General features: G+C 74.2%; 425 protein-coding genes, 5 tRNA genes, 1 other RNA gene and 2 pseudogenes (2 of these 433 only partly in view). 237 read left to right on the top strand and 196 right to left on the bottom strand.

The window, feature by feature from the left end:
- A protein-coding gene (locus tag ATL31_RS10605; protein ID WP_245862270.1) for an RDD family protein crosses the window boundary here: on the bottom strand, positions 1–368 show its beginning. Its footprint begins 466 nt before the window's first position; the window shows 368 of its 834 coding nt (coding positions 1–368); its start codon is at positions 366–368; its stop codon lies beyond the left edge, outside the window.
- 52 nt (positions 369–420) lie between these two features.
- Between ATL31_RS10605 and ATL31_RS10600 the strand changes: the two genes are divergently transcribed.
- On the top strand, positions 421–1,416 hold the full coding sequence (locus ATL31_RS10600) for a stage II sporulation protein M (protein ID WP_101395741.1): 996 nt from the start codon (positions 421–423) through the stop codon (positions 1,414–1,416).
- Positions 1,417–1,435: 19 nt separating this feature from the next.
- On the opposite strand, the gene ATL31_RS10595 is transcribed toward ATL31_RS10600, so the two are convergent.
- From ATL31_RS10595 to ATL31_RS10530, 12 genes are all read right to left on the bottom strand, one after another.
- Positions 1,436–2,725, bottom strand: coding sequence for a DUF58 domain-containing protein (locus ATL31_RS10595; RefSeq protein WP_101395740.1), 1,290 nt, complete (start codon positions 2,723–2,725; stop codon positions 1,436–1,438).
- Positions 2,725–3,708, bottom strand: coding sequence for an AAA family ATPase (locus ATL31_RS10590; protein ID WP_101395739.1), 984 nt, complete (start codon positions 3,706–3,708; stop codon positions 2,725–2,727). The genes ATL31_RS10595 and ATL31_RS10590 overlap by 1 nt, the downstream gene beginning before the upstream one ends.
- Positions 3,701–4,936 carry a DUF4350 domain-containing protein gene (locus ATL31_RS10585; RefSeq protein ID WP_101395738.1) on the bottom strand — a complete coding sequence of 412 codons (1,236 nt, stop codon included), beginning with the start codon at positions 4,934–4,936 and terminating at the stop codon, positions 3,701–3,703. Before ATL31_RS10585 ends, ATL31_RS10590 begins: the two co-directional genes overlap by 8 nt.
- Positions 4,933–5,616: a DUF4129 domain-containing protein gene (locus tag ATL31_RS10580; RefSeq protein WP_101395737.1), complete on the bottom strand. Its 684-nt coding sequence runs from the start codon at positions 5,614–5,616 to the stop codon at positions 4,933–4,935. Before ATL31_RS10580 ends, ATL31_RS10585 begins: the two co-directional genes overlap by 4 nt.
- Entirely contained in the window at positions 5,595–6,746 is a 1,152-nt protein-coding gene (locus ATL31_RS16325; protein WP_143598378.1) for a hypothetical protein, read from the bottom strand. The genes ATL31_RS10580 and ATL31_RS16325 overlap by 22 nt, the downstream gene beginning before the upstream one ends.
- 33 nt (positions 6,747–6,779) lie before the next feature.
- Positions 6,780–7,421 (bottom strand): uridine kinase family protein, encoded by a 642-nt coding sequence (locus tag ATL31_RS10560; RefSeq protein ID WP_101395733.1) that lies wholly within the window; start codon positions 7,419–7,421, stop codon positions 6,780–6,782.
- 112 nt (positions 7,422–7,533) lie between these two features.
- A complete protein-coding gene (locus tag ATL31_RS10555; protein ID WP_101395732.1) occupies positions 7,534–8,442 on the bottom strand; it encodes an aldehyde dehydrogenase family protein in 909 nt (302 codons plus the stop codon).
- On the bottom strand, positions 8,439–9,887 hold the full coding sequence (locus ATL31_RS10550) for an aldehyde dehydrogenase family protein (protein WP_101395731.1): 1,449 nt from the start codon (positions 9,885–9,887) through the stop codon (positions 8,439–8,441). The genes ATL31_RS10555 and ATL31_RS10550 overlap by 4 nt, the downstream gene beginning before the upstream one ends.
- A 26-nt stretch (positions 9,888–9,913) precedes the next feature.
- Positions 9,914–10,903 (bottom strand): deoxyribose-phosphate aldolase, encoded by a 990-nt coding sequence (gene deoC, locus ATL31_RS10545; protein WP_101395730.1) that lies wholly within the window; start codon positions 10,901–10,903, stop codon positions 9,914–9,916.
- A gap of 129 nt (positions 10,904–11,032) precedes the next feature.
- Complete coding sequence (locus ATL31_RS10540; protein ID WP_101395729.1) at positions 11,033–11,605, bottom strand: hypothetical protein; 573 nt, start codon at positions 11,603–11,605, stop codon at positions 11,033–11,035.
- 334 nt (positions 11,606–11,939) lie between these two features.
- Positions 11,940–13,613, bottom strand: a complete 1,674-nt coding sequence (locus tag ATL31_RS10535) for a phospho-sugar mutase (protein ID WP_101395728.1) — start codon at positions 13,611–13,613, stop codon at positions 11,940–11,942.
- Positions 13,610–14,461 carry a purine-nucleoside phosphorylase gene (locus ATL31_RS10530; protein WP_245862266.1) on the bottom strand — a complete coding sequence of 284 codons (852 nt, stop codon included), beginning with the start codon at positions 14,459–14,461 and terminating at the stop codon, positions 13,610–13,612. The genes ATL31_RS10535 and ATL31_RS10530 overlap by 4 nt, the downstream gene beginning before the upstream one ends.
- Positions 14,462–14,540: 79 nt before the next feature.
- On the opposite strand from ATL31_RS10530, the gene ATL31_RS10525 reads away from it, so the two are divergent.
- Positions 14,541–15,962: an NAD(P)H-quinone dehydrogenase gene (locus ATL31_RS10525; RefSeq protein ID WP_101395726.1), complete on the top strand. Its 1,422-nt coding sequence runs from the start codon at positions 14,541–14,543 to the stop codon at positions 15,960–15,962.
- A gap of 66 nt (positions 15,963–16,028) precedes the next feature.
- Here ATL31_RS10525 and ATL31_RS10520 read toward each other — a convergent pair whose 3' ends face one another.
- The gene (locus tag ATL31_RS10520) at positions 16,029–17,831 is read right to left on the bottom strand and encodes an acetyl/propionyl/methylcrotonyl-CoA carboxylase subunit alpha (protein ID WP_101395725.1); all 1,803 of its coding nucleotides are present in this window, start codon (positions 17,829–17,831) and stop codon (positions 16,029–16,031) included.
- A gap of 92 nt (positions 17,832–17,923) precedes the next feature.
- Positions 17,924–18,409 (bottom strand): MarR family winged helix-turn-helix transcriptional regulator, encoded by a 486-nt coding sequence (locus ATL31_RS10515; RefSeq protein WP_245862264.1) that lies wholly within the window; start codon positions 18,407–18,409, stop codon positions 17,924–17,926.
- A 177-nt stretch (positions 18,410–18,586) separates the two neighbouring features.
- Between ATL31_RS10515 and ATL31_RS10510 the strand changes: the two genes are divergently transcribed.
- Positions 18,587–19,738 (top strand): enolase C-terminal domain-like protein, encoded by a 1,152-nt coding sequence (locus tag ATL31_RS10510; protein ID WP_211284011.1) that lies wholly within the window; start codon positions 18,587–18,589, stop codon positions 19,736–19,738.
- A gap of 62 nt (positions 19,739–19,800) precedes the next feature.
- Here the strand turns inward: ATL31_RS10510 and ATL31_RS10505 are convergent, their stop codons facing one another.
- From ATL31_RS10505 to ATL31_RS10490, 4 genes are all read right to left on the bottom strand, one after another.
- Positions 19,801–21,594 carry a thiamine pyrophosphate-requiring protein gene (locus ATL31_RS10505; protein WP_101395724.1) on the bottom strand — a complete coding sequence of 598 codons (1,794 nt, stop codon included), beginning with the start codon at positions 21,592–21,594 and terminating at the stop codon, positions 19,801–19,803.
- 88 nt (positions 21,595–21,682) lie between these two features.
- Complete coding sequence (locus tag ATL31_RS10500; protein ID WP_101395723.1) at positions 21,683–23,320, bottom strand: GMC family oxidoreductase; 1,638 nt, start codon at positions 23,318–23,320, stop codon at positions 21,683–21,685.
- Entirely contained in the window at positions 23,317–23,985 is a 669-nt protein-coding gene (locus ATL31_RS10495) for a gluconate 2-dehydrogenase subunit 3 family protein (RefSeq protein WP_245862261.1), read from the bottom strand. The genes ATL31_RS10500 and ATL31_RS10495 overlap by 4 nt, the downstream gene beginning before the upstream one ends.
- The gene (locus ATL31_RS10490; RefSeq protein ID WP_211284010.1) at positions 23,982–24,452 is read right to left on the bottom strand and encodes a hypothetical protein; all 471 of its coding nucleotides are present in this window, start codon (positions 24,450–24,452) and stop codon (positions 23,982–23,984) included. The genes ATL31_RS10495 and ATL31_RS10490 overlap by 4 nt, the downstream gene beginning before the upstream one ends.
- Positions 24,453–24,610: 158 nt before the next feature.
- Here ATL31_RS10490 and ATL31_RS10485 point away from each other — a divergent pair, with 158 nt between their 5' ends.
- Positions 24,611–25,606, top strand: a complete 996-nt coding sequence (locus ATL31_RS10485; RefSeq protein ID WP_211284009.1) for an aldose 1-epimerase family protein — start codon at positions 24,611–24,613, stop codon at positions 25,604–25,606.
- A 152-nt stretch (positions 25,607–25,758) separates the two neighbouring features.
- Positions 25,759–27,021: a DUF2157 domain-containing protein gene (locus ATL31_RS10480; RefSeq protein WP_101395720.1), complete on the top strand. Its 1,263-nt coding sequence runs from the start codon at positions 25,759–25,761 to the stop codon at positions 27,019–27,021.
- A gap of 30 nt (positions 27,022–27,051) precedes the next feature.
- Here ATL31_RS10480 and ATL31_RS10475 read toward each other — a convergent pair whose 3' ends face one another.
- The 8 genes from ATL31_RS10475 to ATL31_RS10440 form a co-directional block, all read right to left on the bottom strand.
- Positions 27,052–29,277 carry a putative bifunctional diguanylate cyclase/phosphodiesterase gene (locus ATL31_RS10475; RefSeq protein ID WP_143598377.1) on the bottom strand — a complete coding sequence of 742 codons (2,226 nt, stop codon included), beginning with the start codon at positions 29,275–29,277 and terminating at the stop codon, positions 27,052–27,054.
- 212 nt (positions 29,278–29,489) lie between these two features.
- Positions 29,490–30,485 (bottom strand): ABC transporter substrate-binding protein, encoded by a 996-nt coding sequence (locus tag ATL31_RS10470; protein ID WP_101395718.1) that lies wholly within the window; start codon positions 30,483–30,485, stop codon positions 29,490–29,492.
- Positions 30,486–30,610: 125 nt separating this feature from the next.
- The gene (locus ATL31_RS10465) at positions 30,611–31,642 is read right to left on the bottom strand and encodes an ABC transporter permease (RefSeq protein ID WP_101395717.1); all 1,032 of its coding nucleotides are present in this window, start codon (positions 31,640–31,642) and stop codon (positions 30,611–30,613) included.
- Positions 31,639–32,403 carry an ATP-binding cassette domain-containing protein gene (locus ATL31_RS10460; protein ID WP_101395716.1) on the bottom strand — a complete coding sequence of 255 codons (765 nt, stop codon included), beginning with the start codon at positions 32,401–32,403 and terminating at the stop codon, positions 31,639–31,641. Before ATL31_RS10460 ends, ATL31_RS10465 begins: the two co-directional genes overlap by 4 nt.
- Positions 32,400–33,308 carry a hypothetical protein gene (locus tag ATL31_RS10455; protein WP_101395715.1) on the bottom strand — a complete coding sequence of 303 codons (909 nt, stop codon included), beginning with the start codon at positions 33,306–33,308 and terminating at the stop codon, positions 32,400–32,402. Before ATL31_RS10455 ends, ATL31_RS10460 begins: the two co-directional genes overlap by 4 nt.
- Positions 33,305–34,744: an FGGY family carbohydrate kinase gene (locus tag ATL31_RS10450; RefSeq protein ID WP_101395714.1), complete on the bottom strand. Its 1,440-nt coding sequence runs from the start codon at positions 34,742–34,744 to the stop codon at positions 33,305–33,307. The genes ATL31_RS10455 and ATL31_RS10450 overlap by 4 nt, the downstream gene beginning before the upstream one ends.
- Positions 34,741–35,748 carry a LacI family DNA-binding transcriptional regulator gene (locus ATL31_RS10445; RefSeq protein WP_101395713.1) on the bottom strand — a complete coding sequence of 336 codons (1,008 nt, stop codon included), beginning with the start codon at positions 35,746–35,748 and terminating at the stop codon, positions 34,741–34,743. Before ATL31_RS10445 ends, ATL31_RS10450 begins: the two co-directional genes overlap by 4 nt.
- Positions 35,745–36,686: a 1-phosphofructokinase family hexose kinase gene (locus ATL31_RS10440; protein ID WP_158239837.1), complete on the bottom strand. Its 942-nt coding sequence runs from the start codon at positions 36,684–36,686 to the stop codon at positions 35,745–35,747. Before ATL31_RS10440 ends, ATL31_RS10445 begins: the two co-directional genes overlap by 4 nt.
- A gap of 95 nt (positions 36,687–36,781) precedes the next feature.
- On the opposite strand from ATL31_RS10440, the gene ATL31_RS10435 reads away from it, so the two are divergent.
- The 4 genes from ATL31_RS10435 to ATL31_RS10420 all read left to right on the top strand — a co-directional run bounded on the left by ATL31_RS10435 (position 36,782) and on the right by ATL31_RS10420 (position 40,300).
- The gene (locus ATL31_RS10435; RefSeq protein ID WP_101395711.1) at positions 36,782–37,813 is read left to right on the top strand and encodes a beta/alpha barrel domain-containing protein; all 1,032 of its coding nucleotides are present in this window, start codon (positions 36,782–36,784) and stop codon (positions 37,811–37,813) included.
- The gene (locus ATL31_RS10430) at positions 37,810–38,391 is read left to right on the top strand and encodes a P-loop nucleotide/nucleoside kinase family protein (protein WP_158239836.1); all 582 of its coding nucleotides are present in this window, start codon (positions 37,810–37,812) and stop codon (positions 38,389–38,391) included. Before ATL31_RS10435 ends, ATL31_RS10430 begins: the two co-directional genes overlap by 4 nt.
- A gap of 24 nt (positions 38,392–38,415) precedes the next feature.
- Positions 38,416–39,276 (top strand): tryptophan 2,3-dioxygenase, encoded by an 861-nt coding sequence (locus ATL31_RS10425; RefSeq protein WP_101395709.1) that lies wholly within the window; start codon positions 38,416–38,418, stop codon positions 39,274–39,276.
- Between the two features lie 97 nt (positions 39,277–39,373).
- On the top strand, positions 39,374–40,300 hold the full coding sequence (locus ATL31_RS10420; protein WP_101395708.1) for a PfkB family carbohydrate kinase: 927 nt from the start codon (positions 39,374–39,376) through the stop codon (positions 40,298–40,300).
- A 57-nt stretch (positions 40,301–40,357) separates the two neighbouring features.
- Here the strand turns inward: ATL31_RS10420 and ATL31_RS10415 are convergent, their stop codons facing one another.
- The gene (locus ATL31_RS10415; RefSeq protein WP_101395707.1) at positions 40,358–40,789 is read right to left on the bottom strand and encodes a MerR family transcriptional regulator; all 432 of its coding nucleotides are present in this window, start codon (positions 40,787–40,789) and stop codon (positions 40,358–40,360) included.
- A 101-nt stretch (positions 40,790–40,890) separates the two neighbouring features.
- Between ATL31_RS10415 and ATL31_RS10410 the strand changes: the two genes are divergently transcribed.
- Both ATL31_RS10410 and ATL31_RS10405 read left to right on the top strand, forming a co-directional pair.
- Positions 40,891–42,084, top strand: coding sequence for an acyl-CoA dehydrogenase family protein (locus ATL31_RS10410; RefSeq protein WP_101395706.1), 1,194 nt, complete (start codon positions 40,891–40,893; stop codon positions 42,082–42,084).
- On the top strand, positions 42,081–43,637 hold the full coding sequence (locus tag ATL31_RS10405) for an acyl-CoA carboxylase subunit beta (protein ID WP_101395705.1): 1,557 nt from the start codon (positions 42,081–42,083) through the stop codon (positions 43,635–43,637). Before ATL31_RS10410 ends, ATL31_RS10405 begins: the two co-directional genes overlap by 4 nt.
- A 46-nt stretch (positions 43,638–43,683) precedes the next feature.
- On the opposite strand, the gene ATL31_RS10400 is transcribed toward ATL31_RS10405, so the two are convergent.
- The 4 genes from ATL31_RS10400 to ATL31_RS10385 form a co-directional block, all read right to left on the bottom strand.
- On the bottom strand, positions 43,684–44,331 hold the full coding sequence (locus ATL31_RS10400) for a Maf family protein (protein ID WP_101397502.1): 648 nt from the start codon (positions 44,329–44,331) through the stop codon (positions 43,684–43,686).
- A 25-nt stretch (positions 44,332–44,356) separates the two neighbouring features.
- Entirely contained in the window at positions 44,357–46,255 is a 1,899-nt protein-coding gene (locus tag ATL31_RS10395) for a cation:proton antiporter domain-containing protein (RefSeq protein WP_101395704.1), read from the bottom strand.
- A gap of 69 nt (positions 46,256–46,324) precedes the next feature.
- Positions 46,325–46,930: a TetR/AcrR family transcriptional regulator gene (locus tag ATL31_RS10390; RefSeq protein ID WP_158239835.1), complete on the bottom strand. Its 606-nt coding sequence runs from the start codon at positions 46,928–46,930 to the stop codon at positions 46,325–46,327.
- 286 nt (positions 46,931–47,216) lie between these two features.
- The gene (locus ATL31_RS10385; protein ID WP_245862259.1) at positions 47,217–48,935 is read right to left on the bottom strand and encodes a DUF885 domain-containing protein; all 1,719 of its coding nucleotides are present in this window, start codon (positions 48,933–48,935) and stop codon (positions 47,217–47,219) included.
- 76 nt (positions 48,936–49,011) lie between these two features.
- On the opposite strand from ATL31_RS10385, the gene ATL31_RS10380 reads away from it, so the two are divergent.
- Entirely contained in the window at positions 49,012–49,674 is a 663-nt protein-coding gene (locus tag ATL31_RS10380; protein ID WP_101395702.1) for an MOSC domain-containing protein, read from the top strand.
- Between the two features lie 55 nt (positions 49,675–49,729).
- Here the strand turns inward: ATL31_RS10380 and ATL31_RS10375 are convergent, their stop codons facing one another.
- Together ATL31_RS10375 and ATL31_RS10370 are read right to left on the bottom strand one after the other, a co-directional pair.
- A complete protein-coding gene (locus ATL31_RS10375; RefSeq protein ID WP_101395701.1) occupies positions 49,730–49,957 on the bottom strand; it encodes an acyl-CoA carboxylase epsilon subunit in 228 nt (75 codons plus the stop codon).
- On the bottom strand, positions 49,954–51,579 hold the full coding sequence (locus ATL31_RS10370; RefSeq protein ID WP_101395700.1) for an acyl-CoA carboxylase subunit beta: 1,626 nt from the start codon (positions 51,577–51,579) through the stop codon (positions 49,954–49,956). The genes ATL31_RS10375 and ATL31_RS10370 overlap by 4 nt, the downstream gene beginning before the upstream one ends.
- A gap of 24 nt (positions 51,580–51,603) precedes the next feature.
- Between ATL31_RS10370 and ATL31_RS10365 the strand changes: the two genes are divergently transcribed.
- Genes ATL31_RS10365 through ATL31_RS10350 form a run of 4 tightly spaced genes read left to right on the top strand, consistent with a single transcriptional unit; the run spans position 51,604 to position 55,208 of the window.
- Positions 51,604–52,371 carry a biotin--[acetyl-CoA-carboxylase] ligase gene (locus ATL31_RS10365; protein ID WP_101395699.1) on the top strand — a complete coding sequence of 256 codons (768 nt, stop codon included), beginning with the start codon at positions 51,604–51,606 and terminating at the stop codon, positions 52,369–52,371.
- Between the two features lie 20 nt (positions 52,372–52,391).
- Positions 52,392–53,513, top strand: coding sequence for an adenylate/guanylate cyclase domain-containing protein (locus ATL31_RS10360; protein ID WP_101395698.1), 1,122 nt, complete (start codon positions 52,392–52,394; stop codon positions 53,511–53,513).
- Positions 53,514–53,526: 13 nt separating this feature from the next.
- Positions 53,527–54,207 (top strand): response regulator transcription factor, encoded by a 681-nt coding sequence (locus ATL31_RS10355; protein ID WP_101395697.1) that lies wholly within the window; start codon positions 53,527–53,529, stop codon positions 54,205–54,207.
- Between the two features lie 8 nt (positions 54,208–54,215).
- Entirely contained in the window at positions 54,216–55,208 is a 993-nt protein-coding gene (locus ATL31_RS10350; protein ID WP_101395696.1) for a sensor histidine kinase, read from the top strand.
- 73 nt (positions 55,209–55,281) lie between these two features.
- On the opposite strand, the gene ATL31_RS10345 is transcribed toward ATL31_RS10350, so the two are convergent.
- Entirely contained in the window at positions 55,282–55,758 is a 477-nt protein-coding gene (locus ATL31_RS10345; RefSeq protein WP_101395695.1) for a GtrA family protein, read from the bottom strand.
- 39 nt (positions 55,759–55,797) lie between these two features.
- On the opposite strand from ATL31_RS10345, the gene ATL31_RS10340 reads away from it, so the two are divergent.
- The gene (locus ATL31_RS10340) at positions 55,798–56,982 is read left to right on the top strand and encodes a 5-(carboxyamino)imidazole ribonucleotide synthase (protein ID WP_101395694.1); all 1,185 of its coding nucleotides are present in this window, start codon (positions 55,798–55,800) and stop codon (positions 56,980–56,982) included.
- 83 nt (positions 56,983–57,065) lie between these two features.
- Positions 57,066–57,551, top strand: a complete 486-nt coding sequence (purE, locus tag ATL31_RS10335; protein ID WP_101397498.1) for a 5-(carboxyamino)imidazole ribonucleotide mutase — start codon at positions 57,066–57,068, stop codon at positions 57,549–57,551.
- Between the two features lie 144 nt (positions 57,552–57,695).
- Here the strand turns inward: purE and ATL31_RS10330 are convergent, their stop codons facing one another.
- Both ATL31_RS10330 and ATL31_RS10325 read right to left on the bottom strand, forming a co-directional pair.
- On the bottom strand, positions 57,696–58,151 hold the full coding sequence (locus ATL31_RS10330) for a CoA-binding protein (RefSeq protein WP_101395693.1): 456 nt from the start codon (positions 58,149–58,151) through the stop codon (positions 57,696–57,698).
- Positions 58,152–58,248: 97 nt separating this feature from the next.
- A complete protein-coding gene (locus ATL31_RS10325; protein ID WP_101395692.1) occupies positions 58,249–59,418 on the bottom strand; it encodes a nucleotide sugar dehydrogenase in 1,170 nt (389 codons plus the stop codon).
- Between the two features lie 92 nt (positions 59,419–59,510).
- On the opposite strand from ATL31_RS10325, the gene ATL31_RS10320 reads away from it, so the two are divergent.
- Positions 59,511–60,572 (top strand): LLM class F420-dependent oxidoreductase, encoded by a 1,062-nt coding sequence (locus tag ATL31_RS10320; RefSeq protein ID WP_101395691.1) that lies wholly within the window; start codon positions 59,511–59,513, stop codon positions 60,570–60,572.
- 102 nt (positions 60,573–60,674) lie between these two features.
- Here the strand turns inward: ATL31_RS10320 and ATL31_RS10315 are convergent, their stop codons facing one another.
- The gene (locus ATL31_RS10315; protein WP_143598376.1) at positions 60,675–62,816 is read right to left on the bottom strand and encodes an FG-GAP repeat domain-containing protein; all 2,142 of its coding nucleotides are present in this window, start codon (positions 62,814–62,816) and stop codon (positions 60,675–60,677) included.
- A 174-nt stretch (positions 62,817–62,990) separates the two neighbouring features.
- On the opposite strand from ATL31_RS10315, the gene ATL31_RS10305 reads away from it, so the two are divergent.
- Positions 62,991–64,157: an acyl-CoA dehydrogenase family protein gene (locus ATL31_RS10305; protein ID WP_101395688.1), complete on the top strand. Its 1,167-nt coding sequence runs from the start codon at positions 62,991–62,993 to the stop codon at positions 64,155–64,157.
- A 197-nt stretch (positions 64,158–64,354) separates the two neighbouring features.
- Here ATL31_RS10305 and ATL31_RS10300 read toward each other — a convergent pair whose 3' ends face one another.
- Together ATL31_RS10300 and ATL31_RS10295 are read right to left on the bottom strand one after the other, a co-directional pair.
- Positions 64,355–65,878: an LCP family protein gene (locus ATL31_RS10300; RefSeq protein ID WP_245862254.1), complete on the bottom strand. Its 1,524-nt coding sequence runs from the start codon at positions 65,876–65,878 to the stop codon at positions 64,355–64,357.
- A 121-nt stretch (positions 65,879–65,999) separates the two neighbouring features.
- Positions 66,000–67,238 (bottom strand): LCP family protein, encoded by a 1,239-nt coding sequence (locus ATL31_RS10295; RefSeq protein ID WP_101395687.1) that lies wholly within the window; start codon positions 67,236–67,238, stop codon positions 66,000–66,002.
- A gap of 173 nt (positions 67,239–67,411) precedes the next feature.
- Here ATL31_RS10295 and ATL31_RS10290 point away from each other — a divergent pair, with 173 nt between their 5' ends.
- The 6 genes from ATL31_RS10290 to ATL31_RS10265 all read left to right on the top strand — a co-directional run bounded on the left by ATL31_RS10290 (position 67,412) and on the right by ATL31_RS10265 (position 73,945).
- Positions 67,412–68,953: an LCP family protein gene (locus ATL31_RS10290; protein ID WP_101395686.1), complete on the top strand. Its 1,542-nt coding sequence runs from the start codon at positions 67,412–67,414 to the stop codon at positions 68,951–68,953.
- A gap of 8 nt (positions 68,954–68,961) precedes the next feature.
- Entirely contained in the window at positions 68,962–69,969 is a 1,008-nt protein-coding gene (locus tag ATL31_RS10285) for a glycosyltransferase family 2 protein (RefSeq protein ID WP_245862252.1), read from the top strand.
- 2 nt (positions 69,970–69,971) lie between these two features.
- On the top strand, positions 69,972–71,123 hold the full coding sequence (locus ATL31_RS10280) for a glycosyltransferase (protein WP_101397494.1): 1,152 nt from the start codon (positions 69,972–69,974) through the stop codon (positions 71,121–71,123).
- Between the two features lie 70 nt (positions 71,124–71,193).
- Positions 71,194–72,081: an ABC transporter permease gene (locus tag ATL31_RS10275; RefSeq protein WP_101395684.1), complete on the top strand. Its 888-nt coding sequence runs from the start codon at positions 71,194–71,196 to the stop codon at positions 72,079–72,081.
- Positions 72,059–72,844: an ABC transporter ATP-binding protein gene (locus tag ATL31_RS10270; protein ID WP_245862247.1), complete on the top strand. Its 786-nt coding sequence runs from the start codon at positions 72,059–72,061 to the stop codon at positions 72,842–72,844. Before ATL31_RS10275 ends, ATL31_RS10270 begins: the two co-directional genes overlap by 23 nt.
- 3 nt (positions 72,845–72,847) lie before the next feature.
- A complete protein-coding gene (locus tag ATL31_RS10265; protein ID WP_101395683.1) occupies positions 72,848–73,945 on the top strand; it encodes a glycosyltransferase in 1,098 nt (365 codons plus the stop codon).
- 19 nt (positions 73,946–73,964) lie between these two features.
- Here ATL31_RS10265 and ATL31_RS10260 read toward each other — a convergent pair whose 3' ends face one another.
- Together ATL31_RS10260 and ATL31_RS10255 are read right to left on the bottom strand one after the other, a co-directional pair.
- A complete protein-coding gene (locus ATL31_RS10260) occupies positions 73,965–74,624 on the bottom strand; it encodes a hypothetical protein (RefSeq protein WP_101395682.1) in 660 nt (219 codons plus the stop codon).
- Positions 74,621–75,895 carry a glycosyltransferase family protein gene (locus ATL31_RS10255; protein ID WP_245862245.1) on the bottom strand — a complete coding sequence of 425 codons (1,275 nt, stop codon included), beginning with the start codon at positions 75,893–75,895 and terminating at the stop codon, positions 74,621–74,623. Before ATL31_RS10255 ends, ATL31_RS10260 begins: the two co-directional genes overlap by 4 nt.
- A 316-nt stretch (positions 75,896–76,211) precedes the next feature.
- Here ATL31_RS10255 and ATL31_RS10250 point away from each other — a divergent pair, with 316 nt between their 5' ends.
- The 3 genes from ATL31_RS10250 to ATL31_RS10240 are packed head-to-tail and all read left to right on the top strand — an operon-like array spanning position 76,212 to position 78,881.
- On the top strand, positions 76,212–76,808 hold the full coding sequence (locus tag ATL31_RS10250; protein WP_101395680.1) for an acyltransferase: 597 nt from the start codon (positions 76,212–76,214) through the stop codon (positions 76,806–76,808).
- Positions 76,805–77,893, top strand: a complete 1,089-nt coding sequence (locus ATL31_RS10245) for a DegT/DnrJ/EryC1/StrS family aminotransferase (RefSeq protein ID WP_101395679.1) — start codon at positions 76,805–76,807, stop codon at positions 77,891–77,893. Before ATL31_RS10250 ends, ATL31_RS10245 begins: the two co-directional genes overlap by 4 nt.
- A 1-nt stretch (position 77,894) precedes the next feature.
- Entirely contained in the window at positions 77,895–78,881 is a 987-nt protein-coding gene (locus ATL31_RS10240; protein ID WP_101395678.1) for a Gfo/Idh/MocA family protein, read from the top strand.
- A gap of 97 nt (positions 78,882–78,978) precedes the next feature.
- Here the strand turns inward: ATL31_RS10240 and wecB are convergent, their stop codons facing one another.
- Positions 78,979–80,043 (bottom strand): non-hydrolyzing UDP-N-acetylglucosamine 2-epimerase, encoded by a 1,065-nt coding sequence (gene wecB / locus ATL31_RS10235; RefSeq protein WP_101395677.1) that lies wholly within the window; start codon positions 80,041–80,043, stop codon positions 78,979–78,981.
- A gap of 129 nt (positions 80,044–80,172) precedes the next feature.
- Here wecB and ATL31_RS10230 point away from each other — a divergent pair, with 129 nt between their 5' ends.
- From ATL31_RS10230 to ATL31_RS10205, 6 genes are all read left to right on the top strand, one after another.
- Positions 80,173–80,841, top strand: a complete 669-nt coding sequence (locus ATL31_RS10230) for a class I SAM-dependent methyltransferase (RefSeq protein WP_101395676.1) — start codon at positions 80,173–80,175, stop codon at positions 80,839–80,841.
- Positions 80,841–81,572: a hypothetical protein gene (locus tag ATL31_RS10225; protein WP_101395675.1), complete on the top strand. Its 732-nt coding sequence runs from the start codon at positions 80,841–80,843 to the stop codon at positions 81,570–81,572. The genes ATL31_RS10230 and ATL31_RS10225 overlap by 1 nt, the downstream gene beginning before the upstream one ends.
- A gap of 87 nt (positions 81,573–81,659) precedes the next feature.
- Complete coding sequence (locus tag ATL31_RS10220) at positions 81,660–82,967, top strand: nucleotide sugar dehydrogenase (RefSeq protein ID WP_101395674.1); 1,308 nt, start codon at positions 81,660–81,662, stop codon at positions 82,965–82,967.
- Entirely contained in the window at positions 82,964–85,600 is a 2,637-nt protein-coding gene (locus ATL31_RS10215) for a glycosyltransferase family 4 protein (protein ID WP_245862242.1), read from the top strand. Before ATL31_RS10220 ends, ATL31_RS10215 begins: the two co-directional genes overlap by 4 nt.
- Positions 85,601–85,747: 147 nt before the next feature.
- On the top strand, positions 85,748–87,670 hold the full coding sequence (locus ATL31_RS10210) for an FG-GAP-like repeat-containing protein (RefSeq protein ID WP_143598375.1): 1,923 nt from the start codon (positions 85,748–85,750) through the stop codon (positions 87,668–87,670).
- On the top strand, positions 87,667–89,655 hold the full coding sequence (locus ATL31_RS10205; protein WP_101395672.1) for a SpoIID/LytB domain-containing protein: 1,989 nt from the start codon (positions 87,667–87,669) through the stop codon (positions 89,653–89,655). Before ATL31_RS10210 ends, ATL31_RS10205 begins: the two co-directional genes overlap by 4 nt.
- Before the next feature lie 69 nt (positions 89,656–89,724).
- Here the strand turns inward: ATL31_RS10205 and ATL31_RS10200 are convergent, their stop codons facing one another.
- A complete protein-coding gene (locus ATL31_RS10200) occupies positions 89,725–90,363 on the bottom strand; it encodes a 3-oxoacid CoA-transferase subunit B (protein WP_101395671.1) in 639 nt (212 codons plus the stop codon).
- Between the two features lies 1 nt (position 90,364).
- On the bottom strand, positions 90,365–91,153 hold the full coding sequence (locus tag ATL31_RS10195; protein ID WP_101395670.1) for a CoA transferase subunit A: 789 nt from the start codon (positions 91,151–91,153) through the stop codon (positions 90,365–90,367).
- A gap of 281 nt (positions 91,154–91,434) precedes the next feature.
- Between ATL31_RS10195 and ATL31_RS10190 the strand changes: the two genes are divergently transcribed.
- Positions 91,435–93,120: a peptidoglycan-binding domain-containing protein gene (locus ATL31_RS10190; RefSeq protein WP_101395669.1), complete on the top strand. Its 1,686-nt coding sequence runs from the start codon at positions 91,435–91,437 to the stop codon at positions 93,118–93,120.
- Positions 93,121–93,729: 609 nt separating this feature from the next.
- On the opposite strand, the gene ATL31_RS10185 is transcribed toward ATL31_RS10190, so the two are convergent.
- Positions 93,730–94,455: a TIGR03089 family protein gene (locus tag ATL31_RS10185; protein ID WP_101395668.1), complete on the bottom strand. Its 726-nt coding sequence runs from the start codon at positions 94,453–94,455 to the stop codon at positions 93,730–93,732.
- A gap of 45 nt (positions 94,456–94,500) precedes the next feature.
- On the opposite strand from ATL31_RS10185, the gene ATL31_RS10180 reads away from it, so the two are divergent.
- Positions 94,501–96,552, top strand: a complete 2,052-nt coding sequence (locus ATL31_RS10180; RefSeq protein ID WP_101395667.1) for a hypothetical protein — start codon at positions 94,501–94,503, stop codon at positions 96,550–96,552.
- A 6-nt stretch (positions 96,553–96,558) separates the two neighbouring features.
- On the opposite strand, the gene ATL31_RS10175 is transcribed toward ATL31_RS10180, so the two are convergent.
- Positions 96,559–97,356, bottom strand: coding sequence for an inositol monophosphatase family protein (locus ATL31_RS10175; protein WP_101395666.1), 798 nt, complete (start codon positions 97,354–97,356; stop codon positions 96,559–96,561).
- A 123-nt stretch (positions 97,357–97,479) separates the two neighbouring features.
- Here ATL31_RS10175 and ATL31_RS10170 point away from each other — a divergent pair, with 123 nt between their 5' ends.
- From ATL31_RS10170 to ATL31_RS10135, 8 genes are all read left to right on the top strand, one after another.
- Positions 97,480–98,466 (top strand): DNA topoisomerase IB, encoded by a 987-nt coding sequence (locus tag ATL31_RS10170; protein WP_245862241.1) that lies wholly within the window; start codon positions 97,480–97,482, stop codon positions 98,464–98,466.
- 81 nt (positions 98,467–98,547) lie between these two features.
- Positions 98,548–99,609, top strand: coding sequence for a glycosyltransferase family 2 protein (locus ATL31_RS10165; RefSeq protein WP_245862238.1), 1,062 nt, complete (start codon positions 98,548–98,550; stop codon positions 99,607–99,609).
- On the top strand, positions 99,602–101,533 hold the full coding sequence (locus tag ATL31_RS10160; protein ID WP_211284007.1) for a glycosyltransferase family 4 protein: 1,932 nt from the start codon (positions 99,602–99,604) through the stop codon (positions 101,531–101,533). Before ATL31_RS10165 ends, ATL31_RS10160 begins: the two co-directional genes overlap by 8 nt.
- A 2-nt stretch (positions 101,534–101,535) precedes the next feature.
- Positions 101,536–102,471, top strand: a complete 936-nt coding sequence (locus tag ATL31_RS10155) for a lysylphosphatidylglycerol synthase domain-containing protein (protein WP_101395664.1) — start codon at positions 101,536–101,538, stop codon at positions 102,469–102,471.
- Entirely contained in the window at positions 102,468–103,274 is an 807-nt protein-coding gene (locus ATL31_RS10150; RefSeq protein WP_211284006.1) for a class I SAM-dependent methyltransferase, read from the top strand. Before ATL31_RS10155 ends, ATL31_RS10150 begins: the two co-directional genes overlap by 4 nt.
- A complete protein-coding gene (locus ATL31_RS10145; RefSeq protein ID WP_101395663.1) occupies positions 103,271–104,209 on the top strand; it encodes a DNA-3-methyladenine glycosylase family protein in 939 nt (312 codons plus the stop codon). The genes ATL31_RS10150 and ATL31_RS10145 overlap by 4 nt, the downstream gene beginning before the upstream one ends.
- 130 nt (positions 104,210–104,339) lie before the next feature.
- Positions 104,340–105,788 (top strand): FG-GAP repeat domain-containing protein, encoded by a 1,449-nt coding sequence (locus ATL31_RS10140; RefSeq protein WP_143598374.1) that lies wholly within the window; start codon positions 104,340–104,342, stop codon positions 105,786–105,788.
- Positions 105,785–106,771 carry a hypothetical protein gene (locus ATL31_RS10135; protein WP_101395661.1) on the top strand — a complete coding sequence of 329 codons (987 nt, stop codon included), beginning with the start codon at positions 105,785–105,787 and terminating at the stop codon, positions 106,769–106,771. The genes ATL31_RS10140 and ATL31_RS10135 overlap by 4 nt, the downstream gene beginning before the upstream one ends.
- A gap of 19 nt (positions 106,772–106,790) precedes the next feature.
- On the opposite strand, the gene ATL31_RS10130 is transcribed toward ATL31_RS10135, so the two are convergent.
- Both ATL31_RS10130 and cofD read right to left on the bottom strand, forming a co-directional pair.
- Positions 106,791–107,924, bottom strand: a complete 1,134-nt coding sequence (locus ATL31_RS10130) for a coenzyme F420-0:L-glutamate ligase (RefSeq protein ID WP_101395660.1) — start codon at positions 107,922–107,924, stop codon at positions 106,791–106,793.
- Positions 107,921–108,895 (bottom strand): 2-phospho-L-lactate transferase, encoded by a 975-nt coding sequence (gene cofD, locus ATL31_RS10125; RefSeq protein ID WP_101395659.1) that lies wholly within the window; start codon positions 108,893–108,895, stop codon positions 107,921–107,923. Before cofD ends, ATL31_RS10130 begins: the two co-directional genes overlap by 4 nt.
- A 343-nt stretch (positions 108,896–109,238) precedes the next feature.
- Here cofD and ATL31_RS10120 point away from each other — a divergent pair, with 343 nt between their 5' ends.
- From ATL31_RS10120 to ATL31_RS10110, 3 genes are read left to right on the top strand one after another with little or no spacing between them, the layout of a single operon-like run.
- Positions 109,239–109,514 carry a WhiB family transcriptional regulator gene (locus tag ATL31_RS10120; protein WP_101395658.1) on the top strand — a complete coding sequence of 92 codons (276 nt, stop codon included), beginning with the start codon at positions 109,239–109,241 and terminating at the stop codon, positions 109,512–109,514.
- Between the two features lie 30 nt (positions 109,515–109,544).
- Positions 109,545–112,670, top strand: a complete 3,126-nt coding sequence (locus ATL31_RS10115; protein ID WP_101395657.1) for a glycosyltransferase — start codon at positions 109,545–109,547, stop codon at positions 112,668–112,670.
- 5 nt (positions 112,671–112,675) lie between these two features.
- On the top strand, positions 112,676–114,154 hold the full coding sequence (locus tag ATL31_RS10110) for a DUF5719 family protein (protein WP_101395656.1): 1,479 nt from the start codon (positions 112,676–112,678) through the stop codon (positions 114,152–114,154).
- A gap of 94 nt (positions 114,155–114,248) precedes the next feature.
- Here ATL31_RS10110 and ATL31_RS10105 read toward each other — a convergent pair whose 3' ends face one another.
- Complete coding sequence (locus ATL31_RS10105) at positions 114,249–114,665, bottom strand: metallopeptidase family protein (RefSeq protein WP_245862236.1); 417 nt, start codon at positions 114,663–114,665, stop codon at positions 114,249–114,251.
- A gap of 61 nt (positions 114,666–114,726) precedes the next feature.
- On the opposite strand from ATL31_RS10105, the gene ATL31_RS10100 reads away from it, so the two are divergent.
- Positions 114,727–115,095 (top strand): DUF3499 domain-containing protein, encoded by a 369-nt coding sequence (locus ATL31_RS10100; protein ID WP_211284005.1) that lies wholly within the window; start codon positions 114,727–114,729, stop codon positions 115,093–115,095.
- Between the two features lie 302 nt (positions 115,096–115,397).
- Positions 115,398–116,837: a phosphomannomutase/phosphoglucomutase gene (locus tag ATL31_RS10095; protein ID WP_101395655.1), complete on the top strand. Its 1,440-nt coding sequence runs from the start codon at positions 115,398–115,400 to the stop codon at positions 116,835–116,837.
- Between the two features lies 1 nt (position 116,838).
- Here ATL31_RS10095 and ATL31_RS10090 read toward each other — a convergent pair whose 3' ends face one another.
- On the bottom strand, positions 116,839–119,880 hold the full coding sequence (locus tag ATL31_RS10090; RefSeq protein ID WP_101395654.1) for an AfsR/SARP family transcriptional regulator: 3,042 nt from the start codon (positions 119,878–119,880) through the stop codon (positions 116,839–116,841).
- Positions 119,881–120,048: 168 nt separating this feature from the next.
- On the opposite strand from ATL31_RS10090, the gene ATL31_RS10085 reads away from it, so the two are divergent.
- The 3 genes from ATL31_RS10085 (at position 120,049) to ATL31_RS16450 (ending at position 123,204) form a co-directional block, all read left to right on the top strand.
- Positions 120,049–120,255 (top strand): Trm112 family protein, encoded by a 207-nt coding sequence (locus ATL31_RS10085; protein WP_055810997.1) that lies wholly within the window; start codon positions 120,049–120,051, stop codon positions 120,253–120,255.
- 43 nt (positions 120,256–120,298) lie between these two features.
- Entirely contained in the window at positions 120,299–121,450 is a 1,152-nt protein-coding gene (locus ATL31_RS10080) for an SIS domain-containing protein (RefSeq protein ID WP_101395653.1), read from the top strand.
- Between the two features lie 176 nt (positions 121,451–121,626).
- Positions 121,627–123,204 carry an HNH endonuclease signature motif containing protein gene (locus ATL31_RS16450; protein ID WP_158239834.1) on the top strand — a complete coding sequence of 526 codons (1,578 nt, stop codon included), beginning with the start codon at positions 121,627–121,629 and terminating at the stop codon, positions 123,202–123,204.
- A 66-nt stretch (positions 123,205–123,270) separates the two neighbouring features.
- Here ATL31_RS16450 and ATL31_RS10070 read toward each other — a convergent pair whose 3' ends face one another.
- Positions 123,271–123,807, bottom strand: a complete 537-nt coding sequence (locus ATL31_RS10070) for a YbaK/EbsC family protein (RefSeq protein WP_101395652.1) — start codon at positions 123,805–123,807, stop codon at positions 123,271–123,273.
- A gap of 41 nt (positions 123,808–123,848) precedes the next feature.
- Here ATL31_RS10070 and ATL31_RS10065 point away from each other — a divergent pair, with 41 nt between their 5' ends.
- From ATL31_RS10065 to ATL31_RS10045, 5 genes are all read left to right on the top strand, one after another.
- Positions 123,849–124,901 carry a cation diffusion facilitator family transporter gene (locus tag ATL31_RS10065; protein WP_101395651.1) on the top strand — a complete coding sequence of 351 codons (1,053 nt, stop codon included), beginning with the start codon at positions 123,849–123,851 and terminating at the stop codon, positions 124,899–124,901.
- 156 nt (positions 124,902–125,057) lie between these two features.
- Positions 125,058–126,509, top strand: coding sequence for an adenosylhomocysteinase (ahcY, locus tag ATL31_RS10060; protein WP_101395650.1), 1,452 nt, complete (start codon positions 125,058–125,060; stop codon positions 126,507–126,509).
- Positions 126,510–126,793: 284 nt separating this feature from the next.
- On the top strand, positions 126,794–127,954 hold the full coding sequence (locus ATL31_RS10055; RefSeq protein ID WP_101395649.1) for a hypothetical protein: 1,161 nt from the start codon (positions 126,794–126,796) through the stop codon (positions 127,952–127,954).
- A gap of 865 nt (positions 127,955–128,819) precedes the next feature.
- Positions 128,820–129,260, top strand: coding sequence for a class I SAM-dependent methyltransferase (locus ATL31_RS16445; protein ID WP_158239833.1), 441 nt, complete (start codon positions 128,820–128,822; stop codon positions 129,258–129,260).
- Positions 129,261–129,438: 178 nt separating this feature from the next.
- Positions 129,439–130,965, top strand: coding sequence for a lipopolysaccharide biosynthesis protein (locus ATL31_RS10045; protein WP_101395647.1), 1,527 nt, complete (start codon positions 129,439–129,441; stop codon positions 130,963–130,965).
- A gap of 7 nt (positions 130,966–130,972) precedes the next feature.
- Here the strand turns inward: ATL31_RS10045 and ATL31_RS10040 are convergent, their stop codons facing one another.
- The 7 genes from ATL31_RS10040 to ATL31_RS10010 form a co-directional block, all read right to left on the bottom strand.
- Entirely contained in the window at positions 130,973–131,902 is a 930-nt protein-coding gene (locus ATL31_RS10040; RefSeq protein WP_143598373.1) for a hypothetical protein, read from the bottom strand.
- A gap of 1 nt (position 131,903) precedes the next feature.
- Complete coding sequence (locus tag ATL31_RS10035) at positions 131,904–132,800, bottom strand: glycosyltransferase (RefSeq protein ID WP_101395645.1); 897 nt, start codon at positions 132,798–132,800, stop codon at positions 131,904–131,906.
- On the bottom strand, positions 132,797–133,489 hold the full coding sequence (locus ATL31_RS10030) for an FkbM family methyltransferase (protein WP_158239832.1): 693 nt from the start codon (positions 133,487–133,489) through the stop codon (positions 132,797–132,799). Before ATL31_RS10030 ends, ATL31_RS10035 begins: the two co-directional genes overlap by 4 nt.
- A gap of 241 nt (positions 133,490–133,730) precedes the next feature.
- Entirely contained in the window at positions 133,731–134,930 is a 1,200-nt protein-coding gene (locus ATL31_RS10025; protein ID WP_143598371.1) for a glycosyltransferase family 4 protein, read from the bottom strand.
- On the bottom strand, positions 134,927–136,024 hold the full coding sequence (locus ATL31_RS10020) for a glycoside hydrolase family 99-like domain-containing protein (RefSeq protein ID WP_101395642.1): 1,098 nt from the start codon (positions 136,022–136,024) through the stop codon (positions 134,927–134,929). The genes ATL31_RS10025 and ATL31_RS10020 overlap by 4 nt, the downstream gene beginning before the upstream one ends.
- Entirely contained in the window at positions 136,021–138,195 is a 2,175-nt protein-coding gene (locus ATL31_RS10015; protein ID WP_101395641.1) for a glycosyltransferase, read from the bottom strand. Before ATL31_RS10015 ends, ATL31_RS10020 begins: the two co-directional genes overlap by 4 nt.
- The gene (locus ATL31_RS10010) at positions 138,192–139,298 is read right to left on the bottom strand and encodes a glycosyltransferase family 2 protein (RefSeq protein WP_245862232.1); all 1,107 of its coding nucleotides are present in this window, start codon (positions 139,296–139,298) and stop codon (positions 138,192–138,194) included. Before ATL31_RS10010 ends, ATL31_RS10015 begins: the two co-directional genes overlap by 4 nt.
- A 123-nt stretch (positions 139,299–139,421) precedes the next feature.
- Here ATL31_RS10010 and ATL31_RS10005 point away from each other — a divergent pair, with 123 nt between their 5' ends.
- The 4 genes from ATL31_RS10005 to ATL31_RS09990 all read left to right on the top strand — a co-directional run bounded on the left by ATL31_RS10005 (position 139,422) and on the right by ATL31_RS09990 (position 144,966).
- Positions 139,422–140,711, top strand: a complete 1,290-nt coding sequence (locus tag ATL31_RS10005; protein ID WP_101395640.1) for a hypothetical protein — start codon at positions 139,422–139,424, stop codon at positions 140,709–140,711.
- A 637-nt stretch (positions 140,712–141,348) separates the two neighbouring features.
- On the top strand, positions 141,349–142,443 hold the full coding sequence (locus tag ATL31_RS10000) for a hypothetical protein (protein WP_143598370.1): 1,095 nt from the start codon (positions 141,349–141,351) through the stop codon (positions 142,441–142,443).
- Positions 142,440–143,612, top strand: coding sequence for a glycosyltransferase 87 family protein (locus ATL31_RS09995; RefSeq protein WP_101395638.1), 1,173 nt, complete (start codon positions 142,440–142,442; stop codon positions 143,610–143,612). Before ATL31_RS10000 ends, ATL31_RS09995 begins: the two co-directional genes overlap by 4 nt.
- Positions 143,605–144,966: a hypothetical protein gene (locus ATL31_RS09990; protein WP_101395637.1), complete on the top strand. Its 1,362-nt coding sequence runs from the start codon at positions 143,605–143,607 to the stop codon at positions 144,964–144,966. Before ATL31_RS09995 ends, ATL31_RS09990 begins: the two co-directional genes overlap by 8 nt.
- Positions 144,967–144,976: 10 nt before the next feature.
- Here the strand turns inward: ATL31_RS09990 and ATL31_RS09985 are convergent, their stop codons facing one another.
- Positions 144,977–146,377 carry a glycosyltransferase family 39 protein gene (locus ATL31_RS09985; protein ID WP_101395636.1) on the bottom strand — a complete coding sequence of 467 codons (1,401 nt, stop codon included), beginning with the start codon at positions 146,375–146,377 and terminating at the stop codon, positions 144,977–144,979.
- Positions 146,378–146,611: 234 nt separating this feature from the next.
- On the opposite strand from ATL31_RS09985, the gene ATL31_RS09980 reads away from it, so the two are divergent.
- From ATL31_RS09980 to ATL31_RS09950, 7 genes are all read left to right on the top strand, one after another.
- A complete protein-coding gene (locus ATL31_RS09980) occupies positions 146,612–146,779 on the top strand; it encodes a Flp family type IVb pilin (RefSeq protein WP_101395635.1) in 168 nt (55 codons plus the stop codon).
- A gap of 83 nt (positions 146,780–146,862) precedes the next feature.
- Positions 146,863–147,030 carry a Flp family type IVb pilin gene (locus ATL31_RS09975; RefSeq protein ID WP_245862228.1) on the top strand — a complete coding sequence of 56 codons (168 nt, stop codon included), beginning with the start codon at positions 146,863–146,865 and terminating at the stop codon, positions 147,028–147,030.
- Positions 147,031–147,197: 167 nt separating this feature from the next.
- Positions 147,198–148,013 (top strand): RcpC/CpaB family pilus assembly protein, encoded by an 816-nt coding sequence (locus tag ATL31_RS09970; protein ID WP_101395634.1) that lies wholly within the window; start codon positions 147,198–147,200, stop codon positions 148,011–148,013.
- On the top strand, positions 148,010–149,200 hold the full coding sequence (locus ATL31_RS09965; RefSeq protein ID WP_101395633.1) for a CpaE/TadZ family protein: 1,191 nt from the start codon (positions 148,010–148,012) through the stop codon (positions 149,198–149,200). Before ATL31_RS09970 ends, ATL31_RS09965 begins: the two co-directional genes overlap by 4 nt.
- Positions 149,197–150,585 (top strand): TadA family conjugal transfer-associated ATPase, encoded by a 1,389-nt coding sequence (locus ATL31_RS09960; RefSeq protein ID WP_101395632.1) that lies wholly within the window; start codon positions 149,197–149,199, stop codon positions 150,583–150,585. Before ATL31_RS09965 ends, ATL31_RS09960 begins: the two co-directional genes overlap by 4 nt.
- Complete coding sequence (locus ATL31_RS09955) at positions 150,582–152,576, top strand: type II secretion system F family protein (protein ID WP_101395631.1); 1,995 nt, start codon at positions 150,582–150,584, stop codon at positions 152,574–152,576. Before ATL31_RS09960 ends, ATL31_RS09955 begins: the two co-directional genes overlap by 4 nt.
- Position 152,577: 1 nt before the next feature.
- Positions 152,578–153,495, top strand: a complete 918-nt coding sequence (locus ATL31_RS09950) for a type II secretion system F family protein (protein ID WP_101395630.1) — start codon at positions 152,578–152,580, stop codon at positions 153,493–153,495.
- A gap of 111 nt (positions 153,496–153,606) precedes the next feature.
- Here ATL31_RS09950 and ATL31_RS16885 read toward each other — a convergent pair whose 3' ends face one another.
- A complete protein-coding gene (locus ATL31_RS16885; protein WP_245862225.1) occupies positions 153,607–153,909 on the bottom strand; it encodes a response regulator transcription factor in 303 nt (100 codons plus the stop codon).
- Positions 153,910–153,943: 34 nt separating this feature from the next.
- Between ATL31_RS16885 and hpf the strand changes: the two genes are divergently transcribed.
- From hpf to ATL31_RS09910, 7 genes are all read left to right on the top strand, one after another.
- On the top strand, positions 153,944–154,492 hold the full coding sequence (gene hpf / locus ATL31_RS09940; protein WP_245862223.1) for a ribosome hibernation-promoting factor, HPF/YfiA family: 549 nt from the start codon (positions 153,944–153,946) through the stop codon (positions 154,490–154,492).
- A gap of 52 nt (positions 154,493–154,544) precedes the next feature.
- A complete protein-coding gene (locus ATL31_RS09935) occupies positions 154,545–155,255 on the top strand; it encodes a response regulator (protein ID WP_245862220.1) in 711 nt (236 codons plus the stop codon).
- A complete protein-coding gene (locus tag ATL31_RS09930; RefSeq protein WP_101395629.1) occupies positions 155,248–156,444 on the top strand; it encodes a winged helix-turn-helix domain-containing protein in 1,197 nt (398 codons plus the stop codon). The genes ATL31_RS09935 and ATL31_RS09930 overlap by 8 nt, the downstream gene beginning before the upstream one ends.
- Before the next feature lie 167 nt (positions 156,445–156,611).
- On the top strand, positions 156,612–157,163 hold the full coding sequence (locus tag ATL31_RS09925; RefSeq protein WP_211284004.1) for a TadE family protein: 552 nt from the start codon (positions 156,612–156,614) through the stop codon (positions 157,161–157,163).
- The gene (locus ATL31_RS09920) at positions 157,154–158,383 is read left to right on the top strand and encodes a Tad domain-containing protein (protein ID WP_211284003.1); all 1,230 of its coding nucleotides are present in this window, start codon (positions 157,154–157,156) and stop codon (positions 158,381–158,383) included. Before ATL31_RS09925 ends, ATL31_RS09920 begins: the two co-directional genes overlap by 10 nt.
- Positions 158,384–158,476: 93 nt before the next feature.
- Entirely contained in the window at positions 158,477–159,013 is a 537-nt protein-coding gene (locus tag ATL31_RS09915; RefSeq protein ID WP_101395626.1) for a TadE/TadG family type IV pilus assembly protein, read from the top strand.
- Positions 158,995–160,125: a TadE/TadG family type IV pilus assembly protein gene (locus ATL31_RS09910; RefSeq protein WP_143598368.1), complete on the top strand. Its 1,131-nt coding sequence runs from the start codon at positions 158,995–158,997 to the stop codon at positions 160,123–160,125. Before ATL31_RS09915 ends, ATL31_RS09910 begins: the two co-directional genes overlap by 19 nt.
- 16 nt (positions 160,126–160,141) lie before the next feature.
- Here the strand turns inward: ATL31_RS09910 and ATL31_RS09905 are convergent, their stop codons facing one another.
- Positions 160,142–161,281: a GNAT family N-acetyltransferase gene (locus ATL31_RS09905; protein ID WP_101395624.1), complete on the bottom strand. Its 1,140-nt coding sequence runs from the start codon at positions 161,279–161,281 to the stop codon at positions 160,142–160,144.
- Between the two features lie 169 nt (positions 161,282–161,450).
- Here ATL31_RS09905 and secA point away from each other — a divergent pair, with 169 nt between their 5' ends.
- On the top strand, positions 161,451–164,336 hold the full coding sequence (gene secA / locus ATL31_RS09900; protein WP_101395623.1) for a preprotein translocase subunit SecA: 2,886 nt from the start codon (positions 161,451–161,453) through the stop codon (positions 164,334–164,336).
- Between the two features lie 81 nt (positions 164,337–164,417).
- Here secA and ATL31_RS09895 read toward each other — a convergent pair whose 3' ends face one another.
- Positions 164,418–164,945, bottom strand: coding sequence for an Rv3235 family protein (locus ATL31_RS09895; RefSeq protein ID WP_101395622.1), 528 nt, complete (start codon positions 164,943–164,945; stop codon positions 164,418–164,420).
- Complete coding sequence (locus tag ATL31_RS16435) at positions 164,942–165,748, bottom strand: LysM peptidoglycan-binding domain-containing protein (protein WP_211284002.1); 807 nt, start codon at positions 165,746–165,748, stop codon at positions 164,942–164,944. The genes ATL31_RS09895 and ATL31_RS16435 overlap by 4 nt, the downstream gene beginning before the upstream one ends.
- Before the next feature lie 60 nt (positions 165,749–165,808).
- Here ATL31_RS16435 and ATL31_RS09885 point away from each other — a divergent pair, with 60 nt between their 5' ends.
- Positions 165,809–166,351, top strand: coding sequence for a hypothetical protein (locus ATL31_RS09885; RefSeq protein WP_101395621.1), 543 nt, complete (start codon positions 165,809–165,811; stop codon positions 166,349–166,351).
- Positions 166,352–166,453: 102 nt separating this feature from the next.
- On the opposite strand, the gene ATL31_RS09880 is transcribed toward ATL31_RS09885, so the two are convergent.
- The gene (locus ATL31_RS09880; RefSeq protein ID WP_101395620.1) at positions 166,454–166,696 is read right to left on the bottom strand and encodes a helix-turn-helix domain-containing protein; all 243 of its coding nucleotides are present in this window, start codon (positions 166,694–166,696) and stop codon (positions 166,454–166,456) included.
- Between the two features lie 100 nt (positions 166,697–166,796).
- Here ATL31_RS09880 and ATL31_RS09875 point away from each other — a divergent pair, with 100 nt between their 5' ends.
- From ATL31_RS09875 to pruA, 5 genes are all read left to right on the top strand, one after another.
- Positions 166,797–167,471, top strand: coding sequence for a CpaB family protein (locus ATL31_RS09875; protein WP_101395619.1), 675 nt, complete (start codon positions 166,797–166,799; stop codon positions 167,469–167,471).
- Entirely contained in the window at positions 167,468–168,730 is a 1,263-nt protein-coding gene (locus tag ATL31_RS09870; protein ID WP_143598367.1) for a CpaE/TadZ family protein, read from the top strand. Before ATL31_RS09875 ends, ATL31_RS09870 begins: the two co-directional genes overlap by 4 nt.
- 12 nt (positions 168,731–168,742) lie before the next feature.
- Positions 168,743–170,179 carry a WS/DGAT/MGAT family O-acyltransferase gene (locus ATL31_RS09865; protein ID WP_101395618.1) on the top strand — a complete coding sequence of 479 codons (1,437 nt, stop codon included), beginning with the start codon at positions 168,743–168,745 and terminating at the stop codon, positions 170,177–170,179.
- Between the two features lie 28 nt (positions 170,180–170,207).
- On the top strand, positions 170,208–170,636 hold the full coding sequence (locus ATL31_RS09860; protein WP_101395617.1) for a DUF6912 family protein: 429 nt from the start codon (positions 170,208–170,210) through the stop codon (positions 170,634–170,636).
- A gap of 115 nt (positions 170,637–170,751) precedes the next feature.
- A complete protein-coding gene (gene pruA, locus ATL31_RS09855; protein WP_101395616.1) occupies positions 170,752–172,380 on the top strand; it encodes an L-glutamate gamma-semialdehyde dehydrogenase in 1,629 nt (542 codons plus the stop codon).
- A gap of 112 nt (positions 172,381–172,492) precedes the next feature.
- Here the strand turns inward: pruA and ATL31_RS09850 are convergent, their stop codons facing one another.
- Genes ATL31_RS09850 through ATL31_RS09840 form a run of 3 tightly spaced genes read right to left on the bottom strand, consistent with a single transcriptional unit; the run spans position 172,493 to position 173,869 of the window.
- Positions 172,493–172,987 carry a DUF2505 domain-containing protein gene (locus ATL31_RS09850; RefSeq protein WP_158239828.1) on the bottom strand — a complete coding sequence of 165 codons (495 nt, stop codon included), beginning with the start codon at positions 172,985–172,987 and terminating at the stop codon, positions 172,493–172,495.
- Between the two features lie 37 nt (positions 172,988–173,024).
- Entirely contained in the window at positions 173,025–173,546 is a 522-nt protein-coding gene (locus ATL31_RS09845) for a hypothetical protein (RefSeq protein WP_101395614.1), read from the bottom strand.
- On the bottom strand, positions 173,543–173,869 hold the full coding sequence (locus tag ATL31_RS09840) for a hypothetical protein (RefSeq protein ID WP_101395613.1): 327 nt from the start codon (positions 173,867–173,869) through the stop codon (positions 173,543–173,545). The genes ATL31_RS09845 and ATL31_RS09840 overlap by 4 nt, the downstream gene beginning before the upstream one ends.
- Before the next feature lie 88 nt (positions 173,870–173,957).
- Here ATL31_RS09840 and ATL31_RS09835 point away from each other — a divergent pair, with 88 nt between their 5' ends.
- From ATL31_RS09835 to ATL31_RS09815, 5 genes are all read left to right on the top strand, one after another.
- Complete coding sequence (locus tag ATL31_RS09835; protein WP_101395612.1) at positions 173,958–174,455, top strand: MaoC family dehydratase; 498 nt, start codon at positions 173,958–173,960, stop codon at positions 174,453–174,455.
- A gap of 32 nt (positions 174,456–174,487) precedes the next feature.
- Positions 174,488–175,663 carry a M20 family metallopeptidase gene (locus ATL31_RS09830; RefSeq protein WP_101395611.1) on the top strand — a complete coding sequence of 392 codons (1,176 nt, stop codon included), beginning with the start codon at positions 174,488–174,490 and terminating at the stop codon, positions 175,661–175,663.
- Positions 175,653–177,098, top strand: a complete 1,446-nt coding sequence (locus tag ATL31_RS09825) for an aminotransferase class I/II-fold pyridoxal phosphate-dependent enzyme (RefSeq protein WP_101395610.1) — start codon at positions 175,653–175,655, stop codon at positions 177,096–177,098. The genes ATL31_RS09830 and ATL31_RS09825 overlap by 11 nt, the downstream gene beginning before the upstream one ends.
- A 173-nt stretch (positions 177,099–177,271) precedes the next feature.
- A complete protein-coding gene (locus ATL31_RS09820) occupies positions 177,272–182,179 on the top strand; it encodes an NAD-glutamate dehydrogenase (RefSeq protein ID WP_101395609.1) in 4,908 nt (1,635 codons plus the stop codon).
- Between the two features lie 49 nt (positions 182,180–182,228).
- Positions 182,229–183,707 carry a sensor histidine kinase gene (locus ATL31_RS09815; RefSeq protein ID WP_101395608.1) on the top strand — a complete coding sequence of 493 codons (1,479 nt, stop codon included), beginning with the start codon at positions 182,229–182,231 and terminating at the stop codon, positions 183,705–183,707.
- 50 nt (positions 183,708–183,757) lie between these two features.
- On the opposite strand, the gene ATL31_RS09810 is transcribed toward ATL31_RS09815, so the two are convergent.
- A complete protein-coding gene (locus ATL31_RS09810; protein ID WP_030527568.1) occupies positions 183,758–184,006 on the bottom strand; it encodes a WhiB family transcriptional regulator in 249 nt (82 codons plus the stop codon).
- Between the two features lie 260 nt (positions 184,007–184,266).
- Between ATL31_RS09810 and ATL31_RS09805 the strand changes: the two genes are divergently transcribed.
- Positions 184,267–184,731: a hypothetical protein gene (locus ATL31_RS09805; protein WP_101395607.1), complete on the top strand. Its 465-nt coding sequence runs from the start codon at positions 184,267–184,269 to the stop codon at positions 184,729–184,731.
- 19 nt (positions 184,732–184,750) lie between these two features.
- On the opposite strand, the gene ATL31_RS09800 is transcribed toward ATL31_RS09805, so the two are convergent.
- Positions 184,751–188,776: an FtsK/SpoIIIE domain-containing protein gene (locus ATL31_RS09800; RefSeq protein WP_101395606.1), complete on the bottom strand. Its 4,026-nt coding sequence runs from the start codon at positions 188,774–188,776 to the stop codon at positions 184,751–184,753.
- A 180-nt stretch (positions 188,777–188,956) separates the two neighbouring features.
- Between ATL31_RS09800 and ATL31_RS09795 the strand changes: the two genes are divergently transcribed.
- Positions 188,957–190,174 (top strand): acyl-CoA dehydrogenase family protein, encoded by a 1,218-nt coding sequence (locus ATL31_RS09795; RefSeq protein ID WP_101395605.1) that lies wholly within the window; start codon positions 188,957–188,959, stop codon positions 190,172–190,174.
- Positions 190,175–190,460: 286 nt separating this feature from the next.
- Here the strand turns inward: ATL31_RS09795 and ATL31_RS09790 are convergent, their stop codons facing one another.
- On the bottom strand, positions 190,461–192,107 hold the full coding sequence (locus tag ATL31_RS09790) for an amidohydrolase (protein ID WP_211284001.1): 1,647 nt from the start codon (positions 192,105–192,107) through the stop codon (positions 190,461–190,463).
- Positions 192,108–192,299: 192 nt separating this feature from the next.
- Between ATL31_RS09790 and ATL31_RS09785 the strand changes: the two genes are divergently transcribed.
- From ATL31_RS09785 to ATL31_RS09755, 7 genes are read left to right on the top strand one after another with little or no spacing between them, the layout of a single operon-like run.
- Positions 192,300–193,529 (top strand): TadA family conjugal transfer-associated ATPase, encoded by a 1,230-nt coding sequence (locus ATL31_RS09785; protein ID WP_101395604.1) that lies wholly within the window; start codon positions 192,300–192,302, stop codon positions 193,527–193,529.
- Positions 193,526–194,395 (top strand): type II secretion system F family protein, encoded by an 870-nt coding sequence (locus ATL31_RS09780; protein WP_101395603.1) that lies wholly within the window; start codon positions 193,526–193,528, stop codon positions 194,393–194,395. The genes ATL31_RS09785 and ATL31_RS09780 overlap by 4 nt, the downstream gene beginning before the upstream one ends.
- Positions 194,392–195,321, top strand: a complete 930-nt coding sequence (locus tag ATL31_RS09775) for a type II secretion system F family protein (RefSeq protein ID WP_101395602.1) — start codon at positions 194,392–194,394, stop codon at positions 195,319–195,321. The genes ATL31_RS09780 and ATL31_RS09775 overlap by 4 nt, the downstream gene beginning before the upstream one ends.
- A gap of 20 nt (positions 195,322–195,341) precedes the next feature.
- A complete protein-coding gene (locus ATL31_RS09770) occupies positions 195,342–195,548 on the top strand; it encodes a hypothetical protein (protein WP_101395601.1) in 207 nt (68 codons plus the stop codon).
- Between the two features lie 5 nt (positions 195,549–195,553).
- Positions 195,554–195,940 carry a TadE family protein gene (locus ATL31_RS09765; protein ID WP_245862215.1) on the top strand — a complete coding sequence of 129 codons (387 nt, stop codon included), beginning with the start codon at positions 195,554–195,556 and terminating at the stop codon, positions 195,938–195,940.
- A complete protein-coding gene (locus ATL31_RS09760; RefSeq protein WP_101395600.1) occupies positions 195,937–196,392 on the top strand; it encodes a pilus assembly protein TadE in 456 nt (151 codons plus the stop codon). The genes ATL31_RS09765 and ATL31_RS09760 overlap by 4 nt, the downstream gene beginning before the upstream one ends.
- Entirely contained in the window at positions 196,389–196,868 is a 480-nt protein-coding gene (locus ATL31_RS09755) for a pilus assembly protein TadG-related protein (RefSeq protein WP_101395599.1), read from the top strand. The genes ATL31_RS09760 and ATL31_RS09755 overlap by 4 nt, the downstream gene beginning before the upstream one ends.
- A 27-nt stretch (positions 196,869–196,895) precedes the next feature.
- Here the strand turns inward: ATL31_RS09755 and ATL31_RS09750 are convergent, their stop codons facing one another.
- Positions 196,896–197,720: a hypothetical protein gene (locus tag ATL31_RS09750; protein WP_101395598.1), complete on the bottom strand. Its 825-nt coding sequence runs from the start codon at positions 197,718–197,720 to the stop codon at positions 196,896–196,898.
- Positions 197,721–197,949: 229 nt separating this feature from the next.
- Between ATL31_RS09750 and ATL31_RS09745 the strand changes: the two genes are divergently transcribed.
- The 8 genes from ATL31_RS09745 to ATL31_RS09710 all read left to right on the top strand — a co-directional run bounded on the left by ATL31_RS09745 (position 197,950) and on the right by ATL31_RS09710 (position 205,872).
- Positions 197,950–198,354 carry a hypothetical protein gene (locus ATL31_RS09745; protein ID WP_101395597.1) on the top strand — a complete coding sequence of 135 codons (405 nt, stop codon included), beginning with the start codon at positions 197,950–197,952 and terminating at the stop codon, positions 198,352–198,354.
- A 67-nt stretch (positions 198,355–198,421) separates the two neighbouring features.
- Complete coding sequence (gene prfB, locus ATL31_RS09740) at positions 198,422–199,534, top strand: peptide chain release factor 2 (RefSeq protein WP_101395596.1); 1,113 nt, start codon at positions 198,422–198,424, stop codon at positions 199,532–199,534.
- A gap of 2 nt (positions 199,535–199,536) precedes the next feature.
- A complete protein-coding gene (locus ATL31_RS09735) occupies positions 199,537–200,034 on the top strand; it encodes a TY-Chap domain-containing protein (RefSeq protein ID WP_101395595.1) in 498 nt (165 codons plus the stop codon).
- 121 nt (positions 200,035–200,155) lie between these two features.
- Positions 200,156–200,863: a cell division ATP-binding protein FtsE gene (gene ftsE, locus ATL31_RS09730; protein ID WP_101395594.1), complete on the top strand. Its 708-nt coding sequence runs from the start codon at positions 200,156–200,158 to the stop codon at positions 200,861–200,863.
- 1 nt (position 200,864) lies between these two features.
- Complete coding sequence (gene ftsX, locus ATL31_RS09725) at positions 200,865–201,770, top strand: permease-like cell division protein FtsX (RefSeq protein WP_101395593.1); 906 nt, start codon at positions 200,865–200,867, stop codon at positions 201,768–201,770.
- Positions 201,771–201,895: 125 nt separating this feature from the next.
- Entirely contained in the window at positions 201,896–203,299 is a 1,404-nt protein-coding gene (locus ATL31_RS09720; RefSeq protein WP_101395592.1) for a M23 family metallopeptidase, read from the top strand.
- Positions 203,300–203,375: 76 nt separating this feature from the next.
- Positions 203,376–203,855 (top strand): SsrA-binding protein SmpB, encoded by a 480-nt coding sequence (gene smpB / locus ATL31_RS09715; protein WP_101395591.1) that lies wholly within the window; start codon positions 203,376–203,378, stop codon positions 203,853–203,855.
- 1 nt (position 203,856) lies between these two features.
- Positions 203,857–205,872 (top strand): DUF2207 domain-containing protein, encoded by a 2,016-nt coding sequence (locus ATL31_RS09710; RefSeq protein WP_245862212.1) that lies wholly within the window; start codon positions 203,857–203,859, stop codon positions 205,870–205,872.
- 85 nt (positions 205,873–205,957) lie between these two features.
- Here the strand turns inward: ATL31_RS09710 and ATL31_RS09705 are convergent, their stop codons facing one another.
- Positions 205,958–206,131, bottom strand: coding sequence for a CsbD family protein (locus ATL31_RS09705; protein WP_101395590.1), 174 nt, complete (start codon positions 206,129–206,131; stop codon positions 205,958–205,960).
- Between the two features lie 234 nt (positions 206,132–206,365).
- Here ATL31_RS09705 and ATL31_RS16320 point away from each other — a divergent pair, with 234 nt between their 5' ends.
- The 3 genes from ATL31_RS16320 to ATL31_RS09690 all read left to right on the top strand — a co-directional run bounded on the left by ATL31_RS16320 (position 206,366) and on the right by ATL31_RS09690 (position 208,593).
- Positions 206,366–207,118 carry a hypothetical protein gene (locus ATL31_RS16320; RefSeq protein ID WP_143598366.1) on the top strand — a complete coding sequence of 251 codons (753 nt, stop codon included), beginning with the start codon at positions 206,366–206,368 and terminating at the stop codon, positions 207,116–207,118.
- 137 nt (positions 207,119–207,255) lie between these two features.
- Positions 207,256–207,623, top strand: a transfer-messenger RNA (tmRNA) gene (gene ssrA / locus ATL31_RS09695).
- 79 nt (positions 207,624–207,702) lie between these two features.
- Positions 207,703–208,593 carry a phosphatase PAP2 family protein gene (locus tag ATL31_RS09690; RefSeq protein ID WP_101395588.1) on the top strand — a complete coding sequence of 297 codons (891 nt, stop codon included), beginning with the start codon at positions 207,703–207,705 and terminating at the stop codon, positions 208,591–208,593.
- A gap of 9 nt (positions 208,594–208,602) precedes the next feature.
- Here the strand turns inward: ATL31_RS09690 and ATL31_RS09685 are convergent, their stop codons facing one another.
- Positions 208,603–209,226 carry an SIMPL domain-containing protein gene (locus tag ATL31_RS09685; protein ID WP_101395587.1) on the bottom strand — a complete coding sequence of 208 codons (624 nt, stop codon included), beginning with the start codon at positions 209,224–209,226 and terminating at the stop codon, positions 208,603–208,605.
- Positions 209,227–209,307: 81 nt separating this feature from the next.
- On the opposite strand from ATL31_RS09685, the gene ATL31_RS09680 reads away from it, so the two are divergent.
- The 9 genes from ATL31_RS09680 to ATL31_RS09640 all read left to right on the top strand — a co-directional run bounded on the left by ATL31_RS09680 (position 209,308) and on the right by ATL31_RS09640 (position 220,098).
- Positions 209,308–210,771 (top strand): NAD-dependent malic enzyme, encoded by a 1,464-nt coding sequence (locus ATL31_RS09680; RefSeq protein ID WP_101395586.1) that lies wholly within the window; start codon positions 209,308–209,310, stop codon positions 210,769–210,771.
- On the top strand, positions 210,768–211,157 hold the full coding sequence (locus ATL31_RS16640; RefSeq protein WP_211284000.1) for a VanZ family protein: 390 nt from the start codon (positions 210,768–210,770) through the stop codon (positions 211,155–211,157). The genes ATL31_RS09680 and ATL31_RS16640 overlap by 4 nt, the downstream gene beginning before the upstream one ends.
- A 221-nt stretch (positions 211,158–211,378) precedes the next feature.
- On the top strand, positions 211,379–213,496 hold the full coding sequence (locus tag ATL31_RS09670) for a DEAD/DEAH box helicase (protein WP_101395585.1): 2,118 nt from the start codon (positions 211,379–211,381) through the stop codon (positions 213,494–213,496).
- A complete protein-coding gene (locus ATL31_RS09665; RefSeq protein ID WP_101395584.1) occupies positions 213,493–214,053 on the top strand; it encodes a YqgE/AlgH family protein in 561 nt (186 codons plus the stop codon). The genes ATL31_RS09670 and ATL31_RS09665 overlap by 4 nt, the downstream gene beginning before the upstream one ends.
- Before the next feature lie 23 nt (positions 214,054–214,076).
- Positions 214,077–214,397 (top strand): DUF3039 domain-containing protein, encoded by a 321-nt coding sequence (locus ATL31_RS09660; protein ID WP_101395583.1) that lies wholly within the window; start codon positions 214,077–214,079, stop codon positions 214,395–214,397.
- A gap of 49 nt (positions 214,398–214,446) precedes the next feature.
- Positions 214,447–215,190 carry a DinB family protein gene (locus ATL31_RS09655; protein ID WP_101395582.1) on the top strand — a complete coding sequence of 248 codons (744 nt, stop codon included), beginning with the start codon at positions 214,447–214,449 and terminating at the stop codon, positions 215,188–215,190.
- A 142-nt stretch (positions 215,191–215,332) separates the two neighbouring features.
- The gene (locus ATL31_RS09650) at positions 215,333–216,304 is read left to right on the top strand and encodes a zinc metalloprotease (RefSeq protein ID WP_101395581.1); all 972 of its coding nucleotides are present in this window, start codon (positions 215,333–215,335) and stop codon (positions 216,302–216,304) included.
- 109 nt (positions 216,305–216,413) lie between these two features.
- The gene (locus tag ATL31_RS09645; protein ID WP_101395580.1) at positions 216,414–218,183 is read left to right on the top strand and encodes a DEAD/DEAH box helicase; all 1,770 of its coding nucleotides are present in this window, start codon (positions 216,414–216,416) and stop codon (positions 218,181–218,183) included.
- A gap of 79 nt (positions 218,184–218,262) precedes the next feature.
- Positions 218,263–220,098 (top strand): bifunctional metallophosphatase/5'-nucleotidase, encoded by a 1,836-nt coding sequence (locus ATL31_RS09640; protein ID WP_245862201.1) that lies wholly within the window; start codon positions 218,263–218,265, stop codon positions 220,096–220,098.
- A 115-nt stretch (positions 220,099–220,213) separates the two neighbouring features.
- On the opposite strand, the gene ATL31_RS09635 is transcribed toward ATL31_RS09640, so the two are convergent.
- Entirely contained in the window at positions 220,214–220,705 is a 492-nt protein-coding gene (locus tag ATL31_RS09635) for an Lrp/AsnC family transcriptional regulator (RefSeq protein ID WP_101395578.1), read from the bottom strand.
- A gap of 107 nt (positions 220,706–220,812) precedes the next feature.
- Here ATL31_RS09635 and hppD point away from each other — a divergent pair, with 107 nt between their 5' ends.
- The gene (hppD, locus tag ATL31_RS09630; RefSeq protein ID WP_101395577.1) at positions 220,813–222,048 is read left to right on the top strand and encodes a 4-hydroxyphenylpyruvate dioxygenase; all 1,236 of its coding nucleotides are present in this window, start codon (positions 220,813–220,815) and stop codon (positions 222,046–222,048) included.
- Between the two features lie 9 nt (positions 222,049–222,057).
- Here the strand turns inward: hppD and ATL31_RS09625 are convergent, their stop codons facing one another.
- Positions 222,058–222,903 (bottom strand): DUF427 domain-containing protein, encoded by an 846-nt coding sequence (locus ATL31_RS09625; RefSeq protein ID WP_101395576.1) that lies wholly within the window; start codon positions 222,901–222,903, stop codon positions 222,058–222,060.
- A gap of 92 nt (positions 222,904–222,995) precedes the next feature.
- On the opposite strand from ATL31_RS09625, the gene ATL31_RS09620 reads away from it, so the two are divergent.
- Complete coding sequence (locus ATL31_RS09620; RefSeq protein ID WP_101395575.1) at positions 222,996–223,796, top strand: RDD family protein; 801 nt, start codon at positions 222,996–222,998, stop codon at positions 223,794–223,796.
- A gap of 22 nt (positions 223,797–223,818) precedes the next feature.
- Here the strand turns inward: ATL31_RS09620 and fahA are convergent, their stop codons facing one another.
- Both fahA and ATL31_RS09610 read right to left on the bottom strand, forming a co-directional pair.
- Positions 223,819–225,051 carry a fumarylacetoacetase gene (gene fahA / locus ATL31_RS09615; RefSeq protein ID WP_101395574.1) on the bottom strand — a complete coding sequence of 411 codons (1,233 nt, stop codon included), beginning with the start codon at positions 225,049–225,051 and terminating at the stop codon, positions 223,819–223,821.
- 52 nt (positions 225,052–225,103) lie between these two features.
- On the bottom strand, positions 225,104–225,958 hold the full coding sequence (locus tag ATL31_RS09610; RefSeq protein WP_101395573.1) for a hypothetical protein: 855 nt from the start codon (positions 225,956–225,958) through the stop codon (positions 225,104–225,106).
- A 98-nt stretch (positions 225,959–226,056) separates the two neighbouring features.
- Here ATL31_RS09610 and ATL31_RS09605 point away from each other — a divergent pair, with 98 nt between their 5' ends.
- Complete coding sequence (locus ATL31_RS09605; protein ID WP_101395572.1) at positions 226,057–226,266, top strand: hypothetical protein; 210 nt, start codon at positions 226,057–226,059, stop codon at positions 226,264–226,266.
- A 28-nt stretch (positions 226,267–226,294) separates the two neighbouring features.
- Here ATL31_RS09605 and ATL31_RS09600 read toward each other — a convergent pair whose 3' ends face one another.
- Positions 226,295–227,380, bottom strand: a complete 1,086-nt coding sequence (locus ATL31_RS09600) for a DNA polymerase IV (protein WP_101395571.1) — start codon at positions 227,378–227,380, stop codon at positions 226,295–226,297.
- Positions 227,381–227,780: 400 nt separating this feature from the next.
- On the opposite strand from ATL31_RS09600, the gene ATL31_RS09595 reads away from it, so the two are divergent.
- From ATL31_RS09595 to ATL31_RS09580, 4 genes are all read left to right on the top strand, one after another.
- The gene (locus ATL31_RS09595; protein WP_101395570.1) at positions 227,781–229,019 is read left to right on the top strand and encodes a homogentisate 1,2-dioxygenase; all 1,239 of its coding nucleotides are present in this window, start codon (positions 227,781–227,783) and stop codon (positions 229,017–229,019) included.
- A gap of 85 nt (positions 229,020–229,104) precedes the next feature.
- The gene (clpS, locus tag ATL31_RS09590) at positions 229,105–229,395 is read left to right on the top strand and encodes an ATP-dependent Clp protease adapter ClpS (protein WP_425440327.1); all 291 of its coding nucleotides are present in this window, start codon (positions 229,105–229,107) and stop codon (positions 229,393–229,395) included.
- Complete coding sequence (locus tag ATL31_RS09585; RefSeq protein ID WP_101395569.1) at positions 229,395–230,051, top strand: DUF2017 family protein; 657 nt, start codon at positions 229,395–229,397, stop codon at positions 230,049–230,051. The genes clpS and ATL31_RS09585 overlap by 1 nt, the downstream gene beginning before the upstream one ends.
- Positions 230,048–230,503 carry a VanZ family protein gene (locus ATL31_RS09580; RefSeq protein WP_158239827.1) on the top strand — a complete coding sequence of 152 codons (456 nt, stop codon included), beginning with the start codon at positions 230,048–230,050 and terminating at the stop codon, positions 230,501–230,503. Before ATL31_RS09585 ends, ATL31_RS09580 begins: the two co-directional genes overlap by 4 nt.
- Here ATL31_RS09580 and ATL31_RS09575 read toward each other — a convergent pair.
- Positions 230,426–230,695 carry a PqqD family protein gene (locus tag ATL31_RS09575; protein WP_101395567.1) on the bottom strand — a complete coding sequence of 90 codons (270 nt, stop codon included), beginning with the start codon at positions 230,693–230,695 and terminating at the stop codon, positions 230,426–230,428. The two genes, ATL31_RS09580 and ATL31_RS09575, sit on opposite strands and share 78 nt — an antisense overlap.
- Positions 230,692–231,567, bottom strand: coding sequence for a nucleotidyltransferase family protein (locus ATL31_RS09570; protein ID WP_158239826.1), 876 nt, complete (start codon positions 231,565–231,567; stop codon positions 230,692–230,694). Before ATL31_RS09570 ends, ATL31_RS09575 begins: the two co-directional genes overlap by 4 nt.
- 143 nt (positions 231,568–231,710) lie before the next feature.
- Between ATL31_RS09570 and ATL31_RS09565 the strand changes: the two genes are divergently transcribed.
- Positions 231,711–233,135, top strand: a complete 1,425-nt coding sequence (locus ATL31_RS09565) for a tyrosine-protein kinase domain-containing protein (protein ID WP_101395565.1) — start codon at positions 231,711–231,713, stop codon at positions 233,133–233,135.
- Between the two features lie 10 nt (positions 233,136–233,145).
- On the opposite strand, the gene ATL31_RS09560 is transcribed toward ATL31_RS09565, so the two are convergent.
- The 11 genes from ATL31_RS09560 to ATL31_RS09510 all read right to left on the bottom strand — a co-directional run bounded on the left by ATL31_RS09560 (position 233,146) and on the right by ATL31_RS09510 (position 245,479).
- Positions 233,146–234,609: a sugar transferase gene (locus tag ATL31_RS09560; RefSeq protein WP_101395564.1), complete on the bottom strand. Its 1,464-nt coding sequence runs from the start codon at positions 234,607–234,609 to the stop codon at positions 233,146–233,148.
- Between the two features lie 116 nt (positions 234,610–234,725).
- Entirely contained in the window at positions 234,726–235,856 is a 1,131-nt protein-coding gene (locus tag ATL31_RS09555) for a glycosyltransferase (protein WP_101395563.1), read from the bottom strand.
- Entirely contained in the window at positions 235,840–236,895 is a 1,056-nt protein-coding gene (locus ATL31_RS09550; protein ID WP_211283999.1) for a glycosyltransferase family 4 protein, read from the bottom strand. Before ATL31_RS09550 ends, ATL31_RS09555 begins: the two co-directional genes overlap by 17 nt.
- Positions 236,892–237,938, bottom strand: coding sequence for a glycosyltransferase family 4 protein (locus tag ATL31_RS09545; protein ID WP_245862198.1), 1,047 nt, complete (start codon positions 237,936–237,938; stop codon positions 236,892–236,894). The genes ATL31_RS09550 and ATL31_RS09545 overlap by 4 nt, the downstream gene beginning before the upstream one ends.
- Before the next feature lie 11 nt (positions 237,939–237,949).
- Positions 237,950–240,223 (bottom strand): N-acetylneuraminate synthase family protein, encoded by a 2,274-nt coding sequence (locus ATL31_RS09540; protein WP_101395562.1) that lies wholly within the window; start codon positions 240,221–240,223, stop codon positions 237,950–237,952.
- Positions 240,220–240,918 (bottom strand): acylneuraminate cytidylyltransferase family protein, encoded by a 699-nt coding sequence (locus ATL31_RS09535; RefSeq protein WP_101395561.1) that lies wholly within the window; start codon positions 240,916–240,918, stop codon positions 240,220–240,222. The genes ATL31_RS09540 and ATL31_RS09535 overlap by 4 nt, the downstream gene beginning before the upstream one ends.
- Positions 240,915–241,973, bottom strand: a complete 1,059-nt coding sequence (locus ATL31_RS09530; RefSeq protein WP_101395560.1) for a hypothetical protein — start codon at positions 241,971–241,973, stop codon at positions 240,915–240,917. Before ATL31_RS09530 ends, ATL31_RS09535 begins: the two co-directional genes overlap by 4 nt.
- Positions 241,961–242,971, bottom strand: coding sequence for a CgeB family protein (locus ATL31_RS09525; RefSeq protein WP_101395559.1), 1,011 nt, complete (start codon positions 242,969–242,971; stop codon positions 241,961–241,963). Before ATL31_RS09525 ends, ATL31_RS09530 begins: the two co-directional genes overlap by 13 nt.
- A complete protein-coding gene (locus tag ATL31_RS09520; protein WP_101395558.1) occupies positions 242,968–244,032 on the bottom strand; it encodes an NAD-dependent epimerase/dehydratase family protein in 1,065 nt (354 codons plus the stop codon). Before ATL31_RS09520 ends, ATL31_RS09525 begins: the two co-directional genes overlap by 4 nt.
- Complete coding sequence (locus ATL31_RS17095) at positions 244,029–244,574, bottom strand: acyltransferase (RefSeq protein ID WP_101395557.1); 546 nt, start codon at positions 244,572–244,574, stop codon at positions 244,029–244,031. The genes ATL31_RS09520 and ATL31_RS17095 overlap by 4 nt, the downstream gene beginning before the upstream one ends.
- Positions 244,571–245,479 carry a glycosyltransferase family 2 protein gene (locus ATL31_RS09510; RefSeq protein WP_101395556.1) on the bottom strand — a complete coding sequence of 303 codons (909 nt, stop codon included), beginning with the start codon at positions 245,477–245,479 and terminating at the stop codon, positions 244,571–244,573. Before ATL31_RS09510 ends, ATL31_RS17095 begins: the two co-directional genes overlap by 4 nt.
- 208 nt (positions 245,480–245,687) lie before the next feature.
- Between ATL31_RS09510 and ATL31_RS09505 the strand changes: the two genes are divergently transcribed.
- The 9 genes from ATL31_RS09505 (at position 245,688) to ATL31_RS09465 (ending at position 252,385) form a co-directional block, all read left to right on the top strand.
- A complete protein-coding gene (locus ATL31_RS09505) occupies positions 245,688–247,169 on the top strand; it encodes a lipopolysaccharide biosynthesis protein (protein ID WP_158239825.1) in 1,482 nt (493 codons plus the stop codon).
- 82 nt (positions 247,170–247,251) lie between these two features.
- A complete protein-coding gene (gene murI, locus ATL31_RS09500; protein WP_101395554.1) occupies positions 247,252–248,079 on the top strand; it encodes a glutamate racemase in 828 nt (275 codons plus the stop codon).
- Entirely contained in the window at positions 248,076–249,347 is a 1,272-nt protein-coding gene (locus ATL31_RS17145) for an MBL fold metallo-hydrolase (protein WP_101395553.1), read from the top strand. Before murI ends, ATL31_RS17145 begins: the two co-directional genes overlap by 4 nt.
- A gap of 44 nt (positions 249,348–249,391) precedes the next feature.
- Positions 249,392–250,138 (top strand): ribonuclease PH, encoded by a 747-nt coding sequence (rph, locus tag ATL31_RS09490; RefSeq protein WP_101395552.1) that lies wholly within the window; start codon positions 249,392–249,394, stop codon positions 250,136–250,138.
- On the top strand, positions 250,135–250,770 hold the full coding sequence (gene rdgB / locus ATL31_RS09485) for an RdgB/HAM1 family non-canonical purine NTP pyrophosphatase (protein WP_101395551.1): 636 nt from the start codon (positions 250,135–250,137) through the stop codon (positions 250,768–250,770). Before rph ends, rdgB begins: the two co-directional genes overlap by 4 nt.
- A gap of 34 nt (positions 250,771–250,804) precedes the next feature.
- Positions 250,805–250,886: transfer RNA gene (locus ATL31_RS09480), tRNA-Leu, on the top strand.
- 1 nt (position 250,887) lies between these two features.
- Positions 250,888–251,595: a class I SAM-dependent methyltransferase gene (locus ATL31_RS09475; RefSeq protein WP_143598364.1), complete on the top strand. Its 708-nt coding sequence runs from the start codon at positions 250,888–250,890 to the stop codon at positions 251,593–251,595.
- A gap of 44 nt (positions 251,596–251,639) precedes the next feature.
- The gene (gene bcp / locus ATL31_RS09470; RefSeq protein WP_101395549.1) at positions 251,640–252,110 is read left to right on the top strand and encodes a thioredoxin-dependent thiol peroxidase; all 471 of its coding nucleotides are present in this window, start codon (positions 251,640–251,642) and stop codon (positions 252,108–252,110) included.
- Between the two features lie 11 nt (positions 252,111–252,121).
- Complete coding sequence (locus ATL31_RS09465) at positions 252,122–252,385, top strand: DUF3618 domain-containing protein (RefSeq protein ID WP_101395548.1); 264 nt, start codon at positions 252,122–252,124, stop codon at positions 252,383–252,385.
- Positions 252,386–252,425: 40 nt separating this feature from the next.
- Here ATL31_RS09465 and ATL31_RS09460 read toward each other — a convergent pair whose 3' ends face one another.
- The 5 genes from ATL31_RS09460 to orn all read right to left on the bottom strand — a co-directional run bounded on the left by ATL31_RS09460 (position 252,426) and on the right by orn (position 255,539).
- Positions 252,426–253,436 carry a glycosyltransferase family 2 protein gene (locus ATL31_RS09460; protein ID WP_101395547.1) on the bottom strand — a complete coding sequence of 337 codons (1,011 nt, stop codon included), beginning with the start codon at positions 253,434–253,436 and terminating at the stop codon, positions 252,426–252,428.
- Positions 253,437–253,731: 295 nt separating this feature from the next.
- Positions 253,732–253,807, bottom strand: a tRNA-Lys gene (locus ATL31_RS09450).
- Positions 253,808–253,868: 61 nt separating this feature from the next.
- The gene (locus ATL31_RS09445; RefSeq protein ID WP_101395545.1) at positions 253,869–254,615 is read right to left on the bottom strand and encodes a copper resistance CopC family protein; all 747 of its coding nucleotides are present in this window, start codon (positions 254,613–254,615) and stop codon (positions 253,869–253,871) included.
- A gap of 71 nt (positions 254,616–254,686) precedes the next feature.
- Positions 254,687–254,762: transfer RNA gene (locus tag ATL31_RS09440), tRNA-His, on the bottom strand.
- Between the two features lie 63 nt (positions 254,763–254,825).
- Positions 254,826–255,539, bottom strand: coding sequence for an oligoribonuclease (orn, locus tag ATL31_RS09435; RefSeq protein WP_425440326.1), 714 nt, complete (start codon positions 255,537–255,539; stop codon positions 254,826–254,828).
- A gap of 61 nt (positions 255,540–255,600) precedes the next feature.
- On the opposite strand from orn, the gene ATL31_RS09430 reads away from it, so the two are divergent.
- The 3 genes from ATL31_RS09430 (at position 255,601) to ATL31_RS09420 (ending at position 258,561) form a co-directional block, all read left to right on the top strand.
- Positions 255,601–256,761 carry a PrsW family intramembrane metalloprotease gene (locus tag ATL31_RS09430; RefSeq protein ID WP_245862195.1) on the top strand — a complete coding sequence of 387 codons (1,161 nt, stop codon included), beginning with the start codon at positions 255,601–255,603 and terminating at the stop codon, positions 256,759–256,761.
- A gap of 1 nt (position 256,762) precedes the next feature.
- Entirely contained in the window at positions 256,763–257,980 is a 1,218-nt protein-coding gene (locus ATL31_RS09425; protein WP_101395543.1) for a M20 metallopeptidase family protein, read from the top strand.
- Between the two features lie 89 nt (positions 257,981–258,069).
- A complete protein-coding gene (locus ATL31_RS09420) occupies positions 258,070–258,561 on the top strand; it encodes a WapI family immunity protein (protein WP_101395542.1) in 492 nt (163 codons plus the stop codon).
- 73 nt (positions 258,562–258,634) lie between these two features.
- Here ATL31_RS09420 and ATL31_RS09415 read toward each other — a convergent pair whose 3' ends face one another.
- The 6 genes from ATL31_RS09415 to ATL31_RS09390 form a co-directional block, all read right to left on the bottom strand.
- Complete coding sequence (locus ATL31_RS09415) at positions 258,635–258,949, bottom strand: type II toxin-antitoxin system PemK/MazF family toxin (protein ID WP_101395541.1); 315 nt, start codon at positions 258,947–258,949, stop codon at positions 258,635–258,637.
- Positions 258,950–258,953: 4 nt separating this feature from the next.
- Positions 258,954–259,187, bottom strand: coding sequence for a YlcI/YnfO family protein (locus ATL31_RS09410; RefSeq protein ID WP_101395540.1), 234 nt, complete (start codon positions 259,185–259,187; stop codon positions 258,954–258,956).
- A 125-nt stretch (positions 259,188–259,312) separates the two neighbouring features.
- On the bottom strand, positions 259,313–259,555 hold the full coding sequence (locus ATL31_RS09405) for a hypothetical protein (RefSeq protein WP_101395539.1): 243 nt from the start codon (positions 259,553–259,555) through the stop codon (positions 259,313–259,315).
- A gap of 11 nt (positions 259,556–259,566) precedes the next feature.
- Positions 259,567–259,803, bottom strand: a complete 237-nt coding sequence (locus ATL31_RS09400; protein ID WP_101395538.1) for a hypothetical protein — start codon at positions 259,801–259,803, stop codon at positions 259,567–259,569.
- 106 nt (positions 259,804–259,909) lie between these two features.
- The gene (locus tag ATL31_RS09395) at positions 259,910–260,203 is read right to left on the bottom strand and encodes an addiction module antidote protein (protein WP_101395537.1); all 294 of its coding nucleotides are present in this window, start codon (positions 260,201–260,203) and stop codon (positions 259,910–259,912) included.
- A 125-nt stretch (positions 260,204–260,328) separates the two neighbouring features.
- Positions 260,329–260,402: transfer RNA gene (locus tag ATL31_RS09390), tRNA-Arg, on the bottom strand.
- Positions 260,403–260,506: 104 nt separating this feature from the next.
- Here ATL31_RS09390 and ATL31_RS09385 point away from each other — a divergent pair.
- On the top strand, positions 260,507–260,935 hold the full coding sequence (locus ATL31_RS09385) for an RbsD/FucU family protein (RefSeq protein WP_158239824.1): 429 nt from the start codon (positions 260,507–260,509) through the stop codon (positions 260,933–260,935).
- Here ATL31_RS09385 and thpR read toward each other — a convergent pair.
- Positions 260,913–261,494, bottom strand: coding sequence for an RNA 2',3'-cyclic phosphodiesterase (gene thpR / locus ATL31_RS09380; protein WP_101395535.1), 582 nt, complete (start codon positions 261,492–261,494; stop codon positions 260,913–260,915). The genes ATL31_RS09385 and thpR overlap by 23 nt on opposite strands.
- 129 nt (positions 261,495–261,623) lie before the next feature.
- On the opposite strand from thpR, the gene ATL31_RS09375 reads away from it, so the two are divergent.
- From ATL31_RS09375 to ATL31_RS09350, 6 genes are all read left to right on the top strand, one after another.
- Positions 261,624–263,330, top strand: coding sequence for a GTPase family protein (locus ATL31_RS09375; RefSeq protein ID WP_101395534.1), 1,707 nt, complete (start codon positions 261,624–261,626; stop codon positions 263,328–263,330).
- Entirely contained in the window at positions 263,327–264,988 is a 1,662-nt protein-coding gene (locus ATL31_RS09370) for a GTPase (RefSeq protein WP_101395533.1), read from the top strand. Before ATL31_RS09375 ends, ATL31_RS09370 begins: the two co-directional genes overlap by 4 nt.
- Positions 264,989–265,156: 168 nt before the next feature.
- The gene (locus ATL31_RS09365; RefSeq protein WP_101395532.1) at positions 265,157–265,720 is read left to right on the top strand and encodes a single-stranded DNA-binding protein; all 564 of its coding nucleotides are present in this window, start codon (positions 265,157–265,159) and stop codon (positions 265,718–265,720) included.
- 66 nt (positions 265,721–265,786) lie between these two features.
- On the top strand, positions 265,787–267,469 hold the full coding sequence (gene ettA / locus ATL31_RS09360; RefSeq protein ID WP_101395531.1) for an energy-dependent translational throttle protein EttA: 1,683 nt from the start codon (positions 265,787–265,789) through the stop codon (positions 267,467–267,469).
- 30 nt (positions 267,470–267,499) lie between these two features.
- Positions 267,500–268,522 (top strand): glycosyltransferase, encoded by a 1,023-nt coding sequence (locus tag ATL31_RS09355; RefSeq protein ID WP_101395530.1) that lies wholly within the window; start codon positions 267,500–267,502, stop codon positions 268,520–268,522.
- The gene (locus ATL31_RS09350; RefSeq protein WP_101395529.1) at positions 268,519–269,481 is read left to right on the top strand and encodes an NAD-dependent epimerase/dehydratase family protein; all 963 of its coding nucleotides are present in this window, start codon (positions 268,519–268,521) and stop codon (positions 269,479–269,481) included. The genes ATL31_RS09355 and ATL31_RS09350 overlap by 4 nt, the downstream gene beginning before the upstream one ends.
- Positions 269,482–269,488: 7 nt before the next feature.
- Here ATL31_RS09350 and ATL31_RS09345 read toward each other — a convergent pair whose 3' ends face one another.
- From ATL31_RS09345 to ATL31_RS16870, 3 genes are read right to left on the bottom strand one after another with little or no spacing between them, the layout of a single operon-like run.
- A complete protein-coding gene (locus ATL31_RS09345) occupies positions 269,489–270,217 on the bottom strand; it encodes a class I SAM-dependent methyltransferase (protein WP_101395528.1) in 729 nt (242 codons plus the stop codon).
- Between the two features lie 10 nt (positions 270,218–270,227).
- Positions 270,228–271,280, bottom strand: coding sequence for an acyltransferase family protein (locus ATL31_RS09340; protein ID WP_158239823.1), 1,053 nt, complete (start codon positions 271,278–271,280; stop codon positions 270,228–270,230).
- A complete protein-coding gene (locus ATL31_RS16870) occupies positions 271,270–271,785 on the bottom strand; it encodes a hypothetical protein (protein WP_245862801.1) in 516 nt (171 codons plus the stop codon). Before ATL31_RS16870 ends, ATL31_RS09340 begins: the two co-directional genes overlap by 11 nt.
- On the opposite strand from ATL31_RS16870, the gene ATL31_RS16865 reads away from it, so the two are divergent.
- Genes ATL31_RS16865 through ATL31_RS09315 form a run of 5 tightly spaced genes read left to right on the top strand, consistent with a single transcriptional unit; the run spans position 271,687 to position 276,915 of the window.
- Positions 271,687–272,271 carry a cytochrome d ubiquinol oxidase subunit II gene (locus tag ATL31_RS16865; RefSeq protein WP_245862697.1) on the top strand — a complete coding sequence of 195 codons (585 nt, stop codon included), beginning with the start codon at positions 271,687–271,689 and terminating at the stop codon, positions 272,269–272,271. The two genes, ATL31_RS16870 and ATL31_RS16865, sit on opposite strands and share 99 nt — an antisense overlap.
- A gap of 10 nt (positions 272,272–272,281) precedes the next feature.
- Entirely contained in the window at positions 272,282–273,880 is a 1,599-nt protein-coding gene (gene cydD / locus ATL31_RS09330; RefSeq protein ID WP_101395525.1) for a thiol reductant ABC exporter subunit CydD, read from the top strand.
- Positions 273,877–275,580 carry a thiol reductant ABC exporter subunit CydC gene (cydC, locus tag ATL31_RS09325; protein ID WP_101395524.1) on the top strand — a complete coding sequence of 568 codons (1,704 nt, stop codon included), beginning with the start codon at positions 273,877–273,879 and terminating at the stop codon, positions 275,578–275,580. The genes cydD and cydC overlap by 4 nt, the downstream gene beginning before the upstream one ends.
- A gap of 2 nt (positions 275,581–275,582) precedes the next feature.
- A complete protein-coding gene (locus ATL31_RS09320; RefSeq protein WP_101395523.1) occupies positions 275,583–276,026 on the top strand; it encodes a BlaI/MecI/CopY family transcriptional regulator in 444 nt (147 codons plus the stop codon).
- Between the two features lie 46 nt (positions 276,027–276,072).
- Positions 276,073–276,915 (top strand): M56 family metallopeptidase, encoded by an 843-nt coding sequence (locus ATL31_RS09315; RefSeq protein WP_101395522.1) that lies wholly within the window; start codon positions 276,073–276,075, stop codon positions 276,913–276,915.
- A gap of 12 nt (positions 276,916–276,927) precedes the next feature.
- Here the strand turns inward: ATL31_RS09315 and ATL31_RS09310 are convergent, their stop codons facing one another.
- Positions 276,928–277,425 (bottom strand): hypothetical protein, encoded by a 498-nt coding sequence (locus tag ATL31_RS09310; protein ID WP_101395521.1) that lies wholly within the window; start codon positions 277,423–277,425, stop codon positions 276,928–276,930.
- Between the two features lie 124 nt (positions 277,426–277,549).
- On the opposite strand from ATL31_RS09310, the gene ATL31_RS09305 reads away from it, so the two are divergent.
- From ATL31_RS09305 to ATL31_RS09285, 5 genes are all read left to right on the top strand, one after another.
- Positions 277,550–278,281 carry an AIM24 family protein gene (locus ATL31_RS09305; protein WP_101395520.1) on the top strand — a complete coding sequence of 244 codons (732 nt, stop codon included), beginning with the start codon at positions 277,550–277,552 and terminating at the stop codon, positions 278,279–278,281.
- Between the two features lie 79 nt (positions 278,282–278,360).
- Positions 278,361–279,374 (top strand): biotin synthase BioB, encoded by a 1,014-nt coding sequence (gene bioB, locus ATL31_RS09300; protein WP_101395519.1) that lies wholly within the window; start codon positions 278,361–278,363, stop codon positions 279,372–279,374.
- A gap of 8 nt (positions 279,375–279,382) precedes the next feature.
- Entirely contained in the window at positions 279,383–279,625 is a 243-nt protein-coding gene (gene bsaP, locus ATL31_RS09295) for a biotin synthase auxiliary protein BsaP (protein ID WP_245862192.1), read from the top strand.
- A 186-nt stretch (positions 279,626–279,811) separates the two neighbouring features.
- Entirely contained in the window at positions 279,812–280,366 is a 555-nt protein-coding gene (locus ATL31_RS09290) for an NADPH-dependent FMN reductase (RefSeq protein ID WP_101395518.1), read from the top strand.
- Between the two features lie 158 nt (positions 280,367–280,524).
- On the top strand, positions 280,525–281,841 hold the full coding sequence (locus ATL31_RS09285; RefSeq protein ID WP_101395517.1) for an adenosylmethionine--8-amino-7-oxononanoate transaminase: 1,317 nt from the start codon (positions 280,525–280,527) through the stop codon (positions 281,839–281,841).
- A gap of 9 nt (positions 281,842–281,850) precedes the next feature.
- Here ATL31_RS09285 and ATL31_RS09280 read toward each other — a convergent pair whose 3' ends face one another.
- From ATL31_RS09280 to ATL31_RS09270, 3 genes are all read right to left on the bottom strand, one after another.
- A complete protein-coding gene (locus ATL31_RS09280) occupies positions 281,851–282,267 on the bottom strand; it encodes a pyridoxamine 5'-phosphate oxidase family protein (protein ID WP_101395516.1) in 417 nt (138 codons plus the stop codon).
- 66 nt (positions 282,268–282,333) lie between these two features.
- The gene (locus tag ATL31_RS09275; RefSeq protein ID WP_101395515.1) at positions 282,334–282,708 is read right to left on the bottom strand and encodes a GntR family transcriptional regulator; all 375 of its coding nucleotides are present in this window, start codon (positions 282,706–282,708) and stop codon (positions 282,334–282,336) included.
- On the bottom strand, positions 282,705–283,652 hold the full coding sequence (locus tag ATL31_RS09270) for a hypothetical protein (RefSeq protein ID WP_101395514.1): 948 nt from the start codon (positions 283,650–283,652) through the stop codon (positions 282,705–282,707). The genes ATL31_RS09275 and ATL31_RS09270 overlap by 4 nt, the downstream gene beginning before the upstream one ends.
- 184 nt (positions 283,653–283,836) lie before the next feature.
- Between ATL31_RS09270 and ATL31_RS09265 the strand changes: the two genes are divergently transcribed.
- The 5 genes from ATL31_RS09265 (at position 283,837) to ATL31_RS09245 (ending at position 288,339) form a co-directional block, all read left to right on the top strand.
- A complete protein-coding gene (locus tag ATL31_RS09265; protein ID WP_101395513.1) occupies positions 283,837–284,964 on the top strand; it encodes an 8-amino-7-oxononanoate synthase in 1,128 nt (375 codons plus the stop codon).
- 11 nt (positions 284,965–284,975) lie between these two features.
- Complete coding sequence (bioD, locus tag ATL31_RS09260; RefSeq protein ID WP_101395512.1) at positions 284,976–285,683, top strand: dethiobiotin synthase; 708 nt, start codon at positions 284,976–284,978, stop codon at positions 285,681–285,683.
- Between the two features lie 121 nt (positions 285,684–285,804).
- A complete protein-coding gene (locus tag ATL31_RS09255) occupies positions 285,805–286,326 on the top strand; it encodes a low molecular weight protein-tyrosine-phosphatase (protein WP_101395511.1) in 522 nt (173 codons plus the stop codon).
- Positions 286,327–286,393: 67 nt separating this feature from the next.
- Positions 286,394–287,845, top strand: a complete 1,452-nt coding sequence (gene purB / locus ATL31_RS09250; protein WP_101395510.1) for an adenylosuccinate lyase — start codon at positions 286,394–286,396, stop codon at positions 287,843–287,845.
- 92 nt (positions 287,846–287,937) lie between these two features.
- On the top strand, positions 287,938–288,339 hold the full coding sequence (locus tag ATL31_RS09245) for a hypothetical protein (protein WP_211283997.1): 402 nt from the start codon (positions 287,938–287,940) through the stop codon (positions 288,337–288,339).
- 159 nt (positions 288,340–288,498) lie between these two features.
- On the opposite strand, the gene ATL31_RS09240 is transcribed toward ATL31_RS09245, so the two are convergent.
- The gene (locus ATL31_RS09240) at positions 288,499–289,443 is read right to left on the bottom strand and encodes an SIS domain-containing protein (protein ID WP_245862189.1); all 945 of its coding nucleotides are present in this window, start codon (positions 289,441–289,443) and stop codon (positions 288,499–288,501) included.
- Between the two features lie 99 nt (positions 289,444–289,542).
- Between ATL31_RS09240 and ATL31_RS09235 the strand changes: the two genes are divergently transcribed.
- The 4 genes from ATL31_RS09235 (at position 289,543) to ATL31_RS09220 (ending at position 293,854) form a co-directional block, all read left to right on the top strand.
- On the top strand, positions 289,543–290,343 hold the full coding sequence (locus tag ATL31_RS09235; protein ID WP_101395509.1) for a DeoR/GlpR family DNA-binding transcription regulator: 801 nt from the start codon (positions 289,543–289,545) through the stop codon (positions 290,341–290,343).
- A 76-nt stretch (positions 290,344–290,419) separates the two neighbouring features.
- Positions 290,420–291,271, top strand: a complete 852-nt coding sequence (locus tag ATL31_RS09230; RefSeq protein ID WP_101395508.1) for a class II fructose-bisphosphate aldolase — start codon at positions 290,420–290,422, stop codon at positions 291,269–291,271.
- 56 nt (positions 291,272–291,327) lie between these two features.
- Entirely contained in the window at positions 291,328–291,645 is a 318-nt protein-coding gene (locus tag ATL31_RS09225; protein WP_101395507.1) for a metal-sensitive transcriptional regulator, read from the top strand.
- 1 nt (position 291,646) lies between these two features.
- Positions 291,647–293,854 (top strand): heavy metal translocating P-type ATPase, encoded by a 2,208-nt coding sequence (locus tag ATL31_RS09220; protein ID WP_101395506.1) that lies wholly within the window; start codon positions 291,647–291,649, stop codon positions 293,852–293,854.
- A 31-nt stretch (positions 293,855–293,885) separates the two neighbouring features.
- Here the strand turns inward: ATL31_RS09220 and ATL31_RS09215 are convergent, their stop codons facing one another.
- Positions 293,886–294,521 (bottom strand): VOC family protein, encoded by a 636-nt coding sequence (locus ATL31_RS09215; RefSeq protein ID WP_101395505.1) that lies wholly within the window; start codon positions 294,519–294,521, stop codon positions 293,886–293,888.
- A gap of 94 nt (positions 294,522–294,615) precedes the next feature.
- Entirely contained in the window at positions 294,616–295,422 is an 807-nt protein-coding gene (locus tag ATL31_RS09210) for a TrmH family RNA methyltransferase (RefSeq protein ID WP_101395504.1), read from the bottom strand.
- An 81-nt stretch (positions 295,423–295,503) separates the two neighbouring features.
- On the opposite strand from ATL31_RS09210, the gene ATL31_RS09205 reads away from it, so the two are divergent.
- Together ATL31_RS09205 and ATL31_RS09200 are read left to right on the top strand one after the other, a co-directional pair.
- Entirely contained in the window at positions 295,504–296,271 is a 768-nt protein-coding gene (locus ATL31_RS09205) for a phosphatase PAP2 family protein (protein ID WP_101395503.1), read from the top strand.
- Entirely contained in the window at positions 296,271–297,005 is a 735-nt protein-coding gene (locus ATL31_RS09200; RefSeq protein WP_101395502.1) for a phosphatase PAP2 family protein, read from the top strand. The genes ATL31_RS09205 and ATL31_RS09200 overlap by 1 nt, the downstream gene beginning before the upstream one ends.
- Here the strand turns inward: ATL31_RS09200 and ATL31_RS09195 are convergent.
- The 7 genes from ATL31_RS09195 to ATL31_RS09165 form a co-directional block, all read right to left on the bottom strand.
- On the bottom strand, positions 296,990–297,784 hold the full coding sequence (locus tag ATL31_RS09195; protein WP_101395501.1) for a DUF1206 domain-containing protein: 795 nt from the start codon (positions 297,782–297,784) through the stop codon (positions 296,990–296,992). The two genes, ATL31_RS09200 and ATL31_RS09195, sit on opposite strands and share 16 nt — an antisense overlap.
- A gap of 76 nt (positions 297,785–297,860) precedes the next feature.
- A complete protein-coding gene (locus tag ATL31_RS09190) occupies positions 297,861–298,655 on the bottom strand; it encodes an HAD family hydrolase (RefSeq protein ID WP_101395500.1) in 795 nt (264 codons plus the stop codon).
- A 365-nt stretch (positions 298,656–299,020) separates the two neighbouring features.
- On the bottom strand, positions 299,021–300,289 hold the full coding sequence (gene serS / locus ATL31_RS09185) for a serine--tRNA ligase (RefSeq protein ID WP_101395499.1): 1,269 nt from the start codon (positions 300,287–300,289) through the stop codon (positions 299,021–299,023).
- Between the two features lie 123 nt (positions 300,290–300,412).
- Positions 300,413–301,051: a LysE family translocator gene (locus tag ATL31_RS09180; protein WP_245862186.1), complete on the bottom strand. Its 639-nt coding sequence runs from the start codon at positions 301,049–301,051 to the stop codon at positions 300,413–300,415.
- A gap of 88 nt (positions 301,052–301,139) precedes the next feature.
- Positions 301,140–301,865 carry a type 1 glutamine amidotransferase gene (locus tag ATL31_RS09175; protein WP_101395497.1) on the bottom strand — a complete coding sequence of 242 codons (726 nt, stop codon included), beginning with the start codon at positions 301,863–301,865 and terminating at the stop codon, positions 301,140–301,142.
- On the bottom strand, positions 301,862–303,175 hold the full coding sequence (locus tag ATL31_RS09170) for a cation:proton antiporter (protein WP_101395496.1): 1,314 nt from the start codon (positions 303,173–303,175) through the stop codon (positions 301,862–301,864). Before ATL31_RS09170 ends, ATL31_RS09175 begins: the two co-directional genes overlap by 4 nt.
- On the bottom strand, positions 303,172–303,729 hold the full coding sequence (locus ATL31_RS09165; RefSeq protein ID WP_101395495.1) for a DinB family protein: 558 nt from the start codon (positions 303,727–303,729) through the stop codon (positions 303,172–303,174). The genes ATL31_RS09170 and ATL31_RS09165 overlap by 4 nt, the downstream gene beginning before the upstream one ends.
- 81 nt (positions 303,730–303,810) lie before the next feature.
- Here ATL31_RS09165 and ATL31_RS09160 point away from each other — a divergent pair, with 81 nt between their 5' ends.
- Positions 303,811–304,923 carry a diacylglycerol/lipid kinase family protein gene (locus ATL31_RS09160; protein WP_245862183.1) on the top strand — a complete coding sequence of 371 codons (1,113 nt, stop codon included), beginning with the start codon at positions 303,811–303,813 and terminating at the stop codon, positions 304,921–304,923.
- A gap of 15 nt (positions 304,924–304,938) precedes the next feature.
- Here ATL31_RS09160 and zwf read toward each other — a convergent pair whose 3' ends face one another.
- Positions 304,939–306,375, bottom strand: a complete 1,437-nt coding sequence (gene zwf, locus ATL31_RS09155) for a glucose-6-phosphate dehydrogenase (RefSeq protein ID WP_101395494.1) — start codon at positions 306,373–306,375, stop codon at positions 304,939–304,941.
- A gap of 52 nt (positions 306,376–306,427) precedes the next feature.
- Complete coding sequence (locus tag ATL31_RS09150) at positions 306,428–307,168, bottom strand: lysophospholipid acyltransferase family protein (protein WP_101395493.1); 741 nt, start codon at positions 307,166–307,168, stop codon at positions 306,428–306,430.
- 75 nt (positions 307,169–307,243) lie between these two features.
- On the opposite strand from ATL31_RS09150, the gene ATL31_RS09145 reads away from it, so the two are divergent.
- A complete protein-coding gene (locus ATL31_RS09145; protein WP_101395492.1) occupies positions 307,244–307,732 on the top strand; it encodes an META domain-containing protein in 489 nt (162 codons plus the stop codon).
- A gap of 24 nt (positions 307,733–307,756) precedes the next feature.
- On the opposite strand, the gene pheA is transcribed toward ATL31_RS09145, so the two are convergent.
- From pheA to ATL31_RS09125, 4 genes are read right to left on the bottom strand one after another with little or no spacing between them, the layout of a single operon-like run.
- Positions 307,757–308,692 carry a prephenate dehydratase gene (pheA, locus tag ATL31_RS09140; RefSeq protein ID WP_281256263.1) on the bottom strand — a complete coding sequence of 312 codons (936 nt, stop codon included), beginning with the start codon at positions 308,690–308,692 and terminating at the stop codon, positions 307,757–307,759.
- Entirely contained in the window at positions 308,689–309,114 is a 426-nt protein-coding gene (locus ATL31_RS09135; RefSeq protein WP_245862181.1) for a DUF4446 family protein, read from the bottom strand. The genes pheA and ATL31_RS09135 overlap by 4 nt, the downstream gene beginning before the upstream one ends.
- A 58-nt stretch (positions 309,115–309,172) precedes the next feature.
- Positions 309,173–309,676 carry a hypothetical protein gene (locus ATL31_RS09130; RefSeq protein ID WP_143598362.1) on the bottom strand — a complete coding sequence of 168 codons (504 nt, stop codon included), beginning with the start codon at positions 309,674–309,676 and terminating at the stop codon, positions 309,173–309,175.
- Positions 309,669–310,934, bottom strand: a complete 1,266-nt coding sequence (locus tag ATL31_RS09125; RefSeq protein WP_245862177.1) for a glycosyltransferase 87 family protein — start codon at positions 310,932–310,934, stop codon at positions 309,669–309,671. The genes ATL31_RS09130 and ATL31_RS09125 overlap by 8 nt, the downstream gene beginning before the upstream one ends.
- Before the next feature lie 36 nt (positions 310,935–310,970).
- On the opposite strand from ATL31_RS09125, the gene ATL31_RS09120 reads away from it, so the two are divergent.
- Complete coding sequence (locus ATL31_RS09120; RefSeq protein WP_101395490.1) at positions 310,971–313,181, top strand: hypothetical protein; 2,211 nt, start codon at positions 310,971–310,973, stop codon at positions 313,179–313,181.
- On the opposite strand, the gene ATL31_RS09115 is transcribed toward ATL31_RS09120, so the two are convergent.
- The 6 genes from ATL31_RS09115 to ATL31_RS09090 all read right to left on the bottom strand — a co-directional run bounded on the left by ATL31_RS09115 (position 313,090) and on the right by ATL31_RS09090 (position 319,384).
- Complete coding sequence (locus ATL31_RS09115) at positions 313,090–314,661, bottom strand: MptA/MptB family glycosyltransferase (protein ID WP_143598361.1); 1,572 nt, start codon at positions 314,659–314,661, stop codon at positions 313,090–313,092. The genes ATL31_RS09120 and ATL31_RS09115 overlap by 92 nt on opposite strands.
- Entirely contained in the window at positions 314,646–315,386 is a 741-nt protein-coding gene (locus ATL31_RS09110) for a glycosyltransferase (RefSeq protein ID WP_101395488.1), read from the bottom strand. The genes ATL31_RS09115 and ATL31_RS09110 overlap by 16 nt, the downstream gene beginning before the upstream one ends.
- A complete protein-coding gene (locus ATL31_RS09105; RefSeq protein WP_101395487.1) occupies positions 315,386–316,273 on the bottom strand; it encodes a DUF5926 family protein in 888 nt (295 codons plus the stop codon). Before ATL31_RS09105 ends, ATL31_RS09110 begins: the two co-directional genes overlap by 1 nt.
- Positions 316,274–316,326: 53 nt before the next feature.
- Positions 316,327–317,781 (bottom strand): HNH endonuclease signature motif containing protein, encoded by a 1,455-nt coding sequence (locus ATL31_RS09100; protein WP_101395486.1) that lies wholly within the window; start codon positions 317,779–317,781, stop codon positions 316,327–316,329.
- Between the two features lie 257 nt (positions 317,782–318,038).
- On the bottom strand, positions 318,039–318,551 hold the full coding sequence (locus ATL31_RS09095; protein WP_342749465.1) for an ATP-binding protein: 513 nt from the start codon (positions 318,549–318,551) through the stop codon (positions 318,039–318,041).
- Positions 318,552–318,562: 11 nt separating this feature from the next.
- Positions 318,563–319,384, bottom strand: a complete 822-nt coding sequence (locus ATL31_RS09090; RefSeq protein ID WP_101395485.1) for a glycerophosphodiester phosphodiesterase family protein — start codon at positions 319,382–319,384, stop codon at positions 318,563–318,565.
- A gap of 128 nt (positions 319,385–319,512) precedes the next feature.
- Between ATL31_RS09090 and ATL31_RS09085 the strand changes: the two genes are divergently transcribed.
- Both ATL31_RS09085 and ATL31_RS09080 read left to right on the top strand, forming a co-directional pair.
- Positions 319,513–320,010 (top strand): RNA polymerase sigma factor, encoded by a 498-nt coding sequence (locus ATL31_RS09085; protein ID WP_101395484.1) that lies wholly within the window; start codon positions 319,513–319,515, stop codon positions 320,008–320,010.
- Positions 320,007–320,612, top strand: coding sequence for a methylated-DNA--[protein]-cysteine S-methyltransferase (locus ATL31_RS09080; protein ID WP_101395483.1), 606 nt, complete (start codon positions 320,007–320,009; stop codon positions 320,610–320,612). The genes ATL31_RS09085 and ATL31_RS09080 overlap by 4 nt, the downstream gene beginning before the upstream one ends.
- Before the next feature lie 10 nt (positions 320,613–320,622).
- Here the strand turns inward: ATL31_RS09080 and ATL31_RS09075 are convergent, their stop codons facing one another.
- Entirely contained in the window at positions 320,623–321,306 is a 684-nt protein-coding gene (locus tag ATL31_RS09075; protein WP_101395482.1) for a hemerythrin domain-containing protein, read from the bottom strand.
- The gene (locus ATL31_RS09070) at positions 321,303–321,677 is read right to left on the bottom strand and encodes a tetratricopeptide repeat protein (RefSeq protein WP_101395481.1); all 375 of its coding nucleotides are present in this window, start codon (positions 321,675–321,677) and stop codon (positions 321,303–321,305) included. Before ATL31_RS09070 ends, ATL31_RS09075 begins: the two co-directional genes overlap by 4 nt.
- A gap of 84 nt (positions 321,678–321,761) precedes the next feature.
- Between ATL31_RS09070 and ATL31_RS09065 the strand changes: the two genes are divergently transcribed.
- Positions 321,762–322,661 (top strand): alpha/beta fold hydrolase, encoded by a 900-nt coding sequence (locus tag ATL31_RS09065; RefSeq protein ID WP_158239822.1) that lies wholly within the window; start codon positions 321,762–321,764, stop codon positions 322,659–322,661.
- Here ATL31_RS09065 and lysX read toward each other — a convergent pair.
- Complete coding sequence (lysX, locus tag ATL31_RS09060) at positions 322,645–325,965, bottom strand: bifunctional lysylphosphatidylglycerol synthetase/lysine--tRNA ligase LysX (protein ID WP_101395479.1); 3,321 nt, start codon at positions 325,963–325,965, stop codon at positions 322,645–322,647. The genes ATL31_RS09065 and lysX overlap by 17 nt on opposite strands.
- Positions 325,966–326,105: 140 nt before the next feature.
- Here lysX and ATL31_RS09055 point away from each other — a divergent pair, with 140 nt between their 5' ends.
- The 3 genes from ATL31_RS09055 to ATL31_RS09045 all read left to right on the top strand — a co-directional run bounded on the left by ATL31_RS09055 (position 326,106) and on the right by ATL31_RS09045 (position 329,320).
- Positions 326,106–327,542 carry an MFS transporter gene (locus tag ATL31_RS09055; RefSeq protein ID WP_245862174.1) on the top strand — a complete coding sequence of 479 codons (1,437 nt, stop codon included), beginning with the start codon at positions 326,106–326,108 and terminating at the stop codon, positions 327,540–327,542.
- A complete protein-coding gene (locus tag ATL31_RS09050) occupies positions 327,539–328,231 on the top strand; it encodes a TVP38/TMEM64 family protein (RefSeq protein WP_158239821.1) in 693 nt (230 codons plus the stop codon). Before ATL31_RS09055 ends, ATL31_RS09050 begins: the two co-directional genes overlap by 4 nt.
- A gap of 93 nt (positions 328,232–328,324) precedes the next feature.
- The gene (locus tag ATL31_RS09045; RefSeq protein WP_101395477.1) at positions 328,325–329,320 is read left to right on the top strand and encodes an LLM class F420-dependent oxidoreductase; all 996 of its coding nucleotides are present in this window, start codon (positions 328,325–328,327) and stop codon (positions 329,318–329,320) included.
- A 6-nt stretch (positions 329,321–329,326) separates the two neighbouring features.
- On the opposite strand, the gene ATL31_RS09040 is transcribed toward ATL31_RS09045, so the two are convergent.
- On the bottom strand, positions 329,327–330,292 hold the full coding sequence (locus ATL31_RS09040) for a DUF808 domain-containing protein (protein WP_101395476.1): 966 nt from the start codon (positions 330,290–330,292) through the stop codon (positions 329,327–329,329).
- 207 nt (positions 330,293–330,499) lie between these two features.
- Between ATL31_RS09040 and ATL31_RS09035 the strand changes: the two genes are divergently transcribed.
- Complete coding sequence (locus ATL31_RS09035) at positions 330,500–332,068, top strand: GGDEF domain-containing protein (RefSeq protein ID WP_158239820.1); 1,569 nt, start codon at positions 330,500–330,502, stop codon at positions 332,066–332,068.
- A 4-nt stretch (positions 332,069–332,072) separates the two neighbouring features.
- Here the strand turns inward: ATL31_RS09035 and ATL31_RS09030 are convergent, their stop codons facing one another.
- On the bottom strand, positions 332,073–332,339 hold the full coding sequence (locus ATL31_RS09030; RefSeq protein ID WP_101395474.1) for a DUF2795 domain-containing protein: 267 nt from the start codon (positions 332,337–332,339) through the stop codon (positions 332,073–332,075).
- Between the two features lie 180 nt (positions 332,340–332,519).
- Between ATL31_RS09030 and ATL31_RS09025 the strand changes: the two genes are divergently transcribed.
- The 3 genes from ATL31_RS09025 (at position 332,520) to ATL31_RS09015 (ending at position 335,833) form a co-directional block, all read left to right on the top strand.
- Positions 332,520–333,446, top strand: coding sequence for an NADP-dependent oxidoreductase (locus tag ATL31_RS09025; protein ID WP_101395473.1), 927 nt, complete (start codon positions 332,520–332,522; stop codon positions 333,444–333,446).
- 174 nt (positions 333,447–333,620) lie between these two features.
- Positions 333,621–334,409, top strand: a complete 789-nt coding sequence (locus ATL31_RS09020; protein ID WP_158239819.1) for a sigma-70 family RNA polymerase sigma factor — start codon at positions 333,621–333,623, stop codon at positions 334,407–334,409.
- A gap of 68 nt (positions 334,410–334,477) precedes the next feature.
- Positions 334,478–335,833 carry a serine hydrolase domain-containing protein gene (locus tag ATL31_RS09015; RefSeq protein ID WP_101395471.1) on the top strand — a complete coding sequence of 452 codons (1,356 nt, stop codon included), beginning with the start codon at positions 334,478–334,480 and terminating at the stop codon, positions 335,831–335,833.
- A 32-nt stretch (positions 335,834–335,865) separates the two neighbouring features.
- Here ATL31_RS09015 and ATL31_RS09010 read toward each other — a convergent pair whose 3' ends face one another.
- Positions 335,866–336,534 carry a DUF2510 domain-containing protein gene (locus ATL31_RS09010; RefSeq protein WP_101395470.1) on the bottom strand — a complete coding sequence of 223 codons (669 nt, stop codon included), beginning with the start codon at positions 336,532–336,534 and terminating at the stop codon, positions 335,866–335,868.
- Between the two features lie 51 nt (positions 336,535–336,585).
- Positions 336,586–337,089: an OsmC family protein gene (locus tag ATL31_RS09005; protein ID WP_101395469.1), complete on the bottom strand. Its 504-nt coding sequence runs from the start codon at positions 337,087–337,089 to the stop codon at positions 336,586–336,588.
- A 75-nt stretch (positions 337,090–337,164) separates the two neighbouring features.
- On the opposite strand from ATL31_RS09005, the gene ATL31_RS09000 reads away from it, so the two are divergent.
- Positions 337,165–337,455, top strand: a complete 291-nt coding sequence (locus ATL31_RS09000) for a GNAT family N-acetyltransferase (protein WP_101395468.1) — start codon at positions 337,165–337,167, stop codon at positions 337,453–337,455.
- A 38-nt stretch (positions 337,456–337,493) separates the two neighbouring features.
- Here ATL31_RS09000 and ATL31_RS08995 read toward each other — a convergent pair whose 3' ends face one another.
- The gene (locus tag ATL31_RS08995) at positions 337,494–338,837 is read right to left on the bottom strand and encodes a 6-phospho-beta-glucosidase (protein ID WP_101395467.1); all 1,344 of its coding nucleotides are present in this window, start codon (positions 338,835–338,837) and stop codon (positions 337,494–337,496) included.
- Positions 338,834–339,589, bottom strand: coding sequence for a DeoR/GlpR family DNA-binding transcription regulator (locus ATL31_RS08990; RefSeq protein WP_101395466.1), 756 nt, complete (start codon positions 339,587–339,589; stop codon positions 338,834–338,836). The genes ATL31_RS08995 and ATL31_RS08990 overlap by 4 nt, the downstream gene beginning before the upstream one ends.
- A gap of 92 nt (positions 339,590–339,681) precedes the next feature.
- Here ATL31_RS08990 and ATL31_RS08985 point away from each other — a divergent pair, with 92 nt between their 5' ends.
- The 7 genes from ATL31_RS08985 to ATL31_RS08955 are packed head-to-tail and all read left to right on the top strand — an operon-like array spanning position 339,682 to position 345,201.
- A complete protein-coding gene (locus ATL31_RS08985; RefSeq protein WP_101395465.1) occupies positions 339,682–340,878 on the top strand; it encodes a PfkB family carbohydrate kinase in 1,197 nt (398 codons plus the stop codon).
- Complete coding sequence (locus tag ATL31_RS08980) at positions 340,875–342,236, top strand: extracellular solute-binding protein (RefSeq protein ID WP_101395464.1); 1,362 nt, start codon at positions 340,875–340,877, stop codon at positions 342,234–342,236. The genes ATL31_RS08985 and ATL31_RS08980 overlap by 4 nt, the downstream gene beginning before the upstream one ends.
- Positions 342,233–343,174, top strand: coding sequence for a carbohydrate ABC transporter permease (locus ATL31_RS08975; RefSeq protein ID WP_101395463.1), 942 nt, complete (start codon positions 342,233–342,235; stop codon positions 343,172–343,174). The genes ATL31_RS08980 and ATL31_RS08975 overlap by 4 nt, the downstream gene beginning before the upstream one ends.
- Positions 343,174–344,001 carry a carbohydrate ABC transporter permease gene (locus tag ATL31_RS08970; RefSeq protein WP_101395462.1) on the top strand — a complete coding sequence of 276 codons (828 nt, stop codon included), beginning with the start codon at positions 343,174–343,176 and terminating at the stop codon, positions 343,999–344,001. Before ATL31_RS08975 ends, ATL31_RS08970 begins: the two co-directional genes overlap by 1 nt.
- 33 nt (positions 344,002–344,034) lie before the next feature.
- Positions 344,035–344,502 (top strand): hemerythrin domain-containing protein, encoded by a 468-nt coding sequence (locus tag ATL31_RS08965; RefSeq protein WP_211283996.1) that lies wholly within the window; start codon positions 344,035–344,037, stop codon positions 344,500–344,502.
- Positions 344,502–344,684 carry a DUF2256 domain-containing protein gene (locus tag ATL31_RS08960; protein ID WP_101395461.1) on the top strand — a complete coding sequence of 61 codons (183 nt, stop codon included), beginning with the start codon at positions 344,502–344,504 and terminating at the stop codon, positions 344,682–344,684. Before ATL31_RS08965 ends, ATL31_RS08960 begins: the two co-directional genes overlap by 1 nt.
- A gap of 4 nt (positions 344,685–344,688) precedes the next feature.
- On the top strand, positions 344,689–345,201 hold the full coding sequence (locus tag ATL31_RS08955; RefSeq protein ID WP_101395460.1) for a metallophosphoesterase family protein: 513 nt from the start codon (positions 344,689–344,691) through the stop codon (positions 345,199–345,201).
- Positions 345,202–345,207: 6 nt separating this feature from the next.
- Here the strand turns inward: ATL31_RS08955 and ATL31_RS08950 are convergent, their stop codons facing one another.
- Entirely contained in the window at positions 345,208–345,837 is a 630-nt protein-coding gene (locus tag ATL31_RS08950) for a peroxiredoxin (protein WP_101395459.1), read from the bottom strand.
- A gap of 140 nt (positions 345,838–345,977) precedes the next feature.
- Here ATL31_RS08950 and ATL31_RS08945 point away from each other — a divergent pair, with 140 nt between their 5' ends.
- A complete protein-coding gene (locus ATL31_RS08945) occupies positions 345,978–346,601 on the top strand; it encodes an LURP-one-related family protein (protein ID WP_245862167.1) in 624 nt (207 codons plus the stop codon).
- A 21-nt stretch (positions 346,602–346,622) separates the two neighbouring features.
- On the opposite strand, the gene ATL31_RS08940 is transcribed toward ATL31_RS08945, so the two are convergent.
- Complete coding sequence (locus ATL31_RS08940; RefSeq protein ID WP_101395457.1) at positions 346,623–347,573, bottom strand: helix-turn-helix transcriptional regulator; 951 nt, start codon at positions 347,571–347,573, stop codon at positions 346,623–346,625.
- 54 nt (positions 347,574–347,627) lie between these two features.
- Between ATL31_RS08940 and ATL31_RS08935 the strand changes: the two genes are divergently transcribed.
- Positions 347,628–348,200 carry a dienelactone hydrolase family protein gene (locus ATL31_RS08935; protein WP_101395456.1) on the top strand — a complete coding sequence of 191 codons (573 nt, stop codon included), beginning with the start codon at positions 347,628–347,630 and terminating at the stop codon, positions 348,198–348,200.
- A 106-nt stretch (positions 348,201–348,306) separates the two neighbouring features.
- The gene (locus tag ATL31_RS08930; RefSeq protein WP_101395455.1) at positions 348,307–349,779 is read left to right on the top strand and encodes an HNH endonuclease signature motif containing protein; all 1,473 of its coding nucleotides are present in this window, start codon (positions 348,307–348,309) and stop codon (positions 349,777–349,779) included.
- 92 nt (positions 349,780–349,871) lie between these two features.
- Here ATL31_RS08930 and ATL31_RS08925 read toward each other — a convergent pair whose 3' ends face one another.
- The 6 genes from ATL31_RS08925 to ATL31_RS08900 all read right to left on the bottom strand — a co-directional run bounded on the left by ATL31_RS08925 (position 349,872) and on the right by ATL31_RS08900 (position 354,924).
- A complete protein-coding gene (locus ATL31_RS08925; RefSeq protein ID WP_101395454.1) occupies positions 349,872–350,129 on the bottom strand; it encodes a DUF3072 domain-containing protein in 258 nt (85 codons plus the stop codon).
- Positions 350,130–350,247: 118 nt separating this feature from the next.
- Positions 350,248–351,462, bottom strand: a complete 1,215-nt coding sequence (locus ATL31_RS08920) for an ATP-binding protein (protein ID WP_101395453.1) — start codon at positions 351,460–351,462, stop codon at positions 350,248–350,250.
- A gap of 172 nt (positions 351,463–351,634) precedes the next feature.
- The gene (locus ATL31_RS08915; protein WP_101395452.1) at positions 351,635–351,970 is read right to left on the bottom strand and encodes a rhodanese-like domain-containing protein; all 336 of its coding nucleotides are present in this window, start codon (positions 351,968–351,970) and stop codon (positions 351,635–351,637) included.
- A gap of 52 nt (positions 351,971–352,022) precedes the next feature.
- Positions 352,023–352,883, bottom strand: coding sequence for an Fpg/Nei family DNA glycosylase (locus ATL31_RS08910; RefSeq protein WP_101395451.1), 861 nt, complete (start codon positions 352,881–352,883; stop codon positions 352,023–352,025).
- 83 nt (positions 352,884–352,966) lie between these two features.
- Positions 352,967–354,130: an App1 family protein phosphatidate phosphatase gene (locus ATL31_RS08905; protein ID WP_101395450.1), complete on the bottom strand. Its 1,164-nt coding sequence runs from the start codon at positions 354,128–354,130 to the stop codon at positions 352,967–352,969.
- Positions 354,131–354,153: 23 nt separating this feature from the next.
- Positions 354,154–354,924 carry a GAF and ANTAR domain-containing protein gene (locus tag ATL31_RS08900; RefSeq protein ID WP_101395449.1) on the bottom strand — a complete coding sequence of 257 codons (771 nt, stop codon included), beginning with the start codon at positions 354,922–354,924 and terminating at the stop codon, positions 354,154–354,156.
- A 90-nt stretch (positions 354,925–355,014) separates the two neighbouring features.
- Between ATL31_RS08900 and ATL31_RS16635 the strand changes: the two genes are divergently transcribed.
- On the top strand, positions 355,015–356,313 hold the full coding sequence (locus ATL31_RS16635) for a hypothetical protein (protein WP_211283995.1): 1,299 nt from the start codon (positions 355,015–355,017) through the stop codon (positions 356,311–356,313).
- A gap of 131 nt (positions 356,314–356,444) precedes the next feature.
- Here the strand turns inward: ATL31_RS16635 and ATL31_RS08890 are convergent, their stop codons facing one another.
- On the bottom strand, positions 356,445–357,263 hold the full coding sequence (locus tag ATL31_RS08890) for a chaplin family protein (RefSeq protein WP_158239818.1): 819 nt from the start codon (positions 357,261–357,263) through the stop codon (positions 356,445–356,447).
- A gap of 408 nt (positions 357,264–357,671) precedes the next feature.
- Positions 357,672–358,622: a hypothetical protein gene (locus tag ATL31_RS08885; protein WP_101395447.1), complete on the bottom strand. Its 951-nt coding sequence runs from the start codon at positions 358,620–358,622 to the stop codon at positions 357,672–357,674.
- 422 nt (positions 358,623–359,044) lie between these two features.
- On the opposite strand from ATL31_RS08885, the gene ATL31_RS08880 reads away from it, so the two are divergent.
- Entirely contained in the window at positions 359,045–359,740 is a 696-nt protein-coding gene (locus ATL31_RS08880; RefSeq protein WP_101395446.1) for a dienelactone hydrolase family protein, read from the top strand.
- Positions 359,741–359,768: 28 nt separating this feature from the next.
- Here ATL31_RS08880 and ATL31_RS08875 read toward each other — a convergent pair whose 3' ends face one another.
- From ATL31_RS08875 to ATL31_RS08865, 3 genes are all read right to left on the bottom strand, one after another.
- Entirely contained in the window at positions 359,769–360,050 is a 282-nt protein-coding gene (locus tag ATL31_RS08875; RefSeq protein ID WP_101395445.1) for a MazG nucleotide pyrophosphohydrolase domain-containing protein, read from the bottom strand.
- A 29-nt stretch (positions 360,051–360,079) separates the two neighbouring features.
- Positions 360,080–360,745 (bottom strand): LON peptidase substrate-binding domain-containing protein, encoded by a 666-nt coding sequence (locus ATL31_RS08870; protein WP_101395444.1) that lies wholly within the window; start codon positions 360,743–360,745, stop codon positions 360,080–360,082.
- 68 nt (positions 360,746–360,813) lie between these two features.
- Positions 360,814–361,734: an N-acetylglucosamine-6-phosphate deacetylase gene (locus ATL31_RS08865; protein WP_101395443.1), complete on the bottom strand. Its 921-nt coding sequence runs from the start codon at positions 361,732–361,734 to the stop codon at positions 360,814–360,816.
- 86 nt (positions 361,735–361,820) lie between these two features.
- On the opposite strand from ATL31_RS08865, the gene ATL31_RS08860 reads away from it, so the two are divergent.
- Positions 361,821–362,534, top strand: a complete 714-nt coding sequence (locus tag ATL31_RS08860) for a M50 family metallopeptidase (protein ID WP_101395442.1) — start codon at positions 361,821–361,823, stop codon at positions 362,532–362,534.
- Here ATL31_RS08860 and ATL31_RS08855 read toward each other — a convergent pair.
- Genes ATL31_RS08855 through ATL31_RS08845 form a run of 3 tightly spaced genes read right to left on the bottom strand, consistent with a single transcriptional unit; the run spans position 362,527 to position 365,574 of the window.
- Entirely contained in the window at positions 362,527–363,351 is an 825-nt protein-coding gene (locus tag ATL31_RS08855; protein ID WP_245862164.1) for a carbohydrate ABC transporter permease, read from the bottom strand. The genes ATL31_RS08860 and ATL31_RS08855 overlap by 8 nt on opposite strands.
- Entirely contained in the window at positions 363,348–364,319 is a 972-nt protein-coding gene (locus ATL31_RS08850; RefSeq protein ID WP_170062498.1) for a carbohydrate ABC transporter permease, read from the bottom strand. Before ATL31_RS08850 ends, ATL31_RS08855 begins: the two co-directional genes overlap by 4 nt.
- A 1-nt stretch (position 364,320) precedes the next feature.
- Positions 364,321–365,574: an extracellular solute-binding protein gene (locus ATL31_RS08845; RefSeq protein ID WP_245862162.1), complete on the bottom strand. Its 1,254-nt coding sequence runs from the start codon at positions 365,572–365,574 to the stop codon at positions 364,321–364,323.
- 227 nt (positions 365,575–365,801) lie between these two features.
- Here ATL31_RS08845 and ATL31_RS08840 point away from each other — a divergent pair, with 227 nt between their 5' ends.
- Entirely contained in the window at positions 365,802–367,067 is a 1,266-nt protein-coding gene (locus tag ATL31_RS08840; RefSeq protein ID WP_101395440.1) for an ROK family transcriptional regulator, read from the top strand.
- Positions 367,064–368,029, top strand: coding sequence for an ROK family protein (locus tag ATL31_RS08835; protein ID WP_245862158.1), 966 nt, complete (start codon positions 367,064–367,066; stop codon positions 368,027–368,029). Before ATL31_RS08840 ends, ATL31_RS08835 begins: the two co-directional genes overlap by 4 nt.
- A 13-nt stretch (positions 368,030–368,042) precedes the next feature.
- Here ATL31_RS08835 and ATL31_RS08830 read toward each other — a convergent pair whose 3' ends face one another.
- Positions 368,043–368,855: an IclR family transcriptional regulator domain-containing protein gene (locus ATL31_RS08830; protein ID WP_101395439.1), complete on the bottom strand. Its 813-nt coding sequence runs from the start codon at positions 368,853–368,855 to the stop codon at positions 368,043–368,045.
- A 69-nt stretch (positions 368,856–368,924) separates the two neighbouring features.
- The gene (locus ATL31_RS08825) at positions 368,925–370,400 is read right to left on the bottom strand and encodes an amidohydrolase family protein (RefSeq protein WP_101397430.1); all 1,476 of its coding nucleotides are present in this window, start codon (positions 370,398–370,400) and stop codon (positions 368,925–368,927) included.
- Positions 370,401–370,603: 203 nt separating this feature from the next.
- Between ATL31_RS08825 and ATL31_RS08820 the strand changes: the two genes are divergently transcribed.
- The 6 genes from ATL31_RS08820 (at position 370,604) to ATL31_RS08795 (ending at position 376,507) form a co-directional block, all read left to right on the top strand.
- A complete protein-coding gene (locus ATL31_RS08820) occupies positions 370,604–371,782 on the top strand; it encodes a CaiB/BaiF CoA transferase family protein (RefSeq protein ID WP_101395438.1) in 1,179 nt (392 codons plus the stop codon).
- Complete coding sequence (locus tag ATL31_RS08815) at positions 371,779–372,564, top strand: citryl-CoA lyase (RefSeq protein ID WP_101395437.1); 786 nt, start codon at positions 371,779–371,781, stop codon at positions 372,562–372,564. Before ATL31_RS08820 ends, ATL31_RS08815 begins: the two co-directional genes overlap by 4 nt.
- Before the next feature lie 22 nt (positions 372,565–372,586).
- The gene (locus tag ATL31_RS08810; RefSeq protein ID WP_101395436.1) at positions 372,587–373,450 is read left to right on the top strand and encodes a DODA-type extradiol aromatic ring-opening family dioxygenase; all 864 of its coding nucleotides are present in this window, start codon (positions 372,587–372,589) and stop codon (positions 373,448–373,450) included.
- Positions 373,447–373,809 carry a hypothetical protein gene (locus ATL31_RS08805; protein ID WP_101395435.1) on the top strand — a complete coding sequence of 121 codons (363 nt, stop codon included), beginning with the start codon at positions 373,447–373,449 and terminating at the stop codon, positions 373,807–373,809. Before ATL31_RS08810 ends, ATL31_RS08805 begins: the two co-directional genes overlap by 4 nt.
- Before the next feature lie 3 nt (positions 373,810–373,812).
- On the top strand, positions 373,813–374,793 hold the full coding sequence (locus tag ATL31_RS08800) for a quinone oxidoreductase family protein (RefSeq protein ID WP_101395434.1): 981 nt from the start codon (positions 373,813–373,815) through the stop codon (positions 374,791–374,793).
- A 238-nt stretch (positions 374,794–375,031) separates the two neighbouring features.
- Positions 375,032–376,507: a DEAD/DEAH box helicase gene (locus ATL31_RS08795; protein WP_101395433.1), complete on the top strand. Its 1,476-nt coding sequence runs from the start codon at positions 375,032–375,034 to the stop codon at positions 376,505–376,507.
- Between the two features lie 39 nt (positions 376,508–376,546).
- Here the strand turns inward: ATL31_RS08795 and ATL31_RS08790 are convergent, their stop codons facing one another.
- Positions 376,547–376,984: a DoxX family protein gene (locus ATL31_RS08790; RefSeq protein ID WP_101395432.1), complete on the bottom strand. Its 438-nt coding sequence runs from the start codon at positions 376,982–376,984 to the stop codon at positions 376,547–376,549.
- 72 nt (positions 376,985–377,056) lie between these two features.
- Positions 377,057–380,377 (bottom strand): ExeM/NucH family extracellular endonuclease, encoded by a 3,321-nt coding sequence (locus tag ATL31_RS08785; RefSeq protein ID WP_101395431.1) that lies wholly within the window; start codon positions 380,375–380,377, stop codon positions 377,057–377,059.
- 272 nt (positions 380,378–380,649) lie between these two features.
- On the opposite strand from ATL31_RS08785, the gene ATL31_RS08780 reads away from it, so the two are divergent.
- Positions 380,650–381,516, top strand: a complete 867-nt coding sequence (locus ATL31_RS08780; RefSeq protein WP_101395430.1) for an aldo/keto reductase — start codon at positions 380,650–380,652, stop codon at positions 381,514–381,516.
- A 121-nt stretch (positions 381,517–381,637) separates the two neighbouring features.
- Here ATL31_RS08780 and ATL31_RS08775 read toward each other — a convergent pair whose 3' ends face one another.
- Both ATL31_RS08775 and ATL31_RS08770 read right to left on the bottom strand, forming a co-directional pair.
- Entirely contained in the window at positions 381,638–382,819 is a 1,182-nt protein-coding gene (locus ATL31_RS08775) for an acyl-CoA dehydrogenase family protein (RefSeq protein ID WP_101395429.1), read from the bottom strand.
- 3 nt (positions 382,820–382,822) lie between these two features.
- Entirely contained in the window at positions 382,823–384,361 is a 1,539-nt protein-coding gene (locus ATL31_RS08770; protein WP_101395428.1) for a long-chain-fatty-acid--CoA ligase, read from the bottom strand.
- Positions 384,362–384,609: 248 nt separating this feature from the next.
- Between ATL31_RS08770 and ATL31_RS08760 the strand changes: the two genes are divergently transcribed.
- From ATL31_RS08760 to ATL31_RS08740, 5 genes are all read left to right on the top strand, one after another.
- Positions 384,610–386,028 carry a L,D-transpeptidase family protein gene (locus ATL31_RS08760; protein ID WP_101395426.1) on the top strand — a complete coding sequence of 473 codons (1,419 nt, stop codon included), beginning with the start codon at positions 384,610–384,612 and terminating at the stop codon, positions 386,026–386,028.
- 124 nt (positions 386,029–386,152) lie between these two features.
- A complete protein-coding gene (locus ATL31_RS08755; RefSeq protein ID WP_245862154.1) occupies positions 386,153–387,091 on the top strand; it encodes an alpha/beta fold hydrolase in 939 nt (312 codons plus the stop codon).
- Positions 387,092–387,203: 112 nt separating this feature from the next.
- The gene (locus ATL31_RS08750; protein ID WP_101395424.1) at positions 387,204–388,382 is read left to right on the top strand and encodes a WD40/YVTN/BNR-like repeat-containing protein; all 1,179 of its coding nucleotides are present in this window, start codon (positions 387,204–387,206) and stop codon (positions 388,380–388,382) included.
- A 9-nt stretch (positions 388,383–388,391) separates the two neighbouring features.
- Positions 388,392–388,946 (top strand): YdeI/OmpD-associated family protein, encoded by a 555-nt coding sequence (locus ATL31_RS08745; protein ID WP_101395423.1) that lies wholly within the window; start codon positions 388,392–388,394, stop codon positions 388,944–388,946.
- Positions 388,947–389,031: 85 nt separating this feature from the next.
- On the top strand, positions 389,032–391,269 hold the full coding sequence (locus ATL31_RS08740) for an FUSC family protein (RefSeq protein ID WP_101395422.1): 2,238 nt from the start codon (positions 389,032–389,034) through the stop codon (positions 391,267–391,269).
- A 6-nt stretch (positions 391,270–391,275) separates the two neighbouring features.
- Here ATL31_RS08740 and ATL31_RS08735 read toward each other — a convergent pair whose 3' ends face one another.
- The 7 genes and pseudogenes from ATL31_RS08735 to ATL31_RS08710 all read right to left on the bottom strand — a co-directional run bounded on the left by ATL31_RS08735 (position 391,276) and on the right by ATL31_RS08710 (position 397,705).
- Positions 391,276–392,520: an acyl-CoA dehydrogenase family protein gene (locus ATL31_RS08735; RefSeq protein WP_101395421.1), complete on the bottom strand. Its 1,245-nt coding sequence runs from the start codon at positions 392,518–392,520 to the stop codon at positions 391,276–391,278.
- 29 nt (positions 392,521–392,549) lie between these two features.
- A complete protein-coding gene (locus ATL31_RS08730; RefSeq protein ID WP_101395420.1) occupies positions 392,550–393,599 on the bottom strand; it encodes a phosphotransferase family protein in 1,050 nt (349 codons plus the stop codon).
- The gene (locus ATL31_RS08725; RefSeq protein WP_281256261.1) at positions 393,596–394,054 is read right to left on the bottom strand and encodes a MaoC family dehydratase; all 459 of its coding nucleotides are present in this window, start codon (positions 394,052–394,054) and stop codon (positions 393,596–393,598) included. Before ATL31_RS08725 ends, ATL31_RS08730 begins: the two co-directional genes overlap by 4 nt.
- Positions 394,054–394,809 carry a 3-oxoacyl-ACP reductase FabG gene (fabG, locus tag ATL31_RS16525; protein WP_170062525.1) on the bottom strand — a complete coding sequence of 252 codons (756 nt, stop codon included), beginning with the start codon at positions 394,807–394,809 and terminating at the stop codon, positions 394,054–394,056. The genes ATL31_RS08725 and fabG overlap by 1 nt, the downstream gene beginning before the upstream one ends.
- A 288-nt stretch (positions 394,810–395,097) precedes the next feature.
- Positions 395,098–395,718 (bottom strand): annotated as a pseudogene (locus tag ATL31_RS16855) (SDR family oxidoreductase); the annotation flags it as partial.
- On the bottom strand, positions 395,718–396,488 hold the full coding sequence (locus ATL31_RS08715) for an SDR family oxidoreductase (protein WP_101395418.1): 771 nt from the start codon (positions 396,486–396,488) through the stop codon (positions 395,718–395,720). The pseudogene ATL31_RS16855 and the gene ATL31_RS08715, both read right to left, overlap by 1 nt.
- Complete coding sequence (locus ATL31_RS08710; protein ID WP_101395417.1) at positions 396,485–397,705, bottom strand: acetyl-CoA C-acetyltransferase; 1,221 nt, start codon at positions 397,703–397,705, stop codon at positions 396,485–396,487. The genes ATL31_RS08715 and ATL31_RS08710 overlap by 4 nt, the downstream gene beginning before the upstream one ends.
- Positions 397,706–397,810: 105 nt before the next feature.
- Between ATL31_RS08710 and ATL31_RS08705 the strand changes: the two genes are divergently transcribed.
- Both ATL31_RS08705 and ATL31_RS16850 read left to right on the top strand, forming a co-directional pair.
- A complete protein-coding gene (locus tag ATL31_RS08705; protein ID WP_211283994.1) occupies positions 397,811–398,413 on the top strand; it encodes a TetR/AcrR family transcriptional regulator in 603 nt (200 codons plus the stop codon).
- A gap of 471 nt (positions 398,414–398,884) precedes the next feature.
- Positions 398,885–401,713: a DEAD/DEAH box helicase gene (locus tag ATL31_RS16850; RefSeq protein WP_101395415.1), complete on the top strand. Its 2,829-nt coding sequence runs from the start codon at positions 398,885–398,887 to the stop codon at positions 401,711–401,713.
- A 93-nt stretch (positions 401,714–401,806) separates the two neighbouring features.
- Here ATL31_RS16850 and ATL31_RS08695 read toward each other — a convergent pair whose 3' ends face one another.
- The 5 genes from ATL31_RS08695 to ATL31_RS08675 all read right to left on the bottom strand — a co-directional run bounded on the left by ATL31_RS08695 (position 401,807) and on the right by ATL31_RS08675 (position 406,825).
- Positions 401,807–403,087, bottom strand: coding sequence for an ABC transporter substrate-binding protein (locus ATL31_RS08695; RefSeq protein ID WP_101395414.1), 1,281 nt, complete (start codon positions 403,085–403,087; stop codon positions 401,807–401,809).
- Positions 403,088–403,169: 82 nt separating this feature from the next.
- On the bottom strand, positions 403,170–404,324 hold the full coding sequence (locus ATL31_RS08690) for a branched-chain amino acid ABC transporter permease (protein WP_211283993.1): 1,155 nt from the start codon (positions 404,322–404,324) through the stop codon (positions 403,170–403,172).
- A complete protein-coding gene (locus ATL31_RS08685; RefSeq protein ID WP_101395413.1) occupies positions 404,317–405,198 on the bottom strand; it encodes a branched-chain amino acid ABC transporter permease in 882 nt (293 codons plus the stop codon). The genes ATL31_RS08690 and ATL31_RS08685 overlap by 8 nt, the downstream gene beginning before the upstream one ends.
- The gene (locus tag ATL31_RS08680; RefSeq protein ID WP_101395412.1) at positions 405,195–406,037 is read right to left on the bottom strand and encodes an ABC transporter ATP-binding protein; all 843 of its coding nucleotides are present in this window, start codon (positions 406,035–406,037) and stop codon (positions 405,195–405,197) included. Before ATL31_RS08680 ends, ATL31_RS08685 begins: the two co-directional genes overlap by 4 nt.
- A 2-nt stretch (positions 406,038–406,039) precedes the next feature.
- Positions 406,040–406,825 (bottom strand): ABC transporter ATP-binding protein, encoded by a 786-nt coding sequence (locus tag ATL31_RS08675; protein ID WP_101395411.1) that lies wholly within the window; start codon positions 406,823–406,825, stop codon positions 406,040–406,042.
- Between the two features lie 326 nt (positions 406,826–407,151).
- On the opposite strand from ATL31_RS08675, the gene ATL31_RS08670 reads away from it, so the two are divergent.
- Together ATL31_RS08670 and ATL31_RS08665 are read left to right on the top strand one after the other, a co-directional pair.
- Complete coding sequence (locus ATL31_RS08670; RefSeq protein ID WP_101395410.1) at positions 407,152–407,982, top strand: SDR family NAD(P)-dependent oxidoreductase; 831 nt, start codon at positions 407,152–407,154, stop codon at positions 407,980–407,982.
- Positions 407,979–408,776 (top strand): 2-oxo acid dehydrogenase subunit E2, encoded by a 798-nt coding sequence (locus ATL31_RS08665; RefSeq protein ID WP_101395409.1) that lies wholly within the window; start codon positions 407,979–407,981, stop codon positions 408,774–408,776. The genes ATL31_RS08670 and ATL31_RS08665 overlap by 4 nt, the downstream gene beginning before the upstream one ends.
- 89 nt (positions 408,777–408,865) lie before the next feature.
- On the opposite strand, the gene ATL31_RS08660 is transcribed toward ATL31_RS08665, so the two are convergent.
- The 4 genes from ATL31_RS08660 to ATL31_RS08645 form a co-directional block, all read right to left on the bottom strand.
- A complete protein-coding gene (locus ATL31_RS08660) occupies positions 408,866–410,302 on the bottom strand; it encodes a DNA polymerase IV (RefSeq protein WP_101395408.1) in 1,437 nt (478 codons plus the stop codon).
- Positions 410,303–410,335: 33 nt separating this feature from the next.
- A complete protein-coding gene (locus ATL31_RS08655) occupies positions 410,336–410,794 on the bottom strand; it encodes a DoxX family protein (RefSeq protein WP_170062496.1) in 459 nt (152 codons plus the stop codon).
- Between the two features lie 248 nt (positions 410,795–411,042).
- Positions 411,043–411,125 (bottom strand) — tRNA-Leu (locus ATL31_RS08650).
- 97 nt (positions 411,126–411,222) lie between these two features.
- Positions 411,223–412,212 carry a pirin family protein gene (locus tag ATL31_RS08645; RefSeq protein ID WP_101395407.1) on the bottom strand — a complete coding sequence of 330 codons (990 nt, stop codon included), beginning with the start codon at positions 412,210–412,212 and terminating at the stop codon, positions 411,223–411,225.
- A 243-nt stretch (positions 412,213–412,455) separates the two neighbouring features.
- Between ATL31_RS08645 and ATL31_RS08640 the strand changes: the two genes are divergently transcribed.
- The 6 genes from ATL31_RS08640 to pknB are packed head-to-tail and all read left to right on the top strand — an operon-like array spanning position 412,456 to position 419,963.
- A complete protein-coding gene (locus ATL31_RS08640; RefSeq protein ID WP_101395406.1) occupies positions 412,456–413,301 on the top strand; it encodes an FHA domain-containing protein in 846 nt (281 codons plus the stop codon).
- Between the two features lie 10 nt (positions 413,302–413,311).
- A complete protein-coding gene (locus tag ATL31_RS08635; RefSeq protein ID WP_101397420.1) occupies positions 413,312–413,827 on the top strand; it encodes an FHA domain-containing protein FhaB/FipA in 516 nt (171 codons plus the stop codon).
- A gap of 3 nt (positions 413,828–413,830) precedes the next feature.
- The gene (locus ATL31_RS08630; RefSeq protein ID WP_101395405.1) at positions 413,831–415,237 is read left to right on the top strand and encodes a PP2C family protein-serine/threonine phosphatase; all 1,407 of its coding nucleotides are present in this window, start codon (positions 413,831–413,833) and stop codon (positions 415,235–415,237) included.
- Positions 415,234–416,616: an FtsW/RodA/SpoVE family cell cycle protein gene (locus tag ATL31_RS08625; RefSeq protein WP_101395404.1), complete on the top strand. Its 1,383-nt coding sequence runs from the start codon at positions 415,234–415,236 to the stop codon at positions 416,614–416,616. The genes ATL31_RS08630 and ATL31_RS08625 overlap by 4 nt, the downstream gene beginning before the upstream one ends.
- Positions 416,613–418,067, top strand: a complete 1,455-nt coding sequence (locus ATL31_RS08620; RefSeq protein ID WP_101395403.1) for a peptidoglycan D,D-transpeptidase FtsI family protein — start codon at positions 416,613–416,615, stop codon at positions 418,065–418,067. The genes ATL31_RS08625 and ATL31_RS08620 overlap by 4 nt, the downstream gene beginning before the upstream one ends.
- 12 nt (positions 418,068–418,079) lie before the next feature.
- Positions 418,080–419,963 (top strand): Stk1 family PASTA domain-containing Ser/Thr kinase, encoded by a 1,884-nt coding sequence (gene pknB / locus ATL31_RS08615; protein ID WP_101397418.1) that lies wholly within the window; start codon positions 418,080–418,082, stop codon positions 419,961–419,963.
- A gap of 24 nt (positions 419,964–419,987) precedes the next feature.
- Here the strand turns inward: pknB and ATL31_RS08610 are convergent, their stop codons facing one another.
- Genes ATL31_RS08610 through ATL31_RS08600 form a run of 4 tightly spaced genes read right to left on the bottom strand, consistent with a single transcriptional unit; the run spans position 419,988 to position 422,243 of the window.
- Positions 419,988–420,644: an aminodeoxychorismate/anthranilate synthase component II gene (locus ATL31_RS08610; protein WP_101395402.1), complete on the bottom strand. Its 657-nt coding sequence runs from the start codon at positions 420,642–420,644 to the stop codon at positions 419,988–419,990.
- A 33-nt stretch (positions 420,645–420,677) separates the two neighbouring features.
- On the bottom strand, positions 420,678–420,833 hold the full coding sequence (locus ATL31_RS16505; RefSeq protein ID WP_170062495.1) for a hypothetical protein: 156 nt from the start codon (positions 420,831–420,833) through the stop codon (positions 420,678–420,680).
- Positions 420,833–421,513 (bottom strand): class E sortase, encoded by a 681-nt coding sequence (locus ATL31_RS08605; protein WP_245862151.1) that lies wholly within the window; start codon positions 421,511–421,513, stop codon positions 420,833–420,835. Before ATL31_RS08605 ends, ATL31_RS16505 begins: the two co-directional genes overlap by 1 nt.
- 25 nt (positions 421,514–421,538) lie before the next feature.
- Positions 421,539–422,243: a DUF881 domain-containing protein gene (locus ATL31_RS08600; RefSeq protein WP_245862148.1), complete on the bottom strand. Its 705-nt coding sequence runs from the start codon at positions 422,241–422,243 to the stop codon at positions 421,539–421,541.
- A gap of 122 nt (positions 422,244–422,365) precedes the next feature.
- On the opposite strand from ATL31_RS08600, the gene ATL31_RS08595 reads away from it, so the two are divergent.
- Positions 422,366–422,620 carry a cell division protein CrgA gene (locus ATL31_RS08595; RefSeq protein WP_101395400.1) on the top strand — a complete coding sequence of 85 codons (255 nt, stop codon included), beginning with the start codon at positions 422,366–422,368 and terminating at the stop codon, positions 422,618–422,620.
- 156 nt (positions 422,621–422,776) lie between these two features.
- Here the strand turns inward: ATL31_RS08595 and ATL31_RS08590 are convergent, their stop codons facing one another.
- The 3 genes and pseudogenes from ATL31_RS08590 to ATL31_RS08580 all read right to left on the bottom strand — a co-directional run bounded on the left by ATL31_RS08590 (position 422,777) and on the right by ATL31_RS08580 (position 425,125).
- On the bottom strand, positions 422,777–423,172 hold the full coding sequence (locus ATL31_RS08590; RefSeq protein ID WP_245862145.1) for a rhomboid family intramembrane serine protease: 396 nt from the start codon (positions 423,170–423,172) through the stop codon (positions 422,777–422,779).
- Between the two features lie 32 nt (positions 423,173–423,204).
- A pseudogene (gene cydB, locus ATL31_RS08585) lies at positions 423,205–423,651 on the bottom strand (cytochrome d ubiquinol oxidase subunit II); the annotation flags it as partial.
- 16 nt (positions 423,652–423,667) lie between these two features.
- Positions 423,668–425,125 carry a cytochrome ubiquinol oxidase subunit I gene (locus tag ATL31_RS08580; RefSeq protein ID WP_101395399.1) on the bottom strand — a complete coding sequence of 486 codons (1,458 nt, stop codon included), beginning with the start codon at positions 425,123–425,125 and terminating at the stop codon, positions 423,668–423,670.
- A 183-nt stretch (positions 425,126–425,308) separates the two neighbouring features.
- Between ATL31_RS08580 and ATL31_RS08575 the strand changes: the two genes are divergently transcribed.
- Positions 425,309–425,695, top strand: a complete 387-nt coding sequence (locus ATL31_RS08575) for a helix-turn-helix transcriptional regulator (protein WP_245862665.1) — start codon at positions 425,309–425,311, stop codon at positions 425,693–425,695.
- 10 nt (positions 425,696–425,705) lie between these two features.
- Positions 425,706–426,143, top strand: coding sequence for a VOC family protein (locus ATL31_RS08570; RefSeq protein ID WP_101395397.1), 438 nt, complete (start codon positions 425,706–425,708; stop codon positions 426,141–426,143).
- 149 nt (positions 426,144–426,292) lie between these two features.
- Here the strand turns inward: ATL31_RS08570 and galE are convergent, their stop codons facing one another.
- Together galE and ATL31_RS08560 are read right to left on the bottom strand one after the other, a co-directional pair.
- Positions 426,293–427,312, bottom strand: coding sequence for a UDP-glucose 4-epimerase GalE (galE, locus tag ATL31_RS08565; protein ID WP_101395396.1), 1,020 nt, complete (start codon positions 427,310–427,312; stop codon positions 426,293–426,295).
- A 42-nt stretch (positions 427,313–427,354) separates the two neighbouring features.
- The gene (locus tag ATL31_RS08560) at positions 427,355–427,738 is read right to left on the bottom strand and encodes a phage holin family protein (RefSeq protein ID WP_245862662.1); all 384 of its coding nucleotides are present in this window, start codon (positions 427,736–427,738) and stop codon (positions 427,355–427,357) included.
- An 86-nt stretch (positions 427,739–427,824) separates the two neighbouring features.
- Between ATL31_RS08560 and hisC the strand changes: the two genes are divergently transcribed.
- Both hisC and ATL31_RS08550 read left to right on the top strand, forming a co-directional pair.
- Positions 427,825–428,946, top strand: coding sequence for a histidinol-phosphate transaminase (gene hisC, locus ATL31_RS08555; RefSeq protein ID WP_101395394.1), 1,122 nt, complete (start codon positions 427,825–427,827; stop codon positions 428,944–428,946).
- Positions 428,947–428,999: 53 nt separating this feature from the next.
- Positions 429,000–430,052 (top strand): NAD-dependent epimerase/dehydratase family protein, encoded by a 1,053-nt coding sequence (locus tag ATL31_RS08550; RefSeq protein WP_101395393.1) that lies wholly within the window; start codon positions 429,000–429,002, stop codon positions 430,050–430,052.
- A 31-nt stretch (positions 430,053–430,083) separates the two neighbouring features.
- On the opposite strand, the gene ATL31_RS08545 is transcribed toward ATL31_RS08550, so the two are convergent.
- Positions 430,084–431,496 (bottom strand): hypothetical protein, encoded by a 1,413-nt coding sequence (locus ATL31_RS08545; RefSeq protein ID WP_211283992.1) that lies wholly within the window; start codon positions 431,494–431,496, stop codon positions 430,084–430,086.
- Positions 431,497–431,621: 125 nt separating this feature from the next.
- On the opposite strand from ATL31_RS08545, the gene ATL31_RS08540 reads away from it, so the two are divergent.
- The 4 genes from ATL31_RS08540 to ATL31_RS08525 are packed head-to-tail and all read left to right on the top strand — an operon-like array spanning position 431,622 to position 434,609.
- A complete protein-coding gene (locus ATL31_RS08540; protein ID WP_101397409.1) occupies positions 431,622–432,296 on the top strand; it encodes a glycosyltransferase family 2 protein in 675 nt (224 codons plus the stop codon).
- On the top strand, positions 432,293–433,027 hold the full coding sequence (locus ATL31_RS08535; protein WP_101395392.1) for a DUF2064 domain-containing protein: 735 nt from the start codon (positions 432,293–432,295) through the stop codon (positions 433,025–433,027). Before ATL31_RS08540 ends, ATL31_RS08535 begins: the two co-directional genes overlap by 4 nt.
- Positions 433,024–434,202 carry a molybdopterin-dependent oxidoreductase gene (locus ATL31_RS08530; RefSeq protein ID WP_101395391.1) on the top strand — a complete coding sequence of 393 codons (1,179 nt, stop codon included), beginning with the start codon at positions 433,024–433,026 and terminating at the stop codon, positions 434,200–434,202. Before ATL31_RS08535 ends, ATL31_RS08530 begins: the two co-directional genes overlap by 4 nt.
- Entirely contained in the window at positions 434,199–434,609 is a 411-nt protein-coding gene (locus ATL31_RS08525; protein ID WP_101395390.1) for a hypothetical protein, read from the top strand. Before ATL31_RS08530 ends, ATL31_RS08525 begins: the two co-directional genes overlap by 4 nt.
- Before the next feature lie 7 nt (positions 434,610–434,616).
- Here the strand turns inward: ATL31_RS08525 and ATL31_RS16315 are convergent, their stop codons facing one another.
- Positions 434,617–435,114, bottom strand: a complete 498-nt coding sequence (locus ATL31_RS16315; protein WP_143598360.1) for a hypothetical protein — start codon at positions 435,112–435,114, stop codon at positions 434,617–434,619.
- Between the two features lie 148 nt (positions 435,115–435,262).
- Between ATL31_RS16315 and pdhA the strand changes: the two genes are divergently transcribed.
- From pdhA to ATL31_RS08500, 4 genes are read left to right on the top strand one after another with little or no spacing between them, the layout of a single operon-like run.
- The gene (gene pdhA / locus ATL31_RS08515; protein ID WP_425440325.1) at positions 435,263–436,456 is read left to right on the top strand and encodes a pyruvate dehydrogenase (acetyl-transferring) E1 component subunit alpha; all 1,194 of its coding nucleotides are present in this window, start codon (positions 435,263–435,265) and stop codon (positions 436,454–436,456) included.
- A complete protein-coding gene (locus ATL31_RS08510; RefSeq protein ID WP_101395388.1) occupies positions 436,456–437,433 on the top strand; it encodes an alpha-ketoacid dehydrogenase subunit beta in 978 nt (325 codons plus the stop codon). The genes pdhA and ATL31_RS08510 overlap by 1 nt, the downstream gene beginning before the upstream one ends.
- Before the next feature lie 15 nt (positions 437,434–437,448).
- The gene (locus ATL31_RS08505; RefSeq protein ID WP_101395387.1) at positions 437,449–438,864 is read left to right on the top strand and encodes a dihydrolipoamide acetyltransferase family protein; all 1,416 of its coding nucleotides are present in this window, start codon (positions 437,449–437,451) and stop codon (positions 438,862–438,864) included.
- Between the two features lie 3 nt (positions 438,865–438,867).
- Positions 438,868–440,328 carry a Rossmann-fold NAD(P)-binding domain-containing protein gene (locus tag ATL31_RS08500; protein ID WP_101395386.1) on the top strand — a complete coding sequence of 487 codons (1,461 nt, stop codon included), beginning with the start codon at positions 438,868–438,870 and terminating at the stop codon, positions 440,326–440,328.
- A 58-nt stretch (positions 440,329–440,386) separates the two neighbouring features.
- Here the strand turns inward: ATL31_RS08500 and ATL31_RS08495 are convergent, their stop codons facing one another.
- The gene (locus tag ATL31_RS08495; RefSeq protein WP_101395385.1) at positions 440,387–441,343 is read right to left on the bottom strand and encodes a DMT family transporter; all 957 of its coding nucleotides are present in this window, start codon (positions 441,341–441,343) and stop codon (positions 440,387–440,389) included.
- A gap of 60 nt (positions 441,344–441,403) precedes the next feature.
- Here ATL31_RS08495 and ATL31_RS08490 point away from each other — a divergent pair, with 60 nt between their 5' ends.
- Entirely contained in the window at positions 441,404–442,606 is a 1,203-nt protein-coding gene (locus tag ATL31_RS08490; protein ID WP_101395384.1) for an acyl-CoA dehydrogenase family protein, read from the top strand.
- A gap of 129 nt (positions 442,607–442,735) precedes the next feature.
- Positions 442,736–443,947: an MFS transporter gene (locus tag ATL31_RS08485; protein ID WP_101395383.1), complete on the top strand. Its 1,212-nt coding sequence runs from the start codon at positions 442,736–442,738 to the stop codon at positions 443,945–443,947.
- An 88-nt stretch (positions 443,948–444,035) separates the two neighbouring features.
- On the opposite strand, the gene ATL31_RS08480 is transcribed toward ATL31_RS08485, so the two are convergent.
- From ATL31_RS08480 to ATL31_RS08465, 4 genes are all read right to left on the bottom strand, one after another.
- Entirely contained in the window at positions 444,036–445,949 is a 1,914-nt protein-coding gene (locus ATL31_RS08480; protein WP_101395382.1) for an MDR family MFS transporter, read from the bottom strand.
- Positions 445,946–446,416: a MarR family winged helix-turn-helix transcriptional regulator gene (locus ATL31_RS08475; RefSeq protein WP_101395381.1), complete on the bottom strand. Its 471-nt coding sequence runs from the start codon at positions 446,414–446,416 to the stop codon at positions 445,946–445,948. The genes ATL31_RS08480 and ATL31_RS08475 overlap by 4 nt, the downstream gene beginning before the upstream one ends.
- 86 nt (positions 446,417–446,502) lie before the next feature.
- Entirely contained in the window at positions 446,503–446,979 is a 477-nt protein-coding gene (locus ATL31_RS08470) for an SRPBCC family protein (RefSeq protein ID WP_101395380.1), read from the bottom strand.
- A 10-nt stretch (positions 446,980–446,989) separates the two neighbouring features.
- Positions 446,990–447,838, bottom strand: coding sequence for a maleylpyruvate isomerase family mycothiol-dependent enzyme (locus ATL31_RS08465; RefSeq protein ID WP_101395379.1), 849 nt, complete (start codon positions 447,836–447,838; stop codon positions 446,990–446,992).
- Between the two features lie 27 nt (positions 447,839–447,865).
- Between ATL31_RS08465 and ATL31_RS08460 the strand changes: the two genes are divergently transcribed.
- The 6 genes from ATL31_RS08460 to ATL31_RS08435 form a co-directional block, all read left to right on the top strand.
- A complete protein-coding gene (locus tag ATL31_RS08460) occupies positions 447,866–449,887 on the top strand; it encodes a bifunctional copper resistance protein CopD/cytochrome c oxidase assembly protein (RefSeq protein WP_101395378.1) in 2,022 nt (673 codons plus the stop codon).
- A 32-nt stretch (positions 449,888–449,919) separates the two neighbouring features.
- Positions 449,920–450,726 carry a nitrilase-related carbon-nitrogen hydrolase gene (locus ATL31_RS08455; protein WP_101395377.1) on the top strand — a complete coding sequence of 269 codons (807 nt, stop codon included), beginning with the start codon at positions 449,920–449,922 and terminating at the stop codon, positions 450,724–450,726.
- 37 nt (positions 450,727–450,763) lie between these two features.
- Complete coding sequence (locus ATL31_RS08450; RefSeq protein WP_101395376.1) at positions 450,764–452,128, top strand: FAD-binding oxidoreductase; 1,365 nt, start codon at positions 450,764–450,766, stop codon at positions 452,126–452,128.
- Between the two features lie 71 nt (positions 452,129–452,199).
- Entirely contained in the window at positions 452,200–452,397 is a 198-nt protein-coding gene (locus tag ATL31_RS08445; protein ID WP_143598359.1) for a hypothetical protein, read from the top strand.
- Between the two features lie 119 nt (positions 452,398–452,516).
- Entirely contained in the window at positions 452,517–452,768 is a 252-nt protein-coding gene (locus ATL31_RS08440; protein ID WP_101395374.1) for a DUF6458 family protein, read from the top strand.
- Between the two features lie 119 nt (positions 452,769–452,887).
- On the top strand, positions 452,888–453,926 hold the 5' portion of the coding sequence (locus tag ATL31_RS08435) for a fatty acyl-CoA synthetase (protein WP_101395373.1). It continues 485 nt past the right edge of the window; the window shows 1,039 of its 1,524 coding nt (coding positions 1–1,039); the start codon lies at positions 452,888–452,890; its stop codon lies off the right edge, out of view.

Raw genomic sequence — 453,926 nt, 5'->3', positions numbered from 1 at the left:
GTGAGGGCGTGCCGCGACGTGATGGGGCCCCCGTCGTCGCGCACCACGCGCAGCCCCATGACGAGCTTGCCGAGAGTGCGGCCGCGGGTGAGGGTCTCGACGGTGGCGGGGACGCCGACGGTGACCGCGACCACGCCGACCAGACCGAACGCGGTGGCGACCGCGTCGGAGGTGTCGGCGACCAGCACCCCGACGACCCAGACGCCGACGAACAGCAGCACGAGCGCCACGACGAGGTCGATGAGCCCGCTGACCGCGCGGGCCATGGTGCTGGCGACCGGCAGCTCGACCGCCACGCCTTCGCCGGTGACGACGTCCTCGGACGCGTACGCGCGGTAGCCCGGGCCCTGGGCCCCGTTGTCGCTCACCGGCCCAGGCTAACCGCGGCCCCTGCCGGACCGGGTCGCCTACGCTGAACCCGTGGACCTGGACGCGTACGTCGCGGCGCATCACGCGCAGTGGTACCGGCTCGAGCAGCTCGTGGGCCGGCGGCGCCTCTCCGGCGCCGAGGCCGACGAGCTCCTCGACCTCTACCAGCGGGTGTCGACCCACCTGTCGGTCGTGCGGTCCTCGAGCCCCGACCCGTCGGTGGTGGCGCACCTGTCGTCGCTGCTGGCGCGGGCCCGGCTCGCCACCGCGGGCCGGCGCGCCGGCTCGTGGCGCGGGCTGCTGACCTTCTTCACCGCGACCTTCCCGGGGGCGCTCTACCGGTTGCGCTGGTGGTGGGTCAGCACCGCGCTGCTCAACGTCGCCATCGCGTTCGGGGTCGGCTGGTACGCGGTGCGCAACCCGCGGGTCTACACCTCGCAGATGTCGCCCGAGGAGATCCGCCAGTTCGTCGGCACCGACTTCGAGCAGTACTACTCCGAGTACGCGCACCTCGACTTCACCGGGCTGGTCTGGACCAACAACGCGTGGGTCTCGGCCCAGGTCATCGCGCTGGGCGTGCTGGGGCTGCCGGTGCTCTACATCCTGGCCACCAACGTGCTCAACGTCGGGGTCGCGGGCGCCCTGATGGCCTCGCACGACCGGCTCGGCCTGTTCTTCGGGCTGATCCTGCCGCACGGGCTGCTCGAGCTGACCGCGATCTTCGTCGCCGGCGCCGTCGGCCTGCGCATCTTCTGGTCGTGGGTCAGCCCCGGGGCGCTGCCGCGCGGCCAGTCGCTCGCGCGCGAGGCGCGGACGGCGGTCGCGGTGGCCCTCGGGCTGGTGGCGGTGCTGTTCGTCAGCGGCGTCATCGAGGGCTTCGTCACCCCGTCGGGCCTGCCCACGTGGGCGCGCATCGGCATCGGGATCGTGGCCGAGACCGCGTTCCTGCTCTACGTCTTCGTGGTCGGCCGGGCTGCTGCGGCGCGCGGCGTCACCGGCGACATCACCGAGCGCGAGGCGGGCGACGTCCTGCCCGTGGCTGCCTGAGCCACCCCGAGGCCGGCCGTCAGAGCAGGCCCTGGCGCTTGAGCGCGAGGTAGTGGTCGGCCAGCCGCACCGGCAGCTCGTCGGGCGGCGCGTCGAGCACGTCGACCCCGAGCCGCCCCAGGGCGTCGGCGGCGAGCGCCCGCAGGCTGCCGGTGCGCTCGGCCGCGGCCGCTCCCCACACCTCGACGGACCCGTCGCGCGCGGTGCGCATCCGCTCCAGTGCCGGGTCGGAGACCGACGCGACGACCACGCGGTGGTGGGCGACCAGGGCCGGCAGCACCGGCAGCAGCCCCTCCTCGACGGCCGCCGGCTCCAGCGGTGTCAGCAGCACGACCAGGGCGCGATGGGTCGAGCGCGCCACCTCGCCCGCCAGCGCGCCCCAGTCGGTCTCGACGACCTGCGGGTCGACCGGTGCGAGGCGGCTGATGACGTCGTGCAGCAGCGACGCGCGGTCGGCGCCGGAGATGCGGGTGTGCACCCGGCGGTCGCCCGCGATCACCTGCACCCGGTCGTGGGCGTGCCCGGCCAGCGCGGTCAGCAGGAGGGCGGCATCCATGGCGGCGTCCAGGCGCGGGGCGTCGCCGACCCGGCCGGCGCTGGTGCGCCCGGTGTCGATGACGATGACGATGCGGCGGTGCTGCTCGGGCTGCCAGGTGCGCACCACCAGGTGCTGGCGCCGCGCGGTGGCGCGCCAGTCGATGGAGCGCACGTCGTCGCCCTCGACGTAGTCGCGCAGGCTGTCGAACTCGGTGCCCTGCCCGCGGGTGCGCACCGCCGCCCGCCCGTCGAGCTCCCGCAGCACGGCCAGGCGGCTCGGCAGGTGCTTGCGCGAGGGGAACGCGTGCAGGACCCGCACCCGGCCCGGGACCTCGACCGAGCGCTGGCGGGCGGCCAGGCCGAGCGGCCCGACCAGGCGGGTGGTGACGCGGTCGGCGAGGCGGTCGCCGCGGCGGGTCGGGACCAGGGTGGTGACGACGCGGCGGCGCTCGCCGGCCGGGACGTCGAGGGGATGCCGCCCCGGCGTGGCCCCGGCCGACGGCGGCCAGCCGTCGCGCAGCAGCCCGCGAGCCCGGCGCCGGCCGGTGTTCTCGACGGCCAGCTGGGTGGCCAGCGCCTCGCCGAGGCGCACCTGGCCGTCGCCGTCGCGGGTGAGCCGCAGCGCGCTGGGCGAGGCCGCCAGCAGCAGGTCGGCGGCGACCGCCAGGAGCCACACCAGCACCCACGCCCACACCGTCGAGCCGGCCGGTCGCAGCACGACCGGGACGATCCCGAGCAGGAGGAGCGCCGCGGCGCGGGTGGTCAGGGCCATCAGCGCGGGACGGGCACCGACGCGAGGACGCTGTGCAGCACCGAGGTCACCGACGTGCCCTCGAGCTCGGCCTCCGGGCGCAGCATGAGGCGGTGCGCCAGGGTGGCGACGGCCAGGGCCTTGACGTCGTCGGGCGTCACGTAGCCGCGCCCGCTCAGCCAGGCCCACGCGCGGCTGGTGGCCAGCAGCGCGGTGGCGCCCCGGGGGGAGACCCCGAGGGCCAGCGACGGCGAGACCCGGGTGGCGCGGGCGAGGTCGACGACGTAGCCGATGACCTCGTCCGAGACCTGGACCTCGCGCACCGCGGCGGCGCCGGCCTCGACGTCGGCAGCGCTCGCCACGGGCCGGATGCCGGCCGCGGCGAGGTCACGCGGGTCGAACCCGGCCGCGTGGCGCCGCAGCACCGAGACCTCGTCGTCGCGCTCGGGCACCGGCAGGACGACCTTGAGCAGGAAGCGGTCGAGCTGGGCCTCGGGCAGGGGGTAGGTGCCCTCGTACTCGACGGGGTTCTGGGTCGCCGCCACCAGGAACGGGGAGGGGAGGCCGTGCGCGGTGCCGTCGACCGAGACCTGCCGCTCCTCCATGGCCTCGAGCAGCGCCGACTGGGTCTTGGGGGGCGTGCGGTTGATCTCGTCGGCCAGCAGCAGGTTGGTGAAGACCGGGCCCTGGCGGAACGAGAAGTCGCTCTCCTTGGCGTCGTAGACCAGCGAGCCCGTGAGGTCGCCGGGCATGAGGTCGGGCGTGAACTGCACCCGCTTGGTGCCGACGTCGAGCGAGGCCGCGAGCGAGCGGACGAGCAGGGTCTTGGCGACCCCGGGTACGCCCTCGAGGAGGATGTGGCCCCGGCACAGGAGCGCGACGAGCATCCCCGCCACGGCGGCGTCCTGGCCGACGACGGCCTTGCCGACCTCCTCGCGGACCCGGACGAGCGCCGCGCGGGCGTCCCCGGCCGGCGGGGTGGTGGTGCTGGGGGTGTCAGTCATGTCGGGCGACCTTCTCCTCGAGATGGGCGAGCTGCTGGGCCAGGGAGACGAGACCGGCCTCGTCGGGGGCGGGGCCGTCGCGCAGGAGGGCGTCGACCTGGGCGGGGGGCATCGTGGTGGCGCGGGCCACGGCGTCGACGAGCGCGTCGAGCGGGGCCCCGGGAGCCAGGCCGAGGCGCCGGGACAGCCGCGCGAGGGTGGCGTGCCGCAGGATGCGGGCGGCGCGGGCGCGGTCGTCGGCCACGCGGTAGAGCTCGGCGCGGCTCTCGGTGGTCTCGGTGGCGCGGACCACGACCGGCAGCGGCTCGGGGACCAGGCGCCCCAGCCGCCGGCCGCGCGACACGGCGAAGGCGACGAAGGCGAGGCCGGCCAGCACCAGGGCGGGCCCGGCCCACTCGGGCCACACCGACCCCTCATCGCGCTGCGAGGGGTTGTCGGTGGCGTCCTCGATGCCCGGGTGGTACCAGACCAGGCGGGGCGAGGCGCCCAGCAGGCGCACCAGGAGCCCGGCGTTGGCGGAGTCGGTGACGTAGCGGTTGGTGGCGGCGTCGGGGAACCCCACCAGGGTCATCGCGGCGTGGCGGCCGTCGGCGGGGAGGTCGAGCGCGGCGTACCCGGTGGGCGGGAGGGCGTCGGGGTCGGTGGTGCGCCCGGGGGCGGGCGCCGGGTAGCAGCCGCTCGCGCCGCGCAGACCGTTGCCGGGCACCAGCATCCACAGCACGGGGGCGACCCGGTCGCCTGGGCGCACCCACGGCCGGGTGCAGTCGGCGGTGCCGGGCTCCTGGGCCACGCCACGCGCCGACACGTCGAGACCCAGCAGTGACAGCGTGCGGGCCGAGGCGTCGAGCACGACGATGCGGTCGACGCCCCGCGAGTCCCGCAGCAGCCGCCGGGCCGCGGTGTCGGTGAGCAGGTCGGCGTTGCCCAGCACGATGGTGGAGCCCGCCTCGTCGCCGGCGGCGCGCACGGCGTCGGCCGAGGTCTCGGCCACCCGCACGTCGATGCCCCGGTCGCGCAGCACGGTGACCAGCGCCGCGGTGCCGCCCTGGCCGGTGCCGTCGGGGTGCAGGTACTCCTCGGGCGACGGCGAGCCCGCGGCGACGGCGATGACGGCACCACCGACCACCAGCAGGAGCACCCACAGCAGCACCGCCCGGCCACGGCGGACGACGGTGGCGACCTCGGTGCCCTCCGGGGAGACCGAGGGCTCGGTGACGGGCGCGCTCATCCCGCCGCCTCCGCGACGAGGCGCTCCGGGCGGGCCGCGGCGAGCCGGTCGTCGAGGGCCACCACGCCACGGGCCTGGGCCTCGGTGGCGTGGCGTCGGCCGTAGCGGACCGCGTCGAAGGCGTCGGCCGCCTCGAGCAGGGCGCCGCGCTCGGCCGGGAAGCGCGGGGCGACCGCGACGGCGACCTCGTGCGCGGTGCGGCCCGGGGCGTCGTCGATGACGACCCGTTCGACCGCGGCGCGGGCGAGGGTGCGCATCCCGTCGACGACCACGGTGTCCCAGTCGCCGCGGGCGAGGGCCTCGAGAGCGCGCCGCCGCAGCTCGGCCGCCGGCACGTCGGGGACGTCGAGGACACCGGGGGGCCGGCCCGCGCCGCGCGCGCCCACGTCGCGGCGCAGCACCCGCACCAGGACGAGGGCGAGCACGGCGAGCACGAGCCCGACCGCGACGGGCAGGAAGACCGACGGCAGCCCGGTGGCGGGCGAGGAGGAGAGGAGGCGGCCGAGGAGCTCCTGGAGCCGCTCGAGCAGGCCGGGCTGCGCGTGGTAGCGCGGGCTCGAGAGCTCGTCCTGCAGCCAGCGCCGCGCCTCATCGGAGGTGGGGCCCAGCGGCGCGTCGAAGGGCGCGGACGCACGCAGGAGGAGGAGCACGGTGGGCGTCAGGACGAGGGGGTCGGCCACGGAGCGGGGGCCGCGCCCTGGGCGGCCTGGATGAGCTGCACGTCGAGCCCCTCGTCGCGGATGCGCGCGTCGACGTAGAGGAGGGAGTCGACCCCGGCGCTGAACGGGGTCGTCAGCGCCCCGGTGATGAGCCCGGCCACCCCTGCGAGGACGGTGTTGAGGACCAGGAAGGTGCTGCCCTGCGGGTCCTCGCCGAGGGTGGCGACCAGGACGATGAAGACGATGATGGTCAGCGGCACCGTGACCACCGAGGACGCGAAGCCGACGACGACGGCGGTGAGCAGGCGCAGGCCGAAGATGCGCCAGAAGGGGCCCTTGAGCGGGCTCCCGACGAGACGGGCCGACCGGGCCAGCCCGCCGAACACCCCGAGCCGCTCGATGACGATCGACGGGGTCGCGAAGGCCCACGCCGTGCCCAGGTAGATGCCCGCGGCGAGCAGCAGCAGACCTCCGACGGCGAACAGCAGGACGTACAGGCCGATGCTCCCGCCACCCGCCGACTCGGCGTAGGCGACGACGCCGACGGGGATGCCGAGGGTGACCGCCACGACCAGCACGAGGGCGACCAGCGTGACCAGGACCGCGCCGACCATCGCGGGGACCCGGCCCGCGGTGGCGCGCCACGTCTGCCCCATCGAGACCTTGCGCCCCAGGACGGCCTGCGCCACGACCTGCGCCAGGAAGCCCGCCAGCAGGATGGCCGAGAAGGTCTGGCCGATGGCCGGCAGGTACGCGCCCAGGATGCCGAGGCCGAGGTCGTCGGGGAGGGTGTCGGAGGCGGCGCTCGAAGAGTCGGGAAGGAACGAGAACGATGACCGGCCGGCGAGCCATGCACCGAGTGCGGTCGTGGGGAGCAGGAACGCGAAGGTGGTGAGGGCGGCCAGCCCGATGGTGGCGCCCGGGTTGCCGCGGATGGCCTTGAGGGTGGCGCTGTAGAGGTCACCGATGGTCAGCGGTCGCAGCGGGATGATGCCGGGCCGGTGGTCGAGGCGGCCGTAGGCGACCGGCCCGGTGGGGGGTGGCGGGGCGGCGGCGGGGTGGCCCGGCGGGGGGTACGCGGGGGGCGGAGGGGGCGGGCCGGGGGCCGCCGCGGGGCCCGCGCCCGGGGCCACCCACGGCTGGTCGGTCATCGCAGATCCCCCTCGTACGCCACGGCGCCAACCCTAACCGAGCAGCCCGCGCTCCACCGCGGAGGCGCGAGAACCGGTGGCACCGAGCGTGGTCTGCCGCGCGATGATCCCGGGCTCGTCGCGCATCAGCCGCCAGCCGCGGCGCACCAGGACCAGCGGCGGCTTACGGCGCTCCCTCAGGTCGCGGGCCAGCCGCCGGGCGAAGGTGACGGCGGGGCGGTGGTGCACGCACCAGGCGCTGTGCAGCATCCCCTCGGCGTCGAGGCGCGCCACCACCTCGGCGGCGAAGATGCCCTCGGCCAGGACCAGGTCGTCGGGGCGGGCGGTGACCTCGTGGCGGCCGCGGGCGCGGCTGGTGGCGAGGTCGTAGACCGGCAGGGTGGTGCGCCCGGTGTCGACCAGCTCGCGCAGGGCGGCGACGGCGCGGTCGGCGTCCCAGCTGTCGGGGTGGTCCCAGTCGACGATGCCGAGCTCGGCCTGGCGCGGCATCGCGGGGTCGTCCTCGTCGCGGTAGAAGTCGTCGAGCCGGAAGACCGGCCACCCGCGGGCGGCGTGGAGGCGCTGCGCGAGGCGCGACTTGCCGGCCCCGCTCGGGCCCGCCAGGACGACGACGCGGCGGCGGTCAGGGCCCGGGGAGGCGGGGGTGTCGCTGCCGGTCCGCTCCGCCTCACTCACGGGGCGCCAGTCTAGAGGGGCCGCTCACCCGACCAGAACGTGTGTGAACACGCCGGGGGATCAGCGGCGTGTTCACACACGTTCGGGGGTGGGGCGGGGGGAGGGGGAGGGCTCAGCGGCCCTTGGGGTGCCAGACGGTCTTGGTCTCGAGGAACGCCGAGAGCCGGGTGAGGTCGGGCGTCGCGTCGAAGTCGGGCTCGACGGCCTCCGCCCCGGAACCGCCCGGCCGCAGCACCCGCTTGAGGTTCTCGGCGGCGGCCAGCTCGAGGTCCCCCCACACCACGCCCTCGGCGTCCGCGGCACCCGTGAGGTCGATGGCGTTGACGTCGCGGTGCGAGGCCAGCCACGGCGCGACCTCGGCGGTGTCGCCGGTGATGACGTTGACCACGCCGCCGGGCACGTCGGAGGTCGCGAGGCACTCGGCCAGGTCGATGGCGGGCAGCGGGCGCTCGCGCGAGGCGAGCACCACGCACGCGTTGCCCGACACCACGACCGGCGCGACCACCGAGACCAGCCCGAGCAGCGAGGACGCCTGCGGGGCCAGTACCGCGACGACGCCGGTGGGCTCGGGGGCCGAGATGTCGAAGTACGGCCCGGCCACGGGGTTCAGCCCGCCCAGGACCTGCGGGTACTTGTCGGCCCAGCCGGCGTACCAGACCCAGCGGTCGACGGCCGCGGACACCACGGCATCGGCCCGGGCCACGGTGAGCCCCTCGGAGTCGCGCACGTCCTGGACGAGCTGGGCGCGGCGCCCCTCCATCACCTCGGCGACCCGGTAGAGCACCTGCCCACGGTTGTACGCGGTGGCCCCGGCCCATCCGGGCTGGGCCTTGCGGGCGGCGACGACGGCGTCGCGCGCGTCCTTGCGCGAGCCCAGCGCGGCGTTGGCCAGGAAGCGGGGGCTCGAGCGCCGACCCGACGGTGCCGCCAGCACCTCGTACGAGCGGCCGCTCTCGGACCGCGGGAACGCCCCGCCGATGTAGAGCTTGTACGTCTTGCGGACGTCGACGCGCGCGCTCACTGCTCGCTCCCGGTCTTCACGTAGGCCTCGAGCCCGTGGCGGCCGCCCTCACGGCCGTACCCGGACTCCTTGTACCCGCCGAACGGCGAGGTGGGGTCGAACTTGTTGAAGGTGTTGGCCCACACCACGCCGGCGCGCAGCTGGTCGGCCATCCACAGGATCCGACTGCCCTTCTCGGTCCACACCCCGGCCGAGAGGCCGTACGGGGTGTTGTTGGCCTTGGCCACCGCCTCGCCGGGGGTGCGGAAGGTCAGCACCGAGACCACCGGCCCGAAGATCTCCTCCTGGGCGATGCGGTGCGACTGCGCGACGTCGGTGAAGACGGTGGGGCGGAACCAGTAGCCGGCCGTGGGCAGCTCGCAGCCGGAGTCCCAGCGCTGCGCCCCCTCGGCCTCGCCGGCCTCGGTGAGCGCCGCGATGCGGTCGAGCTGGGCCTTGCTGTTGATGGCGCCGACGTCGGTGTTCTTGTCCATCGGGTCGCCGACGCGCAGGGTCCCGAGGCGGCGCTTGAGCCGGCGCACGACCTCGTCGGCGACGTTCTCCTGCACCAGGAGCCGGCTGCCGGCGCAGCACACGTGCCCCTGGTTGAAGAAGATGCCGGTGACGATGCCCTCGACGGCCTGGTCGAGCGGGGCGTCGTCGAACACGATGTTCGCGCCCTTGCCGCCGAGCTCGAGGGTGGCCTTCTTGCGGGTGCCCGCGATCGAGCGGGCGATCATCTTGCCGACGTTGGTCGAGCCGGTGAACGCCAGCTTGTCGATGCCCGGGTGGTCGACGATGGCCTGCCCGGTGGCCCCGGCGCCGGTGACGATGTTGACCACGCCCGGGGGCAGCTCGGCCTGGCGGCAGATCTCGGCGAACAGCAGCGCCGTGAGGGGGGTGGTCTCGGCCGGCTTGAGCACGACGGTGTTGCCGCAGGCCAGCGCGGGCGCGACCTTCCACGCGAGCATCAGCAGCGGGAAGTTCCAGGGGATGACCTGGCCCACGACCCCGAGCGGGCGCGGGTCGGCGCCGAGCGAGGCGTACCCCAGCTTGTCGGCCCATCCGGCGTGGTAGAAGAAGTGCGCCGCGGCCAGGGGCACGTCGACGTCGCGGCTCTCCTTGATGGGCTTGCCGTTGTCGAGGGTCTCGAGCACGGCCAGCTCGCGGGCGCGCTCCTGGATGATGCGCGCGATGCGGTAGAGGTACTTGCCGCGGTCGGCCCCGCTCATCCGCGACCACACCCGGGTGTAGGCGGTGCGGGCGGCCCGGACGGCGGCGTCGACGTCGTCGGCGCTCGCCTCGGAGACCTCGGCGAGGACCTCCTCGGTGGCGGGGTTGACGGTCTTGAACGGCGTGCCGCCGGTGGCCTCGACGAACTCACCGCCGATGAACAGCCCGTAGCTGCTGGCGATGTCGACGACGGCCCGGGACTCGGGGGCCGGTGCGTACTCGAAGGTGGGCATCCGCTGCTGTCCTTGCGTCGTGGGGGTCAGTAGCCGCTGGGGGCGTCGTCGGCGACGTAGTCGGCACCGGAGTAGGCGCCGGTGGCCATCCGCTGCCGCTGGAGGACGAGGTCGTTGAGCAGGCTCGAGGCGCCGAAGCGGAACCAGTGGTTGTCGAGCCAGTCCTCGCCGGCGACCTCGCTGACGGTCACGAGGTAGCGGATGGCGTCCTTGCTGGTGCGGATGCCGCCGGCCGGCTTCACGCCGACCTGGACGCCGGTGGCCTCGCGCCAGTCGCGCACGGCCTCGAGCATCGTCAGCGTCACCGGCAGCGTCGCCGCCGGCGAGATCTTGCCGGTGGAGGTCTTGATGAAGTCGCCGCCCGCCAGCATCGAGAGCCACGAGGCGCGGCGCACGTTGTCGTACGTGACGAGCTCGCCGGTCTCCATGATCACCTTGAGGCGCGCGCCGCCGCAGGCCTCCTTGGTCTCGACGATCTCGCGGAAGACGGTGAGGTAGTCGCCGGCCAGGAAGGCGCCGCGGTCGATGACCATGTCGATCTCGTCGGCGCCGTTGCCCACGGCGTCACGGACGTCGGCGAGCTTGACGGCCCGGCTGGCGCGACCGCTGGGGAAGGCGGTGGCGACGGCCGCGACCTTGACCCCGGACGCGCCGAGGGTCTCGCGGGCCAGGCCCGCCATGTCGCCGTAGACGCACACCGCCGCCGGGCTCGGGGTGGAGAGGTCGCTGGGGTCGGGCACCAGCGCCCGGGTGGCGAGGCCCCGGACCTTGCCCGGGGTGTCGGCCCCCTCGAGGGTCGTCAGGTCGATCATCGAGATGGCGAGGTCGATGGCCCAGGCCTTGCTCGTGGTCTTGACCGACCGCGTCGACAGCGCGGCGGCGCGGGCCTCGCAGCCGACCTGGTCGACGCCCGGCAGGCCGTGCAGCCAACCGGTGAGGGCCGAGTTCGTCAGGCGCGAGACCCCGAGGAGGTCGCGGGCGCGGGCCGCGGGGTCGGCGTCGGTGGCGGTACTCACCCCGGGAGTCTACGGGCGCCCGGACGGGGCGGTCACCCGTGGCGGGGGTGAGCGGTGACGAGGAACGGGGCGCCCCGACGGCAGGATCTGCCGGTCGGTGCGCCCCGGTCCGGAGGCGGTCGGGCCCGCTCAGAGGCAGGTGACCGTGATCGGGTAGGCGGTGATGTCGTCGCCGTAGACGTTGCCGTCGTAGGTGATGGAGTCGCGCACCGAGAAGGTCACGGTGCCGGTGGTCGGGGAGACCCAGACCACCGAGCGGCTGCCGCTGTCGCCGCTGGAGTTCGTGTCGTAGCGGGAGCCCGCGACCGGGACGCCGTCGACGAGGAGCTCCTGCGCCATCGGGGTGTTCCACCCGGTGAACGCCTCGTAGGAGTACGAGAACTGGTACGAGCGGCCCGAGACGACGTCGAGGGCGTGCGAGGCCGTGGCCGTGACCGTCTGGCCCGGGTCGGGGTCGGTGTTCATGAAGAACGCGCCGTTCACGAACGACGCTTCGCCGCCGCCGGATCCGGTGACGTCGAGCGTCCACCCCTCGGCGTCCGAGAACGCCGGCAGGCTCGGACAGGCGCCGGGGGACGCGGCGAGCGCGGGGGCGGCCGCGCCGACCGCGATGACGGGCATGGCCCAGGCGGCGCCGCGGGCGACGGAGCGCCGCGTCGGCCGGGCGGTGGAGGGCAGGGTCGGGCGAGCGTCGAGAGGCATGGTGGATCTTTCGTTCGGCACGTGAGAACGCGGAGGGACATCGCGGTCGCTATGAGGGAGGGGAGGCGAGACCCCCGTAGGACGTCCCCGATGCGGCTGCCGCCGGCCGGCGAATGCCACACCCGTGGATCGACCTCTGTCCAACCTAGGGCACACCGCTCCTCCCAGTGGCCGCTTCGGTCACATCAGTGACACGCGGTGTCGTCGACGGCGCCGGTCGAGACGCAGGTCAGGGGCCCCTGGGCGTCGTCCGGCCCGCCCGCCGCCCCCTCCCGGCCGCGGGGCGTCAGCCCCCCGAGGTCCGGCCGGCCCCGGGGGCGAGGCACACCGGTGGTCAGGGTCTCGTGAGCTCCGCCAGCGCCGCCCGCAGCGCTGCCAGCCGCCCACCCGCCCGGCGCCGGGCGCCCGCCAGGTCGGCGTCGTCCGCGACCGGCTCGACGGCCTCGAGGTAGACCTTGAGCTTCGGCTCGGTGCCCGAGGGGCGCACGATGACGCGCGAGCCGTCGGCCAGCAGGTACCGCAGGCCCTCGGTCGGAGGCAGGCCGCCGTCGCCGCGGGCCAGGTCGTCGGTGCGGTCGACCTCGACGCCGGCCAGCGTCGTCGGCGGCTGCGCCCGCAGCCGGTCCATGACCCGCCCGATGAGCGAGAGGTCCTCGACCCGCACCGAGAACGCGTCGGTGGCGTGCACCCCGTGCTCGCGGGCCAGATCGTCGAGGCGGTCGGCGACGGTGCGTCCCTGCTGCTTGAGCCCGGCGGCCAGCTCGGCCACCAGCAGGGCGGCGGTGACGCCGTCCTTGTCGCGCACGTGCGCCGGGTCGACGCAGTACCCCAGCGCCTCCTCGTAGCCGTAGCGCAGCCCCTCGACGCGTCCGATCCACTTGAAGCCGGTGAGGGTCTCCTCGTGGCGGACCCCGGCCGCCGCGCACACCGCGGCCAGCATCCGTGACGACACGATCGAGCTCGCGAACACCGCGCCGTCGGGCACTGCGCGCTCCAGCACGTGCGCGCCCAGCAGGACGCCGACCTCGTCGCCGCGCAGCATCCGCCAGCCGCCGGTGCCGGGCACGGCCACCGCGCACCGGTCGGCGTCGGGGTCGTTGGCGATGACGACGTCGGGGGAGGTCTGCTCGGCCAGCTCGAGGGCGGCGTCCATGGCGCCGGGCTCCTCGGGGTTCGGGAACGCGACGGTGGGGAACATCGGGTCGGGCTCGGCCTGCGAGCCGACGGGGATCGGCTCGGCGAAGCCCGCGGCCAGGAAGGCCCGGCGCACCGTCTCGGAGCCGACCCCGTGCAGCGCGGTGTGCACGACCGTCAGCTCGCGCGGCGCGTCGGTGGCCACGACGCCGGCGGCATCCGCCAGATAGGCCTCGAGCACGTCGTCGCCCAGGGTCTCCCAGCCGTCGTCGGCCCGCGGCACCGACGCCACCGACGCGACGGCGGCGATCTCGGCGGCGATGAGACCGTCGACGGGCGGCACGATCTGCGATCCGTCGCCGACGTAGACCTTGTAGCCGTTGTCCTCGGGCGGGTTGTGCGAGGCGGTGACCATGACGCCGGCATCGGCGCCGAGGTGGCGGATGGCGTACGCGAGCACCGGGGTCGGCAGCGGGTGGGGGAGCACGACGGCGCGCCCGCCCATCCCCGTGACGACGGCACAGGTGTCGTGGGCGAAGACGTCGGAGTTGGTGCGCGCGTCGTAGCCGACCACGACGAACGGCTGGCGGGTGAGCGTGTGCAGGTACGCGGTCAGCCCGGCGGCGGCCCGGATGACCACGGCCCGGTTCATCCGGTGCGAGCCACCCCCCAGCCGGCCGCGCAGCCCGGCCGTGCCGAACTCGAGGAGCCCCGACATCGCATCGCCCAGCTCGGCGACGGCGGCGGCGTCACCGGCCCCGGCGCGTGTCGCCAGGCCCTCGAGCTCGGCGCGGGTGGCCGGGTCGGGGTCGTCGGCGGCCCAGGCGCGGGCGGCGGCGACGAGCGCGTCGGGGGAGGAGGCGGTGCCGGTCACGCCCCGGCGCCGATCAGCCCGACGACGTCGGCGAGGAGGCGGCCGCAGCGCTCGGCGGCGGCCTGGCCGGCCTCGATGACCTCCTGGTGGCTGAGCGGGGTCGGCGAGATGCCGGCGGCCGCGTTGGTGACCAGCGAGATGCCGAGGACCTCGAGCCCCGCCTGCCGGGCCGCGATCGCCTCGAGCGTCGTCGACATCCCCACCAGGTCGCCGCCCAGGGTGCGCGCCATCCGCACCTCGGCCGGGGTCTCGTACTGCGGGCCGCGGAACTGCACGTAGACGCCCTCGTCGAGGCTGCCGTCCACCTGCCGGGCCAGCGCCCGCAGCCGCGGCGAGTACAGGTCGGTGAGGTCGATGAAGGTCGCGCCCTCGAGCGGCGTGGCCGCGGTGAGGTTGATGTGGTCGCTGATCAGCACGGGGGTGCCGGGGGACCACTCCGGCCGCAGGCCGCCGCAGCCGTTGGTGAGGACGACCGTGGTGCAGCCCGCGGCGGCGGCGGTGCGGATGCCGTGCACGACCGCACGCACGCCCCGCCCCTCGTAGTAGTGGGTGCGGGTGCCGTAGACCAGGGCTCGCCGGCCGGTGTCGCCGATGGCGACCGAGCGCAGGGTGCCGCTGTGGCCCGCGACGGCCGCCTTGGCGAAGGCGGGCACGTCCGTGTTCTCGATCGTGGCCAGCGTCTCGCCGACCAGGTCGCCCGCCTGCCCCCAGCCGGAGCCGAGCACGAGGGCGACGTCGTGACGCTCGACCCCGGTGCGCTCGCGGATGACGGCGGCGGCCGCCTCGGCGACCGCGAACGGGTCGGCGGCCGGGTCGGTGAGGTCGTGGACGGCGGCGGTGTCGGTCACCGGGAGAGCGTAGCGAGGCGCCCCGAGGCGGGCGACACCGTGGGGCGGCGGGAGTGGGGGCGCCCGCGCGGATGGTTGGATGGCACCCGTGAACGCGCGGTCGAGCAGAGTCGTCATCCTCGGCGGGGGCCCCGGGGGGTACGAGGCCGCCCTGGTGGCCGCCCAGCTCGGGGCCGAGGTCACCGTCGTCGAGCGGACCGGCATCGGCGGGGCCGCGGTGCTCACCGACTGCGTGCCGAGCAAGACCCTGATCTCGACCGCCGACTACATGAGCGACTTCGAGACCGCGGCCGACCTCGGCGTGCACCTCGAGGACCAGGAGGGCGACGAGGTCTCCGACGCCGTCGCCGACCTGCCCGAGGTCAACCGCCGCGTCCTGTCGCTGGCCGCGGCCCAGAGCGCCGACATCACCGCCCGCCTCGCCGAGGTCGGCATCCGCACCGTCGCCGGCGCGGCGTCCCTGACCTCGCCCACCACCGTGCGGGTCGAGCCCGAGGAGGACGGCGGCGCGGCCGAGGAGCTCACCGCCGACGTCGTCCTGGTGGCCACCGGTGCCGCGCCGCGGGTCATGGACACCGCCGTGCCCGACGGTGAGCGGATCCTCACCTGGCAGCAGATCTACGACCTGCGCGAGCTGCCCCGGCGGCTCGTGGTGGTCGGCTCGGGCGTCACCGGCGCCGAGCTGGCGCAGGCCTACCTGGGGCTCGGCTCCGAGGTCGTCCTGGTCTCGTCCCGCGAGCGGGTCCTGCCGGGCGAGGACCCCGACGCCGCCACCGTCATCGAGGACGTCTTCCGCAAGCGCGGGATGGAGGTGCTCAGCCGCTCGCGCATGGAGTCGGTCAGCCGCACCGCCGACGGTGTCCTGGTGCGGCTGGTCGACGGCCGCGAGGTCACCGGCACCCACGCCCTGCTGGCCGTGGGCTCGGTCCCGCAGACCCGCGGCATCGGGCTCGAGGAGATCGGCGTCGACCTCCTGCCGTCCGGGCACATCGCGGTCGACAAGGTCTCGCGCACCTCGGTGCGGGGCGTCTACGCCGCGGGCGACTGCACCGGCGTGCTCCCGCTGGCGTCGGTGGCGGCGATGCAGGGCCGCATCGCGATGTCCCACGCCCTCGGCGACGCCGTGGCCCCGCTGAACCTCGGCGTGGTCTCGGCCAACGTCTTCACCGACCCCGAGATCGCCACCGTCGGCATCACCCAGAAGGACGTCGACGAGCACCGGGTCGACGCCGAGGTGCTGATGCTGCCGCTGGCCCGCAACCCGCGGGCCAAGATGCTCGGCATCCGCGACGGGTTCGTGAAGCTGTTCGCGCAGAAGGGGTCCGGCGCCGTCGTCGGGGGCGTGGTGGTGGCCCCGCGCGCCTCCGAGCTGATCTTCCCGGTGACGCTGGCCGTGCAGCACCGGCTGAACGTCGACCAGGTGGCCTCCACCTTCACCGTGTACCCGTCGCTGTCGGGCTCGGTGGCCGAGGCCGCCCGCCGCCTGCACGTGCGCGGCTGACCGCGCCGACTCCGGCCGGAGCCGGTCGCCCCTCGCCGGGGCGGTCGTCCTCCGGTCCGGGCGTGGTCAGCCCTCGGCGCCCTCGGCGTCCTTGATCTCGCAGATGACCGCGCCGTTGGTGACGGTCGCGCCGACCTCGGCGCTGAGCCCGCTGACGACACCCGCCTTGTGCGCCGTGATGGGCTGCTCCATCTTCATGGCCTCGAGGACGACGACCTGGTCGCCGGCGGCCACGGTGGCGCCCTCCTCGACGCTGACCTTGACGATGGTGCCCTGCATGGGGGCGGTCAGGGAGTCGCCCGAGGCGGCCGCGCCGCCGGCGGACCGGCCGGTGCGCCGGGGCGCCTTCTTGCGGGACGCGCCCACCGCGCCCCCCGAGCCGCCACCGACCCCGAGCGACAGGCCGCCCGGGAGCGAGACCTCGAGCCGCTTGCCACCCACCTCGACGACGACGCTCCGGCGCTCCTCGGCCTCCGGGGCGTCGGCGCTCGGGCCGGCGTAGGGCGCGATGTCGTTGTCGAACTCGGTCTCGATCCACCGGGTGTGGACGGTGAAGGGCTGGTCGGGGTCGGCCGGCGCGAACGCCGGGTCCGCCACGACCTTGCGGTGGAAGGGCACCACGGTCGGCATCCCCTCGACCACGAGCTCGTCGAGGGCGCGGCGGGCCCGCTCGAGGGCCTGCTGGCGGGTCCGGCCGGTGACGACGAGCTTCGCGATCATCGAGTCGAACGCCCCGGCCACGGTGTCGCCCTCGACGATGCCGGCGTCCCAGCGGACCCCGGGCCCCTGGGGCACGACCATCCGGGTCACGGTGCCCGGCGCCGGGAGGAAGCCGCGCCCGGCGTCCTCGCCGTTGATGCGGAACTCGATGGAGTGCGCGTGCGGCTCGGGGTCGCGGTCCTCGAGGCGCTCGCCGTTCGCGATGCGCAGCTGCTCGCGCACGAGGTCGAGGCCGGTGACCTCCTCGGAGACGGGGTGCTCCACCTGGAGGCGGGTGTTGACCTCGAGGAAGCTGATGTCGCCCTGGGGCCCGACGAGGAACTCGCAGGTGCCGGCGCCGACGTAGCCGGCCCGGCGGAGGATCTCCTTGCTCGCGCGCAGGAGCTCGGTGTGCTGCTCGTCGGTGAGGAACGGCGCGGGCGCCTCCTCGACCAGCTTCTGGTTGCGGCGCTGGAGCGAGCAGTCGCGCGTCGACACCACGACGACGGTGCCGTGCTGGTCGGCCAGGCACTGGGTCTCGACGTGGCGCGGGTGGTCGAGGAAGCGCTCGACGAAGCACTCGCCGCGCCCGAAGGCGGTGACGGCCTCGCGCACCGCGGAGTCGAACAGCTCGGGGATCTCCTCGAGGGTGCGGGCGACCTTCAGGCCGCGGCCGCCGCCGCCGTAGGCCGCCTTGATGGCCACCGGGAGCCCGTGCTCCTGGGCGAACGCGACCACCTCGTCGGGCCCGGAGACGGGATCCTTGGTCCCGGGGACGAGGGGGGCGTCGGCCGCGAGGGCGATGTGGCGGGCCTTGACCTTGTCGCCGAGGCTGTCGATGGCCTCGGGGCCGGGCCCGATCCAGGTGAGGCCGGCGTCGATGACCTTCTGCGCGAACTCGGCGTTCTCGGCGAGGAACCCGTAGCCGGGGTGCACGGCGTCGGCGCCCGCCTGCCGCGCCACCTCGATGAGCTTGTCCTGGAGCAGGTAGGACTCGCCGGGCGTGGACCCCCCGAGGGCGTAGGCCTCGTCGGCGACCTTGACGTGGAGGGCGTCACGGTCGGGGTCGGCGTAGACGGCGACGGAGGCGACCCCGGAGTCCTTGCAGGCGCGGGCGATGCGCACCGCGATCTCTCCCCGGTTCGCGATGAGGACCTTGCTGATCGGCATGGCTCGGACTCTAGCGGCCCGACGCGCTCGTCTCCGGGTGCCGGTGGGCGACGTGGGCCACACCCCGGACCGCGGCCCCGGGACGCCAGGGGTCAGGTGGCCAGACCGAGGATGAACGCCTCCTCGCCCTCCGGCGGCTCGCCGGCGGCCACGGCGAAGGACTCCAGCGCCGACGCCAGCGTGCGACGGCGCGAGGCCGGCATGGCGCTCATGATGGCGAGGATCGACTCACGGCGGAAACCCATCACCCTCTGGACCAGCTCGTGGCCGGCGGGGCTCAGCGTGAGGGCCAGGTGGCGCCGGTCGGAGGGCCGGTCCGTGCGCTCCACCAGCCCCGCGCCGACGAGCTTGTCGACCATGCGGGTGGCGTTCGACGGATGCACTCCGAGGTGGCGCGCGACCTCGCTGAGGTTGAGCGGGGCGTGGCCGGCGATGACGACCAGGACGCGGAACTGCACCAGGGTGACCTGGTCCTCGACCTCGGCGATCGAGCGTGCCACGACGGACACCAGGACCCGCGAGGCCCGCATCACGGCGTCGACCTGGGCCCGCTCCTCGTCCTGCTCCGTGGTTTCCATTCCCGGTGTGTCCCTCCTGTGCAGCGACCGCCCCGTGTCGGGCACCCGGTCCAGCCACCGCAGTATGGCAGCCGCCGCGCGGGCCCGTCGTAAGGATCAGGGGGCTCAAGGGCTGCGTAACAGCAATCATTGCGCTATAACTATCGTGAGCACGGTAGCACCAGGAGGGAGACGCCCGTGACCCACGACGAGTCCGCCCGTCCCGCGCCCGACGGGGGTGACGCGGCACCCGGCCCGCTGGTGTCGTCGGTCGAGGTCGCGGCCTACGCGGTCCCCACCGACGCGCCCGAGGCCGACGGGACCCTCGCCTGGGACTCCACGGGCGTCGTCGTGGTCGAGGTCGCCGCGGGTGGGCGACGCGGGGTGGGGTGGACGTACGCGCCGGCGGCGGCGGCGGCCCTCGTCCGCGACGTGCTGGCGCCGGTGGTCGTGGGCGGCGACGCCATGGCCGTGGCCGGACTGTCGCAGGCGATGATCCGCCAGGTGCGCAACATCGGCCGGCCCGGGCTGGCCTCCTACGCGATCTCCGCGGTGGACGTCGCCCTGTGGGACCTCAAGGCCCGGCTGCTCGGTCTCCCGCTCCATCGGCTGCTCGGCGCCGTGCACGACGGGGTGCCCGTCTACGGCAGTGGGGGGTTCACGACCTACGACGAGTCCCGGCTGACCGAGCAGCTGACCGGCTGGGTCGACCAGGGGATCCCTCGCGTCAAGATCAAGATCGGGGAGTCCTGGGGGAAGCGACCCGACCGCGACCTGGCCCGGATGCGGCAGGCGCGCCACGTCGTCGGCGACGAGGTCGAGCTCTTCGTCGACGCCAACGGGGGGTACGGCCGCAAGCAGGCGGTCCGGATGATGGCCGCGGCCGCCGACCTCGGGGTGCACTGGTTCGAGGAGCCGGTGTCGTCCGACGACCTCGACGGGCTCGCCGAGGTCCGCGCCGCGGTCGCCCCGGACGTCACGGCGGGGGAGTACGGCACCGACCTCGCGTACTTCGCCCGGATGTGCCGGGCCGGCGCCGTCGACTGCCTCCAGGTCGACGCCTCACGGTGCGGCGGGATCAGCGAGTGGCTGCGGGTCGCGGCCCTGGCCGCGGCCTCCGGCCTCGACGTGTCCGGCCACTGCGCCCCCCACCTGCACGTCCACGTCGCGGCCGCCGTCGCGAACCTGCGCCATCTCGAGTGGTTCCACGACCACGTCCGCATCGAGTCGATGTTCTTCGACGGCACCCTCGACCCCAGCGGCGGTGTCCTGGTGCCGGACCCGCACGCGCCGGGTCACGGTCTGACGTTCAGGCGCGCCGACGCCGAGAGCCACCGCGTCAGCGCCTGAGGACCACCGGAGCCGCCGCCCCCTGGTGGGGACGGCGGCTTCGGTGCGCGCGGCTCAGCGGGTCAGTACCCGTCGCCGGGCAGGAGCTCCTGCACCTTCGTCTTGACGCCCTCCTTCACCACGCCCCAGGCGTGGGCATCACCCTTGAGGATCGACTCGGCGGCGTCCTTCATCTGCTCGAAGGTGGCGTGCGGGGGGACGGGCGGCACGTCGGGGTCGGTGTGCACGTCCAGGACGGTGGGCCGGTCGGCGCTCAGCGCCCGGTCCCAGGCCGCCCCGAGCTCGTCGGGGTCGGTGACGGTGATGGCCTGGAGGCCGAGGCTCGCGGCGAAGGCCGCGAAGTCGACGTCGGGCAGCGACTGGGACTCCACGAACGTCGGGGAGCCCTCCATCGCCCGCAGCTCCCAGGTGACCTGGTTCAGGTCGTTGTTGTGCAGGATCGCGATGACGAGCCGGGGGTCGCTCCACGTCTCCCAGTAGTGCTTGACGGTGATCAGCTCGGCCATCCCGTTCATCTGCATGGCGCCGTCGCCGGCGAACACGATCACCGGCCGCTCGGGGCAGCCGAACTTCGCCCCGATGCCGTAGGGGACGCCCGGGCCCATGGTGGCCAGGTTGCCCGAGAGGGAGCCGCGCATGTCGCCGCGGAACTTCAGCTGGCGGGCGTACCAGTTGGCGGACGAGCCCGAGTCGGCGGTGACGATGGCGTCGTCCGGCAGCCGGGGGGACAGCTCCGCGAAGAGGCGCTGGGGGTTGACCGGGTCGGCCGAGACGTCGGCCTCACGCGCCATCACGTCCCACCAGCGCGCGACGTTGGACTCGATGGTCTCGCGCCACGAGCGGTCCTCCTTGCGGTGCAGGTGCGGGATGAGGGCCCGGAGGGTGGCCGCGGCGTCACCGACGAGGTTGACCTCGTAGGGGTAGCGCATCCCGATGTACTTGGCGTCGAGGTCGATCTGCACCGCGCGGGCCTGGTCGAACGCCGGGAGGAACTGGGTGTACGGGAAGCTGGACCCGACGGTGAGGAGGGTGTCGCAGTCCATCATCATCTCGTAGCTGGGCCGCGTCCCCAGCAGGCCGATCGAGCCGGTGACGTACGGCAGCTCGTCCGAGAGCACGTCCTTGCCGAGCAGCGGCTTCGCGATCCCCGCGCCGAGCAGCTCGGCGACCTCCTGGAGCTCGGCGCGGGCGCCGCGTGCTCCGGAACCGGCCAGGATCGCGACCTTGGCACCGGCGTTGAGCAGGTCGGCGGCCTTCAGGACGGCCGCGTCGTCGGGTGCGACGGTGGGCCACGCGGTGCCCAGGCTCGACGGCACCATCTTGAACTCGTGCGTCGGCGGCGAGTAGTCGAGCTCCTGGACGTCCGCGGGGATGATGATGGCCGTGGGGGCACGCTCGGCCAGGGCGACCCGGATGGCCCGGTCGAGCACGTTGGGCAGCTGCTCGGGCACGGTGACCATCTGCACGTACTCGCTGGCCACGTCCTTGAACAGGGTCAGCAGGTCGACCTCCTGCTGGTAGGAGCCGCCCATCGCCGAGCGGTTGGTCTGGCCCACGATGGCCACCACGGGGACGTGGTCGAGCTTGGCGTCGTAGAGGCCGTTGAGCAGGTGGATGGCGCCCGGGCCCGAGGTGGCCATGCAGACGCCCAGGCGGCCGGTGAACTTGGCGTACCCGACGGCCTCGAACGCGCTCATCTCCTCGTGCCGTGACTGCACGAACATCGGCTGGTTCTCGGCCCGCCCCCACGCCGAGATGATGCCGTTGATGCCGTCGCCGGGGAAGGCGAAGACGTGGTCGACGCCCCACTCCCGCAGGCGCTGCAACAGGTGGTCGGAGACCTTCGGTGATGCCATGCGCTCCTCCTGGATCCGTGAACCCGGTCGGGTTCGGTGGTGGTGCCCGTCGCGGCGGCCACGGCCACCGGCGAACGGCGACGCGTGGTCAGGTGCCGTTACGGGCGCCGCGGGCCAGTCGGTCGGCCGCGCGGGCGGCGACCGACATGATGGTCAGCGCCGGGTTGGCGCTGCCCTGGGTGGGCAGCACGCTGCCGTCGGTGATGTACACGTTGGGGACCGCGAACGTGCGGCAGTCGGCGTCGACCACGCCGTGCTCCTCGTCGGCCGCCATCCGCGCACCGCCCACGAGGTGGGCGTAGCGGTCGATGGTGATGACCTCGTCCGCCCCGGCGGCGTGCAGGATGTCCTCCATGACGCTCTGGGCGGCCTTCATCAGGGCGGTGTCGTTGTCGCACTGGGAGTAGGAGAAGTGCGCGACCGGCAGCCCGTGGCGGTCCTTCTCGTCCGACAGGGTCACGCGGTTGTCCGGCTGCGCCAGGAACTCGCACAGCGCGCCCAGGCACGACCAGTGCACGTAGTCGCTCATGTACTCCCGGAGGTCGGACCCCCAGTGGCCCTGGGCCGAGATGTGCTCGGCCCACGTGATGGGCAGTGGCGACACGGTCTGGATCGAGAAGCCCCGCTGGTACGGCTTGCTGGGGTCGGTCTCGTAGAACGCCTCGGTGCTGACCTCGGGGGGCGGCGCCTTGTACATGCGTACCTCGGCGTCGAACCGGCCGGCGGTCTGCGGAGCGCCCTGCACCATCAGGTAGCGGCCGACCTGGTCGAAGTCGTTGCCGATCCCCTCGGGGAAGCGGTCGCACGCCGAGTTGAGCAGCAGCCGGGGGGTCTCGATCGAGTACCCGGCGACGGCCACCATGGTGGCCCGCTGGAACCGCGCCACCCCGTCGCGCACGTAGTGCACCCCGGTGGCCCGGCCGGTGCGCTCGTCGATCTCGATCCTCGTGACCATGGCGTTGGCGCGCACCTCGGCGCCGTGCGCGAGGGCATCGGGGATGTGCGTGATGAGCGGCGAGGCCTTCGCGTTCACCTTGCACCCCTGCAGGCAGAAGCCGCGGTAGATGCAGTGCGCCCGGTTGCCGAACCGGCCGTTGACGATGGCGACGGGGCCGACCTTGGCGGTCACGCCGAGCTTCTCGGCGCCCCGCAGGAAGATCTCGCCGTTGCCGCCGACCGGATGGGGGCGGTAGGGGTAGGAGTGCGGGTCGCCCCAGGGCCATTCCTCGCCGGCCACCGGGAGCTCCTCCTCGATGGCCTCGTAGTAGGGCTTGAGGTCGGCGTAGTCGATCGGCCAGTCGGCCCCCACCCCGTCGCGGGTGTAGGTCTCGAAGTCGCTGGGGTGGAAGCGGGGGGTGTAGCCGGCGTAGTGCACCATCGAGCCGCCGACGCCCCGGCCGGAGTTGTTCGACCCCAGGGGCACCGGGTCCGACCCTGAGATGACCCGCGGCTCGGTCCAGTAGAGGTGGTGCGACCCGGCCTCGTCACTGACCCAGTCGGTGTCGGGGTCCCAGAACGGGCCGGCGTCCAGGGCCACCACCCGCCACCCGGCCCGGGCCAGCCGCTGGATCATCGTCGAGCCCCCGGCCCCGCAGCCCACGACGACCAGGTCGACCTCGTCGGTGTCGTCGAAGCGGCGCATGTCGTGCCGCAGGCGGTGGTTGGTCCGGGTGCCGTCGGCCGGCAGCAGCCACGCCGACTCGTTCCGGTCGCGCACGGAGCTCATCGCGTCCTCCGCAGGGGGTCGTCCGACGGGATGGCGTCGTGGACCTCGTACGGCTCGAGCCGGTCCACGCCGATGTTCTTGTAGCCGCGCGGGTAGGCCGGCCCGGAGAAGCCGATCTCGTTCCACGCGGTGGGGTGGGAGTAGAAGGCGGTGCAGGCGTACCGCGTCCAGAGGCTCCAGACGTGCCCGGCCGGGAGCCCGTGCCACGCGTCCGAGCCGCGGTCCTGCACGGCCTGGATGAGCGCGCTCTGCTCGTCGTGGGTGCAGGTCGCGAAGCCGGAGCCGTACTGCTCCTGCGCGTCCGCGTCGAGGCCGGCGAGGGTGTCGCGCCACGCCTGGCCGTCGGCCGGCATGTCGTGGTAGTGCCAGCCGTCGGTACGGTGCTCGGCCAGCCGGGCGTCGATGAGGTTCACGACCGGCACCCGGGAGCCCGTCCCGTCGTCCTCGTCGGGCTGGCCCAGCAGCCGGTCGCACAGCGCGGTGGCCACGGCCTGCTCGGCCGGGGTGAAGAAGCGGATGTCGGGCGGCATGCCGACGCGCGAGAGCACCACGCCCGACGTCACCGCGTCCCAGTGGCCGCTCTGCTCGAGGACGTCGTACCCGGGGAACCGCACGGGCGGGGCGCCGCTGGTGCGGGAGGGGCCCGCACCGGGGGGCCGCGTCACTGCTCGCGTCGCAGGACGGCGGCCAGCAGGCCCATGCCACCGACCATCGTGACCAGCAGCGGGGCCAGCAGCGGCGGACCCATCTCGAGGTTGTAGCGCGCGTTGCGCCATCCCCCCGGCTTCTGGGCGATACCCCGTGCGTGCAGGTAGACCCCCTGCACGCCGACGACGACGATGGCGGCCGAGGCGACGGGCAGGGCCGTCTTGGCCATCCGGCGGCTGAAGAACCCGGCGATGCCGGCGGCCGCCCCGACCGGGCCCATCGCCACCGGCACCCACATCAGCTTGTTGCCGAAGCTGGCGGAGTCGTGCTCGAAGAAGATCTCGACGGCCGCGACCAGGGCACCGGCCGCGGTCAGCGCCGACAGGCTGCGCTCGAAGCGCCCGGTCTCGATGTTGCGGACCATGCGGTCGATCCCGTGCAGGACGGGCTCGGTCGTCAGGTCGGATGCAGGAGCTGGTGCCATCCCCGGTCCTCTCGGTTGCTCGCTGACGCCCGGCCCCCGGTGTCCCGGATGTCATGGCGCAGCATTGATTGCGTTAGTGCAACCATATGGCAAATGTTTGCGTTTACGCAACTAAAGGGGACACTGGTCCGGTGACGACCGAGAGAGAGACAGCACCCGTGAGCACCGGCCGACGGCCCGACCCCGCCCCGACGCCGCCGGGGTCGGCCGGCGGCATCCCGCCGTCCGGCGCCCAGTACCCGATCACCCACGGGGACCAGCACGCGACCGTCGTGGAGGTCGGGGGCGGCATCCGCGCGTACGAGGTCGGGGGCCGTGACGTGCTGCAGCCGTACGCCCTCGACCAGATGTGCGACGGAGCCCACGGCGCGCCGCTCGTGCCGTGGCCCAACCGGCTCGGTGACGGGCGCTACCGCTTCGACGGGGAGGACCACCAGGTCCCGCTGACCGAGCCGGAGAAGGGGAACGCCATCCACGGCTTCCTGCGCTGGCAGCCCTGGAGCTGTGTGACGCACGAGGAGGGGCACGTGGTCATGGGCACCACGCTCTTCCCCCGGCCCGGGTACCCCTTCACGCTGGGAGTGCGCGTCGGCTACCGCCTCGACGACGAGGGGCTGAGCGTCACGACGTCGGCGACCAACCTCGGGGACCGCCCCGCCCCCTACGCGTGCGGCCAGCACCCGTATCTCGCACCGGCGGACGGTCTGGTCGACGACTGCACCCTGCGGCTGGAGGCGAGCACGCGCATCCTCACCGACCCGCAGCGCCAGCTGCCCACCGGCCGCGAGGACGTCACGGGGACCGCGTACGACTTCCGGGAGGGGCGGCGGCTGGGCGACCTCGCGGTCGACGACGCCTTCACCGACCTGCGGCGCGACGAGCGGGGCCGGGCGTGGGTCAGCCTCGAGAGCGCCGACGGCGAGGTCGTGGGGCTGTGGGTCGACCGGGCCTACCCCGTGGTCGAGATCTTCACCGGTGACACCCTGGCGCCGGACCGGCGGCGCCGCGGTCTCGGCGCGGAACCCATGACCGGCCCTCCCAACGCGTTCCAGAGCGGCATCGGGGTGGCCCGGCTCGACCCGGGCGACACCTTCCGCGCCACGTGGGGCGTGTCGCTCGCGCGGCGCGGCGACGGGGGCGCCCGCCGGGCCTGAGCCGGGACGCCCAGGCCGCCGCGCGCCCCGGTGTGCCGCACCTCACGGGCCGGCCCCGGCGGGGAGAGGGCCCGGCCCTGGTGCCCGGCCCGGGCACGCAGGACACTGGAGGTGGACCCGCCCCGGGGCCCGCTCGTCACGAGGAGGCCGCGATGTCCGCGCCACCCACCACCACGTCACTGCCGCCGGTGCCCGACGACGGGGCCGGGCCGGAGCTGCGGCACCCGGCGACCCCGGCGCAGCTGGCCTGGCTCGAGCACCAGCTCGGCGCCTGGCGGGCCGAGGGCCTGGTCGACGACGTCGCCGCCCGCGCCATCCGCGGCCGCTACGTCGCCCACCGCCGCGTCACCCTGGTGCGCATCGTGCTCACCCTCGGGGCGCTGTTCGTGGGTCTCGGCCTCATCTGGCTGGTCGTGGCCAACCTCGACGCGCTCTCGCTCGCGCTGCGCCTGGTCCTGGTCGTGCTGCTCTGGGTCGGGCTGGTCGTGGCGGCCGAGGCGCTGGCGCGGCGCCGGGCCCGCGCGGGCGGGGTCGCGTCCCCGGTCGTCGGCGCCGTCCGGCTGCTCGCCGCGGGGGCGTTCGGGGCCGCGGTCTTCCAGGCGGCCCAGACCCTGGGCCTGTCGCTGGACGACCCGACGCTGGTGGGGGTGTGGGCGCTCGGCGCCCTCGTGCACGCGTACGTGTGGGTCGCCGTCGGGCCGACCGTCCTCGGGGTCCTGCTCGCCACGTTCTGGCTGCTGTCGAGGTGGGCCGAGGAGGACGACGACGGGTCGGGCGTGACGCTGGGCGTCGCGGCCGCGGCGCTGCTGGCGGTGGCCGTGGGGGCGCTGCATCACCGGCTCCCGGACCACGCGCGGCGGGCGCTCGCCGTGCCCTGGCGCGAGGTCGGCGCCGGCCTGGGGCTGGGCGCGCTCTTCGTGGCGGCGCTGCGCTCCGGGGCCCCCGACCGGGGGACGCCGGCCTCGGTGTGGGTGGTCGTGGCCGTCGCGCTGGTGGTGGCGGTCGCAGGGGTGCTCACCGGCGACCGGCTCGACCGGCTCGAGGTCGGGCTGGCCACGGCCGTCCTCGCCCTCGTGGTGGTGCTGGCGCTGTGGCGACCCTCGAGCGGCGCCCTGCGCACCGGGGAGCTCACCGGCGGTGACTGGGTGCGGGCCGTCGTCACCGTCGTGGCCTACCTCGCCGTCGCCAGCGGCACCGCGGTGCTCGGCGGCCTGCGCGACTCCGACCGGCTCACCTGGCTCGCGACCGCTGCGCTGGTCGTCTTCACGACCACCCAGGCGTTCGCGGTCTTCGCCCCCGTGCTATCCGGCTCGGTGCTGTTCCTGGCCGTCGGGGTGGTGCTGCTGGGCACCGGCGTGCTCGCCGACCGCGGGCGGCGCCGCGTGGTGCGCGAGGGGCGTGCGGCCCGCGCCTGAGCCGCCCCCCTCGCCGGCCCGGTGGCGGGGTCAGGCGGTGACGGCCTCGGCGTCGTCGGCCGCGTCGTCCTCGGGCCCGACGTCGGCGGGGTCCTCGAGCGGCCGCAGGAGGAGGGCCCGGGCGTCGGCCAGCGGTACCGGGCGCGACCAGAGGAAGCCCTGGCCGCGGCCGCAGGCCCGTTCCTCGAGCCAGGCGGCCTGCTCGAGGGTCTCGACCCCCTCGGCGACCGTCTGCAGCCGCAGCGAGCGGCTCATCTCGAGGATGGCCAGCGTCACCGAGGCCGAGTGGTCCTCGGCGCACACCCGGTCGATGAAGGACTTGTCGACCTTGAGGATGTCGACCGGCAGCTGCGAGAGGTAGCTGAGCGAGCTGTAGCCGGTGCCGAAGTCGTCGATGGCGATCGAGACCCCGATGGCGCGCAGGCCGTTCAGGGCGCGCTCGGCGGCCTCGAAGTCGTCGAGCAGGACCGACTCGGTGACCTCGAGCACGAGCCGCTGCGAGCGCAGGCCCGACTCGCGCAGCACCCGCGCGACCTCCTCGACGAAGCCGGGGCGGACCAGCTGCTGCGACGAGACGTTGACGCCCATCGACGGCGCGTCGTCGCCCTCGCCCATCGTCACGGCGGCGCGGCACGCCTCGCGCAGCACCCAGGACCCGAGCGGGACCACGAGGCCCGAGCGCTCGGCCATCGGGATGAACTCGGCCGGCCCGACGAGCCCGCGCTCGGGGTGCTGCCAGCGCACGAGCGCCTCGAAGCCGGTGACGGTGCGCGAGGCCAGGTCGATCGTGGGCTGGAAGTGCAGCACCAGCTCGCCGCCGTCGATGGCGCGCTGCAGCTCGTTCTGCAGGGCCATGACCTCGAGCGAGGCGGCCTGGCGGGCGGTGTCGTAGACCGAGACCGAGCTCTTGCCGTGCTCCTTGGCCCAGTACATGGCGATGTCGGCGTCGCGCAGCATCTCCTCGCCCGACGCCTCGCCGGTGCGGGAGGTGGTGACGCCCACGCTGGCGCGGACCGTCCACACGGTGCCGTCGATCTCGACCGGCTCGGCCAGCGCCTCGAGCACGCGCTCGGCGACGGTGACGGCCCAGCTCTCGTCGACGTCCTCCATCAGGACCGCGAACTCGTCGCCGCCCAGCCGGGCGACGGTGTCGGAGGGCCGGACGGCGCCGCGCAGCCGGTCGGCCACCACCACGAGGAGCCGGTCGCCGACGGAGTGCCCGCGGGTGTCGTTGACCAGCTTGAAGTCGTCGAGGTCCCAGAACAGCACCGCCGCGGTGCCGCCGCCCTGCCGCCGGAGCGCGTGGTCGAGGCGGTCGCAGAAGAGGGCACGGTTCGCGAGGCCGGTCAGCGAGTCGTGGAAGGCCTGGTGGGCGAGCTCCTCGGCCAGGCTGTGCTGGTCGGTGACGTCGCGCAGGGTCAGCACCCAGGCGGCGACGGCGGGTTCGTCGAGCAGGTTGGTCAGGGTGCCCTCGGCGACCAGGTCGCGCCCGTCCTGGTGGACCAGGCGCACCCGCACCGTCTGGTCGCCCTGGCGGCCGATGCCCACCATCCGCAGCACCTCCACCGCGCCCTCGCCGAGCAGGTGGCCCAGCGGGCGGCCGGTGTGGGCCTCGGGGTGGCGGCCCAGCATCGTCGCGGCCGACGGGGTGACGAAGGACGCGGTGCCGTCGGGCTCGACCAGGACCACCAGGTCGGCACTGTTCTGCACCAGGGCCAGCAGCCGCCGCTCGCGCTGGTCGACGACGTGCTGGGCGGTCAGGCGGTGCTCCATCTCGCGGTGGCGGTCGACGAGCCGGCGGAACCAGACGAACCAGCCCAGCGAGGCGATGATCAGCAGGGCGGCGTGGAGGGCGAGGGCCGCCCATCCGCGGGCGCTGGTGGCGGCCCGCAGGTCGGCCGCGACAGCGTCGTCGGCCACGCGCAGCGACGCCAGCGCCGCCGGGTCGGACGGGTCGGCGCGGAACGCGCGCGCGCTGTCGACCAGCGCGGCCCCGGCGGTCCCCGGCGTCGTGTCGACCCCGGCCGCCACGAGCGCCTGCACCGCGCGGTCGACGGTGTTCGTGGCGCCCTCGGCCGAGGCCGGCGTCAGGGAGCCGAGCGTGCCGGACAGGGCGGACGCGGCCTCGCGCTGCCGGTCGAGGGCGTCACCGAGGTGCCAGACCCCCGTGAGGAGCGCCATCTCGAGGACCACGACCAGGACCGTGCCGACCACCGTCGCCGTGGTGCGCAGGCGGGTCTGTCCGCGTCGGGCCATCACGGCACTCCCTCGTCGAGGTGCACGACCAGGACGCGGGCACTCGTCCGCCACGCTACGTCGGCGCTCGCAGCGGCCGGGGCGCCTCGCGCGGGGGAGTGGCCATTCGACGGATGCCGGGTCGGCTGCTCGGCGTCCGCGACCTGGCCCCGGACGGCACGAGGCCGCCGCGGCTCATGGCACGCGGCGGCCTCGTGGTCGAGGGGTGGGGGTCAGCAGGTCGACTTGTACGCCGCCTTGCCACCCTCACCGGACAGGTTGTCCTTGGTGATGATGGTGAAGCCCGTCTGGATCTTCTTCTCGACCGAGCCGCCGGTCAGGGCGGCGTCCGCCTGCTCGACGCCGTCGCTGCCGATGGTGTCGGGCTGCTGGGCGACCAGGGCCTGGACGGTGCCGTCCTGGAGGGCCTTGATCTGGTTCGGCCCCGCGTCGAAGCCGACGATGGTGACGCCCTTGGCGCCCGCCTGGCGGACACCGGTGGCCGAGCCCTCGGCGGCGAACAGGTTGGTGGCGAAGATGCCCACGATGTCGGGGTCCTTCTGCAGCGCGGCCGAGACGAGGTTCGCGGCCGTGGCCGGGTCGTTGTGGCTGTACTGCACGCCGAGGTACTGGAAGGAGCTGTCGGCCTTCGCGGCGTCCTCGAAGCCCTTGACGCGGGCGTCGGTGGTGGAGATGCCCGGGTCGACGGAGATCACCAGCACCTTGCCGCCGCTGGGCTTGGCGCCCTTGATGGCGTCGAAGGCGGCCTTCCCGCCACCGATGTTGTCGGAGCTGATCTGGGAGACCGCGAACGACGGGTCGTTGACGGTGGTGTCGACGAGGACGACCTTGATGCCGGCGGCCGCAGCCTGCTGCAGGGGTGCCTGCATGGCCTGCACGTCGGTGGGGGCGACCAGGAGGGCGGCCGGCTTGGAGGCCGTGACCGAGTCGACGATCGGCTTCTGCAGCGTGGGGTCGAACTTCTGCGGCCCCTGCGTGGTGACGGTGTAGCCGAGCTCCTTGGCCTTGGCCTCGATCCCGCACTTCATCGTGATGTAGAACTCGTCGCCGGCGACGCCCTGGACGAAGGCGATGGTCTTGTTGGTGCTGCCGCCGGCGGCGCTGCCGCTGCCGGAGCTGCTGGCGGTGGGCGCTCCGGTGGAGCAGGCCGCGAGGGCCAGGACGGAGCCGATGCCGGCCGCGGTGATCCTGAAGGTGCTGCTGCGCATCTGTGGTGCCTTTCTGGAAGGGGTGACGTCGTTGTCGGTGCTGCTGGTGGTGCGGGTGCTGCGTCTGACGGGTGGAACGGTGGGACGGGTGGAACGCATGAGGAGGGCGGAACCCCTGGGGAGGGTCACCCTCGGCCGCCGCTGGCGGAGGTGCGGCGCTGCTGGTCGACGTAGACGGCGGTGATGAGGATCGAGCCGACGGCCACGGTCTGCCAGTAGGGGGAGACGCCGATGATGACGAAGCCCGACTGGAGGACCGCCGGGATGAAGAGGCCGACCATCGAGCCGAACATCGAGCCCTGGCCACCGAAGATCGACGTCCCGCCGATGACCACGGCGGCGATGACGTTGAGGTTGGTCAGGGACTGGCCGGCGATCGTCGTCGTCCCGTACTGGGCGAGCGAGAGGATGCCGGCGACCCCGGCGAGGAGGCCCGAGAGCGCGTATATCTGCACGAGCTTGCGGTCGACGTTGATGCCGACCCGCCGCGCCGAGGTCTCGTTGGAGCCGATGGCGTAGGTGTAGCGGCCGAAGCGGGTGCGGTGCAGCATGATCCCGCCGAGGATGACGATCACCAGCGCGATGATGGTGATGACCGGGATGCCCGCGAGCCGCCCGTAGCCGATGTTGTCCTGGAGGACCACGGGGGCCGAGCGGACGTCGAGCCCACCGGTGAGGATCTGGGCCACACCGAGCGCGACCGAGAGCGTGCCGAGGGTGACGATGAGCGGCGGCACGTTGGCCTTGGCCACCAGGAACCCGTTGAGCGAGCCCCAGAGGACCCCCACGACCACCGACAGGACCAGGCCGATGACGGCCGTGCCCCATCCCTTGTCGCCCATCGACTCCATGACCTTGGCGGCGACGACCGACGAGACCACCAGGACCGAGCCGACCGAGAGGTCGATGCCCGAGGTGATGATGACGAAGGTCATCCCGACGGCGAGGACGGCCCAGATCGAGACGTTCTGCGCGATGTTGGTGATGTTGCCGGCCGTCAGGAACGTCGACGGCGACAGCACCCCGAAGACGGCCACGATGACGACGAGAACCCCGAGGATCCACACCGACTGCATCGCCTTGACCCGCTCGAGCGGGCTGTCGTGGTGGGCCGTGGTCTCGATGACCGGGGCCGCCGACTCGGTACGGGTGCTCATGCCGCTCCCTCCTTGCTGTCGAGTGCTCCGGTCATGGCGCCGACGAGCTGCTCGACGCTGGTGTCGGCGCCGCGGTACGTGGCGACGCGTCGCCCGAGCCGCAGCACCTGGACGCGGTCGGCGACCTCGAGGACGTGCGGCATCGAGTGCGAGATGAGGACGACGGCGATACCGCGGTCGCGCACCTTCTTGATGGTGTCGAGGACGTTGCGGGTCTGGACCACACCCAGGGCGGCCGTGGGCTCGTCGAGGAAGAGGACCTTGTCGGCCCACGCGACGGCCCGGGCGATGGCCACGGTCTGCTTCTGCCCGCCCGACATCGAGCCGACCGGGGTGACGACGCTGCGTACCGCCGACCCGAGCTCGGTGAACGCCTGGGCCGAGCGCTTGCGCATCTGCGGGGTGTCCATGAAGCCGAGGTGGCCGAGGATGCCGCCGCGCATGACCTCGCGGCCGAGGAACATGTTCTGGGCGGCGTCCAGGTGGGGGGCCAGCGCGAGGTCCTGGTGCACGACCTCGATGCCGACCCGCGAGGCGTCCTGCGGGGTGGTGAAGTGCACCGGTTCGCCCTGGAAGCGGATCTCGCCCTCGTCGACGTCGAGGTTGCCCGTGAGCGCCTTGACCAGGGTCGACTTGCCCGCGCCGTTGTCGCCGATCAGCGCGACGACCTCGCCGGCCTCGACGTCGAAGTCGACGCCGTCGAGGGCCTGGACCCGGCCGAAGCGGCGGCGCAGGCCGGTCGCCTCGAACAGGGCGGTCACGCCCTCACCTCGCGGTAGGACCGGGCCCGGCCCTCGATGATGCCGCAGTACTCGTCGAGCCGTCGGCGGCCGGTGTCGGACAGGAAGGCGACGCGCTCGTCGTGGTCCATCGCCACGGCCTCGCGCCAGACCGAGCGGCCGGCGATGAAGCCGCTGGCCCCGCCCTCGTCGCAGCTGACCCGCAGCACGTCGGCGAACTCGTCGGACGAGACACCGGCCGAGAGCACGGCCCACGGCGACGAGATGCGCTCGGCCAGGCGGCGGCACGCCTCGGGGCTGCCCGGGTACTCGAGCTTGAGCAGGGTCGGGTGCAGGTCGTCGATGAGGACGGCGGCCTCGATGATGGCGTCGGCGCGGGCCTCGGGGGAGAGGGCCTCCTCGCCGGCCAGCGGGAAGATCAGGTTCTCGACGACCGAGGGCACGCCCACGGCGTCGCAGTCGGCGATGAGGGTGCGCATGACCTCGACGGCCTCGGCGGTGGTGTCGCGGCCGTCGTCGCCGGCGCGGCGGTCGGCGCGGACCTGGACGAGGAACTTCATGGCGTCGGCGCCGCTGTCACTGACCCAGGCGGCGTCCTGGGCCGGGTCGAGCGAGACGACGGGCTCGCCGTGGTGGGTGCCGCGGCTGGCCGGCTCGGCGGCCAGGAGGATGCCGTACTTCGCGTCGGTCTCGGCGAGCTTCGAGGCGGGCATCCCGTAGGTCGGGTCGACCAGGAAGGCCGAGGCGCTGCCGGCGAGGGAGGCGATCATGTCGCGCTTGAGGGCGGTGATCTCCTCGTCGGTGGTGTCGGGCCGGTCGACGGCCGCGAGCATGCGCTTGAGGGTGCCGCGCTGGTCCATCGCGAGGACGGCGAAGGTGCCGGCCTCGGTGGCGATGGCGTCGAGCCCGGTGGTGGTGGTCGTCATGGGGTGATCTCCTCGGTGATGGGGGTCTGTGCTGCTGCGGTGGGGCGTGCGGGGACGGTCGCGAGGCGGCGGCTGAACCACTCCGCGGGGGGCCGACGGTCGGGTCCCGGGCCGTCGGGGGATCGGGCGGCCCAGGCGCCGAACCGTGCGGCGCCCCAGGTGCCGGGCTGCTCGACCTCGGCGACCTCGACCAGGGGGGCCAGGACCTCGCGGGCCTGGACGATGGACCGCATCCGGGTCCAGCCGCCGGCCACCACGAGGTGGTCGACGCCGGCGCCGGCCGCGTGCAGCGTGGCCAGCAGCTGGCGGCCGCGGGCCGTGCCGCCGTCGAGGGCCGCCCGCCAGACGTGGGCCGGGGTGTGCGCCTCGGAGCCGAGGTGGATGCCGACCTCGTGGTCCTCCATGTGGAAGCCGGTGATGCGCACGCCGGCGGTGTCGCCGGGGGCCAGGGCCAGGGTGGCGGCGTCGAGGGCGCCGCGCGCCGGTTCGTGCTCGGCGCCGAGGACCCGCTGGACCCGCTTGAGGACCAGGCCGGTGCGGGTGCCGCCGATGAAGCCGGTGCTGCCCCGTACGACGTGGGGGTAGACCGAGATGCCCTCGAGGGCCAGCTGCCGCACCACGGCGGGCTCCGGTACGTGCGAGGCCGCGGCCAGGTAGGCCTCGGCGGTCCCGAAGCTGTCGAGGGCCGAGCCCGGCGCGCCGCATCCCACCGCGGCCGCGGCGACCGCGTGGTCGTGGCCGGCGACGGTGAGCACGGCACCGCGCAGGGTGGGGACCGGGTGGTCCTGGCGCACGGTCCCGGCGGGGGCGCCCGCCGAGACGATGGCGGGCAGGAAGTCGGCGCCGACACCGAGGTGGTCGAGGGCCGGCATCCACGGGCCGTCGGTGTGAACGTCGAGCAGGCCGGTGCGGCCCAGCAGCGAGAGCTCGGCGACGCGGCGGCCGCCGAGGTTGAGGATGACCCACTCGGGCACCGAGAGCCACTGCAGGCCGCGCAGCTCGAGGCCCTCGTCGCGCAGCCACAGCAGCTTGAAGAAGGAGGCGACGTGGCTGACGGGGAGGCCGGTGTAGGCCGGGAAGGCCTCGGCCAGGGCCGGCGGCAGGGCCGCGGCCTGCTCGGAGCCGCGCGGGTCGTGCCAGGCGATGACGGGCGAGTGGGCGTGGCCCTCGGCGTCGACCAGCACCCCGGCCTCGGCCATCGAGGTGAACCCGACCGACCGCACGGTCACGTCGGGGCCGAGCGCGGCGGCGGTCTCGGCCAGCAGGGCCTCGACCGCGTCGAGCACCGACTGCGGGCTGCGGTCGAGCCGCCCCTGGCCCTGCTCGCGCCACGCGGTGGCGGCGGAGCGGTCGAGGAGGGCGAGACCGTCCGGGGTGACGGCGCACACCTTCGTGACGGTGGTGCCGAGGTCGAACCCGAGGTCGACGACGCTCATACGCCCTCCCTCGGCGCCAGCTCGCCGGACCCGCGGGCCACGAGGAGGGTGGGCAGGACGGTGTCGAGCACCTCGGCCGTGGGGTCCTGGATGCGGCGCACGAGATGGTCGAAGGCGGTGTCGGCCAACGCGACCGGCCGCTGGTCGACGACGGTGGTGGGCGGGGTCATCAGCTCGGCCACGGGGTAGTCGCCGAAGATGACGAGGGCGACGTCCTGCCGGTGCAGCCGCTGCTGGGCCCGCAGGACCCCCAGGCCCATCATGGGTGAGGCGGCGAAGACGGCGGTGGGGGCGTCGGCCGTCGCGAGCATCGCCAGCGCGTAGGGGTAGGCCTCGTCGCTGGTCCAGGCCCGGGTCTCGACCAGCTGCGGGACGATCTCGATGCCGGCCTCGGTGAGGGCCCGCTCGTACCCGTTGTAGCGGTCGACGAGGGTGTCGAACGCGGAGAGCTTGCCCAGGAAGCCGATCCGCCGGTGGCCGCGAGCCACCAGGTGGCGCACGGCGTCGGTGGCGCCCTGCTCGTCGGTGACCCGCACGACGTCCTTGGAGGTGACGCCGCACTTGCGGTCGATCACCACCACCGGCACGTCGTCCGGGAGGGCCTCCTCGACGGTGCGGGTGTCGCCGAACGGCGCGACGATCAGGCCGGCGACCCCGCGCCGCGCGAGGCGGCGGATCTGGGTGCGCATGCGCGTCTCGTCCATCCCGGTGGACGCGACCAGGACGTCCATCCCGACGTCCATGGCGCGCGCCTCGATGACCGCGATCACCTGGGCGAAGAAGGGGTCGTCGACCGAGTCGACGACGACGCCGACGGTGGGGAGCTTGCCGCCGCCGAGCCGCTGGGCGGCCGGGTCGGGGTGGTACTGGAGCAGCTCGATGGCGGCGCGGACGCGAGCCACGGTCTCGCTGCGGACGTTGGGGGCCTCGTTGATGACGCGTGAGACGGTCTTGATCGAGAAGCCCGACTCACGGGCCACGTCGTAGATGGTGGGGCGGCTCATGCCGGCACCCCCGCGGGGAGGCCGGCCAGGGCGGGGGCCACGAGCGCGGCGTCGAGCATCCCGCCGGTCTCGTGCTGCACGGCCGCGGCGGCGACGGCCATCCCGTACCGCACGGCCTCGACGTCGCCGGCCCCGCGCAGCAGGGCGTCGGAGACCCCGCCGAGGAAGGAGTCGCCGGCGCCGATGGGGTTGGCGACGGGGACGCGGGCGGCCCCGATCCACCAGGTGCCGGCCGCGGTGGTGAGGGCGGCCCCGTGGGATCCGGCGGTGACGACGGCCCGGCGGGCGCCCCGCTCGTGCAGGACGCGGGAGGCGTCGAGGCAGCGGTCGACGAGGTCGTCGCCGGACTCCTCGACGTGCTCGTCGGCGCGCCCGTGCAGGAGGGCCTCGGCCTCGCCCACGTTGGGGCTCACGAGGTCGGGGCCGCTGGGGAGGGTGGCGGCCAGGACGGCCGGGGCGCCGTCGACGTAGGCCTCGAGGCCGCGCTCGTGGGCGGCCTCGACGACGCGGCCGTAGGTGTCGAGCGGGAGGCCGGGCGGCAGCGAGCCCGAGCACGCGACGCCGGGGGCGCTCGCCAGCTCGGCCCGGACGCGGGGGAGGAAGGACTCGGGGTCCCAGTCCTCGGGCTCGGGGCCGCGGCCGTTGACGACCGTGACGCGCCCGCCGTCCTCGAGGAAGATCAGCGCGACGCGGCCGGGGCCGCGGTGCGGCACGGGGACGAAGTCGCAGCCCTCGGCGGCCAGCAGCTGCGCGAAGCGCGGGTCGTCGGCGGGGGAGAGTCCGATGAGGCGGTGCTCGCGGCCCAGGGCTCGCAGGGTGCGGCAGACGTTGACCCCCTTGCCGCCGGCGGTGGAGGCGGTGCGGCGCGACCGGCTGACAGTGCCCGGCGCGAGCGCGGCGAGCCACGTCGTCACGTCGGTGCACGTGTTGGGGGTCACGACCAACAACGGAGGGCCTCCTCGCCCGTGAGACAGCGCTGTCAACATCCGCCGGCCCTTGTCCGAGCGACCGGTATCCCGTACCGTAAGGCGACATGACAGCGCTGTCAACACCCCGCGTCCCTCGTCCCTCCTCCCTCGGCCTGCACCGCCGCCTGTCGCGCATCTGCGACGCCTCGGGCCACATCCGCACGATGGCCATCGACCACCCCGAGAACTACCTCAAGCTCTTCGACGACGACCTCGACGCCGTGAGCTTCGAGGAGGTCGTCGAGTCCAAGCTCGACATGATCCGGGTGCTCTCGCGCCACGCCACCTCGGTGCTGGTCGACCCGGTGTGGAGCTTCGGGCAGGCGGTCGCGGCCGGCGCCGTGCCCGGCGACGTGGGCCTCATCAGCGGCATCGAGGCCCTGTACTACCAGCCCGACAGCGCCGTCGGCTTCGACACCGAGCTGCGGCTGCGCCCGGGCTGGGACCCGGCCCTGCTGGCCACTCTCGGCGCCGACGCCGCCAAGCTCGTGGTGTTCCACCGCGAGGACCAGGACGCGGCGGTCACGGAGCAGCAGCACGCCGTGGTGGCCGAGGCCGCGGCCCAGTGCCACGCGCACCAGCTGCCGCTGGTCGTCGAGCCGCTGTGGTTCCCGGTGGGCGACGAGGACACCGCCGACCCGGCCGTGCGTGCGGTGCGCCGCAGCAGCGTCCTGGCTTCGGCGCACTCCTTCCGGGCCGCCGGCGCCGACATCATGAAGGTCGAGTTCCCGGTGCTCGACCTCGACGACCTCGACGCCGCCCATGAGGCCTGCGCGGCGCTCGACGAGGCGGTCGACGGCCCGTGGGTGCTGCTGAGCGCCGGCGTCACCTACGAGGGCTTCCGCACCCAGCTCGACGTCGCGGCCGACCACGGCTGCAGCGGCTTCATGGCCGGGCGGGCCATCTGGGGCGACGCCGTCGGGCGGATGGACGCCGACCAGCGCCGGGCCGGCGCCGACCTGGCCGCCCGCCGGCTCGACGAGCTGGCATCGGTGCTCGAGGGCCGCGGGGCGCCCGCCTACGTGCCGGTCGACCAGTCCGAGGTCGCCGCGCTCGTCGGCCCCGAGTGGTACCGCACCGCCGGCTCCGGCGAGTGAGCGACGCCCCCGCCGGCACCGGGCGGCTGCTCTGTGTCGGCGGGGCGCCCGGAGCGGGCAAGACCACGGTCGGGGCGCGCGTCGCCCGGGTCGTGGGGGCCGCCCTGGTCGACCTCGACAGTGTGACCACGGCGTTGGTCGAGGCGGTGGCGGCGGGCTTCGGTGAGGACGCCGACCTCGACGCGCCCCGGTACGCCGCCTTGCGGGAGGCGCGGTACGCCTGCCTCGACGCCGTGGTGGGCGACTGCCTGCGGGCGGGCTCGGACGTCGTGGCCGTGGCCCCCTTCACGCGGGAGGCGGCCGACGCCCGGGCCTGGCGCCGGGGGGCCCGCGCGCGCGGCGCGGCGTCGGTGACCCTGGTGTGGCTCGACGTCGACCCGGCGGTCGCCGCGGCCCGGGCGGCGGTCCGAGGGTTCGCGCGGGACCGGGCCAAGGCCGGGCGCGGAGCGGGACGCGCGTCGGCATCGGCGTCGGCCCCCGTGGACCGGGGCGGGCTCGACCTCGTCCTGGACGCCGCGGCCGGCGCGCCCGACGAGCTCGCCGCGCGCGTGCTCGCCCGGTGGGCACCCCTCGTCTGAGCGGTCGGTGGCACGATGGCGCCCATGAGCGACGAGGCGGTCGACCGGGCCCAGCGCGCGGTGGAGGAGGGCATCTCCCGCGACTTCAGCACGGCGATGTCGTACGGCGCCTACCTCGACCTCGGCACGCTGCTGTCGGCGCAGCACCCGCGCAGCGAGCCGGTGCAGCACGACGAGCTGCTGTTCATCGTGCAGCACCAGGTGTCCGAGCTGTGGCTCAAGCTCCTCCTGCACGAGCTGCGTTCGGCGCGAGCGCTGTTCGCCTCCGACGAGCTCGGCCCGGCGCTGAAGCGCCTGGCGCGGGTGAAGCACGTGCAGCGCCAGCTCGTCGAGATGTGGGACGTGCTGGCCACGCTGACGCCCAGTGAGTACGCGCAGATCCGGCCGTTCCTCGCGACCAGCTCGGGCTTCCAGAGCGACCAGTACCGGGCCGTCGAGTTCCTGCTGGGCAACAAGAACGCCGAGATGTTGCGGGTCTTCGAGCACGACGCGCGGGCCCACCGCGGGCTCGAGGAGCTGCTGCACGAGCCGACCCTCTACGACGAGCTGCTGCGGCTGCTGGCGCGGCGCGGCTACCCGGTGCCGGCCGAGGTGCTCGAGCGGGACGTCAGCCTCCCGTACCGCCTGGTGCCCGGGCTGGTCGAGGTGTTCGCGGCGGTGTACGCGGCGCCCGCCGAGCACTGGGGGGTCTACGAGACCTGCGAGGAGCTGGTCGACGTCGAGGACCTGTTCCAGCAGTGGCGGTTTAGGCACCTACAGGTGGTCACGCGCACCATCGGGCACAAGGTCGGCACCGGCGGCTCGAGCGGCGTCGACTTCCTGCGGCGCGCCCTGGACCTGACGTTCTTCCCCGAGCTGTACGAGGTCCGCACCCGCGTCGGCTGAGCCCCGAGCCCGACCCCCTCCCCGAACGTGTGTGAAGAACGTCGGTATGCCGGCGTTCTTCACACACGATCGCGGATGGCCTCACTAGGGTCGGCGCATGGCTCCCCGCGTCATCCACACCGCCCAGGCGCTCGTCGACGCGGTGATGGAGGTCCCGGCCCTGCCCCGCCGCGGCGGCAACGTGATGGCGACGTCCTACCAGCGCTACGCCGGCGGCGCGGTCACCATCCTGCTGGCCGCCGCCCGCTCGGGGGCCCACGCCGTGCACGCCGGGGCCGTGGGCACCGGGGCCAACGGCGACCTCGTCCGCGAGCGGCTCGGCGCCGACGGCGTCGAGCTGTCGGCGCCACCGGTCGAGGACCAGGACACCGGTGTCTGCGTGGTGCTCGTCGAGCCCGGCGCCGAGCGCACCTTCGTCACCACCCAGGGCGCCGAGCGTCGCATCAGCGCCGCGTCGCTCGCGACCAGCGCCCCCGTGGCCGGCGACCTCGTGTGCGTGAGCGGCTACTCGCTCGTCGGAGCCACCCGCGACCCGCTGGTGACATGGCTGGGCTCGCTGCCCGACGACGTCGTGGTGGTGCTCGACCCGGGGGCGACCTTCGCCGAGGTCCCGGCCGGGGTCCGCGACGCGGTCCTGGCCCGCACCCGGGTGTGGACCGGCAACGCCGAGGAGTCGGCGGCACTGGCGGGGGTCGACGGCATCCAGGAGTCGGCCGAGATCCTCGAGGGGCTGCTGCCGGACGGCGCGGTCGTCATCGTGCGCGACGGCCCCCGGGGCTGCCTGGTGCGCGAGCGGGGGTCGGCCCGGTTCCTGCCCGGTCATCCGCGCCGCCCCGTCGACACCAACGGGGCCGGCGACACCCACACCGGTGTGCTGCTGGCCGAGCACGCCGTCGGTGCGAGCTGGGTCGAGGCGGCCGTGCGGGCCAACGCCGCCGCCGCCATCAAGGTCACCCGTCGGGGGCCCGACTCCGCACCGACCCGCGACGAGATCGACGCGTTCCTGGCCGGCTCCGGCTCCTGAGCGGGCCGCCGTCCGGCTCCTGAGCGGGCCGTCGGGCCCGAGGCCGACCCGGCCGGCTCAGTGCATCCGGTCGAGGTCGTCACGGCAGCGGCGCTCGAACCGGCCGAGCTCGCCGATGGCCGTCTCGAGGTCGCGGCGGCGCTGCTCGAGGTCGGCCCGCCGCTCGTCGATCTGCGCCAGCACGTACTCGAGCTGGCTGCGGCGCCCGCGCGGTGCGTCGTAGAGGTCGATGATCGTGCGGATCTCGTCGAGCGGGAAGCCCAGCCGCCGGCCGCGCAGCACCAGCGCGAGGCGGGTGCGGTCGCGCCGGTGGTAGACGCGGGTGGTGCCCCGCCGCTCGGGGGAGATGAGCCCGAGGTCCTCGTAGTGGCGCACCGTGCGGTGGGTGACCCCGAACTCCTCGGCCATCTCGGCGATGGTCCAGGTGCGCTCGGCGGCGTCGCCCGGGGCGCCGCGTCGGCGGCGGACGTCCGCGGCGGGGGTTGGCATACCGGGGAGTATTGCTTTACGTTGACGTCAACGTCAAGAACGTGACCGACGGCCGGCCGCCGTGACCCGGGGCCGGCGACTCCCAGCGCGAAGGGGCGCCGATGTACGAGCTGAGCAAGGACCACGAGGACTTCCGGGCCGTCGTCCGCGCGTTCGCGACCGACGCCGTCGAGCCGCACGTCGCCCAGTGGGACCGCGACCACCACTTCCCGACCGACCTCGTCCCGCGGATGGGTGACCTGGGCCTGTTCGGGCTGGTCGTGCCCGAGGAGTTCGGGGGCTCGCTCGAGCACGCCGAGGGTGGGGCGTTCACGAACCTCTGCATCGCCATCGAGGAGCTCGGCCGGGTCGACCAGTCGGTCGGCATCACGCTCTCGGCCGGGGTGGGCCTGGGCATCAACCCGATCCTCACCTACGGCACCGACGAGCAGAAGCAGCGCTTCCTGCCCGACCTCGTCGCCGGGCGCGCGCTGGCCGGGTTCGGCCTCACCGAGCCCGACGCCGGCTCCGACGCCGGCGCCACCCGCACCAGGGCCGTCCTCGACGACGCCACAGGGGACTGGGTGGTCGACGGCGCCAAGGCGTTCATCACCAACAGCGGCACCGACATCACCTCGGTCGTCACCGTCACGGCCCGCACCGGCACCCTCGACGACGGCCGCCCCGAGATCTCGGCCATCATGGTCCCTTCCGGCACAGCGGGTTTCACGGTCGAACCGGCGTACCACAAGATGGGCTGGAACATCTCCGACACCCACGGGCTCTCCTTCGCCGGATGCCGCGTGCCGGCCGGCAACCTCCTCGGGGAGCGGGGCCGCGGCTTCCACCAGTTCCTCAAGACCCTCGACGACGGGCGCATCGCCATCAGCGCGCTGGCCCTCGGCCTCATCACCCGGATGCGCGAGGAGGCCACCGCCTACGCCAAGAGCCGCACCGCCTTCGGCCGCCCCATCGGAGTCAACCAGGGCGTGGCCTTCCCGGTCGCCGACCTGGCCGTCATGGAGGAGGCCGCCCGCCTGCTCACCTACCGCGCCGCCTGGCTCAAGGACGAGCACGAGGCCGGGCGCCGCTCGGTGGAGGAGGTCAAACAGGCCGCCGCCAAGGCCAAGCTCTACACCTCGGAGGCCGCCGTCACCGCCACCCGCATCGCCACCCAGGTCTTCGGCGGCAACGGCTTCATGGAGGAGTACCCGGTGGCCCGCTTCTACCGCGACGCCAAGATCCTCGAGATCGGCGAGGGCACCTCCGAGGTCCAGCGCATGGTCCTCGCCAAGGGGCTGGGCCTGCCGGCATGAGCGACACCGACCCGCGCGTCGCCGACGTCCGCTCGCGGCTCGAGGCCGCCTTCGAGGCGTCGGCCGCGCCCCCCGAGAAGGCCGCCGCCAAGCTCGCCGCCCAGCACAAGCTCTACGTCCGCGACCGCCTGGCCCTCCTGCTCGACGAGGGCTCGTTCGTCGAGGACGGCCGCTACGCCAACTCCCGCGCGGCGGGGCTGCCCGCCGACGGCGTCGTCACCGGCCGCGGCACCGTCGAGGACCGCCCGGTCGTCGTCATCGCCAACGACCCCACCGTCAAGGCGGGCTCGTGGGGGGCGCGCACCGTCGAGAAGATCGTGCGGGCCACCGAGACCGCCCTGCGCGAGGAGCTCCCGGTCTTCTGGCTGGTCGACAGCGCCGGCGCCCGCATCACCGACCAGGTCGAGATGTTCCCCGGCCGCCGCGGCGCCGGGCGGATCTTCCACCACCAGGTCGCGCTGTCGGGCAAGGTGCCCCAGATCTGCTGCCTGTTCGGGCCGTCGGCGGCCGGCGGCGCCTACATCCCGAGCTTCTGCGACGTCATCATCATGGTCGAGGGCAACGCGTCGATGTACCTCGGCAGCCCCCGGATGGCCGAGATGGTCGTGGGCGAGAAGGTCTCGCTCGACGAGATGGGCGGGGCCCGGATGCACTGCACCGTCTCGGGCGTCGGTGACCTGCTGGCCCAGGACGACGCCGAGGCCATCGAGCTCGCCCGCCTCTACTTCTCCTACGTGCCCGACAGCTGGCGGGTCTCGCCGCCGGCGTACTCCGTCGAGGAGCCGGCCACGCCGCTGACCCGCGACAGCGTGCCCGAGCGTGAGAGCCAGCCCTTCGACGTGCACGAGCTGGTCGACGGGCTGGTCGACGACGACAGCTTCTTCGAGATCAAGCCGCTCTTCGCGCCCGAGCTGGTCGTCGGCTTCGCCCGGATGGGCGGCGAGAGCGTCGGCATCGTCGCCAACAACTCGGCCGTCAAGGGTGGGGTGCTGTTCACCGACTCGGCCGACAAGGCCGCGCGCTTCATCTGGCTGTGCGACGCCTTCTCGATCCCGCTCGTCTACCTGGCCGACGTGCCCGGCTTCATGATCGGCTCCGAGGTCGAGCGCGGCGGCATCATCCGGCACGGCGCCAAGATGGTCTCGGCCGTCGCCTCGGCCACGGTGCCCCAGTTCTGCGTCGTGGTCCGCAAGGCCTACGGCGCCGGGCTGTACGCGATGGGCGGGCCCGGCTTCGGGCCCGACGCCACGATCGCCCTGCCCACCGCCCGCATCGCGGTGATGGGCCCGGAGGCCGCGGTCAACGCGGTGTACGCCAACCGGATCGCCGAGATCGAGGCCTCCGAGGGGGCCGCCGCGCGCGACGCGTTCGTGGCCGCCCAGCGCGCCGAGTACGAGGCCGACGTCGACCTCGAGCGGCTCGCGGCCGACCTCGTCGTCGACCAGGTGGTCGAGGCCGACGCGCTGCGCGCCGAGCTGCTGCTCCGGCTGCGTTACGCCGCCCGCCGCGACCGGCACTTCGCCACCAAGCGGCGGGACGTCCCGCCGGTCTGACCGGCGGGCCGCTGCGCCGGCGCCAGCGGTGCCGGCAGGGCCGGCGTCAGTCCCGCAGGTCGTGCCAGCCCACGCCGAGCTCGCGCAGCAGCTCGCGCAGCAACGGCAGCGAGACCCCCACGACGTTGCTCGGGTCGCCCTCGATGCCGGCCACGTAAGGGGCCCCGAGGCCGTCGAGGGTGAACGCGCCGGCCACCCGCAGCGGCTCGCCGGTGGCGACGTAGGCCGCGATCTCGGCGTCGTCCAGGGCGGCGAAGTGCACCGTGGTCGAGGCGGTGGCCCCCACCAGACCGCCGCTGCCACCGTCCTCGGGTCCGCGCCGGTCGACCAGCCAGTGCCCGGTGTGCAGCACGCCGGAGCGCCCGCGCATCCGACCCCACCGCTCGGTCGCCTCCGCGGCATCGGCCGGCCGGCCGTGCACCTCGCCGTCGAGCTCGAGCACCGAGTCGCAGCCCAGCACCAGATCCTCGTCGTCGTCGTCGCCGAGCGCGGCCACGACGTCCTCGGCCTTGGCCCGGGCCAGTAGGAGCGCCACGTCGGCGGCCCCCAGCGCGCCGTGGCGCTCCTCGGCCGCTGCGACCGCGGCCACCTCGTCGACCGCCGAGACCTGCACGCGCGGCTCGACCCCGGCCGAGCGCAGGGTGGCGAGGCGGGCGGGGGAGGCGGAGGCGAGGAGCAGGGTCAGTGCGGGCATGTCGCCACGGTAGACGGCCATCGGCTCAGCCCAGGACCTCGTCGACGAAGCACCACCGCCACGCCTCCCCGGGCTCGATCGAGCGCATCACGGGGTGGCCGCTGTCGTGGAAGTGCGCCTGGGCGTGCTTGCCCACCGACGAGTCGCAGCATCCGACCTGGCCGCACTGGGTGCAGGCCCGCAGGTGCACCCAGTCCAGGCCCTCGGCGCGGCACTGGGGGCAGCCGTCGGTCTCCTTCGGCGGCTGCGGGGCCCGGTCGTCGTCGAGGTGCTCGCACGCCCCGGCAGCCGTCTCGGGCGGGCGCAGCTCGGACTCGCGCACCTCGCTGGCCCGCGTCGTGCCCCAGACCAGCACCGACTCCTCGGCGTCGAGCTGGCCCAGCACGCTGGTGAGCACCGCGTGGTCGACCTCGCCGCGGGCCCGGATGCGCAGCAGCTCGTTGCGCTCCTCACGGATCATCTGGATGCGCAGCCGGGCCCGGGCCTCGGCCGGGCTCTCGCGGTCCCCGGGGCCGAGGGTGCCGAGCCGCTCCCAGCTGCGGTTGACCCGGTCGGCGGCCTGCTCGTGGATGGCCGCGACCACCGCCGGGTCGGCGTCCGGGTCCTTCTCGATGGCCCGCAGCCCGGCGCCGGTGGTGGCGCCGAGGACGGTGGCCTCCAGCAGCGCGTCCTGGCGGGGGTCGGGGCCGCGCACGTCGAGGGCACGGGCCAGCGCCGGCAGGGTCGTCCCCTGGAGCAGCAGGGTGCCGACGGTGACGACGAGGGCGACGAGCACGAGCTCGGGGCGCATCGGGGTGCCTTCGGGCAGGGTCAGGGCGGCCGCCAGGGTGACCACCCCGCGCATCCCGGCCCACCCGCTGACCAGCGAGTACCCGAGCATCGTGCGCCACTCCGCGCGGCCCAGCAGCGCCGGGACGGCGTTCTGGCCCAGGATCCAGACGGGCCGCAGGACGAGCACGGTGGCGAGGACGGCCAGCGCGACGAGCAGGGTGCGCCCGGTGCCGAGCTCGCCGGTGCGGGTGTCCTGCAGAAGCGCCCAGACCTGGAGGCCGATGAGCAGGAAGACGGCGTTCTCGAGGACGAAGGTGACGCTGGACCAGTTGATCCGCTCCGAGAGCCGCGAGGGCGCCGACTGCAGCGCGGTCGACCGGTGGGCCAGCAGCAGCCCGGCGGTGACGACCGCGAGCACGCCGGAGCCGCCCACCGCCTCGGCCGGGGCGTACGCGAGGAACGGCACGATGAACGACAGGGCGGTGTCGGCCGGGACCTCGGTCAGCCGCCGGCGCAGCGCGCCCACCAGCAGGAACGCCAGCACCCCGATGGCGACCCCACCGACGGCCGCCACGAGCAGGTCGAGGACGACGGATCCCGGCGTCACGGTGCCCGGGTCCACGCCCCCGGCGCCGTGCACGGCCAGGCCCGCGGCGGCCAGGGCGGTGCGGAGGGTGACCAGGGCGGTGGCGTCGTTCAGCAGCGACTCGCCCTCGAGGATGGTGGTGATCTTGCGCGGCAGCCCGATGCGGCGGGCCACTGCGGTCGCGGCGACGGCATCCGGTGGGGCCACCACCGCGCCGAGGGCGAGCGCGACGGCGAACGGGACACCCGGCAGCAGGGCCCAGACGACCAGGGCCACGCCGACGGCCGTGAAGAGGACCAGCCCCACCGAGAGGCTGAGGATGCGCGAGCGGTAGGCCCGGATGTCGACCAGCGAGGTCGACAGCGACGCGGAGTACAGCAGCGGCGGCAGCAGGCCGAAGAGCACCACCTCGGGCGAGAGGCGCACCTCGGGCACCCCCGGCACGAACGAGAGCACCCCGCCCACGACCAGCAGCGCGAGGGGGACCGGGATGCCGCGCGGGCCGGCCACCCGGCTCACGAGGATGACGACCAGGACGACGGCGACGACGAGGACGGCGGGTTGCACGCAGCGATTCTCGCCCCTGGCGGGTGCCCGCGATGCACCCGCCCACGGGTCACCGCCCGGGGCGGCCGCTCACTCGGGCAGCGGCCGGCCGAGGTCGCCGGTGAGGTAGTGCTGGAGCACCGGTGCCATCGTGTCGGCGAGCACCTCGGGGTCGGCGTCGGCGAGCCACGGCAGGCCCACGACGTAGCGCCCGAAGAGGTAGCCGGTGATCTGGGAGCCGACCAGGGCGGCGCGCAGCTCGGGCCGGTCGCCACCGACCTGCCGCGCGAGCGGGAGGAGCAGCCGGTCGGTGAGGAAGCGACGCACCAGGTCGGCGACCTCGTCCTCGGAGGCCGCGGCCCGCAGCAGGCCGGTCATGGTCTGGCGGGCCTCGGGCTGCTCCAGCGTACGGACGACCAGCGTCGCCAGGGTGCGGCCCACGCCCTCGACGCCACCGGCGACCAGCTCGTCGACGAGGGGCTCGGGCTCGAAGGGGACGTCGACCACCGTGACGAACAGGTGCTGCTTGCTCCCGAAGTAGTGGGTGACCAGCCGCGTGTCGACGTCCGCCTCCCGCGCGATGCCGCGCAGGGTCGTCCGCGGGTACCCCAGCTCGGCGAACTGCCGCTTCGCCGCGACCGCGATGGTCTCGCGCGTGTTGCTCCCCGCCGGTCGTCGCCCTCGCGCTCGTGGCACGTGTCCTCCTCCACGTCCGCCCGGAGACCGAGAACGACGGTCGCCGAGCAGTCTCGGTGCGCTCGACCGACCCCGCGTCGGCCTGCACGGACGCCCCACCCGGGGAGGCGACCCACCCGTCCCCCGGGTCGTCGAACAGCGTCGTCGCAGGTCACAGACCTGAGTCACTCCAGCAGAACCACCACGGGATGCTTCTCCCGCTCACCTGATAATACCCACAGGATGGTTCCGGGCGACGGCGGCCGGAGGCGACGGGCCCGGCCTCCGGGCACCGCCACGGGACGGCTCAGCGGCCGAGCAGGGCCTCGCGCAGCACGTCGAGCCCGACCGAGCCGACGTCGAGCGCGCGCCGGTGGAAGGCCTGCAACGAGAAGTCGCCGCCCTCACGGGCCGCCGTCTCCTCGCGCAGCTGCATCCAGAGCCGCTCGCCGATCTTGTAGCTCGGGGCCTGGCCCGGCCACCCCAGGTAGCGGTCGAGCTCGAAGCGCAGGGTGCCCTCGTCGTTGTTGGCGTGCGCGCGCAGGAACGCCCAGGCCTTGTCGTAGGTCCAGTCGCCGCCGCCCACCTCGGCCGGCGCCGCGAAGCCGCAGTGCACCCCGATGTCGATGACGACCCGCGCTGCCCGCAGCGACTGCGCGTCGAGCATCCCCAGGTACATGCCCGGGTCGTCGAGGTAGCCCAGCTCGGCCATCAGCCGCTCGGCGTACAGGGCCCAGCCCTCGCCGTGGCCGCTGACCCAGCACATCATCCGGCGCCAGCGGTTGAGGGTCTCGCGGCGGTGGATGGTCTGCGCGACCTGGAGGTGATGGCCGGGCACCCCCTCGTGGTAGACGGTGGTGAGCTCCTTCCAGGTGGAGAACTCGGTGACGCCCTTGGGGACCGACCACCACATCCGCCCCGGACGCGAGAAGTCGTCGCTGGGCCCCGTGTAGTAGATGCCGCCGGTCTGGGTCGGGGCGATGCGGCACTCGATGGTGCGCACCGGCTCGGGGATGTCGAAGTGCCGCCCCGCCATGTCGGCGATGACCTCGTCGGCGCGCTCCTGCATCCAGTCGCGCAGCGCGTCGGTGCCGCGCAGCAGGTAGTCCTCGTCGTGGTCGAGGTGCTCCGTGGCCGCGGCCACCCCGCCGCCGGGCAGGATGCGCTCGGCGGTGCGCTCCATGTCGGCGCGGATGCGGGCCAGCTCCTCCTGGCCCCAGGCGTAGGTCTCCTCGAGGTCGACGGTGGCGCCCAGGAAGGTCCGCGACGCCAGCTGGTAGCGCTCGCGGCCGGCGGCGTCCGAGGTCGGCGCCCGGTCGAGCAGCGAGGTCGTGATCTCCTCGCCGAGACGGCGGTAGGCCGCGGCGGCGCCGTCGACCGCGCGGCGCAGGTCGGCGCTCACGGCGTCGCCGAGGGGGCGCCCGGCCGCCGAGGCGCCCGCCAGGAAGCCGGCGAAGAACCCGTCGTCGGCGGTGAGGTCGCGGCACTGGCGCGCGCAGGACTCGACCTGGCGGCGGGGCGTCACCAGGCCGCGGTCGGCCGACTCCCGCAGGGTGGCGGCGTACTGCTCGAGCGCGCGTGGCACCTCGCCCAGCCGGGCGGCGATGGTGGCCCAGTCGTCCTCGGTGGCGGTGGGCATCAGGTCGAAGACGTCGCGGCAGCCCTGGAGGGGCGAGGCGATGACGTTGAGCGCCATCCGGTCGTAGCCGGCCTCGTGGGTCTCGAGGGCCAGGCCCAGACGCTCGCGCATCGCCGCGACGGTGACCTGGTCGACGTCGTCGACGGCCTCGACCGCGTCCAGGCGGGCCAGGGTGGCCCGGGCGATCTCGGCGTGGTGCGCGTAGCCCTCGGGGGAGAGGTCGTCGAGCTCGCGGTCACGCCCGGGGACGCCGAGATAGGTCGCCTCGATCGGGCTGGCGGCCACGACCGCGTCGAAGTGGGCCTCGGCCACGGCGTCGACGGCGGTGCGCGGCCGGGCGGGCGTCGCGGGGTGCTGCGGTGCGTGCTGGCGGCTCGGGTCGGTCACCCTGTGGACGCTACCGGAGGGGCGCGGCCGGCGGCTCGTGGTGAGGGGCCGGGCCGGGGAGGCATAGCCTCTGGCCATGGACGCACGCGTGAGGTCGGTCAACGTCGGGCACGGGCGCGAGGGCATCGGGAGCAGGGGGCGGACCACCGGCATCGACAAGCGAGCCGTCGCGAGCATCGAGGTGCGCGACCCCGGGCCGAAGAAGGGCGGCCTCGGCAGCGGGGTCGTCGGCGACGACGTCCTGAACCACAAGCACCACGGCGGCACCCGGCAGGCCGTCTACGCCGTGGCCCGCGAGGAGCTCGACCACTGGGCCGCCGAGATCGGCCGGCCCCTCTCCGACGGCACCTTCGGCGAGAACCTGACCACCGAGGGCCTCGACCCCGACGGCGCCCTGGTCGGCGAGCGCTGGCAGGTGGGCGAGACGGTGCTCGAGGTGTGCGGGCCGCGGGTGCCCTGTGCGAACTTCGCGGCCTGGATGGGCGAGAAGGGCTGGGTCCGCCGGTTCGTCGAGCACGGGCGGCCCGGCGCCTACCTCGCGGTCGTGACGCCCGGCACCATCCGGCCCGGTGACACGGTGACGGTGCTCGAGCGGCCGGCGCACGGCATCACGGTCTCGATGGTGCTGGCCGCCTGGTTCGGCGACGACACCACCGCCCGCATCGTGCTCGATGCCGGTGTGCTGGGCGAGGACGACCACGCCGAGCTCGCGAAGGCCACGTCCCCCGAACGTGTGTGAACACGCCGGGGATTCCGCGGCGTGTTCACACACGTTCGGGGAAGGCGACGAGGGGTCAGCCGCGGTAGGTCGTGCTCCACGCGCTGGGGCCCGGGTCGTGCCGGCCGCGCAGCAGGGTGCGGTGCGAGGCCCAGGTCGAGCCGCCCTCCGGCTGCTCGTCGGAGGCGCCGCCCGAGGCCGCCAGGACGGCGATGACGGCCGCGACCTCCTCGGGGGTCGCGGCGCCCTCGATGCGCACCGCGGGCTCGGGTTCTCCTGGGCTCTGCGCCTGCGAAGAGGTCATAGGGGGATGTTCCCGTGCTTCTTGGGGGGCAGGGTCTCGCGCTTGGTGCGCAGGGCCCGCAGCGCCTTGGTGACGTTCATCCGGGTGTTCGACGGCGTGATGACGGTGTCGACGTACCCGCGCTCGGCGGCGACGTAGGGGTTGGCCAGCGCGTCCTCGTACTGCTGGATGAACGCCGCGCGCGCCTCCTCGACCGACTCGCCCCGCTCCTCGGCGGCCGCGAGCTCCTTGCGGTACAGGATGTTGACGGCGCCCTGCGCCCCCATGACCGCGATCTGGGCGGTGGGCCACGCGAGGTTGATGTCGGCCCCGAGGTGCTTGGACCCCATCACGTCGTAGGCGCCGCCGTAGGCCTTGCGGGTGATGACGGTGACCAGCGGCACGGTGGCCTCGGCGTAGGCGTAGATGAGCTTGGCGCCGCGCCGGATGATGCCGTCCCACTCCTGGCCGGTGCCGGGGAGGAAGCCGGGGACGTCGACGAAGGTCAGCACCGGCACGTTGAACGCGTCGCAGGTGCGCACGAAGCGGGCGGCCTTCTCGGAGGCGTCGATGTCGAGGGTGCCGGCGAGCTGCATCGGGTTGTTGGCGACCACCCCCACCGAACGCCCCTCGACCCGGCCGAAGCCGACGACCAGGTTGGGCGCGAAGAGGGGCTGCACCTCGAGGAACTCGCCGTCGTCGACGACCCGCTCGATGACCTCGTGCATGTCGTAGGGGACGTTCGGGGAGTCCGGGATGATGGTGTCGAGGTAGCGGTCGTCGTCGGTGACGTCGAGGTCGAGCTCGCCGCCGAACACCGGGGGGTCCTCGAGGTTGTTGCTCGGCAGGTACGACAGCAGCGCCTTGACGTACTCGACCGCGTCCTCTTCGTCGGTGCCCATGTAGTGGGCCACGCCGGAGCGGGTGTTGTGGGTCTTGGCGCCGCCGAGCTCCTCCATCCCGACGTCCTCGCCGGTGACCGTCTTGATGACGTCGGGCCCGGTGATGAACATGTGCGAGGTCTGGTCGACCATGACGGTGAAGTCGGTGACGGCGGGGGAGTAGACGGCCCCGCCCGCACACGGGCCCATGATCAGGGAGATCTGCGGGATGACGCCGGACGCGTGCACGTTGCGGCGGAAGATCTCGCCGTACAGCCCGAGCGAGACCACCCCCTCCTGGATACGCGCCCCGCCGGAGTCGTTCAGGCCCACCACCGGGCAGCCGACCTTCATCGCGAAGTCCATGACCTTGGTGATCTTCTCGCCGAAGACCTCGCCCAGCGAGCCGCCGAACACGGTGAAGTCCTGGGCGAACACGGCTACGGTCCGCCCGTCGACGGTGCCGTAGCCGGTGACCACGCCGTCGCCGTAGGGCCGGTTCGCCTGCTGGCCGAAGGCGCTCGCGCGGTGGCGCGCGTACTTGTCCATCTCGACGAAGGAACCCTCGTCCAGGAGCAGCTCGAGGCGCTCGCGCGCGGTCTTCTTGCCGCGGGCGTGCTGCTTCTCGACGGCCCGCTCCGAGCCCGCGTTGGCCACCTCGGCCACCCGGCGCTTGAGGTCGGCGAGCTTGCCGGCGGTCGTGGTGACGTCGATGTCGTCCGGGACGTCGGTCCCGCCGAGCGCGTGCGTGTCGCTGGACATGGCGGTGACTCTAGCCTTGGGCGCGTGCCCCGGCCCGAGTCCCCGCGACCCCTCGACGCGTTCTCCGTCACACCCGGCGAGCCCTGGCTCCCGGTCGAGGTGCACGAGCGGCTGGGGTCCACCAACGACACCCTGCGCGAGGCCCCGGAGCCCTGGCGCGTGGTCGTGGCCGAGGTCCAGGAGAACGGTCGGGGGCGGCTCGGGCGGGTCTGGACGACGACGCCCGGCACGGCGCTCGCGGTGTCGGTGTGCGTCCCGGTGCCGGCGTCCGGCGCCTCGTGGGTGCCGCTGTTCGTGGGGCTGGCGGTGGCCCGGGCGGTGGCCGACGTCGGTGGGCCGGCGACCGCGCTGAAGTGGCCCAACGACGTGCTGGTCCCCGCCGACGGCGACCGCAAGCTGGCCGGTGTCCTCTGCGAGTGGACCGCCCGCGGGGTCGTCGCCGGCGTGGGGGTCAACGTCGACACCGCCCGCGCTGACCTGCCGCTCGACACGGCCACCTCGCTGCGCGCCGCCGGGCACCCCGGGGTGGACCGCGCGGTGCTGCTCACCCGCTACCTCGTACGGCTGGCCGAGGTCCTGCGCGCCGACACCGGGCCGGCCGGCCCGTCCGCCGAGGCCTACCGCGACGCGTGCGCCACGGTGGGCCGCGACGTCGAGGTCCACGAACCCGGCGGGACGGTGCGGCAGGGAAGGGCGACAGGCGTCGACGCGACCGGCAGACTGACCGTGCGCACGGACGCCGGGCCGGTCCGGGTCTCCGCGGGCGACGTCGTCCACGTGCGCGCCCGGTGATCTCGCGAGAGGAGGGCACGATGACCGCCGACGACGCCGACGAGCCCGACGGCACCGCATCCGCGCCGTCCTCACGGGCGCCGTCCTCACGGGGCCCGGCCGAGCTGCCCGAGAGCGTCGAACGCCTGCTGCTGGGCCGCTCGGCCTCCATGGCGCGCGACGAGGTCAGCGCCAGCGCGGGGGTCGACCCCGCGGCCGCCCGCCGGTTCTGGCACGCCATGGGGTTCCAGGTCGTCGAGGACGACGAGGCGATGTTCACCGAGGCCGACCGCGAGGCCCTGGGCCGGGTCACGGCGATGGTGCGCGAGGGCCGGGTCAGCGAGGAGCTGGCCCTCGGGATGACGCGGGCCTTCGCGCGGACCGCCGACCGGCTCGCCGTGTGGCAGACCCAGCTGGTGGCCGAGTCGCTGGCGCCACCGTTCTCGGAGGAGCTCGAGGGGAAGGACAGCCGCTCGGTGCCGGCCCCCGACATCGCCGCCGACGCCGCCGCCCTGCTGGCCCGCACCATCGACGAGATCGAGCCGCTGCTGGTCTACGTCTGGCGGCGCCACCTGACCAACGCGGTACAGCGCATGCTGGCCGATGCCGACCCCGCCGTCAGCTCCGACCCCTCGGCCCCGGTGCGGGCCGTCGGGTTCGCCGACCTCGTGGCCTTCACCTCCTTCGTGCGCCGGATGAGCGAGCGCCAGCTGGCCCGGCTGGTGCAGCACTTCGAGCTGCTGGCGAGCGACGTCGTGGCCGAGCACGGGGGACGCGTCATCAAGACGGTGGGCGACGAGGTGCTGTTCGTGCACACCGAGGCGGCCGCCGCCTCGGCGATCGCCCTCGACCTGGTCGACGCCATGGCCGAGGACGAGCTGCTGCCGCCGGTGCGGGTCGGGCTGGCCCACGGCCGGGTGGTCTCGCGGCTCGGCGACGTCTTCGGGATGACGGTCAACAAGGCCAGCCGGATCACGGCCGTCACGCCCTCGGGCACGGTCTTCGTCGACGACGCGATGGCGCGCGCGCTGGGCTCGGTGTCGGGGTTCTCGGCCATCGAGCGGCGGCGCCGGATGCTGCGCGGCATCGGCGTGGTCACCCTCCACGAGCTGCGACGCGCGCCGGGTGGGCGCCGTCCCTCCGTGCCCGGCGACGGATCGTGACTACGATCCCCCCATGACCAAGGTGCTCCTGGCCGAGGACGATCCTGCGATCTCCGACCCGCTCGCCCGCGCGCTCCGGCGGGAGGGCTACGAGGTCGAGGTGTGCACCGACGGCGAGTCCGCGCTCGAGCACGCCCTGCGCACCCCCGACCTCGTCGTCCTCGACCTGGGGCTCCCGAAGATGGACGGCCTCGAGGTGTGCCGCCGCCTGCGCCAGGAGGGCAGCAGCGTCCCCGTCCTGGTGCTCACCGCGCGCGCCGACGAGGTCGACACCGTGGTCGGTCTCGACGCCGGGGCCGACGACTACGTCACCAAGCCGTTCCGCCTGGCCGAGCTCCTGGCCCGCGCCCGGGCGCTGCTGCGGCGCGGGGTCGCCGACCCCAGCGAGTCCGACGAGGAGCCGCTGCTCGACATCGACCCCGAGGGCCGGCGGGTGTTCCTGCGCGGCGAGGAGGTGCAGCTGACGGGCAAGGAGTTCGAGCTGCTGCGCGTCCTGGTCGCGAACCAGGGCAAGGTCGTCTCGCGCGAGAAGCTCATGCGCGACGTCTGGGACAGCGCCTGGTACGGCTCGACCAAGACCCTGGACATGCACATCTCGGTACTCCGCCGGAAGCTCGGCGACGACGCGGCCCACCCCCGGTACATCACGACGATCCGGGGGCTCGGCTTCCGCTTCGACGCCCCGGACGAGTAGCGGGTCCGATGCGCCGCATCGTCCTGACCGTGGCTCTCTCCGCGGTCGCCGCGTCCTTCGGGGCCGTCGCCCTGGCGCTGGTCGTGCTGGTCCTGCGGGGCGGCCTCGCGGCGGACGTCGTCGTCGCCCCGTGGTGGGTCCTCGTCCTCGCCGCGGTCGCCGCCGTCCTGCTCGCCCTCGTGGTGGCGGTGTGGATGGCCGAGCGCACCGTCCTGCGCCTCGACGGCCTGGTCCGGACCCTGCGCCAGCGCGCCGACCGGCTGGCCGCGGGCGACACCCGGCCGGTCCCGCTCACCTCCGGCATCGAGGAGCTCGACCGGCTCGACGCCGCGCTGGTGCGCGGCGCCCAGCAGGGGGCCAAGCGCCTGGCGTCCGAGCGCGACTTCGCGGCCGACGCCTCGCACCAGCTGCGCACGCCCCTGACCGCGCTCCTGATGCGCCTCGAGGAGATCTCGACCACCGAGGACCTCGAGGTCGTGGCCGAGGAGTCCGCCATCGCCATCGGGCAGGTCGAGCGGCTGAGCAAGGTCGTCGACGACCTGATGGGCCGGGCGCGCAGCGGCGTCGAGGCGAGCCCGTCGGTCTCGCTCGACTCGGTGCTCGCCTCGCTGCAGCGCGAGTGGCAGCCGCCGTTCGCCTCGGCGCGGCGCAGCATCCACGTCAGCGGGGAGCGCGGCCTCCTGGTGCGCGCCACGCCGGTGGCGCTGGGCCAGATCCTCACCACGCTGCTCGAGAACTCCCTGGCCTACGGGCGGGGGACGGTCGAGATCAGCGCCCGGCGCGCGGGGCCCTCGGTCGTCATCGAGGTCAGCGACACCGGCGACGGCGTCTCGCCGGCCCTGGCGCCGCACATCTTCGAGCGGTCGGTGTCGTCGTCGGGCTCCGGGCTGGGTCTGTCACTGGCCCGCGACCTGGCGGAGGCCGCGGGCGGCCGCCTGGAGCTGGCGCGGGCGACGCCCCCGGTGTTCGCGCTCTTCCTCTCCACCGGCGACCGCGACTGACCACTCGCCGGGCGGGCGGGGCGGACGGGGCGGCCGCGACGGGCGACCGCGACGGGCGGTCGGGCCCGGACCGTCAGAGCGGCTCGCGGGCGAAGACGAACCTGCGGTACGCCCAGAACCGGAACAGCGTGCCGAGACCGATGCCGACCACGGTCGAGACGTTGTCGGCGAGCCGCGAGGTGTAGCCGAGACCGTAGTGCGAGGCCGCGAGGGTCAGGGCCGAGATGCCGAGCGCCACGAGGTTGACGCCGAAGAAGAGGCCGACCTCGTGGTGCACCGGCCGGCTGCGGCGGTGCCGGAAGGTCCACTGCCGGTTGCCGACCCACGCCACGAGGGTGGCCACCGCGCCGGAGATGAGCTTGGCCGTGGTGACCTTGTCCTCGAGCACGGTGTGCCACAGGATGTTGGCCAGCCCGAGGTCGACCACGAACGCGAGAGCGCCGATGACGCCGAACTTGATGACCTCGCGGTAGAGCGCGCTGACGGCACCCCGGCCGGCGTCGAGGACGCGGCCGACGAGTCCCCGCGGCGGGGCGTCCTGGGCGGTCACCGGTGCAGCCTACTGATCCCGGCTGGATATCCTCGCGGGGTGACCACCCCTCGCCGCGCGCCCGGAGGCTTCCCCGTCGTCGGCATCGTGGGGGGTGGGCAGCTCGCGCGGATGTGCGCCGGGCCGGCCGCCGAGCTGGGCATCACCCTCAGTGTGCTGGCCGAGGCGCCCGACGCCGCGGCCGCCCTGGTCGTCCCCAGCGCCCCGGTCGGCGAGCACACCGACCTCGAGGCCGTCCGCCGCTTCGCCGCCGCGTGCGACGTGGTGACCTTCGACCACGAGCACGTGCCGCAGGACGTCCTGGCCGCCCTCGTGGCCGACGGGGTGGCGGTGCACCCGACGCCGGAGGCGCTGCGCCACGCGCAGGACAAGCTGGCGATGCGCGCCCGGCTCGGCGCGCTGGGGGTGCCCTGCCCGCGCTGGGTGCGCGCCGACACCGCCGCCGACGTCACCGCCTTCGGCGAGGCGGTCGGATGGCCGGTCGTGGCCAAGACCCCGGTCGGCGGCTACGACGGCAAGGGCGTGCGCGTGGTGGCCTCGGCCGGCGAGCTCGACGACTGGCTCGAACGGGCGGCGATGGCCGGCACCGGGCTGCTGCTCGAGGAGCGGGTGCCGTTCCGCCGTGAGCTGGCCGTGCTGCTGGCGCGCAGCCCGTCGGGCCAGGCGGCGGTGTGGCCGGTGGTCGAGACCGTGCAGACCGACGGCATCTGCACCGAGGTGCTCGCGCCCGCGCCGGCGCTCGACCCCGACCTGGGATCCCGGGCGGTGGCCGCCGCCCTGCGGGTGGCCGGCGAGCTCGGCGTCACCGGGGTGCTCGCGGTCGAGCTCTTCGAGACGGTGGACGCCGACGGGGCACCGGCCTTCGTGGTCAACGAGCTGGCGATGCGCCCGCACAACTCCGGGCACTGGTCGATGGACGGCGCCGTGACCGGGCAGTTCGAGCAGCACCTGCGCGCGGTGCTCGACCTGCCCCTGGGCTCGCCCAGCCCGCACGCGCCGTGGACGGTCATGGCCAACGTGCTCGGCGGCGACTACCCCGAGCTCTACCCCGCCTATCGGCACGTCATGGCGCGCGACCCCGGCGTCAAGGTGCACCTGTACGGCAAGGGCGTACGGCCCGGCCGCAAGATCGGGCACGTCAACGTGTCGGGCGCCGACCTGGCCGACCTGCGCGAGCGGGCCGGGCACGCGGCCGACTACCTGCGAGGAGTGGTGACCGAGTGAGCAGCGAACAGCAGACGTCGTCGGGCGGGGCGGCGGACCGGGCCGCCGCCGGTGGGGGTGGTGCGCCCGTGGTCGGCGTGGTGATGGGGTCCGACTCCGACTGGCCCGTGATGGAGGCCGCGGTGCTGGCCCTCGACGAGCTCGGGGTCGCGTGCGAGGTCGACGTCGTGTCGGCCCACCGGATGCCCGAGGAGATGCTCGAGTACGGGCGGACGGCGGCCTCCCGCGGCCTGCGGGTCCTGGTCGCGGGGGCCGGCGGGGCCGCGCACCTGCCCGGCATGCTGGCGTCGGTCACGTCGCTGCCGGTCATCGGCGTGCCGGTGCCGCTCGCGTACCTCGACGGGATGGACTCGCTGCTCTCGATCGTGCAGATGCCCGCCGGGGTGCCGGTGGCGACGGTCTCGGTGGGCGGCGCGCGCAATGCCGGGCTGCTCGCGGCCCGCATCCTCGGGGCCGGCGAGGGCGCCGAGGCCGCGCGGCTGCGCGGTGCGATGGACGCCTTCCGTGGGGCGCTGCGCGACCAGGCGCACGCCAAGGGGGCCGCGCTGCGCGAGCGCCGGCGCTCCTGAGGCCGGCGCAGGGGCCCGCGTCCCGGCATCCCCGTCCCCGGGGGTGCCGACGCAAGGGTTGTGCCACGAGACCCCGGCTGGCAGGTCTTGTCCGGTGACCTTTTCGGGGTCACCCCGAAAAGCCGAGGGCCCCGGCGGGGAGGGTCAGCGCTGCATGCCGTCGCTGCGCAGCTTGGGCCACTCCATCTTGGGGCAGGTGTCCATGACGACGGCGAGCCCGGCCTCGCGGGCACGAGCCGCCGCGGCCTGGTCGACCACCCCCACCTGCATCCAGACCGCGTCGAGCTGGAGGCGGTCCTTGTGGGCGATGGCGTCGTCGACGACGGCCCCCACCCGGGTGGAGTTCACGAAGCAGTCGACGACCTTGAGGTCCTGGTCGGGGATGTCGGCCAGCGAGGCGTAGCCCGGATACCCGTGCACCTCCTCGGCGCGGGGGTGGACCGCGACGATGGGCTTGCCGAGCTCGACGGTCAGCCACTGGCTCACCGACCAGGCCGGGCGCCGCGCGTTGGTGGAGAGCCCCACCACCGCCCACACGCCGGGGTCCATGAGCAGCTCACGGATGAGGTCGGGGTCGTTCTGGTGCCGCAGTGCGCCCATACCGTCCATCATGCCCGTTCGCCGAGGTCCGAAACAGAGGATCCGGGAGGGGCGGCGAGGCTGGCGAGGGCGGCCGGAGGGATGCTCCGCCGGTGCCTCAGTCGTTGCCGAACAGGTCGCGGGTGTAGACCCGCTCCTCGACGTCGTGCAGCTCGGGCACCAGGCGGTTGGCCACGATGACGTCGCTGCGCGCCTTGAGCTCCTCGAGCGAGACCACCGGCGAGCCGAAGAAGGTCGGCGCGTCGAGCTCGGGCTCGTGCACGATCACCTCGACGCCCTTGGCCTTGATCCGCTTCATCACGCCCTGCACGCTGCTGGAGCGGAAGTTGTCGGAGCCGGACTTCATGACCAGCCGGTGGATGCCGACGACCCGCGGGCCGCGGGCCAGCACCTCGGAGGCGATGAAGTCCTTGCGGGTGGTGTTGGCGTCGACGATCGCGCTGATCAGGGTCTGCGGGACCGCGGCGTAGTTGGCCAGCAGCTGCTTGGTGTCCTTGGGCAGGCAGTACCCGCCGTAGCCGAAGCTGGGGTTGTTGTAGTGCATGCCGATACGCGGGTCGAGGCCGACGCCGTCGATGATCTGGCGGGTGTCGAGCCCGTGCGTGGCGGCGTAGGTGTCGAGCTCGTTGAAGTACGCGACCCGCATCGCCAGGTAGGTGTTGGCGAACAGCTTGATGGCCTCGGCCTCGGTACTGTCGGTGAGCAGCACTGGGACGTCGTCGTCGAGCGCGGCGTCGGCCAGCAGCCGGGCGAAGGCCGCCCCCTGCGGCCCGCGGTCACCGACGACGATCCGCGAGGGGTGCAGGTTGTCGTGCAGTGCCCGCCCCTCGCGCAGGAACTCGGGCGAGAAGACCACCCGGTCGGTGCCCAGCCGCTCGCGCAGCCCGGCCGTGAACCCCACCGGGACCGTGGACTTCACGACCGCGGTGGCGTCGGGCGCCAGCCGGCGCACGTCGGCGACGACCTGCTCGACCGTGCTGGTGTCGAAGTAGTTGGTGCGCTCGTCGTAGTTCGTCGGCGTGGCGACCACCACGAACTCGGCGTCGCGGTAGGCGGCCTCCTTGTCGGTGGTCGCGGTCAGCCGCAGGCCGCCACCGGCCAGGTGCTCCTCGATGTCGGGGTCGTGGATCGGGCTGCGCCCGGCCCGGATGAGCTCCACCCGCGAGGCGTCGATGTCGTACGCGACGACGTCGTGCTGACGGGCGAGGAGGACGGCGAGCGAGAGGCCGACGTAGGACGTGCCGACGACGCAGATCGTGGAAGCCACGACACCAGCCTAGGGCCGCGGACCGGTGCCCCCCGTCGGCGCCGGCCCGTGCGGCATGATCGTGAGGACCCCCACACATTCGAGGAGCACGCATGAAGTTCGGACTGTTCGTCCCGCAGGGCTGGCGGCACGACCTGGTCGGGATCGACCCCGCCCAGCACTGGGGCGTCATGGCGGGGCTCGCCCGCCGGGCCGACGGCATCGAGGGCTGGACCTCGATCTGGGTCTACGACCACTTCCACCCCGTGCCGCGCCCCACCGAGGAGGGCGTGCACGAGGCGTGGTCGCTGATGGCGGCCTTCGCGGGCGTCACCGGCCGGGTCCGTCTCGGCCAGATGTGCACCTGCATGTCCTACCGCGAGCCGACCTACCTGGCGAAGGTGGCGGCCACCGTCGACGCCATCTCCGAGGGTCGCCTCGAGATGGGCATCGGCGCGGGCTGGTACGAGCACGAGTGGCGCGCCTACGGCTACGGCTTCCCCAGCGCCGGGGAGCGGCTGGCCCGGCTGCGCGAGGGCGTCGAGATCATGCGCCAGATGTGGACCACCGGCCGCGCCACCCTCGGCGGCGAGCACTACCAGGTCGACGGCGCGATGTGTTTCCCGCAGCCGCTGCAGGGGACCGCGCAGCCCGGGAGCCAGGCCAACGGCATCCCGATGTGGATCGCCGGTGGCGGCGAGAAGAAGACCTTGCGCATCGCGGCCGAGTACGCCGACTACACCAACTTCGACGGCACGCCCGAGGGCTTCACCGCCAAGTCGGACATCCTGCGCGGCCACTGCGACGACATCGGGCGCGACTTCGCCACCATCGTGCGCAGCGCCAACTACAACGTCGTCATCGGCCGGGACGAGAAGGAGGTGGCCGACCGCATCGGGTGGATCCGCGACCACTACACGAACGCCGGGCTGCCCGAGGCCGTGGTCGACGAGACGGTGCGCTCGTTCGAGACCGGCCCCCTGGTCGGCACCCCGGAGCAGATCGTCGAGCGCCTGCGCGACCTCGAGCAGCGGGGGATGACCTACGCCATCACGTACTTCGTCGAGCAGGCCTACGACCTCTCCGGCGTCGAGCTGTTCGAGCGCGAGGTGATGCCCGAGCTCGGCGACGCCGAGCAGCACGGGCACCTCTGGCACCTGCTGCGCGGCGAGTGACCCGCGGGCGGTCGGCGCCGCGTCCGTCGTCCGACCCCCGCCCCGCACCGGACGTCGGCCGCGACCCCACACCGGGTCGCGGCCGACGGCGTCCCGCGGGTGTCAGGAGGCGATGCGGTAGGTGCCGAAGCCGGTGCCGACCACGACGGTGGCGCCGTTGTCGAACCGGCCGTCGCCGGTGCCCACGAACATCCAGACCTTGCCCGTGGCGTCCTTGGCGTAGACGACGGGGCTGACCCCGATCAGCTCGGGGCTGGTGAGCTGGGTGAACTTGCCCCAGCCGTTGCCGATCTTGACCCGCGCTCGGAAGCCGCCGCGGCCGTTGCCCGGGTAGAGCCAGAGGTAGCCGGTGGCCTTCTCGCGCGCGAGGATGTCGGCGGTGCCGTCGAGGTCGAAGTCGCCGCCGCCGAACACGCTGTCCATCGAGAGCCACGAGCTGCCGATCTTCACCCGGGCCCGCAGGCCGCCGAACCCGGTGCCCGGGTAGAGCCACAGGACCCCGGCCCGGTCGCGGGCCACCAGGTCGGCGCGGCCGTCGCCGTTCCAGTCGCCGGTGTCGACCAGGAGGTAGGAGCCCCACCCGCTGCCCAGGCGTGCCCGGGCGCCGACCTTGCCGGCGCCCCGGCCGGGGTAGAGCCAGAGGACGCCCGCGGCGTCGCGGCAGAGCAGGTCGGCGGTGTCGTCGCCGTTGAGGTCGCCGGCGACGAGGACGGCGTCGTAGATGCCGAAGCCGGTGCCGGTGAGCAGGCGCGGGCCCAGCTGCGCGGTGTCGGTGACGGGGTAGGTGTACAGCCCGCCCTTGCTGTCGAGCGCCAGCACGTCGCTGTTGCCGTCGAGCGCGAGCTGGGAGGTGCCCTTGGACAGCTGGCGCCGCACGTCGAAGCCCCAGAAGGCGCGGTTCCCGTCGCGAGGGGCCCCCAGGGGAGTGGCGTCGGGCGTGCCCGACGCGGGCTCCTCGACGATGGTGAAGGTGTCGTCGGAGGGGTCGTTGCGCGTGCCGGCGGTGTCGACCTCGACCCAGAAGATCCGGGTGCTGTGGTCGGCGGTCTGCGAGAAGCGGATCTGGCCGTAGATGGTCGAGGTGCTCTCGTGGTGGGCGACGACCTGGTTGTTCGCGCTCGGGATGAGGACCTTCAGGGCCGAGGTGGTGCCGTCGTCGGTGGTGAACCAGATGCGCAGGGCGGCGCCCTCGACCTCGGGGTCGCGCGCGCCGTCGGTGCCGGCGACCGGGACCGGCGTGCCACCGGCCGCCGGGATGGTCACGAGCGGGCCGGCGGCGCCGGCGCTGGCGGCGACGAGCGAGGAGGCACTGCGCCAGTCGGGCTGCACCAGACCGGCGGACCCGGCCACCACGGTGCGGGCGCCGGTGCGCACGTCGAGGACCCACAGGGAGGTGCCGTCAGCGGTGTACTCGGTGTAGGCGACGCGCGTGCCGTCGGGGGACCACTCGGCGTCGAGGGCGTCGACGGCCGGGGAGGACCGGGGCACGAGACGCTCGCGCAGCCGGGTCGTGACGTTGGAGACGGCCAGGGCGAGGTGGCCAGCCCCGTCGCCGACCGAGGAGGCGACCAGACGCCCGTCGGGCGAGAACGCCGGGTCGACGCCCTGGAGCGTCGTGTCGTCGGCGAGCGCGTACTCGTCCTGCAGCATCATCGCGCCCGGAGCCTGGAGACCGTCGTCGTAGGTGCCCGTGACGGCCTCGACCAGACCCCAGCCGTCGTAGGTGCTCATCGAGAGCGGGACGACGGACTCGCACGGGGTGCCGTCGGCGGCGACCAGGCGGTAGCCGAAGAGCCCGTGCGTGTCGATGCCGGTGTCGCGGAAGGAGGTGCCGGTGAGGCCCGTGGCCACCGTCTTCCAGGTGCCGCCGTCGCGCTGCCGGTCGAGCCGGTAGGGCCCGAAGCTCGTGTCCGACCAGGACACGGTGACCTGCGGGTCGTGGGAGAGGTTCTCGGTGAGGCCGATCGCGCTGCAGTCCGCCGCAGCGGCGGCCGAGAGGCGCGCTGCCGGGGCGGGGGCCACGGTGAGCCGGTCGGAGCCGGCCGCCGAGGGGCGGGGGCTCTCGGCCGCGCGACGGGCGGCGGCCGAGGCGGACAGGCCGGCGCCTGTCTCGGCCACGGCCCGGGCGGGGCCGGAGGGGCCCGGCGACGGCGCCGTCCGGGCGGTCGTCACCGCGGGCGTGGCGACGAGGGCAATGGCGGCGGCGGCACAGGCCGCGGATGCGCGCGCGAACGCGGAGTTCATGATGGTGGGCTCCCCTGGCTCGGTCGGCCGGGCCGCGGTACCGCCCGGTTGCGGGGAGGATAGCGCCCGGTGAGGACAGCCGCCGGGGATCGGCCGAACCGCGCCGGATGTGGCGTACGTCCACCCCGGGCGGGTACCCGTCCGGCCCGGGCTACCCGGACGTAACATGGCGCCATGACGGGCAACAGCGACTTCGACACCTACCGGCTCTCCGAGGACCACGAGGCCATCCGCGAGGCGGTGCGGGCCGTGGCCGAGGACAAGATCGCCCCGTACGCGGCGGCGGTCGACGAGGAGTCGCGCTACCCCCAGGAGGCGCACGACGCCCTCGTGGCCAGCGACTTCTTCGCGCCGCACGTGGGGGAGGAGTACGGCGGTGTCGGGGCCGACGCCCTGGCCACCTGCATCGTCATCGAGGAGGTCGCCCGCGTCTGCGCGTCCTCCAGCCTCATCCCGGCCGTCAACAAGCTCGGGTCGATGCCGCTCATCCTCGCGGCGGACGAGGACGTGAAGAAGCGCTACCTCACCCCGCTCGCCGCCGGGGAGAGCACGTTCTCGTACGGCCTGTCCGAGCGCGAGGCCGGCTCCGACACCGCCGCCATGAAGTGCAAGGCCGTCCGCGACGGCGACGACTGGGTCATCTCGGGGCAGAAGTCGTGGATCACCAACGCCGGCGTGTCGGACTACTACACGGTGCTGGCGGTCACCGACCCCGACGGCCGGCGCGGCAACAACATCACCGCCTTCGTCGTCGAGAAGGGCGACGTGGGGTTCACCTTCGGCGAGAAGGAGCGCAAGCTCGGCATCAAGGGCAGCCCGACCCGCGAGCTGCACTTCGACGCCTGCCGCATCCCGGGCGACCGCGTGGTGGGCGAGGTCGGCGCCGGGCTGAAGATCGCCCTGAAGACGCTCGACCACACCCGGGTCACCATCGGCGCGCAGGCCGTCGGGATCGCCCAGGGAGCCCTCGACCACGCGCTCGCGTACGTCAAGGAGCGTCAGCAGTTCGGCAAGCGCGTCGCCGAGTTCCAGGGCATCCAGTTCATGCTCGCCGACATGGCGATGACCCTCGAGGCCGCCCGCCAGCTGATGTACGTGGCGGCGGCCAAGTCCGAGCGCGACGACGCCGACCTGACGTTCTTCGGGGCCGCGGCCAAGGCCTACGCCTCCGACGTCGCGATGCAGGTGACCACGGACGCCGTGCAGCTGCTCGGCGGCGCCGGCTACACCCGCGACTTCCCGCTCGAGCGGATGATGCGTGACGCCAAGATCACCCAGATCTACGAGGGCACCAACCAGATCCAGCGCATCGTCATGGCGCGCCAGCTGCTGAAGGGCTGACCCCGGCTGCGGCCGCCCCCCATCCCGCGTGGCCGCCCCCATCGTGCGTGGCCGCCCCCATCCTGCGTGGCCGCCCCCATCGTGCGTGGCCCCCCTGATCCTGCGTGGCCGTTCTGGTCCTGCGCTGCCGGGGTGCCATGGCACCCCGGCGCCGCGACGTGGCCGGTGTGGCGCGACGTGGCCGGGGCGCCGCGAGGTCAGGAGGTCTTGCAGATGTCCTGGGCGGCGGCGCGGCCCTCGATGGTGGGGGTGGCGCTGGGCGCGGGCTCGGGGGCCGTGATCGACGGCGTCGGCAGCGGGGCGCTGCCCACCCGGTTGGGGACCTCGACCACGTTCTCGGCCCCGGCGCCCAGCGTGACCCGGACGAGCTTCCCGAGGCCGGCGGCCTTGCTCAGCCGGGCACCGGGGAACGCGGCGGCGACGGTGCGGGCCGCCTCCTCCTGGCCGGCCGAGTACTCGACCAGGGTCCCGGTGGTGGGGGCGGCGTTGCCGGTGCCCGAGACCGTGAAGCCCTGGGCCTCGAGCGCCGTGCGGGCCTGGGTGGCCAGACCGGAGGTCCCGGCGCCGTTGAGGACCTGCACCGTGACGGCGTCCGGCGAGACGGTGAGCGGCGACGCGGAGGGGGTGGCCGAGGCCGTGGGCTTCGCGCCGATCTTGTGGTCCTCCCGGAAGGACTCCCAGATCAGGTCGGCCGCCGGCTTCCACTGCACGCGGTTGGGGTCGGCGGGGTAGGTCTCGTTGGGGACCGTGACGAACTGGATGTTGTCCAGACCGATGGTGCGGATGCTCTCGGCCAGGTCCTTCATGGTGCCGAGGGTGAACCCGGGGTCGGTGGTCAGCGACTGGGTGGCCGCGTTGAGGAAGCCGTAGAGCCGCGTCGGCTGGAAGAGCAGCTTGCTGGAGGTGGCCTCCTGCGCGACCGAGGACAGGAACGCCTGCTGGCGCTTGATCCGGCCCAGGTCGGAGCCGTCACCGACCGACTTGCGGGTGCGCACGTAGGCCAGCGCCTGCTCGCCGTTCAGCTCGTGGGTGCCGGGCGTCAGCTTGAGGTGGCTGTTGGGGTCGTCGATGGCCTGGGTGGTGCAGACCTTGACGCCGTCGAGGGCGTCGACCATCTGCTTGAAGCCGCGGAAGTCGACCACCGCGTAGTGGTCGACGAACACGCCGGTGTTGCCCTCGAGCGTGCGGATGAGGCAGCCGGTGCCGCCGATCTTGTAGTTGTGGTTCCACTGCCGCATGACCCAGGTGCTCTTCGGCGCGTTCTTGGAGCACTCCGGCGGCGCCTTGGTCATCGAGTCGCGGGGGATGGACGCGACGGTCGCCCACGTGCGGTCGGCCGAGAGGTGCACCAGCAGGTTGGTGTCGGAGTGCACGCCCGGGTCGTCGACGACCTTGCCGTAGCTGGTGTTGCCCACGCCGGTGCGGTTGTCGGAGCCGATGAGCAGGAGGTTGACGGCCTTCGTGGCCTGGGGCTCGCGGGTGGGGCGGTCGGTGCCGATGGCCTGCGAGACGTCGACCTTGGTGATGTTGTCGTTCAGGTGCCAGGTCGCGTAGGCCACGCCGGCGCCCGCCAGGGCGACCACGGCGACGACCCCGATGGCGATGCGGCGGCGCCACGGGTGGCGCCGGCCCGGCGGACGGCCGTGCAGGTCACGCCGGCTGGGGAACGGGTCGCCGCTGCCGTGGGGGTCAGGGGTCCCCGGGTTCGTGCGGGCGTCCACTCGATCGTCCCTTCGGTCCTGGTGCAGAGGGTCCCCCGGACACGGGGACGCGTGAGTCTAACCGCCGGTTCTGGACGCCACCTGAGTGCCGGGAGCCGCTGGGCGCCCCGCCGCGGGGCCCTCAGCCGGGCGTCCCGTCGGTGCCGGGCGGCGGGGCGTCGAGGGGTGTGCCGTCACGCAGCATCGTGAAGAGCTCGGCCGCGCGCTTGTCGTCCCACAGCACCGAGCTGCCGGCCGAGGTGGTGGCGTTGGGGTCGGAGATGGGCACGACCAGGCTGAGCGCCCCGTCGTTCGAGACCGCCCGCATGGTGCTGAGGATGCGGTAGGCGTCGACGAGCCCGGTGTCCTGGCCCACCAGCACGGCCGAGGCCGCGGCGTGGGTGAAGCCCCACCAGCGCCAAGGCACCAGCACGGTCGAGGGCGTCGCGGCCTTCTTCACCACGGCACCGAGGAACTGCCGCTGGCGCTCGGCGCGGCCGATGTCGCCCTTGGGGTCGGAGTAGCGCGCCCGCACGTAGCCCAGGGCGGTGGGGCCGTCGAGGTTCTGGCAGCCCTGGGGCAGGTCGATGTGCGCCTTCTTGTCCTTGATGGCGTTCTTCACACAGATGTCGACCCCGCCGAGGCTGTCGACGACGTCGGCGAACCCGGCGAGGCCGATCTCGAGGTAGCCGTCGATGCGCAGCCCGGTGGCCTGCTCGAGGGTCCGGGTCAGCAGCTTCGGGCCGCCGATCGAGAAGGAGGCGTTGACCTTGTTCTTCCCGTGGCCCGGGATGGGCAGGTAGCTGTCGCGGGGGACGGAGATGAGCGAGGACTTGCCGCCGCCCGAGGGGACGTGGACCAGGATGATGGTGTCGGTGCGCCGGCCGTCGGCGCTGCCGGTGCCCAGGGCCCGCTTCTGCGCGGCGGTCAGGCCCTCCCGGCTGTCGGAGCCCACCAGCAGGTAGGTGTGGCCGTCGCCCGCGGCGGGGCGCCGCCCCTCGGGGCTCACGTCGACGCGCGAGACGTTCGACCACGCGTGCAGCGGCGCGACCACCAGGAACACCAGGTAGGCCACCACCAGGAGCGCCAGCACCGAGACCCCGGTGCGGCCGCGGCCCCGCCGGCGGGTGCGGGCGCCCGGCGGTGGTGCCGCCGGAGGGGTCGCCCCGCCGCGGGGCAGCGGCCGCCCGAGCTCGTCGTAGGCGGCGGCACCGGGCGGGGGCGCGGCCGCGGCGGCACCGGCGCGAGGGCCGCGGGCACCGTCCCGGGGGGTGCGACGGGGGGCGCCCCGCCGGCTGCGGGTGTCGACCACGTAGACGTCGTCGTCCGCGCCGTCGCGTGCGGGACGGCGGGGGATGGGGCGGGCGTGGTCGTCGGTCATCCTCGGTCCTCTCGGTGCGGGCCGAGGGACAGTCTGCCAACACCGCCCGTACGCCGGCTGGGAGGACGCCGGGCGCCGTCGCGCACGGGCCGTCGCCGGCCGCGCAGATCCGCGCGCCGCCCCCCGGCGCGCCTCGCGCCCGGTGGGGGTCGGGACGCCGATACTCGCTGCTCATGGGAGGTGACCGAGGCTCCGCCGTGCTCGAGCGGACGCCGGACCACGCACCGCTGCGCGTCGACACCCGTTCGCCGGGGTTCGACCGGCGCCACCGCCGCCGTGCGGTCAGCCTGCTGCTGCTCACCCTGGTGGTGCCGGGGTCGGCTCAGGTCGCGGCCGGCAGCCGGGCCGTGGGGCGCGTGGCCATCAAGGTCTGGCTGGTCCTGCTGGGGCTGCTGCTGGCCGTGGGGCTGCTGGCCCTGGTGAGCCGCTCGGCCGTGCTCTGGCTCGCGACGCGCGGCTGGCTCCTCGCGGTGGCGCAGGTGGTGCTGGTCGTGCTCGCCCTCGCCTGGGCGGCCCTCCTCGTGGACGCCTGGCGCCTCGGACGCCCGGACCGCCTCCCGACGCGAGACCGCCGGGGGCTGCTCGTGGCCCTGCTGGTCCTGCTCGTCGTGCCCGGCCTCGTCGGCTGGACCGGCGCCGGCGTCGGCAGCGCGCGAGCGGCCATGACGAGCCTGTTCGGCTCCGGCGCGGCCGCCCCGGCCGCCAAGGGCCGCTACAACATCCTCCTGCTGGGCGGTGACAGCGGCGCGAGCCGGGTCGGGCTGCGGCCCGACAGCATCCAGCTCGCGAGCGTCGACGCCGACACCGGCCGCGCGGTGCTCTTCGGCTTCTCCCGCGAGACCGAGAACATCACCTTCCGCCCCGGCTCGACGATGGCCCGGCTCATGCCGAAGGGCTGGAGCTGCGGGGACGAGTGCCTGCTCAACGGTCTCTACACCTGGGGGCAGGACCACGCGAAGCTGTTCCCGGCGGGCACCCAGGACCCCGGCCTGGTCGCGACGACCGAGGCGGTCGAGTCGCTGTCCGGCCTCGACATCCAGTACTACGTGCTGGTCGACCTGCGCGGCTTCTCGAGCATCATCAACGCCGTCGGCGGCCTCGACATCACCGTGCAGCGGCGCACCCCCATCGGGGGCAACGGGTCGCCCATCAGCGGCTACATCGAGCCCGGCGCGCAGCACCTCGACGGCTACCACGCCCTCTGGTACGCCCGCAGCCGGGTGGGCTCCACCAACTACGAGCGGATGGCGCGCCAGCGCTGTGTGGTCACCGCGCTGGTCCGCCAGCTCGACCCCAGGACCGTGCTGCTCAACTTCGGCGACATCGCCTCGGCCAGCACCGGGTTGTTCCGCACCGACATCCCGCAGGACGCCCTGGGGCCGCTGGCGCAGGTGGCCGTGAAGACCAAGCAGGAGCGCATCACCTCGGTGAACTTCGTGCCCCCGCTCATCAAGCCGTGGAGCTACGACCCGGCGGTGGTGCGCTCGACGGTGGCCGCGGCCATCGCCAAGAGCGAGAAGCCCGCCCCGGCCGAGCCCGCCGCGAAGGCCACGAAGGCCACGAAGGCCACGAAGGCCTCGACGGGCGCCGCCGCGAGCGCCGCGGCCACGCCCACCCCGGCGCCGTCGGCGTCGACCCCCGCGGTCATGACCCGCCCCGGCACCGACCCCGACGCCGACACCGGTGACCTCGCGAGCGTGTGCTCTGCGGGATGATGGGCGCGATGTCCGCCGAGCCCCGACCCGCCCCCGACCGCCCCGCCCCTGACGCCCACCCCCTCGTCAGCGTCGTCATGCCGATCCTCGACGAGGAGCGGCACCTGGCCGACGCGGTGGCGATGGTGCTGCGCCAGGACTGGCCCGGCCCCCTCGAGGTGGTCCTGGCCCTCGGCCCGTCGAGCGACCGCACCGACGAGGTCGCGGCGGCGCTCGCCGCGCGCGAGCCGCGGGTCCGCCTCGTGCGCAACCCCAGCGGCCGCACCCCCGACGCCCTCAACGCGGGCATCGGCGCGGCCCGCGGCGAGGTCGTCGTGCGCGTCGACGGCCACGCCGAGATCCCGCCCCACTACGTGTCCACCGCCGTCGCCGTGCTGGCCGAGACCGGGGCCGACAACGTGGGCGGCACGATGGACGCCCAGGGCACCACCCCGGTCGAGCGGGCGGTCGCGGCGGCCATGCGCAGCCCGCTGGGCGTGGGGTCCTCGAAGTTCCACACTGGCGGTGGCGCCGGCCCGGCCGACACGGTCTACCTGGGGGTCTTCCGCAAGAGCGCGCTCGAGCGCGTCGGCGGCTACGACCCGCGCTTCACCCGCACCCAGGACTGGGAGCTCAACCACCGGCTGCGGGCCTCCGGGGGCACGGTGTGGTTCACCCCCGACCTCGTCGTCACCTACCGGCCCCGCTCGTCGCTGCGCGCGCTCGCCCGGCAGTACCGCGACTACGGCCGCTGGCGCCGCGTGGTGGCCCGCACCCACGACGGCACCCTGAACCCGCGCTACCTCGCCCCGCCCGCGATGGTCGTGGGGACGGCGGCGGCCACGGTGGCGGGACTCGTGTGGCCGCCGGCCCTCGCCGTCCCGGTCGCCTACCTGCTGGCCGTGGGGGCCGGCGGGGTGGCCATCACCCGGGGCGAGGAGCCCCGGGTGCGGATGCTGGCCGGCCCGGTGCTGGCCACCATGCACTGGTCGTGGGGCTGGGGCTTCCTCACGAGCCCCCGCGGGCTGGGGCGCTGACCGTGCGCATCCTGATGCTGGTGTGGACCGGCGTGGCCACCGACACCCGGGTGCTGCGCGAGGCACGGGCCCTGGTCGCGGCCGGCCACACCGTGCACGTGGTGGGCCGCGGCGTCCCTGACGGCTTCGTCCCCCCGGGCGGGGTCACCGTCGCCTCGGCGGGTCGGCCGCCCGCCGCCCAGACCCGCGGCCGCGACCTCACCGCCCCCGAGCGGGTCGCCCGCTGGGCCCTGCTGCCGGTGCACGTCGGGCGCCGGTTGGCCGCCTGGCACGCGCAGACCGAAGCCCTGGCCCGGCGGTGGGCCGCTGCCGGCGGCCCCGCCGACGTCGTCCACGCCCACGACTTCACCGCCCTCCCCGTCGGGGCGCGTCTGGCCGAGGAGTGGGGCGTTCCTCTGGTCTACGACACCCACGAGTACTGGGTCGGCCGGCCCGTCGAGGGTCGCCCGGCCCCGCTGCGCCGCCGCCGTGAGGCCCGGCTCGAGGCCGCCCTCGGGGCCCGGGCCGCCGCCGTGGTCACCGTGGGGGAAGGGGTCGCGCGCGCGCTGCGGGCCGACCACCCGGGCTGGCCCGAGGTCGTGGTCGTGCACAACACCTTCCCCACCCGCGCCGACGACGCCCCGGTGGCCAGCCCGCCGCGCGGCTTCGTCTACGCCGGGCGCCTGGCCGCCGACCGCGAGCTCGAGGTCATCGCGGCCGCCTCGGCCGACATCCCGGGCGAGGTGCTGGTGCGCGGGCCGGCCGACGCCGAGTGGCTGAGCCGCTTCGACCCCGGGCGCGCGCGGGTCGAGCCCGCCGCGCCGCTCGAGGTCGTCGACGCCGAACTGGTGGCCGCCGGCGCCGCCCTGGTCACGCACAGCGACCGCTGGCCCAACCACCGCCTGGCGATGCCCAACAAGCTCTTCCACGCCGTGAGCCTCGGCGTCCCGGTGGTCGCCACCGATGTGGGCGAGCTCGGGGCCGCCGTACGCCGCCACGGGCTCGGTACCACCTACCGCCCCGGGGACGCCGCCGACCTGGTGCGCGCCTGCCGCGAGCTGGCGGCCGGACACGCCGAGGCCGTCGCACGGGTGCGCGCCGCCCGCGCCGCCCTGTCCTGGGAGCACGACGCCGACGTGCTCGTCGGGCTCTACGGGCGGCTCGGGGCCGGATGAGGCTCCACTACACTTGCCCGGTCTACCCAACAGATGCCTCGGCGCCCGGCGCCCCCGGAGAGTGAGCACGATGTCCAGCGAGCAGGTGGTCCACGACCGCGAGGTCGAGAACGAGTTCACCACCACTCACCACGTGTACGTCCCGCACCGCGGAGGGCTGCCCCCCGTCGTCCCGTACCTGCGTGAGCTGTGGCGGCGCAAGGAGTTCGCGACCGAGCTCTCCCGGGCGACCATGCGCGGCGCCAACACCACGACCTTCTTCGGTCAGCTGTGGCTCGTCATCAACCCGCTGCTCCTCGCGGGGGTCTACTTCCTGCTCGTGTTCATCCTGGCCGGCGGCCACAAGGGCATGGACTTCTTCGCCCAGCTCTGCGCCGGGCTGTTCATCTTCTACTTCGTCGCGGGGTCGATGAGCTCGGGGGCGTCCTCCGTCGTCGGCGGCGGCAAGCTGCTGCTCAACACCGCCTTCCCCCGCCTGCTGATGCCGTTCTCCGCCGTGCGCACCGCGTTCTTCCGGTACCTGCCGACCCTGGTGGTGCTGTTCGTCTTCGAGCTCATCGCCGGGACCAGGTTCGGCTGGGGCACGCTCGCGGCGCTGCCGTTCCTGTTCCTCATCATCGTGTTCGCCCTCGGCGTCGGCTCGTTCTTCGCCACCGTGCAGGTCTACTTCCGCGACACCACGAGCTTCCTGCCGTACTTCAACCGCATCTGGCTCTACCTCTCGCCGATCCTGTGGACCATCGACGACGTCCCCGCCCGCTTCCAGAAGCACATCGAGGTCGTGTCGTACCTGAACCCGCTGTACAGCCTCATCGGCGGCTACCTCGAGGCCCTGCAGCACAACACCGTCCCGAGCCTGACCACCTGGCTCCTCGCCATCTTCTGGGCGGGGCTCTCGATGGCCGTCGGCTCGTTCTACTTCATGTCGAGGGAGCGTGAGTTCGCTGTCCGCATCTGACCTCTCGGTCAAGGTCGAGGACCTCTCGGTCACCTACCGCACCACGTTCGAGCGGGTCCCGACCCTCAAGAACGCCGTGACGCGGCTGGGCCGGGGCCAACGCGCGGTCCGCGAGATCCACGCCCTGCAGCACGTCTCGTTCGACGTGCCCGACGGCACCGCGCTCGGGATCATCGGCAACAACGGCGCCGGCAAGTCCACCCTGATGCGCGCGCTCTCGGGCATCCTGCCCCCCACCGAGGGGCGCATCGAGGTCAACGGCCGGGTCAGCCCCCTGCTCTCGCTGGGGGTCGGCTTCAACGCCAACCTCAGCGGCCGCGAGAACATCGTGCTCGGCGGCCTCGCGAGCGGGCTGTCGCGCAAGGAGGTCCAGGACCGCGCCGACGAGGTCACGGCCTTCGCCGACCTCGAGGAGTTCATCGACGCCCCGATGCGCACGTACTCCTCCGGGATGTACAGCCGCCTGGCGTTCTCGGTGGCGGTGCACATGGACCCCGACATCCTGATGATCGACGAGGCCCTCTCGGCCGGCGACGCGAACTTCAAGACCAAGGCCGCCGCCAAGATGGCCGAGCTGCGTGAGAACGCGCGGGCGATGTTCCTCGTCAGCCACTCGCTCGCCTCCATCCAGCAGCTGTGCAACGACGTCATCTGGCTGCACAAGGGCAAGCTGATGATGCGCGGCACCCCCGACGACGTCATCGCCGAGTACACCAGGTTCGTCAACGTCGGCAGCTCCGCGGTCATCCTCGAGGACCTCTGAGCGGTGGGGTCACCGCCCGACGTCAGTGTCGTCACGAGCGGCCACGACGTCGCCGACGCCCGCCTGCACCGGCTCGTCGCCGCCTTCCGGCGGCGGGGGCTCTCGGTCGAGGTCCTCGGGCTGGGTGACCCCGCCGACGGGCCGGAGGGGGCCCATGTCACCACCCGCCCCCGGGGCCGCGTCTGGGCCCGGCCCCTCACCGCGGTGGTGTCGGCCGCCCGGGCCCGCGGGAGGGTCGTGGTCGCTCTCGACCCCGACGCCCTCGTGGCCGTCACGGCCATCGGCCGCGCCCGCCGGCGCGCCGTCGTCGCCGACGTGCACGAGGACTACGGCGCCCTGCTGCGCGACCGCGCCTGGGCCACCGGCGTCACCGGCGCCCTGGCGGGGGCGCTCGTGGCCGTCGCGGGGCGCGCCGCGCGGGCCGGCGACCTGGTGCTGGTCGCCGACGAGCACGTGCCGCCGCGCTCCGCGCGGCATCGGCTGGTGGTGCGCAACCTGCCCGACCTCTCGATGCTGCCCGGTCCCTCCGAGCCCGACGAGCAGCCCCGCGCGCTCTACGTCGGCGACGTGCGGGCCAGCCGCGGGCTGTGGGCGATGCTCGACGCGCTGGCCGGTGCCCCCGGCTGGACCCTCGACGTCGTCGGCCCGGTGGCGGCCGCCGACGCCGCGCAGCTCGCGGCCCGGCTGGAGCGCGACGACCTGGCCGGGCGCGTGAGGCTGCACGGCCGTCGCCCGCCGGCCGAGGCGTGGCGCTGGGCGCGGGGGGCGTGGTGCGGCCTGGTGCTGCTCGAGGACACCCCGGCCTTCCGCGACGCGGTCCCCAGCAAGCTCTACGAGTACCTCGCGTGCGGGCTGCCGGTCGTGGTCACCGACCTGCCCCGGCAGGCGGCCATCGTGCGGGAGGCCGGGGTGGGCGAGGTCGTCCCGAGCGGCCCCGGCGCCGGCGCCGCGACCGCGCGCGTGCTCACGGCCTGGGCCGCCGACCCGTCGCGGCACCGCGAGGTCGGTGCGGCCGCGCGGGCCCGCCAGGAGACCCAGCAGCACGCCGACCCGTACGCCGCCGCGGCCGATGCCGTGGCCGAGCTCGTGCGACGGGGCTGAGCGGGCCGGGGCGGACGGCTCAGCGCGCGGCGCGGACGGTGACGGCGGCCTTGCCCGCCGCGGTGCCCACCACCACGTCGGGTCCGCGGTGCCGCCGGGCCAGCAGCCAGGCGGCCCGGTAGGTGCGGGCGTCGAGGGCGACGACCACGTCGGCGCGGCGCACCAGGGAGTTGACCGCGGGGGAGCGCAGGGTGCCGGCGGCGAAGACGGTGGCGGCACCGCCGGGGGTGAGCGCGGACCGGACGCGGCGCACCTTGGTGCTGCCGGCGACGCGCTGCGCCACCGGGTGCTGCACCGCGGCCCGCTGCGCACGACGGGCCCGCCAGCGCACGCCGTGCAGGGCCCGGCGGACGAACGGCTGCGGAGGGCCGGCCGGGCGCGGGCCGGTGGACGACGCGTCGGCATCCCGCTCGTCGTCGGTGCGGGCGTCCTCGGCGGTCGGCTCGTCGTCGCCGGGAAGCGGGGCCGGCCCGGCGGGGACCAGCCGCGCCCGCCCGCGGACCACGGCGGCGGGCCCGGTGACATGGGTGTCGAGCCCGGGCAGGGGGCGGCGCGGATGGTGCAGGGCCACCCACGTCATCCGGGCGTCCGGCACGTCGTCGAGACCGAGCTGGTCGCGGATGGAGGCGACGTAGGCCGGCGTGGTGCGGCGGGCGGAGCTGAGGACGACGACCTTCACGACGGCACCCCCTCGTCGACGCGGTGGCCGAGCCCGGCGGCCAGGGCCCCCATCCGGGGGCGGAGCTGGAGGTCGCGCGAGTAGCCGCGGGCGAACTCCGCGCAGGCCGCCCGCTGTCCGGGCGTGGCGTGACGGGCGGCGTGGGCCGCGGCCTCGACGGCGGCCGCGACGGACGTGGGCTCGAGGTCGGCCACGGGGAACCACAGCGGGTAGTCGCGCAGGATGTCGGAGGCCGCGTTGCCGGGGTCGTGCACCGACACGATGGGCAGCGCGCTGGCGGTGTACTCGAACACCTTGCCGCTGGTGACGTAGCGGCCCTTGCCCAGGATGAGCAGCAGGGCGTCGAAGGTGTCGTAGGCGCCGCGCACCTCCTGCTTGGGGAGGGGCCCGGCGTACTCGAGGCCGCTGTCGGCGTGGGCGTCGACGATGCGCTGGAGGGCCGGGCTGGGCGTGGCGTAGAAGCCCAGGTAGCCCCAGATCTGCGCGCGGGCCCCCGCGAGCTCCGGGGTGCGGCCCCGGGCCAGGGACCAGCCCTCGGCGAAGGGCTCCAGGGGCACCTTGGGGCTGACGGTGCCGATGTAGCCGAAGGTCAGGGGGCGCTCGGCCGGAGGCGGCTCGAGCCGGGCCCGGGGCGCGAACTCGGGGTCGTAGCCGTTGGCGACCACGTGCATCCGGTCGGCCGCGGCGGGGTAGCGCTGCTGGTGCCAGGCCCGGATGGGCTCGTTGACGAACCAGACCTCGCGGGCGCCCTCGACGTAGGTGCGCTCGAGCTCGGCGACCCGGGAGTCGTCGGGGTGCAGCTGCTCGCCGGTGAACACGTCGAGGGTCCAGGCGTCGCGGTAGTCCATGACGTACGGGACACCGGCGGTGCGGTGCAGGTACTCGGCCACCGTGAAGTCGACGTTGGGGTTGGCCGACGCGACGACCAGGTCGACCGGGTCGTCGGCGTGCAGCGCCCGGGCGGCGTCCTCGAGGGGGCCCTTCCAGGGGCCGTACCCCACCTCCGGGAAGTCCTTGACGTCGAGCCGCTTGCGGTACTTCTGCCACAGCCGGGGGAAGAACGCGCGGCCGGCGCCCCAGCGGCGCAGGTCGGTCTCGAGCACCGGCCACTCGAAGGGCACGCGGACCACCTCGATGGAGGGGTCGACGCGGTCCTCGAGCGAGGTGTCGGCGCCGGTGTAGCGCAGGAAGGTCTCACGGGTCGCGGTGAGCACGGTGACCCGGAACCCCGCGGCCGCCAGCGCGTTCGTGGTCGCCAGTGCGCGGTACACCCCGCCTCCCCGGCAGGGGGGGAACCCCCAGGCCACGTAGAGGACGTGCGGTGCCTTCCCGCGGGCTGCGACGGACAAGAGAGACCTCCTGGAAGGGCGCGGGGGGAGCGCGGTCGTAGCGGCCGGTCTGCCGCGCGGACGGCATCCCGTGGCCCGTCAAGCCTAGTTGACCGGCGGGGCCGGGGCCGAACCGTGCGCCCGCGACAGCGGCCCGGAGGCGGCGCTCGCCCGACTAGGAGCAGGCCCACGCCGGCCCTAGGCTGGCGGGGAGAAGGCCGGTCTCGGCGCCGGCACCCCACGGTCAGGAGGAGCCCCGATGGCAACCAGGGTCCAGGACAGCGCGGACGTCTCGCCGGAGGCGACCCTCGGCGACGGGACGTCGGTCTGGCACCTCGCGCAGGTCCGCGAGGGAGCCGTCCTCGGTGAGAACTGCATCGTCGGCCGCGGCGCCTACGTCGGTACCGGGGTGACGATGGGCGACAACTGCAAGCTGCAGAACTACGCCCTGGTCTACGAGCCGGCCGTCCTCGAGGACGGCGTGTTCGTCGGGCCGGCCGTGGTCTTCACCAACGACCACTACCCGCGCTCGGTGGCTCCCGACGGCAGCCTGAAGCGCGGCGACGACTGGGAGGCCGTGGGCGTCACCTGCAAGGAGGGCTCCTCGATCGGGGCCCGCGCGGTGTGCGTGGCCCCCGTGACCATCGGCCGCTGGGCGATGGTGGCGGCCGGTTCGGTGGTCGTGAAGGACGTCCCCGACTTCGCCCTCGTCGCCGGTGTCCCGGCCCGGCGGCTACGATGGGTCGGCCGCGCCGGCGTGCCCCTGGAACCGTCGGGCGAAGGCCGCTGGGTCTGTCCGAAGACCGGCGAGACCTACACCGAAGACGACGACCGCCTGATGGAGGCTGCACCGTGACCGAGTTCATCCCCCCTGCAAAGCCGCTCATCGGCGACGAGGAGCGAGCCGCGGTCGACCGCGTCTTGCGGAGCGGGATGCTCGCGCAGGGCCCGGAGGTCAAGGCCTTCGAGGAGGAGTTCTCCGCGCACTTCGGGCTGGGGCGCGCCTGCGTCGCGGTCAACTCCGGCACCTCGGGCCAGCACCTCGGCCTGCTGTCCAGCGGGGTCAAGGCCGGCGACGAGGTCATCGTCCCGTCCTTCACCTTCGCGGCCACCGCCAACTCGGTGGCGCTCACCGGCGCGACGCCCATCTTCGCCGACATCGACGCCGACGACTTCTGCCTCTCGCCCGAGGCCATCGAGGCCTCCATCACCGAGCGCACCGTGGGCGTCATGCCGGTGCACCTCTACGGGCACCCGGCCAAGATGGACCGCATCATGGCCATCGCCGAGAAGCACGGCATCCAGGTCTTCGAGGACGCCGCCCAGGCGCACGGCGCCAAGCTGGGCGGCACCCCGGTGGGCGCCTTCGGCACCTTCGCGATGTTCTCGCTCTACCCCACGAAGAACATGACCTCCGGTGAGGGCGGCATGGTCTCGGTGGCGAACGCCGAGATCGAGCGCAACATGCGCCTCTACCGCAACCAGGGCATGGAGAAGCAGTACCACAACGAGGTCGTCGGCCTGAACAACCGCATGACCGACATCCACGCCGCCATCGGCCGCGTGCAGCTGACCAAGGTCGGCGGCTGGACCGCCCAGCGCCAGCAGAACGCGGCGTTCCTCTCGGCGAACCTCGAGGGCGTCACCGTGCCCCCGGTCGCCCCGGGTGCCGAGCACGTCTACCACCAGTACACGGTGCGGGTGGCGAGCGACCGCGACGGCCTGGCCGCCGCGCTGCGCGAGGAGTACAACATCGGCTCCGGCATGTTCTACCCCGTCCCCAACCACCGGCTCGCCCCCTTCCAGGTCGACGTCGACCTGCCCGAGACCGAGCGCGCCGCCCGCGAGTGCCTCTCGCTGCCGGTGCACCCGTCGCTCAGCCAGGGCGACCTCGAGCGCATCGTGGAGGCCGTCAACGCGCTCGCGAAGGCCGGGGCCTGACATGGCCGACCTGCGCGCGGGCCTCATCGGCCTCGGGATGATGGGGCGCCACCACGCCCGGGTCCTCGGCAGCCTGCCGGGCGTCGAGCTCGTCGCGGTCGCCGACCCGGGCGGCGACGTCCACGGCGTCTCCGGCGGCCGGCCCGTCGAGGAGAGCATCGAGGCCCTCATCGGGCACGGGCTCGACTACTGCATGGTCGCGGTCCCCACGATCTACCACGAGCAGATCGGCCTGGCCCTGGCCGAGGCCGGCGTGCACACCATGATCGAGAAGCCGCTGGCCCAGGACACCGCCTCGTCGCAGGCGCTGGCCGAGGCGTTCGAGACGAAGGGCCTGGTCGGCGCGGTCGGCCACATCGAGCGCTACAACCCGGCGCTGCAGCAGGCGCGGGCGCGCATCGAGGCCGGCGACCTCGGCGAGATCTACCAGGTCGTCACCCGGCGCCAGGGCCCGTTCCCGGCGCGGATCGCCGACGTGGGCGTGGTCAAGGACCTCGGCACCCACGACATCGACCTCACCGCCTGGGTGACCCAGCAGGAGTTCACCTCGGTCGCGGCCCGCACCACGCACCGCTCCGGCCGCGAGTTCGAGGACATGGTCTCGGTGGTCGGCCAGCTCTCGAAGGGCGCCATCACCAACCACCTCGTGAACTGGCTCTCGCCGTTCAAGGAGCGCGTCACGGTCATCACCGGCAGCAAGGGCTCGTTCGTCGCCGACACCCTCACCGCCGACCTCACCTTCCACGCCAACGGCGAGATCGAGTCCTCGTGGGACGCCATCGCGAAGTTCCGCGGCGTCTCCGAGGGTGACGTCGTCCGCTTCGCCATCAGCAAGCCCGAGCCGCTGCGCACCGAGCACGAGCAGTTCCGCGACGCCGTGCTGGGCAAGGACGCCGACATCGTCACGATGACCCAGGGCATGCGCACCGTGAAGGTCGCCGAGGCCTGCATCGAGTCCTCCGCCACCGGCACCGTCGTCACCGTCTGACGTCGCCCGGCGGGGCACGCGGGACGGGCCGGGGACGCGTCCCCGGCCCGTCCCGCGTGCAGTGCGGCCTCTCCCGGCCGGTGGCCACCGGACCGGGTCAGCGGGGCAGGTGCTCCTCGAGGGCGCGCACGGCCGCCTCGGCCGCGTGGCCGTCGCCGTACGGAGCGGCGTCGGGGGGCTCGGGCGCGGGCCGGTCGACCACCGCGGTGAGGGTGGAGAGGTCGGTGACCAGGACGTTCCAGCCGAGGTCGACGGTCTCGGTCCACTCGGTCTCGGTGCGCACCGTCGTGCACGGCGTGCGCAGCAGGAAGGCCTCCTTCTGCAGGCCGCCGGAGTCGGTGACGACCGCGCGGGCCTGGCCGAGGGCGGCCACCATCGCGGGGTACTCGAGCGGCTCGACCGGGTGCACCGACCCCTGGGCCAGGTCGATGCCGTGCTCGGCGGCCTTGGCGACCAGGCGCGGGTGCGCGGTGAGCACGACGGGGTAGGGGAGGGCGGCCAGGCCCTCGACGATGGCCCGCAGCCGCTGCGGGTCGTCGGTGTTGTCGGCCCGGTGGATGGTCGAGAGCACGAACTCGCCGGACGCCAGGCCCGCCGGCGGCGCGGGCTCGTCGGCCAGGACGGTGGCCGCGGTGGCGAGGCAGACGTCGGTCATCACATCCCCGGTGACGACGGTGCGCGCGGCCAGGCCCTCGGCGGCCAGGTGCCCGCGCGCGACCTCGGTGGGGGCCAGGCACAGGTCGGCGGCGTGGTCGGTGAGGACCCGGTTGTGCTCCTCCGGCATCCGCCGGTTGAACGAGCGCAGCCCCGCCTCGAGGTGGGCGAGCGGCAGGTGCAGCTTCACCGCCGAGAGCGCCCCGGCGATGGTGCTGTTGGTGTCGCCGTACACCAGCACCCAGTCGGGGCGGTGCTCGAGCAGGACGGCGTCGAGGGCCGAGAGCATCGCGCCGGTCTGCACCCCGTGCGTGCCGGAGCCGACGCCCAGGTGCACGTCGGGCGCCGGGATGCGCAGGTCGGCGAAGAAGACGTCGGACATCTTGGCGTCGTAGTGCTGCCCGGTGTGCACGATGACGTGCTCGTGGCCCGCCGCGGCCATGGCGTGCGCGATGGGCGCGAGCTTGACGAACTGGGGGCGGGCCCCGACGACGGACAGCACTCTCATGGGGGTTCTTCCGGTGACGGGAACGGCGGACGACTCGGCGCGGTGCCCTTGGGCACGCGGCGGCACTTAGGCTAGCGTGACCGTCTGCCGGGCCCCCATGGCCACGGGTCACGGAGCGGGAGGACAGCGGTGAGCCACACCACGGGTGCCGGCCGGGAGGCGTTCACCGCCACCGAGGCCCGGACGTACTGGGACCGGCGACACGCGGAGAGCGACGACCTGGCCTCGGGCGGCAACATCAGCATGTCCCGCGCCGAGAACGCCATGTTCTACGCCGTCCGCACCGCTCGCCTGCTCGAGGTGCTGGGCACCCAGTCCGACCCCGCGTCGCCCCTCCGGGTGCTCGACGCGGGCTGCGGGCAGGGCCACTTCTCGCGCGCCATCGCCTCGTTCGGGCACCGCGTCGACGGCATTGACACCAGCGAGGTCGCCGTGGCCGGCTGCCGGGCGGCCGCCGGCCCGCTCGAGTCCTACGCCGTCTCGGCCCTGCAGGACTGGTCGCCGAGCCACCTGTACGACGTCGTCGTCAGCATCGACGTGCTCTACCACCTGATGGACGACCGGGAGTGGGAGGCCAGCGTCCGCCACCTCGCCTCCCTCGTGCGCCTGGGCGGCCGGATCGGCCTCGTCGACCACCAGGCCGACGCCGACCGGGCGTGGAGCCACTACCAGAAGACCCGGGCCGCCAGCCGGTACCGGGCCGTGCTCGAGGAGTGTGGGATGACCGTGGAACGGTTCGTGCGCAACGACTTCCGGGATGACCCGGCCGGGATGCACGTCGCGGTGAGGGTCGCCTGATGGCCCTCTCCGACATCGTCGAGGACTACCTCCACGTCGACGGCGCGCCCGACCGCACCGTGTACCGGCTGCCCGACGCCGCGGCCGTGCGCCTCGGGTCGGTCCCGGTCGCCGAGGGTCCGGCCGACGACACCTCGGCCCCGGCGCTGCTCGTCGACGCGTGGTTCGGCGGCTGGGAGGCCGCGCGGGTCGACGCCCTCGCCCAGCGCCTCGGCGAGCACGACGTGTCCCTGGTGCTGCTGCGGACCCCGGCCTCGGAGCTGCCCGTCGGCCCCCTGCTGGCCTCGGTCGCCGCGGCCGGCCTGCGGGTCGTGCGCGCCCAGACGGTCACCGCCGGTGCCGCCCGCGTCGTCGTCGTCCTCACCCGCGACCCGTCCGTGCCGGTGCGCACCCACCTGCTGGGCACCGTGGTGCTCGACACCGACGCCGCCCGCGCGCGGATGACGGCCGAGTGGCTCGTCGAGGGGCTCCAGCTGCGGGCCGGCCTCGTGGCCGCGAGCGCCCGGGCCGAGCAGCTCGCAGCCGACCTGGCCGAGCAGCGCGCCGAGGGCAAGCGGCTCGCCGAACGCGTCCGCACCGCAGAGTCGGCCCTGGCCAAGGCCCGCGCCGAACGGGGCCTGGCCGGCGTGCGGTCCGACGCGACCAAGACCCTCAAGGTCATCCGGCAGGACCCCGCGAACGGGGTCGGTCGGGTCGCTCGCGCGGCTCGCCGGCGGCTGCGCAAGCGGTAGCCGGGGTGCCGGGGGCGAATCGCTCCGGGCCCGCCCAGTCCGTATGATCGACGCGATTCCCTGACGTCTACGAGGACCGGTGCTCCTGTGAAGATCTGCGTTGTCGCGCTCGGCAAGATCGGGCTGCCCCTGGCGGCCCAGTTCGCCCAGAAGGGCCACGAGGTGGTGGGGGTCGACGTCAACCCCGCCACCGTCGAGGCCGTCAACGCCGGCCGCGAGCCGTTCCCGGGCGAGGCGCACCTGCAGGAGTACCTGAGCGAGCTCGTCCCGGCCGGTCGGCTGCGCGCCACCACCGACTACGCCGACGCCGTGCCCGGCGCCGACGCCATCGTGCTGGTCGTGCCCCTGTTCGTCGACGAGGAGGGCACCCCCGACTTCGGCTGGATGGACTCCGCCACCCGCAGCCTGGCGCAGCACCTCACGCCGGGCACCCTGGTGTCGTACGAGACCACGCTGCCGGTCGGCACCACGCGGGGGCGCTGGAAGCCGATGATCGAGGAGATCTCCGGGCTCACCGAGGGGCAGGACTTCCACCTGGTCTTCAGCCCCGAGCGCGTGCTCACCGGCCGGGTCTTCGAGGACCTGCGCAAGTACCCCAAGCTGGTCGGCGGCCTCTCGGCGGCCGGCGCGCAGAAGGCCACCGACTTCTACGAGGCCGTCCTCGACTTCGACGACCGTCCCGACCTGCCGCGGGCCAACGGCGTCTGGGACCTCGGCAGCGCCGAGGCCAGCGAGCTCGCGAAGCTGGCCGAGACCACCTACCGCGACGTCAACATCGGCCTCGCGAACCAGTTCGCCCGCTTCGCCGACGCCCAGGGCATCGACATCCACTCGGTCATCGACGCCAGCAACTCCCAGCCCTTCAGCCACATCCACCGGCCGGGTATCGCGGTCGGCGGCCACTGCATCCCGATCTACCCGCGGCTCTACCTGCACACCGACCCCGACGCCACCGTCGTCAGCGCGGCCCGCGCGGCCAACAAGCAGATGCCCGACTACACCATCGGCCTGCTCGAGGGCGCGCACGGCTCCCTCGACGGCCAGCGGGTGGTCGTGCTCGGGGCCGCCTACCGCGGCGGGGTCAAGGAGACGGCCTTCTCGGGCGTCTTCGACACGGTCACCGCCCTCACCGCCCGGGGCGCGCTCGCCCTGGTGCACGACCCGATGTTCGACGACGCCGAGCTCGAGGCCCTCGGCCTGACGCCGTACCACCTCGGGGAGCCCGCCGACGCCGCCGTGGTCCAGGCCGACCACGCCGAGTACCGCGACCTGCGCCCGAGCGACCTGCCGGGGGTGCGCAGCCTGGTCGACGGGCGCCGCCTCACCTCGGCCTCCGACTGGGAGGGTGTCACCCATCGCACGGTGGGTGTGGCGGCCGGCTCGACCGCGCCGTGAGCCCCACCTCGGTGTCGCCGCTCGGCGCGGGGGCCACGGAGGGTCCCGCGCGCGTCCTGATGATGGTCGGCAACGACATCAGCCACGACACGCGCGTCCTGAAGATGGGGCTCGCCCTCAGCGCCGCCGGTGTCGACGTGACCCTGCTGGGCTACGCCTCGTCGGGCCGCTACACCGAGACCGTGCTCGGCGACATGCGCGTCATCCGCGTGCCCATCGCCTGGCAGCTGCGCGACGCCGAGGCCCGCCGCCGCGCCGCCGTGCGCGCGCGCCACCTCAACCTCGGGATCGACTCCGCCGTGCGGCGCGCCCAGGACCTGCGCTCCACCCTGCGGCACGAGGAGGCCGCGGTCGGCGGCCCCGCCACGAAGCTGCGGGGGCGCGGCGCCCGCGCGGGGCGCGAGGTGACGCGGGTCCGCCAGGGCCTCGACCGCCGGGTCAAGGCCCTCGAGGGGCGCCTGTGGCGCGGCTACGACGGCGCGCTCTCGCGGGTGCCCGCCGGGGCGTCGTGGCGGCGCCTGCTGCCCGAGATCGACGACTACCAGCTGGCCTTCGGGCCCGTCATCGACCGCCTCGAGTGGGACGTGCTGCACGCACACGACATCCACCTCGTCGGGGTGGCCAGCCGGGCCGTGGCCCGGCGCCGGGCCGCCGGCCGCCCGGCCGCGTGGGTGTACGACGCCCACGAGTACGTGGCCGGGCTCTCGCTGTACGGCGGGCGCACCAAGCGCAAGCGGGCCGCCTACCTCGACCTCGAGTCCGAGTACGTGCACGACGCCGACGCCGTCGTCACGGTCACCCCGGCCCTGGCCGAGACCCTGCAGGAGCGCTACGACCTGCCCGAGCTCCCCACGGTCGTCATGAACAGCCCGGTGCTGGGAGCCGGCTCGCGGCCGGTCGAGACCACCATCCGCGAGGCGTGCGGCCTGGCGCCGGACCAGCCGCTGGCGGTCTACAGCGGCGGGGTCACGACGGCCCGGGGCGTCGACACCGCGGTGCGCGCCCTGCCGTTGCTGCCCGACGTGCACCTCGCGGTGGTGTGCGTGCCGCACAAGGAGATCCGCTCGGCCAAGGTGCTCAGCGACCTCGCCGCCGAGCTGGGGGTCTCCGACCGGCTGCACCTGCTCGACCCGGTGCGCCCCGAGGAGGTCTCGGCGTTCGTCGCGACCGCCGACGTGGGGCTGCTGCCGTTCCTGCACTTCGGCAGCCACGAGGTGGCGCTGGCGAACAAGCTGTTCGAGTACCTCTACGCCGGGCTCCCGGTGCTGGCCAGCGACTGCCGGGCCCAGAAGGAGTTCGTCGAGGAGTACCGCGTGGGCGCCGTGCACGTCGCCGGCGACCCCGAGGACCTGGCCCGCGGCGTGCGCGAGGTGCTCGAGCACGGCCCCGCGCTGCGTCGCCGCATCCTCGACGACCCCGAGCTGCTGGTGCCCTTCGCCTGGGACCGGCAGGAGGCGGCGCTGCGCGCCTTCTACGGGCGCGTCCTCGGCCCCGGCCGGGTCCACGAGCCCGAGCACGTGCCCGACCTCGACTCGCTGGTCGAGACGCCCGCCACTCGCGCCGACCGCCCCTCGGTGGTCGGCATCGGCCCGGCCAACATGGCGGGCCAGGCGTGGGCGTGGGCCAAGGGCCTCGAGCGGTCGATGCCGGGGGTGCGCACCGAGGTGGTGGCCACCGACCGGGGCGGCCCCATCACCTTCCCCGCCGACGAGCTCGTGCCGGTGCAGACCTACGCCAAGGACCGCGCCTGGGCCGAGCGGTTCCAGGAGCGGGCCCTCGACACCTGGACGCACGCCCTGCTCGAGGCCGGCCGCCCGCTCTTCGGCCTGCGCAACGGGCGCGACTTCACCGGTGACGCCGACGTCCTGCGGGCGGTCGGCATCTCGGTCGGCCTCATCCTGCACGGCTCCGAGATCCGGGACCCCGCCCAGCACGCCCGGCACACCCCGTGGTCGCCGTTCCGCGACCCCACCGAGGAGCTCACCGCCCGGCTGCAGAAGGTCACGGGCGAGCTCGCTCCGCTCGTGCACGCCTTCGACGGGCCGGTCTTCGTCTCGACCCCCGACCTGCTGCTCGACGTGCCCGAGGCGCACTGGCTGCCGGTGGTCGTCGACGTCGACGCCTGGGCCTCCGACGCCCCGCTGCTCGAGCGCCGGGTGCCGGTGGCGCTGCACGCCCCGAGCCGGGCCGCGCTCAAGGGCAGTGGCCGGGTCGACGCCCTGCTCACGGCCCTGCACGACAAGGGCGTCATCGAGTACCGGCGCATCGAGCACACCCCGCCCTCGGAGATGCCGCGCCTGATCGCCGACGCCGACCTCGTGCTCGACCAGTTCGCGATCGGCACCTACGGGGCCCTGGCCCTCGAGGCGATGTCGGCCGGCCGGCTGGTGCTCAGCAACGTCACCGACCAGGTCCGCGACGCTGCCGGCGGCCCGCCCATCATCGAGGCGACCCCCGACACCCTCGAGGACGTCATCCGGTCGGTGCTCGACGACCGCGACGCCGCCCGTCGCACGGCGGCCGAGGGGACGGCGTTCGCGCGGGCCCACCACGACGGCCGGCGCTCGGCCCGGGTGCTGCACGACGTGCTGGGTGTCCGCGGCGACACGCCGGAGCCTGAGTCCGGTCCCTGACCGATTCCGCCGATCCGGTTGTCGGGCCCCCGACCCTGTGCGATGGTTCTGGGGACTCCTGTGACGGGTGGTGCCGTTGTTGCGGGGGTCCCCCCGCTCGCCCACCCCTGAGGGCCTGCGGGGCCGTGAGTCCCGAGAGGTGTTGTCATGCGTCGGATCCTTGCTGTGCTGGGGGCCTGCGCCCTGTTCGTCGTCACCGGGGTGATGACCACCGGCGTCCAGGCCGGGGCGGCCCCGCACCCGGTGGCACCGAGCGAGCGCCAGGCCCCGCTGCACGCCCCGGCCGCCGGCAGCGCCGAGGCCGCCCTGAGCGCCGGCGAGGCGGGCGTGACCGCTGCCCGCGTCGGCTCCACACCGGGCCGGCTGGAGGTCGTGACGATGTCGGACGAGGTGCGCGCCGGTGACCGGCCCCTCGTCGTCGGGATGACCTGGAGCGGCCCGCAGGACGACCTCGTGGTCGAGTACCGCACTCGCACGAGCACCACCGGCGCCTGGTCGGCGTGGGCGCCCACGACGGAGGACGACGGCCACGGCCCGGACGGGGGGACCGTGGAGTCGACCCACTCCCGGCCCGGCTCCGACCCGGTCGCCGTGGGTTCGGGCACCGGCGTCCAGCTGCGGGCGGTCGGTCCGCGCGACCACCGCGCCACGACGATCGCGATGCCGGTCATCGACCCCGGCCACTCCGCCGCCGACGACACCGTCGGGACGGCCGTCCCGGGGGCCGCCGGGGCGTCGGTGTCGAAGCCGGCCATCTACACCCGCGCCCAGTGGGGCGCCGACGAGAGCATGCGGAACGGGCCCGTGCTGTACGCCGGCGTGCAGGCGGCGATCGTGCACCACACCGTCAACTCCAACACCTACTCCGCCGCCGACGTGCCGGCCCTGATCCGCGGCATCTACGCCTTCCACGTCAACGGTCGCGGCTGGAGCGACATCGGCTACAACTTCCTCATCGACCGCTTCGGGCGGATCTGGGAGGGGCGCTACGGCGGGATGGACCGCGCCGTCGTGGGGGCCCAGGCCAAGGGGGTCAACTCCTGGTCGACCGGCATCGCCACCATCGGCGACTTCACCGACGTCGCCGCGCCCTCGGCGGTGGTCTCGGCCTACTCACGCCTGGTCGCGTGGAAGGCCCAGGTGCACCAGTTCGACCCCGCGAAGCCGGCCAACCTCGCGGGCGCGCTGTACCGCGGCGTCAGTGGGCACCGCGACGTCTTCCAGACCAGCTGCCCCGGCGCCGGGCTCTACCGGTACGTGCCGACGATCGCGGCGGCCGCGTCGCCACCGGTGCGCGGGCTCCCGTCGCTGACCGTCGACCACGACATCGACAACAACGGCGACAACGACGTGCTGGCCACGAACGCCGCCCACGACCTGATGCTGCTGCACACCCAGGACGGGCAGCTGCAGGCGCCGGTGACCCTCTCGAGCGGGCACTGGTCCGGGGTCGACCTGGCCGTCACGCCGGGCGACTGGAACGGCGACCGGGTGGCCGACATCCTGGCGCGGGTCACGGCCACCGGAGCGCTGCGGATGTACCCCGGCAACGGGGTGGGCGGTCTGCAGTCGGGTCGCGACGTCGGCCACGGCTGGCAGGCGATGAGCCGCCTGACGGGGGCCAACGACCTCGACGGTGACGGCCGCTCCGACATGATCGCGGTCGACGGCGCCCAGCAGCTGCGGATCTACCCCGGCAACGGCATCGGCGGCTTCAGCACCAGCCGCGTCATCGGCACCGGGTGGCAGAACATCGTCAAGATCGTCGGGGTGGGCGACTGGAACGGCGACGGCCGGCGCGACGTGCTCGGCATCACCCGCGACGGCACCGCCATCGTCTACCGCTGGAACGGCTCGCGGCTCACCTCGCTCGTGGTCCTCGGCGGCGGCTGGGACAAGTACGTCAGCGTCACCGCCCTGGGTGACGCCACCGGCGACACCCGGGTCGACGTCCTCGGGGTCGAGGCCGACGGCCGCGCCACGGTCGTCTCCGGCACGGCCACGGTGGGCGTGACGGCGGACGTCCCGCAGTCCACCGTGCTGACCGGGATGCAGGTGTACACCGGATGAACGCGCTGCGGTTCGGGGCCACCGGGCTCCGTCGCCGGTCGCGGGCCGGTGCCGTCGTGGGTCTCGTCGTCGGGATGCTGCTGGGCGCGCTCGGCGTCGCGGCACCGGCGCACGCGCAGACCTCGCCGGTCTTCACCCTGGCCGGGCGCGGCTGGGGCCACGGCATCGGGATGTCGCAGTGGGGCGCGTACGGGGCGGCCACCCAGGGCCTGACCTGGCGCGAGATCGTGGCGTTCTACTACCCGGGCACGACCCAGCAGGACGGGTACGCGGGCCGGACCATCCGCGTCCAGCTCTCGGCCCTGCGCGGCGCGCCCCTGACGGTGCTGCCGGCGGCCGGGCTGCTCGTCGCCGCGGGGACGTGCACCCAGACCCTGCCCGTCAGTGCCGACACCACGCAGTGGCGGGTGGCGCGCGGGGCGAGCGGGTGGACCCTCGAGCGTCGCTCGACCGCGGCCGGTGGCTGGGTCGAGGAGAGCTCGTCCTGCCCGCTGGCGAGCGCGCCGGACGTCATGTTCCGCACCACCAGCTGGGCGTCGACCTCGACGGTGACGGTCGTGCTGCCGAGCGGCTCGACGCGCGACTACCGCGGCTGGGTGAGCGCGGTCCCGAACGGCGCGTCGTCGCTCGACACCGTGAACACCCTGAACCTCGAGCAGTACCTCTACTCGGTGGTGCCCAGCGAGATGCCGCCCAGCTGGCACGCGCAGGGCCTCGCGGCCCAGGCCGTGGCCGCCCGCACCTACGCTGCGGCCCGGCTCGGCGCCTCCGGCGCCTGGGACATCTGCGACACCACCGCGTGCCAGGTCTACTCGGGGCGCCCGACCGAGTACACCGCGTCGACGGCCGCCGTCGACGCCACCTCCGGGGTCGTGCTCACCTACGGCGGGTCGGTCGTCACGGCCATGTTCAGCGCCTACAACGGGGGCCAGACCGCCGCCGCCAACGCGCCGTACCTGGTGAGCCAGAAGGACCCCTACGAGGCGGGCTTCAGCACCCCGAACGCGACCTGGCGGGTCCGGATCGCTGCGGCCTCGATCGAGCGTGCGTGGCCGGCGATCGGCACCTTCCGCGAGATCGTCGTCCGGCGCGACGGCCACGGGCGCTGGGGCGGCCGAGCCGTCTCGGTCGACCTGGTGGGCACCGGGGGCACGGTCACGGTCACCGGCAGCCGGTTCCAGTCGCAGTTCGGCCTGAAGTCGACCTACTACGCCCCCGAGGCCGACTCGGTGGGGGCCGACCTCGCCGCCAACGCCTTCAGCGACGTCGTGGGGCGCGACGGCAGCAGCCGCCTCCTCCTCTACCCGGGGAACGGGCGGGGCGGCTGGCTGAAGCCGCGCGTCCTGGCCGCCGCCGCCACCGGCATCCGGCAGGTGCTCTCGCCCGGTGACCTCGACGGCGACGGGCTCGACGACGTGCTGGTCGTGACGACCGCCGGGTATCTCGAGCTGCGACCCGTGCAGCCCGACGGCACCCTCGGCCCGGCTCGACGGGTCGGGAGCGGGTGGCGCGGGTACAGCGAGATCGTCGGGCCCGGTGACCTGACCGGCGACGGCTTCCCCGACCTGGTGGCTCGCGACAGTGCGGGCGTCCTCTGGATCTACCGCGGCGACGGCAGCGGCAGCTGGCTCGGGCGGACCTCGCTGGGCTCCGGCTGGGGGAGCCTGCGCGAGCTCACCCCCGTGGGCGACTTCGACGGCGACGGGGGCTCGGACATCCTGGCCCGCGACCGGACCGGGGCGCTGCGGCTGTACTCGTTCTCACCGACCGGCGTGCGCACGGGGATGCGGGTCGTGGGCAGCGGGTGGAGCACCTACAGCCAGCTCACCGGGCCGGGCGACTTCGACGGCGACGGTCATCCCGACCTGCTCGCCCGTGACTCCGCGGGCCGCCTGTGGCTCTACCGCAGCAGCGGCACCGGCACCTGGCTCGGGCGGGTCCAGGTCGGCAGCGGCTGGGGCTCGTTCCTCGACATCGACAGCTGAGCGGGTGCGCCGCGGTGGGTGGGACCGCCGCGGCGCACCGCCGCCGCGGCGCACCGCCGCCGTGGGGCGTCAGGCGAGGTCGACGGTCAGGGGGGCGCCGGTGGCCTCGCGGACCTGCTCCTCGGTGACGTCGGGCGCCAGCTCGCGCAGGACCAGCCCGGCATCGGTCACGTCGATGACCGCGAGGTCGGTGATGATGCGCTGCACCACCGCCTTGCCCGTCAGCGGCAGCGAGCACTCCTGGACGATCTTGTGCGAGCCGTCCTTGGCCACGTGCTCCATCAGCACGATGACGTGCTGGGCGCCGTGCACCAGGTCCATGGCGCCGCCCATCCCCTTGACCATCTTGCCGGGGATCATCCAGTTGGCGATGTCGCCGGCGGCCGAGACCTGCATGGCGCCCAGGATGGCGGCGTCGACCTTGCCGCCGCGGATCATCCCGAAGGAGAGCGCCGAGTCGAAGTACGAGGCGCCGCGGCGGACCGTGACGGTCTCCTTGCCGGCGTTGACCAGGTCGGGGTCGACGGCGTCGTCGGTGGGGTAGGCGCCGACGCCGAGGATGCCGTTCTCGGACTGCAGGACGATCTCGACGTCGTCGGGCACGTGGTTGGGCACGAGGGTGGGCAGGCCGATGCCGAGGTTGACGTAGGAGCCGTCGTGCAGCTCGGCGGCGGCGCGGGCGGCCATCTGCTGGCGGGTCAGGGGCATGTCAGGCCTCCGGGGTGTCGGTCGCGGCGGTGACGGTGCGCTTCTCGATGCGCTTGTCGGCGGCCTGCTCGGGGGTGAGGGGGAGCACGCGGTGTACGTAGATGCCGGGGAGGTGGACCTCCTGCGGGTCGATCTCGCCGGGCTCGACGAGCTCCTCGACCTCGGCGATGGTGACCTTCCCCGCCATCGCGGCCAGGGGGTTGAAGTTCCGGGCCGACTTGTTGAACACGAGGTTGCCGTGCCGGTCGCCCTTCCAGGCGCGCACCAGGCCGAAGTCGGCGACGATCGCGTGCTCGAGCACGTACTCGCGCTCGCGGCCGTCGACGGTGAAGACGCGCACCTCCTTGGCGGGGGAGGAGACGGCGACGCCGCCCTTCCCGTCGTAGCGCCAGGGCAGGCCACCGTCGGCGACCTGGCTGCCGACGCCCGTGGGGGTGTAGAAGGCGGGGATGCCGGAGCCGCCGGCACGCAGCCGCTCGGCCAGCGTGCCCTGGGGTGTCAGCTCGACCTCGAGCTCGCCCTCGAGGAACTGGCGGGCGAACTCCTTGTTCTCGCCGACGTAGCTGGCGACCATCCGGCGGAGCTGCTTGCTCTGCAGCAGGATGCCGAGGCCCCAGTCGTCGACCCCGCAGTTGTTCGAGAACGCCTCGAGGTCACGGACGCCGGCGCGGTGCAGCTCGGCGATGAGGACGGAGGGCACACCGACGAGCCCGAAACCCCCGACGGCCAGGCTGGCCCCGTCGGTGATCCCGGCCACGGCCTCGGCGGGGGTGGAGACGACTTTGTCCATACATGACACCTTAGCGCCCGGTGCTCCCGCGGAGGCGAGGCCCTCCGCGGGGGAGGATCGGTGCGTTGCGCGGCGGCGCGGCCGGAGGATCCTCGGTCCGGAGACGTCGAGCGCGAAGTACATCCCTGTAATTCGTCGGAACGTGTTGCGACCGTGCGTGGCAGGTGAGACAACTGTGGTGCTCGTAGGTCTGGCGTGACGGATGTGACGTCCGGGACGTGGACCGACGAGCGCGCCCGGTCCCCTGCCCCGGGCGCCATTTTTCGTCGATGGAGTAACCCGTGGCCCTGCCCAAGCACGCCTCGCCGTCCCCCTGGCGCGGCCCCGCCCGCGCCCTCGGGGCGCTGTCGGCGTCCGTCATCGCGCTGCCGCTGGCCGGGGGCGCCGCCCACGCGGCGACCATCCCCTTCCCGAAGCCGAGCCGGAGCCTGCCGAGCGGGCTGGACGTCGCCCCGCCCTACCAGAAGGGCGTGCTCTGCCTCACCGAGAGCCAGCCGGGCCCCATCGCCTTCGCGAAGCTGCTCAACGCCACCTACGGGTCGCACGTCTACGGCGTGCTGCGCAAGTGCGACCAGGAGCACGGCGAGGGCCGCGCGCTCGACTGGATGCTCGACGCCAGCAAGCCGGCCGACCTGGCCCTGGGCAACGCGCTGACCCGTTGGCTGGCGGCGCCCGACGCACAGGGCCGGCCAGCCGCGATGGCGCGCCGCTTCGGCATCAACTACATGATCTGGAACCGGCAGATCTGGAAGGCGTGGGCGCCCGAGCGTGGCTGGACGGCGTACACCGGCTCCTCGCCGCACCGCGACCACATCCACCTGTCCTTCACCTGGGACGGCGCGTACGCCCGCACCTCGTGGTGGACCGGCGTTCCGGTGACGAGCTACCTGACCGGGCCCAGGGCCGGCAGCACGCCGGTGCCGACGACCCCGCCGTCGACGAACCTCAAGGACTACGTCAACGTCACGCTGCGGCGTGGCTCGAGCGGCAGCGCGGTCTCGGTGCTCCAGAAGGCCATGGGCGGCCTGGTGGTCGACAGCTCGTTCGGGCCCGCGACCGAGACCCGGGTCAGGGCCTACCAGCAGTCGAAGGGCCTGACCGTCACCGGTGTCGTCGACAGCCGGGTCTGGAACGCCCTCATCGCCGACACCGGCTCGAGCACACCCGTCCCGGCCACCCCCACCCCGCCCGCCCCGGCCACGCCCACCCCGACGCCGGCGACGCCCCCGGCGGGCTCGGTCTCGACCCCGGCCACCTCGCCCCTCGCGCGGTACGCCGGCGTGACCCTGCGGCTCTGGAGCCGCGGCGCGGCCGTCACGGCGATGCAGCGGGCCGTGGGTGGCCTCGCCACCGACGGCTCCTTCGGCCCGGCCACCCTGGCGCGGGTCAAGGTCTGGCAGAAGAGCAAGGGCCTCGCGGTCGACGGCGTCATCGACGCCAAGGACTGGAAGGTCCTGGTCGCCGCCACCACTCCGGCCGCCGCCACGCCGAGACCCACCGGCTCGACCGGCACCGCCGTCGCCACCCCGAGCCTGAGCACCGAGTTCACCGCCTACAAGGCGAGCCTCCTCAAGCGCGGTGCCAGCGGGACGGCCGTCAAGGTCCTCCAGCGCGGCATCGGCGGTCTCGCCGTCGACGGCGGGTTCGGCCCCGCCACCGAGAGCCGGGTCAAGGTTTTCCAGAAGGCGGCCAAGCTGCCCGTCACCGGCGCGGTCGACCGCCGCACCTGGGACGCCATCGAGCGGACCGTGCACCCGCTGCTGCCCTACTGGGGCGTCGTGCTCAAGCGGGGGGCCCACGGGTCGTCGGTCTCCGCGCTGCAGCGTGCGCTGCGGATCACGGCCGACGGTTCCTACGGCCCCGCCACCGAGGCGGCCGTCAAGGCCGCGCAGAAGGCCGCGCACCTGGCCCAGACCGGCGTCGTCGCCACGCTCACCTGGAAGGCCGTCGAGGCGCGGATGCGCTGAGCCGGCCGCCGGCGCTCCGGTCGCGGTCGCGCCTCGTACCCGGCCGCGGGTGGGGTGCGTCGTCGCCCCCTCTTGGATGCTCCCGCTGAGGGAGCGGGCCGCTGGGGTGGGGTATGCGGCCGTCTCCTCTCGGATGCTCCCGGTGGGGGAGCGGGCCGTTGGGGCGGGGGTGTGTCGTGCTGCCCTCTCGGTTGCTCCCGGTGGGGGAGCGGGCCGCGGGGTGGGGGTGTGTCGTGCTGCCCTCTCGGTTGCTCCCGGTGGGGGAGCGGGCCGCGGGGTGAGGGGTGTGTCTCCGCGCTCTCGGTTGCTCCCGTTGGAGGAGCACGTAGGTGCTCCCTGGTCGGGTGCATCCGAGAGGGATGCGGTGTGGCGTGTTCGCGGTGGGCTGCTCCCTGGTCGGGTGCATCCGAGAGGGGTGCGGTGTGGCGTGTTCGCGGTGGGCTGCTCCCTGGCCGGGAGCATCCGAGAGGGATGCGGTGTGGCGTGTTCGCGGTGGGCTGCTCCCTGGTCGGGTGCATCCGAGAGGGGTGCGGTGTGGCGTGTTCGCGGTGGGCTGCGCCCTGGCCGGGAGCATCCGAGAGGCGCCGCGGATGTCCCTACCCTCGGTGCTCAGGCCTCGCGGGTGACGCCCTCGCTGGTGAGCCGCGCGGCCAGCACGTCGTCGTCGGGCGCGCCGCGGGTGAGTACCAGCGACCCGTCGCCGGCCCACACCCCCAGGGTCACCCGCAGGAGGTCGCCCACGTCGCTCGTCGCCACGTGCACCCGGCCGCCGGCGGCCGCCGTGGGAACCAGGCCCTCGAAGGTCGTCGACCCGCCGGAGGACCGCAGCGCCTCGGCGTCGTCATCCGGCAGGTCGTAGGGCTCGAAGACGTCACCGTGGGTGGACAGGTCGCGTGCCTCGTCGACGGCGCCGCCCGGCACCGGCGCGCCGGCCGACCGGGCCAGGGCGGCCAGCGTCACGACGACCACGCGGTCGGCGTCGGACGTCGCCGCCACCTCGGGGTCGTCGGTGACCAGCACGTCCGGCGCGCCGCCGGCCTCAGCCCCCGGCAGCTCGACGCACGCGCCCACCGACCACGAGGCGAAGGCCCAGTACAGGGTGCGCCAGTGCGGCGGCAGGTCGAGGCGGACGGTGCTGCCCGGGCCAGCGTCGAGCTCGTCCTGGAGGAGGTTGGCGGCCTTGGCGACCCAGTTGGCGAGCACCCGGGCCGAGAGCTCGATGCGCTCGCCGCGGGTCGGCCCGCCGGTGTCGTCGTAGACAGTGATGCGGGGGCGCCCGGGGTCGGCCGCGACGAGGCGGGCGAGCAGGGCGGCGGGCGGGGTCGTGGTGGCCATCGCCTCGCACGGTAGCAACGGAGCCCGCGGCTAGGCTCGGGTGCCATGAGCCGACGCCCCGCGAGCCTCGACGCACCGGGCGCGGTCCTCACCGCCGTGGGACTCGGCGCCGGCCTCTGGGTCGTCCTGGTGTCGGCCGTCGGCGGGGTCGCGGCCGCGCTGGGCTGGTGGACCCCCTGGGTCGGCTGGCCGGTGGCCGTGCTGGCGGCGGCAGCCTCGTCCTGGGCCGTGCGCGGCCTGCCGGGGGTGCGCGCAACGCGCGGGGCCGCGGCGGCCATGGTCGCCCTCTGCCTCGGCTTCGCCGTGTACGCGGGGGCCACCCACTCCGAGCACGTCCTGCCCCGCCGCGACGCCGCGAGCAACCTCCAGGCGGCCGTGAGCCTGACCGCCACCCACGAGCGCGTCGTGCCCTTCGACGTGTCCGTCATCGGCGGCCCCGGCCCGCTCGAGCGCGGCGACGTGACGCTCGCCAGCGCGGCGTTCTACCAGGTGGGCTCGCCCCAGGACCCCGCCGTGCAGCCGCAGTTCGTGATGGCGCCCGCGGTGGTCTACGGGTACGGCGTCTGGGCCGGTGGAGCGGGCCTCGCCATGTTCCTGCCGGCGGTGGTCATGGCGCTCGCGCTCCTGCTGGTGGGGCTCCTCGCGGCGGCGGCCGTCGGCCCGTGGTGGGGCGTGGCGGCCGCCGGGCTCACGGGGGTGCTGTTCCCCGTGCTCAACGTGGCGCGCGGCACCTACTCCGAGCCGCTCGCGCTCGTCACGCTGGCCGGGGGGCTGCTGGCGCTCACCCTCCTGGTCGCGGGCGAGGACGACGCGCGCACCCGCCGGCTCGCGCTGCTGGCCGGGGTGCTGGTCGGCGGCACCGGGCTGGCGCGGGTCGACTCCCTGCGCGAGTCGATGCTGCTGCTCCCGGCCCTGGCCGTGGCCGCCGGCCTCGGGCGGCGCTGGGTGCGCCCCCTGCTCGCCGGCCTCGGGGGGTCGACGCTGGTCGCCGGGGCGCTCGCGGTGGGGCTGTCGTACCGGTACCTCGGCGACATCCACGCCAGCCTGGTGCCGCTGCTGGCGCTCATCGTGGTCGTCGGGGCGGCATCGTGGGGGCTGCTGCGGCTGTGGCGCTCGGGGCGGCGCCTCCCGCCCGCCCTGGCGGCGCGGGCCCCCTCGGTGCTGGCCGGGCTGGTCGTGCTGGCCGGCCTCGCGCTGTGGAGCCGGCCCTGGTGGATGACGGTGCGCCAGGACCCGAACGACCCCGGCGCCCGCTACGTGGCGGGGATGCAGCGGCGCCAGGGGCTGCCCGTCGACGGGGGCCGGACGTACGCCGAGCACACCGTCGACTGGCTGTCCTGGTACATCGGCTGGGTCGGGCTGGTGGTGGCCCTGGTGGTGCTGGCGTTCGCCGTGCGGCACGTGCTGCGGCGGTTGGCCGTGGGCGAGCTGGTCGCGTGGGCCCCCGTGCTCGTCGTCGCGGCCGGCTCGACGCTGCTGACGCTGGTGCGCCCCGGCATCACGCCCGACCACCCGTGGGCCGACCGGAGGCTGCTCATCGCGCTGCCGTTCGTGGTGGTGCTGGTCTGTGCCGGCGGGGCGTGGGCGGCGCGATGGCTGGGCGGGCGGTCCTGGGCGCAGCCACTGGTGGCGGCCCTGACGGTGCTGGCCGTGGGGGTGCCGGCGGTGCTGGCCACCTGGCCGTTCCGGGGCGTCGGGGTCGAGCGCGGGTCGCTGGCCGCGGTCGACGCGGTGTGCGCGGCCCTGCGCCCGGGCGACGTGGTGGTGGGCATCGACGGGCGGGCGTCGTCGGAGTGGCCCCAGACGGTGCGGGGGATGTGCGGGGTGCCCTACGTGGTCGCGACCACCCCGGTGCGCCAGGACCCGGCCCGGCTCGAGGCCGTGGTGGCCGATCTGGCGCGCGGAGCAGCGGCGTCCGGGCACCGGCTGGTGGTGCTCTCGGCCGACGGGCCGGACGCGGTCGAGTCGCTGGGGCTCACGCCGCGCGAGCTCGTCGACATCCGCTTCCCCGAGGAGGAGCACGCCCTCGACCGTCCGCCGCGGCGCTTCGACCTGGGGCGGATCCAGGTGTACGTCGCGCCGGTGCCGGCGCCCTGACCGCGGTCAGGCCCGGCGGAAGGCCTCCTGGGCCCGGCGCTGCACGGCGCCGCGGGTGTGCGCGTCGACCGCCACGATGAGGCCCGGGCGGGTCGACTGGGGGCCGTAGGGCGAGCCGTCGGGGTGCACGACCGCGCCGCCGGCCTCGGTGACGAGGAGCGTGCCGGGCGCGTGGTCCCAGGGGTTCGAGCGCGAGTACACGATGTAGTCGGTGGCGCCCTCGATGAGTTTGGGGTAGTCGACGCCGCAGCAGACCCACGACAGGCGCATCGGGGGCAGGCCCTCGAGGGCGTGCCCGCGCAGCGGCCACATCGAGGTGACGCCCTGCGGCGCACGGCTTTCGGGGACGGGCGTGCAGGTCATCCGCTCGCCGTCGCGGTAGGTGCCCGCGCCCTGTTCGGCGCTCCACGTGACGCCGTGCTCGGGCTGGTGGATCCAGGCGCGCACGGTCCGCCCGCCGACGACCTCGGCCACCATCACGGCGTGGTCGGGGGAGCCGTTGACGAAGTTCTTGGTGCCGTCGACGGGGTCGACGGTGAAGGCGTGCCCGGCCGTGAGGTAACGGTCCATGAGGCCGTGGTCGGCGGCGTACGCCTCCTCGCCGAGGATCGCGGCGTCGGGGTACGCGGCGCGCAGGGCGGCCGAGATGAGCACCTCGGCCTCGCGGTCGGCCACGGTGACGAGGTCGCCGGGGTTCTTCTCCATGACCTCGCCCTCGCCGAGGGAGCGGAAGCGGGGCGTGATGACCTCGGCGGCGACCTCGCGCAGGAGGTCGGAGACGGCGTCGGTCGAGAGGCCTGACATGGTGCCACCGTCGCACACGGGGCGGACACCGGCCAAAACGCCCGCCGCCGTCGAACCACAGCGGAGGCACGGTTGTGGGGGACGCGGCGTGGGTAGGGTCCGGCCATGGCGAGGTTGCGGCGGGTGTCCCCGCGGTCGGCGGGCTGGACCCGCAAGCGGGCGGGCAAGGGCTTCTCGTACCGCGACGCCGGGGGTGAGGCGCTCCCCAAGGCCGAGGTCGAGCGCATCCGGAGCCTCGCCATCCCGCCGGCGTGGGAGGACGTCTGGATCTGCCCCTACGCGAACGGCCACATCCAGGCCATCGGCACCGATGCCGCGGGCCGGCGCCAGTACCTCTACCACCCGGTGTGGCGGGCCAAGCGCGACGAGCTGAAGTTCGACCGGGTCAAGGGGGCCGGCGTGCGGCTGGCCAAGGCGCGCGAGCTGATCATCCAGGACCTCCAGGCCGAGGGGATGCCGCTGGCCCGGGCCGCGGCCACGGCCACCCGGCTGCTCGACCTCGGGTACTTCCGGATCGGCTCGGACGCCTACACCGACGCCAACGGCTCGTTCGGCCTGACGACCCTCGAGCGCCGGCACGTGCGCCGGGTGGGGTCCGACCTGGTGTTCAGCTTCGTCGGCAAGTCCGGCATCGAGCACTCGATCACGATCAGCGACCCGCAGGTCATCGAGTCGCTCAACTACATGCGCCGCCGCCGCGGCGGCTCGACCCGGCTGCTGGCCTACAAGGGCGAGGCCGCGTGGGCCGACCTCGCGGCCTCGGCCGTCAACGAGTACATCTCCGCGATGGTGGCCGAGGACCTCACGGCCAAGGACTTCCGCACCTGGCACGCCACGGTGCTGGCGGCCGTGTCGCTCGCCGAGTCCCCCGAGAAGGGCGACACCCAGGCCTCGCGGAAGCGGGCCGTGAAGGCCGCGGTCGAGGAGGTCTCGGCCTACCTCGGCAACACGCCCACCATCGCCCGGAAGTCCTACATCGACCCGCGCGTGATCGAGCAGTACGAGGACGGCGAGACGATCGCGGCCACCCTGCGCCGGTCGTACCCCGACGACTCCAAGCGGCAGGCGGCCATCGAGAAGGCCGTGGCCCGCCTCATCGACCGCGCCTGACGCCACCGGTCGACCGCCCGCGCCTGGTCCGGGGTCGTCGAGGACGGGGGACGGGCGCGGGCGCCGGTAGGCTCGCGAGCGATGAACGAGCACCCTGACCCGATGGCGTCCCCAGCCCCCGTGACCGAGCTGATCGACCCGCGCACCGGCGAGATGGCCGGCCGCGGCAACGACCCCGCGGCCCACCCCAGCAGCGCACCGGCCCGCACCAGCACCGGGTACGTCATCGAGGACGGCCCCGGGGGCGCCGGCCCCGCCCCCTACGTCACGGTGGTCCTGCCCTGCTACAACGAGGGCGCGCACGTGCTGAAGGAGATCGACCGCATCAGCGCGGTGCTCGAGGAGTCCGAGCTCACCTACGAGATCCTCTGCATCGACGACGCCAGCACCGACGACACCCTCCAGGTGCTGCGCGACGCCCAGGCGCACTACCCCGCCATCCGCGTCCTGCCGTTCCGCCGCAACGGCGGCTCCGGCACGGCCCGGCGCATCGGCACCCAGCAGGCCCGCGGCGAGATCGTGGTCTGGACCGACGCCGACATGACCTACGAGAACGAGCGCATCCCCGAGCTGGTGCGCATCCTGCGCGACGACCCCACCTACGACCAGGTCGTCGGCGCCCGGACCACCGAGGAGGGCACCCACAAGTGGGCGCGCGTCCCGGCGAAGTGGCTGATCCGCAAGATCGCCGAGTGGCTCACCAAGACCCGCATCCCCGACCTGAACTCGGGCCTGCGCGCGTTCCGGCGCGACGTGTCGCTGCCCTACCTGCGCCTGCTCCCCGCGGGCTTCTCGTGCGTCACGACCATCACCATCGCGTTCCTGAGCAACCAGCACGACATCAAGTACGTCGAGACCTCGTACGCCAAGCGCGCCGGCGTCAGCAAGTTCCACTTCGTCGGCGACGCCTACCGCTACATCCTCCAGGTCCTGCGCATGGTCATGTACTTCGACCCGCTCAAGGTCCTGATGCCGCCGGCCCTCTGGATGATCGCGCTCGGCGTCGTCAAGGCCGTCGTCGACATGGTGCGCCACCCGTTCTACTTCCCGGCCAGCACGGTGCTGCTCGTCGTCGCGGGGATGATGATCGCCTCGCTGGCGCTGCTCTCCGACCTCGTCGTCCGGTCCCGCGACGGTGTCTGAGCCGGGGGAGGGTGGCGCCGCGACGCCGCCCACCGGCTCCGACGCGTCCCTGCGGGTGGCCATCGTCGGGCCCACCCACCCCTTCAAGGGCGGGGTCGCCTCGCACACCACCACGCTGGCGCACGAGCTGGCCGACGCCGGCCACGACGTCACCCTGGTCTCCTGGAGCCACCTCTACCCGGCGCTGCTCTACCCCGGCGAGCAGGCCGTCCCCGGGGGCGCACCCGACGTGCCGCCGTTCCCGCGCACGCTGCGGGTGCTGTCGTGGGCGCGCCCCGACACCTGGGTCCGGGCCGGCCGGCGGCTGCGCGACGTCGACGTCATCGTCGTCGTGCACGTCGTCCCCGTCGTCGTCCCGGCCCACCTGGCCCTGCTGCGGGCGGCGGGAGTGGGCGGGAGCGGGAACGGCTCGCGCGGTCCCGGGGGCCCCGGGCCGCGGGTCGTCGTCGTCGCCCACAACGTCCTGCCGCACGAGCCCGGCCCCGGCGACCGCCCGCTGGTCTCATCGCTCCTGCGCCGGGCCGACGCCGTCGTCGTGCACTCCGACGAGCAGGCCCGCCTGGCCGCCGAGCTCGGCGCCCGCCGGGTCCGCGAGGTCGACCTGCCGCCGCACCTGCCGGGTGGGGAGCGCGAGCCGCGCCCGCCCCATGACGGCCCCGTGCGCCTGCTCTCGCTCGGCATCGTGCGCGAGTACAAGGGCCTCGACCTGCTCGTCGACGCCCTGCGCGACGTCCCCGACGCCACCCTCACCGTGGCCGGCGAGCTCTGGGGGGATGCCGGGCGCCGGGTGCGCGAGCTGGCCGCCGACCCCCGCCTGGCGGGGCGCGTCGAGGTGCACGGCGGCTACGTGCCGTCCGAACGCATCGCCGGGCTGATGGCGCGCCACGACGCCGTGGTGCTGCCCTACCGCTCGGCCACCGCCTCGCAGAACGTCCTGCTGGCGCGCGCCCACGGGCTGCCGGTGCTCGCCAGCGCCGTCGGCACCTTCCCGCGCCAGGTCCGTGACGGGGTCGACGGCCTGCTCGTGCCCCCCGCCGACCGCCCGGCGCTGGTCGAGGCCCTCCGCCGGCTCGCCGCGCCTGGAGCCGCCGCCGCGCTCGCCGCCGCGGTCCGCCCGCCCGACCTCAGCGGCCCGTGGGCCCACTACGTCGGCGCCATCGAGGCCCTGGCCGCCCCGCCGGCGTTCGACGACGACGCCCCGGTGCACCCGCCGATGGGCCGCGTGGCCCGCCTGCGCAGCACCGTCGCCGGCCTGCGGGCCCGCCGCGGCCCGGTCCTCGAGCTCACCCCGAGGGACCTGCCCGACCAGCTGCGCGCCACCGACCTGCTGACCGTCGACACCGAGGCCGTCGAGGCGGTCGAGACCGCCCGCCTGCTCGGGCTGCCCCGCGCCAAGGACCCCGTCGCGGCCTGGGCCGCCCTCGGCGCCGTCGCCGCCCTGGTGCGGGTGCTCGACGACCGCGGCCGCACCGGCGTGGTCGTCGACGAGTCCGGCGGCGGCAGCCCGTTCTCGCGCTGGGCGCGCGCCCTCGGGTTCGCCCCGGTCGAGCTCGAGCTCACCGGCCGGCGCGCCGCCATCGAGGTCCTCGACGTCGACACCGCCAGCCTCGACGTCGTCGCGCGCCTGCATCCCGGCGGCTGCACCGCCTCCGACGTCGCCCACGTCGTGGGGCAGGCCTCGTGGGCCCTGCGCTCCGGCGGCCTGCTGCTGCTCACCGTCCCCATCGGCGACGACGACCCCGACTTCGCGGTGCGCCCGGCCGACGTGCGCGGCGTGCTGGCGCGCGCCGACGACCTGGGCCTGACCCTGGTCGGCGACGTCGACGGCGACGTCCTCGGCCGGATGCGCGAGGCCCGGGCCTCGTTCGGCGGCTCCGACAGCCCGGCCTACGCGGTGCTCCGCCTGACCTTCCGGCGGCGCTGACCGTGACCCGCTCGCGCGTGGTGAACCTCGTCCGGCTGGGGCTGCTCGTCGTCATCCTGGGCGCCGTCGCCTGGGCGCTGGCCCGCAACTGGTCCGAGGTCTCCGGCGAGCTGGGGCGCCTCGCCTGGCCGGCGCTGCTGCTGGCGTTCGTCCTCACCGTGGGGGCGCCGCTGCTGACGCTGCTCGGCTGGCGCGTGCTCCTGGCCGAGCTCGGCAGCCCCGTGCCGCTGCCCGCGGCCGCCAGCATCTTCTTCGTCGGCCAGCTCGGCAAGTACGTGCCGGGGTCGGTGTGGACGGTGCTGGCCCAGGCCGAGATGGGGACGCGCCTGCGCATCCCGCGGCGGCGGATGGCGGTCGCGGGGCTGCTGTCCATCGGGCTGGCGGTGCTCTGTGGCAGCCTGCTCGGCGCCGTCGCGCTGCCCCGGCTGCTGGCGCGCGGCAGCTCGAGCGCCACCGCGTGGGTCGTGGTGGCGGCCGTCGTCATCGGGGCCGTGATGCTCTGGCCGCGCATCCTCAACGCCGTCGTCGCGCTCGGCCTGCGGATGCTGCGCCGCGAGCCCCTCGAGCACGAGCTGCACGGGCGGGCCGTGCTCGTCACCTGCGCCTGGTTCACCGCCGCGTGGGTGTCGACCGGGCTCGGGGTGGCCGTGCTGGTGCGGGCCCTGCAGCCCGGGGCCGGCGTGGCCGACCTGGCCATCGCGGCGGTCTGCGGCTTCGCCCTGGCCTCGGCCGCCGGGCAGTTCTCGATCATCGTGCCCGCCGGTGTCGGGGTGCGCGACGGCGTGCTGGGTCTGCTCCTGGTCACGTTCATGCCGCTGTCGGCCGCCACCGCCGTGGTCGTCGTGGCGCGCTTCCTGGCTGTCGTGGCCGACCTGCTGGTGGCCGGCGGCGGCTGGGCCTGGGGCCGTCGGCACCACCTCCTAGGATCAGAGGCGTGAGCGAGCCCCAGGACCGCGAGGAGCAGCTCGCCTACTCCGAGACCATGGCCAAGATGCTCGACGAGCAGGGGCGCCGCCAGAAGGCCGCCAAGATCGTCGCCGTCGTACAGCACGCCCTCGGGGTGCCGTCGCTGGCCGGGCTGCGCGCCGTCGACGTCGGCTGCTCGGCCGGGTTCATCGCCGACGAGCTCGCCCTGGCCGGGGCCACCACCAGCGGCGTCGACATCGACGAGCCGGGGCTGGCCAAGGCCCGCGCGCGCTTCGGCGAGCGGGTCGACTTCCGCCTGGCGCGCGGCGAGGACCTGCCCTTCGACGACGGCACCGTCGACGTCGCGGTGCTCAACCACATCTACGAGCACGTCGTCGACCCCGAGGCCGTCGTGGCCGACATCCACCGCGTGCTGCGCCCCGGTGGGCTGCTGTACCTCGGCATCGGGCACCGCTGGCAGGTCATCGAGCCGCACCACCGGCTGCCGTTCCTGTCGTGGCTGCCCCGGGCCGCGGCCGACCGGTACCTGAGGGCCGCCGGCAAGGGCGAGCACTACTACGAGCGCTACTACACCCCGGCCGGGCTGCGGCGCCTCTTCGCGGCCTACGACGTCTGGGACTACACCCTCCCGGTGCTGGCCGACCCCGGGGCCTTCGCGGCCGGCGACACCGTGCCGGCGTGGGCGGCCCGCATCCCCGAGCCGGCCCTGGCCGCCGCCCTGCCGCTGGTGCCCACGTACGTCTGGGCGGCCTTCAAGGGCGAGGCGCGCCCGGCCGGCCCACCCCTGAGGGTCGCGCCGCGCCACGTGGGGTGAGCCCGCTGCCGGCCGCCGAGCGCACGGTCCGGGCCTCGCGCCCGGTGCCGCTCGGGGCGCAGGTCTCGATCTTCCGCCGGGGCGCGGGCGACCCCACGAGCCGCCGTGACGACGCCGGGTGGTGGTTCGCCTGGCGCACCCCCGACGGCCCGGTCACGCTGCGGTTGACGGCGCCCGGCGGCGTCGGGCCCGAGGTCCTGGCGCAGGCGTGGGGGAGCGGGGCGGCCTGGATGCTCGAGCAGGTGCCGGCCCTGCTCGGCGAGCACGACGACCCTTCGGGCTTCGACGCCTCGCGGCATCCCCTCGTCGCCGAGGCGTGGCGCGTCCGGCCGCACTGGCGGGTGCCGCGCTCGGGGCTGGTCGTGCAGAACCTGGTGCCGTCGATCATCGAGCAGAAGGTCACCGGCAAGGAGGCCTTCGCGGGGTACCGCCGCCTGGTGCGGCGTTTCGGCGAGCCCGCGCCCGGGCCGGGGGAGGGCCTCGGGATGGCCGTGCCGCCGACGCCCGCGGGGTGGGCCGCGGTGCCGTCGTGGGAGTGGCTGGCGGCCGGGGTCGACCCGCAGCGCTCGCGCACGGTGGTGGCGGCGGTGCGCTACGCCGGGCGGCTCGAGGAGTGCGCCCGGCTGCCGCGCGACGCCGCGCACGCGCGCCTCACGGCGTTGCCCGGGGTGGGCCGCTGGACCTGGGCCGAGGTCGCCCAGCGCGCGCTCGGGCTGCCCGACGAGGTGAGCTTCGGCGACTACCACGTGGCCAAGGACATGACCTGGGCGCTCACCGGCACCCCGCAGGACGACGACGCGCTGGCCGAGCTGCTGGTGCCGTGGGCGGGGCACCGCTACCGGGTGCAGCGGCTGCTCGAGCTGGCCGGGCACCACCGGCCGCGCCGCGGCCCGCGGATGACGCTGCCCACGCACCTCCCGACCCGCGGCCGCTGACCCGGCGCGGGGGCGGGGCCTCGGCGTTCCGCAGGCGCCCGCGCGGGACGTGTTACGGTCTGCGGGCCTCCGGGGGTCGGAGGCGGGGAGGAACGCCGAACCGATGTCGACATCGTGGTCCGCACGCGCCGTGGCCGCCGTCCTGGTGGCCGTGAGCGCCGCGGTGTGGGCCGGCCCCGCACGGGGCGAGGTGGCGTCCGACACCCGCCCGGCCCCGGCGGTCCCCCTGCAGCGACCCGGGCCGGTCTTCCCCAAGCCGACGTCGCCGGAGTCCCCGAAGGCCCAGCGCTCCACCGGCAGCACGGTCCAGCGCGAGGGCACGGTGGCCCGGGTCACGCCGCCGGCGATCGACGCCACCTGTCCGGCAGGCCAGTTCGTCACCACCACCTACGCCGTCGAGGGCTTCGAGAGCGGCGACGTGCCGAACCCCGAGTACTCCGAGGGATGGACGGTCGGCGCCCCCGAGGACGGCGACGCACCGGAGGGGTCCAACGTCGCCATGACGACCGCCGCGCCCGAGGGCCGTACCGACAACGTCGTCAACCCTCTCTACTCGCCCGTCGACCCCGGTGGCCTCTTCGTCTCCCTCACCTACCGCGGCACCTTCGAGCCGGGCGAGGCCGGCCTCTTCATCAACGACGGTAGTGAGGCCCTGGCCCCCTCGGCCGAGTGGCGCACGATCGTCCGCGACGCCACCTCGGTCAACGCCTACGACCTCGTCGACGTCTACGTCGACCTCGTGACCGATGTCCCGGGGTCCACCAGCCACGTCGAGATCGACGACGTCCACGCCTACCGATGCGAGCCCGACCCGGTCTCCGGCGTCCGGGGCGACTGGACGGGCGACGGCCTGGTCGACCTCCTCGGCACCACCACCGGCGGCGACCTGTGGATGTACCCCGGGCGCGGCAACGGCCGTGTCTCCTCCGGCTCCCGGGCGGGGTCCGGCTGGGACGAGTACTCCTGGGTGGGCAGCCCGGGCGACGTGAGCGGCGACCGGCGCACCGACCTCGTGGCCCGCGACGAGGCCGGAGCCCTGTGGCTCTTCGCGGGGCAGGGGCGCGCCACCTTCGCCCCCCGGCGGCAGGTCGGGTCGGGGTGGCAGTCGATGACCGCCCTGGCCACGCCGGCCGACATGGACCTCGACGGCCAGGCCGAGCTGCTCGCCCGACGCTCCGACGGCACCCTGCACCTGTACTCGTTCACCCCGACGGGCGGCCTGCGGTACGACCGTCAGGTCGGCACCGGGTGGAACGGCATGGCGTGGATCATCGGGATGGGCGACCTCGACGGCGACCGCCGGGGCGACACGGTCGGCGTCAGCGCCCGCGACGGATGCCTCTACGCCTACCGGACCACGACGGCGGTCACCCTCGGGCGCTCGACCAAGGTCGGGTGCGGATGGCAGGGCATGACCTGGCTGACGTCACCGGGCGACCTCGACCGCGACGGCCTGGGCGACCTCTACGCGCGGCGGTCCGACGGCTCGCTCTGGTTCTACCGGGGCCGCGTCGGCGGCGGAGTGCGCAGCGGGGTCCAGGTCGGATCCGGCTGGAACGGGATGGAGACGATCACATGACCCGTACGAGCCCGCGCCACACGGCCCCGCGCCGCTCGGCGGCCGGCCGCCGGCGGCTGGCCGTCGTCCTCGGCCTCGCCGTGGCCCTGGTGCTGCAGACGGCCGTGGCCCAGGCCTACGTCGCCGTGGCCTACGCCCCGCGTGGCCTGGTGATGACCGAGCGCCCGTCCTGGAACCCCGGGGAGGTACGGGCCACCCTGTCGCTGACCCTCCAGGCGCACGAGGCCCGGCTCCTGCGGGCCGAGTCGAAGGCCTACCAGGGCACGCCCGACCGCAACGCGCTCGGCCAGAAGATCACCTGCGAGCGGCCGGACGGCACGATCGTCAAGGAGTCCTGGACCGGGACCAACCTCCTGGCCCGCGACGGCCTCAACCACGTGGTCAACCGGCTGCTCTTCGTCGCGCCGGAGGCGGGTACCTACCTGTGCCGGCTCCGCGTCTACGTCAACTCCCACTTCGCCGAGCCGGCCCGGGCCACGCTCTACAGCGGTTTCGTGGGCGACACCGCGGGCACCCTGACCACGCAGCGCCTGGGCGTCTCGCGGGTGGTCAACGGGTCGACGTTCTTCCCGGCCGGTGACGTGACCCGGCGCCGGGTCGTCCCGATCTTCCGCTACCTCCCGCCGCCGGGAACCACCACCGTCGACGCCCGCGCCGACATCTACATCACCAACTGCTACGGCAGCGGGGGTGCAGGGTGCCCCGTCCGCACGTTCCCGCGCAGCGGGTCCTCCACGTACGCCATCCGCGGCTTCCTGGTGCCGAGCAACCCGGCGTGCCCCACGGTCGCGACCGCGCGCTCGGTCAGGAGCTTCGACAGCCTCAAGCACCACGTCGGGCACGTCGTCGACATGTCTGCGACGATCCCGAGCGGCGTCGACTGCGGGTCCTGGAGCACCTACACCGAGGTCCAGTGGCTGGGGGGCCTGCCGTTCGTCGTGCAGCTGTACCCGTACTCGCAGTCCTCCATCATCGGGTCGTGACCGACGCGGGGCGGCCACCTCACGTCAGGCGGATGCTCACGGACCCCGCTGCGCGGGAGACGATCTCGACGGCGAGGTCCTCGGAGGCCGCTGCCACCTCACAGCGCACCACCAGCCGGCCGAGGTCGTAGTCGTCGGGCGCGGCCAGGGTGACCTCGGCCGCGCCCGCGCCGAGCGCGACGTCGGCCGAGCCCTCCTCGACCGCGCGCAGGGCCAGGGCCACGACCCGCCCGACGCGTACCCCGAGCTCCTCGGGCGCGACCGAGCGGAGCCCGACCTCGTCGGAGGCCGCCGACCCGGGCTCGACCCCCAGCACCGCCCGGAGCGTCTCGACCGGGCCGCGCGCGAACCAGTCGCCGGGGCCGGTGCGCACCAGCGCCCGCGCTCCGCCGGCGGCACCCGCACCCTGGCCCGCGCCGCCGCCCTCGCCCACGCCGTCGCCCGCACCCGTGAACCAGGCGCGGGGCAGCCCGCGCACCAGCGCCGCCGGCACGCCGTCGGCCTTGCCCTTCACGAGGTCGGCGGCGGCGGCCACCTCGTCGGCCACCGCGCGCGCGGTGACGGCCAGCTCGCGGCCGTCGGCGTCCACGCCGCCGCGCAGGTCGTCGAGCACCGCCAGCCCGGCCGCGCCCAGCGCGAAGTCGGTCTGCCCCGCCCGCCACGGCCGCCCGGCGGTGTCGGACAGCACGACCCCGACCGCGGCCTCCGGCCCCAGCCCGGCCGCGGCCAGCAGCACCGCCCGCAGGGCCAGCGCCTCGCCGTCGGGGTCCTCGGGCAGGAGCAGCACCGCCCCGGTCGGCCCGGTGTTCGAGGCGTCGACGCCGGCCGCCGCCATCACCGGCCCGGCCGTGGCCTCGACGACCCGGGTGGGGCCGCCCGACCCCTCGCGCTCGGCTACGACCCGCACCGTGTGTGCCGCGACCGCACCGGCCCGGTCGCCGGCCCAGGTGAGCCCCAGCGCCTTCGAGACCACCTTGCTCGACACCACCAGGCAGTCGCCGGGCGCCAGGTGCAGCCCGTCGGCCGCCAGGGCCGCCAGCAGCAGCGCGGGCAGGTCGGCCCCGGCGGTCACCTCGGGCAACCCGCGCAGCGGCCGCAGCTCGACGGCCGGGGACGCCGCGCCGGGCGACCCCTGGGGCGACGCCGCGCTCATGCCCGGGCGGGCTCGGCCAGGCGCAGCAGGTGTGCCGCGATGCCGGCGGTGGCCTCGACGTCGCTCATCAGCAGCGGCCCGTCGAACGCCTCGACCCGGGCCCGCGCCAGCCGCGTGCCGGCATCCGCCGGGTCGACCAGCCACGCGTCGAGGAAGTCCTCGTAGAGGCCACCCACGGCCTCGGCCGTCGACGGCACCCCGATGGCGGCCAGGCAGGCGTCGGCGTGCCCCCGCACCGGCCGGCCGGAGATCAGCGGCGAGACCCCGACGACGGGGGCGGTGGTCCCGCGCAGCGCGTCGCGCACGCCGGGGACGCCCAGCACGATGCCGATCGAGACGACCGGGTTGCTCGGCGGCAGCACCACGACGTCGGCCTGCCGGATGGCGTCGAGCACGCCCGGCGCCGGGCCCGCGGCATCCAGCCCGGCGACGACGAAGCGGGTGGCCGGCAGCGAGGCCTGGTGGCGGACCCACCACTCCTGGAAGTGGATGGCGCGCTCGCCGCCCTCGCCGTCGTCGACCACGACGTGGGTCTCGACCGGGGTGTCGGTCATCGGCAGCAGTCGGATGCCGCGCTCCGGCAGCTGCCAGCGCTGCGCCAGCCGCTCGGTGACCTGCGAGAGCGAAAGCCCCTGGCCGAGCCACTGCGAGCGGACGATGTGGGTGCCGAAGTCGCGGTCGCCGAGGGCGAACCACTGGGGGAGGGCGCCGTACGCGGCGAGCTCGCCCTGCACGGCGTGCGACTCGTCGGCCCGGCCCCAGCCCTGGCTCTCGTCGATGCCGCCACCCAGGGTGTAGAGCAGCGTGTCGAGGTCGGGGCAGACCCGCAGGCCGAAGAGGGTGATGTCGTCGCCGGTGTTCGCGATGACGGTGATCTCGGCGTCGCGGTGGCCCGTGGTGTCGAGGTGGTGCCGCAGCCCCCGCACGAACCGGGCACCGCCGACACCCCCCGCGAGAGCGGTGATGCGCATGGAGCGCAGTCTGTCAGCCCGGGGCGGCGGCGCGGCATCCGGGAGCGGGGGCGTCCGGTGGCCGGATGGCCGCCCGCCCGCACGGCCTCGGCACGTGCGGGGTTGTTGCGGTCGGATGCCGCGGCCGCCAGCCGCAGGTCCGCACGTGCGGAGTTGTTGCAGGTCGGCGCCGTCGCGCCGACCGGAGCCACCCCGACCGCCCCTACCACGGGCCGCCGACAGGAGAAAATCGAGCCAATAACACCAACCGGCTTGACGAGCGCGGCATGACACGCGTGTAATTCCATGCATGTACTCCGGAGGGACCGCCCGGAGCGCGAGGGTCGAGGGTCGAGGAGGACACATGCAAGAGCTGTACCTGGTCGAGGGACTGATCGGCGACGTCGAGCCGGAGGAGGGTGCTCTCTCCTGGCAGGAGCGCTCGCTGTGCGCGCAGACCGACCCCGAGGCGTTCTTCCCCGAGAAGGGCGGCTCCACCCGCGAGGCCAAGAAGGTCTGCGTCGGGTGCGAGGTCCGCTCCGAGTGCCTCGAGTACGCGCTGGCCAACGACGAGCGCTTCGGCATCTGGGGCGGCCTGTCCGAGCGCGAGCGCCGGAAGCTGAAGAAGCGCGCGGTCTGAGGGCTCGCCCTCCCCGCCGCGCACTCGCGTATGACCCTGGCTCCGACGCGCCCCGTCGCCAGCGCCCCCGGCCCCCTGGCCACGGCGCTGGCGCCGCACGTCACCGCCGTGGTGGTCAGCCGGCGCGACCCCACCGGCATCACCCCGGTCCTCGAGGCGGCCCTGGCGCAGACCCTCGCGCCCGACGAGATCGTCGTCGTCGACCGCACCTCCGGCGCCTCCCTCCCGGGTGACCTCCAGGAGGCCGACGACACCACCCTCGCGACCCTGGTCGCCGCCGTACGCGACCGCCACGGCATCCCGGTCACCGTGGTCGAGGCCGACGGCCGCGCCCCGGTGCGCACCGCGCTGCTGCGCGTCGTCACCGCGCACGCGCCCTCCGAGGACGCCGTCGACCTGGTGTGGTTCCTCCCGGCCGGAGCCGTCCCCGAACCCGACGCCCTGGTCCGCCTCGTCGACGCCTGGCGCCGCTCGCCGTCCACCGGCGTCCTCGGCCCCAAGCACGTCGACATCGACTCCCCGCACCGCCTGCGCGCCGTCTCCATCCGCACCACCCGCGGCGGCCGGCTGCTGCCCCGCCCCGTCCCGGGCGAGCCCGACCAGGGTCAGTACGACGCGCTCACCGACGTCCTCGCGGTCCCGCTCGCCGGCTCGCTCGTCGAGCGCGACCTGCTCCTCGGGCTGCGCGGCTGGGAGAGCAGCTTCGGCGACGTCGCCGCCGACCTCGACCTCGGCTGGCGGGCCCAGCTCAGCGGGCGCCGCGTGGTCGTGGTGCCCTCGTCGCGGGTGCGCTCCGGCCCGGGCGTCGCCGTCGCCACCGCCACCAACGGCGCACGCCGCCGGGCCGCCCGGCGCGTGGCCCTCGCCCGCGCCCCGTGGTGGCAGGCCCCCTTCCTCACGCTCTGGATCGCGGTCACCTCGGTCGTGGCCGCCGTCGGGCTCCTGCTGCTGAAGCGCCCGCGCGCGGCCGCCGCCGAGCTCGGCGCCCTCGCCTCGCTCGACCCCGTGCGCGGCCTCCGGGCCCGCTGGCGCACCCGGCACCGCCCGGTGGTGCGCCGCCACGACCTCGGGATGCTGTTCGAGGCGCGCCGCTCGGTCCTCACCGGATGGGGCGACAGCGTCCACCACGCCCTGGTGCCGCCGCAGGCGCCCATCGGCGACCAGGCGGCCGACCTCAACCCGCGCTCCTGGTTCGTCAAGGTCGTCCGCCACCCGGGCATCGTCGCCGTGCTCCTCGCGCTGGCCGTCACCGTCGCCGCCGGCCGCTCCCTCGGGCTCGGCGTCGTCACCGGCATCGGCCGTGGGCTCAGCGGCGGTGAGCTGGTCGGCTCGCGCGCCGACGCCGGCGCCCTGTGGCACGCCTGGCGCGACGGCTGGTCGGGCTCCGGGCTCGGCGGCCCCGACGCCGCGGGCCCGCACAGCGTCCTCCTCGCGGGCCCCGCGTGGGTCGTCGACCACCTGCCGTTGCTGCCCGCGCCGACGTCGCCCGGCGGTCTCGTCGTCGCGCTGCTGGTGCTGCTCGCGATGCCGCTGGCCGCGGCCTCGGCCTACCTGGGGCTGCGGGTCGTGGCCGCCCGCCGCTGGGTCCGCACCCTCGGCGCTGTCGCCTGGGCCTGCTCCGGGCCGGGCGCCGCCGCCGTCGCCCAGGGGCGCCTCGGCGCGGTCGTCGCCCTGCTGCTGCTCCCGGCCGCCGCCGCCGGGCTCTGGCTGGTCGCGGCCCGCCGCTCCACCGCCACCAGCGCCTTCGCCACCGCGCTCGGCGTCACCGTGCTGGGCACCTTCGCGCCCGTGCTCGCCGCGCTCGCCGTCGTGCTCGCTCTCGTGCTGGCGCTGGTCCGCCGCCGGGCCCGGGTGCACGCGCTCGTCGTCGCGCTCGTCCCGGCCGCCGTGCTGGCGCCGTGGCTCCTGCACGACGGCCCGGCCGGATGGCCCGCGCTCGTCGCCGGTGTGGGCCTCGCTCAGTGGGGTGGCAGCGCACCGGCCCCGTGGCGCCTCGCGCTGCTCGACACCGGGGGCACCGGCGCCCCGGTGGTCTGGTCGATGCTGCCGCTCGTCGTCGTCGGGGTGGCCGGCCTCGTGCGCGGCCGGCGCTGGCGCGGCGCCCCGGCCACCCTGGCCGTCCTCCTGCCGGTGCTGCTGGCCCTGGCCCTGGTGGCCCCGCGGGTCCGCCTCGGCACCGTGCCCTCCGGCGTCGAGGGGGCCGGGCAGGCCATCACGCCGTGGGCGGGCACGCTGCTGCTGCCGGTCGTCCTCGTGCTCGTGCTCTCCGCCGCGCACGCCCTCGACGCCCTCCCCGTCGTCGCGCGTGGCCGGGCCCGGACCGTCGCGCTGCGGGTGGCGGCCGGGCTCGCCGTCGTGGCCGTCGCCGCCACCGCCGGGGGAGTGGTCGTGGGCACTCTCGGCACGTCCCTCAGCGCCTGGCGCGACCCGCGCCCGGCGGTCGCGGTCGACCAGGCCCAGGGCGCCTTCGCCACCCGGGCCCTCTTCGTCGTCCCCGGTGACGCCGGCGCCGCCTACCGCTTCGTCGGCCGCGAGGACGCCGACCTCGTGCGGCCCTTCCCGCGTCCCTCCCGGGCAGGGGGCGCCGTGGCCGGCTCGGTCACCCGGCTCCTCGGCGCCGCCCCCGGCAGCGCCTCGCTCATCAGCTCCGCCGCCACCGACCTCCTCGCCGTGCGCGGCGACCAGGTGCCCGAGGTGGTGCGCCGCCTCGACGCCACGGAGGGCCTGCAGAGCATCTCGCCCCGCGACGGCTGGCGGCTGTGGCGCCTCAGCCCGGTCGGCGAGGGCACCGACTCGCTCGTCGCACCACCGCGGCTGCGGATGGAGACGCCCACCGAGTCGCTGCTGGTCGAGACCGATGGCGCCCACGCGGCCACCGACACCACCATCGACGCCCCCGCCGGCAGCACGCTGGTCGTGGCCGAGCCCGCCGGCTGGGCCCGGGAGGCCGTGGTCGCGGTCGACGACGTGCCGCTGCGGGCGGTCGCCGGTGCCGCCACGCCCACCTACGCGCTGCCGCCCGGTCCGGGCCGGCTGACGATCTCGCTGGTCGACCCCGACCGCTGGTGGCACCTGGGGCAGGGCCTCGCCCTGGCCGTGCTGTGCTTCCTCGCCGTGCCCTTCGGCCGCCGCGAGACCCGGGTGGGCCCGCGATGAGCCGGATGACGACGCGCCTGGCCACCCTGCGCCCCGCCGTCCCCGGCGCGGTCCGCGTGGTCGTCGGGGCCGGTGCGGCGGCGGCACTGGTGTGGGGCGCCACGACGGTGCCGCTCGGTCTCGACCTGGCCGCGGCCAGCGGCGTCCGGCAGGCCCCGGTGGCCGGCACCAGCCTGGCCACCAGCATCGACGCCATGTGCCCCGGCACCGAGCTCAGCGGCATCCCGGGGGTCCCCGACGTCGCGGTCGGCGGCACCGTGCTGGCCGCCTCCGGCCCCGCCGACCTCCTGCCGGTCCCGGCCACCGGTCGGGGCGCCGCCGGCCTGCGCGCCGGCGGCAAGGCGATCGGGGCCCTGCCGGCCCGCCGCCCCGCCACGGTGGCGGCCCCGCTGCCCGCCACCGGCCCCGTGGCGCTGACCGCGCAGGGTTCGCTCGCCCCGGCCGTCACCGCCACCCAGGAATGGGTGCGCACCGCCCCCGACCTGCGCGGCCTGGTCACCGCCCCGTGCCGCACCGCCGGCTCCGACCTGTGGCTGCTCGGCGGTGGCGACGGCCCCGGCCGCCAGGAGCGGCTGGTGCTGCTCAACCCCGGCGGCAACCCCGTCACCGCCGACGTCACCGTGCACGGCGCTGCCGGCCCGGTGGCCCCCGCGCGCACCGAGACGGTCCCGCCGGGCGGTCGCACGACCCTCCTGCTCGACGCCGTGGCCGGGGCCGAGAAGAGCCCCGCCGTGCACGTCGTCGCCGACGGCGGCGGGCTCCAGGCCACGCTCACCGACACCTGGGTCGTCGGCAGCACCGCGCTCGGCGCCGACACCACCGTGCCCACCGCCGATCCCTCCACCGTGCAGGTCGTGCCGGCCGCGTTCCTCGGCGCCCGCTCCACCCTGCGCGTCGTGGCCCCCGGAGACGAGGAGGCCGTGGCCAGCGTCACCCTCCTGGGCAAGGGCGGCACCGTGGCCACCACCGCCGACACCGTCCTCACCGTGCCCGCCGGCGGGGTGGGCGAGCTCGTCCTGCCGGCCGTCACGCCCGACACCTACGCCGTCGTCGTCCGCTCCGACGTCCCGGTCGCGGTGTCGGTGCTCACCCGCACCGGCGCCGCCAAGGGCCCCGGTGACATCGCGTGGTCGCCCTCGAGCGACCCGCTGCCCGAGGTGGCCGGGATGGCGTTGCCGGCCACGCCCACCGTCACGCGCTCGCTGCGGCTGGTCAGCACCGGCGGGGCCTCGAGCGCCACCGTCACGCTGGTCGTCGACGGCGAGGAGCGCACCCGGTCGGTCGACCTGCTCTCCGAGCGCGGGGCGGCCGTCGACCTCGCGGGCGCCAGTGCCGTGTGGGTCCGCCGCACGTCGGGCTCGGGCGCCCTGCGAGCGGGTGTCGTCTCCGTGGCGGGCACCGACGTCGCCCGCGGGCTGTCGGTCGTGCCGCTGGCGCCGGTGGCGGTCACGTCGCCGGTGAGCCGGGCCTTCCCCCTGCCCTGAGCCGGCACGTGCGGGGTCGTGGCGGTCGGGATGCCGCGTCGCGGGCCACAACCCGGCACGTGCGGGGTCGTGGCGCCCGCAGCGGGGGCCGCCCTCAGGCCTCGGGGTCGATGTCCGGGTCGAGCTCGTGCGCCGGCACGCCGAGCAGCGCGGCCACCTGCTCCGTCACCACCTCGCGCACGATGTCGGCGAGGTCGGCCTCGTCCTGGGCCCGCGCCTCCACCGGCCGCCGGTAGACGACGACGTGGTCGACGCGCGTGGCGTCGGCCCGCAGCAGCCGGCCCAGCGGCGAGATCTGCTCCTCCCACGGCGCGGGGTCGGTGGGCGGCACATCCTGCACCGCGAACTCCGTTGCCGCGTAGCGATTCCCGAGATGCGGGCGCAGCTTGTCGGCGGCATCCAACACGAGGTCGTCGAAGCGGGTGCGCCGCGTCGTCATGGCCGGCACCGCCGGCCAGGCCAGCGGCCCCCGGGGCCCCCGCCCGTGGCGGTCTCGGCGTCGCGCGGTCACCCCGCCGATGCTACGGCGTGGCGGCGACCGGAGGGCTCGAGGTCGGTTTAGGGTCGTTCGCGTGAACCTGTCGCGCAAGTGCACCAAGACCGGCTGTCGGCAGCCGGCGGTGGCGACCCTCACCTACGCGTACTCCGACCGCGCGGCCGTCCTCGGCCCGCTGGCCACGTACGCCGAGCCGCACACCTACGACCTGTGCGCCGACCACGCCACCCGCCTCACCGTGCCGAACGGGTGGGAGGTCATGCGCCTCGCCACCGAGTACCCCGAGCCCGAGCCGTCGACCGACGACCTGCTGGCCCTGGCCGATGCCGTCCGTGAGGCCGGCCGTCCCCGGCGCGCCGCCACCCCCGCGCCGGCCGAGCCCGTCGGCGGCGAGATCGCCCGCCGCGGCCACCTGCGGATGCTGCGCGGCAGCGCCGAGGCCTGAGCGATCGCTGAAAGTCTCTTTACCCTTTCTTGACCTTTGCCTGCGGTTGGTCAGCGCCTTCCCTACCCTGGTGCTGCGGGCGAGTGCCCGTGGTCTCGCAGGATGCAGGGGGTCTCTCATGTGCACATGCCAGGGTCCGGTTCGCCGTTGTCGTGAGTGTCGCCGGGCGGTCACGCCCCGCTGGGTGCCGGTGGGTCCGCTCGCCGTCGAGCCGCCGCCGCCCCCGCTCCCCGAGAACTCGCGCACCTGAGGCCCGGCCGGCCCGACGTGCCGCGCGCGCCCATCCACTATCGTCGCCGCACGTGAGCCACCGTTCCCTCGCCGCCCTCGTCAAGGCCTACGACGTCCGCGGCACCGTGCCCGACCAGCTCGACGCCGAGGTCGCCCGCGCGCTCGGGGCCGCCTTCGCCGAGGTCGTCCTCGCCCCCGACGAGGCGCCCGGCTGCGTCATCGGGCACGACATGCGCGAGTCGGGCCCGGCCCTGGTCGAGGCCTTCTCCGACGGCGTGCGCAGCCGCGGGCGCGACGTCACCCTCATCGGGCTGTGCAGCACCGACGGGCTCTACTACGCCAGTGGCTCGCTCGACCGGCCGGGCGCGATGTTCACCGCCAGCCACAACCCGGCCGCCTACAACGGCATCAAGCTCTGCCGCGCCGGGGCCCGCCCGGTGGGGGAGGACAGCGGCCTGGCCGACGTGCGCGTCCTGGCCGAGCGCATCCTCGACGGCGAGGTCGCCGATCCCGGCGGCCCCACCGGCACCCTCGACGAGCGCGACCTGCTCACCGACTACGCCGCCTTCCTGCGCGGGCTCGTCGACCTCTCGGGCATCCGCCCCCTGACGGTCGTGGTCGACGCCGGCAACGGGATGGGGGGCTTCACCGTGCCGGCCGTCCTCGGCACCGGCGCCGGGCTGCCGGCCCTGCCCCTGACCGTCGAGCCGCTCTACTTCGAGCTCGACGGCACCTTCCCGAACCACGAGGCCAACCCGCTCGAGCCCGACAACCTGCGCGACCTGCAGGCCGCGGTGCGCGCCCACGGCGCCGACCTCGGGCTGGCCTTCGACGGCGACGCCGACCGCTGCTTCGTGGTCGACGAGCGCGGCGAGCCGGTCAGCCCCAGTGCCATCACCGGCCTCATCGCCCGCCGGGAGGTCGCCCGCGCGGTCGCCGGCGGGGCCGATGCCGCCGACGTCGCGGTCGTGCACAACGTCATCACCTCGGCCCAGGTGCCCGAGGTCATCGCCGCCACCGGGGCCCGCGCCGTGCGCACGCGCGTCGGCCACTCGTTCATCAAGGGCGAGATGGCCCGTCACGGAGCCGTGTTCGGCGGCGAGCACAGCGCCCACTACTACTTCCGCGACTTCTGGTACGCCGACACCGGGATGCTGGCCGCCCTGCACGTGCTGGCCGCGCTCGGCGAGCAGGGTGCCCCGCTGAGCGAGGTCATGGCCGACCTCAGCCGCTACGCCGCGTCCGGCGAGGTCAACTCGACCGTGGCCGACGCCCCGGCCGCCACCGAGCGGGTGCTGGCGTGGGCGCAGGAGCAGGGCGTCACCGTCGACCGGCTCGACGGCCTCACCCTGACCCACGCAGGCGGCGACGGCGACGACGACCCGATGTGGTGGCTGAACCTGCGCGCCTCCAACACCGAGCCCCTGCTGCGGCTCAACGTCGAGGCCGCGGACGCCGCGACGATGGCGCGGGTGCGCGACACCGCGCTGGGCCTCGTGCGCCGAGGCTGAGTCAGGCGGGCCCGGGGCTGCGCCGCTGCGGGCCCGAGCGGGTGTCGTGCGCCCGCCGCAGCGCGGCCTGCTCGAGGCGCAGTGCCTCGCTGGCGCCCACCGTCTCGCCGCGGGCGTCCAGGCTGGCCGCGAGCATCTGGAAGCCGAACGCCGCGCTCAAGGGGCGGTCGAGCGCGGTGAACTCCTCGATGGCCCGCCGGAAGTCGCCCTCGGCCTCCTCGTGCCGGCCCAGGGCGAGCAGCACCCGCCCGCGGGTGCGCCGGGCCCGGGCCGCCAGGAACGCGTCGTGCGACGCCGTGGCGCGCTCCAGGGCGCGGCCGGCCTCGTCGAGCGAGTCCTGCATGCGACCCGCCGCCAGGCTGACCTCGGCGCGGGCGTCGAGCGCGTACGAGTACATGTGCACCGCCCCGATGCCGTCGAGCAGCTCGAGCGCCTCGTCGACCAGCAGCGTGGCCGCCCCGAGCTCACCGGTGCGGCGCCGCGCCCGGGACAGCTCGAGGGTGGCCAGCGCGTAGGCGACGGTGCGCGGCGAGGCGCTGAGGATCTCGCGGGCCCGGGTGAACTCCAGCGCGCCCTCGGGGACCTCGTCGTAGTCGTTGTGCAGCGTGCCGCGGGCGATGGCGGCCCAGGCGGCCAGGTGCAGGTCGCCGGTGCGGGCGATGGCGACCTCGGCCGTCACGACCGCCGACTCGGCCTCGGCGCGCCGCCCCAGCGACGTCGACGCGAAGGCGCTGACCAGCGACGCCGCCGCGGCCGCCGCGTGCGCCCCCAGCAGCAGCAGGCGGGGCCGGGCGGACTCGGCCAGCTCGCGTGCCTCCCGCGACGCCGAGCGACGGTCCTGCAGCAGCCAGGCGCGGCAGAGGGTGAGGTACGCGGCGCCGAGGCGGTTGTCGTCGTCGGCACCCACCAGGGCCGCGGCCACCTCCTTCTCGGCCTCGAACCACGCGTGCAGGTCGGTGGAGGCGTCGATGCCGAGCGCACTGTCGACGAGGAGCCGCCACGACAGGTCGGGCCGGGTGCCGGCCAGCTCGCGGGCGGCGGCGACGAAGAGCGGTGTCTCGGTGCGGAAGAAGTGCCGTGAGCGGCGCCGGATGCGCGGCGTGGGGTCGAGCGCGGACACCGCCGCCGGCAGGGGTGGGGCCGGCACGAAGCGGTAGGGGCGGTCGACCAGGAAGGCCTCGGCCCGCGCGACCGCGGCCTCGGCGATGGCGGCGACCTCGCCCGCGCTGGCGGGGTCGGGGGTGCCCCCCTCGCCCGGGTCCCTGCGGGCCCGGGCCGCCACGTGGGCCCGCACCAGCCCGTGCAGGCGGAACTGGGTGTCGTGGTCCTCGCGCACCACCGGCTCGACCAGCCCGGCCTCCACGATGGCGTCGAGGGCGGCCTCGCCGGCGCCGCGCTCGCCCAGCACCGCGCCGGCCACCCAGCCGCTGAAGGTGTCGACCGGCAGGTGCGCCACGGCCTCCACCACCCGGCGGGCGTCCTCGCCGAGCCCCTCGAGCAGCTGGTCGAGGCTGTCGCGCAGCACCGCGATCTCGTCGGTGCCGAGGCCCGGCCCGGCGGGCCCGAGCCGGTCGACGAGGTCGTCCAGGCGCAGGTCGGGGCGCTGGGCCAGCCGGCCGGCCACCAGGCGCAGGGCCAGCGGGATGCGGCCCGTCAGTCGCAGCACGTCGGCGGCGGCCTCCGGCTCCTCGGCCACCCGCTCGCGGCCGACCAGGGCCTCGAGCAACCGGTGGGCGGGCTCCTCGGGGAGGCTGTGCACCCGCACCCGGTGCGTCACCGCCAGGCCGCTCATCGCACGCCGCGAGGTGACCATCCCCATCGACCCGGCCGCGGTGGGCAGCAGGTCGGCGAGCCCGCAGGTGCTGCTGTCGTCGTGCGGGGTCGTGCACGCCACGTTGTCGAGGACCACCAGCACGCGCCGCCCGTCGAGCAGCGAGCGGTAGAGCCCGGCCCGCGCCATCGGGTCGGCCGGCACGGCCTCGGGATGGATGCCGAGCAGCGGCAGGAACGCGCTGATGACCCGGTCGACCGCGACGCCGGCGGGGCTGTTGGCACCGTCGTGGTGCAGCGTGCCGTCGGGGAAGGCCTCGCGCAGCCGGTGCCCGGCCTCGAGCGCCAGCGCCGACTTGCCGGAGCCCGGCAGGCCGGTGAGCGCCACCAGCACCGCGTCGTGCTCGACCCCACGGGCGGCCTCGGCCACCGCCGCGAGCTCGGCCTCGCGCCCGACGAACGACGCCGGCCGGCGGGGGAGGATGCGCGGCACCGGGAGGGCCAGCACCGCGGGGGAGGGGGACCCCGCCGCGGAGGGCTGGACCGCCGAGCGCCGCTCGAGCACCAGCCGCTGGGCCTCCTGCAGCTGCTCCGACGGCCGCACCCCGAGCTCGGTGTCGAGCCGCTCGCGCGCGTCCTGGAACACCTGGAGCGCCCGCTTCTGCCGGCCCCCCTCGGCCAGCGCCAGCATGTACAGCGCCACGAACCCCTCGTGGTACGGATGCCGCGCCGCCAGCGCGTCGAGCTCGGCGACCAGCCCCTCGTGGGCCCCCGCGCGCAGGGCGGCCTCGTGTCGCTCCTCGAGCACCGAGAGCCGCTCCTGGAGCAGCCGCCCGCGCTCGACCTCGACGGCCGCGCTGCGGGGCGCCCCCTGCAACGGGTCGTGGCCGAAGACCGCCAGGGCGCCGTCGTAGTGCGCCAGCGCGACCCCGGGCCGGGCGGCGCGCTCGGCCCGGGCGCGGGCGACCTCCTCGGTCCAGCCGTCGAGGTCGACCTCGAGCGTGTCGGCCAGCCGGTAGCCGCGCCCGTCGGTGACGACGACCGCCCCCGCGTCGCCGACCTTGCGCCGGATGCCGGAGACCAGCGACTGCACCCGGTTGCGCACCGAGCTGGGCGGGTCGTTGTCCCACAGCCACTCGGCGAGGGAGTCGACGCCCACCTGGCCGCGCAGGGCGGCCAGCGCGAGCAGGCCGTGCTCGAGCTCGGTGAGGGCGACGGGGCCGCGGGGGGTACGGAGGTGCACCCGGCCGAGGATCTCCAGCCTCACCGCCATCAGCCCTTCCGTCCGCGTCTCCCCCCACCGACCCTAAGGACCGATCTGGTCCCTTACAACACGAACGGCCGGGGAGGTCTCCCCGGTCGTCCACCCCGTGTGCGAGGATCGGGGCGCGTCGACCGCCCCGCCCGAGCCCGCCGCTCGCGCCCCGCCCGAGAGGACCTCATGAGCCAGCCCGCCGCGCCCGCCTCGCCCCTCGAGCCGTGGCTGCGCGAGATCCTCCGGTGCCCCGCGTGCCGCAGCGAGCTGCGCGACGACACCGGCCCCACCGGGCCCGAGCTCGTGTGCACCTCGAGCACCTGCGGTCTCGCCTACCGCTACGACGAGGGCGTCCCCGTCCTCCTCGTCGACGAGGCGCGTCGCCCGGCCTGACCCCGCCCGGCACCGCCGGGCCCCGACCCCTGGAGGTGGGCCCATGCCGTGGGTCGACGAACGCCGGATGGACGACCTCGACCGCATCGCCGCGCTCGACTCGCGCGGCAGCCTGCGGGCGCTCGCGGGCGCCGGCGCCCAGGTGCGCCGGGGGCTGGTGGCGGCCGACGACGCCGGCATCGGCCGCGTCGCAGGCGGGGAGCGGCCGCGCGCCGTCGTGGTCGCCGCCCTCGGTGGCTCGGCGGTGGTCGGCGACGTCCTGGGGGTGCTGGCCGAGGCCGGCTCGCCGGTACCCGTCACCGTCCGCCACGACGCGCCCCTGCCCGGATGGGTCGGGCCGCTCGACCTCGTCATCGCCGTCTCGCAGTCGGGCCGCGCCGCGGGCCCGCTCGCGCTCGCGGCCGAGGCCGCCCGGCGCGGCGCCTCGCTGCTCACCGTCGGGGCGGCCGGCTCGCCGCTGGCCGACGTCGCCGCCCGGGCCCGCGGCATCCACGTCGAGGTCGCGCTGCCGGCGCCGTCGTCGCGCACGGCCCTGTGGTCGCTGCTGACCCCCGTGCTGCTGGCCGCCGACGTCCTCGGCATCGCCGACGCCCCGGCCGTGGTGCTCGAGAAGGTCGCCGACGTCCTCGACGCCGTGGCCGAGGAGTGCCGCCCGTCGTCCGAGTCCTTCGTCAACCCGGCCAAGATGCTGGCCACGGGGCTCGACGCCACGGTGCCGATGGTGCTGGGCGACGGCGCGCTCTCGGGCGTGGCCGCCTGCCGGCTGGCCCAGATGCTCTCGCTCACCGCCCGCGTCCCGGCCACCCACGGGGTGCTGCCGGATGCCGCCTCCACGGTGGTCGCGACCCTCGACGGCCCCTTCGGCAGCGGGATGGGCGACCACCGCGAGGACGGCCGCGACATCTTCGCCGACCCCTACCTCGACGGCCCCGAGGTGCCGCGGCTGGGGCTGGTCGCCCTGCGCGACCCGGGCATCGACGCCGCCGGCAGCCACCTGGTCGAGGCGGTGCTGGCGTCCGCTCGCGAGGCCGGGGCGGTCGTCCTCGAGCACCGGGCCCGCGAGGGGCATCCGGTCGAGCGGCTGGCGTCGCTCATCGGCACCACCGACTTCGCGGCCACCTACCTCGCGCTCGGGCTGGGCCTCGACCCGTCGGTCTCGCGGCACGTCACCGACCTGCGCGACCGCACCTCGTGACCCCACCCGGCCCGGCAGGTCACGTCGGGTACGGCTCGGCCGACCCCTCGTGACGGGCTTCGATCCCCCCACATATTAGTTCGAAAATCGCTGTCCCGCAACGCTTCACGAGCCTGTGGAGAGTTGTCGGCAGCCCCCGGCTCGGGTAGGATCGAGCGTGAGGGGAGGGGGAGTCGATGACCAGCACGACCACAGCGGCGGGCTCCGGGGCCGCCGTCGTCACGGCCGCCGAGCAGGCCGTGCAGGCCCTCGTCGCCTCCGTCTCCAGGGGGCCCGGCACCCGCTCCCGTGACGAGTGGCTCGCGCTCGTGGGCACCTGTCAGACCCTCTCCAACTCCCTCGCCGCGGCTCAGGACGCCGCTCTGGTGCAGGTCGCGCGCCGCGAGCAGGTTTGGGCCGACGACGGCACCCTCGGCGAGCAGGCGCACGCCCCGGGCCGGGTCGCCCTCGACGCCGCCGACCTCGCCGCCCCTGTCCTCGGCTGCTCCCACGCCCAGGCCGAGCGCCACCTGCTGGCAGCGGTGCGGCTGGCGGCCGGGGCCGAGCCCGCCGAGGTCGACGACCGCGGCCCGGTGCAGGCCACCGGACTCGACGGCCTGCACACGGCGATGGCCGACGGCCGGCTCGACGCCTACCGAGCCGGGGTCGTGGCGTTCGAGCTCGAAACAGCACCCGCCGGGGTCGCCGAGGCCGTGGTCGCCGCCCTCGAGCCGCACCTCGTCGCCGCCGACGCCGCAGCGCTGCGCCGCCGCACGCGCCGCATCCTGGCCCGGGTCAGCCCCGACCTGCTGCGGCAGCGGGCCGTTCGCGCCCGCGCCGCCACCGGCCTGCGGCGATGGGCGAGCGAGCCGGGCGTCGACACCTGGATGGGCACCTTCCCGTCCGAGCAGTCCGCCGCGGCGTGGGCGGCCGTCGACCGCCTCGCCCACGACTACGTGCGCGACGGCCGGTGCACCACCGTCGAGCAGGCCCGCGGCCAGGCCCTCACCGACCTGGTCTGCGCGAACGCCACGGTCGACGTCCGGGTGGTCCTCGCCGTCCCGTCCGGTACGCCGGTGGTCGCGGAGCCGCCGGCCGGCGGCACCGCCGATGACCTCGTGCTGGTGCAGGGCGCGCGCCCGTCCGAGCCGATGCTCGTCGCCCGCGGCTGGCTGGCCTCCCACGTCGACCCCGCCGCCGCGCCGGTCGCCTGCCACCCCACCACCGGCGCCCGCCTCGACGCCACCGGTGACCTCACCGGGGGCGCCTACCGGCCCGGCCGCGCGCTCGCCGCCTTCGTCCGGGCCCGCGACGGGCGCTGTCGCTTCCCCGGGTGTGCGGTGGCGGCGCGCTTCTGCGACCTCGACCACGTGCGGCCCTGGCCGTCCGGTCCCACGGCTGCACGCAACCTCCTCACCCTCTGCCGCCGTCATCACCGCATCAAGCAGTCACCCGGGTGGAGCGTGCGGCTCGCCCCCGACGGCACCGCTCGGTGGACCGACCCCACCGGCCGCATCCGCACCACCGAGCCCCTCGACGCGCTCGAGACCCTCGTCCTGGGTGCCGACCGCCCGGCGGCCCCCGCGCCCCGGCCGGCACCGACCTCCCGCCCCGAGTGGAGCGCCCTGGAGACCGCCCTCGAGCACCGGCTCGAGCAGCACGAGCTCGCCCGTGCCGTCGCGCGCCGCTGCGTCGTCACCCCCGAGCTCGAACGCCGGATGGCCGCGCATCGCCGCCGTTCCCGCGCGCCGGCCACCGACCCACCCCCGTTCTGAGGCCCGACCGAGGCAACGACCGTGACCACCTCCCGGTCGCTCGACGGCGAGCCCGGACGTCCGGCGTCAGCCGGCGGGTGCCGCCAGCGTGAGCTGCTCGGCGCCGGGCAGGGTCAGCAGGTCGGCGCCGGTGCAGAGCACCTTCGAGCCGCGGATGCCGCTGCCCACCACCACCTCGCCGGCCGCCACCACGGCGTCGTCGACCAGCACCGGCCAGTCGTCGGGCAGGCCGATCGGCGTGATGCCCCCGAACTCCATCCCGGTCAGGCCCACGGCCTCGTCGTGCGGTGCGAACGAGATCTTGCGTGCCCCCAGATGCTTGCGCACCACGCCGTTGATGTCGGCGCGGTGCGTGGCCAGCACCATCACGGCGGCGTAGGTGGTCACCCCGGCCCGCTTGGCCGCCACCACCACGCAGTTGGCGCTGGCGCCGAGGTCGACGTCGTAGGCCTCGCACAGCGCGGCCGTGTCGGCCAGCGTCGGGTCGATGGTGGTGACGAGCGCCCCGGGGATGCTCGCCACGGCCTGCGCGACCGGCGGCGCGAGCAGCTCGGGGTGGTCGGCGGCCAGGGTCCAGTCGAGGGTTCCGCGCGTGCTCGGCATCCCCCGACGCTAACCCACGCCCCGGTCCCTAGGATCGGCCCATGGCGAGCGACACGGCACAGGACGAGCAGCAGGGCGCCGGCCACTCCGGTGGCAAGGCGGCGGTCCTCGCGGCCCTGCTGGCCAACCTCGGCGTCGCCATCACCAAGTTCATCGCGTTCCTGCTCACGGGCTTCTCGTCGATGCTGGCCGAGGCCATCCACTCCTTCGCGGACACCGGCAACCAGGTCCTGCTGCTGGTGGGCAGCAAGCGCGCCAGCCGCGAGGCCACCCTCGAGCACCCTTTCGGCTTCGGGCAGCAGCGCTACGTCTACTCGTTCCTCGTCGCGATCATGCTGTTCGTGCTCGGTGGGCTCTTCGCCCTCTACGAGGCGTACGAGAAGGTCAAGGAGTCGCTCGCCGAGGACAGCTACGACCCGTTCGCCTCGCAGTGGTGGTGGGTGCCGCTGGCGGTCCTGCTGGTGGCGATGGTCCTCGAGGGGTTCAGCCTGCGCACCGCGGTGCGCGAGTCGAACCGCATCCGCCGCGGCCGCTCGTGGCTGCGCTTCATCCGCACCACCAAGTCGCCCGAGCTGCCCGTGGTGCTGCTCGAGGACTTCGGCGCCATCATCGGCCTGACCTTCGCCCTCGCCGGCGTCGGCCTCACGCTGGTCACGGCGAACCCGATCTTCGACGGTCTCGGCTCCGGCGCCATCGGCGTGCTGCTGGTCGTGCTGGCGGCCTTCCTCGCGGTCGAGATGGGCTCGCTGCTGGTGGGGGAGGCCGCGTCCTTGCCGGTGCGCCAGAAGATCCTCGAGGCGCTCCAGTCGCCCGAGGGGGTCGACCGCGTCATCAACAGCCGCACCATGCACCTGGGCCCCGACGAGGTGCTGGTCGCGGCCAAGCTGGCCGTGGGCGAGACCGACAGCGCGGCCGAGGTGGTCGCGTCGATCAACGAGGCCGAGCGGGCCGCTCGTGCCGCCGCGCCCGACCTGCGCCTGGTCATCTTCCTCGAACCCGACGTCGACACCGCCCCCGGCAGCCCCAGTGTCGACGGCCCGGGCCCGGAGGTCGCGGCGCGCGAGTCGGCCATCGAGGACGCCTCCCGCGGCTGAGCGAGCCTCGACACCCGCGGCCGCGAGTTCGCCCCGGGCCCCGCCCCTCCGGTATTCTGGTGGGCGCACACCGGCCTGGGCGATGACCCTCGCATCACGCGGCCCAGATGGGCAACGCCGGTCAACTCGATCGCACGATCTCCAAGGAGCTCACGCATGTCCGTTGACCACAAGGTCCGCGACCTCGGCCTCGCCGAGTCCGGTCGCCACCAGATCCGCCTCGCCGAGCACGAGATGCCCGGCCTGATGTCGCTGCGCGCCGAGTTCGGCGCCAGCCAGCCCCTCAAGGGCGCCCGCATCGCCGGGTCGCTGCACATGACCGTGCAGACCGCCGTCCTCATCGAGACGCTCACCGCGCTCGGTGCCGAGGTCCGCTGGGCCTCCTGCAACATCTACTCCACCCAGGACGAGGCCGCCGCGGCCATCGTCGTGGGCCCGAACGGCACCCCCGAGGACCCCCAGGGCGTGCCGGTCTTCGCCTGGAAGGGCGAGACCCTCGAGGAGTACTGGGACTGCACCGAGCAGATCCTCACCTGGCCGGGCGGCGCCCAGGCCAACATGATCCTCGACGACGGCGGCGACGCCACGATGCTCGTGCACAAGGGCAAGGAGTGGGAGGCCGCCGGCCAGGTGCCCCCCACCACCGAGGACGACACCGAGGAGTTCGGCGTCTTCAAGGCGCTGGTCCGGCGCACCATGAGCCAGGACCCGCAGAAGTGGACCAAGGTCGCCGCCGAGATCAAGGGCGTCACCGAGGAGACCACCACCGGCGTGCACCGCCTCTACCAGCTGGCCGAGGCCGGCGAGCTGCTCTTCCCGGCGATCAACGTCAACGACTCGGTCACCAAGAGCAAGTTCGACAACAAGTACGGCTGCCGCCACTCGCTCATCGACGGTCTCAACCGCGCCACCGACGTCCTCATCGGCGGCAAGGTCGCGGTCGTGGCCGGCTACGGCGACGTGGGCAAGGGCTGCGCCGAGTCGCTGCGCGGCCAGGGCGCCCGCGTCATCGTCACCGAGATCGACCCGATCTGCGCGCTGCAGGCCGCGATGGACGGCTACCAGGTCGCGAAGCTCGAGAGCGTCGTCGACAAGGCCGACATCATCGTCACCTCCACCGGCTGCTTCAACGTCGTCACCGCCGACCACATGCAGCAGATGAAGAACAAGGCGATCCTCGCCAACATCGGCCACTTCGACAACGAGATCGACATGGCCGGCCTCGCGAAGGTCCCCGGCATCCAGAAGCAGGAGATCAAGCCGCAGGTGCACGAGTGGACCTTCGAGGACGGTGACTCCATCATCGTCCTGTCCGAAGGCCGCCTGATGAACCTGGGCAACGCCACCGGCCACCCCAGCTTCGTGATGTCGAACTCGTTCTCCAACCAGACGATCGCCCAGATCGAGCTGTTCGGGAAGACCGACGAGTACTTCACCGAGGACGGCAAGCCGCAGGTCAAGACCCTCCCGAAGCACCTCGACGAGAAGGTCGCCGAGCTGCACCTGGAGGCCCTCGGGGTCGAGCTCACCGAGCTCACCAAGGAGCAGGCCGAGTACCTCGGCGTCGACGTCGCCGGCCCGTACAAGCCGGAGCACTACCGCTACTGACGAGCGCCGTCAGCCCGCCTGACGCCCGCTGAGCCGGTGGGTCGCCGTGTGCGACCTACCGGCTCCGTCGTGCTCGGACGCCTCACTGGCCTCAGAGGCCTCGCTGGTCCCGACTTCTCGCTGAACATGTAGTCCGGATGCCGCCACGGTCCTACCGTCTGACGTAACTCGTCGCAGGGGCGGGGGCAACGGCAGGGGTTGCCTTGAGGACCGGTCATATCCATGACCGGGGTGTGTGGCATTTCGAGGCGTCGACGCGACTCCTCGACCGCCCGCATCCCGGGATGCGCGATGCGCGCACGCGGGTCGCACCGACCCCCACACCTGGCCGGGCGCCGTCGCGCGCCCGCCGCTGGCTGACGCCCCGCCCGGGGATCGGGCTCTCCCTCGGCGTCTTCCTGGCGCTCCAGGCCGTCGCTGCCGTCTCGTTCGCGCGCATCGACGGCGCCTGGCCCAACGGCCGGCTCAACTGGGACGGCGACCACTTCCTGACCCTCGCCACCAGCGGGTACCCCGCGGCCACGCCCGGGATGCCCGTCACCGACCTCCAGCGTTTCGCGTTCTACCCGCTCTACCCGCTGCTGGTGCGGCTGGTCAGCGGTGGAGGACGCGACGAGGTGCTGGTCGTGGCCCCCGTGCTGAGCCTGGCCTTGGCTGCTCTCGGGTTCCTCCTGGCGGGTAACTGGATGAGTGAGCGGTTCGGACCGGCCGGTCCGGTGGCACTGCTGGTCGGGCTGGCGGCCTGGCCCACGTTCCCCGTACTGCAGATGGGCTACACCGAGGGGCTCGCGATGCTGCTCCTGGTCGTGGCGCTGCGTTCTCTGGACGAGCGGCACTACCGGCTCTTCGCCGTGGCCGTCGTGCTGGTCGGGCTCACCCGGCCCCTCGCGGCCCCGCTCGCGGTCGTAGCGCTGGCCCATCTCGTGGCGCGGTACCGAGAGGGAGCGAGCCGGCACGAGCTGGTGACTCCGGCTGCCGTGGTGGCGACGGCGGGGGCCGCGACCTTCCTGTGGCCCGTGACCGTGGGCCTGATCACCGCGCGTCCGTTGGTCTACTTCGAGGCGATGCGCAGCTTTCGAGCCGAGGGGAGCCCGGCGACGTTCCTGGTCGCCGGGCTCGAGACGCCGTGGCTGGGGGCGATCCTGCTCTGCGGCCTCGGACTCGGAGTGTGGTTGGCGCTCCGCTTCCTGCCGCCCGGTACGCCGACGACGCTGCGGGTGTGGCTGCTGGTCTACCCGGCGTACCTGATGTCCGTCTCGGTGATCAGCAGCTCGCCGCTGCGGTACCTGATGCTCGCCTTCCCGTTCGCGCTGGCCCTGGTGTCGCTGCTGCGCCGGCCGGCGGTCCGGATGGCCGTGCTGCTGGTCGTGGTGCCGTTGTCGGTGGCGCTCTCGAGCTCGTGGGTCCAGACGTTCGTCCCGGCCACCTCCGGCCTTCTGCCGTAATTGGCGGCGATACCGGCGTGAGGTGGTGGTATTGCCCAAGCTGCGCGTCGGTCGGGAGATCCCTGGCCTCGGACGGAGACTCCTGAGACCACGCCGTCCGAGAAGTCTCAACGCTGGCCGCCTACTGTGCCGCTTCGTCCCGCACTTCGTGTCCGAGGTCGCCCACCGCGTTCGGGCTTCGAGCACGATGGGGAAGCTCGCGCCAGGCGTCCTCTTGAACCACTAGAGGTCCGTCGCGTTCGCGTGCCTCCGTGCCCGACGTCCGGGATTGTGCAGGGGCGTGTGGCTGGCGACGGGGCCGAGCAGAGCGCTCGACGCTGGCGTGAACGAGGGGCAGTCGGGGAGCGGAGCGTCACCCCACCTGTGCGCGGTACCTGGCTCACCGACGGGGCGTGTACGCCTGAGGGCCCAGATCGTGACTGCCGGTCCCGAAAGCTCACCAGATCGCGCATCTCCGGCGGTGGGACGCGCTCAATTGCCCGCGTTGCCGCGATCCACGCTCACCGTGCCACATCATTGCTCTGTGGAAGCGGAAAGGGCCGAACTTCGAGAGCACCTCATGGGCGGTCTGACGGGTACCAGCAGCCGGCGACTGCTCGCGTTCCCCGGCGAATGCTTCGTTTGCGGACTGGGCCGGTCTCCCCGAACCGGTTACATCGAGCGTGGATCCTGGGCGAGGGACGAACTGATTTGTGTCAGATGTCGCTCGATTCCGCGCGAGCGTTGCGTGGCCCATGTCCTCCAGCGCATTCGGCCCCACTGGCGACAGCTGCGCATCCACGAGTCGTCTCCCAGCAACCGCGGTCTCTCCAAGGCGCTGAGGAGAGCTGCTGCCGGGTACTCGTGCTCTCAATTCCTTGACGGCGTGGAGCCGGGCCGAGTCGTGGATGGTGTTCGGTGTGAGGACCTGCAGTCGCTGTCCTTCGACGACAAAACTCTGGACGTCGTGCTGACTCAGGACGTCATGGAGCATGTGATGGACCCCGCGCGCGTCCTGTCCGAGATCCACCGGGTGCTGGCTCCCGGAGGTGTCCACCTCGCGACGTTCCCGTGGAATCCGGACATCCAGTGTTCGCGGCCCCGAGCCGTGGAGCGGGACGGACACGTGGTCCACCTCTTGGAACCCCAGTTCCATGGCAACCCCGTCGGAGACGGGCGGTCACTTGTGACGTGGGACTGGGGTGCAGACCTGTTCGGTTATGCAGAGCATGCCGGGTTCGCCCTCACAGTGGTAAAGCTGCCTCACAGCCGTCGCCACGGCATCGATGGTGAATATCGCGATGTGTTCGTGTTTTCTCGCCGATGACTCGTGAACGGGGGCTGAGGGAGGCCGAGGTACGAGCGCGTGCGGTTGAGGTACCCACCCACCTGAGGGCCGAGGCCATCTGCCGCATCGTCGATGCGATTCGCGGTCGTCTCGTGGCCGTCGGAGAGCGCGGCGAAGCGCGCACCCCGATGCGGCGCGGCGCTAGCGAGGGTTCCTCGTGACCAACGATCTTCCACGTCCGCAGGGAGCTACCGGAACGTCGAGGGTCACGGTCACTCGCGCCATCAGCAGCGGAGCGGTCGGCGCCCTGCTTACCCTTGGGTTCAACCTGCTCCTGCTCCCCGTTGTCCTGAGGAAGCTGGGCCCGGATCTGTACGGAGCCTGGATCGCGCTGTCTGCCCTCATCGCCGTAGCCGCACTGGCCGATGCCGGGATCCGGACGGAGGTCGCGCGTCGCGTCGCTGCCGCTCGAGGAGGGGGCGATGAGCACGGCCTCGTCCGTTCCACGAACGTGGGGACGACGGTGATGGCGCTGACCGTGACGCCGGTCGTGATCCTGGCAGTCTGGGGGGCGCCTTGGTTGGCGGCACTGGTGTTTCCCACGGGTGTGCCGGGATATTCCGACGCCCAGATCGCCATGGTGCTCAGGGTGATGGTCGTCGCCATGGCCGCGAGTCTGATCCTGGGCGCTCACTTCGCGGCCCTGAAGGGTCTCCAGCGCTCGGACGTGGAAGTGGCCGCGCAGGTGCTCGCCCTTCCCGCCAACGCTGCTGTCCTGCTGGTGGGGCTGCTCCATGGCTGGGGCCTGTGGGCCCTTGCCTTCGCGCAGCTCGCCGGTATCGCTGTTGCGGCCTCCGTGCAGGCCGTCGGGACCCGCAGACTCCTACCCCACCTGAGCTTCAGGCCGGGACTTGCGGGGTGGCCGGTGGTCCTCTCCTATCTGACACTGTCCACGCTGGCGCTGGTGTCCCAAGTCGGTGACGTCTTCGACTCCCAGTGGGACAAACTGGTCATCGCCAGGTACGTGGACAGCGAGGCAGTCACGGCGTTCCATGTCGGAACGATGCTGGTCCTCCAAGCGAAAGCACTGGCGCTCCTGCCCCTCATGCCGCTCCTTGCCGGCGTAGCCGAGTTGCGGGTCGCCCGGCCACGAGAGGCTCAGGAGCTCCAGAGGAGCCTGGTGAAGGTAGGGGCCGTGGCGAGTGCCGTCGTCCTAGGTGGGGTCTTCGTTTTTGCCCCGGCCTTCATCCTCCTGTGGCTTGGCCCAGGGTACGAGGAGGCGGGTGTCGTCGCCCGGATCTTCACGGTTGCAGTGGCACTGAACCTCGTGGTCGCGCCGATCGCGTTCCAGGCGTTCGCGGAGGGTGCGCACCGTCTCGCGGCGGTCGCAGCGTTGACGAATATCGCGGTCAACGCGTTCGCCAGCTTGCTCCTAACGGTGCAGGTTGGTCTGTACGGTGCGGCCGTGGGCTCGGTGGTCGGCAACATGGCGGGTGCTGGCGTGCTGGTGGCCCTTGGACGACGCAGGCTGCGCGCGTGGGTCTCGCCGGCGATAAGGACACCGGTGCTTGCCGCCGGAGCAGGGGGCGCGGTGGTCATCAGCGGGGTGGCCGATGTCCGGTCTTGGCCGTGGCTGCTGGCCTCTGTGCTGCTGTTTGCCCTGGCCGTGGGCGTATCTGCTGCTCGGCTCGAGGGGATTTCACTTCGCGCCGCAGCTGGAGCGTTGCGTCGTCGCCGGCCCTGACAGCCCCTCAGAGATCGAAGATGTCTCGGATCTCACGCTCCTGACCCGACGGAAGTACGGACAGCGGCAGGTCCGCGATCAGGCGGAGGCGATCCACGTGGTCTCGCACGTACGACAGGTCACCTTGCTGGTTTCGACTGCTGAGGAAGCGGCTGGGTCGCCAGGCACTCGCGGGGGGAACCTCATTGAGGTCGCCCAGGCTCTCCCGCAGGACGAAGAAGGCGTTCACGGCGTGCTTAGTGGCGCCCACCAGGGCGTATCCTTTTCGGTCGGCGAGAGCCGTGAGAGCGGACAGCGACGCACCGAAGTACTGGTGGGACCAATGCGCTTCCCCGCACACGAACGTGGGGGTGTATGGGACGGTGACCGCCGCCGACGGTCCGAAGATGCTGTTGAACTCGACTATCAAAATCGTCGGGCGCACGACTTCGAGTGCCTCGAGAAGCCAGTAGTCCATGCCGTCCACGTCGATGGATACAAGTCCGACGTCTCCGGTGTACCCGTGGCTCTCGATGACATCGTTGATGTTCTCTTTCGTCACGAACGTGCGAACCGGCAGGACGTCTGCGCGCCAGCCGAGCTCCGTCCCCCGAATGAACGCCAGGTGATCTGAAGAGCCGTCGATGGCAAGACCTCGCCAGTTGTTGTTTGAGGCGAGAAAACGAGTGTTGGACTCGCGATAGGACTGGACCCCGATCTCAATGAAGGAGGGGTCGCACGGCGCCACGTGACGGAGCAGGAATTGGATTGCCCCGTCCTCGCCGTACTGGGAGAACACCTTAAATTCAGCATCGTTGAGGGTAGTCGGACGACGTACTTCCTGTAATGAGCACTGAAGTTGGCCCATGGCGAAAAGGACCTCATCGGTACGGTCTCTGGCGGTGGCTTGTCTGACCGCTTCGCGAAGACGGTCTGCCTGGCGTCGCACGTCGATCACGTTACAGGGCCCCGTGCCGGGTGCGGGTGGCCATCGTTGAAGGCGCCCCAGCAGCCGCTCGCCGTCCTTGTCGCAAGCCACGCCACGCTTCCCCGAGCGCCTTCGGTTCTTTCTCTATGAGATGCACGACAGCAGTGCGCAGCAACACGAACCACGGCGTGATCGCGCGCGAGAGGCGGGTGCCGTGGGCGGCCTGGAAAAGTACGGTGTTCCGGCACGCCCAAAACGCGGGCATGCCGGATGTGGTTTGTGTCGCGGAGGTGTCGGTCGCCGTGACGACCCTCCAACCGCAGTGACGCATCCGCGTGTGAAGCTCTGTCTCCTCCATGTACAGAAAGAAGTCCTCTCGAAATCGGAGATCTTCCAGCACGGCGGTCCGATAGACCGCGATGGCTCCGTCTACCCAGTCGACGTCCGTCGCATGGCTTCGAGCATGCGCTGTCCCGAGGTGGTGCCGGGGGAAGAGGAGGTGAGGGGTGAGGTAACCGCCCCGCGACCAGACTGCCTCCCCTTGCCGCAGGGTGGCAGGGCCAACCACGGACACAGTCGGGTGGAGACGGAGAACCTCAACCATCTTGCACAGATCGCCTGCGGCACATTGGGTTTCGTGGGTCAGGACCAGGGTGAACGGTGTACCCGGGGATTGCAGCCGCACCCCGTGGTTGACGGCGGCCCCGTACCCGTGGTTCGCGGTAAAGGCCACTCGCCACCGGTCGGCGGCGGCGGCGGCTGTCAGCCTGGCCATCACCGCTGGATCCTCGCTGTTGTCGACGACGAGCACCCGCTCCGCCGGGACCCCTGCATCCAGGACGGATGCGACCGTCGCCAACAAGTCATCAGGGCGGCGGTGGTGGACGATGATCGCCGACAGCTGGTCGATGGGTGTCGGGCTGCTCATGGGGCGAGGTCTCTCACGATGGCCGCGAGGCCGGGAGGAACCGCAACGACATCGAAGTGCCAGTCAGGTTCGGGTCCGTCGTCATCGATGCACATCTGCCGCAGTAAGTCCGTGCGGGCCGGGTCGTGAGGGTGCTCAACATGGCTAAGGTCCCCGTGCTTCGTAAACCACACGAACGTCTCGTACCCCGCAGCAGTGAGAACCTCGAAGGGCCTCTCAGGGTCCTGTCCACAGGTCGCCAGAAGGATTGGGTGCCACTCGAAGATCACTGCTGGTGACCACCGGGACAGGGTGTCCACGGACCCTGCGAGGACCTTGCCGTCGAAGCCGTCGGTGTCGATCTTGATGACATCCACCCGCTGGCCACGCAGAACGGTGTCGAGAGCCAGCGCGGGGACGGTGGTCGCGCCCTGAGGACTCGCGGTCCCCGAGTGGGTGCGCACAGGCGCCGGTACCACGTCTTCGGAGTCCGAGAGCATGGTCGGGAGAATCTCTACGTCCGTGAGGTGGGCGAGGTTTCGGCCAAGATAGGAGTGGAACTCCGGGTCGGGCTCGATGCAGATGAACCGGTCGTGGCTGGCCTCCGCCCGCTCGGCGAGCAACAACACGGTGTCCCCGATCGCGGCGCCCACATCCACGATCGTGAGGGGGCCACCGCGTCGCGCTCGCACGGCGTTCACGAGTTCCACCAGGGGCGCGTTATAACGCGGCCAGCGCCGCATGAAGGCCGGGTAGGCGAAACCTGTGTTGAGGACGACGGGACGTCCGTGCAACTGGAGGTGCGAGACACCATGCAGGCGCGGAGTTCGCGTCACCCACCAATGGGTCCATGCCCACTCAAGGGTGTCACTCCGAACCCAGCCCGCGCTTCGCACCAGCAACCGGTACTCGATGGCGTGGCATCGGGCTGCGACAGATTGATGCCGTCGTCTAGGCGTCCTGAACATCCACGACCTCTCGGAGTGCAGCGACTTGGCGTTCGGTACTTGCCCCAACAGACCAGAAGGGAAGGATCGTGGACGGGATGTCGCCCGGCTCCCCGATCCCTGCGGTCCCAGCGACGATGTCAGAGATGGCTCGGCTCAGCGCCGGAACCGAACGCGGGACGAGGAGTCCGTTCTCGCCGTCGGAGACTGTCTCCCGATATCCAGCCTCGCGTACGGCCACGACTGGGGTTCCGCAGGCGATCGACTCGAGCGGGGTCAGTCCGAGGGGTTCGAGTTGAGCGCATGCGACCGTTGCGAGCGCTCCGGAGTAGAGCTCCGCAAGCTTCTCGTCGGATACTCCCCGCTGCTCGGTGACGATGACCCCCACCTCCCGGGCCCGCTCGAGCAACCGTCGACGATATTGGGCGTCGCATCGCTCGTAGACCAGGACCAGGGATGGCCTGATCGAGGGGTCGATCTTCGCCAAGGCATCGACGGTGACGTGGTGGTTCTTAAACGGTTCGAGGCCGCCCACCGAAAGAACGTAGGGCGTGTTCGAAGCCGGCACCGTTCGCGGTCGGAAGACGTTGGTGTCGACCCCTGGCGGGACGACGGACGCGGCGCGACCGTAGGAAGCGAGAATCCGCTCCGCCGTGTACGTCGAGTTGCAGGCGAGTCGCGTCGCGGCCCCGACTCCCCTTCGGTCTCGCGGCGCGAGCAAGCGGTCCCCGAGGCCACCGACGATGCGCCCGGGGAACCCCAACAGACCACCTCGTCCGCCCTGCCGGTAGGACGGCTCGAAGGACGCTCGGCGCACCTCGTGGAGGTAGACCACCGAGGGCGCCCTGAGCAGTCGCACCAGCCCCGGGACGTTGCTCAGCCAGCTCGGATGGATGTAGGCGACGTCATAGTTTCCTGCGTTGATCATCTCGGCCACTGTTCGCTCCGCCGGGCCCAAGCGCGCAGCCAGGACCGGTCGGCTCAGTCGACCACCCCACAGGTCACCGACGCGGCCAGCGTCGAGGGGCGCGGTCCGAGGGAACGTCCCCGGTACGGGATAGTCCACCTGCTGGAATGGAGACCCGGTAACGTCCTCCAACCCGAAGAGGTCGATCTCGACGTCGGGTGGCGCGTTCGCCACGAAGTCGCCGACCACCCGAAGCGCGCCACCGGGCGGAAGGTGATGGTAGAGAGCGACCCTCACGTCGTCTCCAGAGATCCAGCACGGAATCGAGCGTCGCGGTGGGCCTCGAGGAATACGGGTCCTCGCTCGCGGTCGGGCTCGAGGTGGGCCCCCTCAGCCCATTCGTTCCAGGCGTTGACGAAGACGAGCGAGTCGCCGCCGGGCGTCGTCGGGGCAGCGCGAGCGGCCCACTCGACCCAACGTCGGTACAGCTCGGGCGTGTCGTTGACAAGGGCGACGCCCTTGCGACCCTTCCGCGCAGTGTTGTCCCATCGCGGCGTGACGCAAGGGAACCGGGGGTACGGGACCGACGGTTTTGCCTGCATCCGGGTCGCCACGGAGGCGTAGTCGTGCACCTGCCACGGGCGCTCGCGGCCGGTGTGGGCCAGTCGGCGCAATCCTGAGCGAACTTTTCCGGTGAGGCCGCCGCCCAGGACCTTCCAGTCAGGGGCGAACTCTGCGGCGGCGTCGAAGCCGAGGACCCTGGGGTCTGATCGCTCGTCCGTGAAACTCTCCACCCGCACGAGGTAAATCTCGCCGATACCGGCCGCTGCGGCCTCCTCGCGGAGGATGTCGGTGGTCCGGTGGGCGTCCGGCAGCTGCGAAGCGCGGTAGATGAGGAAGAGGGGCTTGCCGTCGACGCGGATGTACCGTCGGTCGGCGAACGCCTCGGTCAGCCACCGAGCGTGCTCGCGGTCGTCGTCATACCGCTGCTCGACCAGGACGTCATTTGAGCGGCCATCCCAGGTGCGCGTCCAGCTCTCGTTGGCCCAACAGAGCGCGAAAGGAAAGTCGGGCTCACCGGAGCTGCGGACCTCGTCGAATGGACGGTTGAGTAGCCGCCTCCCGCTGAACCAGTAGTGGTAGTAGACAAAGCCGTCGATGCCGTGCGCGCCCGCGAGGGCCGCTTGGGCCGCCCTCGTCTCGGCCAGCCGAAGGTCGTAGTAGCCGAGCGCCCCAGGTACATGAGGCTGCCGGTGTCCGGGGAAGAGCGGGCGGGCCTGGGAGACGTTGACCCACTCGGTGAAACCGGGACCCCACCACTCGTCGTTCTCGAGGATCGGGTGAAACTGCGGCAGGTAGAAGGCAAGGTGCCGTTGCGTGCCAGTCGTCATTGCGCCGACCCTAGGTCGTGGTCGGGGATGCTGGAGTGCGCCCCACTTACCGGATATGCGGCCATCACCACTGAGCACACCGTTGCTGGTGACCACTCGTCGACGAAAGCCTGACGACCTGAAGCGCCGAGTGTCCGCAGCCGATCGTGGTTGTGGAGCAGGTCGCGCAGAACCCGCTGCAGGTCGTCTCTCGCGCCGTAGCTCACTGTGACGCCGTGGCGCGACTTGACGACGCGCTGCGCCGAGAGGGTGCCTTCCGCGACGACGATCGGGCGCCCAAGGGCCATGCTCTCGAAGACCTTGTTCGGGCTCACCCAGCGATAAGCGGGATGGTCCGGGTCTTCGATCTGGACGAACACGTCGAACCGGCTCATTGTCGACATGAGCACATCGTCGTCGACCCAGCCCAGGAAAGTGACGTTGGGATAGCGAGCGGCGCGGCGCCGAAGGTCCTCTTCAAGGGGTCCGAAGCCTCCCAGGACAAGGGAGATACCCTCCGCGGCCATGCTGCCCACCGTGTCGACGATGACGTCGAGCGACCGATGCGGTACCAACGAGCCGATGTAGCCAACTATCAGACCGTCGTCCGAGAACGGTTGAGGCGCAGCGCCTCCCAGCGGGATATTTGGCAGCTCGACGATTCCACGCGGTTTTGCGCCAGGGTGCTGTGGTAGCCGCAACAGGTCGGTGATCAAGAAGAGGTCTGCCGCGGTGATCACAGCATCCTCGATGCGTTCGAGTACTCGAGCGATGCCATTGGGCCAGCCAACGGGGAGCGACGCGGCATATGGGTCGAGGCACTGGTAGACGAACGGAACCCGCAGCAGCCGGGCTCCGATGAGTCCAGCAATGCCGGTGTCGAGGTCCATCGCGTGGACCACCCGCGGGCGGGCCCGCAGGGTGTTCCAGAGGAACCACGGCTGCAGCAGTGCGACCTTCACCACGGTGCTGAGCCGGTAGTACTCACCGGGACGGGTCGAGCGCTGGAGGGTGAGTCGGGGGGAGACCACGGGGCACCTGTAGTCGCCCTTCCGATCCCACACGAGCGCCGTCGTGCGGAGTTGTGTAGTGAGGATCGTGAGGAGCCGGGGAAGCGAGGAGTCCTTCGGGTTGGTCCTTAAGACCACTACGTCGGGCCGCCCGCTCGCAGCCGGCACAATCCCCCCTACAGTTGCCCGCGGTCGTGCACCCCTCCAGTAGAGGCGCAACAGGCCGTTGAGAGCGCCGATCGCCCCCGGGGAGTCGAGCTGAGTCTGCGTGATCGAGGGCGTTACGAGCGCGTCGAGCGCGTGCGGCGCGTGCACAGCGGCCTGCACCCGCCGCCGGCGCGCGCGCACGCTGCCGGCGTGGCCCAGCAGCCAGCCCCAGGCCCGCAGCTTCTCGCGGGCCCAGCCGTCGCGGACCGCCACCACCAGGTAGAGCGGCTCCAGGACCAGCAGCACCGGCAGCGTGCGCACCAGCAGGTGCGTGGGGTAGTCGCCGATGACGGTCAGCAGCCGGTTGCGCTCGAGGTGGAACATCTTGCGCGGGTTGCGCGAGAACTCGTACGCGTGGGTCGCCACCGCCTCGGGCACGTACACGACGTCGAGCCCGGCCAGGTGCGTGCGCAGGCTGAGGTCGGTGTCCTCGTGGTACATGAAGTAGGAGGCGTCCATCCCGCCAAGCAGGTCCCAGACCTCGCGCCGGCAGGCGAACAGCGCCCCCGCCACCGACGCCAGGCGGCGCGGCCTCAGGTGCGCCGGGCCGAGGCGCTCGCCGTAGCCGTCGCACCAGCTGAGCCCGCTCAGGTGCACCGGGAGACCAGCGGAGTTCACGGTGTCGGGCCGGTCGGCCTCCTCGGGCAGCAGCACCAGGCCGCCGGCCAGGCCCACGGCCGGGTCGGCGACGCGAGCCGCGAGCGCCGCCAGCGCGCCGGGCCGCAGCACGGCGTCGGAGTTGACGAAGACCAGCACCTCGGCAGCGGTGGCGGCGGCCCCGGCGGCACATCCGGCCCCGAAGCCGCCGTTCGGCATCGTCAGGACGCGCACGCCCGTCACGTCTGGCAGGCGGGTGACTCCGTGGTCGACCAGGACGACCTCGTCGCCCCGCCCGAGCTGAGCCCGCACCGCCTCGAGGCAGGCCGCGAGCACCGGCTCGTCGCCGAAACCCACGACGACGACGGCGACGCTCACACCCTCTCCGCGGCGCGCCCGGCGGTGGGGGCCGGATGCTGTGGGGCCCGGCCGGGCTCGGCGGGCAGGCCGGTGGGCTGCTGCTCGGCGGCCCGCTCGACGACGAGCTCCTCGGCCGCCGGGGCCGGGGGAGCGGCCGGCACGCGTGGGGGCGCGGGCACGGCCATGTAGGCGATGCGGGTGGTCTCCTGGCGCACCTTGCGCAGCCCGTCGAGCAGGACGCCCACCACCATCACGATGAACGCGACGACCACGAGCGCGGCCGAGAGGATGGCGGTGGGGAAGCGGCCGACCAGCCCGGTGCGCAGGTACTCGTCGATGACCGGCACGGCGATGCCGACGGCCGTCAGGGCCGTGAGCACCGCCAGCGTCGAGTACATCGCGAGCGGCCGCTCGTGGTGCATCAGGCGCGTGATCATCCGCAGGATGCGGAATCCGTCGTGGTAGGTACGCAGCTTGCTCTCGGACCCCTCGGGGCGGTCGCGGAACCCCACCGGCACCTCGGCCTGCGGCACCCGGTTGTTGATGGCGTGCACGGTGAGCTCGGTCTCGATCTCGAAGGCGCGCGAGACGGCGGGGAAGGACTTGACGAACCGGCGCGAGAACACGCGGTAGCCGCTGAGCATGTCGTTGACTGGGCGGCCGAAGATGCGCGAGACGACCCGGTTGAACATCCGGTTGCCGAGGGCGTGGCCCGACCGGTACGCCCCCGACGTGGCGGCGACCCGCACCCCGGTGACCTGGTCGTAGGGCCCGGACAGCAGCACCTGGATCATCTCGGGCGTGGCCGCCACGTCGTAGGTGTCGTCGCCGTCGACCATCACGTAGACGTCGGCGTCGAGGTCGGCCAGCGCCCGGCGGATGACGTTGCCCTTGCCCGGTTCGGGCTCGCAGCGGACCTCGGCCCCGGCCGCCTCGGCATTATCGGTGGTGCGGTCGGTGCTGCCGTTGTCGTAGACGTACACGATGATCCCGGGGACGGCGGCGTGCAGATCGTCCACCACTTGACCGACGGCGGTCTCCTCATTGCGGCACGGCACGATGGCCGCCACTCGCAACGAGCTCCAGGGCTCGGAGCCGCCCACGCCGGTCAGGTCCTCCACGACTGCGAGTGTAGGTGCGGGGGTACTGACACGCTGGCTCTCAGACGTTCAGAGGTACCTCGCGGTCCGTGGATGTGTCCTCGACGTCCCGCCGAAACGCCTCTCCTTGAGTACGGTGTGGGCGTGATGACGGGGGTTCCCACTGCCGAGGAGCGGTCGGTCAGGGAGCCCGCGCGCTGGTCTCGTGCCCGACGCCGACCCTCGCCGGAACTGGCTTGGGCGCTGGTGGTGACTGTAGTCGTTCGGCTCGCTGAGATCATCGCCCTCAAGATCGGAGCAGAGGCGCAGAGTGCGACGGGACCTGCGACTCCGGACGGCGTGCCTGGGCACTACTTCGTCTACTCTCCCTCCCCCGCCTCTCCCGGGCTGGGTGCCGTCCTGGGGAACTGGGACGGCGAGTGGTACGAGCGGATCGCGATGCTGGGGTACCCGCGGGGCGACGAGATCGCGTCGGCCAACGACGCGTATGTGAGCGGGTTCCCCCCGGGTTTTCCGCTGCTGGCTCGCGTCACGACGGAGATCAGCGGGTTGTCGTTCGTCTGGTCGTCCGTGCTCCTGAACACCGTCCTGTCGTTGGCGACGGTGGTGCTCCTTCATGGACTCCTGCGCTCGCGCGGGCTCCCGGCGCGGGTGGCGGCCGTCGGCGCGGCCGCGGTTTCGCTCCTGCCCTCTTCCCCAGTGCTGGTAGCGGCCTACAGCGAGCCCCTCGCACTCCTCTTCCTCGTGGTGGCACTTCGTCTCATCCTGGAACACCGCTACCTGGTGGCGGCCGTGGCCATTCTCGGGCTCGCTCTGACGCGCCCGGTGGCCGTCGCCTTCGTCCCTGTCCTCCTGATTCACGCAGTGCTCCGATTCCGGGTCGATCGGCGATTGATGCCGGCTCGTAGCTGGGCGACGCTGAGCGTCGCGACGCTCGTCGCGGCGGCATCCCCCTGGGTGTGGCCCCGTGTGGCGGTCTGGATCTACGGTCGGTCGGAGTCCGTGGCGAACTCGGGGGCCTCGAGGACCGACCAGATCGCGAGTGGACTGGGATCGGGCTACCTCAGGACGACCCTGGATGTCGGCGGCCCGCCTGCACTAGTGCTCCTGGCCCTCGCGTTCCTCGCCCTCGTTGGCGTCCCGGCCGTCGTGGGTCTGAGGACCGGCTGGCCCGTCGAGTTGCTTGCCTGGGGCGCCGCCTACCTCGCCATGGTCATCATCGCTACTCCCATAACACCCGGGTTCCTGCGATACCTCGTGCTGGCAGCCCCCCTGTTCGGCCCGCTCTTCGCGGCACCCTTCGCGCGGATGAGCCGGCCCCACCTGGCCTTTGTGGCGACCCTGACGGCTGCGTGCCTCTGGGCTCAGTGGTTCTGGATCCGGTACCTGTTCATCCTGGACCCAGCCCCCGCCTTGCTCCCATGGTCACCGTGACGGGGCCGGTGCCGGCCGGGCATGGTCAAGACGTGGAGAAGGTCGAAAGGGCGGCGATGCCGTCAGGCGGGTCGGGAAAGTTGACGTCCCCGAGCCACCAACGGCGGTCGTCTCTCCGGCGGCTGCTCGCCACCTCGGGCGCAGTGGCGATGCCTTGGATCTCCTCGTCACAGGTTGGCCGTGGGGCCTGGGTGGATCGTGGTGCCGACGAGATTCCTGTGGTTCGCGCACTTCTGGCTCTCCCATCGGTTCCCGGACGCGTATGCCCCCCGCGCTGGCGAGCGTCCTGGCCCCGGCGTACGTCGCGCACGCTGTGGTCCTGCTCCTTCTGCTCACTCGTTCTCGGCCGCGAACGGTTCGGGACGAGAACCTGTCGGCGACTTCCGATGGCTGAGGCCGTTCCTGAGGCTTCCGGTCAGCGGAGGCTCTCCCTCTGGCTCCAGTGGCTGTGGGTCCAATACCTGCGGGTGCCAGATCCCGCCGCGTCTCTGGGCCCAGGAGCGCCGTGAGCGGCTCAGACGCGCTCCGCGTCTTGGCACCTCCTGCTCGCGGGCCCGTCGTGGAGTCGCGAGCGTCGCGCTGGGGGGTGCCGCTCGGGGTCTTCCTGGCTTCGAGACTGGTCGACACGGTGCTGCTCGTGGCAGCCACCGGGCGTCAGATCCAGCTCACCCAGGCGAACTTCCCGTTCTACATGTACCGCGACTTCCCGATGCATCCCGGATACCTCGACCTCATCACGACGTGGGACGGCCAGTACTACGACGCCATCGCCACCGAGGGGTACGCCACGTCGGCCGGGCTGGATCCCCAAGGACGATCTCCCGCCTGGGCGTTCCCCCCCGGCTTCCCCGTGGCGGCACGCGCTCTCATGGGCGTGACCCACTGGTCGTTCCCCCTCGCCTCGACCGTTCTGAACGTGGTTCTGGCCGGTGTCGCCATGGTCGTTCTCTACGACCTCGTCCGGAGAAGCGCCGAGCGGTTCGTCGCCGTAGCGGTGGTGGCTACGACGTCGTTCTTCGTGAGCGCACCGCTGCTGCAGACCTCCTACAGCGAGTCGGCTGCTTTGCTGCTCCTCGTCCTCGTGCTCCGGGCGATCTCCGACCGGCACTGGGGTCGGGCGGCGGTCTGGGTCACAGCGTTGATGTTCACGCGGATCATCACGCCGCCCCTGGCCGCGGTTGCGGTGGGGTGTCTCGTCTGGCGGTGGAGGGCCGGCGGATCTGTGTCGAGGGGTGAGGCCGTCCGGGCCGCGCTGTTCGCCGGAGTGGCCGTGTTCGGCGGGTTCGCCTGGCCTCTGGTCGTGGGCCGCCTGCAACCCGACAATCCGGGCGCCTTAAGAGCGTCGGCCGCGGTGAACCAGTCGGTGTCCTGGCTTGTCCAGGCCTACGCCAATGCCGGGGTGGTCGCCTTGCTCCTCGTCACCCTGGGGGCGGGCATCCTCCTCCTTGCGCCATGGACGTCGATCGGGCGGGCGATGGGCCCCGAGCTCGTTATCTGGTCTTGCACGTACTGCGCGATGTTGCTCCAAGTGACGCCCATCCAGCCCGGAATGCTCCGCTACCTGCTCCTGGCGCCGGGGCTCCTGCTTCCCGTGCTGGGCCCCGTCCGTCACCAGATGAGGGGCCGGTGGGTGGCTCTCGGCCTCCTCGTGGTCGGGCTCGCCCTCGCCCAGTGGTGGTTCGTTGATTCGCTCGTCCGGGTCGGCACGACGACGCAGAGGTTCGGTCCGTGACCGCCGCTCCGACCCGCGCTGTCCGCCGGCCCTCGCTCGGATGGCTCCTCGGCGCGGCCGCCGCGCTCGCGATGCTCTGGATCTCCTGGTCACACGTCCGCCGGGGCATCTGGGTGGATCTGGACGTGTACCGAGCCGGTGGGGCCGCCGTCCGCAGCGGCGAGAGCCTGTACGACGTCCGCATCAAGGACCTGCCCTTCACGTACCCGCCGTTCGCGGCCCTGTTGTTCGTCCCCGCCGCCGTCGTGTCCGAGCACGTGGCGAGGTGGGGCATGACGATCGTGACGATGAGCGCGATGGTGGCGGTGCTGGAGGTGGTGAGGCGCCGGCTGGGGCTGAGCCGGCTCGACGCCGTCCCGCTGGCTCTGGCCGCCTTCGCCCTCGAGCCGGTGTACCGCACCCTGCTGCTCGGGCAGGTCAACGCCCTCCTCCTGCTGCTGGTGGTCCTGGACTGCCTCGTGGTGCCACGGAGGTACCGGGGGCTGCTGATCGGTATCGCGATCGGGATCAAGCTGACGCCCGCCGTGTTCGTGCTGTGGCTGCTGCTCCGTCGCGACTGGGGGAGTGCGGTGCGTGCGGTACTCGCGTTCCTCGGCACGGCCGGCCTCGCCTTCGTCCTCGTGCCGAGCGCGTCCGCGTTCTTCTGGTCCGGGGGGTTCGCCGACCTGGGTCGTTTCGGGAGTGCCGCCGTGCTGGGAGTCGACAACCAGAGCCTCTCGGCGGCGATCTCGAGGCTCGTCGGTCTCGGTGCCCCGTCCACGGCGGTGGTCCTGGCCGCCGGGCTGGGCTCGGTGGCCGCCGGCACGTGGGTGGCCCATCGCCGCCTGCTCGCGGGCGACGAGGTGGGCTCCCTGCTCGCCGTCGCGGTCGGGGGGTTGCTGGCGTCCCCGATCTCGTGGAGTCATCACTGGATCTGGGTCGTCGTCGGGCTGATGTGGCTGGCGTCGGTCGGCCGGACGGTCGCCCTCGCCGTGATGGCGACGTTCTTCTGGCTCGCCCCGTTCTGGCTCTTCCATCGGTTCCCCGCCACGGACGCCCCCTACGGGCTGCCGGCGCGCGTGCTGGCCACGGCGTACGTCGCGAACGGCGTGGTCCTGCTCCAGCTGCTCGCCCGACCCCGGACCCCCACGGGTCCGGAGGGGCGCGCGCCGGCGAGCTCCGATGGCTGAGGCCGTTCGCGGGCCAGCCGCGCAGCGCCGGCTCCCGCTGGGCCTGGTGGCGGTCGCCGTCTGGACCTGTGTCCTGGCCTGGTTCGTCATCCAGGGGTCGGACCTGCTGTGGGTCGTCGCGCTCGGCGACGTCACCCGCTCCGGTGGTGGCGTCCCGACCAGCCTGCCCTTCGCCTCGGCGCCCCAGGCGGAGTGGCACAACCCGATCGTCCTCGCCGAGCTGCTGCTGTCCCTCGTCCACGCGCTCGGCCCGGCCGGCCTCGCCGCCCTGCAGCTGGTCGTGGTCGCGGTGACGCTCGTCGTCCTGCTCGCCGAGGGCCGCCGGCTCGGAGGCAGCGAAGGGCGCTGCGCCCTGGTGCTCTCCCTGGTCGTCGTCGGCGCCTCGGCCCATCTCGTCATCACCCGGCTGCCGTCGCTCTCGCTGGTGCCGTACGTCCTCGCGCTCGCCGTGATGCGCCGGCAGCACGACCGCCCCAGCCTCGCCGTGTGGTGGCTCGTCCCGATCTACCTCGTGTGGGGCAACCTGCACGGGGGAGTGCTGGTCGGGCTCGCCGTGCTCGGCGTCTTCCTCGTGGCCTCTCCCGGCGGCGGGCCCGTCCTGCGGCGAGCGGGTGTGGGCCTCGGCTGTGCGCTGACCCTCGTCCTCACGTCCGCCGGTCTGCGCACCCCGGCCTACTACGTGTCGGCCCTCGGCAACGAGGCGGCCGCGCGGGGGACCGACCTGTGGGCCCGCCCGAGCCTCGGCCAGCCCCTCGACGTCGTGATGATCGTCGCCGCGGTCGTCCTGGTCGTGCTCGCGGTGCGGGCCCGACCCCCGCTGTGGGAGTGGCTCGCGGTCGCCGGCCTGGTGCTCGGTGCCGCCTCGGCCGGGCGCAACGCGGTCTGGCTCCTGCTGTTCCTGGCACCGGCGGCGATGCGGATGCGGGTCCCCGCGCGGACGGCCCCCGCCGTGACCATCCGCCCTGCCGCCGCCGCGGTCGCCACCGTGGTCGTCGTTGCCGTGGCGGCGACCGCCCTGGTCGTGCGCGGCCCCGCGGTCGAAGCACCGGGCAGCGCGGTCGTCGAGGCCGTGCGCGCGGCGGCCGGAGGGCGGCCGGTGCTCGCCTCCGAACCGCTGGCCGAGACCCTCGCCCAGGCCGGCGTGACGGTGTGGGCCGCCAACCCGATCGACGCCTTCCCACGCGACGTCCAGGGGCAGTTCCTCGACTTCCTCCACGACGGGACGGTGCCGGACGAGCCGGCCATCGGGCTCGTCGTGGTCGCCGCCGACGCCGCTGCGGCCGTGGCTGCCGACGGGGACTGGATTCCCGGTCCTCCCCTCGACGGCTACGTCCTGCTCACCCCGGCGCCCTGAGCCGTCGGGCTCAGGCCCGGCGCCACAGCCGGTAGGTGCCATCGGCCCCCGCGACCCGCCAGCCGGCGCTCCCCGCCAGCGCCCGGTCGAGCGGCTCGCCCACCGCGGCGACGATGACGGCGACCCGATGCGCGTCCGCGTACGCGGCCCATCCGGGCCGGGCGTTCGTGAAGTCCTCGTAGGCCGCGGCGGTCGGCGCCGTGTAGACCTCCGCGCGCAGGTCACGCAGGGGCCGGACGCCCGGGTGCGCGGCCAGGACCCACCCCGAGACCCGGACGTCGACGGCGGCCACCGTGCCGGCCGGCAGGGCTGCCAGTGCGGTGTCGACGGGGCGGCCGAGCGGCCCGGCCGACGGCCCGCCCCAGACGACGCCCGGCGCGAGCGCCATGACGAGCGCGGCCACGACCAAGGGCGCGCTCTCCCCACGGGTCCACGGACGTCGGTCGCCGGAGGGGAAGGCGCGCATCAGCGCCGGGACCAGCAACAGGCCACCGAAGGCCACGGTCCGCACCGAGTACGCGGCGAGCCCGGCCCCCGCGAGCGCGAAGAGGACGGGGGCCGCGTCGAACGGCCGCCGGCGCAGGGAGCGCACGACGACGACCGCCCCGACGACGAGGACCAGCACGTACAGGGGGTTGCCGAGCGTCGGCGTCTGCCACTCGTTGACGCCGGTCCCCGCCCGCGCGCTGGAGCTCACGGCGAACGGCTCGATCAGCAGTCGCGGGCCCAGAGGGGTGGCCCCCGCGACCACCACGCAGGCCAGCAGCACAGCGCCCACGGGCGGCCAGCGGGTGCTCGATCGCCGGGTGACGGCCGCGACGACCAGGGTCAGGGCACCGAAGGCCAGCCCGACCGCCCACGTCCCGTGGACCATGGCCCACACCCAGGTGAGGGGGACCAGGAGCCACCGGGGGCGGCCGTCGGCCAGCGTCCGCTCCCACAGCAGCACGGTCACCGCGGCGAGCGCCAGCCCGGCCACCTGCGGGCGCTCGGCCCAGGCGGCGGCGGTCGTCACGGCGACCACCAGCACCACACCGGCGGAGCGCGCCGGCGTCATCGTGCGGCGGGCCGTCGCGTACAGCGCCGCCATCATGACGAGGAGGGCCAGGAGGCGCAGGACCCGCAGCCCCACCAGGCCGGCGCCGTCGACCGCCCACGACCCCACGACCTCCGACAGCCACTGGGTGGGGAGGTAGGCCCGGTCGGCCAGGGCCACCAGGGGGTCCGGCAGCACCCCGAACCACTGCCCGCCGCGCAGCTCACGCCCGATCCGCAGGTGCAGCCACACGTCGACGTCGACCTCGGACCGGAACCGCAGCAGCACGACCGTGAGAGCGGCGACGCCCAGGGAGAGCACCCAGTGGTCCGCGACGGCCCGCACGAAGCGTCGGGGTCGCGCGGGAACGGTCATGGGGCGCTCGCCGGTCGCGTCACGAGGGGGTCGGCGCACACCGCGCGAGCATCCCACGAGGCCCTTCGGCGGCGGAGCCGAACCGATCGGCCGAACGGACTACACGCCGGAACCGTTCGGGCGGGCGAGGTAGACCCCATCGGACCATGTGCGGGAAGGCAGTTCCGTAGAGACTTATGCCTGCTCGACCACTCACTCGGCCCCCGAGACCAACCCCTGAAAGGCTCAACCGCCATGACCAAGGCCATCATCAAGCTCCAGCAGCTCCGCTCCGAGAAGGGTGCGACCGCCGTCGAGTACGGCCTCATGGTCGCCCTCATCGCGATCGTCATCATCGTCGCCGTCGCCCTCCTGGGCACCAACCTGTCGACCCTCTTCAACAAGGTCGCCGGCAGCGTCTGAGCCTCACAGCTGCGAGGGCGTCGGCCTCGGTCGGTTCACCCGGCCCGGCCGGCGCCCTCTCCCATCGGAAAGGAACGCTGGCCGTGACCCCCCTGCTCCTGGCCCGCATTCGGTACCGCACCGAGACCGGCGCCACTGCCGTCGAGTACGCCCTGATGGCCTCCTTGATAGCGGTCGCGATCGTGGTCTCCGTGGGGCTGTTCGGAGGAAGCGTCCTCGGACTCTTCCAGAACGCTTCCGTCAAGATCTGAAGACTGCGCACCCTCCCTCTGTACCCGGGCTCGCGGTCCCTCTTGACAGCGCCACGGCGTCGGTCCTCAGATTGTCCGGAGGAAGCGCCGTGGTGTCACATCACTCACTTCAGCCCCCGCAGTAAGTTCGTCGCTGCTCCCTCGCATCAGCAAAAAAGGACATCACGATGGGTCGACGCATCCTCGCCATCATCGCCGCCGCCGTCATCGCACTGATCGGTGCAGTGCTCGTGCTCGTGTACGCCCGAGGGGCGGACGCACGGGCGGTGGCCGCGGCCAGCCCGGTCTCGATCTACGTCACCACCCAGGTGGTGCCGGCCGGGACCTCGCTGAAGGACGCCGTCCGGTTGGGGCAGGTCGCCCAGACCCAGGTCGCCTCCCGGGCCAAGCCCCTCGGCGCCCTCGGCGGGGTCGACGACACCAACGGGGCCCTGGTGGCACTCACCGACATCCAGCCCGGGCAGTACGTGCTCTCCGGCGCGTTCGGTGACACCCCGGTCGGGCAGAAGGCCATCCAGGTGGCCGCCGGCAAGCTCGCGGTCTCGGTGCAGCTGGCCGACCCGGCCCGCGTCGGCACCTTCGTGACGCCCGGCTCGTACATCACGATCTTCATGACCTACCCGCTGGCCAAGCTGGGCAGCACCGCCGGCGCCGCGGCGCCCACCACCACCGGTGGGGCCTCGGCCGACGGTGCCAGCGCCACCTCGGTGCTGCTCGACAACGTCAAGGTCATCGCCATGGGCAACGCCCTCCTGACGCCCACCCAGCAGCAGCAGCAGGCGGCGGCCAACGGCGACGAGAACGCCCAGCAGGCCACCGGCGGGTTCCTGGTCACCCTCGAGGTCGACCCGGCCCAGGCCGCCCGCCTCATCCAGGGCGTGAACAACTACACCCTCTACGCCGGCCTGCGGGGCTCGGAGCTGAAGATCGACCCCAACCTGCAGGTGTCAGACTTGACCATGCTCAAGGACAAGACCCGGTGAACATCCTCTGGGATCCGGACCCCACCGCCGTCGAGCGCTATCGCTTCGCGCTCGGCGCGAACACCCAGGCCCTGGACTCCTCGGGGATGGTGTCGCGCGCCATCCACGACAACCCGCAGATCCAGCAGCTGGTCATCGGGGCCGACGTGCCCCTCGACCAGGCGTGCCAGCTGGCCGAGACCACCCGTCTCGAGCGGCCCGAGCTCGGCGTCATCCTGCTCCGCACGCGGGTCGACGTCACCGCGCTGTCGCAGGCCCTGCGGGCCGGCGTCCGTGAGGTCGTCTCGGCCGACGACCACACCGCCATCGCCGATGCGCTGCGCCGCAGCCGTGACCTGACCTCGAAGCTGGCGGGCCACGCGGCCGGCGGCAACGTCAAGGAGGGGCGGGTCGTCACCGTCTTCTCCGCCAAGGGCGGCGTGGGCAAGACCACCCTCTCCACCAACACCGCCGTGCACCTGGCCCACAGCGGCCTGCGCACCCTGCTCGTCGACCTCGACCTGTCCTTCGGCGACGTCGCCATCAGCCTCCAGCTGGTGCCGACCCAGTCGGTCTACGACGCGGTCTCGATGAGCGGCCACCTCGACGAGGACGCGCTGCGCAGCATCGTGGTCACGCACGAGGAGAGCGGGCTCGATGTCCTCTGCGCGCCGAACGACCCGGGCGACGCCGACCGCATCCCGGTGCCCACCGTCACCGAGCTGCTGAAGATCGCCCGGCGCTACTACGACTACGTCATCGTCGACACCCCGCCGTCGTTCACCGAGCACGTGCTCGCGGCCATCGACATCTCGGACTCGCTGGTCCTCATCGCGACCCTCGACATCCCGGCCGTGAAGAACCTGCGGGTGGCCATCGACACCCTCGACATGATCGGGAGCCCCAAGGACGCCCGCATCATCGTGCTCAACCGCGCCGACGCCAAGGTCGGGCTGCGGCCCGAGGACGTCGAGGCCGCCATCAAGACCCCGATCGCCGTCAACATCCCCAACTCGCTGACCGTCCCCGCGTCGGTCAACCGGGGCGTGGCGATCGTGCTCGACGAGCCCAAGGCCGCCGTCGCGGCCGCCATCAAGACGCTCGTCGACTCCCACATCCGTACCGCGCACGCGGAGGAGCCGTCCGCCGACGGCTCCCCGGCCCCGGCCCCCGCACCGCGCAAGAGCCTGTTCAGGGGGCGCAAGTGAGTCTCGCCGACCGTCTTGACAGTGTTCGCCGGGCCCAGGCCGCGGCGGAGGCACCCGCCACCTCGGCCACCACCGCCGTGCGGCCCAACGCCGCCGCCCGCCGGCGCGACGCCGACCCCTTCCAGGAGGTGAAGAACCGCGTCCACCAGGGGCTGATCGACACCCTGGGCCCGCGGCTCTACGACCCCCACCTGCCCGAGGCCGAGCTGGCCCAGCAGGTGCGCCAGACCCTGCAGACCACGATCGACGCCGAGCAGACCCCCCTCTCGCACGCCGACCGCACCCGCATCGCGCAGGAGGTCTCGGACGAGATCCTCGGCCACGGGCCGCTCGAGCCGCTCCTGCGCGACCCGGACATCAGCGAGATCATGGTCAACGGCGCCGACATGATCTACGTCGAGCGCAGCGGCAAGCTCTACCGCGTCGAGACCCACTTCTCCAACGAGAGCCACCTGCGCCGCGTCATCGACAAGATCGTGGGCCGCGTCGGCCGCCGCGTCGACGAGGCCAGCCCGCTCGTCGACGCCCGCCTCCCCGACGGCTCCCGTGTCAACGCGGTGATCTCGCCCATCGCCCTCGACGGCGCGATGCTCACCATCCGTAAGTTCTCGCAGGACCCCTACACCGACGCCGACCTCATCGCGTTCGGCACCATCACCCCGTCGGTGCGCGACTTCCTCAAGGCCTGCGTGCTCGGCCGCCGCAACATCATCATCTCGGGCGGTACCGGCTCGGGGAAGACGACCACGCTCAACGTCATCTCCTCGTTCATCCCCGAGGACGAGCGCATCGTCACCATCGAGGACGCCGCCGAGCTCCAGCTCAACCAGGACCACGTCCTGCGGCTCGAGTCGCGCCCGGCCAACATCGAGGGCCGCGGCTCGATCTCGATCCGCGAGCTCGTGCGCAACTCGCTGCGTATGCGCCCCGACCGCATCGTCGTCGGTGAGGTCCGTGACGGCGCCGCGCTCGACATGCTGCAGGCCATGAACACCGGCCACGACGGGTCGATCACCACCGTGCACGCCAACACCCCGCGCGACTCGCTCGCCCGTCTCGAGACCATGGTCCTCATGGCCGGTATCGACCTGCCGGTGCGTGCCATCCGCGAGCAGGTGGCCGGCGCGCTCGACCTCGTCGTGCAGCAGGCCCGCCTCAAGGACGGCTCGCGCCGCATCGTCGCCGTCAGCGAGGTGGTGGGCATGGAGGGCGACATCATCACCCTCCAGGACATCTTCACCTTCGACTGGTCGGCCGGCCGCGACGAGAACGGCCGCTTCAAGGGCACCCTCATCTCGACCGGGCTGCGGCCCAAGTTCCTCCAGGACCTCACCGACCTCGGTGTCGAGCTGCCGCTCACGACCTTCATCAACGGAACGCGATGACCGTGCGGCCTCCCTCCCGGCTGCGCCGCCTGGCGGTCCTCGGCGCCGTGCTCTCGGCCGCGGCGGCCACCGTGTTCGCCCCGGCCGCCTCGGCCGCCGACACCGTGCCGGGCACGCTGAGCGACCTCCGCGTGACGGCCGACACCGTGAGCTCGACGGTCGTCCTGCGGGCCGGCGACAAGGTCCTGCAGGTGGACCCCGCCTCCGTGGTCGCGACCATCGGCGGCAAGGACGCGAAGGCCACCGTCGCCGCCGCCGCCAGCCAGGCCCGCTCGACCATGCTCGTCATCGACACCAGCGGCTCCATGGGCGCCTCCGGGATGGCCACCGTCCGCACCGCGGTCAAGCAGTTCCTCGCCGTCGTCCCCAAGGACGTCAAGGTCGGGATGGTCTCCTTCGCGTCCACGTCCGGCGTCGACGTCAGCCCCACCACCGACCGCGCCAGGATCAGCCAGGCGGTGGGCGGCCTGCGTTCCCAGGGCGAGACCGCGCTCTACGCCGCCGTGCAGCAGGCCGTGGCCGCACTGGGGACGGAAGGGGAGCGCAGCATCGTCCTCCTCAGCGACGGCGGCGACACCGTGGCCGGCCTCAAGGGCGGGGCCGCCGGCGACAAGGCCCAGCGCCAGGCCGCGCTCAACGCGTTGGCCAAGGCCAAGGTCCGCGCCGAGGTCATCGCCTTCAAGTCGCCCGAGTCCAACGGCACCACCCTGAAGCAGTTCGCCTCCGTCGGTGGCGGTTCGGTGGCCAACGCCGCCAACTCGGCCTCGGTCGGGGCGGCCTTCGCCGCCGCCGGGCGGGTGCTGGACTCACAGGTCGTCCTCACCCTCAAGCGCCCCACGGGGGTCCTGGGTGACGCGCGCATCGTGGTCACCGGTACCGCGTCGGGGCAGCCGTTCGCCATCAGCACGCCCGTCGACCTCGGGGACACGGCGCCCGTCGAGGTCGAGGCGTCGGTCGACACCCGGCCGCTGGTCGAGGCGGGGCCGCCCCCCGCCAGCGCGCTCACGGCCATCTCGCCGGCGCTGCTGTACCCGGCCATCGGGGTGGTGTTCCTCGGGGTCTTCGCCATCGGTGTGGCCCTGGTCAACCCCTCCTTCCAGACCAAGAAGAGCGCCCGCATCGAGGCCATCGAGGGCTACGGCTTCGGCCGTGCTCCCACCGCGCACAAGCAGAACGTCAACACCGCCGCCATCGGCCAGCAGCTGGTCTCCATGGGCGACCAGATCATGGAGGGTCGCGACTCGACCACCAAGACCATGGCCCTGCTCGACCGGGCCGACCTGCCCTGGCGCGCGGGGGAGTGGCTGGTGCTGCGCTTCCTGGCCGTGGTCGTGGCCATCGCCGTCGGCTATGTCGCGCTCGCCGCCCTGCCGCTGGTCGGTGCGCTCATCGGGCTGGTGCTCGGCCTCGTGCTCCCGCCCGTGGCGCTGAAGTTCATCGCCAAGCGCCGCTCGAGCAAGTTCGAGACCGTGCTGCCCGACGTGCTGATGCTCGTCGCGACCTCCCTCGCCTCCGGGTTCAGCCTCCTCCAGGCCCTCGACGCCGTCGCCAAGGACGCCCCCGAGCCGGCCGCCAAGGAGTTCAGCCGGGCGCTGGCCGAGTCGCGCATCGGCGCCGACGTCAGCGACGCGCTCGACCACATGGCCCAGCGCATGGACAGCCCGAACATGCGCTGGACCACCATGGCCATCCGCATCCAGCGCGAGGTCGGTGGCAACCTGGGCGAGACCCTGCGCACCACGGCCGCCACGCTGCGCGAACGCGAGATGCTGCGCCGCCAGGTCAAGGCGCTCTCGGCCGAGGGCCGGCTCTCGGCGTACATCCTCATCGGCCTGCCGATCGGCATCTTCCTCTACAGCACGGTCGTCAACTACGACTACGTGAGCCTGCTGTGGACCACCTTCTACGGGATCATCATGTCCATCGGCGGCATCATCTCGATGGTCATCGGCATCTTCTGGATGCGCAACGTCGTCAAGATCGAGGTCTGACATGTTCCTGCTCATCGTCGGGCTGCTCTGCGTGGTGGGGGCGATCGTGACCATCGTCATGGCCGTCTCGTTCGGCGCCGAGAACTCCACGGGCGTCGCCCGCTCCCTGGAGATGCTGAACTACAAGGCCACCAGCCGCGAGGTCGGCAAGAACGAGCTCGGGGCCCAGGAGCGCCTGCTCGTGCCCGTCCTCGAGCGGCTGCGCGGCCTGGCCGTGCGCCTCTCGCCCGGTGGCACCACCGGGCGGATCGGCCGCTCGCTCGACAAGGCCGGCAACCCGCCGATGTGGACCGTCGAGCGCGTGATGGGCGCCAAGGGCCTGGGCGTCATCCTCGCTCCGGTGCTCGCCCTGCTCGTCCTCGGTCTCACCGTCGTCGGGCTGCTGGTGGCCGTCGGTGCCGCCGCCGCCTTCTTCTTCCTGCCCGACCTCCTCGTCTACAACATCGGCCTCAAGCGCCAGCAGGAGCTCAGCAAGGGCCTGGCCGACGCGCTCGACATGCTCACGGTCTGTGTCGAGGCGGGCCAGGGCTTCGACGCCGCCATCCTCCAGGTGGCCCGCACCGTCGAGGGCCCGATCGCCGGCGAGTTCGCCCGCGTGCTCTCGGAGATGCAGATCGGCAAGTCGCGCGGCGAGGCGTTCTCGGCGCTCGGCGACCGCACCACCGCCACCGAGGTCAAGAACTTCGTGAGCACGCTGGTGCAGGCCGACCGGCTGGGCCTGCCCATCGCCGCCGTGCTGCGCGAGCAGACCAAGGAGATGCGCGTCGTGCGCCGTCAGAAGGCGGAGGAGGCGGCCCAGAAGGTGACCGTCAAGATCCTCTTCCCCCTGCTGCTCTGCATCTTCCCCGCGCTGTTCATCGTCATCATCGGCCCCGGCGCCATCACGATGATCCAGGCGTTCTCCGGCGGGGCCCTCTGAGGGAGGGCCACCCGCTCGAGCACGGCACGTGCCGGGTGGTTGCGGTCGCGGGCCGGGTGCGGCTGCCGGATGTCCGCACGTGCCGGGTCGTGGCGATCGAGCGAGGCCCGGTCAGGCGCGGTCGACGTCCTGGACCAGCCCGAGCCGCACGGCGGCGATGACCGCGCTGGCGCGGTTGTGCGCGCCGAGCTTGTCGTAGATCTTGCCGATGTGGGTCTTGACCGTCGACGGGCTCATGTAGAGCGACTTGCCGACCTGCGCCACCGACGCCCCCTCGACCAGCAGCTTCAGCACCTCGGTCTCGCGCGAGGTCAACGACGTCTGCGGCTGCTCGTGCCGCCGGCGCATCGCCTCGGCGAGCCCGCTGGCCGAGAACTCGAGCGGGAACATCGAGGAGAAGCTGGGGAAGATCACCCAGCTCGAGCCTCGGACCCGGCGGGTCGAGGTCATGGTCAGTCACGAGCCCAACCGGCGCCAGGCCAAGGCCTGCGACCGGGTCGAGGTCACCTGCTACGCGAAGGGCCCCGTCGTTCGCGCCGAAGCATGCGCCGACGACAAGTACGCGGCCCTGGACGTCGTGGTCGACAAGCTCATGGAACGGCTCAGGCGTCGCAGCGACCGCAGGCAGGTCCACCGGGGGCGTCGCACCCCCGAGTCGGTGGCTCGGGCGACCGCCCGGATCGAGGCCGAGAGCTCCCTCGTCGGCGCGGCCGAATCCGACACGATGCCCGAGGACGGGCCGTTCGGCGACTCGCCCATCGAGGTCCGCGAGAAGGTCCACCGCTCGACGCCGATGACGCTGTCGGACGCGCTGGCCGAGATGGAGGCGGTGGGGCACGACTTCTACCTCTTCCACGACGCCGACACCGACCGGGCGAGCGTGCTCTACCGGCGGCGCGGGTGGTCCTACGGTGTGCTCCACCTCGACCTCGACGGCCACGAGGGGCCGGCCGTCGAGGTCGCCACCTCGGACCAGGTCGACGCCGCCGCCTCGTGAGCGGCGCGGACCGCGCGGCCATCCTGTCCTCGCCACCTGCGAGGATGGACGCGTGAGCCAACCGACGCGTGACGTACCCGGGGGCCACGACGGCCGTGGCCCCCGGGGCATCCGCGTGGTCATCGCCGACGACCACCAGATGTACCGCCAGGGCATGGCCATCGTGGTCGAGCTCGACGGCGTCGCGCGGGTGGTGGGTCAGGCCAGCACTGGCGACGAGGCGGTCGAGACCTGCCTGCGGCTGCACCCCGACGTCGTGCTGATGGACGTGCGGATGCCCGGCGTGGGCGGCATCGATGCCTGCCGCCGCCTGCACAGCCTCGAGCCCGACATCCGCATCCTCATGCTCACCATGAGCGACGACGAGGGCGACCTGTTCGAGGCCATCAAGGCGGGGGCCAGCGGCTACCTGCTCAAGGACCTCCCGGGCGAGGAGGTCTCCGAGGCCATCCGCCGGGTGCACGACGGGCAGGCGATCATCCCGCCGGGGATGGCCGCGACCCTGCTCCAGGAGTTCAGCCGGCTCGCGCAGGAGGAGCCGGCCGGGGCCGACGACTCCGCCCACCTCACCGAGCGCGAGGTCGAGGTGCTGCGGCTGGTGGCCCGCGGCCTGGCCAACCGCGAGATCGCCGACGAGCTCGGTATCGCCGAGAACACCGTCAAGAACCACGTGCGCAACATCCTCGAGAAGCTCCACATCCACTCCCGGGTCGAGGCTGCGGTGTACGCCCACCGCCAGCGCCTCATGCCCACGGATGAGTGACCCGGCGCCCCTCCGGCTGACCCGCCCGGCCGCGCGGCGCATCGCACTCGCCGCCCAGGGCTTCGCGCGCCGACGCCCCGAGCATCCCGGCACCCGCGACCTCCAGCGCGTCCTCGACGCCGTCGCCGTGGTGCAGATCGACAGCGTCAACGTGGTCGTCCGGAGCCAGTACCTGCCGTTCTACTCGCGCCTCGGCCCCTACGACCGGGCGTTGCTGGACCGCGCGCGTGACGTCGCGCCGCGCCGGGTCGTCGAGTACTGGGCGCACGAGGCGTCGCTGGTCGCCCCCAGCACCTGGCCCCTGCTCGACTTCCGGATGCGCCGGGCCCGCTCCGACGCCTGGGGCGGGATGCGGCGGGTCGCCCGCGACCACCCCGAGCTCGTCGCGGCCGTGCTGGCGGAGGTGACCGCCGGCGGGCCCCTGACGAGCCGCGAGGTCGAGGCCGCCCTGGCCCACGACCTGCCGCGCGAGCGCGACGACTGGGGCTGGAACTGGTCGCTGGTCAAGAGCGCGCTCGAGCACCTCTTCTGGGCCGGCGAGGTGTCGAGCGCGGGGCGCACCAGCCAGTTCGAGCGGCGCTACGCCGTGCCGGCCCGGGTGCTGCCGCCGGCCGTGCGCGACCGGGCGGTCGACCCGGCCGTGCGGCCGGGCGACGACGAGGCCTTCCGCCGGCTGGTCGAGCTCTCGGCCCGGGCCCACGGGCTGGGCAGCGAGCAGTGCCTGCGCGACTACTTCCGCCTGAAGCCCGAGCAGGCCCGCCCCGCGATCGCGGCCCTCGTCGCGGACGGCACCCTGCTGCCCGCGACGGTCGAGGGCTGGCACCGGCCGGTGTACCTGCACCGCGACGCGCGCCGGCCGCGCCGGGTGGATGCCCGCGCGCTGCTCTCGCCCTTCGACTCCCTGGTGTGGCAGCGCGAGCGGGTGCGGGCCCTGTTCGGGTTCGACTTCCGGCTCGAGATCTACGTCCCCGAGCCCGAGCGGGTGCACGGCTACTACGTGCTGCCGTTCCTGCTCGGCGACGAGCTCGTGGCGCGGGTCGACCTCAAGAGCGACCGGGCCGCCGGGGTGCTGCGGGTACAGCGCTGCACCTGGGAGGACGGACGGGGGAACGAGCGCGACCGGGCCGAGCTCGACGCCGAGCTCGCCCTGATGGCGGGATGGCTCGGCCTGGCCGGCGTCGTCGACTGACGCATCCGGTAGACCCGGAACAGCCGACCCGCCTGTCACGCGGCCCACATCAGTACCTGCTCGGCCGGGTCGAATCGGCCCATTCGGGGGATGGCAGGGGGCCGGGTCGCCCCATAATGGGAAGCAGACCACGGCAGGTCGTCGGGTCAGAGGAGTGTGCACGGATGATGGCCATCAGAGCCCGCAGCGGTGCGCCTCGGCGCGAAGGGGGCGCGGCCGCGGTCGAGTTCGCCCTCGTGCTGCCCCTCCTCCTGCTGCTGATCTTCGGGATCATCGACTACGGCATGTTCTTCTTCGACTCCATCGGGATGCGCCAGGGTGCTCGCGAGGCCGCCCGGTCGGCTGTCGTCCTCCGGGTCGACGCGACCGCCTGCGGGTCCACGATCAGCTACGACAACATCGCCTGCACGGCACGCACCGGCAGCAACAACATCCTCGGCAAAGCGGCGGGGGCGGTCACCGGCGGCGGGCCGGCGCAGGTGAAGGTCTACATGAAGCTCCAAACCAATGGCAGCAACGCCGCGGGTTGGGTCCAGGGCAACCAGTTCGTGATGTGCACCCAGGTCGCCGAGAAGCCGGCCACCGGGTTCGTGCCGTTCCCCGCCAACGGCATCATGACCAGCAAGGTCGTGATGTCGATCGAGTCCGCGGCCTCGGCGCCGTCGGGCTCGCTCGTGACCGACGCCGCGCCGGCGGGGGGTGACTGGACGTGGTGCTGACCCCGCCCGCACGCCGGGACGAACGCGGCGCCGTCGCCGTCGTCTTCGCACTCGCGGTCACCGTGCTCGTCATCATGGTGGCGCTCGTCGTCGACCTCGGCTTCGCCCGGGACACCCGCCGGGTCTCGCAGAACGCCGCCGACTCCTCGGCCCTGGCCGGTGCCAACGCCCTCTACCCGACCGGCGCGTGCCAGAGTGGCGGCACCAAGCCCTGTGTGACCGACGCGGTCAGCCAGGTCAAGAGCTACGCGCAGACGAACTTCAACGTCTCGCCGGCCGACTGGACGACCTGCACCGGCACCCCTCCCACGGGGTACGCCACGGCCAGCGGGACCAGCTGCATCGCGTTCGACAACGCGAGCAGCCCCAAGAAGGTCTGGGTGCGCATCCCTGACCGCAAGGTCGGCACGTCGTTCGCGGGCATCCTCGGTCGCCAGTCCATCGCGGTGGGCAGCACCGCGGAGGCCGAGCTGGGTACCGACGTGAAGTGCACCCTCTGCTTCCTCGGCAGCGTCGAGGCCGAGAATGCCGACTTCGACGTGTTCGGCGGTGCGATCGCCGTGAACGGCAACGTCAACGCCGGCCCCAACAGCTACTGGTCGTCGGCCTCGAACGGTGTCGTCGGGTCCGTGAGCGGCGGCGTGTTCACGCCGCCCTCGACCACCATCGGGGCCTTCTCGGACCCTCTCGCCGACCTCGTGCTGCCGCTCAGCGACCCGGCCCTGACGGTGAGGACCAACCCCTGCACCCAGGGCCCCGGCATCTACAACACCTCGATCTCGCTCGGCAACAACGTGACCTGCACGCTGACCGCCGGGCTGTACGTCGTGAGCAGCACCTGGCTCATCGGCAACAACACGATCGTCCAGGGCACAGGCGTCACGATCTACGTCCCCAGCCCGGGCTACCTGAACTTCAAGAACGGGTACACCGACATCGAGGCCCCGACCAGCGGGCCCTTCAAGGACCTCGGCATCGTCTACGCCCGCGACAACACCAACCCGCTCTCGATCCAGGGGAACGGGACGACCGGGGTGACCGGCACGGTGTACGCCCCGGCTTCGAAGCTGGACTTCAACGGCAACTCGTGCTTCGTGTTCACCGGCGGCCCGGTGGTCGTCAGCGGCGTCATCCTGGCCAACGGCAACCAGTCGTGCATCAAGATCCTCGCGGCCAAGGACACGACCGTCTCGCGTACCCAGCTGCACCTGTCCCAGTAGCCCCTCGGGGGCCGTCGCACCGACCATTGGTGCTGGGTGCCTCGGTCCGTTCGGCGGATGCGGAGACGAGCGGCGCCTGGCGAAGATATGTGAATGCTGAGGAAGACAGGGGGCATCTCGTCGCGGGGCGACGGGGTGACGAGAAGGCGGCGCACCGAACAGGGGGCATCCGCGGTCGAGTTCGCGCTCGTGCTGCCCGTCCTGATTGTGATCATCGGCGCGATCATCGACTTCGGTTTCCTGTTCTCGCAGCAGATCACCTTCAACACGGCGTCACGCGATGCTGCTCGCAGTGCCGTGCGTCAGGACCTGAGCGGCACCCGCCCGTCCTGCGCGACCATCGCCACGAACGCTCGGGCGTCGGCCGCCTCAGGGGCAGGGGCCATCGGCGCCAACGCGACGGCGATCGCGGTGTCCGTGGTTGGGCCTGGCGGCAGTTGCACGTTGCCGGCTGGGTCCGGGTCGGCGACCGGAGCGGCCGTCTACCCGTGCGTCGGTTCGTCGGGAGCGAGCAACCCACGGACACAGGTCACCCTGTCGTACGGGTCGACACCGCCGTTCCCCGTCCCGTTCATGGGGGCGATGACATTGACCGCGAGAGGGGACTTCACGTGCGAGTACACCAGTTGACCCGGCGGGGCCGGTCGAGGCTCGGTCGTCGCGACGAGCGCGGCGGCGTCGCCGTGATCGTCGCCGGTCTGATCGTGCCCTTGATGTTGCTCGGGGCGTTCGTCGTCGACCTCGGGATGACCTACGCGCAGGCCCAGGCCTTCGCTGCCGGGGCGGACAGCGGGGCGCTCGCCATCGCGCGGTACAACCAGGACCTCCTCACCAAGAGCCCGACGACCTACACCACCTGTGCCCAGCTCCTCGCGGCCGACCCTGGAGCCACCACGGCGAAGGCGATCGCAGGTCAGCAGGCGGACGCCAACGGCCCCTTCAGCTTGACGAGCGCTGCTGGTCAGGTCACGGTGAACGTTGACATGTCCTGCACCGGCGCCGGTGTCCTGGTAGCGGCTGTCACCGTCAAGCGTGATGTGCCGACTACGCTCGGCCGCTTGGCCGGGGTCCAGTCGCTGCACGCCGAACGTCGGGCGGCGGCAGGCGTGTCTCGGGCGTCGAAGGTGGGAGGTGTGTTCCCCCTGGCCATCTGCGACCAGCAGGCGGACGCGATCATGGCCACCGCCGCAGCCGGCGCCCCGTACCCCTCCGTCGTCATCCAGACGGACAAGGTGTGGCAGCCCGGCTGCACATCGAACAACGGCGGTGGCGGCGGCAACGGCAACGGCAACGGCAACGGCAACGGCAACGGCAACGGCAGCGGCAGCGGCAGCGGGAACTGGGGATGGCTGGACTGCGGTGCCAGCAACAACGGCATTCCGACCATCGTCACTCATATCAACAGCGGCTGTGACGTGTCCCTCGAGGGCCATCCGGCATCGGTCCAGATGGGCGGGACTCCGGGGAACAAGATCAATGCCGGTCCTCTGCAGGCGGCGATCGAGGACGCGATCGGGAAGACCTTTGCCTTCCCGGTGTACGACACCGTGTCAGCGCAGGGCGCCGGCACCCAGTACCGCGTGATCGGTTTCGTGGAGCTGAAGATCGTCGCGCTGTCGTCGGGGGAGCTCTCCGTCAAGTACGTCAGCTACAGCCCAGCGGCCGAGTTCGACGGCGCTTGCGGCATCGGAGGGGACAACTGCGCGGAGTACAACGTGGTCGCGACTGCCCTCCTGAACTGAGCTGTCACCGACACCGTCAGTCGGGTAGCAGCTCCCAGTGCAGGGCGTCGACGGCGCGGCCGTCGGGCAGGACATCGGCGGCCGACTCACGGCCCCAGATCTCGAAGCCCACCGCGTCCAGGACCCGGTTGCTGGCGACGTTGTCGTCGGCGGTCTGCGCGACGAGCCGGCGTAGCCCGAGGCCCCCGTCGGAGCGCGGCGTGAAGGCGTGCTCGACGACGAGCCGGGCGGCCGCGGTCGCGACGCCGCGCCGCCGCGCGCTGGGCAGCACCTGGTAGCCGAGCTCGGCGGCGTCGTCGTCGAGGGTGCCCTCGGTGACGAAGACCAGTGCCTCGCCGAGCGCCCGGTCGGTGGCGGCGTCGGCGATGCACCAGCTGAGCGTGGTCCCCACCGCCATCTTCTCGCGGCGGGTGAGGAGCCACTCGGGGAAGGTGTCGGCGTCGAGCACCCCGCGGGCCGGCATGTGGTGGGCCGGCTGGTCGAGGGGCTCCAGGGCCTCGACGTCGTCGTCGCGCCAGGCCCGCAGCCGCAGGCCGCCCGCGTCGTGGGTCTCGAGGACGGGTGGGTCGGCCCACGGAGTGCGGTGCTCCATCACGTCGTCGGCGGTCACGCTCGCGCGCCAGGTGTCGAGCGCCGGGCCGCCGTCGGCATCCGGATGCGTGCCGGGCAGGGTGGCGTGCAGGGTGAACCCGCAGGCCCAGGCCACCCGCCAGGAGGCGAAGTTGCCCCGGATGGCCGCCCAGGTCACGCGCGTGCCGCCGTTCTCGAACCACCAGCGCGAGACCAGGCGGAGCGCCCCGGCCATCAGCCCGCGCCCGCGGCCGGCCGGGTGCAGCCCGAAGCCGGTGTCGGCGACGTCGCGGCTGGCCTGCGGGCGCAGGTCGATGGTGCCGAGGTAGGCCCCGGTCTCGTCGGCGGCGTCGGTGACGGCCCAGAAGCGCACGCCCTCGGGGTCGTTCCAGGCGGCCTCGATCAGGGCGAGGAAGGCGCGGGCGTCGTCGGGGCCGTAGGGGCGCGGCACCATCGTCCACCGCAGCGAGTCGGGGTCGTTCGACTGCTCGACGATGGCCTCGAGGTCGCCGGCGCGGTGGGCGCGCAGCCGCACGTGGCCGTCCGTGAGCTCGGGCACGCAGGTGGGGAAGATCGCCTCGCTCATGCCGTACAGCCAACCATCCGGCGCTCGGCGGGGGAACTCGCCGCACCGCCCCGCCCGTTGGGACCCACGGCCCCACCGTGACGCGGTACGGGCCGAGCGGCTCGACTACCCTGGGCAGGTCCGGTGGTCGTGCGGCCGCCAGCGTTCGTCTGCCTAGGGAGTCCCACTCGTGAAGATCGTCGAGAAGCTGCTGCGTGCCGGTGAGGGGCGCATCCTCAAGAAGCTCGACAACATCGCGGCGCAGGTCAACGCGATCGAGGAGGACTTCGCCAAGCTCACCGACGCCGAGCTGCGGGCCGAGACCGACACCTTCAAGAAGCGCCTGGCCGACGGCGAGACCCTCGACGACATCCTGCCCGAGGCCTTCGCCGCCGTCCGCGAGGCGAGCAAGCGCACCATCGGCAAGCGCCACTTCGACGTGCAGCTGATGGGCGGGGCGGCCCTGCACCTCGGGAACGTCGCCGAGATGAAGACCGGTGAGGGCAAGACCCTGGTGGCGACGCTGCCCAGCTACCTGAACGCCCTCTCGGGCAAGGGCGTCCACGTCATCACCGTCAACGACTACCTGGCCGAGTACCAGTCCGAGCTGATGGGCCGCGTGCACCGCTTCCTGGGCCTCGAGACCGGCTGCATCCTGGCCTCGATGAACCCCGAGCAGCGCCGCGCCGAGTACGCCAAGGACATCACCTACGGCACCAACAACGAGTTCGGGTTCGACTACCTGCGCGACAACATGGCGTGGTCGACCGAAGAGCTCGTGCAGCGCGGCCACAACTTCTGCATCGTCGACGAGGTCGACTCCATCCTCATCGACGAGGCCCGCACGCCGCTGATCATCTCGGGCCCGGCCGACGCGCCGACCAAGTGGTACCAGGAGTTCGCCCGCATGGCGGCCCGCCTCGAGCGCGGCGAGCTCGAGTCCGGGCGCGGTGACTACGAGGTCGACGAGAAGAAGAAGACCGTCGGCGTCCTCGAGCGGGGCATCGACAAGGTCGAGGACCACCTCGGCATCGACAACCTCTACGAGTCGGCCAACACCCCGCTCATCGGCTACCTGAACAACGCCATCAAGGCCAAGGAGCTGTTCCAGCGCGACAAGGACTACGTCGTGATGAACGGTGAGGTCCTGATCGTCGACGAGCACACCGGGCGCATGCTGGCCGGGCGCCGCTACAACGAGGGCATGCACCAGGCGATCGAGGCCAAGGAGGGGGTCGAGATCAAGAACGAGAACCAGACCCTCGCCACGATCACCCTCCAGAACTACTTCCGCATGTACGACAAGCTCTCGGGCATGACCGGCACGGCCATGACCGAGGCCGCCGAGCTCAACTCGATCTACGGCCTGGGCGTCGTGCCGATCCCGACCAACCGCGCGATGATCCGGCGCGACGAGGCCGACCTGGTGTACCGCACCGAGGAGGCCAAGTACCGGGCCGTGGTCGACGACATCGTCGAGCGCCACGAGCAGGGCCAGCCCGTGCTCGTCGGCACCGTCTCGGTCGAGAAGTCCGAGTACCTGTCCGAGCAGCTGCGCCGCCGCGGGGTGCGCCACGAGGTCCTCAACGCCAAGCACCACGAGCGTGAGGCCGCGATCGTCGCCGACGCCGGCCGCAAGGGCGCCGTCACCGTCGCCACCAACATGGCCGGTCGAGGCACCGACATCATGCTCGGCGGCAACCCGGAGTTCCGGGCCGTCGCGGCCCTGAAGGAGCGCGGCCTCGACCCCCACGAGACGCCCGAGGAGTACGAGGCCGCCTGGGACGCGGCGCTCGAGGCCGCCGAGGCCGCGGTCGCCGCGGAGCACGAGGAGGTCACCGAGCTCGGGGGGCTCTACGTCCTCGGCACCGAGCGGCACGAGTCGCGCCGCATCGACAACCAGCTGCGCGGCCGCTCCGGCCGCCAGGGCGACCCGGGCGAGTCGCGGTTCTACCTCTCGCTCGAGGACCACCTGATGCGGCTGTTCAACGCCGGGCTGGTCGACCGGGTGATGACCACCGCCAAGCTCGAGGACGACCAGCCCATCGAGTCCAAGATGGTGTCGCGCTCGATCCAGTCGGCCCAGGCCCAGGTCGAGGCGCAGAACTTCGAGATCCGCAAGAACGTCCTCAAGTACGACGACGTCCTCAACCGCCAGCGCACCGTCATCTACGACGAGCGCCGCCGCGTGGTCGAGGGCGAGGACCTGCACGAGCAGCTGCGCTTCTTCGTCAACGACGTGGTCGAGGGCTACATCGACGCCGAGACCTCCGAGGGCTTCGCCGAGGACTGGAACCTCGAGCGGCTCTGGGGCGCCCTGCGCGCCGTCTACCCCATCTCGATCACCCCCGAGCAGCTCGAGGAGGCCGCCGGCGGCCGCGCCGGGCTCACCGCCGAGATGCTCAAGGAGGAGATCCTCAGCGATGCGCACCGCGCCTACGACGAGCGGGAGGAGACCCTCGGCGAGGAGGTCATGCGCGAGGTCGAGCGGCGCGTCATGCTCTCGGTCCTGGACCGCAAGTGGCGTGAGCACCTGTACGAGATGGACTACCTCCAGGAGGGCATCGGCCTGCGGGCGATGGCCCAGCGCGACCCGCTCGTCGAGTACCAGCGCGAGGGTTTCCTGCTCTGGCAGGCGATGAACGAGTCCGTCAAGGAGGAGTCCGTCGGGCTGCTCTTCCACGTCGACGTCAAGGTCGACGAGCCGCAGGACACCCCGGCCGTCGAGCCGATGCACGTCTCGCAGATGCTCGGCGCGATGGCCGGTGGCGGGCAGGCCCTGGCCGACAGCCCCACCGGCGACGTCATGACCGACGAGCCCGAGCCGTCCGTGGCCCACGCCGGGCACGGGCACGACGACGATGCCCCGCAAGTCGAGGTGTCCGGGGTCGGCGTCGGCCGCCCGCGGACCGGCCGGCTGCACTACTCGGCCCCCACCGAGACCGGCGAGGTCGAGGTGCGCGACGAGGGTCAGAGCGTCGGGCTCACCGAGGAGGAGCTCGCGTCGACGCCCAAGAACGCGCCCTGCCCGTGCGGCTCGGGCAAGAAGTTCAAGATGTGCCACGGCCGCCACTGAGGGGTCGTCGACCGCGGGCCCGGTCTGACCGGTGCGCCCGGCAGGGGTGCACGGCCCGGCCGACCTGCGCCGCCACCCGGGTCAGCCGACCTGGAGGGCACTGACCCGCCACTTGCCGTCCTGCCCGTCGAGCCGCAGCGCCACCGCGCGCACCCGCGGCCCGATGCGCACGACGACCGCGGCCTCGGCGACACCGTCGGCGGGCTCGCAGACCCGCACCCGGTGGACGACCACGCGCTGCCGGGTGGTCGCGGCGCGGCCCTCGAGGCGGCGCCGGGCCACCCGGGCGGCCCGGCGGGCCAGCACGGCGTAGACCTCGGGAGTGGTCCAGCGCACCACTTGGGGGGCGGGCCGGGCGCCGGTCATCACCTCGAGGACGGCCTGGGTGATGTGGCCCGCCCACTCCACCGGGTCGGGCAGGTCGGTGCGCGTGGTGCGCTGCGGGCCGAAGTACTGCTCGTCGGTGGCGCAGCCGAGGTCGACGGCCAAGGCGTCCTGCACGTAGCCGGGGGTGCGCTGGGTGCGTCGGCGGACCTGGCGCACCGCCTCCTCGAGCGAGACCGCGGGGGGTAGCGGGCGGGGGACGGCGTGCAGGGAGTGGCCGCTCACGACACGGCCTCGGGGTGGGCCGGGGCCCGCAGCACCTGGCCCGGGAGCAGGACATCGGGGTCGGGCCCCACCACCTCGCGGTTGGCGGCGTACCAGCGCGGCCAGGCGGCGGCGATCTCGGCGTCGGTGGCGCCGGCCCCGAGGTGCCGTGCGGCGACCGCCCACAGCGAGTCGCCGCGACGCACCACCACCTCGGCCCGGGCCGGGTCCGGCGTGGCCGGGCGCACGCCGAGGGCACCCAGGTCGGGCTGCGGGCGCACGACGGGCCGCCCGGGTACCCATCCCGGGTCGGGGGTCGCCGCCCATCCCGGGTCGGGCAGGGCCGGGGCGGCGACGGCGGCGGGGACGTCGTCACCCGGGGTGGCAGCGGACGGGCCCGCCACGACGCCGGCCACCTCGTGCACCAGCACGGCGACCGGAGGGGAGGTGGCCTGCGCGCCACCGCCCCCGACGCCCACGCCCACCCCGACGCCGAGGACGACGCCGGCGACCCGCCGCACCACCCGCGGGCTGAGGGCCGCGGACGCGGCGCGCGCGGAGCGGCCGACCAGGCCCGGAACGAGGCTCAGCGCCTCGAGCGCCACGCCGAGCACCAGCCAGGCCAGCCCCAGGCCGGCCAGCGCCGCGAGGAGCGCGACGAGAGCCTCGTCGGCACCCACGGGCACCCCGCGCAGCATCTCGCGCAGGGTGGCGCGGGCGATCCCGCCCATGACCAGGACACCGGCCGTGCCCACCCCGGTCACCATCACTGCGGCAGCGAGGCCCTTGAGATGACGTTTGGTGCCGTTTGCCGTCGTTTGCATGCCTTGGACCATAAGCCGGTCGAGATGCCGGCGCAAGCGCTGCTGCGTAGCCTGTGGGCCATGCGGTGGGAGGGGCTGTTCGCGGACCTCGAGGGCCAGCTGGCCGCGGAGGAGCGGCGCGAGCTCGACAGCGAGGTCGCCGAGCGCACGCGACGCGAGCGGGCCCTGGTCGACCTCACGGCGCGGCTGGGGGCCGGGCTGGGGTCCTCGCTGTCCCTGCTGCTCACCGGCTCGCGCACGCTCGACGGCGAGCTGCGCGACCTCGGCGACGGGTGGCTGCTGGTCGTCGACGGTCCGCGCGAGCTGTTGGTGCCGCACGCGGCGGTGGCGGCCGTGGTCGGGCTGGCGGCCCGTGCCGAGGAGCCGCGCACGGCCCGCCGGTTCGGGATGGGGTACGCGCTGCGGGCGCTGGCCCGCGACCGGGCGACGGTCGCGCTCGACCTCGGCGAGGGGCCCGCCCTGGTCGGGACCGTCGACGTGGTCGGCGCCGACCACCTCGTGCTGGCCGAGCATCCGGAGGGGGAGCCCCGTCGCCGCGAGAACGTGCGCCGCGTGCTCACCGTGCCGTTCGCGGCCCTACGGGTGGTCGAGTCGCGGCGCTGACGGGCATGCCCCCGAGGCCGCCGTTCGTCCTCCGGCGTGTTCTGACCCCTCGACGGGTCGACCCGGTGGGACGCGTGGGCTCCGCCCCTCGGCGCGGGAGCGTCAGTCGCGAGCGGTGGGCGACGCGTCGGCGGCGCCCTCGGGGAGGCGGCTCACCTGGCTGCGCGTCTCGGCGTACATCCGCTGGATGTAGTTCTCGAGCTCGCTGGTCTCGACCCGCCACTGGCCGCGGCCGCCGACCTTGATGGCCGGGAGGTCGCCCGTCCGCACGAGCGCGTACGCCTGGGCCGACGAGATGTCGAGGATCTCGGAGACCTCGGTGAGAGGGATGAAGCGGCGGGCCACCGGGCCAGTGTGCCACCACGCGTCACACGGGCCACGCCGTCATCCACAGGCCCCCGGGTTCGGCGCGCGCGCCGCGCGGGCCTCCGGCATCATCGCCGCCATGAGTGAACTGCCGACACCCACCGCGACGCGGCTGCGCGCCCCGTCGTGGCGCGACTCCCGGCTGCTCGTGGGGGTCCTGCTCGTCCTCGTCTCGACCGTCCTGGGCGCGCTGGCCCTGGCCCGGGCCGACCACCGCGTGCCCGTCTACGCCGCCACCGGCTTCGTCGGCCCCGGCGAACGGCTCGAACCCGGCGACGTCACGGTGGTGCAGGTCCAGCTGGGCGACGGCACCGCCCGCTACCTGCCCGCCGACGCGCCCCTGCCGCCCGACACCTTCGCCCTGCGCAACCTCGGCCCCGGTGAGCTGGTGCCCGCCGCGGGGGTGGGCCCGGCCTCGTCGGTGGGCGTGCAGCAGCTCTCGCTGCTGGTCGACGCCACGTCGGCCTCGGCGCTGGCCCGCGGCTCGCTGGTCGACGTCTACGTCAACCGGCCGGTGGCCGGCACGGGGGTGGGCCGGGCGACGTTCGCCGGGCCCGAGCGCGTGCTCGAACGGGTGGCGGTCGTCCGGCTGGCGGAGGAGGACGCGGTCCTCGGCGGCGCCGACCAGACCCGGGCCGTGCAGGTGATGGTGCCGCGCGAGTCGGTGCGCGACCTCGTGGCCGACGTCGACCTCGGCTCGCGCATCACGCTGGTCCCGGTGCCGGGCAGCGCCGTCGGGGGCTCGGAGTCGTGACGACCGTCCTCACGGCGGTCTCGCACCACCACGAGACCGCCGTCGTCGCGGCCGTGGGCGACGCCCCGGGCCTGACCCTGGTGCGGCGCTGCGCCGACCTCGCCGAGCTGCTCTCGGCCGGAGCGGCCGGGGTGGCCCGCGTCGCGGTCGTGTCGGCCGACCTGCGCGGCCTCGACCGCGACGCCCTGCGCCACCTGGCCGGCCACGGGGTACGGGTGGCCGGCTTCGTCGACCCCGCCGACGAGGAGGGCGAGCGCCGCCTCCGCCAGCTCGGGGTCGCGACCCTCCTGCATCCCGGCGACGCCCCGTCGGCGGTGGGCGCCGCCCTGGCCGGGCTGGCCGAGGCCACGACCTCCCAGCCGCTCCCCGTCGCCGCACCCCCGGTCGACGTCGGGCCGGACGCGCCCCGCGTCCGCACCCCCGTCACGGTCGTCTGGGGCCCGACGGGCGCCCCGGGCCGCAGCACCGTGGCCGTCACGCTGGCCGCCGGTCTGGCGGGCTCGGGTGTGCGCACCCTGCTGGTCGACCTCGACACCTGGGGTGCCTCGGTCGCGCAGCTGCTCGGGATGGCCGACGAGGCCCCGGGGGTGGCCGCCGCGGCGCGGGCCTCGGAGCAGGGCACCCTCGACGTGCCCGGCCTGGCGCGGCTGGCGCCCGAGGCCCTCCCGGGGCTGCGTGTCCTCACCGGCCTGCCGCGGGCCGACCGCTGGCCCGAGCTGCGGGCCGCCGCCGTCGAGGACCTGCTGCGGCTCGCGCGCGCGGTGGCCGAGCACGTCGTGGTCGACGTCGGCTTCGCGCTCGAGGACGACGAGGAGCTCAGCTACGACACCGCCGCGCCCCGGCGCAACGCGGCCACCCTGACCGCCCTGGAGGCGGCCGACCACCTCGTGGCGGTCGGGGCCGCCGACCCGGTCTCGCTGCAGCGGTTGGTGCGCGGCGTGCAGGAGGTGGCCGTCCGGCCCGCGCCGCGCCCGCTCGTGGTCGTCAACAAGGTCCGGGCCGAGGTCGCCGGGCCCCGGCCCGAGCGCGCCATCCGCGAGGTCCTGGGCCGGTTCGCCGGGCTCGAGGAGGTGCGGATGCTGCCCTGGGCCCCCGACGACTGCGACGCCGCCGTGCTGGCCGGGCGCTCGCTCACCGAGGTCCGCCCCCGCTCGCCGCTGACCGTGGCGGTCGCGGGCCTGGCCGCCGAGCTCGACCCGCGGTGTGCCCAGGCGCTGGGCAGCACCCGCCACGGCCGCCGTCGCCGCGTGCGCGTCTGACACCATGGGCCCGTGGCAGACCGGCTGAGCACGCTCGACACCTCCTTCCTCCGCCTGGAGGACGCCGCCACGCCCATGCACGTCGGCTCCGTCCTGGTGTTCGACGTCCCCGAGGGCGGCTTCGACTACGAGAACCTGGTCTCGCTGATCAGCGAGCGCATCGCCTACGTGCCGCGGTACCGCCAGCGCATCAAGGAGGTGCCGGTCGGGCTCGCCAACCCGGTGTGGGTCGACGACACCGCCTTCGACCTCAGCTACCACGTGCGCCGCAGCGCGCTGCCCCGCCCGGGATCGGACGAGCAGCTCGAGGAGCTCGTCGCCCGCATCCTCCCGCGCCCCCTCGACCGCTCGCGGCCCCTCTGGGAGATCTACCTCGTCGAGGGCCTGGCCGACGGCCGCTTCGCCATCATCACCAAGAGCCACCACAGCCTCGTCGACGGCGTGCACGGCGTCGACATCGGCAACGTCCTGGTCGACGGCAACCAGAGCGGTGTCGACGGCGTGCAGGCCACCTGGCGCCCGCGACCCGAGCCCACCTCGGCCGAGCTGCTGGTCGGCGCGCTGGCCGACGTCGTCCGCACCCCGAGCCAGCTGGTCGACACCGTGCGCGGCGGCATCGACGACGTCACCAAGACCGTCGGCAGGGTGGCCTCGGTGGCCGGTGACGTCGTGTCGGTCCTGGCCCGCCTCTCGGCCCGGCCCGCTCCCACCTCACCGCTCAACGCCTCGGTCGGCCGGGCCCGCCGTTACGTGATGGTCGGTACCGACCTCGACGACTACCGGGCGGTGCGCAGCCGCCTCGGCCAGGGCTCCTTCGCCGAGGAGGTCACCATCAACGACGTCGTGCTCGCCACGGTGGCGGGGGCCTTCCGGTCGTGGCTGCTGACCCGCGGCGAGCCGGTGTACCCGGGCACCACCGTGCGCGCCCTGGTGCCGGTGTCGGTGCGGCCCGGCGACGGCGAGGACGACGCACCGGGCGCTGAGATCGTCGCGTGCTTCGTCGACCTGCCGGTGGGGGAGCCCAAGCCCTCGATGCGCCTGCACCAGATCGCGTTCTCGATGCGGCAGCAGACCGAGGCGGGCGGGCGGCGGGCGGTGTCGGCCGAGGCGCTGACCGGCATCAGCGGGTTCGCGCCGCCGACCATGCACGCGCTCGGAGCCCGCCTGGGCGGGATGGTCTCGCGGCGGATGCACAACGTCGTCATCACCAACGTCCCCGGACCGCAGACGCCCCGGTACGCCGACGGCGCGCAGATGGTCGCCACCTACCCGGTGACCCCCCTGGGCGCCGGGCAGGCGCTCTCGATCGGGCTGACCTCGTACGACGGCGGGGTGTACTACGGCCTGTACGCCGACCGCGACGCCCTGCCCGACGCCGACGTCCTGGGTCGTGGGCTGGTCGACGCGCTCCAGGAGCTGCTCGACGCCCCCCGCGCCCGCGCCCGCTGACCATCCGCACCACCGAGGAGCCCTCCCGATGCCCCAGACCCGGGTCTACCTGCCGCTGACCGCCGCCGACCTCGACGCCCTGATGGACGGCGCCGACCTCGGCCCGGTGCCCCTCGCGGCCCACGGGGTGACGCCCGCGCTGGGCCGCCCGGGGCTCACCGTCGACGAGGAGGAGCTCGAGCACCTCGCCTGGGTCGCGGCCACCGAGGAGGCCGACGGTCTGCGCGACGGCCCGACCCGGCGCGTCGTCGCCGCGGCCGACGTCGACGGCGGCGTGGTCGCGGTGCCGGCCTCGGCCGACGTGCCCAGCCGGGTCGAGCTCCTCGCCCCGCTGGCGCGCGCCCGGCTGGTGTCCTTCCACGTCGACGAGTCGCCCGGCGACACCGGCACCGTCGACCTGCTCTGGTTCGACGTCACCGAGCTCGGCGCCGTCATCGACCTCCTCGCCACCGACTGACCACCGCCCGGCCGGCGACCCAGCGCTCGCCCGCCGGCGAGTTGCGTCGCGGGAGCGCCGGGGGCGAGAGTGGGCGGCATCCCGACGTCGTGACCCGAGCGAGGTGCCCCACCCCATGGACGCTGTGACCCACGTCCCCACCCCCGTCAACGAGACCGTCCTCGACTACGCGCCCGGCAGCCCCGAGCGCGCGTCGCTCGAGGTCGCCCTGGCCGAGCTCGGCTCGGTGCAGCACGAGCTGCCGCACACCATCGGCGGCCGCCGCGTGATGGGCGGGGGCAGACGCTTCGAGGTGCGCCGGCCGGATGCGCGGCGCACCGTCCTCGGCGTGTCGAAGAGCGCCACGAAGGCGGACGCGGCCACCGCCGTCGAGGCCGCCACCGCCGCCGCCCCCGGGTGGCGCGAGCTATCGTTCGACGACCGGGCCGGCATCCTGCTCAAGGCCGCCGACCTGCTGGCCGGCCCCTGGCGCGCCCGGCTCAACGCCGCCACCATGCTCGGGCAGAGCAAGACCGCCTACCAGGCCGAGATCGACGCCACGTGCGAGCTCGTCGACTTCTGGCGCTTCAACGTGCACTTCGCCCGCCAGATCCTCGAGGAGCAGCCGCCGGCGAACTCGCGCGGGGTCTGGAACCGCAGCGACCACCGCTCCCTCGAGGGCTTCGTGTACGCGGTCACGCCGTTCAACTTCACCGCGATCGCCGGCAACCTGCCCACCGCGCCGGCCCTGATGGGCAACACCGTCGTGTGGAAGCCCTCGCCCACCCAGCAGCTCGCCGCCCAGCTGACCCTGGAGCTGCTCGAGGAGGCCGGGATGCCGCCCGGCGTCATCAACCTCGTGACCGGTGACGGCGTGGCGGTCTCCGACGTGGCGCTGGCGCACCCGGACTTCGCGGGCCTGCACTTCACCGGGTCGACGGCCACGTTCCAGCACCTGTGGCGCACCATCGGCGAGAACCTCACGACCTACCGGCACTACCCGCGCATCGTCGGCGAGACCGGCGGCAAGGACTTCATCCTGGCCCACCCCAGCGCCGACCCCGACGTGCTGCGGACCGCGATGATCCGCGGTGCCTTCGAGTACCAGGGCCAGAAGTGCTCGGCCGCCTCCCGCGCCTACGTGCCGCGCTCGGTGTGGAAGCGCATCCGGGCCGACCTCGTGGGGCTGACCGAGGGCCTCACGATGGGCGACGTCACCGACCTGTCGAACTTCATGGGCGCCGTCATCGACGAGCGCGCCTTCGCGAAGCACAAGGCGGCGATCGACCGGGCCCACGCCTCCGGCGACCTCGACGTCGTGGCCGGCGGCACCTACGACGACCGCGAGGGCTGGTTCGTGCGCCCCACCATCGTCGTCGGCAGCGACCCAAGCGACGAGATGTTCACCACCGAGTACTTCGGGCCGATCCTCGCGGTGCACGTCTACCCGGACCGGCAGTACGACAAGGTCCTCGACCAGCTCGAGTCGGTCTCGCCGTACGCGCTGACGGGCGCGGTCATCGCCCAGGACCGGGCGGCCATCGCCGACGCCACGCACCGCCTGCGCTTCGCCGCCGGCAACTTCTACGTCAACGACAAGCCCACCGGGGCCGTCGTGGGGCAGCAGCCGTTCGGAGGCGGGCGGGCGTCGGGCACCAACGACAAGGCGGGCTCGGCGGCCAACCTGATGCGCTGGACGTCGACCCGCTCGATCAAGGAGACCCTGGTCCCCCCGACCGACCACCGCTACCCGCACATGGGCTGACGCGCCCCGCCCCCACGCCGCACCCGCCTCACGGCCTCAGCTTTTCGGGGTGACCCCGAAAAGGGCACGAGACCCCGGCTCGCAGCCGGGGTCTCGTGCAGGAGCCCTTGTGTCAGCGGGTGAGGCGCTCGCGGATCATCCCGATCTCCAGCTCGATGGCCGCGTTGATGGGGCCGGCCGCCGACTTCTCGATGCTGCCGCCGAGGAACGGCACGTTGGCCTTGAGCTCGGCGTCGAGCACCTGCACCGAGCCGGCCCCCGCGGGCTCGAGCCGAAGGGTGCCCTTCATGGTGAGCGGGGCGCCCTTGACGTGCATGTCGACGCTCGCCTGGCGCGAGCCGTCGGCCGCCGGCGCGCCCCACGCGTAGTCCTCGACCACGGTCAGGGTGTCGCCGACGAACGAGCGGGCGACGTCGGGCAACCCGGTGGCCGGGAGCTGGCGGCTGGTGTGCACCGCGTGGCCGCCGCCGGTCTCGGTGACGCGCACCTCGTGGGCCCCGCCTTCGCTCGTGGCCGCGCACTTCTCCTCCTGGAAGCCCGGGTCGGTGATGACCGCGTAGACCTCCTCGGGGGTCGCGTCCAGCTGCTCTCGCCTGGTGAGTCGCACTCGGGTCCCTTTCGTCGGTCGGAGTAGGGCGATCGTCTCATCCGCGCCGCAGCGCGTGGGACACCTCGGCCAGCGTCTCGCCCGACGCGCGAAGGGTGCGCAGCACGAAGTCGCGGCGACGGCGGTGCTGGCTCAGCACCAGGTCGAGCTCGGCCTGGAGGGCCGCGGCGGCCTCGCGGCGCGACCGGTCGGTGCCCGCGTCGGCCTCGGCCAGGACCCCCCACGGTGGCAGCACGCGCCCGTCGCGCACCTCGAGCCCCGCGGCCATGGCACGCTCCTCGAGCGCCCGGGCCCGGGCCAGCAGCCCGGCGAGGTCGGTGGCGTGGTCCTGGAGCACCCGGCCGAGGTCGTCGAGGCGGTCGGCGGTCGTGGCGATGGCGCCCACCAGGGAGTCTCCCCGCCGGCGCAGGGCCACCGACGAGCGGCCGCCCCACCCCTCCCCGAGGTCGGCCAGCGCCGGCCCGGCCGCGGCGGCGCCCTCGCGCAGCCGCCTCGCCACCGCGGCGACGGTGACGGCGCAGGCCGACAGCGACGCGGGGTCGCCGGGCACCAGGGTCATCGGCCGCCCTCCCGGGCCGGATGCGCCCGGCCGGGCAGGGGGGTCACCTGGCGGTCGGCGGCCGCCGGACCGGACGGGTCGGCACCGACGGCGCCCTGGTGGCCGGCGAGGGCCAGGGCGAGCTCGTCGGCGGTCTCGCCCAGGGCGCGCAGGGTGTCGGCGACCTGGTCGAGCCAGTCGTCCAGCACGCGCTGGGCCGCCGGCTCGCCCGTGACGACGAGACAGGCCAGCACGTCGTCCTCGCCCGTGGCCGCGACCTCGCGCACGGCGTCGAGCGCGGCGAGGGCCGCGCGGGCGCGCTCCGGGTCGGGTCGCAGGGGCACGGAGCCACCGTAACGGGGTCGCGCGGGACGGCCACGGAGTTGCCCACAGGCCCTGTCATCATCGGCGGGGTCTGTGAGAGTGGGAGGCATGACCTCCACGCACCTGCTCAGCGACGCCGACCTGCCCACGCCTCCCGGGGACCGGTACTTCGAGGACTACCGTCCCGGCAGCACCTACGAGTTCGGCCACGTCGGGGTCGGCGAGCAGGAGATCATCGACTTCGCGCGGCGCTACGACCCGCAGACCATCCACGACGACCCGGTGCTGGCGGCCGCGGGCCCGTTCGGCGGCCTGATCGCCAGCGGGGTGCAGACCCTGGCGGTCACGATGCGGATGTACGTCGACCACTACGTCTCGCACGTCGCCAGCCTCGCGTCGCCCGGCATCGACGAGCTGCGCTGGCCACGCCCGGTGCGCCCGGGGGACCGCCTGCGGATGCGGGTCGCGGTGCAGGCGGCGCGGGTGTCGCGCACCAAGCCCGACCGAGGCCTGGTGCACACCGCGGTGACGACGCTCAACCAGGACGACGACCCGGTCATGACCTTCACGGCGATGAACCTCTTCGGCCGGCGCCCGGGCGCCTGAGCCGACACCGCCTCCTGCGTATCGTCGCGCCCGTGCCCGACCCCGCCGACCTCGCCGCCACCGCCACCGCCCTGGCCGTCCGCCTGGTGTCCCTCGACACCGTCAACCCCGGCCTGGTGCCCGGCGCCGCCGGGGAGGGCGCGGCCGTCGAGCTCCTGCGCGCCCGTCTCGCCGCCGCGGACTGGGCCACCGAGGTCGTGCTCCCGCAGGGCGGCGCGACCGACCGCCCGAGCCTGCTCGCCTGGACCCCGGAGCCGCGCCCGGTCACCGTGCTGCTCAACGGCCACCTCGACACCGTGGGCGTCGACGGGATGGGCGAGCCCTTCGCCGCCCGCGTCGACGGTGACCGGCTCGTCGGCCGCGGCGCGTGCGACATGAAGGGCGGCGTGGCGGCCCTGGTGGTGGCGGCCGAGGCCGTGGCCGCCGACCCCGAGGCCCCGCGGGTCGTGCTCGCCCTGGTCGCCGACGAGGAGGACCGCTCGCTCGGCACCGAGGCCGTGCTCACGGCGCTGCCCGGTCTGGGCCTGCACCCCGACGTCGCGCTGGTGGCCGAGCCGACCGGGCTGGACATCTGCACGTCGCACCGGGGCTACGCGGTCGTGGAGGTCGAGCTGCACGGGCGGGCGGCGCACTCCTCGCAGCCCGAGCTCGGCGTCAACACCGCCCATCTCGCAGCCCGGCTGGTGGCCGAGGTCGAGGCCGCGGGCCGCGTCGTGGCCGTCGCCGGGGGCTCGCTGATGGTCACCGTCGTCGAGGCCGGCCGGGCCCCGTTCACCGTGCCGTCGCGCGCCCGCGTCGTCGTCGAGCGCCGCACCGTCCCGGGCGAGTGGGCCGGTGACGCCCTGGCCGAGGTGGAGGCGCTGCTCGTCGACCTCCGCACCGCCGAGCCCGGGGTCACCGCCACCGCCACCCTCAGCCACGCTCGCGAGGCGTGGCGGCTCGACGCCGACGGCCCCGCCGCCCATCTGGCGCGTGCCCTGCGCGACCGGCTGGTCACGCAGGGCGCCGAGCCCGGCACCCTCGACGCGCCGTACTGGATGGAGTCACCGCTCTGGCAGGACGCCGGCATCCCCACGGTGGTCTGCGGGCCGGGCGGCGGCGGCCTGCACGCCGTCGACGAGTGGCTCGACCTGGCCCAGCTGCGGCGGTTCGTGCGCGCCCTGCCGGGCGCCCTGCGCGCCGCCGCCGGGGGCTCCGGTGCCCACTGACCCCCGCGGCCTGCGCGATGACGCGCCGCTGCTCGACGCCTGGCTCCGCTTCCTCGAGGAGGCGCCCACCCCGTTCACCATCCCGGGGCACAAGCACCGGCTCGACCTCGTCGGCGACGTGGTGGCGGGCGACGTGCCGCTGTACGCCGGCCTCGACACCATGGGCCTGGCCCGCGGGGTGCTGGCCGAGGCCGAGGCGCGGGCGGCCCGCGCCTGGGGCGCGGACCGGGCCCGCTTCTCGGTCGGGGGCTCCACGCACGGCAACCAGGCGGTCGCGCTGGCGCTGGGCCGCCCCGGCGACCGGGTCGTCGTCTCGCGCACCCTGCACCGCTCGATGCTGCTGGGCCTGGTCCTGGCCGGCCTGGAGCCGGTGTGGGTGCGCCCCCGCGTCGACCCGCACCACGGGCTGCCCGTGGGCGTGCATCCCGACGACGTCGCCACCGCGCTGGCGGCCGCCCCCGACGCCGTGGCCGTGGTCGTCGGCGAGCCCTCGTACGTCGGCACCGTCGGCGACGTCGGCGCCCTGGCGGCGGTCGCCCACGCGCACGGTGGCGGTCGCGGCATCCCGCTCGTCGTCGACGCCGCCTGGGGCGCGCACCTCGGCTTCCACCCGGCCCTGCCGCCGCACGCCATCGCCCTCGGCGCCGACGCCGTCGTCACCAGCGCGCACAAGATGCTGCCCGCCGTCTCCCAGGGCGCCCTCGTCCTGGCCCGGGGCGACCGGATCGACCCGGCGCGCCTCGAGGCCGGGGTCGAGGCCACCGCCACCACCAGCCCCCACGGCGGCATCCTGGCCAGTATCGACGCCGCCCGGGCGCTCCTCGAGCGCGACGGCGAGGCCCTGCTGGGCGAGGTCGTCGAGGCGGTGGCCGGGGCTCGCCGGCGCCTGGCCGCGGTCGAGGGCCTCACCCTCCTCGACGGCCCCGGGGTCGACCCGACCCGGCTGGTGCTGCTCCTGGCGGGCACCGGGGCCGACGGCACGGCGGTCGAGGCCGACCTCGTGACCGCCGGGATGCCGGTCGAGATGGCCGACCGCGACACCCTCGTCGCGGTCGTCACCCTGGCCGACCGCGACGCCGACCTGCGCACCCTCACCGAACGCCTCGTCGCGTCCGTCGAGCGCCACCGGGGCCGCCCTCGCGCCACCGCCGGGGCCGGTGTCTGGGCCGTCGACCCCGTCACCGCGATGTCGCCGCGGGCGGCCTTCTTCGCTCCCCGCGAGCGGGTGGCCACCCGGGACGCCGTGGGCCGGGTCAGCGCCGAGCTGGTCGCGCCCTACCCGCCCGGCATCCCGGTGCTGGCGCCGGGGGAGCGGGTCACCGCGGCGGCGCTCGACGCCCTCGCCGCGGCCCGGGCGGCCGGCAGCCGGATCGCCTACGCGGCCGACCCGACCCTGGCGCACCTCGACGTCGTGGCCGGGGACGCCGGGGCCTGACCCCGGGCCGCGCCCCACCCTCCGTCGCGGCTCCGGCGTCCCGTGGGCGAGACAACGGGCCCGGCCACCCGCCGATCCCGCGCGGCCCGGAGTGGATAGGCTCGCTCCGAGGACACGAGGACGTGGCCCGCATCCGCCGCGGTGTCACCCGACCAAGGAGTGCGACCACCCATATGTCGACCGCCCCGGCCACCACCCGCGACCAGGTCGTCGCGCCGATCGCCACCGCGTTCGAGGAGCTGGCGCCGGACGGCTGGGGGTCGACCTTCGTCCACCGCTACTTCCGCCACATCCCGCTCGACGAGCTGACGTCGCGCACGCCCGACACCTTCGCCGGCGCTGCCTACAGCCACCTCCGGCTCGCCAAGGACCGGCCCCCGGGCACCGCCAACGTGCGGGTCTACAACCCCAGCACCGAGACCGACGGCTGGTCGAACCCGCGCACGATCATCCAGGTCGTCACCGACGACATGCCCTTCCTCGTCGACTCCGTCACCGGCGCGCTGGTGCAGGCGGGCGTCGACATCCACCTGGTCATCCACCCGCAGCTGGTCGTCACCCGCGATGCCGTGGGCCACCTGCAGAAGGTCGAGGACCGCGACATCACCAAGGCCTTCCGCGGCGGCGCCGTGGGTGAGCTGGCCGAGTCGTGGATGCTGCTCTCGATCGACCGCGAGAGTGACGAGGAGCGCCGGGCCGAGGTCGAGGCCACCGTGCGCGGCGTGCTCGAGGACGTGCGGCAGGCGGTCGAGGACTGGCCCAAGATGCGCAGCCGCTGCCTGGTGCTGGCCGCCGAGCTCGAGGGGGCGCCGCCACCCGGCGTCGACACCGACGAGGTCGCCCTGGCCACCCGCTTCATGCGCTGGATGGCCGACAACCACTTCACCTTCCTGGGCTACCGCGACTACCGGCTCGAGCAGACTCCCGAGGGCGAGGTCATCGTGCCCGTCACCGGCTCGGGCCTCGGCCTGCTGCGCGCCGACCCGCCGCTCGGGCGCGAGCCCGACGTGCTCACGCCCGAGGCGTCGGCGATGGCGCATGCCCCCGACCTGCTGGTGCTCACCAAGGCCAACTCCAAGTCGACCGTGCACCGGGTCACCCACCTCGACTACGTGGGCGTGAAGTCGCACGACGAGCGCGGGCAGGTGGTGGGCGAGCGCCGCTTCCTCGGCCTCTACGCCAGCACGGCCTACACCGAGTCGGTGCTGCGGGTGCCGCTGGTGGCCGAGAAGGTCCGCGCCGTGCTCGACCGCTCGGGCCTGGCCCCCGACAGCCACACCGGCAAGGACCTGCTCGAGGTGCTCGAGTCCTACCCGCGCGACGAGCTCTTCCAGGCCGGGGTCGACCAGCTCTACGAGACGGCGCTGGCCGTCACCCAGCTGCAGGAGCGCCGGCGCACCAAGCTCTTCCTCCGCGAGGACGACTTCGGCCGCTTCGTCTCGTGCCTGGTCTACCTCCCCCGCGACCGCTACAACACCGCGGTGCGTACCCGGATGGCCGACATCCTCAAGGAGACCTTCGGCGGCGAGGAGGTCGAGTTCGCGGCCCGGGTCAGCGAGTCGGCCCTCGCGCGGCTGCAGTTCGTCGTGCGGGTCCCGCGGGGGCGGCACGTGCGCACGCTCGACCGCACCGAGCGGGAGGCCCTCGAGCGGCGCCTGGTCGAGACCAGCCGCACCTGGAGCGACCGCCTCGGCGAGACCCTGGTCTCCACGCACGGCGAGGAGGACGGCGACCGCCTCATGGCGCGCTTCGGCCGCGCCTTCCCGACCGCGTACGAGGAGACCTTCACCGTCGGGCAGGGCGTGGCCGACATCTCGCACCTCGACCGGCTGGGCGAGGACCAGGGCACCAGCGTCGCCCTCTACCGCCCGCTCGGCGGGGGCGACGACATCCGCCGCTTCAAGCTGTTCCGCGTCGACCCGCTCTCGCTCACCGACATCCTGCCGATCTTCAGCCACATGGGCGTCGAGGTCGTCGACGAGCAGCCGTTCGAGATCCAGCGGGCCGACGGCGCGGCCCGGCACGTCTACGACTTCGGCCTGCGGGTGCCCGACCACTCCCTCTGGGACTCCATGCCGCACGAGCGTCTGCGGGAGCTGTTCGAGGGCGCGGTGTCCGCCGTCTGGGACGGCCGCGCCGAGAGCGACGGCTTCAACCGGCTGGTGCTGGGGGCGCAGCTGCCCTGGCGCCAGGTGGTGGTGCTGCGGGCCGTGGCCAAGTACCTGCGCCAGACCCGCGCCACGTACTCGCAGGACTACCTCGAGGACGCCCTGGTGGTGCACCCCGCGATCGCCCGCGACCTGGTCGAGCTGTGGTCGGTGCGCTTCGACCCCGACCGCTTCGCCGACGACGAGGCCGGCCGGGCCGCCCGCGCGGAGGCCGAGGACGCCGCCGCGGAGGCGGTGCTCGAGGCGCTCGACGAGGTCTCGTCGCTCGACCACGACCGCATCATCCGGGCCTTCCTGGGCGTGATCCGGGCCGGGCTGCGCACGAACTACTACCAGCCCGCCCGCGACGGCGGTGACCACCACCCGTACGTCTCGCTGAAGCTCGACCCGCGCCGGGTGCCCGACCTGCCCGCGCCCCGACCGCAGTTCGAGATCTTCGTCTACAGCCCGCGCGTGGAGGGCGTGCACCTGCGGTTCGGCCCGGTCGCGCGGGGCGGGCTGCGCTGGTCCGACCGCCGCGAGGACTTCCGGACCGAGGTCCTCGGGCTGGTCAAGGCGCAGATGGTCAAGAACGCCGTCATCGTGCCCACCGGCTCCAAGGGCGGCTTCTACCCCAAGGCCCTGCCGGACCCGGCGCTCGACCGCGAGGCCTGGCTCGAGGAGGGCAAGGCGGCCTACCGCACCTTCATCTCGGGGCTGCTCGACATCACCGACAACCGCGTCTCGGGCGAGGTCGTGGCCCCGCAGCGGGTCGTGCGCCACGACGGCGACGACCCGTACCTGGTGGTCGCGGCCGACAAGGGCACCGCCACCTTCTCCGACATCGCCAACGGGGTCGCGCAGTCGTACGGCTTCTGGCTCGACGACGCCTTCGCCTCCGGGGGCTCGGCCGGCTACGACCACAAGGCGATGGGCATCACCGCCCGCGGGGCCTGGGAGTCGGTCAAGCGGCACTTCCGCGAGCTCGGGCTCGACACCCAGTCCGAGGACTTCACCGTGGTCGGCGTCGGTGACATGAGCGGTGACGTCTTCGGCAACGGGATGCTGCTGAGCGAGCACATCCGGTTGGTCGCCGCCTTCGACCACCGGCACGTCTTCGTCGACCCCGACCCCGACCCGGCGACCTCGTTCGCCGAGCGGCGCCGGCTCTTCGACCTGCCGCGCTCGTCGTGGGACGACTACGGCCGCTCCCTGATCAGCGAGGGGGGCGGCGTCTTCCCGCGCACCCTGAAGTCCGTGCCGGTCTCGCCCCAGATGCGTGCCGCTCTCGGGCTGGCCGACGGCGTCACCACCACGACCCCGGCCGAGCTCATCCACGCCATCCTGCTGGCCCCGGTCGACCTGCTCTGGAACGGCGGCATCGGCACCTACGTCAAGGCGGCCACCGAGGACCACCTCGACATCGGAGACCGCGCCAACGACGCCATCCGGGTCGACGGCCGTGAGCTGCGGGTGCGCGTGGTGGGGGAGGGCGGCAACCTCGGGCTCTCGCAGCTCGGGCGCATCGAGGCCGCCTTCCACGGCGTGCGGGTCAACACCGACGCCATCGACAACTCGGCCGGGGTCGACACCTCCGACCACGAGGTCAACATCAAGATCCTGCTGGGCGAGGTCGTGCGCGAGGGCCGGCTGACCATCGAGGAGCGCAACGAGCTGCTGGCCTCGATGACAGACGACGTCGCCGAGCACGTGCTGCGCGACAACTACGAGCAGAACGTGCTGCTCGGCAACGCCCGCGCCCAGGAGCACGCGATGCTCCCGGTGCACGAGCGCTTCATGCGCTGGCTCGAGGAGCGCGGTGACCTCGACCGGGGTCTGGAGTTCCTGCCGAGCGACGCCGAGCTCGCCACCCGCCAGCACGACGGGCTGGGGTTGAAGAGCCCGGAGTTCTCGGTGCTGGTGGCCTACGCCAAGCTCGCGCTCAAGGACGACATCCTGGCCAGCGCCATCCCCGACGACCCCTACTTCGAGGCCACGCTGGCGCAGTACTTCCCGCCGCCGATCCGCGAGCGGTACGCCGACGAGCTGCCGGGCCACCCGCTGCGCCGCGAGATCGTCACCAACGCGGTCGTGAACTCGATGGTCAACCGCGGCGGCATCACCTTCGCCTACCGGGCGCAGGAGGAGGCCGGCGGCACCCCCGAGCAGGTCACCCGCGCCTTCGTCGTGTGCCGCGAGGTGTTCGGGCTGGCCGACTACGTGCGCCGGGTCGAGGCCCTCGACACCGTCGTGCCCACGGCCGCCCAGACCGCGCTCTACCTGGAGTTCCGCCGCCTCATGGACCGCGCCGTGCGCTGGTTCCTGGCGTCGCGGCCGTCGGTGCTCGACATCGGCGCCGAGATCGAGCGGTTCGCGGGTGTGGTGCAGGAGCTCGCGCCGCGGGTCTGCGAGCTGCTGCGCGGCGAGGAGCGCGACCGCCTCGAGCGGCGCGTCGGCGAGCTGCGCGCGGCCGGGGTGCCCGAGGACCTCGCGCTCGACGCCGCCGCCCTGCTCGACCGCTACTCGCTGCTCGACATCGTCGACATCTCGGCCGACACCGGCCGGGCGCCCACGGACGTCGCGCCGCTGTACTACCTGGTCTCCGAGCGGTTCGGGATCGACGCGATGCTCGGCAAGGTCACCCGCCTGCCGCGCGACGACCGGTGGGACGCCCTCGCCCGCGGCGCGCTGCGCGACGACCTCTACGCGGTGCTCGAGTCGCTGACCCGCTCGGTGCTCGACGCCTCCGAGGGGACCGGCTCGCACGACCCCGAGGAGCTGTACGCCCTGTGGGCCACGGCCAACGAGGACAGCATCCAGCGGGCCAAGGCGGCGCTGTCGGGGATCGTCCGGCTCGACGCACCGAACATCGCCGCGCTGTCGGTGGCTCTGCGCACCCTGCGCTCGCTGGTGCGCGTCGGTGCCTCGTCCTGACTCGGGCCCGTCGGCGGTCGCCGGCGGGCCCGACGTAGGCTTACGCGCCGTGAGCACGCTCGCCGGGATGTTGCGCAGCACCACCGACCTCGAACCGGCGGAGTCGGAGTGGCTGCACCTGCTCGTGGGCGACTGGCAGATGGTGGCAGACCTGTCCTTCGCCGACCTCGTCCTGTGGGTACGCGGGGGGATGGACGGCTGGCGGGCGGTCGCCCACGTGCGCCCCAACACCGGCCCGATGGTGTTCTACGACGACATCGTGGGGCGCGGCTCGACGCGCGCCCGGGCCGCGATGCTGGACGCCGCGGCCAAGGAGCAGCGCCTGGTGGCCTCGCCCGTCCCCGCCATCCGCGAGGACATGTCGATCCGCGAGGACGCCGTCCCCGTGGTGACGGCCGGGCGGGTCGTGGCGGTGGTCACGCGGCACAGCAACCTCACCGGTGGCCGGACCCCCAGCCGGCTCGAGCTCACCTACCGCGACCTGGCCGACGCCCTGCTGCAGATGGTGGCCACGGGCGAGTTCCCCTCGCCGTCGGCCCCGACCGGGCTGCGTCGCGGGGCGCCGCGGGTGGGCGACGGCGTCATCCACCTCGACCCCGACGGCGTGGTGCGCTACGCGAGCCCCAACGCGGTCTCGGCCATCCACCGGATGGGCCACCTCGGCGACGTGGTCGGCGAGACCCTGGCCAAGGTGGTGGCCGACCGGGTGGCGCTCTCGGACCGGCAGGTCGACGAGTCGCTGGCCGTCGTGGTCATGGGGCGGGCCGCCTGGCGCACCGAGGTCGAGACCGACTCGGCCACGGTCACCCTGCGCGCCATCCCGTTGACCAGCCAGGGGGTGCGCACCGGCGCGATGCTGTTGCTGCGCGACGTCAGCGAGCTGCGCCGGCGCGAGCAGGAGCTGCTGACCAAGGACGCGACCATCCGCGAGATCCACCACCGCGTCAAGAACAACCTCCAGACGGTGGCCGCACTGCTGCGCCTGCAGGCGCGGCGGGTGCCGGAGGAGAACGCGCGGGCCGCGCTCGACGAGGCCGTGCGGCGGGTGGCGACCATCGCCCTCGTGCACGAGACGCTGAGCACGGGCTACGACGAGACCGTGAGCTTCGACGAGATCGCGGTGCGGGGGCTGCGGGCGGTCATCGAGGTGGCCACCCGCGAGCACCGGGTCGAGCCGCGGTTCGAGGGCTCCTTCGGGCGGGTGCGGGCCGAGGACGCCACGGCCCTGGCCATGGTCATCTCCGAGCTGGTGCAGAACGCCGTCGAGCACGGCCTGGCCGACCGCGACGGCTCGGTCGTCGTCACCGTCGACCGCCGCCCCGCGGACGGCGGCGACGACCTCACGGTGACGGTGACCGACGACGGGGCGGGGCTGCCGGCGGGCTTCCGCCCGGGCCTGGCGGGGCTCGGGACCAAGATCGTCACGGCCTTCGTGCAGGACCTGCGCGGTCGCATCCGGTGGGAGAACCGGACGCCGCACGGGACCAAGGTCGAGTTCGTGGCGAAACTGCGGCCGCTGGGCCGCTGAGGGGTCGGTGGGACGGGGGTCGGGCCGTCAGATCGGCCGGGGCGCCGAGGTCAGCCGGCGCGGCGGGCGCGAGCGTTGCGGCGCTTGAGCGCCCGGCGCTCGTCCTCGGACATGCCGCCCCAGACGCCGGCGTCCTGGCCGGACTCGATGGCCCACTTGAGGCAGGTGTCGAGGACCTCACACCGACGGCAGACGGCCTTGGCCTCCTCGATCTGCGCGATCGCAGGCCCGGTGTTCCCGATGGGGAAGAACAGCTCCGGGTCCTCGTCGAGGCAGGCAGCGCGGTCGCGCCAGTCCATGGATGGGGCTCCTTGCGAGAGGGGTGGGGACAAGTCGTCGTACGGCGTTCAAGGACGCCGGGCCCGGGTTGCGCCCTTGCAGCCCTGTGACGGACGTGTTAAGCACAGACGTCCGTGGCGTTACTCTACCGTGACCGACCCAATCCGGCCAGGGGATGCCTCCGGGGGTGTGTCGGGCGTGCGGTCGAGCGCGCTCCACCCCGGGTCAACGGGCCGGCGGGGCCCGGATGTTCCCGGCGCTCCTGGCTAGGCTGAGAGCCATGAGGACGACGAGCCCCAGCCCCCTCGGCGCGCCCGCGGCGAGGGCGCCGCGCGGGGCGCGGGTGGTGGCCGGGGTGCTGTGCGGTCTGCAGGCCCTGGTGCTGGTCGGCGTCGCCGCGTTCTACCTGTACGAGCTGGTCCTGGGCGAGGGCAGCGACGGCACGCGGGTCGTGATGTCGGCGCTGGTCATCCTGCTGGCGGCGGTCGGGCTGGCGGTGCTGTCGCGCGGCTGGCTGCGGTGGACGCGCTGGCCGCGGACCCCGACCGTGCTGTGGGACCTGCTCCTGCTGCCCGTCGTATGGGGACTGCTGCAGGCCGGCCGCGCGGCGCTCGGGGGGCTCGTCCTGGCGGTGGCCCTGGTGGCCGTCGGCGCCGCCCTGGTGGCACCGCGCCCCGAGGACCCCGACGTCGCCGGGGCACCGTCACCCGGGGCGCCGTCACCCGGAGCGACCCCCGAGCCGTAGCGCCCACGGCCCCCGGCGCTCAGGCGCTCAGGAGCTGCACCGCGCTCACCCCCCTCGGGTCGACCCAGACCCCGCGGCCCGGCGGCCCTGCGGCCGGTGCGCGCAGGCGAGGGGCGCCCAGCAGCTCGCCGTCGGCGGGCTGGGGCGCCAGGAGCAGCCCGGTGCCGTGCCGTGCGACGTCGACGTCGAGGCCGCGGAACCGCGTGCGCAGCGCGACGCTGCTGGTGGCCACCACGAGCGCGCCGTCGTCGCGGTCGACCAGGTCGGCGATCTCGGCCAGCACCGGCAGCACGGGCTCGTCGCCCAGCCGGTCGGCGTCGTCGACCAGGACCACCAGCCCCGGATGCTCGCGGCGAAGCGCCACCAGCGCGTCGACGTCCTGCGGCCCGACCCGCAGACCCACGTCGTCGGCCTGCGGATCGGCCCGGTCGGCCACGAGGAGCACCACGGCCCGCCCCGCGTCGCGGGCGGAGCGCGCCAGCACCCGCAAAGCGGTCGAGCGACCCGACCCCGGGCGACCGGCCACCAGCAGCCGGCGGCCGTCACGCCCGGGGCACCAGCACCACGGGCCGGCCTCCGGGCCGCCGACGCCGACCAGCAGCGCGCGCCGCGACCCACCCTCACCCCGCAGCCCGCGAGCCGGCCCGCCGCCCGGCGCACGCTCCGTGGCCTGGTCGCGGGTGACCGAGGACGGGAGGGGGCGGTAGCGCCAGGGGCGCGGACCCGGCCGGGCGCGCGTCGTAGCGGCGGCCACCCGGGTGACGTCGTCGTCCCGGGCGTGGACCACCTGGATCTCGTGACCCTCGTCGGCCGAGAGGCCCCGCCCCGGGGGCGGAGCGCTCAGCCCCGCGGCCGGGGGAAGGCCCAGCAGGGCCAGGTCGAGGGGATCGGTGGGGCCGAGCAGCAGGGTGCGCCCGCCCAGGGCCCATCGGGGGCGCAGGAGCTCACGCCCGCCCGTGACCGCGGTGACCAGGCCCACCGCGACGCCGTCGCGGACGACGGCCAGCAGCTCCTCGGACAGGGGCGAGGGGTCGCGGGGGTCGTCGAGGGCGGCCAGGCGCTCCCAGCCGTCGACCAACAGCACGACGGCGGGCACGCCGTCCTCGGCGCGGCGACCTGCCGACGTGTGCCCGCGCACCCAGGAGGCCAGGTGCTCGACGAGGGCCCGGACACCGGCCACGTCGTCGTGACGCACCACCGTGCCGGTGTGCGGGAGCGCGGACAGGTGCCCGAACTCGGTACCGGCGACGGCGTGCAGGTGGAGCCGGCCCGGTGGCTGGGCCCCGGCGGCGGCCAGGGCCAGGGCCCGCAGGGTGGTGGTGCGCCCGGTGCGAGCGCCGCCCACCAGCCGCCACAACGGCACCTCGAGGTCGAAGGTCAGCGGTCGGCGGCACTGGTCGGCGGGGACGTCGGCGAGGGCGACCGTCCCGGGTGGGACGTCCGCCTGGGGGACCTCGGGTGGCAGTGCGGGCAGCCACGGCCGGCGCGGGTGCGGGTGCCCGGTGAGGGCGTGGGCCCGGTGCACGAGGTCGACGACCGCGGCGATCTCGGTGGAGCGCTCGGAGGGCGGCTCGTCGTGCCCTTCGAGGGCGGACCCGGACCCCTCCTCGCCGGACGGCTCCGGGTGCCGGGCCCGCACCGTGACCGCCGGGCCCGACCCCGCGGCCGGCCGGGTCAGTGCCACCTGGAACTCGGCGAGCCGGCCGTCGCCGCCGCGCGCCAGCGCCCGGCCCGGGGTGTCGGCCGGGAGGTCGGCGGCCCGGTCGGACTCGACGATGCTCACCGAGTCGGCGCGGTCGCGGACCCGGAACGCGATGCGCAGGTTGACGTTGGCCTGGATCTCCGGGGTGAGGCTGCCCGACGGCCGCTGGGTCGCCAGGACCAGGTGGATCCCCAGGGAGCGGCCCTGCGCGGCCAGCCGCACCAGGCCCCGGACCAGGTCGGGGAGCTCGTCGACCAGCGTCCGGAGCTCGTCGACGACCACGACGAGACGGGGAAGGGGCTCGACGCCCGGCCGCCGCCGGTAGGCGTCGAGGTCGCTCGTCCCGGCCGTGGCGAGCAGGCGCTCGCGGCGACGGAGCTCGGCATCCAGCGACCGCAGCGCGCGCTCCGCCAGGTGGGCGTCGAGGTCGGTGACGACGCCGACGACGTGGGGGAGCGAGGTGCACGGCCCGAAAGCGGACCCGCCCTTGAAGTCGACCAGCAGCAGCGTCAGGCGGTCGGGGGGCGAGCCCAGGGCCAGCCCCGTGACGAGGGTGCGGAGGAACTCGGACTTCCCCGACCCGGTGGTGCCGCCGACCAGGACATGGGGCCCGTCACGCTCGAGGTCGACGACGAAGGGCCCGTCCGCGCCGACCCCGACCACGGCCCGCGGGCCGTCGTCCTCCTCCCAGCGGCGCAGCACCCCGGCCGGGTCACCCGGCGCCTCGCCGACGTCGGCCGACTCGACCCGCCGAGGCAGCGTCGCCCCGGTGCCGCCGGTCTCGCGCAGCGGGGCCAGGGCCCGGCCCAGGCGGTCGCACCAGGTGGCGCCCACCCCGTCGGCCACGAACGCCCGCGCGGTGGTGTCGGTCCGCAGCACCCACCGCCCCCCGCCCACCGGCTCGAGGACGCAACGGCAGGCGTCCGGCAGGCGCTCGCGGTCGGTGGCCGCCACGAGGGCGACCCCGCCCGCCGCCACGTGCTGCTGGACGCGCTCGACCCCCTCGCTCGTGAGGTCCGGCTCGACGAGCAGGCCGCCGGGCCCGGGCCCGTGGTGCGGCACCAGGCTGAGCCATCCCGGGGTGCCCTCGCCCTCGGTCGCCGGGCCCCGCAGCCCGAGCCGCGACGGCGGCATCCCGACGAGGAGCTGGGCGACCAGCCACGACAGGACGGGGCCGGCCACGTCACGGGGGGCGACGACCCCCACGCCGGGATGCTCGCCCAGGTCGACGACGACCGGGACCGCCGCCGCGGTGAGCGGTGTGCCGACCCCGGCCTCGACCCAGCGGGTGTGCGCCGGCACGTCGCCCAGACCGGCGCGGAGGGTGCGCCCGGCCGCGCCGGACCACACCCCCGGCAGTGTCGACTCGGCGCGCGCCAGGACCACCGCGGCGTCGGGATGCGCGCGGTGCCGGGCCGCCCGTTCGGCGTCGAGCACCGCGGCCGCCCGCGCCCGGGCCGCCGCGGTCGCCTCGGTGTGCCGCCGGGACCCGGCCGCGCGCTCGGCCCGGGCCCGCCGCCGCTCGACCGCGTGCGTGGCCAGCACGGCGAGCGGCCCGAGCACCGCGAACGCGAGCAGCTGCGGCCCGAGGAAGTACGCCATGACGGCCAGGACCGGGAGCGGCACCAGAGCGGCGACCCAGGGCAGGCGCGGAGCGGGAGGGTCGGCCGGGGAAGGGGGTACCTCGACGTCCGCGCCGGCCACCGGCCCGGGAGCGGCCAGGCTCGGCGTGACCAGCGCGGTGCCGTCGCCGAGGTGCACCAGCGCTACGCGCGCCCCCGGAGCACGGCGCACCCGCAGCGTGGTGGAGCCGATGACGACCACGGACGAGGTGTCGAGGGCCACTCGACCCTCCGCACGCCGGCCGTCGACGAGCACGCCGTTGGTGGAGCCGAGGTCCTCGACGCCCAGACCGCCCGCGTCGACCGTGACCCGCGCGTGCCGCCGGCTGAGCGAGGGGTCGGCGAGCCGGAAGCCGTCGTCGGGCGCCCGCCCCACCACGACGCCCGGCGCCTCGAGCGGCCAGGTGCGCCCGGCATCCGGCCCCCCGACGGTGACGAGCTCGAGGAGGGGGCGCGGCCGGGCCCCTGCACCGCCCGCACCCCCGTCCCCGCCCGGTGGCACCACGGCCACCGAGGCGCCGTCGAGCAGCGGCGGCATCCCCACCAGGGCCGAGTCCGCCACCGCGACCCCGCCCGTGACCAGCCCCGGGACCGGCATCGCGAGCCACTCGCCCAGTGCCCGCCGCAGGTCGGCCACGGTCGCCCCCGGGCGGGCCGAGACGATGACCTCGGCCGGCCGCGGCCGGCGCCGTGGCACGTGGACGGTCAGGCGCAGCTCCATCCCGTGACGGTAGGACGATCCGCCGACGCGGCCGCGAAGTTTTCCACAGGCCCGTCCGGTCGCCCCGAGGGGCTCGTTGGGCGAGAGTGGGTGGGCAGCGGCCGATGACGACCCGGTCGACGAGCCGGCCCGGTCCTCACGGCGCCGGGTCGTCGGGCGTGTACCGCAGGAGGATCCACGATGAGTGACATCACCGAGCTCCAGGACGTGGGCGACGTCGAGCTGGAGGACTCGCCGCTGTCGGACTTCCTCGGGTTCGAGCTGCTGCTCGACGAGGAGGACCGCGACCTGCTGCTGCGGGTGCGCGAGTTCATGACCCGCGAGGTCGAGCCCGTCATCAACGGCTACTGGACGCGGGCCGAGTTCCCGCACGACCTGGTGCCGGGGCTGGCGGCGCTCGGCATCGCCGGGCTGGCGTACGACGGTCCGGGCTGCCCGGCGCGCGGGGCGCTCGTCGACGGCATGGTCGCGATGGAGCTGGCCCGGGTCGACCCGTCGATCGCCACGTTCATGGGCGTGCACGGCGGCCTGGCGATGGGCTCGGTCCAGCTGTGCGGCAGCGACGAGCAGCGCGAGCGATGGCTGCCGCCGATGGCCCGGATGGAGCTCATCGGCGCCTTCGGCCTCACCGAGCCGGACGTCGGCTCCGCCATCTCGGCCGGGCTCGCCACCAGCGCCCGGCGCGAGGGCGAGGAGTGGGTGCTGGACGGCGAGAAGAAGTGGATCGGCAACGCCGCCTTCGCCGACCTGGTGGTCATCTGGGCCCGCGACGAGGCCGACCAGCAGGTCAAGGGCTTCGTGGTCGAGAAGGGCACCGCGGGGATGACCTTCGACACCCAGCAGGACAAGATCGCCCTGCGGGTCGTGCAGAACGCCGAGATCCACCTGCGCGGGGTGCGGGTGCCGGAGGCGAACCGGCTGCAGCGGGCGACCAGCTTCCGCAGCACGGCCGACGTGCTGCGGGTGACCCGGATGGGTGTGGCGTGGCAGGCGACCGGGTGCGCCCGCGGGGCGTTCGAGCACGCGCTGCGCTACACCAAGACCCGCGAGCAGTTCGGCAAGCCCATCGCCTCGTTCCAGATGGTGCAGGACCTGCTGGTCAAGATGCTAGGCAACGTCACGGCGTCGACGGCGATGAACGTGCGGGCCTCGCAGCTGCAGGACGCCGGGCTGCTCCAGGACGAGCACGCCTCACTGTGCAAGGCGCACTCGACGGTGCGGATGCGTGAGGCGGTCGGCTGGGCGCGGGAGGTGCTGGGCGGCAACGGCATCCTGCTCGAGCACCACGTGGGCCGGCTGGTCGCCGACGCCGAGGCGATCTACTCCTACGAGGGCACGCGCGAGATGAACACCCTCATCGTGGGGCGCGCCATCACCGGGCTGAGCGCCTTCGTCTGACCCGCCGCGGTGGCTCGGGTGCCGGATGTCTGTCGGTGGCCGGTCCTAGCGTTCGAGGACGCCGGCGGGTGGGGTCAGCCGGGCCTCCTGAACGTCCGGGAGTCTCCTGCGGGGTGCAGGACGACCCACGCGACGATGTCGTGCTGGGCTTGCGAGCGGAGCAGGGGAGGCGCTGCCGGTCCTGCTTCCTTCATGACATCGACGGCGGCATCGCTCCGCTCACTGCTTGACGCCTCGGGCCGTGACGAGGGGTGTCGGCGCCTGTAGGGCCAGCAGAGGGCAGGGGTCAGGCAGCCCAGCGGCGGACCCCGCCCACCCACGTCGCCCTCACCCGCACGGCCCCGATCCGGTCGGGGTCCACGGTCATCAGGTCCCCGTCCAGCACGGTGAAGTCCGCGAGGAAGCCCGGTGCGAGACGGCCCTTCACCCCGTCCTCCCCGGACGACGCGGCCGACCCGACGGTGTAGAGCTCGAGCGCCTCCCGGACCGACAGCCGCTGGCTCGGGCCGACGTCGCGCCCGGTGGCGCTGCGCCGGGTCACGCAGCTCTGCAGCCCCAGCAGCGGCTCCCACGGCCCGCACGGGTAGTCCGAGGATCCTGCGACGGTGATGCCGGCGTCCCGCAGGGAGCGGTGGGCGAACATGCGCTCCAGCCGGTCGGCGCCGTACCACTGCAGCAGCTTGTCGCCGTGGAAGTAGGCGTAGCTGCCGAACGGCACGGCGATGAGGTCGAGCCGCTTCATCCGTTCCACGATCGACGGCGTGACGATCGAGCAGTGCTCGATCCGGTGGCGCAGCATCAGAACCCCGGTGGCCGCCACCCGCTCCAGGGCGTCCAGGACCATCTCGATGGCGCGCTCGCCGTTGGCGTGCACCGCCAGCCGGGTCCCCGCCGCCGTGGCGCGGCCCACCAGGTCCTGGAGCTGCTCCGCGGTCACGGTGAGGAGGCCGGTGTCGTCGGTGCCCTCGAACGGCTCGGCCACCGCGCACGACCGGCCGGCCACGGCACCGTCGACGAAGGCCTTGATGCCGCCGATCCGCAGCCACTCGTCGCCGAAGCCGTCCCGGAGCCCCACCTCGGTCAGCGCCGGCAGGTGCGGGAAGGTCAGCAGGGCGTTCACCCGCAGGGGGAGTCCCCGGTCCCGAGCCCCCTGCAGGAGCTGCAGCTCGCGCGGGCCGACCATGGCGTCACACACGGACGTGATGCCCGCGGCGAGCATCTTCTCGGCACTGGCGAGGATCGCCGGGACGAGCTCGTCGACCGGCGTCGGCGGCACGATCGGCTCCCCGGCGGCCAGCGATGGGTAGACGAAGTCGAAGAGCGGTTGCTCGGAGACGAACCCGTCGAGCCGGCCGTCGGCATCCCGGCCGAGCTCCCCGCCAGGGGGCGCCACCGAGCTGTCGTCCAGCCCTGCCGCGGCCAGTGCCAAGGAGTTCGCGACCCCCCAGTGCGCACCGATGTGCACGACGATCGCCGGGTGGTCGGGCACGGCCGCGTCGAGCTCGGCCCGGGTCAGCCGCTGCCCGGCGCTGCTGCGGACGTGGTCGTAGCGGCTCGCGACCATCCACCCGTCGGCAGGGAGCGAGGCGGCGTGCCGGGTGATGGCGGCGGCCAGCGCGTCGGGGCTGTCCAGCTGGGGGGCCGAGAGGTCCAGCCCGGAGGTCTGTGCGGCCATCATCGTCAGGTGCTGGTGCGCGTCGTTGAACCCCGGGACGACCGTGGCGTCCCCGTAGTCGTCGCGCGGCGCGTCGGGCGCCAGCCGCGACATCTGCTCGGCCGAGCCGGTCGCGAGCACGCGGTCGCCGAAGAGCACCATGGCCTCGGCGTCGGGGCCGGCCTGGGTGACGATCCGAGCCGCGGTCACCAGCACCAGGTGTGCGACCTCGGGTACGTGCGGCCCCCCGCTCTCGAGCATGGTCGCAGTGTGGTCCATCAGCCCACCATAGGGATGGACGCCGTCGGGACGACGCCGTCGCCTCCCGTCTCGCCAGCCCCACCGTTCACTGTCGCCACGAGTTGTCCACAGGTGGGCGTTCTGCGGGTGCGGTGACGCCCGGAATGTTGTTTCCTGTGCTTCAGGCGCGTTCGTCCACGCGTCCGGGGCAGAGGGGAGGACGACGTAGCGATGGATGCCGTCCGCACGCTCGAGGGAGAGGTCCGTGAGCTCATCCGGCGGTCCGGGTTGGACCCGGTCCGGGACGAGCCGGCGGTGCGACGGCTCGTGCGGGATGCCGTGTCCGACTACGACTCGCGGTCGGTGCACGGCGGGATGGCGCTGCTACCTGACCTCGACGAGGCGTCGAAGTCGCTGTGGGACAGCATCATCGGCTACGGCCCGCTGCAGCAGTACTTCGACGACCCGCACGTCGAGGAGATCTGGGTCAACCAGCCGTCGCGGGTGTTCGTGGCGCGCGACGGGGTCGCCGAGCTGACGACGACGCTGCTGACGCACGAGCAGGTGCGCGACCTGGTCGAGCGGATGCTGAAGTCCTCCGGCCGGCGGGTCGACCTCAGCTCGCCGTTCGTCGACGCCGTGCTCCCCGACGGCAGCCGCCTCCATGTGGTCATCCCCGACATCACCCGCGAGGACTGGTACGTCAACATCCGCAAGTTCGTCGTCAAGGCCGACTCGATGGACGACCTCGTGCGGCTCGGCACCCTGACCCCGCAGGCCGCGCGCTTCCTCGAGGCCGCGGTCGTGGCGGGCTTGAACATCCTGGTCGCCGGCGGGACGCAAGCAGGGAAGACGACCCTCTTGAACTGCTTGGCCGCCTCGGTGCCGGCGCGCGAGCGGGTGGTGACCTGCGAGGAGGTCTTCGAGCTGCGCATCCCGCACCGCGACGTCGCCGCGATGCAGTGCCGCCAGCCCTCGTTGGAGGGCACCGGCGAGATCCCGCTGCGCCGCCTGGTGAAGGAGGCGCTGCGGATGCGCCCCTCGCGGATCATCGTCGGCGAGGTGCGCCAGGCCGAGAGCCTCGACCTGCTCATCGCTCTGAACTCGGGGTTGCCCGGCATGTGCACCATCCACGCCAACAGCGCCCGCGAGGCCGTGACCAAGATGTGCACGCTCCCGCTGCTGGCGGGCGAGAACGTGTCGGCCCGCTTCGTGGTCCCGACCGTGGCGGCGTCGGTCGACCTCGTGGTGCACGCCGCCCTCGAGCGCGACGGCCGGCGCACGGTGCGTGAGATCGCGGCCGTCCCCGGCCGGGCCGAGCAGGACGTCGTCGAGATCGCCGAGCTCTTCGTCCGGCGCGGGCGCGAGCTGGTGCGGGCCGACGGCTTCCCGCCGCACGCCGACCGGTTCGAGCGCGCCGGGTTCGACCTCGCGGCCCTGCTGGCGCGGGATCCGTCATGACCGGTGTCGTGCTCGGGCTCGGGCTCGGCGTGGGGCTGTTCCTCATCTGGTGGAGCTGCTGGGTCCCCGAGCCGGGGGAGCGCCGCCGCCCGCGGATGCCCGGCCCGTTCGCCCGTCTGGCCGACGACGTGGTGCAGGCGGGCTTCGCCGGGCTGACCCTGCGGATGCTGTTGGTCGCGTGCGTGGTGGCCTTCGTCCTGGTGCTGGCCATCGTGCGGTTCACCGTGGGCGTGCTGCCGATCGCGCTGTGCTTCGCCCTGATGGCCGCGGCCGCCCCCGTGGCGCTGGTCCGGCGGCGTGCCCGCCGGCGGCGTTCGGCGCTGCGCGACCTCTGGCCCGACGCCGTCGACAACATCACCTCGGCCGTGCGCGCCGGGATGGCCCTGCCGGAGGCGCTGGCCCAGCTCGGCGAGCGCGGCCCCGAGGAGCTGCGCGAGCCGTTCCGGCGCTTCGGCGACGACTACCGGCTGACCGGCCGCTTCTCCGACTGCCTCGACCGTCTCAAGGAGCGGCTCAGCGACCCGGTCGGCGACCGGCTGGTCGAGTCGCTGCGCATCGCCCGAGAGGTCGGGGGGAGTGACCTCGGGCGGCTCCTGCGCACCCTGTCGGTCTTCCTGCGCGAAGACGCCCGCACCCGGGCCGAGCTCGAGACCCGGCAGTCCTGGACGGTCAACGCGGCCCGGCTCGCGACCGCCGCACCGTGGTTCGTGCTCGCGATGCTGTCGACCAACCCCGAGTCGGTGGCCGCCTACTCGCGCCCCCTCGGGGCGGCCGTGCTCCTGGTGGGCGGCGCGGTCACGGCCGGGGCCTACTGGCTGATGGTGCGCCTCGGCCGCCTGCCCGAGGACCAGCGGGTGCTGCGATGAGCGACCTCGGCCGCGACGGCGCGCTGCTCGGTCTGGTGGCCGGCGTGGGCCTGCTCCTGATGTGGGCCGGGCTGCCGCGCAACCGCCGCCCCGGCCTGGCCGCCCGCGTCCTGCCCTACCTGCGAGACACCCCGCGCCCGTCGGCACTGCTCGGCGACGGCCCCGCGCGGGGCCTCCTCTCGGTCGTCGCCGTCCCCGTGCTCGGCGACCTGGCCCGCGGGGTCGAGCGGGTGCTCGGCGGCGCCGCGTCCGTCCGCAGCCGGCAGCTGCGGGCCGGGCTGCGCCCCGACGTCGACCGCTTCCGCGCCGAGCAGGTGCTGTGGGGGGTGGCCGGTGCCGTGGCGGGCGCCGCCTTCGGCACCCTCTCGGCGCTCACCCGCGACGGCTCGGTCGTCACCGTCCTCCTGCTGACCGGCCTCGGGTTCGGGCTCGGCGTCGCCGCGGCCGACTACCTCCTCAGCAGCCGCGCCACCCGCCGCGAGCGCCGGATGCTGGCCGAGTTCCCCACCATCGCCGAGCTGCTCGCCCTCTCGGTGGGCGCCGGCGAGGGCGCCATCGGGGCCCTCGAGCGGGTCTGCCGGCTCTCGGAGGGCGAGCTCGCCACCGAGCTGCGCAGCTGCCTGGCCGACGCCCGGGCCGGGGCCAACCTGCCCAGTGCCCTCCAGGGGCTGGCCGACCGCACCGGCCTGCCGAGCCTGCGCCGGTTCGTCGACGGGGTCGTCGTGGCGGTCGAGCGCGGCACGCCGCTGGCCGACGTGCTCCGGGCCCAGGCGCAGGACGTCCGGGAGGAGGGGCGGCGTTCCCTGATGGAGGCCGGCGGGCGCAAGGAGATCGTGATGATGGTTCCGGTGGTCTTCCTGATCCTCCCCGTCACGGTCCTGTTCGCCGTCTTCCCCGGCTTCAGCTTCTTCCGCTTCACCCTGTGACCACCGATGGAAGGACGACCATGACCCGATCCCGCCGCCTGCTGCTGCAGTCCCGCGCCGCTGCGGTCCACCCGACCGACCGTTCGTGCCGGCGCGAGCGCGGTGACGTCCCGGGCTGGGTGCTGATCACCCTGATGACGGCCGCGCTCGTCACCGCGCTGTGGGCCGTGGCCGAGGACCAGCTCGTCGCGATGTTCCGCAGCGCCCTGGCCTCGGTGGGCGGCTGACCGACGTGTCCGGCGTCCCCCGGGACGAGGCGGGCGCGGCAGTCGTCGACTTCTCGATGGTCTCGGTCCTGCTGCTCGCGATCTTCCTCGGTGTGGTGCAGCTCGGCCTGGCGCTGCACGCCCGCAACACCCTCATCGCGTGTGCGGCCGAGGGTGCTCGGTACGGCGCGCGGGCGGACGCCGTCCCGGGGGCGGCCGTGCGGCGCACCGAGGAGCTGGTCAGCGCGTCCCTGTCACCCCGCTACGCGCGTTCGGTGACCTCGCGAGAGTCGATGTTCGACGGCGTACGGGTGGTGGAGGTCCGCGTCGTCGCGCCGGTGCCGGTGCTGGGTCTGCTCGGGCCGGACGGCTCGCTCGACGTCGTGGGGCGGGCCTTCGAGGAGGACCAGTGACACCGCCGACCACGCCGCGGGCGCACCGCCGCGACGAGCGCGGGAGTGCCGTCGTCGAGTTCGTGACCCTGGGCGTCCTGTTGCTGGTCCCGCTCGTCTACCTCGTCATGGCCCTGGCCCGCGTGCAGGCGGGGGCGTTCGCGGTCAGCCAGGCCGCGCGCGAGTCGGGGCGCGCCTTCGTGACGACCGACGCGGGGCAGGACGCCACCGCCCGGGCGCGGGCCGCGGCGGCCGTCGCGTTCGCCGACCACCGCTTCGAGGAGGTCGGCACCCTCGAGCTGGTCTGCGACGGCACCCCGTGCCTACGGCCGGACGGGCGCGTCCGCACGACGGCGACGGTCCGCGTCCCGCTGCCGCTGGTGCCGGCCTTCGTGCGCGACGCCGTGCCCGCCAGCATCCCGGTGTCGGCCAGCCAGGTCTCGACCGTCGACCGTTTCCGGGTCCTGCCGTGAGCGCCGCCGGCCCGCGGCCGACCCGCCGCGCCCCGCGCGACGAGCGCGGCACCATCAGCCTCTACATCCTGGGGCTGGCCGTGATCGCCATGGTGCTCATCGCCGGCACCGTGGCCGTCACCTCGGCCCACCTCTCGCGGATGCGCATGCTCGACGTCGCCGACGGGGCCGCCCTCGCCGCGGCGAACGCGCTCGACGACGCGGCCTACCAGCAGGGCGTCGGCGACGTGGTGCCGCTCAGCGACGCCTCCGTGCGGCAGCGCGCCGCGCAGTACGTCGAGAGCGTCGAGCGGCCCGACTCCATCCTCGGATGGCGGCTCGCGCCCGGCACCGGCAGCCCCGACGGCCGCACCGCCGTGGTCGCGCTCACCGGCCGGGCCGCGCTGCCCATGATCGGCCCCGCGCTCGCGGACCTCGGCGTCAGCATCCGCATCACGGTCGTCTCCAGCGCCCGCTCCGACGTCGTCACGCCCTGAGGCGGCGACGGGTCAGGAGGCGACGGATCAGGGGGCGACGAGCCGGATGGTGAAGCGGTCGAAGCCCACCCACGACCGGCACGAGGTGTTCCGAGGGGCACCGCTGGCGTCGACCGTGCAGGTCGCGGCCAGGCTCACCTGCACCGGGTCGCCGGCCTTCGCCACGAAGCGCCCGCGGCGCCCGAAGCCGTTCGCCGAGCTCGTGCTGCCCCCGGCCCCGACGGTGAGGTCGACCGTGGTCTCCTGGCCGTAGTCGCTGAACAGGCCGGGGTCGACGGTGCTGGTGGCATGGATGCTCTCGCCGTCGCCGCCGCCCGAGGGTGCGACCACCGCCACGGAGTACGTGACGTGCCAGTCGTACTCATAGGTGCCGGCGACCGGCACCCGCAGCGTGGTGGGCGTCGCCGACTGGGCGCTCGCGTAGGCCTCACCCGACGCGGCCGGCTTCACCGAGACGATCGCGTCGGCGAACCAGCCGGTCACCCCGCCACGCGTCGCCCGACCCACCGACGTTCGGGCCGCCCCGATGCCGCCGTCGCCCGAGGTGCTGCCGGCGTCGCGCAGCTGGGCCAGCACGTCGATGACGACCTTCGAGGAGCCCGGGGGAGCGGTCGGCACCGGGGTCGCGCGCGGGTCGGTGGAGCTGGACGAACTCGGCGCCGTGGTCGCCGAAGGGGGGCGGGAGCCGGTGGGCGAGGGGGAGCCGCCCCCGGACGGGGACGTCGACGAGGACCCGGCGCCCGACGCCGAGGGCGCCCCCGACGACGGTCCGCTGGGGGAGCCGGTGCAGGCGGTGAGCGCGGCCAGGCACGCCACGGCGGTGGCAGCACCCATGGCGAGCGCACGCGACATCGACAACCTCCCTGCAGCGGTCGTGGCGAGCCTAGCCACGGGCCGACCCGCTGTCCGACGCTTGACCAAGCCCGCGGCGCCCCCGACGACGCCGTCGGCGGGCTCACGACCCGATGCCGCGTCGACGCAGGGGCGTGGGCCCCGTGCAAGCCTCGCGGCGCTCCACCCGACGCTGCTGGCCCGGAGCGCCGCGCTGTCGTGGACCGTCTCGGACGCTGGGGGTTCGGGGATGGCTTCCTACGACGTCCGCGCCCACTTCGCCCCCCAGGGCAAGCCCTTCGGGGCGTGGGCGACGGTGACGACCGCCCGCGGCTCGGCGCTCTCGCGGACCATCGCCCCCAGCGTGGGCGGCACCACCTGCTACGCCGTGCGCGGCCGCGGCCTCGCCGGCGACATCGGGTCCTGGAGCACGATCACCTGCGTCTCCACGGTCGTCGACGACCGCCGCCTCACCGTGTCCGGCGGTACCCGCCTGACCGGGTCGCGGCTGTGGGCCGGTACCCAGACCCGCATCGCCGGCACCGGTGCCTCGCTGCGCCTCGGCAACGTGTCGACGCGGTCGGTGTCGACGCTCACCCTGCGACCGACCTCGTCGTCCCCGGTCCTGGTCGACGGCGTCATCGTCCCGCGCTGAGCAGCGTCCCCGCCCGCGCCGCAGCGGCGGCCGGGGGACCGGACGCTCTCCCGTAGGGTTGACCCTCGTGGCCACCGACTTCACCCAGGAGCTCAAGGACCTCCGCGCGACGATGTCGTCCGTGCGCGAGGTCACCGACCTCAGCAGCCTCGAGGCGACCATCGCCGACTTCGAGCGGCAGGCCTCCGACCCCCACCTCTGGGACGACCAGGAGAAGGCGCAGGTCGTCACCTCCGGGCTATCCCGCGCCAAGGCCGAGCACGACCGCATCACCGGGATGGACGCGCGCATCGACGACCTCGAGGCGCTGGTCGAGATGGGCCAGGAGGAGAACGACGCCGAGACCCTGGCCGAGGCCGAGAAGGAGCTCGTCGGGGTCCGCAAGGCCGTCGGCGAGCTCGAGGTGCGCACCCTGCTGTCGGGCGAGTACGACGAGCGCGCCGCCGTCGTCACCATCCGCGCCGGCGCCGGGGGCGTCGACGCCGCCGACTTCGCCGAGATGCTGATGCGGATGTACCTGCGCTGGGCCGAGCGCCACCACTACCCGGTGAAGGTCCTCGACACCTCCTACGCCGAGGAGGCCGGCCTGAAGTCGGCCACCTTCGAGGTCGACGTGCCCTACGCCTACGGCAACCTCAGCGTCGAGGCCGGCACCCACCGCCTCGTGCGGATCAGCCCGTTCGACAACCAGGGACGCCGCCAGACCAGCTTCGCCGCGGTCGAGGTCGTGCCGCTCATCGAGCAGACCGACACCATCGAGATCCCCGAGAACGACCTCAAGATCGACGTCTTCCGCTCCAGCGGCCCCGGCGGCCAGTCGGTCAACACCACCGACTCCGCCGTCCGGATGACCCACCTGCCCACCGGCACCGTGGTGTCGATGCAGAACGAGAAGAGCCAGATCCAGAACCGCGCCGCCGCCCTGCGCGTCATGCAGTCGCGGCTGCTGCTGCTCAAGAAGGCCGAGGAGGCCGCCGAGCGCAAGGAGCTCGCGGGCGACGTCAAGGCCAGCTGGGGCGAGCAGATGCGCTCGTACGTGCTACACCCGTACCAGATGGTCAAGGACCTGCGCACCGAGCACGAGGTCGGCAACACCTCCGGCGTCTTCGACGGCGACATCGACGGCTTCATCGAGACCGGCATCCGCTGGCGGATCGCGCAGGAGAAGGCCGAGGCCTGAGCGTGGGCCCGGCCTCACCCGGCGACCCGGCCCCCACGACCTGGGCGGCCTGGGAGCAGCACCTCGTCGGCGCCGTCCTGAGCCTGCCCGACGGCGGGTCGGTGGAGGTGGCCGCACCGCCCGGGCACGCGCGCCTGGCCCGGGCGAGCCTCGGCCGCCGGTTCCGCTGGCTGGTCGGCGCCCGCCGCCGCCCCGGCTCGCCCTCGGCCCGCCTGGTGCGCGTCGAGGACCACCTGCGCGGGCACTGGGCCGGCGCCGAGCGGCTCGGCGGCCCGTTCCCGTGGTCGCGCGAGGAGGTGGAGGCCATCCAGGCCCTCGGCTGGCACTCGCCCACCGCCACCGACGGCGAGGACTTCCTGCGGTTCTGGCCCGACGACGTCGCCCAGGGGCCCTTCCTGCCCCCGGAGGACGCGCGGCGGGCCGCGGCCGCGCTGGCCGGCACCTTCCGCGCGGTGCTGGGTGTCGAGGAGCCCGAGCTGCCCACCGTCCGCCGCGGGTGACGGGCGCCGGAACGCGCCGACGGGGGCGGGCTCACGGCGTTCACCGGGTCCCCGACCTATCCTCGACACTGCCGTGCTCCGCCGCGGTCCCTGCACCCGAGCCTGAGGCCACCCCACCCGCATGATCCGCTTCGAGAACGTCACGAAGGTCTACCCGAGGTCGACGCGCGCCGCCGTCGACGACGTCAGCGTCGGCATCGAGCGCGGGGAGTTCGTCTTCGTCGTCGGCCCCTCCGGCTCGGGCAAGTCCACGATGCTGCGCCTCGCCCTGCGCGAGGAGGCCGCCACCAGCGGGCTCGTCCTGGTCTCGGGCCACGACCTCGGCAGGATGCCGATGCGCCAGGTGCCCCGGCTCCGGCGCGAGATGGGCGCGGTGTTCCAGGACTTCCGGCTGCTGCCCAACAAGACCGTGCACGAGAACGTCGCCTACGCCCTGCAGGTCATCGGCAAGCCGCGGCACGCCATCCGCCAGCTGGTGCCCGAGACCCTCGAGATGGTGGGCCTGGCCGGCAAGGAGAAGCGCTTCCCGCACCAGCTCTCCGGCGGTGAGCAGCAGCGCGTGGCCATCGCCCGCGCCGTGGTGAACCGCCCGCAGATCCTGCTGTGCGACGAGCCCACGGGCAACCTCGACCAGGCCATCAGCCTCGACATCGTGCGGCTGCTGGAGCGGATCAACCGCACCGGCACCACGATCGTCATGGCGACCCACGACCACGACATCGTCAACGACCTCAAGCGTCGCGTCATCCAGCTCGAGGACGGGCGGGTGGTCCGCGACGAGCAGGGCGGCTCCTACCACCGCAGCGCCGACGAGACCGAGGAGGACTGACATGCAGGCACGCTTCCTGGCCTCGGAGGTCGGCTCCGGCCTCCGTCGCAACGTCTCGATGGCCGTCTCGGTCGTGCTGGTCACGATGGTGTCGATGTTCCTGCTCGGCCTGGGGCTGCTGGCCCAGCGTCAGGCCGACACCATGAAGGGCTACTGGTACGACCGCATCCAGGTCTCCATCTACCTCTGCACGGCCGACTCCTTGCAGCCCAACTGCGAGGGCAAGGCCGTCACCGACGCGCAGAAGGCGGCCCTCCAGGCGCAGCTCGAGGCGCTGCCCGAGGTGAAGGAGGTCTTCTACGAGTCCGAGCAGCAGGCCTTCGAACGCTTCAAGCAGCAGTTCCGCAACAGCCCCATCGCCGGCAACGTGCAGGTCGGCGACATCCCGCAGAGCCTGCGGGTGCAGCTGAAGGACCCCACCAAGTTCGAGGTCGTCACCACCCAGTTCGAGAACGCGCCCGGTGTGGCGACCGTGCAGGACCAGGAGAAGGTCCTGTCGAAGTTCTTCACGATCATCAACTGGATCACCATCTTCGCGGTGCTGCTCGCGGCGCTGATGGCGGCCTGTGCCGCGCTGCTGATGGCCACGACGATCCGGCAGGCGGCCTTCATCCGGCGTCGTGAGATCGGCATCATGCGCCTGGTCGGGGCCTCGAACTGGACCATCCGGATGCCGTTCGTGTCCGAGATGGTCATCGTCTCGGCCGCGGGCGTCGTGCTCGCCGTGGGGCTGCTGGTCGGCCTCACGCAGTACGTCTTCACCGAGGGCGCCAGCCGGATCGCACTGTCGCAGGCGTTCATCGGCGTCTCCGACGTGTGGCTGCTCGCCCCGTGGATGCTCGGCGGCGTGCTGCTCATCGCCGTCGCCACCAGCCTGGTCACGTTGCGCCGCTACCTGCGGGTCTGACCGGTTCGGCTGCGGCTGCGCCGCGAGATCTGAGAACCTGCTGATGCAGGGGTGACCGCCGGGTTTCCGGGTCTTTCGCGCGTGGGGTGGGCAAACTCCTGTGATTCGTGTTACCAATGGTGACCATGGGACGTCGTGACCGCACTCTTCGGCGCGCCCCTCGACGGGTCGTCGGGGCCGGCGCGGCGCTGCTGTGCTCCGCCGGGATGGTCCTCGGGTCGGCCCTGCCGGCCCCGGCCACGCCCGACCCCGGAGCCCAGAAGAAGCTCGTCGACCAGCGCATCGACTCCCTGAAGAACCACCTCGACGACACCAGCGCCGCGCTGGCCACGGCCTACAAGAACCTCAAGGCCACCCAGGACAAGCTGCCCGCGGCGCGCAGCGTCCTCGCGAAGGCCCAGGCCACGGCGCAGGCCGCCGACCAGGCCAAGGCGGCGGCCGCCCAGCAGCTGCAGGTGGCCCAGGCCAACGAGGCCAAGGCGCGCAGCGACCTCGAGAAGGCCACCGACGAGGTCGCCGCGGGCCGCAAGCGCATCGCGCAGTTCGCCGCGCAGATCTACCAGGAGCAGGGCTTCGGCCAGCTCGACGTCGCCCTCTCGAGCACCGAGCCGCAGCAGTTCGCCGACCGGCTCGCCATGGTCGACACCGTGCTCGACGTGCAGAGCAGCACGATGGACCGGCTCACCACCGAGCGGGCCAACCTGACGGCCCTCGAGGACCACCTCACCGCCCTGCGGGTCGACTCCGACCGCAAGAAGAAGGCCGCCGAGGCCGCGCTGGCGCGGGCGACCCAGGCCCAGGCCGCGGCCGCCAAGGCCCAGGCCGACCTCCAGGCCCTGGCCGGCAGCCAGCAGCGCGCGGCCACCGCCTACGAGGACCAGGTCGCGGCCGACAAGGCCCAGCTCTCGTCGATGCGGGTCGAACAGGCCAGGCTGAAGAAGGTCCTCGCCGAGCGCGCCGCCCGCGCGCGGGCCCGGGCCGCCGCGGCGGCCAAGGCCAGGGCGGCCGCCGAAGCCAGGCGCCGGGCCGCCGAGGCCGCGAAGGGTCACCACAGCTCGGGGGGCTCCAGCGGGGGCAGCACGGGCGGCTCCTCCGACGGCAGCACGGGCGGAAGCAGCGGCGGCAGCTCGACGTCGACGGGCTACCTCAGCCGGCCGGTGCGCACCGGCTGGGTCAGCTCCGAGTTCGGGATGCGCTTGCACCCGATCTACCACGTCTGGCGCCTGCACAGCGGCATGGACTTCGCCGTCGACTGCGGGACGCCGGTCTACGCGGCCGCGCCCGGCACGATCATCCAGGCGGGCTACACCTACAGCTACGGCAACCGGATCGTGATCGACCACGGCCTCGTCGACGGCGTCGGCCTGGCCTCCACGTACAACCACCTGAGCCGCATCATCGCCGGGGGCTCGGTCGGCCGCGGGGAGCTCATCGGCTACAGCGGTACGACCGGCGACTCCACCGGCTGTCACCTCCACTTCGAGGTGCTGGAGAACGGCGACTTCGTCAACCCGCGCAAGTGGCTCTGAGGGCCTGAGGGTCCTGGCCCCCGCGGGCGGCGTCCGGAGTGGGTACCGACGGCCGGGACGGGTAGCCTGCACTGTCGTGGCCAAGGAGACCGGGAAGAAGCTCGTCGCGAGCAACCGCAAGGCCCGTCACGACTACCTCATCGAGGACACGTACGAGGCGGGCCTGGTCCTGATGGGCACCGAGGTCAAGGCGCTGCGGATGGGGCGGGCGAGCCTCGTCGACGGCTGGGCCGGCTTCGACCGCGACGACGAGCTGTGGCTCGAGGGCGTGCACATCCCCGAGTACCTGAACGGCACCTGGACCAACCACACGCCGCGGCGCCGGCGCAAGATGCTGCTGCACCGCCGCGAGCTCCACAAGCTGCTGGCGGCCACCCGCGAGACCGGCCACACCCTGGTGCCGCTGTCGCTCTACTTCAAGGACGGCCGGGCGAAGGTCGAGATCGCCGTGGCCAAGGGCAAGAAGAACTACGACAAGCGGCACGCCCTGCGCGAGCGCCAGGACAACCGCGAGGCCGACCGGGCCATCGCCGCCCGTCGCCGCGGCGAGCAGTGACGTGCCGCTCGTGCGCGGGGGGCTGCGCCGTGGCGCCGGGGCCGTCACCGGCCTGCTCCTGACCCTGGGGATGCTCGCGGCCGCGCCTTCAGCCGCCGCCGCGCCCGCCGCCGCCGGCGTCACCAGGACGGCGACCGCGAGCGATGCCGTGGGCTCCTGGGGCGGCTTGCCGGCCCGGGCCGTGCCCGCGGCGCTGCTCCCGGCGCAGGAGCAGGCCGACTCGCTGCACACGAGCATCGAGGCCCAGCAGGACGGCTCGGTCGTGGTCACCGAGGAGATCACCTGGCGCTTCCCTGACGGCGAGGACCGACACGGCATCTACCGCAACGTGCGGGTGCGGGCCGGGTACCAGAACAGCGACACCGAGTACCGGTACTACGAGCTCTCGGGCATCGAGGTGACCTCGCCCAGCGGGGCCCCCACCGACATCGTGGTCGAGGACTTCGGCGCCTTCCGCCGCCTCCGCATCGGCAGCCCGTCCGAGACGGTGTCGGGGACCGCCCGCTACGTGGTGCGCTACCGGCTCGCACACCTGGTCAACGACATCGGCGACGGCACCGCCGAGGTGTACTACGACGTCGTGGACACGTCCAACGACTTCCCGCAGCTCGACGTCCGCGCGAGCGTCACCGGCCCGGCCGCCGTCACGAAGGCGGCGTGCTTCCACGGTTCCTTCGGGGCCACCGATCCGTGCGAGGCGAGCGCGGGTGAGCAGGCGAGCTACGTCGTGCCCGACCTGGCCGCGGGCGAGGGCGCGTCGGTCGTCGCCTCGTTCCCGCGCGACGCCTTCGGCGACCTCGCGCCGGACCTGCGCCAGGGCAGCCCCGACGCGAGCAGCCAGAGCTCCGTGACGCCGGCGGTGTCGCGGGCCCTGTCGGGCCTGGCCGTCGGCACCGGCGTGCTGCTGCCGCTGCTGGCCGCGGCCCTGATGGGGCTGCTGGTCTGGACCCGCGGCCGCGACGAGCAGTACGCAGGCCTCACCCCGGGTCTGTCGCCCGGGCTCGGGCAGCAGGCGCCGGTGGTCACCGGCGGCCCCCAGCCGACGGTGGCCGTCCAGTTCACCCCGCCGCCCGGGGTGCAGCCGGGGATGGTCGGCACCGTCATCGACGAGGAGGCCAACGTCGTCGACGTCAGTGCCACCATCGTCGACCTCGCCGTACGAGGTCACCTGACCCTGGGCCGCGAGGACCGCGGAGTCCTGCGCTCCGACGACTGGGTGCTCACCCGCACCTCGCCCCCGGCCACCGCGTCCCCCCTGGTGGGCTACGAGCAGCAGCTGCTCGACGGGCTGTTCTCGGGGCAGGGCAGCGTGCGGCTGTCATCGTTGAAGAACCACTTCAAGCCCACCCTCGAGGCGGTGCAGCGCTCGATGTACGACGAGGTCGTCGCGCGTGGCTGGTTCCGGCGCAGCCCCGAGCGGCAGCGGTCGGGGTGGGTGGGTCTCGGCACGCTGGTCGCCGGGCTCGGTGTGGTCGGCTTCTTCTTCCTCGGCGGCGCCGCGTCGTCGCTGTTCGCGGACTCCGGCTTCCCGGTCAACCCGGCCTGGGTGCTCTTCGGCGGCCTGCTCGTCAGCGGCCTGGTGATCCGCACGCTGGGTGGCCGGATGGCGGCGCGCACGGCGGAGGGCTCGGCGGTCCTGGCCCAGGCGCGGGGCTTCGAGCGCTACCTCCGCACCGCCGAGGCGAACCAGATCCGCTGGGAGGAGGCGCAGGACGTCTTCAGCCGCTACCTCCCCTACGCCGTCGTCTTCGGGGTTGCCGACCGGTGGGCCTCGGTCTTCGAGGAGGTGGCGACGGCGGCCGCCGCGGCCGGCCACGTGATGCCGAGCCCGTGGTGGTACGCGGGGTCGTGGGGCGACGGCGGCTTCTCGGACGTCGCCTCGAGCATGGACTCGTTCTCGACGATGGCCGCGGGCACCTTCGTCTCGACGCCCGGCTCGTCCGGCGGCTCGGGCTTCAGTGGCGGCGGCGGCTTCTCGGGCGGCGGCGGCGGTGGCTCGTCCGGCGGTAGCTGGTAGGCGACGTCGGCGCCCGCACGTGCCGAACGGGCCGCCCCGAGGGGCGACCCGTTCGTGGTTCCCCGGCCACGCCGGGAGGGGGTGGTCAGTGCTTGAAGGCGTCCTTGACGTTCTCGCCGGCCTGCTTCAGGTCGGACGTGGCCTGGTCGGTCTTCCCCTCGGCCTCCAGACGCTCGTTGTCGGTCGCCTTGCCGGTCGCCTCCTTGCCCTTGCCGACGACGTCGTCCTTCATGTTCTCGACCTTGTCTCCGAGACCCATCGTGCTCTCCGTCCGCTCATGAGGCGCATCCGCGGGATGCGATGACCGTTCCACCGTATCCGCGGGTCGGACGCCTCGGGGGGATCGCGTCGCAGCGGTGTCGACGGGGCCGGCACCGGCTCCGGAAGGGCCGGTCTACGCCGCGCCCGGCCGCCGGCGCGGGGCCCGGGGACCCCGGACGTTGGCCCTTCGGACGATGTGGAGGACCGACGCCCCGCGGCTACTGTGGATGTCATGGCTCGGCCCGGGACTCGCCGGACCGTCTCGGCGCGCACGAACGCGCTGCAGACGGGCGCTGTCGCCTGCGCCGCCCTGGCCACCGTGGCGGGCGCCCTCGTGCTCCAGCCCACCAGCCTGAGCATCCTCAACGAGTTCCTGACCCACCCCGAGGCCATCGCCCAGGGCATCCAGAAGGCGCCCATCGGCCCGCTGGCGGTCCCGCTGGTACCCCCGACGCCCCGGACCCCCCACGAGCCGACGGCGCTCCCGCCCGCCACGACCCCGGTCCCGGTGCGCCCCACCCCGACCACGAGTGACACACCCACCGTCGAGGAGGTCGGGACCGGGGTCGACGTCCGTCCCGTCTCGTCGGGGATCCCGTCGCGTGGGGGCGCCGTGCCGCCCGGGCGTACGGCCCAGCCGCCCCGACCGACGGCCCACCCGACGCGTCCGGTGAAGCCCACGACGCCCGCCGTCACGCCCACGAAGCCGCCCAGGAAGCCGACCCCCACCCCGCCGCGCCCGCCCAAGACCAAGCCCACCCCGCCGCCACCGGTCGACTCCACGCCCGGCATCACGCAGGACGAGCACCGCGGCAAGGGCTACGCCTACGGCAACGGTGTGGGGAAGGGCAAGGCCAACGGGTTCGGCAACGGCTACGTCACCGGCACGCTGCCCGCCGGCCAGCAGAAGAAGAAGTCCGCCCCCACCCAGGTCGTGCCGGCCCTCGCCCCCACGCCGGCCAGCCACGGCAAGGACAAGGACTAGATCCACGGTGGTCCCCGGCGCCGCGCGCCGAGGAATCGGTTCGGCCACGCCCGCGTTGAAGGGCATACTGGCATCACCGGTGGCCGTGAGGTCCCGGTGTCGCGGACAACTCAACAGCGTGGGAGTGACCCCCTCACGGGGGTGATCGGTTTCGACATTGGCCGGTGGGCCATGGGGAAGCGGGTCGAGGACGCACGGTTATCTCGTAAACGACCCGTGCAAACCAATAGGTGCCAATTCCAAGCGCACCGACTTCGCCCTCGCCGCCTGAGCGAGCTCCGAAGTCCGTTGGCCTGAGTTCGATCCTGACTCAGTAACCAGCGTCATCTAGGGATCTTGCTGCGTCGTCTCGTCGGGGGGCGGCGCGGGACTCTCACCCGGCTGGGCCTGTCAGCGGACGTGTGCGCGCGAGCGCTGGGGCCGAGAAAATCCGTAGCGCACTGCACCCGGAGAAGCCCTGGTGTTCCGTCAGTGGACGCGGGTTCGATTCCCGCCACCTCCACCATCGGTGCACTCCCGCGCGTCCGCCCTCGAGGCCCGCCTCCGCGCACCGCGGGGGCGGGCCTCGGTGGTTCACTGCGGGGGTGACCCCTGCTCCCGCGCCCGACCCGCGCCCACCCGCCTCGCCCGAGACCACCATCGGGGGGCGCGACCTCACCCAGTGGCGCACCCGCGCCGGCCGTCGGCTGCTGGCCGTGCTGGCGGCGGCGCTCGATCGGCTGGGCCCCCTGGAGCGCTGGGGGAGGAGCAACCTGGCGCTCGTGGTCACGGTCGTGGTGGGCGGCGTGGTCGTGCTGGGCGTCGACCTGCTCGCGGCCCAGGTCTACGACGCGGTCACCGAGAACGAGGACCTGGCGGTGTTCGACCGGCCGGTCCTCGACGCCGCGGTGGCCCTGCGCAGCCCGGCCCGCGATGCCGCGGTCACCGCGTTCACCGACCTGGGCGGGACCGCCGGGATGCCGGTGCTCGTGCTCGTCGTCACCGTGCTGCTGGTGCTGCTGCGGCGCTCGTGGAGCCCCGTGGGGGTGATGGCCGTAGCCGCCGCCGGCTCGCTGGCGATGACGGTGCTCGGCAAGGACCTGGTGGGGCGGGCCCGGCCCCCCGTGACGCTCGCGGTGCCGCCGCTCGAGACCTCGCCGTCCTTCCCCTCGGGCCACACGCTGAACGCCACGGTGCTGGTCGGGGCGGCGGCCTACCTCCTGTTGGTGGCGTCGACCCGGGCCTGGCAGCGGACCCTCGTGGTGGTCGTCGCGGTGGCGTTCATCCTGGCGATGGGGCTCTCGCGGGTCTACCTCGGGCACCACTGGCTCACCGACGTCGTGGCCGGCTGGCTGCTCGGGCTGGGGTGGCTCGCCATCGTGGTCACCGGCGACCGGGTGCGGCTGACCCTGCGCCACGGGCGCTCCGCGGCCGCTCCGGCGACGGGCGCCGGCGTGGCCGCCGCCCCGGAAGGGCGCGCCGGGTCGGGCCGGTAGCGGTCGCGGTCAGGCGGGGCCGAGCGCGAACCGCACGAGCACGCTGGCGACCACGGCCGACTCGCCCGCCTCGACCGGCATCGCGGCGCCCCGGGTCGTCGCGGCGAGCGTGGCGCGGGGGCCGGGCGAGCCGCCGTCCGGGGCCTCGACGACCGCGAGCACCGGCCCGAGGTCGCGCCCCGCGAGACCGGCGTACTGGGTGGCGCGAGCCCGGGCGTCCGCGAAGGCCGCCGCACGGGCCCGCTCGAGCAGGGGCGCCAGGTCGGCCACCTCGAGCGAGATGCCGTCGACCCCCAGCGCGTCGCCCGCGGCACCCGCCACCGCGGCCAGGACGTCGCTCGTGCGGTCGCGGTCGCGGACCCGCAGGCGCACCACCTGCCACGCCTGGTAGCCGGTGACGGTGCGGCCCTCGGCATCCCACCGGGGGACGACGCCCATCGACGTCGTGCGGCGGTCGGCCTCGGCGACCCCGTGGTCGGCGGCCGCGGCGAGGGCGGCGGTCAGCCGGGTGGCGAGCCCGGACAGGGCGCCGGCGACGTCCCGGGCCTCCACCTGCACCCGCGCGTCGACGGCAACGACGTCCGGCGTGGCGCTCGCGGAACCGCTGCCGATCACTTCCACGTGGTCGACCATGGGGTCACTGTAGGGCCGCCACCGGCGCCTGACGACGGACGCCGATTCGGGCTACCTCCCGGTACACGGTTGACTGGACCCATGCCTGCCGCGCCCTCCATCGCCAACAGCGTCACCGTCCGCCTCGAGCTGCCGGCGCGCCCCACAGCCGTCAGCGAGATGACCAGCCTGATCGAGAAGGCCGGCGGGGTCGTCACCGGCCTCGACGTCACGGGCTCCGGACAGACCCGCCTGCGGGTCGACGTGACCATGCTGACCCGCGACCCCGACCACGCCGAGGAGATCGTCGAGACGGTCCGCACCCTCGACGGCGTCGAGATCGGCAAGGTCTCGGACCGCACCTTCCTGCTGCACCTGGGCGGCAAGCTGACGGTCGAGTCGAAGGTGCCGATCCGCACCCGTGACGACCTCTCGCTCATCTACACGCCGGGGGTGGCGCGGGTCTGCCTGGCGATCGCCCGCAACCCCGAGGACGCGCGCCGCCTCACCATCAAGCGCAACACCGTGGCCGTGGTCACCGACGGCACCGCGGTCCTCGGCCTCGGCGACATCGGCCCGCTCGCGGCCCTGCCGGTGATGGAGGGCAAGGCCGCGCTCTTCAAGCGTTTCGCCGACATCGACGCCTTCCCGATCTGCCTCGACACCACCGATACCGAGGAGATCATCCGCACCGTCAAGGCCATCGCGCCGGGCTTCGCGGGCATCAACCTCGAGGACATCTCCGCCCCCCGCTGCTTCGAGATCGAAGCCCGGCTGCGCGAGGAGCTCGACATCCCCGTCTTCCACGACGACCAGCACGGCACCGCGATCGTGGCGCTCGCGGCGCTGCGCAACGCGCTGCGGGTCGTCGGCAAGCGGCTCGAGGACGTGCGCCTGGTGATGAGCGGCGCGGGGGCGGCGGGCACGGCCATCCTCAAGCTGTTCCTCGAGGCGGGGGCGCAGCACGTGGTGGTCGCCGACGTCGACGGGGTGGTGCACCGCGGCCGCGCCGACGTGCTGTCGGGCGACCACCCGAACCACGCCTGGATCGCCGAGCACACCAACCGCGACGGCGTCACGGGGACCCTGTCCGACGCCCTGCGGGGCGCCGACGTGTTCCTCGGCGTCTCGGCGCCGAACATCCTCACGGAGGCCGACATCGCGTCGATGGCGCCGGACTCGGTGGTGTTCGCGATGGCCAACCCGACGCCCGAGATCGACCCCGAGCTCGCGGCCCGGCACGCGGCCGTGGTGGCCACGGGCCGCTCCGACTTCGCCAACCAGATCAACAACGTGCTGGTCTTCCCGGGTGTCTTCCGCGGGCTCATCGACGCCGCCAGCAAGCACGTGACGATGGAGGTCCTGCTGGCCGCGGCCGACGCCCTGGCCGACGTCGTCAGCGACGAGGAGCGCAACGCCACCTACATCATCCCCAGCGTGTTCCACCCCGACGTCAGCACCGTCGTGGCCGAGGCGGTGCGCAAGGCCGTGCTCGCCGCCGGCACCGCGCCCGCGCCGGAGCTGCCCGACCCCAGCGCGCGCCCGGCCGTCGACCCGGTCGGATGACGGCGCCGACTCCCGTCGCGCGCGGGCGGCGGCGCATCCTGCTCGGGGCGTTGGTGCTCGCCGTGCTGGTCCAGTTCGTGGTGCTCTACGCCCCGCGGGCGCCGGGCGTGGAGCCGTTCCCGAACGCCGACAAGGTGGTCCACCTGCTGCTGTTCCTGGTGCCGACCCTGCTGGGGCTCGCGGCCGGGCTCGCCCCCCGAGCGGTCGTCGGGCTGCTGGCGGCCCATGCCGTGGTCAGCGAGGTGGTCCAGGGCGCGCTGCTGCCGCACCGCTCGAGCGACCCGCTCGACGTGCTGGCCGACCTCACCGGAGTCGCGCTGGCCGTCCTGCTGTGGTGGCTGGTGCGGCGGCGCCGGGCGTCTGGAGCTGCGCTCGGGCGCTGGTAGACTGGTCGTTCCGCCGAGGTGGTGGGCGCCTGGCCGCGCTCACGCCGGCCGCAGATCGCGGCCCGTCCTTCCCACCCGGCCCGCTGGTGACACCGCTCCGGTCGAACCCGCCCCCAGGACCATTGACGGTCCGGAGACTCGTTGTGATCGCTGTTTCGCCACCGGCTGACGACGTGTCTGTCCGAAGTGCGAACCACGACGAGATACAGGTGAATTTCCCCATGCCCAAGAAGGCATCCGGGCCGAAGGCCCGTTGGACCGCTGCCCAGAAGGCGGAGCGCAAGGGCCCCAAGAAGCCCCACCGCGGGCAGGCCGCCTCCCGCACCGAGGCCCCCGCGGGCGACCGCCCGAAGCGCCCCCGCGCCGAGCGCTCGCCCCGCTGGGACCGTGAGGACCCCCGCCGCGGCAGCACTCCGCCGCGCGAGGACCGCCGGCGCGACGAGCGCGCCGCCCGCGGCGACGATCGCCCGGCCTTCCGCCGCGACGACCGCCCGGCGCGCAGCGAGCGCCCGTCGTACCAGCGCGACGACCGCCCGGCGCGCAGTGAGCGCCCGTCGTACCAGCGCGACGACCGTCCGGCGCGCAGCGAGCGTCCGTCGTACCAGCGCGACGACCGCCCGGCGCGCAGCGAGCGTCCGTCGTACCAGCGCGACGACCGTCCGGCGCGCAGCGAGCGCCCGTCGTACCAGCGCGACGACCGCCCGGCGCGCAGTGAGCGACCGCCGTTCCGCCGCGACGACCGGCCCGCGCACCGCCCGCATGACGAGCGTCCCCGCCGCGAGCGCGGCGACCGCCCCGTGCGCGACTACACCCCCCGCGTCGCCGACCCCGTGCGCCGCGACCGCCACGAGGGTCGCCACGCCGACCGTTTCCGCGACGACCGTTTCCGCGACGACGCCGAGCGCCCCCGCAGCTTCGAGGACGCCGAGGCCGAACGCGCCGAGGCCGACAGCTGGACCACCTACCGGTCCGCCGCCGCCGGTGGCCCGCGCGAGGTGACCGCCGACAACGGCTTCGCCGCCCTGGGCGTCCCCGACCTGCTCGTCGAGCGCCTGGCGCGCGACGGCATCGCCGAGCCCTTCCCCATCCAGGCCGCCACCATCCCCGATGCCCTCGCGGGCCGCGACGTCCTCGGCCGGGGCCAGACCGGCTCCGGCAAGACGCTGGCGTTCGGGCTGCCCACCATCGCCCGCCTCGCGGATGGCGTGCGCCCGCAGCCCAAGCGGCCCCGGGCCCTGGTCCTCGTGCCGACCCGCGAGCTCGCGATGCAGGTGAGCGACGCCCTCGAGCCCTTCGTCCACGTCACGGGCATCACCCACCGGCTCGTCGCCGGAGGCCTGTCCTACGAGCCGCAGATCAAGAGCCTGCAGAAGGGCGTGCACCTCCTCGTCGCCACGCCGGGTCGCCTCGTCGACCTGATGGAGCGCGGCGCCGTCGACCTCGGCGGCATCGAGGTCGTCATCCTCGACGAGGCCGACCACATGGCCGACATGGGCTTCGTGCCCGAGGTCACCGCCATCCTCGCCGCCGTCCCGCAGGGCGGCCAGCGACTCCTGTTCTCGGCCACCCTCGACAAGGGCGTCGACGCGCTCGTCGAGAAGTACCTCGTCGACCCGGTGACGCACTCGACGGACGACGCCCAGGCCTCGATCACGACGATGAGCCACCACGTGCTCCTGGTCGACCCGCACAACAAGAAGCAGCTCACCGCCGAGCTCGCCGGGCGCGACGGCCGCAGCGTCATCTTCGCCCGCACCCAGCTGGGCGTCGAGCGCATCGCCGGTGAGCTGCGCGATCGGGGCGTCCTCGCGGCCGGCCTGCACGGTGGCCTCACCCAGAACGTGCGCAACCGCGTGCTGGGAGCCTTCCGTGACGGCAAGGTGCCCGTCCTGGTCGCCACCGACGTGGCCGCGCGCGGCATCCACGTCGACGACATCGGGATGGTCATCCAGGTCGACCCGCCCACCGACCACAAGGACTACCTGCACCGCGCCGGCCGTACCGCCCGCGCCGGCGAGCAGGGAGCGGTCGTCATGATCGCGCTGCCGCACCAGCGCAAGATCGTCACGCGCATCATCGAGAACGCCGGCGCCGAGGCGCAGACCACACGCGTCCTCCCCGGTGACGCCACGGTGCTCGGGATGGGCGGCAAGGTCCCCGCCGGGGTCCCGGTGCCCGACTCGGTCTGGCGCCCGATCATCGAGGGCAGCCCCACCAAGGGTCGCCGCGGTGGTCCGCCCCGACGCGGGGCGCCCGCCGGCGGGCGCCCCCAGCGCTCGCAGGGTTCCTCCCCGAGGTCCGGGCGGCCGTCCGGGCGCGGGGGCAGAATGGGTGCGTGAGCGCGCCCTTCACCACCGGCAGGCTCCTGGTCGCCACTCCGGCGATCGAGGAGGGTGTCTTCCGGCGTAGCGTCGTCCTCGTCCTGCACCACGGCGACGAGGGCGCGCAGGGGCTCGTGCTCAACCGCCCGATCGAGGCCGACATCGGCGCGGTCCTGCCCGGCTGGGAGGAGCACGCCAGCCGCCCGGCCACGATGTTCCAGGGTGGCCCCGTGCAGCTCGACTCCGCGCTCGGGCTGGTCGCCGTCCCCGGCGACTCGCCCGAGCCGGCGGGTGTGCGGCGGCTCTTCGGGGCCGTCGCGCTCGTCGACCTCGACACCCCGCCGCCCCTGGTGGCTCCCGAGGTGGCCGCGCTGCGCATCTTCGCGGGCTACGCCGGCTGGTCGGCCGGGCAGCTGGAGGACGAGGTCGACACCGGCTCCTGGTACGTCGTCGACCCCGAGAGCGGCGACGTCTTCACCGACAGCCCCGGCGGCCTGTGGCGGCGCGTGCTGCGGCGCCAGCCCGAGCCGCTGCGCTGGGTGGCGTGGTTCCCGTCCGACCCCGAGCTCAACTGAGCGCGCGGCGTAGGGTGTTCGGCATGAGCGAGACGATGCCGCAGCCGCAGGAGGCGCCGGGCGCGCCGGGTGGCCCCGACGGGCCGCAGACGCAGACCGCCGTCCTCGAGCGCACCGAGGCCGTCCCCGAGGTCGCCGAGCCCGGCGACCACGAGCGTTTCGCGCACTACGTGCGCAAGGAGAAGATCGTCGAGAGCGCCGTCACCGGCGAGCCCGTCACGGCGCTGTGCGGCAAGGTCTGGATCCCCGGGCGCAACCCCGACAGGTTCCCGGTGTGCCCCACCTGCAAGGAGATCTACCAGGGCCTGCGCGCCCCGCAGGACGGCGGCGACGACAAGTCCTGACCCGGCGCGCGGTCCACTGCCTGTGGGTGCGGCGTCCTAGCGTGTCCGCATGCGACGTTTCGTGGACGAGGACCTCACCGGCGCCGAGTTCCGCGAGGTCGACCTGACCCGAGCGCGCTTCGTCGGGGTGGTGATGGACGACGCCGACATCGACGGCCAGGTCGGCCGCCTCGTCGTCAACGGCGTCGAGGTGATGGCGTTCGTCGAGGCCGAGCTCGACCGCCGGTATCCGGTACGCCTGCTGCTGCGCTCCGACGAGCCCGACGACCTGCGCGGGGCCTGGCGGCTGCTGCGCGAGGAGTGGGCCGGCACCGTGGCTCGGGTGCGGGCGATGCCGGAGGGCACCGAGCACCGGGGCGTCGGCGGCGAGTGGTCGATGGTGCAGACCCTGCGGCATCTGGTGTTCGTGCACGACTCGTGGTTCCGGCGCTGCGTGCTGGGGCTCACCGAGCCGTTCACGACCCTGGGCCTCGGGCCACCGGTCGTCATGGAGCAGGTGCTGGGGGATGCCGTCGAGCCCCCGCGCCCGAGCCTCGGCGAGGTGCTGGCCGTCCGCGAGCGGCAGGCGGCCGAGGTCGAGGCGTGGCTCGCCGACGTCACGCCCGACCGACTGGCGGCGAGCGCACCGGTGCCGGACGACGACCGCTGGCCGCCCTACGCCCGGGGCCGCACGGTGCGCCGGTGCCTCGGCACCGTCCTGAACGAGGAGCATGCCCACCACCGGTTCTGCGTCCGTGATCTCGACACGCTCGCCCGTGAGGACCCCCCGGCGCCCGTAGTTCCCGTGGGCTGACGACCCTGCCGCCCCGCGGCCGAGCGCGCGCAGCATTTACCGGTTCTTTACGCCGAGCGGGGTCGGGCCTGGACGAGTGGCGCCTAGGTTGCCCAGATGCCGTGCCGGGGTGGCGCGGCCTCGACATCCTCGAAAGGTCGTCATGCGCCTTCGCCCGTTCTCCGCGCTCGCCGCGCTCGCCCTCGCCTCGGCAGGGCTGGTCCTCCCGCTGACCTCGGCCTCGGCCCGGCCGATGGCCGGCGTCGACACCGTCGCCGCCACCTGCGAGACCCACACCGACGAGGTCGGCGGCCGCCACGCCACCGGCCCCACCCGCTTCGACCCGCACGAGCTCAGCGACGCCAAGGCGGCCTCGATGAACGCCCAGCTCGTGCGCGACATGGCCGCGCGGGGCGTGACCACCACCCGGGGCGGCGCCACCCAGAAGGGCAAGCCCGGCGGGGGAGGGGGCACCTTCCAGCCCGCGGTGGTCCCGGTGCACTGGCACGTCATCACCGACGGCGCCCAGGGCAACCTCACGGGCTCCAAGCTCGCGGGCCAGATCAGCGTCCTCAACGCCGCGTACTCGGGCTCCGGCTTCTCGTTCCAGACGGTGAGCACCGACTACACGAACAACCCGACCTGGTACAACGGCATCACCAACGGCAGCACCGCCGAGAAGCAGATGAAGAACGCCCTGCACGTCGGCGGCAAGGGGGACCTCAACCTCTACACCGCCGACCTCGGCGGCGGCCTGCTCGGCTGGGCCACCTTCCCGAAGTCGACCGTCGACCCGATGGACGGCGTCGTGATGCTCGACGAGAGCCTGCCCGGCGGCAGCGCCGCGCCGTACAACCTGGGCGACACCGCGACCCACGAGATCGGCCACTGGCTCGGGCTCTACCACACCTTCCAGGGCGGCTGTAACGGCAACGGCGACTACGTCGACGACACCAACGCCGAGGCGTCGCCGGCCTACGGATGCCCGACCGGGCGCGACTCGTGCGCGTCCAAGCCGGGCACCGACCCGATCACGAACTTCATGGACTACACCGACGACGCGTGCATGAACCGGTTCACGACGGGCCAGGTCTCGCGGATGCAGGCCTCGTGGCTGACCTACCGCGCCGCCTGACCCAGACGTCGCCGCAGGACATCCTCCGCTAGCACAGACCGAGGGCCCCGACGAGTTCGCCGGGGCCTTCGGCATGTCGTCGGGTGGGCGGTTATCGTGGCCGACGCCCATGAGTACCTCTGCCGCCGGACACCTGCCCCCCGCCTTCCCCGGGCGGGCCGCGTGGGGTACCGCCGCCAAGCTGCGCGCCTGGCAGGAGGAGGCCCTCGAGGCCTACCTGCGGAGCGAGACCAAGGACTTCCTGGCGGTCGCGACCCCGGGCGCGGGCAAGACCACCTACGCCCTGCGGATCGCCACCGAGCTGCTCGAGCGTGGCCTCGTGCGCGCCATCACGGTCGTGGCCCCCACCGAGCACCTCAAGACCCAGTGGGCCGACGCCGCGGGACGCGTGGGCATCCAGCTGAACCCGTCCTTCTCGAACTCCACCGGGGTGCAGAGCAGCGAGTACGACGGCGTCGCGCTCACCTACGCCCAGGTGGCCGCCAACCCCGGGCTGCACCGCCGGCGCACCGAGGCCACGCCCACCCTGGTCATCCTCGACGAGATCCACCACGGCGGCGACGCCCGCTCGTGGGGTGACGGCATCCGCGACGCGTTCACCCCCGCCACCCGCCGGCTCTCGCTCACCGGCACTCCCTTCCGCTCCGACACCAACCCCATCCCGTTCGTGCGCTACGAGATGGACCAGGCGGGCGTCCTGCGCTCGGCGTCCGACTACACCTACGGGTACGCCGCCGCCCTGCGCGACGGCGTCGTGCGGCCGGTGCTGTTCCTGGCCTACGGCGGGGCGATGCGCTGGCGCACGAAGGCCGGCGACGAGATCGCGGCCCGCCTCGGTGAGCCGCTGACCCGCGACCAGACCGCGCACGCCTGGCGCACCGCGCTCGACCCCAAGGGCGAGTGGGTCCCCTCGGTGCTCGCGGCCGCCGACAAGCGCCTCTCGGAGGTCCGCCGCCACGTGCCGGACGCCGGGGGCCTGGTCATCGCCTCCAACCGCACCGCCGCCCGCGCCTACGCCAAGATCCTCCTGGCCATCACCGGGCAGCCGGCCACCGTGGTGCTCTCGGACGACGCGGGCGCCAGCGCGGGCATCGAGCGCTTCGCCGCCGACGACTCGCGCTGGATGGTGGCCGTGCGGATGGTCAGCGAGGGCGTCGACGTGCCGCGGCTGGCCGTCGGCGTCTACGCCACGTCGACCTCGACGCCGCTGTTCTTCGCCCAGGCCGTCGGCCGCTTCGTGCGGGCCCGGCGCCGGGGCGAGACGGCCTCGGTGTTCCTGCCGTCGGTGCCGCTCATCCTGCAGCTCGCGGCCTCGATGGAGGAGGAGCGCGACCACGCCCTCGACCGGCGCACCGACGCCGAGTCCGAGGCCTCCATCTGGGCCGAGGAGGAGGGGATGCTCGCGGCCGCCAACCGCACCGAGCGCACCCTCGGGCTCGAGGACGAGTCGCGCTTCGAGGCGCTCGAGTCCGACGCGCACTTCGACCACGTGCTCTTCGACGCCAAGCAGTACGGGCTGCACGCCGAAGCCGGCTCGGAGGAGGAGCAGGACTACCTCGGGCTCCCCGGCCTGCTCGAGCCCGACCAGGTGGCCCACCTGCTCAACGAGCGCCAGACCAAGCAGGCCCGCGGCGGGCGCACCCGCCCCGAGCCGGTCGCCGGGCCCAGCCCGGTCGCCGCCCACCGCGCGCTGGCCTCGCAGCGCAAGGAGCTCAACAAGCTCGTGGCGGCGTACTCGAGCAAGACCGGCACCGCCCACGCGACCATCCACCTGGACCTGCGGCGGGCGTGCGGGGGTCCCGAGCTCGCCTCGGCCACCGGCGAGCAGGTGACCGAGCGGATCGAACGCATCCGCCGGTGGTTCGTCGGCCGCCGCTGACGGGGCGACACCCGACGGACACCATCCCGCCGTCACGCGGACACCCACGGGCGTCCGGGCCGGGCTAGGGTCCCCACCCGTGACTGAATCCACTCTCTCCAGCGCCTCCCGCCGCCAGCTCCTCACCATGGCCATGGTCGGCGGGGCCGCGATCGTCTCCGCCCCCTCGGCCCAGGCCGCTACCTCCGGGCGCCGCGGGCCCGAGCGGCCGTTCCGCGTGACCGTGCTCGGCACCACCGACCTGCACGGCAACGTCTACAACTGGAACTACTTCAACAACGCCGCCTACAGCGACGCCAAGGGCAACCAGATCGGTGTCGCCAAGGCGGCGACGCTGGTCAAGGCCGTGCGCGCCGAGCGCGGCGCCGACACCTGCATCACCCTCGACGCCGGCGACACCATCCAGGGCACACCCCTCGCGTACTACTACGCCAAGGTCGAGCCGATCACGCAGGGCGCCACCCACCCGATGGCCACCGCCATGAACGCGCTCGGCTACGACGCCGCGGCGCTGGGCAACCACGAGTACAACTACGGCCTCGACACGCTGCGGGCCTTCGAGGACCAGTGCGAGCACCCGCTGCTGTCGGCCAACTCGGTCGACTGGACCACCGGTGAGCCGGTCTTCACCCCGTACGTCCTGAAGCGCATCGGCCTCCCCAGTGGCACGGTCACCGTCGGCATCCTCGGCCTGGTGACGCCGGGGGTGGCCATCTGGGACGCCGCGAACGTGGAGGGGAAGGTGCGCTTCCCGGGCATCGTCGAGCAGGCGAAGGTCATGGTGCCGCGGATGAAGGCGGCCGGCGCCGACGTGGTCGTGGTCTCGTGCCACTCGGGTGCCACGCCCTCGTCGAGCTACGGCGACGCGCTGCCGTTCCCCGAGAACGCCAGCACCCAGCTGGCCGAGGAGGTCGCCGACATCGACGCGATCCTCGTCGGGCACGCCCACGTGGAGATCCCGCAGAAGATCGTCACGAACAAGGTCACCGGCCGGCCGGTGCTGCTCAGCGAGCCGCTCTACTGGGGCATGCGGGTCACCGTCATGGATCTCGACCTCGTGCGCGACGGTCGCGGCTGGCGGGTCAAGCACTCGCAGGCCACGCTGCTCAACGCCAACACCGTGCCCGAGGACGCCGAGATCGCGGCCCTGGTGCGGCCCGCCCACGAGAAGGTCCTCGCGTACGTCAACGGCGTCGTCGGCACCTGCACCGAGGCGATGTCGGCCGCGACCTCCCGCTACCAGGACACCGCGGCGATGGACTTCATCAACCTGGTCCAGGCCCAGGCCGTCAAGGACGCCCTCGCCGGCACCCCGCAGGCCGGGCTGCCGGTGCTCTCGATCGCGGCGCCGTTCAACGCGGAGGCCAAGATCCCCCAGGGCCAGGTGACGGTGCGTGACGTCGCGGGCCTGTACATCTACGACAACACCCTGCTGGCCGTCACCCTCACCGGGGCGCAGGTCAAGGACTACCTCGAGACCTCGGCGACGTACTTCAAGCAGGTCACGAACGCGGGGCCGTTCACCCCTGACCAGGTGACCCGTGCCGTGACCCCGAACGCGCCGAACGGCACGCCCGACTACAACTACGACATCATGGGCGGGCTCGACGCGCGGCTCACCTACGACATCGACATCACGAAGGCGCCGGGGTCGCGCATCACGGACCTGCAGTACGCCGGGGCGGCCATCGACCCGGCCCAGCAGTTCGTCGTCGCCATCAACAACTACCGCCAGAGCGGCGGGGGTGGCTTCCCGCACGTCAAGACCGCGCCGGTGGTCTACAACCGGCAGGTCGAGATCCGCCAGCTGCTGATCGACTGGGTCACCGCCCACCAGGTCATCGACCCGCCGACGTTCTTCTCGCTCGACTGGAAGCTGACCGCGGCGGGCACCACGGTGGTCGTCCAGGCCTGAGCCGCAGCTGCCGCACCACGCCAAGGCACCGGAACCTTCAGGGAAGCACCCCTACGGTTCCGGTGCCTTGCTGAAGGTTCCCGCGTGGGGCGAGAACGTGGGACGGGGGCGGCGGTCAGTCGGCGGTGGCGGCCGCGGCGGCGTCGACCAGGGGGCCGGTGCGGTACTCGAGGTGGGTGACCAGGCAGATCGCGGTGTTGGCGCGCAGCACGTGGGTGTCGTCGATGATCTCGTCGATCACCCGGCCGAGGTCGGCGTTGTCGCGGGCCGCCACCCGCACGACGAGGTCGCCGACCCCGGTGATGGAGTGGATCTCGAGGACCTCGGGGATGGCCGACAGGTGCGCCACCACCGGCCCGTGGCCCTGGCGCTGGCTGATCTCGAGGGTGCAGAACGCCGTGACCGGGTAGCCGAGGGCCTGGGCGTCGACCTGCGGCGCGAACGAGCGGATGACCCCGCGCGTCTGGAGCCGGTCGAGGCGGGCCTGCACCGTGCCCCGCGCCACCCCCAGGGTGCGCGAGGCGCCGAGCACCCCGATGTGCGGGTCGTCGGTGTACAGCCGGATGATCCGGGCGTCGAGGTCGTCCACTCCGTCGTGTCGTGCCATGAGCACATTGTCCGGTGCGGATGCCCTCGCAGGCAACACCGTGCGCAGCGTGACCACCGGGGAATGGTGTGGTTGCACAGGGCGCCCGGGGTCGCGACAGTGGCCGGATGACCGACACGACGACGTCCGGCAGCCGCATCGACCTCACCGCCACCGAGCGCGAGGCGAACCTCGACCTCGAGCAGCTCAAGCAGCTGGTGGGTCTGGTCGACTACGACGAGAGCACCGACCCGTTCCCGGTCACCGGCTGGGACGCCATCGTGTTCGTCGTCGGCAACGCGACCCAGACCGCGCACTACTACCAGAGCGCGTGGGGCATGGAGCTCGTCGCCTACAGCGGCCCCGAGAACGGCGTGCGCGACCACAAGGCGTACGTGCTGAGGTCGGGCTCGATCCGCTTCGTCGTCAAGGGCGCGGTCACCCCCGACAGCCCGCTCGTCACGCACCACGCGAAGCACGGCGACGGCGTCGTCGACATCTCCCTCGAGGTCCCCGACGTCGACGTCTGCATCGAGCAGGCCCGCCGCGCCGGTGCCACCGTGGTGCAGGAGCCCGAGAACCTCACCGACGAGCACGGGACCGTGCGGGTGGCCGCCATCGCGACCTACGGCGAGACCCGCCACAGCCTGGTGCAGCGGGTCGTCGACGGCGTCACCTACGACGGCCCCTACCTGCCCGGCTACCAGCCGGCCTCGTCGACCTTCGTCAAGCGCGAGGGCGCCCCCAAGCGCCTCTTCCAGGCGCTCGACCACATCGTCGGCAACGTCGAGCTCGGGAAGATGGACGAGTGGGTCACGTTCTACAACCGCGTCATGGGGTTCGTGAACATGGCCGAGTTCATCGGTGACGACATCGCCACCGACTACTCCGCGCTGATGAGCAAGGTCGTCGCCAACGGCAACCACCGGGTGAAGTTCCCCCTCAACGAGCCGGCCATCGCCAAGAAGAAGAGCCAGATCGACGAGTACCTCGAGTTCTACGGCGGCCCGGGCGCCCAGCACCTCGCGCTCGCGACCAACGACATCCTGCGCACCGTCGACGAGCTGCGCAAGGAGGGCGTCGAGTTCCTCGACACCCCCGACGCCTACTACGAGGACCCCGAGATGCGCGCCCGCATCGGTGAGGTCCGGGTACCCATCGAGGAGCTCCAGTCGCGCAAGATCCTGGTCGACCGCGACGAGGACGGCTACCTGCTCCAGATCTTCACCCGCCCGCTCGGCGACCGGCCCACGGTGTTCTTCGAGATCATCGAGCGCCACGGCTCGCTCGGCTTCGGCAAGGGCAACTTCAAGGCCCTGTTCGAGTCGATCGAGCGCGAGCAGGACAAGCGCGGCAACCTCTGAGCCCCCCGCTCAGAAGCGCTCCTGGTCGGCCGGTGACGACCAGGGCGTGACCGGCCGGGGGACGGCGAGCCCGTCGAGCTCGAGGTCGGTCCGCTCGGCGTAGAAGCAGACCATCCCGCGGATGGCCGACACCTCTGCCAGGGGGTGGGTGTAGGTCCACGCGAGGTCGACCCCCTCGCCCTCGGCGACGCCCGGCACGGAGCCCGGCGCCAGCGACACGTAGATGGCGTGCCCCTTGTAGGCGCACGTCGAGGTCGAGGGACTGCCGACCAGCAGCTCGGTGACGACGTCGTCGTGGGGGACGTACCACCGCACCGGGAGGTGGGTCTCGTGGACGGCGACCGCCCGGCGGGTGTCGGCCAGGGTGACCCCGCCGAGGCGGACGACGACGTGGCGCTCGCTGGGCAGCACGTCGATGCGCTTGAACGGGTCGTGCGGATGACCGGTGACGGGCTGGGCCTCCTCCACCCAGGCGAAGGGCGCCCACTCGAGCACGACCCGGCCGCCGAGGTCGGGGTCGGCGGGCGTGAACGCGACCCGGGGGAGCGTCCGGCCGGCGACCAGGAGGTCGTGGTCCTGCCCGGGGGTGGTGTGCCAGGCGAAGTTCACCGGTCCGAGCACGGGCGGCAGGGACGGGGGCGGGTCGACGGGTGTCGTGGGGACCAGCTCGGCGGCGATGTCGGCCGGCGGGACGGCGTACATCGGCACGACCCGGCGCGGCTCCCAGACCAGGAAGGCGTCGGTCGTGTCGAGGACCGGGTGGCCGTCCAGCGCCGCCCGGACCCGCCGAGCCGTGGGCTCGATCCGCAGGGTGTCCACGAGGCCCATGAGGTGCCGGCCGAGGAGCGTCGCCATCCCTGCATGGTCCGCCCCGGCCCGGCCGGCGTCAACGCCCGGAACCACGCCGGCGCCGACGGGGGGCTCGGCCGCCGTGAGACCCTGGGGCCATGACGACCCCCACCGCCGCCGGGTGGTACGACGACCCGGACGTGCCCGAGCAGCTCCGCTACTTCGACGGGGTCGTCTGGACCGCGCACACGACTCCCCGGATGTCGGCCACCGCCGCGTCCTCGACCATCGGGCGCAGCATCGACGTGCCCGTCGGGACCGACCGGGGCGCGTGGCAGCACCCGCCCCAGGCCGGTCCGGGTCCGGCTGCCGGCGGCCCGCCGCAGGGCTGGGCGGGCGCGCCCGCCGGTGCCTGGCAGCAGCCCGGCGTCGCGCGCCACGACGGCGACGTGCTGGCCCCCTGGTGGCGCCGCCTGCTCGCCCGGGTCGTCGACGCCTTCGTCACGAGCCTGGTCGCGGCGCTGCTGTCGCTGCCGTTCCTCGGCCCGCTCCTCGACGCGTTCGACACCCTGGTGGCGGACGCCGTCGCCGGCCGGACGCCCGACCAGTCGGCCTTCCAGGCGGCCCTGGAGCAGGCCACCGTACCGATCACGCTGATCAGCCTGATCGTGGGCCTGGTCTACGAGATCGGCTTCCTGGTGTGGCGCTCCGCGACGCCGGGGAAGATGCTGCTGGGCACCGTGGTGCGGCCGGTCCAGGCCCCGGGGCGCATCTCGGCCGCGGTGGCCCTGCGCCGCCAGGCCATCACCATCGCCACCTCGCTGCTCGGTCTCAACGCCGTGCTCGGGCTCCTCGGCGTCGTGCTGTCGGTGCTCGACCCGGCCTGGCTGCTGTGGGACCCCAAGCGCCAGGCGCTGCACGACAAGGTGGCCGACACCGTGGTCGTCCTCAAGCGCTGACCCGACCCGGCGGGGAGGCGGCTCAGCGGGCCGGGCGGACGGTGCCCACGCACTCGCCGAAGCCCACGACGGTGCCGTCGGCCCCGGGTGCCGTGGCGCGCAGCACGACGGTGTCGCCGTCCTCGAGGAAGGTGCGGGTGCCGCCGTCGTCGAGCGTGACCGGCTCCTGGCCACTCCACGACAGCTCGAGGAAGCAGCCCCGGGTGCCGCGGTGGGGCCCGCTGATGGTGCCGGAGCCGAACAGGTCGCCCGGGCGCACGGTGGCGCCGTTGACGCTCAGGTGCGCGAGCATCTGCGCGGGCGACCAGTACATGTCGCGGAACTCGGGGCGCGAGACCACGGTGCCGTTCCACTCGACCTCGACGTGGACGTCCAGCCCGTAGGCGGTGCCGGCCCCGTCGCCACTGCCGCGCAGGTACGGGAGGGGCTCGGGGTCCTGGCCGGGCAGCGGGACCCGTGCGGCGCGTAGGGCGTCAGTGGTCACGACCCACGGGCTGATGCTGGTGGCGAAGGACTTGCCGAGGAACGGGCCGAGCGGCACGTACTCCCAGGCCTGGATGTCGCGCGCCGACCAGTCGTTGAGGAGCACGACGCCGAACAGGTGCTCGTCGGCGTCCTCGAGGGCGACCCGCTCGCCGAGCCGCGTCGCGCCGCCCACGACGAAGCCCAGCTCGGCCTCGATGTCGAGCCGCAGGCTGGGGCCGAAGGTCGGGACCGGCTCGGTCGGGGGCTTGCGCTGGCCGCTGGGCCGCACGATGTCGGTGCCCGAGACCACCACGGTGCCGGCGCGCCCGTGGTAGCCGATCGGCAGGTGCTTCCAGTTGGGCGTGAGCGGCTCGGAGTCGGGGCGGAAGATGCGGCCCACGTTGCTCGCGTGGTGCTCGCTCGCGTAGAAGTCGACGTAGTCGGCGACCGAGAACGGCAGGTGCATCCGCACGTCGCCCACCGGCACCAGGTGGGCCTCGACGCAGTCGCGGTACTCCTCGTTCGAGAGGTGCCCGGTGAGCCAGGCGCGGGCCGCGGCCCAGGCGGGGCGCCCCTCGGCGAGGAACGCGTCGAGGCTGCCGCCGCGCCAGACCGCGGCCGACTCCATCCCCGCCTGCTCGGCGCACGCGGCGAGGTCGAGGACGTGGTCGCCGACGCGCACCCCCACGCGGCGCACGGCGTCGTCGCCCTCGTCGGCCACCGAGAACACGCCGTAGGGCAGGTTGTGCAGGCCGAAGGGGTGGTCGGCGGGCAGGTCGAGCCAGGTCATGGCGGTCCTTCCGGTGACGGGGTGTCGGGCGCGGTGCGGGGTCGCGAGCGGGTCAGTGTTCCTGCGCGGGCAGGCCGAGGGCGGCGAGCTCGCCGAGGGGGTCGGTGACGGTGCAGCAGCCGTAGGCGGTGAAGGCGGCCCGCACCCGTGCGGTGGTGTCGGGGGTCCAGGCGCCGACCAGCTCGGCCAGGGCCCCGCCGTCGCGCACGGCGAGCAGGCCGCGGACCTCCTCCGGGGAGCCCGCGTCGAGGGCCGCGGCGGTGGCCACCAGCACGTTGAGGACGCCGTGGTTCTCCTGCGCGACGCCGGCGACCGGGTGGCTGCCCCGGACCGCGTGGTGCAGGCCGCCGGTCAGCTTGAACGGGACCTCGACCGCCACCCGGCGGAGGAAGGACGCCAGCTCGTCCTCGTCGGGCCAGGGCCAGGTGGGCGTCGGGCCGGTGCGGAACTTCAGGACGACCGGCCGGCCCTCGCGGTGGGCGGCGCGGACCTGCGCGAAGGCGTGGTCGGCGCCGGGGCCGCGCGGCAGCTCGACGGCGAGTGGCAGGTCGCCGGCGAGGTCGTCGTACCACCCGGGGTACCACCCCAGCTCCGCCCCAGCCACGTGGACGCGGGGGTCGGCCACGAGCCGGTCGAGGGCGCCGCGCAGGATCCGGACGTCGACGCCGGGGCGGGCGACGACCGCCACGGCCAGTGCCTCGTCGCGCGCCCAGCGCCCCTCGTCCAGGACGCGGAGCAGGTCGTCCGCGGACGCGGCGGGGACGAGCAGGGGGCCGACCGCACCGGCGTAGGGGGCGGCCCGATGGCGGGCGTGGGCCGTGACAGCGCCGGCGAGCGGGCTGTTGCCGGGCGGGAACACGGCGGCGTCGTCGACCAGCGCGCGGAGGAGCGGCGTCGTCGTCGGCATGGAGCCAACGTAGCGCGCAGGCGGCCCGGGGTGGACCGGCCGGTGCCGCGGCGGGTCCTGGGGGCGCTGTCGCCCGGTGGTGCGGCTAGCGTCGGGGCATGAGTGCAGACGAGGGCGAGGTGTCCGAGGGCCAGGTGTCCGAGGTCCAGCAGATGCCCGAGAGCGAGGCCGACACCCCGATCAGCGACGACCAGGCGGTGGCGGGGCAGCCCGACGGCGAGTCGGGCGAGGTCCAGGAGGGCCCCGCCGGCCCGAACGCCCGGGTGCCCGACGTCGAGGACCCGGGCCCGAGCGCGCGGGAGGACTGAGCCGACGCGCCGACGCCCGGCCGGGCGCTCAGACGCGGCCCCGGACCGGGGTGCGCTCGATGTCGTCGCCGTCGTCGGGCATCGTCATCTCCGCCCGGACGCCGAGCAGACGGACCTCGCGGCCCTCCTCGAGGTGGTCGGCCAGCAGGGCCTGCACCGTCTCGTGCACGGGCTCCGCGTCGGACGTGGCGGCCCGGAGCTTGCGGCTGCGGTTGACGGTGAAGAACGGCGCGTAGCGGACCTTGAGCCCGACCCGCACCACCGGGCGCCCCTCGCGGCGCACGTCCTGGAGCACCTGGTCGGTGAGGACGCGCACCGCGTCGCGCACCTCGTCGGCGCCGGCGAGGTTCTGCTGGTAGGTGGTCTCGCGGCTGTGCCCGCGAGCGACCCACGGGGTGTCGTCGACCTCGGCGCTGCCCTCGCCGCGGCCGAGGGATCCGTACCAGGCGCCCATCCGCGGCCCGAACTCGGTGAGCAGCAGGGCCGGGTCGGCGGCTGCGAGCTCGTCGACGGTGCGGATGCCGTGCTTCTCGAGCCGGGCCGAGACCCGCGAGCCGACGCCCCACAGCGCTGCGGTGGGGCGGGCGCCCATCACCTCGCGCCAGTTCGCGGCGGTGAGCCGGTAGACGCCCTGCGGCTTGCCGAAGTCGGTGGCGATCTTGGCGCGGACCCGGTTGTCGCCCACCCCGACCGAGCAGTGCAGGCGGGTGCGCTCGAGGACTGCGCCCTGGATGGCGTGGGCCAGCGACTCGGGGTCGTCGGTCTCGGCGCCCACGAACCCCTCGTCCCAGCCGAGCACCTCGACGACGAGCCCGAGGTCGCGGATCGCGGCGAAGACCTCCTCGGACGCCGCGAGGTAGTGCGGGCCGTCGACGGGGAGGAACACCGCGTCGGGCGCCTTCCGAGCGGCGACCCGCAGCGGCATCCCGGAACGGACGCCTCGCTCGCGGGCCGGGTAGCTGGCGGTCGAGACGACGGCCCGCTCGGTGGGGTCCCCCCGCCCGCCGACGACCACCTCGCGGCCGGCGAGCTCGGGCCGGCGCAGCACCTCGACGGCCGCGATGAACTGGTCGAGGTCGACGTGCAGGACGAACGGGAAGGTGCGCCCGCCCATCACCGTCCTCCTGGCGTCGCCGCCGTCATGGAGCCTCCTCGGGGTCGCTGCCGCCATTCTCTCCCGGTGCGGGCGCCGGGTCCACCGCCGGGGGGAGAGGGGCGGCGCGGGACCTGGGGGTGCTGCCGACCACTCTCGGATGCTCCCCAGGGGGGAGCGGCGCCGGACCACCGGGGTGCCCTTGCTCTCGGATGCTCCCCCACCCGGAGCATCCGAGAGGGGCGGGCGGACGGGTGGTCCCGGGCCGCGGGTGGGCAGGTTGTGCGACATCCGGCGGTGTTCACCGGACACGGTGACCACCCTGACCCCGTCGGTGTCCCGGGGGTGCCGAGCGGCGTCGGGCCGCCCTAGGGTGGCGGTGACAGCCGGCCCGAACCCCACAGCGAGGTGGACGAGAACCGTGGCGCACTACCAGGCGATGGGCAGCATCCCCCCGAAGCGGCACACCCAGCACCGCCGCCCCGCCGGGCGCGGGAGGCGGGGCGAGCTCTACTACGAGGAGCTCATGGGCGAGGAGGGCTTCAGCTCGGACTCGAGCCTGCTCTACCACCGCAACATCCCCTCGACCATCGCCGCCGCCCGCGACTGGCCCATCCGCGACCTGTCGACGACCCCGAACCACCCGCTCCAGCCGCGGCACCTGAGGCTGCACGACCTGTTCGCCCCGAAGGACGTCAAGGACACCGACGTCGTCACCGGTCGCCGCCTCGTGCTGGGCAACGGCGACGTGCGCATCTCGTACGTCGTGGCCGGTGCCCCGAGCCCCTGGTACCGCAACGGCATCGGCGACGAGTGCGTCTACGTCGAGCGCGGCGCGGCCCGGGTCGAGACCGTCTTCGGCGCCTTCGACGTGCGGGAGGGCGACTATCTCGTCATCCCGCGGGCCACGACCCACCGCTGGCTGCCGCAGCGCTCGACGAAGAACCCGCTGCGGGCCTACTGCATCGAGGCCAACAGCCACATCGCGCCGCCCAAGCGCTACCTCAGCCGGTACGGCCAGCTCCTCGAGCACGCCCCCTACTGCGAGCGCGACCTGCGCACGCCGCAGGGCCCGCTGCTGGCCGAGGACGTGGGCGAGAAGGCCGGCGACGCCTCCGAGGTCTACCTCAAGCACCGGGGCAACGGCCCGAGCGGCATCGTCGGCACCGTGCACGAGCTGCCCTTCCACCCGCTGGACGTCGTGGGCTGGGACGGCTGCCTCTACCCGTACGCCTTCCACATCAGCGACTTCGAGCCGATCACCGGGCGCGTGCACCAGCCGCCGCCGGTGCACCAGGTGTTCGAGGGCTGGAACTTCGTCATCTGCAACTTCGTGCCGCGCAAGGTCGACTACCACCCCCTGGCCATCCCGGTGCCGTACTACCACTCCAACGTCGACAGCGACGAGATCATGTTCTACGTCGACGGCGACTACGAGGCGCGCAAGGGCTCCGGCATCGGCAAGGGGTCGGTGTCGGTGCATCCGGGCGGCCACGCCCACGGGCCGCAGCCCGGGGCGTCCGAGGCCTCGATCGGCGCCGAGTCCTTCGACGAGCTGGCCGTGATGGTCGACACCTTCCGCCCGCTCGAGCTGGGGGAGGGTGGCCGGGCGGTCGACGACGGGATGTACGCCGGCTCCTGGAACCGCGGCCGGGGCTGAGCCGCAGCCGCTCGACGGGCGGCGCGGAGCCCGCGCGCGGCCCGATGGTCACGGGTGACCCCGGCGGCCCTCCTATCCTGGGGTCGTGTCGCTCGCCCCCATGACCGAGAAGGTCGTGACCCCCGAGGGGGACGTGGATCCGGACGTCCCCTGGGTGACCCTCGTGTGGAACGACCCGGTGAACCTGATGTCGTACGTGACCTTCGTCCTCCAGCAGCACTACGGCTACGACCGCGCCAAGGCCGAGAAGCTGATGATGCAGGTGCACACCGAGGGTCGGGCCGTCGTGGCCAACGGTCCTCGGGAGGCCATGGAGGCCGACACCGAGGCCCTGCACGGCTACGGCCTGTGGGCGACGTTCCAGAAGGACACCTGATGGCCCGCGCCTTCCGCCGGGCCGGCCGTGGCGACCAGCGGCGCTACGTCGCCACCCTCGACGCCGGCGAGCGCGAGCTGGTCGCGACCCTGATGGGTCAGGTCGCCGACCTGCTGGCACCGCCGGAGCCGGACGGCGCGGGCGGCGGCGCCGGCGTGACCGGCACGCGCGCGGGTGACGTCGACGACGGGTTCGACGCGATCGTGGCGGGGATGGGCCTGGCACGCGCCCCCGGCGAGCGGGCCGACGCCGCGGCGAGCGGCGAGCCGGCCGATCGCGACCCCGCCCTCGACCGGCTGCTGCCCACGGGTCACCGTGAGGACGACGAGGCGGCCACCGAGTTCCGCCGCCTCACCGAGGGGGGGCTGCGCCACCGCAAGGCCGCCGCCCTGACGGCCTCGGTGGCGGTGCTGCGGGAGGCGGGCGACACCGTGAGCCTCGACGAGGGCCAGGCGGTGGCCTTCGTGACCGCGCTGACCGACGTGCGGCTGGTCCTCGGGGAACGCCTCGGGCTGCGCACCGACGAGGACCTGGACCGGCTCGAGGAGCTGGTCGAACGCCTCGACGACGACGAGCCGGTGGTGCACCTGCTCGCGCTGTACGACTTCCTGACCTGGCTCCAGGAGACCCTCGCCTCCGCCCTGATGCGGCGGTGAGGCTGGTGCGCCGGCTCGGGCTCGGGGCGGCGGTGCTGCTCGCCCCGGTCCTGGGGGCGCTGCTGCTGTGGCCGGACGGCGAGGCGGTGCGCCGCGTCGTCCTGGACGTCTACCTGTTCTTCCTCGACCGCGGCGTCCCGCGGTCGGTGACGCCCGAGGTCTACGCCACCGGGCTCAACGTGCTCGCCTTCGTGCCGCTCGGCCTCCTCGGGGTGGCCGGGCTGCGGCGGCGGGTCCTGCCGACCGTGCTGGTCCTGGCCGGGGTGAGCGCGCTGGTCGAGACCGCGCAGCTGCTGCCGGCACTGCACCGGGAGGCCAGCCTGCTCGATGTGGCCTGCAACGCCGCGGGCGCCCTGGTGGGGGCGCTGCTCGGGTCAGCCCTGCGTGACGACGCCCGCGTCGACCAGCGAACCAACGAAGCGGGCGACGTCGGGGCCGACGACCGCCACTGACTCCCCGACCGCGGCGGCGACCCGGGCGGTGACGTCGTCGACCGAGCCGCCCGGCACCACCGCCCCCCAGACCACGGCTCCGTGCCCGTCGAGCACCAGCGGTGGCCCGTCGGGCAGGGCCGCGACGTAGACCACCCCGTCGGCCTCGACCCACCCGGTGCTGGCGGCCACCCGCACCGGCCCGGTGGTCACGCCGCCCCGCCGGTGCGCGAGCGGCGGGCCCGGGCGGCGAGCGCCCGCGCGCCCACCCGCAGCCGCCGGACGAACGCGGCGCCGACCTCGGCCCGGCTGGGCTCGTGGCCGAGGCGCTGGCGCAGGTAGTAGCGGTTGACCCCGACCGAGCGGACGGCCACGGAGGCCTTGGCCGCCGGCCCGCGGGCGCTGCGCCAGCGGGCCCGCCACTCGCCGAGGCGGTCGTCGTCGTGCGCGAAGACCTCCCACAGGGCGGCCTCGGGGGTGCCGCGGTGCTCGTCGAGGGCGCCGGTGGCGGCGGCGAGCGCCACCGTCGAGCCGGTGCGTTCGGCCAGGGCGCGCACGGCCCGCCGGTGCTCCTCGGAACGGGCGGTCCAGTTGGGCGCGATGTCGGGATGCTCCCCGCCGACGCGGGTCCGGGCGGCGTGGAGCAGCAGCACCAGCGACTGCCCGACGGGGCTCGGGACGGGGCAGGGCACGTGGGCCAGCGCGGTCGTCCCCCGCTCGGCCCAGAGGGCGGCGAAGGCCGCCGCGGGGTCGCGCCCCATCCCGGGGTAGAGACGGTGGACGTCGAGCAGGCCCCATCCCGGGTGGTAGAGGTTGGCGGCGTGGTCGAAGGCCGACCCCGACGCGAAGCCGGTCTCGAGCCGCCAGCCGTGCGCGACGAGGGCGGCCATCAGCCGGTCGACGCCGTCGGGGCGCACCAGGACGTCGGCGTCGGCGCTCGCGCCGGTGTGGCCGCGCAGGCCGGGCGCCACGGCCGGGCCCTTGATGTGCAGCAGGTCGACGCCCGCCCCCTCGGCCAGCCGCTGCACCGCGGCGTGCGCCAGCTCGACGCGCACCGCCAGGGGGACGGCCAGGGCCTCGGTCACGAGGCCACTGTAGGTGCGCCGCGTGGCACGCCCCCGGTGGTCGGCGACGCGTCGTCGGCCTCGGGCTCTGCTCCCGGCTGCCGTGGGTACCATCGGGGCACCCCGCGAACGCACCCCTGCTGCGGCCAGCCCGAGGATCCCGCGTGACCCTGCTCGACTTCGTCCGCCTCAGCCGGACCCACCTGCTGTCGCTCGTCCTGCTCACCCTGCTCGGGGGAGCGGCGGCGTTCGGGCTGACGACCCGCCTCCCGCAGGTCTACCAGGCGGACGCCAGCGGCTACGTGCGCGTGACGGCGGCGGGCAGCAGCACCGGCGAGGGCATCGCCGCCAACGCCCTCAGCGGCTCCAAGGCCGACTCCTACCTGCCGCTGGTCACGAGCCGCGCGGTCGCGCAGCGGGCCATCGAGGCGACGGGCGTCAAGGCCTCGCCCGCCAGCGTCGCCTCGCGCGTCACGGCCAGCGTCGCGCCGGACTCGGTGATCCTCAAGGTCACCGCCACCGCGCCGAGCCCCGAGGAGGCGAGGGTCCTGGCCGACGCGGTCATCAAGGCCACCGCCGAGGAGGCCAACCGCATCGAGACCGCAGGCTCGGGCCGGGGCGCCGCCAGCGTCACGATCGTGCCCATCGAGTCGGCCCTGCCGGGCACCAAGATCGCGCCCGACCCGCGGCGCAACACCCTCGTCGGGCTCGTGGGCGGGCTGTTCCTGGCCTACGCGCTGATCTTCGTCCGCCGCCAGCTCGACACCCGCGTCCGCAGCGCCGAGGACGTCGAGAAGGAGACCGGGGCCAGCGTGCTCGGCGTCGTCCCGGTCACCCCCGAGCTGCGGGCCGCGCGCGGTCGCGGCCGCCTCGACGCGCTGGGCGCCTCGGCCGAGTCGTTCCGGCAGATCCGCACCAACCTGCGCTTCGTCGGGGTCGACGACCCGCCCCGCAGCATCGTGGTCACGAGCGCCAACGCGGGCGAGGGCAAGTCGACGGTGTCGGCCACCCTGGCGCGGGTCCTCGGCCAGTCGGGGCAGAGCGTGGTCATCGTGGACGCCGACCTGCGGCGCCCCACCCTGGCGAAGGTCTTCGACCGCGAGAACACCATCGGCCTCTCCCACGTCCTCACCGACCAGGTCTCGCTGGTCGACGCGCTCCAGGCCACCGACCAGCCCAACGTCCGCCTCATCACCTCGGGTCGCACCCCGCCGAACCCCAGCGAGCTGCTGGGCTCGGCCCGGATGCACGACCTGGTGCGCGAGCTCAGCGTCGACAACATCGTCATCCTCGACGCCCCGCCGCTGCTGCCCGTCACCGACGCCGGGGTGCTGTCCGCCTCGTGCGACGGGGCCCTGTTCGTGTTCGCCGTCGGCAAGACCCATCGCGAGCAGGCCCGCCTGGCCGCCCGGATGATGGGCCAGGTCGGCGGGCGGGTGCTCGGCGTCGTGCTCAACCTCGCGCCCAAGGGCCGTGCCGGCGCCGTGATGTACGGCTACGGCTACGGGGGGTACGCGACCTACGCCTCCGACACCAAGTCGCGGCGCGACTACGAGAAGGCGTCGCGCGGGCGGCACGGCACCGACTGAGCGCCGGGGCTCAGTACGCCCCGCGGGCCGAGATGACCGCCGAGGCGGTGCGCCACAGGATCGCGAGGTCCTGCACCAGCGACCAGTTGTCGACGTAGTACAGGTCCAGGCGCACCGAGTCCTCCCACGACAGGTCCGAGCGGCCCGACACCTGCCAGAGCCCCGTCATCCCGGGGCGCACGGCCAGGCGGGTGCGGACGTCGTCGGTGTAGCGCTCGACCTCGTCGGGCAGCGGGGGCCGTGGCCCCACCAGGCTCATCTCGCCGCGCAGCACGTTGAGGAACTGCGGGATCTCGTCGATCGAGAACCGCCGGATGAGGCGCCCGGGCGGGGTGACCCGGGGGTCGTCGACGTGCTTGAAGAGCACGTGGTCGTCCTCGTGCGTGGTCTCGACGGCGCCCGCCCGGCGGGCCGCCTCGGCGTCGACCACCATCGAGCGGAACTTCAGGCAGTCGAAGAGCTCTCCGTGCAGGCCGACCCGGCGCTGGCGGAAGATCACCGGGCCGCCGTCGTGGCGCCGGACGGCCAGCGCGGTGATGGCCAGGACCGGGGCCGCGGCGACCAGGCAGAGCGAGGCGCCGACGATGTCGAAGATCCGCTTCGAGACGCGGCTGGCCTGGTGCGCCCGCGGGCCCTCGAGCTCCATCAGGTGCATCCCGGCGGCGGGCCGGACCCGTACCCGGTCGGTGGCGACGTCGGTGAGGCTCGGCACCAGCATGATCTGGACGTCGACGCCCTCGAGGTCCCAGGCGGCCCGGCGCATCTGCTGCGCGGACGCGACGGCCCCACCCGCGAAGAGCACGACGTCACAGCCGCTGTCCTCGACCACGGCCACGAGCCGGGCCGTGGTGCCGAGCACGGGCAGCCCGCCCGGGGTGGTCGGGCCACCGGCGGCGGTGGGCAGCAGCGCGCCCACCACCGACAGCCCGAGCCAGGGCTCGCGCCGCAGCACGTCGGCGATCTCGTCGACCTGCGCGGCCGAGCCGGCCACCAGCACCCGGTGCGAGAGCAGCCCACGGCGGCGCAGGGCGTGCAGCCCCCGGCGCAGGAAGAACCGGCCGGCGAGCAGCGAGGGCACCCCCAGCAGCAGGAGCAGGAAGAAGAACCCGCGAGACAGGGGGACCTTGCCGAGGAAGCTGACCACGCCGATGACGCCGGCGGTGACGAACGAGCCGCGCACCACCGCCTTGTACTCCTGGGTGCCGGCGCCGAGCAGGTGCGCCGAGTAGCCGCCGTGGAGGCCGATGACGACCACCCAGCCGATCACGATCGGGGCGGCGGCCAGCGCGACCAGCTCGGGCACGTCGCCCACGCTGCGGAACACCGGCAGGGTGGCCCGGCCCAGCCCGGCGGTGAGGGTCACGAGCAGGACGACGGCGAGGTCGACCACGACCGCGGCCACCGACGGCGCCCGACGGCTCCGCCGGCCGGACCGGGCGGTCAGGCGGGGAGCGAGGATCTCGTGAACGGTCATGGTGCGCCCAGGGTCGGAAACGGGGGAACCGTCAGTATCGCGGCACACCGGCACGGATCCACCCGTTCGACACCGATGGATCCGTCCGGGCGACCCTGGGCCGGCCCGTTCGGCCGTCAGGTTCTCGGCCCGGTCCCCACGGCGTCGACGACGGCCCGGATGCGGGCGCGGAAGCCGTCCTCCGAGAAGCGGTCCGCGTGCTCGCGCACCACCGCGGCGTCGAAGCCGTGCGCCAGGGCACGCTCGACGCCGTCGCGCAGGACGCCCGGGTCGGGGCCGTCGACGTACAGGCCGGTGACGCCGTCGCGCACGGTGTCGAGGTAGCCGCCGGCGCCGAGGGTGAGGGCCGGGACCCCGAAGGCCGCGGCCTCCAGCGGGGTCAGGCCGTAGTCCTCGAGGCTGGGCGCCACCAGCAGCCGGGCGTGGGCGTACACCCAGCGGACCTGGGCGTCGGTCAGTCCCGAGACCAGCCGGGTGTTGCCGGGCATCCGGGCCAGCAGCGCCTCGCGGCCCGGGCCGTCGCCCACCACGACCAGGCGGTGCGCGGTACCGCGCACGGCCTCGACCACGGCCTCGACGTTCTTGTACGGCAGCAGTCGCGAGACCACGAGCAGGTAGCCCCCGTCGGCCCAGTCGGCGAGCGGGCCGACCGGGGCGCGCTCGGCCGCGGGGTCCATCGCATGGGGGGCCGGGAGCACCTCGGCCGGGATGCCGTAGGCCTCGGCGATGCGCTCGCGCACCACCCGTGAGTTCGACAGGTACGCGACGGGCCGGCGCGCGGCCCGCTGGTCCCAACCGCGCAGCGCCGGCCGCAGCAGGCCCAGCGCGACGCCGGTGCCCGACCGCCAGAGGGGCCCGCCGAGGTAGTTCTCGCTCTGGTAGACCCAGCGCGCCGGGGCGTGGCAGTAGGCGACGACCCGCCCGGATGCGGCGAACCCGTGGGCCCAGCCGGAGGTGGAGGCGACCACGATGTCGGCCTCGGGCCGGACGGTCGCGGCGGCCAGGGGCAGGAACGGCAGGGCGGCCCGGTGGTTGCGACGCAGGGCGGGCACCCGGTTGAGCGGGGACGCCCGCACGTCGAGGTCGCCGAACTCGGGGTAGGTGCCCTCGGGGTCGAAGAGGGTGGTGTGCACCGGCGCGCCCGGGAAGGCCCGGGCCAGGGCCAGGACGACGCGCTCGGCCCCGCCCCGCTGCGTCAGGTAGTCGTGGGCGATCGCGACGGTGCGGCCGTCAGGGGTGCGGTACATCCGGCCACCCCCCGGGGGGCGCGGCGCCGAGGTGGGCGGCCACCGCGTCGGCCACGCGGGCCGCGACGCGCTCCCAGGTGAAGGCGGCGGCCCGGGCCGCACCGGCGGTGGCCAGGCGCGCGCGCAGCGTGTCGTCGGTGAGCAGGCGGGTCATCCCCTCGGTCATCGACCCGACGTCGAGGGGGTCGGCGAGGAGGCCGGCATCGCCCACGACCTCGGGCAGCGAGGTGACGGGCGAGGCCAGCACCGGCGTCGCGCAGGCCATCGACTCCAGTGCCGGGAGGCCGAAGCCCTCGTGGGTCGAGAGGACGAGGGTGGCGGCCGCGCCCCGGTACGCCGCGGCCAGGGCGCCGTCGTCGGGGCGGCCGAGGAAGCGCAGCCGGCCCGCCACGCCGAGCGCGCGGGCGGGCCCGTCCACCGCCGGCGCGGGGTCGCCGCTGAGGAGCAGCAGGGGCCGCCCGGGGACGCGGGCGAAGGCCTCGAGCATCCGGGGCAGGTTCTTGTGCGGCTTGTGGTTGCCCACGTAGAGCAGGTACGGGCGGTCCTCGGCCCGGCGCGGGCCCTGGGGGGTGAAGGCGGGCCCCACCCCGTTGCCCACGGTCACGACGCGGTCGGCGGCGACGCCCGACCACTCGAGGATGCGGTCGCGGGAGTGGTCCGACACGGTCAGCACCACCGCCGCCGCGCGGACCGAGCGTCGCACGACGGTGTCGAGGTAGGCGCGCCGGGCCCGGCCCGCCTCGCCGGGGACGTCACGGTGCATCAGGTCGTGGACCACGACGGCGGTCGGGGCGGGCCAGGCCAGCGGCGCCATGAAGCCCGGGCACACCAGGGCCCGGGGCGGATGCGCCCGGCCGCCGCGACGCTCGCGCAGCGCGGCGAGCTCGAGGTCGAGCAGCCCGCGGGGCGAGACCGGGGCGGCTCCTCCGGCCTCGAGCGTCGGGATGGCGAGGCGGGTGCGGACCTCGCGGCTGAACCGGCCGATGCCGCTGACGACCTCCCAGCGGGCGTCCCACACCAGGCCGGTCCGGGCCGTCACGCGCCGACCTCGGCGTAGACGGCGGCCAGGCGCTCGCACATCTCCTGGCGGGTCGGCCAGGCGGCGGCCAGCCGGGGGCGGGTCGCCGGGTCGAGACCCTGGCGCTCGATCTCGTCGGCCACGGCGGCGGGGTCGTCGTGCGCGACCAGCGCGCTCGCGGGCAGGATCTCGCCGTTGCCGCCGACGTCGGTGGCGACCGCCCCGCAGCCGTGGGCCAGGGCGTCGAGCAGCGAGTAGGAGCAGTTCTCCCACACCGACAGCTGCACCAGGACGTCGGCCCGGGCCAGCAGCCCCGGCGCGTCGACGTGCCCCACCAGGTCGACGACGTCGCCCAGCCCCCGCTCGGCCACGAGGCTGCGCAGGGCGGCCTCCCCGTCGCCGGTGCCGGCGACCGTGAGCCGGGCCTCGGGCCGGCGCTCGTGCAGCACGGCGAAGGCCCGCACCGCGGCCTCGACCCGCTTCTCGGGCGCCAGCCGGGCCACCGACACCACGTGCAGCCCAGGTGGCCGCGCGGGGCGTTCGACCCGGTCGACCCCGTTGGGCACGACCCGGACGATCGTGCGGGGCCCCGGGTGCCACTTGGCGCGCACGCTGCGGGCGGTGGCCGCCGACACCGCGACGACGGCGTCGGCACGGCGCAGCCGGGCGGTGTGCAGGGCCTCCTTGAGCCGGGAGCGCCAGGCGGTGCCGTGGTAGACGAGGTCGTCGTCGGCGATACCGTGCTCGGTGCTGACCAGTGCCGCTCGCGACCCCACGGTGGCGGCGGCCGTGACGACATCCGCCCACGACAGGTGCGAGTGCACCACCGCGGGCCGCAGCGCACCGACGGCGTGGCGCACCGCGGCCACCGACTCGCGCACCCCGTCCCCGGGCCCCACGGGCGCGGTGCTGACGGCCGCGCCGGCGTCGCGCAGCCGCTCGGCGAGGGGACCCGGCGGGCAGAGGACCACCAGGCGGTGACCCGGGACGCCGACGGCCGCGACGTCGAGGACGTGCCGGGCCACCCCGGCGAGGTCGGAGACCGGGACGACCCAGAGGGCCACGGGCTCGACGCTCAGAACCACTGCTCGAGCCGCTCCAGGGCGACCCAGAAGCCCTCGCCGTGGTTGACGTGGCCCTGCCAGATCTCCGGGATGAACGAGACCCCGGGGGCGAGGGCGTCGAGCTGCTCGGCCAGCACCGGCCAGTCGATCTCGCCGTCGCCGACCTGCGGTCCCTCGCCGTCGACGCCGGTCGCGTCGACCAGGTGCAGGTGCAGGGTGTGCGGCGCCAACAGGTCGACCGCGTCGCGGAAGGAGCGCCCCAGGAAGGTGGTGGCGAGCTTGGTGTGCGAGGTGTCGAGGGTCAGCGGGATGCCGGTGGAGCGGCTGAACTCGGCGGTGTCGACCGGGTCGAGGAAGAGGTTGTGGAACTGCTGGCCGCCCATCAGCCACGGGTAGGGCGGCAGCGTCTGCGCGGTGAGCCGGACGCCTGCCCGGTCGACGCGCTCGACGGCCGCGGCCACCCGCTCGTAGCGCCGGGGGCGCTCGCCGGGGTCGAGGTGGCGGTCGGAGGTGAAGCCGCCCATCGTCGCGACCACCACCGGGTCGTCGTCGAGCGTGAACCAGCGGGCGAGCTCGCGGGTGGTGTCGACGGTGCGCTGGAGCTCGCGGATGGAGCGCTCCCACACGGCGTCGTCGAGGGAGGCGAGGTCGACGATGAAGTCGCCGGAGAACAGGTCGGGCAGGTGCGTCGTGAAGGCCATCCCGAGGACGCCGTCGCGGTCGCTGCAGTGCGCCGGCAGGTCGCGGAAGAACGGCGCGGGGTCGAGCTCGAGGTCCTTGTAGGAGAAGTGGAACTCGAGGAAGTCCGGGCGGGTGTCGGCGACCAGTGCGCGCCAGTCGTGGTAGCGCACCGGCACGCCCCACGGCCGCCGGAACGAGTACGCGCGGCCCTTGGGCGTGGAGTCGGCCAGGTCGGAGGCGTAGAAGAACTCGCCGGCGGTCATCGAGCGGTGCGCGGTGCGGCCGACGAGGCGGTCGAGGGCGTTGGGCTGGAGGCCGCGGCCGGGGCTCTTGACGTCGACGGCCGCACGGTCGATGACCTCGCCGGCCTGGATCTCGCGGGCGGCGACCAGGCTCTTCGCGAGGTTGACGCGGTTCATCATCTCGCCGGTGGAGACGACCCGGGACCCGTTGGTGCCCAGGGCCTCCTCCACCTCGCGGATGCGCGTGACCATCTCGGTGAACTCGCCCGGGAGCAGCGAGACCGTGTGGTCGTTGCCCTCCATCGTCTTGTCGACGGTGAAGTGCTTCTCGATGATGGTGGCGCCCAGGGCGACCGCGGCGACCGGCACGTGGAAGCCGCGTTCGTGCCCCGAGTACCCGACAGGGCAGTCGCCCAGCTCGGCCAGGCGCGACAGGTAGCGCAGGTTCACGTCCTTGAACGGCGCCGGGTAGGTCGACTGGCAGTGCAGCAGCGCGTACGGCGTGCCGGTGGCCCGCAGCAGCGCGACGCTCTCGCGGATCTCGGCCTCGGTCGACATCCCCGTCGACATCACCAGCGGTGTGCCGGAGCGCGCGGCGTAGCGCAGCAGCGTGTGGTTGGTGAGGTCGGCCGAGGCGATCTTCAGGGCCGGGACGCCGTAACCGACGAGGGCGTCGACGCTCGGCTCGTCCCACGGGGTGCACATGACGTCGACGCCGCGGTCGCGGGCGTGGTCGAAGACCTCGAACAGCCGCTCGGCCGGCAGGTTCACGCGTGAGAGCAGGTCGAGGGTGTACTGCGGGCCGAGGTCCTCGCCGGCGGTGCTGCCGTCCTTGCCGCGGTACAGGGCGTCCATGTCGCGCAGCTGGAACTTCACGGCGTCGGCGCCGGTGGCGGCGGCCAGGTCGACGAGCTCCTTGGCGAGCTCCACCGAGCCGTTGTGGTTGTTGCCGATCTCGGCGATGACGAAGGCCCGGTGCCCCTTGCCGACCTCGCTGCGGCCGACCCGGAAGGAGTCGCTGCGGTTGACCGCCACGGCCGCGAGGTGGCCCTGCTCGTCGAGGAGCGGCACGTGGTCGACGGACGGGGTGAAGAGCAGCCGGAGGTCGGCGGGCACGGTGGCCAGGGGCGCGCTGACGCATCCGGTGTTGGCGACCTCGGCACACGGCCGGGTGAGGTCGACGCCGTCCTGGGCGGCGATCCACCGGCGTACGTCGCCGTCGGAGATCGACCCGAGCAGCCGACCGTGCTCGGTGACGCAGAAGACGATGCGCGCCCTGTTGGCGGTGATCTTCTCGAGAGCCCGCAGCACGGGGTCCTCGCCGTAGACGACGAGGGGGGTGACGGTGCGCTCGATGATCACGGTGTGGTCCCGGTGCTGGTGAGGGTGGCCAGGGTCTGCTCGGCCACGGCGAGGTCGAGGGCGGTGTCGATGTCGACGCCCTCGATCTCGTCCATGACGAAGAGCCCGACCCGGCCGCCGATGCGGTTGTCGAGCTCGTCGTAGACCCAGGTGCGGGTGAGGTAGAGGGAGCCGGTCTCGCGGTAGCGCAGGGTCTGCGGCGTGAGGTCCTGGCGGCGCGGCCGGGCGGTGACGTCGTAGGCGGCGCTGGGCTCGTCGCCGTCGGTCCAGAGGAAGGGCGCCTGCGGCACGACACCGACGAGCGAGTCGACCCCGGTGGCGGCGAACCGGGCCAGGGCGCGCGAGACGGTGCCGGGGAGCCGGATGGGTGAGGTCGCCTGGAGCAGCATCACGGCGTCGGGGGCGGCGTCGGCCGCGCGGGCCTGTTCGATGGCGTGTCGCACGACCGGCTCGGTGGGGGTCTCGTCGCGGGCGAGCTCGGCCGGGCGACGGAAGGGGACCAGCGCGCCCGCGGCCCGGGCGGCCTCGGCGATCTCGTCGTCGTCGGTGGAGACCACGACATCCATGGCCGGCCGGGCGGCCAGGGCCTGCTCGACGGTCCAGGCGATCAGCGGGCGGCCGGCGACCACCCGCACGTTCTTCCGGGGGACGCCCTTGGAGCCACCCCGGGCGGGCACGACGCAGAGGATCCTCACCCGGCCATCATTCCCTGCACGACCCGGGCGACCGCGCGCGCCGGCTCGACCGCGGGCCGTTCGGGGGAGGGGGTGGGCGGCCCGCCCCAGGGCAGCAGGCCGTAGCGCCGCCAGAACTCGTGGACCCAGGCGGGGGCGTCGGGGCAGTGCACGTACGCGGGCAGCCCGGCCGCTGCGGCCTCGAGGACGCCGGTGGAGAAGACACCGACGACGGGCGCGCCGAGCTCGCGCAGGGGCGTACCGCTGCGGTCGAGGCGGATGCCCTCGGCCTCGAACCGGGCGTGCACCGCCCGGGAGCGACGGTCGACCTCGGAGGGGTGCGGCCGGTAGGTGGCCCCGGTCTCGCGGCAGAAGCCCTCGGCGGCGGCCACCATCGTCGCGTGGTCGAGCTCGACACCGTGCAGCTGGCCCAGGAACACCGGGGATGCGCCCTCGACCACGGTGGCCCCCTGCCGCGCGGCGTCCCACAGCAGCTGGGAGCCCGTGACGTGCGACGTGACGTCGTCGCGGCTCGAACGCCAGAAGTCGGCGTCGGCGGCCGACCAGGCGAGCAGGGTGGTGCCCTCGGCCAGGGGCGGCGCGTGGGGGGTGGTGAGCCCGTGCTGCACGGTGACGAAGCGGGCGGGGTCGGTGACGGCGTCGTGGGCCGCCCGGCCGAGCCCCAGGTAGTGGCCGGTCGACAGCACCACCGCGGCCTCGGCGGCCAGCCGTGGGACGTCCTCGTGGACCAGCCCGGTGCTCTCGCGCCAGACCCAGGGCGGCAGGAGGTCGCGGACCGGCTCGGGCGAGACGACCACCACCCCGTCGAGCGGCAGGTGCTCGAGCGGGCGCAGCAGCACGGTGGTCGAGGTGTGCGAGCGCGACTCGAGGCAGACCAGCAGGCGCGCTGGGCCCGGCCCGGCCCGGGTCACCGTGGTCTCGCCCGGGCGGCCGGACGGGCGCGCGATGTCGGCCAGCACGCTCGTGATGCGCCGCACCCGTCGCCCGAGCGGCTGCTGCTCCTGCTGCCAGCGGTGCCAGGCCTCGAGGTCGCGGGGGTGGGTCAGGCCGTCCACAGCGCCTCCAGGGCGGCGGCGCGGTGCGCGAAGGTGTGCTCGGCCAGGGTGCGGGCACGCCCCGCCCGGCGCAGCCCCTCGGCCCAGGCCGGGTCGGCGGCGGCGCGGTGCGCGAGGGCGACCGCCTCGTCGGCGTCGGCGAAGACCGCGACCTCGACCCCGGGCTCGTAGTGGCGCCCCACGTCGGCCCGGTCGACCAGCTGGAGGGCGCCGACACCGCACGCCTCGAAGGTCCGCATCGTGAAGCCGTCCTGGTCGGCGTGGATGTTGAGCGCGGCCGTGGCGGCCGCCATCACACCGTAGGTGTCGGGGCGGCCGAGGTCGCGGCCGGCCGGTAGCGCCGGCGTGCGGACCCGCCAGGTGCGCAGCCGGTCGACGGGGTGGCCCGACCAGTCGCGGCCGTAGGCGCGCACCGGCACACCGGCGGCGGCGAGGTGGTCGAGCAGGGTCTTGCGCGAGGGGTAGCGCGCGCCGACGAAGACGACGTCGGGCGAACGGGGGAGGGGGGTCACCGGCTCGCCGGGGTCGTACGCCAGCGGCACGTGCTCGGCGCGGAGGCCGCGCGCGGCGAGGGTGGCGACGTCGAGCGGGGAGTAGGACGCGATGGGCCCGGCCGCCGCGAGCGAGCCGTCGGTGTGCCCGGTGCGTCGCAGCTCGTCGTAGAGCCACAGGGCGCGGCGCTGGCGACGGGTCTGCATCAGGTCCCAGAAGCCGTCGTCGAAGGCGTCACCCTTGACCACGAGCACCACGTCGGGGTCGTGCTCGACCACGGCCGCACGGGCCCGGGCGCCGAGCATCCCGCGCCGCCGGGTGTCGCCGGCGCCGAGCCGTTCGGGCAGGTCGTGGCCCAGCTTGGCGGCCACCCGCCTCGCGCCGGCGTAGTCGTCGTAGGCGACCGTGTGCACGTCGTGGCCCCGGCCGGCCAGGGCCCGCTCGAGGGAGCGCCAGTAGCCGTGGAAGGCGGGGCTGAGGACGAGGACCCGGGTCGGGGCGGTCACGACGTCAGGCCGCGCCGGGCCAGCTCGGCCAGGGCGTCGTCCCAGGCGGAGGCGCCCGCCCCCGGCTGGTCCCAGGACCGGCGCACGAAGTCGGCCACCGCGTCGTGGGCGCTCCAGCGGGGCAGCGGGGCCCCGAGGGCGCGCAGCCGCCCGAGGTCGGCGCAGGCGTGCTCGATGTCGCCGGCCCGGTGCACGTCGAGGTGGGTGACGTCGGCCCCCTCGATGGGCGCTCCCGCCACGGCCGCCGCGGCCAGCTCGAGCAGGGTGGTGCGCCGGCCGCTGCCCGCGTTGAGGACCCGGGGCTCGCCGGCCGTGGGCGGGTGGTCGACGGCCCAGGCCAGCAGCACGGCCAGGTCGTCGACGTGCACGAGGTCGCGGGTCTGGTGGCCGTCGCCGTAGACGGTGAGGGGGCGCCCCTCGCGCAGCATCGCCAGGAAGGCCGCCAGCACGCCGGTGTAGGGGTTGTGCAGCGACTGCCCGGGGCCGACGACGTTCTGCGGGCGCACGACGGTGAGCGGCACCGCGCCACCGATCGCCTCGAGGGCAGCGGCCTCCGCGAGCGACTTGGTCTCGCCGTAGACCGAGACCGGGCGGTGCGGGTCGTCCTCGTGCGAGGGGACGGGCTCGGCCCGCTCGCAGCAGCGCACCCCGAAGGTGGTGCCGTGCTGGGGGCACGCGTAGCCACCCTCGCCGTACACGGCGCGCGAGCTCAGCGAGAGCAGCGGCACGCCCCGCTCGCGGGCGAAGGCCGCGGCCGCGCGGGTGCCTCCGACGTTGACGTGGTGGTAGCGCTCGACCTCGTACATCGACTGGCCGGTGCCGGTCTCGGCCGCCAGGTGCACGACCGCGCCGACGTCGCCCGGCAGGTCGCGCCACGCGTCGGCGTCGGCGACGTCGCCGACCAGCACGGGGCCGGGGAAGGCGGCCACCGAGGCCTCGGGGTCGGCGTGGACCTGCGGGAGCAGGGAGTCGAGGGCCACCACCCCGTGACCGGCCGCCACGAGCCGGCGGGCCAGGTACTGCCCGATGAAGCCGGCGCCACCGGTGAGCAGGAGGATCACGCCGGGCCTCCCACGAGCCGGGCCGGGACCCCGGCGACGGTGGCGCCCGCGGGCACGTCACGGGTGACGACGGCCCCGGCCCCGACGGTGGCTCCGGCCCCGATGGTGACCCCGCCGAGGACGATGGCCCGCTGCCCCACGAACACCCCGTCGCCGATGCTGACCGGCCCGGTGGAGTGCACGGCGGAACGGTCGTGGGCGCCGTGGTCGGCTGTCCCGACGAAGACGCCGTCGGCGAGCATCACGCCGCGGCCGATGGTGACGGGGTCGTGCGCGTGCAGGTGCACCCCGTGGCCGAGGTAGGTGTCGTCGCCGATGGTCAGGGGGCCGCCTCCGGCCTCGACCTGGAGCCAGACCCCCTCGTACACGGCGCAGTTCGCTCCGACGTGGATGCGGTCGACCCCGCGCAGGATGTGTGGCCGCACGATGACGCTGCCCTCGCCGAACGCGGCGAAGGTGCACCGGTACAGGGGCGTGCGCGCCCGTGACAGGTGCCAGCGCAGGCCGGGGGCGGACTCGACGAGCCGTCGGGCCAGGCTCATCGCGGGCCGCCGTGGATGAGCGAGAGCTCCTCGCGGGCGGTCTCCAGCGGGCGCACGTCGCGCCCCACGGCGCGCCGGCCGGTGTTGACCACGGCGTTGACACCGGTGGCCAGGGTGAGCGCGGCCTTCAGCCGGCGCCGTCCGCCCCAGGTGCCGGCGTAGCGCAGCCGCGACTCGACGAGCCAGCGGCGGCGCCGCGCCGGGTCGGACGACCCGCCGCCGACGTGCACCAGCGACACCGTGCCGACGAACACCGACGGCACCCCGCGGGCCCGCAGCCGGCGCTGCAGGTCGATCTCCTCGGAGTTCATGAAGTAGCGCTGGTCGAAGCCGCCGACCGCGCGGAGGGCCTCGGTGGGCAGCAGGAGGGCGGCACCGACGACCCAGTCGACCGGCAGCACGGCGCCGGGGACGGCACGGGTGTCGTGGCCCACGGCCTCGTGCAGCGCCCGGTGGTGGCGGAAGCGGGCCAGGGGCGTGAGCCACTCGACGCTCTGGTGCGTGACGGTCGGGAAGTGGCGCGCCGTCCACGACGGGTGCCCCCCGGGGTCGAGGACCAGCGGTCCGGCGACGGCCGGCATCCAGGGGGTGGCGGCGGCCACGAGGTCGGCCACGAAGGTGGGCCCGAGCGTGACGTCGCTGTTGAGGACCAGCAGCAGCGGGTGCTCGGCCGCGGCCGCGCCGGTGTTGACGGCCGAGCCGAAGCCGCCGTTGGCCGCGCGCCGCACGACCAGCGCGCCGTCGACCTCCGGGAAGGGATCGGGCGAGGCGTCGTCGGACACCACGACCTGGAGGGGCGCGTACGTCTGGCCGAGCAGGGCGCGCACCGTGGCCAGGGTGGGCGCGGGGTCGCCGTGGTGCGGGACGACGACGGAGACGCCGCCGGGGGATGCGTCGCCGGCCATGCCCTCGATGCTAGTGGGGCCGAGGGGACGGGGGAGCAGTCCGGGGAAGGCCGCCGGGGCGGGGCCCCCCGCGTGCGATCATGGCTGCGCCCGCCGGGCCCCACGCGCGCGGCGCGGCGACCCCCACATCCCGGTACCCGCGACGGAGAGACATGGCAGCAGCGCCCGGCGTCCCCGTCGACGGCGGCCCCGCCGGGGGCCGCCCGCGATGACCACGTCGTACGGCGTGCGGGCCGGCCGGGGCGTCGCGGCGACCCTCGGCAACCAGGCCTACCGCATCCTGCTCCAGGCCGCGTCGATCGTGCTGCTGGCTCGGCTGCTGACCCCCGCCGACTTCGGGCTCGTCGCCATGGTGCTGGCCGTCATCGGCATCGGCGAGATCCTGCGCGACCTCGGCCTGTCGGGCGCGGCCATCCAGGCGCCCGAGCTGAGCACCGGCCAGCGCGACAACCTGTTCTGGCTCAACACCGGGATGGGCGCCGCGGTCAGCGTGGTCGTCGCGGCCGCCGCCCCGCTGGTCGCCGCCGGCTACGGCCGCCCCGAGCTGCTGGGCATCACGCTCGCCCTGGCGCCGAGCTTCCTCCTCTCGGGCCTGGCCACCCAGCACCGGGTCGGGCTGCTGCGCGACCTGCGCTTCCAGCGCCTCGCACTGGTCGAGTCAGCCGCCATGACGGTGGCCCTGGGTGTCGGGATCGGTCTCGCCCTGGCGGGCGCCGGTTACTGGGCGCTGGTCGCCCAGCAGGTGGCCAGCGGGCTGGTCGGCCTCGGGCTCATCGTGGGCGCCGACCCCTGGCGGCCCCGCTGGTTCCGGCGCGGGCAGGGGACGACGCACTTCATCCGTTTCGGCGGCCACCTGCTGGCCTCGACCGTGGTCACGTACGTCGGCTCCAACGCCGACACCGTGCTGGTGGGGCGGGCCTTCGGGGCCGACGTCCTCGGCCTCTACAACCGTGGGGCGCAGCTGGTGCGCCAGCCCGCGCGACAGTTCTCCAGCGCCTTCGGCACGGTCCTGCAGCCGATCCTCGCCAAGATCCACACCGACCGCGCACGCCTGGAGGTGGCGCTGCGCGACGGGCAGCTGGCGGGGGCCTACCCGCTCGCCCTCGGTGCGGCGGTCGTGGCCGCCGCGCCGGTCGACGTCGTGCGCCTCGCGATGGGCCCCCGCTGGCTCGACGCCGCCCCGTACGTGACCGCGATGTGCGCCGGGGTGGTGCTGCGCCAGGTCACCAACAGCGTGTCGCAGGGGCTGGTCGCGTGCGGCCTGGGGTCGCGGCTGTCGCAGTACACGCTCTTCTCGTCGGTGGTCACCACCGCCTGCATCGCGCTGTCGGTGCTGTGGGGCCCGGTCGCCGTGGCGTGGGTGGCCGCGATGGCGCCGTTGCTCACCTGGACGGTCGGGCACGCCGCCCTCACCCGCTGGACCGGCGTGCACTGCGGCCGGCTGCGGGCCGACGGCGCCCGGGTGATGCTGCTGGCGCTGGCGGCGACGCTGGCCGGGCGGCTCCTGGGGGCGCAGCTGGGCGGCCTGCACGAGCTGGGGCGCTTCCTGGTGGTGGCCGGAGTCGTGGTCGCCGTCTTCGCCGCGGCCACCCTGCTGCCGCCCGTGCGACGCGACGCGCAGCAGCTGGTGCGCCAGGTCCGCGAGAGTCTCGGGCGAGGGTCCCGCCCCGTTCCCCGGGCGATGCCGTAGCGGTGCGTGCCGGCGGGCACGTCGCCCACGCCACACCGCGTCGCCCTCCTGGCGCTGGGTCCGGACGCCTAGGCTTCCCCGGGTGACCGACTCACCCATCGGGGTCTTCGACTCCGGCTACGGCGGCCTGACCGTCATGCGGGCGATCCTGGACCAGCTGCCCCACGAGTCGGTGGCGTACTTCGGTGACACGGCGCGGGCCCCGTACGGACCGCGCCCCATCGCGCAGACCCGCGAGTTCGCCCTGCAGTGCCTCGACCGCCTCGTCGACCACGGGGTCAAGGTCCTCGTGATCGCCTGCAACACCGCCAGCGCGGCCGTCCTGCACGACGCGCGCGAGCGCTACGACGTGCCGGTCGTCGAGGTCATCCGCCCGGCCGTGCGGCGGGCGGCGGCCGCCACCCGCGCCGGGCGCGTCGGTGTCATCTCGACCCTGGGCACCCACCAGTCCGGCGCGTACGTCGACGCCTTCGCCGCGGCCCCGCACCTCGAGGTCACCTCGGTGCCGTGCCCCCGGTTCGTCGAGTTCGTCGAGGCCGGGGTCACCGGCGGCCCCGACCTGGTCGAGGCGGCCCACGGCTATCTCGACCCCCTGCGCGAGCTCGGCGTCGACACCGTGGTCCTCGGCTGCACGCACTACCCGCTGCTCACCGGCGTCATCTCCTACGTGATGGGCGACGACGTCACGCTGGTGTCGTCGGCCGAGGAGACCGCCAAGGACGTCTACCGGGTGCTGGCCGACGGCGGGCTGCTGCGCCCCGACGACCTGCCGACGCCGGGGCACGGCTTCACCACCACCGGCGACCCCGACGAGTTCCGGCGTCTCGCGGTGCGTTTCCTCGGGGTGGGCTCGTCGGTCGGGCCGGTCTTCGCGGCACCCCGTATCGGGGTCGAGGCGGTGCGCGGATGAGGCTCACCGTGGTGGGCTGCTCGGGCTCGTTCGCCGGCCCGGAGTCGCCCGCGTCGTCCTACCTGGTGCAGACCGAGCACGAGGGCCGGACGTGGAGCGTCCTGCTCGACCTCGGCAGCGGCGCCCTCGGGCCGCTGCAGCGGCACCTCGACCTCGCCGACCTCGACGCCGTGCTGCTCAGCCACCTGCACCCCGACCACTGCGCCGACGTGCTCGGGCTCTACGTCACGCGGCGCTACCGGCCGGCCGGGCCGCTGCCGCGGCGGATGCCGCTCTACGGGCCGTCGGGCACCGCCGAGCGGCTGGCGCTGATGTACCACGGGCTCGAGCCGGGCGGGATGGAGAGCGAGTTCGACGTCCGCGTCGTCCGCGACGCCGAGCCCGTGAGAGTGGGGCCGTTCACCGTCACGCCGTACGCCGTGGCGCACCCGGTCGAGGCCTACGGCTACCGGGTCGAGGCCGACGGCGAGGTGCTCGCCTTCACCGGCGACACCGACACCTGCGACAACCTCTCGCCGCTGCTCGCCGGCGCCGACCTGGCCCTGCTCGACTGCGCCTTCGTCGACGGCCGGGACGCCACCCGCGGCGTGCACCTCACCGGGTCGCGGGCGGCGGCGGCCGCGGTCGCGGCCGGCGGGGTCCGGCGGCTGGTGCTCACCCACATCCCGGCCTGGAACGACCCGCGCACCTGCCGCGGGCAGGCCGCCGGCGGCTGGCCGGGCACCGTCGAGCTCGCCACGGCCGGCTGGGTCACCGCCGTGGGCGCGGCGCCCGCCGACCCCGGCTCCCCGGACGTGGCCGCGGCCCACCGGATGTGGGACGCCTACCGCGCCGCCACCCCCGGCCTGCCGCCCGAGGACGACGTGGAGATCGGCGGCTTCGGCGACTCCCCGGAGATGGCCGACCGCCTGCTGGCCTACGTCCTGGGCGGCACCAAGCGCGCCACGGCCAGCCTGGTCGCCGAGTACGCCGCCGAGAACGAGGCGCTGCCCCGGGTGGGCGACCACTGGGTCGTCTGCGACGGCGCCGGCTCGCCCCGGGTGGTGCTGCGGGCGACCGAGCTGCGGGTGGGCCCGCTGGCGAGCGTCGACGAGCGGTTCGCCTGGGACGAGGGCGAAGGCGACCGCACCCTCCAGAGTTGGCTCGACGAGCACCGCGGCTTCTTCCGCCGCTCGTGCGCGCGCATCGGCACGGAGTTCTCCGACGACCTCGAGGTCTGCTTCGAACGCTTCCGGGTCGTCTGGCCCCCCGAGCACGCCGACGGCTGAGGCCGACCCGGCCGGCCCGCCGCGCCGCCGATAGCCTGGGCCGCATGACGCGACACGACGGACGATCCACCGACCAGCTGCGCGAGGTGCGCATCACCCGCAACTGGCTCGACCACGCCGAGGGCAGCGTCCTCGTCGAGTTCGGCCGCACCCGCGTGCTCTGCGCGGCCTCCTTCACCGAGGGTGTCCCGCGCTGGCTCAAGGGCAAGGGGAGCGGCTGGGTCACGGCCGAGTACGAGATGCTGCCGCGGTCGACCAACACCCGCAGCGACCGTGAGTCGCGGCGCGGCAAGGTGGGCGGGCGCACCCACGAGATCAGCCGTCTCATCGGCCGCAGCCTGCGCGCCGTCATCGACACCAAGGCGCTCGGCGAGAACACCATCGTGCTCGACTGCGACGTGCTCCAGGCCGACGGGGGCACCCGTACCGCGGCCATCACCGGCGCCTACGTGGCGCTCGCCGACGCCGTGGCCGACGCGAAGGCCAAGGGCCTCCTGGCGCCGAACGCCGCCCCGCTCACCGGCTCCCTCGCTGCGGTCAGCGTGGGCGTCGTCGGCGGCGTCCCCGTCCTCGACCTCGACTACCCCGAGGACTCCACGGCCGAGACCGACATGAACGTCGTGATGACCGGCGACGGGCGCTTCGTCGAGGTGCAGGGCACCGCCGAGGGCCGGCCCTTCGACCGCGACCTGCTCGGCCGCCTCCTCGACCTGGCCACCTCGGGATGCGCCGAGCTCACGGTCCGCCAGCAGCAGGCTCTCGACGCCCCGGCGCGGGAGCGGCTGGCGTGAGCCGCACGCTGGTCCTGGCGACCCGCAACGAGCACAAGGTGCACGAGCTGCGCCAGATCCTGGCCGGCCTGGTCGACGACCTCGGGCTCGAGATCGTCGGGGCCGCCGACGTCGACGGCGCCCCCGAGGTGCCCGAGACCGAGGTGACCTTCCTGGGCAACGCCCGCCTCAAGGCGGTCGCGCTGGCCCGCGCCACCGGGCTGCCGTCGGTCGCCGACGACTCCGGGCTCGCGGTCGAGGTCCTCGGCGGCTCGCCCGGCGTCTTCTCGGCGCGCTGGTCGGGCTCGCACGCGGGGGAGGGGGTCGCCCGCGCGGAGGTCGACCGCGCCAACCTCGACCTGCTGCTCGAGCAGGTGTCGGACGTCCCCGACGAGCACCGCGCCGCCGCCTTCGTGTGCGCGGCCGTGGTCGCGATGCCCGACGGCCGGGTCGAGGGCGTCGAGGGCCGGGTCGAGGGTGTCATCGTGCGTGAGCCCCGCGGCACCAACGGTTTCGGCTACGACCCGGTGTTCGTCCCCACCGGCGACACCCGCACGCTGGCCGAGCACACCGACGCCGAGAAGAACGCGATCAGCCACCGGGGCAACGCCTTCAGGGCGCTCGAGTCCGTGCTGCGCGAGCTGTTGGGCTGAGCCCGGCGGGGCGGAGGCCCTAGGCTGGCGCCGCGCGCGAGTGGCGGAACTGGCAGACGCGCCAGGTTTAGGTCCTGGTGCCTTCGGGTGTGCGGGTTCGAGTCCCGCCTCGCGCACATGTCGCATCCCCCGCAGCAGGCCGTCTACGCCGACAACCCGCGCGACGAGGTGGTCCCCTTCCTGCCCGGCGGCGTCCGGTCGGCGCTCGACGTCGGCTGCGGGCGCGGCGGCTTCGGGCGGAGCCTGCGGCGACGCTACGGCGCTCAGGCGCGTCTGGTGGGGGTGGAGCCGGTGCCCGAGCAGGCGGCCGCGGCGCGCCGGGCCGACGGCTTCGACGAGGTGGTCGACGGCTACTTCCCCGACGCCCTCGAGGGCCGCGACGAGCAGTTCGACCTGGTGACCTACAACGACGTCCTGGAGCACATCGTCGACCCGGCCGCCACGCTGCGGGCCACCATGGCGCACCTGACGCCCACCGGCCGCGTGGTGGCGGCCATCCCGAACGTCGCCTACGCCCCGGTGGTGGCGGACCTGGTACGCAACCGGTGGGAGTACACCGACCAGGGCATCCTCGACCGCACGCACCTGCGGTTCTTCACGCGCGCCTCGGCGGTGGCGCTCTTCGAGGACAACGGCTTCGCGGTCGAGGCCTGCGGCGGGATCAACAGTATCGGCAAGCGGTGGGACACCGACCCCCTGCTGCCGCGCCGCGTCGCCAAGCGCCTGCTGGCCCGGTCGCTCGGCGACCACCGCTACCTGCACTTCGTCGTCGTGGGCCGGCCCACCGGCGAGCGGTACGCGGAGGTCAACGGCGCCCGGGCGTGAGGGTAGGTTTGGGGCTGCGACCACGACCACAAGGAGGCCCCGACGTGGGCGAACGGCTGGCCCCGGGCGACACCGCCCCCGACTTCACCCTCCCGGACGACACCGGGTCGGACGTCACCCTGTCCGACCTGCGCGGCCGCAAGGTCATCGTCTACTTCTACCCGGCGGCGATGACGCCTGGGTGCACCACGCAGGCGTGTGACTTCAGTGAGTCCCTCGAGTCGCTCAGCGCCAAGGGGTACACCGTGCTCGGCATCTCGCCCGACCAGCCGGCCAAGCTCGCGACGTTCCGCGAGAAGGAGGCGCTCACCATCGCGCTGCTGTCCGATGCCGACCGCTCGGTGATGACGGCGTGGGGCGCCTTCGGCGAGAAGACGCTCTACGGCAAGACGGTGCAGGGTGTCATCCGCAGCACCGTCGTGCTCGACGAGCAGGGCACCGTGAGCCACGCCTGGTACAACGTCAAAGCCACCGGCCACGTCGCGAAGCTCCGCCGCGACCTCGGCCTCGAGTGACAGAGGGACCCATGAGCCAGCACCAGTCCATCGCGGCCCTCGAGGCCGAGGTCGTCGCCCGGCGCGAGCGCCTGGCGCGCACCGTCGACCAGCTCGTCGTCACGGCCAGCCCGAAGAACATCGTGCGGCGCCAGGTCGAGGCCGCCAAGGCTGCCCTCGACGCGGCCACCCGCACCCCGGACGGGCGCCTGCGCACCGACCGGGTCGCCGCCGCCGGTGCGGTCGTCGCCGTGCTCGGGGGCCTGCTGGCCTACCGCGCCTGGCAGCGCCGCTGAGCGGGTTCTCCTCTCGGGCGCCGGCCCGGTCGGGGCCGGGTCAGCCCGTGGCGGGCCGCTCCCGCTGCAGCTCGCGGCTCTTCTGGGGCCGGTAGGTCGACAGGTCGGTGGAGCCGTGCCGCCGCCCGGCGCGACCCGCGGACTCCACGCAGAACGCCACCACCCGGCGCCCGACGTTCGGCGGCAGCCGGCGGCTCGCGCTCTCGGCGCCGCGCCCCAGGAGCTCGTAGTGCCGCCACTCGGTGAGGGCTGCCGCCGTCAGGGCCGTCCCGGCGTCCCAGGCCCTCGTCCGCAGGCCGCGACGGAGCGGGACGGTGACCTCGTGCGCCTCACCGTGGACGCGCTGGAAGAGGGAGCGGGAGGCGCCTGCGACGTACGCGCGGGGTACCCGGTTGGCGGCCGAGAGCGGCGCGCCCCGGTGCTCGATCTCCAGGGCCGGGTCGACGACGATGCGGACCCCGGAGCGGGCGAGCCGGAAGCCCAGCTCGCTGTCCTGGCCGTAGACGAAGCGGGGGTCGAACCCGTGGTCGAGCCGGCTCCACGCGGTGCGGGTGACCGAGTTGTGGGCCGACCAGTCGACCCAGCGCCGGTCCGGCTCGCGGTCGTACCACTGGGCGGTGCGGCGCGCCGCGGCCTCGCGGCCGTAGGTGTCCCAGTAGGCGGTCGCCGACGGGACGTCGCGCATCGCACAGGACACGCCGACGTCGTCGCGCCCGCGATGGTGGGCGACATGTCGTCGCACCATGTCGGGAGCCGGGGTCAGGTCGTCGTCGCAGCGGATGAGGACCCGCCCGCGTGCCTGGTCGTAGCCGACGTTGAGGGCGGCGACCACGCCGTGGGGAGCGGGGCTGTGCAGGGCCCGCAGGGGGAGCCGGTCGCGGAAGGCGTCTATGACCGCGGGCGACTCATCGTGGACCCGGTCGAGCACGACCAGCACCTCCCAGGGCTCGGTCGTGTCCTGCACCGACAGCGCGCGCAGGAGCGCCGGGAGGCGATGTGCTCCCCGGTGGCTGGGCACGATCACCGACGCGCTGACGGTCCCTGCGGGCACTCGGGCAGCCTACAGACCGTCCGCGTTCCCTCCCGGCGCTACCCGCTGAGCGCGCCCACGGCGCCCCTCGTCGACCTGTCGCCGTTCACTACCCCCGCCGTCGGCCACCGCGTGCAGCACTGCCTCGCGCTCGTCACCGGCGGCGAGGGCACAATCGAGGGCACCGACGACGTGCTCCGCGCCGCGGTCTGACCTACGTAAGCGGCGCCCGCGGGACGAGCGCAGGAGACGGGCGCCCAGTACGGGGAACAGGCGAGGCTCCCCGTGACCGGGGAGCCTCGCGCTCGAAGAGCGGTGGTGCGCCATCAGGGACTCGAACCCCGAACCCGCTGATTAAGAGTCAGCTGCTCTGCCAATTGAGCTAATGGCGCGCGAGCGGAGACATTATCAGCCTCTCCCGGCCGTCGCGAAATCGATGGGACGGGGGGTGGCTCAGCCACGGAAGGAGCCGTCGGGGTCGTCACCCTGGTGCTCGCCCGGGTCGTCGCCGGCGCCGGCGCCGCCTGCCACCGACGGGGGGCGGGACAGGGTCCGCCAGGCGGCGGCCGCGCCCACGAGCACGAGGAGGACGACGAGGCCGGCCACCCACAGCCAGCCGGGGACACCGGCCTCGGCGGCCGCAGGTGCCGTCGAGGGGGACGGGAGCGGGGTGGGGGCGGGAATGGCCGACGGAGCGGACGGGCTCGCGGACGGGGATGCCGTGGAGGTGGCGTCGGGCGACGCGCTCGGGGTGGGCGGCGCGATGGTCGTGGTGAACGCCAGCGTCCCGGCCACCGCGTGCCCGTCGACGCTGACGACGCGGTAGGCCACGGTGTGGGCCCCCGCCGCGAGGTCCGGCACGAGGGGCTGGGTGACGGTGCGTCCCCGGACGACGGCGCTGCCCTGGGTCTCGTCGCCGCCGGGGCCGCTGACCCGCAGGACGAGGAACCGGGGGTCGACGTCCTCGCTGAAGGTCAGGGTGACGCGCTGGGCGGTCGGCACGCGGGCGCCGTCGGCCGGGGCCGTGGAGACCAGGCGAGCGTGCAGCGGCAGCAACGCGGGCTGCCCCGCGGGCACGGCCTGCGGCACCCCGGCCGACGCCGGCGCGGCGAACACCGGCAGCGCCGAGGCGACGAGGGCGAAGGTCACCAGCAGCACGACGAGCACGGTGACGGCGGCGGACATCCGGCGGGAGAGCACCGCCTCATCATTGCAAAGCCGGGGACGCGACGAGCCCCCGACCCTAGACCGGGCCGGGGGCTCGACGTGCGTGGGGTGAGCGACGGGACTTGAACCCGCGACCCTCGCGACCACAACGCGATGCTCTACCAGCTGAGCTACGCCCACCACGACGGGCACTGCCACCCACGGAAAGTGGTGCTGCGCCCGCAGCGCGGACCATCGTACTAGTTACGAAGGGGTGCTCGGGACGCCGTCCCCGGCGGTGCCGTCCTCGGCGTCACCGGCGGCCACGGCAGCGGTCCTGGCCCCGCCGTGGTCGACGACGTGCCGGGCGGCCAGCGCCCGCAGGTCGTCGGTGGGGCGGCCGGGCGGGTCGACGAAGACCGCGCCGCGGTAGTACCGCAGCTCCGCGATGGACTCGCGGATGTCGGCCAGGGCCCGGTGCCCCCCGCTCTTGGTGGGGGCCGAGAAGTACGCCCGCGGGTACCAGCGCCGCGACAGCTCCTTGATGGAGGAGACGTCGATGATCCGGTAGTGCAGGTGGCTCTCGAGGCCCGGCATGTCCCGCGCCAGGAAGGCCCGGTCGGTCGCGACGGTGTTGCCACCGAGCGGCGCCTTGCCCGCCTCGGGCGCCCACGCGCGCACGTACTCGAGGACGCGCGCCTCGGCATCCTCCATCGTGGTCCCCTCGGCGAGCTCGTCGAGGAGGCCGGAGGTCGTGTGCATCGACCGGACGAAGTCGTTCATCTGCGTCAGCGCGGCGTCGGGCGGACGGATGACGACGTCGACCCCGTCCCCGAGCACGGTGAGCTCGAAGTCGGTGACGAGGGCGGCGACCTCGACGAGCGCGTCGTACTCGAGGGAGAGGCCGGTCATCTCGCAGTCGATCCAGACGATGCGGTCGGTGTGCGCGCGGTCGCTGGGGGTGGACATGCGCGCCATGCTAGGCCGAGCGCGGGTGGGGCCGGGCGATCCGGCGCGCCGGGCGCTAGGGTTCACCTCCGTGAGCGGGGACCTGGGGAGGACGGCCGGCGTCGTGGCGCGCCGCGACCCCACCACCCGGTCGGCGCTGCGCTCGTGGGTGCTCACCGGGGTCGCGGGGGTCGGCTTCCTCGTCGCGGCGCTGGTGGTCTCGGCCTACCTGGGCGCCACCTTCGGGGTGCAGACCGCGCTGCTGGCGCTCGCCGTGGCCGTCATCCCGCTGGGCATCGTCCTGCCGACGTTCGTCTGGCTCGACCGCTTCGAGTCCGAGCCCACGCGCTACCTCGTGGGGGCCTTCCTGTGGGGGGCGCTCGTCGCGGCCATCGTCGCGGCCCTGTTCAACACCAGCGCGATCCTGGTGCTGCAGAACACCACCGACCCCACCGCCGCGCTCACCACCACGGCGGTCCTCGTGGCGCCCGTGGTCGAGGAGGCCCTCAAGGGCGCCCTGGTGCTGCTGGTCTGGCTGGTGCTGCGCCGCGAGTTCGACGGCGTCACCGACGGGATGGTGTACGCGGGCGTCTGCGCGGCCGGGTTCGCGTTCACCGAGAACATCCAGTACCTGGCGCAGGCCTACACCGAGGGCGGGCGCCAGGGCCTGACCGCGACCTTCGTGGTCCGCTGCCTCTTCTCGCCCTTCGCCCACCCGATGTTCACCGTGCTCACCGGGGTCGGCATCGGCGTGGCCGCGACGAGCCGCAGCTGGCTGCCCAAGGTGCTGGCGCCGCTCGCGGGGTACGTGCTGGCCGTGCTGGCGCACGCCCTGTGGAACCTGGCCGCGGTCACCGGCGGCAACGGGCTGGTCACCGTCTACCTGCTGGTCGAGGTGCCGGTGTTCCTCGCCTTCGTCGGGTTCGTCGTGTGGGCGCGCCGCCGCGAGGGCCGCCTCATCGGGCTGTTCCTGCGCCCCTACGCCGACACCGGCTGGATCTCGCCCGGCGAGGTCGCGATGCTCTCGTCGATGGGCCGCCGCCGCGAGGCCCGGATGTGGGCGCGCGCCAACGCCGGCCCTCAAGGACTCAAGGCCATGCGCGCCTTCCAGGACACCGCGAGCGAGCTGGCGCTGCTGCGCCGCCGCATGCACCACGACGCCGCCGACCGCCAGGCGCTGGCGCAGGAGCGCGAGCTGCTGGGGGCGCTCAGTGCGCGCCGCGGCGAGTTCGCCGGAATGAGAGTGGGATGACATGAGCACGTCCGTCGAGATCGCCGGCCGGATCGGCCCCGAGCTCATCGAGCTGCGGCGCCGGCTGCACCGCACCCCCGAGCTGGGCCTCGACCTGCCCGAGACCCAGGCCGTGGTGCTCGAGGCGCTGGCCGGGCTCGACCTCGAGGTGAGCACCGGGCGCGGGCTGAGCTCGGTCGTCGGCGTGCTGCGCGGGCGTGCGCCGCACGAGGGGGAGCGGCCGGTGGTGCTGCTGCGCGGCGACATGGACGGCCTCCCGGTCACCGAGGAGGTCGACGTCGACTACCGCTCCGAGCGCGAGGGGCGGATGCACGCGTGCGGGCACGACCTTCACGTGGCGGGGCTGGTCGGGGCGGCGCGCATCCTGGCCGAGCGGCGCGACGAGCTGGTCGGTGACGTGGTGCTGATGTTCCAGCCGGCCGAGGAGGGCCCCGGCGGCGCCGAGCCGATGATCGCCGAGGGTCTGCTGGAGGCGGCCGGGCGGCGGGTGGATGCCGCGTACGCGGTGCACGTGTACTCGGCCGACCACCCGCGAGGGACGTGGTTCGGGCGTCCCGGGCCGCTGATGGCCGCCGCGGACGAGGTGCACGTGGTGGTGCGCGGGGTGGGCGGCCACGGGTCGGCGCCCGAGCGCGCCCAGGACCCCGTGCCGGTGGCCTGCGAGATCGTGCTGGCCTTCCACACCGCGGTGACCCGGCGCTTCAGCGTGTGGGACCCGGTGGTGCTCACCGTCGGTCGGATCGCGGCCGGCACCAAGGACAACATCATCCCGGACGACGCCGTGATCGAGGCGACCCTGCGGACCTTCTCGCGCGAGCACCGCGAGCTCGCGCACCGGATCGTCACCGAGGTGGCCCAGGGCATCGCGTCGGGCCACGGGCTGAGCGCCGAGGTCACCATCGGCAACGGCTACCCCGTCACGGTCAACGACGAGGGCGAGTTCGCCTTCGCCCAGGGCGTGGTGGCCGACCTGTTCGGCGCCGACCGCTGGGTCGACATGGTCAACCCCGAAGCGGGCTCCGAGGACATGTCGTTCGTCCTCGAGGAGGTGCCGGGGTGCTACCTCAACGTGTCGGCGTGCGCGCTCGAGGACCACACCCGGGCCGAGGACAACCACTCACCGCGCGCCGCGTTCGACGACGCGGTGGTGCCGGACGTCGCCGCCGCCCTGGCCGAGCTGGCGCTGCGGCGCACCCGGATGCTCGCCGACGGCGCCTGAGCCGCCCGGCTCGCAACGGCGGGTGCCGATGGTCGGAAACGTCCGCTCATGCCGATGAGCGGACGGAAGGCGTCTGTACGTTTGGCCTCATGCGACTCACTTCGACTGACGGCTCGGAGGTCCGGATCCGAATGGACGGCTACCAGTTCCCGGCGATGACAACACCGGGTGACTGGGACGCGAACTGGCTGATTGTCGAGGGTGCCGTTCGGCTTGCCACCGGCGAGAGCTGGTCCTTTCGTGACCCTTGTCTGACGACGTGGGAGGTGTCGTCGTTGGTCGACTGGCTGCGTCAAGTCGCCGACGGCAGCGTGCAGCCGTCAGCCTTTCCGAGCGACGACGATGAGGAGCGTCTTCAGGTCTTCACTGAGCCCAACCTCGCGTTCAGCCTGGCAGCTAGGAGCCAGGCGAGGGTGACCCTTCGTGTGCACTTCTCGCTCGAATCTCTGCCCCCTCGGCTCCGTGAAGATCGAGACCTCGACCTGTTCGACTTCTTTGTCCCTCTGAACGTGCGCGAAGCGGAAGCGCAGTCCGCAGCTGACGCTTTGGCCGCCGACTTGGCGGCCTTTCCGGCTCGCTGACTGGACCCATTCGCGTCCGCTCCGCCAAGCGTGCATCTTCCGGTCCTGCCGCAGGTCGCGCGCTTCTTCGGCCCTAGTCGAGTAGGGCTACCTCGAGGTCGTAGGCCAACACCACGGCACGGGCTAGCTGCGCTTCTTTTTCGCCGCTGAGATACCCGACGGTGCGTCCGAGTGCATCTACTGGGACGGTGAGGACATTGTCCAGGGACACCGCGCAGTCGTGATCCAACCCGTTGTCAGGCCCCACCAGGACCTCGCTGGACAGGCCCTTGATGGTGCTGGTGATCGGGGCAACGGTCACTTTGGTCATCGCGCCCCGAGCAGCTTCCCGCGTCAGGACGAGCGCCGGCCGCGTCTTGTCGAGGCGGACCAAACAGATCTCTCGCACCCGATCAGTCCTCGAGCACGGCGTGCGTGCCGGTCCACTCGACCAGGTCGTCGAGCTCATCTGCAGCACCCTGGGTGCGAAGGATCTGCGCGTCCTGCTCGGCAGCCAGGCGACGCATCTCGCGTTCCACTGCCGAAGCCACCAGCGCGGCTCTGCTCGGCGCCTTGCCGGTCGCCACGCTGCGGTCCAGGAAAGCGACCATCTCGTCGGGAAGGCGGACTGCGATCTGCGTGCTCATGCGACCAAGGATACTCCAATGCATCCCGTAATGGGATGCTCGCGCTCATGCCGCGGACAGTGCTGTGACAGCTGGTTGGGCGGGACGATTTTCGGCAGTGGACGGCGTGGTCGCCCGTTGCCCCGTCAGCGTCCGAACCGCTTTTGGGCGGCCTGCTTGGTTACGCCCAAGGCCATTCCAATACTCAGCCAGGAGTCCCCGGCTTCGCGGGCGGCGCGGACCGCGTCGTGAAGCTCGCGATCGGCGCGAGCAACACCGTCTTGGGCCGCGATGATCCGCCGGAAGTGCACCGCATCGCGGGCCTTGACCGTCGAGGGATCGAGGTTGTCGAGCATGTTCTCGACCTCGTTGATGTTCGTGGTTGCCATGTCAGATCACCTCAATTCAGGAATTCGTAGAACTTCGGTCGCAGCCGGTCCGCGTGGATGATCCGGTCGGCCTCGTCGGCCGGCACGGCCACCAGCTCCAACCAGTTGCCTGCCCGGTCGGGCCCGATGACGATGAGCCGGTCCTCGCCGTACTGCTCGACCTCCACTAGTCGCACGGCATTTGCGTAGGCGTGCAGGATGTCGGCTTCGGCGATGCCGTGCTTGAACGCTGAGTCCGTCACCCGCACGCGTCAACCCTAGGCTGACAACTCGCGGGGGTCAACCTTAAGTTGACGATGGCCATCCCTTCCGCGCCATTGCCACCGACGGTGGCGCGGGTCTCGGTGCCTTCGGTCATTCGATGGACTCGAAGCGCACGCGGAGGCCCAGGGCCCGGGACAACTTCAGCACGGTGGCGAAGCTGGGGTTGCCATCGGCCGACAGTGCCTTGTACAGACCCTCACGGCTGATGCCGGCGCGTCGGGAGAGCTCGCTGATGTTGCCGGAGCGTGCGACAACTCCCAGCGCCTCGGTGATCCGGGCGGGGTCGTCGTCGCCTTCGTCGATCACGGCCTCGAGGTACGCCGCTGCGTCATCGAAGTCAGAGAGGTAGTCGGCAGCGTCGAAGGGAGAGAAGGCGTCGACCATGTGTCAACTGTAGTTGACAATGGCACGACAGAGTTGGCGCACGAGCAGCCTTCGTTAGTGCACGACTGATGCACGCTTCGGAATCCGATTTCCTGTTTGTGCAGGTCAGGCCATGTTTTCGACGGCGCCCCCGGCAGGACTCGAACCTGCGACCTAGAGATTAGAAGGCTCTTGCTCTATCCAGCTGAGCTACGGGGGCCGGCCGCCCGGTCGACGGCGCAGCCATCCTAGGGACTGCGCCCACCCGGTGCCCGGGCTCCTATGCTCGGAGCGCACCGCCCACGCCGACCACAGGAGGCCACCGTGCTCAAGGGCATCCACCCGATCCTCACCGGCCGGCTGCTCGCCGAGCTCGACCGCCTGGGGCACGGCGACGTCCTGGGTGTCGTCGACCGCAACTTCCCGGCGCACCGCTACCGGGTCCCGGTGGTCGAGCTGCGCGATAGCGACATCGCCGCCGCGGTCGAGGCGATCCTGACCGTCTTCCCGCTCGACTCCTTCGTCCCGTACCCCGTCGAGCGGATGGAGGTCGACGACCGTCCCGACGAGATCAACGGGCCGACGGCGGCCTTCCTCGCCCTCGCGGCCGACGCGGAGGGGCGCGACATCGGGTTCGCCTCGGTCGAGCGGCAGACGTTCTACGAGCGGGCGGCCTCGGCCATGGTCATGGTGCAGACCGGCGAGACCGTGGGCTACAGCTGCTACCTGCTCAAGAAGGGCGTGGTGGGCTGACCCCGCCCGCCCCCAGGGGGAGCCGCGCCAGCACGTCGTGCCGCGGCCGGTGCCCCCGCTCGCGGGGCAGGTGCGACTGCACGACCACGACCTCGGCCGCCTCCCACGACGGCCCGCGGTAGGTGTCGAGCACCCGCACCCATCGGCTCGCCTCGACCGGACGCGGGAAGCGGGCCAGGGTCAGGTGCGGCCGGAACCGCCCGCCGTCGGGGGCGCCGCCGGCGTGCGCGCACGCCATCCGCACCCCGTGGGCGAGCGGGGTCAGGGCGTCCCCGCCGTCGACCCCGGCCCAGAGGAGCCGGGCGCTCGTGACGTCGGGGAAGCAGCCGCCACCGGCCAGCGCCAGACGGGACCGGGGATGCCGCGCCGCCGCGGCCCCGACCGCCTCGACCAGGGGCTCGACGACGTACTCGGGGACGTCCGCGAGGAACGCCAGGGTCACGTGCCACTGCCCGGGCGGCGACCACCGAGGGCCCTCGACGTCGCGCCGGGGCTCGAGGAAGTCGTCGAGGTCCACGACCGCCGCATCGGGGGGCAGTACGGCGACGAAGGCCCGCATCCGGACATCATGGCGTAGGGGTACGACGGCGCCCCGGGCCGGCAGCGGCGTCCGCGCGGCCGGAGACCCGACCCCACGGAAACCCGGGAATGGTGAGGGACGGATGAGACTCTCGTTAGGCTGTGCGACGTGAGCGCAGACCGTGACGTGGAGGCGCTGGTCTCCGCCGTCGAGGCGCTCCGCGCCGAGGTCGACCGGGCCGTGCTGCCGCTCGACGTGCCCGGCCGCGCCGAGGCGGTCGCCGCCCGGAGGGGGCTGCTCGACCAGCTCGACGACTACGTGCTGCCGCGCCTGCGCTCCATCGAGGCGCCTCTGCTGGCGGTCGTCGGGGGCTCCACCGGGGCCGGCAAGTCGACCCTGGTGAACTCGGTCGTCGGGGAGGCCGTCAGCCGCCCCGGCGTGCTGCGCCCCACCACGACCTCGCCCGTGCTGGTGCACCACCCCGACGACGCTCGCTGGTTCGCCGACGACCGCATCCTGCCGGGCCTGGCCAGGGTCACCGGGCGCGACACCGGCGAGGACCAGCCCGGCACGGTGCGCCTGGCGGCCTCCTCCGCGCTGCCGGCCGGTCTCGCCCTGCTCGACGCCCCGGACATCGACTCCGTGGTGTCCGCCAACCGTGAGCTCGCCACCCAGCTGCTGGCCGCGGCCGACCTCTGGGTCTTCGTCACCACCGCCGCCCGCTACGCCGACGCCGTGCCGTGGGACCTGCTGCGAACCGCCGCCGACCGCGGCACCGCCGTGGCCATCGTGCTCGACCGGGTCCCGCCGGAGGCCGTCGACGAGATCCGCCCGCACCTGGCCCAGATGCTGCGCGACCAGCGGCTGCCGACCGCCCCGATCTTCAGCGTCCCCGAGGTGGCCCTCGAGGACGGCCGGCTGCCCGCGTGGACCTTCGGCCGCCTGCGCGACTGGCTCCAGGCCCTGGCCGGTGACGCCCGGGCCCGCGACATCGTCGTCAGCCAGACCCTGCGCGGCGCCGTCGACTCGCTCTCGGGCCGCGTGGGGACCCTGGTCACCGCCAGCCGGGCCCAGCGCGACGGTGAGGAGTCGTTGCGGGCCTCGGCCGTCGAGGCCTACGAGCTGGCCCAGAAGCACGTCGCCGACGGGATGACCGACGGCACCCTGCTGCGCGGCGAGGTGCTGGCCCGCTGGCAGGAGTTCGTCGGTACCGGCGAGTTCTTCCGGCAGGTCGAGTCCACCGTGGCGCGCTGGCGCGACCGCATCACCGCCGCCATCAAGGGGACCCCGGCTCCGGTCGACACCCTCGGTGAGGCGCTGCACACCGGGGTGGCCGCGCTCGTGCTCGACGGCCTGGAGTCGGCCGGCTCCGAGACCGTGCGCTCGTGGCGGCGGCTGCCCGGCGGGCCGGCGGTGCTGGCCGCCGACCCCACGCTCGGCGCCACGCCGCTCGAGGCCGGGGCCCAGGTCGAGCGCCTGGTGCGGGCCTGGCAGGGCGAGGTGTTCGACCTCGTGCGCACCGAGGGTCAGGGGCGGCGCACCAACGCGCGCGTCGCGGCCTACGGCGTCAACGCCATCGGGCTGTTCCTGATGCTCGTCGCCTTCGCCCAGACCGGCGGCCTGATCGGGGCCGAGGTCGGCATCGCCGGCGGCACCGCGGTGCTGGCGCAGCGCGTGCTCGAGGCCATTTTCGGCGACCAGGCCGTGCGCGACATGGCGGCCAAGGCGCGCGAGCGGCTGCTGGTCCTCACCGAGGAGCTGTACGCGCGGGACCGGGCCCGCTACGACACCGCCCTCTCGGCCCTCGTCTCCCCCGAGGACCAGGCCCGCCGCCTCGAGGCCGCGGCCGCCCGCCTCACCCAGGTCGCCCGATGAGCCCGCTGCGGATGGGCAGCGCCCGGGGCGCCGTCGTGTCACCCGAGCGCCTGGCGGCCGCGGCGACCTCGCTGGACGCCGCGGTCGAGGCCGGGGGCGAGCAGCTGCCCGCGCGGGAGCGCCGCGCCGCGCGCGCCGTCGTCGAGAAGGTCGAGCGGCGCACCGCCCTGGTCGGCGGCCACACCGTCGTCGCGCTCGCGGGGGCCACCGGCAGCGGCAAGTCCTCGCTCTTCAACGTCCTGGTCGGGGCCGACGTCGCCACCGTCGGGGTCCGCCGCCCCACGACCTCCACCCCCACGGCCGCGGTGTGGGGTCACGAGCCGGCCGGTGAGCTGCTCGACTGGCTGGGGGTCGGGTCGCGCCACCACGTCACCGAGGAGGCCGGGCCCCAGGTCGGCGGTCTCGACGGGCTGGTCCTGCTCGACCTGCCCGACGTCGACTCCCGGGAGGTCGCCCACCGCGTCGAGGCCCTGCGCGTCCTCGAGCTGGTCGACCTGTTCGTCTGGGTCGCGGACCCGCAGAAGTACGCCGACGCCCGCCTGCACGACGACCACGTCGCCACCCTGTCCTCGCACGAGGCCGTCACGATGGCGGTGCTCAACCAGGCCGACCGGCTCGCGCCCGGCGACGTCGACCGTCTCCGCACCGACGTGGTCCGTCTGATGGAGCGCGACGGGATGCCCGGCGCCGCCGTCCTGGTGACCTCGGCCCGGACCGGCGCCGGGGTCGACGAGCTGCGCCAGCGGCTCGCGAACATCGTGGCGACCCGCACGATGGCGCGCGCCCGGCTGGCGGCCGACGTGCGCTCGGCGGCCGGGGCGCTCTCGGGGCACGTGGGCACGGGGGAGGGCGGCGTGGACGCTGCCGCCCGCACCGAGCTGCTCGACGCGCTGGCCCGCAGCGCCGGCGTGCCCGCCGTGGTCGAGGCCGTGGCGCGCGACTACCGGATGGAGGCCGCCGCCGACACGGGGTGGCCGTTCACCCGCTGGGTCCACCGGCTGCGGGCCCGGCCGTTGCGCCGGCTGCGCCTCGACGGCCGCGACGTACGGGTGACGGAGTCCGACGTGCGCTCGGTGCTGGGGCGCTCGTCGCTGCCGCCGCCGAGCCCGGCGGCTCGCGCCGCCGTCGCGCTCGCCACCCGGCGGGTCGCCGACCGGGCCGCGTCCGACCTGCCGACGCCGTGGGCCGAGGCGCTGCACCGCGCCGCGACCCCGCCCGGCCCCGACCTCGGCGACGCGCTCGACCAGGCCGTGGTCGGTACCTCCCTCTACGCGCGCTCGCCCCTGTGGTGGCGCGCCGTGGGGCTGGTGCAGCTGGTGCTGGCCGCCGCCGCCGTCGTCGGGCTGGTGTGGCTCGCGGTCTACGTCGTGGCCGGATGGCTCCAGCTCGACCAGCTCGTGCCCGACGCCCCGACGGTGGGGGTGCTGCCGATCCCGTTCCTGCTGGTCGCGGGCGGCCTGCTGCTCGGGCCGTTGCTGGCGGCGCTGGCCGCGTGGCTGGCCCGCATCGGGGCCCGGCGCCGGGCCGTGGTGATGGACCGTCGGCTGCGTTCGTCGATCGAGACCGTCGCCGACGCCGAGATCGTCGCGCCCGTGCGGCGGGTGCTCGAGCGGCACGCCGCGACCCGCGAGGCGCTGCGGCACGCCGCCGACGTCTGAGCGCTGCGCCCGGATGCCGGCCGCCTCCGCTCAGGGGGCTGCCTCGTCCACAGGGCCGGGTCCGGTCCGTCGTCGTCCACAGATCGCCGGGGTCCCGTTGTGGCGGCCACCGCGCGGCGCGAGCGTGGTCCCACCGGGCCGATCGTCGGGCCGGGGAGGGAGGACACCATGTACGAGACCATCACGACCGTGCAGGGGCGGCTGGTCGCAGACCCCGTCGTCGTCGAGGGGCGGGGCGGGCCGTTCACGAAGTTCCGCGTCGCCCAGTCCGAGCGGCACCAGGTGCGCGGCGAGCCGGGCCGCTGGGCCGACTCCGACCCCAGCTACTACGACGTCAGCGTCTTCCGCGGCCTGGGCGAGAACGCCGCCCGGTCCCTGCGCAAGGGCCACCCGGTGGTGGTGCACGGCAAGCTCCGGGTGCGCCAGTACCCCCGCTCCGACGGGTCCACCGGGGTCGCCGTCGAGATGGACGCGCACAGCGTCGGCCACGACCTGCGCTGGGGCAGCACGGTCTACACCCGCAACAGCGACCTGGCGCCCGCGATGCCGTCGGAGGGTGCGACCGCCGGCCTGCCCGACCTGGGCGACACCGGTTTCGGCGACCCCGCCCGCGACCGGTACGTGGTCGAGCAGGGCCCGTCGGTGCCGCTCGGTGGCTCCGCGGGCGACGAGGCGGCCGCGCGGGTCGACACCGGCCCGCTGCTGCCCACCGGCTCCGAGCGGGCGGCCTGAGCGCGGGGCGGCCCCGCCCGGAGCGACGGATTCGGGCGGGGCTCCACGGCTCGATACGCTGGGGCCATGCCCGAGTTCATCTACGTCATGTCGCGTGCCCGCAAGGCTCACGGCGAGAAGGTCATCCTCGACGAGGTCACCCTCTCGTTCCTGCCCGGAGCCAAGATCGGCGTCGTGGGTCCCAACGGTGCCGGCAAGTCCTCGGTGCTGAAGATCATGGCCGGGCTCGACCAGCCGTCCAACGGTGAGGCGCGCCTCAGCCCCGGTTTCTCGGTCGGGATCCTCATGCAGGAGCCCGAGCTCAACGAGGAGAAGACCGTCCTCGGCAACGTCGAGGAGGGCGCCGGCGAGATCAAGGCCAAGCTGGACCGCTACAACGAGATCTCCGCCGAGATGGCCGAGCCCGACGCCGACTTCGACGCGCTGATGGCGGAGATGGGCGTGCTCCAGGAGGCCATCGACGCCGCCGACGCCTGGGACCTCGACTCCCAGCTCGAGCAGGCCATGGACGCCCTGCGCTGCCCGCCGCCGGACGCCGACGTCAGCGTGCTCTCCGGTGGTGAGCGTCGCCGCGTGGCGCTGTGCAAGCTGCTGCTCCAGAAGCCCGACCTGCTGCTGCTCGACGAGCCCACCAACCACCTCGACGCCGAGTCGGTGCTGTGGCTCGAGCAGCACCTCGCGGCCTACCACGGTGCCGTCGTCGCCGTGACGCACGACCGGTACTTCATGGACAACGTGGCGGAGTGGATCCTCGAGCTCGACCGGGGCCGCGCCTACCCGTACGAGGGCAACTACTCCACGTACCTCGAGAAGAAGCAGGCTCGCCTCCAGGTGCAGGGCAAGAAGGACGCCAAGCTGTCCAAGCGCCTCGCCGAGGAGCTCGAGTGGGTCCGCTCCAACGCCAAGGCCAAGCAGACCAAGTCCAAGGCGCGACTGGCCCGCTACGAGGAGATGGCCGCCGAGGCCGACCGCACCCGCAAGCTCGACTTCGAGGAGATCCAGATCCCGCCGGGCCCGCGCCTGGGCAGCAAGGTCATCGAGGTCAAGGACCTGCGCAAGGGCTTCGGCGACCGCGTGCTCATCGAGGGCCTGTCGTTCACCCTGCCGCGCAACGGCATCGTCGGCGTCATCGGCCCGAACGGTGTCGGCAAGACCACCCTGTTCAAGACCATCGTGGGCCTCGAGCAGGCCGACGCCGGCGTCGTCGACATCGGTGAGACGGTCAAGATCTCCTACGTCGACCAGAGCCGCGGGGGCCTCGACCCGAACAAGAACCTCTGGGAGACCGTCTCCGGCGGCCACGACTACATCAACGTCGGCCACGTCGAGATCCCGAGCCGCGCGTACGTCAGCCAGTTCGGCTTCAAGGGCCCCGACCAGCAGAAGAAGGCCGGCGTCCTCTCCGGCGGCGAGCGCAACCGCCTCAACCTGGCCCTCACCCTCAAGGAGGGGGGCAACCTGCTCCTCCTCGACGAGCCGACCAACGACCTCGACGTCGAGACCCTCGGCTCGCTCGAGAACGCCCTGCTCGAGTTCCCCGGCTGTGCCGTGGTCATCAGCCACGACCGGTGGTTCCTCGACCGCGTCGCGACGCACATCCTGGCCTACGAGGGCACCGCCGAGAACCCCGCCCGCTGGTACTGGTTCGAGGGCAACTTCGAGTCCTACGAGGCGAACAAGGTCGAGCGTCTCGGCGAGGACGCCGCCCGCCCGCACCGCGTCACGTACCGCAAGCTGACCCGCGACTGACCCTCACGCAGCGCCACTAGGGTGTCGGGCGTGGAGAACGTCGAGGAGCGTCCGGTCGAGCCCCACCGGGTCTCCGTCATCGTCCCGGTCTACCAGGGCTCGCGGACCCTCCCGGCCCTGGTCGCCGAGATCGCGGCGTCCACCACCGCGCGGGTCACGCCGGGCGGGCGCCGGTACCTGGTCGACGAGCTCGTGCTCGTCGACGACTGCGGCCCCGACGGCTCCGACGCCGTCATCCGCGCGCTGGCCGCCGAGCACGACTGGGTCCGCCCGGTCTGGCTGAGCCGCAACTTCGGCCAGCACGCCGCGACCCTCGCGGGCATCTCGGCCTCCGGCGGCGAGTGGGTCGTCACCCTCGACGAGGACGGCCAGCACGACCCCGAGGACATCGGCCTGCTCCTCGACACCGCGATGCGCGAGCAGGCCGACGTGGTCTACGCCGCGCCGTCCAACCCACCGCCGCACGGGCCCACCCGCAACCTGGCGTCCCGCAGTGCCAAGTGGCTCGTCTCCAAGCTCGCCCGGGGCGCCCGGGCGAACGACTTCAACAGCTACCGGCTGGTGCTCGGTGAGGTGGCGCGCTCGGTCGCGGCCTACGCCGGCCCCGGCATCTATCTCGACGTCGCCATCTCCTGGGTGGCCCGCCGGGTCGCCACCGTGCCGGTCGCGATGCGTGGCGAGGGCGACCGGCCCTCGGGCTACGACCTGCACCGGCTGGTGTCGCACTTCTGGCGCCTCGTGCTCTCGAGCGGGACGACCCCGCTGCGCTGGGTCAGCGTGTCCGGGGCGGCGGCCATCGTGCTGGCCCCGGTCATCGCGGTCGTCCTCCTGGTCGGGCGCGCCACGGGCCGCTGGGACGCCCCCGGGTGGACCTCGACCATGGTGCTGCTGATGGCCGCGACCGGTGCCATCCTCTTCGCGCTCGGGGTCATCGCCGAGTACGTCGGCATGGCCGTCAACATGGCGATGGGCAAGCCGCTGTACCTGCCCGTGCGCGACCGTCGCGACGGCCCGCTGGGCCGCGACGACGTCGCCCCCGGCGGCGGCGCGTGACCGACCGGCTCGACCCGGTCGCCTGGGTCGTCGGGTCCGGCGGCCTGGTCGGGCGGCACGTCGTGGCGGCGTTCGCCACCGACGGGTGGGAGGTGCGGACCTCGCGGGTGCCGTGGGGCGACGAGGACGGCGCGGTCGCCGCCCTGGCCGCCGACCTCGACGCCTTCACGGCCGCGCGCCGAGGCCGCCCGTGGGTGCTCGCCTGGTGTGCCGGCGCCGGCGTCGTCGCCACGCCCGAGGCCGACCTGCTCGCCGAGCTGGCGGTCTTCGAGCGCTTCCTGGCCCGCCTCGAGGAGACGGTGGAGCCGGGGGAGGACGGGGTCGTCTTCCTCGCCTCCTCGGCCGGTGGCCTCTACGCCGGATCGGCCGCGCCGCCGTTCTCCGAGGACACCGAGGTCGCCCCCCTGGTCGCCTACGGCCGGACCAAGCTGGCCATGGAGCGCGCCCTCACCGGTGTGGCCGGGCGCACGGGGCTGCGCGCGGTGCTCGGCCGGCTCGCCAACGTGTACGGCCCGGGGCAGACGCTCGGCAAGCCGCAGGGCCTGCTCTCCCAGCTCTGCCTGTCGTCGGCGACGACCCGGCCGCTGCCCGTCTTCGTCTCGCTCGACACCATCCGCGACTACGTCTTCGTGGCCGACGTCGCGGCCATGGTCCTGCGCTGCGTCGCCCTGGCCCGGGACACCCCGCCGGGGACGACGGCCGTCAAGGTCCTCGCCTCGGGGCGCCCCGTCACCGTCGGCCAGCTGGTCGGGGAGGCACGGCGGGTCTTCCACCGGCCGCTGCGCACCGTGACCGTCCCCGGCGGCCGGGGCCAGGTGCTCGACCTGCGGCTGCGCTCGGTGCGCTGGCCCGAGGTCGACGCGCTGGCCGTCACGACCCTCCCCACGGGGCTGGCGGCCACCGCGGCCGACGTGCACGCGCGGGTCGTCTCGGGTGGCCCGCTCGACCCCGGCCGCTGACCGGCGGTCAGCCGACGCGGGTGGCCGCGAGGAACACCGACGAGCCGAACGGCAGGTCGCGCCGTTGCAGCACCGTGCGGTCGAGGCGGCACATCCGCGCCAGGGCCGCGTTGACCAGCGGGGGGACCCGCGGCACCTCGACGATGTCGACCGGCCCCGCGGCGCGCCGGCGGGCCACCTTGCGGGCCAGGCGTTCGGCGGCGAAGAGCGGGAAGACGGTCGCGAAGCCGTAGGTGGCGCGCTCGACCCGGAAGCCGGCCCGCTCGACCGCCGTCGTCGCGCGCTCGCGGGTGTAGCGGCGGTGGTGGCCGTTCGCCACGTCGAAGTCGCTCCAGGCCCACGTGTACGACGGCACCGACATCACGAAGGTCCCGCCGGGCCGCAGCACCCGGTACACCTCGGCCAGCGCCGTGGCCTCGGGCTCGCAGTGCTCGATGACGTCGAAGGCCGCCACCGCGTCGAAGGTGGCGTCGGGGAAGGGCAGGGCCAGCGCCGAGCCGCACACGCCGGCGGCGCCCAGCCCGCGCGGGTCGATGTCGAGCGACACGGTGCGCCCCGAGGCCTCGCGGAACCAGTCGGCGCTCGGGCCGTCGGCGCTGCCGAGGTCGAGGCTGAGCCCGGCCCCTCGCACGTACCGGCGCAGCGAGGACTCGAGCAGGTCGGAGCGGGCGACGTACCACCAGTAGTCGGAGACGCCGATCGACGCCGACCCCCCGTGTCCTCCGGCCGCACTCACGGGCACAACCCTATCGGCGCAGCGCCACCCGCCCGCGCACGGCCAGGAGGGCCGCCTTGGCCGCCCGCGTGCCCCGCACCTCACCCACCTCGTGCAACACCGCCGCCGCGACCAGGACGGCCACCAGCGCGGCCACCATCGCCAGGTCGCGGCCCAGGGCGCCCGTCAGCGTGCGCACCACCAGGTAGCCGATGGCCGTGTGACAGACGTACAGCGAGTAGCTGCGCAGCCCGAGCCAGCGCACCGGCGCGGCCGTGAGCACGGGCGTGCGGGGCCGGGCCACCACCGCCAGGAAGAGGGCGCAGACGACCACCGTGGCGACGGCCTGGGTGCTGCCTCGCACCAGCAACGTCACCACGACCGCGGCCACCGCCGCGCCCAGCGGCCAGCGGAACGACACCTCCCCGCGTCGGGCCAGGAAGGCCAGGCATCCGGTGGCGAACAGGGGCGCGTAGGCCGCGAGGCTGACGTTCAGCAGGACCTTCCACGGGGTCGCCACGACCTGCGGGTCGAGGCCATGGCTGTGCGGCGCCGCGAGGACCGCGACCACCAGCGCCACGCCGACCCAGGCGCCGGTCGCGACCAGCACGGTGCGCGTCCCGAGCCGGCGCGCGAGCAGGAGCAGCAGCCACACCCCCACGTAGAACTGCATCTCGACCGCCAGCGTCCAGTAGACCGGGTCGACGTTCTCGACCAGCGCCCAACGCTGCACCATCGTCAGGTTGGCGGCGACGGTGGCCGGCGACGGCACGGGGAAGAGCCCGCTCGTGAGCACCACCACGAGCGTGACGGCCAGGCCCAGCCAGTACGTGGGGTACAGGCGCGAGAGCCGCGAGATGACGAAGTCGGAGGGGCGGTGCGCGCGCCGGGCGGTGAGCAGGATGACGAAGCCGCTGATGAGGAAGAAGAGCTCGACGCCGTACTCGCCCCACGGTGCCCGGAAGGCCGGCGGTGGCGCCCCGACGACGACGGTGTCGTAGGCGACGGTCAGGTGGTAGACCACCACCCCGAGGGCCGCCAGCCCCCGGAGGCCGTCGAGCTCACCGAACCGCTCATCCGCCACGACCGGGCCGATCCGCGACCGCCGGGCCGGGCGGGGCCGGCGCGGCGAGCGGTGCCTCGTCGGTCGCCGCGAGAGCGCGACGGCGCGCCATCACCCCGAGCAGGCCGGCGCCGAGGGCGGTCATCGCGGTCGCGGCACCGAAGACCTCGCCCAGGCTCAGGGCGCAGACCAGGACGGCCACGTTCGCGGCCTCCGCTCCCGCCCAGCCGGTGCCGGCCGACCGGGTCCGCAGCAGGCTCACGCCCAGCCCCACGGTGAGCAGCACGTAGAAGCCCGCCAGGACCCAGCCGCCCTCCTGGAGGGCGGCCCAGTAGGAGTTGTGGAACAGGAACGTCTTGTCCTGGAGGTAGACGTACGCGTCGCCCAGCCCCGAGCCCCACGGAGGGGTGGCGTCGAGCTTGATCCGATCGACCGCGACCTCGAGTACACCGGCTCGCTGCTCACCCTCCTGGACCCCCTCGGACTGCTGGGCGGGGTGACCGTGGTGGCCCTCTCGCTGACCCACGGCGCGTTCTTCCTGGCGCTCAAGACCACCGGCACGATCCGCGAGGACGCCCGCCGGCTGGGCACGACCCTGGGCGCGGTCACCGCCGTGCTGGCCGTGGTGACCCTCGGCTGGCTCGGCCTGCTCACCGGGTCGGCGTGGTCGTGGGCCACGACGGTGGTCGCCGCGGTGGCGCTGCTGGCGGCGGTCGCGGCCAACGCCCGCGGCCGCGAGGGCTGGGCCTTCACGGGGACGGCGGTCACGGCCGCCGCGACGGTGGCCACGTACTTCCTGGCCCTGTTCCCGGACGTGATGCCGACGACCCTCGACGGCGGCCGGTCGCTCACCATCGCCAACGCCTCGAGCAGCCCGATGACCCTGCAGATCATGACCTGGGCCGCCGCCGTCTTCACGCCGATCGTGCTCCTCTACACCGGCTACACCTACTACGCCTTCCGCCGGCGCATCGGGACCCAGCACATCCCCGAGCCGGTCGCGGTCGGCTGAGGTCCGCGCCGTGCGGCCCTTCGACCCGCGCCTCCTGGCCGTCGCGCCCGCCGCCCGCCGCCCCGTCGTGGCGGTGGCGGTGGTCGGCGTCCTCCAGGGCGTCGCCACGGTGGCCACCGCCTTCGCCCTCGCGGCCGTGGTGGTCGCGGTGGTCGACGGCACGCCCGTGGGCGCTCCGGCCGGGTGGCTCGTGGCGCTGCTGGGGGCCCGGTCGGCGCTGGGCTGGGCGGCCGAGCGGTCGGCGGCGCGCGCCGGGGTCGAGGTCACGGCCGCGCTGCGTCGAGCCCTGCTGGAGCACTGGCTGCGGGTGCCGGCCGAGCGGCGGCCGGACCCCGACCGCGGGGCCACCCTCGCCGGGCAGGGGGTCGCCACCGTCGAGCCGTACGCCGCGCGCTTCCTGCCGGCGCTGGTGGCGGGTGCGGTCGTGCCGGTCCTGGCGCTCGCTGCGCTGGTGTGGGTCGACCCGGTGAGCGCGCTCGTGGTCGCACTGACCCTGCCGCTGCTCCCGGCCTTCGCCGCGCTGATCGGCGCGGCCACCCGCGACGAGACGCAGCGGCGGTGGCGGGCGCTCTCCTCGCTCGCGGGCCACTTCACGGACGTGGTGCGCGGGCTGCCGACCCTGGTGGGATACGGACGGGCCGAGCGCCAGGTCGAGGTCGTCGCCGAGGTCAGCGGCGCGCACCGCCGGGCCACGATGCGCACGCTGCGCCTGGCCTTCCTGTCATCGGCGGCCCTGGAGCTGCTGGCATCGATCTCGGTGGCGATCGTGGCCGTCACGGTCGGGCTCCGGCTCACCCACGGCACGCTCGACCTCGGCACCGGCCTGCTCGCCATCCTGCTGGCGCCCGAGGCCTACTGGCCGATCCGCCGGGTCGGGGCCGAGTTCCACGCCGCGGCCGACGGCGCCGAGGCGGTGGCCGACGCGCTCGACGAGCTCACCACCCCCTCGGTCGGGGCCACGACACCGGCCGCGACCCCCACGACGGCCGACGCGATCGGGGTCCGGCTGCGCGGCGTCGAGTACTCGTACCCCGGAGCATCCGTACGGGTGCTCCGCGGGCTGGACCTGGACGCCGGGCCGGGGCTGACCGTCCTGACCGGGCCCTCGGGCGCCGGCAAGTCGACCGTCCTGGAGCTCGTCGCGGGCCTGCGCACCCCGGGTGCCGGCACCGTCAGGGCCGGCCGGGCGCACCTGGTCACCCAGCGCCCGTTCCTGCCCGCCGGCACCGTGCGCGACGCCCTGCGGCTCGGCAACGACGCCCCCGACGCCGACCTCTGGGCCGCGCTGCGCCGGGTGGGTCTCGACGGGTTCGTGGCCGGCCTGCCGGCCGTGCTCGACACCCCGCTCGGCGACGAGGGCGTCGGGTTCTCGGCCGGCCAGCGGGCCCGGGTGGCCCTGGCCCGCGCCTCCCTGTCGACCGCGCCGGTGCTGCTGGTCGACGAGCCGACCGCGCATCTCGACGGCCCCGGCGCGGCGGCGGTCCACGACCTGCTGGTCGAGCTGGCCGAGCGGCGAGCCGTGCTCGTGGTCACCCACCGGCCCGAGCTGGTGGCACTGGCCGACCGCCACGTCTCCCTCGACCACCGGGCAGCGCAGGCGCCGGCATGAGCACCCTCGCCCCCGCCCCCCACCCCGCAACGGTGGTGCGCCCCACCCGGGCCACCGTCCTCGGCGGCCTCCTCGGCGGGGCCGCCACCACCTCGGGCATCGCGCTGACCGCGACCTCCGGCTGGCTCGTGGTGCGCGCGAGCGAGCGCCCGGTCATCCTCACCCTGCTGGCGGCCATCGTCGCGGTCCGCGCCTTCGGGATGGCGCGGCCGTACTTCCGCTACCTCGAGCGGCTGATCTCGCACGACGCCGCGCTGGCCGAGCTCGCCGACCGCCGGGTGGCGGTGTTCGCGGCCCTGGTACCCCTGACCCCGGCCCGGCTCGGCCGTCGCTCGCGGTCGGCGGTCCTCAACGGTGTCGTCGACGACCTCACCGACGTGGTCGAGGCCCAGGTCCGGGTCACCGTCCCGCTGGTCTCCGGGGCGCTCGCGGGCCTGGCGGCCGCGGCCCTGACCGCCTGGTTCGCCCCCGCCGTCGGGATGGTCGTGGCCGCCCTGCTGGTGGTCGTGGCCCTCGGCTGTGCGGTCGCGTGGCGGGCCGAGTCGGGCTCGCGCGACGAGCTGCTGGCCGCCCGCGCCGAGGTGGCCCGGGTGGGCGACCTCGTCGCGCGCCAGGCCGGCGAGCTGCGGGCCATCGGCGCCGAGCGGGACGCCCTGCGCTCGCTCGACGCCGCGCACGCCACCTGGCGGGCAGCGGTGGCGCGGCAGAGCCGGGGCCGGGCGCTGGTGGCGGCGCTGCTGCCGCTGGGGACCGCCGCCGCCACCGTGGCGGCGGCGCAGCTGGTCGACCCGGCCGCGGTGGGCGCGCCCGTCGCGGCGCTGCTGGTGCTCGTCCCGGTGGCCGTGGGCGAGGCCCTGGCGCCATTGGTCGACACCATGCGCGCGCTGGCCCGGGCCCAGGGCAGCAGCGCCCGCCTCACGGCGCTGCTCGACCAGCAGCCGGCCGTCCGGGACCCGGCCACGCCGGCGACGACCTCGGCCCGGCGTCCGGAGCACCTGGATGGATGCGCCGAGCCGCGGGCCGCGGGCCGCGTGCCGGTCGTCCGGCTCGAGGCCGCCACCGCGTCCTGGACCCGCGAGCGTCCCGCCCTGTCCCCCACCGACCTCGAGCTCCGCCCGGGCCGGCACGTCGCCGTCGTCGGGCCCAACGGCTCGGGCAAGAGCACCCTGCTGGCCGTCCTCGCCCGCTCGCTCGACGTGACCGCCGGCCGGCACACCCGCGACGGGGTCGACGTGCGCGGCCTCCCCCTGGCCTCCGTCCGCGCCGACGTCGCCGTGGTCGACGACGAGCCGCACGTCTTCGCCGGGTCCCTGGCCGCGAACCTCCGGCTGGCCCGCCCCGACGCCGACGACGGCGCGCTCCGCCACGCCCTCGCGCTGGCCGGCCTCGCGCCCTGGCTGACCGAGCTCCCCGACGGGCTCGACACGCGGCTCGGCACCGGCGGCCGCGGCGTCTCGGGCGGCGAGCGCACCCGGCTCGGCATCGCGCGCGCCGTGCTGGCCGAGCGCGCCGTCGTCCTCCTCGACGAACCCACCGCGCACCTCGACGACGCCACGGCCACCGCCGTGCTCGATGATGTCCTGGACGCCACCCGCGACCGTGCGGTCGTCCTCGTGAGCCACCGGCCCGAGGCGCTGGGCCGCTTCGACCACGTCCTCGACCTCGGGAGCCACCCGTCGTCCCGACCCGACCAGGAGTAGCCATGCCGCACTCGGCCAACGCCCCCCGCCTCGGCGACCTCGAGCGGGTCGTCATGGACCGCCTCTGGGAGAGCACCGTGGCCGGCGGCGACGGGTTCGCCGGCGTCACCGTCCGCGAGGTCCACGAGACCCTCGAGAAGGACCGCGAGATCGCCTACACGACGGTGATGACGGTGCTCGACCGCCTGGCCAAGAAGGACCTGGTCACCCGCGAGCGCGACGGGCGCGCGTGGCGCTACCTGCCCGCCGACACCCGTGAGGCCCTCACCGCGCGCACCATGCGCCGCACCCTCGACGACATGGACGTCACCGACCGCCGCTCGGCGCTGCTGCACTTCCTCGACGGCGCCAGCACCGACGAGCTCGCCGACCTCAAGGCCGCCCTGGCCGAGGTCGAGGCCCGCGGTGACGGGCCCGCCACCCGCGGCGCGCGCTCCCGGCGCTGACGGGCCGATCCTGGGCCCCGGCGCCCGGGGCTGCCACCATGGGGCCGTGGTCCCGCTCGCCCTCGCCGGGGTGGCCGTCGCGCTGGTCTGGCTGGCGCCCGGCCTCCTCGCCCGCCAGCGCCGTCTCCGGCCGGCACCGCGGGCCGCCCTGGTGGCCTGGCAGGCGGTCTCCCTCGGCGGCGTCCTGGCGGCGCTCTCGGTGGCCCCGGCGGTGCTGCCGCTGCTCCTCGGGGGCGACGACCTGCGCTCGCACCCCTGGCTGGTGGCCCTCGCCCTGCTCGTCACCGTGGTGGTGCTGGGTCGCCTCCTGCTGTCGGGGCACCGGGTGGGGACCCGCATCCGCCAGGCCCGCACCGAGCACCGCGAGCTCGTCGACATCCTCGGGGAGCACGACCGGGACGGGCTGGTCGTGCTGCAGCACCCCACGCCGACGGCCTACTGCATCCCGGGGCGCGGCTCGCGGGTGGTGCTGACCCGCGGCGTGCTCGACGCCCTTCCCGACGACCAGCTGGCCGCGGTGGTGGCCCACGAGCGCGCCCACCTGCGGGCCCGGCACGACCTGCTGCTCGAGTTCTTCACGGTGCTGCACGAGTCGGTACCCCCGGGGCTCCGCTCGCGCACCGCGATGGCCGAGGTCCGGCTGCTGGTCGAGGCCCTCGCCGACCGTGCGGCCGTGCGCCGCAGCGGGGCGGTGGCGACGGCGCGGGCCCTGGTGGCGGTGGCCGAGGGACGGGCCCCGGAGGTGGCGATGGCGGCGAGCACCTCGGCGCCGGTGCGCCTGCACCTGCTCGCCCTGGGCTCGCAGCCCCTCACGGCGAGCCTGGCCTACGCCCTGGCCGTCGTGGCGGTGGCGCTGCCGCTCGCGCTCCTCGGGCTCGCCTGGGCCTGACGAGGATCGCGCTCAGGCCCAGCTGGGCGGGGGCGGTGGCGGCGTGGGGTTCGCCGGCGGCTCCTCCCCCGGCGCCGGCGGCACCGGCGGGCGGGGGTCGGCCGGCGGCGTGGCCATCGGCGGCGGGGCGGGCTCGTCGCGCATCGGCATGACGCCACCCGGCGGGGGCGGCGGCGGGGGTGGGCCGCCCGGTGCGCCTCCGTACGGCGGGGGCGGCGGGGTGCCCCCCGGCGGCGGGGGCGGCGTGCCGTACGGCGTGGGCGGCGGGGTCAGGGTGAGCGGCCCGAGACGGCCGCCCTGCTCGAGCTCGCGCAGGGTCGCCATGACCCGCTCGCGGTCGGCCTCGGCGACGGGGCGCCCCGTGGCGTCCAGCCAGGCCACGACCCCGAGGTCGCGCAGCGCCCGGTCGGCGCCGATGCCGGGGACGCTGATCCCCGCGTTGGACATCGCGACGTCGGCCTTGGCCGCGAGGTCGCTCGCCGCCGCCTTCGCCCGTTCGAAGAAGCTCATCGGGGACCTCCCTGGGCCGACCCTTGTCCGTGCCCGGAACCATAGCGCCGGGGGCGCCGTCCCTTCTAGCGTTGGCCCCCTGGGGTGGGACCCCACCCCCCTCCGCACGGAAGGCGTCGCACCCATGACCATCCACGGCTCGCTGTTCACCGACTTCAAGGAGAAGTACAGCCAGGACCCGTTCTCGCTGCAGAACAAGAAGCTGCTGCGCATCGACATGCGCTACGGCCCGGTGCAGGCCAAGACCGGCTCGATGGTGGCCTACCAGGGCGACGTCCGGTTCGCGAACAAGGGCTCGGGCGGCCTGGGCAAGATGTTCAAGGCCGCCGTCACGGGCGAGGGCGTGAAGATGATGGAGTGCTCCGGCTCCGGCGAGCTGTTCGTCGCCGACGAGGCCGCCGAGGTGCAGGTCATGTACCTCGAGAACGACATGGTGTCGGTCAACGGCAACAACGTGCTGGCCTTCTCGAGCTCGATCCAGTGGGACATCCACCGCATCCAGGCCCGGGGCGCCGCGATGACCGGTGGCCTCTACAACGTCTCGCTGCGTGGCACCGGCTACGTCGCCGTCACCACCAAGGGCGACCCCATCGCCCTCGACGTCGCCTCGTCGCCGACCTTCGCCGACGCCCAGGCCGTGGTGCTGTGGACCTCCGGGGTCTCGATGGACGTGCGCGTCGACACCGGCGGCCTCGGCTCGATGATCCGCGGTGGCACCGGCGAGCTGCTGCAGATGGCCTTCGGCGGCCAGGGCTACGTGCTGGTGCAGCCGTGCGAGAACGTCGTCGACGGGGGCCACCAGGGCGGCGGCAACCAGCAGGGCCCCGGCGGGATGCTGGGCCAGCTCCTCTCCTGACCCGCCCGCCGGCGTCCGCCCACCGGACCGGCGAGGGCGGACGTCGGGCGCCGCGCCCCGGGCTGCCACAATCGAGCCCATGACGGCTCAGGTGACCGGAACCGACATCCTCGACGTCGCGCGCGAGCAGGTGCTCGAGCGCGGGGTCGCGCTCACCCACGAGCAGATCGTGGCGGTGCTCGAGACCGGCGACGACCGCCTCCAGGACCTGTTGGCGCTGGCCCACGAGGTGCGCCTGAAGTACCAGGGCCCGAGCGTCGAGGTCGAGGGCATCGTGTCGCTCAAGACCGGCGGCTGCCCCGAGGACTGCCACTTCTGTTCGCAGAGCGGGCAGTTCACCTCACCGGTGCGCTCCGTCTGGCTCAACATCCCCGAGCTCGTGCGCGCCGCGAAGCAGACCGCCGCCACCGGGGCCAGCGAGTTCTGCATCGTCGCCGCCGTGCGCGGGCCCGACGAGAAGCTGATGCAGCAGATGCGCGAGGGCGTCGCCGCCATCCGCGCCGCCGTCGACATCCAGGTCGCCGCGTCGCTGGGGATGCTGACCCAGGAGCAGGTCGACGAGCTCGTCGACATGGGCGTGCACCGCTACAACCACAACCTCGAGGCCGGCCGCTCGTACTTCCCGAACGTCGTCACCACGCACTCGTTCGACGAGCGCCTCGAGACCTGCCGCATGGTCAAGGACTCCGGGATGGAGCTGTGCTGCGGCGGCCTCGTCGGGATGGGCGAGACGGTCGAGCAGCGCGCCGAGCTGGCCGCGCAGCTGGGCGAGCTCGAGCCGCACGAGGTGCCGCTGAACTTCCTCAACCCCCGGCCGGGGACGCCGTTCGGCGACCTCGAGCCGATGCCCGCCAACGACGCGCTGCGCACCATCGCGGCCTTCCGGCTGGCGCTGCCCCGCACCATCCTGCGCTACGCCGGCGGTCGCGAGCTGACCCTCGGCGACCTCGGGACGCGGGACGGGCTGCTCGGCGGCATCAACGCCGTCATCGTGGGCAACTACCTGACGACGCTGGGGCGCGACCCTCGTGAGGACCTGGCGCTGCTCGACGAGCTCGAGATGCCGATCAAGGCCCTCAACGAGACGTTCTGAGCGCGCTGGTGTTCGCCGACGCGGGGGCGCACGAGCCGGTGGCGCGGGCCGGCGACCCCGGGGTGTGGTGCGGCCAGTGCGGGCTGGCCCGGGACGACGGCGACCACGCGGGGTGCGCGCGGCGGGCCGAGCTCGAGCCGCCGCGCTTCTGCGTGCACTGCCGCCGCCGGATGGTCGTGCAGGTGACGCCGGGGACGTGGACGGCCACCTGCAGCCGGCACGGCAGCGTCGAGCGCTCCACCTGGCGCTGAGCCCCCTCCCCCCAGCACCCTCCCCCTTGCCTCCGCGCGAACGTGTGTGAAAACCCCCGGCATCCAGAGGCTTTTCACACACGTTCGGGGTGAGCGCGCGTCGGGAATGCCGGCGAATGGTTGACTGTTCAACCACGAGGTCAGTGTCGACCGCCCCCGGCCCCCGACCTTCCCCCAGGAGTCCCTGTGAACGTCCTCGTCCTCGTCGGCAGCCTGCGCGCCGGCTCCACGAACCGCCAGCTCGCCGACGCCGCCGTCGCACACCTCCCCCAGGGCGTGGAGTCGACCGTGTTCGAGCGGCTCGCCGACCTCCCGCACTACTCCGAGGAGCTCGACCACGACGACGCGCTGCCCCAGGTCGCCCGCGACCTGCGCGAGGCGGTCGCCGACGCCGACGCCCTGCTGCTGGTCACCCCCGAGTACAACGGCTCGATGCCGAGCGCCCTCAAGAACGCCGTCGACTGGGTCTCGCGCCCGCGCGGCGCGGCCGCCATCGCCGGCAAGCCCGCCGCCGTCCTCGGTGCCAGCGGTTCGCCGCGCGCCGCCCAGTGGGCCCGCGAGGAGGGCGTGAAGGTCCTCACCGTGGCGGGCGCCGCGGTGCTCGAGGACACCGTGGGCGTCGGGGCCTCGTTCCAGGCCTTCGAGGAGGGCCGGCTCTCGGACGCCGACCTCGACGCCGCCCTGCGCACCCTCGTGCGGCGGCTCGCCGGCACGGTCGAGGACGCCCGCTCGGCCGCCTGACGCACGCCTCCCTCCACGAGTCGAGGGGCCAGGACACGCGGATGCCAGCCGCGGACCGTCGGAGTGTCCTGGCCACTCGACAGTCATCCGGCGGACGCGCGGGCCCCGGGATCCCCGTGGTGCAGCGGCTCCCGCCCGGCGCGGCATGATGGCCCGCGATGGACGACCTCGACCCCGACGCGCTGCTCGCCTACGACCGCGAGCACGTCTGGCATCCGTACTCCTCGGCGCTCGCCCCGACCGACGCGTACCTCGTCGAGTCCGCCGAGGGGGTCCGGCTGCGGCTGCGCGCCCCTGACGGCGGGGCCCACGAGGTGGTCGACGCCATGAGCTCGTGGTGGTGCGCGGTCCACGGCTACCGGGTGCCCGAGCTCGACGCCGCCGCCCGCGACCAGCTGGGCCGGATGAGCCACGTGATGTTCGGGGGGCTCACCCACGAGCCGGCCGTGGGGCTGGTTCGGCGCCTCCTCGCCCTCGCGCCCGCCGGCCTCGAGCACGTCTTCCTCGCCGACTCCGGGTCGGTCTCGGTCGAGGTCGCGATGAAGGCCGCGCTCCAGTTCCACCTCGCCGACGGGCGGCCGCGGACCCGCTTCTTCACCGTGCGCGGCGGCTACCACGGTGACACCTTCTCGCCGATGTCGGTCACCGACCCCGTGGGCGGGATGCACGCCCTCTTCCGCGGGGTGCTGCCCGAGCACGTGTTCGCGCCGCGCCCCCCGGCCGGCATCGACCGCGCCGACGACGACCCTGAGCTCGTCGCCTGGGAACGCACCACGCGGGACCTCTTCGCGCAGAACGCGTCCGAGGTCGCAGCGGTCATCGTCGAGCCCGTGCTCCAGGGCGCCGGCGGGATGCACGTGTACGCGCCCCGGGTGCTCGACGTGCTGCACGAGCTGGCGCGCGAGCACGGCGCCCTCGTCATCCACGACGAGATCGCCACCGGCTTCCACCGCACCGGGCCGCGCTGGGCGGGCGACCGGGCCGCGCGCACCCCCGACATCCTGTGCGTCGGCAAGGCGCTGACCGGCGGCTACCTCACCCTGGCCGCGATGCTGTGCACCCGCGAGGTGGCCGAGGGCGTGAGCCGCGGGGAGGCCGGCGGCCTGATGCACGGGCCGACCTTCATGGGGAACCCGCTGGCCTGTGCCGTCGCGAACGCCAACCTCGACCTGCTCGCCGCGCGCGACACCGAGGCCGAGGTGGCGCGGGTGGAGCGCGGGCTGGCCTCAGGGCTGGCGCCGGCGGCGTCCCTCGCCTCCGTGGCGGAGGTCCGCACGCTGGGGGCCGTCGGTGTCGTGCAGCTGCGCGAGCCGGTGCGCGTGGCCGAGGTGACGGCGGCGGCCGTCCGGCGCGGGGTGTGGCTGCGCCCGTTCCGCGACCTCGTCTACACGATGCCGCCCTTCGTCACCTCCGACGCCGACCTGGCGCTGCTGACGGCCGGGCTGGTCGGCGCGGTGGCCGACGTGCACGGCTGAGACCCGGGGTCAGTCGGCCTTCGCCTCGCCCCAGCCGTGCCAGTTCGTGATCTCGACCCAGCAGCTGATGCGGGCCCGGTCGCGCGTCGGGTAGTCGCGGCCGCCGTAGTGGTTCGAGAGGCGGTCGATGTCGGCGAGGGCGCGCTCGGGGTCGTCGTCCCACCGCACCACCCGCCCACGCACGCTGACGTGGGTGTACCACTCCCCCTCCTTCAGCGCGGTGAGCGCGACCTCGGGGTGCTCGCGCATCCACGAGACCCGGGCCCGCTCGGCGTCCATGTTGAGCAGCACGGTGCCGTCGTCCTCGACGAGGTACCAGGTGGCGACCGACATCGGCGCGCCGCTGGGCAGCAGCACCGCGACGACGGCGGGGTGGGGCCGGGCGAACAGCTCGGCGACAGCGGCGGGCAGTGGGGCCTTGGGCACGGGGACTCCTTCGGAGGACGGGTCCCCCAGGATGCCCCCTCGCGACGACACGGACCCGGGGCCGGTTCAGCGGGAGGCCTGGCGCTGCACCACCGCCAGCGCCTCGTCGGTGCCGATGCCGAGCACCCGCGCCCGTTCGAGGTACGCGGCCGCCGCCTCCTCCAGCGCGAGCGCCGGGGTCGCTGCGGCGGGGGGATGGGGCGCCACCCGGGTCCCGCCCCCGCGCCGCGACCGCACGTAGCCGGCCCCTTCGAGCTCGCGGTAGGTCCGGGCCACGGTCCCGGGGGCGAGCCCGAGGTCGGCGGCCAGCTGGCGCACCGGGGGGAGCCGGTCGCCGGGAGCCAGCACGCCGCTGCCGACGAGGTCGGCCAGCTGGCGGCGCAGCTGCTCGTAGGGCGGGGTGGGGTCGAGGACGTCGACCGTGACGGCCTGCAGCGTCATCGGACCGGCGCCCCCACCGAGGTCGCCTCCCCCGGGAGGGGGCGGGGCAGGTCGTCGACGCGGATGGCGGGCGTGACCAGCAGGGCGCCGAGCGCGGTGGCACCGGCGACGAGCGCCGCCGGCCCGACCAGGAGGGCCACCCAGCGGACCACCGCCTGGGTCACCGACATGGGGCACTCGCCGGGCTGCAGCCCCGCGGCGATGAGCACCGCTACCGGCCCGAGGGTGCCCAGCACGGTGAAGAGGGCTGCGGTCACGATGGTGCCGGCCGACCAGCGGCGCAGCATCGAGTCCAGGCCGAGACTCTCGGGCCGCGGGCGGGGCCGCCGGGTGACCGCCACCAGGGCGGCCAGCGCGAGCAGGGCGGCCACGCCGAGGGCGGCCGCCAGCGGGACCGCGTAGAAGGAGCCCGGCCACGGCCCCCGCGAGGACGACGCCGACACCAGCGCCCCGTCGACCATCACCCGGCACCCCTGGGTGAACGAGCGCCCCGCCCGCTGCAGGTCGTCGGGGCCACCCCAGGCGGCGCCGAGCGCCAGCGCACCGGCCAGCAGGACGCCGGCCACCCCGGCCAGGGCGGTGCGCACCGGAGGCAGGATGCCGCGCACCGTGCGGGTCTCGACCACCGCGGTGCGGCGCACGCCGACCCGGGGCCGAGCGGTGAGCTCCCCGACGATGGTGCCGAGGAGGACGCCGATGCCCAGGAGCGCGGGGGCCAGGGCGACCAGTCGGCCAAGGGCGTCCACCGACTGCCCCACGGTGAGCGCCAGGGCGGCCGCGACGAGCCCGGCGAGCAGGCCGCCGACTCGCCACGCCCGGGCGTGGCGGGCGATGCGCACCACCTCGGCGTGCTCGTTCACGCCGACGGTGACGAGGTGACGCCGGGTCAGCGCGACCACGAAGGCCAGCAGCGCGACCGGCAGTGACAGGACGGCGAGCCCCATGACCCCTCCAGTTGTGTCGAACGGTTGGTACAAGAGGAGCATGGCGCGCCAACCCCTTTGTGTCAACCGTCTGTCACAAACCGCCGCTGCCCCGGGACGGGGCGCCCCCCACCGCCCACCTCCGCGACGGGCTCGTTGCCGGCTCCGCGGGTGGCATCCGGGCGGCCGTGGCAGGATCGTCGACGTGACCGGCCCGCTCGACTGGATCAGGGATGCCGCTGCGGCCCGGGAGGACGCGGGGCTCGTCCGGCGGCTCTCGGTGACCAAGAGCGCCGACGTCGTCGACCTCGCCGGCAACGACTACCTCGGCCTGCGCCACCACCCCGCGGTCGTCGCGGGGGCGGTCGCCGCGGCCGAGACCTACGGCACCGGCGCGGGCGCATCCCGCCTGGTCACGGGCACCCTCGACATCCACGACGAGCTCGAGGCCGCGCTCGTCGCGCTCACCGGCGCCCCGAGCGCCCTGGTGCTCTCGAGCGGGTACACCGCCAACCTCGCGGCCCTGACCACGCTGGCCGACGCCGGCACCCTCGTCGTCAGCGACGAGCACGCCCACGCCTCGCTCATCGACGGCTGTCGCCTCTCGCGCGCCGCCGTCAGCGTGGCCCGGCACAACGACCTCGAGCACGTCGCCGAGCTGCTCTCGCGCCGCGACACCCCGCGGGCCGTCGTCGTGGCCGAGTCGATCTACTCCGTCCTGGGCGACGCCGCCCCGGTCGAGGACCTCGTCGCGCTCACCGAGGAGGCCGGCGCGCTGCTCGTCCTCGACGAGGCGCACGCGCTCGGCGTGGTCGGCCCGGGGGGCGCCGGGCTCGTCGCCCGGGCCGGGCTCTACGACGCCGAGCACGTGGTCGTCACGTGCACCCTGTCGAAGTCGCTCGCGGCCCAGGGAGGGCTCGTGCTCGCCCATCCCGACGTGCGCGAGCACCTGGTCAACACCGCGCGGCCGTTCATCTACGACACCGGGCTGGCGCCCGCCTCGGCCGGCGCGGCGCTCGCCGCCATCGGGGTGCTGCGCGACCACCCCGAGCTGGCCGCCCGGCTGCACGCCAACGCCACCCGGCTGGCCGAGACCCTCGGTGTCGACGCGCCCGAGGGGGCCGTCATGTCGGTCGAGATGGCCGGCCCGCACGAGACCGTCGAGGCGGTCGAGCAGGCCCGCGCCCAGGGCGTGCGCATCGGGGCGTTCCGGCCGCCGTCGACCCCCGACGGCTCCTCGCGCCTGCGCCTGACCGCGCACGCCGACCACACCGCGCACGACCTCGACCGCGCCTGCGCCGTGCTCGCCGGCCTCCTCCCGGCCCGGGTCTGAGCGCTGCCCCGGTGTCCGACCCGCGCGCTCTCCCCTCCGTCGTCCTCGTCACGGGCACCGGCACCGACGTCGGCAAGACCGTCGTCACCGCGGCCCTCGCGGCCCTGGTTCGTGCCCGGGGCAGCCGGGTGGTGGTGGTCAAGCCGGCCCAGACCGGGGTGCTGCCCGGCGAGTCCGGCGACCTCGACGCCGTACGCGCCTTGGTGGGCGACGACCTCGAGACCCACGAGCTGGTCCGGTTGCGCGACCCGCTGTCGCCGGAGGCCGCAGCCCGCCGCGAGGGGGTTGCCCTCCCCCCGGTCGCCGTGCACGCCAAGCGCGTCGGCGAGATCGCGGCGGCCACCGACGTCACCCTCGTCGAGGGGGCCGGGGGCCTGCTGGTGCGGATGGACGGCCGCCGCGGCACGCTCGCCGACCTCGGGACGGCGCTGCGCTACAAGGGGGTGTCGTGCGGGGCGGTGCTCGTGGCCTCCGCAGGCCTCGGGGTGCTGAGCACCGCGGCCCTGACCGCCGAGGCGCTGACGGCCCGCGGCATCCCGCTGCTCGGCGTGGTCATCGGGTCGTGGCCGTCCGAGCCGGGGCTGGCCGAGACCGAGAACCTGTACGACCTGCCGCGGGTCACCGGGGCACCGCTCTGGGGCCGGGTGCCCGCCGGGGCCGGGGCGTTGCCGGTCGCGGCGTTCTGCGAGGCCGCCCCCGGCTGGTTCAGCATCGACTGACCCTCGGCCCCAACCCCGCCCGGCAAACCCCGACTCCGTGCGAGTTGCACACGGTTCTCGCACCGTCCCGGCGGTGAGAACCGTGTGAAAGTCGCACGAGGTCGGGGGGCAGGATGGGGGGATGAGCGCGTCCCGCGAGCACCCCTACCGCGTCACCGTCGTCTGCCACGGCAACATCTGCCGCTCGCCGATGGCCGAGTTCCTGCTGCGCGAGGCCTTCGACGACGCGGGGCTGGGCGACCGGGTGGTCGTCGACTCGGCCGGCACCTCCAGCGAGGAGCTCGGCAACGGCGCGCACCCCCGCACCGTCGCCACCCTGCGCCGGCACGGGCACCCGGACGTCGGATGGTCCGCGCACCGGGCCCGCCAGTTCCGCGCCGACGCCTTCGACGACAGCGACCTCGTGCTGGCCGCCGACCACCCGCACGACGAGCGCCTGCGCCGCATCGCGCGCGACGAGAACGACGCCGCCAAGGTGCGGCTGGTCCGCTCGTTCGACCCCGCGGCCGTGGCCGCCGGCGAGCTCGGGATGGACGACCCCTGGTACGGCGGCGACGCCGAGTACGAGCAGACCTACGCGGAGATCCGGGCCGCGGTGCCGGGCATCGTCGAGTACGTCCGCCGAGAGGTCGACGGCGCCTGACCCCGCAGCGCCCCGAGCAGGCGGACGCCGGCAGCGGGCCCGGGGCCGCCTCTGGGAGGATGGCCCCATGCCGAGCACGACCGACGCCGCCGCCTCCGGCCTCTCCCGCGCCCAGAGCCTCGCCGACCTCGACCCGCCCATCGCGCTCGGCGCCCTCGACGGGCGCTACCGCGGGGTCGTCGCGCCGCTCGTCGACCACCTGTCGGAGCCCGCGCTCAACCGGGCCCGGGTGCACGTCGAGGTCGAGTGGCTCATCCACCTCACCGACCACGAGGTGGTCCCCGGCGTCCGGCGCCTCACCGACGCGGAGAAGTCCGGCCTGCGCGAGGTCGTCGCCGGGTTCAGCGCCGCCGAGATCGACGAGATGGCGGCCACCGAGCGGGTCACCCAGCACGACGTCAAGGCGGTCGAGTACTTCCTCAAGGCCCGGCTGCGCGACCTGGCCCCCGCCTCCGAGGACGCCGGCCTGGCCGAGCTCATCCACTTCTGCTGCACCAGCGAGGACATCAACAACCTCTCCTACGCCGTGATGGTGCGCGGCGCCGTGCACGAGGTCTGGCTGCCCCGCGCCCGAGCGCTGGTCGACACCCTCACCTCGATGGCGCGCGACCTCGCCGACACCCCGCTGCTGGCGCACACCCACGGCCAGCCGGCCACGCCAACGACGATGGGCAAGGAGCTCGCGGTGCTGGCATGGCGCCTGCGCCGCCAGCTGCGCCGCATCGAGGACGCCGAGTTCCTGGGCAAGCTCAACGGTGCCACCGGCACCTACGGCGCGCACCTCGCTGCCGTCCCGGGCGCCGACTGGGAGGGCGTGAGCCGCTCCTTCGTCGAGCACCTCGGCCTCACCTGGAACCCGCTGACGACCCAGATCGAGAGCCACGACTGGCAGGCCGAGCTCTACTCCGACCTCGCGCGGTTCAACCGGGTGCTGCACAACATGTGCACCGACGTGTGGTCGTACATCTCGATGGGGTACTTCGCCCAGGTCCGCGGGCAGGGCACCGTCGGGAGCTCCACCATGCCGCACAAGGTCAACCCCATCCGCTTCGAGAACGCCGAGGCCAACCTCGAGGTCAGCAACGCCCTCCTCGACGTGCTGGCCGCCACGCTGGTGCAGAGCCGGCTGCAGCGCGACCTCACCGACTCCTCGATGCAGCGCAACATCGGCTCGGCCTTCGGCCACAGCCTCCTGGCCATCGACAACGCCCACCGCGGGCTCGACGGCCTGGATGCCGTGCCCGCCACCATGGCCGCCGACCTCGACGGCAACTGGGAGGTCCTCGGCGAGGCCGTGCAGTCGGCCATGCGGGCCCTCGGGGCGCAGGGTGTGGCCGGGATGGAGGAGCCGTACGAGCGGCTCAAGGAGCTCACCCGGGGCCGGCGCATCGGCCAGGACGACCTCGTCGCGTTCGTGCGCGGGCTGGGGCTGCCGGCCGAGGTCGAGGAGCGCCTGGCCGCGATGACCCCGCAGACCTACGTCGGGCTCGCGCCGGGGCTGGTCCGCCACCTTCCGTGACCCCGGGCCCCCGAACGTGTGTGAACACGCCGGGGTTTCTGCGGCGTGTTCACACACATTCGGGATGCCGCGGGCTGTGGGAGGGTGGGTCCGTGGCCAGCACCGACCCCCGCCCCGTCGACCGTGACGACCTCGACGGCATCGCGATGGCCCTGCCGGAGGTGACCCGCGAGGGCACCGACGAGCACCCGTCGTACGCCGTGCGGGGCAGGACCTTCGTGGTGTGGCGCGGCCCGCGCAAGGACGCGGTGGACGACGACGGCGAGCGGATGCCCGACGTCATCTGCATCTCCGTGCCCGGCCCCGACGACAAGGCCGCCATCCTCGGGCTGGGCGAGCCGTGGTTCACCACCCCGCACTTCGACGGGTACGACGCCGTCCTGGTGCGCGAGCGCGACCTGGGGCGGCTCGACTACCTCGAGCTGGCCGAGATCATCACCGACGCGTGGGCGACCAAGGCGCCGAAGAAGCTGGTCAAGGAGCACCTCGGCTGAGCCCGAGGTGCGCGAGTCGCCTCTCGGATGCTCCCCGGGATGACGCAGCGCGCCGGCATCACGTGGGCCGCGGCCCTCTGCTCCCCAGCGGGGAGCATCCGAGAGCCGTCCCGACCTCCCGGTGCGGCGCTCCCCAGCGGGGCCCGCGGGCCGCGCAGGTCAGGCGTCGAGGACGACGCTGCGGGTGAGATGGCGCGGGGCGTCGGGGTCGAGGCCACGCAGGGCGGCCAGGTCGGCCGCCAGCCGCTGCGCCAGCACCAGCTCGACGAGCGGGTCGTGCGAGGACTCCCGCACGCTGGCCCCCACGGCCCGCACGTCGTCGGCCAGCGCGGGCGGGGTCGCGCCGAACACCCACACGTGGCTGCGCTCGCCGGCCACCGCGACGGGCCCGTGCCGGAAGTCCAGCGCCGGGTAGCTCTCGGCCCACGCCTGGGCCGCTTCACGGATCTTCAGGGCCGCCTCGTCGGCGAGCCCGAGGGCCCAGCCCCGCCCCAGGTAGACGAAGTGCTCGAAGGGCGCCGGGTCGGGGCGGTCCCCGGCCAGGGCCTCGGCGCAGCGCTCGGGGAGGCCGGCGACGTCCTCGCCGAAGGCCGCGCGCCCCAGCAGCAGCACGCTCGTCGGGAACCGGGTCTGCACCACCGACGACTCGTCGGCCTCGGCCAGGACCAGCACGTCGTCGGCAGCCTCGCCCGCGGGCATCCCGTCGACGGCCGTCACGACCACGAGGCGCGGACCGGCCGTACCGCCGGCGCCGCCCCTGAAGCCCCGCAGCGCCTCGAGGACCTCGGTGGTCGTGCCCGAGCGGGTGATGGCGACGACGCGGTCCCAGGCCCGGGGACTGCCCGGCTCGGAGGCGTAGGCCCAGTCGGACTCGCCCAGCCCGGCACCCTCGCGCAGCACCGCCAGCGAGTGCGCCACGAAGGCCGAGGTCCCGCAGCCCACGAACAGCACCCGCTCACCGGGGGCCGCCAGCAGGGCGGTGGCCTCGGCGCGGCGCGCGAGCAGGGTGCGCCACACCGCGGGCTGGCTCTCGATCTCGCGCATCGTCGTCGTGTCGGATGCGGGGGGGCCGGTGGGGGCGGAGGGGGCGGAGGGCTGGCTCATCCCGCCATCCTGGCCCGGACCCGGCCCGGCGCCGCCCATCCGCGCAGCCGGACTGCGCGTTCGCGCAACGGCGACCGGCGCGGATGGTGGGATGGACCCATGGTCGGTACCGCGGACGAGGGCCGGGCGGCGCCGGTCACTCCGCGCCGCGCCACCCGGCTGGCCGGCATCGCCGACGCCGTACAGGCGGCCGGCCGCCTCGACGTCGAGGAGCTCGCCGACCGCCTCGGCCTGTCCCGCTCGTCGGTGCGCCGCGACCTCGCGGTCCTCGAGCGCCGAGGACTGGTGCGCCGCGTCCACGGCGGGGCCGGCGCGCGCGCCCGCGCCGAGCTCCCGGTGCGCTACCGCGACACCCGCCACCCGGAGGCCAAGGCCCGGATCGCCGCTGCCTGCGTCGAGGCCCTGCCGCACCGGCCGATGACGCTGGCCGTCTCGGGGGGGACGACCACGACCGAGGTCGCGCGCCGGCTGGTCGGCCGCTCGGGGCTCACCGTCGTGACCAACGCCATGAACATCGCCGTCGAGCTGGCGGCCCACCCCGGCATCCGGGTCGTCGTCGCCGGCGGCACGATGCGGCCCGAGAGCTACGAGGCCGTGGGTCCGATGACCGACCGCTTCGTCGAGGGCCTCGCCCTGGCCGTCACCGTGATGGGGGTCGACGGCATCTCGGCCGCGGGCGGTCTGACGACCCATGACCCCGCCGAGGCGCGCACCGACCGCGGGCTGGCCGAGCGCACGCAGCGGCTCGTCGTCGTGGCCGACTCCTCGAAGGTCGGCCGGGTGACGGCGGCGCCCATCCTGCCCGCCTCGCGCGCCGCCCTGCTCGTCACCGACGTCGGTGCCCCGGCCGCGGAGGTCGAGCGACTCCGGCAGGCCGGCGTCGAGGTGCTCCTGGTCTGAGCCGCCCCTCCGCACCCTCGACGCCGCGCCCCTGACGCCATCCGCCCCCCCACACACACCGACCTCGGAGGTCACCGTGCCCCTCACCACCACCGCCGCCCTCGTCGCCACCGCAGCCGCGGGCGGCCGCGCCGTCGTGGCCTTCAACGTCGTCACGCTCGAGCAGCTCGAGGGGGTGCTCCTCGGCGCGGAGCGGGCCGGCGCCCCGGTGATCCTGCAGGTCAGCGAGAACGCCGTCGCGTTCCACGGCGGCCGCGTCGGGCCGCTGGCCGCCGCGTGCCGCGCCGCGGCCGCGGACGCGACCATCGAGGCCTCCCTCCACCTCGACCACGCCACCGACCTCGACCTCGTCGCCTCCGCCGCCGCGCACGGCTTCTCGTCGGTGATGGTCGACGCCAGCCGGCTCCCGGACGCCGAGAACCGGGCCGTCACGGCCCGGGCCACCCGCGCCCTGCACGAGCAGGGGCTGCACGTCGAGGCCGAGCTCGGCGAGGTCGGCGGCAAGGACGGCGCCCACGCGCCGGGCGTGCGCACCGGCCCGGTCGAGGCGGCGCGGTTCGTCGAGGCCACCGGGGTCGACGCGCTCGCCGTCGCCGTCGGCAGCAGCCACGCCATGGCCACCCGCACGGCCACTCTCGACCACGACCTCGTCGCCCGGCTGCACGCCGCCGTGCCCGTGCCCCTGGTCCTGCACGGTTCGTCCGGCGTGCCCCCCGAGGAGCTGCGCCGGGCCGTCGCCGCGGGCATGACCAAGATCAACGTCGGCACCCTGCTGGGTCAGGCCTGGACCACCGCGGTGCGTGCCGGGCTGGGTGAGAACCCGCAGGTCATCGATCCCCGCAGGGTCCTCGGGCCCGCCCGGGAGGCGGTGGCGCAGGCCGTGTCGGGCGTTCTGCGCGACCTGCGGACCCCGGCTGTGACATCCTGACGGGAGGCCCCGGAGCCCGATTCGAACCCCATACCCTAGGGGGGTACTCTGGAGCCATGAGCGCGACCACCCCGGACCCCGCGGCGACGCCCCCGCCGGGCTACTCCGCCACCAAGGACGCCCAGCTCAAGCGGCTGCGCCGGATCGAGGGCCAGGTGCGCGGCATCGCCCGCATGGTCGAGAACGACGTGTACTGCATCGACGTCCTCACCCAGGTCAGCGCCGCGACCCGCGCTCTCCAGGCCGTCAGCGTCGGCCTCCTCGAGGAGCACATCGCGCACTGCGTCGTCACCGCCGCCCGTGAGTCGGACGAGGCCGCCGCCGCCAAGGTCGGCGAGGTCACGACCGCTGTCACGCGGCTGCTGAGGAGCTGAGATGACCCAGACCACCGACCGCCCCACCGGCGAGGTCCACGAGGTCGACCTCGCGATCACCGGGATGACCTGCGCCTCGTGCTCGGCACGCATCGAGAAGAAGCTCGGCCGCCTCGACGGGGTCGACGCCGTCGTGAACCTCGCCACCGAGAAGGCCACGGTGCGCTGGACCGGCCCGATCACCGTCGACGAGCTGATCAGCACCGTGCGCCGCACCGGGTACGGCGCCGAGGTCCTGGAGGCGGCGTCCCCGGCCGACCCGGCCGGCCCCGCCTCCCAGGACGACCTCCGCTCGCGCGCCCTCTCGGCCGCCGCCCTCACCGTGCCCGTCGTCGTCCTCGCGATGGTGCCGGGCGCCGACGTCCCCAACAGCCCCTGGGTGCAGCTGGTCCTGGCGACGCCCGTCGTGCTCTGGGCCGGCTGGCCGTTCCACCGCGCAGCCGCCCAGGCCGCCCGGCACCGCGCGTCGACCATGGACACCCTCGTCTCGCTCGGCGTGCTGGCCGCCTACCTGTGGTCGCTGGTCGTCGTGGTCAGCGGCCGCGCCGGCGGGATGGCGGGCGAGGGCTCGCACGTGTGGTTCGAGTCGGCCACCGTGGTCACCACGTTCCTGCTCATCGGGCGCTGGATGGAGGCCCGCGCCACCGACCGCACCCGCGACGCCCTGCGCGGCCTCCTCGACCTCGGGGCCAAGGAGGCCTCCGTCCTGCGGACCGACGCCGCCTCGGGCGCCACCGTCGAGCAGCGCGTCCCGGCGTCCGACCTCGTCGTCGGCGACCGCTTCCTGGTCCGCCCCGGCGAGAAGGTCGCCACCGACGGCGTGGTGCGCGACGGCTCGAGCAGCATCGACGCCGCTCTCGTCACCGGGGAGTCCCAGCCCGTCGACGTCGGCCCGGGCGACGGCGTCACCGGTGGCACCGTCAACACCACCGGCCGCCTCGTCGTCGAGGCCACCGGGGTCGGCGCCGACACCACCCTGGCCGGCATCGCCCGCCTCGTCGAGCGGGCCCAGACCTCCAAGGCCCCGGTGCAGCGCCTCGCCGACCGGGTGTCGTCGGTGTTCGTGCCGGTGGTGCTGGCCCTGGCCGCCGTCACGTTCGCCGCCTGGTGGGCCATCGGCGGCGACGCCGTGCGCGCCCTCGAGGTCGCGATCTCGGTGCTGGTCATCGCCTGCCCCTGCGCGCTCGGGCTCGCCACCCCCACGGCCCTGCTGGTCGGCACCGGTCGCGGCGCCCGGCTCGGCATCCTCATCAAGGGCGCCGACGTCCTCGAGGACACCCGGCGCATCGACACCATCGTGCTCGACAAGACCGGCACGGTGACCACCGGCGCCATGACCCTGGTGCAGGTCGTCACCGTCGGCCGCCTGCTGAAGGACCAGGCCCTGCGCGCGGCCGCCGCCGTCGAGGACGGCAGTGAGCACCCGGTGGCCCGCGCCATCGTCACCGCCGCCGGCGCCCGGGCCCTGCGCCTGCCCGCCGTCACCGCCTTCGAGTCCCTGCCGGGCGCCGGCGCCCGCGCCGTGGTCAACGGCACCCTGGTCACCGTCGGGCGCGCCGAGCTGTTCGACGAGGTACCCGACGAGGTCGCGCGCCCCACCGCCGAGGGCACCACGGTCTGGGTCGGCTGGGGCGGGCGCGCCCGCGCCTCGCTCACCGTCGCCGACACCGTGCGGCGCAGCTCGGCGCGCGCCGTACGGGACCTCGCGGAGGCCGGGCTCACCACCTACCTGCTGACCGGCGACCACGACCGCGCGGCCGTCACCGTCGCCCGCGACGTCGGCATCCCCGTGGGCCGGGTCGTGGCCGACGTGCGACCCGAGGACAAGCACGCCATGATCGCCGACCTGCAGCGTCGCGGCCGGGTCGTGGCGATGGTGGGCGACGGCGTCAACGACGCGGCCGCCCTGGCCCAGGCCGACCTCGGCATCGCCATGGGCAGCGGCACCGACGTCGCGGCCGAGGCCTCCGACATCGTGCTGCTGCGCTCGGAGCTGCCGGCCGTGGTCGACGCCATCGCACTCTCCCGGGCGACGCTGCGCACCATCCGGCAGAACCTGGCCTGGGCGTTCGGCTACAACGTGGCCGCCGTCCCGCTGGCGGTGGCCGGCGTGCTCAGCCCCATGGTCGCCGGTGCGGCGATGGCCGCGTCGAGCGTGCTGGTGGTGAGCAACAGCCTGCGGCTGCGGCGCTGGTCGCGCGCCCGCTGAGGGGGCGCGCCGGGGCCGAGGCCCCGGAGGGTCAGACGACGACCTCGCCCTGAGGCGTGTCGAACGTGACGGCCATGAGTCCGGGCGTGCCGTGGGGCGAGACGAACGAGAACTCGATGACCGACGAGGTGTAGTCGGCCGGCAGGCCCAGCCAGTCGCGGACCCGCTCGGGGTCGCCGGCGATAGTGAGCGACTCGATGGTCACCTCGGTGTCGGCGTCCTGCGAGGGGTGCGGCGCCTCGTCGTCCCACTTGATGAAGAACGGCAGCTGCGGGTCGGCCTGGAGGCCCTTGACACCGATCTGCTGCCAGCGCAGCTCGACGCCGTCGGGGCGGCGCCGGTTACCCTGGACGGCCTCGCGGCCCAGGCGGGCCTCCTGCTCGGCGATGTCGTCGACCCGCACGACCCAGCCGAGCCAGCCGCCGCCGGCCTCGGAGCGGGCGCGGACGACCTGCCCGAAGGGGGCCTTGTCGGCCGCGGGGTGCTCGAGCACCTCGACGACCTCGACGTACCGCTCGTGGGCGAGCGGCAGGATGACATTGCGCGTCCCGAAGCGCGGGTGGATCCCCCCGTCGACCGGCCGGACGCCGATCAGCTTCGCGAGACGCTCGGCCGTCGCGTGCACGCCATCGTGCTCGGCCGCGTAGACGACGTGGTCAACTCGCATGCCTGTCATGGTCGCATATGCGCGCGGGTGCTCCGGACACGGGTCCGAGGGCCCCGCACCCGGTATCCCTGCGGTCCCAGGAGCCCCACCCGTCTCAGGACGAGCGCTGTCGGACCGCCTCGTAGACCACGACGGCTGCGCTCACCCCGGCGTTGAGGGAGTTGACCTGCCCCGCCATCGGGATGCGGACACGGGCGTCGGCGGCGGCCAGCAGCTCGTCGGTGAGGCCGGTCTTCTCGGTGCCCACGGCGATGGCGACGGCCCCGCGGTAGTCGACCGCCGTATGCAGGACGTCGGTGTGCGGCGTGGTGGCCACGATCCGGATGTCGTTGACGTGCAACCACTCCCGCACCTCGGCCAGGGAGGCCGCGGCCACCGGCACCGAGAACACCGCGCCCTTGCTGGCCCGTACGACGTTGGGGTTGCCCCAGTCGGTGGCGGGGTCGGCGGCGACCACGGCGGCCACCCCGGCGGCGTCGGCGGTACGCAGCACCGAGCCGAGGTTGCCGGGCTTCTCGAGCGCCTCGACCACCACCACCAGCGGGTCCGGGGGCAGCACCAGATGGCTGAGCGCGACCCCGGCCGCGGGCACCACCGCGACGAACCCGTCGGGCCCCTCCCGGTAGGCCACCTTCTCGAACGCCGAGCGTGCGCAGCGGATGGTCGTGGCCCCCAGCGCGCGCACCTCGTCGACCAGCGCGAGCTGCTCGTCGGGGTCGAGCATCAGCTCGGGGCAGTACAGCAGGGTGCGCGGGACGACCCCGGCCCCCACCGCCAGGCGCAGCTCCTCGTAGCCGTCGACGACCGTGACGCCCTCCTCCTCGCGGGTGCGGCGCCGGCGCAGCGCGGCGACCGCCTTGAGGCGGGGGTTGGCGGGGGAGGTGACGTTCAGCTCGGCCATGGCGGCCCCAGCATCCCACGCCTCCCGGCGCGCCCGGCGGCTGCGGCGTCAGCGCGCCCCCGGGTGCGGTAGACATGCCTGATGACCAGCACGGACACGCGCGCGCACCAGCAGCGGCGCGCCCGCCGGCTCGGCCGGGCCGCGGCCTACGGCCTGGTGGTGGCGACGGTCTTCTTCTCGGTCGGCTTCCTGGTCCGCAGCAAGTGGGACCCGCTGATCAACGCGGACGACGCCGCCATCCGCGCCCTGGTCCCGATCACCCGCGACCACCCCTGGCTGCTGGACTTCTGGCTCTTCTGGCAGGCCGCCTTCCTCCCCCGCAACCTCTACGCCGTCGGGACGGTGCTGTGCCTCTGGGTGTGGCTCGGCAAGGGGCTGCGCACCCGCGCGTGGTGGGCGTTCGGGACGATGATGGTCGCCTGGTTCATCGAGTACGCCGCCAAGCTCGTCTTCCAGCGAGCGCGCCCGGTGGTGGAGGACCCGGTCTCCAAGGCCCCCGGCTTCTCCTTCCCGTCCGGCCACGCGCTCGGCTCGGCCGCCTTCTTCACCACCGCCGTCCTCCTGCTCTGGCCGGTCGTCACGTCCCGGGCCTGGCGCGCGGTCATGGTCACGGCGTCCGTGGTGCTCGTCGTGCTCACCGCCCTCGACCGCACCTTCCTCGGGGTTCACTACCCCAGCGACGTCACCGTCGGGGTGGTCACCGGGGCCGGGCTGGTCCTGGCCTCCTACGCGGGGTACGCCAACTGGAACCCGCGCGACCGCGAGGCCGCGCACGACCCCGACATCGACCCCCACCCCGGCGACGACGACATCGCCGACGACCGCCACACCGCCCACCAGGAGCGCTGATGTCCATCCTCACCCGCTGGGACGACCCCACCCGGCCCACCGTCCGCGAGGCCGTGCGCGACGCCTTCGTACGCGCCGTCCTCCCGGCGATCCCTCTGTTCGTGGTGATCGTGGCCATCGGGCTGGTCATCATGAAGCCGCTCGGCGGCTTCAAGGCCGAGAACTCGGTCAACACCTGGCTGGCCGCGCAGCGCACCGCCACCGGCAACGCCGTCACCAAGGTGATGTCGATGATCGGCAACACCGAGTACGTCATCGCCGTCGGCATCGTGGTGGCGCTCGTGGTCCTGTGGCGAACCCGGAAGTGGTGGTACGCCGTCATCCCGCTCCTGGCGATCTCGGTGCAGGCCACCGTGTTCGTCATCGCGACGGCGGTCGTCGGGCGCAGCCGGCCGCCGGTCGAGCGGCTCGACCCGGCGCCGCCGACATCGAGCTACCCCAGCGGGCACGTCGGCGCCTCGACCGCCCTCTACGTCTCGTTCGCCCTGATGGCCACCCGCATCCAGAACGTCGCCGCGCGCCGCATCCTCGTGGTGCTGTGCATCGTGGTGCCGTTCCTCGTCTCGTTCGCGCGGCTCTACCGGGGCGCGCACCACGTCACCGACGTTCTCATGGGCGCGGTCAACGGCGTGGTCTGTGCACTGCTGGCCTGGGGCTACCTGCGCCGCGACGCGCACGCGGTGGCCGAGCGCCCCGACGCCGCCGGCGACCGCCGGGCTCAGAGCCGGGCGTAGCGCGCCCGGGCGAAGCTGTAGACGCCGTAGCCCGCGATCCCGAGGGCCACGAGCGTCAGCAGCACCCGGCCGAACGGCAGCCCGAGGAAGGTCTTGAGCGCGCCGTCGAGACCCTTGACGTCCTGGGCGTCGGCGGTCCAGGCGGCCACGAAGAAGAAGATGCCGACGATGACCAGCGCCACGCCCTTGGCGATGTAGCCGACCCGGCCGGCCCGGACCGCCCACTGGCCCGGGTGCTCGACGAGGTCCTCGAGGAACTTCTTCTGGTACCCCTTGTAGACGTGGTAGCCGGCGATGCCGAGGATCACCAGGCCCACCACCACGAGGACCAGCCGGCCCAGCACGCTGCCGGTGAGCGCCGCGGCGAAGCCCTCCGTCTGCTTCTCGCTGTGGCTGCCGGCGTCGAGGCCCACCAGCTTGAAGGTGGTCCACGCGAAGAACAGGTAGACGACGCCCTTGCTCGCCAGCTTGACCAGGTCGGCCTTGTCGTGGCGGCGCACGAACCCCTCGCTGAGGTTCCACACGCCGAGGAGGAGGAAGCCGACGACGGCGACCCAGAGCAGGGCTCTCCCCGTGCCCGAGCCGGCCAGGGTCCTGAGCGCCCCGGACGAGTCGGCCTCCTTGGAGCCCCCGCCCACCCCCCAGGCGATCTTGACGGCGATCCAGGCGATGAGGAGGTGCAGCACACCCAGGATCGCGAACCCGACCCGGGCGCCGTACTCGACCACCGGGCTCTCGTTCGCTTGGTGGGTGGCGCGGGTGGCGTCGGCGAGGTCCATGGCGCTCACCCTGCCACCTGCGGGGACGCCGCGTCGAGATCCCGACGGCCCGGGGTGGGTGCCCCCGGAGGCCGGCTCAGGCCAGGGTGCGCAGGACGTCGACGAGCCCGTGCTCGTCGACGTGGCCGGTGACGTCGTCGGCGGCGGCCTTGACCTCGTCGGGCGCGTTGCCCATCGCGACCCCGCGGGCGGCCCAGCGCAGCATCTCGAGGTCGTTGCGCTGGTCGCCGACGGCCAGGGTCAGCCGCGGCTCGACGCCGAGCCGCCGCCGGACCGTCTCGAGCGCGGCGGCCTTCGACACCCCCTCGGGCGTGATGTCCAGCCAGGCGCTCCAGCCCACGGCGTACTCGACGCCGTGCAGCCCGATGCGCTCGGCGCCGGCGAGGAAGTCCTCGTCGGTGCCCTCGGGGTCACGGATGGTGACCCGGGTGACCGGGTGTGCCATCAGCTCCTCGAAGCTGACGACCTGGGGCGTGCCGTCGAGCTCGCCGTCGGGGAAGGGCGCCGACACCTTGAAGCCGACGCCGATCTCCTCGACCGCGACCAACGCGGTGGGGAACTCCGCGCGCAGCACCCGCAGGGCCGGGGCGGGGTCGAAGGTGACGGCCTCGAGCACCTCGTAGCCGTCGAGCAGTGCGGGGTCGAGCCGCAGGGTGATCGCGCCGTTGGCACAGACCGCGTACCCCGTGCTGAGACCGAGCGCCTCGAGCACCGGGAGGGTGCCGATCACCGCGCGGCCGGTGGCGAGGGTGAGGTGGTGCCCGGCGTCGGCCACTGCGCGCACCGCTGCCCGGACGGGCTCGTGGAGGTGGCCGTCGTGGTCGACGGTGGTGCCGTCGATGTCGAGGCAGACCAGGTGTGGGGAAGTCATCGGACGCCACGCTACCGAGGCCGGATGAACGCACGGTGGACGGCGACCGTCGGGGGCCCCCGCAGACACGGCGACGCCCCCTCTCGCGTGGAGAGGGGGCGTCGTCATGGCGTGGTCACAGCCCCTGCGACAGTGGCCACGTCGGTGGCCTCGAGCCCCTGCGCTCTTGACCGCCTCTAGATGAGTACTTTACGAACTCTTTACCTTCACCGCAGCACTTACGGACGGCCGATTTCGGGTCTGGCCGAACGGACGAGGCGGGCATCGGCCGTTCGGCCGATCTCCCCGGACGTTCGGGCCCGAGCGCCCTCAACGGCTTGCCGCGGGGCGGAGGGGATGGGTGGAGGCGGGCGCCGTCCGCGGGGTCAGCGGACGGGCGTCAGGACGTCGAGCCCGACCAGCGGGCGCAGCACCTCGGGCACCACCACGGAGCCGTCGGCCTGCTGGTGGTTCTCGACGATGGCGACCAGCCAGCGCGTCGTGGCCAGGGTGCCGTTCAGGGTCGCGGCGACCTCGTTGCCCGTCGAGCCCCGGTAGCGCGTGTTGAGGCGCCGGGCCTGGAAGGTCGTGCAGTTCGAGGTCGAGGTGAGCTCGCGGTGGCGCCCCTGGGTCGGCACCCACGCCTCGCAGTCGTACTTGCGCGCGGCCGGGCCGCCGAGGTCGCCGGCCGCGGTGTCGATGACCCGGAACGGCAGGCCGAGCGCGGTCAGCATCTCCTTCTCGAGGCGCAGCAGGTTCTCGTGCTCGGCCTGGGCGTCCTCGGGCCGGCAGTAGACGAACATCTCGATCTTGTTGAACTGGTGGACCCGGATGATGCCCCGGGTGTCCTTGCCGTACGAGCCGGCCTCGCGGCGGTAGCAGGTCGACTGGCCGGCATAGCGCAGCGGGCCGTTGGAGAGGTCGACGACCTCGTCGGCGTGGTAGCCGGCGAGCGCGACCTCCGAGGTACCGGTGAGGTACAGGTCGTCGGCCTCGAGCCGGTAGACCTCGTCGGCGTGGTGGTCGAGGAAGCCCGCGCCGGCCATCACGTCGGGCTTGACCAGGGTGGGCGTGACCATCGGGACGAAGCCCAGGCCGATGGCGCGCTGCATGGCCAGGTGCAGCATCGCCATCTCGAGGCGGGCGCCCACGCCCTTGAGGAAGTAGAACCGCGAGCCGGCGACCTTGGCCCCGCGCTCCATGTCGACGGCGTCGAGGCCCTCCATCAGCGTCAGGTGGTCGCGGGGCTCGAACCCCTCGGCCGCGAAGTCGCGCGGCGTGCCGACCTCCTCGAGGACCACGTAGTCGTCCTCGCCGCCGGCCGGGACCTCGGGCTCGACGACGTTGCCGATGGTGCGCATCAGGGTGTCGAGCTCGACCTGGGCCTCGTCGGCGGTGGCCTGGAGCGCCTTGACCTGGGCGGCGAGCTCCTTGGTGCGCGCGAGGAGGGCCTGCTTCTGCTCGCCCTGCGCCTTCGCGACGTCCTTGCCCATCGACTTCTGCTCGGCCCGCAGCTGCTCGTACGCGGTGAGGGAGGAGCGGCGGCGCTCGTCGGCGGCGAGCACGGCGTCGACGACGCCGTCGTCCTCGCCGCGGGCGCGCTGGCTCGCCCGTACCGTGTCGGGGTCGTCCCGGAGCAGCCTGATGTCGATCACCCGCGGAGTCTATCGACGGCGCGCGGGGGCCCCGACGGCTCGGCGCCCCGCTCGAGAGGAGGAGACACGCAGGCGGAGCCTCCGATGGCTCCGCGTGTCGCCTCCTCTCGATGCGGACGCGGGTCAGTCCGGGCGGCCGGTGACGAGCAGGCCCGCACCGAGCCCGACCATCATCAGGCCGCCCGCGCCGCCCACTCGCTCCATCCGGCGCGGAGAGCCGGCGAACCAGTCGCGGAAGCGCGACGCCAGCAGCGCGACCGTGCCGTCGCCGACCAGGGCGATGACGGCGAAGACCGGCCCCAGCACGAGCAGCTGCAGACCGACCTGCCCGGCCGGGTCGACGAACTGCGGCAGCACCGCGGCCAGCAGCACGAACGACTTGGGGTTGGTCACGCCGACGACGAAGCCGGTGCGCAGCGCGTGCAGGGTGGGCGTGGCCTGGGGCACGGCCCCCACCAGCGCCGCGGCGCTCTCGCGGCGATGGCGCAGGGCCTGCACGCCGAGCCACACCAGGTAGAGCGCGCCCACCACCTTCAGCACTGTGTACGCAGCGGCGCTGGCGGCGATGACCGGGCCCAGCCCCACCGCGAGCCCGATGATCTGGGTCTGCACCCCGAGGGCGTTGCCGGCCACGGTGAGCAGCGCCTCGCGACGCCCCGACGACAGGGCGCGGCCGATGGTGAACAGGATGCTGGGGCCGGGGATCGCGATGATCACGGCCGAGGCCAGGGCGAAGGCCAGCACGGTGGGGACGGACGGCACGGGACCAGTGTGGAGCCGCACTCCCCGTGCCGGCATCCCCTTTCCACCGGCCGGCCCACAGCTCGCCCGCACCGCCGCGGAACCCCGCTCAGCCGACACCCGCGTGCCGGCGCACGACCCCCGCGAAGGCATCCGTGAGGGCCCGGGCGGCCATCGCCGCCGCGGGCTCGTCGCGCTCGGCCGCGGCCAGCAGGGCGGGCAGGTCGTAGCCGTCGGCGGCGACCCGCGCCGGGTCCCACCGCCGCATCCGCCCGGCCCCGGCCTCGGGATGGAACTGCAGCCCCCAGGCGCGCTCCCCCACCCGGAAGGCCTGCACCGGGCAGTCGTCGCTCTCGGCCAGGTGCACGGCGCCCGGGGGCAATGAGGTGACGGCGTCGCGGTGGTTCTCCAACGCCGGGAAGGTCCCGGGCAGCGGCCCCAGCAGCGGGTCACCGGCCGACTCGGGCCGGCGCCGGATGCCCACCAGCCCGCGCTCGGGGCGGCCGTGGTCGGCCGCCACCTCGCCCCCCGCGACCAGGGCCAGCAGCTGCCCGCCCAGGCAGACGCCCAACAGCGGCACCCCGCCGGCCAGGGCCGCCTCGGCCAGCCGGCGCTCGCGGGGCAGCCACGGCGCCCGCTGGTCGGCATCCGGCATGAACCCGCCACCCAGCAGCAGCACGCCCGCGTGCCCGACCGGGTGCTCGGGGACGTCGTCGCCCGCCACCGGGGTGAGCGCCAGCCCGAGCTCCGCCAGCCGGTCACCGACCCGGCCGGGCCCGCTGTCGGGGTCGTTGACGACCACGAGCACCGAGGGGGCGGGCGGGTTCGGCGTCACGGCCCGGCGACCGCGGGGTCGGCCTCGCGGCGGGCGTCGAGCCGGCGCATGACCGGCGTGGCCAGCACGCCGTGCACCAGCACCGACAGCCCGATGGTGAAGCCGACGGTCGACCACAGCCAGCGCTCCTCGGCGAAGGGCGTGGCCCCCGCGGCGTACGCGAGGTAGTAGATGGTGCCGACCCCGCGGACGCCGAAGAAGGCCACGACCAGGCGCTCGCGGCGGTCGAGCCGGCCGCGCACGCCCTCCTCGCACCGGTAGCCGAGGAAGGAGACGTAGCCGGCGACGGGACGGATGACGAACACCAGCGTCACCCCGAGGACCACCCCGCGCCAGTCGAGGTTGGCCAGCAGGCCGTTGGTCAGGGCGAAGCCGAGGGTCAGCAGCACGATGAGGGTCAGCAGCGTCTCGAGCCGGTGCACCACGTCGTGCATGTGCCCGTGGAAGTCGCTGTCGCGGTCGACCGAGCGGATGGTCAGCGCGCACGCGAAGACCGCCAGGAAGCCGTAGCCCTCGACCAGCTCGGCCACCCCGTAGGCCAGCAGGAAGGCGGCGATGGCCACCAGCGGCTCGCCCACCTCGGCCAGGCGCAGTGAGCGCGCCGGGGCGCGGAACACCAGCTTCGCCACGGCCCAGCCGACCGCCACCCCGGCCAGGGTCCCGACCACGACCTTGCCCACCAGCTCCCACGCCAGCCACTGCCCGAACCAGCCCGAGGCGGCGCCCTTGGACGCCAGGAAGACCGCGGCGTACACGAACGGGAACGCCAGCCCGTCGTTGAGCCCGGCCTCGCTGGTCAGGGCGAAGCGCACCTCGTCGGTCTCGTCGATCTCGTCGACGTCGCCCTCCTGGGTCGGTCCGTCGACCTGCACCTCGGACGCGAGCACGGGGTCGGTGGGCGAGAGGGCCGCCCCGAGCAGGAGCGCCGCCGGCAGGGCCACCCCGAGCGGCCCCCACGCCAGCAGGGCCACGCCCGCGGTCGTCAGCGGCAGCCCCACCGCCAGCAGCCGCCAGGCCGGCCCCCATGCCCGCCACGAGCGCGCCACCCGCCAGCGCAGCGGCCGGTCGAGGGCGAGCCCGACGCCCATGAGCGCCACCAGCACGGTCACCTCGGTGACGTGCTCGATGACCGGGCGCAGCGCGAGCGGGTCGACCACGATCCCGGTCGAGAGCGGCAGCAGCCCGACCAGCATCCCGGTGACCACCAGGACGATGGGGGCCGACAGGGCGTAGCGGTGCAGCACCTGCGGCAGGACCGCGGCGAGCAGGAGCGAGGCTCCGAGGACGACGTAGACCAGCGTCGCGGTCACGACGTGGTGCTCACCGGGGCGGCCCCGACGTCGTGCAGGTGGTGGGCGAGGTCGTGCAGCCCGTAGCGGCCCAGCCCGAGCACGGTGAAGAGGCTGCCGTTCGAGCGGCGGCCGGTGCGCTCCCACGCGTCGTCGGGCACCGCAGCGAGGGTGCGGCCCCACCCGGCGGCGCCCTCGGCCAGCCCGGCCGCCACCACGGCCGGGTCCTGCTCGCCGTAGCGGTCGCGCACGGCCGTCGCGTCCTGGTCCCAGTCGTCGAAGGTCGGGTCGTCGTGGTCCTGCATCAGCCGGACGCGCTCGTCGAAGAGGCGGCAGACGTCGCGCACGTGGCAGCCGTACTCGAGCGGCGACCAGGTCGACGGGGCGGGGCGCGCGGTGGCATCGGGCCGCCGCAGGACCTCGGCCCAGGGGGCGGTGACGGCGGCCAGGACGCCGGTCAGGTCGGCCCGCGCGACCTCGCCCGCGACGAAGCCGCAGTCCGGGCACGGGCGCTCCAGCGTCCACGTCCAGTCCTTGGTGTCGGGCACGACCGCGCCGGCCTCGGCCTCACTCATGTCCGGAAGCCTACGGGGGCTCACCAGCGACGATGCCACTCCTGTACGTTGCCCCCTGTGTCAGGCGAGACGTGGACCTTCGTGGGAATCGGGATCGCGGTCGTCTTCGCGATCGTCGGTGCCGTCCTGCTGCTGACCTCCCGCGAGGACGGGCGGCACGCACGCGCCGCGCGACCGACGCGCGACACCTTCCGTTCCGGAGAGGACGAGATGCCCCCACGCAAGAGGGTGGCCGTCATCGTCAACCCCACGAAGTTCGACGATCTCGACGCCGTGCGCCGCCAGCTGGCCGACGTGTGCGCCGCCCACGAGTGGGACGAGCCGCTGCTGCTCGAGACCACCCAGGAGGACGTGGGCTTCGGCCAGACCCGCGAGGCCCTCGAGCAGAAGGTCGACCTGGTGTGTGCCCTCGGCGGTGACGGCACCGTACGCGCGGTGGCCGAGGAGCTCGTGGGCTCGGGCACCCCGATGGGCCTGCTGCCCGGCGGCACCGGCAACCTGCTGGCGCGCAACCTGGAGCTGCCGGTCGACGAGCTGCAGAAGGCGATGGTCGTCGCGCTCACCGGCCGCAACCGCCGCATCGACGCCGCCTGGGTCTCCCTCGACGCCGACGACCCGGCCCTGACCCTGGAGCCCGGCGTCGGCGAGAACTCCAGCGCCGGCCACCACCGCCACGCGTTCTTCGTGATGGCCGGGATGGGCCTGGACGCCGAGATCATGGACTCGACCTCCGAGACGCTGAAGAAGCGCATCGGGTGGGCCGCCTACGTCCCCTCGGGCTTCCAGCACTGGTTGAAGGACCGCTTCACCGTCACGCTCACCTGCGACGGCGGCACCCCCGAGACCGAGCGCGCCCGCATGCTGGTCGTCGGCAACTGCGGCAAGATCACCGGCGGCATCGACCTGATGCCCGACGCCGAGCCCGACGACGGCCTGCTCGACGTCATCGTGCTCACCCCCCGCGGGGTCGCCGCGTGGGCCAGCGTCGCCGCCCGGGTCATCACCCGCAGCGACCGCACCAGCCGTGACCTGTCGCGGCACAAGTGCACCGGCGCCACCGTCTCGGTCGACGAGCACCAGCGGGTGCAGGTCGACGGCGACATCCTCGGCGAGGCCAGCCGCTTCTCGGTCGAGATCGAGCCGCGCGCCCTCATCGTGCGCACCGAGAGCGGCAAGGCGCCCGCCGCGGAGTGACCGCGGCGGCTGCGCTCAGCTGGTACCCCTGCGCTCGCGCCACGGCCGCTCGAACGGCAGCCGCCAGGTGAACGGTGCGATCAGCTGGTGGATCTGGTTCGGGCCCCACGTGCCCTGCGCGTACGGGTGCACCGTCGGCGGGTTGTCGAGGATCGGCTGGCTGATCTCCCACAGCCGCTCGATGCCGGTGGCGGACGTGAACAGGGTGCGGTCGCCCCGGGCGGCGTCGTAGATGAGCCGCTCGTAGGCCTCGAGCACCGCACCGGCCCAGTCGGTCTCGCCCATCGCGAACTGCATCGACAGCTTGTCGAGCCGGAACCCGGGGCCGGGGCGCTTGCCGTAGAACGACAGCGACATCCGCGAGCGGTCGGCCAGGTCGAAGGTCAGGTGGTCGGGGCCCTGGTCGCCCACACCGCTGCCCTTGGGGAACATCGACTGCGGCGGCTCCTTGAACGCGATGGAGATGATCCGCGCCCCCTCGGCCAGCCGCTTGCCGGTGCGCAGGAAGAACGGGACACCGGCCCAGCGCCAGTTGTCGACGTAGCACTTCAGCGCCACGAAGGTCTCGGTCTCGGAGTCGCCGCTGACGCCGGGTTCGTCGTGGTAGCCGGTGTACTGCCCGCGCACGACGTCGGCCGGCTGGATGGGCTGCATCGAGCGGAAGACCTTGTTCTTCTCGCGGCTGATGGCCAGCGGCTCGAGCGCGGTCGGCGGCTCCATCGCCGTGAAGGCCAGGATCTGGAACAGGTGGGTGACCACCATGTCGCGGTAGGCGCCGGTGGTCTCGTAGAAGTCGGCGCGCTGGCTCAGACCCAGGGTCTCGGGCACGTCGATCTGGACGTGGCTGATGTTGTTGCGGTGCCAGATCGGCTCGAACAGCCCGTTGGCGAAGCGGAAGGCCAGGATGTTCTGGGCCGCCTCCTTGCCGAGGAAGTGGTCGATGCGGAAGATCTGGTCCTCGTCGAAGACCTCGTGCAGCTGGGCGTTGAGCGCCACCGCCGTGGCGTGGTCGTGGCCGAACGGCTTCTCCATCACCACCCGGGAGCGGTCGACCAGGTGGGCGTCGGCGATGGTGCGGACCGCGGCGAGGGCGGCCTTGGGCGGCACGGCCAGGTAGTGCAGGCGCAGCTCGGTGTCGCCGGGGAACTGCTCCTCGGCGCGCAGCACCGCGGCCTCGAGGGCATCGGGGCCGGCCGACAGCGCGACGTAGTCGAGGCGCTGCGCGAAGTCCTTCCAGTCGGCCTCGTCGCGCGGGCGGGTCGAGTGCTCCTTGACCGCGGTCTCGGCCAGGGTGCGGAACTCGTCGGCGGTCATGTCGTCGAGCGAGGTGCCGACGACGCGCAGGTCGTCGAGCAGGCGCGACTGGAACAGGTGCAGCAGGCCGGGGATGAGCTTGCGCTTCGCCAGGTCGCCGGTGGCGCCGAAGAGGATGACGGTCGTGGGCGCGGTCATGGCACCAGCCTGTCCGCTCACGGCTCCCTCCGCCACCCCCGACCGGCGCCCCTCAGCCCGAGCGGCGCCGCCCGGCGCTGCGCGGGGTGGCGCGCTCGACCTCCTCGGCGGTCGGGGTGCGCGCCTCACGCGCCTGCGGTGGCAGCAGGTCGGCGACGGCCGCCATGACGCGGCGGGTGTCGGCCGCCGGCGACTCCCCGGTGAGCTCGACGGGAGGGCCCACCCGCACCCGCACGGTCGGCGGGTGCACGAGGGTGTGCATCCGCGGCAGCCGCGAGCGCCGCGGCCAGACCACCTCGCTCCCCCAGATGCCGAACGGCACGACCGGGGCGCCGGTGGCGGCCGCCAGGCGCGCGGCCCCGGTACGGCCGGTCAGCACCGGGTCGTAGAACCGCTCGCCGCGCGGGATGGTGCCCTGCGGCAGCAGGCAGACGATCTCGCCGTCCTCGAGCGCGCGCGTGGCCGCCTCCAGCGAGTCGGTGCCGCCGCTCGCCCGGTCGACCGGGATGCCGCCCAAGGCGTACGCCAGGGGCCCGACGACGGGCAGGTCGAACAGCTCGCGCTTGGCCAGGATGCGGCCGGTGCGGCCGGTGGGGCGCATCAGCTGGATGATCGCCGGCACGTCGAAGTACGAGCGGTGGTTGCCGGCCAGGATCGCCGGGCCGCTGCTCGGGATGTGCTCGGTCCCGGCCACGTCGAAGCGCGCGTACGGCCACAGCCCCGGAGGGCACGCACGGAACAGCAGCCGCTGGAGCTCGACCCCGGTCCCGGGGAGCCGCCGCGCGCCTGACATGCCGGCAGGCTACCGGCCGGGTGCCGTCGCCGCGGCGGGCCGGAACCCGCACCCGTCGGCCCGCGTCCGAGCGGTATGCCCCGCCGCGCCGTCGTCACCGTGAGCCTGCTGGCCGCCCTCGTCCTGGTGCTCGCCGCCGGCGCCGTCGCGTGGGTGGGGGCGCGTGACCGCAGCACGCTGGGGGGCGACCAGCAGCGGGTCGGGTCACTGGCGGACCTGGCCGGCACCTGGACCGCCGTCAACGACACCACCACCCCCGCCCGGCTGGTCGCGCCGGTGGTCCTCACCGTCGAGGGTGACCGGCTCGCGGTGCGCACCGGGTGCAACTCCGCCGGCGCCACGGTGGCCGTGCGCGACTCGCGCCTGGTGCTCGTCGGCGGCGGGCTCATGACGACCGAGATGGCCTGTCTCGACGCGGGCGTCACCGCGCAGGAGGACTGGGTCGTGGCCATGCTGACGGCGCGGCCGCGCCTCGAGCACGCCGGCCCGACCCTGGCGCTGCACTGGGGCCCCGGCGAGCGCTACTGGCTCGGGTTCGAGCGCACGACACCGGCGACCGGCTAGGAACGCCCGGCTCGGAACGCCAAGTCAGGAGCCACCTTCGCGGATGCGCCCCAGCCAGTCGCGGGCCGCGGTGAAGTCGGCGTCGCTGGCCCGGGGCCCCACGGTGGCGGCGCGGCCGTCGGCCCGCGCGTAGGAGCCGAGGAAGCGCACCTCGGCGCAGATCCGCCGCAGCCCCATCAGGGCCTCCCCGAGCCGCTCGTCCCGCACGTGTCCCTCGACGTCGACCGAGAAGCAGTACGAGCCCATCGAGGCCTTGGTCGGGCGCGACTCGAGCCGGGTCATGTTGATGCCGCGGGCCGCGAACTGGTCGAGCAGCTCGAGCAGGCCTCCGGCGTGGTCCTCGCGCTGGTAGAGCACGACGGTGGTCTTGTCGGCGCCGCTGGGTGCGGGCAGGGACCCCGGGCGGGCCACCAGCACGAAGCGGGTGACCGCGGCCTGCATGTCGCCGATGTCGGAGGCCAGCACCTCGAGCCCGTGCAGCGGCGCGGCCGCCGGGGCGCACACCGCGGCCTGGAACCCCTGCTCGGTGGGGGCGGCGGCCAGCGCGGCGGCGGCCGCGGCCGTCGACAGCGTCGGCACGTAGACCGCGTCCGGCAGGGTGGCCGCCATCCAGCCCCGGACCTGGGCCCAGGCGTGCGAGTGCGTGCCCACCGCCCGGACGTCGGCGGTGCTCACCCCGGCCGGCGCCGCGAGCACGAAGGTGATGGGCACGACCACCTCGCCGGTGACCAGCAGGGGCTCGCCGCTGGCGAGGGCGTCGAGGGTGGCCGACACCCCGCCCTCGACGGAGTTCTCGATGGGGACCATGGCGCCGTCGACCTCACCGGCCCGCAGCGCCGCCAGGGCGGCGTCCACCGAGCCGTACGCGACCCGCTCGGCGCCGTCGGCCGGGGCCCACTGGTCGAGGGCCATCGAGGTGAAGGTCCCCTCCGGACCCAGGTACCCGAAACGGGTGCTCACGGCTGCTCCTTCCCCGTCCGAGCCGCGGCCAGGGCCTGCTGCTCCTCCGGGCTGAGGGTGGCGTCGGAGGCGCCGCCCACGACGCCCTTGGCGTAGGTGCGCGACTCGCCCCGGGCGTGGATCGCGCTGATGACGAGGCCGTCGCCGGCGTCGTCGACGACCGCGACGCTGAAGCTGAGCCGCCCGCCCATGTCGGCGAAGGCGTCGTAGCGCACCACCGCGACGTGGCGCAGGGCCTGCGCGACGTCGGCCCGCAGCGCGGCCAGGTCGGCGTCGCCGGCGGGCCGGTGGTTCTCGAGCGCGGTCAGGCGCCGCCGGGTGTCGGCGCTGCGCCGCAGCAGCGTCACGAGACCGGCCACGAGGGCGACCCCGAGGACCAGGGGCACCAGGAGGATGAGGAGCTCGAGCGGATGCGGGTACACGGCATCAGGCTAGGGCCGGACGCGGTCGCGGGCGGGCACGTCCAGGGGCGGTGGCCGCTCAGCGGCGCAGCGACGTCCGGATGCCGCGCACCCTCACGTTGGCGTCGAAGGCCCCCGAGCGCACCTCGGCCACCAGCTCGTCGAGGCGGTCGCGCGGGTCGACCCCGGCCGGCAGCCGCTCGGAGAGCAGCACCCACTGCCCCCGCGGCGCGCGGCCACTGTCCGGCGCGACGACCCCCACCTTCCAGCCGCTCGACCACTCCCGCACCGCGAACCGCTGCACCACCGCGGTGGCCCGGTGGACCAGGAAGACCCCCAGCACGAACGCGAGGTCGACCAGGATCTGGAGCGCCCCGAGGTCGGGGCCCGGGCCGCGGGCGTGGGTGACGGCCAGCAGCACCGCCATGACGAGGACCACGGTCACGACCGACAGCGCCATGGGGCGCACCCGGAACGGCAGCCCCACCCGCTCGGCCACGACCACGAGCTCGACCCCGCTGCGCGAGCGCACCTCGACCTCGGTGCCCGGCGCCGTCGGGGGTGGGTGCACCTCGTCAGGCATCCGCCACCGCCGGCCGGGCGGCGGGCTCGACGGCGGCCCGCTCGGGGGCGGCGTCCGGGACCCGCGTGGCCCACCAGAGCAGGAGCAGGCAGGCCAGGCCGCCGAAGACGTCGGCGTTCTGCAGGATGCGGCCCGGCCACTCGGGCCAGTCGCGCTGCGCCAGCCAGTCGATCCCCCACCACGGCAGGCGCATCGTGAAGAACACCGTGACGGCCGCCCCGGCCCACAGCCGCCGCCGGTCGCGCCACGGATCGGGACCCAGCAGCGCGAACACCACGACGACGACCCAGTGGTAGTGGTGCACCCAGGCGACCGGCGAGAGCAGGCAGGCCAGCAGCCCGACCACGGCCACCACGGCGACGGTGTCGCCGCGGCGGTCGAGCCGGCGGGCCAGGCCGAAGCCGAGGACGCCGACGACCGCCACTAGCACCAGCCAGAGCACGCCGCCGGCGGTGCCGTCGAGACCCATCCGCAGCAGGAACCCCCGCATCGACTGGTTCGCTGTCCCGGCGTTGGGGCCCAGCCGGTCGCTGTCCTGGAGGGCCCCCAGCCAGAACGCGACCGAGGCCTGGGGCAGTACCAGCGCCGACCCGATCGTGACCAGCGCCGCGGTGGCGACGGCGGTGGCCGCCTCGCGCCAGCGCCGGGTGACCAGGTAGTGGATGACGAACACCCCGGGCGTCAGCTTGACGGCCATGGCCAGCCCGACGAAGGCGCCCGGCGGCAGCCAGCGGGCCAGGCGCGGCCGGGGCTCGCGCAGGTCGACGAGGCAGGCCAGCACGATGAGGGCGTTGACCTGCCCGAAGCGGATGCCGTCGCCGACCGGATGCAGCCAGAGCATCGGCGCCGACAGCACCGCCAGGGCCAGCGGCCACCACGGCCCGGTGCGCCACAGGAGGCGGTGGGCGGCGTACCAGGTGATGGCGACCGTGGCGATGACCTGGAGGGCGGTCCAGAGCCAGCCGACGACGCCGAACGGCACCAGGGCCAGCGGGATCGAGAGCAGCGCCGCGAACGGGGGGTAGGTGAACGGCAGCAGCTGCGGGGCCTCGGTGAGCGTGGCGTAGACCGGGCGGCCGGTGAGCACCGAGACACCGGCGTCGCGGTAGACCTGGACGTCGACCTGCCACTGGTCCAACGGCCAGAACACGAGGTAGCGCAGGGCGGTCGGCGCCGCTGCCAGGGCGATGACCAGCACCGCGAGCGGCCAGCGGTACCGGAGCAGCCTCCGGTGCACGGGTCGGGTCGGGGTGCTCACAGGACCATTGTCACCTCGCCACGTACCCTGTCCGGCGTGACCCGCAGAGCCCTGGCCGTCGCCCTGGCCCTCGTCGTCTCGCTCGCGGGGCTCGCGGCCGCGGTGGCCGGGGCGTCGCCGGCCACCCCGGGCGCGTCCGGGGCGCGGTCCTCGACCGCCGCCGACGACCGGATGGGCGCGGTGGTGCTCATCGGCACCGCCGGGCTCCGCTGGTCCGACGTCGACGAGCAGCGCACGCCGAACCTCTGGCTGCTGCTGCGGGACGGTTCCTCGGCCGCCCTGTCGGTGCGCTCGGTGTACGCCGACACCTGCCCCGTCGACGGGTGGCTGGGCGTGTCGGCCGGTGGTCGGGCCGCCGCCCCGCGCCCCGGCAGCGCCGCGGACCCCGCCGACCGCGCGTGCCCCGGACCGCCGAGCGTCGTCGACGGGCGGGTCGCCCAGTGGCCGGCCTACCTGCGGGCCGCGCGCGACGAGCGGTTCGACTCCCGCCTGGGGCTGCTGGCCCGGCAGGTCACCGACGCCGGGCTCTGCGTCCGCTCGCTCGGGCCCTACGCCGCGGCCGGGGGCGCCCTGCCCGACGGCCGCCTCCAGCAGTGGAGCGAGCTCGCGCCCGAGGACCTGCTGGTCGACCTCAACGCCTGCCCCGTCACGCTGGTCGACGTGGGGGTGGTGCGCGACCCGGGCGCCCAGACCGCGGGCGAGGCGCCCAGCGGGTCGCGGGCGCAGCAGGTGCGCGACATCGACGCCCGCATCGGGGCGGTCATCGCCGCGGGCCCCAACGGCGCCGACTTCGTGGTGGCGAGCCTGGGCGACGCGGGGCGTTCGGAGCGCTTGCGCATGGTGGTGGCGCGCGGGCCGCACTTCGGCCCCGGGATGCTGCGGTCGGGCTCGACGCGCCAGCTCGGGCTGGCCCAGACCTCCGACCTGACCGCCACCGTCCTCGCGGGCGTCGGCGTCGCGGTGCCCGACGCCATCCAGGGGTCCCCGTTGCGGTCGGACCCCGCGCCCGACAACTCCGAGCGGCGGGCCCGGGAGCGGCTCCAGACGCTGCGCGACCTCGACGAGTCCAGCCACGACGTGCACGACCTGGTCGAGCCGTTCTTCCAGGTGTTCTCGTACGGCCAGCTGGTGGTCTACCTGCTCGCGCTCGTGGTCTGGACGCGCCGCCTCGGGTCGGATGAGGGCCGCATCCGCCTCCTCGGCCGGGTCCGGACCTTCGCGGTGGTGGCCGCGAGCATCCCGGTGTCGACGTTCCTGGCCAACCTCACGCCGTGGTGGCGCTTCCCCGTCGAGATGGTGTCGGTGGTGGCGGCCGTGCTGGTGTTCGCGGCCGTGATCAGCACCGTCGCCCTGCGCGGGCCCTGGGGGCACCGCCCCCTCGGGCCGTTGGCGTTCGTGTCGGCGGTGACCATCGCGGTGCTCAGCGTCGACGTCATGACCGGCAGCCGGCTCCAGCTGTCGTCGCTGATGGGGCTGCAGCCGGTGGTGGGCGGGCGGTTCTACGGGATGGGCAACCCCACCTTCGGGCTCTACGGCACGGCGACCGTCCTGCTCGCCACCGCCGTGTCGTCGGTGCTGGTGGCGCGCGGCGCGCGCACGGCCGCGGCGGTGGCGGTGGGCGTCCTCGGCGCCTTCGCGGTGGTCGTCGACGGCGCACCGTTCTGGGGCGCCGACGGCGGTGGGCCGCCGGCCCTGGTGCCGGCCGTCGTCTACCTCGTGCTGGCCGTGCTGGGCATCCGGCTCACCTGGAAGCGCGGTGCGCTCGTCGTGGCCGGGGTGGTCGGCCTGTTCCTCGTGGTCGCGGGGCTCGACTGGCTCCGGGCCCCGGCCGCGCGCAGCCACCTGGGGCGCTTCGTGCAGGCGATGCTCGACGGGACCGCCGACGACATCGTGGTGCGCAAGGCGCAGCAGAACTACGACCTGCTGACGGCCGACCTGCCGCTGAACCTCCTGGTGCCGCTGGCTCTGCTGGTGGCGATCGTGCTGCTGGCGCGCCCGACGTCGTGGGGCTCGCGGAGGCTGTCGCGCTGGTCCGCCACGGCGCCGACCCTGCGCCCGGGCCTGGTCGCGCTGGTGATGATGCTGACCATCGGCTTCCTGGTCAACGACTCCGGGGTGTCGATCCCGGCGGTGGGGGCCAGCCTCGCGGCACCCCTCATCGTGTCGGTGGTCGTGGCGTTCGTGCTCGGGGAGGCGCGGGCCGTCGCCCCCACGCGGGCCGGGCGCCGCGCCCGCCGAGCACGCTGAGCACGGCGACCCAGAGGGTCAGCACCAGCCACGGCGCCACCGCGCGCCGGAACCCCAGGGTCAGCGCCTCGACGCCGGGGGTCATCCCCAGCACCCGGCCGGGGACGTAGGCCAGGGCGGCCACCGTGGTGCGGGCCACCGCGGCCAGGTCGACGACGGCCGGCACCGCGCCGGCCACCCCGGGCAGCGCCGCCCAGACCAGCACGTCGTACCAGGGCAGCGAGTAGGGCGCGACCAGGACGTAGGCGAGCTGGAGCCCGGTCAGCAGCCACAGCGCGGTGGGGGCGAGCCGTCCGGCCCGGAGGGTCTCGTCGGGCCCGGCGGGGCGGGACGCCCGCAGCAGCAGGGCGGCGAGGACGACGGCCAGCAGGGCGGCCCCGACCGAGATCAGCACGCGGGTGCCGCCGTTGCCGAGCACCGGGCGCAGGGTCTCGAGGAGCAGGCGCCAGGGCGTGGCGAGCGAGACGGCCTGGCGCGAACGCAGCAGCTGGTCGTAGACGTGGGGTCCGGCCCAGACCTGGAGCGCGGCCATGACGACGACGAAGCCCGCCAGCATCCCGCGGATGCGGCGCCGGGCGCTGCGGCCGCCCGGGTCGTCGCCGCGGGTCAGCCAGCAGGCGGCGGCCAGGGCCACGAGGCCCACCCCGTAGGTGATCTTGGTGGCGGCACCGAGGCCGAGCAGGGCGCCGGCCAGGGCGGCGCCGCGGGGGCCGGCGGAGCGCACGGCCACGGCCACGGCCACCACGACGAAGGCCGTGGCCACGACGTCGACGTGCGCTCCCAGCACCCCGAGGCCGAGGACGAGCGGGTTGAGGGTCCAGGCGACGTCGACGCGGCCGTGCTGCTCCGGGGGGAGGGCGGCCCGCAGCGCCCACCGGGTGGCGAGCCAGGCGAGGACGACGAGCAGCTGCCAGACCCAGACCTCCTGGCGCAGCGACGGCCCCCCGGCCCACGCCGACAGGCCGTGCAGGAGGGTCGCCGCCGGTCCGTAGATGCTCGGCTCCTCGGTCCAGGGGGCCTCGACGCGGCTGGTGACGGGGTCGGTGCCCCCGGCCCAGGAGATCGGCGACTCGACCCACGGGTCCCCGCCGCCGACCAGGATGCGGCCGTACGCGACGTAGCTGATGTGGTCGGCTGAGCCGAAGGGGGCGGTGAGCAGCGCGGCCACGGCCAGCAGCCCCGGCACCCGCCAGTCGCGCAGGGGCCGGACGCGGCGGCGCAGGCCGAGCAGCACGGCGGCCGCCCCCAGGAGGTAGGCGCCCCAGAGGACGCCGGTGACGACGGCCGGGTCGAGGGTGACCGGCAGCAGCGGGCCGGGGGCCCAGCCTCGGGGGAGCAGGTCGGGCTGGGCGGCGTTGGCGCGGCTGAGGCCCACGAGGAGCAGCAGGACGACGGACGCGGCGAGCAGCCCGCGCCGCCCGTGCTCCCCGCGCCCCCCGCACCCCCCGGTGCGCACGGGCCGGCTCAGCCCCGCTGCCACGGTCGCCAGCCGCGCCGGACGAGGGCGAGCCACACGTCGCGGTACTGCTCGGCGCGGTGCAGCTGGCCGCGCCAGTCGGAGCCGCTCACCCGGTGCTGGAGCTCGCACGGCACCTCGAGCACGGTGAGGCCGGCCCGCAGGACGTCGACGGTCATGGCGGTCTCGACGCCCCAGCCGCGGGCAAGGGGGCTGGCCGCGGCCACGGCGGCGGGTGAGAGGCACCGCATCCCCGAGAGGGGCTGCACCGCCCGGAAGCCGGTGAGGCGCTGGATGCCGCGGCGCGCCAGGCCCACGACCAGGCCGCGCCCGCCCCCGGCGGTGATCTGGGCCGGCAGGGTGGCGACGGTCATCGAGGCCTCGCCGGCCAGTACCGGGCCGACCAGGACCCCGAGGTTGGCGGCGGTGGAGCGCAGGTCGCCGTCGACGAACAGCAGCGCGGCCGGCCGGGCGGCGGGGTCGCGGGCCACCTCGCCCCGCTCGAGCTCGCGCACGTGCCGGATGCCGGTCTCGAGGGCCGCGGCCTTCCCGCGGTTGCGAGCGTGGCGGACGACCTCGGCCCCCGCCGCGGCGGCGACCGTGGCCGTGTCGTCGGTGCTCCCGTCGTCGACCACCACGACCCGCCCCACCTCGGGCAGGCCCAGGACGGCCGCGACGGTCTCGCCGATGCGGTCGGCCTCGTCCTTGCACGGGACGACGGCCGCGACCGTGGCCGCCGGCGCGCCCATCAGCGGAGCGTGACCTGGCGGCTCAGCAGCCCCGCCCGAGCGCGGCGCTCGTCGGCGGTGAGGGGCTCGGGGGCGGCCAGGGCCGCGGCGTAGCGGGTGCCCCAGGCGGCGAGCGCGTCCTCGTGGTCAGCGGCCTCGAGGGTGGGGTCGAGGTCCCAGACCGGGACGAGCAGGCCGCTGGTGCGGAAGGCCCCGAGCAGGCGGGTGCCCTCGCCGAGCCCGTCGTCGCCGGCGGCGTGCAGGCGGGCCAGGGCGTCGGTGGCGGGGTCCTCGTCGTCGGGCAGGACGAGGCGGATGTGGGCCCGCTCGCCGATGCGCACCCAGTAGGCCGAGGGCAGGGCGGTCAGGGCGACGGTGGGGACGATGGAGGCGTTGGCCCGCTCGAGGGACTCCTTGGCGTCGCCCTCGAGCTCCTGGTCGTCGACCCAGAAGTCGAAGCCCTCGTGCAGGGTCAGCTCGAAGGTGCTGTCGGGCGCGAGCACGTCCTGCAGGCGCGGGCTGTCGGCGGTGACCGGCGGGATGGCGGTGATCGGCACCCCCTGGTCGGCGGCCAGCGCCGCCAGGAGCTGGGCCGCGAGGTCGCGCGACGCGTCGCCGCTGGTGCCGCCGGACTGGGTGCCGACGAGCACGGTGCCGTCGGTGCGGTGCAGCGCCGGCCACGCCATCGGCAGCACGGTGGCGACGGTGGCGACCGCGGGCGCGCCGTCGGGCACGTGCTCGGAGGCGATGGTCACGACGGCGGTCGCGGCGGGGAGGATCTCGCGCATCGCGACCCAGTCGGTCTCGTTCGGGAGCCCCTGGAACGGCCGAGGCTCGAACGGCGCCGGCTTCGGGCGCGCGGGGCGGGAGGCGCGCTCTGCGCGCGGACGTCGGGAGGCCTTACCCATGCGCGCCACCCTAGTGGCCGGGGTGCGGCGGGCCGAGCCGGTGACCGCCGGCCTCAGAACGACGGCGGTGGGTGGATGCGGTGGGTGGGTTCGGTGACGCGGCGCGTGCCGGAGGGCGAGGTCCAGGTGAGGGTGCCGTCGGGGTCGAGCCGGGGTCGCCAGCGGCCTTGTTGCTTCAGCCGGTGGTGCCGCCGGCAGAGGCATGCCAGGTCGGTCGGTGAGGTGACGCCCTCGGGCCAGGGTCTGGTGTGGTCGAGGTCGGTGTACTCGGCGCGTCTCAAGCACCCCCACATCCGGCAGGTCCCGTCGCGGGTGGCCACGAAGTCGCGCATGGCCTTGTTCGGTCGGTAGGCGCTGGTGGTCAGGGACGCCAGCGTGCCGGTCTCGGCGTCGAGCACGGCCCGCGTGACGTCCAGGGGGAGAACCTTGAGCAGGTTGGCGACGGTGGCGGCGTCGACCCAGCCGAGGCCCGCGAGCTGGGTGCCGGACACGGCGAACCCGGGCGTGACTTGGGCCATGAGCACCGGTCCCGGGTCTGGGTCGACGGTCATCGTGGTGGTCTCGAACAGCCGCTGCGCCTCCGGCGGGAGGTCGCCGAAGCGGGTCTCTTCCCCGGTGTAGGCGTCGATGACGGTGTCGTCGTCGGCCCAGGGGACCTCGATGGTCTCGACGGTTGCGGGTTCGGGCGCTGGGCGGTCGGTGACCACCGGCACCCCGAGGGTGACCGAGGCACTGACCGTCACGTTGCGCAGGAGCAGGTCCCCGAACGCATCGGCCCGCGCCTCGGACAGGGTGAGGGTGTCGTCGATCTGCCGGTACTCCCCGGCGAGCTGCTCGGTCGCCGCCCAGGCCGCGGCCACGGTCGCGGTGGGGAGGAGGGCGTACACGTCGGTCAGGCCGTCCGGCCCGGGCCGCACCTCCACCGTCCGGGTGCGGCGGGTCTTCGCGACCTGCGCGGCGACCTGGTCGGCCGCCACCCGCGTCGCGACGCGGCGGACGTGCGCGGTCACCTGCGCCGGGTCCAGGTCGGCCAACCGTCCCGACACCTCGGCATCGACCCGACCGCACGCCACGACGTCCAGCCCCGCGCACGCGTCGACCACCTTGTGGGCCGTCGCGGCCGCCACGTCACCGGCCAGGACCCGGTCACGGACCCGGGGGAACCGCTCACCGAGGGCTGCGCCGAGGTGGACCTTCCGCCCGGCCAGCCCCTCCGTCAGGCCCGCTTCGAGAGCGACGAGGCTGGGCGCCATCTGGTCGACGTACCCCACCGGGTGGACCCGCTCGACGGGCCCGTCACCCGAGAGCCGGACCTCGACCCGCGCCCCCAACGCGGCCGCCACACCCTGGGCCCCCTCGGCGGCGTTCACCACCCCTTGGAGCTCACCGGCGAGCTCGTAACACTCCACGGCATCCAGCCCGCGACCGTGCTCGGCCAGCGCACGCCCCAGCGCCGCGACCTCCGCACGCGCGGCCGCGATACGCCTGCTGAGCCGCCCCCTGTCCATGACGAAACGATACCCGAACACGCGTACGAAGACAAGCGGCCATCCACAGGTGTTCGCCTACAGCAGAACCCGATTCGGCCGACTTCCGGCTGCCACCAGAGAGGACGGCGCGGCGGCATCCCGTGCGCTCCCGGCGACCTCGAGGCAAGGGTTCATCCACCATACCCCGCCTGCGAACCCTTGTCTCGCGGTCTTTTCGGGGTCACCCCGAAAAGACCGGCGGGGGGAGGGGCGGGGTGGAGAGGAGTCGGGACGCTTCAGGTGGCGCGGCGGCGGCTGGGGCCGCCCAGGGTGGCCCACACGACGTTGCCGGTGCGGTCCTCGGTGACGCCCCACTCGTGGGCGAGCGAGCGCACGATCCGCAGCCCGCGGCCCGACGAGAGCCACACCGTGCGCGGCGCCGGCCGGGGGACCGTGCTGCCGCCCCCGTCGGTGACCTCGATCTCGACGACCTCGCCGCGGATCTTCCAGCGGACCCGGATGGTGCCGTCGGACAGCGGTCGGGCGTGCCGGACGGCGTTGGTGAGCAGCTCGGAGGCGACGATCTCGGCCTCGCCGACGATGTCCTCGGGCAGGTCGCGCGCGCTGAGGTCCTGCACGATCTGGTGGCGCACCCCGGTGACCGACGACGAGTCGGCCGGGACGCGCACCGTGCAGATGATGCTGTCGGCCCCGGGCCCGGAGGACTCGGCCACCTCGAGCCCGTCGTCGTCGTCGAGCAGCTCGAACGCGACGGGATCGGTCAGCGGGCGGGCATCTTCCGAGGTCACGGGGCCCGAGCCTACCTCGTGACCCCCAGCCGGTCGACGGCCATGCCGGGCCGGTTCGTGATGACCGCGTCGACCCCGAGCTCGCCGCACAGGTCGACGTCGGCGGGGTCGTCGACGGTCCAGACGAACACGCCGTGCCCGTGCTCGCGGTAGCGGCCGACCACCTTGGGCTTGCGGCGCACCAGCCGGATGTCGAGCCCCACCGTGCCGACGTCGGCGGGCAGGGTGCCGTCGACCAGCTTCGCGGGCCGGTCGGCGACCAGGTGCACCAGCGGCACCCCGGGCGACAGGCGGTGCACGCGGGTCAGGGCGCGCGCCGAGAACGACATCACCCGCACGTGCGGCAGGCCGGGCCGGTCGCCGCGGTCGAGGTCGAAGGCGCGCAGGACCTGCACGAGGGTCTTCTCGACGTCGTCGCCGTGCCGGGTGGGGTGCTTGGTCTCGATGAGCGTCACGACCTCCTGGCGCTTCTCGACGAGGGTGTCGAGCAGGCGGCGCAGGGTCAGCAGGTGGCCGCGCTCGGGGTCGGCCTCCGGGGTCTCGTCCTCGACCCCGCGGTCCAGCCGCTTCCACGACGCCCAGTCGAACTCCTCGAGCCGCGCCAGCTCGAGCGCCGAGACCCGCCCCGAGCCGTTGGACGTGCGCTCGATCCGGCTGTCGTGCACGCACACGAGGTGGTGGTCGGCGGTGAGCCGCACGTCGCACTCGACGCCGTCGGCGCCGTGGTCGAACGCCTTGCGGTAGGCCCGGAGCGTGTGCTCGGCCTCCTCGTGGCTCGCCCCCCGGTGGGCGATGACGAGCGGACGGTCGTTCGCGAGCGGCTCGGCAGTCACGGGCCACCATTGTTCCCCCTCGAGGGCCCCGCCCGGGGGGCAGGTGCGCACGACATGCGGTGGATGCCACCCCCTGTCGCCGCGGCGCACAGCACTCACATCGGTGGGCCCCCTACCGTTGCACCATCGTGAGCCTGCCCCCCTTCCAGCACCTCGTCGACGAGCACTGGCGCGACGTCGCCCGCCTCGCCCACGGTCTCGTGGGCCCGGTGCACGCCGACGACGTCGCCCAGCAGGCGTGGACCCAGGCGCTCGTGGCCTACCCCCGCCTCACCCACGCCCGCAACCTGCGCTCGTGGCTCCTCACCGTCACCCACCGCTGCGCCATGGACCACCACCGCAGGGCCCGGCGCACCGTCCCGCACGACGACCCCGCGGCCCTGGCCGAGGCCCCCGTCGCCCCACCCCCCGACGCGCCGTCGGGCGACCTCTGGCGGATGGTCGCGGCCCTGCCGGAGCGCCAGCGCGACGCCGTCGTCCTGCGCTTCGTGGGCGACCTCGACCATCGCGCCGTCGCCGCCGCCCTGGGCACCACGCCGGGGATGAGCCGCCGCCTCGTCAGTGACGCCCTCGCGACCCTGCGCCTCGACCTCCACGACGTCCAGCACCCCGAGGACCTCCGATGACTTACCGCCCCGCGCCCACCTCCTCCGACCCGTTCGCCGCCTTCGACCCGCCCCTGGCCGGTCCGCCGCGGCTGCCCCCCACGGACGTCTCGTACGTCGTCGACGACACCGCGGTCGGCCGGATGCTGCTCGCCGTGCGCGACGACGGCCGGGTCGTGGCCACCGCCTACGCCCCCGACGACGCCGCGGAGGCGCACTGGCTGACCCGCATCGCGGCCACCGTGAGCCCGCGCGTGCTGCGGCATCCGGCCCCCACCGACACCGTGCGCCGCGCCCTCGCGGACTACCTCTCGGGGCGGGCGACCACCGTCGCGGTCCAGCCCGACCTCGCCCTGGCGTCACCCTTCCAGCGCGAGGTGCTGACCGGGCTGGCGGCCACGGTCGGGTACGGCGAGCGCATCACGTACGCCGTGCTGGCGGCGCGCATCGGCCACGACCGGGCCGCACGGGCGGTCGGCACCGCGCTCGGCGGCAACCCGCTCTGCGTCACGCTGCCGTGCCACCGGGTGCTGCCGGCCTCCGGCGGGGTGGGCGGGTACGCGGGGGGGCCGGCCGCCAAGGAGCACCTGCTCGCCCTCGAGGCGCGGCACGCCCACCCCTGACCCCGGCGGGTCAGTGGAAGCCGTGGCGGGCCAGGGGATGCAGCAGCTCGCGCTCCTCGTAGGCCAGGTGCGACAGCAGGATGTCGGTGAGCAGGTCGACCACGTGCTGTAACCGCTCGATGGCGCCCTCCACCTTCGACACCAGGGCCACCAGCGCCCGGTCGACCTCGTCGAGCACGTCGTGGATGACCTCGTGCTCCTCCTCGAGGCGTGCCACCACGGGGCCCGCGTCGGGGTCGGCCCAGCGCAGGTGCGGGAAGATCGAGACGTCCTCGAGGGTGTGGTGCCCGGTCACGATGCGGCAGTACGACTCGCAGTACGCCCCGAGCGTCCACTGGTTCTGGCGCATCGTCATGGTGTTGACGGCCGAGCGGGCGTCGCCGACCGCCAGCATCCCGCGGGCCACCTGGCCGACGATGTCGCGCACCTGGGTCAGCTCGGCCCGCAGGTGGTCGTGCACGTCGACGAGGTGGCGGGGCGTGGCCAGCTGGGCGTCGCTGTAGCCGGGGTCCTCCGCGGGCGCCGGGTAGCGCGGGCGGGCGGCCTCGTCCCAGGGCAGCGTGCCGGTGAGCCGGATGCCGTCGTCGGGGGTGGGCGCGAAGCCCCGCACCGTGGCGGGGGCCGCGGGCGTGGGCGCGTCGGCATCCGGTGTGGGGAAGGTGCCCGGCTCGAGGTCGTGGCCGTCGTCGGTCACGAGGCGTCGGTGCCGTCGGCGTCGGGCTCGGGCAGCCGGCCCTCGTCGCCGTACCCGCCGAGCAGCTCGGCCATCGCCAGGTGCGGCCGGGCCTCGGCCGCGCGGCCCTGGCGCTGCAGCGTGCGCCCGAGCAGGAGGTTCGCGTAGGCCTCGTCGGGGTCGTCGACCAGGATGGCGCGGGTCACCCGCTCGGCGCGGCCCAGCTGGGCCGAGTGGTAGTACGACCGCGCCAGCAGCAGCCGCAGCTCGGTGGTGCCGTGCAGCGGGGGCTCCAGCGCACTGGCGTCGACGAGCGCCGACAGCTCCTGTGCGGCCGCCTGGAACTCCCCGTGGTCGAAGAGTCCCCGGGCTCGCTGGTAGCGCTCGGCCATTCCGGTCTCGGGGTACTCATGGGCACGAGAACACCGGGCGACCGGCCGGGATTCCGCGCGGCGCGCGGCTCTAGGGTCTCGGATGTGGACGCCGACCCCGAGCCCGAGCAGCGGCTGCTCGACGTGCCGGGGCATCCCGGGGCGGTGGTCCGGGTCGAGGTCGTGAACCCCCGGGCGCCCGCCACGGCCCTCTTCGCGTCCGGGCTCGGCCTGCCCCTGGAGCTCTGGCACCCGGTGGCGTCCCTGCTGCCGGGCGTGCGCTGCGTCCTGTTCGACCGCCCCGGGACCGGCGGCTCGGGCCCGTGGCCCACCGCCGCGACCTTCGCCGACCAGGTGAGGCTGCTCGGCACCGTGCTCGAGGCGACCGCCGCCGGCGGCGAGGGCGGGGGGCGCGTGGTGGTGGTCGGCCACTCGCACGGCGGCCTCTTCGCGGAGGGCCTGGCCCGGTCGCGCCCCGACGTCGTGCGCGGGCTCGTCCTGGTCGACGCCAGCGACCCCGGCCACGAGGCCACGCGGCATCAGCTCGAGGGGCGCCCGGCCGCGCTCGCCCGCCGCCTGGCCGCCCTGCCGGGGGTGGCGCGGGGGACGCGGCGCCTGACCGGACGCCTGCTGGTGACCGGCGGGACGGCCACCGGCGCCCCGCGGGCCGCCCGCCGGGCGGTGACGCGCGCCTACGGCAGTCCGGTGCAGTTGCGGGCGGCGGTCGACGAGCTCGCGGCGGTGCGGGCCGACGCGCTGGCCCTCGAGAGCCTCGCCGCGCGCCGCCCCCTGCCCGACGTGCCGGTGCGCCTGGTCGTCGCCACCCGGGCCGCCGGGCCGCTGTCGGTGCGCCGCACCGGCTGGCTGCGCCGGATGGACCACCGGGTCGCGCAGCTCGGGCCACGCGTGGTCCGCATCGACGTCGAGGCCGCCCACCTGGTCATGCTCGACGCTCCCCGGGCGGTGGCCCGGGCCGTCGAGGAGACGCTCAGCCCGGACGCGTGAGGGGGAAGAGGATGGTGTCGCGGATGCCCAGCCCGGTGAGGTTCATAACGAGGCGGTCGACGCCCAGCCCCATCCCCCCGGTCGGCGGCATCCCGTACTCGAGGGCGCGCAGGAAGTCCTCGTCGACCTGCATCGCCTCGGGGTCGCCGTCGGCGGCCAGCAGCGACTGCGCCACGAGCCGGGCCCGCTGGTCGACGGGATCGACGAGCTCGGAGTAGGCCGTGGCCTGCTCGCTGCCGAACATCACGAGGTCCCACTTCTCGACCAGCCAGGGGTCGGCCCGGTGCACGCGGGCCAGCGGCGTGGTGTCGCGCGGGAAGTCGGTGTAGAACACCGGGGTGGTCGTGGCGCCCTCGCACAGCTCGCCGTAGACGTCCTCGAGCAGCCGGCCCCACGACGCCTCGGCCTCCGGCTCGAGGCCGAGGCGCGTCGCGTGGGCCCGGAGCACCCCGACGGGGGTCGCGCTCGTGACCTCCTCGCCCAGCGCCCGCGACACAGCGGTGCAGATCGGCACCACCGGCCAGTCGCCGCCGAGGTCGACCTCGTCCACCCCGCCGTCGGGCCGCAGCCGTCGCGCCACCGGCTCGCCGAACACGGCGACGGCGGCCTCCTGCACGAGCTCCTGGGTCAGCCGCCGCATGTCGTGGTAGTCGAGGTAGGTGCCGTAGGCCTCGAGCGAGGTGAACTCCGGGTTGTGCGAGCTGTCGGCGCCCTCGTTGCGGAACTGCCGCCCCAGCTCGAAGACCCGCTCCATCCCGCCGACAACCAGCCGCTTGAGGTGCAGCTCGGTGGCGATGCGCAGCGAGAGGTCGAGGTCGTAGGCGTTGATGTGGGTCTCGAAGGGCCGCGCGTTGGCCCCGCCGTGCACCACCTGGAGCACGGGGGTCTCGACCTCGGTGTAGCCGCGCCGGTGCAGCGACTCGCGCAGGCTGCGCACGACGGCGGCCCGCAGGTAGGCGACGTCGCGCGCGGCCGGGCGGGAGATGAGGTCGACGTAGCGCAGGCGCACCCGGGCCTCGGGGTCGAGCAGCCCGTGCCGCTTGTCGGGGAGCGGGCGCAGGGACTTGCTGGTGAGGGCGAAGGCGGAGGCGTCGACGGTGAGGGCGCCGGTGCGGGTGGTGACGACCTCACCGGTGACGCCCACGTGGTCGCCGAGGTCGAGCTCGCGGAAGCGGCCGTGCGCCTCGGCACCGAGCGCGCCCCGCGACGCCATTAGCTGGAGGTCGCCGGTGCCGTCGCGCACCGTGAGGAAGCAGAGGCCGCCGTGGTCACGGCGCCGCAGGACGCGACCCACCACCGAGACCTGCTCGCCGGTGCGGGTGGCGGGCGGCAGGGCGCCGTGCCGGGCGGCGACCTCGGCCAGGGTCGTGGTGCGCGGGTAACCGACCGGGTAGGGGTCGACCCCGCGGGCGCGCAGGCTGTCGAGGCGGCGCCGGCGGGCCCGCTCCTGGTCGGTGCGCGGGGCCCCGAGGGCCGCGACCACCGGGTCGGGCTCGGGCGGCATCAGGGCGCGCACCGCGTCGGCGTAGTCGTCCTCGGCGCGGCTCAGGGCCTCCCCCGGCCGGCGCCGGCGCAGCAGCCCCCGCACCGACGGGCGGGTCAGGAAACCCTCGGCGCTGCCGGTGGCGATGCCGACGCGCGGGAGGTCGGAGCCGTACTCGAAGCAGATGTAGCGCGGCTCCCAGGTGGGCAGGTACCTGCTGTTCGAGCGGTACAGCGACTCGAGCTGCCAGGTGCTGCTCGCGAGCACCAGCAGCTGGCGGCCCAGCCGCGCGAGCGGCCCGGCGCCCAGCTCCTCGCCCCGCGCGAAGGCCTCGCGGAACATCGCGAAGTTGAGCGACAACCGGGTCACGCGCAGGCGGGCGGCGTCCTCGGCCAGGGCCACCACCAGCAGCTCGACGACCCCGTTGTCGGCGCCGGGGTCGCGCCGCATCAGGTCGAGCGAGAGGCCGGAGCGGCCCCAGGGCACGAGGCTGAGGAAGCCCCGCAGCCGGCCGGTGCCGTCGAGGGCCTCGACCAGCACGCAGTCGCCGTCGAGCGGGTCGCCGAGCCGGCCCAGCGCCATGGAGAAGCCGCGCTCGTCGCCACCGTCCCCCCGCCATCGCGAGGCGGCCGCGGCCAGCAGGTCGAGGTCGGCCGGGGCGAGGTCACCGTGGCGGCGCACCCGCACCGTGTACCCGCGGCGCCGCAGCCGGGTGACGGCCTGGCGGACCGGGCGCAACCCCGCCGCCCCCAGCGTGAAGCCGGTGAGGTCGAGCACCGCCTCGTCGCCGATCTCGAAGGCGACCAGCCCGGCCTCCGTGTACGCCCTGGCGCCCTCGCGCCCGGGGGCCATGACCGCCAGGGACCAGCCGTTGGCCCGAGCCTCGCCGCGCCAGGCGTCGATGGCGGCCGGCCACCGCCGCGGGTCGCCGAGCGGGTCGCCGCTGGCCAGGCTCACGCCCCCCACGACGCGGTAGGAGACGGCGGCCAGCGCGGAGTCGGGGTCGGCGGTGTCGTAGACGACCGCCTTGTCACGGCGGGTCGCGAAGTAGCCGAGCGAGTCGGCGTCGCCGTGCCGGCGCAGCAGGGTGCGCACCCTGGCCTCGTCGTGGGCGACCAGGGAGGGGCTGCGGCCGGGCACCCGCAGCAGCACCACCGTACCCGCCACCACCACGGCCGCCCCGATGGTGTTGATGACGGCCCGGACCCACAGCGGCGCGCGGATCGAGATGGGCTCCCCCAGCCCCACGTCGCGCGAGAGCGTGTCGACCAGGCCGTCGACCCGGGCGCCGCTGCGCATCGTGTGCACCGTGCCCAGCAGGAGCAGCCCCACCCCCAGGAACACCGTCACCCCGACGACGAGCACCACCAGCGCGCGACGCAGCGACGCCCCGGACGTGCGGGCCGGGAACTGCTCGCGCGCCGGCACCAGCACCACCAGGAGCGCCCCGGTGACGACGAGGCCGGCGAGGTTGGCCCAGCGGTTGGTGCCCTCGACGACGAAGGCCACCCGCCCGACCGCGGGCAGCACGACCAGCAGCACGACGAACACCCACAGGGCGGGCCGCAGCCGCCGGCGCAGGGCCTCGCCCAGGCCGAGCAGGACCGCGACGTAGACGATGTTGGGCACCACGGGCACGACCACGGCCGAGACGAGGTCGTCGGTGCGCTCGAAGTAGCGCCGCCAGGGCGGGACCACCGCGACCATCACGGACAGGGCCGCCAGGGCGAAGCAGAGGCTGGCCGACCAGTCGGGCCAGCGATCGTCGCGGGCCCGGCCCGCCCGGGGGGCGCGCGAGCGCGGCCGGTCGGTCCCGGTCACCGCGCCACCTCCTCCCGCCCGACCGCCTCGCGGTCCTGGCCTCCCCAGTCAACCAAGCCTGCACCCCGGCGGCGAGCACCGGGACGGACGGCCCCGCCCGGTCCCCCACACCGCCCCGGCCACAGGGCAGGATCGGGGGCGTGTCCGTCCCCCGCCCCCCGGCACCCGAGCCCGGGCCACGACGCGCCCGCTCGCGTCGGCTCGTCGACTCCGCGCGCCGGGTCGGCCGGGGCGGGGCGACCTCGGTGCGTGCCGTCGGGCGCGGCGGCGCGGCCTCCGCCCGGGTCGTCGGCCGCGGGGGCCGGATGGCCGGCGACCGCTTCCGGCGCTTCGCCGCCGCCGACGGGGCGGGCGACACCGGCCTGGCGCGTCTCACCGAGCTGCACGCGGTCAACACCGCGGGCGACGCCGCGGTCACGGTCGCCCTGGCGGGGACCGTCTTCGCGATGCCCACCGGCGAGGCGCGCGGGCAGGTGGCGCTCTTCCTGGTGCTGACCATGGCGCCGTTCGTCCTCCTGGCGCCGCTGGTCGGGCCGCTCCTCGACCGGTTCCGGCACGGGCGGCGCTGGGCCCTCGGCACCACCCTGGCCGTGCGCGGCTTCCTCGCCTGGGTGCTGGCCTCGGCCGTCGTCGACGACAGCGTGTGGCTCTTCCCCGCCGCCCTCGGCTGCCTCGTCGCGTCCCGGTCGTACACGGTGGCCCGGGCCGCCGCGGTCCCTCGCCTGCTCCCGGCCGGGATCGGCTTCGTCAGCGCCAACTCGCGCCTCAACCTCGCCGGCATCGTCGGGATGGTGATCGGTGGGGGCCTCGCCGGGGCGGCCTCGCGGATCGGGCCCGACTGGTCGCTGCGGGTCGCCTTCGTCGTGTTCGTGGTGGCCACCGTGATGTCCATCCGGCTGCCGGCCCGGGTCGACTCGCCCCTCGGGGAGGTCGACGTCGACGGCACCCCCGCCGGGCACGAGCCGCTCGACGAGCCCCAGCGCGGGATGCGCCGGCTGCGGGCGCTGCCGGTGCCGGTGCGCTACGTGCTGTGGCTGACCACGGGCTCGCGCCTCCTCAGCGGCTTCCTGACCCTGTTCCTGACCTTCCTGATGCGCGAGCACCCGCTCCCGGGCTGGAGCGGGCCGCTGGTCCTGGGGCTGGTCGTCGCCGCGGCCGGGGTCGGCAACGCCCTGGGCTCGCTCGTCGGCAACCGCCGTGAGACCCCGGCCCCCGAGGCGATGGCCACCGTCATCGCCGTCGTGGCCCTGGCCGTGTCCGTCGTCACGGCGCTGCTGTACTCGGTGTGGGCGCTGGTGCTGCTGGGCCTGGCCGCCGGCGTCTACGCCCAGCTGGCCAAGCTCTGCCTCGACGCCCTGGTGCAGCGCGACGTCGCCGACGTGGTGCGGGCCCGGGTGTTCTCGTGGTCCGAGACCATCCTCCAGGCGTTCTGGGTGCTGGGCGGGGCGGTCGGCATCCTGGTGCCACTGCGGCCCGCCCCCGGGTTCTGGGCGGTCACGGCGCTGGTCCTGGTCACCGGCGCCCTGGCCGTGCGCTCGCGGCGGGTGGGCGCCGGGGCGAGCGCCCGGGTCGCGTGACCGGCCCGGAGCCACCCCCCGTCGACGGCCCGGCGGCCACCCGGCTGCGGGTCGTCGGGGCCCTGTTCACGCTGCTGCTCGTCGCGTCGGTCGTCGTCGTGGTCGTCGGGGGCGACCTCGAGGGGGTGCGCGCCTTCGTGGCCGGCACCGGGGCCTGGGGGCCGGTCACGTACATCGGGGTGCACGTCGTGCTGACCCTGCTGCCCGTACCCAAGAACCTGCTGGCCGGCATCGCGGGAGCGCTGTTCGGGGTGGCGGGCGGCGTGGTGCTGGGCTGGGTCGGCGCGATGCTGAGCGCCGTGGTCGCCTTCGCCCTCGCCCGCCGGCTGGGGCAGTCGGCGGTGGCCGGGCTCAGCGGCCGCCGGGTCGTGCGCGTGCAGCGTCTCCTGCGCGAACAGGGGCTGCTCACGATGCTGGTGGCCCGGCTCACGCCCTTCGTGCCGTTCACGGTCGTCAACTACGCCGCCGGGGTGGGCCCCACCTCGCGTCGCGACTACCTCGTCGGCACCGCCGTCGGCATCCTGCCCGGCACCGTGGCCTACGTGGTGGTCGGCGCCTCGGCCGGGCGCGACACCACCACCATCGCGCTCGCCGGCGGGGCGGGGGTGGTCCTGCTGCTGCTCACCGTCCTGGCGGGGCGCCGGCTCCGGCGCGGCGGCCCCGACCGGGAGGAGCGCGGCCCGCGATGAGCCCCGGCACGTGCACGGGGCCCGGTCGCGGGGTACGGGGCGGGTGAGCGCCGGCCCCCCGCCGGCCCCGACCTCCCGAGGAGCGCACCCCCCGTGACCCGATTCGGCTTCACCCTGATGACCGAGCAGAACGGCCCCAAGGAGCTCGTCGACGCCGCCGTGCGCGCCGAGGGCGCGGGGTTCGACCTGCTCGTCTCGAGCGACCACTACTCGCCGTGGCTCACCGAGCAGGGCCACGCGCCGTACGCCTGGACGGTGCTGGGCGCGGTCGCCCAGATGACCGAGCGCGTCGAGCTCGCCACCTACGTGACCTGCCCGACCATCCGCTACCACCCCGCCGTCGTGGCCCAGAAGGCCGCGACCCTGCAGATCCTCGCCGACGGCCGCTTCACCCTGGGCCTCGGCGCCGGCGAGAACCTCAACGAGCACGTGGTCGGGCAGGGCTGGCCGTCGGTGGCGCGGCGCCAGGACATGCTGGCCGAGGCGGTCGAGATCATCCGGGCGCTGCACACCGGCGAGCTCGTCACCTACCGCGGTGAGCACTTCGACGTCGACTCCGCCCGCATCTGGGACGTGCCCGAGCAGGGGGTCCCCATCGGCGTCGCGGTCAGCGGGCGCGCCGGCATCGCGCGCTTCGGCCCGCTGGCCGACCACCTCATCTCCACCGAGCCCGAGGCCGAGATCGTGCAGCAGTGGAACGAGCTGGCCGGCTCGACCATCGGTGCGGGCGCGCGCGCCATCGGCCAGCTGCCGATCTGCTGGGACCCCTCGGAGGCGGCGGCCGTCACCCGGGCACACGAGCAGTTCCGCTGGTTCGGCGGCGGCTGGAAGGTCAACGCCGACCTCCCGACGCCGGCGGGGTTCAGTGGCGCCGCCCAGTTCGTGCGCGAGGAGGACGTGGCCGCATCCATCCCGTGCGGCCCCGACCTCGACGCCGTGGTCGAGGCCGTCCGCCCGTTCTGGGAGGCGGGGTTCACGGACGTCGCGCTGGTGCAGGTCGGCGGCGAGCACCAGCGGCGGTTCCTCGACGAGGCCGCCCCCGACCTGCTCGAGAAGCTGCGCGCGGCCGCCCCGGCCGGCGCGGCCTGACCCCGGTCAGTGCGCGGCGGCCGCGGACCGCTCGTCCCGGCCGCCGCGGGCCCGGTGCACGGCGGTGACCACCGCCACGACCACGGCCCCCACGACGCCGCCCGCCACGGCTGAGCCCAGCGTGTTGGTGAGCCACCCCAGCACCCCGCCCAGCGGGCCCGTGGCGTCGTGGACCAGCTCCTCGAGGTGGTGCACGAGGTCGTACGGCGCGGGCCACCCCAGCTCGTCGGCGCCCACCAGCAGGATGTGGCCGCCGACCCAGAGCATCGCCACGATGCCCACCGTCGACAGCACCGCCAGCAGCTTCGGCATCCCGGTCACGAGTCCCTGCCCCAGCCGGCGCACCGCGCCCGAGCCGCCGGTCTCGGCCAGGTGCAGCCCGATGTCGTCCATCTTCACGATGAGCCCCACCACCCCGTAGACCAGCAGGGTGATGAGGACCGCCACCACCAGCAGGATGACCGCGCGCGCCCAGAAGCCCTCGGAGGCGACCTCGTTCAGCGCGATGACCATGATCTCGGCCGACAGGATGAAGTCGGTGCGGATGGCCCCCGCCACCATCGCCTTCTCGTGCTCGGGCCCCACCGCGGCGGCCGGCTCGTCGGCGTCCTCGTGGTGGGCGAGCCTCTCCCAGATCTTCTCGGCCCCCTCGAAGCACAGGTACGTGCCGCCCACCATCAGGATCGGGGTGAGCGCCCACGGCAGGAACTGGCTGAGCAGCAGGGCGACCGGGAGGATGACCAGGATCTTGTTGCGCAGCGACCCCAGCGCGATCCTGCGGATGATGGGCAGCTCACGGTCGGCGGTGAAGCCGTGCACGTAGCGGGGCGTGACGGCCGTGTCGTCGACCACGACCCCCGCGGCCTTGACGCTCGCCCGCCCTGCGGCGGCCCCCACGTCGTCGATGGAGGCGGCCGCCAGCTTGGCCAGCACCGCCACGTCGTCGAGCAGCGCGACGAGTCCTCCGGCCACGGCCGTGTCCTTCCCTCGGGGGGTCGCCGACCTGTCCTCGGCGTCTCCTCGCCCCGAACGCTAACCGCCCGCGGGGGTGGAGGGCACGTCCTGCCGGGCGCCCCCGCGGTCCGAGGTCGTGCCGTCGGCCGACTCGGGGTCGTCCGTTCGGCGCGGATGTTCCCGCGCGCCCTGACAACCGGTGCGGCCTCGCCCGAGACTGAGCGCATGACCATCGCAGCTGCCGCCGGGCTACCGACAGCCGTCCGGGTGCGGACGCCCGAGCACCAGCAGGCGATGGACCGCGTCACCGAGCTGATCCTGCGCGCCCAGACGCCGGGGGCCACGACGTCCGAGGAACGCCACGGGATCGTCCAGGAGGCCCATGCGCACGGGTGGGCCGACGTCGTGATGGTCGGGGAGTACGTGGCCGTGCTGGCCGCGCGCTACGACAAGTCGCTCGACGGGCGCGACCACCTGCGCGCCCTGCTCGAACGGGCCCGCGAGGACGACGACGAGGTCTGGGAGGCCCTCGCCCTGGCCATGGGCGCCACCGACGCCGTGCCCGACCCCCGGCCCCGGCTCGACGCCGACCGCGACCTGGCTCGGGCCACCGTGCTCCTCGAGACCGCCAACCGGCACCACGAGTTCCTCGCCTCCGCCCACGGGCAGTGCGCCACCGCCTACCTCGCCCGCGACATGTGGGGACTCGCCCTCGAGCACACCGCGGCGGCCGAGGCCTGCCACCTCCAGGCCCGCCACGACGCGTGGCGGCTCGCGACGGCGATGTACAACCGCGCCGAGATCCAGCTGCGCCGCCTGTGCGCGCTGCGCCAGACCGGCGACCGGCCCGCGCTGCGGGACGAGGGCGAGGCTGCCCGCAGCGCCGCGCAGCGCGTCCCGCTCTCGCTGCTGCCCGAGAGCTGGGCCCTGGACCTGCACATCTTCGAGAACCTGGTCGACGCCATCGTGCCGCCGGTCGACTCCTCCCCCCGGCCGCTGGCCGAGCAGGAGGACGCCGAGTTCGCCGCGTACGTCGACCTCTCCCGCGCCTTCTCCGATCCCGACCCCACGGAGGCGCGCCGCCACCTGGCTCGCGCCCTCGAGGGCATCGACCCCGACCGCGAGCCCGAGTTCCACCTCCTGGCCCTCACCCTCGACGCCGAGCTCGAGGCGGCCCAGCTGGGTCACCCCACGGCCGGCCTGCGGCTCGGGCGCGAGCTGTCCCTGCGCCGCCACCAGGCCCGCGCCGACGCCGTCGAGGCGATGCGCTCGCTCATCCGGCACGAGCAGATGGTCGCCGAGCACGCCCGGCTCCGGGTCGCCGCCGAGTTCGACGAGCTCACCGGCGTGGCCAACCGCCGCGGGCTCGCCGGTCACCTCGACATGCTCGCCGAGCACGAGCGCGTCGAGGTGACCCTCGTCCTGGTCGACCTCGACCACTTCAAGGAGGTCAACGACACCCACGGCCACGAGATCGGCGACGAGGTCCTGGTGCGGGTCGCATCCGCCCTCCGCTCGGTCGTGCGCGAGACCGACCTGGTGGTGCGCTGGGGCGGCGACGAGTTCCTGCTCCTCCTCGACACCGACGACCTCGACGCCGCCACCCGCCGGTGCGCGGTGCTGGTCGAGAACATCCGTCTCGAACACTGGGACGAGCTGGCCCCCGCTCTCTCGGTGACGGTCAGCATCGGCCTGGCCGTCGGCAAGGTCGCCGACCTCGACGGCCTGCGCGAGGCGGCCGACCAGGCGCTCTACCGGGCCAAGCAGCGCGGGCGCGACGGCGTGGCCGTCTGACCGCTCAGCGGGGGGCGGGCAGCGCGGCCACGGCCGCGACGTCGTCCAGCAGCTCGTCGAGGGTCGCGTAGCGGCGCTCCCGCGGCAGCCGCGACAGCCGGCAGGCCAGCCGCGTGGGCTCGTGCCGGGCGAGGCAGGCGGCGATGAGGTCGTCCTGGCTCGCCGGGAACGGGTGGTCCTGCAGCGCGTGGCGCAGGTCGGCCAGGTCGGCCGCGAGCGCCACGTCGGCGCTCACGTCGCCGGTCCCCCGGGTGTCGTCCACCATCGTCATCGCCGGACCTCCTCGTCCGTCCCCACCCCGGAACCCGGAGCGATCGAGACGTTACCCCCGTGACCGGTCCGGGAAACGCGGAAGGCGCAGATCCGCAGGTCAGCCCACCCTCGGCACCCACACGGCCGGGTGGCCTGCGAGCCCCGGAATGCCTCACCGCCGCCGCGCCTTGTCCCTTGCATGCGCGCTGCCACCTACGAGTCCTACGGTTCCCCCGACACCCTCGCCGTCCGTGACGTGCCCGACCCGAAGGTGGGGCCCGGCGAGGCCCTGGTCGAGGTCCGCCGTGCCGGGGTCAACCCCGTCGACTGGAAGCTGATGTCCGGCGGCCTCGACGGGATGATGGAGGTCACCTTCCCCGTCGTCCCCGGGTGGGACGTGGCCGGTGTCGTGCGGGCCGTCGGTCCCGACACCCCCGAGGTCGCGGTCGGCGACGAGGTCATGGCCTACGCCCGCAAGGACTGGGTGCACGGCGGGACCTTCGCCGAGCTCGTCACCGTCCCGGCGCGGGCCCTCGCCCACAAGCCCGCCGGGCTGGGCTGGGACGAGGCGGGCGGCCTCCCGCTGGCCGGCCTCACCGCCCTGCGCACCCTGCGCCGGCTCGAGGTCGGCCCGGGCGACACGGTGCTGGTGCACGCGGCGGCCGGCGGGGTCGGCCTCCTGGCCGTCCAGATCGCGCGCGAGCTGGGTGCCACCACCGTGGTCGGCACCGCGTCGGAGGGCAACCACGAGCACCTGCGCGAGCTCGGGGCCACCCCGGTCAGCTACGGCGCGGGCCTCGCCGACCGGGTGCGTGAGATCGCCCCCGACGGCGTCGACGCGGTGGCCGACTTCGTGGGCGGCGTCCTCGACGACACCCTCGCGGTGCTGCGCGAGGGCGGCCGGCACGCCTCCATCACCGACCCGTCGGTCACCGAGCACGGCGGTTCCTGGATCTGGGTGCGCCCCGACGGCGAGGAGCTGCAGTGGCTGGCCGACCGCGCCGCCGACGGCCGCCTGGTGGTCGACGTGGCGGGGACCTACGGCCTCGACGAGGTGGCGCGCGCCTTCGCGCGCAGCCAGCAGGGCCACGTCAGCGGCAAGCTCGTCATCGCCGTCGGCGACTGACCCCGTCACCCGGCCCCGACGCGGCGAGGGCCCGCGCGCCCGATCAGTTCGTGAGCGCCGAGACCCCCGCCCGTCGGGGCCGCGCGGTACGGTCGTGAACGACACCGGCGTGACCCGGGGTCGAGATGGTTCAGCAGCGTGCCATCCGTTCTTTCCAAGAATCGGAGGCATCACGTGTCCGTCATCCCGTCTTCACTCCCGTCGGCCTGGGCCGTTGGTGACACCGACGTCGAGACCCTCCTGAGCGAGCTCGACGCGACCGCCGACCCCGCCGAGCGGGCCTCCCTCACCGAGGCCGTGGTCCGCGCCACCCTTCCCTTGGCCGACAGCCTGGCCTCGCGCTACGTGGGGCGCGGCATCGACAGCGAGGACCTCGTGCAGGTCGCCCGGACCGCCCTCGTGGTGGCCGTGGGCCGCTACCGCCCCGGCGCCGGTCGCGGCTTCGCGGCCTTCGCGGTCCCCACCATCCGGGGTGAGCTCAAGCGCCACTTCCGCGACGCCGGCTGGGTCGTGCGCCCGCCGCGGGGCCTTCAGGAGCTGCGGGCCCAGGTCGTCCGCGCCGAGGAGGACCTGCGCCACGTGCACGGCCGCGACGCCACCGCGGCCGAGGTCGCGGCGCTCGTCGGCTGCACCGCCAAGGACGTCGACGACGCCCGCGGCTGTGCCTCGGCGTTCGCTCCCGGCTCGCTCGACGCGCCCACGGCGTTCGGCGGCACCACCGGCGACCTCCTGGCCGACCCCTGGAACCTCGCCGACAGCATCGAGCTGCGCTCGGCGGTCCGGGCCGAGATCGCGCGGCTGACCCCGCGCGAGCGCCTCATCCTGCGGCTGCGCTTCGTCGAGGAGCGCACCCAGAGCGAGATCGGTGAGGCCGTGGGCGTCAGCCAGATGCAGGTCTCGCGGCTGCTCAGCGGAGTCCTGCGCCGGCTGCGCGACGGGCTCGACCCGGCCACCGCCGCCTGAGAGACGTCCTTCGCCCCGCACCGGCCCACCTCTGCCGCAGGGGTGGTCGCGGCAGGTAGCGTCGCGCCATGCGTGTGCTGCGGCGTGTGGTCGTCGTCCTCCTGGTGCTGGTCGTCGCGGCGGCCGTGGGGGGCTACTGGTACGCCCGGCCGCTCATCGCCACCGGCACCGGGTACGCCGCCCACAACGCCTGTGCGGTCACCTTCGTCGCCGGGCGCGACGACCCCGAGGCCGACCTGCCGCCCAACCCGCTGGTGCCCTACCTCACCGGCTACGTCAACCGGGCCGGCCGCTCGGTCACGTCGGCCGCGCTGTGGGTCCTGTCGAAGCAGAAGGCCTGGTACACCCCCGGCTACGGCTGCACGGTGGGAGCGGAGCGCCCGGCCGGACCGGGCCGCGCGACCAAGGTCGAGAGCGACCCCAACCCGCTCTCGGACGCGCCCGCGCCAGCCGCCGACCCGGCCGTCGACGCCCTGGTGGCGAAGGCGTTCGGCGACGACCGCACGGCCGAGGCGCGCCGAGCCCTCGGTACCCGCGGTGTGGTGGTCCTGCGTGACGGCCGGCTCGTGGCCGAGCGCTACGCACCCGGGTTCGACGCCGCGACCCCGCAGCTCGGCTGGTCGATGAGCAAGAGCGTCACGAACCTGATGCTGGGGCGCTTCGTGCTGACCCGGGGCATCTCGGTCGACGAGAAGGGCCTGCGCCCCGAGTGGACCGACGAGCGTCGCGACATCACCCTCGACCAGCTGATGCGGATGACGAGCGGGCTGTCCTGGAACGAGACCTACGACCTCGGGACGCCCATCACGCAGATGCTCTACGCGGAGCCCGACATGGCGAAGTACGCCGCGAGCCGCCCGCTGGCCCACCAGCCGGGGACCTACCAGCAGTACTCCAGCGGCTCGCCGAACATCCTCTGCTCGTGGCTCACCGGGCTGGCCGACGTGCCCGACACCGACTTCCCCCGCACGACCCTCTTCGCCCCGCTCGGGCTGTCGTCGGCGGTCTGGGAGCCGGACGCGTCCGGCCGGCCGGTGTGCAGCTCCTACCTCTGGGCCACCCCGCGCGACTGGGCCGCCATCGGCCAGTTCGCGCTCCAGGACGGCGTGTGGAACGGCAAGCGGCTGCTGCCGGAGGGCTGGATGAAGACCTCCACGACGGCCGAGCCCGTCGCGCGCAGCGAGGAGAAGGGCTACGCGGCGGGCTGGTGGGTCAACCGGCAGGCCGACGGGTCGCTGGTCGACCCCTCGCTGCCGGCCGACGCCTACTGGGCCAGCGGCCACGACGGCCAGCGGCTCTACGTCGTGCCGTCGGCCGGGCTGGTCGTCGTGCGCCTGGGGTTCTCGCCCACCGTGGCCGAGTCGCGGCTGGGCACGGACGAGCTGGTGCGCGACCTCGTCGCCCTGGGCCCCGCGACCGGCTGAGCAACGGCCCGGCGGCGCCGCCGGAGCACCGGTCAGAGCGCCGAGGTCACCTCTACGGGGGAGTCGTCGGGCACGTCGCCGAACACCGGGACGCACGTGACCTCCCGGCTCGAGGAGGTGCTGTCGCCGGTGGCGGTGCACACCGTCTCGGCGTCCGCCCCACCCCCGGTGAAGCGCAGGGTGAAGAACACGGGCTGGTCGGGGCTGCCGGTGACCCGCATCCCCTCGATCGAGCGACCGACGGACCCGGCGTCGCCGAGTGACCATCCGTCCTCGACCCGGGCACCCCCCACCGGGAAGCCCTCACCGATGCGGACGGTGGTCGTCGTGCCCCCGTTCGGCAGGTCCGAGGGCAGCCCCGACGGAAGGGACGTGGGGAGGGAGGAGGGGAAGGACGAGCGGGCGTCGTCGACGGCCGAGGAGACGTTGCGCGCGAACAGCACCACGGCGACGACCGCCCCCACGACGAGCAGGAGCAGCAGGACAGCCACGGCGATCAGGCAGCCCTTGGCCCCGCCGCTCATGCCCGAGCGCTGCGGCGGCTGCCACGCGCCGGTCGTGCCGGCCTGCCCGTAGGGAGCGGCGGGCGCCGGCGCCAACGGGGCCACCTGGGGGTCACGGGTGTGGTCGGTCCACTGCTGCCCGTCCCACCACCGCTCGCGGCCGTCGGGTTGCGGGTGCCATCCCGGGGGTGCGCTCATGGCGTAATGCTCCCTCCCGCCACGGCGCCGGTCGCCGTGCCTGGGCCCAGGCTATGCCCGGCGGACCACCACGCGCGGAGCCTCCCGCAGGCTCTGGCCCACGACGCAGTACCGCTCGGTCGAGGTCGCGAGCCGCTCGAGGGCGGCGTCGTCGGCGTCGGTGGTGAGCGTGAAGGTCACCGTCACCGGCCCGACCCCCACGGGCGCCGACCGGTCGATGCCGAGCGTCCCGCGAGCGTCGAAGGTGCTCTCGGCCACGCCGTGGGCCTCCTCGACGGTCAGCCCCATCGACGTCGCGACACTGCGCAGCGTGACGCCGGCGCAGGCCAGCAGCGCCTCGAGCAGCATGTCACCGCTGCACGCGTCGGAGCCGTCACCGCCGGTCGCCGCGTGCAGCCCGGCCCGCACCGGGCCCGCGAAGCCGTCGACGGTGCACGTGACCCCGTCGTCGCGGAAGTCCGCGGTGGCGTCCAGCGGGGTCACGGCCGCGGCGGGGTCGGCGGTGTAGCGCTCGCGGAGCGGGGCCTGGAGGCGGCGGAGGTCGGTGCGGTCCATGCCCCCATCACACCAGCCCACCGCCGCGCGCGGGGCGGTGGCGGATGCGAGGATGGCCGCCGGAGGTGGTGCACCGTGTCGGACGTCGAGATCGTCGAGGACCAGCACGCATGGCTGGCCCGCATCGACGGGCACGTGGCCGGCGAGCTGGTGTGGCGCGAGAGCCACGACGGGTCCGCCGTCGTCCTCGTGCACACGCAGGTGGCCGAGGGCTTCGAGGGGCGCGGCGTCGGGGGCGCCCTCGTGCGGGCCGCCGTCGACCGGCTGGCCGCCGACGGGCGCACGGTCCGCCCCGACTGCCCCTTCGCCCGGGCGTGGCTCCAGCGTCACCCCGACCATCCGGTGCAGGTCCTCGACCGGGCCTGACGCCGCCGGGACGCGGGCTCACCGCGTGCCCGGGCCCGTCACCTCCGGAAGACGGCGTCGACGGCCGGGATGCGGGCACGGTACCCCGCGAGCAGCTCGCGGGCGACGGTGACGGAGTCGACCAGGGGGTGCAGCGCGAAGGCCTCGACCGCTCGCGTGGGCGACCCGGTGAGCGAGGCCTCGATGACCAGCCGGTCGACCGCCTTGACCTGCTGCACGAGCCCGAGGGGGTGCCCGGTGAGGGGCGCGGCCGGCAGCGGGTGCGGGCCGGAGGCGTCGACCGTGCAGGGCACCTCGACCACGGCGTCGTCGGGCAGCCCGACGACCGTGCCCCGGTTGCGCACGTTGAGGATCAGGGAGGCCGGCTCGCCCCGCGAGATCGCGGCCATGATGGCGAGCGCCACGCCCTCGTAGCCGCCGCCCTGCACGTCGTCGTCGGCCCGCTCCTCGTCCTCGCCGCGGGCCTCCTTCATGTAGGTGGCGTTGCGCTCGAGGCGGACCCGGTCCCACTCGGCCAGTGCGCCGGCGACGGCGCCCCCCGCCAGCCCGTCGTAGAACCCACGCTGCTGCGCCAGCAGGTACTCGCCCCGGGTGTGGTCGGCGGCGGTGATGGAGCGCACGGCGTCGCGGGTGAAGTAGTAGTAGTAGAGGTACTCGTTGGGCAGCATCCCCAGGGTGCGCACCCAGTCGAGGCCGAAGAGCTGCCCCTCCTCCATCGAGAGCAGGCGTGCGTCGTCGGCGAGCAGGTCGGGCAGCACGTCGCGCCCGTCGTGGTGCAGCCCGCGCAGCCAGCCGAGGTGGTTCAGCCCCACGTAGTCGACCACGGTCCGGTCGGGGTCGAGCCCCAGCGTGCGGGCCGCCCTGCGCGCGAGGGCGATCGGGCTGTCACAGATGCCGACCACGCGGTCGCCGAGGACGGCCTGCATGGCCTCGGTGATCATCCCGGCGGGGTTGGTGAAGTTGATGACCCAGGCGCCCGGCGCGACCGCCGCCACCCGCTCCGCCACGTGGCGGGCCACCGGCACCGTGCGCAGCCCGTAGGCGAGGCCGCCCGGGCCGGTGGTCTCCTGGCCCAGCAGCCCGAGGTCGAGGGCCACCCGCTCGTCGGCGGTGCGTCCCTCGAGACCCCCGACCCGGATGGCGGAGAAGACGAAGTCGGAGCCCTCGAGCGCGGTGTCGAGCTCGGTGGTCGTGTGGACGACGGGTGGGTCGTCGTGCCCCTGCGCCATCTCGGCCAGGACCCCCGAGATGGCGGCGAGACGAGCGGCGTCGACGTCGTGCAGCCAGACCTCGTCGACCCGGCGCGGGTGGGTGTCGGTGAGCAGCGCGCCGTACACCAGTGGGGTGCGGAAGCCGCCGCCCCCGAGCATCGCGAGCCTCATGCCAGGACCACCTCGGTGCCCGCGGCCCGGCAGGCCGCGAGGGTGGCGGGGTCGGCACCGTCGTTGGTCAGCAGGACGTCGACCGCCCCGGCCTCGCAGACCCGCAGCGACCCGGTGCCGGGGAGCTTGTGGCGGTCGACGAGCAGCACCGAGGTGCGCGCGGCCTGCAGCAGCGCGCGTTTGACCGGGACCTCGACGGCGGTGGTGTCGAGCACGGTGCCGTCGGGGCGCACGCCGCTGGCGCCGAGGAACACGTGGCTGCCGCCGACCTGGCGCACGGCGTCCTCGGTGAGCGAGCCCACCAGCGAGTGGTAGGTGCGCCGCACCACCCCACCGAGCAGGATGAGCTCGACGGCGTCGTCGTCGCGCAGCACGTCGAGCACGGCCAGGCTCGCGGTGACGACGGTGACGGGCCGGCCCCGCAGCTCGGCGGCGAGCAGCCTGGTGGTGGTGCCGATGTCGAGGACGACGCAGTCGCCGTCGTGCACCATCGCCGCGGCCCGTCGGGCGACGGCGTGCTTGTCGGCGGCGTGGGTGGCGGCCACCTCGGCGAAGCCGCGCACGGCGTCGGCGTCCCCCGCGGGCACCGCTCCCCCGTGGACCCGCCGCAGGGCACCGAGGCGCTCGAGCTCGATCAGGTCGCGGCGGGTGGTGGCGAGGCTGACCCCGCACAGGGCCGCGAGCTCGTCGGTCGTCGCCGTGCCCTGGGCATGGACACGACCGACGATCGAACGATGCCGGGCCACGCGCATGCCGCCACTGTAGCGATCAAATTTCGTCACGACGTGATCACGGATGACTTCTTCCGTGCACCGAACGGACGCCCGGACCCGTCATCGGGTGCATGCTGGCCGTCGTCACCGCCGCCCCGCCCCAGGAGCCCCCTGTGCCCTCGCAGCTCTTCGACCCCCTCGCCGCCGCGCGCACGCCCGGCGAGCCCGAGGTCGACGTGTTCGTCTGGGGGACGGTCTTCCTCGACATCATCATGACCGGCCTGGCGGCGCTGCCCGAGGGCGGCCAGGAGGTCTGGGCCGACGGCATGGGCTCGTGCCCCGGCGGAATCGCCAACCTCGCCGTCGCCGCCCGTCGGCTGGGGCTGCGCACCTCGCTGGCCGCGGCCTTCGGTGACGACGCCTACGGCGACTTCTGCTGGGAGACCCTGGCCGACGACGAGCACGTCGACCTCAGCCGCTCACGCCGCTTCGAGGGCTGGCACTCGCCCGTCACGGTGTCGATGGCGGTGGCGCGCGACCGCGGGATGGTCAGCCACGGACATCCGGCCCCGGTCGACGCCGACGCGCTCATCGGCGACCCGCCCCGGTCGCGGGCCGTGATCACCGAGCTCGCGCCCGACCGGCCGCTCACCGGGCTCGACGGCCCGACCTGGGTCGAGAAGTCCCGCGCCCAGGGCGCCCTGGTGTTCGCCGACGTCGGCTGGGACCCGTCGGGGCGCTGGCCGCGCGAGGTCCTCACCCAGCTGTCGGTCGTCGACGCCTTCCTGCCCAACGCCGTCGAGGCGATGGCCTACACCCGCACCCGCACCGCCAGCGAGGCGCTGTACGCCCTGGCCGACCTGGTCCCGCTGGCCGTGGTCACCAACGGCGAGGAGGGCGCCCTGGCCATCGACTCCCGCACCGGCGAGGAGGCCGTGGTCCCCGCCGTGCGCGTCGACGCCCTCGACCCCACCGGGGCCGGCGACGTGTTCGGCGCCGCGCTCGTGCTCGGCACGGTCGCCGGCTGGCCGCTCTCGCACCGGGTCTCGTTCGCGTCGCTGTGCTCGGCACTGGCCGTGCAGCACTTCGGAGGGTCCCTGGCCGCCCCGGGCTGGGGTGACATCGCCGACTGGTGGCACCACCTGCGCGACTCCGACAGCACCGACAGCTACCACCGCTCGCTGCGCCGGCGCTACGCCTTCCTCGACGACCTCGTCCCCGAGGTCCCCGTCGGGGCCGGGCGCCGAGCCACCGCCACCATCGCCCGCCACGTCGACGTCGAGGGGTACCCCTCCGACACCACGCTGAACCGAGGAGCACCCGCATGAGGAGAAGACCCACCACCCACCTGATCGCCGCCGGGATGCTCGGGGCCCTGGCCCTGACCGCCTGCACGCCGGGGTCCACCACCGGCACCGGCGCCACCGACCAGCCCTCGGGGGCGGTCGAGACCGACCCCGCGGCGATGGGCAAGGTCACCCTGACGGTCTGGGACCAGGAGGTGCGTGGCGGCCAGGCGGCGCAGATCGAGGAGCTCAACAAGGAGTTCCAGGCGAAGTACCCGAACATCACCCTCAAGCGGGTCACCCGGTCCTTCGACGACCTCAAGACGACCCTGGGGCTGGCGCTCTCGGGCAACAACCCGCCCGACGTCTTCCAGGCCAACAACGGCCGCCCCGACATGGGCAAGTTCGTCCAGGCCGGCCAGCTGCTCCCCCTGGACCGCTACGCCGAGGCCTACCGCTGGACCGAGCGCTACCCCGAGTCGGTGCGCAAGTACTCGAGCTACTCCAGCGACGGCAAGACCTTCGGCACCGGCAACCTCTACGGCCTGCCGCAGGTCGGCGAGGTCGTCGGCATCTACGCGAACAAGGCCGTCCTGGCCAAGGCCGGGATCACCGACATGCCCACCACCTGGGCCGACTTCGAGGCCAGCCTCGCGAAGGTCAAGACCGCCGGCCAGCTGCCCCTGGTCCTGGGCAACCTCGACAAGTGGCCCGCCATCCACGTCTTCGGCACGGTGCAGGCCCAGACCACCCCGGCCGAGGAGATCCGCACCCTCGGCTTCGGGCAGAAGGGTGGCAGCTGGACCACCCCCGAGAACCAGAAGGCCGCCCAGACCCTCGTCGACTGGGTGGACAAGGGGTACTTCTCGCCCGACGTCAACGGCCTCGGCTACGACCCGGCCTGGCAGCAGTTCAGCAAGGGCACCGGCGCCTACCTCATCGCGGGCACCTGGCTGCAGGCCGACCTCGGCAAGGCCATGGGCGACGACGTGACCTTCGTGCTGCCGCCCCCGGCCGGCAGCACCCCGGTCGCCACCGGCGGCACCGGCATCCCGTGGGCGGTCTCGAGCCGCACCAAGCACCCCGACGCCGCCGCCGCGTACATCGACTTCATCACCGACGAGCACGCGATGGCCGTGCTGGCGAAGACCGAGAACCTCCCGGTCGCCGACACCGCCGACCAGAAGGCCCCGAGCGCCCTCGGGCAGGACGTCTTCACGGCGTTCGGCACCGCGGTCAAGGACGACTCGCTCGTGCCGTACCTCGACTACGCGACGCCGACGATGTCCGACACCCTCGGCGCGGCCCTGCAGGACCTCCTCGCGAAGAAGGCCACACCGCAGCAGTTCCTCGACACCGTGCAGAAGGACTACGGCGACTTCGTCGCGCAGAACGGATGACGGACACGACGACGGCGGCGCGCAGCCGCCCGAGCGCCCCGGAGCGGGCCCGGCGCCGACGCGGCGGCGGGCCCCCCGGGGAGCCTCGCAACGTCGCCTGGCTCTACCTGCTGCCGGCCCTGCTGGTGTACGCCGCGTTCCTCCTCTACCCGCTCGGGCGGGCCGTCCAGATCTCGCTGTACGACTGGAACGGCAACACCCTCGCCACCTGGGCCGGGCTCGACAACTACGTCGAGGTGGTGGGCGACCCGGCGCTGCGGGCGTCGTTCGGTCACGCGCTCGTCCTGATCGTGTTCTACGCCGTGCTCCCGGTGCTGGTCGGCCTGGTCCTGGCGGCGATCCTCAGCCGGGCCGAGGTCCGCGGGCTGGCCTTCTTCCGCACCGTCGTCTTCCTCCCCCAGGTCGTGGCGATGGTCGTCATCGCCGTGGCCTGGCGCCGGATGTACGCCCCCGCCGGCAGCGTCAACGACCTGCTCGGCGCCATCGGGCTCGGCGGCCTGGCCCGCGGCTGGCTCGGCGACTACACCGCGGCCCTGCCGGCGGTCGGTCTCATCGGCACCTGGTTCGAGATCGGGCTGGTCACCGTGCTGCTGCTGGCCGGCACCGGCAAGATCGCGACCGAGCTCTACGAGGCGGCCCGCCTCGACGGGGCCGGCCCGGTGCGCGAGTTCCTCAGCATCACCCTGCCCGCCCTGCGCGGTGAGATCGCGGTCGCGCTGACCCTCACCGTCATCGCCGCGCTGCGGACCTTCGACCTGGTCTACGTCACGACCCGTGGCGGCCCCGGCACCTCCACCTCGGTGCCGTCGTACGAGGTCTACAACCGGGCCTTCCAGCAGGGCCGGGTGGGGTCGGCGGCCGCCATCGCCGTGGTGCTGACGATCCTCATCTTCGCGATCTCGTTCGGCATCACCCGCATCGCGGACCGGGACCGCTGATGCGCGTCTCCCGCGGCGAGACGGCCGTCAACTACGTGATCCTCGCGGCCTTCGCCCTGTTCGCGGTCTGGCCGGTGCTCACCGTGGTGGTCGCGGCCCTGGGCCCCGACGACGCCTCGGGCGCCACCGCCGGCGGCGGCGTCCTGGGCCTGCACCCCGAGAACTTCGTGACGGCCTGGGACCAGGGGCACTTCGGCAGCTACCTGCGCACCAGCGTCCTGGTGTCGGGCACCGTCGTGGTCGTCAGCGTCGTCCTGTCGCTGCTCGCCGGGTACGCCCTCGGCACGATGCGCTTCCGCGGCTCGACGGCCATGTTCTACCTGTTCCTCGTCGGCATCATGATGCCCAGCGAGGCCGTGCTGGTGCCGCTCTACTACGACCTGCGCGCCCTGCACCTGACCGACACCATCTGGGCCGTGCTGCTGCCGCAGATCGCGCAGTCGGTGGCGTTCGGGACCTTCTGGATGCGCGCCTGGTTCCGCTCGTCGAGCCGGGCGATCGTCGAGGCGGCGCGTCTCGACGGCGCCTCCACCTGGCGCATCCTGTGGCAGGTGCTGGTGCCGCTGGCGCGCCCGGCCGTCGTCACGCTGACGGTGCTCACCTTCATGTGGACCTGGAACGAGTTCCTGGTCCCCCTCGTCATGGTCGTGTCCGAGTCGCTGCGCACCGCCCCGCTCGGGCTGGCGTTCTTCCAGGGGCAGTACACCCAGGGCTTCACCCTGCTGGCGGCCGGCGCGTGCATCGTCGCCACCCCGGTGGTCGTGCTCTACCTGTTCCTGCAGCGCCACTTCATCGCCGGGATGCTCGAAGGAGCGGTCCGGGAGTGACGGGCGGCCACGGGCTCCCACTACGGTGAGCCCGTGGCCGAGCATCCCGAGCAGGCGGCGTCCGAACAGCGCGCCCTCGCCCTGGGGGCCGAGCTGCGCGCGCTGCACGGGCGCCTCCGGGCCTCGCTCGACGACGCTCTCGCCGGCGTCGACCCCACCGCGGCCCTGCTCGACGTGACCGCCGAGCCGGTCAACCGGTGCCGCGCCTTCTGCTCGGTCCTGGCCGCCCACCAGCGCCGCGAGGACGCCACCCTCTTCCCGTGGCTGCTGGCTCACCGGCCCGACCTGGCCCCGGTGCTCACCCGCCTCGACGAGGACCACCGCCTGGTGGCCGGTCTGCTGGGCGAGCTGACGGTGGCTCTCGACGCCGGGGCGGCGCCGTCGGTCCTCGTGCGCCACCTCGAGGGGCTCGACGCCGTCATGGAGAGCCACTTCCGCTACGAGGAGCGCGAGCTGCTCCCGGCCATCGCCCACCTCATCGCAACCGCCGGGGCGCCCTGATGGCCCGGATGCGGCGCAAGGGCGACCTGCCCACCAAGGTCTGTGCGACCTGCCGGCGGCCCTTCACCTGGCGCAGGAAGTGGGCGGCCGACTGGGACGAGGTGCGCTACTGCTCGCAGGCCTGCCGACGGGCGCGCCCCGATGCCGCTCCGCCGCCGGGCTCCTCGGTCCTGCCAGAGTGAGGGGATGAGCTCGCCCGGCACGCACGTCCTCCTGATCAGCGACACCCACCTCCCGAAGCGCGCCAAGGACCTCCCGGCTCCGCTCTGGGAGGCCGTCGACGCCGCCGACCTCGTGGTCCACGCGGGCGACTGGGTCGAGCCCCTGGCCCTCGATGCGCTGGAGGCCCGCGCGACCCGGCTGCTCGCGTGCTGGGGCAACAACGACGGGGCCGCACTGCGGGCCCGACTGCCCGAGGTGGCCCGCGAGACGGTCGAGGGAGTGCGGGTGGCGGTGGTGCACGAGACCGGCGGCAAGGAGCGCCGGGGCGAGCGGATGCGCGCCGCCCATCCCGACGTCGACCTGCTGGTGTTCGGGCACAGCCACATCCCGTGGGACTCCACGCACGAGGGGCTGCGCCTGCTCAACCCGGGCTCGCCCACCGACCGGCGGGCCCAGCCCGACTTCACCTGGATGACGCTGCGGCTCGCGGACGGCGACGTGCACGACGTGGTGCTGCACCGGCTGCCGCCGGCCTGACCCGGGTCAGGCCGGAGCGTCCGCGAAGCGCAGGTAGGGGCGCACCTCGTCGACGTTCTCGAACCGCTCGCGCGCGTCCTCGGTGGAGATCGAGGGGGCGACGATGACGCGGTCGCCAGGCGCCCACTCGGCCGGGGTCGAGAACGGCCCCGCGTCGGTGGTCTGCAGCGCATCGAGGGCTCGCAGGATCTCGGTGAAGTTGCGCCCCACCGACTTCGGGTAGGTGATCGTCAGGCGTACCTTGTCCTGCGGGTCCACCAGGAAGACCGAGCGCACCGTGGAGGTGTCGCCCTCCTCGGGGTGGATCATGTCGTAGGCCTGCGCGACCGCGCGGTCGGAGTCGGCGATGATCGGGAAGTCGACCTCGACCCCGCCGACCTCGGCGATGTCGGGCACCCACCGCTGGTGGTCCTCGACCGAGTCGACCGAGACCGCGATGGGCTTCGCGTTGCGCTGGGCGAACTCGCCCGACAGGGCCGCGGTGCGACCGAGCTCGGTGGTGCACACCGGGGTGAAGTCCGCCGGGTGGCTGAAGAGGACCGCCCACGCGCCGTTCTTCCACTCGTGGAACGAGATGGGACCGTGGGTGCTGTCGGCGGTGAAGTCGGGGGCGGTGTCGCCGAGACGGAGAGACATCGATAACTCCTCATATGGATCGGGATCACCTCACGTTATCGACCGTGGAGCGTCCCGACCCACCGTGCCCGCCATCCGGACGGCCGAAGACGCCACGGCACCCACGCCCCACCTGGCAGGGTGACCCCATGAGTGATCCCATGAGTGACCCCCAGACGCCCGCGACCGACGAGGTCTCCCGCTTCCTCGTCCGCCAGAAGATCACGATGATGGTCAACCGCTACGAGGTCGTGCGGACCAGCGACAGCGGCGCCGAGCTCGGCACCCTCGCGGTGGCGCAGCAGAAGCGGCTGAAGCTCAAGGAGGAGGTCACCTTCTTCACCGACGCCGCCCGCACGACGCCGGTGTTCTCGTTCAAGGCCCGCAAGCGGATCGACCTGGCGTCGGCCTACGACGTGCTCGACGCGAGCGGCGCCCCGGTCGGTATGTTCCGCAAGGACTTCGCGGCTTCGCTGCTGAACTCGACCTGGCACCTCGAGACCCTCGACGGCCAGACCTTCACGGGGCGCGAGCGCAACCAGAACATCGCCGTGCTGCGCCGGGTCTGGGAGTTCCTGCCGGTGGTCGGCGACATCCCGCTGCCGTTCCTGTTCCACTTCGACTTCCGCGCCGCCGACGGCACGGTGGTGATGAGCTCGACCAAGAAGATGGGGCTGCGCGACGTCTACCGCGTCGAGCTGGCGCCCACCGCCACCGGGCGGCGTCTCGACTGGCGGCTCGCGGCGGCCATGGCGGTGGCGCTGGACGCCCTCCAGTCGCGCTGAACGGTAGGGCCTCGCCCGGGCTCAGCGGGCCGCGTCGGCCAGGCGCCGGGCCAGGGTCGCGACCGCCTCGCGGAGACCGGGACCCCCGACCACGGTGAACGGCACCGGCAGGCGGGCCAGGTCGCGGGCGTAGCCGTCGAGGTTGCCGGTGGTCCCCACCAGACGGGTCCGTCCGTCGGGAGTCGCCTCGAGGCGGCCCATGGTGCGGGGGATCCACTCGACCCGCTCCAGCGGGGCGTCGACCCGCACCTCGACCGGGTGCTCCCACCCCGCGGCCAGGTGCTCCTCGAGCGACTCGACCGGGTCGAGGCCGTCGGGGACCCGGAAGGTCGCGTCGAGCCCGTCGACACCCTGCACCCGGTCGACCCGGTAGGTGCGCACCGTGCCCGAGCGCAGCGACCGGCACAGCAGGTACCACCGGCCGTGACGCACGACCACGGCCCAGGGCTCGACCTCGGTGGTGAACTCCCGCTCGGCCTCCGAGCGGTAGTGCACGCGCACGCACCGGCCGTCGAGCCGGGCCCGCACCAGGGCGACCGTGGTGGCGGGGTCAGGTCGTGCGGCGCCGCGGTCGGGGGCGGCGGCGGCGATGCGACGGACGACGTCGGCCGGCTCGGCCACTCGCTGCGGCATCGCGCGCAGGAGCTTCGCCATCGCCACGCCCACGGGGTCGGCCGGGTCGGAGGCGGCATGGTGCCCGTCGAGCACGGCCATCACCAGCCCCAGCGCCTCGTCACTGCTGAACACCAGCGGCGGCAGGCGGGTGCCGCGTCCCAGCCGGTAGCCGCCGGCCGGCCCCCGGGTGGACTCGACCGGGATCTCGGCCTGCCGCAGGATGTCGACGTAGCGCCGGACGGCGCGCGTCGAGACGCCGAGCCGTGCGGCCAGCCGCTCGGCGGTGACGCCCGGCTCGTCCTGGATCGCCTCCATCGTGATGAGGGCGCGGGCGGCGGGGGTGGTGTCGGGGCGCACCCGGTCATGGTGTTGCGGACGCCGAGCGTCCGCAACCCCTCCTACGGTGGGGCCATGACCGACATCCTGTTGATCCACCACATCCAGGGCCTCACCCCGGGCGTGCTCGCCTTGGCCGACGCCTTCCGGGCCGCCGGGCACACCGTGCACACCCCCGACCTGTTCGAGGGCCGCACCTTCGGCTCGATCGACGAGGGGGCCGGGTACGCCCGCTCGGTCGGGTTCGACGAGGTCCGGGCGCGTGGGGTGGCGTCGGCCGACGGCCTGCCCGACGACCTGGTCGTCGCCGGCATCTCACTCGGGGCCATGGCCGCCCAGCAGCTGGTGGCCACGCGGCCGGGGGTCCGGGGCGCTCTGCTGTACGAGGCGTTCGCCGGGCCCGAGAACTTCGGGGGGTGGCCCGACGGGGTCGCGCTGCAGGTCCACGGCATGGCTGACGACGAGTTCTTCGGGCTGGAAGGTGACCGTGAGGCCGCCGAGGCGTTCGCCGCGGGGCGCCCCGAGGCCGAGGTGTTCGTCTACGCCGGCGACGCCCACCTGTTCGTCGACTCCTCGCTGCCGGCCTACGACGCCGACGCGACGCGGCTGGTGCTGGACCGGTCGCTGGCCTTCCTCGACCGCCTCTGACGCCGGGCCGGCGTTGGGGCTGGACCAACGCAATCCGGTTCTGCTGAAGGCGAACACCTGTGGAGAGAGGCTTGCTCTCGTACGCCTGTTCGGGTATCATTTCTCCATGAACAGGGGGCAGCTCAGCAGCCGTATCGCGGCCGTGTGCGCGGAGGTCGCGGCGCTGGGGCGTGAGCTGGCCGAGCACGGTCGCGGGCTCGATGCGGTGGAGTGTTACGAGCTGGCCGGTGAGCTCCAGACGGTGGTGAACGCCGCCGAGGGCGCCCAGGGTGTCGCGGCCGCGTTGGGGGCTCGGGTCGAGGTCCGGCTCTCCGGGGACGGGCCGGTGGAGCGGGTCCACCCGGTCGGGTACGTGGACCAGATGGCGGCGAGCCTCGTCGCGCTGGAGGCCGGTCTGACGGAGGGGCTGGCCGGAAGGAAGGTGCACCTCGGGGCAGCGTTGGGTGAGCGGTTCCCCCTGGTCCGCGACCGGGTCCTCGCGGGGGATGTGGCGGCCGCGACGGCGCACAAGGTGGTCGACGCCTGTGCCGGGCTGGACGTCGAGGCGTGCGGGCGGGTCGATGCCGAGGTCGCCGGCCGGTTGAGTGAGCTGGACCCGGCCCAGGTCACGGCGCACGTCCGCCGGGTCGCCACCCGGGTCGCGGCCGACCAGGTCGCCGCGCAGGTCGCGAAGACCCGCCGTTCCCGCACCGTCGAGGTCCGACCGGGTCCGGACGGGCTCACCGACGTGTACGCCCTCCTGCCGACGGCGACCGTCGCCGCGGCCTGGGCCGCGACCGAGCAGCTGGCCGGGGAGTACCGCGGCATCGACGACACCCTGACCCTGTCCGAGGCCCGCGCGGATGCGTTCGGTGACCTGCTGCTGCGCAACGTGACGGTGTCGGCGCAGGTGACGCTCGGGGTGCCGGTGGTCACCGACCGGCCAGCGCCGGAACCCTCGGTGGTCGAGACCGTCGAGGTGCCCTGGGCCGACGACGACACCGTCATCGACGCCTACACCGGCGAGGAGACCCGCTTCGCCGACCTCCCCGCGGAAGCACAGCGGCTGTTCCAGACCACGACCATGACCGTGGACCCGGACCTCACCCCGACACCCATGGCCCAAGTCGCACCGGGGTTCGCGGTCTCCGGGACGCAGCTGCCCGGCCTCGGCTGGGTCGACGCCGCCACCGTCGCCAACCTCCTCAAGGTTCTCCCCCTGGACGTCGCGAGAGCCGTGCTGGACGCCGAGACCGGCACCCTGGCCTCCCTGACCACCAGCGCCTACCGACCGAACAAGGCCATGCGCGACTTCGTGGCCACCCGCGACGGGACCTGCCGCATGTGGGGCTGCACGAGACGCGCCGAGTACACCGACCTCGACCACACCAGACCCTGGCCCGGGGGCGTCACCTCACCGACCGACCTGGCATGCCTCTGCCGGCGGCACCACCGGCTGAAGCAACAAGGCCGCTGGCGACCCCGGCTCGACCCCGACGGCACCCTCACCTGGACCTCGCCCTCCGGCACGAGACGCGTCACCGAACCCACCCACCGCATCCTGCCGACGGCGGCTGCCACGACGCCCCCGCCCTTCTGACGCCCGCACCCGACAACACCCGGGGAAACCGGCGCCCGGGCACCGGTTTCTCCGGGTGTTGTTCGCGGAGGGGAAGCCCTCGAGCGGCCGGCTCAGCCGGCGTCGCGCTCGCCCTGCAGCCGCTCGATGTGCTCGGACGCCTGCGCCTTGGTGAGGTCGGCCGGCAGCTCCTCGCCGGCCTGACGGGCCAGGGTGTCGAGATAGCTGCGCTGGGGGCCGGTCATCGGCTCATCGCCGGTCACCCAGTCCTCGGGGTCGCGTTCGGGGCCGTTCTCGGGGGTGGGGCTCCCCAGGGTCTCGCCGGTGTGACGGTCGTCGGTGGTCTCCGGAACTGCGCTCTGTTCGCTCATGTGTTCGAATCTACGGCACCCGGGCACCTCGATGGGCCGAGCGTGCTCCCTTCCACACTCGCCCCGCACGGAGGCTCGACCCCGGACCCACTCGGTGGCGCCAGAGGGGCAGGCACCCTCAGGTGTGGTCGCGCAGGTAGCGGCCGAAGTGGGGGACGGTGAAGGCGATCAGCCCCCGTTCCCCCGAGTAGATCAGCCCCTTCTTCAGCAGGGCGTCGCGCGCCGGCGACAGCGACTGGGGCTTGCGGTCGAGGTGGGCGGCCACCTCGGCGGTGGCGACGGCATCCGCCTCGCCGGCCGGGCTCGCCGCCGCGACCTCCGCCATCGCGCGCAGGTACTCGCGCTCCCCGGGGGTCGCCCGCTCGAAGCGTGACCCGAAGAACCCGACGGCCAGCTCGGCGTCGGCCTCGGGCGCTGCCACCTCCACGTCGGCCGCCGTGATGGGTGAACCGGGAGCCCTGTCCCACACCGCCTTCCCGTACGCCTGGATGAAGTAGGGGTAGCCACCGGTCGCCGCGTACATCGCCTCGAGGGCCGCCGGTTCGTAGGCCGCGCCCTCCTCCTGCGCCGGCCGCACCAGCGCGGCATCCGCAGCCGCCCGGTCGAGCCGGTCGATCCGCGAGTAGCGGAACAGTCTCTCGGAGTACGACTTCGACGCGGACAGCACCGCCGGCAGATGCGGCAGCCCGGCCCCCACCACGATCAGCGGCAGACCGGTCTGGCTGATCTCGTGGGCGGCGGCGCACAGGGCCGACACGTCCTCGGGCCCGAGGTCCTGCATCTCGTCGATGAACACCGCCACCCCCCGCCCGGTGTCGGCGGCCATCCCGCCGAGGTCGGCCAGCAGCTCGACCAGGTCGATCTCGATGTCGCCGGAGTCGGCGCGGCCCGCCACCGCGGGTACCGAGATGCCCGGGTTCCAGCGGTCGCGCAGCTTGGGGGCCGCGGCCCGCCCACGCCCCGCCGCCTCGGGCTCGCGCTGTGCGAACGAGCGCACCACCCCGAGCGCGTGGTCGCCCGCCCCCCCGGCCGGCCCCAGCTCGCGTACCGCCTGGTGCAGCGCCGACGACAGCGGGCGGCGCAGCGACTGCTCGGGCCGCGCCTCGAGCTTGCCGGTGCCCCAGCCCGCCCGCACCGCCGCCGAGCGCAACGCGTTGAGCAGCACCGTCTTGCCGACCCCGCGCAGCCCGGTGAGGACGATCGAGCGCTCGGGGCGGCCACGAGCGACCCGCTCGAGCACCACGTCGAAGGCATCGAGCTGCTCGTCGCGGCCGGCCAGCTCGGGGGGGCGCTGGCCCGCGCCGGGGGCGTAGGGGTTCCGGATCGGGTCCACGATCGCAGCGTATGGGGCTCTCTAGCGAATGCCCGAGACATTCGCAGAGAGCCGCATCGAGTGTCGCCGAGCCGCGCGCGCATGACAGGGCAGTCGCTGCGCTCGTCTACGCCCCTCTTGACGACTCCCTAGAGAGCCCCAGACGGGACGAGAAGCGGCTGGCGGGAGCGGGTCAGGAGACCGTCGGCGTGCCGTTCGCGGCGTCCATCGGGCGCCCGGCGGTCTGCCACGCGATCATCCCGCCCTCGAGGTTGGCCACCTCGTAACCCTGCTGCGCCAGCCAGGGCATGACGCGCTGCACGCGCCCACCCGAGCGGCAGGTGATGAGCAGCGGCTCGTCACGCTCGAGGAACGGCGCCAGCTCGTCGACCCGCTGCGGCAGCGCGGACATGGGGATGTGGACCGCCCCCGGCGCGTGGCCGGCATCCCACTCGTCCTGCTCGCGGATGTCGAGGAAGGTCGCGTCGGGGGCGACCTCGGACACGGGCACGTCGGGGAACTCGCTCATGCCCCCAGCATCCCAGCCGCGACGCAGCCCTCGCGACCCGCCCGCCCCGCCGCTACTTCAGGAACTTGCTGGTGCGCCGGTCGGCCAGCGGCTTGCCCCCGGTCTGGCAGGTGGCGCAGTACTGCAGCGAGGAGTCGGCGAAGGAGACCTCGCGCACGACGTCGCCGCACTCGGGGCAGACCTCGCCGGTGCGGCCGTGCACCCGCATCCCGGCCCGCTTGGCGTCCTTGAGCTCCTTGGCCGGCTTGCCCGAGGCGGTGGCCACGGCGTGGGCCAGCGTCTGGCGCAGCGCGGTGTACAGGCGGGTGACCTGCTCGGCGTCGAGGGTCGCCGCGAGCGCGAACGGCGAGAGCTTGGCGACGTGCAGGATCTCGTCGGAGTAGGCGTTGCCCACGCCCGCGATGATCGACTGGTCGCGCAGCAGCCCCTTCACCTGCATCCGGTGGGACCCCAGGATCGCCGCGAAGACCTCCTCGGTGAACTCGTCGGCCAGCGGGTCGGGCCCGAGCGAGGCGATCCCCGGTACCTGGCCGGTGTCGCCCACGATGTAGGCCGCCAGACGCTTCTGGGTGCCGGCCTCGGTGAGGTCGAAGCCGGAGCCGTCGTCGAAGCGGACGCGCAGCGCGATGGGTGACTTGCCCGGTCGCAGCCGGGTGGCCGACTGCGCGTCGGACCAGCGCAGCCAGCCGGCCCGTGCCAGGTGGAACACCAGGTGCGTGCCGCCGCAGTCGAGGTCGATGAACTTGCCGAGGCGCCCCACCCCGTCGACGGGGGCGCCGACCAGGGCCTCCGGGGGCGGGGTGAAGGTCTTCAGGACGTGGAAGGACCCGAGCTCGACGCCGGTGACGACGAGCCCGTCGGTGCGCGCGCGCAGGAAGTCGGCGAGCGCCTGGACCTCGGGCAGCTCGGGCATGACCCGACGCTACCGCCCACCACCGTCACCGGCAGGCCCACGGACCCACCCCGGCGGAGCCATCGAATGCCCCGGACGCCGGCTCACCGCTCGTCGAGGTCCTCGACCGTGTAGGGCGGCGGGTCGTCGAGGCCGCCGGTGACGACGGCCGAGGCGTACTCGCCGAGGGTGCGGGGGCGCTCGTCGTCCTCCCACAGGCCGCGGACCCGCCGGCTCAGCGCGTAGCCGTCGGGCCCGCGCACCACCGGCACCTCGAGCCGGTCCTCGGGGGCGGGGGCGACGTCGTCGGTGGCCACCGGGATGGCGTGCGACAGCACCTGCTCACCGGCCGTGAGCTCGCGCAACGCGATGCCGCGCACCCGGTCCGGACGTTTCGAGGCGAACTCGGTGTAGATGCTCGGGTCGTGCTGGCCGTCGTCACCGACGAGCAGCCACCGCACGTTGGGCAGGTCGCGGGCCAGCCGGTGCAGCTGGGCCCGCTTGTGCTCCTGCCCGGAGCGGAACCAGCCGGTGTTGGTGGGGCCCCAGTCGGTGAGCAGCATCGGGCCGGTCGGGTAGCCGTTGCGGCGCAGGAACCGGCTGAGCTGCGGGCCGGTGTTCCAGGCGCCGGTGCTGAGGTACACCACGGGCGCCTCGGGTCGGGCGGCCAGCAGCTCGCGGTACATCGTCGCCATCCCGGGCACCGGGCGCCGGGCCCCCTCGGAGCGCACGAAGGTGTTCCAGGCAGCGATCATCGGGCGCGGCAGCGAGGTCGACAGCACGGTGTCGTCGATGTCGGAGATGATCCCGTGCGTCACCTGCGAGCCGACGACCAGCACGGGCGCCTCGATGGGCTGCGCGCGTGGCGAGTCGAGGTAGACCAGGTGCTCGCCGGGTGTCAGCCCGTGCCCGCGGACGGTGAGGTCGACGTAGCCGCCGCGGTCGGTGCGCGTGGTCACGATGCGCTCGTTAACCCGCACCGTCACCGGCTCGTCGGCGACCGGGGCGGCGAAGAACGCGCGCCAGCCGCGCGTCTCGAGCTCGACCGAGCGCAGCCGCGCGGCGTAGGACTGCTCGGCGGTCTCGTCGGCATCCGCCTCGGGCAGACCGCGGGTCATGATGACGCGCGCGAAGATGCGCAGCTGGGTGACGCTGCCGTAGCCGGTCGAGGGCACGATGCGGGTGACCCAGCCGCGCGACTCGAGGAGGCTCGCCTTCCGCTGCGTGTAGGCGTCCTCGAGGAGTGCTGCCGCGTGGGGTCGCGCCATGACGTGAGCCTAGATGAACGGGCTCAGCCGGGTGTACCGAGCCCGTCACGACCTTGGACGACGCCCCCGATGACCTGTTCCGCCAGGACCCGGACCTTGATGTTGCGGTCCTGCGAGGTCTTGCGCAGCACGTCGAAGGCCTCGTGCTCGGGGATGCCGCGCAGCGCCATGATGACGCCCTTGGCCTGCTCGATGACCGCCCGGCTCGCCATGGCCTGCTCGAGCTGGCCGGCGAGGCGGCGCATCCCGTCGAGCTGGGTCACGGCGACCACGGCGTCGGCGCAGCGGCGGGCCGCGATGCGCACGAGGGCGGCGTCGAGGCTGCCGAAGGCGTCGCGCTCCCAGGCGTAGAGGTTGAGCGCGCCCACGCACTCGTCGCCGCTGACCAGCGGCACGGCGAACAGGCTGCGCATCCCGTCCTGTCGGGTGACCTGGGCGAAGGTCGGCCAGCGGCCGTCCTCGGCACACAGGTCGTCGACGCGCTGCTCCTCGCGGGTGCGGGCGGCCTCGAGACAGGGGCCCTCGTCGAGGGCGTACTGCACGGCGTCGATCTCGAGGGTCTGCACCGTGGAGTAGGCGGCAGTGTGCGGGCGGTCGTTGCTGAGGATGGTGACGCCGACCTCGTCGCAGCCGTCGACGAAGCGGCGGACCGAGTGCACGACGCGCTCGAGGTAGTCGGAGAGCTCCTCCATGGACTCCAGGACCCCGCCGGTGTCGAAGCTCAACGACTCCAGGACGGTGGCGGGGTCGAGGTCACCGTCCTGCGGGGACGGCTGGGTGAGCGCGTGGGTCATCCGGGGTCCTTCGGGAGGGTCATGCGGCGTGCGACCGAACTGTATCCCGATGTGCGACGCGCCGGTGGGCGGCGATGGAACGATGGGACGATGCCCCCTCGGTTCCGCAAGTCCTCGGCGGACGCCCCGTCCGGGTACTTCGCCTGGGAGGCCGCGGGGCTGCGCTGGCTGCGGGAGGCCTCGACCGCTCTACGGCGGCTCGTACGCGGGGCAGGCCCGGGCGGCCGCGGAGCGCTACCGATGAGCGTGCCTGGCGTGCCCCCGCTGCTGGTCGACGCCTTCGGTGCCCGCTGGTGGCTCGACACCGACGGCCTGGGGTCACCGGTGGCCGAGCGCGTGCGCGCCTTGTGGGCGCGCGCCGAGGTGCCGGAGCGGGCCGGTGGCGACACCGACGTGCTCCCCTTCACCCTGGGGCGCGAGGACGAGGCCGTCCTCATCGCGGGCGCACGCTACCGGATCGGCGACGACGCGCTGCCCTACGCGGTGTCGCGGGCGCTCACGGTCGCCTCGCTGGAGCGGCGGATGGGCGACTGCCTCCTGCTGCATGCCGCCGGGCTGGCGCGGCCCGACGGCACGACACTGGCCCTGGTGGCCGCTTCGGGCACGGGCAAGACCACCTCGGCCCGCGTGCTGGGGCGGAGTTTCGGTTACGTCTCCGACGAGACGGTCGCGATCGAGGACGACCTGAGCGTGCGGGCGCATCCGAAACCGCTCTCGATCGTCGTCGACCCGGCCTCGCCGCACGACAAGGAGGAGCGCTCGCCCGACGAGCTGGGGCTCCTCGTGGCGCCCGACGCGCTCCGGTTGGGCGGGGTCGTCGTCCTCGACCGCGACCCGGCGGCCGGCGAGCCGTCCCTGACCCCCCTGTCGCTGGTCGAGGCGGCCGTCGCTGTCGTGCCGCAGACCTCCGCGCTGTTGCGGATGCCCGACCCGATGGGCGCCCTGGCGCGTGCGCTGACCGCTGGTGGCGGGCCCTGGCGGCTCACCTACGCCGAGATCGACCGGTGCCGGGACCTGCTGGTCCACGCCCTCGACGCCGTCCGCGACGAGCCGGCGACCTGGGAGGTGGAGGCCGGAGACGGGGGCGTCGACGAGCGCCCGGAGGCGTGCGCCCCGCCGGCGCTCGACCCCTCGACGGTGCTGGGCCGCGCGCCCTTCCGGCACGCGCTGCACGCCGAGGGCTCGACCCTGGTGCTGGTCGGCACCGTGCCGATGGCGTTGCCCGGGATGGCGTCCACCCTGTGGCGGGCCGCGCAGGCACCCCGCCGCCTGGCCGACCTCACCGAGGCGGCGGTGGCCGGCCACGGCCGCCATCCGCGAGCGGCCGAGGTGGTCGCCGAGACGGCCGCCGGCCTCGTGGCCAGCGGTGCCTTCGTCGTCCTCGCCTGAGCCGCCACGCCACGGGGCGATGCCGGACGCGCTGTGCAGGGCCGCGTCCGGCATCGCCGGTCGTGCGAGGCGCGCAACCTCGGGGGGCCGACCCGGATGACCACCGGTCACCTGGCCCGGCCCCTCCAGGCTCACGCCAGGGTCACCACCGGGCGACGGGCGGCGACGACGAGACCGCCGCCGGCGAGCAGGAGCAGGAACGCGAGCTGCAGCAGCAAGGCGCCCTCCATGCCGGTCTGCGCCAGCCGCGACGAGAGCGCAGCCGGCACGTCCGCGGTCACGGTCGACAATGAGCCGACCGGCGCCGTGGCGTCGCCGACCGCCGTGGCACCCGGGGTCTCGTGGCCGGGGGTCTCGCTACCCGGAGTGCCACCACCGGGCGTCTCGCCCCCGGGGGTGGTCGTGGTGGGACCGTCGGTGGTGGAGTCACCGACCACGGCGACCGCGTTGCCGCCGACGGTCACCGGGACCGACACCGGCAGCGTCACCTGGTTCCCGCCCAGCACCCCGTCCTCACCGCTGGTCGCCGAACCACCGGCCGAACCCGAACCCGCCGGGACCGACGCACTCGACCCCGAGCTGTGCGAGTCCCCCAGCACCGAGACGGCGTTACCGCCCACGGTCACCGGGACCGACACCGGCAGCGTCACCTGGTTCCCACCCAGCACCCCGTCCTCACCGCTGGTCGTCGAACCACCCGCCGAACCCGAACCCGCCGGGACCGACCCGCTCGAGTCACCACCGGCGCTCGTGGAGTCACCGACCACGGACACCGCGTTGCCGCCGACGGTCACCGGGACCGACACCGGCAGCGTCACCTGGTTCCCGCCCAGCACCCCGTCCTCACCGCTGGTCGTCGAACCACCGGCCGAACCCGAACCCGCCGGGACCGACGCACCCGACCCCGAGCTGTGCGAGTCCCCCAGCACCGAGACGGCGTTACCGCCCACGGTCACCGGGATCGACAACGGAGCGGTGGCCTGTTGCCACCCCCCGCCGAGTCCTCCCCCGAGGTGCTCGACGACGAACCGGCATCCGAGGACCCCGCACCGCCCGACGCACTCGACCCCGAGCTGTGCGAGTCCCCCAGCACCGAGACGGCGTTACCGCCCACGGTCACCGGGATCGACACCACCGAGCCGACCTGGTTGCCCCCGAGGAGGCTGTCGGCCCCCGAGGTGTCATCGGCCCAGGCATTGGCGGAGAAGAAGATCCCGCCTCCGACCACGAGGGCAACTTCGAGCCCTCTCCGAACGTATGCACGCATGATGAGTAGTTCCTTTCCTGAATGATCCGAAAACCTCGCCGGCGAGGCGAGGGAAGTGCCGCGCGCTCACACGAGGAACGCAGGGGCGGGATCAATCAGGACTGGAACCGGGAATGAGTGCGGGCCCTGCGACGGGCCCGGTCAGCAGCGCCCGCACCCGCTCGGTCGCGGCGGCGGGCAGCGTCAGCCACCGGGCCGACAGCGCGTCGTCCCCAGAGGGGGCGCCACGGCCGCCGGACGACATGACGAGGGCCCCGCCGACCAGCGCGGCGGCGAGCAGCGGCATCGGCAGGGGGATGGGAGCCCCGGGCGGCGCAGTCGTCGGGAAGGCGACTGTGGCGACCACGGCCGATGCGACCGAGGACGCCACCGCGGACACGGCGGCGAGGACCGACGGGGATACCCCCGCGACGGTGGTCGGTGCCACGGGGCCGGTCACGCCCGGGGCGACGGCCCCGGCCACCGGCGGGAGGGGAGTGCCGGGAGGCACGACCCCGCGGGCCGGCCTGAGCACCGGGTCGAGTGCACCTTCGACGGGGGACAGGACGGGGGACAGGACCGCGTCGACAGTGCCGGCGACGACGCCCACCGTCCCGGAGACGGCGTCGACGGCGCGCACGACGGTGCCGTCGACCTGCGCGGTCACAGCGCTGACCGCATCGCTGGTGGTCGTCGTGGCCGAGGCGGCGACCAGGTCGACGACGACGGTGGAGGTCGACGCCACGGGAGCCGCGACAGGGACGTCGCGGGTGGCCGCAGCCACCGCAGCGGTGGCGCCGGAGACGGTCGCCGCGCCGCCCGTCGGGACCGCGCTGGTGGCGGCGGCTGCCTGGGTGGTGGCGCGGGTGGCGGCCCGCATGAGAGGAGTGGTCACCGTCTCGTGCGCCGCCACGGTGACCGAGCCGAGGAGCTCCCGGCCGGCCGCCGGCGGGGCGTCGTCGGCCTGGGCCGAGCTGGGAGCCAGGAGGAGCCAGCAGACCCCGAGCACGGCAGCGCCGAGGGCGACCCGAAGGGGTCGACGCCACTGCACCTGCCTGGTCATCGGGATGCCTTCCGCCGAATGCTGCTGCGTTCTTCGTCTACGAGAACACAGTCGGCGGCATTTCGGGGGCCGAACCACGAATCGATTCCGGTCCCGCCATTTCCTCGACGGTGAACTGCGCAGAGACGTCACAACAATGTCATTTCGGGTTCAACCACAGTGCATTCTTCGAGCGTGGGCCCGACAGCGCCGGCGTCCTTCATTCGCCGGATGGAGCCCCTTCCGCCGCGCCAAGGCGAGATCCGCTGCGCCGCAGCGACTTCCGAACCCCGCGCTGGGCACCGCCGCGCCGAGGTGACTGCGCGCGTCCTCCGGTCGCACGGGCGTCGCCGGCGTCGCTGTTCGGGCGACCCTCGACGCGGCCACCTCGCCGGGCGGCGTCCCACCGCTGGGGCGGGCGGGCGCGGCACCATACTTGCCGCATGAGCAACCCGACCGAGGTCACCACCCCCGACGGCGCGATGCCGGCCCACCTCTGGCTGCCCGAGTCCGGCCGTGGCCCGGGCATCCTCCTGCTGCAGGAGATCTTCGGGGTCAGCGCCTACATCCGGCGCCGGGCGCAGGACCTGGCCGACCTCGGCTACGTGGTGCTCGCCCCCCAGATCTTCTGGCGCCTCGGCGTCGACGAGATCGCGAACGGCCCGTCGATGCTCGAGGACGCGATGGCTGTCGTGGGCCGGCTCGACTGGGACAGCGCGGTGTCCGACGCGCGGGCCGCCCTGCGCGCCCTGCGCGAGCGGCCCGAGACCACCGGCGGCACCGGGGTCGTCGGCTTCTGCTTCGGCGGCGGCCTCGGCTACGCGGTCGTCGCCGGCGAGCCCGCCGACGCCCTGGTCTCGTTCTACGGCTCGGCGCTGCCCGGTATCACCGAGGCCGTGCCGTCGGTCACCACGCCGTCGCTCCACCACTTCGGCGAGGACGACGCCTACATCCCGATGGACGTCGTCCGGACCATCCGCGAGCGCGTGAGCGGCGGGGGCTCCGTGGACTTCCACACCTATCCCGGCGCCGACCACGCCTTCGACAACGACGACTTCGTCAACCACGACCCGCAGGCGAGTGCCGCCGCGTGGGCCACGACCGAGAGCTGGCTGCGCGAGCACCTGCCCGTCCGCTGACCCGGGTCGCCGCTGTGGCCCCCGGGCATCAGGCGCAGGTACAGGGCGACGCCCCGCACTTCGGGCAGCCGCGGGCGTAGCGCGCGAGCGCGGCGTCGAGGTCGACCCCCGTCTGGTTCGCCAGCGACGCGACCCACGCGACGACGTCGGCGAACTCGTGCTCCCGCTGGGCCTGGGTCCCCTTGCGCACGGCCTGGGCCAGCTCGCCGACCTCCTCGGCCAGCCAGGCGACCGTGCTCGGCACGCCCCGGGCGCGGTCGCGCTCGCCGAAGGTGCGCTCGATGACCCGCTGCAGCTCGCCCAGTTCCATGGCCGGCAACCTACCCGGGCCGGACGGGGTCAGTTGAGGGTCGCCCCGGTGGGGTCCGGCGGGGTGGGCAGGGCTCCGAAGCGCTTGACGATCGCGGTCTCGCGGCTGAGCAGCGAGAGCACGGCCCGCAGCCGCGTCGCCGCGTCGGCCCCCTCGAGGATGCGCTGGCGGTCGGCCGGGTCCAGGACCATCCGCTCGACCACCCGGTAGGCGACGTCGTGCGGGGCCGCCTCGACCGGGTCGGCCGTGGCTCCCACCGTCGCGAGATAGCGCTCGTGGGCGCGCAGCACCCGCGTGGTCAGGGCCGCGACCTCGACGTCGCCGGTGGCCTCGGGTTCGCCCAGCCACGTCACGGAGCCGCTGAGGTAGGCGGTACCGGCGCCCTCCTCGATGCCCTCGAGCCGGAAGCGACGCGCACCCCGGGCCACCAGGTGCACCACCGTGCCGACCTCGGCCTGCGCCAACGCCATGGCGTCGACGCGGGCCTCACAGCCCACGCCGTGCAGGTCGCGCGCCGCGCCCGGCCCGACCTCGTGGCCCTTGCGGATGAGGACGACCCCGAAACGCCGCTCGTCCTCGGGCTCGGCGGCCAGATGCTGGGCGAGCTCGAGGTAGCGCGGCTCGAACAGCTGCAGCGGCAGCCGCGCACCGGGCAGCAGCACCCCACCGAGCGGGAAGATGGGCAGCGAGGGCACACCTCACTGTAGGCATCCCCGCCGCCGCCCACGAGACCCTCCGGGCGACCCTCGACAGCCCTGGCGCGTCAGGCGCCGCCCCGGCCGAGCGCGCGCAGCGGCGTGGTGGTCGCGGCGAGGTGCGCGTCGGCGTCGGGCACCCCGGCCACGTCGACGGCCCAGCGCAGGCAGTCGGCCAGCGTGGAGGTTCCGCCGGCGATCGAGCCGGTGTCCGTGGTGCGGGCCGTCCCGTCGGCCACCACGACCTCGAGACCACCCAGCCGGTAGGTGCCGTCGCCCAGCCCGGTGGCGGCCATGGCGTCCGAGACCAGGGCCACGGCCTCCGGCCCCACGGTCTCGAAGACCATCCGCACCACCTCGGGCGCGACGTGCACGCCGTCGGTGATGAGCTCGACGACGGCCTCGCCCCGCGCGGCGGCGGTGAGCGCGGCGGCCACCGGCCCGCCCTCGCGGTGGTGCAGCGGCGGCATCCCGTTGAACAGGTGGGTGACCAGGGCCGGGCGCCCCTGGAGCTCGGCGACCAGCGCGAGGGTGCGGGCCACCGTGGCCGCGTCGGCGGCGGTGTGCCCCACCGAGGGGGTGATGCCGAGCTCGACCAGGGTGCGCACCAGCGCCTCGGCGCCGGCCCGCTCGGGCGCGAAGGTCAGGTGGGCCAGGGCCCCGGGCGCCCCGGCCTCGGCCGCGACGTCGGCGAGACGGCGCACGAGGTCGGGGTCGGGGTCGATGAGGACGGCCGGGTCGTGGGCCCCCCGTCGGGAGGGCGCGAGGAACGGGCCCTCGAGGTGGATGCCGGCCAGCGTGCCGTCGGCGACCAGCGGGGCCAGGGTGGCGACCTGGGCCGCGAGGTCGTCGGGGCGAGCCGAGACCAGGCTGGCCACCAGCGTGCCGACGCCGGCCGCCGCGTGGTGGGCCGCGGCCTCGCGGCTGCGCGGGCCGCCCAGCTCGCCGCCCGCCGCGCCGTGGCAGTGGATGTCGACGAGTCCGCTCACGCCGACCGACGCTACCGCGCGCGGCCGGTGGCCCGGCGGAGGGCGCCCGCGGTGGCCACAGGTCGGCGGGCTACGGTCCGGTGCCCATGGACGTCGTCGGCGGGGTGTGGGCCCGGGTGCAGCCCGTGGGCGACGTCGCGCTGGCCGGGGCGCCCGTGGTGGTCGTCCTCGTCGCGGCGCTGGTGGCCGTCGGGGTCCCCGGGCTGTGGCGGGTGCTGCGGCTCGGGGTGACGCTCGTGCACGAGCTCGGGCACGCGGGCGTGGGGATGGCCGTGGGCCGCCGCTTCACCGGGTTCGTCCTGCGCGGTGACATGTCGGGGCACGCCGTCACGGTCGGGCCGGCGCGGGGCGCGGGCCGGGTCGTCACGACCTGGGCGGGCTACCCGGCGCCGGCGGCGGTCGGCGCCGCCGCGGTCTGGCTGGCGGTCCGCGGGTGGTCCGGCGCCATGCTGGCGGTCGTCGTGGTGGTGCTGGTGGTCGCCCTGGTGCGGGTGCGCTCGGCCCTGACCGCGGTCGTCGTCGTGGCGGTGACGGGCCTGACCGGCTGGCTGTTCTGGGCGGGCCCGGCCCTGGTGCAGGCCCAGGTGCTGGTGGCGGCCGGGCTGGTCCTGGTCGTCGGCGCGTGGCGGCATCTGGGGGCGGTGGCCGGCACCCGCGACGCCTCGAGTGACGCCGGGGTGCTGGCCCGCCTCACCGGCGTGCCGCGGGTCGTGTGGCTCGCCAGCTTCGCCCTGGTGTGCGCCGGCGCGACGTGGGTGGTGGCCCGGGCGGTGCTGGCCGCGCTCCGATCCGCTACTTGACCGAGCCCGCGGTCAGCCCGCCGACGAGGTGCTTCTCGATGAGCGCGAACAGGATGACGACCGGCACCACCGCGATGACCGAGGCCGCGAACAGCTGGTCCCAGTTCTGCTCGTAGCCGGTGACGTAGGACCGGAAGCCCACCGTGAGCGGCTTCTTGTCGTCGTCGATCATCAGGGTGAGCGCCACGACGTACTCGTTCCAGGCCGCGATGAACGTGAAGATCGTGGCCGTGACCAGCCCGGGCAGCGTCAACGGCAGCATGATGCGGCGCAGCATCCCGACCCGGCCGACGCCGTCGAGCGCCGCGGCCTCCTCGACCTCCAGCGGGATGGACGAGAAGAAGCCGTGCAGGATCCAGATGGCGAACGCGAGGTTGAACGCGGCGTTGGTGAGGATCAGCGCGCCGTAGGTGTTGATCATGTTGAGCTCGAAGAACTGCCGGTAGAGCCCGACGACCAGCGAGGTCGGCGCGAACATCTGGGTGATGAGCACGACCAGCAGGAACACCCCGCGGCCCGGGAAGCGGTGCCGGGCCGTCATGTAGGCCGCCGGGATGGCCACGAGGACCACGATGCCGGTCGCCCCGAGCGAGACGACGAGCGACGTGAACAGCCAGTGCGGGAAGCGCCCGTCGGACAGCACGGTGGCGTAGGTGTCGAACTGCCAGACCCGCGGCAGGAACGAGGGCGGGCTGGTCTTGACGTCGGTACTGGTGCGGAAGCTGTCGAGCACCATCACCACGTACGGCGCGAGGAACACCAGGGCCACGGCGGCCGCGCTGAACGCGACGAGCCGGGGGCGGCGGGTCGTGGTCACTTCGTCTCCTCGCGCCAGTTGACGACCTTCAGGTAGACCATGACGACGACCAGGATGACCAGCACGTTCATGATCCCGGTCGCGGCCGACATCCCCACGTCCTTCTCCTGGCTCTTGAAGGCCAGCTTGTACATGAAGGTGATCAGGGTGTCGTGGCCGAACCCGGGGTTGCGGTCGTTGAGGGTGTAGATGATCGGGAAGCTGTTGAACACGTAGATGGTGTTCAGCACCGTCGCGATGAGCAGCGCCGGGCGCAGCAGCGGCAGGGTGATCATCCGCCAGCGCTGCCAGGGGGAGGCGCCGTCGACCTCGGCCGCCTCCATCACGTCGCCCGGGATCGCGTTGAGGCCGGCGATGAACACGAAGACGGTGAACGGCAGCGACACGAAGACGCCCACGACGACCATCGAGGCCATGGTGAACCGGTCGTCACCCAGGAAGCTGATGGGGGTGTCGATGACGTGGAGCGTCATCAGCACGTGGTTGACCAGGCCGTAGTTGTAGTCGTAGAGCAGCACGAACAGCTGGCTGGTGATGACCAGCGAGGCGGCCCACGGGACGATCACCGCCCACCTGACGAACCGGCGGCCGGGGAAGTCCTTGACGAGGAGCTGCGCCAGGGCCAGCGAGATGAGGATGGTCAGCGCGACCACCGCGACCACCCAGACCACGGTGTTCCTCAGCACCACCGGCAGGTCGGGGTGGCTGAGGACCTTGGCGTAGTTGTCCCACCCGGCGGCCCCCTTGTAGAGGCCGGTGATGGAGTACTCCGAGCGCGAGGCCTTGAACAGCATCACGGCCGGGAAGACCACGATGCCGACGATGAGCGCGATCGCGGGCGAGAGCCAGAGCAGGGCCACGCCGGGGTGGACGCGCCCGACCCCGGCGGTGCGGCGGCGCGTGCGCGCGGCCGGCACCTCCGGGGTCGGGCGTGCCGACGGCGCCGTGACGTCGTCGGTGAGGCTCATGTCAGCCCTGCGCCTCGGCGGTCTGCTGCAGCTTGGCCAGGACGCTCTTGGGGTCGCCGGTCATGGCCGCCCCGAGGTTCTGCTGCACCGCGAGCTTGACCTTGTCCCAGGTGGGGTCGTCGGTCGGGGTGAGACGGGCGTTCGGCAGGGTCTCGAGGTAGACCTTGAGCTTGGGGTCCTTCTGGAAGTACTCGACCCCGGACTTCGTGACGGGGAGGAAGCCCTCCTTCTCGATGAAGGTGTTGATCTGGTCCTTGGAGTAGTAGAGCTCGTAGAACGCCTTGACCGCGTCCTGGTTGCCCGCCTTCTTGAAGGCCATCAGGTAGTCGGTGACGCCGAAGGTCTTGCTCTCGGAGCCGTCGTTGGTGGGGAACGGCGCGACCTCGTACTTGACGGTGCCGTCCTTGTCGAGGGCACCGGCCAGCGGCGAGAAGCCCACGACCATCCCGACCTTGCCCGACTTGAACAGGTCGAAGGCGTCGGCGCGGTTGGTGCGGGCCGGGTTGGCCTGGGTGAGACCGGCGTCGGCGAGCTTCTTCATGAAGGTCAGGGACTCGACGTTCTGCTCGGAGTCGATGGTCCACTTGCCGTCGGTCTTCCAGTCACCGCCGTTGTTGAAGAGCCACATCGAGAACTCGCCCTGCGACTCCTCGGGGCCGAGCGGCATCGCGTAGCCGATGTCGCCGGCGGCCTTGATCTTCGTGGCGTCGGCCTCGAGCTCGGTCCAGGTCTTCGGGGGCGCCGAGATGCCGGCCTTCTGGAACACCGCGGTGTTGTAGAAGAGGGCGCGGGCGCTGCTGAGGTCGGGGAAGCCGTAGAACTTGCCGTCGTAGGTGCCGTACTTGACGAAGGTCGGCAGGATGTCGCTCTTGGCCTCGGCCGGGAGCACGTCGTCGGCCGAGTACAGCAGGCCGTCCTTGGCGTAGCTCGCGTAGGCGTTGAGGTTCAGGATGTCCGGCGGCTGGTTGTTCTGGATCATGGTCGACGACTGCTGGTCGATGTTGTCCCAGCTGACCACGTTGACGTTGAGGGTGTAGCCGTACTTGTCCTTGTACTCCTTGGCGAAGGAGTCCCAGAACGCCTTGGTGTTGTCCTTGCTGTACTCGGCGGCCATCAGCGTGATGGTGGTGGCCTTGGAGCCACCGGACGAGCCGCCGTCGGCCTGGCCCGCACCGGTACCTCCGCCGCAGGCGCCCAACAGCAGCGCCGGGAGCACGGTGCCGACCACGAGCGCGGTCTTCTTCGACATCCCCATGTCTGTCCTCCTTCTTCTCATGATGACCCGACGGCGCGGCCGTCGGTGGTCCGGCCCCGGCCGGGGTCGCCCACGGGGTGCTCCGGGAGGGCGGTCACCGGTCGGCGCGCCGGGTGGCGACGACGGCCGGTGGTCCTCACCAGAACTCCCCGTAGACAGTTACGAATGATTCGTAAATAATCATCCTCGACACGATCCGCGTCAAGACCCCTGGGGGTGGCAACTCGATGAGCGACACCGCGCGGGTGGCCAACGGCCCCCACGTGCTGCGCGGCATGAACCGCGCCGCCCTCCTGGCCGCGCTCCGTCGGGCGGAGGGGGCCGCCAGCGTGTCCGAGCTCGCCGCCCTCACCTCGCTCTCGCGCCCCGCGGTGACCCGCTCGGTCGACGACCTGGTCGAGCTCGGGCTGGTCGAGCGCCGGCGCTCGCGCGCCGAGGGAGCGCCCGGCCGGCCGGCGCAGCGGGTCCGCTTCCGCAGCGAGCTCGGCTGTGTCGTCGGGGTGCAGGTGGGGGCGCACGAGGTCCACGCGCAGCTGGCCGACCTGGCGGGCGAGCCGCGGGCCGAGGTGCGCCTCGCCACCGCGGCGACCGCGGCCGACGTCCTCGAGACGGTGCTCACGGCGGTGCGCACGCTGCGCCGGTCGGACGCCTCCGCCACCGGGGTCTGGGCCGTCGGCATCGGCAGCCCGGGCGTGGTCGACGTCTCGACCGGCCGCATCCGCACCGCCCCGAACATCCCGGGCTGGAGCGCGGTGCCCGTCACCGAGCGGGTCGCGGCCGAGGTGGGCTGCCCGGTCCTGATCGACAACGACGTCAACCTCGCCGCCCTGGCCGAGCGCGCGGTTGGGGTGGCCCGGGGGGTCGACACCTTCGCCTTCGTGCACTGGGACGAGCAGGTCGGCGCGGGGATCGTCATCGACGGCGTGCCCTACCGCGGCGCCACCATGGCCGCGGGCGAGCTCGGCTTCGTCGACGTCTTCCGCGACCCCGCCGCCACCCATGACGACGGCCCGCTGGCGCCCGAGGGCAGCCCCGGGGCGTTCGAGCGGCGGGTGTCGACGATGGCCGTCGCGCAGGTCGCCCGGGCCCTGGCCGTTCACGACCCGCTGGTGGCGGCCGAGCTGGCCGTCGCTCCCGGCGGTGCGGCGTCCGGCGACGGGAGCGTGGACGCGCTCGGCGCCCTCCTGCGGGCGGGGGCGGCCGGCAGCGCCGACGCCGCGGAAGCGGCCGAGCGGGTCGTGCACTGGTTCTGCGCCGGGGTGTCGGCCCTGGTCCTGGTGCTCGACCCCGGCACCGTCGTGCTCGGCGGGCGAGCCACCCGGGTCGGCGAGCCGCTGGTCGGCGCGGTCGCCGCCGAGCTCGCCCGGTCGACCCTCGACCCGCCCCGCGTCCTGCTCTCGCAGCTCGGCGGCTCGGCCGTCGCCACGGGGGCGGTGCGGCTGGCGCTCACCGCGGTCGAGCGCCGCCTCGAGAGCACGGTGGCCACCGCGTGACCACCCTCCAGCCGACGCCGTCGGCCACTCCTGCCTCCGCCGTCGACGCGCCCGCCGGGCTGCTGCGGGTCGGCGTCGACATCGGCGGCACCCGCACCAAGGTCGTGGCCGTGCGCGACGGCGTCGTCCTGGCCCGCTTCCTGCGCCCCACCCCGCGGGACGTCGCCGTCACGGTCGGGCCGCTGGTCGCCGACGTCCTGGCCTCGGTGCTGTCGACCGAGCACCTGCCCGCCACCGACACCGCCTCCGGGGTCGACCGGGTGGGCGTGGTCGTCCCCGGCATCGTCGACGAGGAGCACCAGCGGGCGGTCTGGTCGGCCAACCTCGGCTGGCGCGACCTCGATGTCGCCGCCGCGCTCGCCGGGCACGTCGCGGTACCGGTCCTGCTCGGCCACGACGTGCGGGCGGGGCTGCTGGGCGAGCACCTGCTCGGCGCCGCGGCCGGGGTCGACGACGTGCTGTTCGTGCCGCTCGGCACCGGCCTCGCGGCCGCCCTGATGACCGCGGGGCGGGTCGTGCGCGGGTCGGAGTGGACCGGCGAGCTCGGCCACGTCCGGGTCGTGCCCGACGGGCCCGAGTGCGGCTGCGGCCGGTTCGGCTGCCTCGAGGCGGTGGCCGGGGCCACCGCCGTGGGCCGCCGCTGGCGCGAGGCGGGCCGCGAGGGCGACGCCCGCACCGTCTCGGCCGCGGTCGAGGCCGGTGACCCGCTGGCGGCGTCCATCTGGACCGCCGCGGTCGAGGCCCTGGCCGACGCGTTCGCCCCGGTCGTCGCCACCGCCGGCACCCGGCTGGTGCTGGTGGGCGGCGGGATGGCCCAGGCCGGCGCGACCCTGCTCGACCCCTTACGGGCGGCGCTGGCCGAGCGGCTGCCGATGCCCGACGGGGTGGCGGTCGCGGCGTCCGGGCTCGGCGAGTGGTCGGGCGCGGTGGGGGCGGCCCACCTCGACCTCGGCACCGGCTGAGCCGGCCCTGCGCTCAGGGCCCGGCCGCGGGGGCCTCGACCTGCGGGCGGGCCTGCCACAGGGCCCAGTCGGCGCTGACCTCACCGGCGGCCCGCAGCAGCCGGGGAAGGTGCTCGTCGACGAGCTGCTCGGTGGAGGTCTCGGCCGCGTGCACGGTGACGTTCATCGCGGCCCGCACCGCACCGGTGCCGTCCCGCACCGGCACGGCGACCGAGCGGACGCCGGGGGCGAGCTCCTCGTCAGCCAGAGCCCAGCCGCGCGCCCGGACCGAGGTCAGCTCGTCCCTCAGAGCGGACGGGTCCCAGGCACGGCGGGGCAGGACCGGCGAGCGGCTGGGCAGCGCGAGGGCGGCGTCGAGGTCGGCGGGCGCCAGCCCCGCCAGCAGCACCTTGCCCTGCGAGGTGGGAGGCGCCGGGAAGCGGGTCCCGACCTCCACCCGCAGCGCGATGATCTTCGGCACGGCCACCCGCGCCACGTAGACGATGTCGGAGCCGTCGAGCTGGGCCATCGACGAGGACTCCCCGGTCTGCCCGACGAGCCACTCCATCCGCGGGCGGGCGACGTCCCACAGCCCGAGCGAGGCGATGTAGGCCATCCCGAGGCTCAGGACCCGGGGCGTCGGCTCGAACCCGCCGTCGACCTGCCGCACGAACCCGAGCTCGTCGAGGGTGAGCAGCAGCCGGCGCGCGGTGGGGCGGGCGAGGCCGGTGGCCGCCGCGACGTCGCTGAGCGAGCGTCGGGGATGCGCGGCGTCGAAGCAGCCGAGCACGTCGAGCCCCCGCGCGAGTGCCTCGACGAAGTCGGCGCCCTGCCCACGACCGGCCACGCGACCTCCCTCGACCTGGTGCTGCGGCGGATCCGCGCGGACGACCCTACGCGGTGAGCGGCCGGCCCTTCACTCCCCGGCGCCGGGCTCACCGAAGATGCTGCCGCGGGCGAGCGTGGTGTCGGTGCGGAAGTCGGTGTACTGGTACGGGTTGTCGAGCATCTTGTCGTCCTCGCCCGGCTCCTCGGGGTTCATCCCCGCGGCCCAGGCGTCCTCGCCCATGACCGAGCGCAGGTGCTCGACGGTGCTCTCGGCCCGCCGGCGGAGGTCGGCGAGGTCGATCCCGACGAGCTTGCCGTCCTGCTTGACGACCACCCCGTCGACGAGCACGGTGTGGACGTCGCCGCGCTGCGCCTGGAACGCGACGTGACCGTAGGGGTTGAGGAGCGGGAAGGACACCGGCGAGGAGTCGTTGCGCAGCAGGACCACGTCGGCCTTGGCACCGGGCACGATGCGGCCCAGCTCGTCGGCGCCGAGCGCCCGCGCGCCGCCGCGGGTCGCCCAGTCGACGACGTGCTCGGCCCGCAGGTGCACGTTGGTCACGGTGTCACCCGCGGCGTGGGCCTCGAGGTGCTCGCGCGAGCGGTCGGCACCGAGCGTCGTGCGCATCGCGGAGAACAGGTCGCCGCTCCACCAGACGCTGGTGTCCATCGACAGCGAGACCGGGATGTCGTGCTTGCGGACCTGCCAGGTGGGGGGGTACCCCTGGCCGGCGCTCTGCTCGGACTCGGTCGACACCGAGACCGACCCGCCGGTGGCGGCGATCCGGTGGTAGCTGTCGGTCGAGAGGGTCGCGGCGTGCACGTAGACGGTCGACTCGTCGGCGAAGCCGTGGTCGGTCATCAGCCGGATGCCGTCGTCGTTCGTGGCGCCCCAGACCCCGGCGTGGGTCGTGACGGGCAGGCCGAGCTCGCGGGCGGCCTCGAACGCGGCCCGCTCGGGGAAGGCGGGGTCGCCGGTGACGTCGAAGGCGAGCTGCCAGCCGTAGAGGTCGCCGCGGCGGCGGTCGAGGAACGAGCGCAGGGCCGGGTCGGCGGCCCACTCCCACGGGCCCCCCTGGATGTTGCCGTAGGCGAGGACGAACCGGCCGGGGACGGCGGCCAGCGCGTCGACGGCGGCCTCGGCGTGGTCGATGGTCTGCAGGCCGTGCGACCAGTCGACGGTCGTCGTCACCCCGGCCTCGAGGGACTCCCACGCCGAGAGCAGGTTGCCGGTGTGCACGTCCTCGGGGCGGAAGTGCTTCCCGCTCTCGAGGTAGTACCAGACGAAGTACTGGGTGAGGGTCCAGTCGGCGCCGTAGCCGCGCATGGCGGTCTGCCACATGTGGCGGTGGGTGTCGATCATCCCCGGCATGACGATGCCGCCGGCGGCGTCGATCTCGAGGGCACCCTCCGGGGCGGTGAGCCCGACACCGACCTCGGCGATCCGGTCCCCGACCACGAGGACGTCGGTGCCGTACAGCACGGTGTGCTGGTCGTCCATCGTGAGGACCGTGCCCCCGCGGAACAGCACCGGTGCACCCTCGGTCGTCGCGTCGAGCGCCATCGTCACTCCCATCGTCAGTGGTGGCGGACAGATGTCCGTAGAACGGCGTTCAGCCGCGCATCCCACTCTCCGCCCGCTCCGCGACCGCTGTCAAGACCCTTCCGTGCCACACTGCAGACTCCTTGACAGGGGCCGGTCCTCCCCCGCAGACTCGAGAACCAGCCCAACGGACGACTGTCCGCGAAACGAGTCGGAGGCCTCCTGTGACCGCATCGTCAGGACCCCTCAGCGGTCTGCTGGTCGCCGACTTCTCCCGCGTCCTGGCCGGGCCCTACGCCACGATGCTCCTCGCCGACCTGGGCGCCGAGGTCGTCAAGGTCGAGTCACCGGCCGGCGACGACACCCGGTCCTGGAGCCCCCCGGTGCGCGACGGCGTCTCGACGTACTACCTCGGGGTGAACCGCAACAAGCGCTCGGTCGTGCTCGACCTCAAGGACGACGGCGACCGCGCGGCCGCCCAGGAGCTGGCCCGGCGCGCCGACGTCCTGGTGGAGAACTTCAAGCCCGGGGGGCTCGCCCGCTTCGGCCTCGACTACGACGCGGTCGCCGCCACCAACCCCGGCATCGTCTACGCCTCCATCACCGGCTTCGGCAGCGGCCCCGGCGGCCGTGACCTGCCGGGCTACGACCTCATCGTGCAGGCCATCTCCGGGCTGATGAGCCTCACCGGCTCCCCCGACGGCGAGCCGTTCCGGGCCGGCATCTCGGTCTTCGACGTCATGGCCGGGCTGCACGCGAGCATCGGGGTGCTCTCGGCCCTGCACGCCCGCCACGACACCGGCCGGGGGCAGCACGTCGAGGTCAACCTGCTGTCGTCGGCCCTGTCGGGGCTGGTCAACCAGTCCAGCGCCTTCGTGGCCGGCGGCGTCGTCCCCCACCGGATGGGCAACAGCCACCCGAGCCTCTTCCCCTACGAGCCGCTCCCCTGCTCCGACCGCGACCTCGTCGTCACCGCGGGCAACAACGGCCAGTTCCGGCGCCTGGTCGAGGTGCTCGGCGTGCCCGAGCTGGCCGACGACCCGCGCTTCGCCCGCAACGAGGACCGGACGGCCCATCGCGACGAGCTGCGCCCGCTCCTCGTCGAGCGCCTGCGCACCCGCACCGCCATGGAGTGGTTCCGCGACATCATCGCCGCCGGGGTGCCCTGCGGCCCGATCAACACCGTCGACGGCGGGGTCGCCTTCGCCGAGGGGGTCGGGCTGGAGCCGGTCGTGCACGTGGGCGAGGGCGACGCCGCCGTCCCGTCCATCCGCAACCCGATCCGGTTCTCCGACAGCCAGGCCCGTTACGACCTCCCCCCGCCGTCCCTCGACGCGGACGGTGACGACATCCGGCGCTGGCTCTCGGAGCCGGCCCCCGCGCGCGACGAGGAGCCGCGATGACGACCTACCCCACCTCCCTCGGGACCTCCACCGCCGACGAGATCCGCCTCCTCGGGCAGGACCTCACCGAGGACCTCATGGGCTCGGTCGGCTTCGGGGAGCTCGCGTTCTGGCTCGTCGCGATGCGCCGCCCCACGCCCCAGGAGACCCGCGTCTTCGAGGCGGTCCTCGTGGCCCTCGCCGACCACGGCTTCACCCCCACCGCCATCGCCGCCCGCCTCACCTACCTCTCGGCCCCCGACTCGCTGCAGGGCGCGCTCGCTGCGGGCCTGCTCGGCGGCGGGTCGCGCTTCCTCGGGGTCACCGAGGACTGCGGCGCGTTCCTCCACGCGGTCGTCTCGGACCTCGGCGACGAGCTGCCCACCGACGACGCGGGCTGGGACGCCGTGGCGCTCGAGGCGGTGCGGCGCACGAAGGAGGCCCGGCGGTTCGTCCCCGGTCTGGGGCACCCCGTGCACAAGCAGGGCGACCCCCGCACGCCCGTGCTCCTGCGCATCGCCGAGGAGGAGGGCCTGCGCGGCCCCCACCTGCGCCTCTTCGAGGCGGTCGGGAGGGTGCACGACCAGGTCCTCGGGAAGCGCCTGCCGCTCAACGGGGCCGGGGTCTGCGGCGCGGCGCTGGCCGACCTCGGGCTGCCGGTCGAGATGCTGCGCGGCTTCGCGCTGCTCGCCCGGTGCGCCGGCCTGCTCGGCCAGCTGGCCGAGGAGCGACGCCGCCCCATCGGCATGGATGCCTACCTGTCGGTCGACCGCAACGCGGTCTACGTCGACCCCGAGTCCTGACCTTTCCGGAAGGAGCACCCGCATGGCCCAGGTCGTCGCCGTCATCGCCTCGACGCACCACCCCTTCTACTACCGCGCCAGCACCGCGGTGGGTGACGAGCGGCCCCCGTTCGCGGACGAGTGGGTCGCGAAGATCGAGCGCTTCCGCGAGACCCTGACCCGGGCCCGGCCCGATGTCCTCGTCATGGTGGGCAGCGACCACTTCCACCAGCTCTGGCTCGACAACATGCCGCAGTTCCTCGTGGGCAAAGCGCCTGTCTACGATGCCAACTGGTACAACGAGGAGCGCGAGTTCGGGCTGCCGCGGCTGCGCCTCGAAGGGCACGAGGAGCTGTCGTCGCACATCCTGCGCGGTGGCCTGGACTCCGGCTTCGACCTCGCGTTCAGCAACGAGCTGCGGATCGACCACTCGATCACCTGCCCGATCATCACCCTGCGCCCCGAGGCCGACCTCCCGATCGTGCCGATCTACACGAACATCTTCGCGCCGCCGCTGCCGCAGCCGAAGCGCTTCGTCGAGCTCGGCCGCACCATCCGCGAGCTCGTCGAGGGCTGGCCCAGCGACCAGCGGGTGGCCATCATCGGCACCGGCCACCTCTCGCTCGAGCTCGGCGGCCCGCGCCAGTTCGGGCCCCACGGACCCGACCCGGACTTCGACCGCCGGGCCGTCGAGTGGATCGCCAACGGCGACCTCGAGGGCTGCCTCGGTGAGGTCACCCTCGACAGCCTCCACCTGCCGGGCAACGCGACCCACGGCTTCATGGACTTCATGCTGATGATGGGCGTCGCGGGCCAGGGGGTGCGCGCCGACCACGTCGACAGCCTCGACCTGTTCCACACGATGGAGGCCTACTTCACCTGGTACCCCGAGGGAGCGCCGGCATGAGCAAGTACCTGGTGAACAAGTTCCTCTACACCGTCGACCGTGACCCCGAGCTGGTGGAGCGCTACCGCACCGACCCCGCCGGCACCGTCGGCTGGTGGGAGGAGACGCTGGCCAACCGCATCCTCAACGTGCCCGATGCCGAGGCGAGCACCTGGCTGGCCTTCGAGGTCGCCGAGCGCGCCGCGCTCGTCGCCCACGACCACGTGGCGCTGTTCGAGCTCGGGGCGCACCCGTTCCTCACGCTGACCCTCTTCATCGCGATGTTCGAGCGCGACCACCCCGAACCGCTGTCGTACCAGAAGGGCTACGGGCAGGCGCTGGCCCACCTGTCGCTGCCGTACCCCGACATCGCCACCTGAGCCGTGCGCGCCGTCGTCGTCACCGCCCACGGCCGCCCCCCCGCGGCGGCCGGGCACCCGGACCCCGCGCCCGCGCCCGGCCAGGTCCTGGTCGAGGTCACCGCCGCGCCCATCACCCCCCTCGACCTGCTCTGCGCATCGGGCACGTCCTACTTCGGCGCACCCGCTCTTCCCTACGTCCCCGGCGTCCAGGGAGTCGGAGTCGTCCGGGAAGGGCCGTCCCACCTCGTCGGGCGGCGGGTCTGGTTCGCGAGCACGGCCGGGATGGCGCCCGGCGACGGGGGGATGGCCGAGCTGGCCGCCGTGGCCCCGGCCGACCTCGTCCCGCTCCACGCCGACGTCCCCGACCCTCTGGTCGCGGCCCTCGGCCTGTCGGCGGTCGCGGCCTGGGAGGTGCTCGAGGCGCGGGCCCACCTGCTCCCGGGGGAGTGCGTGGTCGTCCTCGGCGCGGGCGGGGTGGTCGGCCAGGTGGCCGTGCAGGCCGCCCGCCTCCTGGGCGCCCGGCGGGTCGTCGCACTCGCCCGCTCTGCCGCCGCCCGGGATGCCGCCGCGCGCCGGGGTGCCGACGAGGTCGTCGCCCTCGACGGCGACGAGGACCCCGCAGCGCTCGCCGCCCGCATCCGGGAGGCCTGCGCCGGCGACGGCGCCGACGTCGTCGTCGACCCCCTCGCCGGCGTCGCCGCCAGCGCCGCCGTCCTCGCCCTCGCCCCGGGGGGTCGGCTGGTCAACCTCGGCAGCAGCGCCGGCGCCACCCTCACCGTCGACTCCGCGGCCCTGCGTAGCCGCTCGGCGGCCGTCCTCGGGTACACCAACACCACCCTGACGGCGCAGCGCCGCGAGCAGGTCCTCACCACCGTCCTCGCGCACGCCGCCCGCCGGGAGGTCGACGTCGACCACACCGTCCACCCGCTGAGCGACGTGGCCGACGCCTGGCACCGGGTGCGCGAGGGGACGGCTCCGGACCGCGTCGTCCTGGTCCCCTGACGCCGGGCGGGCGGCCGGTGGTCGGGCGTGTCCCCGCGAGCCCGTAGACTGGTCGCAGTGGCCCGCCCAGTTCTGCCTCGGGCCCTGCTTCCTCTGATGTCGATGCCAGTGTGACCGGCCCCATGGCCGCCGTCACCGCGCGCCGCGGCCCCAAGAGCCCGCCCGGCAGAACATCCACGTTGTCGCTGCCGACGGCTACTCGTCGCCCCGACACACCCCACCACCGGGAGACCACCCCGTGTCCTCAGACACCTTCGGCGCGCTCGGCGTGCCCACCGTCCTCGCCGACGTCCTGGCCCAGGCCGGGATCACGACGCCCACCCCCATCCAGGCCGCGACCCTGCCCGACTCGCTCGCCGGCCGTGACCTGCTCGGCCGCGGCCGCACCGGCTCCGGCAAGACCGTCGCCTTCCTGCTGCCGCTGCTCGCGCGCCTCTCCACCAGCGGGAAGCAGCGCACCCCCAAGCGGCCCCGCGCCCTCATCCTCGCCCCGACCCGCGAGCTCGCCACCCAGATCGACGAGGCCATGGCCCCGCTCGCCGCGGTGCTCGGCCTCACCTCGCGCACCGTCTTCGGCGGCGTCGGCCAGGGCCCGCAGGTCTCGGCCATCCGCCGCGGCGTCGACGTCGTGGTGGCCTGCCCCGGCCGCCTCGAGGACCTCATCGCCCAGGGTCACGTCGCCCTCGACGCCGTCGAGGTCACCGTCGTCGACGAGGCCGACCACATGGCCGACCTCGGCTTCCTGCCCCAGGTGCGTCGCATCCTCGACGCCACCCCGAGCCGTGGCCAGCGGATGCTGTTCTCGGCCACGCTGGACGCCGGGATCGGCGTGCTCGCCAAGCGCTACCTGCACGACCCGGCTACCCACGAGGCCGACTCGGCCCAGTCCCCGGTGTCCGCGATGTCGCACCACGTGCTGCACGTGGCCGGGGCCGCGCACCTACCGGTGCTGGTCGACCTCACCTCGGCGCCGGGTCGCACGATCGTGTTCACCCGCACCAAGCACCGCGCCAAGCGGATCGCCCGCCAGCTCAACGAGGCCGGCGTCCCCGCGGTCGAGCTGCACGGCAACCTCAGCCAGGGCCAGCGCACCCGCACCATGGAGGCCTTCCACACCGGGGCCGCCAAGACCCTCGTCGCCACCGACATCGCGGCCCGCGGCATCCATGTCGACGACGTGGGGCTGGTGATCCACGCCGACCCGCCGGTCGAGCACAAGGCGTACCTGCACCGCTCGGGCCGCACCGCGCGCGCCGGCGCCTCGGGCACCGTCATCACGCTGATGACCGACGACCAGGTGCGCGACGTGCGCGACCTCACCCGCAAGGCCGGCATCAACCCGACCATCACCCGGGCCCACGCCCAGCACCCCGTGCTGGCCGAGCTCGCCCCCGGCGAGCGCTCCCTCGAGGGCGGCTACGTCGCCCCCGGCGGCGCCGAGCGCTCCGGTGGCGGCGGCGGTGGTCGCCGCGGTGGCGGCCGTCCCGGCGGTGCGGCGGGCTCCCCTCGCCAGGGTGGCGGTCCGCGCAGCTCGCGGGGCCCGCGCAGCGAGCCGCGCGCCGCTGGCCAGGCCCAGGGTCAGGGGCGTCCGCGCCGCGGCTCCGGCTCCTCCGGCCGGCCGGCCGCCGCCTCGTCCGGTCGCCCGGGCTCCGCGCCGTCGGGCCGCTCGGCCGCGTCCTTCTCCGAGGGTGCGCGCCCGCGCCGCTCCCGCTGACCCTCCGGCCTCACCCGGCCCGACGCCCCGCTCCGGCCCTCACGGCCGGGGCGGGGCGTCGCTCGTCCGGGCCGCCCAGGCGCCGGTGCACCACAGCACCAGCGCGACCAGGAGCGGCTGGAACAGCAGCCGGATGCCGCGAGCCCGGTCGGTGTCGAGCCCGAACCCGTCGGTGCCGGTGACGAACTGGCTGATGTTGCCGGGGAACACCGCCACCAGGAAGCCCGCCACGACCCATCCGACGGCCGGCCGGTACCGCCGCGGTGCCAGCGCCAGCGCCGCCGCGAGGGCCAGCTCCAGCACGCCGCTCAGCGCGATGACGAGCTCGGGGGCCGGCAGCCAGGGCGGGATCTGGGCCCGGAACGACCCGGCCGACACCAGGTGGGCCACCCCCGCGACGGCGAGGAACGCCGCGAAGGCGAGGCGGCCGGCGGTGCGGGGCACCGACGTGGGGACGGCGGCGGGGCGCAGGTGCATGGCCCCACCCCACCACGCCGGGCACACGAAGGGGGCCGGCCCCGCGGGCCGGCCCCCTCGCGTCGTGCTCGCTCAGCGCAGGACGAACGTCGCCGTCTGCGTCTGGCCCGTCTCCGGGACGGTGACCGTCACGGTGAAGGTGCCCGTGCCCGGCAGGTCACCGGTGCGCAGGTTGTACTGCCAGATGCCGTCGACCAGGGCGGCCGAGCCGGTGAGGACGGTCGTGCCGCTGGTGCTCACCGTGACGACCGGCGCCAGGTCGGTGGGGACCGAGCCGTCGCAGTCGGCGAAGGCGATCTTCACCGGCAGCGTCGAGCCCTTCTTGCTCGTGCGACCCTCCTTCGAGAGGGGACCCTCGAAACCGGTGGTCGCATAGGCGACCGAGACGACCGCGGTCGCGGGCGCTGCCGCCTGGCCGTGGCTGTCGGTGACGACCACCGAGGCCGTGTACCGCCCCGCCGCGGCGTAGGTGTGCGTCGCCGTGACCCGGGTCTGGCCGGCCGCGGCCTGGACCGTGCCGGTCGTACCGTCGCCCCAGGTGATGGCGACGGTGTGGGTGTCGGCCACGTCGCGGTCGGCGATGTCGACCGTCAGGGTCGCGGCCCGTCCGCAGCCGACCAGCACGGGCGAGAACGCCGCGCTCGCCGTGGGGGGCGAGTTGGGCGCCAGGCCGATCTTGACCGGGTCGTGGTCGGAGACGCGGTACTGGTCGGGCGCGTACAGCATCGCCTGGAGGTCGGCCGACTTGAAGTCGGTGTTGTAGTCCAGCACCGAGGGCTCGTCGGCGTTGATGTGGTAGTCCGCGACGCCCGTGACCTGGTCGAGGAGCGAGTGCGAACCGAGGGCGTGGTCGAGGTAGCCCCACTGGCCGTCGAAGGCGTAGGAGTAGGCGTCCTCGCCCTGGTACTTCTCCACGAGGTTGGTGAAGCCGCCGGCCTCGAGGGCACGGATCGGGTCCTCCTTGGCGTAGGAGTTGTAGTCGCCGACGAGCAGGACGTCGTCGTCGCCGGTGCCGGTCGGGTCGGTGGCGAGCCACGCGAGCAGCGCCTTGACCGAGTTGGTGCGCACGACGTTGCAGTTGGCCTGGCCGTCACCGGCGTCCGGGACCGAGCAGGCCGACCCCTTGGACTTCAGGTGGTTGACGTCCGTCACGAAGACGCCGCCGGTGGCGTTGACCTTCCAGGCCTGGGCGAGGGAGGGACGGGCCCGCGGGGCGGGATCGCCGCCGTTGACGAACTCGACACTGTTGAGGACGGCGGTCCGGCCGACGGGGGTGACGACCGCGGGCCGGTAGATGCTGCCGACCTTGATGGCGTCGCTGCCCAGCGCGTCGACCTGCCCGGTACGGGCGTCGACGTCGAGGTAGGCGAAGGTGCCCGGCGTCGTGGCCGCGTTGAGGCGGTCGACGAGGGACGCGATCGCGCTGGTCGCGCCGTAGCCGTCGTTCTCGATCTCGTTGACGCCGTACACGTCGGCGTCGAGGGCGAGGATGGCGGCGACGGTCTTGGCGGTCTGGCGCTCGAGCTCGGTGGCCGTGTTGGCCCCGCGGCAGTCCATCGCCGGTCCCGTCACACCGCCGGTGCAGTTGTTGCCGGTCGTGTCGAGGGTGTTGAAGTAGTTGAGCAGGTTCATCCCCACGACCTGGACGTCACCGCCGACGTCCTCGGGCGTGGTCGGGCGGGGGTTCGCGGCGGTGAAGGTGATGCCGGCCCCGGTCTGGTCGACCGGGCGCAGGCGGTAGGAGTTGGGGCTCGCCGAGTTGCCGCCCCAGGTGTAGGTCATGACGCCGGTCGCGCCCGTCACGGTGTCACCGCCGCGCAGCGTGTTCGACGCCGACAGGGGCTGCCCGCCGCGGCCCCAGATGATGGGGTCGGGGTTCTGGCTGTTGAGGGTGTCGTCGACGATCAGGCGGTTGAGGTCGTTCTTCGCCTGGAGGGCGTTGGCCTCGGCCCCCGGCGCGACGACGTTGGTGGGCTGCTGCAGGCGGCCACCGGAGGAGACCGTGACCTGGCCGAAGCGGCCGAGCTGGTAGTGCTCGGTCACCGACAGGGTCTGCGGCATCGTGACGAGCATCCCCTCGTACTTCTCGAAGTCGGTGGCGCTGGCCATGGGCAGGCGGACCTCCGTGGAGGTCACGGTGCCGGCGCCGCAGGCGTCGGTGGTGCTCGCCGACAGCTGGGTCTGGCCCTGGAACTCCGAGACCGCCCCGGTGACGCGCACGACGTCGCCGCGCGAGACCTCGTCGGCGCCGCCGTCGAAGACGAACACGGCGTCGGAGGTGGCCGGGTCGCCGTCACCGGTCGCGTCCTGGAGGTAGTAGCCGCGCAGCGAGCCGCGGCCCTCGTAGTCGGCGACGACGACGCCCTGGGTGGTGACCGTCCGGCCCTCCAGCGGCGAGGTGTCGCCGTCGCCCTGGATGGCGGGGATGCGGGTGTAGGAGGCGGCGCAGACATCCCCCACGCCGAAGCGGGTGACGTAGTCGGCCTCGAGGGTGTCGGGCGGGTCGTTGGCGTCGACGTCGCTGACCCCGGCGGCGTGGACGGTGAGGGTGCACGACTGGCCGAGTGCGAGGTCGGTGGCGGGGTCGACGGTGTACTCGGTGGGGCCCCCGGTCACGGTGACAGCGACGTCACCGGAGGTGCAGGTGAGGGTGACGGCGCCCGAGGCCAGGGCGACCGGCTCGCTGAAGGTCACGGTCGGCGAGGTGCTGCCGGCAACCGTCGCGCCGTCCTGCGGGGTCACGGCGGTGACGGTCGGGGCGAGGTCGACGACGGGGCCGCAGTCGGCCGTGTGCGCCCCGAGTCCGTCGGCGGTGTCGACCGCGTAGCCGTCCCACTGCACGGCCGGGTCGAACGCGTCGCCGGGGGTGGCGTCCCCCGCGCAGACGGTGGCCTTGCGGCGCAGGGTGTGGTCCTTGGTGCTGGTGACGCCGGTGCCCCACTCGGCGCCGGGGTCGGTGCCGAGCTGGCCGAAGGAGTCGATGACGGCGCCGTCGTGGCGCAGGGTGACCGCGTCGTTCCCGTTCCAGTTGGCGCTGCCCGAGAGGAGGTCCGCGACCGCCTTGATGGTCGCGTTGGCGCTGTTGTTCGCGAGGACGTACACGTCGCCCGGGGCCACCGTGCCGGTGAGGGGGATGGTGTTGGTCGCGGTCGTGGTGCCGTTGGCGAACACCTGCACGGTGTAGGCGCCGGCGGTGAGGTCGACCGGTGAGCCGGTCCCGTTGTAGATCTCGAGCGCCTTGTTGTTGCTCGAGCCCTCGACGTACTCCGAGACGAGGAGATCGGCGGGGGCAGCGGCCGACGCGGGGGTGGGCGTCAGCGCGACGGGCGCCGCGAGGGCGAGGGCGCCGACGGCGACCCTCCCCACGAGACGGCGCAACGGCGTGCGGTTCATGCATCCTCCCAGGGGTCCGGCGGGGAGCGCCGACCTGTCATCGACACCTCGACCCGCTCGTGTGCGCGGCGAACGTAACACCGGCGAACGACGCCGGCGACCCGAGGAGTCCCACGGGTTCGTGAACTCCGGGAGAACCCTCGGAGGCCGCCTCCGGACCGCTCGCGGGGAACATCCGGGCCGGTCATGGCCTTGGCCCAGAGGTAGACCCGCGGCGCGCGTGGTCGGCATCCGCCCCTCTGCGCCGCCCCCCGACGACAGGAGCAGACACCATGAAGCAGCGCGCACTCGCGGACCTCGAGGTCGGCGCCATCGGCCTCGGCGGCATGCCGATGTCGATCGAAGGCCGCCCCGACGAGGCCCGCAGCATCGCGACCATCCACGCGGCCCTCGACGCCGGCGTCACCCTCGTCGACACCGCGGACGCCTACCACCGCGACGCGAACGAGGTCGGGCACAACGAGACCCTCATCGCCAAGGCGCTCGCGTCCTACGGCGGCGACACCTCGCACGTGGTCGTGGCGACCAAGGGCGGCCACCTGCGCCCGGGTGACGGCTCGTGGACGCGCAACGGCGACCCGGCCTACCTCAAGGAGGCCGCGAAGGCCTCGGCGCAGCGCCTGGGCGTCGACGCCATCGGGCTCTACCAGTTCCACCGGCCCGACCCGGAGGTCCCCTACGCGGAGTCGGTCGGGGCGCTCGCGGAGCTGCTGGACGAGGGCGTCATCCAGCGGGCCGGCATCTCGAACGCCACCGTGGCCCAGATCGACCTTGCCAACGAGGTGCTCGGTGGCCGCCTGGTGTCCGTGCAGAACCAGTTCTCGCCGGCATTCCTCTCCAGCCGCGGCGAGCTCGACCACTGCGCCGAGCTGGGCATCGCGTTCCTCCCCTGGAGCCCGCTCGGCGGCATCAAGAGCGCCGGTGACCTCGGCGGCAACCACTCGGCGTTCGCGACGGTGGCGCAGGCGCACGGCGTGAGCCCGCAGCAGGTGGCCCTGGCGTGGGAGCTCTCGCTCGCCGACGTCGTGCTGCCCATCCCGGGTGCCTCGCGCCCGGCGTCCATCCAGGACTCGGTGCGGGCGGCCGACCTCGAGCTCACCGCCGACGAGCTCGAGCAGCTGGGGTCAGCCGCGGGCTGACCGCGCCTGCGGGGGCCTCGACACCCCGGTTCGTGCACGAGACCCCGGCTCCGAGCCGGGGTCTCGTGCGCTTTTCGGGGTGACCCCGAAAAGCCGAGGCGGATGGGGCCGCCGGAGCCGGTCAGCCGAGGTGGCCGCGGACCGACACGTGGCCCTTGAGCAGGTTGCGGGCCAGGGTGCGGCGCTGGATCTCGTCGGTGCCCTCGTAGATGCGCAGCAGCCGCAGCTCGCGGTACCAGCGTTCGAGCGGCAGCTCGCGGGTGTAGCCCATCCCGCCGTGCACCTGGAGCATCCGGTCGACGATCTCGTTGCACTTGACGCCGCCGAAGAGCTTCGCCATCGACTGCGCCTGGCGCGAGTCACGACCCTGGTCGACCTGCCACGCGGCCGACAGCACCAGCCAGCGCAGCGCCTCGATCTCGGTGGCGGAGTCGGCGATCATCCACTGGATGGCCTGCCGCTCGGCGATCGGCTTGCCGAAGGTCACCCGGTTGTGGGCCCACTCCATCGCCATCTCGACCATCCGCTCGCAGCCGCCCAGGGCACGGGCGGGCAGCAGGTAGCGGCCCTTGCCGATCCACTGCATGGCGAGGGCGAAGCCCTTGCCCTCCTCGCCGAGGATGGCCGAGTGCGGCACCCGCACGTCGTCGAACACGAGTGCGGCCGGGCCCCACTCGCCCATGGTGTCGATCTGCTGCGAGGTCCAGCCGCGGTCGCGGTCGACCAGGAAGCAGGTCACCGACTCGCCGGTGCGCCCCGCTTTGTGGGCCTCGGGGTCGGTGACCGCGAAGACCATCACGAAGTCGGCGTCGACCCCGCCGGTGATGAAGGTCTTCTCGCCGTTGATGACCCACTCGTCGCCCTCGCGCCGGGCCGAGGTGCGGATGGCGCGCGCGTCGGAGCCGGCGCCGGGCTCGGTGATGGCGAAGCAGCTCTTGCGGGTGCCCTCGATGGTCGGGCGCAGGTACTCCTCCTGCTGGGCCTCGTTGGCGTGGAAGAGGATGTTGTCGGCGTCGCCGGCGAAGCGGAACGGCACGAACGAGCGCCCGAGCTCGACCTCGACCAGCGCCGCCATCACCGCCGACAGCCCCATCCCGCCGTACTCCTCCGGGGTCAGCACGCCGAAGAAGCCCGCCGCACGGGCGGTGTCCTGCAGGCGCTTCAGCTCCTCGGGGGGCAGGCCACGCTCGTGGCGGCGCTCACGCGCCAGCACGTCCTGCTCGAGCGGCATGACCTCCTTCTCCACGAAGGTACGGACCCACTGGCGGATGTCGCGCTCGTCGTCGGTCAGGCTCAGGTCCATCGGTCAGTCCTCCTGGTGGGTGGCGGTCGGGGTGGGGTCGTCGGCGGGGGCGGCGAACCGGGCCCGCAGCTCGCGCTTGAGCACCTTGTGGCTGGGGCCGAGCGGCAGCGCGTCGACCACCTCCACCCGGCGCGGGTACTTGTGCTTGCCGAGCCGCTCACGGGCCCAGGCGATCAGCTCGTCGGGCTCGACCGGTGCCCCGCCGGACGGCACGACGACGGCGCACACCTCCTCGCCCTGCATCGCGTCCGGCAGCCCGACCACGGCGACCTGGCCGACGCCCTCGTGCCGCGAGAGGACCTCCTCGACGTCGCGCGGGTAGACGTTGAAGCCGCCGCGGATGATGAGGTCCTTCTTGCGGTCGACGACCCGGATGAAGCCCTCGTCGTCCTTGATGCCGATGTCGCCGGTGCGGAACCAGCCGTCGACCAGCACCGCCGCGCTGGCGTCGGGGTCGTCGAGGTAGCCGGCGAAGACGTTGTGCCCGCGGATGACGATCTCGCCGCGCTCACCGTTGGGCACCAGGTCGATGCGCTCCTCGACCGCGTCGTCGGCGACCTCGACGTCGACGCCCCACATCGGGTGGCCGATGGTGCCCGGGCGCACCCCGAAGCGGCGCTGGTTCGACGTGGCCGTGGGGGAGGTCTCGGACAGCCCGTAGCCCTCGTAGATCGGTGCCCCGAAGGCCTGCTCGAACCGCTCGAGCACCACCACCGGCAGCGAGGCCCCGCCCGAGATGCAGTCACGCAGCCGGGGCAGCTCGGCGGCGCCCCCCGCCGCCTCGACCAGCTGCACGTACATCGTCGGCACGCCCATGAAGATGGTCGCCCGCTCCCGCACCATCAGCTCGATGGCCTGGGCGGCGTCGAAGCGGGGCTGGAGGACCAGGGTGGCGCCGACCCGGAAGGTGGTGTTCATCGCCACGGTCTGCCCGAAGGTGTGGAACAGCGGGAGGCTGCCCATGATCACGTCGTCACGGCGCACCTCGTTGCCGTCGAAGGCGTTGACGGTCGCGTTCATCACGAGGTTGAGGTGGGTGAGCAGGGCGCCCTTCGGCAGGCCCGTCGTCCCGCTGGTGTAGAAGATGACGGCGGTGTCGGCGGGGTCGCGCGAGACGTACGTGGGCAGCGGGTCGGCGCCGTCGCCCAGACCGGTGAGGCTGACCGCCGGCACCCCCACGTCGGCGGCGGCGGGCGCGGCCAGCGCCGCCAGCGCGTCGTGGTGCAGCAGCAGCTCGGCGCCGGAATGGCTTACCAGGTAGGCGATCTCGCTCGCGCCCAGGAGCGTCGGCACCGGCACCACGACCCCGCCGACGGCGAGGATGCCGTAGTAGGACGTGACGAAGTCGGTGACGTTGGGGGCCAGCAGGGCCACCCGGGTGCCGGGCCCGACGCCCCGCGCGCGCAGGTCGGCGGCGCTGCGCCGTGCGGCCTCCCACAGGTCGACGTAGGAGGTGCGGCGGTCGCCCTCGACGACCGCGGTCGCGGTGGGCGTGCGCAGCGCGCTCTCGGCGAGCAGAACGGCCAGGGACAGGGTGGGCATCGTCGCCTCCGAGCGTCGGGGGGCCGACGTCCGTCGTCGGCGGGGGACCTCGCCCCACTCTTCCTCAGCCGGCCCCCCGGCGGGGCCCGAAGGTCGCGGCGAGGCGGAGCTCGACACCACCCGGCATCCCCGAGGGGCGGCGCGCGGGCCGGATCGAGATCTGGATGAACGTGCGATTCCGGGGCGTCGGCCTCATCATGGTCCCGGGACGAGGGCTCGCGACGGCGAGCCGCGAGAGGTAGAACCACATGAACAAGCGCAGCAAGGTGCTGCTCACCGCTGCCGTCGCGATCCCGATGGCGCTGGGGGGCGTGGGGACGGCGTACGCCGCCCACTACCAGGACCGGGCGCTGCCGGGCAGCACCGTCGCCGGGCAGGCCGTCGCGGGGATGACGCGCGACCAGGTCGCCGCCTCGGTCCGCGAGCGCGCCGCCGCCCTGCGCCTCGAGGTGCGGGCCGGCGGGACCACGAGCAGCCGCAGCCTCGCCCAGCTCGGCTACTCCGTCGACGTCGACGCCACCGTCGACTCCGTGTTCGCGGCCAACCGCTCGTGGTCCTCCTACGCCACCTCCCTCGTCACCCCCCGCGACGTCGACGCCGTCGTCGCCTCCGACGACTCCCGGGTCGAGGCCGTCGCCACCGACCTCGTCGCTGCCGCCGGCAAGGTCGGCAAGGACGCCTCGGTCGCACTCGCCGCCGACAAGGTCTCGTTCGCGGTCACTCCGGCCGTCGCCGGCGCCACCGTCGACCCGGCGAGCTTCCAGGACGTCGTCGAGCGAGCCGCCACCGGCCTGAGGCCCGTCACCGCCACGCTCCGCTTCGTGACCCTCGACCCGGCGGTCACCACGGCCGCCGCGCAGAAGGTCGCCGACGCCGCGAACGCCCTGGTCGCCCACACGGTCTCGGTGTCCGACGGTGAGCAGCCGGTCGTGGCCCGGCCCGCCCTCAAGGCCTCGTGGGTCACCATCCCCGTCACCGGCGGCGTGCCGGGTGCCCCCACCATCGATGCCGCCGCGGTGCGTTCGTGGGTCGACTCGCTGGCCGCCGACGCCAAGTCCGAGCCCAGCGACGGCCTGCGCAACGTCAGCGCCGCGGGCGACGTGCTGAGCATCGTCGACCAGAAGCACGACGGCCGCGTCGTCACCAACGGTGCCGAGCTCGCGAAAGCCGCCCTCGCGGCGATGGCGGGTGGCAAGAACTACCGGGGCACGTTCGCCTACGACATCGTCGCGGCCTCCTGGGAGGACCGCACCGTCGCCGTCGGCGCCGAGAAGCTGGCCTACCCCGCGGCCGACGGCGAGAAGTGGATCGACGTCGACCTCGGGGCGCACACCATGACCGCCTACGTCGGCGCGAAGGTGGTCTACGGCCCCGTCGCGATGGTCAACGGCGCGCCGAAGACCCCGACCCGGCTGGGCACCTTCCACGTCTACTACAAGAACCCGCTGATGACGATGCGCGGCAGCAACGCCGACGGCAGCGACTACGAGACGCCCGACGTCCCGTGGTCGACGTTCTTCGACGGAGGGATCGCGCTGCACGGGGCCTACTGGCGCTCGACGTTCGGGTACGCCGCCTCGCACGGCTGCGTGAACCTCCCGGTGCCGGTCGCGAAGTGGGTCTACGACTTCGCGCCCATCGGCACCCCGGTCGCCGTCCACTCGTGACCACCTGCGGCCGGGCGGCCGGTGCCACCTCCCTTCGACGCCCCTCGAGAGGAGGCGACACGCAGGCGACCGGCGACTCCGGTCGGCGTGTCGCCTCCTCTCGACGCGGCACCGATGAGTTCCGGTGCCCCCGCCGGTCCACCCGGGTATGACGACGCATCCCGGCCCCGCGCCCACCACCGCCACCCTCCCCGTGGAGGGGGCCGTCCTCACCTACGACGTACGGGGTGACCTCGCCTCGACGACCCCCGACCGGCCGCCGCTGCTCCTCATCGGGGCCCCGATGCCCGCGACCGGCTTCGCCACCCTGGCCTCGCACTTCCCCGACCGCGTCGTCGTCACCTACGACCCGCGCAACACCGGGCGCAGCACGCGCGACGAGCCGACGGCGGCCGTGACCACCGCCGAGCACGCCGCCGACCTGCACGCGCTCCTCGCGGCGCTGGGGCGCGGCCCGGTCGACCTCTTCGGGTCCTCCGGTGGCGCGGTCGTCGCCCTGGGGCTGGTCGCACGGTATCCCGACGACCTGCGCACCCTCGTCGCGCACGAGCCCCCCGCCGGGGGCCTGCTCCCGGATGCCGAGCGGCTGGCCGCGGTGCAGGCCGACATCCTCGACACCTACGACCGCGAGGGCCACGGGCCGGCGATGGCGCGCTTCATCGCCCACGTGATGCACCGGGGCCAGGTGCCGGCCGACGCGCTCGGCGCCCCCGCGCCCGACCCCGCGATGTTCGGCCTCTCCGCCGAGGACGACGGCCGCCGCGACGACCCGCTGATGGCGAACCTGCGCGGCGGCGGGGCCCGTGACGGCGTGGACGTGGAGGCCGTCGGCCGCGCCGCCACCCGCGTCGTCGTCGGTGTGGGGGCGCAGTCGGGCGGACCCACCGACGGCGAGATGGCCGCGCGGTCGGGCTACGCGCTGGCGGCCGCCCTGGGGGTCGAGCCGGTGGTCTTCCCCGGCGGCCACAACGGGTTCCTCGGCGGGGAGTTCGGCCAGACCGGCGAGCCCGACGCGTTCGCGGCCACCCTGCGCGCGGTGCTCGAGAGCCCGGTGCCGTCGTGAGCCGCCTCCGGCCCCTGACCGCCGGCCCTTGCCGCGCCGGACGTGGCTCGGGACACTGGTCGGCGCCGGCCCCCGGTGGGGGGACCGGCGACCCGGAGGGAAGGGGAGCGTGATGTCCGAGCCGACGATCCACCTGCTGGTGGGGACGAGCAAGGGGGCGTTCGTCCTCGACGGTGACGCCGACCGGGGGCACTGGCGGGTACGCGGGCCGTACTGCGACGGGTGGCCCATCAACCACGCCGTCGGCGACCCCGCCACCGGCACGATGTGGGCCGGCGGTGGCAGCGACTGGACGGGCGCGGGGGTCTGGCGCTCGGACGACGCCGGCCACACGTGGGAGCTCACGAAGCTGACCACCGGGCAGCTCGACCAGTGGGCCGCGAACGACCCGGGGTTCGCCGCGATGATGGGCTGGACCGAGGAGCCTGTGCCCTTCGGCGACCGGTTCGCGCAGGTCTGGTCGCTCGGGCGCTCGGCCGGCCGCCTCTACGCCGGGACCAAGCCCGCGATGCTGCTGGTCAGCGACGACGACGGCCGCACCTGGGACGAGGTCAAGGGCCTCAGCGACCACCCCTCGCGGGAGGAGTGGGTCCCCGGGGGCGCCGGGCTCGTCCTGCACACCATCGTCGCCGACCCGCAGGACCCGGAGCGGATGTGGCTCGGCATCTCGTCGGCAGGGGTCTTCGCCACCACCGACGGCGGCGTGACGTGGGAGCGGCGCAACGACCTGGCCGACCCGCACGCCGGTGACGCGTACGACCATCCCGCGTCGGCCTCCGACGGCCACACCGGGCTGTGCGTGCACCACATGGAGGGCGCGCCCGGCGGGCGGCTCTACCAGCAGAACCACCACGGGGTGTGGCGCTCCGACGACGGCGCCGGCACCTGGCACGACGTGACGGCCGGGCTGCCCTCGACCTTCGGCTTCCCCCTGTGGGCGCACCCGCACGACGGCGGGACGGTGTGGACGCTGCCGCTGAACGGCGACATGGAGGGCCGCTTCCCGCCGGACGCGTCGGCGGCCGTGTGGCGCTCGCGCGACGCCGGCGCCACCTGGGAGGCGATGCGCGAGGGGCTGCCGCAGGAGGCGTGCTTCTTCACCGTGCTGCGCCAGGGGATGACCGGCGACCACCAGGACCCGGCCGGCGTCTACTTCGGCACCAACTCCGGGTCGGTGTTCGCCAGCCGTGACGAGGGGGAGACCTGGAGCGAGGTCGCCCGGCACCTGCCGACCGTCCTGTCGGTCGACGTGGTCCTCGAGCCGGCGGTCGTCCCGGTCGCCGGCTCGTAGGCTGGAGCGATGGCGAGCACGACGCGCTCCACCGCCGAGGTGACCTTCTCGGGCGGCCTCGAGGTGGTGGGCTCCACGATGCTGGTCCGCCTGCCCGCCGAGGCCAGCCGGGCGCTGCCGTCGCGGGGCCAGGTGGCGGTGGCCGGCACGTTCGGTGGGCGGGCGTTCAGCACGGTCATCGAGCCCGACGGCCGGCGCGGCCACTGGCTGCGCGTCGACCACGACCTGGCCGCGGCGGCCGGCGTCGCCCCGGGTGACGTCGTCGAGGTGGCGGTCGAGGCGGTCGACGACTGGCCCGAGCCGACGGTCCCGGGCGACCTCGGCGCGGCGCTCGCGGCCGCGCCCGCGCACATCCGCGACATCTGGGACGACATCACGCCGATGGCCCGTTGGGAGTGGGTGCGCTGGGTCGGGGCCACCCGCAACCCCGACACCCGGGCCAAGCGGGTGGGCGTCAGCATCGACAAGATGGACCACGGCAAGCGCCGTCCGTGCTGCTTCGACCTGGCCTCGTGCACCGACCCCGACGTCGCGCGCAGCGGGAAGCTGCCCGAGCCCACCTGACCGGCCCGCGGCGTCCTGGCCTCCTGCCCCCGGCGGCTAGCATCGGCTCCTGGACGCAGGTGAGCCGAAGGGAACGGACCGCACGATGTCGGGTCGCGAGGTGCCGCTGCCGCCGGCCCCCGAGCGCGTCGGGGAGCGCCTGCACCGTTGGGCGCTGACCACGCGCGACCGCGTCGTCGCCTCCGACCCGGGCTACGGGCGGCTGCGCACCGCCGTCACCGTGGTCGTCGGCGTCAGCACCACCATCGGGGTGCTGCAGCTGGTCGCCCGCCTGCTCGCCGTCCCCGGGCCGGCCGCGTTCGCCATGACCCTGTTCGGCGCCGTCGTCGCGATGATCGGGTCGAACGCGCTGGCGGGGATGCTGCGCCGCGAGAAGCTGCCGGCCGCCGCGGGGTTCCCGGTCGCCGTCACGGTGGGGCTGGTGCTGGCGGTCCTCACCAACACCCATCGGCTGCTCCAGGTGGCGGCCTTCGCCGTGGTGCTGTTCGCCGCGGTGTGGGTGCGGCGCTTCGGCGGGGCGTGGTTCTTCTACGGGTTCATGACCTGGATGGGCTTCTTCTTCGCGACCTTCCTCAAGGCGCGGTGGGTCCTCGTCCCCGAGCTCGTGCTGGCCGCGGTCGTCGCGTCGGCGTGGGTCTGCCTGCTCGGCACGACGGTGCTGTCGACCAACCCGCGCCGCATCCTGCACTCCACCCTGGGGTCGTTCTTCTCCCGGGGGCGCGCGGTGGCCCGCGAGGCCGCCGACCTGCTGGCCGTCCCGCCCGCGAACGCCCGGCAGCGGGCTCGGGCCGAGCGCGTGCTGCGCGCCCGCCGCGCCGGGTTGGGCGAGGCGGCGCTGCTGGTCGACGCCTGGTCGGCCGACCGCTCGGCCGTCCCCGAGGGCTGGTCGGCCGCGGCGCTGCGGCGCCGGCTGATCGAGGCCCAGGCGGCGGCCGAGCGGGTGGCCCGGGCTGCGGTGCGCCTGCAGGATGCCGAGCCGGTGCTGCGTGCGCTGGCCGGCTCGGCCGCCCACCATCTGGCCTCGCGGCTCGACGTGGCGGCGCTGGTCGACTGCGCGCAGCTGCGCCGGTCCGCCGACGAGGTCCAGGCCGCCGGGGGCGAGGGCTGGTGGTGGGCGCGCAGCCTGGCCTACGGCATCGAGGAGTTCCTGCGGTTCGAGGCCACGGCCGACGAGCCGCCGGAGGTCGACCCCGGCGAGGCGGAGTTCGAAGCCGCGTCGGCGCTGGCGTTCGGCGGCCTGCCCGGCTCGGCGGCCGTCGCGAGCGGCGTCGCCGCCTCCGGCGCGGCGTGGAACCCGCTCACCCGGCTGTCCATGACCACCCGCCAGGCCGTCCAGGTGGCGATGGCCGGGGTGGTGGCGATCGGGCTGGGGACGCTGCTGTCGCCGACGCGCTTCTACTGGGCCGTCATCACCGCGTTCATCATGTTCACCGGCACCGGGTCGCGCTTCGAGACCATCGACAAGGGCGTCGCACGCGTCGCGGGCACGGTGGTCGGGCTGGCCGGCGCCGTGGTGCTGGCGCGGCTCACCGCCGGGCACGACCTGCTGGTGCTCGCGATCATCCTGGTGTCCATCTTCGCGGCCTTCTACCTGGCCCGCGTCTCGCAGGCGGCCATGACGTTCTTCATCACGGTGCTGCTCGGCGAGATGTACACGCTGATCGGCACCTACAGCGTGGGGGTGCTCGAGGTGCGGCTGGGCGAGACCGCCATCGGGGTGGTCGCCGGCATCGCGGTGGCCCTGCTGTTCGCGCCGCTGTCGACGCGCGCCACCGTGCGCAGCGCCCGCGACGCGATGCTGGACTCGATGGTCGCGCTGCTCGACGGCGTGGGGGAGCACGCCGCGGCCGGGGAGGCCGACGCCGCCGACGCCGCCGGCGCGGCCGTCGACCTCGACGCCCGGGTGCGCCGGCTCGACGACGACGCCCGGCGGCTCGCCCTGGTCGCGCGACCCCTCACCCGCCAGGTCGGCTTCGGGGGCGCGGGGCCGCGGACCGCGCGGCGGCTGCGCCTCTACGTGGCGGCGGTGTCGCAGTGCCGGGCCCTGGTGGTGGCCGTGCAGCGCCGCCCGCTCGTCGCCCCGGCGGCCACCGGAGCGGCCGTGGCACACCTGGCCGAGGCGCTGCGGGCGATCTCGCAGCAGCCGCCCGGGTCGGCCGTCCCCGCGGCCGAGGAGCCGCTGGCCGAGGCCGACCACCTGCTCTTCCAGGATGCCGCGGCCTCCGACGACGACCCGGTGGTGCGCCACCTGCACCACCTGGCCGCCACCCTGCTGCAGGTGGTGCACACGACGACCGTCCCGGCACCCACCGGCCTGCGCTGACCGCGGTCAGCGACCGGCGGCGGCCGCCTGGCGCCTCATCTCGGCCTTGGCCAGTGCGTTCTTGTGCACCTCGTCGGGTCCGTCGGCGAAGCGCAGCGTGCGGTTCATCGCCCAGGCCTCGGCCAGCGGGAAGTCCTGCGAGATGCCGCCGGCGCCGTGCACCTGGATGGCCTTGTCGAGGATCCACTCGACCGTGGCCGGCGTCGCGATCTTGATGGCCTGGATCTCGGTGTGCGCGCCCTTGTTGCCCTGGGTGTCCATCAGCCACGCGGCCTTGAGCACCAGCAGCCGCAGCTGCTCGAGGCGCACCCGCGACTCGGCGATCCAGTCGCGGATGACGCCCTGCTCCGACAGCGGCCGGCCGAACGCCACCCGCTCCGAGGCGCGGGCGCACATCAGCTCGATGGCCATCTCGGCCACCCCGATCGCGCGCATGCAGTGGTGGATGCGGCCGGGGCCGAGGCGCGCCTGGGCGATGGCGAAGCCCGCGCCCTCCTCGCCGATGAGGTTGCTCGCCGGGATGCGCACGTCGTGGAACGCCAGCTCGGCGTGCCCGCCGTGCTCGCGGTCGTCGTAGCCGAACACCTGCATCGGGCGCACGACCTCGACGCCCTCGGCGTCGCGCGGCACCAGCACCATCGACTGCTGCCGGTGCCGGTCGGCGCCGGGGTCGGTCTTGCCCATCACGATGAAGATCTCGCACTGGGGGTTCATCGCCCCGGTGATCCACCACTTGCGCCCACTGACGACGTACTCGTCACCGTCGCGCCGGATGGCCGTGGAGATGTTGGTGGCGTCGGACGAGGCGACGTCGGGCTCGGTCATCGCGAAGGCCGAGCGGGTGCGGGCCTCGAGCAGCGGCGTCAGCCAGCGCTCCTTCTGCTCGGCGCTGCCGAACATCGCCAACACCTCCATGTTGCCGGTGTCGGGCGCCGCGCAGTTCAGGGCCGCGGGGGCCAGCCGGCCCAGCCGCCCGGTGAGCTCGGCCAGGGGGGCGTACTGGAGGTTGGTCAGGCCCGCCCCCAGGGTCTCGCCGCCGGTCTGGCCGGGCAGGAACAGGTTCCAGAGCCCGCGCCGCCGCGCCTCGGCCCGCAGCTCCTCGAGCACCGGGACCGTCGACCAGGCCCAGGGGTCGTCGAGGGCCGCGACCTGCTCGACGAAGGCCGGCTCCGCCGGGGCCACGTGGCTGCCGATGAAGTCGAGCAGCTCGGTGCGCAGCTCCTCGGTGCGGGCGTCGTGGGCGAAGTCCATGGGGTGCTCCTCGGGTGCGGCGGTGGTGGTCAGTGCGACGGTCGGGCCAGGGCGTCGAGCCCCGCCCGCAGCAGCGGGTCGACGACGGAGCCGACCCCCTCGAAGCCCCCGCCGACGGTCTGCCCGGCGAGGTAGCGGTGGTGGATGCCCTCGAGGATGGCCGCGAGCTTGTAGGCGGCCAGCCCCACGTGGAAGTCGAGGTCGAGGGCACCGGTGCCGGAGGCGGCGGCGTACCGCTCGAGCATCCCGGCCTCGTCGAGGTGACCGGGTGCGCGCACGGCGTCGGCCACGGCCCCGGGGGCGAGCTCGGCCAGGCGGCCGTAGAGGACGAGCAGCGCGACGTCGGTGCGGGTGTCGCCGAGGGTCGCCATCTCCCAGTCGATGACGGCGGCCATCTCGTCGGCGTCGTTCGTGAGGATGTTGTCGAGCCGGTAGTCGCCGTGGACGATGCCGGGGCGCGCCTCGGCCTCGGCGGTCTCGACGCCGGCGGCCAGGGCGTCGGCCAGGCGCGCCTCGAGCGGGCGCTCGGTGGTCAGCGACTTCTGCATCTGCCCGCGCCAGCGCCGCACCTGCCGGGTCAGGAAGCCGTCGGGTCGGCCGAAGTCGGCGAGCCCGACCGCGGCCGGGTCGACGGCGTGCAGTGCGGCGAGGGTGTCCACCATCCGCTCGCTGATGACGCGGGTGCGCTCGGGGCCGAGCCGGGCCAGCTGGGCGGCAGTGCGGTACGGCGTCCCCGCGACGTCGGCCATCACGTAGAACGGGGCGCCCAGGACGGCCTCGTCCTCGACGTGGGCGTACGTGGCCGGCACCGGCACGGCGGTGGGGCCGAGCGCCGAGATGACGGTGTACTCGCGGCCCATGTCGTGCGCGGTCGCCAGCACGTGGCCGAGCGGCGGACGCCGCACGATCCAGGTGCGCTCGCCGTCGCCGACCCGGTAGGTGAGGTTCGACTTGCCCCCGGCGATGAGCGTGGCGGTGAGGTCGCGTTCGCCCAGCGCGGTGGCCGGGTCGCCGGCCAGGTGCTCGCGCCACCAGGCCGAGAGGGCGGCGGGGTCGAGCCCCGGGGTCTCGGTCGTCACGGGACGAGCACGCTCAGGACCTCGGCGACGCAGCCGGGCTTGCCCTGGCCCTCGACCTCGACGGTGACGCGCGCCCGCAGCTGGAAGCCACCGCCGCCCGGCTCGAGCGCCAGGAGCTCGACCCCGGCGCGCACCTGCGAGCCGACGCGCACCGGCGACGGGAAGCGCACCCGGTCGCTGCCGTAGTTGACCCCCATCGCGATCCCCTCGACCGCGTAGACCTGCCACACCAGCATCGGCACCAGCGACAGGGTGAGGTAGCCGTGCGCGATGGTGCCGCCGAACGGGCCGGATGCCGCCCGCTCGGGGTCGACGTGGATCCACTGGTGGTCACCGGTCGCCTCGGCGAAGAGGTCGACCTGCTCCTGGGTCACGGTGTGCCAGGGCGAGTACCCCAGGTGGGTGCCGACGGCCGTGCGCAGGTCGTCGATGCCGCTGAAGGTGCGCACCGCCATCAGTCCCTCGGGCCGCCGGCCACGTAGATGACCTGGCCCGACACGAACCCGGCGCCCTCGCTGCAGAGGAACGACGCGGTGTGCGCGATGTCCTCGGGGCGGCCGACCCGCGCCACCGGGATCTCCTTGGCCGCGGCCTCCTTGAAGGCCTCGAACTCCATGCCGACCCGCGCGGCGGTGGCGGCGGTCATGTCGGTGGCGATGAAGCCGGGCGCGATGGCGTTGGCGGTGACGCCGTAGCGCCCCAGCTCGAACGCGAGCGTCTTGGTGAAGCCCTGCATGCCGGCCTTGGCGGCGGCGTAGTTGGCCTGGCCGCGGTTGCCGAGGGCCGAGGTGCTCGAGAGGTTGACGATGCGCCCGAACTTCGCCTCGACCATGTGCGCCTGGCAGGCGCGGCTCATCAGGAAGGCGCCGCGCAGGTGCACGTTCATCACGGCGTCCCAGTCGTCGGTGGTCATCTTGAAGAGCAGGTTGTCGCGGATGATGCCGGCGTTGTTGACCAGCACGGTGGGGGCGCCCAGCTCGGTGGCGATGCGCTCGACGGCGGCGGTGACGGCGGCCTCGTCGGCGACGTCGCAGCCCACGGCCAGGGCCCGGCCACCGGCGTGGGTGATGTCGTCGACGACGCTCTGGCAGGCGGACTCGTCGAGGTCGACGACGGCCACGGCCATCCCGTCGGACGCGAGGCGGCGGGCGACCTCGGCGCCGATGCCGCGGGCGGCTCCGGTGACGACGGCGGTGCGGGGGGTGCTCATGGTGCTCCTTGCGGGTCGGGGCGGCCGGTGGGTCCAGCGCCCAGTGTGGTCGGTGACGCGGTCAGGCGGGCGAGTCGGTGCGGGTCGCCTCGCGCGCGCCCCGCCGGGGCCGGGCAGGGTGCCGGCGTCCTCGAGCTTGCGCTGGAGGCGGTTCATCCCGGCCAGCCACCGGTCGGGGTCGGCGGCGCGGGCGGCGGAGTAGCCCGCGACCTCGGGGTGGGGCAGCACGTAGAAGCGGTCGTGGGCCAGCGCCTCGAACGCGAGGTCGGCGACCTCGGCGGGGGTGCGGGTGTCGTCGCGGCCCAGCATCTCCTGCAGGCCGGCGGCCGCCTCGAGCATCCGGGTGGCGACGCCCTGCGGGCAGATCGCCTGCACCACCACGCCGCGGTGGCGGTAGGTGGCCGAGAGCCACTCGGCGAACGCGACCGCGCCGTGCTTGCTGACCGAGTAGGTGGGGCTGCCCAGCATCGTGAGGAGGCCGGCCGCCGAGGCGGTCACGACGAAGCGGCCCGACCCGCGCTCGAGCCAGCGGGGCACCAGCAGCCGGGCGGCGCGCACGTGCGCCATCACGTTGACGTCGTGCGTGCGGGCCCACTGCTCGTCGGTGGAGGCGAGCCCGTCGCCGAGGTCGATGCCGGCGTTGCCGAACCAGACGTCGATGTCGCCGAGGTGGGCGAGCGCCCCCTCGACCAGCGCGGTGACGCCGGCGTCCGTGGCGAGGTCGGCCACGAGCGGGTGGGCGCCGGTGGAGTCGGCGACCTCGGCCAGGGCGTCGCCGTCGACGTCGGCCGCCACGACCCGCAGGCCGGCCGCGGCCATCCGGCGGGTCAGGGCCTCGCCGATGCCGTGGGCGGCGCCGGTCACGACGACCCCGACGGCGCCGGAGGCGCCCGGCGCCACGTCCGCCATCAGACGCCCCCGGTGAGGGTGACCCCGCCGTCGACGACCACGGTCTGCCCGGTGAGCCAGCCGGCGTCGTCCGAGAGGAGGAAGGCCACGACGCTGCCGATGTCGTCGGGCACGCCGAGGCGCTTCAGGGGGTACTGCGCGGCCACCTCCTCCTCACGGCCCTCGTAGAGCGCCTTGGCGAAGTCGGTCTTGACCACGGCCGGCGCGACGGCGTTGACCCGCACCCCGGGGCCGAGCTCGACGGCCAGCTCCTCGGTGAGGTGGATGAGCGCGGCCTTGCTGGTGCCGTACATGGCGATGCCGGGGGCGGGCTTGATGCCGGCGACCGAGGCGACGTTGACGACGGAGCCGCCGTGCTCGCGCATCCAGGCGGTGTGGGCGGCCTGGGTCCACGCGAGGGCCGCGACCACGTTGACCTCGACGATCTTGCGCGCGATGCCGAGGTCGAGGCCCATCAGCGGCCCGTAGGCCGGGTTGATGCCGGCGTTGTTGACCAGCAGGTCGAGGGACCCGAAGCGGTCGAGGCACTCCTGCACGGCGGCCGCGCGGTGGTCGGCGTCGTCAGCCTTGCCCGCGACGGCGGCGGCGTGCTCGGGGCCGCCGAGGTGGGCGACCGCCTCGTCGAGGGCGTCCTGGCCCCGGGCGGTGAGCACGACGCGCCCGCCCTCGGCGACGATCCGCTCGGCGATGCCGAGCCCGATGCCGCGGCTGGCGCCGGTGACCAGCGCGGTGCGGCCCTCGAGGCGCCGCTGGGGCGCTGCGGCGCTCATGACAGCCGCTCCAGCACCATCGCCATGCCCTGACCGCCGCCGACGCACATGGTTTCCAGTCCGATCTGCCCGTCGCGGTGACGGAGCCCGTTGATGAGGGTGGAGGTGAGGCGCGCGCCGGTCATCCCGAACGGGTGGCCGACCGCGATGGCCCCACCGTGGACGTTGAGCCGGTCGTCGTCGATGCCCAGCTCGCGGGCCGAGGCGATGACCTGGGCCGCGAAGGCCTCGTTGAGCTCGACCAGGTCGACGTCGCCGATGCCCATGCCGGCGCGCTCGAGGGCGCGGCGGCTGGCGTCGACCGGGCCGAGGCCCATGATCTCGGGGCTGAGGCCCGAGACCGCGGTGGAGACGATGCGCGCGAGCGGGGTGACGCCCAGCTCACGGGCCCGGACGTCGCTCATGACGACCACGGCCGCGGCACCGTCGTTGAGCGGGCAGCAGTTGCCGGCGGTGACGGTGCCGTCGGGGCGGAACACCGGCTGGAGCTGGGAGACGGCCTCGTAGGTGACCCCCGCGCGCGGGCCGTCGTCGTGGTCGACGACCGTGCCGTCGGGGAGGGTGACCGGGGTGATGTCCGTGGCCCAGAACCCGTCGGCGATGGCCTGCTCGGCGCGGTTCTGGCTGCGGACGCCGAAGCGGTCCTGGTCCTCGCGGGTGACGCCCTTGAGCTGGGCGACGTTCTCGGCCGTCTGCCCCATCGCGATGTAGATGTCGGGCAGGTCGCCGTCGTCGCGGGGGTCGCTCCACGTGGGGGCGCCTCCCTCGGAGCGGCGCGCGGTGCGAGCGGTGGCGTCGTCGAAACGGGGGTTCTGGCTGCCCGGGATGCCGTCGGCGCGCCCGTTCTCGTAGCGGCTCACGGTCTCGACGCCCATCGAGACGAAGGCGTGGCCCTCGCCGGAGCGGATGGCGTGCAGCGCCATCCGGGTCGTCTGCAGGGAGGAGGAGCAGTAGCGGTTGACGGTGGTGCCGGGCAGGTGGTCCATCCCGGCCAGGACGGCGACGACGCGCGCGAGGTTGTAGCCGGACTCCCCGGCGGGCTGCCCCACACCGAGCATCAGGTCCTCGATCTCGCCGCGGTCGAGCGCGGGGACCTGCGCGAGCGCGGCCTCGAGCATCTGGACGGCGAGGTCGTCGGGGCGGGCCGAGGCCAGGGAACCCTTGCGGGCCCGGCCGATCGGGGACCTCGCGGTCGCGACGATCACGGCTTCGGGCATCGTGCACCTCCGTGGGGCAGCGGGTGTTCCTGTGCTTGACTAAGCGCTTGTTCAGCCCCAGCATGGACGGGCGGCGCACCGCCGTCAACCCCGGGAGGAGGCGGCGTGAGCAGTCCCTCACGACGGGCCGTGCGCCCCGAGGAGCCCCGCGACCGGCTGTTCGCGGCGGCCGTCGAGACCTTCGCCGCGCAGGGCTTCCACGGGACGACCACCCGCGACATCGCGGCGGCGGCGGGGATGAGCCCGGCCGCGCTGTACGTGCATCACCGCTCGAAGGAGGAGATCCTCTTCCGGATCTCGCGGCGGGGGCACGAGACGACGCTCGGCATCCTGCGGGCGGCCCGGGCGTCCAGCGAGGACCACGTCGAGCGGCTGCGGGCCGTGGTGCGCGACTTCGTGACCTACCACGCGCGCTCGCACACCTCGGCGCGCGTCGTGAACTACGAGCTGGCCGCGCTGGCGCCCGAGCACCTCGACGAGATCACGGCCCTGCGGCACGCCATCGACGCCGAGGTCCAGGCCGTGGTGCGTGACGGGGTCGACGCGGGGGTGTTCGCGTGCCCCGAGCCCCGGATCGCCGCCGCGGCGCTGCTGTCGCTCGGGGTGGACGTCGCCCGCTGGTGGCGCGACGGCGGGGCCTGGACGCCGGAGGAGCTGGGCGAGCACTACGCCGACGTGGCCCTGCGCATCGTCGGGGTCGTGCGCTAGCCGGAGCCCGCCGGACGGATGTCCCGAACATGGGGGTCCCGAGGTGGTCGGTCGCCTGCGCGGGCTCGGATACGGGCTGGTCGGCGAGATCGCCGACCACCAGGACATCGACCGGCTCTGCTCCGTGCGCGGCCCCGAGGGCATCATCGTGATGCTGGCGCAGACCCTCGCCGGTCATCCCGGCGCCGGCGCCGGACGCCCCGGCTCACCGAGCCCGGCCGACAGGCTGCGAGCGGGGCCTCTCGGATGCACCCCGACCGGGAGCACCTCCACCGTCCCCGCCGCACGCCATCGCCGCCTCTCGGATGTACCACCAGCGGGAGCATCCGAGAGGGCACGGCGCACCTCCCCCTCGGGGGCGGCTCGGCATCGGGAGCGTCCGGACCTCACCACGGCGCCCGCGGCCTCGGCAGCCGCACCACCGTCGGCCGGCGGCCGGCCGTCCCTCCCCCGTGGGGGAGAATCGCCGGGATGACGCTCACCGACCGCCTCACCGGCGACCTCGCCCCCGGCCGCCCGGGCATCGGCGCCGACGCCGCGCTCGACGCCTTCGTCGAGTGGGCCGGTGAGCGCGGCTTCGCCCTCTACCCGGCGCAGGAGGAGGCCGTCCTCGCGCTGGCCGAGGGCGCCCACGTCGTCCTCGCCACCCCGACCGGATCGGGCAAGTCGCTCGTCGCGGTCGCCGCCCACGCGCAGGCCCTCGCCACGGGGCGCCGCTCCTGGTACACGGCCCCCATCAAGGCGCTGGTCTCCGAGAAGTTCTTCGCGCTCGTCGAGACCTTCGGTGCCCAGCAGGTCGGGATGCTCACCGGCGACGCGGCCGTCAACCCCGGTGCGCCCATCATCTGCGCCACCGCCGAGGTCCTCGCCAACCACGCCCTGCGCGAGCGCGACGCGTCCGACATCGGGCTCGTCGTCATGGACGAGTTCCACTTCTACGGCGAGCCCGACCGCGGCTGGGCGTGGCAGGTGCCGCTGCTGCTCCTCCCCGAGACCCAGATGCTGCTGATGTCGGCCACCCTCGGCGACACCACCGAGCTCGAGCGCGACCTCCGCCGCCGCACCGACCGTGACGTCGTGGCCGTGACGGGGGTCGAGCGCCCCGTGCCGCTCGAGCACGAGTGGGTGCTGACCGCCGTCCACGAGACCATCGAGCTGCTGCTGCGCGACGACCGGGCGCCGGTCTACGTGGTGTCGTTCACCCAGGCCGGCGCGGTCGAGCAGGCCCAGGCCCTGGCCTCGGTCGACGTCGTCGGGGCCGAGCGCAAGGCCGCCCTCAAGGAGGCCGTCGGCGGCTTCCGGTTCGGCCCCGGCTTCGGCCAGACCCTGCGCCGCCTCGTGCTGCACGGCATCGGGGTCCACCACGCGGGGATGCTGCCGAAGTACCGGCGCCTCGTCGAGACCCTCGCGCAGGCCGGCCTGCTCGCGGTCATCTGCGGCACCGACACCCTCGGCGTCGGCATCAACGTGCCCATCCGCACCGTGCTGCTCACCTCGCTCATCAAGTACGACGGGCGCAGGCAGCGGGTGCTGCGGGCACGTGAGTTCCACCAGATCGCCGGGCGCGCGGGGCGGGCGGGCTTCGACACCGTCGGGTACGTCGTGGTCCAGGCGCCCGAACACGTCATCGAGAACTCCAAGGCCCTCGCGAGGGCCGGCGGCGACCCCAAGAAGGAGCGCCGCATCGTCCGCAAGAAGCCGCCGGAGGGCGTGCTGACCTACACCGAGGCGACCTACGACAAGCTCGTCACCGCCGCCCCCGAGCCGCTGCGCCCGAAGATGCGCGTCACCCACGCGATGGTCCTCAACGTCCTCGACCAGTGGGAGGGCCAGCAGGAGGCACTGCACACCCTCGTCCTCGACAACCACGAGGACGAGGCCCGGCGCGAGGCCCTGCTCGAGCGCGCGGTGCAGGTGCTGGGCTCGCTGGTACGCGCCGGGGTCGTCGAGCCCGACGACGGCTCGTCGGTCGAGGACTGGGTCCCCGCCGACGCCGAACCCGCCCCCGCGGATGCTCCGGCCACCCCGGCGCCTCCCGCCCCTGACGCCCCCGAACCGGCCCCCGAACCCGCCGGCCCCGGCAACGCCCTGGGCGCGCTCGGCGAGGCACTGGCCGCCGCCGGCCTCACCCCCACCCCGCCCGCGCAGCACCCCTCCGAGGCCGCGGGCACCACGGGCGACGTCCCCGCCCCCGGGGACGGGGACGCCGCCGCGGAGCGCACCGCCGCCGAGCCGACACCCATCGAGCGCTTCGTCCGCCGTGCGGGGCGGCGCTACGACGAGGGCCCCTTCCAGGTCGCCCTCGACTTGCACGACGGCTTCGCCCTCAACCAGCCGCTGTCCGCTTTCGCCCTGGCCGCGCTCGAGCTGCTCGACCGCGAGTCGCCCGAGTACGCCCTCGACGTCGTCAGCGTCATCGAGGCCACCCTCGACGACCCGCGTCAGATCCTGATGGCGCAGCAGTTCGAGGCGCGTGGCGAGGCCGTGGCCGCGATGAAGGCCGACGGCCTCGAGTACGAGGAGCGGATGGAGGCCCTCGACGACGTCACCTGGCCCAGGCCGCTGGCCGAGCTGCTCGAGCTCAGCCTGCGCACCTACCGGCAGCGGCATCCGTGGGTCGACCCCCGCGACCTGTCGCCCAAGTCGGTGGTCCGCGAGATGTTCGAGCGTGCCTTGGGGTTCGGCGAGTTCGTGGCCCACTACAAGCTGGCGCGCGCCGAGGGCATCGTGCTGCGCTACCTCACCGACGCCTACCGGGCGCTGCGCTCGACGGTGCCGATGTCGGCGCGCACCGAGGAGCTCGACGACCTCGTCGAGTGGCTGGGCGAGGTCGTGCGGCACACCGACTCGAGCCTGCTCGACGAGTGGGAGGCGCTGACCCATCCCTCCGACGAGCCGGGGGCCGTCGTCCGGCCGCCGGGCGAGAACCGGAAGCTGTCGGCCAACCCTCGCGCCCTGCGGGTCATGGTGCGCCAGAGCATGTTCCGGCGCGTCGAGCTCCTTTCGCTCGGGCGCTGGCAGGCGCTGGCCGCCCTCGACGGCGGCCTCACCGCCGAGGCCTGGCAGGACGCCGCGGCCGAGTACCTCACCGAGTACGACGAGGTGCCCACCGGCCCCGCTGCCCGCGGCCCGGCCCTCTTCCGGGTCGAGGACGAGACCGACCGCTGGGTCGTCACCCAGATCATCGACGACCCCGAGGGCGACCACGACTGGCGCATCACGGCCGAGCTCGACCTCGGCGCCACCGACGAGGCCGGCGAGCCCGCCCTCACCGTCACCGGCTTCGCCCCCACGACCTGACGTCACGACCCCACGCCGCACCGCACGCCGGAGGGCCCGGGCGGCAGCACGCCGGCCCGGGCCCTGCTCCTCACCCGCGGGTGAGGCCGTGCGTCACTTCTGGAAGGGCGTCTTGAACGCCTCGGCCTCCTTGGAGGTGTACGGCTCGGGCTGCACGAGCTCGAGGCCGCCCTCGACCTTGGCGGGCTTCATGAGGTAGACGGCGCGCGTCGACGGCTCGCCGGGCTTCGTGAAGTCGAGGATGCTCGGGGCCAGGCCCCCGGTGTCGACCTTGGTCTGGGCCTTGGCGTCGAGGATGCCCTGACGGGTCAGGTCACCGGCGTCGCACGCCTTCTTGAGCATCTCGCCCCAGGTCTGCCCGAAGGTGTAGCCGACGAGCGGCCCGAAGGTCGGGGTGTCCTTGTACTTCTCCTTGTAGCGCTTCGCGAGCTCCTGGACCTTGGGGTCGGTGGAGTTGAAGGGCTGGATGCCGGCCGCGGTGATGAACTGGCCGCTGGTGAGCGCCGCGGCGGCCGGGGTGCCGAGCAGCTGGGGCGCGTACGTGGGGTTGCTGCCGAAGATCGGCACGTTCAGCCCCTGGGCCGCCGCCTGGCCGACCGCCGACGCGGTCTGCGCCGGCGTGGTGGTCAGCATGATGGCCTTGACCCCGGCCGACTTCAGCGCCGTGATCGAGCTCGTGAGGTCGGCGTCGGTCGACGTGACCGTCTTGGGCACCATGGTCATGTTGTGCTCCTTGGCGAAGGCGGAGGAGCCGGCGAACCCGTTCTTGCCGTACTCGCTGTCGATGTAGATGTGGCCGATGGAGTCGCCCTCCTTGATCTTGCCCTGCTCCATCAGGTAGCTCATCCCGTTGACCATCTCGACGTCGTAGGTCGTACCGACCATGACGACCTCGGGGGCGTCGAGGTTGGTGGACGCCCACGACGACGGCACGGCCGAGACCTTGTCGTCGACCATCGGCTTCTTCAGCGCCGCGAGGATGGGCGAGCCGAGCAGCTGGACGTAGCCCAGGACCTGGCCCTTGGTCTGGTTGTACAGCGGGACGGCCTTCTCGGCCGAGTAGCCGTGGTCGCTGGAGGTGATCTTGATCTTGCGGTTGCAGATGCCCCCGGCCGCGTTGACGTCCTCCGCCCACATCTCGGTGCCCTGGGTGATGCCCAGCCCGAGGATCTTGAACACCCCGGACAGGTCGGTGAGGTTGCCGAGGGTGATCTCGGAGTCGGTGACGCCGACGTCGGTCTTGACCGCGCCCTTGCCGCTGGCGTCGCCACCGCTCGAACCACCGGTCTGCGCCTTGCTGCTGCAGCCGGCCAGGGCGAGGGACGAGACGACCACGGTGGCCGCCAGAGCTCTCGCGAGCTTCTTCGTGCTCATCTGGGTTCCTTTCTGGGGGGTCCACCACGGGCTGTCGCCGCGGCGGTCGGGCGCCCGCCGACGGCGGGGGTAGGGGGCCGGGTCAGCCGCGCGTGAACCGCCCGGCGATACGGCGCCCGATGGCCGCGAAGCCGCCGGGCTCGAACAGGACGATGAGGACGACCAGCGCCCCGTACGCGAGGTAGGTGATGACGACGGGCGAGAACGCCGTGCCGCCGGAGGAGAGCACCGCGGTGCTATCGCCCTGGCTGAGCAGCGGGATGATCAGCGGTGTCCCGAACACCACGGCCGCGCCGACGATGGCACCGCCGAGCGAGCCGAGCCCCCCGATGACGACCATCGCGAGGTAGGCGATGGCGACGGCCGTGCTGTAGGTGCCGCTGTCGACGGCCTCGTCGGGCTTGAGCAGGCCGTCGTACCACCACACGACCATCACCCCCGCGAGCCCGGCGTAGGCACCGGAGACGGCGAAGGCGGTGGCCTTCTGCCGCACCACCGAGACCCCCATGACGGTCGCGGCGGCCTCGTTGTCGCGCACGGCCCGCCAGGCACGCCCGACCCGCCCGTCGACGGCACCGCGGGCGACGAGGTAGGCGATGAGGGTCAGGGCCGCGTAGAGCCAGAAGAGCCGCTCGTTCTGCCCGATGGGCACGCCCAGGATCGCCAGCGTGGGCGACTTCTCGCCGAAGTCGAAGCCGAACAGGTTGAGGTCGTCGGCGTAGCGGCCGCTGGAGGTGCTGCCCGCGATCGACGGGAGCACCCGCGCCAGCCACCAGCCGAGGAAGACCAGGCTCAGCGAGGCGACGCCCAGGTAGATGCCGCGCAACCGCCCGGACACCGGCGCGAAGGCCGCGCCCACCAGGGCGCTGATGACCACGGCCAGCACGAGGCTGAGGGCGGTCGGCAGCCCGAGGCCCACGAAGCCGTCGGTGCCGTCGCTGGACAGCACCGTGTAGCTCACGCCGCCCACGAGGAGGAAGAACGAGTGCGCCAGCGAGAGCTGGCCGGCCTGCCCGATCAGCATGGTCAGGCCCATGGCGCCGACCGCCCCGGTCATCACCCAGGTGCTGACGATGAGGTACTGCCCCGGCAGGTAGATCGGGACCAGGAACAGCACCACCGCCAGGGCGCCCCACCCCAGCCAGCGGAGCCGGCTGCGGCGCGGGTGCACGGCCGGCATCCCGACGTGGCCGTCCGGCTGCGGGCCCGGGGCCTCGGCGCTCGTGGCGTCAGACACGGACCTGCTCCACCTTCCCGAACAGCCCCGACGGTCTGGCGACGAGGACGACGAGCATGACCAGGTAGACGGCGACCTTGGCGAAGTCGTTGTCGATGTACTGGGCGGCGGAGGACTCGGCCAGCCCGACCACGAGGCCGCCGACCACCGCGCCCCCCGGGGAGGTGAGGCCGCCGAGGATGGCCGCCGGGAAGGCCGCGAAGGCGATGGTGTGGGCCGCGGTGAGACCGGCGCCACCGGCCACCGGGAGGGTCGCGATGAAGAGGATGGCGATGGCCGCGAGGGCACCCCCGAGGGCCCAGGCGCTGGCCGTGACGCGCCAGCTGCGGATCCCCATCAGGGCGGCCGCCTCCTTGTTCTCGGACTGCGCCCGCATGGTCAGGCCCCACGTCGAGAAGCGGAACGCGACGAAGAAGCCGCCGATGAGCACGACGGCGGTCAGCAGCGCGAACAGCTCCGGACCCTCGATGGTGGCGCCGAGGAACCCGACCCGCACGTCCTGGTACGGGTCGCCGAGGAACGGCGCCGACGCCGTCCCCAGCCGTCGGGTCACCTCGGTGAGGATGATGATGTCGACGCCGATGGTCAGGATCGCCAGCGAGTCCTGATGCGCGAGCTTGGCGTTCGCCAGGAGCACCCGCTCGATGAGCACCCCGAGCGCGGCGGCTGCGACGACCCCGCACAGCGCGGCGCCGAACCAGCCGAGCGTCGGCTTGAGCGCGAAGACGATGTAGCCGCCGAACAGGGCGAGCGAGCCGTGCGCGAAGTTGATGACCTCGGTCGACTTGTAGATGACGACGAAGCCGAGGGCCAGCAGGGCGTAGATCGCCCCGCGGCCGGTGCCGTTGAGCAGGACCTGGACGAACGTGCTCATGCGCTCTCCTCCTCGACCGAGCCCAGGTAGGCCCGGATGACGGCGGGGTCCTTCTGGACCACCGCCGGGGTGTCGTCGGCGATGAGCCGGCCGAAGTCGAGCACGGTGACCCGGTCGGCGATGCCCATGACCAGCCCCATGTCGTGCTCGACCAGCAGGATGGAGATCGACAGCCCCTCGCTGATGTCACGGATGAGGCGCGCCAGGTCGGCGGTCTCGGACGCGTTCATCCCGGCGGCCGGCTCGTCGAGCAGCAGCACGGTGGGCTCGACCGCGAGCGCGCGGGCGATGTCGACCCGCTTCTGGTCGCCGTAGGACAGCACGCCGGCCGGGCGGTGCAGGTGCGCGCCGATGCCGAGGAAGTCGCAGATCTCGGCGGCCCGCTCCCCGTGCCGACGTTCGGCCTTCATGGTGCGCGGCAGCCGGAGGCCGTAGGACAGGAACCCGCCCTTGGTCAGCGAGTACCGGCCGAGCATCACGTTGTCGAGCACCGACGAGCCGCCGACCAGGGCCAGGTTCTGGAACGCGCGCCCCACCCCGAGCCGCGCCACCTCGTGCGGCGGGGTGTCGGTGAGCACGGCGTCGCCGAGCGTCACCCGCCCGCTGGTGGGCCGGTAGATGCCGGTGACGGCGTTGAAGCACGTCGACTTGCCGGCGCCGTTGGGGCCGATGAGCGCGTGGATCGAGCGCGGCGCCACCGAGAACGACACGGCGTCGAGCGCGACGATGCCGCCGAAGCGCACCGTGACGTCCTCGACCGCCAGGGTGGGGATCTCGCGGGCGCCGGCGGGGGCGTCGGCTGCGGGGGCGTCCGGGGCGGGGTGGGTGGTGTCGGGCATCGTCATCCCTTCCAGGCCGACAGGATGCGGCGGGGGCGGGCGGGCGCATCGTCCTCGGCGTGGTCGGCGTGGCCGCCGAGGTAGAGGCGCTGGACGTCCTCGCTGGCGGCGAGCTCGGTGGAGGACCCACTGAGGGCGAGCCGGCCGACCTCGAGGACCACCGCGCGGTGCGAGACCTTGAGCGCCATCGCGGCGTTCTGCTCGACCAGCACCACGGCGGTGCCGCCGGCGTTGATCTCGGTGACGATCTGCCCGATCCGCTGGATGAGCTGGGGGGCGAGCCCGAGCGAGGGCTCGTCGAGCAGCAGCACCTGGGGGTCACACATCAGGGCCCGGCCGATGGCGAGCATCTGCTGCTCACCGCCCGACAGCAGTCCGGCGGGCTGGGCCGACCGGTCGGCCAGCACCGGGAAGAGCTCGTGGACCCGCGCCTTGGCCCCCTCACGGCGCCGGGGCTCGGCCGCGAGACCGCCGACGCGCAGGTTCTCCTCGACCGTCATCCGGCCGAACACCTGGCGCCCCTCGGGCACCTGCATCAGGCGGCGGCGCACGATCGCGGCGGGGTCGAGGGTGTCGAGGCGGGTGCCGTCGAGGGTCACCGACCCCGACGTGACGGTGCCGCCGTGCAGCGCGAGGGTGGCCGAGATCGCGCGCAGGAGGGTGGACTTGCCCGCGCCGTTGCTGCCGAGGACGGCCACCACCTCGCCGTCGGCGACCTCGAAGGAGACGTCGTGCAGGGCCTGCACGGCGCGTCCGTAACGGACGGAGACGTTCTCGATGGTCAGCACGTACAGGGGCTCCTCACGTCGCGGCGCTGCAGGCGTGGAGTGGGTGGCGGTGAACGTACCCCGCCCACCGCGGCCACGTCACGCAACGATCCGGTCACGGCGCGGTGGTCGGTCGGTTTGGCGGGACGAACGGTCGAGCGGTCCCGGTGAACGTCGTCCCGCACCTGGGCCGGGCCGTTCCCCGGGTCGCCGACCGACTCGCTCGGGCCCGGCGAGCGACGTCGCGCTCACCCTGGCCCGCCGGCTCTGACGCGGCCGGCGCAACCTTCGACAGCCGAGGGCGCCCGGATGCCGGGGCCGGTCGCGACACCGCACACACTGGGCCGATGCTCCTCCGCGACCGGCACGTGCTCCTCACGGGCGCCACCGGCACCATCGGCTCGGCGCTGGCTGCCGCCCTGGCGGGCCGGGGGGCACGCCTCTCCCTCGTCGCCCGGGGCGAGGAGGCGCTGCACGGGCTGGCGCACCGCACCGGCGGGGTGGCCGTGCCGGGGGACCTGACCCTCGCGGACACACCGGCGTCGGTGCTGGCGGCGGCCGAGGCCGCGCTGGGCCCCGTCGACGTGGTGCTGCACAACGCCGGCGTCGAGGTCCTCGACGAGCTCGCCGACGTCGACCTCGAGGCCGTGCGGCAGGCGGTGCTGCTGAACCTCGTCGCGCCGCTCGTGCTCACCCGCCTGGCCCTGCCCTCGATGCTGCGGCGCGGCCGGGGGCACGTGGTGGCGGTGTCGTCGCTGGCCGGTGTCGCCACGTTCCCGGGGCTGGCGGTCTACGGCGCGAGCAAGGCCGGGCTGACGCACGCGATGGCTGGCCTGCGCGCGGAGCTGCGCGGCACGCCGCTGCGCGTCACGACCGCCGAGCTGGGGCCGGTGGACTCGCCGATGATGGGCCGGATCGGCACGCATCCGCCCACCGCGGCCGCGTTCGCCCGGGCCCTGCGCCTGCACGTACTGCGCACCCTCGACCCGGAGGAGGCCGCGAGCGCGGTCGTCACGGCCGTCGAGCGCGACCGGCCCCACGTACGTCGCCCGCGGCGCGCGGCGCCCCTGGCGGCGGTCGCCGGCGCCCCGCGCACCCTGGTGCGCGCGGTGCTGACCGGCATCCCCACGGCCACCGCCGCCCGGGCCGTCGACGACGGGCAAGGGCTGCGCCGATGACGCCGCCACGGTCGGCGCGGCGCAAGATCGCGGTCGGCACCTGGCGCGCGCCGAGCGAGGGCCGCATCCACGCCCGCACCGAGGTCGACGTCACCGCCGCGCTGGCGCACGTCCAGGTGCTGCGGGAGGCGACCGGGGTCCGCGTCACGCTGACCCACCTGGTGGGGGCCGCCCTGGGACGAGCGCTGCGCGCCGTGCCGGAGGCGCGGGCCCGGGTGGTGCTCGGGCGGGTGCGGCCGCTGGCCGACTGCACGGTGGCCTTCGCGGTCGACGTCGAGGGCGGCGCCGACCTGGCCCCGGTGCGGGTCGAGGACGCCGACCGGCTCCCCACCGTCGAGATCGCGCGCCGCGTCGAGGCGCGGGCCGCCGCGCTGCGCGGCGGCCACGACCGGGCCCACCGGGTGACGAGCGGGCTGGTGCGCCTGGCGCCGTCGTGGGCGATGCGCCCGGTGATGGGGGCGGCGGGAGTGATGGTCGGCGGCCTCGGGCTGCCCGCGTTCGGCCAGCCGGGGCGGCCCCTGGGGACGGGTTTCGTCTCGAACGTAGGGACGATCGGGCTCGACGAGGCCTTCCTGGCGCCGGCGCCCTTCGCCCGGACGGCCGTCTACCTGGCGGTCGGGGCGGTCCGCGACCGCCCGGTGGCGGTCGGCGGCGAGGTCGTCGTGCGCCCGGTGAGCGTGCTGGTGGCCACCGCCGACCACCGCCTCGTCGACGGCGCCCACGCCGGTGCCCTGCAGCGGGTGCTGTTGGAGCACCTGGCCGACCCGGCCCGCCTCGACGCCCCCGGCGGCTGAGCCGGCACGGCCGTCCCTCGTGGCCCACGCCTCGGAGCATCCGGACCTTCTGGTACGACCTCTCCGCCCGGCGGGCGCCGCCGGGTCCGTCAGCCCGGGCCCGCCTCGGCCTCCGCCTGCGCGTGCCAGACCGGCGGTTCGGCCGGTGCCAGCGCGGGGTCGTCGGCGGCGAAGGTGCGGATCCGCCCCACCTCCGTGTGCGGCCCCTCGAAGCGCACCGTCACCCGGCCCACGCCGCTGCCCTGGACCCACCCGGCCCCGTGCTCGGCGTGCGTGACGTCCTGCCCCGCCCGCCACGTGGGAGTCCCGGCCGGCGCCGGGCCCTCCGCGAGTGTGACCTCGGGCTCCGCCTCGCCGGCGATCTGCGACGCCGCGCCACCGCCGGCATCCGGCCGCACGAACTCCTCGCCCCCCTCGTCGCCGGCCGCCGCCCGCACCGGAGGCTCGGGCGCGTCGAGCAGCCCGTCGAGCAGGTCGGGCTGGGTGTAGAGCGAGAGCCCCGAGACGCCGACCCCCAGCAGCCGGAGCCCGTCGGCGACGTCGAGCCCGGCCAGCAGCCGCCCGGCGTGCTGGACGACCAGCGCCACGTCGTCGGTCGGCTGGTCGAGGGTGGTCGAGCGGGTCAGGGTGCTGAAGTCGTGGCGGCGCACCTTGAGCACCACCGTGCGCCCCGACAGCCCGTCCTTGCGCAGCCGCTCGCCGACCCGCTCGGCCAGCTCGCGCAGGTGGCGCCCCAGCCGCACCCGGTCGGTCACGTCGACGTCGAAGGTGGTCTCGGCCGACACCGACTTGGCCGCCCGCTCGGTGACCACCTCGCGCTCGTCCAGCCCCAGCGCGAACGCGTGCAGCTGGGTGCCGTGCGCCCGCCCGAGGAGCCGCACCGCCTCGTCGGCGCCGAGCTCGGCCAGCCGCCCCACCGTCCCCACGCCGTGCACCGCGAGCCGCGCGGCGGTGGCCGGGCCGACCCCCGGGATGGCCCGCACCGACATCGGGGCCAGCCGCGCGGCCTCCTCGCCGGCCGGGACCAGCGCGAGCCCGTCGGGCTTCGCCAGGTCGGAGTGGATCTTGGCCACGAGCTTGCTGGTGCCCGCCCCGATCGATGCGGTCAGGCCCGTGGTGGCCCGGATGCGTGCCCGCAGCCCCTCGGCCACCGCCGCCACCTCGTCGGCGCCGGCCCCCGGGTGGGTCGGGGTGAGGTCGAGGTAGGCCTCGTCGATGGAGACCTGCTCGACCAGCGGGGTCACCTCGCGGACCAGGGCCATGACCGCCAGCGAGCAGTCGCGGTAGGCCGGGAAGCGGGGGTAGAGGTAGGCGGCGTTCGGGCAGCGGCGGCGCGCCTCGGCGGTGGGCATGGCCGAGCGGATGCCGAACACCCGCGCCTCGTACGACGCGGTCGCCACCACCCCGCGGCCGCCGACCCCGCCCACGACGACCGGCTTCCCGCGCAGCGAGGGCTTGTGCAGCTGCTCGACGGCCGTGAAGAAGGCGTCGAGATCCAGGTGCAGGATCACCGGGGCCGAGCGCACGGTCCCAGTCTCCCCGTCGCCACCGACGGCGCGTCAGGCCTGCTGCGCGGCGCGGCGCGGGGCCCGGGTGTCGCCGGCGTACACGGCCCACGCCATCAGGCCGGGCTGGAAGGCCAGACGGGCCAGGCGCTTCTGGTCGGTGTCGAGCCCGAAGCCGTCCTTGCGCTCGAGCCACTGCGCGACGTTCCCGGGGAGGACCGCGAGGAAGAACAGCGCACCCGCCCGGCCCGTCCGCGCCCGGTGCGGCTGCTTCCACGTCACGAGGGTGGCCGCGCCGAGCGCGAGCTCGGCGTAGCCCGACCACACCACGACGTCGTCGGTGTCGAACGGCACCCACTCGGGCACCTGCGCCCGGAACTCCTCGCGACGGGTGGTGAGGTGCGCGGCGCCGGCGGCGATCAGGGCCGCCCCCAGGGCCACCTTGCTCGCCGCCCGGGCCCGCCGGCCCCACTGCTCGCGACGGGTGCTGACCTGCGCCTTCTCCGGTGTCATGCCCCCATTGTGCGGCCGGCCCCGCCGAGGTCGCCTCACTCCTGACGCCCGGCACCGGTCACCCCACCGCGCCGCCCCCGGCTCGCGGCGCACCGGTCACCCCGTGGTGCCGCCCCCGCACAGGGCCCCGGTCGCACGAGATGGCCGGTGCCTGGCGGGGTCGACCGTGTCGCTCGAGGTGCGCCGTCGCCGGTCCGTGAAACGCGATCGACCCCGACGAGGAGCCTGTCGGGGTCGATCGCGATCTGTGCGCAAGGGGGGATTTGAACCCCCACGCCCTTTCGGACACTGGCACCTGAAGCCAGCGCGTCTGCCGTTCCGCCACTTGCGCGTGGTGCTCGGATGAGCCGTCCCAGTGTGCCCGATGGACCCCCGATCCGACAAAAGCGATCCACGAGGGCCCGTCACCGCGGGGCTCCTGCCCCCCGTCAGGACATCGGCGGGGCCTCCGCCTCGACCCTCGGAGCACCCATCCGGTTGCTCCGGGGCCTGAGCCGCACCCCGGGCAGCGCGGGCGCCGGGATGCGCGCCACGTCACCCCTGTACCCCTCCACGACGCCGAACGGCCCGGCCTCGCCGCCGTCGGCCCCCGCCTCCCAGGCCTCCCGCGCGGCCGCGACCTCGTCGTGCGAGCGCCCGATGAAGTTCCACCACATGACGATCTCCTCGCCGAACGGCTCCCCGCCCAGCACCAGCACCCGGGCGCCCCCATCCCCGGCCGCCAGCACCAGGTCATCCCCGTGCCCGGCCTCGACGACCCCCAGCTCCGCCACGCCCAGCGACCGCCCCGCGAACGCCACCGGCCCCCGGTCGACCAGCACGCCCACCTCGTACCCCGCCGGCACCGGCAGCACCACCGACGCTCCCGCCCCCAGCACCACCTCGACCCCCAGCAGCGCCGTCTCGACGCGAACCGGCGACGTCGATCCCCAGAGCGACCCCACGAAGACCCGCGCCTCGACGCCGTCGGCCGGGCGCACGGCATCCGGCACGTGGTGCTCGAACCGCGGCTCCACTCCGGCCGCCACCGCCGGCAGGACCACCCAGAGCTGCACCCCGTGCAGCACCGCGGTCGCGGGGGTCGAGACCTCCGAGTGCGAGATGCCGCGGCCGGCCGTCATCAGGTTGACCTCGCCCGGCCGCACCGTGGCCACCGTCCCGAGGGAGTCGCGGTGCTCGACCTCGCCGCTGAACAGCCACGACACCGTGGCCAGCCCGCAGTGCGGATGCGGCGCAACGTCCATCCCGCCGCTCGTCGCGACGTCGTCGGGGCCGTAGTGGTCGGCGAAGCACCAGGCCCCGACGAACGAGCGCTCGCGCGAGGGCAGGGTGCGCCGCACCTTCATCGCCCGCGGGCCGCCGAGCGGGACCTCGCGGGGGCCGAACACCAGCACGGACGGGGCCGCCGGGGGAGTCATGGGCCCACGCTACGCACGCCCCGCCGCCCCCACGAGCCCCCAGGAGCCCCCTCGGCGGTGCTCGAGACCCCGGTTCGGCGTCGAGACAAGGACTGCCAGGTCGTGTCTCGTCACCTTTTCGGGGTGACCCCGAAAAGCCGAGGTTCCGCACGGGGCTACCGCACGCCGTCCAGGGACTCTTCAGGCGTGGCAGATAGGCTGACCGGACGCCTGCCGACCCGAACGACCGCGAGGAGGTACGACGTGGGCCTGCTCGACCGCCTGGAGGCGGGGATCGAGCGCGCCGTGCAGGGCACCTTCGCCAAGCACCTGCGCGCCGCCGTGCACCCCGTCGAGATCGCGAGCAACATCCGGCGCGCGATGGACGACCGCGCGGTCACGTCGTCCGGCCGCGCCATCGTGCCCAACGTCTTCATCGTCGAGCTCAGCCCCGGCGACTTCGACCGCATCTCGCCGGACATGAAGAACGTCGAGATGGACCTCGTCGCGGCCGCCGAGGAGCACTGCGAGGGGCAGCACTACCAGCCGGCCGGCCCCATCGACATCGTCTTCGAGGAGCACGACGACCTCGAGACCGGCGTCTTCCGGCTGCGCCCGAGCAAGGCCAGCCGCCCCCGCGCCACGGGGATGACCGGCCAGGAGCGCGCCGTCCGCCCCACCCCGTCGCCCGGCCCCGCCGCAGCCGCAGCCGCCCCCGGTGCTGCCGCGGCCGCGGCCGACGCCGACGGTCCCACCCGCCCCCACGACGCCCGCAACGCCGCCGCACCCCCGCCCCGCCGCCGGGTGAACCCCGCCGACCGCCCCTGGCTCGACGTCGACGGCGAGCGCTACCCCCTGATGGGCGCGATGACCATCCTCGGCCGCGACGACAGCGCCGACATCATCCTCGACGACCCCGGCATCTCGCGGCGCCACAGCGAGCTGCGCGTCACCACCGACGGCCCGCACTTCGTCACCACCGTGCGCGACCTCGGCTCGACCAACGGCACCTTCGTCAACGGCGAGCGCATCACCACCACCCACATCGACGACGGTGACCGCATCACCGTGGGGCGCACCTCCATCACCTTCCGCGCGGGCAGGAAGTGACCCACCGATGATGAGCGAGCTGACCCTCACCGTGCTCCGGCTCGGTCTCCTGGTCGTGCTGTGGGGCTTCGTGTTCGCCGTGGTCGGCGTGCTGCGCGGCGACCTCTACGGCACCCGGGTCAACCGCCGCTCCACCAACACCCCGCCGCGCGGGACCCCGGCCCTCCCGGCCGCCGACGCGCGCCGCGGCCGCGCCGCCCGCACCCCCAAGCCGTCCCGTGCCGCCAAGAAGGGCCCCACCCGCCTCGTCGTCACGGCCGGCCCGCTCTCCGGCACCACGCTGCCGCTGCGCCCGGCCGGCACCCTCGTCGGCCGCAGCCCCGAGTGCGCCCTCGTCCTCGACGACGACTACGCCTCCGGCCGGCACTGCCGCATCTTCGAGGGCGAGAACGGCACCTGGATGGTCGAGGACCTGCGCTCCACCAACGGCACCTACCTCGGGGCCACGCGCCTGACCGAGCCGCGCGAGGTCGCCGCCGGCAGCGTGCTGAGGATCGGGCAGACGATGCTCGAGCTCCAGAGGTAGACGATGCCCTTCGCCTTCCACTACGCGGCCCGCTCCGACGTCGGTATGGTCCGGTCCAACAACGAGGACTCGGGCTACGCGGGCCCCCACCTGCTCGCCATGGCCGACGGGATGGGCGGCCACGCCGGCGGCGACGTCGCCAGCTCCACGGTGATCGCCTCCCTGGTCGACCTCGACGGCGAGTCGCTCTCGGGGCGCGACGCCAGCACCGCGCTGCTCGACCGCATCAAGCGCGCCAACGCCGAGATCGGCCAGCGCATCCACGACGAGCCCGCCCTCGACGGCATGGGCACCACCCTCATCGCGATGCTGCGCACGGGCGTGACCATCACGCTGGCGCACATCGGCGACTCGCGCGCCTTCCTGGTGCGCGACGGTCAGGTCAGCCAGGTCACCAAGGACCACTCGTTCGTGCAGAACCTCGTCGACGAGGGCCGCATCACCGCCGACGAGGCCAAGACCCACCCGCAGCGCTCGCTGGTCACCCGCGTCCTCACCGGCGCCGATGACGACGAGCCCGACCTGGTGGTCCGCCAGGGCAAGGCCGGCGACCGCTACCTCATCGCCTCCGACGGCCTCACCGACTACGTGGCCCGCGAGACCGTCGACGAGGTGCTGGTGCAGACCGCCGACCCGGCCGAGTGCGCCGACCGCCTCGTGGCCCTGGCCCTGCGCGCCGGCGCCCCCGACAACGTCACCGTCGTCGTCGGCGACCTCGTCGACATGGCGCGGGCCGCCGCCCCGCCCACCCAGCCGCAGGTGGTCGGCGCCGCCGCCGCCCGGCGCCGCGGCACCCGCCCGATCCCCACGACCCCCGCCGCCAAGGCCGCGGCCCTCACCGCGGCCGCCACCCGGGGCTCCGACGACGACACCGACGACGCCGTGACCCTGGCCGAGGAGGGCCCGCGCAGCCGCCGAGCCACCCTGCTGCGCGTGGCGGCCACCCTCGTCGTCGCCGCCGTCGTGCTGGCCGGCGGCTCGTACGCCGCCTACGCCTGGTCCCAGCAGCAGTACTACCTCGGCGCCCAGAACGGCGTGGTCACCGTCTTCCGGGGGGTCGACCAGACGCTCGGCTGGGTCTCGCTCAGCTCCCCCGAGTACTCGACGATGATCCCCGTCGACGACCTGCCGCCCTCCTACCAGCAGAGCATCGAGAACGGCATCCAGGTCGCCGACCGCGCCGACGCCGCCAGCCGGGTCGCCGAGCTGCGCGTGCAGGCCGCCGCCTGCCGCTACTCGCGCGCCAACGACGAGCCCTGCCGCACCGTCGCCCCCACCTGGGTGGAGCCCACGCCCACCCCGAGCCCCACGGCATCCCCCACCCCCACCGGCTCCGGGCTGCCCACCCCCACCGCCTCGGCCACGCTGCCCAAGAACGTGACCACCCCGACCCTGCCCCCGCCGTCGTGAGCATCGTGTCGTCGGTGGCCCCCCGCAGCGGGCGCACCACCGAGCTCATCCTGCTGCTCGGTGCGGTGGGCATCGTCGGGCTCGCCTACGTCAACCTCGGGCTGGCCACCACCGGCACGTTGCCGCCCGGGCTCGCCGCGGTCGGCGTGGGCTACCTCGCCGTCAGCCTCGCCTTCCACGTCGTGCTGCGCTGGAAGGCCAAGTACGCCGACCCGCTCATCCTGCCCATCGTCACCCTCCTCAACGGCCTGGGCCTGGTGATGATCCACCGGGTCGACATCGCCCGAGGCCGCGAGATCGCCGACGGGGTGGCCCTGCGCCAGCTGATGTGGAGCGCGCTGGCCGTCGCCATCGCCACCGCCGTGCTCTTCGCGCTGCGCGACCACCGGCTGCTGCGCCGCTACACCTGGATCGCCGGGGTCGCCGGCTTCGCCCTCCTGCTGCTGCCGTTGATGCCCATCATCGGCAACTCCGAGTACGGCTCCCGCATCTGGATCCGGGTGGGCCCCTTGTCGTTCCAGCCCGGTGAGGTCGCCAAGCTGCTGCTGGCCGTCTTCTTCGCCGGCTACCTGGTGCAGACCCGCGACGCCCTCTCGGTGGCCGGCCGCAAGATCCTGGGGCTGACGCTGCCGCGCGCCCGCGACCTCGGCCCCATCCTCATCGCCTGGCTCGCGAGCCTGAGCGTGCTGGTGTTCGAGCGCGACCTCGGCTCGTCGCTGCTGTTCTTCGGGCTCTTCGTCGCGATGCTCTACATCGCCACCGAGCGGGTCTCGTGGATCGCGATCGGCCTGGCGCTCTTCGTGGCCGGCGCGTACCTCGCCTACCTGACCTTCGGGCACGTGCAGACCCGCGTGCTGCTGTGGCTCGACACCTTCAGCCCCGAGGCCCTCCACACCTCCGACCAGCTGGCCAAGGGGCTGATGGGGATGGCGGCCGGCGGGATGATCGGCACCGGCATCGGCCGCGGCCGCCCCGACCTCACCTACCTGGCCGAGTCCGACTTCATCGTGCCCAGCTTCGGCGAGGAGCTCGGGATGATCGGGCTGTTCGCCATCCTGGCGCTCTACGCCCTGCTGGTCGAGCGGGGCCTGCGCACGTCGCTCGGCACCCGCGACGGCTTCGGCAAGCTGCTGGCCGCCGGCCTGTCGTTCTCGCTGGCGCTGCAGTGCTTCGTCGTCGTCGGCGGCGTCACCCGCGTCATCCCCCTCACCGGCCTGACCATGCCGTTCCTCTCGGCCGGTGGCTCCTCGCTGCTCGCGAACTGGACCCTGGTCGCCCTCCTGCTGCGGATCTCCGACCACGCACGCCGGCCGGTGCCCGACGCCCAGCAGGCCAGTGCCGTCGGCGAGGCACACACCCAGGTGGTGAGGCTGTCGTGAACGCGCCCGTGCGCCGGCTCTCGCTCCTCGTGGGGTTCCTCTTCGCGGCCCTGCTGGTGTCGACCACGCTCATCCAGTACGTGTTCGCCGCCGACCTCAACGCCCGCCCCGACAACCGCCGCACGCTGCTGGCCACCTACGCCCGCGAGCGCGGCGACATCCTGGTCGGGCAGACCCCGGTCGCCACGTCGGTGCCCACGCAGGACGAGTTCAAGTTCCTGCGCACGTACGAGAAGGGCCCGCTGTACTCCCACGTCACCGGCTTCTACTCCTTCTACGGCGCGGTCGGTGGCCTCGAGCAGGCCGAGGACGCCCTGCTGTCCGGGGCCAGCGACAAGCTCTTCTACCGCCGGGTGTCCGACCTGTTCACGGGGCGCCGGGCCCAGGGCGCCACCATCGAGACCACGCTCGACGCCGCCGTGCAGAAGGCCGCCTCCGACGGGCTCGGTGACCGCCGCGGCGCCGCCGTCGCCATCGACCCCAGGACCGGGGCGATCCTGGCGATGGTGAGCCACCCCGACTTCGACCCCAACCGGCTGGCGGGGCACGACCTGGCCACGGTCGACAAGAACTACCAGGCGCTCACCAAGGACCCGAGCCGCCCACTGGTCAACCGTGCCATCGGCGGCGACCTCTACCCGCCGGGCTCGGTCTTCAAGGTGGTCACGGCGGCCGCGGCCCTGAGCGACGGCTCGTACACCCCCGACTCCGAGCTGCCCGGCGGTGCCCAGCTCGACCTGCCCCTCACCGACACCCCGCTGCCCAACCACGACAACCAGCCGTGCAGCCCCAGCGGCACCGTCACCCTCAAGCAGGCGCTGGTCGTCTCGTGCAACCCCGCCTTCGGCGAGCTCGGGATGAAGCTGGGCGCCGACGCGCTGCGCGAGCAGGCCGCCAAGTTCGGCTTCGGCGACTCCCCGAGCATCCCGATGCGGGTCACACCCAGCTCGGTGCCGGCCGAGCTCAACGCCCCACAGCTGGCCCAGTCGGCCATCGGCCAGTACGACGTGCGGGTCACCCCGATCCAGATGGCCATGGTCGCCGCGGGCATCGCCAACCAGGGCGTCGTCATGAGCCCCTACCTGGTGCAGTCGGTCATCGGCTCCGACCTGTCGGTCATCGAGGCCACCCAGCCGGCCCAGCTGTCGGAGGCCGTCACCCCCGAGGTCGCCGCGCAGCTCACCGACATGATGGTGGCCGTCGTCGAGAACGGCACGGGCCGGCAGGCACGCATCGACGGCGTGCAGGTCGCGGGCAAGACCGGCACGGCCGAGCACGGCTCCGGCACGAAGGCCCACGCGTGGTTCATCTCGTTCGCCCCGGCGAAGGACCCGAAGATCGCCGTGGCGGTCATCGTCGAGGACGCCGCGGCGGCCGGGAGCGAGACCGGGGGTGGGGCGGTCGCGGCACCGATCGCCCGTTCGATGATGCAGGCACGGTTGACCCGATGAGGAGTGCACGACATGGCTGACGTCCCGGAGCTCCTCGGGGGGCGGTACGAGGTGGGCGAGCTCCTCGGCCGCGGCGGCATGGCGGAGGTCCACAAGGGTTTCGACACCCGGCTGGGCCGCCCCGTCGCCATCAAGCTGCTGCGCCACGACCTCGCGCGTGACGCCACCTTCATCACCCGTTTCCGCCGCGAGGCCCAGTCGGCCGCGGCCCTCAACCACGCCTCGATCGTCGCCGTCTACGACCACGGCGAGGACCACGTCGTCACCGAGACCGGCGGCGCCACCTTCAACGTGCCGTACATCGTCATGGAGTACGTCGACGGCCACACCCTGCGCGAGGTCCTCTCCGACGAGGGCCAGCTCGACCCCACCTACGCCATCCGGGTCACCGAGGCCGTCCTGGATGCGCTGGGCTACAGCCACCGCCAGGGCATCGTGCACCGCGACATCAAGCCGGCCAACGTGATGATCGGGGCCGACGGCGCGGTCAAGGTCATGGACTTCGGCATCGCGCGCGCCATGGCCGACGCCAATGCCACCGTCACGGCCACCCAGGCCGTCATCGGCACCGCGCAGTACCTCTCGCCCGAGCAGGCCCAGGGCCACCCCGTCGACGCCCGCTCCGACCTGTACTCCGCCGGCTGCATGCTCTTCGAGCTGCTCACCGGCCGGCCGCCGTTCCTCGGCGACAGCCCGGTCTCCATCGCCTACCAGCACGTGGGCGAGACCCCCGTGCCGCCGTCGCGCTTCGTCGACGAGGGCCTGCCCGACGACCTCGACGCCGTCGTGCTGCACGCCCTCGAGAAGCCGCGCGAGGACCGCTACCAGGACGCCGGCGAGTTCCGCCAGGACCTCCAGGCCGTCCGCCTGGGCCGGCCGGTGTCGGCTGCCGCCCGCGCGTCGGCGGCCGCCCTGGCCGCCGCCGCGGCCGGCGGGATGGGGGTCGCCGCCGCCGGGGCCACCGAGGCCCTGCCGCGCACCTCGGCCCTCTCCGAGCAGACGGCCGCCTACCAGGTGCCGGTCGCCGCGCCCGTCCCCCTGCCCCCGGTCACCGACGAGCGCCCCTACGACGATGAGGACGACCGCCGCCGGCGCGGGCCGGGCGCGTACATCGCCCTGGCCATCGCCGTGCTGGCCGCCCTCGCCCTGCTCGGCTACGGCCTGGTCAACTACCTCGGCGGCCCCGAGGGCCCCCCGCAGGTCACCGTCCCGTCCGTCGTGGGCACGCCTCAGCAGACCGCCCAGGCCAAGCTCGCCCAGGCCGGGTTCAAGGTCGACGCCCAGGTCGCGGCCGACGACACCGTCCCCGAGGGCGAGGTCATCTCGCAGACGCCCGCGGGCGACACCCAGGCCGACCAGGGCTCGACGGTGCGCATCACCGTCTCGGGGGGACCGAACGCCGTGCAGGTCCCCGACCTGCGCGGGAAGTCCCTCTCGGAGGCCACCCAGCTGCTCTCCGACCTCGGGCTCGAGGTCGGGACCGTCAAGAAGACCGACGATCCCCAGGCCGCGGCCGACGAGGTCATCTCGAGCGACCCGGCCGCCGGCGCCGATGCCAAGCCCGGCACCAAGGTGGCGCTCGTGGTCGGCACCGGGAAGGTGGCCGTGCCCAACGTGCAGGGGCTGACCCAGAACGAGGCCCAGCGGCTGCTCGCCGACGCCAACCTCCAGGTCGAGACCGAGTACCAGCAGACCAACGACGTGGCCGAGGGCAACGTCATCTCGCAGTCCCCGAAGGCCAACACCAAGGTCGACAGCGGGAGCACCGTCAAGATCGTGGTGGCCCAGAAGGCTGCGCCCACGGTCACCCCGACGACGGTCACGCCCACGCCGACCCCCAGCCCCACGCCGAGCCCGTCCGGGTCACCGACACCCTCGCCCTCGCCGAGCCCCTGACCGGGGCCGGCCGCCCGTCGGCGGTCAGCCGGCGGCGACCGCCCGGGCGACCCCGGCCGCGTCGTGCACCAGCGGCGACAGCCCGACGGAGCGCTCGACCGCATCCGCCATCCCGCAGGTCAGCAGCCAGTTGGCCAGCATCCGGTGCCCGCCCTCGGTGAGCACCGACTCGGGATGGAACTGCACGCCGTGCAGCGGCAGGCTCGCGTGCCGCACGGCCATGACGATGCCGCTGCTCGTGCGCCCGTTGGGGACCAGCGTGTCGGGCAGCGTCGCGGGGTCGATGGTCAGCGAGTGGTAGCGCGTGGCGGTGAAGGGGTCGGGGACCCCCGCCAGCACCCCGGTGCCGTCGTGGATCACCTGCGAGGTCTTGCCGTGCAGCAGCTCGGGCGCGCGCCCCACGGTCGCTCCCATGACGACCCCGAGCGCCTGGTGGCCCAGGCACACCCCGAGCATCGGCTGGGCCCGCGCGGCGCAGGCCTCGATCATCGCCATCGACACCCCGGCCTCCTCGGGCGTACCGGGGCCCGGCGAGACCAGGACGCCGTCGAAGTCGGCGCCGTCGGCCGGGGCCACGTCGTCGTTGCGCACGACCTCGCACTCGGCGCCCAGCTGCTCGAGGTAACCGACGATCGTGAACACGAAGCTGTCGTAGTTGTCGACGACGAGGACGCGGGTCATCCCCCTATGGTGCCCGCTGGGCCCCCGGGCGCGTCAGCCGACGGTGTTCTCGTTGAACGGCAGCAGCTCGGCCACCACCGGGAACACCCACTGGAACAGCACGGCCACCACCACCGCGAGCAGCACGAGGCACTCGAGGGCCTTGAGCCAGCGCGGCCCCGGCAGGGCGCGCCACAGCGCCGCGTACATCAGCCCGCCCCCTCGACCGTCATCCAGTCGGCCGCCCGCCACTGGGCCCGCGGGATGCTCTTCACCAGCACGCCGTGGGTGATGTAGCGGAACTGCGCGCTGAACTTCGGGTGGCACGAGGTCATCGTGATCATGGCGGTGGTGGGGGCCTCCCCCGGCTGGTCGGGCACCGGCGCGATGACCTCGGTCTGCCACGGGCGCACGATCTCGTGGCTGCGGATCTCGTAGACGTACACGGTGGGGGCCGTCTCGACGATCACCCGGTCGCCCGCGCGCAGCCGGTCGATGTCGTGGAACGGGCGGCCGTAGGTGGTGCGGTGCCCGGCGACGGCGAAGTTGCCCACCGCCCCGGGTGCGGCGCTGCCGTCGTAGTGGCTCACTCCGAGCGCGAGCACCGGCCGGTCGGTCCCCTCGATGACCGGGCGCGCGTAGTCGGCGCCGAAGCGCGGCACCCGGATGACCGCGAAGGCCTTGCGCTGCCCCAGCTCGGGGAAGGCGTCACCGCCGACCTCGGCGGCCCGGCCGGAGCCGAAGTCCTGCACCAGCGCCTGCACGACCTGCGCCTGCTTGCGGTCGGCGACCACGTCGGTCCACCACAGCTGCCAGGCGACGAACAGCAGCACCAGGACGCCGGCGGTGATGAGCAGCTCGCCGACCGCGCCGACGACGCGGCGGATCACCGGGCCGCGCTGGAGAAGGCGGTGCTCACGAGGCGGGGCTCTCGACCCGGGCGTGCTCCGGGGTGATGGTGCCGCCGTACGCCGGGAAGGTGCGCTGGCCGGCCTCGTTGACGTCGTACCCGAGCCCGACGCGCACCGACCAGGCGCGCAGGTTGTCGACCTCGGGGTCGTTGTCGAGCGAGCTGCGCATCCGGCCCACGTCACCGATGGCCGCGATGACGTAGGGCGGGGAGTAGACCCGGCCCTGGAGCACCAGGGTGTTGCCGACGCAGCGCACCGCGCTCGACGAGATGACGCGCTGGTCCTGCAGCATCATCGCCTCGGCCCCGCCGGCCCACAGGGCGTTGACCACGGCCTGCACGTCCTGCTGGTGGATGACGTAGTCGTCGGCGGTGGCGCCGCTGGGCAGCTCGCCGCCCTCGAGCTTGGCGTCGTCGAGGGTGACCTCGAGGGTCGGGCCGCGCACGGCGGTGCGCCCGGCAGCCGGCGCGAGGACCGCGGCCTGCTTCTCGAGGTTGCTGGTCTGGGCGTCGCCCGGGGCCATGGCCGCGGTGGCCTTGTCGATCTGCGCCTGGAGGGCCTCGATGCGCGCGGAGCGCTCGGCGTTGGTGCGGGTCTGGGCGCGGATGAGGTCGGGTAGGCGGGCGGCGTCGGCGCGCAGCGCACCGCCCTCGGAGGCCCGCACGCTGGAGGCGAAGAGCGAGCCGGCCACGAGCGCGGCGACGGGCACCAGCCATGGCCACGGCGAGGGTCGGTCGACCCTCCCGGCGTGTGTCCCGGCCACGGCGCACCTCCCTTCCCGCGTCTGCATCTACGCTAGGGCACGACGCTGAACGAACCGGAGGAGTCCCAGTGCCCGAGTCCAAGGGTCGATCCAAGCCCACGTACACGCCCCCGCGGCGCGCTGTCGCCGCCGACCAGGGCCCCAACGCGCGGTGGTTCGTGCCGGTGATGCTCGGGCTCATGGTCGTCGGGCTGCTGTGGGTCGTCACGTACTACATCTCGGGGGTGCACCAGTTCCCGGTGCCGCAGATCGGCCGCTGGAACCTCGGCGTCGGGTTCGCCCTGATGCTCACCGGCTTCATGATGACCACCCGCTGGCGCTGACGCCGCCCACCACCCATGACCCGGGGCGCGCCACGGCTCCGGCCTTCCCGAGTTGTCCACAGGGGTTGTCCACACTGGGGACGAATGACACGCGTGTAATCCACATCGGGACAGCCTGTGGACAACGCCCCGCCCACGCAACGGACGGCGGACATTTCAGACCAGGGCGTACCGGGCGGCGGCCAGCACGACCAGCAGCACGCAAACCCCGGCCAGCCCGGCCCAGTGGATGCGGCGGTCGGGCGGCTGCAGGGGCCCGCGCGAGCGCCCCAGGTAGCCGATGACCACCGCGCACAGCGCACCGGTGAGCAGGCCGCCGAGGTGCGCCTGCCAGGCGATGCCCGGGACCACGAAGCCGATCACCGCGTTGAGCGCGATGATCACGTACATCCCGGCGGCCGAGCGACCGAGGCGGCGCTGGAGCACCAGGAACGCCCCGAACAGCCCGAACACCGCACCCGAGGCCCCGACCGCGCCCTGGCACCACGACCCGCACTGGCCCACGGCCAGCTCGGCGTCGGAGGGGTAGGACGCCAGCAGCAGGTAGACCACCGAGCCGCCGAGCGCGCTCAGCAGGTAGACCGCGGCAGCCCGCGCACGATGTCGGTGAGGGCGACCCCGACCAGCAGGGGCGCTGCGACCGAGCCGCCGACGATGGCGGCGTCCCAGCGGCGGCGCCAGGTGACGTCGTCGCGCTTGTGGCGGTACTCGAAGCCCATGTTGCGCACGATCAGCGCCACCAGCAGCACCAGCAGCGGCAGGTAGAAGGCCGAGAACATCGTGGCGTACCACTCGGGGAAGGCCGCGAAGGTGGCGCCGCCGGCGGTGATGAGCCAGACCTCGTTGCCGTCCCAGTGGGGCCCGATGGTCGTGAGCATGACGCGACGGCGCTTCTCGGTGTCGGCGGCGTCCTCGCCGGCACCGAGGACCGGGAGGAGCGCGCCCACCCCGAAGTCGAAGCCCTCGAGGACGAGGTAGCCGGCCCACAGCAGGCCGATGAGTGCGAACCAGACGAGCGGGAGAGTGTCCATGTCGGTGTCCCTGGGGTCAGTAGGCGAACTGGAGCGGGGCGTCCTCGTCGGCGTCCGCGGGGGTGGCCGGGTCCGCGAAGGGCGCGGCGCCGCGGCGGACGTAGGTGAGGAAGAGCCTGACCTCGACGACGGCCAGCACCGCGTAGAGGAGGGTGTAGACGGCCATCGAGACCCACACCTCGCCGACGCCCACCGACGGTGAGACGCCGGTAGCCGTGGTCATCAGGCCGTAGACCAGCCACGGCTGGCGCCCCATCTCGGTGAAGATCCAGCCGAAGCTGTTGGCGAAGACCGGCAGCAGCGGGGTGACGGCCGCGACCAGCAGCCACCAGCGGGCGTGGGGGACACGCGTTCCGCGGGTCGCCCAGAGGGTCAGCGCCGCTAGCAGCATCGTGAGGAAGCCCAGGCCCATCATCAGCCGGAAGGTCCAGTAGGCCACCGGCACGATCGGCGTGTAGTCGTCGGTGAGGACCAGGGGCGCCATCTGCGGCCCGTACTGCGCGACCACCTTCTCGGCCAGTGCGCGCTCGCTGCCCTTGAGGTCGTTGATGCCCTCGACGGTGCCGTTCACGTCGCCGGTGCCGAGGAACGAGAGCAGGCCGGGGACCGAGATGATGCGGGTGGCCTCGCTGCCGTCGAGCGGGCCCACCGAGAGCACCGAGAACGGCGCGTGGCTGGTGGTGTCGTAGAGGGCCTCGGCGGCGGCCATCTTCATCGGCTGGACCTCGGTCATGATCTTGCCCTGGAGGTCGCCCGAGACGACCACGCCGAGCGAGGCCACGAGAGCCACGGCGGCGCCGACGCGCACGCCGTGGCGGTACATCCGGTCGTCGGCGGTGCCGGCCTCGCGGCGCAGCAGCCACAGCGAGACACCCATCACGACTGCGCCACCGACCATGTAGGCCGACAGGATGACGTGCGGGAAGGTGACGAGCTGGACCTTGTTGGTGAGCACCGCGAGGAAGTCGGCCATCTCGGCCCGGCCGGTCTCGGGGTTGAAGCGGTAGCCGACCGGGTTCTGCATGAACGAGTTCGCCGCGAGGATGAAGTAGCCCGAGAGCACCGTCCCGAGGTGCACCAGCCACATGGAGGCCGCGTGCAGGCGTTCGGGGATGCGCCCCCAGCCGAAGATCCACACGCCCAGGAACGTCGACTCCAGGAAGAACGCCAGCAGCGCCTCGAACGCGAGCGGCGCGCCGAAGATGTCGCCCACGAAGCGGCTGTAGTCGGACCAGTTCATCCCGAACTGGAACTCCTGCACGATGCCCGTGACCAGGCCGAGCGCGAAGTTGATCATGAACAGCTTGCCGAAGAACTTCGTCAGGCGGAGGTACTCGGGGCGGTGGGTGCGCACCCAGCGGAGGTGGAACCAGGCCACGATGGCCGACATCCCGATCGTCACGGGGACGAAGAGGAAGTGGTAGACGGTCGTGATGGCGAACTGCCACCGGGCGACGTCGAGCGACGATCCCATGCGGGGCTCCTGCGGGTGCGGTCTGATACGACGGTGCGTAGTACAAACTACATAACGTCGTAGATGGGACGCCAGCCGGCCTCTCGTGATCCGCCGCACGGTCGGCGGCCCGCGGCATCCCGGTGCCAGACTGGCCGGGTGCACCGCGACGACCTCGTGCGCCTCCGCCGCGCCCGCGACCGGATGGACCGCGACTACGCCCAGCCGCTCGACGTGCCGGCGCTCGCGGCCGAGGCCCTGATGTCGCCGGGGCACTTCCACCGCATGTTCCGCGAGGCCTACGACGAGACGCCCTACCAGCACCTGATGACCCGCCGCATCGAGCGGGCCGCGGCCCTGCTGCGGCACGGCGACGTGTCGGTCACCGACGCGTGCATGGCGGTGGGCTGTACCTCGCTGGGGTCGTTCTCGACACGGTTCACGGCACTGCTGGGCGTCACCCCGAGCGAGTACCGGGCCCGGGCGCACGGGGCGGCGGCCGTCATCCCGCCGTGCGTCGGCAAGCTCGCCGACCGGCCGGCGGGCACCCGGTCAGGTTCGGAGAAGCGCCGCGCCGGGGTGCGGGCCTAGCGTCGTCGGCATGACGACCTCACCCACCGCCTCGCTCGCCGTCCGCAACTGCTTCCTCGTGGTCGACGACCACGACACGGCGATGGCCTTCTACCGCGACGTGCTGGGCTTCACCGTGACCCAGGACGTGACCAACGGCGACTTCCGCTGGCTGAGCCTGGCCACGCCGACCCAGCCCGAGCTCGAGATCACCCTGCAGTCGGTCGGCGTCTACCCGGGCAGCAGCGCCGCCGACCGCGAGGCGATGGACACGCTGCTGGCCAAGGGGCTCATGAACCCGCTGATCTTCCAGTGCGACGACGTCGACGCCCTGTTCGAGCACGTGGTGGCGGCCGGCGGCGAGGTGCTCCAGGAGCCGCAGGACCAGTTCTACGGGGTGCGCGACTGTGCCTTCCGCGACCCGGCGGGGAACATGCTGCGCTTCAACCAGCGGCTCGACCGGGGCTGAGCGCGGGGCCGGGCGCCGGGTGCAGCGCTGAGCGCGGGACCCGGGCGCCTCGACACAAGACCTCCTGCACCAGACCTCGCCTCGCAACCCTTGTCCGGTGCACTTTTCGGGGTCACCCCGAAAAGCCGAGGGGCCCCGGCGGGCGCGGGTCAGGCGTCGGGGTAGCCGTGCGGGTTCTGCGACTGCCAGCGCCAGGTGTCGGCGCACATGTCGTCGACGGTGCGGGTCGCCCGCCAGCCCAGCTCGGCCTCGGCGCGCGTCGGGTCAGCGTAGGAGGCGGCGACGTCGCCCGGGCGCCGGTCGATCACCCGGTAGGGCAGCTCGTGCCCGCAGGCCCGCTCGAACGCGTGCAGCAGCTCGAGCACCGACGTGCCGTGCCCGGTGCCGAGGTTCCAGGTCGACACCGGCTCCGTGGTCTCGCCCAGGCGGCGCAGCGCCGCGATGTGGCCGGCCGCGAGGTCGTCGACGTGGATGTAGTCGCGCACCCCGGTGCCGTCGGGGGTGTCGTAGTTGTCGCCGAAGACGGCCAGCTGCTCGCGCCGCCCGACCGCGACCTGCGCGATGTAGGGCATCAGGTTGTTCGGGGGCCCCGACGGGTCCTCGCCGATGGTGCCGCTGGGGTGCGCGCCCACGGGGTTGAAGTAGCGCAGCAGCGCGATCCGCCACGTGGGGTCCGCGGCGGCGACGTCACGCAGCACCTGCTCCTGCATCACCTTGGTCCAGCCGTACGGGTTGGTCGCCGAGGTGGGCAGGTCCTCGTGCATCGGCACCGGCGCCTCGGCCCCGTAGACGGTCGCGGACGACGAGAACACCAGCCGGCGCACCCCGTGGCGCCGCATCGCGCGCACCAGCGAGAAGGTCGAGCCCAGGTTGTTCTCGTAGTACTCCAGGGGCTGCTCGACACTCTCGCCCACCGCCTTGAACCCCGCGAAGTGGATGACGGCGTCGAACCGCTCGTCGGCGAAGAGGTGCTCGGTCTTGTCGTGGTCGGTGAGGTCGAAGGAGCGCACGTCGAGGGGCTGCCCGGTGAGCCCCTCGATCCGCCCGACGACGGTGGGCTTGGCGTTCGCGAAGGAGTCGACGACCACGACGTCGTACCCCGCGGCCACGAGCTGGACGACGGTGTGGGACCCGATGTAGCCGGCTCCGCCGGAGACGAGGACGCGCATGGCCTCGACCCTAGTGCCGCCCCGGGGCGCCGCCCCGTGGGATCAGTCCGCCTCGGGGAGGACGACGCTGAGCACCCACGAGACCAGCGTGATGACGACCGCGGCCAGGACGGCGTCCCAGAAGAAGTGCTGGATCGAGAACGAGAGCCCGATGGCGCCGCCGACCCACTCGGTGATCTGCAGCATGAACGCGTTGACCACGAAGGTGAACAGGCCCAGCGTGAGCACGATGAAGGGGAAGGAGAAGAACTTCGCGATCGGCTTGATGACGGCGTTGACGAGCCCGAAGACCAGCGCCACCAGCACCACCGTGACGGTCTTGCTCGTCCACGTCGAGCTGTCCTCGGCGAGGTCGATGCCCGGCACGACCAGGGCCGCCACCCAGAGCGCGACGGCGTTGATGCCGACCCGGATCAGGAAGTTCATCACCCCGCCAGTCTGGCACGCGGGCCCGGCCCCGGCGAGGACGTCGCCCGGGAGGGGCCGGTGCGCCCGGTCCTAGAGTGGGCGACATGACCGACGACCGCGCCACCGACGCCGCGCCGCCGACACCGCTCCCGGTACGCCTGCGCGCCGCGCTGGACGCCCTGCCCGCCTACACCCCGGGGCGCCCGGCCACCGTGCGTGAGGGGCTGGTCGCCTACAAGATCAGCAGCAACGAGAACCCGTTCCCGCCGCTCCCCTCGGTGCTCGACGTGCTGCGCGAGGCGGCGACCGCTGTCAACCGCTACCCCGACATGGCGGTCACCGCCCTCACGGCGGCCCTGGCCGAGCGGCTCGGCGTCCCGGCCGAGCGCATCTCGACCGGGCCGGGCTCGGTGGGCGTGCTCGACCAGCTGATCCGGGCCACCTGCGACGACGGCGACGAGGTGCTCTTCGCCTGGCGCTCGTTCGAGGCCTACCCCATCCTCACCACGATGGCGGGGGCGCGGCCGGTGATGGTGCCGCTCGGCCCCGGCGACCGGCACGACCTCGACGCGATGGCCGCGGCGGTCACCGACCGCACCCGGCTGGTCCTGGTCTGCACGCCCAACAACCCCACCGGCACCACGGTCGGTGCCGCCGAGCTCGACGCGTTCCTCGACCGGGTGCCGAGCGACGTCCTGGTCGTCCTCGACGAGGCCTACCTCGAGTTCGTCGACGACCCCGACGCGCCCGACGCCCTGGCCGTGCACGAGGCCCGCCCCAACGTCGTCGTGCTGCGCACCTTCTCGAAGGCCTACGGGCTGGCCGGCCTCCGGGTCGGCTACGCCGTGGCGCACGAGCCGGTGGCCGCCGCGCTGCGCAAGGCCGCCCTGCCGTTCGGCGTCAACAGCCTGGCCCAGGCCGCGGCGATCGCCTCGCTCGAGGCCTCCGACGAGCTCGACGTACGGGTCAAGGAGCTCGTGGCCGAGCGCGAGCGGGTCGTGGCGGCGCTGCGCGAGCAGGGCTGGGACATCCCCGACCAGCAGGCCAACTTCGTGTGGTTCGGGCTGGGTGACGACACCGCCGCCTTCGCGCAGGCCTGCGACGACGAGGGCCTCACCGTGCGGCCCTACGGCACCGACGGCGTCCGGGCCACCGTCGCCGAGCCCGAGGCCAACGACCGCCTGGTCGAGGTCGCCGGGCGGTTCCTGGCCGCGCGCCGGGGCTGACCGGACGCGACCCGCGCGTCGGGGCGGCCGTCCCCGCACGGCAGGATGGCCGGATGCGCATCCTCCTCACCGGCGCGGCCGGCTTCATCGGCACGGCGACCTGGCGCGAGCTCGTCACCGACGGCCACGAGGTGATCGCCGTCGACCTGCTCATCCCCGAGGCCCACGCCGCCGCGACCCGGGCCGACCCGCCGCCCGGGGTGCACGTGCTCGACGTCCGCGAGGCCGGGGCATGGGGCGACCTGTTCCAGGGGGTGGACGTGGTGGTGCACCTGGCCGCGATGGTGGGGGCGGGGGTCACCGCCGCCGACCTGCCCCTCTACGCCGGGCACAACGACCTGGGCACCGCGGCCGTGCTGGCCGCGATGCACGCCGAGGGGGTCGACCGGTTCGTGCAGGCGTCGTCGATGGTCGTCTACGGCGAGGGCCGCTACACCTGCCCGGACCACGGCCCGCAGAGCCCCGGCCCACGCACCCCCGAGGACCTCGACGGCGGCGCGTTCGACGACCCGTGCCCCGTCTGCGGAGGCCCGCTCGACTGGGCGCTGGTCGACGAGGACGCCCCGCTCGACCCCCGCTCGAGCTACGCCGCCAGCAAGGTCGCGCAGGAGCACTACGCCGCCGCGTGGAGCCGCCAGGCGCCCGGCGCGGCGGTGTCGCTGCGCTACCACAACGTCTACGGGCCCGGGATGCCGCGCGACACCCCCTACTCCGGGGTGGCGGCCATGTTCCGCTCCTCGCTCGAGCGCGGCGAGCCGCCGACGGTCTACGAGGACGGCCGCCAGATGCGCGACTTCGTGCACGTCGACGACGTGGCACGGGCCAACCTGGCCGCCGCGCGGGCCGCGGTCGCCGCCGACCTCGGGACCCACCGCGCCTACAACGTGGCCTCGGGGCACCCCATCGCCATCGCCGACGTGGCGCGGGCCGTGGCCCACGGGTCGGGCCGCGACGTCGAGCCGACCGTCACCGGGCAGTACCGCATCGGCGACGTGCGCCACATCGTGGCCTCCCCGGCACGGGCCGCGGCCGAGATCGGCTTCACCGCGCAGGTGACCCCCGACGAGGGGCTGGCCGCGTTCGCCACCGCGCCGCTGCGCGCCTGACCCGCTCGCGCCGGGCGGGCGACCGCGCGGGCTACCAGACCGTCTTGACGGCGTGCTGGAGCGCCAGGGCCAGCACGCCCTGGCCGACCAGGCCCCAGCGCCGCCAGCGCGGGGGGAGCCAGAGCACGGCCAGCAGCATCCACGGCATGAAGGGCAGCCAGATGCGCTCGACCTCGGCCTTGCTCATCCGCGACAGGTCGGCGGCCAGCACCATGGCGACGCCGGCCACCACGAGGGGGGCGACGACCCGCTCCCAGCCCTCGGCCCGGGCCCGCCCGGCCGCCGTGCGCAGCCGCGCGACCGGCACCGAGGCCGCGCCCAGCGCCGCCGGCAGCAGCCACCCGGCGGCCAGGAACAGCGACCCCAGGTTGGCGAACGACCAGTACCAGAACGGCCGCTTGCTGGCGAGGTCGCGCGGGTCCCAGTAGCGGTCGTGCAGCACCGGGTAGGCGTCCCACCAGGCGAAGCCGAGGCGGGCGAAGAGCAGCACCAGCAGCAGGGCCGTGCCGGCCGCGAGCGCCCCGACGACCAGGCGCGGGCGCCAGGCGCCACCGGTGGCCATCAGCACGGCCACCGCCAGCAGCGCGACCAGGCCGAGGCCGTAGGACTCCAGGAGGCACCAGCCGAGGAGCAGCCCGGCGACCACTGCGAGGGCCGGCCGCCGCCAGGCCGTCGCCGCGCCGGCCGCCGCCTGCGCGGCCATCCCCCACGCGACGGTGGCGGCGAAGAGGGCGTCGGCCGAGACCGCCATCAGGACGGCCGTGGGCGCCAGGACCAGGAACGGGAGCACGCGGCGGGCGGCGGCGCGGGCCCCCAGGCGGTCGAGGGTGACGGCCACCGCGGCGGGCACGGTACCGGCGACGAGCACGACGACGGCGCCGGCCGCCTGCCACGACCCCAGCCCGATGCGGTCGAGCCCGACGAACATCAGCACCGCGCCCGGCGGGTGGCCGGCCAGGTGGACGGGCCAGTGGTGCGCGCTGTCGAGCGGGATGCGCGAGATGTAGACGCGCAGCATCTCGCCCACGTCGTCGGCGGCCCGGGCGCTGCCGAGGTACTCGGTGCCGTGCTCGAGGTGCTTGCCGAGCCCGGTCGGGCCGTCGACCAGGGCCAGCGACACCATCCAGACGACGGAGACGAGCCACGACAGCGCCAGCAGCTGGCGCCAGGTGAGGCGCTCGAGCCGGGCGAGCACCCCGGGCCGCGCGGCCAGCACGACCAGGGCGAGCGCGACGATGCTGCTCGGTCCGACGCGCAGGTCCCAGTCGCCGATCAGCGGGGCGGCGCGGCCCGCCTTGACCACGACGTCGAAGACCGGCGGCACCAGCATCGCGGCGGCGACGACGAGGACCCCCACCGCGAGGCCCCACCACGCCCGGCGGCCCGCCCCGTCGAGCGCCCCGGCGTCGTCGGCGGGTCGCGTCGTCGTCGGGGGCGTCGCCATCACCCCAGGATGCCCGGTCGACCCGGTCGCGGAGTGCGTTGCCCCCTCCGGGAGCCTCGTGCGTGACCGGGCCCACCTGCACCGTCGGCCGGGGCGGCCCCCGTGAGCGCCTAGTGTGGCTCGTCGTGACTGCCACCTGCGACCTCGTGCTGCCGTGCCGGGACGAGGCCGCGGCGTTGCCCGGGGTCTTCGCCCTCGTCCCCGACGGGATGCACGTCGTCGTGGTCGACAACGGCTCCACCGACGACACCGCGGAGGTGGCGCGGGCCCACGGCGCGACGGTGGTGCACGAGGCGACGCCGGGCTACGGCGCGGCCGTGCACGCCGGTGTTGAGGCCGCGACCGCCGAGTACGTGGCGGTGCTAGACGGCGACGGCTCGATGGACCCGCGCGACGTCCTGCCCCTGCTCGACGACGTGCGCTCCGGGCGCGCCACGATGGCCTGCGGGCGCCGCCGCCCCTCGCGCCCCGGGGTGTGGCCGTGGCACGCCCGGGCCGGCAACGCCGCCGTGCTGGCGTGGCTGCGGCGCAGCACCGGGCTGCCGGTGCGCGACATCGCACCGATGCGGGTCTGCCGCCGCCAGGACCTGCTCGACCTCGGCGTCCTCGACCGGCGCTTCGGCTACCCGGTCGAGCTGCTGGTGCGCGCCCAGCGCGCCGGCTGGACCTTCACCGAGCGCGACATCACCTACCACCCGCGGGCCGAGGGCACCCGCTCGAAGGTGTCGGGATCGGTCACCGGCACCCTGCGCGCCGGGCGTGACTTCGCCGCCGTCCTGGCGCAGTACGGGCTGCGATGAGCGGGCGGAGTGCCGGGCGCGCCACGGGCGGCAGCGTGCTCGTGATGGCCAAGGCCCCCGTGGCCGGGCAGGTCAAGACCCGGCTCGCGGTGGGGGTGGGCGAGGCCGCTGCCGCCGATCTGGCCGCCGCCGCCCTCCTCGACACCCTGGCCGCCGGCGCCACGGCCTACCCGCCCGACCGGCGGGTGCTGGCGCTGGCCGGCGACCTGGCCGCGGGGGCCCGCCCCGACGAGCTGCGCCGGGCCGCCGCCGGCTGGCTGGTCCTGCAGCAGCACGGTCGGGGTTTCGGCGACCGGCTGGTCCACGGCCACCGGGAGGCGCACCGGCTGGCGGGTGGCCCGGTGGTGCAGGTCGGCATGGACACCCCGCAGGTCACCGCCGCCCTCCTGCACGAGGTGGCCGGGCTGTCCGACACGCACGACGCCCCGGTGCTCGGCCCGGCCGACGACGGCGGCTGGTGGGTGCTGGTCACGACCCACCCCGAGCAGGCCGAGGTGCTCTCGGGCGTCCCGATGAGCCGCACCGACACCGGCCGCCTGACGGCCGCGGCGCTCGCCGGCGCCGGGCATCGCGCCGTGGTGGGCCCGGCCCTGCGCGACGTGGACCACGTCGACGACGCCCACCACGTGGCCGCCGCCGCTCCCGACACCGGGTTCGCCGTCCTGTGGCGCAGGTACGCTGGCACCCGGGCCCTGTACCCAGGGGCGGAGGTCGAGGAGCGCCGGGCATGAGCGACCGTCAGCTGGCCGGCCTCGCCGCCCGCATCGACGCACGCATCCCCCACCCCGAGGACTTCGGCAGCGAGCTGCGGGGGCCGCGCACCACCGCCCGCCTCGGCGTCTGGCTCGGCGTCGCCTTCGGGGTCTGCTTCCTGACCGGGCTGTACAGCCACTACCTCCAGCATCCCTCGCCATGGGTGCCGCTGCTCACCGGCCCGGCCCGGCTCTACCAGGTGACCCAGGGTCTGCACGTGGCGGCGGGGACGGCCGCGGTGCCGTTGCTGCTGGTGAAGCTCTGGTCGGTCTTCCCACGCTTCTTCGAGCGCCCGTCCTTCGCGCCGCGCCGGCTGGTGCTCGCCCTGCTCGAGAAGGGCTCGATCGCGCTCCTGGTCGGCGCGGCGGTGTTCCAGCTCGTCACCGGGCTGGCCAACAGCGCCCAGTGGTACCCCTGGTCGTTCGACTTCATCAGCGCCCACTTCGCCCTGGCCTGGGTCGCCATCGGCTCGGTCCTGCTGCACGTCGCAGTCAAGCTGCCGGTCGTGCGCCGGGCCTTCGGGGCACCGGTCGAGACCCGGCCCGCTCGCGAGGGCGCGCCCTCGCGCCGGACGCTGCTGCGCACCACCTGGCTGTCGGCGGCGCTGGCCGTGGTGGCGACCACCGCGGCCGAGGTCCCCGGGGTGCGCCGCCTCGCGGTCCTGGCCGTGCGCTCGGGCGAGGGGCCGCAGGGCGTGCCGATCAACCGCAGCGCCATCGGCGCCGACGTCGTCGACCTGTTGGCGGACCCCGCCTGGCGGCTCACCGTCGCGGGGCCGGCGCGCACCCTCGAGCTCTCGCTGGACGACCTGCGCGGGATGCCCCAGACCGAGGCCGTGCTGCCCATCGCCTGCGTCGAGGGCTGGAGCGCCGGCGGCACGTGGCGCGGGGTGCGGGTGCGCGACCTCGTGGCGCTGGTCGGCGGCGGCACCGACCGCGATGTCGCCTTCACCTCGCTGCAGCCCCGCGGTGGCTACCGCACCAGCACGCTGCCGGCTGCCTGGGTCGGCCTGGACGACTCGCTCGTGGCGCTCACCCTGGCCGGCGAGCCGCTGCATCCGGACCACGGCTTCCCGTGCCGCCTCATCGCCCCCGCCCGCCCCGGCGTGCTCCAGACCAAGTGGCTCGCACGGGTCGAGGTGATGTGGGAGTGAAGGCCGTCCGCGTCGCCCTGGGGTCCGTCGGGCTGGTGGCCCTGGCGTGGGGGATGGTGCTGCTGGCCGATCTCGGGCCGCGGCTGCCGGCCGTGCTGGTGTGGGCGGTCGGTGGCATCGTGCTGCACGACGGTGTGCTCGCGCCGCTGGTCGTGGTGCTGGGGGCACTTGCGGCGTCGCGCGCCCCGGCGTGGCTGCGAGCGCCGCTGGTCGGGCTGCTCGTCGTGCTGGGGCCGCTCACCCTGGTGGCCGTGCCGGTGCTGGGCCGCTTCGGCGCACGGTACGACAACCCGACGCTGCTCGACCGGCCGTACTGGTCCGGCTACCTCGCGGTCGTCGCGCTGGCCGTCGTCGTCACTGCCGTCGTGGCCGGGCGCCGCCGCCGCGCCGGCCCCGCGCGGCCCTGAGCCGACCTCAGCCGGTGCGGGTGGCCGTGCTGACCAGGAACGGGCGGCCGTCGGGGCAGTGCGTGTAGGCGGTGTCGTCGGCCGCGCCCGACACGGTCAGCAGGTCGCCCGGGGCCACCGCCGGCAACCGGCCGCGCAGGGCGTAGAGCTGCTCGGTGCCGGGGGGCGAGGCGTAGACACAGCCCGACGCCACCGAGGTCACCTCGAGCTCCAGGGTCCGCGGGATGCCGCGGGCCGCCGCGGTGCCGGCGGCCGACGGCGCGACGGTCGGCGCCGAGGCCGTGGGGGCCGGGGCGGACGGGTCGGCGGAGGTCGGCGAGGCACCGGCCGTGGGGGTGGCCGACGGGGTGGCGGTGGGGGTGGCCGACGACGCCGTGGGGGAGGGTGCCGTCGACGTCGCGACCGGCTGGGGGTCCCCTCCGCTGCACCCGGCCAGGAGCGCCAGGGCGGCCCCGAGAGCGAACCCTGCGGTCGTGAGGGGGCGGGCTCGGCGTGCGGTGCTCATCCCCCCAGCCTGCCCGCTCCCGGCACGGCCCGCGCGCCGGGTACGGTAAGCCCGACACCGGCCGTGCCCGCGCGCCACACCCAGCAGGGCGTGCACGACGACCCCCCGTTCGGGCCCCGTCACCCCGGGGCCGGAGAAGGAGTGCCCCGTGAGCGACAGCGACGTCGCCCCGCTCGAGACCGCGTACGGCGTGCAGCACCACGTCACGCGGGCCGACGCCCCCGAGCGCCCCGCCCACGAGGGCGGCCCCGAGATGGTCCAGCTGCTGACCCCCGAGGGCGAGCGTGTACCGCACGCCGAGCTCGACGCCATCGTCGACGAGCTGTCCGACGAGGCCCTGCGTGGCCTCTACCGCGACCTCGTCCTGGTCCGCCGCTTCGACGCCGAGGCCACCGCGCTCCAGCGCCAGGGCGAGCTCGGCCTCTGGGCCAGCCTGCTCGGCCAGGAGGCCGCCCAGGTCGGCTCCGGCCGCGCGATGCGGCGCCAGGACTACGCCTTCCCGACCTACCGCGAGCACGGCGTCGCCTGGTGCCGCGGCGTCGACCCGGTGAACCTGCTGGGGATGTTCCGCGGCGTCAACCACGGCGGCTGGGACCCCAACGAGAAGAACTTCCACCTCTACACGATCATCATCGGCGCCCAGACCCTGCACGCCACCGGCTACGCGATGGGCGTCCAGCGCGACGGCGACGTCGGCACCGGCGACGAGCAGCGCGACACCGCCGTCATCGCGTACTTCGGCGACGGCGCCACCTCGCAGGGCGACGTCTCCGAGGCGCTGGTCTTCGCGGGGGTCAACAACAGCCCGGTCGTCTTCTTCTGCCAGAACAACCAGTGGGCCATCTCCGAGCCCAACGAGAAGCAGTCCCGCGCCCCGCTGTGGCACCGGGCCCGCGGCTTCGGCTTCCCCGGCATCCGGGTCGACGGCAACGACGTGCTGGCGGTCTACGCCGTCACCAAGCAGGCTCTCGACGCCGCCCGCACCGGCCAGGGCCCCACCTTCGTCGAGGCCTTCACGTACCGGATGGGGGCACACACCACCTCCGACGACCCCACCAAGTACCGCGTCAGCGCCGAGGTCGAGGTCTGGAAGCACCGCGACCCCATCGAGCGGTACAAGCGCTGGCTGCTCACCACGGAGCGGGCGGACGCGGGCTTCTTCGACGCCGTCGAGGCCGAGGCCGACGAGCTCGGCACCTCGGTGCGCGAGCGCTGCCTGGCGATGCCAGACCCCGACGCGTCGTCGATGTTCGACCACGTCTACGCCGACCCGCACCCCGTCACGGCGCGCGAGAAGGCTGCGTTCGAGGCCTACCACGCCTCCTTCGAGGAGGTCCGCTGATGGCCGCCACCACGCTCACGCTCGCCAAGGGCATCACCTCGGGGCTGCGGGCCGCGATGGAGCGGGACCCCAAGGTCGTCCTGATGGGCGAGGACATCGGCAAGCTCGGCGGGGTCTTCCGGGTCACCGAGGGCCTGCAGAAGGACTTCGGCGAGGATCGCGTCATCGACACCCCGCTCGCGGAGGCCGGCATCCTCGGCACCGCCATCGGGATGGCGCTGCGGGGCTACCGCCCGGTCGTCGAGATCCAGTTCGACGGCTTCGTCTACCCCGCCTTCGACCACATCGTCAGCCAGGTCGCCAAGCTCCGCGCCCGCTCGCTGGGGTACGTGTCGATGCCGCTCGTCATCCGCATCCCGTTCGGCGGCGGCATCGGGGCCGTCGAGCACCACAGCGAGAGCAACGAGGCCTACTTCGCGCACACCGCGGGCCTTCGGGTCGTGGCGTGTTCGAACCCGCACGACGCGCACTGGATGATCCAGCAGGCGATCGCCAGCGACGACCCGGTGGTGTTCTACGAGCCGAAACGGCGCTACTGGGACAAGGGCGAGGTCGGCGACGGCCCGGACGGCGCCCTCGGCACCGCGCGGGTGCTGCGCGAGGGCACCGACGTGTCGCTCTTCGCCTACGGCCCCATGGTCAAGACCTGCCTCCAGGCGGCCGAGGCCGCCCAGGAGGAGGGCCGGTCGCTCGAGGTCGTCGACCTGCGCTCGCTCTCGCCCCTCGACGGCGAGGCCGTGCTGGCGTCGGTGCGCAAGACCGGGCGGGCCGTGGTGGTCCACGAGGCGTCGACCTTCCTCGGCCTCGGCGCCGAGATCTCGGCCATGGTCACCGAGGAGGCCTTCCACCACCTCGAGGCCCCGGTGCTGCGGGTCGGCGGCTACAACGTGCCGTACCCGCCGAGCCGGGTCGAGGAGGAGTTCCTCCCCGACCTCGACCGGGTCCTCGATGCCGTCGACCGCTCCCTCGCGTACTGAAAGGCCCTGCCGCAGATGGCTCTTCGTGAGTTCAAGCTCCCCGACCCCGGTGAAGGCCTGACCGAGGCCGACATCGTCACCTGGCACGTCGCCGTCGGCGACACCGTCAGGGTCAACGACGTCGTCGTCGAGATCGAGACGGCCAAGTCGCTGGTCGAGCTGCCGGTGCCGTTCGCCGGCACGGTCTCGGCGCTGCACGTCGCCGAGGGCGACACCGTCGAGGTCGGCACCCCGATCATCACCATCGACGACGGCGTCGGGGGCGCTTCCGCCCCCGCGGCCGCCACCCCCGTCCCCGAGTCGACCGTCAGGTCTCAGGAGGCGCCGGGGGCCCCCGCCGCCGCGCCCGAGGCCGAGATCGCCGAGGGGCTGATCGGCGGCACGACGTCCACCGGGCGCACCGCCGTGCTCGTCGGCTACGGCGTGAAGCAGACCGAGGCCAAGCGCCGCCCCCGCAAGGGCGAACGCACCCCCGAGCCGACCCCGGCCCCCGTCCCCGGACCGTCGGACGGGTCACGTCAGGGACCGGAGCCGTCGTCCCCCGGGGCCGCCAGCGGGCGCCCCCTGGCCAAGCCCCCGGTGCGCAAGCTGGCCAAGGACCTCGGGGTCGACCTGTCCGCCGTCACCCCCACCGGTGAGGGCGGCATCGTCACCCGCAGCGACGTCGAGGCCGCCGCTGCCGGCGGCACCGGCGCCCCGGCCCCGGGCCCCGCTGCCGGTGGGGAGACCCGCATCCCGGTCAAGGGGGTGCGCAGGATGACGGCCCAGGCAATGGTGGCCTCGGCCTTCACCGCACCGCACGTCACCGAGTGGGTCACCGTCGACGTCACCGCCACCATGGACCTCGTCGAGAAGCTCAAGCGCGACAAGGAGTTCCGCGACGTCAAGGTCACCCCGCTGCTGGTGCTGGCCAAGGCGATGTGCGTCGTCGCCCGCCGCCACCCCGACATCAACGCCAGCTGGGACGAGGCGGCCCAGGAGATCGTGCTCAAGCACGACGTCAACCTCGGCATCGCCGCCGCCACCCCGCGCGGGCTGGTCGTGCCCAACGTCAAGGCGGCCGACCGGATGACGATGCGCGAGCTCGCCGAGGCGATCGGCGCCCTCACCGCCACCGCCCGCGAGGGACGCACCCCGCCGGCCGACATGGCCGGCGGCACCATCACCATCACCAACGTCGGCGTCTTCGGGGTCGACGCGGGCACCCCGATCCTCAACCCGGGCGAGGCGGCCATCCTGGCGTTCGGCTCGGTGACCCGCCGCCCGTGGGTCGTGGGCACCGGCGCCGACGAGCGCATCGAGCCCCGCTGGGTCACCACGCTGGCGCTGAGCTTCGACCACCGCCTCGTCGACGGCGAGCTCGGCTCCCGTTTCCTCGCCGACGTCGCCGCCGTCCTGGCCGACCCGGCCCGCGGCCTGGTCTGGGGCTGACGGATGGCCGGGGAGCGCGGGGTCGTCTTCCCTGAGGTCGGGGGGCGCCGCTCGACCTCCGCCACCGGCCGGGCGGTCGTGGCCGACGCCCTGCTCCCGGTCGACCCCGTGGGTTCGGCCGCGGCCGCGCGCGAGACCAACTGGCGCAGTGGCTATCTCGGCCACTTCCGCCGCCTGGTCGAGGCCGGCCTCCCCAGCTACGGCGACGCGCGGTCCATCGCCGAGGCCGGCCTCGCCTCCGTCCACGACCGGATGCGGTGGAGCCCTGGCGGCGGCGACGACCTCCCCCTCTCGGCCGCCGTGGCCGGCGCCGCCGGGGCGCCGCACCCCACACACACGTACGAGGTGCTCGCCGGGGGCGCCGAGCCCGACACCGCGCTGACCATCCCCTACCAGGGGCGGCGTCTGGCCGGTGACGACCTGCGCCGCCGGCTCGACGCCTGGGTCGCGGGCGGCATCGTCGAGCCCGCCCTGCGCGAGGCCGTCACGGCCGTCCTCGAGAACCCCGAGTGGCTGCGTCTCGAGGGCCGCACCGTGGTGGTGCTCGGCGCGGCCGCCGAGATGGGGCCGCTGCGCTCGCTGCTGCGGTGGGGAGCCACGGTGGCCGCCGTCGACCTCCCCCGCCCCGACCTGTGGTCGCGCCTCCTCGACGACACCCGCGACCTGGCCGGCCGCCTGGTCCTGCCGGTGGCGGTGGGCGACGGCGACCTCGCCCAGCGGGCCGGCCTTGACCTGCTGCACGACCTGCCGCTGGCGACCTCGTGGGTCGGCGGCCTCGACGGGCCGCTCGTCCTCGGCAACTACGTGTACGCCGACGGCGCCACCAACGTGCGGGTCAGCACCGCGGTCGACGCCCTCACCGACGAGGTGCGCCGCCACCGCACCGACACCGCGCTGTCGTTCCTCGCGACCCCCACCGACGTGTTCGCCGTCCCGGCCGAGGCCGTGGCCGCCGCCACCGAGAACTACGCGCAGCGCCGTACCTCGAAGGTGCTACGGGTCCCGCTGCGCACGCTGTCGGGGGGCCGCCTGCTGCGCCGCAACTACGTGCCCGGCGTCGACCCCGGCATCAACGACTCGGTCGTGCTCCAACAGGGCCCGAACTACCTGCTGGCCAAGCGCATCCAGCGCTGGCGCGCCACGACGGCCCGGGCGTCCGGCGCGACGGTGTCGTTCAAGGTGGCCCCGCCCACCCGCACCCGCTCGGTGGTCAGGAACCGCGCCCTGGCCGCGGCCTACTCGGGGGCCCACCGCTTCGGCGTCGAGGTCTTCGAGCCCGGCACCGCCAACACCCTGATGGCCGCGCTGCTGGTGCACGACCTGATGGCGCGCCCGGCCGCGCAGGACCACCCGTGGCAGGACGAGGCGCAGGCGGCCGCCCACGGGGGGCTGTGGCGGTGCGCCTACGCCCCCCGTAGCGCCCTCGGCCTGGCGGCCCTGCTCGGCGGCGCATCCGCCCGCTGAACCCACCCCCCGGAGCCACCCGGAACGTGTGTGAAGAACGTCGCTATGTCGACGTTCTTCACACACGTTCGGGGAGGGGCAGAGCAGGAGACCGCCGGAACACCCCCGTCGCGATGGCCACGCCGACCACGGCCACGACGATGCCGACCACCTCGCGCGCGTCGAGGGTGTCGCCGAACGCGGCCCACGCCATCAGGGCCGTCACCGGCGGGCAGACGAAGAACAGGCTCGCCGACGCCCCGGCCCCGCCCCGCCGGACCAGCAGCCCCAGCAGCAACAGCCCCGCCACGGAGTTGACCAGGGCCATCCACAGCACGGCCAGGGCCCCGGGCAGCGGGTCGTGCACCGTGCGCACGCCCTCGAGCGCCAGGGCCAGCACGGCCAGCGGCGGCACGCACACGGCGAACTGCACGGTGGCGGCCCACAGCGGGTCGGGGGCCTCGTGGCGCTCGTCGGCGGCGTACCACCGCTGCCCCAGCGTCCCGAGGCTCAGCCCGACCAGGCTCAGCAATCCCAGCACGACGCCCAGCGGCCCGCCCGCCTGGTCGACGTCGGGCCCCAGCACCACCAGCACCCCCACCACCCCCAGCACGAACCCCAGCACCTGGAGCCGGGTCAGCCGCTCGCCGAGCACCACGCCGGCCAGCAGCGCGGTCAGCACCGGGCTCAGCGAGTGCAGCAGCGCGCCGAGCGTGGCCCCCATCCCCTCGGCGAACGCGAGGTACATCAGCGCGAAGACGACGCCGTTCATCATCAGGCCGACCAGCGCGATGCGGCGCAGCACCGGCCCGGGGATGCGCAGCGGCCCGCGCAGCCAGCGCGCCAGCCCGGCCATCACGACACTGGCGAGGAGGAAGCGCAGGGTCAGGACCGTGAACGGGTCGATGGCCCGCACCCCGGCCGGCCCCGCGATGTAGCCCGAGCACCAGACCACGACGAACGCGACGGCCGGGAGCAGGGGGAGCGCACCGTGGGCAGGGGCTGTCGTGCTCGCCGTGCTCGTCGTCGAGACCATGCCCGCCCCAACCCGCCCTTCGCTCGTCGTGTTCCCGCCGTCAAGGGCATGATGGCCCTCATGAGCTCGTCGACGATGCCGAAGCGCCCCTCCGATCCGCTCGACATCATCGACGTCGACTCGATGCTCACCGACGAGGAGCGCGCGATCCGCGCCACCGTGCGCCAGGTGTGCGACGACCTCGTCGAGCCCCACGTCGTGCAGTGGTACGAGCAGGGCGACCTGCCCGTCGCGCGCGAGCTCGCGAAGGAGTTCGGCAAGGTCGGCCTGCTCGGGATGCACCTCGAGGGCTACGGCTGCGCCGGGATGTCCGCGGTCGACTACGGGCTGGCGTGCCTCGAGCTCGAGGCCAGCGACTCGGGCATCCGCTCGCTGGTGTCGGTGCAGGGCAGCCTCGCGATGTACGCCATCCACGCGTTCGGCAGCGAGGAGCAGAAGCAGGAGTGGCTGCCGAGGATGGCGGCCGGCGAGGCCATCGGCTGCTTCGGCCTGACCGAGCCCGACCACGGCTCCGATCCCGGCTCGATGCGCACCCGGGCCCGCCGCGACGGCGACGACTGGGTGCTCGACGGCTCCAAGATGTGGATCACCAACGGCTCGATCGCCGATGTGGCCGTCGTCTGGGCCAACGCCGGCGAGGAGAACGGCGGCATCCGCGGCTTCGTCGTCCCCACCGACACCCCCGGCTTCGAGGCCCACGAGCTGAAGAACAAGATGTCGCTGCGGGCCTCGGTCACGGCCGAGCTCAGCCTGGCCGGGGTGCGCCTGCCGGCCGGGGCCGTCCTGCCCGACGTCACGGGGCTCAAGGGCCCGCTGTCCTGCCTCTCGGAGGCGCGCTACGGCATCGTCTGGGGATGCCTGGGCGCGGCCCGCACCGCCCTCGACGCCGCCCGGCGCTACTCGATGGAGCGGACCCAGTTCGACCGGCCCATCGCCGGCTTCCAGCTGACCCAGGCCAAGCTCGCGCACATGTCGACCGAGCTCCAGCTGGGGCGGCTGCTGGCCCTGCACCTCGGCCGCCGCAAGGACACGGTCGGCCTGCGCCCCGAGCAGGTGTCGGTCGGCAAGTACAACAACGTCACCAAGGCCATCGAGATCTGCCGCACGGCCCGCACCATCCTCGGCGGCAACGGCATCAGCGGTGAGTACCCCGTGATGCGGCACGCCAACAACCTCGAGTCGGTGCTCACCTACGAGGGCACCGTCGAGATGCACACCCTGGTCATCGGCCAGACCCTCACGGGGGAGTCGGCCTTCCGCTGAGGCCGGCGGGCCCGCGGCAGTTCGTTTGGCGGGCGCCCGCCCGCGGAGGATGATGGAGGAGATCCTCCGTCCCTCCCACCGCCGGGCCCGTTCGGGTGCCCGGCGGTTTCTCGATGAGCGAGCCTCCCCGTGCTGTCGGCCTACCTGCCCCTGTTCCGCGTCCCCGGCGCCCTGGCGTTCATCGCCGGCACCATGTTCTCCCGGGTCGGGGGTGCGATGTTCGGTGTCGCCGTCGTCGTCATGGTCAGCAGCCGGCAGGGCTCCTACGGGCTCGCCGGCGCGGTCTCGGCCGTCGGGCTGGCCGTCCTGGCGGTGGCCGGGCCGGTGCTCGGCCGGCTCATCGACCGGCACGGGCAGCGGAAGGTGGCGCTGCCGTTCGTGGTCCTCTCGGCCACGACGGGGATGGGCGTGGCCCTCGTCTCCGGGTTCGGCGCGCCGGTGTGGACCCTCTTCGCGCTCTACGGGCTGAGCGCCGTCCTGCCCGAGCCCGGCCCGATGTCGCGAGCCCGCTGGGCGCACATCTTCCGCGACGACCCCGACAGCCTGCACACCGCGATGTCGTTCGAGCAGGTGGCCGACGAGGCCTCGTTCGTCGTCGGCCCGGTGCTGGCCGTGCTGGTCTCGACGCTGTGGTTCCCCGAGGCCGGCCTGATCCTGGCCGAGGTGCTCTTCACGGTCGGGGTCGTCAGCTTCCTCTCGGCGCGCGCCACCGAGCCCCCCGTGGTGTCGCACGCCGACCGCCCCGCGGGCCTGGCCATCCGCCGGCCGGGGCTCGCGGTCGTCGCCGGGGCCCTGGTGCTCACCGGGATGATCTTCGGCGCCAACGAGGTCATCGCCGTGGCCTTCGCCGACGCGCAGGGGGACAAGAGCCTCTCGAGCCTGGTGCTGGGGCTGTTCGCGGTCGGCTCGACGGTGGCCGGCATCGTGGTCGGCGCGCGGGCCGTCCGCTCCACCCTCACCCGGCGCCTGCTGCTGGCCGCCACCGCGATGGTCGTGCTCGAGATCCCCGCGCTGTTCGTGCAGAGCACCTGGCAGCTCGCGGCCGTGATGCTGGTGGCCGGCTCGGCGACGGCGCCGATGCTCATCACCAGCCTCTCGCTGGCGCAGCGCCTGGTGCCGGCGGGGTTGCTGACCGAGGGCCTGGCCGTGGCGGTCACCGGCATCCTCATCGGCATCTCGGCCGGCTCGGTCGTCGCCGGCTGGGCGGTCGAGACGTTCGGGCCCCAGCAGGCCTACCTGGTGCCGGTCGTCGCGGGCGCGCTGGCCGCCGCGATCGTGGCGGTGCGCTACCGGGGGCTGGGCCGGGCCGAGGCGGCCCGCCGCCTGCCCTCCGCCGCCTGACGGTCACCGGCCGCTGACGGCGAAGGACCCCGCCCTCCGGATGAGGGCGGGGTCCTTCGGGCGTGCTGCGGGACGGGCGCGCCGGTGGTCAGCCCGCCGGGCTGGGCTCGGTGACGCCCGGGCCGGTGCGCCCGACGTCGGTCCGCCCCGAGGTGCCGGCAGCGGCCTCGGTGCGGTGGGCGCCGGCCGGCTCGGGCCGGGCCTCGGGCGACGCCCCGCCGGCCTGCTCGCCCTCGGGCCTGGCGCCGCCGGAGCGGGCGTTGTAGTTCGAGCCCTTGCGCAGCTCGACCTGGGGGAGGAAGACCAGGACGAACACGGCCAGCACCATCACGATCGAGCCGACGAGGAACACGGTGTCCATCGCCTCCGAGAAGCCCATGAGGAAGGGCTTGGCGAGGGCGGGGTCGAGCCCGTTGAGGAACGAGCTGTCCTGGAGGACGCCGCTGGCGGCGGCGGCCGAACCCCCGGCCTGGCTCTGCTGCAGCTGCTGGGCGAAGGCCGCGTTGGCCGGGTCGCGCAGGGCGGTCTGGAACTCGGTGGTGGGTGCCACGGTCTTGAAGGCCGAGGTGATGCGGTCGGGAACGAGGGAGAACAGCACCGTCAGGAACACGGCGGTGCCGATGGTGCCGCCGATCTGCCGGGTGAAGGTGGCCGTCGAGGTGGCGACGCCGATCTGCTGCGGCGGCACGGCGTTCTGCACCGCCAGGGTCAGCGGCTGGAAGTTGAAGCCCAGCCCCAGGCCGAAGAACACCATGATGACCATCGTCTGCCACAGCGGGGTGTCGAAGGCGGTGTAGTGGAGCGCGAACAGCGAACCGGTGAGCAGCACGGCGCCGCTGACCGGGAAGAGCCGGTACTGGCCGGTGCGCGAGATGATCTGGCCCGACGTGATGGAGCCGGTCATGATCCCGAGCGTCAGCGGCAGGAGCAGCAGCCCGGCCTCGGTGGGCGAGGCCCCCTTGACGATCTGGAGGTAGAGGGGCAGTGCGGCCAGGCCGCCGAACATCCCCATGCCGATGATGATCGAGGCGGCCGAGGACACCCCGACGGTGCGGTTGCGGAAGATCTTCAGCGGCAGGATCGCCTCGTCGCCCATCCGGCTCTCCTGGAGGACGAACAGCACGGCGGCGATGGCGCCGACGACGTAGGCGGCGATCGAGCGACCCGAGCCCCAGCCCCACTCGCGGCCCTGCTCGGCGACGAGCAGCAGCGGCACGAGCGAGACCGAGAGCAGCGCGGCCCCCAGCCAGTCGATGCGGTGGTCGAGGCGCTGGTGGCGCAGGTGCAGGGTCTTGGTGACCAGCGCGAGGGCGACGATGCCGATCGGCACGTTCACCAGGAAGACCCAGCGCCAGCCGGTGACCCCGAGGATCGAGTCGGTGCCGGCGAAGAACCCGCCGATGACCGGGCCGAGCACCGAGGAGGTGCCGAAGACCGCCAGGAAGTAGCCCTGGTACTTGGCGCGCTCGCGGGCCGGGACGATGTCGCCGATGATGGCCAGCGCGAGCGAGAAGAGACCGCCGGCGCCCAGGCCCTGGAAGGCGCGGAAGAACGCCAGGCCGGTCATCGACGTCGAGAGGGTGCACAGCACCGAGCCCACGACGAAGATCGAGATGGCCGCGACGAACAGCTTCTTGCGGCCGTAGATGTCGCCGAGCTTGCCGTAGAGCGGCGTGACGATGGTCGAGGTGATGAGGTAGGCCGTTGTCGCCCAAGCCTGGTGGTCGAGGCCCTTGAGGTCGTCGGCGATGGTGCGGATGGCGGTGGCGACGATCGTCTGGTCGAGGGCCGCGAGGAACATCCCGGCCATCAGGGCGATGAGGATGGTGACGATCTGGCGGTGCGTGAGGGCGCCCTCGGGGCCGTCGGGCACGACGGCGGTGGCGCCGCCGGAGTGGCGGGCGCCGGTCGCGGCGCCATCGGCCGAGTGCCGGCCGGACGGTGGCGCGTCGGCGTGGAGGGAGGGCCCGCCGGGAGCGGCGTGGCGAGGGTTCTGGGTCATCGGTCGGTCCTGCCGGTCGTGGTGGTGAAGGAGGCTTCCAGGTCGCCGCGCAGGCGGGCGAGCCAGGTGGTGAGGGAGCGGACGTCGTCGTCGCTCCAGTCGGCGAGCAGGCCCTGGAGCCAGCGCTCGCGGTTCTCGCGCAGGGCGAGGAGGAGGTCCTCGCCCTCGGTGGTGACGGCCAGGACCTGGGCCCGGCCGTCGTCGGGGTCGGCCTCGCGCGAGACGAAGCCGTGGTCGACCAGGGTGCTGACCTGGCGGCTCACCGTCGAGACGTCGGCGTGCACCGCCTCGGCCAGCTCGGAGACGCGGCTGGGGCCGCGGCTGATGGTGAACAGGAGGGGGTAGGCCATCGGGTCGACCAGCGGGTGCTGGCGGGGTGCGCGCTGGCGGGCGACGTGCATGAGCTTGACGACGCGGACGAGCTCGTCGCCGAGCGCCGACGTGGGCGTGGTGATGCTGTCGGGCATGGGGCCTCCTCTCCTAAACTTGCGTGCAGCATACAACTAAACCGGCGGAGGCCGACGCCGCTGTCGAAGGTTGGGGTGACCCGTCCTCAGGCGCTGCGGGCGCCGAGGTGGTGCAGCAGGTTCTGCGCGAAGCGCTGGCCCATCACGGTCACCACGCCCTTCATGGCCGCGCTGACCGCGGGCCGCGTGAGCCCCGGGAAGGGGAGGTCGACCGTGATCGCCATCGACGTCTCGAGGCGGGTGCCCTCGCCGCGGGGCGTCAGGGCGTACCAGCCCTCGACCCCGGCGGACTCCTCCTTGGTGGCGGCCGCGGGGTCGTGCACGAACTCCATCCGATGGGGCTCGTCGAAGGTCATCCGCTCGGTGAAGGTGAACGAGAAGCTCGCGCCGAGGACCGGCACCTTGGTCATCTCCCACACCCAGTGCTCGCCGCAGGGGGTGACCTTCGAGAGGAACGGCGTCATCCGGGCGACCTGGTCGGGGTCGGTGATGGCGGCCCACACCGCCTCCGGGGAGGCGGTCACGGTGGCGGCCGAGCGGGTGGAGGTCGAGAAGCTGGTCATCGCGGCCGCGTCACGGGGTGATGACCAGGGCGGCCAGGACGCGGTGCGCGACGCCCTCGTCGCCGGTGGCGGTGACGGGCAGGTCGTCGGGGGACCGGCGGCCCCCGGCCAGGCGCATCGCCACCCGGGTCGACATCGCCAGCGACGTGGTGACGACGTCGGCGTGCTCGTCGGCGTCGCCGGTGAACAGCGGGATGCCCACGGCCGCGCCGTCGTGGTCCTCGACCCGGGCGCCGGTACGGCCGACGGTGGGGCCGGTGAGGTCGAGGACCACGGCGTTCCCGGGCTCGATCGCGGCGGTGCGCGCGACGATGCGCGGGAACACCGCGAACAGGCGCGCCACGCTCTGCGCGGCGGCGGGGGTGTCGAGGCCGCCGGGACGCTCGAGGGCCTCGCGCAGGTCCTGCTCGTGCATCCAGACGTCGAAGGTACGCAGGGCGACGAGGTCGACGAGGGGGGTCGGGCCGAAGGGGCCCTCGACCACCTCCTCGCCCGTCACGTCGTCGGCGCGGTAGGCATGGAGGCGCTCGTCGAGGCGCCACTCGAGCTCTTCGAGGAGGTCCGGCAGGGGGCGCCCGCGGCGCGCCTCGACGAGCCGCTCCATCCGGGCCCCGAAGTCGTGGCGGACGTGGGCGAGATGGCTCACGTCGACGTCGGGCACGGGGTCGCCCGCGATGGCCGACTCGGCGCCGGCCACGTGCGCCACCTGGTCGAACACGGTCCAGCCGGGGCAGTCGGTGGCGAGGCCGGCGTGCTCGGGCCGCATGGTGCGGCCGAGGTCGACGACGGAGCGGACGGTCTGGGCCCAGGCGTCGACGGTCTCGCCGAAGCCCGTCGGCGCCGGGGGATGCAGCGACATGTCGCCACAGTACCTACGCTGGTGGGCATGGCCGTCCGCGAGAGCACCCCGCCGGCCGCCGTGGAGTCGCCGGAGGCGCCCGCCGCGCCGGTCTCGCTGCGAGCGCTCCCCGTGGCGCTCGGGGCCGCGCTGGTCGCGCTGGTGCCGGCCGCCGTCGTCACCGGTGCGGTGGCTCCACTGGCGCTGGCCGACCCCGGGCCGTTCGTGCGCTGGGGCGTTCCGGTCGTCGACGCCGTCTCGACGCTGACCTCCGTCACCGTGGTCGGGCTGCTGCTGCTGGGGGCCTTCGTGGTGCCCGAGCGCACCCGTACGGACCGCCGAGGCACCGCGGCCCGGCTGGCCGGCGGCGTGGCCGCCGTCTGGTTCGTGGCGGCCGTGCTCGAGGTGGTGCTGACCTTCGCCGACCTCGCGGGCACGCCGGTCACCGGCGCGGGGCTGCTCGACCAGCTGGTGTCGTTCGCCTGGGAGCTCGAGACCACGCGGGTGCTGCTCATCTCGGCCGGCCTGGCGCTGGTGGTGAGCGTGGGGTCGTCGCTGACCTCGCGGCGGGCACCGATGGCGTGGCTGGCGGCCCTGGCGCTGTTCGCCGTGGTCGTGCAGTCGCTCACCGGGCACGCGGCCGGCTCCGCCAGCCACGAGGACGCGGTCAACGGCCTGGCGGTGCACCTGCTGGGCGTCGTCGTCTGGGTGGGGGGGCTCATCGCGCTGGTGGTGCTCCGGCCGCGGCTCGGGCGCGACCTGGGTGCGTCGGTGGCGCGGTTCTCGGTGCTGGCCACCTGGGCCTTCGCCGCAGTGGCCCTCTCGGGGGTGCTGCAGGCGTGGATCCGGCTCGGCTCGGTCGCCGGCCTCGCGACCGGCTACGGCGCGGTGGTCATCGGCAAGTCGGTGGCGCTGGTGCTGCTCGGGATGTTCGGGTGGCAGCAGCGCAGGGTCCTGGCCGGGCGGCTGGCCGACGACCCGGGCGACGGGCGCGCCTTCACCCGCCTGGCCCTCGGCGAGATCGCCCTGATGGGCGTGGCGACCGGGCTCGCGGCGGTGTTGGCGCGCAGCGTGCCGCCGGTGCCCGACGCCGCCCCCGACCCGAGCCGCGTCCTCGAGCTCACCGGCTACCCCGACCCCGGTCCGGTGCTCTCGTCCGACTGGCTGCTGTCGTGGCGCCTCGACTGGCTCTTCCTCGCCGTGGCGGTCCTGGCGGTGGGGCTGTACGTGGCGGGGGTGCGGCGCCTGCGCGGCCGCGGCGATGCGTGGCCGTTGCTGCGCGTGGTGATGTGGGTGCTCGGCTGGGCCCTGTTCGTGTGGGCGACCTGCGGGGCGCCCGGGATCTGGGGGCGGGTGCTGTTCAGCGCCCACATGGTGATGCACATGGTCGTGGCGATGGTGGTGCCGCTGCTGCTGGTGCCGGCCGCGCCGCTGACCCTGGCCCTGCGGGCGCTGCCGTCGCGGCCCGACCGCACGTGGGGGCCGCGGGAGGTCATCCTGCAGGTGGTGCACTCCCGGCTGATGGGGGTGCTGTCGAACCCGGTCGTGGCGGCGGCCCTGTTCTTCTTCAGTCTGGCGGCGTTCTACTACACGGGGCTGTTCGAGATCGCCCTGACCACCCACACCGGGCACCTGTTGATGATGGCCCACTTCCTGCTCACCGGGTACCTGTTCGTGTGGGTGATGATCGGGATCGACCCCGGCCCGCGGCGCTGGTCGCCGCTGATGCTGCTGGTCATCCTGTTCGCGACGGTGTCGTTCCACGCGTTCTTCGGGGTGGCGCTGACGGGGTCCTCGAGCCTGCTCGCGCCCGACTTCTTCCAGGCGCTGGGGCTGCCGTGGTCCGCCGACGCCCTGGCGGACCAGCGCACCGCGGGCGAGATCGCCTGGGGCGTCGGCGAGGGGCCCACGCTCGTGCTGGCGGTGGTCGTGGCGGTGCAGTGGTTCCGCAGCGAGACCCGCGACGCCGTCCGGCAGGACCGTCAGGCCCACCGCGACGGCGACGCCGAGCTCATCGCCTACAACGAGCGCCTGGCCCGCCTGCGCGACGAGGCCGAGCGCCTCGGCTGACCCGCGTCCGTCGGATGCGGGAGGATGGCCGCATGCGCATCGCCCTGGTCCAGCTCGCCTACGGTGACGACGAGCCGTTCGCGGCCCGGGTCGACCGGGTCGCCGCACTGGTCGCCGGACAGGCCGGCTACGACCTCGTCGTGCTGCCCGAGCTCTGGGCCCCCACCGGCTTCGGCTACCGCCGCTGGGACGGCGACGCGCAGCCCCTCGACGGCGCCTGGGCCCGGGCCATGGCCGACGCCGCCCGCGCCGCCGGCGCCACCCTGCACGCCGGCTCCTTCGTCGAACGTCTCCCGGAGCCCGGCCCCGACGGCCACACCCTCGCCAACACCTCGCTGGTGTTCGCGGCCGACGGCGCCCTCCTCGCCACCTACCGCAAGATCCACCGCTTCGGCTTCGGCGCCGGCGAGCCCCGCCTGATGGAGGCCGGCGAGGACGTCGTCGTGCTCGACCTCCCCGCGGGCGACGACACCACCGTCCGCACCGGCCTCTCGACCTGCTACGACCTGCGCTTCCCCGAGCTGTACCGGCGCCAGCAGGAGGCCGGGGCCGAGCTCCTGCTGGTCCCCGCCGCCTGGCCCGCCGCCCGGGTCGGCCACTGGACGCTCCTGGGCCGCGCCCGCGCCGTCGAGAACCAGGCCGTGCTCGTGCAGGTCAACACCGGCGGCACCCACGCCCGCACCCCGATGGGCGGCCGCAGCCAGGTCGTCACCGCCGCGGGCGAGGTGGTCGCCGAGGCCGCGCATGCCGACGAGGCCGTGCTCTCGGTCGACGTCGACCTCGCCGCCACCACCGCCTACCGCGAGGCCTTCCCCGTCCTGGCCGACCGCCGCCTCTGACGCCGGGCGCCGGAAGCCGGCGTGCGAGAGTACGGGGATGGACGATGTCGTCAAGGAGCTCGCCGACGCCCTCCCCGCAGGGGTCGTCGTCACCGACCCCGCCGCGCTCGAGAAGTACCGCCACGACTGGACGCACGACTCGAGCGTCGGGACCCCCCGCGCCGCCGTCCGCGCCGAGTCGGCCGAGCACGTCCAGGAGACCCTGCGCTGGGCCACCCGCCACGGCATCGGCGTCGTGCCCCGCGGTGCCGGCACGTCGCTCTCGGGCGGCTCGATGGCCGTCGACGGCTGCGTCACCCTGAGCCTCGAGCGGATGCGGGCGGTCGAGATCGACACGGCCGCCAAGGTCGCCGTCGTCGAGCCGGGTGCCCTGAACGTCGAGGTCAAGAAGGCGGCCGCCGCGGAGGACCTCTGGTACCCCCCGGACCCCAGCTCGTTCGAGATCTGCTCGATCGGCGGCAACATCGCCACGAACGCCGGCGGCCTGTGCTGCGTCAAGTACGGCGTGACCACCGACTACGTGCTCGGGATGGATGTCGTGCTGGCCGACGGCACCCTCGTCACCCTGGGCGGCAAGCGGGTCAAGGACGTCGCGGGGCTGTCGCTGCTGAAGCTCTTCGTCGGCTCCGAGGGGACGCTCGGCATCGTCACCAAGGCCGTCCTGCGCCTCGTCCCCGCCCAGCAGCCGGCGTCCACCGTCATCGCGATCTTCCCCACCGTGGCCGACGCCGCAGCCGCCGTCATCGAGATCGGGCGCACCGTGCGCGCCAGCATGGTCGAGCTGATGGACCGCGCCTCGATCAACGCCGTCGAGGACTTCCGCCCCATGGGGCTCGACCGTGACGCCGGCGCACTGCTCCTCGTCCAGTCCGACGCGCCCGGTGCCTCCCGCGAGGAGGAGGTCGCCGCCATCGTGGCCGCCTGCGAGCTCTGCGGCGCCAAGGACGTCGAGGCCACCGACGACCCGGCCGAGGGCGAGATGTTCGTCCAGGCCCGCCGCGTGCACTTCACGGCGCTCGAGCCGCGGGGGGCGGTGCTGCCCGAGGACGTCGGGGTGCCGGTGCCCCAGCTCCCGGCCCTGCTGGCCGAGATCGAGGCCATCGCCCAGCGCCACCAGGTCGAGATCCCGGTCGTCGCCCACGCCGGCGACGGCAACACCCACCCCGCGATCGTGTACGACGCGGGCGACCCCGAGTCCGAGCGTCGCGCCCGGCTGGCGTTCGACGACGTCATGCACGCCGCCATCGCCCTCGGCGGCACCATCACCGGCGAGCACGGCGTGGGGCGGCTCAAGGCGGGCTGCCTCGAGGACCAGATCGGCCCGGCCGCGATGGCCCTGAACCGCCGGGTCAAGGCCGCGCTCGACCCCGACGGCATCCTCAACCCCGGCTCGTTCGTCTGAGGCTGGACGTCGCCCCCCGGTGGCGTCACACTGAGGACCCCGCACCGCCGGGGCCGACGAGAGGGGAACCCGTGCCGACACCGTTCGCCATGGTCATGCTCGGGCTGCTGGTGCTCGCCGCCGTCGCGGGTGTCGTCGTCTGGGCCCGCCAGTACATCGGGCGCCGCCACGACCGGGTCGGGCCGCCGGCCTCGTCCGACACCCCGTACTCCGCCGAGACGGCCGCCGCGCAGCACACGCGGATGACCGACCGCGGCGGCTGGGTCTAGCCTCCGCCGCCGGTCGCGACCCGCCGGTACGGAAGACTGCACCAACCTTCAACAGACGGCGTCGTCGCAGGTAGTGTGCGTTGTCGGCCATCCGACCCCGGCCACCCCAGGAGACTGACATGTACATCGGACTCGGCATCTTCCTGCTCGTCGTCGGCGCGATCCTCTTCTTCGCCGTCGGCACCACGGCCGTCGCGGGCATCAACCTCAGCCTCGTCGGCATCATCCTGATGGTCGCCGGCCTGCTCGCGATCATCCTGTCGTTCGCCATGCGCGGGCGCGCCACCCGTGGCTACACCGCCACCCGCCAGTCCACCGTCGACCCCGCCACCGGCACCCGGGTCGACCGCACCGACGTCGACCCGCTCTGACCTGCGGCGACACCGCACCACGTCCGACGGCCCGTCCCCGACAGGGGGCGGGCCGTCGCCGTGTCCGGGTCCCCGTCCGGATGCTTGACCCCCGCCGACCCGCTGCCTAGGGTCCGGGCATGAGTGACCCACGGTCGAGCACCGTCGACGACGTCGTCCGGCGCAGCGCACAGCGGTTCGGCGACAAGGTCGCCCTCCGGTTCGCCGACCGACAGTGGAGCTACCGCGAGCTCGACGCCGGCGTCACCCGGGCGGCCGCGTCCCTGCTCGCGCTGGGCCTGGCCCACGGCGACCGGGTGGCCACGGTGGGCCTGAACTCCGACGCCTACCTGCTGGCCTTCCTCGGCTGCGCCCGGGCCGGCCTGGTCCACGTGCCCGTCAACTTCGCGCTCACCGGCGGCGAGCTCGAGTACCTGCTGGCCGACTCGGGCGCCCGGGTGGCGCTCGTCGACGAGCCGCTGCGCGCCGGGGTCGAGCAGGTCCGCGCGCGCACGGCGCTCGAGCAGGTGCTGGTGCTGCACGGCACCGACGACGCCCTCCTGCCCGGCTGGGCGGCCGGTGCGGTCCCGGCGCTCGACGTCGAGGTCGGCGAGCTCGACCTCGTGCAGCTGCTCTACACCTCGGGCACGACCTCGGCCCCCAAGGGCGCGACGATGACGCACCGCGCGCTGGTGCACGAGTACGTGTCGTGCATCGCCGGGCTCGAGATCGCCGAGGACGACGACCCGCTGCACTGCATGCCGCTCTACCACTCGGCCCAGATGCACGTGTTCCTGCTGCCGTCACTGGCCCTGGGCTGCACCAACACCCTTCTGCCCAAGCCCGACGTCGCCGAGATCCTGCGCCGGGTGGCGGCCGACCGGCACCGCTCGCTGTTCCTGGCCCCCACGGTGTGGGTCCCGCTGTCGAACCACGAGGCGCTGGCCACCGCCGACCTGACGAGCCTGCGCAAGGCGTACTACGGCGCCTCGATCATGCCGGGGCCGGTGCGCGACCGCCTGGCCGCGCGGCTCCCCGAGATCGGCTTCTACAACTGCTTCGGGCAGAGCGAGATCGGCCCGCTGGCCACCGTGCTGCTGCCCGCCGAGCACGAGGAGCGCCCTGAGGCCTGCGGGCGCACCGTGCTGTTCGTCGAGACCCGGGTCGTCGACGAGGAGG

Origin of the sequence: Phycicoccus duodecadis, from assembly GCF_002846495.1 — a bacterium.
Lineage (GTDB): Bacteria > Actinomycetota > Actinomycetes > Actinomycetales > Dermatophilaceae > Phycicoccus > Phycicoccus duodecadis.
This window is presented reverse-complemented; position numbering and strand designations above follow the sequence as displayed.

Bases quoted from the DNA above. Each gene is read 5' to 3' on its own strand.
- ATL31_RS08815 (WP_101395437.1), top strand. From the start codon at position 371,779: ATGACGACCTACCCCACCTCCCTCGGGACCTCCACCGCCGACGAGATC.
- ATL31_RS09320 (WP_101395523.1), top strand. From the start codon at position 275,583: ATGCCGCACTCGGCCAACGCCCCCCGCCTCGGCGACCTCGAGCGGGTC.
- ATL31_RS08780 (WP_101395430.1), top strand. From the start codon at position 380,650: ATGAAGCAGCGCGCACTCGCGGACCTCGAGGTCGGCGCCATCGGCCTC.
- ATL31_RS09410 (WP_101395540.1), bottom strand. From the start codon at position 259,187: ATGAGCACGCAGATCGCAGTCCGCCTTCCCGACGAGATGGTCGCTTTC.
- ATL31_RS10525 (WP_101395726.1), top strand. From the start codon at position 14,541: ATGGCACCCGTGAACGCGCGGTCGAGCAGAGTCGTCATCCTCGGCGGG.
- ATL31_RS09025 (WP_101395473.1), top strand. From the start codon at position 332,520: ATGCGCGCTGCCACCTACGAGTCCTACGGTTCCCCCGACACCCTCGCC.
- ATL31_RS08725 (WP_281256261.1), bottom strand. From the start codon at position 394,054: ATGGCGGTGCGCACCTTCAGCGGCATCGACGACCTGCGCACGGCCGTC.
- ATL31_RS10540 (WP_101395729.1), bottom strand. From the start codon at position 11,605: ATGCCTCTCGACGCTCGCCCGACCCTGCCCTCCACCGCCCGGCCGACG.
- ATL31_RS10480 (WP_101395720.1), top strand. From the start codon at position 25,759: ATGTCCGCGCCACCCACCACCACGTCACTGCCGCCGGTGCCCGACGAC.
- ATL31_RS08955 (WP_101395460.1), top strand. From the start codon at position 344,689: ATGAGCTCGCCCGGCACGCACGTCCTCCTGATCAGCGACACCCACCTC.
- ATL31_RS08790 (WP_101395432.1), bottom strand. From the start codon at position 376,984: ATGCACCTGCGCCCCGCCGCCGTCCCCACGTCGGTGCCCCGCACCGCC.
- ATL31_RS16850 (WP_101395415.1), top strand. From the start codon at position 398,885: ATGACGCTCACCGACCGCCTCACCGGCGACCTCGCCCCCGGCCGCCCG.
- ATL31_RS09030 (WP_101395474.1), bottom strand. From the start codon at position 332,339: ATGACGATGGTGGACGACACCCGGGGGACCGGCGACGTGAGCGCCGAC.
- ATL31_RS08490 (WP_101395384.1), top strand. From the start codon at position 441,404: ATGAGCTCGTCGACGATGCCGAAGCGCCCCTCCGATCCGCTCGACATC.
- ATL31_RS09110 (WP_101395488.1), bottom strand. From the start codon at position 315,386: ATGGGCGCGCCGGCGGCCACGGTCGCGGCCGTCGTCCCGTGCAAGGAC.
- ATL31_RS09080 (WP_101395483.1), top strand. From the start codon at position 320,007: ATGACTTACCGCCCCGCGCCCACCTCCTCCGACCCGTTCGCCGCCTTC.
- ATL31_RS08925 (WP_101395454.1), bottom strand. From the start codon at position 350,129: ATGAGCGAACAGAGCGCAGTTCCGGAGACCACCGACGACCGTCACACC.
- ATL31_RS09220 (WP_101395506.1), top strand. From the start codon at position 291,647: ATGACCCAGACCACCGACCGCCCCACCGGCGAGGTCCACGAGGTCGAC.
- ATL31_RS08455 (WP_101395377.1), top strand. From the start codon at position 449,920: ATGCGCATCGCCCTGGTCCAGCTCGCCTACGGTGACGACGAGCCGTTC.
- ATL31_RS09685 (WP_101395587.1), bottom strand. From the start codon at position 209,226: ATGGTCGACCACGTGGAAGTGATCGGCAGCGGTTCCGCGAGCGCCACG.
- ATL31_RS10130 (WP_101395660.1), bottom strand. From the start codon at position 107,924: ATGAGCGCGGCGTCGCCCCAGGGGTCGCCCGGCGCGGCGTCCCCGGCC.
- ATL31_RS10055 (WP_101395649.1), top strand. From the start codon at position 126,794: ATGCGCGATGCGCGCACGCGGGTCGCACCGACCCCCACACCTGGCCGG.
- ATL31_RS09780 (WP_101395603.1), top strand. From the start codon at position 193,526: ATGACCGGTGTCGTGCTCGGGCTCGGGCTCGGCGTGGGGCTGTTCCTC.
- cofD (WP_101395659.1), bottom strand. From the start codon at position 108,895: ATGCGCATCACCGCTCTCGCGGGGGGTGTCGGCGGTGCCCGGTTCGTG.
- ATL31_RS08655 (WP_170062496.1), bottom strand. From the start codon at position 410,794: ATGACACCGGAGAAGGCGCAGGTCAGCACCCGTCGCGAGCAGTGGGGC.
- ATL31_RS09070 (WP_101395481.1), bottom strand. From the start codon at position 321,677: ATGGCCGAGCGCTACCAGCGAGCCCGGGGACTCTTCGACCACGGGGAG.
- ATL31_RS16450 (WP_158239834.1), top strand. From the start codon at position 121,627: ATGACCAGCACGACCACAGCGGCGGGCTCCGGGGCCGCCGTCGTCACG.
- ATL31_RS09610 (WP_101395573.1), bottom strand. From the start codon at position 225,958: ATGCCGACGACGACGCCGCTCCTCCGCGCGCTGGTCGACGACGCCGCC.
- ATL31_RS09750 (WP_101395598.1), bottom strand. From the start codon at position 197,720: ATGTCGCGTGCGCTCGCCATGGGTGCTGCCACCGCCGTGGCGTGCCTG.
- ATL31_RS10120 (WP_101395658.1), top strand. From the start codon at position 109,239: ATGCAAGAGCTGTACCTGGTCGAGGGACTGATCGGCGACGTCGAGCCG.
- ATL31_RS09365 (WP_101395532.1), top strand. From the start codon at position 265,157: ATGTACGAGACCATCACGACCGTGCAGGGGCGGCTGGTCGCAGACCCC.
- ATL31_RS09285 (WP_101395517.1), top strand. From the start codon at position 280,525: ATGGACGACCTCGACCCCGACGCGCTGCTCGCCTACGACCGCGAGCAC.
- ATL31_RS09795 (WP_101395605.1), top strand. From the start codon at position 188,957: ATGAGTGACATCACCGAGCTCCAGGACGTGGGCGACGTCGAGCTGGAG.
- ATL31_RS10435 (WP_101395711.1), top strand. From the start codon at position 36,782: ATGACAGCGCTGTCAACACCCCGCGTCCCTCGTCCCTCCTCCCTCGGC.
- ATL31_RS08995 (WP_101395467.1), bottom strand. From the start codon at position 338,837: ATGAGGCTCGCGATGCTCGGGGGCGGCGGCTTCCGCACCCCACTGGTG.
- ATL31_RS10135 (WP_101395661.1), top strand. From the start codon at position 105,785: ATGACCCGTACGAGCCCGCGCCACACGGCCCCGCGCCGCTCGGCGGCC.
- ATL31_RS09215 (WP_101395505.1), bottom strand. From the start codon at position 294,521: ATGCGAGTTGACCACGTCGTCTACGCGGCCGAGCACGATGGCGTGCAC.
- ATL31_RS08915 (WP_101395452.1), bottom strand. From the start codon at position 351,970: ATGAGCGAGTTCCCCGACGTGCCCGTGTCCGAGGTCGCCCCCGACGCG.
- ATL31_RS09775 (WP_101395602.1), top strand. From the start codon at position 194,392: ATGAGCGACCTCGGCCGCGACGGCGCGCTGCTCGGTCTGGTGGCCGGC.
- ATL31_RS08670 (WP_101395410.1), top strand. From the start codon at position 407,152: ATGCTCCTCCGCGACCGGCACGTGCTCCTCACGGGCGCCACCGGCACC.
- ATL31_RS08975 (WP_101395463.1), top strand. From the start codon at position 342,233: ATGACGGACACGACGACGGCGGCGCGCAGCCGCCCGAGCGCCCCGGAG.
- ATL31_RS08805 (WP_101395435.1), top strand. From the start codon at position 373,447: ATGAGCAAGTACCTGGTGAACAAGTTCCTCTACACCGTCGACCGTGAC.
- ATL31_RS10465 (WP_101395717.1), bottom strand. From the start codon at position 31,642: ATGAGCACCCGTACCGAGTCGGCGGCCCCGGTCATCGAGACCACGGCC.
- ATL31_RS08645 (WP_101395407.1), bottom strand. From the start codon at position 412,212: ATGACTCCCCCGGCGGCCCCGTCCGTGCTGGTGTTCGGCCCCCGCGAG.
- ATL31_RS08860 (WP_101395442.1), top strand. From the start codon at position 361,821: ATGGACGTCGTCGGCGGGGTGTGGGCCCGGGTGCAGCCCGTGGGCGAC.
- ettA (WP_101395531.1), top strand. From the start codon at position 265,787: ATGCCCGAGTTCATCTACGTCATGTCGCGTGCCCGCAAGGCTCACGGC.
- ATL31_RS09370 (WP_101395533.1), top strand. From the start codon at position 263,327: ATGAGCCCGCTGCGGATGGGCAGCGCCCGGGGCGCCGTCGTGTCACCC.
- ATL31_RS08945 (WP_245862167.1), top strand. From the start codon at position 345,978: ATGAGTGACCCCCAGACGCCCGCGACCGACGAGGTCTCCCGCTTCCTC.
- ATL31_RS09010 (WP_101395470.1), bottom strand. From the start codon at position 336,534: ATGAGCGCACCCCCGGGATGGCACCCGCAACCCGACGGCCGCGAGCGG.
- wecB (WP_101395677.1), bottom strand. From the start codon at position 80,043: ATGAGAGTGCTGTCCGTCGTCGGGGCCCGCCCCCAGTTCGTCAAGCTC.
- ATL31_RS09860 (WP_101395617.1), top strand. From the start codon at position 170,208: ATGCCCCAGACCCGGGTCTACCTGCCGCTGACCGCCGCCGACCTCGAC.
- hppD (WP_101395577.1), top strand. From the start codon at position 220,813: ATGACCGACACGACGACGTCCGGCAGCCGCATCGACCTCACCGCCACC.
- ATL31_RS09790 (WP_211284001.1), bottom strand. From the start codon at position 192,107: ATGGACCACACTGCGACCATGCTCGAGAGCGGGGGGCCGCACGTACCC.
- ATL31_RS08570 (WP_101395397.1), top strand. From the start codon at position 425,706: ATGACGACCTCACCCACCGCCTCGCTCGCCGTCCGCAACTGCTTCCTC.
- galE (WP_101395396.1), bottom strand. From the start codon at position 427,312: ATGCGCGTCCTCGTCTCCGGCGGAGCCGGCTACATCGGGTCCCACACC.
- ATL31_RS09915 (WP_101395626.1), top strand. From the start codon at position 158,477: ATGCTGAGGAAGACAGGGGGCATCTCGTCGCGGGGCGACGGGGTGACG.
- ATL31_RS09395 (WP_101395537.1), bottom strand. From the start codon at position 260,203: ATGGTCGACGCCTTCTCTCCCTTCGACGCTGCCGACTACCTCTCTGAC.
- ATL31_RS10470 (WP_101395718.1), bottom strand. From the start codon at position 30,485: ATGCGCAGCAGCACCTTCAGGATCACCGCGGCCGGCATCGGCTCCGTC.
- ATL31_RS09100 (WP_101395486.1), bottom strand. From the start codon at position 317,781: ATGGACAGGGGGCGGCTCAGCAGGCGTATCGCGGCCGCGCGTGCGGAG.
- ATL31_RS09980 (WP_101395635.1), top strand. From the start codon at position 146,612: ATGACCAAGGCCATCATCAAGCTCCAGCAGCTCCGCTCCGAGAAGGGT.
- ATL31_RS08960 (WP_101395461.1), top strand. From the start codon at position 344,502: ATGGCCCGGATGCGGCGCAAGGGCGACCTGCCCACCAAGGTCTGTGCG.
- ATL31_RS10370 (WP_101395700.1), bottom strand. From the start codon at position 51,579: ATGTCCAGCGACACGCACGCGCTCGGCGGGACCGACGTCCCGGACGAC.
- ATL31_RS09970 (WP_101395634.1), top strand. From the start codon at position 147,198: ATGGGTCGACGCATCCTCGCCATCATCGCCGCCGCCGTCATCGCACTG.
- ATL31_RS09885 (WP_101395621.1), top strand. From the start codon at position 165,809: ATGCGGTGGGAGGGGCTGTTCGCGGACCTCGAGGGCCAGCTGGCCGCG.
- ATL31_RS09930 (WP_101395629.1), top strand. From the start codon at position 155,248: ATGAGTGACCCGGCGCCCCTCCGGCTGACCCGCCCGGCCGCGCGGCGC.
- ATL31_RS09475 (WP_143598364.1), top strand. From the start codon at position 250,888: ATGTCGCATCCCCCGCAGCAGGCCGTCTACGCCGACAACCCGCGCGAC.
- ATL31_RS10180 (WP_101395667.1), top strand. From the start codon at position 94,501: ATGAGCCGACGCCCCGCGAGCCTCGACGCACCGGGCGCGGTCCTCACC.
- ATL31_RS10550 (WP_101395731.1), bottom strand. From the start codon at position 9,887: ATGCCCACCTTCGAGTACGCACCGGCCCCCGAGTCCCGGGCCGTCGTC.
- ATL31_RS09845 (WP_101395614.1), bottom strand. From the start codon at position 173,546: ATGACCCTGGTGCCCGGCGACCCCGCGTCGCTGTCGGCCTGCGCCGTC.
- ATL31_RS09925 (WP_211284004.1), top strand. From the start codon at position 156,612: ATGGCCATCAGAGCCCGCAGCGGTGCGCCTCGGCGCGAAGGGGGCGCG.
- ATL31_RS10070 (WP_101395652.1), bottom strand. From the start codon at position 123,807: ATGCCGAGCACGCGCGGAACCCTCGACTGGACCCTGGCCGCCGACCAC.
- ATL31_RS10175 (WP_101395666.1), bottom strand. From the start codon at position 97,356: ATGTCAGGCCTCTCGACCGACGCCGTCTCCGACCTCCTGCGCGAGGTC.
- ATL31_RS10290 (WP_101395686.1), top strand. From the start codon at position 67,412: ATGGGAGGTGACCGAGGCTCCGCCGTGCTCGAGCGGACGCCGGACCAC.
- ATL31_RS09210 (WP_101395504.1), bottom strand. From the start codon at position 295,422: ATGGCCGAGCTGAACGTCACCTCCCCCGCCAACCCCCGCCTCAAGGCG.
- ATL31_RS10595 (WP_101395740.1), bottom strand. From the start codon at position 2,725: ATGGCCCTGACCACCCGCGCCGCGGCGCTCCTCCTGCTCGGGATCGTC.
- ATL31_RS09560 (WP_101395564.1), bottom strand. From the start codon at position 234,609: ATGACCGTTCACGAGATCCTCGCTCCCCGCCTGACCGCCCGGTCCGGC.
- ftsE (WP_101395594.1), top strand. From the start codon at position 200,156: ATGATCCGCTTCGAGAACGTCACGAAGGTCTACCCGAGGTCGACGCGC.
- ATL31_RS09650 (WP_101395581.1), top strand. From the start codon at position 215,333: ATGCGCCTTCGCCCGTTCTCCGCGCTCGCCGCGCTCGCCCTCGCCTCG.
- ATL31_RS10115 (WP_101395657.1), top strand. From the start codon at position 109,545: ATGACCCTGGCTCCGACGCGCCCCGTCGCCAGCGCCCCCGGCCCCCTG.
- ATL31_RS16435 (WP_211284002.1), bottom strand. From the start codon at position 165,748: ATGCAAACGACGGCAAACGGCACCAAACGTCATCTCAAGGGCCTCGCT.
- ATL31_RS08735 (WP_101395421.1), bottom strand. From the start codon at position 392,520: ATGGACTTCGCCCACGACGCCCGCACCGAGGAGCTGCGCACCGAGCTG.
- ATL31_RS09835 (WP_101395612.1), top strand. From the start codon at position 173,958: ATGACCTCCACGCACCTGCTCAGCGACGCCGACCTGCCCACGCCTCCC.
- ahcY (WP_101395650.1), top strand. From the start codon at position 125,058: ATGTCCGTTGACCACAAGGTCCGCGACCTCGGCCTCGCCGAGTCCGGT.
- ATL31_RS16315 (WP_143598360.1), bottom strand. From the start codon at position 435,114: ATGAGCACCGCACGCCGAGCCCGCCCCCTCACGACCGCAGGGTTCGCT.
- ATL31_RS09905 (WP_101395624.1), bottom strand. From the start codon at position 161,281: ATGAGCGAGGCGATCTTCCCCACCTGCGTGCCCGAGCTCACGGACGGC.
- ATL31_RS08845 (WP_245862162.1), bottom strand. From the start codon at position 365,574: ATGGGGATGTCGAAGAAGACCGCGCTCGTGGTCGGCACCGTGCTCCCG.
- fahA (WP_101395574.1), bottom strand. From the start codon at position 225,051: ATGACCTGGCTCGACCTGCCCGCCGACCACCCCTTCGGCCTGCACAAC.
- ATL31_RS08750 (WP_101395424.1), top strand. From the start codon at position 387,204: ATGTCCGAGCCGACGATCCACCTGCTGGTGGGGACGAGCAAGGGGGCG.
- ATL31_RS08710 (WP_101395417.1), bottom strand. From the start codon at position 397,705: ATGCCCGAAGCCGTGATCGTCGCGACCGCGAGGTCCCCGATCGGCCGG.
- purB (WP_101395510.1), top strand. From the start codon at position 286,394: ATGCCGAGCACGACCGACGCCGCCGCCTCCGGCCTCTCCCGCGCCCAG.
- ATL31_RS08505 (WP_101395387.1), top strand. From the start codon at position 437,449: ATGGCTCTTCGTGAGTTCAAGCTCCCCGACCCCGGTGAAGGCCTGACC.
- ATL31_RS09195 (WP_101395501.1), bottom strand. From the start codon at position 297,784: ATGGACCTCGCCGACGCCACCCGCGCCACCCACCAAGCGAACGAGAGC.
- ATL31_RS09655 (WP_101395582.1), top strand. From the start codon at position 214,447: ATGCGACGTTTCGTGGACGAGGACCTCACCGGCGCCGAGTTCCGCGAG.
- ATL31_RS10375 (WP_101395701.1), bottom strand. From the start codon at position 49,957: ATGACCTCTTCGCAGGCGCAGAGCCCAGGAGAACCCGAGCCCGCGGTG.
- ATL31_RS08880 (WP_101395446.1), top strand. From the start codon at position 359,045: ATGAGCAACCCGACCGAGGTCACCACCCCCGACGGCGCGATGCCGGCC.
- ATL31_RS10420 (WP_101395708.1), top strand. From the start codon at position 39,374: ATGGCTCCCCGCGTCATCCACACCGCCCAGGCGCTCGTCGACGCGGTG.
- ATL31_RS08530 (WP_101395391.1), top strand. From the start codon at position 433,024: ATGAGCGACCGTCAGCTGGCCGGCCTCGCCGCCCGCATCGACGCACGC.
- ATL31_RS09720 (WP_101395592.1), top strand. From the start codon at position 201,896: ATGGGACGTCGTGACCGCACTCTTCGGCGCGCCCCTCGACGGGTCGTC.
- ATL31_RS10185 (WP_101395668.1), bottom strand. From the start codon at position 94,455: ATGGCCACCACGACCCCGCCCGCCGCCCTGCTCGCCCGCCTCGTCGCG.
- ATL31_RS08885 (WP_101395447.1), bottom strand. From the start codon at position 358,622: ATGACCAGGCAGGTGCAGTGGCGTCGACCCCTTCGGGTCGCCCTCGGC.
- ATL31_RS08550 (WP_101395393.1), top strand. From the start codon at position 429,000: ATGCGCATCCTCCTCACCGGCGCGGCCGGCTTCATCGGCACGGCGACC.
- ATL31_RS08740 (WP_101395422.1), top strand. From the start codon at position 389,032: ATGTCGGGTCGCGAGGTGCCGCTGCCGCCGGCCCCCGAGCGCGTCGGG.
- ATL31_RS10110 (WP_101395656.1), top strand. From the start codon at position 112,676: ATGACGACGCGCCTGGCCACCCTGCGCCCCGCCGTCCCCGGCGCGGTC.
- ATL31_RS10200 (WP_101395671.1), bottom strand. From the start codon at position 90,363: ATGCCCCTGACCCGCCAGCAGATGGCCGCCCGCGCCGCCGCCGAGCTG.
- hpf (WP_245862223.1), top strand. From the start codon at position 153,944: ATGGTCAGTCACGAGCCCAACCGGCGCCAGGCCAAGGCCTGCGACCGG.
- ATL31_RS08980 (WP_101395464.1), top strand. From the start codon at position 340,875: ATGAGGAGAAGACCCACCACCCACCTGATCGCCGCCGGGATGCTCGGG.
- ATL31_RS09405 (WP_101395539.1), bottom strand. From the start codon at position 259,555: ATGGCAACCACGAACATCAACGAGGTCGAGAACATGCTCGACAACCTC.
- ATL31_RS10165 (WP_245862238.1), top strand. From the start codon at position 98,548: ATGAACGAGCACCCTGACCCGATGGCGTCCCCAGCCCCCGTGACCGAG.
- ATL31_RS09955 (WP_101395631.1), top strand. From the start codon at position 150,582: ATGACCGTGCGGCCTCCCTCCCGGCTGCGCCGCCTGGCGGTCCTCGGC.
- ATL31_RS10195 (WP_101395670.1), bottom strand. From the start codon at position 91,153: ATGGACAAAGTCGTCTCCACCCCCGCCGAGGCCGTGGCCGGGATCACC.
- ATL31_RS09150 (WP_101395493.1), bottom strand. From the start codon at position 307,168: ATGTCAGGCGCGCGGCGGCTCCCCGGGACCGGGGTCGAGCTCCAGCGG.
- ATL31_RS10505 (WP_101395724.1), bottom strand. From the start codon at position 21,594: ATGGCATCACCGAAGGTCTCCGACCACCTGTTGCAGCGCCTGCGGGAG.
- ATL31_RS09800 (WP_101395606.1), bottom strand. From the start codon at position 188,776: ATGGAGCTGCGCCTGACCGTCCACGTGCCACGGCGCCGGCCGCGGCCG.
- ATL31_RS08930 (WP_101395455.1), top strand. From the start codon at position 348,307: ATGAACAGGGGGCAGCTCAGCAGCCGTATCGCGGCCGTGTGCGCGGAG.
- rph (WP_101395552.1), top strand. From the start codon at position 249,392: ATGACGCGACACGACGGACGATCCACCGACCAGCTGCGCGAGGTGCGC.
- ATL31_RS09005 (WP_101395469.1), bottom strand. From the start codon at position 337,089: ATGGACCGCACCGACCTCCGCCGCCTCCAGGCCCCGCTCCGCGAGCGC.
- ATL31_RS10065 (WP_101395651.1), top strand. From the start codon at position 123,849: ATGGCGAGCGACACGGCACAGGACGAGCAGCAGGGCGCCGGCCACTCC.
- ATL31_RS08785 (WP_101395431.1), bottom strand. From the start codon at position 380,377: ATGAACCGCACGCCGTTGCGCCGTCTCGTGGGGAGGGTCGCCGTCGGC.
- ATL31_RS08440 (WP_101395374.1), top strand. From the start codon at position 452,517: ATGTACATCGGACTCGGCATCTTCCTGCTCGTCGTCGGCGCGATCCTC.
- ATL31_RS09240 (WP_245862189.1), bottom strand. From the start codon at position 289,443: ATGAGCCAGCCCTCCGCCCCCTCCGCCCCCACCGGCCCCCCCGCATCC.
- ATL31_RS09270 (WP_101395514.1), bottom strand. From the start codon at position 283,652: ATGGGGCTCGCCGTCCTGTCACTGCCGGTCGCGCTGCTGGCCTTCGTG.
- ATL31_RS10515 (WP_245862264.1), bottom strand. From the start codon at position 18,409: ATGGAAACCACGGAGCAGGACGAGGAGCGGGCCCAGGTCGACGCCGTG.
- ATL31_RS16640 (WP_211284000.1), top strand. From the start codon at position 210,768: ATGACGGCGCCGACTCCCGTCGCGCGCGGGCGGCGGCGCATCCTGCTC.
- ATL31_RS10295 (WP_101395687.1), bottom strand. From the start codon at position 67,238: ATGACCGACGACCACGCCCGCCCCATCCCCCGCCGTCCCGCACGCGAC.
- ATL31_RS08470 (WP_101395380.1), bottom strand. From the start codon at position 446,979: ATGACCAGCTTCTCGACCTCCACCCGCTCGGCCGCCACCGTGACCGCC.
- ATL31_RS08495 (WP_101395385.1), bottom strand. From the start codon at position 441,343: ATGGTCTCGACGACGAGCACGGCGAGCACGACAGCCCCTGCCCACGGT.
- zwf (WP_101395494.1), bottom strand. From the start codon at position 306,375: ATGACCGCGCCCACGACCGTCATCCTCTTCGGCGCCACCGGCGACCTG.
- ATL31_RS09145 (WP_101395492.1), top strand. From the start codon at position 307,244: ATGCCCCGCCGCGCCGTCGTCACCGTGAGCCTGCTGGCCGCCCTCGTC.
- ATL31_RS09645 (WP_101395580.1), top strand. From the start codon at position 216,414: ATGAGTACCTCTGCCGCCGGACACCTGCCCCCCGCCTTCCCCGGGCGG.
- ATL31_RS09425 (WP_101395543.1), top strand. From the start codon at position 256,763: ATGAGCACGTCCGTCGAGATCGCCGGCCGGATCGGCCCCGAGCTCATC.
- ATL31_RS09165 (WP_101395495.1), bottom strand. From the start codon at position 303,729: ATGAGTGAGGCCGAGGCCGGCGCGGTCGTGCCCGACACCAAGGACTGG.
- ATL31_RS10305 (WP_101395688.1), top strand. From the start codon at position 62,991: ATGACGGGCAACAGCGACTTCGACACCTACCGGCTCTCCGAGGACCAC.
- ATL31_RS09875 (WP_101395619.1), top strand. From the start codon at position 166,797: ATGAGTGAACTGCCGACACCCACCGCGACGCGGCTGCGCGCCCCGTCG.
- ATL31_RS10445 (WP_101395713.1), bottom strand. From the start codon at position 35,748: ATGAGCCGCCCCACCATCTACGACGTGGCCCGTGAGTCGGGCTTCTCG.
- hisC (WP_101395394.1), top strand. From the start codon at position 427,825: ATGACCGACGACCGCGCCACCGACGCCGCGCCGCCGACACCGCTCCCG.
- ATL31_RS10035 (WP_101395645.1), bottom strand. From the start codon at position 132,800: ATGAGCAGCCCGACACCCATCGACCAGCTGTCGGCGATCATCGTCCAC.
- ATL31_RS08635 (WP_101397420.1), top strand. From the start codon at position 413,312: ATGAGCGAGCTGACCCTCACCGTGCTCCGGCTCGGTCTCCTGGTCGTG.
- ATL31_RS09990 (WP_101395637.1), top strand. From the start codon at position 143,605: ATGGCTGAGGCCGTTCGCGGGCCAGCCGCGCAGCGCCGGCTCCCGCTG.
- ATL31_RS09305 (WP_101395520.1), top strand. From the start codon at position 277,550: ATGACCATCCACGGCTCGCTGTTCACCGACTTCAAGGAGAAGTACAGC.
- ATL31_RS09680 (WP_101395586.1), top strand. From the start codon at position 209,308: ATGCCTGCCGCGCCCTCCATCGCCAACAGCGTCACCGTCCGCCTCGAG.
- ATL31_RS08665 (WP_101395409.1), top strand. From the start codon at position 407,979: ATGACGCCGCCACGGTCGGCGCGGCGCAAGATCGCGGTCGGCACCTGG.
- ATL31_RS08760 (WP_101395426.1), top strand. From the start codon at position 384,610: ATGAACAAGCGCAGCAAGGTGCTGCTCACCGCTGCCGTCGCGATCCCG.
- ATL31_RS09625 (WP_101395576.1), bottom strand. From the start codon at position 222,903: ATGGCGACGCTCCTCGGCCGGCACCTCATGGGCCTCGTGGACACCCTG.
- ATL31_RS09035 (WP_158239820.1), top strand. From the start codon at position 330,500: ATGACCATCGCAGCTGCCGCCGGGCTACCGACAGCCGTCCGGGTGCGG.
- ATL31_RS09275 (WP_101395515.1), bottom strand. From the start codon at position 282,708: ATGACGCTGCAGGCCGTCACGGTCGACGTCCTCGACCCCACCCCGCCC.
- ATL31_RS08825 (WP_101397430.1), bottom strand. From the start codon at position 370,400: ATGGCGCTCGACGCGACGACCGAGGGTGCACCGGTGCTGTTCCGCGGG.
- ATL31_RS10455 (WP_101395715.1), bottom strand. From the start codon at position 33,308: ATGACGACCACCACCACCGGGCTCGACGCCATCGCCACCGAGGCCGGC.
- ATL31_RS09465 (WP_101395548.1), top strand. From the start codon at position 252,122: ATGAGCCAGCACCAGTCCATCGCGGCCCTCGAGGCCGAGGTCGTCGCC.
- ATL31_RS10380 (WP_101395702.1), top strand. From the start codon at position 49,012: ATGGACGCACGCGTGAGGTCGGTCAACGTCGGGCACGGGCGCGAGGGC.
- ATL31_RS10490 (WP_211284010.1), bottom strand. From the start codon at position 24,452: ATGGCACCAGCTCCTGCATCCGACCTGACGACCGAGCCCGTCCTGCAC.
- ATL31_RS09255 (WP_101395511.1), top strand. From the start codon at position 285,805: ATGAGCGCGTCCCGCGAGCACCCCTACCGCGTCACCGTCGTCTGCCAC.
- ATL31_RS10020 (WP_101395642.1), bottom strand. From the start codon at position 136,024: ATGACGACTGGCACGCAACGGCACCTTGCCTTCTACCTGCCGCAGTTT.
- ATL31_RS08575 (WP_245862665.1), top strand. From the start codon at position 425,309: ATGGACCGCGACTACGCCCAGCCGCTCGACGTGCCGGCGCTCGCGGCC.
- ATL31_RS10080 (WP_101395653.1), top strand. From the start codon at position 120,299: ATGCCGTGGGTCGACGAACGCCGGATGGACGACCTCGACCGCATCGCC.
- fabG (WP_170062525.1), bottom strand. From the start codon at position 394,809: ATGAGCACCCCCCGCACCGCCGTCGTCACCGGAGCCGCCCGCGGCATC.
- ATL31_RS09820 (WP_101395609.1), top strand. From the start codon at position 177,272: ATGTCGACCGCCCCGGCCACCACCCGCGACCAGGTCGTCGCGCCGATC.
- ATL31_RS16505 (WP_170062495.1), bottom strand. From the start codon at position 420,833: ATGTACGCGGCGCTGTGGCGCGCCCTGCCGGGGCCGCGCTGGCTCAAG.
- ATL31_RS10350 (WP_101395696.1), top strand. From the start codon at position 54,216: ATGCGCCGCATCGTCCTGACCGTGGCTCTCTCCGCGGTCGCCGCGTCC.
- ATL31_RS09605 (WP_101395572.1), top strand. From the start codon at position 226,057: ATGAGTGCAGACGAGGGCGAGGTGTCCGAGGGCCAGGTGTCCGAGGTC.
- ATL31_RS10450 (WP_101395714.1), bottom strand. From the start codon at position 34,744: ATGAGCGTCGTCGACCTCGGGTTCGACCTCGGCACCACCGTCACGAAG.
- ATL31_RS09670 (WP_101395585.1), top strand. From the start codon at position 211,379: ATGCCCAAGAAGGCATCCGGGCCGAAGGCCCGTTGGACCGCTGCCCAG.
- ATL31_RS10315 (WP_143598376.1), bottom strand. From the start codon at position 62,816: ATGAACTCCGCGTTCGCGCGCGCATCCGCGGCCTGTGCCGCCGCCGCC.
- ATL31_RS10585 (WP_101395738.1), bottom strand. From the start codon at position 4,936: ATGAGCGCGCCCGTCACCGAGCCCTCGGTCTCCCCGGAGGGCACCGAG.
- ATL31_RS10205 (WP_101395672.1), top strand. From the start codon at position 87,667: ATGAACGCGCTGCGGTTCGGGGCCACCGGGCTCCGTCGCCGGTCGCGG.
- ATL31_RS08695 (WP_101395414.1), bottom strand. From the start codon at position 403,087: ATGAGCACGAAGAAGCTCGCGAGAGCTCTGGCGGCCACCGTGGTCGTC.
- ATL31_RS08680 (WP_101395412.1), bottom strand. From the start codon at position 406,037: ATGCCCGACACCACCCACCCCGCCCCGGACGCCCCCGCAGCCGACGCC.
- pknB (WP_101397418.1), top strand. From the start codon at position 418,080: ATGGCTGACGTCCCGGAGCTCCTCGGGGGGCGGTACGAGGTGGGCGAG.
- ATL31_RS09015 (WP_101395471.1), top strand. From the start codon at position 334,478: ATGCGTGTGCTGCGGCGTGTGGTCGTCGTCCTCCTGGTGCTGGTCGTC.
- pruA (WP_101395616.1), top strand. From the start codon at position 170,752: ATGGACGCTGTGACCCACGTCCCCACCCCCGTCAACGAGACCGTCCTC.
- ATL31_RS08715 (WP_101395418.1), bottom strand. From the start codon at position 396,488: ATGAGCGCCGCAGCGCCCCAGCGGCGCCTCGAGGGCCGCACCGCGCTG.
- ATL31_RS08450 (WP_101395376.1), top strand. From the start codon at position 450,764: ATGGACGATGTCGTCAAGGAGCTCGCCGACGCCCTCCCCGCAGGGGTC.
- ATL31_RS10590 (WP_101395739.1), bottom strand. From the start codon at position 3,708: ATGACTGACACCCCCAGCACCACCACCCCGCCGGCCGGGGACGCCCGC.
- ATL31_RS08475 (WP_101395381.1), bottom strand. From the start codon at position 446,416: ATGCCCGACAGCATCACCACGCCCACGTCGGCGCTCGGCGACGAGCTC.
- ATL31_RS09810 (WP_030527568.1), bottom strand. From the start codon at position 184,006: ATGGACTGGCGCGACCGCGCTGCCTGCCTCGACGAGGACCCGGAGCTG.
- ATL31_RS17145 (WP_101395553.1), top strand. From the start codon at position 248,076: ATGAGGCTCACCGTGGTGGGCTGCTCGGGCTCGTTCGCCGGCCCGGAG.
- ATL31_RS09225 (WP_101395507.1), top strand. From the start codon at position 291,328: ATGAGCGCGACCACCCCGGACCCCGCGGCGACGCCCCCGCCGGGCTAC.
- ATL31_RS10415 (WP_101395707.1), bottom strand. From the start codon at position 40,789: ATGCCAACCCCCGCCGCGGACGTCCGCCGCCGACGCGGCGCCCCGGGC.
- ATL31_RS08510 (WP_101395388.1), top strand. From the start codon at position 436,456: ATGGCCGCCACCACGCTCACGCTCGCCAAGGGCATCACCTCGGGGCTG.
- ATL31_RS08560 (WP_245862662.1), bottom strand. From the start codon at position 427,738: ATGAACTTCCTGATCCGGGTCGGCATCAACGCCGTCGCGCTCTGGGTG.
- ATL31_RS08465 (WP_101395379.1), bottom strand. From the start codon at position 447,838: ATGTCGCTGCATCCCCCGGCGCCGACGGGCTTCGGCGAGACCGTCGAC.
- ATL31_RS08985 (WP_101395465.1), top strand. From the start codon at position 339,682: ATGCTGGCCGTCGTCACCGCCGCCCCGCCCCAGGAGCCCCCTGTGCCC.
- ATL31_RS10425 (WP_101395709.1), top strand. From the start codon at position 38,416: ATGAGCGACGAGGCGGTCGACCGGGCCCAGCGCGCGGTGGAGGAGGGC.
- ATL31_RS09130 (WP_143598362.1), bottom strand. From the start codon at position 309,676: ATGCCTGACGAGGTGCACCCACCCCCGACGGCGCCGGGCACCGAGGTC.
- ATL31_RS08900 (WP_101395449.1), bottom strand. From the start codon at position 354,924: ATGACCCACGCGCTCACCCAGCCGTCCCCGCAGGACGGTGACCTCGAC.
- ATL31_RS08970 (WP_101395462.1), top strand. From the start codon at position 343,174: ATGCGCGTCTCCCGCGGCGAGACGGCCGTCAACTACGTGATCCTCGCG.
- ATL31_RS09200 (WP_101395502.1), top strand. From the start codon at position 296,271: ATGTCCATCCTCACCCGCTGGGACGACCCCACCCGGCCCACCGTCCGC.
- ATL31_RS09660 (WP_101395583.1), top strand. From the start codon at position 214,077: ATGAGCGAGACGATGCCGCAGCCGCAGGAGGCGCCGGGCGCGCCGGGT.
- ATL31_RS09190 (WP_101395500.1), bottom strand. From the start codon at position 298,655: ATGACTTCCCCACACCTGGTCTGCCTCGACATCGACGGCACCACCGTC.
- ATL31_RS16325 (WP_143598378.1), bottom strand. From the start codon at position 6,746: ATGACCGACCAGCCGTGGGTGGCCCCGGGCGCGGGCCCCGCGGCGGCC.
- ATL31_RS09745 (WP_101395597.1), top strand. From the start codon at position 197,950: ATGGCTTCCTACGACGTCCGCGCCCACTTCGCCCCCCAGGGCAAGCCC.
- ATL31_RS10400 (WP_101397502.1), bottom strand. From the start codon at position 44,331: ATGCCCGCACTGACCCTGCTCCTCGCCTCCGCCTCCCCCGCCCGCCTC.
- ATL31_RS09505 (WP_158239825.1), top strand. From the start codon at position 245,688: ATGACCACGTCGTACGGCGTGCGGGCCGGCCGGGGCGTCGCGGCGACC.
- ATL31_RS16635 (WP_211283995.1), top strand. From the start codon at position 355,015: ATGCCCCCTCGGTTCCGCAAGTCCTCGGCGGACGCCCCGTCCGGGTAC.
- ATL31_RS09235 (WP_101395509.1), top strand. From the start codon at position 289,543: ATGGTCGGTACCGCGGACGAGGGCCGGGCGGCGCCGGTCACTCCGCGC.
- ATL31_RS17095 (WP_101395557.1), bottom strand. From the start codon at position 244,574: ATGAGCCTGGCCCGACGGCTCGTCGAGTCCGCCCCCGGCCTGCGCTGG.
- ATL31_RS09705 (WP_101395590.1), bottom strand. From the start codon at position 206,131: ATGGGTCTCGGAGACAAGGTCGAGAACATGAAGGACGACGTCGTCGGC.
- ATL31_RS09510 (WP_101395556.1), bottom strand. From the start codon at position 245,479: ATGGCCGGCGACGCATCCCCCGGCGGCGTCTCCGTCGTCGTCCCGCAC.
- ATL31_RS09585 (WP_101395569.1), top strand. From the start codon at position 229,395: ATGGCCCGCGCCTTCCGCCGGGCCGGCCGTGGCGACCAGCGGCGCTAC.
- ATL31_RS08910 (WP_101395451.1), bottom strand. From the start codon at position 352,883: ATGCCCGAGCTGCCCGAGGTCCAGGCGCTCGCCGACTTCCTGCGCGCG.
- ATL31_RS10360 (WP_101395698.1), top strand. From the start codon at position 52,392: ATGACCGCCGACGACGCCGACGAGCCCGACGGCACCGCATCCGCGCCG.
- ATL31_RS10355 (WP_101395697.1), top strand. From the start codon at position 53,527: ATGACCAAGGTGCTCCTGGCCGAGGACGATCCTGCGATCTCCGACCCG.
- ATL31_RS08775 (WP_101395429.1), bottom strand. From the start codon at position 382,819: ATGGACCTGAGCCTGACCGACGACGAGCGCGACATCCGCCAGTGGGTC.
- ATL31_RS09310 (WP_101395521.1), bottom strand. From the start codon at position 277,425: ATGAGCTTCTTCGAACGGGCGAAGGCGGCGGCGAGCGACCTCGCGGCC.
- ATL31_RS09555 (WP_101395563.1), bottom strand. From the start codon at position 235,856: ATGTACCGCACCCCTGACGGCCGCACCGTCGCGATCGCCCACGACTAC.
- ATL31_RS09105 (WP_101395487.1), bottom strand. From the start codon at position 316,273: ATGGGTAAGGCCTCCCGACGTCCGCGCGCAGAGCGCGCCTCCCGCCCC.
- ATL31_RS10240 (WP_101395678.1), top strand. From the start codon at position 77,895: ATGGCCGACCTGCGCGCGGGCCTCATCGGCCTCGGGATGATGGGGCGC.
- ATL31_RS08875 (WP_101395445.1), bottom strand. From the start codon at position 360,050: ATGGAACTGGGCGAGCTGCAGCGGGTCATCGAGCGCACCTTCGGCGAG.
- ATL31_RS08685 (WP_101395413.1), bottom strand. From the start codon at position 405,198: ATGAGCACGTTCGTCCAGGTCCTGCTCAACGGCACCGGCCGCGGGGCG.
- ATL31_RS08840 (WP_101395440.1), top strand. From the start codon at position 365,802: ATGAGCGACACCGCGCGGGTGGCCAACGGCCCCCACGTGCTGCGCGGC.
- ATL31_RS10405 (WP_101395705.1), top strand. From the start codon at position 42,081: ATGAGCGACACCGACCCGCGCGTCGCCGACGTCCGCTCGCGGCTCGAG.
- ATL31_RS08850 (WP_170062498.1), bottom strand. From the start codon at position 364,319: ATGAGCCTCACCGACGACGTCACGGCGCCGTCGGCACGCCCGACCCCG.
- ATL31_RS10250 (WP_101395680.1), top strand. From the start codon at position 76,212: ATGGCAACCAGGGTCCAGGACAGCGCGGACGTCTCGCCGGAGGCGACC.
- ATL31_RS08480 (WP_101395382.1), bottom strand. From the start codon at position 445,949: ATGACCCAGAACCCTCGCCACGCCGCTCCCGGCGGGCCCTCCCTCCAC.
- cydC (WP_101395524.1), top strand. From the start codon at position 273,877: ATGAGCACCCTCGCCCCCGCCCCCCACCCCGCAACGGTGGTGCGCCCC.
- ATL31_RS09985 (WP_101395636.1), bottom strand. From the start codon at position 146,377: ATGACCGTTCCCGCGCGACCCCGACGCTTCGTGCGGGCCGTCGCGGAC.
- ATL31_RS08950 (WP_101395459.1), bottom strand. From the start codon at position 345,837: ATGTCTCTCCGTCTCGGCGACACCGCCCCCGACTTCACCGCCGACAGC.
- thpR (WP_101395535.1), bottom strand. From the start codon at position 261,494: ATGCGGGCCTTCGTCGCCGTACTGCCCCCCGATGCGGCGGTCGTGGAC.
- ATL31_RS10275 (WP_101395684.1), top strand. From the start codon at position 71,194: ATGTCCAGCGAGCAGGTGGTCCACGACCGCGAGGTCGAGAACGAGTTC.
- ATL31_RS08460 (WP_101395378.1), top strand. From the start codon at position 447,866: ATGGCCGTCCGCGAGAGCACCCCGCCGGCCGCCGTGGAGTCGCCGGAG.
- ATL31_RS10410 (WP_101395706.1), top strand. From the start codon at position 40,891: ATGTACGAGCTGAGCAAGGACCACGAGGACTTCCGGGCCGTCGTCCGC.
- ATL31_RS09620 (WP_101395575.1), top strand. From the start codon at position 222,996: ATGACGACCCCCACCGCCGCCGGGTGGTACGACGACCCGGACGTGCCC.
- ATL31_RS09420 (WP_101395542.1), top strand. From the start codon at position 258,070: ATGCGACTCACTTCGACTGACGGCTCGGAGGTCCGGATCCGAATGGAC.
- purE (WP_101397498.1), top strand. From the start codon at position 57,066: ATGGGGTCCGACTCCGACTGGCCCGTGATGGAGGCCGCGGTGCTGGCC.
- ATL31_RS09805 (WP_101395607.1), top strand. From the start codon at position 184,267: ATGAGGACGACGAGCCCCAGCCCCCTCGGCGCGCCCGCGGCGAGGGCG.
- ATL31_RS08545 (WP_211283992.1), bottom strand. From the start codon at position 431,496: ATGGCGACGCCCCCGACGACGACGCGACCCGCCGACGACGCCGGGGCG.
- ATL31_RS08745 (WP_101395423.1), top strand. From the start codon at position 388,392: ATGGCGAGCACGACGCGCTCCACCGCCGAGGTGACCTTCTCGGGCGGC.
- ATL31_RS08610 (WP_101395402.1), bottom strand. From the start codon at position 420,644: ATGACCCGCGTCCTCGTCGTCGACAACTACGACAGCTTCGTGTTCACG.
- ATL31_RS08810 (WP_101395436.1), top strand. From the start codon at position 372,587: ATGGCCCAGGTCGTCGCCGTCATCGCCTCGACGCACCACCCCTTCTAC.
- ATL31_RS08935 (WP_101395456.1), top strand. From the start codon at position 347,628: ATGACCGACATCCTGTTGATCCACCACATCCAGGGCCTCACCCCGGGC.
- ftsX (WP_101395593.1), top strand. From the start codon at position 200,865: ATGCAGGCACGCTTCCTGGCCTCGGAGGTCGGCTCCGGCCTCCGTCGC.
- ATL31_RS09770 (WP_101395601.1), top strand. From the start codon at position 195,342: ATGACCCGATCCCGCCGCCTGCTGCTGCAGTCCCGCGCCGCTGCGGTC.
- ATL31_RS10085 (WP_055810997.1), top strand. From the start codon at position 120,049: ATGAGCCAGCCCGCCGCGCCCGCCTCGCCCCTCGAGCCGTGGCTGCGC.
- ATL31_RS10090 (WP_101395654.1), bottom strand. From the start codon at position 119,880: ATGGCGGTGAGGCTGGAGATCCTCGGCCGGGTGCACCTCCGTACCCCC.
- ATL31_RS10475 (WP_143598377.1), bottom strand. From the start codon at position 29,277: ATGGCCCGACGCGGACAGACCCGCCTGCGCACCACGGCGACGGTGGTC.
- ATL31_RS08770 (WP_101395428.1), bottom strand. From the start codon at position 384,361: ATGCCCACCCTGTCCCTGGCCGTTCTGCTCGCCGAGAGCGCGCTGCGC.
- ATL31_RS08630 (WP_101395405.1), top strand. From the start codon at position 413,831: ATGCCCTTCGCCTTCCACTACGCGGCCCGCTCCGACGTCGGTATGGTC.
- ATL31_RS10225 (WP_101395675.1), top strand. From the start codon at position 80,841: ATGGCCCTCTCCGACATCGTCGAGGACTACCTCCACGTCGACGGCGCG.
- ATL31_RS09950 (WP_101395630.1), top strand. From the start codon at position 152,578: ATGTTCCTGCTCATCGTCGGGCTGCTCTGCGTGGTGGGGGCGATCGTG.
- ATL31_RS09600 (WP_101395571.1), bottom strand. From the start codon at position 227,380: ATGGGCGGGCGCACCTTCCCGTTCGTCCTGCACGTCGACCTCGACCAG.
- bioB (WP_101395519.1), top strand. From the start codon at position 278,361: ATGACGGCTCAGGTGACCGGAACCGACATCCTCGACGTCGCGCGCGAG.
- ATL31_RS10285 (WP_245862252.1), top strand. From the start codon at position 68,962: ATGTCCGCCGAGCCCCGACCCGCCCCCGACCGCCCCGCCCCTGACGCC.
- ATL31_RS08990 (WP_101395466.1), bottom strand. From the start codon at position 339,589: ATGCGCGTGGCCCGGCATCGTTCGATCGTCGGTCGTGTCCATGCCCAG.
- ATL31_RS08535 (WP_101395392.1), top strand. From the start codon at position 432,293: ATGAGCGGGCGGAGTGCCGGGCGCGCCACGGGCGGCAGCGTGCTCGTG.
- ATL31_RS09785 (WP_101395604.1), top strand. From the start codon at position 192,300: ATGGATGCCGTCCGCACGCTCGAGGGAGAGGTCCGTGAGCTCATCCGG.
- ATL31_RS10330 (WP_101395693.1), bottom strand. From the start codon at position 58,151: ATGGGCGCACTGCGGCACCAGAACGACCCCGACCTCATCCGTGAGCTG.
- ATL31_RS09635 (WP_101395578.1), bottom strand. From the start codon at position 220,705: ATGGCACGACACGACGGAGTGGACGACCTCGACGCCCGGATCATCCGG.
- ATL31_RS08580 (WP_101395399.1), bottom strand. From the start codon at position 425,125: ATGGGATCGTCGCTCGACGTCGCCCGGTGGCAGTTCGCCATCACGACC.
- ATL31_RS10320 (WP_101395691.1), top strand. From the start codon at position 59,511: ATGAAGTTCGGACTGTTCGTCCCGCAGGGCTGGCGGCACGACCTGGTC.
- orn (WP_425440326.1), bottom strand. From the start codon at position 255,539: ATGGCGCGCATGTCCACCCCCAGCGACCGCGCGCACACCGACCGCATC.
- ATL31_RS09205 (WP_101395503.1), top strand. From the start codon at position 295,504: ATGACCAGCACGGACACGCGCGCGCACCAGCAGCGGCGCGCCCGCCGG.
- ATL31_RS10210 (WP_143598375.1), top strand. From the start codon at position 85,748: ATGCGTCGGATCCTTGCTGTGCTGGGGGCCTGCGCCCTGTTCGTCGTC.
- ATL31_RS10520 (WP_101395725.1), bottom strand. From the start codon at position 17,831: ATGCCGATCAGCAAGGTCCTCATCGCGAACCGGGGAGAGATCGCGGTG.
- ATL31_RS08905 (WP_101395450.1), bottom strand. From the start codon at position 354,130: ATGGCGCGACCCCACGCGGCAGCACTCCTCGAGGACGCCTACACGCAG.
- ATL31_RS10500 (WP_101395723.1), bottom strand. From the start codon at position 23,320: ATGAGCTCCGTGCGCGACCGGAACGAGTCGGCGTGGCTGCTGCCGGCC.
- ATL31_RS16320 (WP_143598366.1), top strand. From the start codon at position 206,366: ATGGCTCGGCCCGGGACTCGCCGGACCGTCTCGGCGCGCACGAACGCG.
- ATL31_RS08500 (WP_101395386.1), top strand. From the start codon at position 438,868: ATGGCCGGGGAGCGCGGGGTCGTCTTCCCTGAGGTCGGGGGGCGCCGC.